Below are 453,225 nucleotides of genomic sequence, written 5' to 3'. Positions count from 1 at the left end.
CCCCGTTGAACGAGCCTCGGGTCGCGCCGAAGGTCGATACCCGCGAGTTCGTCAGCGCCTGGACCGCCAAGGCCTGATCTTTCCTGTCTGTCTCGCGGTCATCCTGCGGGCAAGTGCGTTGATGCCGATTCCGGCGGCAACGGCTTGCCCGTTTTGCATTCAGGCCTGAACCAGGGCATCGGCGGCCAGGGGCAATTCCAGGGTAGCGATGAAACCGCCCTGGGCATGGTTGTCCAGCGTCAAGCTGCCACCGTGGCGTTCTGCCGCTCGACGTGCAATGGCCAGGCCCAGGCCATGCCCCGCGGTGCTCTGCCCCGGGGCGCGAAAGAATGGCTCGCCCAACTGGCCCAGGTGCTCGACGGGTACGCCAGGGCCGTGATCGCGCACGCTGATCAGGATCCGTTCACCCTGGCGCTGGGCCCGAACCTCGATCGGTTGCCCGGCGGGACTGAAGCGCTGGGCATTGCGCAGCAGGTTGTCCAGGGCCCGTTCCAGCATGGTTGGCCAGCCACGCACGTGCAGTTGGGGCTGGGCATCGATCACCACCGATTGCTCGGGGCAAGCCAGCTGGGCGTCTTTGTGCAATGCCAGGAGCAGGGCGTTGAGGTCGACTTCCTCGGCACTGGCGTTGTCGGCATCGACCCGGGCCAGGACCAGGATCTCGCTGATCAGGGCTTCCAGGCGATCACATTCGCGGGTCAGTCGAGGCCAGAGCTGGTCTCGCTCCTCGGGGGCTGCCCGTTCCGCCAGCGCCAGTGCGATACGCAGGCGTGCCAGGGGTGAGCGCAGTTCATGGGAAACATCACGCAGCAGTTGGCGCTGGCTGCCGATCAGGCTCTGCAGGCGTGACCCCATGCGATTGAAGTCCTGCGCCAGCACGCCGAATTCGTCGCGGCGATTGGCCAGGCGCGCCAGGCTGTTCTGCTGGTAGGCGGCTTGTCCCAGGTCATGCACTGCACCGCGCAGACGGCTCAGGGGACGGGTAATGGACAGGGTCACCAGCAGGCTGAACAGGGTCAGTACCACCAGGGCGATGGCCAGCGCGCTCAAGGGCCAGGTCAGGCTGTCACGGTGCCAGGCGTCCAGTTCCGGATGGGGGATGCGATAGATGAACAGGTAGGTGTCGCTGGTGCGCGGGCTGGTGTACTCCGCCGTCAGGCGGCGCCAGGGCAGGCGTCGGTCATCGTTGTTCTGCCGGGCCTCGAAGACGGCTGCGCGGTGCGGGAAGGTGCCGCGCACCACCGGATCACCACTCTCGTTGAGCACCTGGACGTCGATGTGGTACTGGCGCTTGCGCTGCTGGAGGATGTCCTGGGCGGCATCCTCGCCTTGTTCCTCATAGGTTTGCGTCCATTGCTCGGCAAGGCCGTTCAGGCCCGGATGGCGACTGAGGATCCAGGTGTCCTGGTTGAGCATGTGGCCCAGCAGGATCGACAACCCGGCAACCAGGGTGATGGCCAGCCAGAAACTGGCCAGGACGCGCCAGAACAATGAACGCACGGAAACTCCTTGAATGCACGAAGCCCAGTGGCGAGGCCACTGGGCTGGGGGAGGACGCTAGCGCATTATTGCGCTTTTTGCGGTTGTTGCGCTTTCCAGGCCTTGAACTGGGCCCATTCGGCGCGACGTTCTTCCTGTTTCTTGACGAGGGTGTCGAACTCTTTCTGCTGGTCAGGCTTGAGCAGCGCGCGAATATCGGCCTGGGTTTTCTGGTGCTTGGCCGCCAGTTCGTCCTTCATGGCCTGTTGGTCGGCCGGGGAGAGTTTTTCCAGGTATTTTTCCGCCACTGCCTTGCGCTCGTGCATTTGCTCGCCCATCAGCTTGCCGATCTGCTGGCGCTGTTCACGGCTCAGGTCCAGCTGGCTCCAGGGGCCTTTGCCACGCATGTGCTCGCTGTGCCGGGGGCCATCCATCGGACCCTGCGGGCCGTGGCCCTCGGGCATGGCCATGGCGACGGTCGGCAGTGCGGCGGCGAACATCAGAGCGATCAGGGTCTTGCGCATGGTGTATCTCCTTGTCTCGTTCCCGGTCAGTTCCGGATGAGTTCAGGTTACGCAGATCAAGGTCAGCGGCGGTCAGTCGAGGGTAAAGCTTGAGTAAAGACGCGGGCTCGCCAACCTGACAAAGGTTGTTGGCGGCGCAAGCGCCCGTTGTCTGTGGGTCGCCTGCGTGAGGCGGGTGGCCAGGGCTACAGGCTGTAGTAGTAGCCGCGGCTACGCAGGGCGACGATTCGCGGGCGCCCATCAGGATGAGGGCCGATCTTCTTGCGCAGGTTACTCACATGCATGTCCAGGCTGCGGTCGTACAGGGTCAGTTTGCGGCCGAGGGCGATCTGCGCCAGCTCCTGTTTGTCCAGGGGCTCGCCTGGCTGCTTGAGCAGGGCTTCGAGCAGACGGCTTTCGGACACTGTCAGGCTGATGTCCTGGTCGTCGAGGGTCACCACCCCGCGCATCGGACTGAAGCACAGGTCCCCCAGTTCGATCTGGCTGGAGGCCGCCACCGGGTGACTGCGGCGCAGAACGGCGCGCAGGCGGGCAGTGAGTTCGCGTGGATCGCAGGGTTTGGCCAGGTAGTCGTCGGCGCCCAGTTCCAGGCCGAGGATGCGGTCCAGGGGTTCACCACGGGCCGAGAGCATCAGCACGGGCAGTTCGGGATGATCGTTGCGCAGTTGCTTGAGCAGCTCCAGGCCACTGCCATCAGGCAGCATCACATCCAGCACCACGGCTGCGGGCGCATGGTCGGCCAAGGCCCGGCGAGCACTGAGGCCGTCATGGCAGGCGCGTACCTGGAAGCCTTCCTGGCCCAGCCAGCTGCTCAGGAGTTCGCACAGCTCCTGGTCGTCATCAATCAGTAACAGGTCGCTCATGAATCACTCAATTTAGCCATTGTCGACGCTTGCGATGTCCGCCACTGGCGAAGATACCGCAGAGCAGGGCGATGAGGGCCACGCCGCCGCCGGTAACGAACCACTGTTGCTGGTCGGTCAAAAGACGCGGAGCCGGGCTGGCCTGGGCTTCCTTGACTTGCAGCTTGAGGCGCTGGTTCTCCTGACGCAGGCGTGCCAGTTGCGGGCTTTCGCGCTCGGCATCGGCCGTCTGCAATTGCTTGCTCAACTCTTCGCGCTGACGCTCGCTTTCCTTCAAGCGTTGCTGCAATTCGGTGATCTGGCTACCGGCGCTCAGGGACAGTGGCGTCGAATAACCGCTTTGCTGGGGTTCTTCGGCTAGGGCCGGAGCCCCGATCGACAGCATGACCAACAACAGGCACAACGGACCTTGGCGCATCGAAACTCCTGATTCCAATCGGATGTTGGGCAGGTTGTCGGCCGTCAAACGAGAATAATGAGCGATTGAGAACGCGATGAACCCCGAAGGTTCATCACGCCTGGGGTTACGGTATGGATTGCTTGAAAGGCTTGACCAGCACGTTGCCGTAGACGCCTGCGCTCACGAAAGGATCGGCATCGGCCCAGGCCTGGGCCGCGACCAGGGACTCGAACTGCGCGATGATCAGGCTGCCAGTGAAGCCGGCCGCGCCCGGATCTTCGCTGTCCACCGCCGGATGCGGACCGGCCAGCACCACCCGTCCCTCGGCCTGGAGCTGCTTGAGGCGCTCCAGGTGGGCTGGGCGCGCGGCCAGGCGTTTTTCCAGGGAATTGGCGACGTCTGTGGCAATGATTGCGTAAAGCATGTCAGTCCTCGGTTTTCGGCGTGGTGGAATCGGTGTCATGCAAATGGCGCGACAGGTAGATGCCCTGGCCCACCAGGAACAGCACGGTCATGCCCAGGCTGCCGAAGACCTTGAAGTCGACCCAGATGCTCTGGAACGTGAAGGCGACGAACAGGTTGGCAGCGCCGCAGAACACGAAGAAGGCGATCCAGGCGATGTTCAGGCGGGTCCACACTGCGTCCGGCAGGCTCAGGGCGTGGCCCATGATGCGCTTGATCAGCAGGCGGTCGCCGATGAAATGGCTGCCGATGAAGGCCAGGGCGAACAACCAGTTGACCACCGGAGCTTTCCACTTGAGGAAGGTTTCGCTGTGGAAGGCCAGGGTCAGGCTACCGAACACCAGGCAGGCGACCAGGGTCAGCCACTGGCTTTTTTCCAGCTTGCGCTGGGAGATGAACAGGGCGCCGTAGACCACCAGGGAACTGATGATCAGCACTGCCGTGGCGCTGTAGATACCGCCCAGGGTGACTTCGTGACCGGCAAGGTCGACGACGCGTGGGTCGATTTTGTAGACGATGAAAAACAGGAACAGCGGGATGAAGTCGATGAATTGTTTCACAGTGGCAGCCAGAAGCAGGATGTGTCGGCATAATAACAAACATCCCAGGTAGCGAAAGCGCCAGCTGATTTGAGGTTTTATCGTCCCGTGAACGTTGATTTGCACTGCCACAGCACCGCTTCCGATGGCGCCCTGGCGCCTGCGGTGGTGGTTGCCCGGGCGTATGAAAAAGGCGTGCGAATCCTGTCCCTGACCGACCACGACACCGTCGAGGGCTTGGCCGAGGCGCACGAGGCTGCCCGGGCGTTGGGCATGCAACTGGTCAATGGCGTCGAATTGTCCTGTACGTGGGGTGGCGCCACCATCCATGTACTGGGTTATGGCTTCGACGTTGACGCCCCGGCGCTGGTGGAGGCAATCGGCAAGTTGCACGAGGGGCGTTGGCTGCGTGCCCAGGAAATCAGTCGCAAGCTGGCCCTCAAGGGCATGCCGGGGGCCCTCGAAGGTGCCCGGGCGATCCAGCAGGGGCTGGGCGACAGCGGCAACGCCCCGGCACGCCCGCATTTCGCCGATTACCTGGTGCGTGCCGGATTCGTCAAGGATCGTGCCGAAGCGTTTCGCAAGTGGCTCGGCGCCGGCAAGCTGGGTGACGTCAAGCAGCATTGGCCGACCCTTGAAGAAACCGTCGGGACATTGCGCGAGTCCGGCGCCTGGGTCAGCCTCGCCCATCCCTGGCACTACGATTTTACCCGCAGCAAGCGTCGCCGCTTGATTGCCGACTATATTCAAGCCGGTGGCCACGCCATCGAAGTGGTCAACGGTCACCAACCAGCGGAGCAAGTGGGCAGCCTGTCCATCCTTGCCCGTGAATTCGGACTGCTGGTCAGCGCCGGCAGTGACTTTCATGGCCCGGGGGGCTGGTCCGAGATCGGTGAGTACCGCCCGGTCCCGGAGGACCTGCCGCCACTTTGGTGTCGGTTCAAACATGAGCCAATTATTGCCGCCTGAGCAGGTAGAGACAGTGAGTCAATTTTTCCAGATCCACCCGGAAAACCCGCAGCCACGGCTGATCAAGCAGGCTGTGGAGATCATTCGCGGCGGTGGCGTGGTGATCTATCCCACGGATTCCTCCTACGCCATTGCCTGCCAGATGGGCGACAAAGGCGCGATCGAACGGGTACGGCGCCTGCGTCAGCTGGACGACAAGCACAATTTTGCGCTGATCTGCAGTGATCTTTCGCAACTGGGCCTGTTCGCCAAGATCGACACCGGTACCTTTCGCCTGCTCAAGGCCCATGTGCCGGGGCCTTACACCTTCATCCTCAATGCCACCCGGGAAGTGCCGCGCCTGCTGTTGCATCCCAAGCGCCGCACCATCGGCTTGCGGGTTCCCAGCAACCCCATTGCCCTGGCGTTGCTGGCCGAACTGGGCGAGCCGCTCATGAGCGTCAGCCTGATCATGCCCGGTGACACCGAGGCCTTGAGCGACCCTCATGAAATGCGCCAGTTGCTGGAGCACCAGGTGGACCTGATCATCGATGGCGGTTTCGGCAGCACCGAATCTTCCACTGTGATCAGCCTTGCCGATGGCGAGCCGCAAGTGATTCGTGTCGGTTGCGGCGATCCTGCGCCCTTCATGGCCGAGGCCTAGATGTCCGCAGTGGAACCCGTCGACGAGCAGGCCGGCGCCCAGCAGGAGCTGCCATTCGCCATGGTATACGGCCAGGCGGTCATGGAAATGCCCCAGGACCTGTACATCCCGCCCGATGCCCTGGAGGTTTTCCTCGAAGCCTTCGAAGGCCCTCTGGACCTGCTGCTGTACCTGATCCGCAAACAGAACATCGACATCCTCGACATCCCGGTAGCCGAGATCACTCGCCAGTACATGGGGTATGTGGAACTGATGCAGTCGGTGCGCCTGGAACTGGCCGCCGAGTACTTGGTGATGGCCGCGATGCTGGCGGAGATCAAGTCGCGCATGCTCCTGCCGCGCTCGGCCGAGATCGAGGAAGAGGAGCACGACCCCCGGGCCGAGCTGATCCGCCGCCTGCAGGAATACGAGCGCTTCAAGGCCGCAGCCGAGGGCATCGACGAACTGAGCCGGGTAGGCCGCGATGTGCTGGTGCCCAAGCTCGATGCCCCGCAGGCCCAGGTACGCAAGTTGTTGCCTGATGTGGCGCTGGAAGAGGTGCTGATGTCGATGGCCGAGGTCTTGCGCCGCGGCGACATGTTCGAAAGCCACCAGGTCAGCCGCGAGGCCCTGTCCACTCGTGAACGCATGAGCGATGTGCTCGAGCGCCTCAAGGGCGGCGGTTTCGTGCCCTTTGTCGAGCTGTTCACCGCCGAGGAAGGGCGTTTGGGGGTGGTGGTGACCTTCATGGCGGTCCTCGAGCTGGTCAAGGAATCCCTGGTCGAGCTGGTGCAGAATGAGCCCTTTGCGGCCATCCATGTACGGGCACGAGCCGAATAACGAGCTTAAATCATGAATCTGAACGAACCCCGCGAGCTGGCCTCCCTGCTCGAAGCCTTCCTGTTGGCTTCGGGAAAACCGCAGTCCATGGAGCGTCTTTTCGAGCTGTTCGAGGAAGCCGAGCGGCCCGGCCCGGCGGTCTTCAAGAAGGCCCTGGCACTGTTGGGCAAGTCCTGCGAGGGGCGGGCCTTCGAACTCAAGGAGGTCGCCTCGGGCTATCGCCTGCAGATCCGCGAGAAGTTCGCCCCCTGGGTCGGTCGCCTTTGGGAGGAGCGGCCCCAGCGCTATTCCCGTGCACTGCTGGAAACCATGGCCCTGATCGCCTACCGCCAGCCCATCACACGGGGCGAGATCGAGGATGTGCGCGGCGTGGCGGTCAACAGCAACATCGTCAAGACCCTGATCGAGCGCGAGTGGATCCGGGTGGTGGGGTATCGCGACGTGCCTGGCAAACCGGCGATGTTCGCCACCACCAAGGCTTTTCTCGATCACTTCAACCTCAAGAGCCTCGATGAGCTGCCGCCCCTGGCCGAGTTGCGGGAAATGGAGACCGAACCGGTGCTGGAGTTCGACGATGTCCCGGTTCCAGAGCACTTGCAGCAACTGGCCGACGCCAGCGCCGAGCCCGAGGCACCCGCCGAGGAAACCAGCTTCCATACCCTGTTGCTGGAACTGGACTCCATGGAGGAGGGGCTCAAGACCGATTTCGACGATGTGCACCGTGATGGCCTTGAAGCGGACGCCTCGTTCGAACCGCAGGAGCTGGTCGCAGGCACGGAGCAGGAACCTTCCTCGGGGCTTGTCGCTGATGGGCTGCACGAGCCAGTCCCGGACACCGTGGTGGACGAGCGGCCTGAGGACGTTGCGCAAGATGTGCTGGGTGTCGCCGAGGCTCGGACCAAGCTGTTGGCCGCCGTCGCCGCGTTGGAGCCCCAGTTGAGCGAGGAAGAGGCCGAAGCCCTGGCCCTGGCCGAAGCCATCGAGCAGGAGCGGCGCCTGCAAGAGGATTGAGCCGCGGTGGTGCGGGGTGGCCGGCCAGCGGAAAACCCTCTGGGTGTCGACTAATCGACTAGTCTGTGATGCGCAACCATCGTCATGAGCGTATGATTCGCGACCCTTTGGCGAGTCCGTCGCCACAGAACCTGTTTCCATGCCTTCAGGCTGCTCGGCCTGAAGCGATACACCGGGAGGTGCCCAGATGAGCGATAAAGACCAGAACGACCAGGAAATCCGTCCGTCCGGCGAGAAGCTGCAGAAAGTTCTCGCCCGCATTGGTGTCGGCTCGCGCCGCGACGTCGAGTCCTGGATCAGCCAGGGCCGCATCAAGGTCAACGGCACTCAGGCCACCCTGGGCCTGCGCGTCGACCTGCACGACGCCATCACCATCGATGGCAAGGTGATCAAGCGCGAAGAGGCCGCCGAGTCAGTGCGCCGCGTGATCATGTACAACAAGCCCGACGGCGAGATCTGCACCCGCGACGATCCCGAGGGCCGCCCCACCGTATTCGACAAGTTGCCACGCCCACGCGAAGGCCGCTGGATCAACATCGGTCGCCTGGACATCAATACCACCGGCCTTTTGATGTTCACCACCGACGGCGAGCTGGCCAACCGCCTGATGCACCCGTCCTTCGAGATGGATCGCGAGTATGCGGTCCGTGTCCGTGGCGAAGTCGACGACGAGATGATCGCCCGCCTCAAGGCCGGTGTGATGCTCGAGGACGGCCCTGCCAAGTTCACCGACATCCAGCAGGCACCCGGTGGGGAAGGCTTCAACCATTGGTATCACTGCGTGGTGATGGAAGGGCGTAACCGTGAGGTGCGTCGCCTCTGGGAGTCCCAGGGCCTGGTGGTCAGCCGCCTGAAGCGCGTGCGTTTTGGTCCGGTGTTCCTCAATTCCGACCTGCCCATGGGCCGCTGGCGCGAAATGAGCCAGCATGAGGTCAACGTGCTCAGTGCCGAAGTCGGCCTGACGCCGGTTGCCATGCCGCAGCTCAATGCCAAGTCCAAGGACCGGCTGGAGCGCATGCAGCGCAAATCCTCGCGTCCGGTGGGCAAGAGCGAGCGCGTGCGCACCCTGCGTCCGGCCAACGGTGCCCCGGCCTCGCCGCGTGCTTCTCGTGAGCCACAACTCGAAGGCGAACGCCCCGGTCGCAAGCCGGCTGGCCGCCAGGACGGCGAGCGCGCACCACGGGCGCCACGTCCAGTTGCCGGTCGCGGCACTCCGGTCGCCGAGCGTCCGGCGGACACCAAGCGCCCGGCGCCCAAGTCCAAGCGTCCAAGCCCTGGGCTGGATCAGGACGGGCCGTCCGGCAAGCGCCGTGGCGCACCGGCCGGTAGTGGCCAGCGCCCGGGCTTTGGCCGTCGCAAGCCGGAGTAGTCTCTGCCCGGATAAAAAACGCCAACCTTCGGGTTGGCGTTTTTTTTGCCTGCAATTCTTCCCGGGAGCTGGTGGGGATCCGCTAGAAGGCGAATTGGCCGTCGAACACCGGCTTGCTGTCCGCCGCCAGGACTCCGCAGCTGAAGATCAGGTCCAGGTGATGGCTGCCCTTGGCGCCGCCGCCCAGTCCCAGGTGCAGGCCACAGTGTCGCTCCTCGAAGCCGGAGTTGCGTCCATACAATGACTTGATGCCTTCGTTGGTGCCTATTCCCAGTTCCTCGATGCGCCGGTTCGACGGGTTGGCATCCAGGTACTTGTTGAAGTCGTTGGCCAGCCCGGGCACTTGGGTCTGCACCTGGCGGATGCTCGAGTTCTCGATCCACAGTTCCAGCGGCACCTGCAACACCCCGTATTTACGGGCGAAGGGAATGGTGCTGAGGAAGGTACCGAGGAACTTCACGTGGCCATTGATCTCGTCGCTGTGGGTGGCGATTTCGCCTGGCGCCAGGTCGTAGTTGCCCACGCCATTGATGTCGGTCCACTTCTTCACCGTATTCAGCGGGGCTTCGAAGTACGAGCCTTGTGAATCGCTGAAGCTCAGGGTGCTGGCCTGGGACAGGCGCCGGATCAAGGTTGCGTTGAGGTCGGCGATCCGCTGCGGCTCGATGCTGAAGGTGTCGTAGAAGTACGCGCCGTAATCCTTGAACAGCAGGGATTTTTTCCAGTGTTCGGCCATCAGGCCATGCAGCGGACGGAGGAATTCCGGGCCGTCCGGGCGTGGCTGGGGCAGGGTCGAGGAGTCATAGAAGAAAATGTACAGATCACACTCGGTGATTGCCCGGGCGAGGGTCTCGGTCGGTTCCAGGTCCAGGCGCAGTGCGCTGATGGCCAGCGGTGTGGCCTGGCGAGCCTGTTCAATGATGGCCAGGGTCATGGCCTGGTATTCGGCGGTATGGCCGATCAGCACCTTGGCGGTTCCCGGGCTGGTCATGGCCGGGTGCCGTTCGAGGTAGTACAGGAAATGACGGATGGCGCGAGTCTGGTCCATAAAACCTCCCTGTAGGACAAAGGTGGCCGGGGCAGGCAGGCCCGCCCCGGCTCGCGGACGTCTTACATTGGCCACATGGCAGTGCCGAACGGCACCACGGCATCGGCTTGCATCATTTCCACGGCCGCCTCGTGGGTTGCCGCTTCGAACCAGTCGTCCAGTTGCAGTTCGGTTTCCAGGTCTTGTTCCAGTGCTTGCATGGTGCTTCTCCTGAATGACATTACGCTTGGCAGTCCATTGGCGGAACGGATCGACAGCAGTGAACGGGAGAGTTGCCGAAGCTGCCCATTCGCTCCTCGAGCTTGCCGGGTGACTGATCCGGCAAGTGGCTGGAAACCTAGTTCAGGCTGTTTTGAAGTGCAAAAAAATATTTAGATTATTTTATGCTGAACTTTATTTTCTATTTTTCCTTGAGAATTAAACCCGATAAAACAAAAGACTAGGCAATCTTCGCGGAAGGAGTGCCGGGAGTGTCAATTCGCTGGCGGCTTTGGAAAGGAACTGACCTGGCAATTATACGTTACGGTCTGTAAAGGGAAGTTTACGAAATACTGGGTTTTACCCCGCAGATAAGACATGGACGGCCTCGTGTAAGGAAAAGCTTCCGAAAGATGTTGGCCTGGCTCGCCCCGCAGGCCCTGGCCCGCTTGTTCCAGGCAGCCTGGGAGGGTGAGATGTGCACCTGCCTGCGTACAGGTACATAACAAGAAGGAGGCGCAATGAACGCCGTAACCGACTTCCATCGATACCCTTCGAAGAGCGATGACCGTCGCTTTTTCACCGACGACCCCACTCGGTCCGTCCCTTATTTTGCCGCCGATGCCGAGCATCGAGCAGGCCACGCAAGATCCCGGTTACCGGCGCGCTGATACAGCGATGTCTGGCGGCAGGGGGTCAGGGGTGTACAATGCCCGGCGTTTTAACTGTGACCCCTCTGCGTAACCACGCATTTTGCGTCTGAACAGCGGTTCCCAGCTGGCCTGAACGGGCCGCGAGACAGCTGTACAGGACCAATAAACTCAAGGTTATCCACCTTGTTCACTCCGTCGCGTCACGAGCGCGTCGGGTTCGATTTCGTCACAGATAAAAACAAACAGGTGACGCATGACCGTTAGAAAAACGCTGAACTTCTGGTGCCTGCGCTGGGGTTTGATCCGCGCCGCTTAAGCCTTCACCGGGCGGCAACGTCTGCAAATATCATCAAACCTTGCGTGAGACAGTTTTCATGAGTGGACAAAACTCGCAGTCAGGCGAGCTGAAACGCGGCCTGAAAAATCGCCATATCCAGTTGATCGCCCTGGGCGGCGCAATCGGTACGGGCTTGTTCCTGGGTTCGGCCGGGGTGCTCAAGTCTGCCGGCCCATCGATGATTCTCGGTTATGCCATCTGTGGCTTCATCGCCTTCATGATCATGCGCCAGCTGGGCGAGATGATCGTCGAGGAGCCGGTGGCCGGCTCCTTCAGCCATTTCGCGCACAAGTACTGGGGCGGCTTCGCCGGCTTCCTCTCCGGCTGGAACTGCTGGATTCTCTATATCCTGGTGGGCATGTCGGAGTTGACGGCGGTCGGCAAGTACATCCACTACTGGTGGCCGGACGTCCCGACCTGGGCCTCGGCAGCTGTGTTCTTCGTCATGATCAACGCGATCAACCTGGCCAACGTCAAGGTCTTTGGCGAGGCCGAATTCTGGTTCGCGATCATCAAGGTCGTGGCTATCGTCGGCATGATCGCTCTGGGCAGCTACCTGTTGGTCAGCGGCAACGGCGGCCCGCAGGCTTCGGTGAGCAACCTGTGGTCCCACGGCGGCTTCTTCCCCAATGGGGTCAGCGGCCTGGTGATGGCCATGGCGATCATCATGTTCTCCTTCGGCGGCCTGGAAATGCTCGGTTTCACCGCAGCTGAAGCCGACAAGCCCAAGACCGTGATCCCCAAGGCGATCAATCAGGTGATCTACCGCATCCTGATTTTCTACATCGGCGCCCTGGTGGTGCTGCTGTCGCTGACGCCATGGGACACCCTGCTGACCACCCTCAATGCGTCCGGCGATGCCTACAGCGGCAGCCCGTTCGTCCAGGTGTTCTCGATGCTGGGCAGCAACACCGCAGCGCATATCCTCAACTTCGTGGTCCTGACCGCGGCGCTGTCGGTGTACAACAGCGGCACCTACTGCAACAGCCGCATGCTGCTGGGCATGGCCGAGCAGGGTGATGCGCCCAAGGCCCTGGCCAAGATCGACAAGCGCGGTGTGCCGGTACGTTCGATCCTCGCTTCGGCGGTGGTGACCTTCGTTGCGGTGGTGCTCAACTACCTGATCCCGCAGCATGCCCTGGAGCTGCTGATGTCCCTGGTGGTGGCGACCCTGGTGATCAACTGGGCGATGATCAGCTACTCGCACTTCAAGTTCCGCCAGCACATGAACCGCACCGGCCAGACTTCGCTGTTCAAGGCCCTGTGGTATCCCTACGGCAACTTTGTCTGCCTGGCGTTCGTGGTGTTCATCCTCGGCATCATGCTGATGATCCCGGGCATCCAGATATCGGTGTACGCGATTCCGGTGTGGCTGGTCTTCATGTGGGTCTGCTACAGCATCAAGAACAAGCGCGCGGCCCAGCACGGGCTGCAGGCTGCCAGTGCTTCGCTGAAGTAGGCGCGGCCTGGGCAACGAAAAACCCGGCTCCGGCCGGGTTTTTCATTTATGGCGTATCCTGTGCGCCCTGAACCCGGATTCCTGTTTCATGCTGGTGATTTCCAACAACGTGCAGCTGCCGGATGCCGAGATCGAGCTGACCGCCATCCGCGCCCAGGGCGCTGGCGGGCAGAACGTCAACAAGGTGTCCAGCGCCGTGCACCTGCGCTTTGACATTCCGGCCTCGTCGCTGCCGCCGTTCTACAAGGAGCGCCTGTTGGCGCTGCGTGACAGCCGCATCACCAGTGATGGTGTGATCATTCTCAAGGCCCAGCAGTACCGCACCCAGGAGCAGAACCGCGCCGATGCCCTGGAGCGTCTGGTCGAGCTGATTCTCGACGCCATCAAGGTGGAGAAGAAGCGCCGGCCGACCAAGCCGACCCTGGGCTCGAAGAAGCGCCGACTGGACACCAAGGCCAAGCGCGGCAGCATCAAGGCAGGGCGCGGCAAGGTCGACTTCTAGCGGGTCTTGCGTTCCTCACGCTGCCTGGGCGCCTGGTGGTACAGGTACAGGCTCAGCAGCAGCCCGCTGCAGGCGGCGATGGCGGCGAACAGAAAGATCGAGGCAAAGCCGAAGCCGGCGGCAATCGCTCCGGCCAGTGGCCCGGTAATGCCCAATGACAGGTCGACGAACAGCGAGTAGGCGCCCACTGCGGCGCCTCGGCTGGAGGCCGGTACCAGGTTCACCGCCTCGACGCCCAGGGCCGGGAACACCAGGGAGAAACCAAAACCGCTCAAGGCCGCTCCGGCCAGGGCCCAGTTGGCGTCGGGGGCCAGCCACAGCAGCAACAGGCCGAGGGTTTCCACCGACAGGCAGGCAATCGCCACGCGAAAGCCGCCGAGGCGGTTGATCAGGTTGCCGAACAGCAGGCGCGCACCAATGAAGCTGGCGCCGAACAGGCTCAGGCACAGTACCGCGTTGGACCAGTCCCGGGTGGCGTAGTACAGGGTGATAAAGGTGGCGATGGTGCCAAAGCCGATTGAGCCCAGGGCCAGGCCGCAGCCGTGGGGATAGACCTTGCCCAGCACATGGATGAAGGGCAGGCGTTCGCCGGTGACGATGGGGGCGGCGAGCTTTGGCCAAGCCAGCATCAGGCCGAGCACGGCCAGCAGGATAATGCTCACCCCCATGCTCCACAGGCCCAGTTGCTTGACCAGCAGCACCCCCAGGGGCGCACCGATGGCCAGGGCACCGTAGCTGGCAATGCCGTTCCAGGAAATCACCTTGGCCGTGTTCTGCGACCCGACCCGGCCGATACCCCAGCCAATGGAGCCCGAGCCCACCAGGCTCTCGGCACTGCCCAGTACCAGGCGTCCCATCAGCAGGCTGGCCAGGCTCAGCATCGGCAACGCCTGCAGCCAGGCCGAGAGCAGCATGAACACTCCGCTCAAGCCGCAGCCAGCCAGGCCATAGATCACCGCGCGCTTGCTGCCCAGGTTGTCGATGATGCGTCCGGCGTAGGGGCGGCTGAGCAAGGTGGCCAGGTACTGCACGCTGATCACCAGGCCAGCGATCACTGCACCGAAGCCCAGGTCGCTGTGGACATAGCCGGGCAGTACCGCCAGGGGAATGCCGATATTCAGGTAGCCGATGAAGGTGAACAGGACGATGGAGACGACTTGCAGCGTGACCGCCAAGGGGCGCTGGGTATCTGGCATGGGAAGAAATCCGCTACTGCAGCTAGATAGATAGGCTGCTCATGATACCGGTGCGGGCGGTTATGCAGGGGAACAAATCGATGGGTTGTGCGGGTTCAGGTGTCCTGCTTGCCCAGTAGCCGGGTGGTGACCAGCGCGGCGAGGGCGTTTTCCTGGGTGCCGAAGCGGGCCAGCAGGGCGGCCTGCTTTTGCGGGTCGAGGCGATTCCATACCTCGATCATCTGTTGCGCGGTGCCAATCAGAACGTTGGCCTGGGTTTCGCTGAAGGTGTCGGTCATGGAGAGCTCGGGGGGAGGGTTCAGGCGGTGTGGAAAGCGCTTGAATAGCGCTTTCCACACGGTCTGGTCTACAGCGTCTTCACTCTTCGCTGTCGGCCTTGCGGCTGTCGGCGGCTTCCTGGGCTACAGGCTTTTCGGCACTGGCTTGTTGCGGGGTTGTCTGCTCAGTTTCGTGCAGGCTTGGGAAGGGGAGATTCGGGATCTCGTGCATATCGTTGCTCCTCGCAAAGTCTGTTTTTTAAATCGCTGGGTAGGTCCGCGCTTTTAAAAAGCCTGGGCAGGATACAGCACTGCAAATGACAAAAAGATTTTTATCGCGTTTTTCGGGATGAAAGGCCGTTGATCAATCGCGAATTGCCAGCGAGGAAGTCTCAGGACCCTCCTCGCCGGCAAGCCGATGGCTAGACGACCCGGGCGATGGCTTCGGCCAGTTGGTCCAGGCGGGTGGCGTCGATCCCGGCCACGTTGGCCCGGCCCGAACTGACCATGTACACGCTGTGATGATCACGCAGCTCCTGGACCTGGGCAGGGCTCAGGCCGGTGTAGGAGAACATCCCGCGTTGCACGCCGATATGGGCGAAACGCTCGGCCAGGCCGTAGGGCTGCAACGCCTCCACCAGGCCGGCGCGCAGTTGTGCAATGCGCAGGCGCATGGCTTCCACTTCGTCGGCCCAGAGGGTCTTGAGCGCAGGATCACCGAGGATCGTGGCCACCACGGCAGCGCCGTGATCCGGTGGCGTGGACCACAGGTTGCGGGCGATATGCGCCAGCTGGCTGCGTACATCCAAAAGCTTCTCGGCATCCTGGGTGCAAACGATCAGGGCGCCGGTACGGTCGCGGTACAGCCCGAAGTTCTTCGAGCAGGAACTGGTGATCAGCACTTCCGGCAGCTCGGCGGCGAACAGCCGTACGGCCCAGGCATCCTGCTCCAGGCCATCGCCGAAGCCCTGGTAGGCGAAGTCGATCAATGGCAGCAACTTGCGGCTGCGGACCACGTCCAGCACCCGTTGCCAGTCGGCATGGCCGAGGTCGAAACCGGTGGGGTTGTGGCAGCAGGCATGCAGCAGCACCACATCGCCTTCGGGCACCTGGTTCAAGGATGCCAGCATGGCCTCGACGTCCAGGCGGTTGTCACTGCCCACGTAGGGGTAGTGGCTGACCTTGACCCCGGCTGCGGCGAAGATGGTCTCGTGGATCGGCCAGGTCGGGTTGCTCAGCCACACGCCACGACCGGGCAGGCAGTGGGCGATGAAGTCGGCGCTCAGGCGCAAGGCGCCGGTGCCGCCAGGGGTCTGGGTAGCGCCGGCACGCTGGGTGGCGATCAGTTTCGAGTCGCTGCCCAGCACCAGTTCATTGATCACCTTGCCGAAGGCAGCGTCGCCGTGGCCACCGATGTAGATCTTGGTGTCCTGGCTATCCACCAGGCGCTGTTCGGCCAGCTTGACCGATTGCGGGATCGGCGTCAGGCCCTGGGAGTCCTTGTAGACCCCGACGCCAAGGTCGAACTTGCGAGGGTTGGGGTCGCTGGCGTAGGCACCCATCAAGCCGAGAATCGGGTCGCCAGGGACGCGGCCGATAGCATCGAAGTGCATTACTTGCGTCCTTCTGCGGTCTTGGCCACTTCGTCGGTGCGGGCCGCCATGATGAAGTCGTTGCGGTGCAGGCCCTTGATGGAGTGGCTCCACCAGGTCACGGTCACCTTGCCCCACTCGGTCAGCAGGCCTGGGTGGTGGCCTTCGGCCTCGGAGATCTCGCCCATGGCGTTGGTGAAGGCCAGGGCGAACTTGAAGTTCTTGAACAGGAAGACTTTTTCCAGCTGCATCACGCCGTCGCGAACTTCAATGTTCCAGTCAGGGATCTGCTTGATCAGTACCGGCAGTTCTTCGTCGCTGACTTGGGGGGCATCGGCGCGGCAGGCTTCGCAATGGGCTTGGTTCAGAGCGGTCATGGTGTATTCCCGGGGGTTCGATTCTTGTTGGAAGTTACTATCTTTCGCAGCGGCTCGCGAGTGCGAACCGCTCAGGCCGCCTTGGGTTTTGGCGGAAACTTGGGAGCGTGCAGGCCCAACTGCATGCCCTGGTGGACCAGCGCCATGATGTCCTCATGGGCCAGGTCGAACAGGCGCTTGAGGTTGGGCAGGGCGAAGTAGATCGGTTGCAGGATGTCGATGCGATAAGGCGTGCGCATCGCTTCGAGCGGATCGAAGGCCTGGTGTTCCGGTTCTTCGGACAGGCTGTACACGGTTTCCTTGGGCGAGGACAGGATGCCGCCGCCATAGATGCGTCGTCCGGCCGGAGTGTCCACCAGGCCGAACTCGATGGTCATCCAGTACAGGCGCGCGAGGTATACCCGCTCTTCCTTGGTGGCTTGCAGGCCGAGCTTGCCGTAGGTGTGGGTGAACTCGGCGAACCAGGGGTTGGTCAGCAGTGGGCAGTGCCCGAAGATCTCGTGGAAGATGTCCGGTTCCTGCAGGTAGTCCAGTTCTTCGCGGGTGCGGATGAACGTCGCCACGGGAAAGCGCTTGCTGGCCAGCAGTTCGAAGAAAGTCTGGAAAGGAATCAGGGCTGGGACCCGGGCAACTTGCCAGCCGGTTGTCTCGCCGAGGACCTTGTTGATTTCACCCAGCTGCGGGATGCGATCGTGGGGCAGTCCCAGTTTTTCGATGCCGTCCAGGTATTCCTGGCACGCACGGCCTTCGATCACTTTCAGCTGGCGTGTGATCAAGGTATTCCACACCGCGTGTTCTTCGGGTGGATAGTCGATAAAACCTTGCGCGTCGGGCTCGCGGGCCACGTACTGCGTCTGCTTCATGCTGCTCTCCTGCCAGGGGATGCGTTCTTGTTATGAATGACCCCAGTGATACTCCTGGGTGCGGCGCTTTGCAGCCATCGGCAGGTGCAAGGTACGGGTGCAGGCGGGTAAGTTCGTAAAGTTTTCGTTACGAATTTATGCCGGGCCCCGCAGGATTGAGGCTGGTCGAGTTGAAAAGGTCGCTATCTGTCACATAATCTTGACGATTATCTGCGTCCTTGCGCAGAAAGTTTGTCGGGTCAGGAGTCAAAAACGTCGAATCCCGGCGTTTATGCCCTCAATTTTCAGTTTCGGGCCTCTATTTCATGCGTATCAAAGTTCACTGCCAGAACCGCATCGGCATCCTGCGGGACATTCTCAATCTGCTGGTGGAATACGGCATCAACGTCGCCCGGGGCGAGGTGGGCGGGGAGCATGGCAATGCCATCTACCTGCACTGCCCGAACCTGATCAACCTGCAGTTCCAGGCCTTGCGGCCCAAGTTCGAGTCCATCACCGGAGTATTCGGGGTCAAGCGAGTCGGGCTGATGCCCAGCGAGCGCCGGCACATGGAGCTCAATGCGTTGCTGGGGGCCCTGGATTTCCCCGTGCTGTCCATCGACATGGGCGGCTCCATCGTCGCGGCCAACCGCGCGGCCGCGCAGTTGCTGGGGGTGCGGGTGGACGAGGTGCCGGGGATCCCGCTGTCGCGCTACGCCGAGGACTTCGACCTGCCGGAGCTGGTGCGGGCCAACAAGTCGCGGATCAATGGGTTGCGGGTCAAGGTCAAGGGTGACGTGTTCCTGGCGGACATCGCGCCATTGCAATCCGAACACGATGACAGCGAGGCCATGGCCGGCGCGGTGCTGGCCCTGCACCGGGCGGATCGCGTCGGCGAGCGCATCTATAACGTGCGCAAGCAAGAGCTGCGGGGGTTCGACAGCATCTTCCAGAGCTCCAGGGTGATGGCTGCGGTGGTGCGCGAGGCACGGCGCATGGCGCCTCTGGACGCGCCGCTGCTGATCGAGGGGGAAACTGGCACCGGCAAGGAGCTGCTGGCCCGTGCCTGCCACCTGGCCAGCCCGCGCGGGCAGTCGCCACTGATGGCGCTCAACTGCGCCGGGCTGCCGGAATCCATGGCCGAGACCGAGCTGTTCGGTTATGGCCCGGGGGCGTTCGAGGGCGCTCGGGCGGAAGGCAAGCTGGGCCTGCTGGAACTGACGGCGGGCGGCACCCTGTTTCTCGATGGTGTGGGGGAAATGAGCCCGCGCCTGCAGGTCAAGCTGCTGCGCTTCCTCCAGGATGGCTGTTTCCGCCGCGTTGGCAGTGACGAAGAGGTGTACCTGGATGTGCGGGTGATCTGTGCCACCCAGCTGGACCTTTCCGAGCTCTGTGCCCGCGGCGAGTTCCGCCAGGATCTCTACCACCGGTTGAACGTGTTGTCCCTGCACATTCCGCCGCTGCGTGAATGCCTGGACGGCCTGGGGCCCCTGGTCGAGCATTTCCTCGACCAGGCCAGCCGGCAGATTGGTTGCCCCTTGCCGCAGTTGGCGCCGGCCGCCATGGAGCGGCTCAGCCACTACCACTGGCCGGGTAACGTCCGGCAGTTGGAGAACGTGCTGTTCCAGGCGGTTTCGTTGTGTGATGGCGGGATGGTCAGAGCCGAGCATATCCGCTTGCCGGACTACGGCGCGCGCCAGCCCCTGGGCGAGTTCTCCCTGGAAGGCGGGCTGGAGCAGATCGTCGGGCGCTTCGAGAAGGCCGTGCTGGAAAGCCTTTATGCCGAGCACCCCAGCAGTCGGCAGCTGGGCAAGCGCCTGGGGGTTTCCCATACCACCATCGCCAACAAGCTGCGTGAATACGAGGTGGGCAAGCCCGGGGGTGACTCGGCGTAGTGGGCGGCAGGGATTTCGGCGTCTTGGGGCGGTAGTTTGCCGTTAGCGGCATAAGACCGCCGTTTTTCCGTCTCCTGGCGAACGATCATTTTCTTCCTCTCTCAGGCAAAGCCCTGTTCCACCTGAGGCAAAACCTCTCTCGGGAAAGTTGGTGCGTTTATTGCTTGGGGGTTCGCAGTACAGCGGCGGGCGGCGAACGTCCGGCAGATGAGGAACGAGAGTGGACAAGTACCTTTATGTGGCAATGACTGGCGCCAGCCAGAATGCGCTGGCGCAGAAGGCGCATGCCAACAACCTGGCCAACATCTCCACCAATGGCTTTCAGCGAGATCTGGAGCAGGCTCGTGCCATGCCGGTATTCGGTGACAGCTTTCCGGCGCGGGCTTTTGCCATGAGCGAGCGCCCGGCGACCGATTTCGCCCCGGGTTCGATGGTCGAGACCGGTCGAGACCTGGACGTGGCCGTCAGCGGCAATGGCTGGATCGCCGTGCAGAGCCCCGATGGCAGCGAAAGTTATGTGCGTACCGGCAGCTTGAACGTTGACGCACTGGGTGTGCTGCGTGCCGGCAACGGCATGCCGGTAATGGGCAATGGCGGCCCGATCGCCGTACCGCCCGAGCAGAAGATCGAAGTCGGCCAGGACGGCACCATCAGTATTCGTGCGATGGGCGAGGGGCCGCGAGTGATGGCCGAGGTCGACCGCATCAAGCTGGTCAACCCGGATATCAAGAACCTGGCCAAGGGGCTGGATGGTTCGATCAAGACCAAGGACGGCCAGCCAGCGCCGGCCGACGCCAATGTGCAACTGATTTCAGGCTTCCTGGAGTCGAGCAACGTCAACGCCGTGCAGGAAATGACCGCGGTGCTGGCCTTGTCCCGGCAGTTCGAATTGCACGTCAAGATGATGAACAGCGCCAAAGAAGACGACCAGGCCATGGCTCGGGTCTTGCAAATCAGCTAATTACCAGTACCTAGCGCCGTAAAACAGGCGCGTGAGGAGAATCGAATGCTTCCGGCTCTATGGGTTGCCAAAACCGGTCTGTCCGCCCAGGACACCAACCTGAGTGTTATTTCCAACAACCTGGCGAACGTGTCGACCACGGGTTTCAAGCGTGACCGTGCCGAGTTCCAGGACTTGCTGTACCAGATCAAGCGTCAGCCCGGTGCCCAGTCGACCCAGGACAGCGAGCTGCCCACCGGCCTGCAGGTCGGTACCGGTGTGCGCATTGTCGGCACCCAGAAGAACTTCACTGCCGGTAGCCTGCAGACCACCCAGCAACCGCTGGACCTGGCCGTCAACGGCCGTGGTTTCTTCCAGATCCTGCAGCCTGACGGCACTACTTCCTACACCCGTGACGGTACCTTCCATCTCGATTCCAACGGCCAGATCGTCACGGCCAACGGTTTCGCCCTGGAGCCGGCGATCGTTGTGCCCAACGATGCACAAACCTTCACCGTGGGCCAGGACGGCACCGTGTCCATCACCGTGGCCGGCAATCCGGCGTCCCAGGTGATCGGCAACCTGCAGACCGCCGACTTCATCAACCCGGCCGGCCTGCAGGCGATGGGCAACAACCTGTTCCTGGAGACCGCCGCCAGTGGCGCGCCGCAGATCGGTACCCCAGGCCTGAACGGCTTCGGCACCACGCTGCAGAACACCCTGGAAGCGTCCAACGTCAGCACCGTGGAAGAGATGGTCAACATGATCACCACCCAGCGGGCCTACGAGATGAACTCCAAGGTGATCTCCACCGCCGACCAGATGCTCTCGTTCGTAACGCAGAAGCTGTAATCAAGTCTTGAGGCTGCCGCGAGTCAGTGGCGTGCCGGTAACATCGTGAGGAAGGGTCATGAATCGGTTTATCTGTGTGTTAGCGCTGACTGGGAGTGCCGTGCTCGCGGGCTGTGTCGCCCCGCCGCCCAAGCCCAATGACCCTTACTACGCGCCAGTGTTGCCACGCACGCCACTGCCTTCGGCCTCCAACAACGGCTCGATCTACCAGGCAGGCTTCGAGCAGAACCTGTACAGCGATCGCAAGGCATTCCGGGTCGGTGACATCATCACCATCACCCTGAACGAGCGTACTGCTGCCAGCAAAGGGGCGAACTCGGCGCTGAGCAAGAGCAGCAACAACAGTATCGGCCTGACCTCGCTGTTCGGGGCCGTGCCCAATACCAACAACCCGCTGGGTAGTGGTGACCTGAGCCTGAACGCCGGCTACAAGGGTGATCGTTCCACCAAGGGCGACAGCAAGGCGGCGCAGAGCAACAGCCTGACCGGTTCGATCACCGTCACCGTGGCCGACGTGCTGCCCAACGGCATCATCGCCGTGCGTGGCGAGAAGTGGATGACCCTCAATACCGGTGATGAGCTGGTGCGTATCGCCGGCCTGGTGCGGGCGGATGACATCGCCACGGACAACACCGTGTCCTCGACCCGAGTGGCGGATGCGCGCATCACCTATTCGGGAACCGGATCGTTCGCCGACGCCAACCAGCCAGGCTGGTTCGATCGTTTCTTCCTCAGCCCGCTGTTCCCTTTCTAGGCGCACTATGTTGAATTTCAAGCACCTGATGGCGGCCGCCTTGTTGCTGTCCATGTCCCTGGGCGTCCAGGCCGAGCGGCTCAAGGACATCGCCAGCATTTCCGGCGTGCGTTCCAACCAGTTGATCGGCTACGGCCTGGTGGTGGGGCTCAATGGCACGGGTGACCAGACCACCCAGACGCCGTTCACCCTGCAGACCTTCAACAACATGCTGTCGCAGTTCGGTATCAAGGTGCCGCCAGGATCGGGCAACGTGCAGTTGAAGAACGTCGCGGCGGTATCGATCAGTGCCGACTTGCCGGCGTTCGCCAAGCCGGGGCAGCAGGTGGATGTCACGGTTTCGTCCATCGGCAACTCCAAGAGCCTGCGTGGCGGTACCTTGCTGTTGACGCCGCTCAAGGGGATCGACGGCAATGTCTACGCGATCGCCCAGGGCAACCTGGTGGTGGGCGGTTTCGATGCCGAAGGCCGGGACGGTTCGAAGATCACCGTCAACGTTCCGTCGGCGGGGCGGATTCCGGGCGGGGCCTCGGTGGAGCGCGCCGTGCCCAGTGGTTTCAACCAGGGCAATAGCCTGACGCTGAACCTCAACCGTTCGGACTTCACCACGGCCAAGCGCATCGTCGACAAGATCAACGACATGCTTGGCCCGGGTGTGGCTCAGGCCATCGATGGTGGTTCGATCCGCGTCACTGCGCCGCTGGACCCCAGTCAGCGGGTGGACTACCTGTCGATCCTGGAAAACCTGGAGATCGATCCGGGCCAGGCGGTGGCCAAGGTCATCATCAATTCCCGTACCGGCACCATCGTGATCGGCCAGAACGTCAAGGTCTCGCCGGCGGCGGTGACCCACGGCAGCCTGACGGTCACCATCACCGAAGACCCGATCGTCAGCCAGCCAGGCCCTCTGTCCAACGGCCAGACCGCCGTGGTACCGCGTTCGCGGGTCAATGCCCAGCAGGAAGCCAAACCGATGTTCAAGTTCGGCCCGGGCACGACCCTGGATGAGATCGTGCGGGCAGTGAACCAGGTGGGGGCGGCGCCAGGCGACTTGATGGCGATCCTCGAAGCCCTGAAACAGGCCGGCGCCTTGCAGGCCGACCTGATCGTGATTTGAGGTGGCAGCCATGGATATACGTAAGAGCGGCCTGACTGCCAGCGGTGATTCGGGAGCCTACTCCGACCTCAATCGCTTGCAGCAGCTCAAGGTTGGTGACAAGAACAGCGAAGCCAATGTGCGCAAGGTGGCGCAGGAGTTCGAGTCGCTGTTCCTCAACGAAATGCTCAAGTCGATGCGCAAGGCCACTGACGTGATCGCCCAGGACAACCCGCTCAATACTCCGGCGACCAAGCAGTACCAGGACATGTACGACCAGCAGCTGGCGGTCTCACTGTCTCGTGAGGGCGGTGGTATCGGCCTGGCCAACGTGCTGGTGCGCCAGATGATGCAGAACAAGCCGGCTGCGGCCCCCACCGGGCTGACCTCGGCAGCGCCGATCGCGGCGGTGGCGACACCGATCGCGGCCGGGACCACCGCTCAGGATGGCCCGCTCAGCCGGGTCAACGGCCAGCGACCGATGTGGGCCTCCCGAGCTGCTGATCCGGTGCGTACCAGCGTGTCCCATAACGATATGGCGCTGCTCAATCAACGGCGTCTGTCGCTGCCGAGCAAGCTCACCGATCGCCTGCTGACCGGCATCGTGCCTTCGGCTGGTACGGCAGAGGCCGGGGCGCAGAACGTCGCGCCGACCCGGACCACGGCTGCCGCCGACGCGGTGCTGCGGGGCGAGTGGCGGATCAATCAGGGGTACGCCGCGGCCCAGGGCAAGATGCGTGTCTATGGCCGGGCCATGGCCCAGCCACCGCTGGCGCCGGCCAAGCGTGCCTTCGGATCGTCCGACGAATTCGTCGCCACCATGCTGCCGATGGCGGAGCAGGCGGCCAAGCGTATCGGCGTGGACCCACGCTACCTGGTGGCCCAGGCGGCCCTGGAAACTGGTTGGGGCAAGTCGGTGATGCGCCAGCAGGATGGCCGCAGCAGTCACAACCTGTTCGGCATCAAGGCTGGCAGCAGTTGGCAGGGCGGCCAGGCTCGGGCCATCACCAGCGAGTTCCGCAATGGGCAGATGGTCAAGGAAACGGCAGCGTTCCGTTCCTACGATTCCTACCAGGACAGCTTCCACGATCTGGTGACGTTGCTGCAGAGCAACAATCGCTATCAAGAAGTGCTGAAGGTGGCCGATAAACCAGAACAGTTTGTTCGCGAGTTGCAAAAAGCCGGGTATGCAACAGACCCGGATTACGCAAGCAAGATTTCGCAGATTGCCAAGCAGATGAAGAGTTACCAGAACTACGCTGCGGCGGGCGTTTCCACGAATTTATAAGGTCTGAATCATGAGTTTGCTCAATATCGGGATGTCCGGGCTGGCTGCCAGCCAATCGTCTTTGATGACCACGGGTAACAACATCGCCAACGCGGACACCGCCGGGTATTCGCGCCAGCAGACCGTGCAGGGCACCAAGGCCTCCAACCAGTTCGGCAACGTCTTCATCGGCACCGGCACCACCCTGGCCGATGTACGCCGGGTGTACAACAGCTTCCTGGATGCCCAGCTGCGCACCGCGACCTCGCTCAACAGCGACGTGGCGGCCTACCAGCAGCAGATCACCCCGGTCGACAAGTTGCTCTCCGAGGCCGGCACCGGCATGACCGGGGCCCTGACCAAATTCTTCGCCTCGGTCCAGAACCTCAATGCCAAGCCTACCGACGAGGCTTCCCGGCAGTTGCTGCTCAGCGATACCCAGGCCCTGAGCGATCGCTTCAACTCGGTGTCCAAGCAGCTCAACGACCAGAACAGCAATATCAACGGCAACCTGGCAACCATGGCCGAAGAGGTCACCAAACTGGCCAGCACGGTTGCCCAGCTCAACCAGAAGATTTCCGAGCTGTCGACCAGCGGCAACGGCATGCCCAACGACCTGCTCGACGCCCGTAACGAAACCGTGCGCCAGCTCTCGCAGTTCATCAAGGTGGACGTGTCCGAGCGCGGCTCCAGCCTCGACCTGTACCTGGGCAGCGGCCAGCCGCTGGTCATGGGCAATACCTCCAACTCCCTGGAGGTGGTGCCGGGCAAGAACGACCCGACCCGCTCCATGTTGCAGATCAACCGCGGCAGCAGCACCGTGGACATCACCAACGTCACCACGGGCGGCGAGATTGGTGGCCTGCTGCGTTATCGCAGCGAGGTGCTGGACCCGGCGATGAACGAACTGGGGCGCGTGGCCCTGGTGGTCGCCGACCAGATGAACAGCCAGATGGCCCAGGGTATCGACAAGAACGGCGAGTTCGGCGGCAACCTGTTCAATGACATCAACAGCCTGCGCATGATCGGCCAGCGCAGCATCGCCAACACCGGCAACAGCGCGGGTTCGGGCAACTTCGATGTCACCATCAAGGACTCCGGCAAGCTGAGCACCAGCGACTACACCGTGACCTTCAGCAGCGCCACGGACTACAGCGTCAAGCGTTCCGACGGCAGCGACATGGGCACGTTCAGCACCAACAACCCGCCGCCGGTCATCGATGGTTTCTCCCTGAAGCTCAATGGCACGGCTGCGGTCGGTGACAGCTTCAAGATCACGCCGACCCGCAATGCCGCGACCTCCATCCAGACCGAGATGACCGACGCCAAGCGCCTGGCCCTTGCTGCGCCGCTCAAGGCCGAGCTTGGTGCGGGCGTCAAGAGCTCGCTGAGCATCGGCTCGCAGCCGTCGCTGGTCACGCCGATCGACAACTACAACGCCGCTGCCAAGCTGGAGATCCAGACCGCGCTGAAGAACTCCGGTCCGGTGAAGGTGGTGTTCAACGCGCCGGCAGGCGGCAGCCAGACCTATGACTACTTCGATGCCAAGGGCGTGAAGATGGGCAGCGGCTCCATCGTTCCGGGGCAGACCAACACCCTCAACCTGAGCATCAAGATGGTCGATGCCAGCGGGGCGCCGATCCTTGACGGTGCCGGGGTGCAGAAGACCTTTGCCGTGAAGATGGATGTGGCAGGCGCGCCAAATGCCGGCGACAACATGAACATCTCGGTCAACGGCGCCGGCTCGTCCGACAACCGCAACGGCCTGGCTCTGGCCGGCCTGCAGACCAAGCAGACCGTCGATACCGGTGCGCCGAGCAAGGGCATCACCCTGGTCGACGCCTACGGCAAGCTGATCGAGAACGTCGGTGCCAAGGCCAGCCAGGCCAAGCTCGACTCGGCCGCCAACGGCGTGATCCTGGCCAATGCCAAGGGCGCCCGTGACTCGCTGTCGGGGGTCAACCTGGACGACGAGACCGGCAACCTGGTCAAGTACCAGCAGTACTACACCGCCTCTTCGCAGATCATCAAGGCTGCGCAAACCATTTTCAGCACGCTGATCAGTAGCCTTTAAGGAGCCGTAGCCCATGCGTATTTCCACTTCTCAGTTCTTCGAGACTTCGGCTTCCAACTACCAGCGCAACTTTGCCAACGTGGTCAAGACCAGCGAAGAGTCCAGCAGCCTCGTGCGGATCAACACCGCCGCCGATGATCCGGTCGGTGCAGCTCGTCTGTTGCAACTGGGCCAGCAGGCTTCGATGCTCGACCAGTACAAGACCAACACCACGGCGATCAAGGCCTCCCTGGGCCAGACCGAGTCGGTGATGACCAGCATCAACAACGTCCTGACACGTGCCAAGGAACTGGCCGCTGGTGCCGGCAACGCCGGTTATACCGACAAGGACCGCCAGGCCAACGCATCGGAGCTGGGTCAGATCGAAGAGCAGTTGCTGAGCCTGATGAATACCCAGGACGAAAACGGCAAGTACATCTTCGGCGGTTCCAAGGACGATGTGCCGCCGTTCAGCCGCAACTCCGATGGCACCTACAGCTATAACGGCGACCAGAGCAGCCTGAAGCTGCCGATCGGCGACACCATGATGATGGCTGCCAACAGCACCGGCTGGGATGTGTTCCAGAAGGCGACCAACACCAGCCGTACCGAGGTCACCACCCAGACGGCGCCGGCGCCGGATAATGGCAAGGTGTTCCTGTCCAACGGGCAGATGTCCAACGCTGGCAAATACAGCAGCCAGTTCCGTAGCGGCGAGCCGTACAACGTCTCGTTCGTCAGCGGCACCCAGCTGAAGATCACCGATGCCTCGGGCAACGACGTGACGTCGGAAGCCAGCCAGGGCGGTGTCATCGGCAATACCCCGAACCAGACCGTGAGCTTTCGCGGTGTCGACCTGAGCCTCAACGTCAACCTCAAGGAAGGGGACGTGGCCGGCACGATACTGCCGCAGTATTCCTTCAGCCTGGGCTCCAAGCCGGACACCTTCAACGTGGCGCGCAGCCCGAGCAATCCGAGCACGGCTCAGGTGACCGGTAGCAGCGTGACCAACCAGGCGAGCTACAACTCGACGTTCCCCAGCGGTTCGGCGGTCCTGAAGTTCACCAGCGCCACCGACTTCGATCTGTATGCAGCGCCGCTGACTGCCGACAGCAAGCCGGTGTCCTCCGGCACCCTGGCAGGCAACGTGGCCACCGCAGCAGGTGTGAGCTTCAACCTGAGCGGTGCCCCGGCCGCCAACGATCAGTTCAGCGTGGCGGTCAATACCCACGAGACCCAGAACATCCTGGATACCGTGAGCCAGCTCAAGGGCGCGCTGAACACACCATCGGATGGCAACACCGTGGCGACCCAGAAGCAATTGGCCGCCCTCGCTTCGGGCATGGCCAACCTGGCCAGCGGCACCGATCAACTGACGGTAGGCATCAGCTCCGTGGGTGGTCGTGGCTCGGCCCTGGATACCCAGGTCGAGATCAACACCAACCTGGCTGCGGCCAACGTCACCACGCGTTCGGCCATCGCCGATTCCGACCCGGCCGAGGTCATGACCCGCCTGACCCTGCAGAAAACCATGCTGCAAGCCTCGCAGCTGGCCTTCAGCAAGATCAGCCAGCTCGGCCTGTTCAACCAGGGCTGAGCCCGGTTCGCGGCGTCCGGGCCCGGGCGCCGCGACCGTCGAGCCGCCAACCGTCTTTCTACAAGCGGTTTCGCAGCCCCGGTCGTTCTGGCCGGAGCTCGCCGCTCGAGAGTTTCCCGCCGTGAACCAAGCCCCTCTAGTCAGCATCGTCATCCCCGCCTTCAACTCGCGCTTTTTTGCCCAGGCCCTGGACAGTGCCTTGGCGCAGACCTATCACCCCCTGGAAATCCTCGTTTGCGACGACAGTGCCGGCGATGAGATCCAGCGTATTGTCGAAGGCCTTGCCGAGCCCGCGCACCCGATTCGTTATCTGCGCAATTCCCGGCGCCTGGGGTTGTACAAGAACCTGTTGCGCTGTGTGGAGGAGGCCCGTGGCGAGCTGGTCAAGGTGCTGTGCGACGATGATCGGCTGTTCCCCCCAAGCGTTGCGCTGCAGGCCGCGGTTCTGTCCGCGCACCCGGGTGTCAGCCTGGTTCTTGCCTTGCGGGTTTTCAGTGATGAGGGAAACTTCATCCTGCCGCCGCGCATAGAAAACTGCCGCTTCGCTCCAGGAGATGTATTGCTCAAGGCCGGCGACATGGCGGCCATCTTCGAAACCATGCGCAAGAACTTCCTGGGCAACTTCAGTGCGGCCATGATGCGTCGTGCCGATATGCTGGCGTTGCTGCCGCCCCTGGCACAGGTGGGCGAGGGTTTTGTCGCCTTGCTCGACCTGGCACTGTTCATTTGCTTGATGCGGTGCGGCAACCTGGTGGCTCTTTCCACCGTGCTCAGTTGCGAACGCTTGTACCCGGGACGCTTGAGCCGCTCGCCGGAAATGCTCAGGGCCGCCGCTGCGGAGTGGGACTGGCTGGTGCGCATGCTGGCGGAACGTCGTGGCGAACCAGCGCCGGCGCCCGGGTGGGTCCGTTATGTGGATCTGGCAGTGGCCGGTGAGCAGCCCCATGACTGGAAGGAGCTCGGGGTGCTGCATGTGCTTGGCAACCGCAGCGCCGTGGTCAATGGCCGAGTCGGTGGCGAGAGCCAGAGCTATGAGGAGTTCTATCGCCTGTGGCTGGAGGCGCGCAGGTTCTCTGGGCAGGAACAGCGCTTGATGCCTCAGCGCATCGCCAGTTGGCCGCGGCAGGTCAACCTGGTGCCGGTGGTCATCGATGTGGCCAACGATGCCGGCGCCTTGCAGCTGACCCTGGACAGTCTGGCCGGGCAGCTGTATCCGCCCCAGGCGGTACTGGTGCTGTCGGCTGCGCAAGGCCCTGATACGGATGGGGTCTTGTATCAACCGCTGCAGGATGACTGGGTGCAGCAACTCAACCTGTTGCTGCCGCAGCTGGACGGCTGCGATTGGTTTTACCTGCTGCGGTCCGGGGACCGCTTGCAGGAGTCGGCGTTGCTGGTACTAGCCGAGCGGATCGCCCATACCCCGACGATGCTTTGTGCCTACAGCGATGAAGGTGCTCTGGTCGAGGGTGAGTCGACCGAGCCGGTGTTCAAGCCTGATTTCAATCTTGACTTGATGCGTTCCTATCCCTATGTCGGCCGCACCTTGGCGTTCTCCCTGGAGCGCTTCCTGGCCGAGGGTGGATTTGACCCGCAGCGGGGCGAGCTGGCACCCCAGGATCTGGTGTGGCGCCTGGTGGAAAGTGCCGGGCCGCAGACGATCGCGCACATCGCCGATATCCAGCTGGAGTCCGAGCTGTCCTTTGGCCAGTGGTTATCGAGTGCGCCGGTGATCCAGTCCAGCGAGGCGTTGGTGGCTGCGCATTTGCAGCGTATCGGGGTGCAGTATCGGATTCGCCACGATGACCTGCCATTGCTCAACCGGATCGACTACCTGCATGGAGAGCGGCCGCTGGTATCGATCATCGTCACGTGCGGCGACTCTCTGCCCGCGCTTCAGTACTGCGTCGAAAGCCTGATCGAGCAGACCGCCTATAACCACTATGAAATCCTGCTGGTGGATGCTGGCAGCCAGGATCCTGGCATGGCGGACTGGCTGGCCGCGATGGGGCAGCTGGGTGGTTCAATGTTGCGAGTGCTGGCCCACGCCGGGGCATCCAGCCAGACCGCGCTGGTCAACAGCGTTGCGAGCCAGGCCCGTGGCGAGTATCTGCTGTTGCTCAGCCACAATGCACGGATCTGTAGCCGTGACTGGCTCGATGAGCTGCTCAACCAGGCACAGCGGCCGGAAGTAGGGGTGGTCGGTGCGCGGATACTGGCTACCGACGGCTCCATCCTGCACGCCGGGCAAGTGCTGGGCCTGGCCGGGCCGGTGGGGTCGCCCTTCATCGGTGAGGCACTGGGCGTGCGCGGGTACATGCAGCGGTTGCAGGTCGTCCAGAACTGGAGTGCAGTCAGCGCCGATTGCCTGATGGTGCGCAAAGAGGTCTTCGACAGTCTCGGGGGGCTGGATGAGCAGGATTTCACAGGCGCTCTGGGCGCTGCCGACTTGTGCCTGCGGGTCGACCGCGATGGCTACCTGGTGGTCTGGACACCCCACGCCACCTTGATGCTGGGCCTGGGAGCGGGGCAGCCGGTGGCGGAAGCCGACCAGGAGGTCTTCTATCGTCGATGGCTGCCCAAGATCGCCCGCGATCCCGCCTACAACCCGGCCCTGAGCCTGGGGTTCTCGAGTTTCAGCCTGGATCCGCCATTGCGCAACAACTGGAACCCGTTCTGCAGTCGTGCGCTGCCTCTGGTGCTGGGGCTGCCAGTCAACAGCTCGGCGGTGGGGCACTATCGAGTGCTCAGCCCGTTGAATGCGTTGGAAGAGGCGGGTCGGATCATCGCCAGGGTGGCTTACGAATCGCCGACCTCGGTGGAGATCGAACGTCTGGCTCCCGACAGCATCGTGCTCCAGGGACGTTATAGCGATGGGGCGGCCAGCGATATCCTGCGGATGAAGAAGTATTCCGGGGCGCTGCGGATCTTCGAGCTCGATGACTATGTCGTCAATGCGCCGAAGAAGAACAGCCATGCCCGCAACAAACCGGCGAATATCGAGCGGATGCTGCGTGACGGGATCGCCTTGTGCGATCGGGTGGTGGTCACCACCCAGCCTCTGGCGGATCTCCTGTCGAGCATGCACAGCGATATCAGGGTCGTGCCCAATATGCTCGCTCGGGAGCCATGGGCGCGCTTGACCAGCCAGCGTGGAACCTCCAGCAAGCCGCGGGTGGGCTGGGGGGGAGGCACCAGTCATACGGGAGACCTGGAAATCATCGCCGATGTGGTGCGTGAACTGGCCGATGAGGTGGAGTGGGTATTCTTCGGCATGTGTCCCGAAGGATTGCGCCCCTATGTGCATGAATTCCATTCGGCGATTGGTTTGCAGGATTATCCCTTCAAGCTGGCCAGCCTGAACCTGGATCTGGCGCTGGCGCCTCTGGAGTTCCATATCTTCAACGACTGCAAGAGCAACCTGCGTCTGCTGGAATATGGCGCTTGTGGTTACCCGGTGATCTGCACCGATACCGAGGCCTACCGTGGCTTCCTGCCGTGCACCAAGGTGCGCAGCAATACCACGCAAGAGTGGTTGCAAGCCATCCGCATGCACCTGGCGGACCCGGTGGCCAGTTATCGCATGGGAGATGAGCTGCGCGAGGCGGTGCATCGCGACTTCATGCTGGGCAGTGACAACCTCCAGCATTGGATGTGGGGCTGGCTGGCGGATTGAAGCAGCCTGAACACCAAGCCACGCCTGCGCGCGTGGCTTTTTTGTGCCTGTGATTCTGTGAGCCGGCAAGGCCATGAACTGGCGCGTTTCCTGCAGCTGCTCAGGTAATTGTCATAAAACAAACGTTGTGAGTGTCGAGTGATGCCGGTCGCCGTTCGTTCTTGCGTTGATCCCCTGGGTTGCGGTCGAAGGGGATTTCTTCAAGCCAATTCTTTGGCGCAGCGCGACGCGGGCTCATTGCCATTGATGATGGCTGCTAGCGAACAGGCCGGACAGTTTCATCATTCGACTCGACAAAGCAGGCGTGAGCAGTGCTCTGCGCCGCGTTCGTCGAGCATCAAGCATTAACGGTTCGAGATTCCAGGCGATCAGCCGGATGAGGAAAAAGACAGATGCGGGTTCAAGATAAAGCAGGTGATGAGGCATTCCCACTGAGCGAGCAGTTCACGCTGGTGGTGTTGACCCACGAATCCAAGGCGCTGGCGCAGAGGGCTTTGCGCTACTACAGCGCCTATCCGTGTTCGATCCTGGTCCTGGACTCGTCCGGGGTGGCTGACAAGGCCTTGGTTCGCGAGTTTCCCAAGGTGGGTTATCAGCACCTGCCGCAACTGGATCTGCAGGCCAAGCTGGCTCAAGGCGCTGAATTGGTCACCACGCCTTACATGGCTTTTGTCGGTGACGAGGATTTCCTGGTTCGCGATGGGTTGTGCCAAGCCCTGGAGTTTCTGGAGACTCATTCCGACTATGGTTTTTGCCAGGGCTACGGGGTGATGTACTCAATAGAGGGCATGGAAACCAGCTACTACCTGCGTGACCGCAAGGGCGTGGAAGACTTCGCCAGCGACAGCGCCCACGAACGAATCTCGAGTTTCATGGGCAGCTTCCTGACGCCATTCAATGCGGTGGTGCGTACTCGACTGCTGCGCCAGTGGTTCGGCCACTTGCCCTGCGCTGCAGGGCTTGAGCTGGAGGAAATCGGTCGCGCTTTCTACCTGTTGGCCAGCGCCAAGGCGCGGGTTCTGCCAGTGCCTTTCATTGTCCGGGCGCTGGGAAATGGCATTGTGGATCGTGCTGCCCAGCTGCAGGCGATGCTGGCTCGCAAGGATGCAGGGGCCATGACGCAGCGAGAGCAGTTCGCCGAGTTGCTCGCCGCCATGCCTCTTGAGGTTTCCGGCCAGCCAGCACGATCGCTGAAACAAGCGATCCTGGAGGGGTTCGAGGCTGTTGCCGGATGTATTGCCAATGGTCCTTCGCCCCGGGGCACGAAGGTCTTTCGTTCGACCTGGAGCGAGGTCGGCAAGCAGCCGGTTCGCGCCTTCGAACCTGAACAGTTCGTGGAACTGCCGTTCTATAACCAGCCGATGTTCGAGTTGCTGGCCGATATCGAATTCCTGATGCTCGCCATGCCTGCGGGCCAGTCGCAGCTCGCTGCCCTGGAAGGGGTGTTGTTGCGCCAGGAAGAACTGCTGCGAGTTCACCCCAACGACAACGCCAAGACTGTTCGTAGCCGCTTGTGGCAGGCCCTTGAGTTGAACATGTTCAACGCTACCGTCGCCAAGCGCCTGGCCGAATCGATGCGTGATACCGATGAGGTCGAGGTGTACCGGCAGTTGCGGACATGGTCCGCGCGCCTCGAAGGGTTGCCGGCCACCAACGGTAGCGCCTTGTTTGCCGGTACCCGTTCTGGCCAGTTGCTCAATTGGCTGGATGGACGCGATCCCAAGCCGGCCCAGCTCAAGTCCATTGCCAACCGCCTGGGCAAGCGCGCCGGCGGTCCGCAATTCCAGATCCTGCTGCTCGACCTGGATGCCGACATGGTCAAGTTGCAGGCCACCTTCGATTCCCTGATGGCCAACCATTGCAAGGCGTTCAAGCTGACGGTCCTGACCACCGGCGCTCTGCCGGCCGTTACCACCGCCCAAGACATCGTGCATTTCATCAAGGTCAATGCCGGCAGCCATATCGAGCGCCTGAATCAGGTCGTGGCTCAATCCACTGCCGATTGGGTGATGCTGATGGAGGCGGGGGACCAGTTCACAAGCAGTGGGTTGCTGCGCGCCAGCCTCGAGCTGGTTGGCGCCGAAGGCATAAGAGCAGTGGCGATGGACGAGCTGCAGCGCCAGGCCAATGGCTCGCTGAGCGCGGTATTCCGTCCCGGGGTGAACCTGGACCTGTTGCAGAGCGCTCCGGCGCTGATGGCCCGCCATTGGCTGTTTCAGCGAGAGACGCTGGTGCAGGTCGGTGGGTTCAGCCGGGAATTTACCCAGGCGATCGAGCTGGACCTGATCTTGCGCCTGATTGAAGACGGCGGTCTGGCGGGCCTGGCCCATCTCGCCGAGCCGTTGTTGATCTGCCAGGCTGCCCAAGTCCGGGACAATGCTGAAGAGCGTCAGGTACTGACCCGGCATCTGGCCAATCGTGGCTATCGAGCCCAGGTCAGCTCGGCGCGACCGGGTACCTACCAGATTGACTATCAGCATGCCGAGCGCCCGCTGGTGTCGATCATCCTGCCCAGCCAGGACAACTTTGCCCGGTTGCAACGCTGCCTGGTCAGCGTGCTGCAGCGCACTCGCTACCAGCGTTATGAAGTGCTGATTGCCGAGAACCATAGCCAGGATGCCGAACTCGAGGGCTGGCTCGCCAGCCTGGAAAGCCATGGCGAGCGCATTCGTGTTCTGCGCAGCGGGCAGCGTCTGAGTGCTTCGGCCTTGCACAATGCGGCCTGCCGGGAAGCCCGGGGCGAATACCTGGTGCTGCTGTCTTCCGATGCCGAGGTGGTCAATGCCAACTGGATCGAGAGCCTGCTCAACCAGGCCCAGCGCCCGGAAGTCGGGGTGGTGGGTGCGCGATTGGTCAACGAGCGGGGCATGACCACCCAGGCCGGCCTGGTACTGGGGTTCAACGGTCACCTGGGCGCAGCTTTTGCCGGCGTGCCCAAGGATGCACCGGGCTACATGAACAGCTTGTGGGTGGAGAAGAACTACTCGGCGGTGTCCGGCGTCTGCCTGATGATCGCCAAGGCGCTCTACGACGTCGTGGGTGGCCTGGACGAAGAGCACTTCGACCAGGCCTTCGCCGATGTCGACCTGTGCCTGAAAACCGCCGATGCCGGATACCTCACCGTGCTGACGCCCCAGGCGCAGGTCCTGCACCCTGGCACCCTGGCCGAGGATTCGCAGGCGGCTGCGGCGCTGAAGGACAAGTGGGGAGGGCGTTTTGCCCAGGACGCCAGCTACAACGAGAACCTGGCACTGGCCGGCAGGAGCTTCACCCTGAAGGCCGAAAGCCGGGTGGACTGGCTGCAGTTGCTTGCCCATTGATTGCCTGGAGGGTTTTGCCCATGCCCGATTATCTGTCGATGCCGCACTTGGTGCCTGAAGGCTCGAGTGCATCTGTTCGCGATGGCTCGCCATCATGAGCCCGTACCGGATTCCCTACGGGTGCCAGAGCATCGACCAGGCTGATATCGATGCGGTGGTGGCGGTGCTCAAGTCGCCCTGGCTGACCCAGGGGCCGACCATCGAGCGCTTCGAGCGGGCGCTGGCCGAGCATTGCCAGGCCGAACATGCCGTCGCGGTGTGCAATGCCACGGCGGCGTTGCACATTGCTTGCGTGGCTGCCGGCCTGGGGCCGGGCGACTGGCTGTGGACGAGTCCCAATACCTTCGTCGCGTCGGCCAACTGTGGGCGCTACTGCGGGGCCCAGGTGGATTTCGTCGATATCGATCCGCGCACCTGGAACATGGATGCCCAGCGGCTGGCAGACAAGCTTGAGGCCGCCGAGCGCAGCGGCACCCTGCCCAAGGTGGTGGTGGTCGTGGCATTTGCCGGTCAGAGCGCTGACCTGCAAGCCATCGCCAGGCTCTCGCAGCGCTACGGGTTCGTCCTGATCGAGGATGCGGCCCATGCCGTCGGGGCGTCCTATATGGGGCGCCCGGTGGGCTGCGGCGCCTATGCGGCGATGACCATCTTCAGCTTCCATCCGGTGAAGATCATCACCAGCGCCGAGGGCGGGATGGTGCTGACCAATCGCCAGGACTTCGCCGAACGCCTGCGTCGCCTGCGCAGCCATGGGATCACCAGCGACCCTGCCGTGATGCAGGTCCCGGACAAGGGCTTGTGGTACTACCAGCAGATGGAGCTGGGCTTCAACTATCGGATGACCGACCTGCAGGCAGCCCTCGGGTTATCCCAGGTGGCCAGGCTGGAGCCGTTCGTGGCCCGGCGCCGGGAACTGGCGGCACGCTACCAGCAGTTGCTGGCCGGCCTGCCGCTGACCTTGCCAGTGGCCCAGGATGGGGCCGAGTCGGCCTGGCACTTGTATGTGGTGCGCCTTGACCTGTCGCGGATCAGCCTGACCCAGGCCCAGGTCTTCGAGGCGTTGCGAGCGCAAGGGCTGGGGGTGAACCTGCACTATATTCCGGTCCACTTGCAGCCGTATTACCAGGAACAGGGTTTTGCCGAGGGGGACTTTCCCGAGGCCGAGCGCTACTTTCTGGAGGCCTTGAGCCTGCCGCTGTTTCCCGAGTTGAGCGATGAAATGCAGGACGAAGTGGTGGAGCATCTGCGGCGGATACTGGATTGAGCAGGGCGCAACAGGGCGACAAGTGCAGAGGGCTGGTGACGTTGCGGACAGGTACCGGCCGTTGGCTTGCAACCGCAGTGCCTGATCGGGAGTCAGGCCAGTGAGCTGCGTGGCGCTGATTCCTGCCCGGGGTGGCAGCAAGCGTATTCCGCGCAAGAATCTCAAGCCGTTCGATGGCGTGCCGATGATCGCCCGTTCCATCGCCAAGGCACTGGAATCCGGCTTGTTCGAGCAAGTGGTGGTCAGCACCGACGACCCGGAAATCGCCGAGCTGGCCGTTGCCTGTGGGGCCCAGGTGCCTTTTGAACGCCCCGCGAGCCTGGCGGATGATTTCACCGGCACCGCGGCGGTGATCGTCCACGCCCTGCAGGCGTTGCAGGAGCAAGGGCAGGCCTTCGAGTACGCGTGCTGCATCTACGCCACCGCGCCGTTGCTGCAGCAGCGCTACCTGCGCCAGGGCCTTGAGTTGCTGGCGGCGCATCCGGACAAGGCCTTCGCCTTTTCGGTCTGTGGCTTCGGTTTTCCGGTCCAGCGGGCCCTGACTCTCGACCAGGACGGGGCCTTGCAGGCGCTGTATCCCGAGTTCCGCCAGGTACGTTCCCAGGATCTGCCGGCAGCCTACCAGGATGCCGGGCAATTCTACTGGGGGCGCTCCAGGGCCTGGCTACAGGGCGAGATGCTGTTCTCGCCCCGCAGTCTGCCGGTGGTGTTGCCGCGTCACCTGGTCCAGGACATCGATACCGAGGAAGACTGGCGGCGCGCCGAGTATCTGCATGCCGCGCTCAAGGCCGGGGGAGAGCTGGAGTGAGGGTGTTGATCCGCGCGGACGCTTCACCGGCCATCGGCAGTGGGCATGTGGCTCGTTGCCTGACCCTGGCCCGGGTGTTGCGTCGGCAGGGGGCCGAGGTGGCGTTCGCTTGTCGCGATCTGCCTGGTCACCGCCTGGCAACCCTGCAGGCCGAGGGATTTGCCACGTTCCAATTGCCTGGCCTCTATCCAGGGGAGCAGCCGGAGGCTGGCATAGAGACGTTGTTGCCTTGGCAGGCGGATATCGCGGCCCTGGGAGAGGCATTGGGCACTTGCCCGGGCTTCGACTGGGTGCTGGTGGATCACTATGCGCTCGATCATCGCTGGCAGGCGGCAGCGCGCCTCTGGGCGCCGCGCATAGCCGCGATCGACGATCTGGCCAATCGTCGGCATGCCGCGGACCTGTTGCTGGATCAGAACTGCAGTGGAACTGCCCAAGCCTATGACGGTTTGCATGATCCGGCTTGCCGGACCTTGTTCGGTCCGCGTTTCGCCCTGTTGCGCGAAGAGTTTCGCCGGCCGGCCATCACCATTCGTCCCCGAGCACTGCGGGTACTGGTGAACTTCGGTGGTTTCGATGCCGCCGGCCAGACCTACAAGGCCATGCAAGCCTTGGCCGACATGCAGGCGTTGCAGGTGGATTTCGTCGCCGGCAGCGCCAATCCCGATTGGCAAGCCATGCAGGCGCTGAGCGCCGGCAAGGAGAACTGGCGCCTGCACAGTTACGTGGAGAATTTCGCTGAACTGATGGCCAGTGCCGACGTGTGCTTGGGGGCGGGCGGTGGCACCAGTTGGGAGCGCGCCGTGCTTGGCCTGCCGACGCTCTGCATCACGGTGGCTGGCAACCAGGAGCTCAACGCCCGGTTGCTGGCAGAGGCGGGGTGCCACCTGTACCTGGGGCCGTGCGCGCGTGTGAGTGTCCAGCAGATACGCCAGGCCCTGGCACTGTTGCTGGACAATCCGGGGCTGCGCCATAGCCTGGCGGCCCATGGGCGCCAGCGGGTGGATGGGCTGGGTGTGGAACGGGTGGCCGCAGCGCTGTTCACTCCTGTGCTGCGCCTGCGGCCAGCGACCCTTGATGATGCTCGCTTGTTGTTCGATGGGCGCCAGGCCGAATCGGTCAGGCGCTGGTCCCGGCAGCCCGAGGCGCTGGATTGGCCAGCGCATGTACGGTGGTTGCAAGCTTGCCTGGCCGACCCCGAGCGCCGGTTATTGATCGCCGAGCTGGCCGATGGGCCGGTGGGCGTGCTGCGCTACGACCGCGAAGGCCTTGAGGTGGAAGTCTCGGTCTATCTGTTCGCCGCACGCTTTGGCCTGGGGTGGGGGCGGGCCTTGCTCGAGCGCGGCGAGGCCTGGCTGGCGCAGTACTGGCCCGAGGTGGAGCGCCTGCGGGCCCATGTCATGGCAGAAAATCAGGTTTCGCTGGCGCTGTTTCGCCGGGCTGGTTATCAGCAGAGCACTTGCGAATTCACCCGTGTACTGAAGGAACACCTGGATGACTAGCTTCAAGATCGGTTCGCGCCCCGTGGGTGCTGGCGCCGCGCCGTTGATCATCGCCGAGATGAGCGGGAACCATAACCAGTCACTGGATGTGGCGCTGCGCATTGTCGAGGCGGCGGCCAGGGCTGGGGCCCATGCGCTGAAATTGCAGACCTATACCGCCGACACCATGACGCTGGACCTGGACCAGGGCGAGTTCTTCATCAAGGACCCGGACAGCCTGTGGGCGGGCTCCTCGTTATACGAGCTGTATCGCAAGGCCCATACGCCGTGGGAATGGCATGAACCGATCTTCGCCCGGGCTCGGGAGCTGGGCATGCTGGCGTTCTCCACGCCCTTTGATGAAAGCGCGGTGGATTTCCTGGAGGGGCTGGGTGTCCCGGCCTACAAGATCGCCAGTTTCGAAAACACTGACCTGCCGTTGATCCGCCGGGTGGCGGCCACGGGCAAGCCACTGATCATTTCTACCGGCATGGCCAGCATCGCCGAGCTGGACGCGAGCGTGCGTGCGGCTCGCGAGGCCGGTTGCCGCGACCTGGTGCTGCTCAAGTGCACCAGCACCTATCCGGCTTCGCCGGCCAACAGCAACCTGCTGACCATTCCCCACCTGCGGGAGCTGTTCGGCTGTGAAGTGGGGCTGTCCGACCACAGCATGGGGGTTGGGGTCTCGGTGGCGGCGGTGGCCCTGGGTGCAACGGTGATCGAGAAACACTTCACCCTGGATCGGGCGGCGGGTGGAGTCGACGCCAGTTTCTCCCTGGAACCTGAGGAACTGGCCAGCCTGGTAGTGGAAACCGAGCGAGCCTGGCAGGCCATGGGGCAGGTGCGTTACGGCGCCACCGAGGCCGAGGGCAAGTCCCTGGTCTATCGGCGCTCGTTGTATGTCACCCGGGACATGCAGGCGGGGGAGGTGTTCAGTGCCGATAACGTGCGGGCCATTCGTCCCGGGCTCGGGCTGGCCCCCAAGCACTATGACGCGCTGCTCGGTCGCCGTGCCCGCCAGGCAATCAAGCGTGGAACCGCGCTGGCTTGGGCGTTGGTCGAATAGGCCTTTGTGCCGCTGATTCGCAAAATGGCGTGACCTGCGGGTCAGAACGTGCATCTTCACTTAATGTATGGCCCGGGAAGATGGCGCCAGCCCTGCGTGCCAGGTCCGTGATAGCCCTTGTTTCTTCCCGACAACGCTGTGCTCGACGGAATTATCCGTGTTTTTTCGGCAGCCCCTGCCAGGTGACTGAGCGGGGGTATTGAGCTGTTTATTATTGGGAAGCCGTAATGATTGGCATAAAAAGCATTGCGAGCTACGTGCCTGTAGCCGGCCTGGACAATTACGCACAAGGTGCAAAATTCGGCAAGGATGAAGAGTTCATCCTGGGCAAGATCGGTTCGACCTTCCTGCCGCGCAAGGAGGCTGCACAAGAGACCTCCGATCTGTGTGTCGAAGCTGTCAATGCGTTGTTCGTCGCCAACCCCGAGCTCAAGCGCGAGTCCATTGACGCGCTGATCGTGGTGACCCAGAACGGTGACGAGGAAGGTTTGCCCCACACGGCGGCGATTGTCCAGGACAAGCTGGGCCTGTCGACCAGCGTGGCAGCGTTCGATATTTCCCTGGGCTGCTCCGGTTATGTGTATGGCATCTACGCCATCAAGGGTTTCATGGAGGCCGCTGGCCTGAAGAACGGTCTGTTGGTGACCGCCGATCCCTACTCGAAGATCGTCGATCCCGAGGACCGCAACACCACCATGCTGTTCGGCGATGCCGCCACGGCCACCTGGCTGGGCGAGGGGGCGACCTGGCAGCTGGGCAAGGCCAAGTTCGGCACCGACGGTTCCGGCGCTCCACACCTGAAGGTCAGTGATGGCGTGTTCTTCATGAATGGCCGCCAGGTCTTCAATTTTGCCCTGCTCAAGGTCCCGGCCCACCTGCACGAGTTGCTGGAGGAGTCGAACCTGGTGCCCGAGGACATCGATGCCTTCTGCATCCACCAGGGCAGTGCGGCGATCGTCGATGCCGTGGCCCGGCGTTTCGAGGGTGATCCGGACAAGTTCGTCAAGGACATGGTGGAGACCGGCAACACGGTTTCGTCGAGCATTCCACTGCTGCTGGAAAAGCACATGTTCGATTCCACCTGGAATCGCGTGGCCCTGAGTGGCTTCGGCGTTGGCCTGTCCTGGGGGTCGGCGATCATCTATCGTCCCTGAGACCGGCTCCTGGCGGCACACGTAGCGCTCAAGGTGTAATCTTGAGCGCTATTTTTTTGCACCGGCGACAAGCGAGGCAACATGAGCGACAGCTTTGAACACAACGCGGCGGTGATGGAAAAACGCTGGCCGGCGCTGCTGGCGCGGGTGCGGACTGAGGACAGTGGCTCGTTGTCGGCGCAGTTGGTGGAGGGGCTGGGGGCGACCCTGGAGATCGCCGGCATCCAGCTCACCAGTCGTCATGACCGTACCCGCGAAGCCCGGCTGCAGGCGGACAGCCTGCCCGAGGAGCCGGTCCTGCATGTGTATGGCTGCGGCCTGGGTGACCTGCAGCAGGCGTTGCTGGCCCGGCCGGGGTTGCAGCGCCTGTATGTGCACATCCTCAATGGGGCCTTGTTCAAGCTGGTCCTGCAGTTGCTGGAGCAGGATGCCTGGTTGGCCGATCCGCGGGTGGAGCTGTTGTATGCCAGCGACCTGCGGGAAATCCAGCTGCCGTTCTTTGCCCTGCCGGCCGAGCTGGTACTGGCGGACGATGACAGCGCGAAGATTCGGGACCGATTGATCAGCGAGACTCACCTGGCATTCAACAATCGCCTGTTCAGCGCTGATTCGACGGCTATCGGTGAGCGCCTGGCGGCTGTCGAGCCGTGGGTGGCGATCGATCACGACGTGGCCGAGCTGTTCGATACCTGCACCGGCCGGGAGGTTTTCGTCGTGGCCACCGGGCCGAGCCTGGAGCAGCACTTCAGTGCGTTGCATACAGTGGCTGCCGGGACGGACAGGCCGTTGCTGATCTGTGTCGACACGGCGTACCTGCCGCTGCGTCGGCACGGTATCCGACCGGACCTGGTGGTCAGCATCGATCAGCGTATCTCTACCCGGCATCTGCCGGCCCAGGACAGCGAAGGCACGACGCTGGTCTACATGCCTCTGGCCGATCCGCAAGTGCTCGAGGGCTGGCAAGGTTCGCGTTATGTGGGCTATTCCGCGAGCCCGGTATTCCAGGCCTTGCGCCAGCGTCTACCCCGGGCGCAGTTGCATGCCGGAGGCAGCGTGATTCATCCGGCCGTGGACCTGGCGGTGAGAATGGGCGGTAAACGTATCACGCTGTTCGGTGCGGACTTCGCCTTCCCGGGAAGCCGTACTCATGCCGGATGGCAAGACGGCGACCTGGGGCCGCAAGCCGGTGTCGCCAGGCACTGGGTGCTGGACGGGCATGGGCAGCGGGTCAAGACCCAGCTCAACTTCCGCAGCTACCTGTGCGAGCTGGAGCGCTACATCGCCAGCCGGCCCGAGATTGCCTTCTTCAATACCAGTCGCAGTGGCGCGATGATCGCCGGTACGGCCTTCCATGCGGATTTTGTCCAATGAATCGACTTGAACCTTTGCTGGCCAATGCCCGGGACGTTGCCGGACTGTTTCGCCTGGGGCGCGACGTGGAGGCGGCGGGTGTCATGATCGAGCTGTTCGAACCTGTTCAACGGCTCGTGGATGTTGCACCGGTGCCAGTCCATCAGGACTGGGCCCGACTGCTGGGGCTGATGCTGGCCTGCCAGGAAGCACAGGACTGGCTGGGCCTGGCTGACTATCTGGAATACGAAATGGTGGAGTGGCTGCGGGAGGCGTTTGCTGGTTGAGTCTTCCCTCCGTTGTTGCCCGGAATGGCGGGCGAGGGTTTTCTGGCGTCAGTTTTTCGTTTGGCGGGGTTTAAGCCCTTGTATTTAAAGGGGTGGCAGGGTGATGGCAAATATTTTTGAAAAAGCCCTAAAGCAACTTGCATCCGCGACGATAACTATTACGAAGGTTCTCTAGGCCATTACCCGGCGGTTGCCAGGGCCGGAAGCCGCAGTACCCAACCAACGAGGAATTCGTCATGGCTTTAACAGTAAACACCAACGTTACGTCGCTGAACGTTCAAAAGAACCTGAACCGTGCCTCCGACGCTCTGTCGACTTCGATGACTCGCCTGTCTTCCGGCCTGAAGATCAACAGCGCTAAAGACGACGCCGCCGGCCTGCAGATCGCTACCCGCATGACTTCGCAGATCCGTGGCCAGACCATGGCGATCAAGAACGCCAACGACGGTATCTCCATCGCCCAGACCGCTGAAGGCGCGATGCAAGAATCCACCAACATCCTGCAGCGTATGCGTGAACTGGCCGTCCAGTCGCGAAACGACTCCAACGGTACTCAAGACCGCGTTGCTCTGAACAAAGAATTTGCTCAGATGTCGGACGAGCTGACTCGTATCGCCAAGTCGACCAACCTGAACGGCAAGAACCTGATCGACGGTTCCGCTGGCACCATGACCTTCCAGGTCGGTTCCAACACTGGCGCTACCAACCAGATCACCATCACCCTGGACAGCGGCTTCGACGCCACTACCCTGGGCGTTTCTTCCGGCACCATCAACATCACCGGTAACGACACCACCACTGCCGAGACCAACACCAAAGCTGCCATGATCGCCATCGACGCCGCTCTGTCGAAGATCAACTCCAGCCGTGCTGACCTCGGTGCCGCTCAGAACCGTCTGACCAGCACCATCTCCAACCTGCAGAACATCAACGAAAACGCCAGTGCTGCACTGGGTCGCGTACAAGATACCGACTTCGCTGCTGAAACTGCCCAGCTGACCAAGCAGCAGACTCTGCAACAAGCTTCGACCGCAGTTCTGGCCCAGGCCAACCAACTGCCATCCGCTGTACTGAAGCTGCTTCAGTAATAGCCGGCTAAGCTTTGGCGGGGGAGTGCGCTGGTCGTGCTCTCTCGCTTTTTTACTTGAGAGGTGGTGGACATGGACATGAGCATGAAGCTGAACTTGTCTTATCCTGTGGCCAAGTCCGCGACTCCGGTTGTCGATAAGCCTGTGGAGAAGCCTCGAGAGTCTGTTTCCGCCGTTCCTGCGGTTTCTGAGACGACTGTAGCTACGCAGGAAAGCAGGAAAGAGGCTCGTACCGAGCAGGAAAAACTGAAGATGGCCGTGCAGGAAATCGAAAAGTTTGTCCAGTCGGTCAAGCGTAACCTGGAGTTCTCCATCGATGAGCCCTCCGGCAAAGTTGTAGTCAAGGTCATTGCCAGCGATTCGGGTGAGGTGGTTCGTCAGATCCCCAACGAAGAAGTACTGAAGCTGGCCAATAGCTTGAACGACGCCAGCAGCCTGCTGTTCAGCGCCAAGGTCTGATAGCTGGCACGAATATTGTTTTTCCGTTCTTTTGGGCGCTGTAGTGGTCAAAAGACTGGCGGCACACTGAAGGGAGATACACATGGCAAGTCCAATTCTACCGGGCACCGGCCTGGGCTCCGGTATCGATACCGGTGCTATCGTCAAGGCACTGGTAAACGCTGACAAGTCTGCCAAGCAAGGTCAGATCGACCGTGCGACCGCAACCAATAGCGCGAGCATCTCCGGTATCGGCACTTTGCAGTCGTTGTTGTCATCCCTCCAGAGCACGCTCTCGGTCACCGGCCTGGGGAGCTCCGTCAATCCCTCCTTTACCGCATACGCTGCCACGACCACCGATGCCAAGTTCGTAACGGCCATTGCAGGCAACGATGCCGTGAAAGGCACGTACAAGGTTACGGTCTCCGAGCTGGCAACTTCGTCGAAGGTGGCGAGTGCGGCCTTTGCCGGAGGAGCGTCCAGCGCCATCCCGAGTGGTACGTTGAATATCACTCAAAATGGTACTAGCTACCCGATTACCATTGGTGCCAATGCGACGTTGCAATCGGTGCGCGATGCGATCAATAACGATACCAACGCGAAATCGGCCAGTATCAATGCCAACATCATCACCGACTCCTTCGGTTCGCGCCTGGTGATTGGTTCTGGGAAAACCGGTGTTGGTTCCGACATTTCCGTGAGTGGCATCACCGGGCTGGCCATCAACGGTAACCAGGAGATGACCAAGCCGCCTACCGCCACGTCTTCCGGCTCTATCGCTGGCCTGGCCCAGGATGCCAAGTTCACTGTCGATGGCATGGCGCTGACCAGCAAGAGCAACACCGTCACCCAGGCCGTTTCCGGGTTGAAAATCACCCTGGTGGCCAAGACGACCGATCCGATCACGGTGGAAGTGAAAGACAACACCGACGGCCTCAAGACCTCGGTTCAGAAGTTCATCGAGTCCTACAACGCGGTGGTCAACGGTATCAGCACCCTGACCAAGCCTTCCCTGGATGATGACGGCAAGCTGACCGTGCCAGCGCAACTGACTGGTGATTCGTTGCCGCGTTCGATCCTGTCGGTCATTCGTGCGCCCCTGTCGGAAGTTGGCGCTGGTGACCGGTTGACAGTGCTGTCTCAGTTGGGAATCACGACCAACCAGAAAACCGGTGCACTGGACTTCGATGAGAAGAAGTTCACGGCAGCGGTGCAGGACAAGGGGCTGGGTGGTGAGGTGCAGACGCTGTTCAGTGGCGATGGCACCAAGCCGGGTCTGCTGGAGCGCATGAGCAATGCCATCAAGCCTTACACCCAGGGTGTAGGCACCATGACCGAGGGGATCCTGACCACTCGCACCAAGACCCTGGACCTGACCAAGAAAAAACTGGCCGATCAGCAGTTAGCGCTGGATCGTCGGATCGAAACGCTGACGGCCGTTCTGACGAAAAAGTACAACGACATGGATACCCTGGTTGGCAAGCTGAAGGCTACCGCCAGTAACATTACCTCCATGTTCGAGGCCTTGAACGCGCAGAAGAAAGGCTGATATACAGTTTGCGCCAAAAGCCCGGCAGTGTTTTCCAGCGCTCCGGGCTTTTGCATTTGACCTAAAGTTTTTTGACGTTGCGTCGATACGCTGTTTATACGAACCCTTGAGTTTTGAAGAGGTACCACATGAACCCGATGTTAGCCCTTCGGCAATACCAAAAGGTGGGTGGGCAGGCGCAGACTTCCGAGGCCAGCCCGCATCGCCTGGTGCAAATGCTGATGGAAGGTGGCCTGGATCGCATCGCTCAGGCCAAGGGCGCGATAGCGCGCAAGGATATCGCCAACAAGGGCGTGTTCATCAACAAGGCCATCGGCATCATCGGCGGTTTGCGCGAGGGCCTGGACCTGGAGAACTCCATGGACACCCTGGGTGATCTGGATGGTCTCTATGCCTACATGATGACGCGCTTGACCGAGGCCAACATCAAGTCGGACCCATCGATCCTCGATGAGGTGGATGGTCTGCTGCGCACGGTCAAAGAGGGTTGGGACGCCATCGCGGCCCCGGGTCCGCAGTTTTAAGGAGAAATGCCATGAGTGCAGTCCTGCAACGCATTGAAGAAACCCGCGAGGCCCTGGTCGACGCCCTGGCTGAGCGCAATTGGCAGGCCATCGGCGAGTTGGACCTGGCGTGCCGGTCATGCATGGAGGATGTGCTCAGCGAAGCTGCGGTCGACGAAGTGGCCCTTCGCAGCAATCTCGAAGAACTGTTGGGGGTCTACCGGCAGTTGCTGGACGTGGCGACTGGCGAGCGGCAGGCGATATTCGATGAGATGTCGCAGATCCATCAAGCACAGAACGCGGCAAAGGTTTACCATTTGTTCGGTTAATGTCGAGTTGATCCGAACACTGCGCGCCATAAATTTGACTGTGCACGCATTTTTGACTTAACTAGTGGCTGTTTTCAGATTTCAGGCGTCTATGAATGCAGAAAAATGCCTTCAAGCGCGTCTAGCTTGCCCCCATTAATTTCCGGGCATTGAGTTGACTAGGGAAGTTGCTATTGCATGTGGCGTGAAACCAAAATTCTGCTGATCGATGACGATAGCGTCCGCCGCCGCGACCTGGCGGTGATTTTAAATTTTCTTGGCGAAGAAAATTTACCCTGTGGTAGCCATGACTGGCAGCAGGCTGTCGGCTCATTGTCGTCTAGTCGTGAAGTGATCTGCGTCCTCATCGGGACCGTAAACGCTCCTGGTGCACTTCCGGGCCTGTTAAAGACACTCTCGACCTGGGATGAGTTCCTTCCGGTCCTGCTGATGGGTGAAAATTCTTCCGTCGACCTTCCTGAAGACCAGCGCCGTCGGGTGCTGTCGTCCCTGGAAATGCCCCCCAGCTACAGCAAGCTGCTCGATTCCCTGCATCGTGCCCAGGTCTACCGTGAAATGTACGACCAGGCGCGGGAGCGCGGGCGTCATCGCGAGCCCAACCTGTTCCGCAGCCTGGTTGGCACCAGCCGGGCGATCCAGCATGTCCGCCAGATGATGCAGCAAGTGGCGGACACGGACGCCAGTGTGCTGATCCTGGGCGAGTCGGGCACCGGCAAGGAAGTGGTGGCGCGCAACCTGCACTATCACTCCAAACGTCGCGACGCACCTTTCGTGCCGGTCAACTGCGGGGCGATCCCTGCCGAGCTGTTGGAAAGCGAGCTGTTCGGCCATGAGAAGGGCGCCTTTACCGGGGCCATCACCAGCCGTGCCGGGCGCTTCGAGCTGGCCAACGGCGGCACGTTGTTCCTCGACGAGATCGGCGACATGCCGCTGCCGATGCAGGTCAAGCTGTTGCGCGTGCTGCAGGAGCGGACCTTCGAGCGTGTGGGCAGCAACAAGACCCAGGGTGTCGATGTGCGCATCATCGCTGCCACCCACAAGAACCTGGAAAGCATGATCGAGGTCGGCAGCTTCCGCGAGGACCTGTACTACCGCCTCAATGTGTTCCCCATCGAGATGGCGCCGCTGCGTGAGCGAGTGGAAGATATTCCGCTGCTGATGAACGAGCTGATTTCGCGAATGGAGCACGAGAAGCGCGGTTCGATCCGCTTCAATTCCGCTGCCATCATGTCCCTGTGCCGCCATGGCTGGCCAGGTAACGTCCGCGAGCTGGCCAACCTGGTGGAGCGCATGGCGATCATGCACCCCTATGGGGTGATCGGCGTGGTCGAGCTGCCGAAGAAGTTTCGCTACGTCGATGACGAAGACGAGCAGCTGGTGGATAGCCTGCGCAGCGACCTGGAAGAGCGGGTGGCGATCAATGGCCATGCACCGGATTTCTCCGCCACTGCCATGCTGCCGCCTGAAGGCCTGGACCTGAAGGACTATCTCGGCAGTCTGGAGCAGGGACTGATCCAGCAGGCGCTGGACGATGCCAACGGTATCGTGGCCCGGGCCGCCGAGCGGTTGCGTATCCGTCGGACCACCCTGGTGGAGAAGATGCGCAAGTACGGCATGAGCCGTCGCGAAGGAGACGAACAGGCGGATGATTGACGCCTGTTTTTCAAGTCACTGAAATCTTGGCGGTTTTTTTTAGGCACGGGTATTGCTAAGCCTCTTGCAACGTTCCGTTTAACTGACGGTCAGCCACGCGAGAGAGCCCATGCCCCAAGCCGCCCAGATGTCTACTGCCCCCGATGCCCAGGGACAATCGTCGTCCGTAGAGCAGGCGGGCCGGCTTGGTCTCGAGCAGGCCTTTGCGCTGTTCAATCAAGTATCGAGCCAACTTACTGACTCCTACAGCATGCTCGAGGCTCGGGTTACCGAGCTCAAGGGCGAGCTGGCGGTGGTCAGCGCCCAGCGGATGCAGGAGCTGGCGGAAAAGGAACGCTTGGCCAATCGCCTGCAGAACCTGCTCGACCTGCTGCCGGGCGGGGTCATCGTCATCGACGGCCATGGCATCGTCAGCGAAGCCAACCCGGCGGCCTGCGAACTGCTGGGGTTACCGCTGGAAGGGCAGTTGTGGCGCAGCATCATTGCTCGCAGTTTCGCTCCCCGTGAAGACGATGGTCATGAGATCTCCCTGCGTGATGGCCGGCGCCTGTCCATCTCTACCCGCTCTCTGGACGCCGAGCCAGGGCAACTGGTGCTGCTGAACGACCTGACTGAAACCCGTCGCCTGCAAGACCAGTTGGCTCGCCACGAGCGCCTGTCGTCCCTGGGCAAGATGGTCGCGTCCCTGGCCCACCAGATTCGCACGCCATTGTCGGCGGCCCTGCTGTATGCCAGTCACCTGACCGAGCAGGAACTGCCGGTGGCCACTCAGCAGCGCTTCGCTGGGCGGCTCAAGGAGCGCCTGCATGAGCTCGAGCACCAAGTGCGCGACATGCTGGTATTCGCCCGTGGCGAGCTGCCCCTGACCGATCGCCTGACACCCAGGTCGCTGCTGCAATCCCTGCAGGCTGCCGCCTCGCCCCATGTCCAGGACGTCGCCGTGCGCTGGCAGTGCGACAGCCATGACGGCGAGTTGCTGTGCAACCGCGACACGCTGGTCGGCGCCTTGCTCAATCTGATCGAGAACGCCGTTCAAGCCAGTGCCGGGGCCGCTCGGCTGAAGGTGCACCTGTATCGCCGAGACGATGCCTTGCGCCTGTGCATCAGCGATAGCGGCAGTGGAATCGACGCTGCGGTGCTGGAGCGCCTGGGAGAACCATTTTTTACCACCAAGGCCAACGGGACCGGGTTGGGCCTGACGGTGGTCAAGGCGGTGGCGCGTGCTCATCAGGGAGAATTGTCGCTGCGCTCGCGTCCCGGGCGCGGTACTTGCGCCCTGGTGACCCTGCCTCTGTTCTCCAGTGCCCATGGAGTGGAGTGAAGGTAATGGCAATCAAGGTTCTACTGGTTGAAGACGATCGCGCCCTGCGCGAGGCCCTGGCGGACACCCTGCTGCTGGCCGGCCATGACTACAAGGCAGTGGGCAGTGCGGAGGAGGCCCTGGAGGCAACGGCCGCCGAGTCCTTCAGCCTGGTGGTCAGCGACGTCAACATGCCCGGCATGGATGGTCATCAATTGCTCGGCTTGCTGCGTGTCCGTCAGCCGCAATTGCCTGTGTTGCTGATGACCGCCCATGGCGCAGTGGAGCGTGCGGTAGATGCCATGCGTCAAGGCGCCGCCGATTACCTGGTCAAGCCTTTCGAGCCCAGGGCGCTGCTCGATCTGGTGGCGCGCCACGCCCTGGGGAGCCTGGGCGTGGCCGAGGAAGAAGGGCCGGTGGCTTTAGAGCCTGCCAGCCTGCAATTGCTGGAGCTGGCGGCACGGGTGGCACGCAGCGATTCCACAGTCTTGATTTCCGGTGAGTCCGGTACCGGCAAGGAAGTGCTGGCGCGCTATATCCACCAGCATTCCCATCGTGTGGGCCAGCCGTTCATCGCGATCAACTGTGCGGCCATTCCCGACAACATGCTTGAAGCCACCCTGTTCGGTCACGAGAAGGGCTCATTCACTGGCGCGATTGCGGCCCAGCCCGGCAAGTTCGAGCAGGCCGACGGCGGCACCATCCTGCTGGACGAGATTTCCGAAATGCCTCTGGGCCTGCAAGCCAAGCTGTTGCGGGTGCTGCAAGAGCGCGAAGTGGAGCGGGTGGGGGCACGCAAGCCCATCAGCCTGGATATCCGGGTGGTGGCCACCACCAACCGCGATTTGGCGGGCGAAGTGGCGGCGGGGCGTTTTCGCGAGGACCTGTATTACCGTCTGTCGGTTTTCCCCCTGGCCTGGCGTCCATTGCGCGAGCGTCCTGCCGATATCCTGCCGCTGGCCGAGCGCTTGCTGGTCAAGCACGTCAATAAAATGAAGCATGCCACTGCCAGGCTTTCTACCGAGGCCCAGGCCTGCCTGGTGGCGTACCCCTGGCCGGGCAATGTGCGCGAACTGGATAACGCCCTGCAACGGGCGCTGATCCTGCAGCAGGGTGGATTGATCCGTCCTGAAGACTTCTGCCTGGCCGGGCCGGTGGCCTGTGCGCCGCTGCCGGCGCTGATGCCGGCAGGCCAGGGTGTGCCCCGTGCAGTGGCTGGTGTGGCCGAGGCGCCGGCCCAGGATTCGGGCGGCCTGGGCGACGACCTGCGGCGCAGGGAGTTCCAGATGATCATCGATACCCTGCGTTCAGAGCGTGGGCGGCGCAAGGAAGCCGCGGAACGGCTGGGTATCAGTCCGCGCACCCTGCGTTACAAATTGGCGCAGATGCGTGACGCCGGAATGGACGTCGAGGCTTATCTGTTCGCCACGTGATGAGTGACCTTGGAAGCCCGGGAGGGGCTTTTGTCGAGTTGGGCCATGGAGCTGGCACCCTTGTTGCTAACACCTCACTAACCGCGGAGTGAGCGTCAAAAAAATGCGGGTCGTCAGAGAGAGTAAGCCATGAGCCAAGGTATTGAATTTAATCGGTTGATGCTGGATATGCGGGCCATGCAGATGGACGCAATGTCGCAGCCGAAATCTGCCGCAGTAGCGCCGGTCAGCGGCAGCAGCTTCGCTGATCTGCTTGGCCAGGCCGTGAACAAGGTCAGCGATACCCAGCAGGCGTCCAACCAGCTGGCCAGTGCCTTCGAGATCGGCAAGAGCGGCGTCGATCTGACGGACGTGATGATTTCCTCGCAAAAGGCCAGCGTGTCTTTTCAAGCCTTGACCCAGGTGCGTAACAAACTGGTTCAAGCGTACCAAGACATCATGCAGATGCCGGTTTAAGGACGAGATTGAGTCATGGCAGAAGCAGTCGCCGATAACGTACCGGCCAAGACCACGCCGGTAGACGGGAAACCGCCGCTGTTCGGTTTGTCGTTCCTGGAAAACCTCTCCCAGATGACCATGCTGCGTCAGGTCGGCCTGCTGGTCGGCCTGGCCGCCAGTGTGGCGATCGGCTTTGCCGTGGTGCTGTGGTCACAACAACCCGATTACCGGCCGCTCTATGGCAGCCTGGCGGGAATGGATGCCAAGCAGGTCATGGAGACCCTGGCCTCCGCCGACATCCCCTATACCGTCGAGCCCAACTCCGGCGCACTGTTGGTCAAGGCCGACGACTTGCCTCGTGCCCGCCTGAAACTGGCCGCCGCCGGTGTAGCGCCGGGCGATGGCAATGTCGGTTTCGAGATCCTCGATAAAGAGCAGGGCCTGGGCACCAGCCAGTTCATGGAGGCCACCCGTTATCGCCGTGGCCTGGAAGGCGAACTGGCACGTACCATTTCCAGCCTGAACAATGTCAAGGGTGCCCGCGTGCACCTGGCGATTCCGAAAAGCTCGGTTTTCGTGCGTGACGAACGCAAGCCTAGCGCTTCGGTACTGGTCGAGCTGTATTCCGGTCGCTCCCTGGAGCCTGGCCAGGTGATGGCCATTGTCAACCTGGTGGCTACCAGCGTTCCCGAATTGAGCAAGTCCCAGGTCACCGTAGTCGACCAGAAGGGCAACCTGCTGTCCGACCAGGCGGAAAACTCCGCCCTGACCATGGCAGGCAAGCAGTTCGACTACAGCCGGCGCATGGAAAGCATGCTGACCCAGCGCGTGCACAACATCCTGCAGCCGGTGCTGGGTAACGACCGCTACAAGGCTGAAGTGTCGGCGGATGTCGATTTCAGTGCGGTGGAGTCCACTTCCGAACAGTTCAACCCCGATCAGCCGGCCCTGCGCAGCGAGCAGTCGGTCAACGAACAGCGCTCCAGCAGCAATGGCCCGCAAGGTGTGCCCGGTGCCCTGAGCAACCAGCCACCGTCGCCGGCTTCGGCTCCACAGACCACCGGTGGCGCTACCGCCTCGGCGGGCATGGTGCAGCCAGGCCAGCCGCTGCTGGACGCCAACGGCCAGCAAATCATGGATCCGGCCACCGGCCAGCCGATGTTGGCACCCTATCCGTCGGACAAGCGTCAACAATCCACCAAGAACTTCGAGCTCGACCGTTCCATCAGCCACACCCGGCAGCAGCAGGGGCGCTTGAACCGCCTGTCGGTAGCGGTGGTGGTGGACGATCAGGTCAAGGTCAACCCGGCCAACGGCGAAACCAGCCGTGCGCCATGGAGCGCCGACGAATTGGCGCGCTTCACTCGCCTGGTCCAGGACGCAGTGGGTTTCGACGCCAGTCGTGGCGACAGCGTCAGCGTGATCAACGTGCCGTTCTCCACCGACCGCGGGGAAGTGGTGACCGATATTCCGTTCTACTCGCAGCCCTGGTTCTGGGACATCGTCAAGCAAGTGCTGGGCGTGCTGTTCATCCTGGTGCTGGTGTTCGGTGTCCTGCGTCCAGTGCTCAACAACATCACCGGCGGCGGCAAGGGCAAGCAACTGGCTGGCCTGGGCAGCGACGTCGAGCTGGGCGGCATGGGCGGCCTGGATGGCGAGCTGGCCAACGACCGGGTCAGTCTCGGCGGTCCGCAGAGCATCCTGTTGCCAAGCCCGAGCGAGGGTTATGACGCTCAGTTGAATGCAATCAAGAGTCTGGTGGCAGAAGATCCGGGTCGCGTGGCCCAGGTCGTGAAAGAGTGGATTAACGCAGATGAGTGATAACCGAGCCGCTACCGCCAAACTGACCCGGGTCGACAAGGCCGCGATCCTGCTGCTGTCCCTGGGTTCCACCGATGCCGCACAGGTGCTGCGCCACATGGGCCCCAAGGAGGTCCAGCGGGTGGGCGTGGCCATGGCGCAGATGGGTAACGTGCACCGTGAGCAGGTCGAGCAGGTGATGAGCGAGTTTGTCGACATCGTCGGTGATCAGACCAGTCTTGGCGTAGGTTCCGATGACTACGTGCGCAAGATGCTGACCCAGGCCCTCGGCGAGGACAAGGCCAACGGCCTGATCGACCGCATCCTCCTGGGTGGCAATACCAGCGGCCTGGACAGCCTGAAGTGGATGGAGCCGCGGGCGGTGGCCGACGTGATTCGATACGAGCACCCGCAGATCCAGGCCATCGTGGTGGCTTACCTGGACCCGGACCAGGCCGGCGAGGTGCTGGGCAATTTCGACCACAAGGCGCGCCTGGACATCATCCTGCGTGTCTCGTCGCTGAACACCGTGCAGCCTGCGGCCCTGAAAGAACTCAACCAGATCCTCGAGAAGCAGTTCTCCGGCAACTCCAATGCTTCGCGTACCACCCTGGGCGGTATCAAGCGTGCGGCCGACATCATGAACTTCCTCGACAGCTCGATCGAAGGTCAGCTGATGGACTCGATCCGCGAAGTGGACGAGGACCTGTCCGGCCAGATCGAGGACCTGATGTTCGTCTTCAACAACCTGGCCGATGTCGACGACCGCGGTATCCAGGCGCTGTTGCGCGAAGTGTCCTCCGACGTGCTGGTGCTGGCCCTCAAGGGGTCGGACGAAGGGGTCAAGGAGAAAATCTTCAAGAACATGTCCAAGCGTGCGGCGGAACTGCTGCGCGACGACCTGGAAGCCAAGGGCCCGGTCCGCGTCAGCGACGTGGAAACCGCGCAGAAGGAAATCCTCACCATTGCCCGCCGTATGGCCGAAGCCGGAGAAATCGTCCTCGGCGGGAAGGGCGGCGAAGAAATGATCTAAGGTCGCTTTATGTCGTCCAGCAATGATGAAGCCCAGAGCGGACTGATCCGTGCTCGGGACGTAGAGGGTTTCGACGTCTGGGCGCTGCCCAGCTTCGACCCGGAACCCGAGCCGGTACCGGAGCCGGAGCCCGAGGAAATCGAGGAAGAAATCGAGGAAGTGCCGCTGGAGGAAGTCCAGCCACTGACCCTCGAGGAGCTCGAGAGCATTCGCCAGGAAGCCTACAACGAAGGTTTCGCCACGGGTGAGCGGGAAGGGTTCCACAGCGCGACGCTCAAGGTTCGCCAGGAAGCCGAAGTCGCACTGAACGCCAAATTGCAGGCGCTCGAGTTGCTGATGGGCAACCTGTTCGAACCGATCGCCGAGCAGGACACCCAGATCGAAAAGACCCTGGTGGACCTGGTGAAGCACATCGCCCGCCAGGTGATCCAGCGCGAGCTGGCGATGGACTCCAGTCAGATCGAGCACGTCATGCGTGAGGCCCTCAAATTGCTGCCCCTGGGCGTCGGCAATGTGCGGCTGTACATCAATCCGCAGGACTTCGAGCAGGTCAAGAGCCTGCGTGACCGGCATGAAGAAAGCTGGCGCATCGTCGAGGATGAGTCCCTGTTGCCGGGCGGCTGCCGGGTTGAGACTGAGCACAGTCGCATCGATGCCAGCATGGAGACCCGGATCACCCAGGCCATGGACCAGCTCTTCGACCGGTTGCACGAACAATCGCTGCACCCGGCGTCGGCGGACCTGAGCCTGGAGCTCGGCTCGCGTACCCCGGACTTGCCGCAGGCACCGGCCGCTGAGCCTGGCATCGCCCAGGATGCCGAGCAGCCCGAGCCCGCAGGCCCCGACCATGCGCCTTGAACGCACCAGCTTCGGCAAGCGCCTGGGCAGCTACGCCGAGGCCATCGAGCTGCCGGGCCAGCCGATCCTCGAAGGGCGCCTGTTGCGCATGGTCGGCCTGACCCTGGAGGCCGAAGGCCTGCGGGCCGCCATGGGCACCCGCTGCCTGGTGATCAACGATGACAGCTACCACCCGGTCAAGGTCGAAGCCGAAGTCATGGGGTTCTCCGGGAACAAGGTCTTCCTGATGCCGGTGGGCAGCGTTGCCGGGATCGCCCCCGGTGCCCGCGTGGTGCCCCTGGCCGATACCGGGCGCCTGCCCATGGGCATGAGCATGCTCGGGCGGGTGCTGGACGGTGCCGGCCGAGCGCTGGACGGCAAGGGTGGCATGCGCGCCGAAGACTGGGTGCCGATGGACGGTCCGACCATCAATCCGCTCAATCGCGACCCCATCAGCCAGCCGCTGGATGTGGGGATTCGCAGCATCAACGGTTTATTGACGGTAGGGCGTGGCCAGCGCCTTGGCCTGTTCGCCGGTACCGGCGTGGGCAAGAGTGTGCTGCTGGGAATGATGACTCGCTTCACCGAGGCCGACATCATCGTGGTGGGGCTGATCGGTGAGCGGGGGCGGGAGGTCAAGGAGTTCATCGAGCACATCCTCGGTGAAGAAGGCCTCAAGCGTTCGGTGGTGGTGGCATCGCCTGCCGACGATGCGCCGCTGATGCGCCTGCGGGCCGCGATGTACTGCACGCGGATCGCCGAGTATTTTCGCGACAAGGGCAAGAATGTCCTGCTGCTGATGGATTCCCTGACCCGTTTTGCCCAGGCCCAGCGGGAAATCGCCCTGGCCATCGGCGAGCCGCCGGCGACCAAGGGTTATCCGCCATCGGTGTTTGCCAAGCTGCCCAAGCTGGTGGAGCGGGCCGGTAACGCCGAGGCCGGTGGTGGCTCGATCACCGCGTTCTATACCGTGCTGTCCGAAGGCGACGACCAGCAGGACCCGATCGCCGACTCGGCCCGGGGTGTGCTCGATGGGCATATCGTGCTGTCTCGGCGCCTGGCGGAAGAAGGCCACTACCCGGCAATCGATATCGAGGCCTCCATCAGTCGGGTCATGCCGGCGGTGATCAGTCCGGACAACATGGCCCGGGCCCAGTTCTTCAAGCAATTGTGGTCGCGCTACCAGCAGGCCCGCGACCTGATCAGCGTCGGAGCCTACGTTCCCGGTGGCGACCGGGATACCGATACCGCGATTTCCCTGCATCCGGCGATGGTGGCCTATCTGCGCCAGGGGCTGAACGACAACGTCAGCCTGGGTCATAGCCAGACCCACCTGGAGATGCTGTTCGCGCCGGCCGCAGGCGGGTAACCGGTCATGGCCGATAGCCGCGCAGCGCGCCTGGCGCCGGTGGTAGACATGGCGGAGAGTGCCGAGAAAACCGCTGCCCAGCGCCTGGAATACTTCAACGGGCAGGTGCGGGTGGCCGAGAGCAAGCTGGGTGACCTGGAGCGTTTCCGTGGCGATTACCAGGAGCAGTGGGTCGAGCGCGGCAAGCTCGGGGTCTCCGGTCACTGGCTGATGAACTACCAGTACTTCCTCAGTCAGCTTGATACCGCCGTGGGCCAGCAGCGCCAGAGCCTGGCCTGGCACCAGAACAACCTCGATCGCGCCCGTGAAACCTGGCAGCAGGCCTATGCGCGAGTCGAAGGGTTGCGCAAGCTGGTGCAGCGGTACATCGACGAGGCCCGGGTCCTGGAAGACAAGCGTGAGCAGAAGCTGCTGGACGAATTGTCCCAGCGCTTGCCCCGGCAATCCCCCTACTGAGCCGGCTGATTTTTTCCCTGCAGGTTGTTCGGCCGTCCAGTGGGTGCTACACCTTCTAGACGTCGTCAATGACAAGGAAGCAGTCTCATGTCGGTCGTTACAGAAATATCCCCGGATGGGCAGAAACTCACGATTTCGATCAGGGGTCGATTCGATTTCGGACGTCACCAGGAATTTCGCGAGTCCTACGAACGGCTCAACAGGACCCCTGAGTCCATCGTGGTGGACCTCAAGGAAGCCACCTATCTCGATAGCTCGGCCCTGGGCATGCTGCTGTTGCTGCGCGATCACGCCGGTGGTGACAACGCCGATGTCCGGGTGATCAACAGCAATTCGGATGTGCGCAAGATCCTCGCCATCTCCAATTTCGACAAGCTTTTCGACATCAGTTGAGCGGTATGCGGTCGATGACCGAGCCCCTGTGCGTACTGATTGCCGAAGATGGTGCGGCGGACCGCCTGCTGCTCTCCAGCATTGTCCGGCGCCAGGGCCACCAGGTGTTGGCGGCGAGCAACGGGGCCGAGGCGCTGGCGTTGTTCCAGCGCGAGCGTCCGCATATCGTCCTGATGGACGCGATGATGCCGGTGATGGACGGATTCGAGGCGGCGCGGCAGATCCGGGCGCTGGCTGGCGAGGCCTTGGTGCCGATCATCTTCCTGACTTCCCTGAGCGAAGGGGAGGCGCTGGCCCGTTGCCTGGAGGCAGGGGGTGACGATTTTCTGGCGAAACCCTACAACCCGGTGATTCTGGCCGCCAAGATCAATGCCATGGACCGCCTGCGTCGTTTGCAGGATACGGTGCTGCGCCAGCGCGACCAGATCACCCGTCACCATGACTACCTGCTCAACGAACAGCGGGTAGCCAAGGCCGTGTTCGACAAGGTTGCCCATTCCGGCTGCCTGGATGCGCCGAACATCCGCTACCTGCAATCGCCCTATGCCCTGTTCAATGGCGACCTGCTGCTGGCCGCCTATACCCCGGCGGGGGACATGCACGTGCTGCTCGGGGATTTCACCGGCCATGGCCTGCCGGCGGCAGTCGGCGCCATGCCCCTGGCCGAGGTGTTCTATGGCATGACCGCCAAGGGCTACGGCCTGCCGGAAACCCTGCGGGAGATGAATGCCAAGCTCAAGCGCATCCTGCCGGTGGACATGTTCTGTTGTGCCACCCTGGTGTGCCTGAGTAGCCAGCGACGTTCGCTGGAGGTCTGGAACGGCGGCATGCCCGAGGGTTATTTGTACACGCGGGCCAGTGGCCTGCGCACGCCCCTGGAGTCCCGGCACCTGCCGCTCGGGGTGTTGAGCGCCGAGGCCTTCGAGGACCGCACCGAAGTGTTTCCCATGGCGCCGGGCGATCGGGTATTCCTGCTCTCCGATGGGGTGATCGATACCGGCAGCACCGGCGACGAACTGTTCGGCGTGCAGCGCCTGCAGGCGGTGTTCGCCGCCAACCGTGACGAGGCAAGCTTGCTCGAGGAGATCCGCCAGGCCCTGGAGGATTTTGGCGGCCAGGCTCGGGACGATGTGAGCATGGTCGAGGTCAGCCTGTCGGAGCTGGCCGAACGGGCGCCACCGGCGCTGGTGTACTCCGACAGCGGTCAATCGTGCCCCCTGGACTGGTCGGTGAGCTTCGAGTTCCGGGGGCAGACCCTCAAGCGCTTCAACCCCTTGCCCTACCTGTTGCAGCTGTTGCTTGAAGTGCATGGCCTGCGCTCCCAGAGCGGGGCGCTGTACAGCGTGCTGGCCGAGCTTTACTCCAATGCCCTGGAACATGGCGTGCTCAAGCTCGATTCGCGGCTCAAGCGTGATGCACAGGGGTTCACCCGCTACTATCACGAGCGCACCAGCCGGCTGGAGGAGTTGCGCGACGGTTTTGTCCGCGTGCATCTGCAGGTCCAGCCGCTGGAGTCGGGAGGGCGCCTGACCGTGCGGGTGGAGGACAGTGGCGAAGGCTTCGACGTGGCCGCGGTCATGGCCAGGCCCAGCGATATGGGACGCCTGTCGGGGCGTGGAGTCAGCCTGATTCGCCAGATGAGCCGCCAGGCGGTGTGGGCGGACGACGGACGCAGTGTCTGCGTGGAGTTTTCCTGGGAGGCTCTGGCATAATTTCCAGGTTCTTGATCAAGGAGTGAACAAGTGGCCGAGATCCATCTGGACCCCACTGTGCTCAATGCATTGCAGGAAGTCATGGAGGACGAGTATCCCGTCCTGCTGGATACCTTCGTCTGTGATTCCGAGGAGCGCGTGCGCGAGCTGCGCAAGTCCGAAGACAGCATCCAGCTGGTGGCCGCGGCGCACAGTCTCAAGGGCAGCAGCAGCAACATGGGGGCGATTCGCCTGGCCGAGCTTTGTCACCAGCTGGAGTTGCGCGCCGCGCACTCGGCCGACGACGGGGTGCGCCAGCTGGTAGGTGAAATAGACGGTGAGTTCGCCATTGTCCGGCGCCTGTGCGAGCAGGAGCTGCAGCGTTTCCATTGTTGAAGGTGCCTTTATTAACCGGTAGTCGGCGAATCTGGCCCGACCCTTGCAGTAAAGTCTCGCACTGTACCTATGATTCCGTGCAGCGGAGACCGTCCCATGGCTGTTACCCCCAATTCGCTTCTTCAGGCCACCGCTCAGGCCACCGCTCAGGCCAGCCCGCAAGCCAAGGCGCAAGCGGCCCCTGTCAGCCCTTTGGCAAACGTTGCCCAGCCTGGGGACAAGGCGTCCAGCTTCGCTCAGCTCTATGCCAAGGAGGCCCAGAGCAAGCCCCAGAACAAGCCTCAGGCCGTCGCTGACAATTCCCCCCAGCCGGTACGTGACAAGAATGCCGGCGGCCCGCCGAAGAAAGAGGTCGGCAAGGATCAGTCTGCCGCGTCGCAACCAGCGGTTGCCGATAGCGGCAAAAGCTTGCCCGCCGACAAGCCTGCCAGCAATGAAACCAAGCCCTCTGGCAGTGAAACCAAGTCCACTGCCGGCGAAGACCGTGCGTCGGCCGAGACCGGCCAGGTCCAGGCGCCGTCCACTGAAGCCGCCGTGGACCCCGGTTTGCTGCAGAACCAGCCGGCGCAACCGGTGGTAGTGGCAGAGCCGGTGCCTGCTACGCCAGTGCCGCAGCCCCAGGTCGAGGCCGCGGCGGTCGTGGTGCCGGCCCAGCCGTTGGCGGCCGTGGTGCCAGCACCGGAGCCGGCCAAGGAAACGTTCGATCCCGCGGCCGATCCGCTGGATGCCCTGCCCGCCGTGCGCCTGGCCATGGAACAGGGCGGCCATGTGTCGGAGTCCAGTCGCTCGCAGCCCAAGGCTGCACCGGCTGCTGGCAACCCGGATGCCCAGCTGGCATCGGCGCAGAACGCCAGCGGCATGGCCAGCATGCTCGAGCAGGTCGGCAAGGGTAGCACCGAGCAGGGTGGCGAGAAGGCGTTCAGTGGCCTGGTCTCCGAGGGGTTGAAGGACCTCAAGGGGGCGTCCAGCGACACCCGCGTGGACGACTTCGCCAACCGCCTGGCAGCGCTGACACAGGCGGCGACGCCCAAGACCGCCAACGCGACCCCGGTCAACCAGCCCCTGGCCATGCACCAGAGCGGCTGGACCGACGAGGTGGTCAACCGGGTGATGTACCTGTCCAGTGCCAACCTCAGGTCGGCGGATATCCAGCTCCAGCCGGCCGAACTCGGGCGCCTGGACATACGCGTGCACATGATTCCCGACCAGCAGACCCAGGTCACCTTCATGAGCGCCCACGTTGGTGTCCGCGAGGCCCTGGAAGGGCAGATGCACCGCATGCGCGACATGTTCCAGCAACAGGGCCTGGGCCAGGTGGACGTCAACGTCTCCGATCAGTCCCGTGGCTGGCAGGGCCAGGAGCAGGCTCAGCAGGAGCAGAACCGCACTCGTGGTTCATCGGGCAGCGGCACGCGCCTGGACGGTGATGCTGGTGATGAGGGGCAACCCCATGCCGTCGCCGACGTCTCGACCCCGGTACAGACCGTGATCGGCAGCAGCGTCGTGGACTACTACGCCTGACTCGAGGGGCGAGCGGAGCAGCAGGCAGACCTGCTCTCGCTCGCCCATCCGGCGGCCTTTTGCGCGCCAATCCCGAATTCCCCGCCTTGCAGGCCAGTCCTGTCCCTGCAGCTCATGCCCATTCCTGACAAATCTGGCATAACACTTGCTCTGGCCTAGCCGTGCGACTGTGAACCCCCGAATAGTGACGGATTATTGGCATGGCGAAGAGCGAAGCAGCAGAAAAACCCACCGCAGGGAAAAGCAAACTCAAGCTTATCCTCTTGATTGTCCTGGCGTTGTTGCTGGCCATCGGCCTGTCGGTCGGTGCTACCTGGTACTTCATGCACAGTGCCCAGAGCAAGCCTGCGCCAGCTGCGGAAAGTGCTACCAACGTCAAGCCTGCGGCGATCTTCGAGCCGATGGCCCCAGCCTTTGTCGCCAACTACACGCAGAACGGCCGGCAGCGCTACATGCAGGTGAGCATCACCCTGCTGGCGCGCAACCAGGCAGACCTGGACGCACTGAAGGTGCACATGCCGGTGATCCGCAACAACCTGGTGATGCTGTTTTCCGCGCAGAATTTCGACACCCTGGCTACCCCGGTCGGCCAGGAAATGCTCCGTCAGAAAGCCACCGCCAGCGTCCAGGAAGTGGCGCAGAAAGAGGTTGGCAAGGTAGTGGTCGAGCAGTTGCTCTTTACTAACTTCGTATTGCAGTAGGAACACGACATGGCCGTGCAGGACCTGCTGTCCCAGGATGAGATCGACGCGCTGTTGCATGGTGTCGACGACGGTCTGGTACAGACCGAACACTCTGCCGAACCCGGCAGTGTCAAAAGCTACGACCTGACCAGCCAGGATCGCATCGTCCGTGGACGCATGCCGACCCTGGAAATGATCAACGAACGCTTCGCCCGTTATACCCGGATCAGCATGTTCAACATGCTGCGCCGCTCCGCCGATGTGGCGGTGGGCGGGGTGCAGGTCATGAAGTTCGGCGAGTACGTGCACTCGCTGTACGTCCCCACCAGCCTGAACCTGGTGAAGATCAAGCCGCTGCGCGGCACTGCACTGTTCATCCTCGACGCCAAGCTGGTGTTCAAGCTGGTGGACAACTTCTTCGGCGGCGATGGCCGCCACGCGAAGATCGAGGGGCGTGAATTCACCCCCACCGAGTTGCGGGTCGTGCGCATGGTGCTGGAGCAGGCCTTCGTCGATCTCAAGGAGGCCTGGCAGGCGATCATGCCGGTCAACTTCGAGTACATAAACTCCGAAGTGAACCCGGCCATGGCCAACATCGTCGGCCCCAGCGAGGCGGTGGTGGTCTCGACCTTCCACATCGAACTCGATGGCGGTGGTGGCGACCTGCACGTGACCATGCCGTACTCGATGATCGAGCCGATCCGGGAAATGCTCGACGCCGGCTTCCAGTCCGACCTGGATGACCAGGACGAGCGCTGGAGCAAGGCGCTGCGCGAAGACGTGCTGGATGTGGCCGTGCCGCTCAGTGCCACGGTCGCCCGTCGCCAGTTGCGCCTGCGGGACATCCTGCACATGCAGCCTGGCGATGTGATTCCGGTGGAACTGCCCGAAGACATGATCATGCGCGCCAATGGCGTGCCATCGTTCAAGGTCAAGCTGGGCTCCCACAAGGGCAACCTGGCGTTGCAAGTGATCGAACCGATCGAGCGTCGCTGAGCGGCGCTCCAACCTGTTTGCTGTTCAATGAATTTTTGCCCGTCGAGGACCCAAGATGGCTGACGAAATTAACTCCCAGGACGACCAGGCGCTGGCTGACGAATGGGCTGCCGCGCTGGAAGAAACCGGTGATGCCGGCCAGGCCGATATCGATGCATTGCTGGCGGCCGATGCCGGCGCTGCGTCTGCCAGCGGCCGCTTGCAGATGGAAGAGTTCGGCAGCGTGCCCAAGAATCACGAGCCGGTAAGCCTCGAAGGTCCGAACCTGGACGTGATCCTGGATATCCCGGTGTCGATCTCCATGGAAGTGGGCAGTACCGATATCAATATCCGCAACCTGCTGCAGCTCAACCAGGGCTCGGTGATCGAACTCGACCGCCTGGCCGGCGAGCCGCTGGACGTGCTGGTCAACGGCACCCTGATCGCCCATGGCGAGGTGGTGGTGGTCAACGAGAAGTTCGGCATTCGCCTGACGGACGTGATCAGCCCCAGCGAACGCATCAAGAAGCTGCGCTAAGTGAACAAGCTGCTTGGCGTACTGCTGGGCTTGCCGCTCAGCGCCCTGGCCGCCGAACCCGTGGTGACGGCCCAGGTGGCCACGGCCCCTGCGGCAAGCAGCCTCGGCGGACAACTGGCGCAGCTGGTGCTGGGCCTGTTGCTGGTGGTCGGGCTGATCTTCTTTCTTGCCTGGTTGTTGCGCCGAGTGCAGCAGGCTGGTCCTGCCGGCAAGGGGCAAGTGATCGAGCTGATCGGTTCCCGGGCCCTGGGGCCGCGTGATCGGCTGGTGCTGGTGCAGGTGGGCAACGAGCAGATTCTGCTGGGCCTGACACCGGGCACCATCACCCCGTTGCATGTACTCAAAGAGCCGGTGCAGGTGCCCAGTGCCGAGCAGGCGACGCCCGAGTTCGCCCAGCGCCTGATGGAGCTGCTGGGCAAGGACCAGAAGGATAGGAAGTAATGCCGTTGCGCATCATCTTGATGTTGGCCCTGATGCTGGCGGCGCCGCTGGCGCTGGCGGCCGATCCATTGTCGATCCCGGCGATCACCCTCGGCACCAATGCTGGCGGCCAGCAGGAATACTCGGTCAGCTTGCAGATCCTGCTGATCATGACCGCGCTGAGCTTCATTCCGGCGTTCGTCATGCTGATGACCAGTTTCACCCGGATCATCATCGTCTTCTCGATCCTGCGCCAGGCCCTGGGCCTGCAGCAGACCCCGTCGAACCAGATCCTCACCGGCATGGCGCTGTTCCTCACCATGTTCATCATGGCCCCGGTGTTCGACCGAGTGAACCAGGACGCGCTGCAACCCTACCTGGCAGAGAAGCTCACGGCCCAGGAGGCCGTCGCCAAGGCCGAGGTGCCGATCAAGGACTTCATGCTGGCGCAGACCCGCAGCAGCGACCTGGAACTGTTCATGCGCCTGTCCAAGCGCACGGACATCGAAAGCCCCGACCAGGCGCCGCTGACAATCCTGGTCCCGGCCTTCGTCACGTCGGAGCTCAAGACGGCATTCCAGATCGGCTTCATGATCTTCATCCCGTTCCTGATCATCGACCTGGTGGTGGCCAGTGTGCTGATGGCCATGGGCATGATGATGCTGTCGCCGCTGATCATTTCCCTGCCGTTCAAGATCATGCTGTTCGTCCTGGTGGACGGCTGGGCCTTGATCATCGGTACCCTGGCCGGCAGTTTCGGTGGTGTTTAGAACCTTGTTTGCGGGTGATCGACAATGACTCCTGAAGTCGCGGTAGACCTGTTTCGCGAAGCCCTCTGGCTGACCACCATGATGGTGGCGGTGCTGGTGGTGCCCAGCCTCCTGGTGGGCCTGATGGTGGCCATGTTCCAGGCGGCCACGCAGATCAACGAACAGACCCTGAGCTTCTTGCCGCGCCTGCTGGTGATGCTGGTGACCCTGATCGTCGCCGGTCCCTGGCTGGTGCAAACCTTCATGGAATACATCCGCCAGTTGTACGGCAGTATTCCGCAGTTGATTGGCTGACCCCATGTCCTTGCTGGCGTTGACCGACACCCAGATCAGCAGTTGGGTGGCGAGCTTCATGCTGCCGCTGTTCCGGGTCACCTCGTTGCTGATGGTGATGCCGGTCTTTGGTACGACCCTGGTGCCGCGGCGGGTGCGGCTGTACTTCGCCCTGGCGATCACCGTGGTGATAGCGCCGGCGTTGCCACCCATGCCCGAGGTGCATGCCCTGGACCTGAGTGCCTTGCTGCTGGTCGCCGAACAGATCCTGATCGGCGCCGTGCTGGGTTTCTCGCTGCAGTTGTTCTTCCAGGCCTTCGTCGTTGCCGGGCAGATCGTGGCGATCCAGATGGGCATGGGCTTCGCCTCCATGGTCGACCCTACCAATGGTGTCTCGGTGGCGGTGATCGGGCAGTTCTTCACCATGCTGGTGACCCTGCTGTTCCTGGCCATGAACGGCCACCTGGTGGTGTTCGAGGTGCTGACTGAAAGCTTCACGACCTTGCCGGTGGGTGGCGGGTTGATGGTCAATCATTTCTGGGACCTGGCGGGCAAGCTGGGCTGGGTCCTGGGGGCGGCGCTGTTGCTGGTGCTGCCGGCCATCACCGCGCTGCTGGTGGTCAACATCGCCTTTGGCGTCATGACCCGGGCGGCGCCGCAGCTGAACATCTTCTCCATCGGTTTTCCCCTGACCCTGGTGCTGGGCATGGGCATCGTCTGGATCAGCCTGGCCGACATCCTCAACCAGTATCAGCCGCTGGCCTCCGAGGCCTTGCAGTTCTTGCGCGAATTGGCGAGGGCCCGTTGAGCCATGGCTGAGAGCGAGAGCGGTCAGGACAAGACAGAAGACCCCACGGAGAAACGCAAGAAAGACTCCCGGGAAAAGGGCGAGATCGCGCGCTCCAAGGAGCTCAACACCCTGGCGATCATGCTCGCCGGAGCCGGTGGCCTGCTGGTGTTCGGTGCGAGCCTGGCGCAAGACCTGCTGGAAATCATGCGGCTGAACTTCTCCTTGCCCCGCGAGGTGCTGCTCAGCCCCGGAGCCATGGGCCTGTATCTGCTGCACTCGGGCAAGATTGCCATCCTGGCGGTGCAGCCGGTACTGCTGACCCTGTTGCTGGCGGCCATTATCGGGCCGATATCCCTGGGCGGCTGGCTGTTCGCCGGCAAGAGCCTGGCACCCAAGTTCAGCCGCATGAATCCGGCCAACGGCCTGAAGCGGATGTTCTCCTCCACGGCGCTGATCGAATTGCTCAAGGCCCTGGCCAAGTTCGGTCTGGTGCTGTTCGTGGCCTTGTCGGTGCTGTCCGCAGATATCGACGATCTGCTGCGGATCGCCCATGAGCCGCTGGAGCTGGCGATCATCCACAGTGTCCAGGTGGTGGGGTGGAGCACCTTGTGGATGGCCTGCGGATTGATCCTGATCGCTGCGGTGGATGTGCCAGTACAGCTGTACCAGGCCCACAAGAAGCTGCTGATGACCAAGCAGGAAGTGCGTGACGAGCACAAGGACCAGGAAGGGCGCCCGGAGGTCAAGCAGCGGATCCGTCAACTGCAGCGCGAGATGTCCCAGCGGCGGATGATGGCGGCGATTCCGGAGGCCGACGTGGTCATCACCAACCCGACCCACTACGCCGTGGCCCTCAAGTACGACGCCGACAAGGGCGGGGCGCCGGTGTTGCTGGCCAAGGGCACCGATTTCCTGGCGCAGCAGATCCGCGAGATCGCCACGGCCCACGAGATCATGCTGCTGCAATCGCCGGCCCTGGCGCGCTCGATCTACTACTCCACCGAGCTGGAGGAAGAAATTCCCGCCGGCTTGTACCTGGCGGTGGCCCAGGTGCTGGCCTACGTCTACCAGATCCGCCAGCACCGCGCGGGCAAGGGCAAGCGTCCAGATCCGCTCAAGGACCCGCAAATTCCCCCGGATCTGCGACGCGACACTTAATACGGGTGCAGGCAGCCTGTTGGCTGGATTATTGCTTGGCCCCCTGCAGAGTTTGGAAAGGGTTAATTTTTTGACTGAGCAGATTCAATCTGCAGCCAGCAGTTGGATTGACTTTGTTCTTCGGGATGTTCGAGCTGCTCAGAGCTGATAGGCCATGGAAAAAATAATTACTGTCACCAGTCCGCTGCTGCCGCCTCTAGAGGAGTTTATTCCTTACCTGGAGCAGATCTGGAACAACAAGCGACTGACCAACTGTGGCCCTTTTCATCAGGAATTGGAGCAGGCATTGGCTCGCTACCTGGGGGTCGGGCATCTGTCGTTGTTCGCCAACGGTACCCTGGCTCTGATTACCGCCCTGCAGGCATTGCATGTGAAGGGTGAAGTAATTACCACGCCTTATTCTTTTGTCGCGACAGCCCATGCGCTGGTCTGGAATCGCCTGACGCCGGTATTCGTCGATATCGATCCACGAACCTACAACATTGATGTCAGCAAGATCGAGCAGGCAATCACGCCCCAGACCACGGCCATCCTGCCGGTGCATTGTTATGGCAATCCCTGCGACGCCGAGGCCATCCAGGCCATTGCCGATAAGCACGGGTTAAAAGTGATTTTTGATGGAGCGCATGCGTTCGGGGTCGAAGATGCAGGCGGCAGTATCTTGCGCCATGGAGACCTGAGTGTCCTGAGCCTGCATGCTACCAAGGTGTTCAATACCTTTGAGGGCGGAGCAATCATCAGTCCGGATGCCGAGACCAAGTTGCATATCGACCAATTGCGAAATTTTGGTTTTGTCGATGAAGTCACCGTGGTGACCTGTGGCATCAACGGCAAGATGAGTGAAGTCAATGCCGCCTTCGGGCTGGTGCAGTTGCAGCATATCGCCAGTGCCTTGGAGCAGCGTCGCTCTATCGACACCTTCTATCGTTCGCAGTTGCGGGGTATCCGTGGCATCAGCCTGGAACCCATCCCGGCGGCCCTCGTGCCGAACTATGCCTATTTCCCTATCGCCATCGAGCCGGAATACGGATTGAGCCGCGATGAGCTCTATGCATTGCTGCAGGAGCACAACATATTCGCTCGGCGTTATTTTTATCCGTTGATCACGCAGATGGCAGTCTACGAGGGCATGGAAGGACTTCACCGCCACCCACTGCCCAATGCCGAGGCCGTGGCTGAAAGAGTCATCTGTCTGCCCATGTATCCGGGGCTGGAAGTCGAGGACCTTCAGCGCATCGTTGCGGTGATACGCACAGGTAGCTGAGTAACAAAAGAACATTGGAGAAATATCTTCGCCAAGAGGGCGAGTCTTTTGCGGTGATTGCACCGCAAGTTTAATCATCAAGAGGTTGTTATGAGCCAAGAAGCGTTTATCGAGAACTTTCTGTCTGCCACCGATTTCCAGGAGCCGGTTGAAGTCACCCTGGCAACCGAGCTGCGGAACTTGCCTGAATGGGATTCGCTCGCTGCCCTGGGCGTGATTGTCATGTTCGATATGGAATACAAGAAAGTGATTACCGGCGACGACCTGGAGAAGGCCGTGACCGTTGGTGATCTTTATAACTTGGTAGGGTAAGCCTCATGCCACTCGTAACGCTGAATTCTGTGCGCTTTGCCGGTATGGCAACTTGCGTTCCCAAACGAGTTGTTTCCAATCTCACCGATTGCAAGCCGCAAATTCGTCCAGAGCGCGAGAGGCTGGTACGCAATATCGGTATCGAATTACGCAGACTCACGCCGGAGTGGCAATGTTTTTCCGATCTGGCCTTCGATGCCGCCACCGGGCTGATTGACAGCCTGGAGTGGAAGCGCGAGGAGATCGATGCCCTGATCGTGGTGACCCAGTCTCCCGATTACCTGGCCCCGGCCACGGCCATCATTCTTCAGGACCGCTTGGGGCTGCCCCATACGACCTTGGCTTTTGACGTCAACCTGGGTTGTTCCGGTTATCCGTTCGGCCTGCACCTGCTGGGCTCGCTCATCAATGCCGGTGGAATCAAGAAGGGTCTGGTGCTGGTGGGGGATAGCGGTGCGCGGCTGGATGACCCGATCTTTTCCGATGCGGGTACGGCAACGGCAATGGAGTACTGCGCCGATGCTCCGCCCATGTACTTCGACCTGAACAGCGATGGCAGTGGCCACAAGGCGATCATCCTGCCTGTTGGCGGTCATCGCGAGCCGGTGGGTATCCAGCACCTGGTGCCATTCCGGGAAGATGAGAACGATCACTGGCATCGGGCGATCGATCTCCAGCTGGACGGCACTGCGGTGCTGAGTTTCTCCACCCAGCGGGTTCCGCCGGCGGTAGAGAAGTTGCTGGAATATGCCAATGCTTCGAAAGACGAAGTCGACTACTTCATCTTTCACCAGGCCAACCGGATGATCAACGAAACCATCCGTAAGAAGTTGGCGCTTCCGGTCGAGAAAGTACCTTCGACCCTGCGTGATTTTGGTAATACCAGCGGTGCTTCGTTGCCGGTCACCATGACCGCACGAATCAACAAGCAGCTTGAGGAAGGAAACAAGCGTGTGCTGCTGTCCGGATTTGGCATTGGCTTGTCCTGGGGAACTTGCCTGGTGGATATCCAGGGCGCGAAGTTTCCCGACTTGATCGAGTCCTGATGGGGTTGGGAGGGACCTCCCAACACACGCATATTTTCTTCGGAGGGCAGCACAGTGAATGCTGACAACAGCTTTAATCCATTCAGCCTCAAGGGCAAGCGGGTTCTGGTTACAGGGGCGAGTTCTGGGATTGGGCTTACGACGGCATTAAATTGTGCGCGAATGGGCGCCGAAGTTATTGTCACTGGACGTGATAAAGAGCGTTTAGCCAAGACCTTTGAAGAGTTGCAAGGGATTTCTGGCTTGCGGCATCAAATGGTTACAGCGGATCTGACTGTCGCAGCTGAGCGAGATGCTTTAGTCGCCGCCATCGATTCGAAGATACATGCATTGGTAAATGGAGCTGGAATCTCAAGATTAGCTCCAACGCGCATGATGAGTGAGGAGCACCTTCAGCTATTGCACCGAACCAACGTCGAGGCCCCTATGTTGCTTACTCAGGGAATATTAAGACGAAACCTGGTTGCTGCTGATGGAGCAATTGTTTTCATTGCGTCCATTGCTGCGCATATTGGGACGGCAGGTGTGGGTGGCTACTCTGGCACTAAGGCAGCATTGATTGCCATGGCTCGTTGTCTTGCAACGGAAGTAGCCAAACATCGAATTCGAGTCAACTGTCTCTCGCCAGCCTTGGTGCATACGCCGCTAGTGGCAAACGCTGACAAGATGATTTCCATGGACTCACTGGGTCAGGGGCAGCTTTTGGGTTTCGGGATGCCGGAAGACGTAGCCAGCGCGGTGATTTTCATGATTTCCGATGCAAGTCGATGGATAACCGGTTCGACGCTGATCATGGATGGAGGGTTGACCCTTTAGGGAGGGGCAGTATGAGGCAAATGATCATATTGGGAGCTGGCGGGCTCGGTCGTCAGGTATTGGCTCGAGTGGAAGCCGATACCGCTTGCGGAGTCGATTGGGTTATCGCTGGTTTTCTGGATGAGCGAGGACCCGAGGCTGTATCTGATGTTCTTAATTGCCCTTGGCTAGGATATCCCGAGCACTATCAGCCACAGTCCGACGATTTTTTTATTGTTGCGATCGGAGATCCTGAAAGCAGAGAAAAGCAGGTGCAACTGCTTCTCGGCAAGGGCGCGAAGTTTGTCGACTTTGGAAGACCCAGTCTTTTGGGGGTTAGATCCACTTGGGGAGCAACGTTTTTCGGATATGACGTAAGTTGCGGCGTTGATAGTCAGATCGGTAATTACTGCTTTATCGATCAGGACAGCATGATCGGCCACGACGTAGTGATTGGCGATTATGTGCATATCGGGCCCCGTTGCCTGCTGGCCGGCTACGTCAAGGTGGGTAACGGTGCCGTGATCAACTCCGGTGCGATGCTGTCCCGTGGAGTCACGGTGGGTGATGGGGCGGTGATCGGCATGGGAGCGGTGGTTTTCAAGGATGTTCCTGCCGGTGCGACGGTGGTGGGCAACCCTGCGCGAGTCATTTTCACCAAGCAGGGTTGAAGCCTGGGCAGCCCTTTCGCTGCTCGGTCATTTTTTTGGATACGTTTATGTCGCGTCATGCTTTGGATGCAAGTCATTACACCTCCCCGGAAACCCTGTCTCGCGAACGTGCCAACTTGTTTGGCGCGTTGTGGACATTTGTCGGGTTCACGTCGATGGTGCGCGAGCGCAATCAGTTCTTCACTCGCAAGGTGGCGGGGGTGCCGATTCTTGTCCAGAGGACGGAAGCCGGTATTCGGGCCTTTATCAATGAATGCCCACATCGGTTGTCGCCGATCCAGACCGAAAATGCCGGAAAACGTCCGATGGTTTGCCCTTATCACGCCTGGTCGTTTGGTGCCGAGGGCGAGTTGCGCGGCATACCCAACCACGGGCTATACCAGTTCAGTGCCATGGAGCGAGAAAAGATCTGCCTGAAAAAACTTCATCTGGAGGAAGTCGGCCAGTTGTTGTTCGTCAATTTTTCGGAGGCTCCCCTTGCTCTGAACAGGCAATTTACTGATGAATTCATCCAGCAGCTGAAAGATGTCTCCGCCCATCTGGATTCGCAGATTATCTACAGTTGTCATCAGGTCCGGTATAACTGGAAGTTGAATATGGAGAACGTGAAGGACTATAACCACGTTCCTTTTATTCATCCGCAAACCTTCATGCCGGCCATGACTCAGATGGTCAAGGAGATCTCTGTAGTTGGCGATGAAGGGGATTCGGAAGTCATCAGGCTGATCGACGCTGCTGAATCTCCTGAACTTGATTCACTGAGCTACAGCACCAAGGCCCTGATCAAGCCCTACGAGAACTGGTTCGCTTCCTTGTGCGAAAAATATGGCAATGAGCATGCCTACTACAACTGGTTCATCTACCCCAATGTCAACTTCTGCAGTGTCAAGGGCGATCACTTCCTGCTTCAGCAGTACGATCCCGTGTCTCCCGGAGTCACTGATTATCACCTGTGGATGATGACCGCCACACGCAAGGAGGCAAGCACCGACTTTACTGCCTTGCTGGCAACGCTGATCCGTGGTGAGCGCAAGGTCATAGCCGAGGACACGCTGGTTCTCGAACGCTTGCAGGGCGGGTTCGGTGAGCACTCTCGGCGCTTCATGCATGGCGAATATGAAGCTCATATCGTCCAGCAGCATCTCTGGTACAGAAAGCATGTCCTGGGAGAGCGCCCATGACTCGCCACATAGTGCTGGGGGAAGGCTGGGCCTTCGAACACGCCTGCCAGATGGCCACCGAGCTGGATCTGCCCCATGCGCAGCACCGCTTGCTGTCGGCTGATCGTTACAACTTTCAGCTGGATGAGTTTATTGGCGAGTATTCGGCGCAAGACTCCGAAGTGTTTGTGGCGCTGGATGAGCGCGCTGTCAACTACTCTCGACACAAGCTCATTGCCCAGGTTCGTCTGGCAGGGTATCGCCTGTTCAATCTTGTTTCTCCTCGTTCCATTGTTGAGCCAAGCGCAGTTCTGCAAGGCAATGTCTATGTTGGCGCGGGCTGCAACCTGGCTGCTGACACAGTGCTGGGATTGGGTTCCTGGCTTGATCGTCAGGTCACCCTCGATTGCTCGGTGCAGTTGGGGGCCTGTGTGACCTTGCAAGCGGGTGTGATCCTGGGGCGCGGCGTTGAAATCGGCAGGGGTTCCACGCTTTCCAGTGGCAGCTTTGCCATGGCAGGTACCAAGGTTGGTCGCCACTGCGAATGGTTGTTGGGTGGGAAGTTGCCGGAAGTTCTTCCCGACAAGTCTTTTTATGATGTTCTGATGCCTGACGGCGCCAGGATCTTGAAAAACTGAGATTTTATTATTTCACTGATTTGCCCATGCATTGGGGCAGGCAGTTTTGGAGTTGATATGCCAACTAGTTACGCTGGTATTAAAAGGCTGGAAGTTGCTGGTAGCTATGAGAATCTAGTCGCCATTTTTCAACTGGCGGTTGCTGCGTACCAACAGGATCCGCGCTTTTGCCTCTCGCCCGAAGCTTGTCATGTCTACGACGCAAGTGGGTCTGATACAAAGGTCGTGCTGTTGGGCACGACTCAGTTTTCTCAGCTGTTCATCAATGAGGCTGCCGGCAAGGCGCAGATCGTCGCAGTGGTCGATGATTTCAAGGTCGGCAAGATGGAGAGTTTTCATGGCGTTCCGGTGATCAGTTCGGATGCCTTTCTCAAGTTGGCCCATGACACTCCGTTGATCAGTATCAACGGTTGCCGATACGATTATTCCCGGCGCTATTTCAAGAGCCTGACGCTGCGAAATGCCATTCCCATGCTCAATTTCGAGCAGGCTCTGCGATTGTTCGTCAGTGGCCCTGCAAGCGACCACCGCATTGATGACTGGGGTGGATACATCGTTGCTCACGCTGAGGAGTTTTTCGCTCTCGGCAAGCGTCTTGATGATGACTACTCGCGTTTTACCCTGTTCAGCGTCTTGCTCGGGCATCTGACTTGCGATCCCGAGTGGATTCTCAATGCAGCCAAACCCTACCTGACCCTGTATTTCCGCTCCGGCTTGTGGCTGCCAGGTCAAAACGAGCGATTCGCCGACTGCGGAGCTTCGATTGCAGAGTCCGCCAAGGCCTTTCTCGACGCGACTGATGGCCGTTTTCAGAAGATCTGGATGATCGAGCCCGATGAGGTCAATCAAGCCACTATCCGGTCATTTATCCAGGGATACAGCGATGCTCTTGCGCTACCTCAGTCAGGGGTGATCGAGCTGTTGGGTTGTGCGGTGAGCAATGAAGACGGACAGATGCCGTTCTTGCATGAGGGCGGGCATGGCGGCCATCTTCTGGCGTCGGCTACCGATCAGGCGATCTGCCGGAATGTGCAGGTCCGTCGGCTGGATGCGATCCTGGATGACAGCCCGACGCTGATCAAGATGGACATCGAGGGGGCGGAGTTGCAGGCGTTGCAAGGGGCTTGCGGCCACATCAGCCAAGGACGTCCCAAGCTGGCTATTTCAGCTTATCACCGGGCCAGCGACCTGCTTGAAATCACGCGCTATGTGGAAAGCCTGCGCGCAGATTACAAGATCGGGCTTCGGCATCACACCGAAGAGCGCTGGGATACTTGCCTGTACTTCTATTGAGCCTGTGCTTGCGCGGACCGGGTCGAGGGGCTCGGGGGCGCGCGCGAGGGCGTCGAGGCAAGTTATCGGGATAAACAGGAAAAGAGATTCACATGAGCGAACAACCACTGGTCAGTGTGGTCATCCCGGCCTACAAGGCGGAGTACTTCGAAGTAGCACTGGCTAGTGCTTGTGCGCAAAGTTACGAATGCCTGGAGGTGGTGATCTGCGATGATTCGCGCACCGATGTCATTCGTGAGTGTGTGGTTCGTTTTCAGCAATCTTCTTCCGTGCTCATCCGATATGAGTTCAACGAGCAGCAGCGTGGCGAACTCTTCAACGCCATCGAATGTATAAAAGTTGCCCGTGGTAAATACATCAAGTTCCTGCATGACGATGATGTGCTGCATCCTGAATGTGTTGCCGAACTGGTTGCGGCCATGGAGGCCGATCCCTCCATCTCCATCGCTTCTTCACGCCGGCGCCTGATCGACTCCGCCGGGCAGCCATTGCCGGATGCCCTGGCCACGTCGTTGCCGTTTGCCACCGATGTGGTGATCGATGGTCGGGAGCTGACCAGTCTGCTGGCGGACCACAGTCTCAACTTCATCGGTGAGCCCAGTTGCGTATTGTGCCGCCGTGAGGACTTGCTGGCGCTGGGGGACGACCTGATGTCGCTCAATGGTTGCCTCATTTATTGGGTTGGCGACCTGGCGATGTATGTGAAGCTGCTGCAGAGGGGCGACCTGGCGATGCTCAAGGCGCCACTGGCCGATTTTCGTGTGTCCCTGGATCAGGGAAGTCAGCAGGGGCGCGACAAGCCGGGCATCGGCAATCAGGGGCATGCAGACTTCAAGCGCACCCTGCGAGAGCTGGGGTGGCATCTGGGGCGGCCCGATAATCAGCTGGTCGGTGTCCGTGCCCTGCATGACACTGGCGGTTTCGAGAGGCTGGATATCCTGGCGGCATTGCGCCAGAGCCATGCCAAGGGGGTCGCTGATCGGCAGATCGCCAACTGGATTGGTCAGCGTGTACCCAGCCCCGCTCAATTGCGCTTGATCGACGAGTATCTGCGCTCCGGTGCGGGGTGTCCGTCTTTTGCGATCGTCGTCCTGGATCGTCTGGGTGACTCCGAGGCCCTGGCGCGTACCCTGCGCAGCTTGTCCGCGCAGCATCAGGCCCTTCTTCGGCTGCAGGTGCTGGTGATTGCGCCCCAGGTGATCGATCTTTCTGCTCATGACATGGCACTGCAATTCGCTCCTCTGGAGAGCGATTACACCGGCCAGATCAATCGGCTGCTGGCAGAGGGAGCCAGTGAATGGTGCCTGCTGGTTGACGCCGGTGACGAGTTCACGCCGGGCGGGCTGCTGGTTGCCAGCCTGGAGCTATTGCCCAACCCCGATTGCCGGGCGGTTTTTTGTGATGGCCTGCAGCGGGACGGCAAGGGTGAAACAGGGGTAATGCTGCGTCCTGATTTCAATCTGGATTTTCTGCTGAGTTGCCCAGGCGTGATGGCCCGACATTGGATCTTCAGGCGTCAGGTACTGGTGCAGGCAGGTGGTTTTGATGGGGCCTATGGGCAAGCCCTGGAGTTCGAGCTGATCCTGCGGTTGATCAATCAGGGGGGCGCGGACGGTTTTGGTCATATTCCCGAGTTGCTGCTGAGTTGTGCGCCCGTACACCTGCATGACAACGCCGATGAGCGCCGGGCCCTGGTCGAGCATCTGATGCAGCGCGGATATGCCGGGGCGCATATCGAATCATCCCTGGCAGGTCATTACCTGATCGACTACGGGCATCAGTCGCGCCCGTTGGTGTCGATCCTGGTGCTGGCCGACGATGACCTGGATGCGCTGCAGCGATGCATCTTCAGCATCCTCGAGCATTCCCGCTATCCCTTCTATGAACTGCTGATCGTGGATAACGCTTGCCAGTCACCGCAAGCCCGGCAGTGGTTGCAGGCGATCGGGGAGATGGCCGCCGAGCGAGTTCGTGTCTGCCATCTGCCTTACCGGATGGATCGCTCCATGGCCACCAATCTCGGGGCGCAACAGGCTTCGGGTGAGTACCTGCTGTTTCTGGATGCGCAAGCGGTCATATTCGAGGGAGGTTGGATCGACGCCTTGCTCAACCATGCGCAACGCCAGGAGGTGGCGGTAGTCGGGGCCAAACTGCTGTCCGGCGAGGGGGAGGTGACCCACGGCGGGCTGATCCTCGGCTTGCCGGGGGCGGGGGCAGCGGCATTTGTCCAGCAGGGCGCCGACTCGCCCGGCTACATGGGCAGCCTGGTGGTCGATCGTGACTGCAGCGCGGTCGCAGGTGCTTGCATGATGGTGCGCAAAGCCCTGTTCGACGGTGTCGGCGGCCTGGATGCAGGACAGTTTTCCGGGGCGGGTGCGGATATCGATCTGTGCCTGCGCTTGGCCGGGCACGGCTATCTGACGGTCTGGACTCCACGGGCGATGGTGATGCGGGACTCTACCGTCGAGAACCTGACACCGGCTGACGAAGATGCCCTGTCTCGGCGCTGGCTTTCGGTGCTGGCGCGGGACCCTGCCTACAACCTGAATTTCTCTCTGGAACAGCCAAAGGGCTTCCAACTGGCTGAATCGTCGTTATGTTGGCGGCCACTGATCTGGCGTCCGTTGCCGGTGGTGCTGGTCCATCCGTCCGATCGTTATGCCAGTGGGCATTATCGAACCCTGCAGCCGATGGCAGGGCTGAACGCCGCCGGCCTGATTGACGGATTGGCTTCCATGGCGCTGCTGTCTGCGCCGGAATTGGAACGGATCACGCCTGATTCGATCATTTTCCAGCGTCATCTCGGTGACGCGTCGCTGCAGGCGATGCGGCGGGCGCGGGATTTTTCTCGAAGCTTCAAGGTCTTCGAGGTGAATGATCACCTGCCAAGCCTGGCGCTTGGAGAGGCCGGGCATGGAAGGGGGGGCGAGGATATTGCCTACTACCTGCGTCAGGCAATGGGCTGTGTCGACCGGCTGGTGGTCTCCACCGACAGGCTGGCCGAGGCCCTGCAGGGGCTGCATCCTGACACCCGGGTAATCCACAGTCGCCTGGATCCGCTGAGCTGGGGCAGCGCCTTGCCTCGCAGTCACCGGCGTGTGGGTGAGAAGCCGCGCGTGGGATGGGCGGGAGCCGAGTGGCAGTTTGCCAATCTGGAAGTGATCAGTGACGTGGTGAAGGCCTTGGCAACCGAGGTCGATTGGATATTCATGGGGGCTTGTCCCGAGGCATTGCGTCCCTATGTCAAGGAAGTGCATCGCGGCGTCGAGATCAGCCTGTATCCGGCTGCCCTGGCCCGCCTGAACCTGGATCTGGCGGTGGCGCCGTTGCAGCGGACCTTGCTCAATGAGTGCAAGAGCAACCTGCGCTTGCTGGAATATGGCGCTTGCGGTTTTCCAGTGGTTTGCAGCGATCTGGCGGGCTTTCGCAATGACTTGCCCGTAACCCGGGTCTCTGATCGCTTCGAGAGCTGGATGGAAGCGATTCGCATGCATCTGGCCGATCCGCAAGCCAGTGCCCGTGCAGGGGATGCGTTGCGTGAGGCGGTTCGGCGAGATTGGATGCTCGACCAGGAGGCCTTGCTGGCTTGGCGCAACATCTGGCTGCCAGACTGAGCCGTATGCTTGCCGTTTTGCATTTGTTGACTGAAAGTCCCGGGTCTATTCCATTTCGTTAAAAGTTGGAGAGCTTTTTGCAGTAGCCGCCCTGTGCCGCTTCAGGCGTCAAAAGTTTGCTTTACGGAACGGGGTAAATCGGTGGATCGCTCTCAGTTAATCAACACGGCTCGCAGTAACCTGGTCGACCTCGGTCGGGGCAACCTGGGTGTACCGGTGCTGTTGTTGGTCATGCTGGCCATGATGATGCTGCCGGTGCCAGCGTTCCTGCTGGATGTGTTCTTCACCTTCAACATCGCCCTGTCGATCGTGGTCCTGCTGGTGTGCGTCTATGCCCTGCGGCCGCTGGACTTCGCGGTATTCCCCACCATCCTGCTGGTGGCCACCTTGCTGCGCCTGGCGCTCAACGTGGCTTCGACCCGGGTAGTCATGCTCCACGGCCAGGAAGGCCACGCTGCCGCGGGCAAGGTGATCCAGGCCTTCGGCGAAGTGGTGATCGGCGGTAACTATGTCGTGGGTATCGTGGTCTTCGCGATCCTCATGATCATCAACTTCGTGGTAGTGACCAAGGGCGCCGGGCGGATCTCCGAGGTCAGTGCGCGCTTCACCCTCGATGCCATGCCCGGCAAGCAGATGGCTATCGATGCCGACCTGAACGCTGGCCTGATCGATCAGAACCAGGCCAAGGCCCGGCGAGCCGAGGTGGCCCAGGAGGCCGAGTTCTACGGTTCGATGGACGGTGCCAGCAAGTTCGTGCGTGGTGATGCCATCGCCGGCCTGCTGATCCTGTTCATCAACCTGATCGGCGGCATGGCGGTCGGTATCTTCCAGCACAACATGAGCTTTGCCGATGCGGGCAAGGTTTATGCCTTGCTGACCATCGGTGACGGTTTGGTGGCGCAGTTGCCATCGCTGCTGCTGTCCACCGCGGCGGCGATCATGGTCACCCGGGCCTCGGGCTCCGAGGACATGGGCAAGCAGATCAACCGGCAGATGTTCGCTTCGCCCAAGGCGCTGGCGGTGGCGGCGGGGCTGATGGCGGTGATGGGGATGGTGCCAGGCATGCCGCACTTCTCCTTCCTCAGTCTGGCGGCAGTGGCCGGTGGTGCGGCCTACCTGCTCTGGCGTCAGCAGAACCAGGCCAAGGTCCGTGCCGAGGAAGAGATCCAGCGTCAGCAAGAGCTGCTGCCGTCTCCGGCGCGCGCCATGGAGACCAAGGAGCTGGGCTGGGATGACGTGACCCCGATCGACATGATCGGCCTGGAAGTGGGTTACCGCCTGATTCCCCTGGTGGACCGCAACCAGGGTGGGCAGTTGCTCGCACGGATCAAGGGGGTGCGCAAGAAGCTCTCCCAGGACCTGGGTTTCCTCATGCCCACCGTGCACATCCGCGACAACCTGGACCTGGCGCCCAGCGCCTATCGCCTGACCCTGATGGGGGTGATCCTGGCCGAGGCCGAGATCTATCCGGACCGTGAACTGGCGATCAACCCGGGGCAGGTCTACGGCACGCTCAATGGGATTGCCGCCCGGGACCCGGCTTTCGGTCTGGAGGCAGTGTGGATCGAGATCAGCCAGCGGCCCCAGGCGCAGTCCCTGGGCTACACCGTGGTGGACGCCAGTACCGTGGTCGCCACGCACTTGAACCAGATTCTGTACAAGCACTCCAGCGAGCTGATCGGCCACGAGGAAGTCCAGCAACTGATGCAAGTGCTGGCCAAGAGCTCGCCCAAGCTGGCCGAGGAGCTGGTGCCAGGCGTGCTGTCGTTGTCGCAGTTGCTCAAGGTCTTGCAGGCGCTGTTGGCCGAGCAGGTGCCGGTACGAGACATCCGCAGCATTGCCGAGGCTATCGCCAACAATGCCGCCAAGAGTCAAGATACTGCCGCTTTGGTTGCCGCAGTGCGCGTCGGATTGTCTCGCGCCATCGTCCAAAGCATTGTAGGTACTGAGTCCGAGCTGCCTGTGATCACGTTGGAGCCAAGGTTGGAACAGATTTTGCTCAGCAGTTTGCAGAAGGCAGGACAAGGCCAGGAAGAAGGCGTTCTGCTCGAGCCAAGCATGGCAGAGAAGCTGCAGCGTTCGCTGATCGAAGCGGCGCAGCGTCAAGAGATGCAAGGTCAACCGGTGATTCTGTTGGTAGCGGGTCCGGTTCGCGCCATGCTGTCACGGTTCGGTCGTCTGGCCGTCCCGGGTCTGCATGTGCTGGCATACCAGGAAATTCCCGACAACAAGCAAGTGACCATCGTTGCGACAGTAGGGCCCAACGGCTGAGGTAGTGGGTTATGCAAGTTAAGCGTTTTTTCGCCGCCGATATGCGTCAGGCCATGAAACTGGTTCGTGATGAGTTGGGCGCCGAGGCTGCCATCATCGGTAACCGCCGGATCGCCGGTGGCGTCGAGTTGACGGCGGCGCTGGATTACAAGTTGTCGGCTCTGTCGCCGCGGGTTCCGAACATGGAACTCGAGGACGAGCTGCGCAAGACCCAGTCGCGGATCGTCACCGCCCAGGCCGAGCTGAGCCTGCGGGGCGAGGGTGACACGACCTCGATCAGCAATCGCCAGCTGTTCGCCGGGCTGCCGCTGACAGCGGCCGAGCCACTGATCGAGCCGACCCTGACTGAGCGCCCACGCCCGGCGCCGGCGCCTGTTGCGCCTGCGACCGACAACCGCGCCCTGGACTCCATGCGTTCCGAGCTCAATGGCTTGCGCGAGCTGCTGGAAGTTCAGCTTGGTTCCCTGGCCTGGAGCCAGTTGCAAGGCAGCCGGCCCGAACAGGCCAACCTCTGGCGTCGCTTGCAGCGCATTGGCCTGTCCGGCCCGCTGGCTCGCGACCTGCTGGCACTGATCACGGATATCCAGGAGCCGCGCCAGGCTTGGCGCATGCTCCTGGCGCACCTGGCGCGGATGATCCTGACGCCGGAAGTCGAGCCTCTGGAAGAAGGCGGGGTCATTGCCATGGTCGGTCCTGCCGGCATGGGCAAGACCACCACCCTGGCCAAGCTGGCGGCGCGCTACGTGCTCAAGTACGGCGCTCAGAACATCGCGCTGGTGAGCATGGACAGCTACCGTATCGGCGCTCAGGAGCAGCTCAAGACCCTGGGGCGCATCCTCAATGTCTCGGTGACCCATGTCGATCCCGGCCAGTCCCTGGCCCAGGCCCTGGACCCGCTGCTGCGCAAGCGCGTGGTGCTGATCGATACCGCCGGCCTGCAAGCCAGTGACCCGGCGCTGCGCATGCAGCTCGAAAGCCTGGCCGGCCGCGGGATCCGGGCGAAGAATTACCTGGTGCTGGCCACCACCAGCCAGAAGCAGGTGCTCACCGCTGCCTACCACAGCTACAAGCGCTGTGGTCTGGCTGGGTGCATCCTGACTAAACTGGATGAAACAGCCAGCCTCGGCGAGGTGTTGAGCCTTGCCATCGGTCACGAACTGCCGGTTGCCTATCTGACCGATGGGCCGCGGATTCCTGACGACCTGCACCTGCCTCGCCGGCATCAGCTGGTGAGTCGCGCCGTGAGCGTGCAGATGCAGGAAGAACCCAGCGAAGAGGCCATGGCCGATATGTTCGCTGACCTGTACCACAACCCGGCCAAGCGGGTCGGTTGAGGTACTCATGGATAGATTGCAGTGTATCTACATCGATGGTCTGCCAGGCATTGTTCCAATGGTGAACACGCAGCCAGTTATGTGGCCCCGTCTAAGTAAGACAAGGTAAAGAAAGAACATGGGCAGCATGCATCCCGTACAGGTGATTGCGGTGACCGGCGGCAAAGGTGGCGTCGGCAAGACTAATGTGTCAGTGAACTTGTCCCTGGCTCTGGCTGAGCTCGGCCGGCGAGTCTTGCTGCTGGACGCCGACCTGGGATTGGCCAATGTCGATGTCCTGCTGGGCCTGACCCCCAAACGTACCCTGGCCGATGTCATCGAGGGCCGCTGCGAGCTGCGCGATGTGCTGCTGCAGGGGCCTGGTGGCATTCGCATCGTGCCGGCTGCCTCGGGCACCCAGAGCATGGTGCACCTGAGTCCCGCCCAGCATGCCGGCCTGATCCAGGCCTTCAGCGACATTGGCGACAACCTCGATGTACTGGTGATCGACACGGCTGCGGGCATTGGTGATTCGGTCGTCAGTTTCGTGCGCGCGGCCCAGGAAGTGCTGCTGGTGGTCTGCGACGAACCGACCTCGATCACCGACGCCTACGCGCTGATCAAGCTGCTCAACCGCGACTACGGCATGAACCGCTTCCGGGTCCTGGCCAACATGGCCCAGAGCCCCCAGGAAGGGCGCAACCTGTTTGCAAAGTTGACCAAGGTCACGGATCGCTTCCTGGACGTGGCCTTACAATACGTCGGCGCAGTTCCCTACGACGAAAGCGTGCGCAAGGCCGTGCAAAAGCAGCGTGCGGTCTATGAGGCCTTTCCTCGTTCGAAATGTGCATTGGCATTCAAGGCCATCGCGCAGAAAGTCGATACCTGGCCACTGCCTGCGAACCCACGCGGGCACCTGGAGTTCTTTGTCGAGCGGCTAGTGCATCAAACAGCGGGACCGGTGCTATGACTGCCAGTGGCTACAACCTCTACAAGAAGTCGGCGCGTGACAGCCAGTACGAACTGATCGAGCGCTATGCGCCCCTGGTCAAGCGTATTGCCTATCACCTGCTGGCGCGGTTGCCGGCCAGCGTTCAGGTAGAAGACCTGATTCAGGCCGGGATGATCGGATTGCTCGAAGTGTCGACCAAATACGATGCGAGCAAGGGCGCGAGTTTCGAAACCTATGCGGGTATCCGTATCCGCGGGGCGATGCTCGACGAGGTTCGCAAAGGCGACTGGGCACCGCGTTCAGTGCACCGTAATACACGCATGGTCAGTGATGCCATTCGCGCAATTGAAGCTAAAACCGGTCGTGACGCTAAAGATCACGAGGTTGCGGCCGAACTTCAATTGAGTCTCGACGATTATTACGGGATTTTGAACGACACCCTGGGCAGCCGGCTGTTCAGTTTCGACGACCTGTTGCAGGACGGCGAACATGAAGGGCTGCACGAGGATGGCGCCAGTGCTCATCTCGAGCCGTCACGGGACCTGGAGGATGAACGCTTCCAGGCCGCGTTGGCGGATGCGATTGCCAATTTGCCGGAGCGCGAGCGACTGGTGTTGGCGCTGTACTACGACGAAGAGCTGAACCTCAAGGAAATCGGTGAGGTCCTGGGGGTCAGCGAATCGCGGGTCAGCCAGTTACACAGCCAGTGCGCAGCCCGCTTGCGGGGGCGTTTGGGGGAGTGGCGAGCGCGCTGATAGGCAGTGTGGGGACACTGCGCCCAAGACCGGTCAGGCCTGGCGCCTTGCCGGTCTTGCAGTATGTGCTCCATGCAGTCGTTGTGTGTTATGCCGGATTGATTGAACGGCGCGCCCAGATACTGGACGCGTTTAAGACTGCTTGGAGGTCGAATTGGACAAGAACATGAAAATCCTCATCGTTGATGACTTCTCAACGATGCGGCGGATCATAAAAAACCTGTTGCGTGATCTGGGTTTCACCAACACGGTCGAGGCCGACGATGGCACTACCGCCATCCCGGTACTCAACAGCGGGAGCATCGACTTTCTGGTAACGGACTGGAACATGCCAGGCATGACCGGCATCGATCTGCTGCGCCATGTGCGCGCCGATGAAAAGCTCAAGCACCTGCCGGTACTGATGGTGACTGCCGAAGCCAAGCGCGAGCAGATCATCGAGGCTGCCCAGGCTGGTGTTAACGGCTATGTCGTCAAACCATTCACGGCCCAGGCGCTGAAAGAGAAGATCGAGAAGATCTTCGAACGCATCGGTTGAGATGCGTAACCATTGCGCCACGGGGGAGCTATGGAGCATAACGAATCTTCACTGGGCGACTTTGAGTCGACCCTGAAAAAACATGCACTGGAACTGGTCGAGAGTCTGGAGAAGGGCAGGTTCGGCGAAGCCGTGCAACTGATCCATGAGCTCAACCAGACCCGTGACCGCGGCCTGTACCAGGAAGTGGGCAAGCTTACCCGCGAGCTGCATAGCGCGATCGTCAATTTCCAGATTGACCCGCACATGCCGCAAGCCGAGGAAGTTTCGCAGATCACGGATGCCACCGAGCGCCTGTCCTATGTGGTCCGGCTGACGGAGGCTGCGGCCAACCGCACCATGGACCTGGTGGAGAGCAGCACCCCGCTGGTCAACGGCCTGAGCGCTGAAGCCCAGGCCTTGAGCGTGGACTGGGGGCGCTTCATGCGGCGCGAGGTCGGAGCCGAGGAGTTTCGCGAGCTGGCGCGTCGGGTCGACGGTTTTCTGACTCGCAGCGAGCAGGAAACCCGCACCATCTCCGGTCACCTCAACGACATTCTGCTGGCGCAGGATTACCAGGACCTCACGGGCCAGGTGATCAAGCGTGTGACCCAGTTGGTCACGGAAGTCGAAAGCAATCTGCTCAAGCTCGTCTTGATGGCCAGCCAGGTCGATCGTTTTGCCGGTATCGAACATGACCGCGAATCGATCCTGGCGGAAAAAGATCCGCAAAAACATCTCGCCAAGGGTGAAGGTCCGCAGATTCATGCCGATAAACGGGAAGACGTCATGTCCGGTCAGGACGATGTTGACGATTTGCTTTCCAGCCTTGGATTCTAGGAGCACCCATTAATGAGCTTCGGCGCCGATGAAGAGATCCTTCAGGATTTCCTGGTTGAGGCCGGCGAGATTCTAGAGCAACTGTCCGAACAACTGGTCGAGCTGGAAAGCCGGCCGGATGATGCGGATCTGCTCAACGCAATTTTTCGCGGTTTTCACACTGTTAAAGGGGGCGCCGGCTTCCTCCAGCTCAACGAGCTGGTGGAGTGCTGCCACATCGCCGAGAACGTCTTCGACATCCTGCGCAAGGGTGAAAGGCGAGTCGATTCGGAACTGATGGACGTGGTGCTCGAGGCATTGGACACGGTGAACAGCATGTTCGGCCAGGTCCGTGAGCGCACCGAGATCACTCCTGCGACACCTGAACTGTTGTCCGCCCTGGCACGCCTGGCCGAGCCGGCCGGCGCCGAACCGGCTCCCGCCCCCGTGGTGGAAGAGGTGGTGGAAGTTGCGGTGCAACCCGAGGCCGAGGCCGCATCGGGCGATATCACTGACAACGAGTTCGAATTGCTGCTCGACTCGCTGAACGCTGCCAAGGCCGGTGCCGAAGCTGCGCCTGCCGCTGCTGTGGCGGGTGAGGGCGAACCGGCCAGTGATGACATCACCGATGCCGAGTTCGAGTCCCTGCTGGACCAGTTGCATGGCAAGGGGCAGTTCGCGCCTGACGCCGTTGCACCTGCAGCGGCCAGCGCCGCCAGCGGTGCTGCCGCTGGCAGCGATGAAATTACCGATGACGAATTCGAAGCCCTGCTGGACCAGTTGCACGGCAAGGGCAACTTTGCCGTTGACGCACTGGAGCCGGCAGTGGCCACCGCCACTGCCTCCTCTGGTGCTGCCGCCGGAGCATTAGCCGCTGGCGGCGACCTGATCACCGATCATGAGTTCGAGTCCCTGCTCGATGAGTTGCACGGCAAGGGCAAGTTCTCCGAGTCCCCGGGCGCTGCCAAGCCAGCGGCGGCGGTGGCGGCTCCTGCTGTCGCCCCAGCTCCCGCCAGCGCCGCAGTGGCCAAGCCTGTTGCGGCCAAGCCAGAAGCCAAGGCCGAGGCACCCAAGCCGGCTGCCGCGCCTGCCCCGGCCCGTGCTCCAGCTGCCGCCCCGGCCGAAAAGCCGGCCAGCGAAGCGGAAACCACGGTACGGGTGGATACCGCGCGCCTGGACGAAATCATGAACATGGTGGGCGAGCTGGTGCTGGTGCGTAACCGCCTGGTGCGCCTGGGTCTCAACAGCGGCGATGAAGCCATGTCCAAGGCGGTGTCGAACCTCGACGTGGTCACCGCCGACCTGCAGACCGCGGTAATGAAGACCCGCATGCAGCCGATCAAGAAGGTCTTCGGGCGTTTCCCGCGCCTGGTTCGCGACCTGGCCCGGCAGCTCAAGAAAGAGATCAACCTGGAACTGGTGGGGGAAGAAACCGACCTCGACAAGAACCTGGTGGAAGCCCTGGCCGACCCGCTGGTGCACTTGGTGCGCAACGCGGTGGACCACGGTATCGAGTCGCCGGAAGAGCGCGAGGCCTCGGGCAAGTCCCGGCAGGGCAAGGTGGTGCTGGCGGCCGAGCAGGAAGGCGACCACATCCTGCTGTCGATTTCCGACGACGGCAAGGGCATGGACCCCAATGTCCTGCGAGCCATCGCCGTCAAGCGCGGCGTGATGGACAAGGACGCTGCCGACCGCCTGAGCGATACCGAGTGCTACAACCTGATCTTCGCCCCGGGCTTCTCCACCAAGACCGAGATCTCCGATGTCTCCGGTCGTGGCGTGGGCATGGACGTGGTCAAGACCAAGATTTCCCAGCTCAACGGCTCGATCAACATCTACTCGACCAAGGGCCTGGGCTCGAAGATCGTGATCAAGGTGCCGCTGACCCTGGCGATCATGCCGACCCTGATGGTCATGCTCGGCAACCAGGCGTTTGCGTTCCCGCTGGTCAACGTCAACGAAATCTTCCACCTCGACCTGTCGCGCACCAATGTGGTGGACGGCCAGGAAGTGGTGATCGTGCGGGACAAGGCCTTGCCCTTGTTCTACCTCAAGCGCTGGCTGGTCAGTTCCGCCGCTCATGAAGAGCAGCGCGAGGGCCACGTAGTGATCCTTTCGGTGGGTACCCAGCGGATCGGCTTCGTCGTCGACCAACTGGTGGGCCAGGAAGAAGTGGTCATCAAGCCCTTGGGCAAAATGCTTCAGGGAACCCCGGGCATGTCCGGCGCCACCATTACCGGTGACGGCCGCATCGCGCTGATCCTCGATGTCCCGAGCATGCTCAAGCGTTACGCCGCACGGCGTATTTGATTCGGCGGGGAGGGGCGGTTGCCTCGCCCCACCTAACGGAGTGTTTATGGCAGTCAAAGTCCTGGTGGTGGACGATTCGGGTTTTTTCCGCCGCCGCGTCTCGGAAATTCTTTCAGCGGATTCGAGCATCCAGGTCGTCGGTACCGCGACCAATGGTAAAGAGGCGATCGATCAGGCCCTGGCCCTCAAGCCGGACGTGATCACCATGGACTACGAGATGCCGATGATGGATGGCATCACTGCAGTGCGGCACATCATGCAGCGCTGCCCGACGCCGGTCCTGATGTTCTCTTCCCTGACCCATGAAGGCGCCCGGGTGACCCTCGACGCGCTGGATGCCGGGGCAGTGGATTTCCTGCCGAAGAATTTCGAAGACATCTCGCGCAACCCCGAGAAGGTCAAGCAGTTGCTGTGCGAGAAGGTCCACAGCATTTCGCGCAGCAACCGGCGCTTCAGCAGCTACAGCACTCCGGCACCGCAGAGCAGCGCACCGGCGCCGAGCGCATCCAGTTTCGGCAGCAGTCGTCCGGCTGCGCCAGCCCCGGCTCCGGTCCCCAGCCGCACCGCGGCGCCTGCCGCGAGCCCGGCTGCGCCAGCGCCCAAGCGCAAGGCCTACAAGTTGGTGGCCATTGGCACGTCCACTGGCGGCCCGGTAGCGCTGCAGCGGGTGCTGACCCAGCTGCCGGCCAACTTCCCTGCGCCCATCGTGCTGATCCAGCACATGCCGGCGGCTTTCACCAAGGCCTTCGCCGAGCGCCTGGACAAGCTGTGCAAGATCAGCGTGAAGGAGGCCGAGGACGGCGACATCCTGCGTCCCGGGCTGGCCCTGCTGGCCCCTGGCGGCAAGCAGATGATGATCGACGGGCGGGGGGCGGTGAAGATCCTGCCCGGTGACGAGCGGCTGAACTACAAGCCATGCGTGGATATCACCTTCGGTTCTGCAGCCAAGTCCTACAACGACAAAGTTCTGGCGGTGGTGCTCACCGGCATGGGCGCCGACGGCCGTGAAGGCGCGCGGCTGCTCAAGCAGGGCGGCAGCGCGGTCTGGGCCCAGGATGAAGCCAGCTGCGTGATCTATGGCATGCCCATGGCGATCGTCAAGGCCAACCTGGCGGACGCGGTGTACAGCCTGGACGATATCGGCCGACACCTGGTCGAGGCGTGCCTGTAATGGATGTCCTCAGCCTTATCGGGATCATCATGGCGTTCGTTGCCATCATCGGCGGCAACTACCTCGAAGGTGGTCACCTGTCGGCCCTGGCCAACGGCCCGGCGGCGCTGATCGTGCTGGGCGGCACCATCGGCGCGGCCCTGCTGCAGTCGCCGCTGAGTGCCTTCAAGCGCGCCATGCAGATCCTGGCGTGGATTCTGTTTCCGCCGCGAGTCGACCTCGCCGGCGGAATCGACCGGGTCGTCAACTGGAGCCTGACCGCACGCAAGGAGGGCCTGCTGGGCCTGGAGGGCGTGGCGGATGCCGAGCCGGACACCTATTCGCGCAAAGGCTTGCAGCTGTTGGTGGACGGCGCCGAGCCGGAAGCCATCCGCAGCATCCTCGAGGTGGATTTCTACACTCAGGAAAGCCGGGATATCGAAGCTGCCAAGGTATTCGAGAGCATGGGCGGCTACGCGCCGACCATCGGCATCATCGGTGCGGTGATGGGCCTGATCCATGTCATGGGCAACCTGGCCGATCCGTCCCAGCTGGGTAGCGGTATCGCCGTGGCCTTCGTTGCCACGATCTACGGTGTGGCCAGTGCCAACCTGGTGCTGTTGCCGGTTGCGGCCAAGCTAAAATCCATCGCTTTGCGCCAGTCGCGGTACCGGGAGATGCTCCTGGAGGGCATCCTGTCGATCGCCGAAGGCGAGAACCCGCGTTCCATCGAGTTGAAGCTGCAAGGCTTCATGGACTGATTATGGCTCGTCGTCGTCAGCATGAAGAACACGTCAACCACGAACGCTGGCTGGTTTCCTACGCCGACTTCATCACGCTGTTGTTCGCGTTTTTTGTGGTCATGTACTCGATCTCCTCGATCAACGAGGGCAAGTACAAGGTCATTTCCGAAGCGCTGGTCGGGGTCTTCACCGATTCCGACCGGGCCCTGAAGCCGATTCCCATCGGTGACGAACGGCCCAAGACCGTGACCCCGGCCAAGCCCTTGGTCAAGGACAGCGAGCAGACCGATGCCGGTATCTCGGGTGGCAGCGATCCGCTCAAGAGCATCGCCGATGACATCAGCGCCGCCTTCGGCGACCTGATCAGTTCCGATCAGATGACCGTACGCGGCAATGAGTTGTGGGTGGAAATCGAGCTCAATTCCAGCCTGTTGTTCGGCAGCGGCGATGCCATGCCCAGTGATATGGCGTTCACCATCATCGACAAGGTGGCAAAGATCCTGAAACCGTTCGACAACCCGATCCACGTCGAGGGTTTCACCGACAACCTGCCGATCCAGACTGCGCAATATCCCACCAACTGGGAGTTGTCTTCGGCGCGTTCGGCAAGCATTGTGCGGATGCTGGCGATGCAGGGTGTGAACCCGGCGCGCATGGCGTCGGTGGGCTACGGTGAATTTCAGCCGGTGGCCAACAATGCCACTGCCGAAGGCCGGGCGCGCAACCGTCGGGTGGTGCTGGTGGTGTCGCGCAACCTGGATGTGCGCCGGAGCCTGACCGGTACCGGCACTGCCAATGCGACACCGGACGCGGCACTCAAGCGGGCTGGCACACAAACTGCACCAACTGCGGTGAAAACGCCGGTACAGCGGAGTGCCGTCAATTCTCCGTCACCTGCTTTATAACTTAGCGCTATGTCTCGCCCTGCTGTGGCCGGGCGGGAGGAACACACTGAATGAGAGTCTGGGCTGTTGCCAATCAAAAGGGTGGTGTCGGTAAAACCACCAGTTCCATCGCTTTAGCCGGCTTGCTGGCGGAGGCGGGCAAGCGCGTGGTCGTGGTCGACCTCGACCCCCATGGGTCCATGACCAGCTATTTCGGTTATGACCCCGACAGCCTGGAACACAGCAGCTACGACCTGTTCTTGCACAAGGGCAGCGTGCCCGAGGACCTGCCGGGGCAGTTGTTGCTGGGCACCAGCCACGAGCGTATCTCGCTGTTGCCCTCGAGTACCGCACTGGCCACCCTGGAGCGCCAGTCCCCCGGGCAGAGCGGCCTGGGGCTGGTGATCGCCAAGAGCCTGGCGCAGTTGTGGCAGGATTTCGACTATGCCGTGATCGACAGCCCGCCACTGCTGGGTGTGCTGATGGTCAACGCCCTGGCGGCCAGCCAGCAGCTGGTGATTCCGGTGCAGACCGAGCACCTGGCGGTCAAGGGCCTGGAGCGCATGGTCAATACCCTGGCCATGGTCAACCGCTCGCGCAAGCAGCCGCTGCCGTTCACCATCGTGCCGACCCTGTTCGATCGTCGCACCCAGGCATCGCTGGGTACCCTGCGAATCTTGCGCGACAAGTTCCCCGAGCAGATCTGGCAAGGCTATATCCCGGTGGACACCCGCCTGCGCGATGCCAGCCGGGCGGGAGTCACACCTTCGCAGTTCGATGGCAAGAGCCGTGGCGTACTGGCCTACAAGGCCTTGCTCAAGCATGTGCTGGCGCAACAAGTCGTGGCGCAGGTGGCTTGACGTGAAGCGTTATTCAAGTCGCCCGGCGACCCGGCCGATAACCCCTACAGGCCACTGTGTGGGGTTTTTTGCGTGGGTGTCCTCATGAATCGTCCCCTGGATATCAAGAGCCGGCCGCAGCTGGCGTTGCAGTCGTACCTGGACGCCTTGCTGCAGGATGCGACCGAAGAGCCGCTGGTGCCGGAATCCGTTCCGCTGCCCCTGGCCGTGCCGCCTGTCGCCCCGGTCATCGAGCAGGCCGCCAGCGAAGTGCTGGACGAGTTCCAGGCTGCGGTGCTGGAGGAGCAAGCCCGGGATGCACAGATTCAACACCAGGCCGTACCGGTCGAGCGCAGTCGCGTGGCACCTGCTGCTCCGGTAATGGAGGCGCCGGCGCCCCTGCCCAGCCCGGTGGTGCCGATGCTCCAGGCCCTGGTGCCGCCTCTGGTGGAGGTGCACCTGCCGCCTAGCAACACGCCGCCGCCAGTTGCCGGCAATGATCGTCCCAGCTGGGCGGCCGAGCCTTTCGAGTGCCTGTTGTTCGATGTCGCCGGCCTGACCCTGGCGGTGCCCCTGGTCTGCCTGGGCTCCATCTACTCCCTGGCTGGCCAGGAGCTGACACCGTTGTTCGGCCAGCCGGAATGGTTCCTCGGCATCCTGCCAAGCCAGGCCGGCAACCTGAAGGTGCTGGATACGGCCCGCTGGGTGATGCCGGATCGTTACCGCGATGATTTCCGCCAGGGTCTGCAATACGTTATTTCGGTCCAGGGCTACGAGTGGGGGCTGGCGGTGCACCAGGTCAGCCGTTCACTGCGCCTGGACCCCAATGAAATCAAGTGGCGCAGTCATCGTGGCCAGCGCCCGTGGCTGGCCGGCACGGTGATCGAACACATGTGCGCGTTGCTCGACGTTGCCGAACTGGCGGAGTTGATCGCCACCGGTGGCGCCAAGCAGCTGGCAATCAGTCAAGCGGCCCACAAGCCGAAGTGAAACAACAACAGGTCGCGCCACTGGGGCGCGATCCTACAGAACACACGCCGTTGCCAACGGTATTTTGAGGGGTCAGGGTATGAATAAGTCGTCATCTGCACAGGGTTCCGAAGATCCGATCCTGCAATGGGTCACCTTCAAGCTGGATAACGAGTCCTACGGCATCAACGTGATGCGGGTTCAGGAAGTCCTGCGCTACACCGAGATCGCCCCGGTGCCGGGTGCTCCCAGCTATGTGCTGGGGATCATCAACCTGCGGGGCAACGTGGTGACGGTGATCGACACCCGCCAGCGTTTCGGCCTGGTGCCGACCGAAGTCAACGACAACACCCGGATCGTCATCATCGAGGCCGACAAGCAAGTGGTCGGGATCATGGTCGACAGCGTGGCCGAAGTGGTCTATCTGCGTCAGTCCGAAGTCGAGACCGCACCTAACGTCGGTAACGAAGAGTCGGCCAAGTTCATCCAGGGCGTCTGCAACAAGAACGGCGAGCTGCTGATTCTGGTGGAGCTGGACAAGATGATGAGCGAAGAGGAATGGTCGGAACTGGAGAGTATCTGATTGATCCTCGAGGTAGCGGTGATTGTCCTGGCGATCCTCTGGGTCGCCACCCTGGCGCTGTTCCTGTCCTATTCCCGCAATCAGCGGCAGATCGCTGCGCAGCAGGCTGAAGGCGATGCCGTACGTGACCAGCGGATCAAGGAGCTGGCCAAGCGTGTCGATCATTACCAGAGCGGCACGGTGCGCATGGGCGAGGATCTGCACGAGCTGCGCGCGGTCGTGGCGCCGTTGCCGGACAAGCTGGCGCAGTTGGAGCAGCGCGACCCTTCGACCCTGTCCTTTGCCCAGGCTGCGCGTTTGGTCGGCATGGGCGCCAGTGTCGACGAGCTGACCCAATCCTGCGGCCTGACCCAGGCCGAGGCCGAGCTGGTCAGCAAGATGCACAAAGGCTGAGCATCAGGTTCAAGCTTCAAGCACGCAGCTTGCGGTTCATGACTTGCAGCTGCTCTTCTAGTAATCGTCGCCACGCTCGGTGACGTCCTTCTCCGACTCCAGCTGCCGTGGATCATGGCCTGCCGGGAACTTGCCCTTGAGGTTCCAGGCAAAGGCGATGATCTCGGCGATGGTCCGATACAACTCCGGCGGGATGCTGTCGCCCAGTTCCAGTCGTGCCATCAACTTCACCAGCTCGGCGTTCTCATAGATCGGCACTTCATGGTCCCGGGCGATCTTCAGGATGGCTTCGGCCAGTTCGTCATCGCCCTTGGCGGTGAGGGTCGGTGCCTGTTGGCCGTCGTATTTCAGGGCGATGGCCTGGCGGGGGGGCGTGGAGTGCTTCATGCGGTTTCGTCGACCCAGCGTTGTTCCAATCGGGTTTGCGGGCCCTGGGGTGGGGTGCCGAGGTGGCAATCCAGGTCACCGACGTCCAGGCCCGAGGCGAGCAGGCGTTCACGCAGGCTGCCCAGGTGGCTTTCGATCAGGCTCGCGGTGTAGGGGCGTTCAGCCCATAGCTGGCTGGACAGGCGCCCCTGGATCAATTGTGCCTGGACCTGCAACGGGCCCAGTGGCTCCAGATCGAAGGCCAGGTCGACCCGCCACAGGGTTTGCCTGGGCTCGTGCTCCTCGCGCTTGTTCTGGGGCTGGGGGTCCGGTTCGGCGGCTTCTTCGCGCTGCAGCTTGACCTGCAGGGGCACGATGTCCTGCAGGTTGCGCATGGGGATCTCCAACTGCCAGGTGGTCAGTTGCCGGCCATCGTCAGTGCGTCCGCTCTGTTCCAGGCTTGCCAGTTGATGGCTTTGCAGGCGCGAGACTGCGGCGGCGGCCAGGCGCAGCAGTTGTTCCAGGCTGCCACCTCCTTCCAGGCTCTGCAGCAAGCGTTCGGGCAGCGGGAAGCCGCCGGGAGAAGCCTTGGCGCTGACCTGGCCGAGGGTGCCCAGGGCGCTGCGCACGAAGCTGGGCATGGACTGCGCCAGGGTATTGGCGGCAATGATCGCATTGAAGCTGGTGGACGACGGCAGGGCCGGTGTCAGTTGGGCGACCAATCGCAGCAGGTCGGCCTTGAGGTCCGGTGCCGGGCCCGGGGTGCCGGCGGCCAGCAGCCGAGCCTCGAGGAACACGCCACTGCCCAGCAGGGCCTGGGCCACCCCGCGCGCAGTGCTCAGTTGCTGTGCGTCGGGCAGGCTGCCCAGCAGGCGCTCGACGGCGGCGCGCAGGTCGCTGCCGGGCTGGGTGCTGTCGGCGGGCAGGTTCTGCAAGGCGTTGAGCAGCCCACTCAGGGAGCCCTGGCGGTTCTGCTGGCTGGCCAGTTGGGCAGCAATGGCCAGTTGGTCCTGGCGGTTGCTCAAGGGGACGAAGTTCAGGGTCTGGGCATCCGTGACCAGGGCGCTCAGCAAGCTGCCGATACGTAGTGGCTGCGGGCTTTCCAGGCTCAGGGTACTGCCGCTCTGGGCGGTATTGAGCAGGCTCACCAGGGAGCGGTACACCGCTGGCTGCTGGTTGCCCTGGGGCAGCAGTTGCGAGGTCAGGACCTTGCCCTGCAACAAGGTGCCGGGTGGTAACTGGCTGGTGTCCAGGCGGGTCAGGGCGGCGACGTTGGAGGCGATGGCCTGCTGCACGGTAATGGCCAGGTTGCCCGCCGAGGGTTGGGTCACCGCCAGGCTGGTGCCCTGGGGCAGGGGCTGGTTGCTGGTGGCCTGCAGGGTGGTTTGCCGGCCGTTGTCCAGGGTCAGCTTGAGCAGCAGCTCGAAGCTCTGGTCGGTCTGCTTGAGCGACAGCACTTCGGCCCTGGCGCTCTGGCCCGCGGCAATCAGCCCCTCCAGCGGTGGCGTCAGCTTGAGCAATTCACCACTGGGCAGCTGTGGACGCGAGGCTCCGGGAGCGGGCGTCGGCGGCAGCGGGAGGATGTTCATTTCGCCTGTCATTCGGACACAACCTGTGGAAATTAACCCCCTGTAAGGTAGGGGCTCACATGTATAATGCCGCCCGTCTTTGAAGGAGTGGTAAAAACAATACAATTGTTTGACGCAGCTCTCTAGAACAGGCCGCCAATGCATTTATCCTGCATTCCTTTAACGGCCGCTCCACTGCCGACTTGAACCCGTAAAGGCCCGCTATCCCTTGACCAGCCCTCTTCTCGAAGCCGTTGCACTCGCTTGTGAGCGCGATTGGCGGATGTTGTTTGAACACCTCGAGTTGCGTCTGACGGCTGGAGACATGGTGCAGATCAGCGGTCCCAATGGCAGCGGCAAGACCAGCCTGCTGCGTTTGCTCGCCGGCCTGATGCAGCCCACCAGTGGCCAGGTGCTGCTCAATGGCCAGCCATTGCATGCCCAGCGCGCCGAGTTGGCCCGCAGCCTGTTGTGGATCGGCCATGCCGCCGGAATCAAGGACATGCTCACCGCCGAGGAAAACCTCAGCTGGCTCTGTGCCCTGCACCAACCGGCCCGGCGCGAAGCGATCTGGCAGGCCCTGGCCGCCGTGGGCCTGAAAGGTTTCGAAGACGTTCCCTGTCATACCCTGTCTGCCGGGCAGCAGCGCCGCGTGGCCTTGGCACGCCTGTACCTGGATGGCCCGCCGCTGTGGATTCTCGACGAGCCCTTCACGGCCCTGGACAAACAGGGCGTGGCCCAGCTCGAAGAACACCTGGCCGCCCATTGCGAGCGGGGCGGAATGATCGTGCTGACCACTCACCACAGCCTGGCGCGCATGCCGTCGGGCTACCGCGATATCGATCTGGGACGGTGGGCGGCATGAGTGTCTTTTTCTTGCTGGTAGCCCGCGAAGCACGCCTGTTGTGCCGTCGCCCGGCAGAACTGGCCAACCCCCTGGTCTTTTTTGCCATCGTCGTTGCCCTGTTTCCGCTGGCGGTGGGGCCTGAGACACAATTGTTGCAAACCTTGTCTCCCGGACTGGTCTGGGTGGCGGCGCTATTGTCCGTCCTGCTCTCGCTGGACGGGCTGTTTCGCAGTGATTTCGAGGACGGATCCCTGGAGCAGTGGGTCCTTTCGTCGCACCCCCTGGCCCTTCTGGTCCTGGCCAAGGTGCTGGCACACTGGGTGTTTTCCGGGTTGGCACTGGTACTGCTCGCGCCCTTGCTGGCGGTGATGCTGGGCTTGCCGGCCGCGTGCCTACCCGTGCTGCTGCTCTCGCTGCTCCTGGGGACGCCGGTACTCAGCCTGCTGGGGGCGGTGGGCGCGGCATTGACGGTCGGACTCAAGCGCGGTGGCCTGTTGCTGGCGCTGCTGATCCTGCCGCTGTATATCCCCGTGCTGATTCTGGGCAGTGGTGCCTTGCAAGCGGCATTGCAGGGGCTGCCGACGACCGGTTTCCTGTTGTGGCTCGCGAGCCTGGCGGCCCTGGCAATAACCCTGACACCCTTTGCAATAGCTGCTGGCCTGAAGATCAGCGTCGGCGAATAATGAGGTCTGGTTGTTTTTTGACCAGTAAAGACCCTGGCTGTTCGTGAAAGCGAAGAGCAACCGTGATGGAAACAACGAATGAACTGGACCTGGTTTCACAAGCTCGGCTCGCCCAAATGGTTTTACGGCATCAGCGGCAAGCTGTTGCCCTGGCTGAGCGTTGCCGCCGTGTTGCTGATCGGTATCGGCGTGGTCTGGGGCCTGGCCTTCGCGCCACCGGACTACCAGCAGGGCAACAGCTTTCGCATCATCTATATCCATGTGCCGATGGCGATGCTGGCCCAGTCCTGCTACGTGATGCTGGCCGTGTGCGGGGTGGTCGGGCTGGTATGGAAAATGAAACTGGCCGACGTCGCCCTGCAGTGCGCGGCGCCCATCGGGCATTCGATCACCTTCCTGGCACTCGTGACCGGGGCCATCTGGGGCAAGCCGACCTGGGGCTCGTGGTGGGTCTGGGATGCCCGGCTGACCTCGATGCTGATCCTGCTCTTCCTGTATGCCGGCCTCATGGCCCTGAACGCCGCCATCAGCAACCGTGACAGCGCCGCCAAGGCTTGTGCGGTACTGGCCATTGTCGGTGTGGTGAACATCCCGATCATCAAGTACTCGGTGGAGTGGTGGAACACCCTGCACCAGGGCGCGACCTTCACCCTGACCGAAAGGCCCGCGATGCCGGTGGAAATGTGGCTGCCATTGCTGTTGACGGTACTGGGTTTCTACTGCTTCTTCGGGGTGCTGCTGTTGCTGCGCATGCGCCTGGAGGTTCTCAAGCGCGAAGCCCGGACCAGCTGGGTCAAGGCCGAAGTACAACGCAGCCTGGAGACCGCACAATGAGCTTTGCATCCTTCAGCGACTTCCTCGACATGGGCCATCACGGCCTCTACGTCTGGTCGGCCTATGGCATCTGCCTGGTGGTCCTGGCGCGCGAGCTGGTGGCGCCGATCCTGGACCGCAAGCGATATCTGCAACAAGAGGCGCGTCGTCTGCGCCGGGAGAACGGTAAGTGAATCCGCTGCGCAAAAAGCGTCTTTTGATCATCCTGGCGATCCTGGTGGGTGTCGGCATCGCTGTCGGCCTGGCCCTCAGCGCGCTCAAGGAAAACATCAACCTGTTCTACACCCCGACCCAGATCGCCAACGGCGAAGCCCCCCATGACACGCGCATTCGTGCCGGCGGCATGGTGCAGGCCGGCTCGCTGCAGCGTTCCGCCGATTCCCTGGACGTCCGGTTCGTGGTCACCGACTTCAACAAGTCGGTGACCATCACCTATCGCGGCATCCTCCCGGACCTGTTCCGTGAAGGGCAGGGCATCGTCGCCCTGGGCAAGATCAACGCCGAGGGCGTGGTGGTGGCCGATGAAGTGCTGGCCAAGCACGACGAGAAGTACATGCCGCCGGAAGTCACCAAGGCCCTGAAAGACAGCGGCCAGCCGGCCCCGACGCCGGCCAGGGAGGGTTAAGCCATGAGTACCGCTTTGTTCGTTCCCGAGCTCGGCCAACTGGCGATGATCCTGGCCCTGTGCCTGGCCCTGGTTCAGGCCGTGGTGCCGTTGCTGGGTGCCTGGCGTGGCGATCGGTTGTGGATGAGCCTGGCCCAGCCAGCGGCCTGGGGGCAGTTCGCCTTCCTGGTGTTCGCCTTCGGCTGCCTGACCTACGCGTTCATGAGCGATGATTTTTCGGTGGCCTACGTCGCCCACAACTCCAACAGCGCCTTGCCCTGGTACTACAAGTTCAGCGCCGTGTGGGGCGCCCACGAAGGCTCGCTGCTGCTCTGGGCACTGATCCTGGGCGGCTGGACGTTCGCCGTGTCGGTGTTCTCGCGCCAGCTTCCGCAAGTGATGCTGGCCCGGGTGCTGGCGATCATGGGCATGATCAGTACCGGGTTCCTGTCGTTCCTGATCGTGACCTCCAACCCGTTCGCCCGGATCCTGCCCCAGGTGCCGGCCGATGGCCGTGACCTCAACCCACTGCTGCAGGACATTGGCCTGATCGTCCACCCACCGATGCTCTACATGGGCTACGTGGGGTTCTCGGTGGCTTTCGCCTTCGCCATCGCCGCGCTGCTCGGTGGACGCCTCGACGCCGCCTGGGCCCGCTGGTCGCGGCCCTGGACCATCGTTGCCTGGGCCTTCCTGGGCATCGGTATCACCCTGGGTTCCTGGTGGGCCTACTACGAACTGGGCTGGGGTGGCTGGTGGTTCTGGGACCCGGTGGAAAATGCCTCCTTCATGCCCTGGCTGGTAGGCACGGCGCTGATCCACTCCCTGGCCGTCACGGAAAAACGCGGGGTGTTCAAGAGCTGGACCGTGCTGCTGGCCATCGCCGCGTTCTCCCTGAGCCTGCTGGGAACCTTCCTGGTCCGCTCCGGGGTCCTGACCTCGGTCCACGCCTTTGCCTCCGACCCCGAGCGCGGCGTGTTCATCCTGTTCTTCCTGCTGTTCGTGGTGGGCGGGTCCCTGACCCTGTTCGCCCTGCGCGCACCGGTGGTCAAGAGCCAGGTGGGCTTCAACCTGTGGTCCCGGGAAACCCTGCTGCTGGGCAACAACCTGGTGCTGGTGGTGGCGGCTTCGATGATTCTGCTGGGCACCTTGTATCCGCTGGTACTGGATGCCTTGAGCGGCGCCAAGCTGTCGGTGGGCCCGCCTTATTTCAACGCCCTGTTCATTCCGTTGATGGCCTTGCTGATGGTGGTGATGGCGGTTGGCGTGCTGGTGCGCTGGAAAGACACCCCGGTGAAATGGCTGCTGGGCATGCTCGGCCCCGTGCTGCTGGGCAGCGTGGCCCTGGCCGTGGTGGCCGGCATCGCCTACGGCGACTTCAACTGGGCCGTGCTGGCGACCTTCATGCTGGCAGCCTGGGTGTTGCTGGCCGGAGTGCGGGATATTTTCGACAAGACCCGCCACAAGGGCCTGATCAAGGGGCTGCCGAGCCTGACCCGCAGCTACTGGGGCATGCACCTGGCGCACGTGGGTATCGCGGTCTGTGCCCTGGGCGTGGTGTTGTCGAGCCAGAACAGCGCCGAGCGCGACCTGCGCCTGGAGCCGGGCGAGTCCATGGAACTGGCCGGCTATCACTTCATCTTCGAAGGCGCCAAGCACTTCGAAGGACCTAACTTCACGTCCGACAAGGGTACTGTCCGCGTCGTGCGCAACGGCAAGGAAGTGGCGGTGCTGCACCCGGAAAAACGCCTGTACACCGTGCAGAGCTCGATGATGACCGAAGCCGGGATCGATGCCGGTTTCACCCGTGACCTGTATGTGGCCCTGGGCGAATCCCTGGGTGACGGCGCCTGGGCGGTGCGGGTCCACGTCAAGCCGTTCGTGCGCTGGATCTGGTTCGGCGGCCTGCTCACCGGTTTCGGTGGCTTGCTGGCGGCCATGGACCGGCGCTATCGGGTCAAGGTGAAGAGCCGTGTTTTGCGCGAGGCGCTGGGCATGACAGGAGCCACTGCATGAAGCGCTGGATGATGATGTTGCCCCTGGCCCTGTTCCTGGTGGTGGCGGTGTTCCTCTATCGCGGGTTGTACCTGGACCCGGCCGAGCTGCCCTCGGCGATGATCGGCAAGCCGTTCCCGGAGTTTTCCCTGCCTTCGGTGCAGGGCGACAAGACCCTGACCCGTGCCGACCTGCTGGGCAAGCCGGCGCTGGTCAACGTCTGGGCCACCTGGTGCATTTCCTGCCGGGTCGAGCATCCGGTGCTGAACAAGCTGGCCGAGCGCGGCGTGGTGATCTACGGGATCAACTACAAGGACGTCAACGCCGATGCCCTGAAGTGGCTGGCCGAGTTCCATAACCCCTACCTGCTGGACGTGCGCGACGAGGAGGGCTCCCTGGGCCTGAACCTCGGGGTCTACGGTGCCCCGGAAACCTTCTTCATCGATGCCAAGGGCGTCATCCGCGACAAGTTCGTCGGGGTCATCGACGAGGTGGTGTGGCGCGAGCAACTGGCCGCCAAGTACCAGGCCCTGGTGGACGAGGCCAAGCCATGAAGCGCTGGTTAGCCGCCGCCATCCTTGGCCTGGGCATTATCGGCGTGGCCCATGCCGCCATCGACACCTACCAGTTCGCCAACGATACCGATCGAGAACGGTTCCACGAGCTGACCAAGGAGTTGCGCTGCCCCAAGTGCCAGAACCAGGACATCGCCGACTCCAACGCCCCGATCGCCGCGGACCTGCGCAAGGAGATTTTCCGCATGCTCGGCGAGGGCAAGGACAATCAGCAGATCATCGACTTCATGGTCGACCGCTACGGTGATTTCGTTCGCTACAACCCGGCGCTGACCGGCAAGACCGCCTTGCTCTGGTTCGGCCCTGCCGGCCTGCTGCTGGGCGGCCTGGTGATCATCGCCGTGATTGTCCGGCGCCGCCGCGCCCAGCGCAGCGACAGCCCGAACACGCTTTCCGCCGAAGAGCGGCAGCGCCTCGACCAACTGCTGGATAAAAACCACCCATGATTGATTTCTGGCTTGCGGCAGGCCTGTTGCTCCTGATCGCCTTGAGTTTCCTGTTGATCCCGGTTTTGCGTGAGCGCCGCGCCCAGCGCGAAGAGGACCGGACCGCGCTGAACGTGGCGCTCTATGAAGAACGCCTGGCTGAATTGCAGGGCCAGCAGCAGGAGGGCGTGCTCAGCGCCGAGCAACTGGACAGCGGTCGTGCCGAGGCCGCCCGCGAGTTGCTGGCGGACACCGAGGGCAGCGGCCAGGTGCGTACTTCGCGCCTGGGCAAGCCGCTGCCGCTGCTGGCGGCGGTACTGGTGCCGGTTCTGGGCCTGGCCCTGTACCTGCATTTCGGTGCCAGCGACAAGGTCGAGCTGACCCGGGAATTCGCCCAGGCGCCGCAGTCCATGGATGAAATGACCCGGCGCCTGGAGCGTGCGGTGGCCGCTCAGCCGGACTCCGCCGAAGGCCTGTACTTCCTCGGGCGCACCTACATGGCCCAGGATCGGCCGGCGGATGCGGCGAAGGTCTTCGAACGCACCGTGACCTTGGCCGGGCGCCAGCCCGAGCTGCTGGGACAGTGGGCCCAGGCCCAGTACTTCGCCGACAACAAGCAGTGGTCGGACAAGGTCCGGGCCCTCACTGACGAAGCGCTCAAGGCCGATCCCAATGAAGTCACCAGCCTGGGCCTGCTGGGCATCGCCGCCTTCGAGGGCGAGCGGTTCCAGGAGGCCATCGACTACTGGAAGCGGCTGCAGGCGCAACTGCCTGCGGACGACAAGTCTCGCGCTGCCTTGCAAGGGGGTATCGACCGCGCCAGCGAGAAACTGGTCGCGGCCGGGGGCAAGGTCGCGGCTGAGCCTGCTGCCAAGGCCAAGGGGGCCAAGCTCACGGTTCGGGTCGACCTGGCTGCCGAGCTCAAGGCCAAGGTCCAGCCGGGTGATAGCGTGTTCATCTTCGCCCGTGCCACCCAGGGGCCGCCTGCACCGTTGGCAGCCAAGCGCTTGACCGTGGCCGATCTGCCGGTGACCGTCGAGTTGGGAGATGCCGACGCGATGGTGCCGCAGTTGAAACTGTCGAACTTCCCCGAAGTCCAACTGGTTGCGCGCGTATCCCGTGCAGGCCAGCCAATGGCCGGTGAGTGGGTCGGGCGTAGCCAGCCCCTGGCCAGCAGCACCCGCGTGGCCCAGCAGCTGACCATCGACAGTCCGGATCAATAAAGGGAAACCGCCATGACCGCCATCGCTCGCATCACCCTGTTATCTCTGGTCCTGGGGGTGAGCGCTTGTACGGTCCAGCAGCCGGTTCCCAGCAGTTCCGAGCCTATCCCGCCCGCAGCACCGAGCAGCCATCCGGCGCCGCCCACGGCGCCTCCTGGCAAGCCGGGCGTGCCTCAGGCGCCAGCTCCCTCCAAGCCCCTGCCGCGCACTTCCGCCAGCTTCGCACCGCCTCCGGGCGGGCACAGCCACTGGGATGCACGGCTCGGGGTCTACGTGCTGGACAACCAGGACAACACCTTCTATCGCCAGCGCACCTACTACCGCTGGAACAACGGCTGGAGTCGCTCCATCAGCCCCGACGGTCCCTGGGAAGATACCGATATCCACGGCGTGCCTGCCGGCCTCGGCCGCCAGTTCCGTTAATCCCCCGCAAGCTACCCGCGAAGGCCCGGGCCAGGGCCTTTGGTCGAAATGCTTAAGCCTCGCAGGTCCCTGCCGATACAGCGGGGTGTTCCTGAGCCGCTGCCGTTGAGCGCCCGATGAAAAAATCCCTGAATAAACCCTACTTCCTGCCCATGGCCGCCTGTATGGTGCTGATCGTGGCCCTGTTGCTGGCCTATGGCCTGGGCCCGACTCAGGTGCCCGAGGTGATCTACCTGTCCCTGGAGCCGGCCAGCCTGCTGCTGGCGTTCGGCTTCATGTACTACTTCTTCTGCTGGAGCTTCATCTCGGTGTTCCCCTTGGGGGACGTGGGCTGGAAGAAGGTCGACTACGGTTGGCTGGCACTGGCTTCCCTGGCGCTGATCAGTGCCACCCAGGCAGTACGGGTGGACTGGTTCCAGAGCGACTACCAGCTGGCGCGCCAGGCCGAAGCCGGGGCCCAGCGCCGCGTTGCCACGGAGCTCGACGACATGCTCGGCACCGCGCACTGCAAGGCGGCGCTCGACTTGCACGACCCGCGTGATGCGGCCCAGGTCGCAAGCTTGTGCGAGCGTTTTGGTGCCCTGGAGCGCACGGCCGATGGCCGGCCTTCGGTGCTGGCAGTGAGCAAGGTGCAGCAAGCACTGGACGACCTGCGTGGCGAGTATTCGGCGCCGGCGGTGATGCAATGGCTGGAGAGCCTTGGCCAGAGCTTCGCCGAACTGCAGTACCAGCGTGGCGAGGTACATCGGCTCCAGGGCCTGGTGCAGGCCACCGACACCGAGCGGGTGTACAGCTACTTCGTCCCCTTGTTGCTGGTGATCGCCCTGGCCCTGCGGGCCTCGAAGATTACTGGCGAGGTGCTGCTCAAGGTTCCGCGGCGGCGCAAGCTGTGGCTGATCGTCAACCGGCGGGTGGTGATCGACGGCCTGGGTTTTGCTCGTGGCGCCCGGGCCCGGCTGGACGAGGCCCTGGGCAACTGGCGGGTGGCGCGCTGGGGCGTGGTGCACCTGGCCTGTGATTTCATCGCCCCGGCTGGCCCCCAGGACACCCCGGTGGCGGTGGCCCCGGGATTCTATGAAAACGAATTTCGGCTCGAGACGCTGGCCGCTTTCGATGGCAGCGAGTTCGTGCAGTGGGCCGCCACTCAGACCATCGATATCCTGTACCTGGTCGGTGAAACCGATCAGGGCCTGATCGAGCGGCTGCGGCGCTGGGGCGAGGCGCTGAACATCGAGGTACTGGTCCGCGAGCGCATCTGAAGCGCGCTTCAGATGCGCTCCAGCAGTTGTTCCACGTACTCGACAAAGGCCCGGGCCTTGGCACTCACCAGGCGCCCGCCGGGAAACACCGCCCACAGTTGCTGGCGTGGCAGTTGCCAGTCGGTCAGCAGCGCCTTGACTGCACCGCTGGCCAATTCCGGGGCGAACATCCATTGCGAGGCGGTTGCCAGGCCCTGATGTGCCAGCAGCGCTGCCCGCAAGCCCTCCGCAGCATTGACCCGAATCCTGCCGCTGACAGTCACTTGCTGCTCTTGGTCGCCTTGGGCAAAGCGCCAGAGATGGCCGGGCTCCCGGCTGTAGATCAGGGCCTGGTGTTCGCTCAGATCGGCCGGATGCCGAGGCTCGCCGTGTGTGACCAGGTACTCCGGGGTGGCCAGCAGCAAGCGAGGGCATTCGGCGATTTTGCGCGCGGTGAGGGTCGAATCGGCCAGGCTGCCCATACGCAGCGCCACATCCACCCCGGCTTCCACCAGATTGATGTGGTGATCGTCCAGCACCACGTCGATCTGCAGCCCGGGGTGACGATCGAGAAAGGCCCCCAGGTGGGGCACGATGTGCATGCGGGCGAAGGTCACCGCGGCGCAGATGCGCAGGGTGCCGCGCAATGCCGCAGCCGACCCGCGGGCGGCGTTTTCTGCCTCGCAGGCTTCCTCCAGGGTGCGCCGGGCCCGTTCGAAATAGGCCTGGCCGGCCTCGGTAGGGGTCAAGCCGCGGGTGGAGCGCAACAACAGCCGCACTTGCAGATGAGCTTCCAACTGGGCAATGCATTTGGATACGGCAGGCTGGCCCAGGTTCAGGCGTCGGGCGGCTGCGGAGAAGGACCCGCTTTCCACCACATGCACAAAGGTTTCCATCGCAGCTAGGCGGTCCATCGGTTGTCCTTGCAGGAGAGGGGGAGGCACCCGAGAGCGGGCGCCGACACTATCACCGGGTTCAGCCCGAATTGCCTAGGCACGCACCGCTCGGCGGCTGTCCGCCACCAGCAGAAAACGCAGCAGGGCCAGTAGCGGGAAGGCGCTGCCCACCAGCGCCACGCCCAGCCAGCCGCCATGTTCGTACACCGCACTGGCAATCGATGAGCCGAAGGCGCCACCGATGAAGATGCTGGTCATGTACAGCGCGTTGAGGCGGCTGCGACTGTGGGCGTCCAGGGCATACACCGCCCGTTGCCCGAGCACCATGTTCATTTGTACGCAGAAGTCCAGGACCACCCCGGTCACCGCCAGGCCGATCACGCTGTAGGCGGGATGGATCAGCGTCGGGACAAAGCTCAGGGCCGCCAGGAGCATGGCCAGCAGCGAGGCCATGCGGGTGTGGCCGGCATCCGCCAGGCGCCCGCTGATGGGGGCGGCGACGGCACCGATGGCGCCCACCAGGGCGAAGATCGCGATCTGGCTCTGCGACAGGCCGTGATGCCGTGCCAGCTCCAGGGGGGCAGCGGTCCAGAACAGGCTGAAGCTGGCGAACATGCAGCCCTGGTAGAAGGCTCGCTGGCGCAAGACCGGTTGCCGGCGCAGCAAGCTCCCCAGTGAGCGCAGCAGTTGGCCATAAGTGGCGCTATGGGCCGGTTGGCGCTTGGGCATGGTCAGCATCAGGACCACGCTGATGGCCGCCATCAGCACGGCGGCCGCAATGAACATCGCGCGCCAGCCAAATAGATCGGCCACAACGCTGGACACCGGACGGGCCAGGAGAATTCCCAGCAACAGGCCGCCCATGATCCCGCCCACCACTCGGCCGCGGGACTCTTCCGCAGCCAGGTGCGCAGCCAGGGGAATGAGGATCTGCACCGACACCGAGCTGAAGCCGATCAGCAGCGACACCAGGAGAAAGACGTTGGGCTGCTGGGTCCAGGCCGCTCCCAGCAAGCTGGCGATGGCCACCAGGGTGGTGATCACCATCAGCCGGCGGTTTTCCAGCAAGTCTCCCAGCGGTACCAGGAAGAACAGGCCCAGGGCATAGCCGATCTGGGTCAGGGACACGATCAGGCTGGCCAGGGAGCTGGACAGGCCGAGGTCCGGGGCAATCAGCTCGATGATGGGTTGTGCGTAGTAGATGTTGGCGACGATGGCGCCGCAGCAGAAGGCGAACAGCAGCACCATGCCTGGGGTCATTGTCACGCTGCGCAGGGGCAGCGCCTGGGTCGTTGAGCTCATCGCAATTCTCTTGGCGGCGAAAAGATGGGGCAAGGTTAAGAGGCGGCGCGGTAACGCAGTAGAGAGGGCGGGGCAATAGCATTCATTCCCGAGGGGAATAAATGACCGATTCAAGGCGTTGCGCTGCCAGCCGGGACGGATGCCGCTGACGAGGGCTTATGATACATTTACTTACATCTTGTTCGATAGCATGCTCATGTTCGCCATTCGCTCCCGGAGTGGCTTGAACCCCCTTTTTCAATAGAGGAAATCCATCCCATGAATCGGTCTTTGCGTGGTTTGTTGTACGCCGCTCAGGGCGTTGTCCTGGCGCTCAGCCTGGTTGGCGTTGCGGCCCTGGCCCAGGATGCCCCGGGCTTGCGTATTGGCGTGCGGGGGGAGATCACCGGCATCAGTGGCGATGTGCTGCGGGTGCATGCCAGCACCGGCGAGAATGTCAGTATCGATCTGACGGCGCAGACCCAGGTGCGCGCCGTGACCCTGGCCAACATCGAGGACATCAAGCCCGGCAGCTACATCGGCTCGGCGGCCATGCCGATGGCCGATGGCACCCTCAAGGCCCTGGAAGTGCATGTGTTTCCACCACAGCTGGCCGGTACCGGCGATGGCCACCGCCCCTTCGACCTGGCCAAGGGCAGCAGCATGACCAACGGCAGTGTCGGTGACCTGGTGGTGAGCAATGGCCGGACCCTGACCGTCAACTACAAGGGTGGCCAGCAGAAGATCCTGGTGCCGGACGACGTGCCCATCGTCAACCTGGCCCCGGGGGATCGCAGCTTGCTCAAGGCCGGGGTGAAGGTGGTGATGTTCGTCACCCAGGGCGCCGACGGCAAACTCACCGCGCAGTCGATTTCCGCTGGCAAGGACGGCGTTGCACCACCGATGTAGGCCTTTGCTGCACCGCGGTGCGGGTTGCGCAAGCCGGGGCTTGCATTGCCAGATGTTGCAGCACGCGGGTTGCAGTGGAAGTCGCCAGGCACTTGGTTTACGGTTTCCGGTCGTTCAATGCGCCGGGAGTGCCTTGTGGAAAAGTCGACGTTCAACCCAGCCAGTGTGTTCAATTCCCTGCAATACGGTTTCAGCCAGGCGGTGGAGGTGCGCGGTGGTCGCCGCCTGCTGCTTTCCGGCCAGGTGGGGGTGGATGAGCAGGAGCGCACCGTGGGCCCGGGCCTGCGGGAGCAGACCGAGCAAGCCTTCGACAACATCGCCAGGGTCCTGGCCGAGGCCGGTGGCCAGCTGGAGGATGTGGTGATGCTGCGCATCTATATCGCCGAGGCGGCCCGGGACCAGCAGGAGCACATCAGCGCGGTGTTGCTCGAGCGTTTTGTCAGCCAGCCACCGGCGTCTTCGTGGATCATCGTCAGCGGGCTGTCGCTGCCGGAGTGGCTGATCGAGGTCGAGGCGGAGGCGGTGCTGGATGAGCGTCATCAGGTCGCCGAAGCGGCGCTGTTCAATCCGGCGCGGGCCCTCTGAACTTTGTGCCTGAGACATAAAAAAACCGACCCCGCAGGTTAATGCCAGTCACTCAAGCAAGGTGATCCCCGTAGGAGCAGCCGGTCGACGCTCGATTGCTCGCGATGGTCTTTAACGGTAGCGCGTGTTTACTGGATAAACACAGCGCTCTGAAGTCCATCGCGGGCAAGCCTCGCTCCTACAATCTCCTCAACTGATCGGCATTAACCCCGCAGGTCGCTTTTTTCATTTACCCGCGAGGGGTCACTTGGCGTTGGTGTAGATCTGGTCGAAGACCCCGCCGTCGTTGAAGTGGGTCTTCTGCACGCTGCGCCAGTCACCGAAGGTCTTCTCCACCGAGAGGAAGTCGACTTTCGGGAAACGGTCGTTGTACTTGGCCAGCACTTTCGGATCACGTGGGCGCAGGTAGTTGTTGGCGGCGATTTCCTGGCCTTCCGGCGACCACAGGTACTTCAGGTATTCCTCGGCGGCGGCGCGAGTGCCTTTCTTCTCCACCACCTTGTCCACCACCGATACCGGCGGCTCGGCTTCGGCGGATACGCTCGGGTAGATCACCTCGAACTGATCGCGGCCGAATTCGCGGGCGATCATTTCCGCCTCGTTCTCGAAGGTCACCAGCACGTCGCCGATCTGGTTGGTCATGAAGGTGGTGGTAGCGGCACGGCCGCCGGTGTCCAGCACCGGGGCCTGCTTGAACAGCTTGCCGACGAAGTCCTTGGCCTTGTTCTCGTCGCCGCCGTTCTTGAGCACATAACCCCAGGCCGAGAGGTAGGTGTAGCGGCCGTTACCCGAAGTCTTGGGGTTGGGCACGATCACCTGTACGCCATCCTTGAGCAGGTCGGGCCAGTCCTTCAGGGCCTTGGGGTTGCCCTTGCGCACGATGAACACGGTGGCCGAGGTGAACGGCGCGCTGTTGTTCGGCAGGCGAGTGACCCAGTTGTCCGGGACCAGCTTGCCGTTGTCCGCCAGGGCGTTGATGTCGGTGGCCATGTTCATGGTGATGACATCCGCCGGCAGGCCGTCGATCACCGAGCGCGCTTGCTTGCTGGAGCCACCGAAGGACATTTGCAGGGTGATGTTCTCGTTGTGCTCGGCCTTCCAGTGTTTCTGGAAGGCGGTGTTGTAGTCCTTGTAGAAATCGCGCATCACGTCGTAGGAAACGTTGAGCAGGGTCGGTGCGGCCTGGGCCACGCTGCCCAGGGCCAGGCCGGCGGCCAGGAGCGAAGCGCTGAAGAGTTTTTTCACTGCACATTCCTTTTATTCGAGAGTGAAGGCAATTTGCCGCCGACTATAGCCGGGGCGTTATATCTCTTTAAAGATTAAAAAGTACTTTGCTTATTCCAGCTTTTTAAACAGGGCGTTGCCACAACGGGAGCAGAAGGCGGCGGCCGGTTCGTGGTGGTTCTTGCGGCACACCGGGCAGTCGTGCTTGAGCTGTTCGCCCCGCATGGCGCTGGCCAGCTCGGCGGTGAAGATCCCGGTGGGCACCGCGATGATCGAGTAACCGGTGATCATCACCATGGACGAGATCACCTGGCCGATCACGGTCTTGGGCACGATGTCGCCGTAGCCCACGGTGGTCAGGGTGACGATGGCCCAGTAGATGCCCTTGGGAATGCTGGTGAAGCCGTGCTCCGGGCCCTCGACCACGTACATCAGGGTGCCGAACACCGTGACCAGGGTGCAGACGCTGAGCAGGAACACCAGGATCTTCTGCTTGCTGCCGCGCAGGGCGTCGAGCAGGTAGTGGGCCTGCTTGAGGTAGGGCGCGAGCTTGAGCACGCGAAAGATCCGCAACATGCGGATGATGCGGATGATCAGCAGGTACTGGGCGTCGCTGTAGTAGAGGGCGAGGATGCCGGGGACGATCGCCAGCAGGTCCACCAGGCCGTAGAAGCTGAAGGCATATCGCAGCGGCTTGGGCGAACAGTACAGGCGCAGCCCGTACTCGATGGCGAAGATCAGCGTGAAGCCCCATTCGATATAGGCCAGGACATTGGCGTAGTCGCGATGGACCTGGTCGATGCTGTCGAGGATCACGATCACCAGGCTGGCGAGAATGATCAGCAGCAAGGTGCTGTCGAAGCGTCTTCCGGCCACCGTATCGGTCTGGAAGATCATCACGTAGAGGCGTTGCCGCCAGTTGTCGCTGTTACCCATGGAAATCGCCTGAATCGAAGATCAGCGAAGCCTAGGGGGATTTGTCGCAGGAGCGCAAGGCGCGTCGTTGCGAGGTCTACGGCCGAATGCCCGGTTGCAGGCCAGCACCAGCCAGCAGGCCAGGACGAAGGGGCCGGTGAGGGGTGCCAGGCCCATCGCGGCGAGCCCGGGGGTGATCAGCAGCGCCAGGACCATGCCCAGCACTGGCCACCAGGGGCGCAGGCCCCGCTGGCTCAGCGCCAGGGCCACCAGCGCGCAGTTGTAGCCGGCCAGGCCGGACAGCGCCTGGTCGGGCGCCTGCTGCAGCAACGCCACGGCCAGGCCGAACCCCGAGCCACCCAGGGTCCAGGCCGCTGCCCGGCGGTTGGCCAAGAGCAGGCCGGCGCAAATCAGCAGGCCCGCCTGCCAGTTCCCGAGGAACATCACCTGGCCCAGGCCCTGGAACAGGCCGTCCAGCAATCCGGGCAGCGTCACTGCGGGCAGGCCCGGCGCGCTGGCAGGCAGAGGGGCAAACAGGCCGGCCAGCAGCCAGCCGAGGCCGACGAAGGGGGCGGTGTAGGCCGGCAGGCTGGCCGGGTGACGAGCGCGCTTGAGCCACTGCTGGGTGATGATCGCGCTCAGGCCGCCGGCGGCGATGATCAACGGCGGCAGCAGGATCGACCACGGCAGGTACAGGCTCAGCAGCAACCCCAGCAGTATCCCGTTGTAGCTGAAGAGCCCGGCTTGCCGGTCGGCCTTGGCATAGCCCCGTTGCTGGGCGGTGAGCAGCCCGGCCAGGGCGCCGAGCAGGGCGCCGCCGAGCAGGGTCGGGGCGCTGGCCAGGATCGCCAGCAGGCACAGCAGGCCGCACAGCGGGTGGCGCTGGAGAAAGATCTGGCTGAAGCCATTGAGCAGGGCAGTGGCCCAATCGGGGCACAAAGCGTTGAAGGACTGTGACGGCATGATGGATATCGGTGAGTGTGGCCACTGCTGGCTGCGTCCGATGCACCGGGCTCTCTCTGGGGAGAGCGCCGGATGAATGGGGAAGCAGCGCGGGCAGTGGGGGCAGGTCAGAGAAGGGTTTCGACACGCAGGGAGTTAGTCGTCCCCGGCTGGCCGAACGGCACACCGGTGGTGATCACCACCGTGTCTGCGCGCTTGGCCAGGCCCTGGGCCTGGGCAATTTCCAGGGCCGTGCTGCAGACCTCGTCGACCTGGCGCAAGCGATCGTTGACCACCGAGTGCACGCCCCAGGCCAGGGTCAGGCGCCGTGCGGCCTGCAGGTTGGGGGTCAGGTTGAGGATCGGCACCGACGGTCGCTCCCGGGCGGCGCGCAGGGTCGAGCTGCCTGATTCGCTGTAGTTCACCAGCACGGCCACCGGCAGGATGCTGCAGATGCGCCGGATCGCGCAGCTGATCGCATCGGACACCGTGGCCTCGGCCTGGGGCCGGCTGACGTCCAGCTGGGCCTGGTAGTCCGGCCCGGTTTCCACCTGGCGGATGATCTTGCTCATCATCTGCACGGCTTCCAGCGGGTACTCGCCGGAGGCGGTTTCCGCCGACAGCATCACCGCGTCGGCGCCCTCGGCCACGGCATTGGCGACATCGGTCACCTCGGCGCGGGTCGGTGCCGGGGAAAAGCGCATGGATTCGAGCATCTGGGTCGCCACCACCACCGGTTTGCCCAGCTGGCGGCAGGTGCCGATGATGTCCTTCTGGATCTGCGGTACGGATTCGGCCGGCACCTCGACCCCGAGGTCGCCCCGGGCCACCATGATCGCGTCGCTGAGCTCGGCGATTTGCCGCAGTTGGGCCACCGCCGAGGGCTTTTCGATCTTGGCCATCAGGAATGCCTTGTTGCCGATCAGCTCCCGGGCTTCGCGGATATCCTCCGGGCGCTGCACGAAGGACAGCGCCACCCAGTCCACGCCCAGCTCCAGGCCGAAGCTCAGGTCGCGGCGATCCTTGGCGGTCAGCGGGCTGAGATCCAGCACGGCCTGGGGCACGTTGACGCCCTTGCGATCCGACAGTTCGCCACCGTTGAGCACCAGGGTGTCGATGGCGTCGGCGTGCCTGGCCTGGACCTTCAAGCGCAGCTTGCCGTCGTCCAGCAGCAGGTCCATGCCTGGTTCCAGCGCGGCGATGATTTCCGGGTGGGGCAGGTTGACCCGTCGCGCATCGCCCGGTGTCGGGTCCAGGTCCAGGCGCAGGGGCTGCCCGCGCACCAGCTGGACCTTGCCGGCAGCGAAGGTACCGACCCGCAGCTTGGGCCCTTGCAGGTCCATGAGGATGCCCAGGGGGTGGTTCAGCTCGCTTTCCACCTGGCGAATCCAGGCGTAGCGCTGGGCATGGTCGGCATGGCTGCCATGGCTGAAATTGAGGCGGAAGATATTCACGCCGGCTTGAACCAGCTCACGGATATCCTCCAGGCCATCGGTGGCCGGACCCAGGGTGGCGAGGATCTTGACCTTCTTGTCAGGCGTCATGTTTGGGCGTCTCGAGAATAAGGATGGCGCGGAAGTCGTTGACGTTGGTACGCGTCGGCTCTGTGACGATCAGGCTGTCCAGGGCGGCGAAGTAACCGTAGCCATTGTTGTTGTCCAGCTCGTCGCTGGCGTTCAAGCCCAGGGCCGCGGCGCGGGCGTAGCTGTCTGGAGTCATGATCGCCCCGGCGTTGTCCTCGGAACCGTCGATGCCATCGGTATCGCCCGCGAGGGCGTAGATACCGGGATGGCCCTTGAGGCTCTCGGTCAGGCTCAGCAGGAATTCGGCATTGCGCCCGCCACGACCCGTGCCGCGCAGGGTGACCGTGGTCTCGCCACCGGAGAGGATCACGCAGGGCGCGGCCAGAGGCTGGCCATGCAGGGCCACTTGGCGGGCAATCCCGGCATGGACCTTGGCCACCTCGCGAGACTCGCCTTCCAGGTCACCGAGGATCAGCGGGCTGAAACCGGCCTGGCGTGCCTTGACGGCTGCCGCCTCGAGGGATTGCTGGGGGCGGGCGATCAACTGGAAGTGACTGCGGGCCAGGCTCGGATCGCCAGGCTTGACCGTTTCCGACTCGGGGTTGTGCAACCATTCACGCACCGCTGGCGGCACGTCGATGGCGTAGCGCTGGAGAATCGCCAGGGCCTGGGCCGAGGTGCTGGGGTCGGCCACGGTGGGGCCGGAGGCAATGACTGTCGCCAGGTCGCCCGGCACGTCGGAAATGGCATAGGTATGCACCGTGGCCGGCCAGCAGGCCTTGGCCAGGCGACCGCCCTTGATCGCCGAGAGATGCTTGCGCACGCAATTCATCTCGCCAATGGTGGCGCCGGACTTGAGCAGTGCCTTGTTGATCGCCTGCTTGTCGGCCAGGGTGATGCCGGCGGCGGGCAGGGCCAGCAGCGCCGAACCACCACCGGACAACAGGAAGATCACCCGGTCCTGTTCCGTCAGGTCGCTGACCAGTTCCAGCACTCGCCGGGCCACGGCCAGGCCCGCCGCATCGGGTACCGGATGGGCGGCCTCGACCACTTCGATCTTGTTGCAGGGGGCACCGTGGCCATAGCGGGTGACCACCAGCCCGCGGACTTCGCCCTGCCAGTTGCGTTCGACCACCTGGGCCATGGCGGCGGCGGCCTTGCCGGCACCGATGACGATGACCCGGCCGCTGCGGTCGCTGGGCAGGTGGGGTTCGAGGACGTGTTGCGGATGGGCGGCGTCGATGGCTGTGGCGAACAGCTCACGCAGCAATTGTTGCGGATCGGCCGACATGGCGGGCTCCCGGATTCTTGTTATGGGGGCATGGAACAGGTGTAGCCGCCGCCGGGGGCGGCGCCAGGATCGGCAGGGCCTGTCCATGGCCCGCAGCGATGCGTTTCCTGCGGACCCTCGCACAGTCCGGGGCGGCGGCTACAAATACGGCTTATTGCTTGTCGCGAATCGAGAAGTTGGCCATGTGCTCCAGGCCCTTGATCAGCGCCGAGTGGTCCCAGTTGCCGCCGCCCAGGGCGTTGCAGGTACTGAATACCTGCTGGGCGTTGGCGGTGTTGGGCAGGTTGATGCCCAGCTCGCGGGCGCCATTGAGCGCCAGGTTGAGGTCCTTCTGGTGCAGGTTGATCCGAAAGCCCGGGTCGAAGGTGCCCTTGATCATGCGTTCGCCATGCACTTCCAGGATGCGCGAGGAGGCGAAGCCACCCATCAGCGCTTCACGTACCTTGGCCGGGTCGGCGCCGTTCTTGGCGGCAAACAGCAAGGCTTCGGCCACCGCCTGGATGTTCAGGGCGACGATGATCTGGTTGGCCACCTTGGCGGTCTGGCCATCGCCGTTGCCGCCGACCAGGGTGATGTTCTTGCCCATGCTCTGGAACAGCGGCAGGGCACGCTCGAAGGCTTGGCTGTCGCCGCCGACCATGATGCTCAGGGTCGCCGCCTTGGCGCCGACTTCTCCGCCGGACACCGGGGCGTCCAGGTATTGCGCGCCTGTCTGGTTGATCCTGGCAGCGAAAGCCTTGGTCGCGGTGGGCGAGATCGAGCTCATGTCGATGACGATCTTGCCTTTGCCGATCCCGGCGGCGACGCCGTCGGCACGCAGCAGCACGTCTTCGACCTGCGGGGTGTCGGGCACCATGATGATGATGAATTCGGCTTCCTGGGCCACTTCCCTGGGCGAGGCCAGCGCGACTGCGCCAGCGGCGACCAGGTCGGCCGGGGCCTTGTCGTGGTGTTCCGAGAGCAGCAGGCTGTGGCCGGCCTTCTGCAGGTTGGAAGCCATTGGGTGGCCCATGATGCCGGTGCCGATGAATCCGATCTTAGCCATGAGAAAATCCTCTTTTTATTGCTCTATAAGGTTGCGGGGTGCCAAGGCATCCGTCTCGCGGGCAAGCCTCGTTCCTGCTGTAGGAGCGAGCGGGCGGCGATCCGACCTGCCCGTGATGAACGATGACGCGGTTGCCGATCAGATGGCGTTATGGCTCTTGAGCCAGCCCAGGCCAGCCTCGGTGGTGGCCAGCGGTTTGTATTCGCAGCCGACCCAGCCTTGGTAGCCGATGCGGTCCAGGTGCTCGAACAGAAAGCGATAGTTGATCTCGCCGGTGCCTGGTTCGTTGCGCCCGGGGTTGTCCGCCAGCTGCACGTGGTTGATCTGGGCCAGGTGGTCGGACAGGGTCCGCGCCAGGTCTCCCTCCATGATCTGCATGTGATAGATGTCGTACTGCAGGAACAGGTTGGCACTGCCCACCTGCTCGCGGATCGACAGCGCCTGGGCGGTGTTGTTGAGGTAGAAGCCTGGAATGTCGCGGGTGTTGATGGCTTCCATCACCAGCTTGATGCCGACAGCCTGGAGCTTGTCGGCGGCGTACTTGAGGTTGTCGACGAAGGTCTTTTCCACCAGCGCGGCATCCACGCCCTGGGGACGGATACCTGCCAGGCAGTTGATCTGGGTGTTGCCCAGGACCTGGGCATAGGCGATGGCCAGGTCGACTCCGGCTCGGAAGTCCGCGACCCGATCGGGCAGGCAGGCGATGCCTCGCTCGCCCTTGGCCCAGTCACCGGCGGGCAGGTTGAACAGCACCTGGGTCAGGCCATGGGCGTCGAGCAGGGCCTTGATCTCGGCGGAACTGTATTCGTAGGGGAACAGGTACTCGACACCGCTGAAGCCGGCATCGGCGGCAGCCTTGAAGCGGGCGAGGAAGTCCTGCTCGGTGAACAGCATGGACAGGTTGGCGGCAAAACGCGGCATGGTGGTCTCCTGTGGATCTATCAAGTCCTGCAGCCGTGCGCAGAGGTCCGGGGAACCTTGCGCAGTGTCGAAGCGCGCGCCCGCTTGGCGGTCGATCGCAGCCTTCGGCAGCGGCTACAGGAGCTGTGTTGGCTCGTCAGTCGAGCAGGGCGATGGCGGTGGGGGCGTCATTGCCCACCAGCGCCAGGTCTTCGAACTCGTTGACCGCGTTGATCTCGGTGCCCATGGAGATGTTGGTCACCCGTTCCAGGATGATCTCCACCACCACCGGCACCTTGAAGCTGGCAGCCAGTTCCTGGGCCTGGCGCAGGGCCGGCTGGATATCCTTGGGTTCGAATACCCGCAGGGCCTTGCAGCCCAGGCCTTCGGCCACCGCGACATGATCCACGCCGTAGCCGTTGAGCTCCGGGGCGTTGAGGTTGTCGAAGGACAACTGTACGCAGTAGTCCATCTCGAAGCCGCGCTGGGCCTGGCGGATCAGCCCCAGGTAGGAGTTGTTCACCACCACGTGGATGTACGGCAGGTTGAACTGCGCGCCCACCGCCAGTTCTTCGATCATGAACTGGAAGTCGTAGTCCCCGGACAGTGCCACCACCTGGCGGTTCGGGTCGGCCTTGACCACCCCCAGGGCCGCGGGAATGGTCCAGCCCAGCGGGCCGGCCTGGCCACAGTTGATCCAGTGGCGCGGCTTGTAGACGTGCAGGAACTGGGCACCGGCGATCTGCGACAGGCCGATGGTGCTGACGTAGCAGGTGTCCTTGCCGAACACCTGGTTCATCTCTTCGTACACGCGCTGGGGCTTGACCGGCACGTTGTCGAAGTGGGTCTTGCGTTGCAGGCTGGCCTTGCGTTCCTGGCAGTCATGCAGCCAGGCGCTGCGGTTCTTGAGCTTGCCGGCGGCCTGCCATTCGCGCGCCACCTCCAGCAGCACGGTCAGGGCACTGCCCGCGTCGGAAACGATGCCCAGGTCCGGGGTGAAGACACGGCCGATCTGGGTCGGCTCGATGTCGATGTGAATGAACTTGCGACCTTCGGTGTAGACGTCCACCGAACCGGTGTGGCGGTTGGCCCAGCGGTTGCCGATGCCCAGCACCACGTCGGATTTGAGCAGGGTCGCGTTGCCGTAGCGATGGGACGTCTGCAAGCCGACCATGCCCACCATTTGCGGGTGATCGTCGGGAATGCTGCCCCAGCCCATCAGGGTCGGGATCACCGGAATGCCGGTCAGTTCGGCGAACTCCACCAGCAATTCACTGGCGTCGGCGTTGATGACTCCGCCACCGGCCACCAGCAACGGCCGTTCGGCCTGATCCAGCAGGGCCAGGGCTTTCTCGACCTGGACCCGGGTGGCCGATGGCTTGGCCAGGGGCAATGGCTGGTAGGCGTCGATATCGAATTCGATTTCCGCCATCTGCACGTCGAACGGCAGGTCGATCAGCACTGGGCCAGGGCGACCTGAACGCATTTCATAGAAGGCTTTCTGGAAGGCGTAGGGCACCTGGCCCGGCTCCAGCACGGTGGTGGCCCACTTGGTCACCGGCTTGACGATGCTGGTGATGTCCACGGCCTGGAAATCTTCCTTGTGCAGGCGGGCTCGTGGCGCCTGGCCGGTGATGCAGAGGATCGGGATCGAGTCGGCCGAAGCGCTGTACAGGCCGGTGACCATGTCGGTGCCGGCAGGGCCCGAGGTCCCGATGCAGACGCCAATGTTGCCGGCCTTGGTCCGGGTATAACCCTCGGCCATGTGCGAGGCGCCTTCGACGTGGCGAGCGAGCACATGATCGATGCCGCCGACTTTCTGCAGTGCAGAGTACAGCGGGTTGATGGCGGCGCCCGGGATGCCAAAGGCGGTATCGACCCCTTCACGGCGCATCACCAGAACGGCGGCTTCGATTGCTCTCATTTTGCTCATGGTTTTGTGCCTCTTACGTTTTGTAATTGTATACAAGTGGCTTTTTGCGGAGTGTATTCATGGCGAGCGACGCAGGTCAATGGGTTTTCTTGGGCGGTAATGGTGTTGCCTGAGGGCTTGATATTCCGGCGTCCTTTTGTCGCACGGGCTAGTATGTCGATATTATTGTATACAAAAATAAATTACATTGTGTTCTATTCGTTGCATCGAGCTTCTCCTGAAAGAAGCTCCACCAGGCTTTCCAATAACAAGATGAGGACAGCACCCATGAGCGCTTTAACCTTGAAAGTCGCAATCAACCTGGCCAACCAGGCCATCAATGCGGGGCGCAAGATCAGCGCGGCACCGCTGGCCATTGCGGTACTCGACGCCGGGGGGCACCTGGTGACGCTGCAGCGCGAGGATGGCGCCAGCCTGTTGCGCCCGCAGATCGCCATCGGCAAGGCATGGGGCGCCATCGCCCTGGGCAAGGGTTCGCGCCTGCTGGCGCTGGATGCCCAGCAGCGCCCGGCCTTCATCGGCGCGCTCAACAGCCTAGGGCAGGGCAGCGTGGTACCGGCGCCAGGGGGCGTATTGATCCGTGATCAGGCGGGAGTGGTGATGGGCGCCATCGGTATCAGTGGTGACACCTCGGACATCGACGAGCAGTGCGCCATCAGCGCCATCGAGGCCCAGGGCCTGGCAGCGGATGCCGGCGTCAGCGCTTAGGTCGCGCAGTACGTGTAGCCGCTGTCGAGCCTGCGAGGCTGCGATCGGGTGCGCAGCGCCCGCCAAACCGGGCGACGCGGTACCTCAGGTTAATTGCCGATAGCCACCAGGGGGCTCGTGCCGAGCCGTACGCAGCCTGCGGCAGCGGCTACACGAACCCCGTGGCGCCCTTGAACAGGGCGGCGTCAGGAAGGCGGGTTATGCGGATTCGGGCTCGCAGCCCTTGAGCACCAGGCGGATGATGGTCTGGGCCGCGGCTTCGTAATCTTCTTCGGCCAGCTTGGCCTTGCCGGTGACCACCGAGATCTGCCAGTCGAAATCGGCGTAGGTCTGGGTGGCGGCCCAGATGCTGAACATCAGGTGATGAGGGTCCAGGGGCGCGATCTGGCCACGGTCGATCCAGGTCTGGATGCACTCGATGTTGTGCTTGGCCTGGGCGTTGAGCTGCTCCACCTGGTCCGGGCTCAGGTGTGGCGCGCCGTGCATGATCTCGCTGGCGAACACCTTGGAGGCGAAGGGCAGGTCACGGGAGATGCGGATCTTCGAACGAATGTAGCCGCTGAGCACCTCGCCGGGCACGCCGTCGGCGTTGAACGGGGTGGACGCCTGGAGAATCGGTTCGATGATGCTTTCCAGCACCTCGCGGTAGAGATTTTCCTTGGACTTGAAGTAGTAGTAGACGTTGGGCTTGGGCAACCCGGCCTTGGCGGCGATGTCGCTGGTCTTGGTGGCGGCGAAGCCCTTGTCGGCAAACTCTTCGCTGGCGGCCCGCAGGATCAGTTCTTTATTGCGCTCGCGGATGGTGCTCATAAACCGGGGGATTCCTTGCCTGCTCGGGCGGTTGCGCATGGTAGCACCGGGCTTGCGAGGGGCTCAAGAAAGCCCATGGGCGAGGATTTTTCCAGGTTCGCAGGGCTGTCGCGGGGCCTGGCGGATGACCGTTTGCCGCCAGGATCGACGGCACCTCGCGTGCCTGCTCGGTGGCGCGGTATGCTGCGCGCCTCATTTCATGCAGGAAGCCTGGCCCATGGCAGGAAGCAGTTTGCTGGTTCTGATCGACGATATCGCCGCGGTACTGGACGATGTGGCCCTGATGACCAAGATGGCGGCGAAGAAGACCGCCGGTGTGCTGGGCGACGACCTGGCCCTCAACGCCCAGCAAGTGTCCGGGGTCCGTGCCGAGCGGGAGATCCCGGTGGTCTGGGCCGTGGCCAAGGGCTCGTTTCGCAACAAGCTGATCCTGGTGCCGGCGGCCCTGGCCATCAGTGCCTTCGCCCCCTGGCTGGTGATCCCGCTGCTGATGCTCGGCGGGGCCTACCTGTGTTTCGAGGGCTTCGAGAAGCTGGCTCACAAGTTCCTGCACAGCAAGGATCAGGACCAGGCGGACCATGCCCAGCTGATCGAGGCAGTGGCGGACCCGGCCACTGACCTGGTGGCCTTCGAAAAGGACAAGATCAAGGGGGCGGTGCGCACCGACTTCATCCTCTCTGCCGAGATCATTGCCATCACCCTGGGCACCGTGGCCGATGCGCCGCTGACCCAGCAGGTCGTGGTGCTGTCGGGTATCGCCATCGTGATGACGGTCGGGGTCTACGGCCTGGTAGCCGGGATCGTCAAGCTCGACGACCTGGGCCTGTGGCTGGCGCGCAAGCCGGGGCAGGTGGCCAGGAGCGTCGGCGGGGCGATCCTGCGAGCGGCGCCCTACATGATGAAAAGCCTGTCGGTGATCGGCACCGCGGCCATGTTCATGGTCGGCGGCGGCATCCTCACCCATGGGGTGCCGGCGGCCCATCACCTGATCGAGGGCCTGACCGCGCACAGTACTGCCTTGGTGGGCGGTTTCTCGGTGATCTTGCCGACGCTGCTCAACGCCGTGGTGGGGATTGTCGCCGGTGCCGTGGTGCTGCTTGGCGTGACCCTGGCCAGCAAGGCCTGGCGCGCTGTTCGCGCCTGATTCGCGGTCAGCCGGTCGCGGGGCCCTGTAGCGCCTGGGCAGCGGGTTGCTGGCGGCACCAGCGGCGCCAGGTGAACTGCAGTTGCAGGATCGCCGCCCTGGCCATCTCCCAGGCTTGCTGGGGCAGGTGCTGGTCTGCATCCAGAGCCTTGAGCAGCGCCGCCGAAGCCGCATCCAGTTGGTCACTGCGGTCGACGCTGGGGCCGCCGTGCCTGAGCAGGGCCGCCAGGTGCGCAAGGTAATGCTCGCGTTCTGTGGCCAAGGCATCCAAGGCTGTTTCCAGGCAGCCGCGCAATTGCAGCAACTCATCTCCCAGGTCCAGCCCCAGCAGGCCGTTGTCCCAGTGACTGCGGCGGTTCTCGGGCTGCATCTGCCAATATCGCGACACCCGGATCAGGCGGTCCGCCATGCGTCCGCCAAACCAGCTTTCGGCCTGCTCCGGGGGGCGTGAGGTGAGCTGCGCCAGATCGAACAGAGAGGCCTTGAACATCCGCCGGTAGTGCCGTTCGCCCGGGTTGAGGCTGACCAGGCGCAGCACCACCACGGCAATGCCGACGCCGACCAGGGTGGCCATGGCCTTGTTCAGGAACGCCCCGAGGTCGTAGCTCATCAGGTTACTGGGGCCGACGTTGTTGACGAAGAAGATGCAGAACGCCGAGGCGACGGGGGCGAGCTTCGGCCGGCTCATGCACAGCGAAGCGAAGAACAGCGGCACCGCCAGCCCCAGGCACAGCAGGGGAAAACCGTCCCAGGCCGGCAGTAGGCCGAGGCCCACGAATGCCGCCACGGGAATGGACAGGGCAATGCCCTTGAAGAAGTTCAGGCAAGACGCGGCGGGGTTCTCGCGCCCGGCGAACAGGCTCAGCACCACGCCGCAAATGGACACGGCCCCCAGCCCCGAGGGCCAGGCGGACAGAATCCAGAAACCGGCCACGGTGAGAAAGGCCAGGGCTCCGCGCAAGCCCCCCAGCACCCCTTGCTGGAGGTCCCGGTGCCAGGACAGGGCGCCGGGAGCTCCAGGCGGAACCTGTCCCTGTTCCACGGCCTCAACGCTGAGGGCGCTCTGTGCCACCCGTTCCAGTACCTGGGCCAGTTGCACCAGGCACAGATGGCCTTCGGCTGATAGCGAAGGGTCCTGCAGAGCCTGTTGCAGGCGCTGGAGTAAGGGAGGCAGGGCCGCGTCATGTTCGACCTGCAGGGCCTGGATGGTCTCGCCAAGCAAGGGTTGGAGTTGCTGGGCGGTGGCTGAGTCGAGCATCTGCCGTTGCCGGGCGACGCCCCGGGCGGACCTGAGCAGGCCCAGCAGGTCGCGGCTCAGTACCCGCAGCGCCTGGGAGCGACGACGCCCCTGCGGTCCTTCGAACCAGGCGTGATCGCGCTGGGCATCCACGGTGACGATGCGCCCCAGGGCTTCCAGCAGCCCCTTGCGCTGATCCTCCCCTAGCAGCTCCGAGGCGGCGGCCTGGCGCCCGGCGAGCCAGGCCGCTCGACCCTGGGCCGCCAGCGCCTGTTCCACCCGGCGTGGCCACAGTATCTGGCTCGCCACGGCGGCGCAGATGATCCCCAGACCGATTTCCGAACAGCGCGCCACCGCCTGGTCGAACACCTGCAAGGGCGCTGCCGTGGCGGGCAAGGCAATGATTGCCGTGGTGTAGCCGGCCAGCACGAAGCCGTAGGCCGCATGGTTGCGCAACAGCGAGGCGCCGGTGGTGCAGAGGCCGAGCCACAGAGCCATCGCCAGCAGGAACAGCAAGGGCGCCTGGCCCAGGCTCGCGATCAGCAGGATGGAAACCAGCGCCCCTGCCAGGGTGCCCAGCAGGCGATAGGCGCCTTTGGCCAGGACCATGCCGCTGCTGGATTGGCTGACGATGAATACGGTGGTCAGGGCCCATTGCGGTTGCTCGAAATCCAGGCGAAACGCCAAGTACAGCGCCGCCCCGCCGGCAATCAGATTGCGCACGGCGAACAGCAGGTCGGCGGGAGTGGGGGCGAACAGGGCTTGCCAGATATCGGCGCGGAACAAGGTCGGCAGTTTCATGTTTTGGCGTTATCGATAGCTAGCTAATGATTAGTATCGTATCGATTTCGCCAGAATGTGCCAATCAGCTTTTCAAAGGGGGGAAGGAGACGGACGGGTGGCGCCTGCCCCGCCGGACGGCGGGGCGAGGCCGGGTCATTCGGAGATCTGCAGCTTGCGTGCTTCGGTGTACACGTAGCGCACTTGTTCATACTCGAACGGTGAGTTCAGCTCGCCATAACGGAAGTTGGTCTGGTAGCGCTTGTCGACGCCGCGCAGGAGCCAGACTTCCGGATGGTTCTTGCTGACTTCCGCGACGTTGAGGAAGTTGATCGCCGATTCGGCGCTGTAGTCCACTGCCAGCCCTGCGGTATCGCGCAGGTTCGACGGGCCTAGGAGCGGCAGTACCAGGTAGGCACCGCCCGGAACCCCATAGAAACCCAGGGTCTGGCCGAAGTCTTCGCTCTGGCGTGGCAGGCCCATCTTGGTGGCCGGGTCCCACAGGCCGGCGATGCCGATCGTGGTGTTGACCAGCAGGCGGGCAGTGGTTTCCATCGAGCGCTGGCCCTTGAACTGCAGCAGGCTGTTGAGCAGGCTGGGAACATCGCCCAGGTTGTTGAAGAAGTTGCTGACCCCGGTGCGCAGGAACTTCGGCGTCACGTAGCGATAGCCGTCCACCACCGGCAGGAACACCCATTGGTCGAAACGGTAGTTGAAGTGGTAGACCCGGCGGTTCCAGGACTCCAGCGGGTCATAGACGTTCAGCGCGCTGAGGGTCGAGCGTTCGAACTCGCGCTGGTCCAGGCCAGGGTTGAACTTGAGCTGTTTCAGCGGCTCGGTGAACCCGTCCGGGTCGGACGCGGTGGTGGTGCCGGCTCGGTCATCATCGGCCTGGGCGTAGCTTGCGCAGAGCAACGCAGCGATAAGCAGGAGATGTTTAGCCACGGAAGAACTCCAGCATGGCGTCGCTGTTGACGCGATAGTTGAGGTTGCCGCAATGGCCACCATGGGGATAGACGGTAAGGCGTTCGCCAAAGGTCCTGCGCAGGAAGCCCAGGTCGCCGGGGCCGAGGATGACGTCGTCGGCGTTGTGCATCACGGCGATCTTCGGGCTGGCCTTGAGATAGTCCTGCAGCGCGTAGAGGCTCACCTGGTCCACCAGTTGCAAGAGGCTGCCGCCATCGGTGCGGGCACGCCACATCGGGATCACCTGTTCGGTCAGGTAGCAGTCGAAGTCGCATTGCAGGGCGCGCTTGAGGAAAGGCGTGAGGCTGGTGCCTTCGCGGATCGGGTACTTGGGCGGGGTGATCAGGCCTCGGCGGTTGATCAGGTCCGAGGTGAAGGCGATGTCCGCCGCCGAGAAGCGAAAGGAAGTGCCGATCAGCATCGCCAGCTGTTCGTTGCTCAGGTGTTGCTTGGATTGCTGGAGGTCATAGAGCAGCGCATCGGTGAGGTCGATGTAGCCCTTCTGCTGGAAATAGCGGGTCAGCTTGGCCAGCATCAGTTCGTAGAACGTGGTGCTGTTGTTGATGCCCTTGACCTCGGTCTGCACCAGTTTGTCGAGGTTAGTGATCGAGGTGTAGAGGTTGACCGGCGGGTTGAGCAGCAGGACCTTCTTGAAGTTGAAGGAGCGCCGGGTCTCGTCCAGCTTGCTGACGAATGCCGCATCCAGGGCGCCGAGGCTATAGCCGGTCAGGTAGTAGTCGGTGACCGGCAGCTTGGAGTTCTGTGCACGCACGGCCTGCATGACCCGGTACATGTCCTGGGCATCCTCGGCGGTCACGCCTGGAGTGGCGAAGCGCGAGGCGGCACTGATGAAGTCGAAGCTGGTGGGTGAGGACAGCTGCACCACATGGTAGCCGGCCTTGTAATAGAGCTTCTTGAGGTACTCGTTGAGCGTGCTGTCGTAGCGTGCGCCGGTGCCGGCGATCAGGAAGATCAGTGGCGCGGCATGGTCCTGGGTGGCGATGCGGTAGGTGAGCTTCTTCACCGCCCAGAAATTGTCCGGGAGGGTGAATTCCCGTTCCGGGCGCAGGGTCAGGCTGTGGTCCGACTGACGGATGTCGTCGTCGGAGGGCAGCTCGGGGCGCAAATCCGGTGGCGTGGTGAGGATGGTGGCTTCGAAGGGGTTGGTCAGCGGATAGCCGTAGCCGGCCGGATCGACATCGACTGCCAGTGCGGACGCACTCAGGATAAGGCCGCCGAACAGGGCGGCGAGGCGCAAGGAACGAAGCATGACTGTATCCCTAGAAGGAAGGTGCCGAATGAGGTTCGCAGGCTATGACCACCGCGCTGCTTCCGAAGTGCCACACCCGGGCGCAAATAACGCTCGCAACAGTCTGGCCGGGGAGATGATAGCCGGACGATACACGTTGCCGCCCTTGGCTGAACAGCTATCCGTGCGTGGTGCTTGCCAAGTGTCCGTGGGGGATTATGCTGGGCGCCGTTTTGATTGTCTGGAGTGTTCCATGTCTCGCCGCTTTCCCGTGATTGCGCTGCTGTTGGCCCTGCCTCTGTGGCTGGCCGCCAGTTATGGCCTGCGTTATGGCTTCATGGAGGATGCCCGCTGGGTGGGCGTCTGCATGGACGAAGCCAGCCGCTGGGAGTGCTCGTTGCGCTCCAGCCTGGGCTGGATGATCCATTTCAAGGTGCTGGGCTGGAGTGCCCTGGGCGCATCGCTGCTGGCGTTCGTCGTGCCAGGGCGCGCTGGCTGGTGGCTGGCGGTGCTGGCAATGGCGGCAGGCATTCCGGCGCTGGTGCTGTACAACACCAGCCTGGCGGTCTTCGCCCTGGTGATTGCCAGCCTGCGCCTGGTGCGTGCCCGCCGCCCCTAGCAGACCGTTGCAAAACGTAGGCGAGGCAGTCAGCGCAAGGCAAAAAACAGGCGAAAAAGCGCAGTTTACGAGTGGTAAATGAGCATCTTGAGCTTGTTTTTAGCGCAGCGATGGCAACGCAGGTGGTTTTTCAACGGCCTGCTAGTCCTGCCGAGCCGAAGCTCGGCAGGCTCGCTGCTCAGCCAATTCGGGCCCGCAAGCTGCGCCACAGGGCGGCGGTCATCAACAGGCTGACCAGGGTCCAGCCCCAGGCCTGCTGGTTGGCCAGGCCTTCCTGGTACAGCTGGGGAGCGATGCCGGCGCCGACGATGAAGGTCAGCAGGGCGATCTCGCGACGCGGCACACGTACCGGCCGGCAGAGGAATGCCAGGGCCGGTAGCAGCAGGGCGGCGCTGGGGAAGCTGCGATAGCGCGGATCGAACACCAGTTCCAGCATCATCACCGCCGCAGCGAAACCGGCCACTGCCAGGAGCCAGCCGGCGCGCGCCTCGAGGATGGCGAACAGGCGCTGGCGCCAACCTTCACGCGGTGCCAGCGATAGCGCGGCATGGGCCAGGACCAGCAGGTTCAGACCCAGCAGCAGGGCCGCCCAGGCCCATTCGCTGGCGAAGCGGCTGGTGACGCGCGCCAGCTCGGCGAAGGTGCCGATGCTGCAGGCCGCCAGGGCGCCCAGCAGAGGCACCAGCAGGGCTGCCCGGGTACTGCGGACCCTGCCGCCCATCAGCAGGGTGATGGCGAAGATCGCTGCGCCGACTCCCAGCCACAGCGGCCAGTAGGGCAGGTTGGATACCGGGCCGGCGAGGATGCCCTTGTCCTGGCGGTCGGCGTCGAACAGCCCCCAGTAGCCGCCGACGGCACCCTCGCTGGCGCGCTTCCAGGGTTGGTCGAAGGCTTCGATCAGGTTGTAGTGCCAGCCGTTCTGCTCGGCCAGGGCGACGAAGCCGCGGATGAACCGGGCTTCGTTGACTCGGCTCGGCACCGCGGTCTCGCGCTGGCGGCCTTCGCTGGGCCAGCCGGTCTCGCCGATCAGGACGTCCTTGGGGGCGAAGCGGTTGCCGAACACCTGGCGCACTTGCGCCACATGGTTCAGGGCTGCGTCGATATTGGACGGATCGTCTTCCCAGTAGGGCAACAAGTGGATGGTCAGGAAGTCCACGGCCGGGGCGATTTCCGGATGCTTGAGCCAGAACTCCCAGACATCGGCATAAGTCACCGGTTGCTTGACGTTGTGCTTGACCTTGAGGATCAGCCGCGCCAGCTGCGCGCCGGTGATCTCCTTGCGCAACAGGGCTTCGTTACCGACGATCACCGCGCTGACCACGTCCGGGTTGGCGTTGGCCGAGGCGATCAGCAGGTCGACTTCCTTCTCGTTATCCACCGGATTGCTGTTGATCCAGGCTCCGATCATCAGTTTCAGACCGTGCTTGCGGGCCAGTTCCGGCAGGGCTTCCAGGCCGCTCATGGAGTAGGTGCGGATGCATTCGAAGCGCGTGGCCAGCAGTGCCAGGTCGGCGTCCATGCGCTCGGGGCGCAGCTTGAATGGCTGGTCGAACGGTGACTGGTCCTTGTCGAACGGGGTGTAGGAGGCGCATTGCAGTTTGTGGCTGGCGCTGGCGACGTCGGGCAGTTGCACCGACTGGCCCAGGCCGTACCAGTAGCCGCCAAGGACGAGTAGGCCGAGCAGGCAGGCGAACAGGTAAGCGAGGGCGGGAAAGCGTGGGGAGGCGGGCATGGTCAGGCCGTTAGCGGGAACAAAGCCGGGCATCTTACCCGCATTCGCCGCCAGCTTGGTGGTTGGTCGTGCAAAGTCCGGGCGCCACCATTGCCGGTGGGGGCCCGGTTACTGGCTTTCTGATGTCGCTGCCGAGTGCCTTGAGGTCGCAGTCAGAGCAGGTCGTCGAGGGTGGCGGGTTGATGATCCAGGCATCAGTACTCCGCTGATGATCGAACGCGTTCGCGGTCAGGCGTGAAGGAGGCGCCGAGCACCATAACCATACGTTGATGTGCCCGGCAGCCGCCCGGCACTGCACTTTTCGGGGAAGTAACGATGAAGATGCGACGACTCTTAGGCGCAGGTGCCGCACTGGTACTTGCCATCAGCTCCACCCTGGCCAGCGCCGATAGCAAGACCCTGAGCATCGGCTATGTCGACGGCTGGTCCGACAGCGTGGCGACGACCCATGTGGCCGCGGAGGTGATCAAGAAGCTCGGTTACGACGTCAAGCTGCAGGCGGTGGCGACGGGGATCATGTGGCAGGGTGTGGCCACGGGCAAGCTCGATGCCATGCTCTCGGCCTGGCTGCCGGTCACCCATGGCGAGTACTGGACCAAGAACAAGGACAAGGTGGTGGACTATGGCCCCAACTTCAAGGACGCGAAGATCGGCCTGATCGTGCCGGAATACGTCAAGGCCAAGTCCATCGAAGACCTCAAGACCGATGGCAGCTTCAAGAACAAGATCGTCGGTATCGATGCCGGCTCCGGCGTGATGCTCAAGACCGACCAGGCGATCAAGGACTACGGCCTGGACTACAAGCTGCAGGCCAGCTCCGGGGCGGCAATGATCGCCGAGCTCACCCGCGCCGAAGAGAAGCAGGATTCCATCGCGGTGACCGGCTGGGTGCCGCACTGGATGTTCGCCAAGTGGAAGCTGCGCTTCCTCGAGGACCCGAAAGGCGTGTATGGCGCCGCTGAAACCGTCAACAGCATTGGCAGCAAGGGGCTGGAGAAGAAGGCGCCGGAGGTAGCGGCATTCCTGAAGAAGTTCCAGTGGGCCTCGAAGGATGAAATCGGTGAAGTGATGCTGGCCATCCAGGAGGGCACCAAGCCGGATGTGGCAGCCAGGGATTGGGTAAGCAAGCACGCCGAAAGGGTGGCTGAATGGACCGCTAAATAGTCCTCGGCTGTCTAGCTCAAGGGTTCCGGGGCCATGCGTTGCCTGCAGCGCATGGCCCTTGTTTTTTTGCGGGCCGTTGTTGGCGTCGCAGCTCATGTCGTTCTAATACTAAGGTCGTCTGGAACGCGGCTGATAGCCGCATAGAGTGCATTAGGTTCCACCTAAAATCTGTGCTGCGAGGATAAAAACAATGAACGACAGCATTTACCTCTCGATTCAAAACAGCCCGCGTTTCAAGGAGCTGGTCAGCAAGCGAGAGCGGTTCGCCTGGATTCTTTCGGCGATCATGCTTGGGCTCTACTCGGCTTTCATCCTGTTGATCGCCTACGGGCCCCAGATCCTGGGGACCAAGCTCACGCCTACTTCCTCCATTACCTGGGGCATCCCCATTGGTGTTGGCCTGATCATCTCGGCCTTCATCCTGACGGCTATCTATGTGCGGCGCGCCAACGGTGAATTCGACGAGTTGAACAACGCGATCCTGAAGGAGGCTCAGCAATGATCCGCCGTCTATTCGCAGCACTCGGCCTGGCCGCTTTCGCTCCTGCCCTCTGGGCCGCGGACGCCTTGACAGGCGAAGTCCACAAGCAACCCCTCAACGTATCGGCGATCGTGATGTTCGTGGTGTTCGTCGGGGCGACCCTGTGCATCACCTACTGGGCTTCCAAGCGTAACAAGTCGGCCGCCGACTACTATGCGGCGGGTGGCAAGATCACCGGTTTCCAGAACGGCCTGGCGATTGCGGGCGACTACATGTCGGCCGCGTCCTTCCTGGGTATTTCCGCCCTGGTATTCACCTCCGGCTACGACGGGCTGATCTACTCCATCGGGTTCCTGGTGGGCTGGCCGATCATCCTGTTCCTGATCGCCGAACGCTTGCGCAACCTGGGCAAGTACACCTTTGCCGACGTGGCGTCCTATCGCCTCGGGCAAACCCAGATTCGTACGTTGTCGGCCTGTGGCTCGCTGGTGGTGGTGGCGTTCTACCTGATTGCGCAGATGGTCGGTGCCGGCAAGCTGATCCAGTTGCTGTTCGGTCTCGACTACCATGTGGCGGTGATCCTGGTGGGCATCCTGATGTGCCTGTACGTGCTGTTCGGCGGCATGCTGGCCACCACCTGGGTGCAGATCATCAAGGCGGTGCTGCTGCTCTCCGGTGCGTCCTTCATGGCGCTGATGGTGATGAAGCACGTCAACTTCGATTTCAACATGCTGTTCTCCGAAGCGATCAAGGTTCACCCCAAGGGTGAGGCGATCATGAGCCCGGGCGGCCTGGTAAAAGATCCGGTCTCGGCGTTCTCCCTCGGGCTGGCGCTGATGTTCGGTACCGCTGGCTTGCCACACATCCTGATGCGCTTCTTCACCGTGAGCGATGCCAAGGAAGCCCGCAAGAGCGTGCTCTATGCCACCGGTTTCATTGGCTACTTCTACATCCTGACCTTCATCATCGGTTTTGGCGCGATCCTGCTGGTCAGCACTAATCCGGACTTCAAGGATGCCGCAGGCGCCTTGCTGGGCGGCAACAACATGGCGGCGGTGCACCTGGCCAACGCGGTGGGCGGCAGCGTGTTCCTGGGCTTCATCTCGGCGGTGGCCTTCGCCACCATCCTGGCAGTCGTGGCGGGCCTGACTCTGGCCGGCGCCTCGGCGGTTTCCCATGACCTGTATGCCAGCGTGATCAAGAAGGGCAAGGCCAACGAGAAGGACGAGATCCGCGTTTCCAAGATCACCACGGTGGCCCTGGGCGTGCTGGCCATTGGCCTGGGCATTCTTTTTGAAAGTCAGAACATCGCCTTCATGGTCGGCCTGGCGTTCTCCATTGCCGCAAGCTGCAACTTCCCGGTACTGCTGCTTTCCATGTACTGGAAGAAACTCACCACCCGTGGCGCCATGATCGGTGGCTGGATGGGGCTGGTTAGCGCAGTGGCGCTGATGGTTCTCGGTCCGACCATCTGGGTGCAGATCCTGCATCACGAGAAGCCGATCTACCCCTACGAGTACCCGGCGCTGTTCTCGATGCTCATCGCTTTCGTCGGTATCTGGTTCTTCTCCATTACCGACAAGTCGGCTGCGGCAGCCAACGAACGAGCGCTGTTCTTCCCGCAGTTCGTGCGCTCGCAAACCGGCCTGGGAGCCAGTGGGGCGGTGTCGCACTAAGCAATGCTCAGGCTTGTCTGTTATTGGGCAGGCGTTGAGTGGTGGTGAAATGCCCTGGTCGAGAGACCAGGGCATTTTTATTGGGCGTCGAGCAGCGGGGAAGGTGTCTGGGTGCTGCAGGTGATGGTTTGCGAGGGGGCGCCAATGCCTGCCGCTTGCAGCGGGTCGATGTCGGGCCTGCGGTGGGAGGGGAGGGGGAGGGGCGAAAGAAAACGGCCTCTATCAGAGGCCGTTTTCGGTGCAGCTAAGACGGTAGCGCAAGGCTGGTCTTACTTGCGGTCTTCCAGCTGGGTGATGTCGCGCGACTCGTAGCCGGTGTACAGCTGACGTGGACGGCCGATCTTGTAAGGGCTGGAGAGCATTTCTTTCCAGTGCGAGATCCAGCCGACGGTACGCGCCAGGGCAAAGATCACGGTGAACATGCTGGTTGGAATACCGATCGCCTTGAGGATGATCCCCGAGTAGAAGTCGACGTTCGGGTACAGCGAGCGTTCGATGAAGTACGGGTCGGTCAGGGCGATCTCTTCCAGGCGCATGGCCAGTTCGAGTTGCGGATCGTTGTTGATCCCCAGTTCCTTCAGGACTTCGTCGCAGGTCTGCTTCATCACGGTGGCGCGCGGGTCGCGGTTCTTGTAAACGCGGTGACCGAAGCCCATGAGCTTGAACGGGTCGTTCTTGTCCTTGGCCTTGGCGATGAAGGTGTCGATGTTCGAGACATCGCCGATTTCATCGAGCATGGTCAGCACGGCTTCGTTGGCGCCGCCGTGGGCAGGGCCCCAGAGGGCTGCGATGCCGGCAGCGATACAGGCGAACGGGTTGGCGCCCGAGGAGCCTGCCAGGCGTACGGTGGAGGTCGAGGCGTTCTGCTCGTGGTCGGCATGGAGGATGAAGATCCGGTCCATGGCCTTGGCGAGCGTCGGGCTGATCGGTTTGATCTCGCACGGGGTGTTGAACATCATGTGCAGGAAGTTCTCCGCGTACGACAGGTCGTTGCGCGGGTACATCATCGGCTGGCCCATGGAGTACTTGTAGACCATCGCGGCCAGGGTCGGCATCTTGGCAACCAGGCGCACGGCGGAGATTTCGCGGTGCTGCGGGTTATTGATGTCCAGGGAGTCGTGGTAGAACGCCGAGAGCGCGCCGACTACGCCGCACATCACCGCCATCGGGTGGGCGTCGCGACGAAAGCCGTTGAAGAAGCTCTTCAACTGCTCGTGAACCATGGTGTGGTTCTTCACGGTGCTGACGAACTGGGCCTTCTGCTCGGCATTCGGCAATTCGCCGTTGAGCAGCAGGTAGCAGGTTTCGAGGTAGTCCGACTTCTCGGCCAGTTGCTCGATCGGGTAGCCGCGGTGCAGCAGGATGCCTTGATCGCCATCGATATAGGTGATCTTCGACTCGCAGGAGGCGGTCGACATGAAACCTGGGTCGAAAGTGAAGCGGCCCGTGGCCGTCAGGCCCCGAACATCGATTACGTCGGGACCAACGGTGCCGGTTAAAATGGGCAGCTCGACGGGGGCTGCGCCCTCGATGATCAACTGCGCTTTTTTGTCAGCCATGTGGCCTCCTATTTATGCTTGAAATCATCAGACAGACCCCCCACGCAGGGCCCGCACCACTATAGAGGGATAAATCGGAATGTCAATTTGCCTAAAGTCTTGTCCCAGAAGGCTTTGGGAGCGATTTTTTAGCGAAATTCACTGCCATTTACGCCTTTTATAAAGCTAACGCAATCAGCTATTAGGGGGAGGTCTTTGCGTTGTCATTAGTAGCCTAACTGTCTATACTCGGCCACCGACCGCCATGGGCTTCTGGGCCTGTTTTGATGGGGGTCGCACTCCCTGGGTGGTGATTACCTGACCAGTGCACTCCCCAACAACTTTGCCCTGATTGTTAGGGGCTCTTCAGTGTGAAAAAAAGCCGTGAATAGCCAACGACCTGTAAACCTAGACCTAAGGACCATCAAACTCCCCATTACCGGCGTTACGTCGTTTCTTCACCGTGTTTCCGGCATCATCCTCTTCCTGGGCCTCGGCATCATGCTTTACGCATTGAGCAAATCCCTGGGTTCCGAGGAAGGTTATGCCGAGGTGAAGGCGTGCTTGACCAGTCCGCTGGCCAAATTCGTTGCATGGGGCCTCCTGTCCGCCTTGCTGTACCACCTGGTGGCCGGTGTACGCCATCTGATCATGGACATGGGCATCGGTGAGACGCTGGAAGGCGGCAAGCTGGGCTCGAAAATCGTTATCGCCGTATCGGTGGTGGTAATCGTTCTGGCGGGAGTTTGGATATGGTAACCAGCGTTACGAACCTGTCGCGTTCGGGCCTTTATGACTGGATGGCGCAGCGTGTGTCTGCGGTCGTTCTCGCGGCTTATTTCATTTTCCTGATCGGGTACCTCGTAGCGAATCCGGGCATTGACTACTCCCAGTGGCATGGCCTGTTCGCAAACAACTGGATGCGTATCTTCAGTCTGCTGGCCATGGTGGCCCTGGGCGCTCACGCCTGGGTCGGCATGTGGACCATCTCGACTGACTACCTGACGCCGATGGCGCTGGGCAAGTCGGCCACAGCAGTACGTTTCCTTTTCCAGGCAGTATGCGGCGTCGCAATGTTCGCTTACTTCGTCTGGGGTGTGCAGATTCTCTGGGGTATCTGATTCATGGCTAACATTCCAACCATTTCTTTCGACGCCATCATCATTGGCGGCGGCGGCGCCGGCATGCGTGCCGCACTGCAGCTGGCCCAGGGCGGCCACAAGACTGCAGTAGTCACCAAGGTGTTCCCGACCCGTTCGCACACCGTGTCCGCCCAGGGTGGCATCACCTGCGCCATCGCTTCGGCCGATCCGAACGATGACTGGCGCTGGCACATGTACGATACCGTCAAGGGTTCCGACTACATCGGCGACCAGGACGCTATCGAGTACATGTGTCAGGAAGGTCCGGCTGCGGTCTTCGAACTGGACCACATGGGTCTGCCGTTCTCCCGTACCGAAACCGGTCGCATCTACCAGCGTCCGTTCGGTGGTCAGTCCAAGGACTTCGGCAAGGGTGGCCAGGCCGCCCGTACCTGCGCCGCTTCCGACCGTACCGGTCACGCGCTGCTGCATACCCTGTACCAGGGCAACCTGAAGGCCGGCACTACGTTCCTCAACGAGTACTACGCAGTTGACCTGGTGAAGAACCAGGACGGCGCATTCGTTGGCGTGATCGCAATCTGCATCGAAACCGGCGAAACCCTGTACATCAAGTCCAAGGCCACCGTGCTGGCCACTGGCGGTGCAGGTCGCATCTACGCCTCCACCACCAACGCCCTGATCAACACTGGCGACGGTGTCGGCATGGCCCTGCGTGCTGGCGTTCCAGTGCAGGACATCGAAATGTGGCAGTTCCACCCGACCGGTATCGCCGGCGCAGGTGTACTGGTTACGGAAGGCTGCCGCGGTGAAGGCGGTTACCTGATCAACAAGCATGGCGAGCGCTTCATGGAGCGTTATGCTCCAAACGCCAAGGACCTGGCGGGCCGCGATGTGGTGGCACGTTCCATGGTTAAAGAGATCATTGCCGGCAACGGCTGTGGCCCTAACGGCGATCACGTGATGCTCAAGCTCGACCACCTTGGCGAGGAAGTGCTGCACAGCCGCCTGCCAGGCATCTGCGAGCTGTCCAAGACTTTCGCTCACGTCGACCCGGTAGTCGCTCCGGTTCCGGTCGTTCCTACCTGCCACTACATGATGGGCGGCGTTGCCACCAACATTCATGGCCAGGCCATCACTCAGAACGCCGCTGGCGAAGACACCATCATCCCTGGCCTGTTCGCGGTGGGTGAAGTGGCTTGCGTATCGGTACACGGGGCCAACCGCCTGGGCGGCAACTCGCTGCTCGACCTGGTGGTATTCGGCCGTGCGGCCGGCCTGCACCTGGAGAAGGCGCTGACCGACGGTATCGAATACCGCGACGCCAGCGATACCGATGTTGACGTTGCCCTGAGCCGCCTGTCCAAGCTCAACGAGCGCAACACAGGTGAAGATGTCGCGACCCTGCGTCGCGAGCTGCAGAGCTGCATGCAGAACTATTTCGGTGTATTCCGTACCGGCGAATACATGCAGAAGGGTATTGCTCAGCTGGCTGATCTGCGTGAGCGCATCGCCAACGTCAAGATCAACGACAAGTCTCAAGCTTTCAACACTGCGCGTATCGAAGCACTTGAACTGCAGAACCTGCTGGAAGTGGCTGAAGCCACCGCCATCGCTGCCGAAGTGCGCAAAGAGTCCCGCGGCGCTCACGCCCGTGAAGACTTCGAAGACCGTGACGACGAAAACTGGCTGTGCCACACCCTGTACTTCCCGGGTGAGAAGCGCGTTGCCAAGCGTGCGGTCAACTTCTCGCCGAAGACTGTTCCGACTTTCGAACCAAAAGTCCGGACTTACTAAAGGGTGATCGATATGTTGCAAGTTGAAGTTTATCGTTACAACCCTGACACCGACTCGGCGCCGAAAACCCAGGTTTTCCAGGTCGACACCGGTGGCAAGGACCTGATGGTGCTGGACGTGCTGGCGCTGATCAAGGAACAGGACGAGGGTTTCTCCTATCGTCGTTCCTGCCGCGAGGGCGTTTGCGGTTCCGATGGCATGAACATCAACGGCAAGAACGGCCTGGCGTGCATCACGCCGCTGTCTGCCGTGGTCAAGAAGAACAAGCTGGTTGTTCGTCCGCTGCCAGGTCTGCCGGTTATCCGTGACCTGGTCGTCGATATGAGCATCTTCTACAAGCAATACGAGAAGGTGAAGCCATTCCTGCAGAACGACACGCCGGCTCCGGCCATCGAGCGTCTGCAGTCGCCGGAACAACGTGAGAAGCTCGACGGTCTGTACGAGTGCATCCTTTGCGCTTGCTGCTCGACCTCTTGCCCATCCTTCTGGTGGAACCCGGACAAGTTCCTGGGCCCAGCTGCACTGCTGCAAGCCTATCGCTTCCTGGCAGACAGCCGCGACACCCAGACTTCCGAGCGCCTGGCTTCTCTGGATGACCCGTTCAGCGTGTTCCGCTGCCGGGGGATCATGAACTGCGTCAACGTTTGTCCGAAGGGCCTGAACCCGACTAAGGCTATCGGTCACATTCGTAACATGCTTCTGCAGAGCGGCGTGTGATTCAGCTGTTGTACCCGTAGGACCGCTGTACCGTAAAAGCCGAGGCGCGGGCTTCAACCCGCGTCCTGGCTCTAACCTGAGCAGCAGCTCACAAAGTGGCTGCTCTATATTTTTGAAGAAATGAGACAAGCAGGGGCATCCGGGCTGGTACCCGGACTATCAGCGTGATCCTAGGTGGCTTGTTTTGGTCGCTGCATTCGGACTTCTGCAAGCTTGCTCGGTGTCGTCGCCGGTGGTGTTCCCCTAACCGAGGGTGACCAAGCATGCAAGAAAGCGTGATGCAGCGCATGTGGAACAGTGCCTACCTATCCGGTAGTAACGCTGCCTATGTGGAAGAGCTCTACGAGCTCTACCTGCACGACCCTAACGCTGTGCCAGAAGAGTGGCGCACTTACTTTGATAAGTTGCCTGCCGACGGCAACACTGCCATCGATGTTTCGCACTCGACGATCCGCGATCATTTCGTCCTGCTGGCAAAGAACCAGCGCCGCGCCCAACCGGTTTCCGCCGGGAGCGTGAGCAGTGAGCACGAGAAGAAGCAAGTTGAAGTGCTGCGATTGATCCAGGCCTATCGGATGCGTGGCCACCAGGCATCCCAGCTGGACCCGCTGGGACTGTGGCAGCGTCCTGCACCTGCAGACCTGTCGATCAATCATTACGGCTTGACCAATGCCGATCTTGATACGACCTTCCGTGCCGGCGACCTGTTCATCGGCAAAGAGGAAGCGAGCCTACGCGAAATTCACGAAGCGTTGCAGCAGACATATTGCCGCACCATCGGCGCTGAATTCACGCACATCACCGATTCCGAGCAGCGTCAGTGGTTCCAGCAGCGTCTGGAAAGTGTACGCGGCCGTCCTGCCTACTCTGCCGACATCAAGAGCCACTTGCTTGAGCGCGTTACTGCGGCGGAAGGCCTGGAGAAGTACCTGGGCACCAAGTACCCGGGTACCAAGCGTTTTGGTCTGGAAGGCGGCGAAAGCCTGATTCCGATGCTCGACGAGCTGATCCAGCGTTCCGGTTCCTACGGTACCAAGGAAGTCGTGATCGGCATGGCGCACCGCGGTCGCCTCAATGTGCTGGTCAACACCTTCGGCAAGAATCCGCGCGAGCTGTTCGACGAGTTCGAAGGCAAGAAGAAGGTCGAACTGGGCTCCGGTGACGTCAAGTATCACCAGGGCTTCTCGTCCAACGTGATGACTTCCGGCGGCGAAGTTCACCTGGCGATGGCGTTCAACCCGTCCCACCTGGAAATCGTTTCGCCAGTGGTCGAGGGTTCGGTACGTGCTCGCCAGGATCGTCGCAACGATCCGACCGGCGACAAGGTTCTGCCGATTTCCATCCACGGTGACGCGGCCTTCGCCGGTCAGGGCGTGGTCCTGGAAACCTTCCAGATGTCCCAGACCCGTGGTTTCAAGACCGGCGGCACTGTGCACATCGTGGTCAACAACCAGGTCGGCTTCACTATCAGCAACCCGCTGGACGCGCGTTCCACCGAATACGCCACCGACGTGGCGAAGATGATCCAGGCGCCGATTCTCCATGTGAATGGCGATGATCCGGAAGCCGTGCTGTTCGTGACCCAGCTGGCCATCGACTACCGCATGCAGTTCAAGCGTGACGTGGTCATCGATCTGGTCTGCTACCGTCGTCGCGGTCATAACGAGGCCGACGAACCAAGCGGCACCCAGCCTCTGATGTATCAGCAGATCACCAAGCAGCGCACCACCCGTGAACTCTATGCCGATCGCCTGACCCAGGGCGGCGTGCTTGACGCAGAACGCGTCCAGGCCAAGGTCGACGAGTATCGCAACGCGCTGGACAACGGTCTGCATGTGGTCAAGAGCCTGGTCAAGGAACCGAACAAGGAATTGTTCGTGGACTGGCGTCCGTACCTGGGCCACACCTGGACTGCGCGTCACGACACCAGCTTCGACCTCAAGACCCTTCAGGAACTGTCCGCCAAGCTGCTGGAGCTGCCGGAAGGCTTCGTGGTTCAGCGTCAGGTCGCGAAGATCTACGAAGACCGTCAGAAGATGCAAGCCGGCGGCCTGCCGATCAACTGGGGTTATGCCGAGACCATGGCATACGCCACCCTGGCGTTCGAAGGTCACCCGATTCGCATGACCGGCCAGGACATCGGCCGCGGTACCTTCTCGCACCGCCACGCAGTGCTGCACAACCAGAAGGACGCGAGCACCTACATCCCGTTGCAGCACCTGTACGAAGGCCAGCCACGTTTCGATCTGTACGATTCGTTCCTGTCCGAAGAAGCTGTACTGGCGTTCGAATATGGTTACTCGACCACCACGCCGAACGCGCTGGTGATCTGGGAAGCCCAATTCGGTGACTTCGCCAACGGTGCGCAAGTGGTGATCGACCAGTTCATCACCAGCGGCGAGCACAAGTGGGGTCGCCTGTGCGGTCTGACCATGCTGCTGCCACACGGTTATGAAGGTCAGGGTCCCGAGCACTCCTCGGCCCGTCTTGAGCGTTACCTGCAGCTGTGCGCCGAGCACAACATCCAGGTGTGCGTACCGACCACGCCGGCACAGATCTACCACTTGCTGCGCCGCCAGGTGATCCGTCCACTGCGCAAGCCGCTGGTGGTCCTGACTCCAAAGTCGCTGCTGCGCCACAAACTGGCCATCTCGACCCTGGAAGACCTGGCCGAAGGTTCGTTCCAGACCGTTATCCCGGAAATCGATGCACTGGATCCGAAAAAGGTCGAGCGCTTGATTCTGTGCAGCGGCAAGGTCTACTACGACCTGTTGGAAAAACGCCGTGCCGAAGGCCGCGAGGACATCGCTGTCGTACGCATCGAGCAGCTGTACCCATTCCCTGAGGACGACTTGAATGAAGTCCTGGCTCCGTACACCAACCTCAAGCATGTCGTTTGGTGTCAGGAAGAGCCGATGAACCAGGGTGCCTGGTACTGCAGCCAGCATCACATGCGCCGCATCGTTGGCAACCACGACAAGTCGATCGTACTCGAGTACGCCGGCCGTGATGCTTCCGCTGCACCTGCATGCGGTTACGCATCGATGCACGCCGAGCAGCAGGAAAAACTGCTGCAAGACGCGTTTACCGTTTAACGCCTTCGCGCACCTGAAACCGAATTTAAGGAACCACAGATAATGGCTATCGAGATCAAAGCCCCCACTTTCCCGGAATCGGTTGCCGATGGCACCGTTGCCACCTGGCACAAGCAACCGGGCGACGCCGTCAAGCGCGACGAGCTGATCGTCGACATCGAAACCGACAAGGTCGTGCTGGAAGTTCTGGCTACCGCTGACGGCGTGCTGGGCGCTATCGTCAAGAACGAAGGCGACACCGTTCTGTCCGACGAAGTCCTGGGCTCCATCGTCGAGGGCAGTGCTGCCGCCGCGGCTCCAGCTGCCGCTGCTGCTCCGGCCGCTGCTGCCGCTGCTCCGGCTGCCGCCGAAGGCGAGGACGATCCAATCGCCGCGCCTGCTGCACGCAAGCTGGCTGAAGAAAATGGCATCAACATCGCTTCCGTTGCCGGCACTGGCAAGGGCGGTCGTGTGACCAAGGAAGACGTGGTGGCTGCCATCGCCGCCAAGAAAGCCGCTCCGGCTGCTGCACCGGCCAAGGCTCCAGCTCCTGCCGCCGCTGCTCCGGTCTTCGCTGCCGGCGACCGCGTCGAGAAGCGCGTGCCGATGACTCGTCTGCGTGCCAAGGTTGCCGAGCGTCTGGTCGAAGCCCAATCGAACATGGCGATGCTGACTACCTTCAACGAAGTCGACATGACCGAAGTCATGGCGCTGCGTTCGAAGTACAAGGACCTGTTCGAGAAGACCCACAACGGCGTTCGCCTGGGCTTCATGTCCTTCTTCGTGAAAGCCGCTACCGAAGCCCTGAAGCGCTTCCCTGCTGTCAACGCCTCGATCGATGGTTCCGACATCGTCTACCACGGCTATGCGGATATCGGCGTTGCCGTTTCCAGCGACCGTGGCCTGGTGGTACCGGTGCTGCGTAACGCCGAGCTGATGAGCCTGGCCGAAATCGAAAACGGCATCGCCACCTTCGGCAAGAAAGCCCGTGACGGCAAGCTGTCGATGGAAGAGATGACTGGCGGTACTTTCACCATCACCAACGGTGGTACCTTCGGTTCGATGATGTCGACCCCGATCGTCAACCCGCCGCAAGCGGCCATCCTGGGCATGCACAACATCATCCAGCGTCCCATGGCGATCAATGGCCAGGTGGTCATTCGCCCGATGATGTACCTGGCACTGTCCTACGATCACCGCCTGATCGACGGTAAAGAAGCCGTGACGTTCCTGGTGACCATCAAGAACCTGCTGGAAGATCCAGCGCGTCTGCTCCTGGACATCTAAAAAACAGCGGCAAGCTGCAAGTGGCAAGCCTCAAGCTCTATATGCGTGAGGACTTCGAACTTGCCGCTTGCCGCTTGCAGCTTGTTGCTAAAAGGAACCTTTTATGACTCAGAAATTCGACGTGGTAGTGATTGGTGCGGGCCCAGGTGGTTATGTCGCCGCCATCAAGGCCGCACAGCTTGGTCTGACGACTGCCTGCATCGAGAAGTACACCGACAAGGAGGGCAAGCTGGCCCTGGGCGGTACTTGCCTGAACGTAGGTTGCATTCCTTCCAAGGCACTGCTGGATAGTTCCTGGAAATTCCACGAAGCCCAGGATGGTTTTGCCATCCACGGCATCAGCCACTCTGGCGTGAGCATGGACGTTCCGGCCATGGTCGGTCGCAAGGCCAACATCGTCAAAGGCCTGACCAGCGGTGTTGCCACCCTGTTCAAGGCCAACGGCGTCACTTCGATCCAGGGCCACGGCAAACTGCTGGCTGGCAAGAAAGTCGAAGTCACCAAGCCTGACGGTTCGGTTGAAGTGATCGAAGCCGAGAACGTGATCCTGGCTCCAGGCTCGCGTCCGATCGACATTCCGCCGGCTCCGGTAGACCAGAACGTGATCGTGGACTCCACTGGCGCCCTGGAATTCCAGGCAGTGCCAAAACGCCTGGGCGTGATCGGCGCTGGCGTCATCGGTCTGGAACTGGGTTCGGTCTGGTCGCGCCTGGGCGCACAAGTGACTGTCCTGGAAGCCCTGGACACTTTCCTGATGGCAGCCGATGCCGCTGTTTCCAAGGAAGCGCTGAAGACCCTGACCAAGCAAGGCCTGGACATCAAGCTGGGCGCTCGCGTGACCGGCTCCAAGGTCAACGGCGAAGAAGTCGTGGTGACCTACACCGACGCCAATGGCGAACAGACCATCACCTTCGACAAGCTGATCGTTGCCGTTGGTCGTCGTCCGGTGACCACCGATCTGCTGGCTGCCGACTGCGGCGTGACCCTGGACGAGCGTGGTTTCGTTCACGTTGACGATCATTGCGCCACCACCGTACCGGGCGTCTACGCCATCGGTGACGTGGTTCGCGGCATGATGCTGGCTCACAAGGCCTCGGAAGAGGGCATCATGGTTGCCGAGCGCATCAAGGGCCACAAGGCCCAGATGAACTATGATCTGATCCCTTCGGTTATCTATACTCACCCGGAAATCGCATGGGTCGGTAAAACCGAGCAGGCCTTGAAAGCTGAAGGCGTAGAAGTTAACGTCGGCACCTTCCCGTTCGCCGCCAGCGGCCGTGCCATGGCAGCCAACGACACCGGCGGTTTCGTCAAGGTCATCGCCGATGCCAAGACTGATCGCGTATTGGGCGTCCACGTGATTGGCCCAAGCGCTGCGGAACTGGTTCAGCAAGGTGCAATCGGCATGGAATTCGGCACTAGCGCCGAAGACCTGGGCATGATGGTTTTCTCCCATCCGACCCTGTCCGAAGCCCTGCACGAAGCAGCCCTGGCTGTGAATGGCACCGCCATCCACATTGCCAACCGCAAGAAACGCTAAGCAATAATAAGAAACCACGGCGGTTGGCCCGTCGTGAGCCTTGTGCGCAAGACTCACCGCGGAATATCCGCTGGACTCGACCTCTCGAGGAAGCGCCACACGCTGGATCGGAGCCCAGGCTCCGGAATCAGGTGTGGCGCTGGTTTTGAGAGTAGCGGTCACAGGTGGTGCGGCACTCAATCTTGAGCGCAGCGCCGAATGCGCAGTACCTAACGAAGACGGTAAAAAGCATGAATCTTCACGAGTATCAGGGTAAGCAGCTGTTCGCTGAATACGGCCTGCCAGTATCCAAAGGCTACGCGGTAGACACCCCGGAAGAAGCAGCAGAAGCTTGCGACAAAATCGGCGGCTCCGAGTGGGTTGTCAAAGCCCAGGTTCACGCCGGTGGTCGCGGTAAAGCGGGCGGCGTTAAGCTGGTTCGCAGCAAAGAAGACGCTAAGGCATTCGCTCAGCAGTGGTTGGGCAAGCGTCTGGTGACCTATCAGACTGACGCCAATGGCCAGCCTGTCACCAAGATCCTGGTTGAATCGTGCACTGATATCGCTAAAGAGCTGTACCTGGGCGCTGTCGTTGACCGTTCGAGCCGTCGCATCGTGTTCATGGCTTCCACCGAAGGTGGCGTGGACATCGAGAAAATCGCTCACGACACTCCAGAAAAAATTCTCAAGGCCACTATCGATCCACTGGTTGGCGCTCAGCCATTCCAGGGTCGTGAACTGGCTTTCCAACTGGGCCTGGAAGGCAAGCAAGTTGCCCAGTTCGCCAAGATCTTCGTAGGTCTGGCCAAGCTGTTCCAGGATCACGATCTGGCCCTGCTGGAAGTGAACCCGCTGGTGATCAAGGCCGACGGCGATCTGCACTGCCTGGACGCGAAGATCAACATCGACGCCAACGCCATGTACCGTCAGCCTAAGTTGAAGACCTTCCACGATCCGTCCCAGGACGATCCGCGCGAAGCCCACGCTGCCAAGTTCGAACTGAACTACGTAGCCCTGGAAGGCAACATCGGCTGCATGGTCAACGGTGCCGGCCTGGCCATGGGTACCATGGACATCGTCAACCTGCACGGCGGCAAGCCAGCCAACTTCCTCGACGTAGGTGGTGGTGCTACCAAAGAGCGCGTGACCGAAGCCTTCAAGATCATCCTGTCCGACGCCAACGTCGCTGCAGTACTGGTCAACATCTTCGGCGGCATCGTTCGTTGCGACATGATTGCCGAAGGCATCATTGGCGCCGTGAAAGAAGTCGGCGTGAAAATCCCGGTTGTTGTTCGCCTTGAAGGCAACAACGCTGAACTGGGCGCCAAAGTACTGGCAGAAAGCGGCTTGAACATCATCGCTGCTACCAGCCTGACCGACGCTGCTCAACAAGTTGTCAAAGCTGCGGAGGGCAAATAATGAGCGTCCTGATCAATAAAGACACCAAGGTTATCTGCCAGGGCATTACCGGTTCGCAAGGTAGTTTCCACACCCAGCAAGCCATCGAATACGGCACCAAGATGGTTGGCGGCGTAACTCCGGGCAAAGGCGGCACCGAGCACCTGGGCCTGCCAGTGTTCAACACCGTGAAAGACGCTGTAGCTGCCACTGGCGCCACCGCCAGCGTGATCTACGTTCCAGCTCCTTTCTGCAAGGACTCGATCCTGGAAGCGGCTTTCGGCGGCATCAAGCTGATCGTCTGCATCACCGAAGGCATTCCTACCCTGGACATGCTGGACGCCAAGGTTAAGTGCGACGAGCTGGGCGTTACCCTGATCGGCCCTAACTGCCCAGGCGTGATCACCCCAGGCGAATGCAAGATCGGCATCATGCCAGGTCACATTCACTTGCCAGGCAAGGTCGGTATCGTTTCCCGTTCCGGCACCCTGACCTACGAAGCTGTGAAGCAGACCACTGACGCCGGTTTCGGTCAGTCCACCTGCGTCGGCATCGGTGGTGACCCGATCCCGGGTTCGAACTTCATCGACATCCTGAAGCTGTTCCAGGAAGACCCGAAGACCGAAGCGATCGTAATGATCGGTGAGATCGGCGGTTCGGCTGAAGAAGAAGCGGCTGCCTACATCAAGGCACACGTGACCAAGCCGGTTGTTTCCTACATCGCTGGTGTGACTGCTCCTCCGGGCAAGCGCATGGGCCATGCTGGCGCAATCATCTCTGGCGGCAAAGGCACTGCAGACGAGAAGTTCGCTGCTCTGCAAGACGCAGGCGTTAAAACCGTGCGTTCGCTGGCAGACATCGGCAAGGCCCTGGCCGAGCTGACTGGCTGGGCGGTCAAGTAAGCCTCGCGCTCGACTTGCAGCTCTGCTGACAAAGGCCACCCCCGGGTGGCCTTTGTGCTTTCTGGGGCTTTATAAAGACCTGGAGAGGGTAGGGGGATTAATACCCGCGGAAATATAGTTATAGAAAAGCGACATTTGCGATGTCGCATATAAGAAAATTCGCACCGTGCCGGTGCGCTCGTCTTACAGATTCGTTACGCTAGCCGCCTCTTTGATGTGTCTGCTACCCACAAGGTCGCGGCACGCTAAACGGGTCAGTCTTATACGGATTGACAGCATTTCCCTCACCCAAAAGGGAAATCCCTCTCTAAATTCCGATTCAGTAGTGTGGTATTTCCTTAATGAAAGTGTTGAAAGGCCAGGACATTCTGGCACTCGGTTTCATGACCTTTGCCCTGTTCGTCGGGGCAGGCAACATCATCTTCCCGCCTATCGTCGGCTTGCAGTCCGGACCCCATGTCTGGATGGCGGCGCTGGGCTTCCTGATCACCGCGGTCGGCCTGCCGGTGATCACCGTGGTAGCCCTGGCCAAGGTGGGCGGCGCAATGGACTCCTTGAGCAGTCCTATCGGCAAGGTCGCTGGCGGCCTGCTGGCGGCAGTGTGCTACCTCGCGGTGGGGCCGCTGTTCGCTACCCCGCGTACGGCCACCGTGTCCTTCGAAGTGGGCCTGGCGCCCCTGACCGGTGAAAGCCCGCTGGCACTGGCGCTCTACAGCACCGTCTACTTCCTGCTGGTGTTCTTCATCTCCCTGTACCCGGGCCGCCTGCTGGATACCGTTGGCCGCTTCCTGGCACCGTTGAAGATCATTGCTCTGGCTGTCCTGGGCATCGCGGCGTTCGCCCTGCCGGCCGGCGACATTGGCCAGGCCACCACGGAATACGTGGCGGCGCCATTCTCCCAGGGCTTCATCAACGGCTACCTGACCATGGACACCCTGGGTGCGCTGGTCTTCGGCATTGTCATCGTCAACGCCATCCGTTCCCGTGGGGTCGAATCGCCACGGTTGATCACCCGTTATGCAGTGACCGCCGGCCTGATTGCCGGTGTAGGCCTGGCGCTGGTCTATGTCAGCCTGTTCCGCCTCGGTTCCGGCAGTCACGAAGTCGCCGCCGGTGCTACCAATGGTGCGGCAGTGTTGCATGCCTATGTGCAGCACACCTTCGGTTCCCTGGGCAGCGGTTTCCTCGCGGTGCTGATCTCCCTGGCCTGCCTGGTGACTGCGGTGGGCCTGACCTGCGCCTGCGCCGAGTACTTCAGCCGTGTCCTGCCGTTGTCCTACAAGACCCTGGTAGTGATTCTGGCGACCTTCTCGTTGCTGGTATCGAACCTGGGCCTGACCAAGCTGATCGCTTTCTCGATCCCGGTGCTGACCGCCATTTATCCGCCTTGTATCGTTCTGGTGGGCCTGAGCTTCTGCAAGGACTTCTGGCAGGATCAGCGCCGCATCGTCGGACCGGTGATGCTGGTGTCGTTCATCTTCGGTCTGATTGATGCCCTCAAGGGCACCGTTTTTGCCGATTTGATTCCGCGCCAGTTCTCCGACCTGCCGTTGAGCGAGCAAGGCCTGGCCTGGCTGGTACCGTCAGTGATCGTCCTGGCGCTGGCCGTGGTCTGCGATCGCCTGCTGGGCAAGCGCAGCGAAGCCCTGGCTTGATCCAACCCGTGCTTGCCGGCTGCCACAAGCGGTCGGCAAGCACTGATGAAAATGCCCCGTATCCATCGATACGGGGCATTTTTTATGGGCGTTGCACGGTGTCTTTTTCCCCTGCGAGGCGTCGAAGCACTGGTCCTCGCTCTCGCCAATGCCTACAGGAATGTGCATGTCGTTCATCCAAGCCAATCAGATCCACCTACTGGCCGCCCTCTGGTTCATTGTCTGCTGGGGTGGCTATACCCGCTACGCCAGCTGGAAGGGCCGGGACACCGCCTGCCTGGCCAGTGTCCTGCACCTGTATCGCGAGGACTGGATGCGCCGCATGCTGCTGCGAGACAACCGCATTGCCGATGCCAGCGTCATCGGCAACCTGGAGCGCAACGCCTCGTTCTTCGCTTCCAGTACCCTGATCATCCTGGCGGGCATTCTCACTGTGCTGGGCGCTTCGGAGCGTGCAGTGTCGCTGCTGGCGGACATTCCCATGGTGCAGCAAGCATCCCAGGGGATGTCGGAGATCAAGCTGCTGTGCCTGGCGCTGGTCTTTGTCTATGCCTTCTTCACCTTCAGTTGGTGCATGCGCCAATACAACTTCGCCGCGGTGCTGGTGGGTTCGGCGCCGATGATCGGCGAGCGACACGTGTCCGAGCAGGAGCGCAAGGCCTTCGCGGCACGAGCGGCGCGAGTGATTTCCATGGCGGCCAACCAGTTCAACTTCGGCCTGCGCTCGTATTATTTCGGCATGACCATGCTGGCCTGGTTCGTCAGCCCCTGGCTGTTCATGCTGATGAGCAGCGGAGTGGTGCTGGTGCTCTACCGTCGCGAGTTTCACTCCGACGTGCTGGATGTCATGGTCTATACCCCTACTGAGGCGCCATTGCCCGAGGTGAGCAAGGAGACGAACGGATGAGCATTCCATTCTGGTGCGTGTTTGCCAGTGCACTGCTGATATTCATTGCCCGGATGCCGGTGGCCAGGGCCATGAAGGAGCAGGGCGGCTACGACAACCATTTGCCACGCCAGCAGCAGGCCCGATTGAGTGGACTCGGTGCCAGGGCCCTGGCGGCGCATCAGAACAGTTTCGAAGCCTTCATCCTGTTCGCGGTCGGTGTGTTGATGGCGCATACCACACAGACCCAGGGTTGGTTGATCGATGCCCTGGCGATCGTTTTCGTGATTGCCCGCGTGTTGTACCTGGCATGTTATCTGGCTGACCTTGCGTGGCAGCGAAGCCTGTTCTGGGGCGTCGGCCTGTTGTGCTCCTTGTTATTGATGCTTAGTCCAACTTTTCGTTGGCTGTTGCTCTAGAAGTTTTGCCAGAAACGATAAAGCCCGCACTTGGCGGGCTTTATTCTGTGTGGCGCTAAAACCGACTTAGTTGGTTTTAGGAGCTGCTTCCTTGGCGCTTTCTTCTGCAGCGGCCTTGTTGGCTTCAGCCTGATCTTTGGCAGCTTCGGCGTTTTCCTTGGCTGCGTCGTTCACCTTATCCTGAGCCTCGTTCATTTTCTGTTGGGCTTGCTCAGCATGTTGGTTGGCATCTTGAGCTTTGTCCTCGGATTTCTTGTCGCAGGCAGCCAGACCGAGCGAGGCGGTCAGCATCAGGGCAATAGCTAAAGTCTTACGCATGGGGTGTTTCTCCTGAGTGAAGATGTCTACTGGCTTTTCGATCATAGCCTGGTGATTTAAGTTCCTTCGGTTGCACAGATATATTAAGTATTGATGTCACGGAACTTTTTCCTGCTTTGCCTCATGCATATTCCTGAAAATAAAAAGAGACGTTTGCCATGGTGCAAGACCTTATCTTCGAGCGTGCGAAACGCTTTATTTCTGCATTGCGCCACTGTCAGGTGCTGGGTATTTACGTCCATAGTGCCTCTGAACAGGGGATGACCCTGGCCTTGCCCTACAGCCCGCAGATTGTCGGCGATCCCCATAGCGGAGTGATCCATGGCGGGGCCCTGACCACGCTGATGGACACCGCCTGCGGCTTGGCCACGCTGTGTGTGCTGCCCGAGTTCGAGGTGTGCCCGACCCTGGACCTGCGCATCGACTACATGCATCCGGCTCAGCCTCACCAGGCTGTGTTCGGGTTTGCCCAGTGTTACCGGGTCACCCGCGATGTGATCTTCACTCGTGGTTTTGCCTATCAGGACGATCCCGAGCATCCGGTGGCCCATGTCGTGGGCACCTTCATGCGCATGGGCAAGGGGCTGCCTGGTGCCGGCAAGGGAGAGCGGACATGAATGAGGATCTCAAGACCTTGCTGGACCAGGCGCACCAGGCAGGGGAGTACGGGCCGTTGCTGCAAAGGATTCCTTATGCGGCATTGATTGGCGTGGAGTGCTCGCGCCTGGGCGATGAGCTGCTGTTCCGCTTGCCGGCCAGCAAGGACAACATTGGCAATCCCATGCTGCCGGCACTGCATGGTGGCGTGATCGCAGGTTTCATGGAGCTGGCGGCAGCCCTGCATCTGTTGATCTTCACCGGAGCGCCAGAGGTGCCGAAGATCATCGACTTCTCGCTGGACTACCTGAGCGCCGGACGCTTTCGCGATACGTTCGCCCGTTGCCAGGTGTGCCGCCAGGGACGACGGGTGGCCAACGTCGCCATCACTGCCTGGCAGAGCACTGCCGATGAGCCGATTGCCACCGCTCGGGCACATTTCAAGATTCAGGAGGGGGGCGGCTCTTGAAATCCGCTCGGTGATCCCCACTTTCATGTCATCCCGCCGCTCACCGCTTCCGGAGTGCGGCCAATGCCATCTGATTGGAGTGTGATGACCATGAGTGTGGAAACTCAAAAGGAAACCCTGGGCTTCCAGACCGAGGTGAAGCAACTGCTGCACCTCATGATCCATTCGTTGTATTCCAACAAGGAAATCTTCCTTCGCGAATTGATCTCGAACGCCTCCGACGCGGTCGACAAGTTGCGCTTCGAAGCCCTGTCCAAGCCCGAGTTGCTGGAAGGCGGCGGCGAGCTGAAGATCCGTGTGAGCTTCGACAAGGACGCGAAAACCGTCACCCTCGAAGACAACGGCATCGGCATGAGCCGTGAAGATGTGATCACCCACCTGGGGACCATCGCCAAATCCGGCACCGCCGACTTCATGAAAAACCTCAGCGGCGACCAGAAGAAGGATTCGCACCTGATCGGCCAGTTCGGCGTGGGTTTCTACTCTGCGTTCATCGTTGCCGACCAGGTTGAAGTGTTCAGCCGCCGTGCCGGCCAACCCGCCAGCGAAGGTGTGCACTGGTCGTCCAAAGGCGAAGGCGAGTTCGAGGTCGCGACCGTCGACAAGGCCGAGCGCGGCACCCGCATCGTGTTGCACCTGAAGTCCGGTGAAGAAGAGTTCGCCGATGGCTGGCGTCTGCGCAACATCATCAAGAAGTACTCCGACCACATCGCCTTGCCGATCGAGCTGCCCAAGGAGGCCGCTGCCGCCGAAGGCGAAGAAGAGCCGGCGCTGGAATGGGAAACCGTCAACCGCGCCAGTGCCCTGTGGACCCGTCCGCGTACCGAAATCAAGGACGAGGAATACCAGGAGTTCTACAAGCACATCGCCCATGATTTCGAGAACCCGCTGAGCTGGAGCCACAACAAGGTCGAAGGCAAGCTGGAATACAGCTCCCTGCTGTATGTACCGGCCCGCGCGCCATTCGACCTGTACCAGCGTGAAGCGCCGAAGGGCCTCAAGCTCTACGTGCAGCGCGTGTTCGTCATGGACCAGGCCGAATCCTTCCTGCCGCTGTACCTGCGCTTCATCAAGGGCGTGGTGGATTCCAACGACCTGTCGCTGAACGTCTCGCGGGAAATCCTGCAGAAAGACCCGATCATCGATTCGATGAAGTCGGCGCTGACCAAGCGGGTCCTGGACATGCTGGAGAAACTGGCCAAGAACGAGCCCGAGCAATACAAGGGCTTCTGGAAGAACTTCGGCCAGGTGATGAAAGAAGGCCCGGCCGAAGATTTCGCCAACAAGGAGAAGATCGCCGGCTTGCTGCGCTTCGCTTCCACCTTGGGCGACGACGGCGAGCAGAACGTCTCCCTGGCCGACTACCTGGCGCGGGCCAAGGAAGGCCAGGACAAGATCTACTTCCTCACTGGCGAGTCCTATGCCCAGGTCAAGAACAGCCCGCACCTGGAGGTCTTCCGCAAGAAAGGCATCGAAGTGCTGCTGCTGACCGACCGGATCGACGAGTGGCTGATGAGCTACCTCAACGAATTCGACGGCAAGAGCTTTGTCGATGTGGCGCGTGGTGACCTGGACCTGGGCAACCTGGATTCCGAAGAGGACAAGAAGGCTGCCGAGGAAGTCGCCAAGACCAAGGAAGGCCTGGTGGAGCGGATCAAGACCGCCCTGGGTGAGAACGTCAGCGAAGTGCGGGTTTCCCATCGCCTGACCGACTCTCCGGCGATCCTGGCCATCGGCGAGCAGGACCTGGGCCTGCAGATGCGCCAGATCCTTGAAGCCAGCGGGCAGAAGGTTCCGGACTCCAAGCCGATCTTCGAATTCAACCCGACTCACCCGCTGATCGAGAAACTCGACGGCGAGCAGAGCGACGAGCGCTTTGGCGACCTGTCGCACATCCTCTTCGACCAGGCGGCCCTGGCGGCCGGCGACAGCTTGAAGGACCCGGCGGCCTATGTGCGACGCCTGAACAAGCTGTTGGTGGAGCTGTCGGTTTAATCACGTTGCAGGAAAAACCCGCCCTCTCGGCGGGTTTTTTCATTCTGGTGTCCCCTACTGGAGAAACTGAGTCATGAGTCAAATCACAGTGCGTTCCGTGGTGTATCAGATCGATGGACAACCCTATGAAGGTCGCCTGGCCTTCGATGCCGCTCATGCGGGCGCGCGTCCGGGGCTGCTGATGGCACCGAACTGGATGGGCGTCACCGACGGCGCGCAAAAGATCGCCGAGGCTGTCGCCGCCAAGGGCTATGTGGTGCTGATTGCCGACCTGTACGGCCAGGCGCTGCGCCCACGTGACTTCAACGAGGCAGGCGCGGCGATGACCCCGCTGAAGGATGACCGAGCCTTGTTGCGCAAGCGCATGCAGGCTTCGTTCGCCGCCTTGCAGGCCCAGGTCGAGGCACCGGTCGACACATCGAAGCTGGCGACCTTCGGTTTCTGCTTCGGTGGTTGCTGTGCCCTGGAACTGGCGCGCAGTGGTGCGGCCGTGAAGGCGGCGGTGTCGTTCCACGGCACCCTGGATACCCCCACGCCTGGCGATGCCTTCAACATCCAGGGAGCGGTGCTGGTGCTGCACGGCGCGGCAGATCCGTTCGTGGCCAAGGAGCAGCTGCCGGCCTTCGAAGCGGAAATGGACGCGGCAGGGGTGGACTGGCAATTGGTCAGCTACGGCGGTGCGGTGCATTCCTTCACCGATACCCACGCCAATGTCCCGGGCAAGATGATGTACGACGCCAAGATCTCGGCCCGGGCCTTCGCCACCATGCATCACTTGCTGGACGAAGTGTTCAAGGACTGAGATGTGACTCTTGCTGGAGCCGGCCCGCCGGCGCCAGCGGTTTTCTCGTGGTCAGCGACGGGCCTGTGGCAGTTCGATGCGTTCGCTCTCGCCCGGCACCTGCGGCCAGTCTCCGGCAGTCCAGCGCCGGCGCGCCTCGTCGATCAGGGCAGGATCGCTGGCGACGAAGTTCCAGTTGACCCGCCGTGGCCCATCCAGGGGCGCACCGCCGATCAGTACCGCGTGGCACTCGCTCTGGGCGAACAGCGTGGCGTTTTCCCCTTCCGGCAATACCACCAGCGAGTGCGCGGGCAATGGCTCGCCGTCCAGTTGTGCTTCTCCATCCAGCACATACAGGGCCCGTTGCTGATGCTCGGTGGGAATCAGCAGGCTGGTGGCGGTCTGCAGCCGCAGCTCGGCATACAGGGTCGGGGAGAGCACTGGCACTGGTGATGCCAGGCAGAAGCCACTACCGGCGATCATGCGAATGCTCACGCCAAGGTTGTCGCTGACCGGCAGGCTGCTGGCCGGGTGGTGGCTGTAATGCCCCGGGCCTTGCTCGTGTTCCCTGGGCGAGGCCAGCCAGACCTGCAGGCCATGCATCTCGAAACCCTGGGCCAGCAAGGGCGCTGGTGTGCGCTCGACATGGGCGATCGCGCTACCGGCGGTCATCCAGCTGACATCCCCGGCCTCGACGATCTGATCCGAGCCCAGGCTGTCCTTGTGCTGGATCTGTCCGGCGAACAGGTAGGTCAGGGTGGACAGGCCGATATGCGGATGCTGGCGGATGTTCATGCCTTTGCCCGCGGCGTAGCGGGTTTCCAGCATGTGGTCGAAGAACACGAAGGGCCCGACGCTGCGGCACTGGGCCGACGGCAGGGGACGCAGAATGGGCTGGCCTTCAACGTCCTCGGCACGGGGACGGATCACGAGGGGGGAGTTCATGGCGGATTCCAGGCTGATCGGGTTATGCCCGGGAGCATAACCCGCTTGTGCCGGCCTTGCCGCTACTGACTGAAGGCGCCTTCGGAGAGGTGGGTCTCGATGCTGACTTCGCTGGTGGTCATCAGCTTGTGGATCGGGCAACGGTCGGCCACCCGGTGCAACTCATCGCGCTGATCGTCGGTGAGCACACCCTTGAGGGTCAGCTTCACGTGCAGGGCGTACTTGCCCTTGGACTCCTCGCTGTTGTCATGCTTGATTTCCACCGTGACCCCGGTGAGCGGGATGTTCTTCTTCTGTGCGTAGAGCTTGAGGGTCAGGGCCTTGCATGCCCCCAGGGCGGCGTCGAAGTAATCGTGGGGTTCGGGGGCGGTGCCTTCGCCGCCTGCGGATTTGGGCAGGTCGGTGAAGAAGTGGTGGTCCTCGTCCACCTGGATACTGTGGCGGTAACCTTCGCTGGACTCGGTGTTGACGGTAATGGTCATGGCAAACCTCAGGCAGTGATTGATGGAACCAGGCATTAAAGGTGCTGAAGTTATAGAGCATCGCACAACGCGAGCGTTCCCCTTTTTCTGAACCTGCGACCTGGCGTCACGGTCTCCTGCTTCGAACCTCAGGAGTGGGCGCGGTGCACTGGAACGCTTTCTACGCAGGCACATTGTGGATCTGCGCGCTGCTGCCCCTGGCGACGGCCCAGGCTCGGGACTACGTCTACAGCGATGCGCACCTGCACTACGTCGACTTCTTCCAGGAAACCCAGGGCATGCCTGCGTTGCTCAAGGCCATGGCCGACAACCGGATCGAGCAGGTGATGATCTCCGGGATTCCGGTGGCCAAGAAATGGCATGAGGACGAACCCAAGCGCCCACGCTACTACGCAGGTGACGATGCCGGTGCCTATTGGTACAGCGCCACCGATGTACTGGTGGCCGCTGCGGTGAAGCAACTGCCGGTCGAGCAGCGTCGGCGTCTGCATCCGTTCCTGTCGGGGTTCAATCCCAATGACAAGAATGCCGCGGCCCACGTCCGGCGCATGCTCGAGCTCGATCCGGGGCTCTGGCAGGGCATCGGCGAGGTTTTCACCCGCCACGACGACCTCACCGCGCTGATCGATGGCGACACGCCACGGGCCAACAACGAGGCCCTGGCCAAGGTCTACCGCCTGGCCGCAGAGCACGATCTGCCGGTAATGCTGCACTCGAACATCACCTCCAAGCGTGAGCGCAACCCTCTGTACCTGGCGGAAATCGAAGAGCCCCTGGCTCAGCATCCGCAGACGCGTTTCATCTGGGCCCATGCCGGCACCAGCGCCGAGATCCATCGCCACCAGGAGCACCTGGGGTTCTTGCTGCCCACCCTGGAGCGCTTGCTGGAGCGTTATCCCAATCTCTACATCGATTTGTCCTGGAGCCTACTCACCCCTTATCTGCTGGACGAGCAAGGCACGGCTCGCCCTGAGTGGCTGCACCTGGTGGAGCGCTTTCCAGAGCGGTTCATGCTGGGTTCGGACGTGGTCGGTCGCTTCGACAAGCTGGGGCAAGAACTGCACGGCTTCGATGGGTTCCTCGATGCCCTGCCAGAGGAGGTGGCTCGCAAGGTAGCCCGTGACAACTTCCTGGCCATTCTCCCGGCCTCACGCTGAAGTCGCTTCTGTCACGGACTGTCATCAACCTGTCACTCCTTCTTCATAAGCTCGCGCCATCTCAAACAAGGAGCGCGATATGCATCTCACTCGTTCAAGCGTCCTGGCGGCGCTGATGATCTTCAGCGGCCTGGCCTGCGCCGAGGTCCGCGTCGAAGGCGCCGTGGAGTACGGCTTGTTCGAAGGACCCAAGGCCGAGCTGCAGTCCGGGGAGCGGATACTGCGCCGCAGCAACGAGAAGATCCAGCAGACCTCCGTGGTGCCGGCCAGGCTGGGCACCAAGTTCGGCATGCGCTACCAGTTGCAGGGCAAGGTTGCCGATGGCCAGCCCCTGACCCTGTTGTACCTGACACCCGGCATCCGCACGCCGGACGGGGTGCGCCATGACAAACTCGAGGTCACCCAGAAACTGGTGCCCAATGCGCCCCAGGATGTGATGGCCTACGAATTCACCGAAAACCATGAAATCGTCCCGGGTGAATGGCACTTCATGGTGTTCCAGGGCGACCGTTTGTTGGCAGAACAGCGATTTTCCGTGCGCTGAATCGTTTTACGCCCAGGTATCGAAGTGCTTGGGCGTTTTGATATCACTTTTTCGTCTTACGCAAATTCCTTCCGGCCCGATACCGTCTAAGAGCACCCTGCTGCAAGGTCTTGCAGCGCTCTAGGAAGGAGCCAAAGGAATGAGTCTCAGAAGTCTCAATATTGCGCCACGCGCAAGCCTGGGTTTTGGTTTGCTGGCGCTCATGGTGTTTATCCTCGGGGCGTTCGCCCTGATGCAAATGGCCAACATGCGCCAGCAATCGGACGAAGTGGAGAGCAACTGGCTGCCCAGTGTCATGTCCGTCGGCGACATGAGCCAGGACCTGTTGCGGATCCGTGCCCTGACCCTGCGCCTGCTGATCAACCGCGCCCCGCAGGCAATTGTCCAGAACGAAGGCAAGATCAACGACATCAAGAAGGGCCTGAGTATTGCCCAGGGCCGTTATGAGTCGCTGATCGTGCTGCCCCAGGAGCGTGTGCTGTTCGACCGCTTCAAGTCCATAGAGAAGCAGTACCTGGAGCGTCAGGCCCAGGTCATGGCGTACTCCAGCCAGAACCAGGTGGAGGAGGGGGTCAAGGTCGTCAACGGCGAGATGAACCAGTTGGCCGACGAGATGGCCACCACGCTGCACGAGCTGGTGGAGTTGAACAAGCAGAGTGCCACCCAGGCCACGGACCTGGCCAAGGCGGTGTTCAGCAAGTCGCGGATATGGGTGGTGGTCATGATCGTGGTCGCGGCACTGGTGACCATCGGCCTGGCCCTCCTGCTGACGCGCAGTATCGTCCTGCCGCTGGCGCAATCGCTGAGCGTGGCCGAGGTGGTGGCCGGGGGCGACCTGACGGGCGATATCAAGGTGATCGGCAAGGATGAGCCGGCCCGCCTGCTGCAGGCGCTCAAGGCCATGCAGCACAGCCTACGGGAAACCATCAAGCGGATTTCCGATTCCTCCAGCCAGTTGGCCTCGGCCTCGGAAGAACTCAGCAGCGTCACCGAGGATGCGACCCGCGGCCTGCATCAGCAGAGCCAGGAAATCGAGCAGGCGGCCACGGCGGTGAACCAGATGACGGCGGCGGTGGAGGAGGTGGCCAGCAATGCCGTGGCCACGTCCCAGGCTTCCCGGGAGTCCGACCGGATCGCCCAGCATGGGCGCGAGCAGGTGCAGCAGACGGTGCTGTCCATCGAGTCGCTGGCACAGGATGTGACCGCCAATGCTGGCCAGGTCGAAGACCTGGCGCAGAAAGTCTATGGCATCAGCAAGGTATTGGAAGTGATCCGCGCCATCGCCGAGCAGACCAATCTCCTGGCCCTGAACGCAGCCATCGAGGCGGCGCGGGCAGGGGATGCCGGGCGTGGTTTTGCCGTGGTGGCCGATGAAGTAAGGGCACTGGCCCACCGGACCCAGCAGTCGACCCAGGAGATCGAGCAGATGATCGGTGGAATCCAGCAGGGCACCGACCAGGCGGTAAACGCCATGCAGCAGAGCAATACCCGTGCTCGCTCGACCCTGGAGGTGGCCAAGGCGGCCGGCCAGGCCCTTGAGGAGATTGCCTCGGCATTCACCGAGATCAACGAGCGCAACATAGTCATTGCGAGCGCCTCGGAGCAGCAGGCGGCGGTGGCGCGAGAGGTGGACCGCAACCTGATGAACATCCGCGACCTGGCCCACCAGACCTCGGCGGGCGCCAACCAGACCAGCGCCGCCAGCCAGGAACTGTCGCGCCTGGCGGTGGACCTGAACACCATGGTGGCGCGTTTCTCGGTGTAGATCGCAGGCAAGAAAAAGCCCCGAACCAGTCGGGGCTTTTTCAGGAGAGCGGCGGGGCTTACTTGCCCTGCCAGCGCTTCAGCACCAGGGTGGCGTTGGTGCCACCGAAGCCGAAGCTGTTGCTCATCACGGTGTTGATGGTGGCGTCTTCGCGGGTCTTGGTCAGGATCGGCATGTCGGCCACTTCCGGATCCAGTTCGTCGACGTTGGCCGAGCCGGCCATGAAGTTGCCTTCCATCATCAGCATGCAGTAGATCGCTTCGTGAACGCCGGCGGCGCCCAGGGAGTGACCCGACAGGCTCTTGGTGGAGCTGATGGCCGGCGCCTTGTCGGCAAACACTTCACGTACGCCTTTCATTTCGGCGACGTCGCCAACCGGCGTCGAAGTGCCGTGGGTGTTCAGGTAGTCGATCGGGGTGTCGACGGTGGACATGGCCATCTGCATGCAGCGGATCGCGCCTTCGCCACTTGGAGCCACCATGTCGTAGCCATCGGAAGTGGCGCCGTAGCCGACGATTTCCGCGTAGATCTTGGCGCCACGGGCCAGGGCGTGTTCCAGCTCCTCGACCACCACCATACCGCCACCGCCGGCGATGACGAAGCCGTCACGCTTGGCGTCATAGGCGCGGGAGGCCTTTTCCGGAGTTTCGTTGTACTGGGTGGACAGGGCGCCCATGGCGTCGAACAGGAACGACTGGGTCCAGTGTTCTTCTTCACCGCCGCCAGCGAAGACGATGTCCTGCTTGCCCATCTGGATCTGCTCCATGGCAGTCCCGATGCAGTGGGCGCTAGTGGCGCAGGCCGACGCGATGGAGTAGTTCAGGCCCTTGATCTTGAACGGGGTGGCCAGGCAGGCGGAAACAGTGCTGCTCATGGTCCGGGTGACGCGGTACGGGCCAACACGCTTCACGCCTTTCTCGCGCAGGATGTCCAGCGCTTCCATCTGGTTCAGGGTCGAGGCACCGCCGGAGCCGGCGATCAGGCCGGTACGCGGGTTGGACACTTGCTCTTCGGTCAGGCCGGAGTCGGCAATGGCGTCTTTCATCGCCAGGTACGCATAAGCTGCCGCGTGGCCGACGAAACGATAGATCTTGCGATCGATCAGTTCTTCGAGGTTCAGGTCGATGGAGCCGGAAACCTGGCTACGCAGACCCATTTCGGCATATTCCGGGTTGAAGCGGATGCCAGGGCGACTTGCACGCAGGTTAGCGGAGACGGTCTCTTTGTCATTGCCCAGGCACGAAACGATGCCCAGACCAGTGATAACGACGCGGCGCATGCGGATAACCCTTAAAAATTGTCAGTGGAGGTGAACACGCCGACCCGCAGGCCTTCGGCAGTGTAGATTTCCTTGCCGTCGACGCTGACCGAACCATCGGCGATGGCCAGGTTCAGCTTGCCCTTCAGGACGCGCTTGATATGAATGTTGTAGGTGACCTTCTTGGCCGTTGGCAGGACCTGGCCGAAGAATTTGACTTCTCCCGAACCCAGTGCACGGCCGCGGCCTGGCAGGCCTTGCCAGCCCAGGTAGAAACCCACCAGCTGCCACATGGCATCCAGGCCCAGGCAACCTGGCATGACCGGATCGCCTTCGAAGTGGCAGGCGAAAAACCACAGGTCTGGAGTGATATCCAGCTCGGCGACCAACTCACCTTTGCCGTACTTGCCGCCTTCGCCGCTGATATGGGTGATGCGATCGATCATCAGCATGTTACCGGCGGGCAGTTGCGCATTACCTGGGCCGAACAGCTCACCGCGACTGCAGCGCAGCAGGTCTTCCCGAGTAAAGGCGTTTTGTTTGGTCATGCGAGCTCCTCAATAGTCCCGTGCGGCAGGGTTGGGCAAATCTTCCCAGCCGATCGAAGCGTTCATGCCTCGAGCCGGCAGCCTACTCATAGACTATTGCGTTGTAGTGAAAGTCACAGCGCAAAGGGCATGAATGTACACTTGTGCACTGAAATTTTTTTCGAGGGCCTTTTCGGGGCCCCATCGGGTGCCTAAGACTGCCGCACTTTCGCCCGCCACGCCAGTCGCAGATGTTTGAAAATAGCCTGCTACTGCACCCAACGTTGGAGAATTTGCTGCAGATCCGCCCGCTTGAAAGGTTTCGCCAGATAGTCGTTCATGCCCGCCGCGAGACAGGCTTCACGGTCGCCCTGCAAGGCGTTGGCGGTCAGCGCGATGATGGGCAGATCGGCACAACCGGGCAATTGCCGGATCTGTCGGGTGGCTTCGTAGCCGTCGACCAGCGGCAACCGGCAATCCATCAGGATCGCTTCGAAAATCAGGCTTTCGGCGCTGCGCACCGCCTGGACGCCATCGGTCACGATGCTCACGCTGAAGCCCAGGCTGCGCAGCATGGCCTGGATCACGGTCTGGTTCACCGGATTGTCCTCCACCAGCAGCACGTTGCGGCCTTCGCCCTGATGCGCCGTCGTGCTGACCCGCGGGGCGAGCACCGGCAGGCTCTGTTGGAACAACGCCAGCGGGATCTCCAGGGTGAATACCGATCCGTGGCCTTCCTCGCTTTGGGCGCGCAGGGTGCCGCCCATGCGCTCGGCCAGGGTCCGAGCGATGGGCAAGCCCAGCCCGGTGCCGCCATAGCGCCGGGAAATCGAGCTGTCGGCCTGCTGGAAGGCGTCGAACATCGATTCCAGGCTCGCCGGATTGATGCCGATGCCGCTGTCGCGCACCGAGCAGGTGAACCACAGCAGCTCATGATCCAGGGTCTGCCACTGCGACTCGACGGTGACGCTGCCTTGCTCGGTGAACTTCAGCGCGTTGCCGATCAGGTTGACCAGGATCTGGCGGATCCGTGTCGGGTCGCCCTTGACCTGCAGCGACTCCATCCCTGGCGGAATCCGCAGCCTCAGGTCCAGGCCGCGCTGCAGGGCGGTGTGCTGGAAGGCCTGGGCCGAGCTGCCGATCAGTTCGGACAGGTTGAACGGGATGTGTTCCAGCTCCAGGGCCGAACGTTCGATGCGGGAGAAATCGAGGATGTCGTTGATCACCTTGAGCAGGTGTTCGGTGGACTCCGAAGCCAGCGCGGCGTACTCGCTCTGTTCGCGGGTCATCTCGGTGGTTTCCAGCAACTGCAGCATGCCCAGCACGCCATTCATCGGGGTGCGCAGTTCGTGGCTCATCATCGCCAGAAAGTCCGACTTGGCCTTGTTCGCCCGTTCCGCCTCTTCCCGGGTCTGGATCAGTTGCGACATGGCCTGCTGCTGCTCGCGGCTGGCCAGTTCGAGGCCGGCCGCGAGGTTGTTGATATGCCGGGCCAGGTTGCCCAGTTCGCCGTCATCGACGATGGGCAGTGGCGTCTTGAAATCGCCCTCCTGGATCGCCTTGACCGCGTTGCTCATGGCGCTGATCGGTTGGGCCAGGCCGGCGGCCAGGCGTCGGGCCAGCAGGTAGGTGAAGAGCAGGGCGAACAGGGCGAGGATGCCGGCCTTGAGGACGATTTCCTGCTGGCGCTGGCTGAAGGCATCGTTGGACATGCCGACGATCACCCGCCCCAGGTAGCCGTCGCCCTGGCTGGCCAGGCTGCCCGGTGCCTCCTGCAGGAAGTCGTTGTGCACCTGGATGCGCTGCAGCCGCACCGGGGCCTGGAACACCTTGATCTGCTGCGCATGATCGCGGCTGGCCGAGGGTTGTTCGACATACACCAGGATGTTGTTGGCGCTGTCCTGCACTTCGACAAAATGCACGTGGGGCGTGGTCAGCGTCGCCTGCAGCAGGCTTTCCAGTCCTTCGTTGTTGCCGGAGATCAAGCCGTACTCGGTGGCGGGGGCCAGCTGGTTGGCGATCAGTTGGCCGGTGTGATCCTGCTCCTGGTGCAAGTCTTGGATGCGCACGAAGGTGAAGAAGCTGATCAGCAACAGCGTCAGGAGCAAGGCAGGACCGAGGCTGATGAGCTGGGTGCGGGCGTGGATGTCCCAACGGCGACGCAATGTCATGGGCGTTTCTCTCCTTCGCTCAACTGGCGCGCAACGGCCTCGGGGTCGATTTCCTCGATGCCCAGGGAGCGTGCCACCTGTGGATTGCTCAGTACTTTGAAGGCTGTCGGGTACAGCGTGCGCGGCCAGCGGGCCACAGGCTGGTCGAGCAGCTGGTCGAGAGTCTGCAGCCAGTCCTGCTGGTCGCTGTAGGTGCTGGCCAGGCTGCCGGCCCTGACGAACCCGGCGTTGGGCCCGATCAGGGCCTGTTGCCGGGCGTAGCTGCTGAGCAGCAGGTTCTTGACGGTCCTGGGGTTGTACAGGCTGGGGTCGTCCAGCCCCAGCAGGACTTCGCTGTCGCGCAGCACCTCATGCAACGGGCGGCTGTCACCGGTGCTGTCCCAGGGCTCGGCGACGATCTCCAGGCCCAGGGAGCGCGCCGCTTCACGCACTTCATCGAGCAGGAAGCGGCTGTCCTGGCTGTACAGCACGCCCACGCGGCGGACCTGGGGCAGGACGCTGCGGATCAGGCGCAGCTGGCGCGCCATCGGTGGATCGCTCCACAACAGGCTGAGCCTGGGCTGTGGTGTGCCCGGCAGGCGCTGGGCGGCCTGCAGGCGACTGATGCGCAACACCAGGGTCGCCGGGCCTTGTGGTTCTTGCAGGCGCCAGTCGAGACTCTGCGGGTCCAGCAGCACCAGGCGGGTGGTCGCGGGCAGTTGGCCTGGCGCGGGCAGTTGCCCCAGGGGCACGAAGCGCACTTGGTCCCGGGGGCGCAAGTCGGCCAGGTCTCGGGTGAAGTTGCGCACCCCTTCGTTGTCTTCGTTGGCGGTCAGGAGGATGTCGGCCGCCCGCAATGGCGCGCACAGCAGCAGTCCCAGCAGGAGCAGGCCCCAGCCGAGTCGACCCACGCCCTTGCGGGAACTGGCCATGCTAGAACTCCAGCTCCGCGCTGAAATAGAGCGTGTGCCGTGAGTCGTAGCGGTTGTCGGCGAACGTGGTGGGCTCATGGTCGAGCCGTTGTTGCAGGGTGCCCGCCAGTTCCAGGCTGGCCTTGCCCAGGGGCAGGCGCTTGGCGACGCGGGTATCGACCCGCTGGAAGCGATAGCCGTTGAGGGCGTTGTCCCCATAGTAGAAGAGCGCGCTCGACCAGCCCTGGCCCCAGTTGCGCAGCCAGCCGGCCGAACCGCTGTTGCTGGCGCTCAAGCGCTGGTCCAGGGGATTGCTGGCCCGGGCATGGACGTAGGCGTAGGTCAGGCGCAGGCGATCGGCGCGGCTCAGGTGCCAGTCCAGCTGGCTTTCGCTGCCGGTGAAGCGCGCCGAGTTGCTGTTGCTGGCCACGTACTGGTTGTTGCGCAGTGGCTCGCTGACCATCTGGCTGATTTCGTCATAGAACAGCTTGATGTCGAGGTTCAGCGCCTGGTCGACGAAATAGCCGTTGTAGCCCAGCTCGCGTGAGCGCATGCGCTCCTGGTCGAGGTTGCCGGGACCACGGGTCCTGACGAAGTACTGGGCGCCATCCTGGCCGTAGACCGGGGCGCTCAGGCCGGTGACCCGGTAGCTCCAGTTGACGTTGTTCTCGAACATGTCTGGTGACCGGATAGCCTCCGAGTACACCGCTCGCAGCCCGTGGCGGGGGGTGATCAGGTAGTTGACCGCGATTCGCGGGGTCAGGGAGTGGCCGCCCAGCTCTGTGTCCTCGTACATGGCACCGCCCTGGACCAGCCAGTGTTCGCTGGCCCGCCACTCCAGCTGGCCGAACAGGCGCCAGGTGGTGTCGTCCAGCACGCCGTTGAAGTAGGTCTCGGAGTCGGCGCGGTCGTAACGATAGTTCATGCCGCTGACCAGCCGCAGATTGTCGGCCAGGCTCAGGGTGTCCTGTATTTCCAGGTCGTAGCGAGTTTCCCGGGCGCTCTGGTCGATATTGCCGCAGACGGGCTTGCTCCCACCTTCCTTGTTCCATTGCTCAAGGACTTTCCCCGCCAGTGCTTCTTCGTCCGGGGAACCGGCCGGTGCCTTCGAATAACTGGCGATGTTGCGTGCCAGGCGCTCGGTGTAGTTCGGGTTGAGCTGCCACAGGCGAGTCAGCTCGGGGCTGAAGGACAGGGCCGCATCGCAGGCTCTCCAGGTCTGCTGCCGGTCCCAGTGCTGGGCCGAGCCCTGTACATAGAGGCTGTGTCCCGGGTCCAGGTCCAGGTTCCAGCGCAGGGAGCCGGCGTAGTCCTTGGCGATCACGTCGGAGTTGTAGCCGTTCTGGCTGATGCCCGAGAACACCGGCTTGTAGGTATATGGCCGCTGGTTGCTGCCTTCCTTGGCATTGAACTGCCAATCGATGCTCTGGCGTTCGTCGAGCATCTGGCTGACCGAGAGGCTGATGCGATTCAGGCGCCGGCTGTCGCGATAGTCCGAACCGTCCAGGCGCTCGTCGAAACCGTCGTCCTGCTGTCCCGAGAGCGACAGGCGCAGGTCGCCGCCGTCCCAGCCGATGCCCTGGCTGGCGTACCAGTCGGCGATGCCACGCTGGCCGCGGGTCACCTTGACGCGCGTGCCATGGCTGGTGGCCGGCGAGCGAGTAATGATATTGACCACGGCCATCAATGCATTGGCGCCGTAGCTGACGGTATTGGGGCCGCGGAACACCTCGATGCGCTCGATGTCCTCCATGGCCACCGGGATGTCGCTCCAGTCCACGGTGGCCAGCCCGGCGCGGTACACCGACCGGCCGTCGATCAGCACCTGCATGCGCCGGGCTTCGCTGGCATTGGTGCCGTGGTAGTTGACCGTGGCCTGGTTGCCGCTGATGGCGCCAACCATCATCCCCGGTACCAGGCGCAGCAGCTCGCTGATGTCCCGTGCACCGCTGGCCTTGATCAGCTCGCTGTCGAGCACGGTCATGCTGCCCGGCACTGCGGCGGGAGATTGTTTCAGCCGGGTCGCGGTCAACACCTGGGGCAACGCTGCGTTGTCCACGAACAGGTCGTCGGCCAGCACTGAATGGCCGAACAGCGTGCCCAGCAGCAGTGACAGGCGAAGGGGAGAGGGACCAGCGGGCACGGCGCAGCCTTGAATCTTGGGAGATGGCGCGCATGTTAACCGAGACGGTCGAGTTTTCCAGTCAACAGGCCCGACATCCATCAAGCCCCCGCGCGGGTTGGCGACAGATCGCCCGGGTGGCTGCCGGGGCTGGTGATGGAATGGCTGCCCCGTATAATGCCGCCATCGCCACTGCTTATGGAAAACGGATTGCATATGACACAACAGCGCCCTATTGCGGTCCTGGGAGGCGGAAGTTTCGGTACCGCCGTGGCCAACTTGCTGGCCGAGAACGGTCAGCCGGTGCGGCAGTGGATGCGTGATCCCGAGCAGGCCGAGGCCATTCGGCTCAATCGCGAGAATCCGCGTTATCTCAAGGGCATCAAGATCCACCCTGCGGTGGAGCCGGTCACCGACCTGCTGGCCACTCTTGACGACAGCGACCTGTGCTTCGTCGCCTTGCCCTCCAGTGCCCTGCGTGCGGTGCTCGCTCCCCATGCGCAGTTGCTCAGCGGCAAGATGCTGGTCAGCCTGACCAAGGGTATCGAGGCCCAGACGTTCAAGCTGATGAGCCAGATCCTCGAGGACATTGCGCCCCAGGCGCGAATCGGGGTGCTCTCCGGTCCCAACCTGGCGCGTGAAGTGGCCGAGCACGCGCTGACGGCCACGGTGGTGGCCAGCGAGGACGAGCAACTGTGCCAGCAGGTCCAGGACGTGCTGCATGGCCGTACCTTCCGGGTCTACGCCAGTGCCGATCGCTTCGGCGTCGAACTGGGCGGGGCCCTGAAGAACGTCTACGCGATCATCGCCGGCATGGCGGTGGCCCTGGGCATGGGGGAAAACACCAAGAGCATGCTGATTACCCGGGCCCTGGCGGAGATGACCCGCTTTGCCGTGAGCCAGGGCGCCAATCCCATGACCTTCCTCGGCCTGGCCGGGGTCGGCGACCTGATTGTCACCTGCTCCTCGCCCAAGAGCCGCAATTACCAGGTGGGTTTTGCCCTGGGCCAGGGCCTGAGCCTGGATGAGGCTGTAAGCCGTCTGGGCGAGGTGGCGGAGGGCGTCAATACCCTCAAGGTACTCAAGGCCAAGGCCCAGGAACTGGGCGTCTACATGCCGCTGGTGGCCGGTTTGCACGCGATTCTGTTCGAAGGCCGGACGCTGAACCAGGTGATCGAGCTGCTGATGCGCGGCGAACCGAAGACCGACGTCGACTTCATTTCCACCAGCGGATTCAACTGAGCGGTACAGGAGCCAGACATGAACGATATGAATTCCGAAGCCAAGTACCAATCCCTGCTGCTGCGGGTCCTGTGGATGCTGGTGTTCGCGCTGGTGTGGCAGGTGGCGCAATTCCTCCTTGGCACACTGGTGGTGGTACAGCTGATCTATCGGCTGGTCTACGGTGCGCCGAACGCCGGCCTGATGAACTTTGGCGATAGCTTGAGCCAGTTCCTGGCACAAATCGGTCGCTTCGGCAGCTTCCACACCGAACACAAGCCCTGGCCGTTCGGTGACTGGCCGACACCCCGGCCGCCCGAAGGCGAGGCGCCCCATAGCGTGCCACCAGCGCCGCACCCGGTGCGTGACGAGGAGCCCAAGCTGTGAGGCTGTGGATACTGCGTCATGGCCAGGCCGAAGCCCATGCGGCGACCGATGCCGAACGCAACCTCACCGCCCACGGCCGCCAGCAGGTATTGGCCAGCGCCGCACGGTTGATCGGTCAGCCCATCGACGGGATCGTCGCCAGCCCGTATGTCCGGGCCCAGCAGACGGCGGACCTGGTACGCGAGGCCCTGGGTTTCGCAGGGGACGTGCGCACGGTGTCCTGGCTCACGCCTGACACCAATCCGCTCAAGGCACTGGAGCAACTGGACAGTGCCCAGAACCTGCTGCTAGTCAGCCATCAACCCCTGGTGGGCAGCCTGATCGGCCTGTTGCAACACGGTCACCTGCGTGACCCGCAAGCCATGGACACCGCCAGCCTGGCGGAGCTGCAGGGCGACTGGCCATTGGCCGGATCCTTGACCCTGGTGCGTGTCAGTCACCCCTGACGCCCTTGGCGGCGACCGGGCCCACGGGCTCGATCGCCGGATCGCGGGTGGTTGCGCCGGCTACATTTCTTAACTTGCAGCGCTCCTTTGTGCGTGGAATAGTCGACCGAGCAAGTGCTTGGTTGGTCAGAGGCTGTTCCCGAACACAACAAAAACAAAGGAGCGAGTCATGTCTGCTGCTTTCAGTTTGCCGTTGCAAGTGTTCTACGAGCGTGAAGCTCGTCATCCCCACCAGCGTTTCATGGTCCAGCCCAGCGCGGGAGGGCAGGTACAGGAGCTGAGCTGGGCCCAGGTCGGCCAGCAGGCTCGACGGGCCGCCCAGTGGTTGCGGGAGCGGCAGCTGCCGGCAGGCAGCCATGTAGCGATCATCGGCAAGAACTCCGCCCACTGGATCATCGCCGACCTGGCGATCTGGATGGCCGGGCATGTCTCGGTGCCGCTGTACCCCAACCTCACGGCCGAGTCGGTGGCCCAGGTGCTGGATCACTCCGAATCGGTCCTGGCGTTCATCGGCAAGCTCGATGACTGGCCACAGATGGCCCCGGGCGTCAGGCCCGGACTGCCCACCATCGGCCTGCCGCTGGCGCCCGAGGCGAGGTTCGATTTCAGCTGGGACGAGTTGCAGGCGTGCCAGCCTTTGGCGGACAGCCCCTGTCCACCGGCCGACCAACTGGCCACCATCATCTATACCTCCGGCACCACCGGCTCGCCCAAGGGCGTGATGCACAGCTTCGCCAACCTGGGCTTCGCCGCCAGCGGCGGGGTCGAACTGTTTCGCCTGGGCCCTGGTGATCGTCTGTTGTCCTACCTGCCACTGTGTCATGTGGCCGAGCGCATGTTCGTCGAGATGGCGGCGATCTACACCGGGCAAACGGTGTTTTTTGCCGAGAACCTCGACACCTTCCTGGCCGACCTGCGGCGGGCACGGCCCACGGCGATGTTCGGCGTGCCGCGAATCTGGACCAAGTTCCAGATGGGGGTCTACGGCAAGATGTCGGCCAAGCGCCTGGACGTCCTCCTGGGGCTGCCGCTGATCGGCAAGCGCGTCGGCAAGAAGGTCCTGGCAGGGCTGGGGCTGGACGCACTGCGGGTGGCGCTGTCCGGAGCCGCGCCGGTGCCCGGGGCCCTGTTGCACTGGTACCAGCGCCTGGGCCTGGACGTACTGGAGGTCTACGGCATGACCGAGAACTGCGGGTATTCCCACATCGGCCGTTCCGGGGAATACAGGCCGGGCTGGATCGGCCGGCCCTGCCCGGGGGTCGAGGTGCGTATCGATGGGGACGGCGAGGTCCAGGTTCGCAGCGCTGCGGTGACCCAGGGTTACTACAAGGACCCGGACAGGACTGCCGAGACCATCACTGCGGACGGCTTCCTGCGCACCGGCGACAAGGGCGAGCAGGACAGCGCCGGCAACCTGCGCCTGACCGGCCGGCTGAAGGAAATTTTCAAGACCAGCAAGGGCAAGTACGTGGCCCCTGCGCCCATCGAGATTCGCCTGGCCGAGCATGCGCACATCGAGCAGGTGTGCGTGGTCGGCGATGGCCTGAGCGCCCCCCTGGGCCTGTGCGTGCTGTCGGAGGCTGGCCAGCGGGAGGCGGGGGGCAGTGCCCGCGAGGGGCTGCACAGCAGCCTGGAAAACCTCCTGGCCCAGGTCAATGGTCGCCTGGACAAGCACGAGCGCCTGCATCGCCTGGTGGTGGTCAAGGGCATCTGGGCGGTGGAGAACGGTTTCCTGACCCCGACCCTGAAGATCAAGCGCAATGTGATCGAATCCACCTATGGCGGCAGTTTCCAGGCCTGGAGCGAGCGCGAGGACGTTGTGCTGTGGCAGGATTGAGCGACAACAACCTACAAGAAGGACGCGGTGATGAGTCAATGGCGTACCCCCCCGAACCTCGAGCAACTGAACGCGCTCCAGAAGAACACCATCGGCGAAGTGCTCGACATCCGCTTCGAGTCCTTTGACGAGCAGTCGCTGACGGCCAGCATGGTCATCGACCATCGCACCCACCAGCCCTACGGCCTGTTGCATGGCGGGGCTTCGGTGGTGCTGGCCGAAACGGTCGGCTCCATGGCCAGCTACCTGTGCATCGATGCCAGCAAGTTCTATTGCGTGGGCCTGGAGATCAATGCCAATCACCTGCGGGGCCTGCGCAGCGGCCGGGTCACGGCCGTGGCCAGGGCAATCCATATTGGCCGGACCACCCATGTCTGGGATATCCGCCTGAGCAGCGACGAGGGCAAGGCCAGCTGCGTGTCGCGCCTGACCATGGCGGTGGTGCCGCTGGGGCAGACCCCGCCGGCTGCCTGAGGCGCCAGGTGTGGGTCGGCCCCGGGTGTCAGTATTCCTGTTCGTTACGGTCATTGCCCTGGTGCCGACCCTTGCGGACAATCGCCGTTGATCTGGTGAATGGATGAGTCGGTATGTCGCAACAGGTGTTTTTCGCTCACGCCAACGGGTTTCCCTCAGGGACCTACGGCAAGTTGTTCGCTGCCCTGGCGCCGGAGTTCGAGGTCGCCCATCTGCAGCAGCATGCCCATGACCCGCGTTTTCCGGTGGACGACAACTGGCGCAGCCTGGTGGATGAACTGATCCATCACCTGCAGCAGCAGTCCCAGCCGGTCTGGGGCGTCGGGCACTCATTGGGCGGGGTTCTGCACCTGCATGCGGCGCTGCGGTGTCCGGAGCTGTACCGGGGCGTGGTGATGCTCGACTCGCCCGTGCTGACCCGGGCCGACCAGTGGGTGATCCGCGCCGCCAAGCGCTTTGGTTTCATCGACCGCCTGACTCCGGCCGGCCGCACCCTGGGCCGGCGTGAGGAATTCACCGATATCGAGTCGGCCCGCCATTACTTTTCGCGCAAGACCCTGTTCCGCGCCTTCGATCCGGATTGCCTTGATGCCTACCTGCTGCATGGCCTGCAGCAGGTGGGCGATCACCTGCGCCTGCGCTTCGACCCGGCCACGGAGATCAGCATCTATCGCGGCGTGCCGCACACCAGCCCCGGCAGTGCCCGCCAGCTCAAGGTGCCCCTGGCGGTGGTGCGCGGCCAGCAGAGCAGGGTGGTGATGCGTCACCACACCAGCGCTGTGGGCCGCATGCCCCAGGGCGTGTCGCTGACCATGCCGGGCGGCCACATGTTTCCCCTGGAACGGCCCCAGGCCACCGCAGCCTTGCTCAAGGACCTGTTCAACCGCTGGGAGCATGGCCAGCAGCGGAGCCTTGCATGAGCCCGGGCGTGGAAGAAGTGCGGCTGAACCTGCCGCATATCGAGTTGGCGGCCCATCTGTTCGGTCCCGAGGACGGCTTGCCGGTGATCGCCCTGCATGGCTGGCTGGACAATGCCAACAGCTTCGCGCGCCTGGCCCCCAGGCTCCAGGGCCTGCGCATCCTGGCCCTGGACCTGGCCGGCCACGGGCACTCGGGGCATCGCCCGGCGGGAGCGGGATATGCCTTGTGGGACTACGTCTACGACGTGCTGCAGGTGGCCGAACAGCTCGGCTGGTCGCGTTTTGCCCTGATGGGCCATTCACTGGGAGCCATCGTGTCCCTGGTGCTGGCGGCGGCCATGCCCGGGCGAGTCAGCCACCTGGCGCTGATCGACGGAGTCATTCCGCCCACCGCCAGCGGCGACGGGGCTGCCGAGCGCCTGGGCATGGCCCTGCAGGCGCAACTGGCCTTGCAGGACAAGCGCAAGCCGGTCTACAGCACCCTGGAGCGGGCGGTCGAGGCACGGATGAAGGGCCTGGTGGCGGTCAGCCGGGAGGCTGCCGAGCTGCTGGCGCAACGTGGCTTGATGCCGGTGGCCGGGGGCTACACCTGGCGCAGCGACAGTCGCCTGACGCTGGCCTCGCCCTTGCGCCTGACCGAGGAGCAGGCCATGTCCTTCGTCCAGCGGGTTGCCTGCCCGACAAAACTGGTGGTGGCGGCCGATGGCATGCTGGCCAGGCACGAGGAGTTGCTGCAGCGTCTACCCTTCTCCCTTGAACAGCTGCCGGGCGGGCACCACTTGCATCTGAACGATGAGGCCGGTGCCGCTTTTGTCGCAGACTGTTTCAATCGGTTTTTCGCCGTTCCTTGACTTGACCCGGTCAACTGTCGAGGCTTGGCGGGTTGAAATGGGAGACAACCATGATAGATCTGTACACCGCTGCGACCCCCAATGGCCACAAGGTTTCCATCCTCCTTGAAGAGCTCGGCCTGCCCTATACCGTGCATGCCCTGAGTTTCGACAAGCAGGAACAGAAGGCGCCGGCGTTCCTCAAGATCAATCCCAATGGGCGTATTCCGGCCATCGTCGACCGCGACAATGGCGATTTCCCGGTCTTCGAATCCGGTGCGATCCTGGTGTACCTGGCCGAGCGCACCGGTCGCCTGCTGCCCAGCGATCCCAAGGGGCGCTCGCAGGTCATGCAATGGCTGATGTTCCAGATGGGCGGCATCGGCCCCATGCAAGGCCAGGCCAACGTGTTCTTCCGCTACTTCCCGCAAAAGCTGCAGGGCGCCATCGACCGTTACCAGCACGAGACCCGGCGCCTGTACGAAGTCCTCGACACCCGCTTGCAGCAGGTCGAATACCTGGCCGGGGACTACAGCATTGCCGACATCGCCACCTTCCCCTGGGTGCGCGGCCATGAATGGTCGGGCGTCTCGGTGCAGGGGCTGGTAGCCCTGCAGCGCTGGATGGCGGCCATGGAGGCCCGGCCTGCGGTCCAGCGCGGCTTGCAGGTTCCGCAACGCAGTGACGACGCCAGCGTCGTCAAGGGCGCCCAGGCCATGCTGATCCGATGAGGGCCCCGATGCGTTCACTCATCCTCCTGGGCCTGTCCCTGACCAGTGTGCTGGCCTGTGCTGCCGATCTTCCGGGTAGCCAGGACCTGCCCCTGGTGCCTCGCCTGACCGATGCCCAGATCGTCGACTACCGCCCCGCGGTGGAACAGGAGCGGATCTACCCCATGGGGGCGATCCGCAAGATCAGCGGCCAGTTGCGTTTCGACGGCCAGGTCAATGCCCGTGGCAAGCTCACCGCCATCACCTACCAGTTGCCGGCCGAGCGCACCTCCAACGAGGCTTTCACCCTGGCCCGCGAGGCCTTGCAGAAGCAGGGCGCCGAGCTGTTGTTCTGGTGCCAGGCCCGCGATTGCGGCGAGAGCAGCCTGTGGGCCAACGAAGTGTTCGGCAATGCCAAGCTGTACGGCGCCGACGAGCAGCAGGCCTACCTGCTGCTGCGCCTGGCAGCGCCCCAGGACAACTCTCTGGTGGCCCTGTACAGCATCACCCGGGGCAATCGTCGGGCCTACCTGCATGTGGAACAATTCGACGCCGCTGCCCCCCTGGGGGAGCTGCTGCCCACGTCCGCGACCCTGCTCCGGCAGTTGAAGGACACCGGTCGGCTGGACCTGGCCAACCTGGTCGCACCGCAACCTGCGTGGCTCACCTTGCTGTCTCGCGGATTGAACCTGGATACCACCTTGCGGGTCAGTCTTTCCGGCCAGCAGGCCGAAGCCTGGCGCCAGGCGCTGATCGGCCAGGGCGTGCGTGCCACGCGAATGGAAACCGGCGACACCGAAGCCACCGGCCTGCATTTCGAACTGCTGCGTTAAGCTTTCATAGGCGACCCGCGCCCGCGGGTTCGCCTACTCTTCACTGGTTATTCTTGCGCGAGACATTTCATGCCCAATAACGATCGCCTGCTGGTGCAGATCCTGCTCCTGGTGCTGTTCGGTGCCAGCTTCTGGGTGATGGCGCCTTTCTGGTCGGCCCTGTTCTGGGGCGCGGTGCTGGCATTTGCCAGCTGGCCGCTGATGCGTCTGCTGACCCGCTGGCTCAATGGCCGCGAGTCCCTCGCCGCTGGCTTGCTGACCCTGGGCTGGATGCTGCTGGTGGCGGCGCCGCTGGTCTGGCTCGGCCTCAACCTGGCGGACCATGTGCGCGACGCCACGGCATTCATCAAGGATGTCCAGGTCGACGGCTTGCCCGAGGCGCCAGCCTGGCTGGGTGGCCTGCCGTTGGTGGGTGAGCGCCTGGTCGGCCTGTGGAACAGCATCGATGAGCAGGGCGCGGCGCTGATGGTGACGGTCAAGCCGTACCTGGGGCAGGTGGGCAACTGGTTGCTGGCGCGCAGCGCCCAGGTGGGCGGGGGCATCCTGGAGCTGACGCTGAGTATTGTCTTCGTGTTCTTCTTCTACCGTGACGGCCCTCGCCTTGCGCTGTTCGTGCACAAGCTGCTGGAGCGGCTGATCGGCGATCGCGCCGGCTATTACATCGACCTGGTGGCCGGCACGGTGCAGCGGGTGGTCAACGGGGTGATCGGTACGGCGGCGGCCCAAGGCCTGCTGGCATTGATCGGCTTCATCATTGCCGGGGTGCCCGGGGCACTGGTGCTGGGGATCGTCACCTTCCTGCTCAGCCTGATTCCCATGGGCCCGCCGCTGGTGTGGATCCCGGCCACAGCCTGGCTCGCCTGGAAGGGCGAGTACGGCATGGCGGTGTTCCTCGGGATCTGGGGCACTTTCATCATCAGTGGCGTGGACAACGTGCTCAAGCCCTACCTGATCAGCCGCGGCGGCAACCTGCCGCTGGTGATCGTGCTGCTGGGGGTCTTCGGAGGCCTGATCGCCTTCGGTTTCATCGGGTTGTTCATCGGCCCGACCTTGCTGGCGGTGGCCTACAGCCTGCTGCTGGACTGGAGCGCCAGCCAGGCACGCAACCAGGAGCCTCGCTGAGGCGGCGGATCCTCAGGGGCGCGGCAGGCGCAGGACTGCGGTCAGGCCACCGCCCGGGGTTTGCTCGAGCAGCAGTTGGCCACCTGTGCGTTCTGCGGCCTCGCGGGCGATGGTCATGCCCAGGCCGACGCCACCGGAGTTGCGGTTGCGCGAACCTTCCAGGCGAAAGAATGGCTCGAACACCGCCTCACGCTTGTCGGCGGCAATGCCCGGGCCGTGGTCGATGACCCTGATCAGCAGGTGTTCGCGGTTGTCTTCCAGGGCCAGGGTCGCGTGGCCGGCATAACGCAGGGCGTTGTCCAGCAGGTTGTTCAGGCACGACTGCAGGGCCATGGGTTGCACCAGCAGCGGTGCGCAATGGCCCAGGGCTTGCGCATCGGCGCCCTGGTCCTGGGCGTTCTCGCACATCGATTCCACCAGCGCCTGCACGTCCATCAACTGCCACATTTCGCTGGTGCGCTGTTCGTGCAGGTAGCTGAGGGTGGCGTCGAGCATCTTGATCATGTCGTCCAGGTCCTGGCGCATCTGCCCCTGCAACTTGCTGTCCTCGATCTGTTCCAGGCGCAACTTCAGGCGTGACAGTGGCGTGCGCAGGTCGTGGGAGACCGCGCCGAGCATGCGCCCGCGCTGCTGGACCTGTTCGCGTATGCGCTTCTGCATCTGGTTGAAGGTACTGGCCGCTTGCCGTGCTTCATGGGGCCCGAGTTCTTCCAGGGGCGGGCTGTCGAGGTTCTCGCTGAGCCGTTCGGCGGCATCGCTCAGGCGCTGGATGGGACGTGATAGCAGCTTGGCGCCGTACCAGGCCGCAATGATCAGCGAAATGAACTGGAAGGTCAGGGGCACCAGGGGGCCGCTGAACCAGTGCCGTGGCCGCCGGGGGAAGTGAGGGGGTGGACCGGGAGGCAGGCCATTGTCGAAGGCCGTCGCAGTGGGCGGCGGTGGCGGCGGGCGCGGTGGGCCGTAGTGCTGGAACCAGAAGAATGCCAGCAGGTGGGCGAGCACGATCGCGATCAGCAAGACCCCGAACAGGCGGCCGAACAGCGTATCGAAGCGCCCCCGCATCAGCCGATGTCCCGGGCGTCGAACAGGTAGCCTTCGCCACGCACGGTCTTGATCAGCTGCGGTGATTTCGGGTCATCGCCAAGTTTTTGCCGCAGGCGCGAGACCAGGAGGTCGATACTGCGATCGAAGGCTTCGATGGAGCGTCCACGGGCAGCGTCCAGCAGTTGCTCGCGACTGAGCACCCGGCGCGGGCGCTCGAGGAACACCCAGAGCAGGCGGAATTCGGCATTGGACAGGGGCACGACCAGGCCGTCGGTGGAGATCAACTGGCGCAGGACGCTGTTCAGGCGCCAGTTGTCGAAGCGGATGCTGGCCCGTTGTTCGCTGCGGTCGTCGCGCACCCTGCGCAGGATGGTCTGGATGCGTGCGACCAGTTCCCGAGGCTCGAACGGCTTGGCCATGTAGTCGTCGGCCCCCAGCTCCAGGCCGATGATGCGGTCGGTGGGTTCGCAGCGGGCGGTGAGCATCAGGATCGGGATGTCCGATTCGTTGCGCAGCCAGCGGCACAGGGACAGTCCATCTTCGCCGGGCAGCATCAGGTCGAGCACCACCACGTCGAAATGCTCGGCCTGCAGGGCCTGGCGCATGGCTGTGCCATCGGTGACACCACTGGCGTGGATGTTGAAACGCTCCAGGTAGCCGATCAGCAGTTCGCGGATCGGCACATCGTCGTCGACGATCAGGGCCCGGGTGGTCCAGCGCTTGTCGTCGCCATTGACCGGGGCTTTGCTGTCTTCACTGGGGAATGGGGTGTTGTGCATGGGCGGTCATCTGCCAGGTAGGCTGCCGGCGGCCGGGCGGCGACGGCGAGGTTATGGCTTCAGCATAGGCGTCCGGCCCGGGGGCTGGAAGTGCTGTTCATGGGTGTTGCGGCTGGCGAGGGTAGCGGCGGGGGGTGTTGCTGGCGTGTCGTCCGTGTATCGGTGTTGATACATTGCGCCACCTGATCGTCGGCCTGGCGTGGTGTTGCAGACGAATCGCCTTGCATCGGGTCCCGGACCGGCCCGGCTTGCGCTACAATCCGCGCCGATTTCGACTTGCCTGAGAGCCTTTTCATGTCCGCCTGCCAGACACCTATCATCGTCGCCCTGGATTTCCCCACCCGTGACGCCGCACTGAAACTGGCCGATCAACTGGACCCGAAACTGTGTCGGGTCAAGGTCGGCAAGGAGCTGTTCACCAGCTGCGCCGCCGAGATTGTCGGGACCTTGCGCGACAAGGGTTTCGAAGTGTTCCTGGACCTGAAGTTTCATGACATTCCCAACACCACCGCCATGGCGGTCAAGGCAGCTGCGCAAATGGGCGTCTGGATGGTCAATGTGCACTGCTCCGGAGGCCTGCGCATGATGGCGGCCTGCCGTGAGGAGCTGGACAAGCGCAGCGGCCCCCAGCCGCTGCTGATCGGCGTGACCGTGCTCACCAGCATGGAGCGTGAGGACCTGGCCGGCATCGGCCTGGACATCGAGCCCCAGGAGCAGGTGCTGCGCCTGGCGGCCCTTGCGCAAAAGGCCGGCATGGATGGCCTGGTGTGCTCGGCCCTGGAAGCCCAGGCGCTCAAGAGCGCCCATCCGTCCCTGCAACTGGTGACCCCGGGGATCCGCCCGGCGGGCAGCGCCCAGGATGACCAGCGGCGGATCCTGACCCCACGCCAGGCCCTGGATGCCGGTTCCGATTACCTGGTGATCGGTCGCCCCATCAGCCAGGCCGCCGACCCGGCCAAGGCGCTGGCCGACGTCGTGGCCGAACTGGCCCTGTAAGGCCCCGGGAGCCTTTCGCTCCCTGCACCAGCCCCGGTTCCGGGGCTGGTTCGCTTCAGACCTTGAGCACCAGCTTGCCGAAGTTCTCGCCACTGAACAGCTTCATCAGGGTCTCCGGGAACGTCTCGAGCCCCTCGACGATGTCCTCCTTGCTCTTGAGCTGCCCATTGGCCATCCAGCCGGCCATTTCCTGCCCGGCGGCGGCGAACTGCGCGGCGTAGTCCATCACCACGAAACCCTCCATGCGCGCACGATTGACCAGCAGCGACAGGTAGTTGGCCGGGCCCTTGACCGCCTCCTTGTTGTTGTACTGGCTGATGGCCCCGCAGATCACCACCCGGGCCTTGAGGTTCAGGCGACCGAGCACGGCATCGAGAATGTCGCCACCAACGTTGTCGAAATACACATCGACCCCCTTCGGGCACTCGCGCTTGAGGCCGGCGTGGACGTCCTCGTTCTTGTAGTCGATGGCGCCATCGAACCCCAGTTCATCGATGAGAAAACGGCATTTGTCCTGGCCACCAGCGATCCCCACCACCCGGCAGCCCTTGAGCTTGGCAATCTGCCCGGCAATGCTGCCCACCGCACCCGCCGCCCCGGACAGCACCACGGTGTCGCCGGCCTTGGGCGCGCCGACATCCAGCAGGGCAAAGTAGGCCGTCATGCCGGTCATCCCCAGCGCGGACAGGTAGCGTGGCAAGGGCGCCAGCCGAGGGTCGACCTTGTAGAAACCCCGTGGCTCGCCAACGAAGTAGTCCTGCACCCCCAGGGCGCCATTGACGTAGTCGCCGACGGCGAAATCCGGATGGTTGGAGGCGGTGACCTGGCCCACTCCCAGGGCCCGCATGACTTCGCCGATTCCCACCGGCGCGATATAGGACTTGCCTTCGTTCATCCAGCCACGCATGGCCGGGTCCAGGGACAGGTACTCGTTCTTCACCTGGATCTGCCCGGTGCCGGGCTCGGCCAGGGCACTCTGCTGGTAGGTGAAGGTGTCGCGGGTAGCCGCGCCGACAGGGCGTTTGGCGAGCAGGAACTGGCGGTTGGTGAGGGTGGTCATGACAGGCTCTCGAGGGCTGGATGAAACCCTAGTTGATAGACCCTCGGGCCGGGCGCCGCAAGGATCGCCTGTCCAGCGAATGAGCTGCGATCCAGTGCCGTGATGAGCTTAGGGGGCCTTCATCACCGCAACGCATGCCGTGGCAGATGGACACCTGATAGTGCTGCCCCGGCGCCGCTGCCCTGTGGCTAGATGGCCCCGGGTATTGGGCCCGTACTGGATTGAGGATCTTTGCATGAGCATGACGTTTTCCGGCCAGGTGGCCCTGGTGACTGGCGCGGCCAACGGGATTGGCCGGGCCACGGCCCTGGCGTTCGCCGCGGCGGGCCTGAAGGTGGTGGTGGCGGACCTGGACGTGGCCGGGGGCGAAGGCACCGTGGCGCTGATTCGCGAGGCGGGAGGCGAGGCGCTGTTCATACCCTGCAACGTCACCCTGGAAGCGGATGTGCAGCAGCTCATGGCGCGCACCCTCCAGGCCTACGGTCGCCTGGACTACGCGTTCAACAATGCCGGGATCGAGATCGAGAAGGGGCGGCTGGCCGATGGCTCGCTGGATGAGTTCGACGCCATCATGGGGGTCAACGTCAAGGGTGTGTGGCTGTGCATGAAGTACCAGCTGCCGTTGCTGCTGGCCCAGGGCGGTGGGGCCATCGTCAACACCGCATCGGTAGCGGGCCTGGGGGCGGCACCGAAGATGAGCATCTACGCTGCGTCCAAGCACGCGGTGATCGGCCTGACCAAGTCGGCGGCCATCGAGTACGCCAAGAAGAAGATCCGGGTCAATGCCGTGTGCCCGGCGGTGATCGATACCGACATGTTCCGCCGTGCCTATGAGGCGGACCCCAGGAAGGCCGAGTTCGCCGCGGCCATGCACCCGGTGGGACGCATCGGCAAGGTCGAGGAGATCGCCAGTGCGGTGCTCTACCTGTGCAGCGACGGGGCCGCCTTTACCACCGGCCAGGCGCTGGCCATCGATGGCGGTGCCACGGCCATCTGAGTGCGGCCATCTGCCTGGCGGCCTGACAGGCGGATGGAATCGACCTCCAGCGTCCTGAAAGCGACCTGTACCAGCGTTTTTGCCACTATTGCGACACCAGAGGCTTGTGCGTCGGTACAGGCCGTTGCGACCCTTCGAAAAAAACCATGGCCCTGTAGCCATTGGGGACTTGAGGGGAGTTCGCAGCATGACGACGGTCGCAAGTGGACGCTTTGCCAACCTGGGCATGGCCAGGAAACTGGGAATCGGTTTTACCCTGGTATTGCTGTTGACGGCCCTGGTGGCCGCCATCGGCGTCTGGTCCCTGCAAACCGTCAGCCAGCGCTTCGATGGGCTCAAGCGCATGTCGCAGCTCAACAGCGGTGTACTCAAGGTCCGGTTGCTGGAACAGGACTACGCGTTGCATGGCGACAGCCAGAGTGTCGACAGCCTGCGCGAAAGCCTGGACGCATTGCTGGCCCTGGCCCGGCAGCTCGAAGAGCGATCCCCGGGCAACCAGGTGGCCATGGGCCAAGTCGACGGGGCACTGGCGGGCTATCGCCAGGCTTTCGATGAGTTCGTCGAGCTGACCCAGGCCAAGGACCTGGCGCTGGAGATGGCCAGTTGGTCGGTGTCCAGCGTGGCCAACAACCTCGACGTGCTGCAGGCCGGCCTGGCCGACGATGGCGCCTATACCCTGAAAGACTCCCAGGGCAAGGAGGGCGCCGAGTTCATCGAACAGGCCAACCAGATCAGCCAGGTCTCGCGCTTGATGCTGCAAGCCATGAACGAGGCACGGGTGCGCCTGGACCAGAGCCGCAGGAGTGGTGACCAGGAGCCGGCCGAGCAAGGCAGGATCGAGCAGGCCGACCAGGCCCTGGTCCTGGTCGAGCAACTGAAGGCGAGCGTCAAGGATGCCGGTTACCAGACGGTGCTCAACGAGGTCTCGGGGCACATCGGCAACTTCAGCGAAAAGCTCAACGAGTACACCGGCCTCCTGGCCCGGGAAAAACAGGTCTACCAACAATTGCGTGAGCGTGCCGCCCAGGTGATGAAGCAGGTCGACCAGGCTTATGTCGCCCAGGACTTGTCGATGCAGGGGGAGCTGAAGAAAAACTCGCTGTTGATCCTCGCCTCGTCGGCCCTGGCGCTACTGGTAGGGCTGCTCGCGGCGCTGAGCATCACCCGCTTGATCGTCCGGCCGCTGCGCAGTGTGATGCAGGTGGCCCAGCAGATTGCCGCCGGGGACCTGAGTGCCAGGGTGACGGTGACGCGACGTGACGAGATCGGCCAGCTGATGCAGGCCATGCAGCAGATGGGCAGCGGCTTGAGCGGCATCGTCAGTGGCCTGCAATCGGGGATCGAGCGCCTGGCCAGCTCGGCGCAGTCGCTGTCGGCAGTGACCGAGCAGACCAATCTCGAGGTCAGCACCCAGAAAGAGGAAACCGAGCAAGTGGCTACCGCCATGAACCAGATGACCGCCACGGTCCATGATGTGGCACGCAATGCCGAAGAGGCGGCTCATGCGGCCCAGACGGCGGATGAAAAGGTCGAGAGCGGCCAGCAAGTGGTGCGCCAGAGCATGCAGCGGATCGAGCAGTTGGCCGACTCGGCGAGCCAGGCCAGCAACGGTATCCAGAGCCTGAGCGCGGAGATCGACAACATCGGTAGCGTGCTGGATGTGATCAAGAGCGTGGCCGATCAGACCAACCTGTTGGCGCTCAATGCCGCCATCGAGGCCGCCAGGGCCGGCGAGCAGGGCAGGGGGTTTGCGGTGGTGGCCGATGAAGTGCGAGCCCTGGCCAAGCGTACCCAGCAATCCACCGAGGAAATCGCCCGCCTGGTGGCGACCCTGCACACGGCCGCCGATGCTTCGGTACGGCAGATCCAGGGCAGCAGTGAACTGGTGAAACTGGCGGTCAGCGATGCGTTGCAGACCGAAAGTGCCTTGGGCAGCATCGCTGTGGCTGTGTCGCTGATCCAGCAGATGAACCAGCAGATCGCCGCCGCTGCCGAACAGCAGAGTTCGGTGGCCGAGGAGATCAATCGCAGTGTCACCAGCATTCGCGCCAGTGCCGATCAGTCTTCGCAGGCGATGCAAGGCAATGCCGCCTCGAGCATCGAGCTGGCGCAACTGGGGGGCGAATTGAAATCGATGGTGGGGCATTTCCGCCTCTAGCGGCGGGGAGGGTGGTAATGCAGCAAGCATGCCCGGCGCTGGGGCCGGGCATGGCAGGTCGATCAGTCGTAGATGGCCTTCTTTTTCCAGTCGGCGTCGGCTTCAACGTCCTTCAGGCCCTGGGTCAGCTCGTTGACCTCGTCTTCAGCCGGCTCCAGGGTGGACAGCACCATGGCATTGGCGCGACCCAGGAGTTTGTCCAGGTACTCCAGCTGTTCGCTGTAGACCTTGGGATCCGGTTGCTTGCGCAGATACTGCACTCCGCGCTCGAAGGCCAGGCGGGCCTGGCCCGGCTGATTCTGCTGCAGGGCGTACTGGCCCAGGTTGTTGAAGAACTCGATGTGCAGCAGCACCAGGATGTGACGGATTTCCTTGATCCAGCGCTTGGCTTCATTGGGTTGCAGGAAACCGTCGTGGGCGGCGCGGGTCACCTGGCCATGCATGGCTTCCAGCAGAAAGCGCACGTCCTTGGCCTTGGCTTCGGTCTGGATCGGCGCGGGCGGGTTGTTCACCGGGATCGACTCGCCCTGGCCCACCAGGGTGATGAGTTCGGCCAGGCGTGCCTTGAGCTTGGCGTCGGACTTGTCGAGGTTGATCATGCGCTGCACGACGTTGAGTTCCAGGCGGGTCAACAGCAGCTTGAGGGCCGGTGTCATGAACTGGCCGGGGAAGGTTTCGGTGATTTCGCCGCAGCGGCGCAGGCGGTCATTGAGTTCGACCTTGGTGCGAGCCTTTTCCAGCTTGTTGTTTTCCACCACATGGTTCATGTAGCCAATGGCGATCAATAGTGCGATCCCGGCTATTACCAGCAGGGTGATCATGAGTGGTGTCACCGTTAAAACCTCGTTATAGGATTTCGCGTGCGAGTGTAGTGGCTTGGCATTGGGGCGCATAGCGCCGCTCGACGAGCCGGGGACGGATTGTGCTGTCCACCTTTAATAGGCACGGCAGCGCCAGGGCAGTCCCTGGATTCAAATTGATATCACCGGCTGCGAGGACTATAACGCCTTGTCGGGTGACAGAATATAGGCGTCAAAGCCCGGGCAGCAGAAAACCCTGCGACGGCCCTCAATCCACCTCGAAGTCATTGATTTAAATAAAATTATATCTGGGGGTTGACGACCTCTCAAAGCATCCATAGAATGCGCGCCACTTTCAGCGGAAAGCAAAGCGCGAAACGCTGAAGGAAGTGAATGTTGTAGCGTGTCCCCTTCGTCTAGTGGCCTAGGACACCGCCCTTTCACGGCGGTAACAGGGGTTCGAGTCCCCTAGGGGACGCCAATGCGGGAATAGCTCAGTTGGTAGAGCACGACCTTGCCAAGGTCGGGGTCGCGAGTTCGAGTCTCGTTTCCCGCTCCAATTTTAAACGGTCTGGCTTTCGGGCGAGACTGAGTGAAACCAGGAACAAGTCTTCGGATGCGGGTCTGGAACACCGAAACACACACCATGTGTTCCGGGTAGCGTGTCCCCTTCGTCTAGTGGCCTAGGACACCGCCCTTTCACGGCGGTAACAGGGGTTCGAGTCCCCTAGGGGACGCCATTTGCGGGAATAGCTCAGTTGGTAGAGCACGACCTTGCCAAGGTCGGGGTCGCGAGTTCGAGTCTCGTTTCCCGCTCCAATTTTAAACGGTCTGGCCTTCGGGCGAGGCTGAGTGAAACCAGAACCAAGTCTTCGGATGCGGGGCTGGAACACCGAAACACACACCATGTGTTCCGGGTAGCGTGTCCCCTTCGTCTAGTGGCCTAGGACACCGCCCTTTCACGGCGGTAACAGGGGTTCGAGTCCCCTAGGGGACGCCATTTGCGGGAATAGCTCAGTTGGTAGAGCACGACCTTGCCAAGGTCGGGGTCGCGAGTTCGAGTCTCGTTTCCCGCTCCAAATTCACAAAAACGCCGCTCATTCGAGCGGCGTTTTTGTTTGCGCGCGAAAAGGCGCCACTGCGCTCGTTTGCCCTGGCCCTTGTCCGAGGGCTCCAGCGGTCCGCGGCCAAGCCAGCCCCAATCGTGTGCTGCCATTCTCGGCGGCTGTTCGCCAGGCCGGTTTCGCTGCAACGGGATCCCCGCGACATGATCATCTGTTCAGCAGTTTCAGTTGGCAGAGTGCGGCCCCCTTGTCTCTCAAGGCGCTGCGCAAGGTGCTCGGCGAGTTTCCGGAGCACGTCTATCGGGCCAAGGGTTTTCTCTACCTGAAGGATTGCCCGCAGCGACGCTTCGTCCTGCATCTGGTGGGCTCACGCCTGGATATCCAGCTGCAGGGACCTGGCAGGGGCAAGAGGTCCCGGCCAGCTACTTGGTGGTGATCGGTTCAAGGCAGCTGGATGCAGAATCGCTGTGCGCCTCCCTGGAGCAGACGGTCTCTCGGCAGCCAGCCAGTGATGCCCGGCTGGCCGTGGGCTCAGAGCGATAGCAGCAACCGTCCGGCGAACAGCAGCAAGACCAGGCCCATGCAGCGTTCGAACCAGTGCCCCAGGCGCATGAACAGCAAGCGCACCCGCGGGCTGGAAAAGAACAGCGCGACGATGACGAACCACAGGCCGTTCACCAGGCACATCCAGGCGCCATACAGTGCCTGGATGCCCAGCGGTGTGCTGGCGCTGACCAGGGTGGTGAAGATCGCCAGGAAAAACAGGGTGGCCTTCGGGTTGGTGGCGTTGGTCAGGAAACCGGTGACAAAGGCCCGTGGCAGTGTCTGTGGTGCCAGCTCCGGTTCGGCTTCCCCCGGGACGCTGGACTTGGCCTTGCTACGCAGCAGGCTGATGCCCAGGTACAGGATATAGGCGGCACCCAGCAGCTTGGCGGCGCTCAGTAGCCACGGCGTGGCGTGTATCAGGGCGCCTACCCCCAACAGGGTGTAGAGCACGTGCACGGAAATGCCGGCGCCGATGCCCAGGGCGGTACAGGTGCCTGTCATCCGCCCAAAGCGCACGCTCTGGCGGATGGTGACGGCAAAGTCCGGGCCGGGGGCGAGCACGGCGAGAAAGTGAACCACCGCCAGGGCGGTGAATTCACCGAGATAACTGGACAGCATGGAAACTCCGCGAGGCAGGTTGGGTGGGCGAGGGCGTTTTCAACCCAGGTCGTAGCTGACCGAGAGCACGCCCTTCTTCTGTGTGACCGACTGGATTCGCACCCGTCCCAGCTCACGCAGCTGGCGCACATGGGTGCCGCCGCAGCCAAAGGCCGGCAACGGGCCAAAGCTGATCTGGCGCATCCCTTGCTCCATGTGGACATGGCGCGGGAAATCGGCCTCTATCCATTGCTCGACAGCGCTGTGCACCAGGGCGCAGTCGATGGCCTGGGGGGCTGCCCCCGGCGTGAACGACACGCGGCCTTCGTTGGGCCAGTGGTGGGCCTTGATCGGAGTCCAGCCCCGGCTTTGCACGAAGTGGCCGATCAGGTGCCCGGCTGAATGCATGCGGCTGTTGAACTCGCGCGAGGCCTGGTCCACCCGTGCTTCGAAAGATCCTGGCAGCAGCGGCTGAGCCAGGTAGTGCACGATCTGTTCTCCAGCCAGGAGTACTCGTAATACCTGGGCCTGGCCAATCCAGCCGGTGTCGCTGGGCTGGCCACCGCCCTGGGGGTGAAAGGGGGTTGTGCTGAGGATCGCGGTGTAGGGGGCCTCGTCGCCTGAGCAACTCAATACTTCGACCGGGACATTCAATTGATCGTGCTGGTAATACAGGCGCAGCGTCATGTTTCAAACCCTGGAGTCGTGTGTCTTTTTATTATGTGGCCACATCAATTGCGTGATAATCCATTCAAAACTCAATGGACTGTTGCGTCATGAGCATAAATCTACCCTTGTCCCTGCTGGCTGAAATGGCCATTTTCGTCCGCGTGGTGGAAACCGGCAGTTTCTCCGAGGCCGCGCGCCAGCTGGGCTCCTCGCCTTCGGCGGTGAGTCGCAGCATCTCGCGTCTGGAGAAGGCCCTGGCCACCCGACTGTTGCAACGCACCACCCGCAAGCTGCGCTTGAGCGACGGCGGCGAGGAGGTCTTCAAGCGCTGTAGCGAGATGGTCAGTGCGGCCCGTTCGGTGATGGAAGTCAGCGGCCAGTTCACCCATGAAGCCCAAGGCCTGGTACGGGTCAGCGTGCCCAAGGCGGTGGGACGCTTCGTGGTCCATCCGCACATGGCGGAGTTCCTGCGGCGCTACCCGAAGGTGGATGTGGAGTTGCTGCACGAGGATCGGGATGTCGACCTGATCGATGACCATGTCGACCTGGCAATCCGTATCACCGATCGTCCGCCGCCGGGGCTGATCGGTCGCCAGTTGCTGCGCATCGACCACCTGTTGTGCGCTACGCCGCAGTACTTGGCGGAGCACGGCACGCCAGTCCATCCCCAGGACCTGCGCCAGCACAGTTGCATCTACCTGGGCGAGACACCTGGTGATGCCCGCTGGAAGTTCACCCAGGGCAGCAAGGCGGTGACCGTGGGAGTGCGAGGGCGCTACGCGGCCAACCACACAGGCGTGCGCCTGGATGCGGTGCAACAGCACCTGGGGATCGGCAGCCTGCCGTATTTCACTGCGCGTCATGCCCTGGAGCAGGGGCTGATCGTTCAGGTGCTGCCGGACTGGACCTTCCTGGCGTCCTATCACGGCGGTGCCTGGTTACTGCACTCGCCGACCCGCTACCTGCCGCCCAAGCTGCGGGTCTTCATCGACTACCTGGTGGAGTGCCTGGCCAAGGAGCCGACCCTGAACCGACCGGGCAGGGCGGGCCCATGAAAAAGGCCCGCCGGTAAAACCGTGCGGGCCTTGGGTGCCAGGGGCGTGATCAGTGCCGGCTGTCCTGGTCGGAGAGCGCCAGCAGCTGCTTTTCCTGGTTCCAGTCAAACGGCTCGTCGTTCTGTTCGGCCTCGTAGCGGCGCTCCTCGAGGGTCTGGTACAGGTCGATTTCCTCGTCGGGCATGTAGTGCAGGCAGTCGCCGGCGAAGTACCACAGCAGGTCGCGCGGAACCAGATGGGCGATCTGCGGGTAGCGCTGCATGATCTGGCACAGCAGGTCCTGCCCCAGGTACTGGCTTTCGATCGGGTCGATCGGCAGCGAGGCGCGCAGTTCGTCGAAGCGCTCCAGGAACAGCGCGTGGCTTTCTTCGGGAACCTGTTCGGCTTCTCCCACGGCCACCAGGATGCTGCGCAGGTGGTCGAGCAGGACGAGATGGTCGGCGACGGTGTTGGACATGACAGGGTCCTCAAGAGCAAAACGGGCGCGGGAGTATATAGCCCCCGCGCCCGGTTTCATAATCGACCAGCCCAAGGGCGGTCGCCTGGCAGGCCGTCGAAAAACTACCTGCGTTGCCATCGCTGCGTTGAAACACGCTCAAAATGCTCATTTACCACTCGTAAACTGCGCTTTTTCGCCTGTTTTTGCCTTGCGCTGGCTGCCTCGCTTACCTCTTTCAACGGCCTGCTAGCGGATCTTGCCTTCGCCCAGGGTCAGTTCTTCCTTGGCGAAGTCATCCACATCGATGACCTTGCGTCGCGCTGCTTCGGCTGCATGCAGGCTTTGCGCTTCGGCGGCCTGCAGGACGCCGGCCTGCAGTGCCGCGTCGATGGCCGATTCGCCAGCACCTGGTTTGACCTGGCCACTCTTCAGCGCTTCGTGGAGCTTCTTCTGCAAGGGGTGCGCCGCACTCAGCAGGTTGCTCGCGTGCTGCAGGGCGCCTACCGGATCGTCTGCCGATTGTGGCCGGTAGCAGCCGGCGAGTACCGCTTCCAGGGCGGGATCGCCCTGGGCCCGGCCGATGATCGCCGCCACTTCGGCATCCAGGTGATCCGAAGGACCGGTATGGCGCCGGCCAAAGGGGAACACCAGGACCCGCAGCAGGCAGCCGAAGGTGCGGCTGGGGAAGTTGCGCAGCAGCTCGTCCAGGGCACGCTCCGACTGGCCGAGACTTTCCTCCATGGCCCAGGCCAGCAGCGGTTGCAGGTACTCCGGCGAGTCCAGGTCGTGGTAGCGCTTGAGTGCCGCCGAGCCCAGGTACAGGTGGCTCAGCACGTCGCCCAGGCGTGCGGACAGGCGTTCGCGCCGCTTGAGCTCGCCCCCCAGGAGCATCATCGACAGGTCGGCCAGCAGGGCGAAGGCCGCAGCCTGGCGGTTCAGGGCCCGGAAGTAGCCCTGGCTGAGCTTGTCCCCCGGCGCCGCTTCGAAGTGGCCCAGGCCCAGGTTCAGCACCAGGGTGCTGGCAGCGTTGCTCACGGCGAAGCCGATGTGCTTGAGCAGCAGGGCGTCGAATTCCTTCAATGCCTGGTCATGATCCTCGCGTCCGGCCAGGGCCATTTCCTTGAGCACGAACGGATGGCAGCGGATCGCTCCCTGGCCGAAGATCATCAGGTTGCGCGAGAGAATATTGGCGCCCTCGACAGTGATGAAGATCGGTGCGCCCTGCCAGTTGCGGCCCAGGTAGTTGTTGGGCCCCATGATGATGCCCTTGCCGCCGTGCACGTCCATGGCGTGGCCAATGCACTCGCGGCCGCGCTCGGTGAGGTGGTACTTGAGGATCGCCGATAGCACCGAGGGTTTTTCCCCCAGGTCCACGGCGTTGGCGGTGAGCATGCGCGCGCTGTCCATCAGCCAGGCATTGCCGCCGATGCGGGCCAGGGCTTCCTGGATGCCTTCGAAGGCAGCCAGGGGCACATTGAACTGTTCCCGCACCTGGGCGTACTGGCCGGTCACCAGGCTGGTGAATTTGGCGGCGCCGGTGCCTACGGCCGGCAGCGAGATCGAGCGTCCCACCGACAGGCAGTTCATCAGCATCATCCAGCCTTTGCCGAGCATCTCCTGGCCGCCGATGAGGAAGTCCAGGGGGATGAATACGTCCTTGCCCGAGTTCGGGCCGTTCATGAAGGCGGCGCCCAGGGGCAGGTGGCGGCGGCCGATTTCCACCCCGGGAGTGTCGGTGGGGATCAGGGCCAGGCTGATGCCCAGGTCTTCTTCATCGCCCAGCAGGTGGTCCGGGTCGTGGGCCTTGAAGGCCAGGCCCAGCAACGTGGCGACCGGACCCAGGGTGATGTAGCGCTTTTCCCAGTTCAGGCGCAGGCCGAGGGTTTCCTCGCCTTGCCACTGGCCTTTGCAGATGATGCCGGTGTCCGGCATGGCGCCGGCATCGGAGCCGGCCAGGGGACCGGTGAGGGCGAAGCAGGGAATGTCGTCGCCGCGGGCCAGGCGCGGCAGGTAGTGGTTGCGTTGTTCGTCGGTGCCGTAGTGCAGCAGCAGCTCGGCAGGCCCCAGGGAGTTGGGGACCATCACGGTGGAGGCCAGGTCACCGCTGCGGGTCGCCAGCTTCATAGCCACCTGGGAATGGGCATAGGCGGAGAACCCCTTGCCACCGTATTCCTTGGGAATGATCAGGGCGAAGAATCCGTGCTCCTTGATGTGTGTCCAGGCTTCGGCCGGCAGGTCCATGTGCTGGCCGATCTGCCAGTCGGTGACCATGGCGCACAGTTCTTCAGTAGGACCGTCGATGAAGGCCTGCTCTTCCTCGGTGAGCTGGACCTTGGGGTAGGCCAGCAGGGTGTTCCAGTCGGGGCGGCCGCTGAACAGTTCGCCATCCCACCACACGGTGCCGGCATCGATGGCATCGCGTTCGGTTTGCGACATCGGCGGCAGGACCTTCTGGAACCAGTTGAACAAGGGGGCGCTGAAATGCTTGCGCCGCAGGTCGGGCAGGAGCAGGGGCGCGGCGACTGCCGCCAGGAGTACCCAGAACACCAGCAGCAGCCAGTCGGGAGCATGGCTGAAGGCACCCATGGCCAGCAGGTAGAGGGCGACCACGCCCAGGGCGGGCAGCGGGGCGGTGCGCCTGTGTGCCAGATAGGCGACGCCAGCCAGCAGAACCAGTATCCACAACAACAGCATATTCAATCCTCCATGAAGCCAGGGGCCCAAAGCACCTTCAGAGCTTAGTCGGCTGGCGACGAAGCGGGTGGTCGGGGCGGTGCGGGTGCCATGCTGGCCCTGGCCGGTGGACGTCAGTTGCACATTCCGTCCGGCTGGATGAAACAGGCCATGATCTTTGGCTGAAACGTCGTTATCTCTGGGCCGCAGGCGCCTATAGACTCAGGCTTCACCTGGAGGTCAAGCCCATGCACGAGTACTTGCGTCCCAGCCGCTTCATCGATAGTGACCACCCTGCGGTGGTGGAGTTCGCCGAAACTCATCGCGGTGCCAGTCGTGACCCTCGGCAGCAGGCGGTGAGCCTCTATTACGCGGTGCGCGAAGCCGTGCGCTACAACCCCTATACCTTCAGCCTCGACCCCGAAACCCTGCGCGGCAGCCATGCCCTGGCCACGGCAGAGAGCTATTGCGTGCCCAAGGCCACCCTGCTGGCCGGTTGTGCCCGGCATTGCGCAATTCCCGCCCGCATCGGCCTGGCCGACGTGCGTAATCATCTGTCGACCCCGCGCCTGCTGGAATTGTTGCGCAGTGACGTGTTCGCCATGCACGGCTATACCGAGCTGTATCTGGACGGGCGCTGGGTCAAGGCCACGCCCGCGTTCAACCTGCACCTGTGCGAACTGTTCGATGTGGCCCCGCTGGATTTCGACGGGGTGCAGGACAGTGTGTTCCATCCCTTCAATCGCCAGGGCGAGCAGATGATGGAATACCTGGTGGATCACGGGCAGTTCGCCGATGTTCCGGAGCGCTTCTTTTTCAGCCATCTGGAGAAATGTTATCCACATCTGTTCAGCGAGCCGCGCGCCCAGTTGCTGGGCGACATGCGCAGCGATTTGAGTGGCGGCTGATCAGGCGTAGACTGCCCCGGCATTCATTATGGAGGGATGGTCATGCTGAAGATCTGGGGTCGCAAGAACTCGTCGAATGTCAGGAAGGCACTGTGGTGCGCCGAGGAGCTGGGGCTGGCCTACGAGTCCCTGGATGCCGGTGGCGCCTTCGGAGTGGTAGACACCCCCGAGTACCGGGCCCTGAACCCCAATGGCCGCATCCCGTTGATCGAGGACGAAGGGTTCGTGCTTTGGGAATCCAACACCATCGTGCGTTACCTGCTGGCTCGGCACGCTGGCGGTACGCCCTGGTACCCCGCCGATGTGCAGGCACGAGCCAGCGCCGAGAAGTGGATGGACTGGACGACCTCGAGCTTCGCCGATGTGTTCCGTCCCCTGTTCTGGGGGGTAGTGCGAACCCCGGCGGCCGAGCAGGACTGGGTGCAGATCAACGCAGCCAGGGACACGTGCGCCGAGTTGCTGGGACGGGTCGACCAGGCACTGGCAAAACAGCCCTACCTCTCCGGCCAGCAGGTCGGCATGGGTGACATTCCCCTGGGCAGTTTCATTTATGCCTGGTTCGAGATGCCGATCGAGCGGCCCTCGATGCCTCACCTGGAAGCCTGGTACCAACGCCTGAAACAGCGTCCGGCCTATCGCCGGGTGGTGATGACCGCGTTGACTTAATACCCACTATCGACAGGCATGACTGTACTTGCGCGGCGTCGGCACGCAACATGGCGGGCGTCCGGCATCGTTGCAATCCGCTCGGGCCGCCCTTACCTATAACTCTCTCCCTTCTTGGTGCATGAATCCGATATGAGTTCCGCTCTGTCCATCCGGCAGCTAACCAAAACCTACGGCAACGGTTTCCAGGCCCTGAGTGGTATCGATCTGGATGTCGCCGAAGGTGATTTCTTTGCCTTGCTTGGCCCCAACGGGGCTGGCAAATCCACCACCATCGGCATTCTCTCGACCCTGGTGAACAAGACCAGCGGCACGGTGAATGTCTTCGGCCATGACCTGGATCGCCAGCCGGCAGCGCTCAAGCGCTGCATCGGCGTGGTGCCGCAGGAATTCAATTTCAACCAGTTCGAGAAGACCTTCGACATCGTCGTGACGCAGGCCGGCTACTACGGCATCCCGGCGAAAGTCGCCAAGGAACGCGCCGAGCAGTACCTGACCCAGCTCGGCCTGTGGGACAAGCGCGACGTGCCTTCGCGTTCGCTGTCCGGGGGCATGAAGCGCCGCCTGATGATCGCCCGGGCCCTGGTCCACGAGCCGCGGCTGCTGATTCTCGACGAGCCCACTGCCGGGGTGGATATCGAGCTGCGCCGTTCGATGTGGAGCTTCCTCACCGAGCTCAACCAGAAGGGCATCACCATCATCCTCACCACCCACTACCTGGAAGAAGCCGAGCAGTTGTGCCGCAACATCGGGATCATCGACCACGGCACCATCGTCGAGAACACCAGCATGCGTCAGTTGCTCGGTCAGCTGCACGTGGAAACCTTCCTGCTGGACCTCAAGCGTGACCTGGGTGCGGCCCCGCAGTTGGTCGGCTATCCGACTCGCTTGGTGGACAGCCATACCCTGGAGGTCCAGGTGGACAAGGCCATGGGCATCACCGGGCTGTTCAGCCAGCTGGCACTGCAGAACATCGAGGTGCTGAGCCTGCGTAACAAGACCAATCGACTTGAGGAGCTGTTCGTGTCCCTGGTGGAGAAAAACCTGTCGAAGGTGGCGATATGAGTTCGGAGTTCAAGCCCAATATGGTGGCGCTCAATACCATCGTCTACCGCGAGGTCAAGCGCTTCACCCGAATCTGGCCGCAGACCCTGCTGCCGCCGGCCATCACCATGGTCCTGTACTTTGTCATCTTCGGTAACCTGATTGGCCGGCAAATCGGTGACATGGGTGGCTTCACCTACATGGAGTACATCGTGCCAGGGCTGATCATGATGTCGGTGATCACCAACTCCTACGGCAACGTGGTCTCGAGTTTCTTTGGCAGCAAGTTCCAGCGCTCCATCGAAGAGCTGATGGTGTCGCCGGTGTCGCCCCATACCATCCTCATTGGCTACACCCTGGGGGGCGTGCTGCGCGGGTTGATGGTGGGGATCATCGTGACCCTGCTGTCGCTGTTCTTTACCAAGCTGCAGGTGCACCACCTGGGGGTGACGGTGCTGGTGGTGGTGCTGACGGCCACGATCTTTTCGCTGCTGGGCTTCATCAATGCGGTGTTCGCGCGCAACTTCGACGATATCTCGATCATCCCGACCTTCGTGCTGACGCCGTTGACCTACCTGGGCGGAGTGTTCTACTCGATCAACCTGCTGCCGCCGTTCTGGCAGACCGTGTCCCTGGCCAACCCGGTGCTGCACATGGTCAACTCGTTTCGCTATGGCATTCTCGGCGTGTCGGACATCAGCATCGGCACGGCGATCACCTTCATGCTGGCAGCCACTGCGGTGCTCTATGTCGGCTGCGCCCGGCTGCTGGTCAGCGGGCGCGGGATGCGCCAGTAAGCAGCATTGCGCCAATGAAAACGGCCTCCCTCGGGAGGCCGTTGTCGTTTCTACTGCCGCTGCTTGCGCCGTCGCCATTGGCGGCCGACCCACCAGCGCCAGTAGAGCATGGTCAGGCAATAGGCCAGGGCTCCCAGCACCAGGCCCGCCACTACCGAGCCGAGGAGGAAGGGTTGCCAGAGGGTCGCCAGCTGGCTGCTGATCCATTCCCAGGTGAGGCTGTCGGGCAGGGTGCGTGGCGGTACATTCATCAACCAGGCCCCCAGTTGATAGGTGCAGAAGAACACCGGCGGCATGGTGATGGGATTGGTTAGCCACACCAGGCTGACGCTGATGGGCATGTTGGCTCGCAGCCAGACGGCCAGCACGGCGGCCAGGAGCATCTGCATCGGGATCGGGATGAACGCGGCGAACAGACCAACGGCCATGGCCCGGGCCACGGAATGCCGATTGAGGTGCCAGAGGTTGGCGTCATGCAGCAGTGTGCCGAGAAAGCGTAAGGACTTGTGTTCCCGGATGCTGGTGGGGTCTGGCATGTAACGTTTGAATAAGCGCCGGGGCATAAGGCTTCTCGGTCGGGTCAAGCGTCGATTATGACCGGATTGTAACCATCGAAAATTCAGACATTGTGACAAATGATAAAGCCCCCTCCGGCCATCCTCGGCTAAGCCAAGGGTAGGGACTGCCATGGATGGGCTGGTTTATGCGCACAGGGATGCTGGCATTGGCTGCGGGGCTGCTGGCAATGGGTTTTCTGCCGGTCTTGCCACCGGGCTGGTCGTTGCTGGCGATGTCGGTGCTGGCCTTGATGCTGCTGCCATTTCGTACACATCCGGTGGCATTTTTCCTATTCGGTTTCACCTGGGCCTGTGCTTGTGCTCAGTGGGCGCTCGACGATCGCCTGGTATCCCGCCTGGATGGGCAGACTCGCTGGCTGGAGGGGCGGGTCACCGGCTTGCCGGAGGCGAGTGCGGGGGTGGTGCGTTTCGAACTGCACAATGCCCAGTCCCGGCGTGAGCGCCTGCCACGGCTGATGCGCCTGAGCTGGCGCGACGGGCCGCCGGTGCGCAGCGGCGAGCGATGGCGCCTGGCGGTCACCTTGCGACGTCCCGTGGGGATGCTCAACCTGCAGGGTTTCGACTACGAGGCCTGGTTGTTGGCCCGGCGAGTCGGCGCTATCGGTACGGTCAAGGACGGCCATCTGCAGGCGCCGGCCCATGGCGCCTGGCGCGACCGCCTGCGCCAGCGCTTGCTGGCAGTCGAGGCCCATGGCCGGGCCGGCGGCCTGGCGGCCCTGGTGATGGGTGATGGCTCCGGGCTGGCGCGTGAAGACTGGCAACTGCTGCAAGACACTGGAACGGTGCACCTGATGGTCATTTCGGGGCAGCACATCAGCCTTCTGGCCGGGGTGATCTACCTCGCCGTGGCGGGGCTGGCACGGCTGGGCGTATGGCCGGCACGCTGGCCCTGGCTGCCCTGGGCCTGTGCCCTGGGGTTTCTCGGTGCATTGGGGTATGGCTTGCTGGCGGGGTTCGATGTGCCGGTGCAGCGTGCCTGCGTAATGGTGGCCCTGGTCCTGCTCTGGCGCTTGCGTTTCCGTCACCTGGGCACTTGGTGGCCATTGCTGCTGGCGCTCGATGCGGTGCTGCTGTTCGAGCCCCTGGCCAGCTTGCAACCCGGGTTCTGGTTGTCATTCGCGGCGGTGGCGGTGCTGGTCTTCACCTTTGCCGGTCGCCTGGGGACCTGGCGCTGGTGGCAGAGCTGGACCCGTGCCCAGTGGCTGGTCGCGATCGGCCTGTTGCCTGCCATGCTGGCCCTGGGCCTGCCCATCAGCGTGAGTGGCCCGCTGGCCAATCTGTTGGCCGTCCCCTGGATCAGCTTCCTGGTGCTGCCACCGGCCTTGCTGGGATGCCTGTTGCTGCCTGTACCCGCGGTGGGCGAGGGTTTGCTGTGGCTGGCCGGCGGATTGCTGGACTGGCTGTTTGGTTGGCTGGGCGTTGTCGCCCGATGGTGCCCCGCCTGGGTAGCGCCGCTGCTTCCCGGCTGGGTCTGGGGGCTGGGCAGCCTGGGGGCGCTGTTGCTGCTGTTGCCCCCGGGCGTGCCATTGCGGATCCTGGGCTGGCCGTTGTTGCTGCTGGTGGTGTGGCCGCCGCCGCAGCGGGTGCCCCATGGCCAGGCCGAGGTCTGGCAGCTGGATGTGGGGCAGGGCTTGTCGTTCATCCTGCGTACCCGTAATCACGCGATGCTGTATGACGCCGGCGCTCGCAGCGGCGACTTCGACCTGGGCGAGCGAGTGGTGGTGCCGACCCTGCACCGGCTGGGTATCCGGCAACTGGACCTGATGCTGCTCAGTCATGCGGATAACGATCACGCCGGTGGTGCCCTGGCGGTGCAGCGTGCGCTGCCGGTGCGCCTGGTGCGCAGTGGCGAGCCCCAGGCCTTGCCGCCTGCCCTGGGTGCCAGGCCCTGCGAGTCCGGGGCGAGCTGGCAATGGGATGGCGTGCGTTTCAGCCAGTGGCAATGGGACCAGGCCCGCGACGGCAACCAGGCTTCCTGCGTCCTGCAGGTCGAGGCCCGTGGCGAGCGCTTGCTGCTCACGGGCGATATCGACATCCATGCCGAGAAGGCCTTGCTCGACAGCCCGCTGGCGCTGCGCACCCAATGGCTGCAGGCGCCGCACCATGGCAGCCGGACTTCGTCATCCCGGGCCCTGTTGCTACGGTTGCAGCCCGAAGCGGTGCTGGTGTCCCGAGGTCGAGGCAATGCCTACGGCCATCCACATCCACAGGTGGTGGCGCGGTATCGGGACTTGGGCGTGCCTCTTTATGACAGTGCCGAGCAAGGGGCGCTGCGGGTGCAGCTAGGAACCTTCGGGTCTGTCTACAGCGTGCGGGGGCAGCGGCGTTTCTGGCGCGAGGCGCCAACAATGCCTTAAATAACCGTGGGTTATTAAAGCCCGGGAACATGCGACATCACGGTCTTCGGTGCGTCCGGCCCCTATGTTAGAGTGGCGCACTTTTTCGAGGGGACTGTCACTGTGTGGGAATTGGTCAAATCCGGCGGTTGGATGATGTTGCCGATCATCCTGAGTTCCATCGCTGCCGTGGGCATCATTGCCGAGCGCTTGTGGACCCTGCGGGCCAGCCGAGTCACACCTCCTCACTTGCTGGGCCAGGTCTGGCGCTGGATCAAGGACAAGCAACTGAACAAGGACAAGCTCAAGGAGCTGCGCGCCGATTCGCCCCTGGGCGAGATCCTGGCGGCAGGCCTGGCCAACTCCAGGCATGGCCGCGAGATCATGAAGGAGTGCATTGAAGAAGCGGCCGCCCGGGTCATTCACGAGCTGGAGCGCTACCTCAATGCCCTTGGCACCATCGCCGCGATGGCGCCCCTGCTGGGCCTGCTGGGCACGGTGCTGGGCATGATCGACATCTTCAGTTCGTTCATGGGGTCGGGCATGACCTCCAACGCCCATGTATTGGCCGGTGGTATTTCCAAGGCACTGATCACGACCGCTGCGGGCCTGATGGTGGGTATTCCAGCGGTGTTTTTCCACCGCTTCCTGCAGCGCCGGGTCGATGAACTGGTGGTGGGCATGGAGCAGGAGGCCATCAAGCTGGTGGAAGTGATCCAGGGCGACCGCGATGTCGACCTGGCCGAGGGCAAAGCGTGAAATTCCGTCGCAAACCGCGGGAAACCGTGGATATCAACCTCGCGTCCCTGATCGACGTGGTGTTCATCCTGCTGCTGTTCTTCGTGGTGACCACCACCTTCACTCGCGAAACCGAGTTGCGTGTCGACCTGCCCGAGGCGGTCAGCGGCTCGCCCGCCGAGGACCAGCAGGTCAAGCAGCTGGATATCGCCATCAGCGCCGACGGGGTGTTCTCGGTGAACAACCAGGTGCTGCCCAAGAACGACCTGGCGACCCTGATCGACGCGTTGCAGAAGGAGTCCGCTGGCGATACCAACCTGCCGTTGTCCATCAGCGCCGACGGCAAGACCCAGCATCAAGCGGTGATCACTGCCATGGACGCGGCCGGCAAGCTCGGTTTCAGCCACCTGCGCATGACCACCGTCGAGGCGGCAGCGGCACCCTGATGGCACTTTCCGATCGTCTGCTCGCCGCCTGGTATCAGGGCCACCCCGCGCTGAAACTGCTGCAGCCCCTGGAATGGCTGTACCGCCGCGTGGTGGTAGGCAAGCGCCAACGCTTCCTGGCGGGCGAGGGCGACATCTACCAGCCGCCGGTGCCGCTGGTGGTGGTGGGCAATATCACCGTGGGCGGCACCGGCAAGACGCCGCTGATCCTGTGGCTGGTGGAACATTGCCAGCGCCTTGGCCTGCGGGTCGGGGTGGTCAGTCGCGGCTACGGTGCCAAGCCACCGCAATTGCCCTGGCGGGTCGCCGCCACGGACAGCGCCGAAGTGGCCGGCGACGAGCCGCTGCTGATTGTCCAGCGCTGCGGCGTACCCCTGATGATCGATCCCGATCGCAGTCGCGCAGTACAGGCGCTACTGGCCGCCGAGCCGCTGGACCTGATCCTGTCCGACGATGGGCTGCAGCATTACCGCCTGGCCCGCGACCTGGAACTGGTGCTGATCGACGCTGCCCGAGGGCTGGGTAATCGCCGCTGCCTGCCGGCCGGCCCGCTGCGCGAGCCGGTGGAGCGCCTGCACAGTGTGGATGCCTTGCTGTACAACGGGGCCGGCGCCGATCGTGCCGATGGTTTTGCCTTTCAACTCAAGCCTTCGGCGCTGGTCAACCTGCAAAGCGGCGAGCGTCGCCCGGTGGAGCATTTCGCCCCGGGCCAGGCGGTGCATGCGGTGGCCGGCATCGGCAATCCCCAGCGTTTCTTCAAGACCCTTGAAACGCTACACTGGCAACCTGTCCCCCATGCATTTGCCGATCACGCCCAATACAGCCCTCAGGCCTTGGCCTTCACTCCGTCATTGCCGCTGGTCATGACCGAGAAGGATGCAGTCAAGTGTCGCGAGTTCGCGGCGGCCGACTGGTGGTACCTGGCGGTCGACGCGGTGCCTTCGCCGGCCTTCGTCGCCTGGTTCGATACCCAGTTGATGCGCCTGTTGCCTGACCGTCTATTGCCTTAAATCGCTTCTATCCAGGGAAATCCTCATGGACACCAAACTGCTCGACATCCTGGCCTGCCCGATCTGCAAGGGCCCCCTCAAACTCAGTGCCGACAAGACCGAGCTGATCAGCAAGGGCGCCGGCCTGGCCTATCCGATCCGCGACGGTATTCCGGTGATGCTGGAAAGCGAAGCCCGCACCCTGAGCACCGAGGAGCGCCTGGACAAATGACCAGCGCCTTCACCGTGGTCATTCCGGCGCGTTTCGCGTCCACCCGCCTGCCGGGCAAGCCGCTGCAGATGATCGCCGGCAAGCCGATGGTCCAGTGGGTCTGGGAGCAGGCCAGCAAGAGCCGCGCCGAGCGTGTGGTGGTGGCTACCGACGACCAGCGTATCGTCGATGCTTGCCAGGGTTTTGGCGCCGAGGCGCTGCTGACCCGCGAAGACCACAACTCGGGCACTGATCGCCTGGCCGAGGTCGCTGCCCAGTTGGGCCTGGCGGCGGATGCCATCGTGGTCAATGTCCAGGGCGACGAGCCGCTGATCCCTCCGGCGGTGATCGATCAGGTGGCGGCCAACCTGGCAGCCCATCCCGAGGCGCGCATGGCCACCCTGGCCGAGCCGATCGAGGATGCAGAGACCTTGTTCAACCCCAATGTGGTCAAGGTGGTCAGCGACCTCGATGGCCTGGCGCTGACCTTCAGCCGTTCGACCTTGCCCTGGGCCCGGGACGCCTTCGCCCGCAATCGCGACGAACTGCCGGCCGGCGTGCCTTATCGGCGCCATATCGGGATCTACGCGTACCGTGCCGGCTTCCTCCAGGACTTCGTCAGCTGGGGACCTTGCTGGCTGGAGAACACCGAGTCCCTGGAGCAGCTGCGGGCCTTGTGGCACGGCGTGCGAATTCATGTGGCCGATGCCCTTGAGGCGCCGCCTACCGGCGTGGATACCGCCGAAGACCTCGAGCGCGTCCGACGCCTGTTGGAGGCTTGATGCAGGTCCTGTTCGTCTGCCTGGGCAACATCTGCCGTTCGCCCACCGCCGAAGGCGTACTGCGCCACAAATTGCGTGAAGCCGGCCTGGCCGGCCAGGTGCGGGTGGCGTCCGCCGGCACCAGCGACTGGCATGTGGGCAAGGCGCCGGACTCACGCAGCCAGCGGGCGGCGCTGCAGCGCGGTTATGACCTGTCGGCGCAACGGGCGCAGCAGGTCAGCAGTGCCGACTTCTCGCACTATGACCTGATTCTCGCCATGGACCAGAGCAACCTGCGCAACCTCAAGGCCTTGCAGCCGGCCCGGGGCAAGGCAGAGCTGGATCTTTTCCTGCGCCGCTACGAGGCCGTGATTGATGAGGTGCCGGACCCGTACTACGACGGTGAGAAGGGCTTCGAGCAAGTGCTGGATCTGATCGAGGCGGCCTGTGACCGGCTGGTGATCGAATTGAAGGGGCGCCTATGAACCTGGATATCCAGTCCGATGTGTCCCTCAAGCCGTTCAACAGTTTCGGGGTCGAGGTCAAGGCCAGGCTGTTCGCCCAGGCCCATGACGATGCCGATGTGCGCGAGGCTCTGGACTATGGTCGCAAGCACCAATTGCCTCTGCTGGTGATCGGTGGTGGCAGCAACCTGTTGCTGGCCGGGAACATCCAGGCCCTGGTGCTGCGCATGGCCAGCCGTGGCATTCGCCTGCTCAGCGACGACGGGCAGAGGGTGGTGGTGGAAGCCGAGGCCGGGGAGACCTGGCACCCCTTCGTCCAGTGGACCCTGGACCAAGGGTTGTCCGGCCTGGAGAACCTCAGCCTGATCCCCGGTACCGTGGGGGCAGCGCCGATGCAGAATATCGGTGCCTACGGTGTCGAGATCAAGGATGTGTTCGCCGGTCTCACCGCCCTGGATCGCCGGACTGGCGAGCTGCGGGACTTCGATCTGGAGCAGTGCCAGTTCGCCTACCGCGACAGCCTGTTCAAGCGTGAAACCGGGCGCTGGGTGATCCTGCGGGTGCGTTTTGCCCTGAGCCGGGCCGGACACCTGCACCTGGAATACGGCCCGGTACGCCAGCGCCTGGCGGAGCAGGGCATCGCGCACCCCACTGCCAGCGATGTCAGCCGGGCGATCTGCAGCATTCGTAGCGAGAAGCTCCCGGATCCGGCGGTACTGGGCAATGCCGGCAGCTTCTTCAAGAACCCGGTGGTCCCGGCGGTGCTGGCGGAGCGAATTCGCCAGGAACACCCGAACCTGGTGGGTTACCCCCAGGCGGACGGGCAGGTGAAGCTGGCGGCCGGGTGGCTGATCGAACAGGCGGGCTGGAAGGGCTTTCGCGAGGCCGATGCCGGGGTTCATCGCTTGCAGTCTCTGGTGCTGGTCAATTACGGCAACGCCAGTGGCCAGCAACTACTGGCCCTGGCCCTGAAGATCCAGCGCGACATCGCCGAGCGCTTCCAGGTCGAACTGGAGATGGAGCCCAACCTCTACGGGGCCTGATCGTTCGTTGGCCGTGGCCATCAAAAAAAGCCTTGCTCGAATGACGTTCGGGCAAGGCTTTTTGCTTAATTAGGGCTTAACTTAGCAGGCTAAGAATGTGCTTTTTGCTGTGTCCAAGGGCCCGGTGAAGACCCGTCTTCACAAGAGAGCTCGATTAGCCTGAGCCGATCTGCGTACCGCAGTTGCAGTACCGCGCGACCAGATGGCTCGACCCCATCCCCTTACAGAATGCGGGCGTGCCCATGATTACTCTGAAACTCAATGGTCAGGATCATCCACTGGACGTCAGTGAGGACATGCCCCTGTTGTGGGCGATTCGCGACGTGATCGGCTACAACGGCACCAAGTTCGGTTGCGGCATGGGCTTGTGCGGTGCGTGCACCATCCATATCGACGGCGACCCGGCTCGCAGTTGCATCACCCCTGTTGGCGCGGTACTGGGCAAGAACGTCAGCACCATCGACAACCTGCACAACGATCCGGTAGGCCAGGTGGTGCAACAGGCCTGGCTGGATATCGCGGTGGCCCAGTGCGGTTATTGCCAGGGCGGACAGATCATGTCCGCCACCGCGTTGCTCAAGACCCACCCCAATCCCAGCGATGAACAGATCGAGGAGGCGATGCTCGGCAACATCTGCCGCTGTGGTACGTACAACCGGATCAAGACCGCGATCCGCCATGCCTCCAGCCATTTGCAGGAGGACAAGGCATGAGTCGCCTACCCGCGGATTTCACCCTGAACAACCTGAGTCGCCGGGGTTTTCTCAAGGGCGTGGGCGCCACCGGCGCCCTGGTGCTGGCCGCGAGTTGGGGCTGGCAGGACGCGTTTGCCGAGGACAAGCCATTTGGTGCCGACGGCATGCCCCACGGCTGGATCGATGATCCCAAGGTTTATGTGAGCATCGACGCCGACGGTAGTGTGACGGTGATCTGCAACCGTTCGGAAATGGGCCAGGGCGTGCGCACCAGCCTGAGCATGGTGGTGGCCGACGAACTGGAAGCCGACTGGGCCCTGGTCAAGGTCAGGCAGGCGCCGGGGGACGAGGTGCGTTATGGCAACCAGGACACCGACGGTTCGCGCAGCATGCGTCACTGGTACGAGCCGATGCGCCGTTGTGGCGCGGCCGCGCGGACCATGCTCGAACAGGCCGCCGCCGCGCAGTGGCAAGTGCCACTGGCGGAGTGCCGGGCACAGCTGCACAAGGTGATCCACCAGCCCAGCGGGCGGGAGCTGGGCTATGGCGCCCTGGCCGCCGCTGCCGGAGCTCTGGCGGTGCCCGCTCGGGACAGCCTGCGGCTGAAGCCGGCCTCGGAGTTTCGTTACATCGGCAAGGAGGCGACTCGCGCGATCGACGGCCAGGACATTGTCAGCGGTCGTGCGGTGTACGGTGCCGATGTGCATTTCGAGGGCATGCTGTTCGCCGCAGTGGCCCGGCCCCGGGTTTATGGCGGCAAGCTCAGGTCCGTCGATGACAGCGCTGCGCTGAAGGTGCCCGGGGTGATCAAGGTGATTCCCATCGAAGGCCGCCCTCTGCCCTCGGAGTTCCAGCCCCTGGGCGGTGTAGCGGTGGTGGCGAGCAACACCTGGGCGGCGATCAAGGGCCGTGATGCGTTGAAAATCGAGTGGGACGATGGAGTCAATGCCGGTTACAACTCCGTCGAGTACCGCAAGGAGCTGGAGGCCGCCGCCCACAAGCCGGGCAAGGTGGTGCGCAACACCGGTAACCTTGAAGAGGCCCTGGGCCGCGCCGACGAGAGTCTGGAGGCCACCTACTACTTGCCGCACCTGGCCCAGGCGCCTATGGAGCCGATGGTCGCCGTGGCCCGTTTCCAGGATGGCCGCTGTGAGGCCTGGGCGCCGAGCCAGGCGCCCCAGGTGACCCGCGAGCGGATCGCCGAACGGCTGGGGATCGGCTTTGACCAGGTCACGGTGAACGTTACCTTGCTGGGTGGCGGTTTTGGTCGCAAGTCCAAGCCCGACTTCATTATCGAGGCGGCGATCCTGGCCAAGGCCTTTCCCGGCAAGGCGGTGCGGGTGCAATGGACACGGGAAGACGATATCCACAATTCCTATTTCCATACGGTATCGGCCGAATACCTCAAGGCCGGGCTGAACAAGGACGGCATGCCTGCGGCGTGGCTGCATCGCACCGTAGCGCCGAGCATCACTGCCTTGTTCGCCCCGGGTATGACCCACGAAGGAGCCTTCGAGCTGGGGATGGGGTTCACCAACATGGCCTATGCCATTCCCAATGTCCGCCTGGAGAACCCCGAGGCGGCGGCTCATACCCGGGTTGGCTGGTATCGCTCGGTGTCGAATATTCCCCATGGTTTTGCGATCCAGAGCTTTATCGACGAGTTGGCGCACAAGGCCGGCGAGGATCCGCTGAAGTACCAGCTGCGGCTGTTGGGGCCGGATCGGCAGATCGATCCGCGGACCTTGAGCGAGGAGTGGAACTATGGCGAGTCGCCCGAGCGTTATCCCATCGACACCGGTCGCCTGCGCAACGTGCTGGAGACCGCGGCCAAGGCTGCCGGCTGGGGGCGCAAGCTGCCCAAGGGGCGAGGCTTGGGGCTGGCTGTGCACTACAGTTTCGTGACCTATGTAGCGGCGGTGATCGAGGTGGAGGTCAAGGGTGATGGCACCCTGGTGGTGCACAAGGCCGATATCGCCGTTGACTGTGGCCCGCAGATCAACCCCGAGCGTATCCGCTCGCAGTTCGAAGGCGCCTGTGTCATGGGGCTGGGCAATGCGGTGCTGGGGGAAATCAGCTTCAAGGATGGCAAGGTCCAGCAGGACAACTTCCATATGTACGAAGTGGCACGCATGTCTCTGGCACCGAAGGAGGTTCAAGTGCATCTGGTGACACCGCCTGGAGAGGTGCCGCTGGGAGGTGTGGGTGAGCCTGGCGTGCCACCGATTGCCCCGGCCCTGTGCAATGCCATCTTTGCCGCCACCGGCAAGCGCATCCGCAACTTGCCGGTGCGCTACCAGTTGCAGGGCTGGCAGCAGGCGGGTGCCTGATGGACAGCGTCGACGTGAATGTCCTGCGCAGCGTCCTGGAGTGGCGGCGTGCCGGGCGGGGTGTGGTGCTGTACAGCGTGGTCCAGACCTGGGGCAGTGCACCGCGCCCCCCCGGCGCAATGCTGGCTCTGCGCGACGATGGCGTGGTGATCGGCTCGGTGTCGGGCGGCTGCATCGAGGATGACCTGATTTCCCGCCAGGAGGATGGGCGCCTGGCAGCGAGCGGGCCACCGGTGCAGTGGGTGACCTATGGCGTGACTCTCGAGGAAGCTGCGCGTTTCGGCCTGCCGTGTGGTGGCACCTTGCGCCTTGTTGAGGAGCGTATCGGTGATCCGGCCTGGGTCGCCGAACTGCTCGAACGTTGCCAGGCACACCAGATCGTGGCCCGGGAACTGAACGTGGCCACGGGCGAGGTGCAGCTCAAGACGGCCCGCAAGAACGACGAATTGGCGTTCGACGGCGTCATCTTGCGGGCGATCTACGGACCGCGCTGGCGCCTGCTGCTGATCGGGGCCGGGCAACTGTCCCGCTACGTCGCGCAAATGGCCCGCCTGCTGGACTTCGAGGTGCTGATTTGTGATCCGCGTCGGGAGTTCGTCCATGGTTGGGAAGATCAGGACGGTCGTTTTGTCGCCGGCATGCCCGACGATGCGGTGTTGAGCATCGAGCCCGATGAACGCACTGCGGTGGTGGCCCTGACCCATGATCCGCGGCTGGATGACATGGCCTTGCTTACGGCGCTCGACTCCCGGGCGTTCTATGTCGGCGCGCTGGGTTCCCGGGTCAACAGTCAGAAGCGCCGCGACAATCTGCTGCTTCTGGGTCTGTCGCCCCAGGCTGTTGAGCGTTTGCATGGGCCGGTCGGCTTGCCCATAGGTAGCCACACCCCGGCGGAAATCGCCCTGTCGCTGATGGCCGAGATCGTGGCGCTGAAGAACGGTGTCGAGCCTCAACCGAAACAGTCGATATCACGTGCCAGCCGGGTAGTGGTGTGAGCCTGCTTCCCTGTGCGGTCATTCTTGCGGCGGGGCAGGGCCGGCGTTATCGGCAGGCCTCGGGGGATGACCAGGACAAGTTGCTGGCGCCTTGCCGGGGACGCGACGGCGTGCTGCGCCCGGTTCTGGAGCAGGTATTGGTGAACTTGCCAGGGGAGATTGTCCGCAGGGTGCTGGTGACGACCGTGCATCGACCGCTGGTGGTGGAGTTGGGGGGCGCCCACGGGTGTGAAGTGTTGCAACTGGACTCTGCCGGCATGGGGCATAGCTTGGCGACGGCCGTGGCGGCTTGTGCCGATGCCGATGGCTGGCTGGTCTTGCTGGGGGACATGCCCTTCATCCTGTCCGACACCACGCGACAGGTGGTCGATAGCATGGCCGCACAACAAATCTGCGTACCTCGGTGGGGGGCTGAGCTTGGCCACCCGGTGGGGTTTGGTCGCCGCTATGGCGAGGCATTGCGTGGATTGTCCGGTGATCGCGGGGCCAGGCCGCTATTTGCCTCGGGTAGTGTGGTGGAGGTACCGGTGAGTGATCCGGGTGTCGTCTGGGATGTGGATGTACCCCAGGCGCTGATCTCTCGGCAGGCCTGAAAGGCAGGCATGAAAAAGCCCCGCCCGGTGACCCGGAGCGGGGCTTTTCATTTGCCGAGGGAATCAGACGAGAGGTTTGGTCTCGTGCTCTTTTTCTTCGGCGTGCGCTGCGTGCTCAACGTTGTGCTCGACAGCGTGTGGCGCTTGCTCGGCTGCCGGGGCTGGTTGCTCTGCTTCTGGCTCGGCGACTGGCGCAGGGGCTGCGGCAGGTACTTCGACAGGTACTGGAGCAGCCTCGACGACGGCAGGAGCTTCAACTGCCGGAACAGCCTCGGCGGCGACCACGGTTTCAGCCGGGGCAGCAGTGGCGGCCAGTTCAGCTTCCTTCTGCAGGCGTTCGGCTTCACGTTTGCGACGACGCACTTCGCGTGGGTCATTCGGCGCACGGCCATTGCTGGTCAGGGTGCTGGCCGGAGCAGCTTCGGCAGCCGGGGCAGGGGCCTCGACCACTGCTGGAGCGGCAATCGGGGCTGCTTCCTCCGCTGGAGCAGGCTGCTCGGCAACCACTGGTTGCTCGATCACCGGCTCGGCAATCGGGGCCGGAACCGGAGCTGGCTCGGCAGCTGGCTCCTCGCTCACAGGGGCGGCAGGTTCGGCAACAGGTTGCTCGGCAACCACCGGCTGGGCCTCTGCAGGTTCGGCAGCGACTTCGACCGACTGCTCGGCGACCGGTGCGACTTCGGCTGCCGGAGCAACTTCAATGGCCGGTGCAGCCGGCGTTTCTACCGGGGTAGTGGCTTCGACGACCGGAGCTTCCGGGGCCTGCTCTGCAATCGAGGCGTTGGCGCGTTCTGCCTGCTGATGGGCCTCGGCTTCGGCGTTGGCGCTGATAGCGGTGCTGGCCACGGCGGCGGTCACTGCCAGGCCAGCGGCGAGGTCGGCACCGCTTGGCTCTTCGGCATTCTCTTCCGAGCCTTCGATCACGTTGCCGTTGGCATCGCGCTGACGTTCACGACGGTTGCTGCGACGACGCTGGCCACGGGAGCGGCGACGTGGGCGTTCATCATCGGCGCCGTCCTGACCTTCTTCCAGCAGTTGCTCTTCGCTAGGCAGCGCTTCTTCTTCGCTGGCAGCTGCAGCCTGGACCTGTTCGGTACGTGGCTGACGCTCTTCACGCGGTGGGCGAGGCTGGCGCTCTTCACGCGGCTGACGAGCCGGGCGCTCTTCAGCGACAACAGCGGCGGCGGTAGCGGCGACTGTCGGAGCAGCATCCAGAGGCTCGCGCAGTTCACGTACACGCTCTTCGCGTTCACCGCGAGGCTTGCGCTCTTCGCGCGGGGCGCGTGGTTGACGCTCTTCACGCGGTGCGCGAGGCTGGCGCTCTTCACGGGCGGTGGCTTGACCTTCCTCGCGGGCTTCGCGCGGCTCGCGTGGCTGGCGCTCTTCTCGTGGTGCGCGTTCTTCACGTGGCGCACGCTCTTCGCGCGGTTTGCGCTCTTCATCGCGACGCCCGTTGCGGTTGCGGCTCTGCTGGCGACCGTTGCGACGCTCTTCGTTGCGGGCAGGGCGCTCGCTCGCTGGCTTCTCGACGACAGCCGGAGCCACGGGCTCTTCCTTGGTGGCGAACAGGCTGACCAGGGACTTGACCAGGCCCTTGAACAGGCTCGGCTCGGCAACCGGGGCAGGTGCAGGGGCTGGAGCGGCAACTTCGGCCGGAACCGGAGCGTTGGCGCGGGCCGGGGCCGTCTTCACTGCTGCCTCCTGGCGAACCAGGGTGCGGGTGGCGGCGGCCGGTTGTGGCTCTTCGGTCTCGGCAGCGGCAGCGGCGATTTCGTAGCTGGACTGGTTGGTGTTGGCTTCCGGGTTGTCATCACGCAGGCGCTGGACTTCGAAGTGCGGCGTCTCGAGGTGATCGTTCGGCAGGATGACGATACGGGCGCGAGTACGCAGTTCGATCTTGGTGATCGAGTTGCGCTTTTCGTTGAGCAGGAATGCTGCGACCGGAATCGGCACCTGGGCACGGACTTCGGCAGTGCGGTCCTTCAGGGCTTCTTCTTCGATCAGGCGCAGGATTGCCAGGGACAGCGACTCGACGTCACGGATGATGCCGGTGCCGCTGCAGCGTGGGCAGACGATGCCGCTGCTTTCGCCCAGGGATGGACGCAGGCGCTGGCGAGACATTTCCAGCAGGCCGAAACGCGAAATGCGGCCGATCTGCACGCGGGCGCGGTCGGCTTCCAGGCATTCGCGGACTTTTTCTTCCACGGCGCGCTGGTTCTTGGCCGGGGTCATGTCGATGAAGTCGATCACGATCAGGCCGCCGATGTCGCGCAGGCGCAACTGACGGGCGATTTCTTCGGCGGCTTCAAGGTTGGTCTGCAGGGCGGTTTCTTCGATGTCGCTGCCTTTGGTGGCGCGCGCCGAGTTGATGTCGATGGACACCAGGGCTTCGGTCGGATCGATAACGATGGAGCCGCCGGAAGGCAGTTCGACCACGCGCTGGAAGGCGGTCTCGATCTGGCTTTCGATCTGGAAGCGGTTGAACAGCGGCACGCTGTCTTCGTACAGCTTGATCTTGCTGGCGTACTGCGGCATCACCTGGCGGATGAAGGTGAGCGCTTCGTCCTGTGCCTCGACACTGTCGATCAGTACTTCACCGATATCCTGGCGCAGGTAATCACGGATCGCGCGGATGATGACGTTGCTTTCCTGGTAGATCAGGAATGGCGCGGAACGATCCAGCGATGCTTCCTTGATGGCGCTCCAGAGTTGCAGCAGGTAGTCCAGGTCCCACTGCATCTCTTCACTGCTGCGGCCCAGGCCGGCAGTACGCACGATCAGGCCCATGTCGGCAGGGGCTACCAGGCCGTTCAGCGCTTCACGCAGTTCGTTGCGCTCTTCGCCTTCGATGCGGCGCGAGATGCCACCGGCACGTGGGTTGTTCGGCATCAGTACCAGGTAACGGCCGGCCAGGCTGATGAAGGTGGTCAGGGCGGCGCCCTTGTTGCCACGCTCTTCTTTCTCGACCTGGACGATGACTTCCTGGCCTTCGCTCAGGACGTCCTTGATGTTGACGCGGCCTTCGGGGGCTTTCTTGAAGTATTCGCGGGAAATTTCTTTGAGAGGCAGGAAGCCGTGGCGCTCGGAGCCGAAGTCGACAAAAGCGGCCTCGAGGCTAGGTTCGATGCGGGTGATGCGGCCTTTATAGATGTTGGCCTTTTTCTGCTCGCGTGCACCGGACTCGATGTCCAGGTCGTAGAGGCGCTGGCCATCTACCAGGGCAACACGCAACTCTTCGGGTTGAGTTGCGTTAATCAGCATTCTTTTCATGTAGTACCGTCGGTTTCCGGGCTGCCGGAAACGGCGTTCGGCACACACGACTTCTCACGGTCGGTGTCAGGTGCGTCAGGAGTGGTTGACCACTCGAGTGTCTAACGATGTTCGTTCCTGTCGGTAACCGGGAACGAAGTCGCGACTCACGCGTCCTGCTTGCTGTGGTGACTAAGGCACCGCTTAAGCAAAAGTCTGTCAGGAGGAGGAATCAACCGGCGACTGTGGACGAGATGAAGCGTCTTGATAAAGCCTAATGCTACACAGTCCGACGGTTGTGCATCTCCACCCTACACGTATCCCTGATAATTCGGGTGCTGCCGCGCGCAGAATCCGCAGCGGGTTGGCATTTACCGTGAACTCCGAAAGGGGAGGTCACGCATTATGGCTAAGGCGTTGTTTCCACAACTTTCGCCTGGGGGTCGTCGATCGCTGACTGCACTTTGTGAACTGGCCGTTAATCGCTGCGTAAAAGGCGAGTGATTACTCTGCTTCTTACGGGTTTCAGGCCTCATGTCACCTGCGCTTGTTACAACGCCCAACTTGTCCGTTATGTAGCGAGAGCTGCGTAGGACGGCCTTGCGTCCTCGTGAATTGCGTTGGTCAGGGCCGGCTGTTGGCCGCTGTTCCTCTGTCCAGCCGCTTTTGGCGGCGTTCGCGACTATAGCAGTAATCATTAAGTGCTTCAAATCCATAAAAATTGTTATTATCCGCGGCATGACGACTACTGCCCCCTCGACTCCAGGCGTTCAACTGCTTGAGGTCACGCCGGAATATGCCGGCCAACGTATTGATAACTTCCTTCTCGCTCGGCTCAAAGGCGTGCCCAAGACCTTGATTTATCGCATTTTGCGTAAAGGCGAAGTGCGGGTGAACAAGGGGCGGATCAAGCCCGAATACAAGTTGCAGGCCGGTGATGTGGTGCGTGTGCCGCCGGTGCGTGTGCCCGAACGTGATGAGCCGGTGCCTTTGGCTCAGGGGCTGCTGCAACGCCTGGAGGCGTCGATCGTCTTCGAAGACAAGGCCCTGATCGTGATCAACAAGCCTGCCGGTATTGCCGTGCATGGTGGCAGCGGCCTGAACTTCGGAGTGATTGAAGCCTTTCGTCAGTTACGTCCCGATGCCAAGGAGTTGGAGCTCGTGCATCGTCTCGATCGCGATACGTCCGGACTGCTGATGATTGCCAAGAAGCGCAGCATGTTGCGCCACTTGCATGCCGCGCTGCGGGGTGATGGTGTGGACAAGCGCTACATGGCGCTGGTGCGTGGTCACTGGGCGACTGCAGTGAAGCAGGTGCGTGCGCCGCTGCTCAAGAGCAACTTGCGTTCTGGCGAGCGCATGGTGGAGGTCAATGACGAAGGCAAGGAGGCCTTGACGATGTTCAAGGTTCTGCGTCGTTTTGGCGATTTCGCCACCATGGTCGAGGCCAAGCCGGTGACCGGGCGTACTCACCAGATCCGTGTGCACACCTTGCATGCAGGGCATTGCATCGCAGGTGACAGCAAGTACGGTGACGATGATTTTACTCGTGAAATCCGCGACCTGGGTGGCAAGCGCCTGTTTCTGCATGCCTATATGCTGACCGTGCCGTTGCCCGATGGTGGCGAACTGAAGTTGCAGGCTCCGGTGGATGAGATGTGGGCCAAGACCGTGGAGCGTTTGAGTGCACCCTGATTACAAGCTGCTGATCTTTGATTGGGATGGCACTCTGGCAGATTCCATTGGTCGGATTGTCGAGTCGATGCATGTGGCGGCCGATCGTTCCAGCTTTTCCCGGTGCGACGACTTCGCCGTCAAGGGCATCATCGGTCTTGGTTTGCCGGAGGCGATTCGCACTCTGTATCCGGAAATCGATGATGGACAGATGGTGGCTTTCCGTCAGCATTACGCCGATCACTATATCGCCCTTGAGGCTGAGCCTTCGCCGCTGTTTGCCGGGGTGGTGCAGTCGCTGGAGGCTTTCCGGGCCGAAGGCTATCGGTTGGCGGTTGCCACCGGCAAGGCGCGGCGGGGCTTGGATCGGGTGCTGAGGGCTCATGGCTGGGAAGGGTATTTCGATGTCACCCGGGCCGCTGACGAAACTGCCAGCAAGCCGCACCCTTTGATGCTCGAGGAAATTCTTGCTCATTGTGGTATCGGGGCCAGGCAGGCGTTGATGGTTGGGGATTCTTCCTTCGACCTGCTGATGGCGCGCAATGCCGGCATGGATTCGGTCGCCGTCAGTTACGGGGCTCAGTCCATCGAGGCGCTGCAAGCATTCGAACCGCGCTTGTCCATCGATCATTTTCCTCAACTGCATGCCTGGCTCAGTCGGGCTGCTGGTTAATTTGTTGCTGAGGTAATAGGCATGACCGACGAATGGAAGGCTCCGAGCGCATCGGGTGCCGGAGACTCTGACGATAGAAGCTGGAAGCTGTTGGAGAAAACCCTGCTGGCCGGCGTTCAGGAGCAGCGTCGCTCGCGGCGCTGGGGGATTTTCTTCAAGTTGTTGACCTTTGTTTACCTGTTCGTGGCGCTGCTTTTGTTCACGCCGCTGATGAGCATGGAGAAGAGTGCTACTCGCGGCGGCAGCTACACGGCGGTGATCGATGTGGCTGGGGTGATCGCCGACAAGGAGTCCGCCAGTGCGGACAATATCGTCGGGAGCCTGCGCACGGCTTTTGATGATCCGAAGGTCAAGGGTATTGTCCTGCGAATCAATAGTCCGGGTGGCAGTCCGGTGCAGTCCGGGTATGTCTATGACGAAATTCGCCGGTTGCGGGCTTTGCACAAGGACACCAAGGTCTATGCGGTGATTTCCGACCTGGGGGCTTCCGGTGCCTATTACATCGCCAGCGCCGCTGATCAGATCTATGCCGACAAGGCCAGTCTGGTGGGTTCCATCGGGGTGACGGCGGCCGGTTACGGTTTTGTCGGCGCCATGGAGAAGCTGGGGGTCGAGCGCCGTACCTACACCTCCGGTGAGCACAAGTCGTTCCTTGATCCGTTCCAGCCGCAGAAGCCTGAGGAAACCCAGTTCTGGCAGGGAGTGCTGGACACCACCCATCGCCAGTTCATCGCCAGCGTCAAGCAGGGCCGAGGTGAGCGCCTCAAGGACAAGGATCATCCCGAGCTGTTCTCGGGATTGGTGTGGTCCGGTGAGCAAGCGTTGCAGCTGGGGTTGATCGATGGACTGGGTAATACCAGTTCGGTTGCGCGAGACGTGATTGGCGAGAAGGAAGTGGTGGATTTCACGATCCAGGAGTCGCCATTCGACCGCTTCTCGAAAAAGCTGGGTGCGAGTGTGGCCGAGCAGATTGCCATGTGGATGGGCTTCCACGGGCCGACCTTGCGTTGAGCGTGTGATGCGCAATGAAGAGCCGGCCCTGGGGTCGGCTTTTTAATGGGCTCAGGGTATGTCCACGCCTTCAGCTTGAAGCATGTCCACCAGGCGGATCAGCGGCAGGCCTATCAGGGCTGTGGCGTCAGGGCCCTCGGTGCTCTGGAATAGGCTGACGCCAAGGCCCTCGGCCTTGAAGCTGCCGGCGCAATCGAAGGGGCGCTCGGCCTGCAGGTAGCGTTCGATGCGTTGGCTGTCCAGGTGACGCATGTTGACGGTGAAGGGGATGCAGTCGACCTGGCAGTGGCCGGTCCGGCTGTTGAGCAGTGCCAGTCCGGTAAGGAAGGTCACGCTCGCGCCGCTGGCGTCCAGCAGTTGTTGGCGGGCCTTGTCAAAGGTATGGGGCTTGCCGATGATCCGGTCACCCAGCACGGCTACCTGGTCCGAGCCGATGATCAGGTGCCCTGGGTAGCTGGGAGCGAGCGCACGAGCCTTTTCCTCGGCCAGGCGTCTTACCAGCGTTGAGGCGCTTTCGCCTGGGCGACGGCTTTCGTCGATGTCGGGGGCGCTGCAAGTGAATGGCAGTTGCAGGCGGGACAGCAATTCCCGGCGGTAGGTCGAGCTTGAGGCGAGTAATAAGGGCAGCATGTACATCTCCTGGGCGGGCCAGGAATTCTAGCGAGGCTCGCAAGTGACGGACAGGGCTGAATTTCCTTTGACATGGCCGGGGGCATCCCTATAATGCTGCGCCTATGTTGAATGACCCGATTCCACCTCACGTTGACCCGCGCAAATTGGCTGACCGTGGCACCACCCTCCAGGGTGAACTGCTGCTGGCCGATTTGGAGAGACTCTGCGACCCGCTTTCCGATAATGTCGGTACGGTGCAGGCTAAATTCGTTTTCGAGCGTGACGAGCGTAAAGCTGTAGTTATCCACAGCTCCATCGACGTCGAAGTCAAAATGGTTTGCCAGCGTTGTCTTGAGCTGGTCACCCTGCCGATCCACAGCGAGTGCAGTTACGCGGTGGTGAAGGAGGGTGCGAATACCCAGTCGTTGCCGAAAGGTTATGACGTGCTGGAACTGGGCGAGGATCCTTTGGATCTGCAGGCGTTGGTCGAGGAGGAGCTTTTGCTTGCCTTGCCCATCGTGCCTGCTCATCATCCGGAAGAATGCCAGCAGCCGGCGGGGCTCGATGAGCCCGAGCCGAGCGAGGACGAGGTAACGCGGTCCAACCCGTTCAGTGTATTGGCGCAGTTAAAGCGTGACCCAAACGTTTAGGAGTTAATCAATTATGGCTGTTCAGCAGAACAAAAAATCCCGCTCTGCCCGTGACATGCGCCGTTCGCACGACGCTCTCGAGGCTAGCACCCTGTCCGTAGAAAAAACCACCGGTGAAGTTCACCTGCGTCACCACGTATCGCCAGAAGGCGTATACCGTGGTCGTAAAGTGATCGACAAGGGCGCTGACGAGTAATCCTTGTCCGCTCAAGTCATCGCGATTGACGCAATGGGCGGGGACTTCGGTCCCCGCAGCATTGTTCAGGCCAGTATTGCTTGCCTGTCTGCTACCCCCTCGCTGCACCTGACTCTCGTGGGTCAACCCTCCCTCCTTGAAGAATTGATTTCCAGCCATTCGGCCGTGGATCGCGCGCGCCTGACGATTATCCCGGCGAGCGAGGTGATCACCATGGACGAAAAGCCTTCCCAGGCCCTGCGTGGCAAGCCTGACTCTTCGATGCGGGTAGCGCTTGAGTTGTTGCGTGAGGAAAAGGTCCAGGCTTGTGTCAGTGCCGGTAATACCGGGGCGCTGATGGCGCTTTCGCGGTATGTGCTAAAGACCCTGCCCGGTATCGATCGTCCGGCGATGGTGGCTGCCATTCCTACTCAGCGTGGTTATTGCCAGTTGCTGGACCTGGGAGCCAATGTCGACTGCAGTGCCGAACACTTGCTGCAGTTTGCCGTCATGGGTTCGGTTGCAGCGCAGACCCTGGGCATCGTGCGTCCAAGGGTGGCCTTGCTGAACATCGGCACCGAAGACATCAAGGGCAACCAGCAGGTCAAGCTGGCGGCGAGCCTCCTGCAGCAGGCCCGCGGCCTGAACTACATCGGTTTTGTCGAAGGCGACGGGCTGTATCGTGGCGAGGCGGATGTGGTGGTGTGCGACGGTTTTGTCGGCAATATCCTGCTCAAGTCCAGCGAGGGGTTGGCGACCATGATTGCGGCCCGTATCGAGGCGCTGTTCCGGCGCAACCTGGTGTCTCGAGCTGTGGGGGTGTTGGCCCTGCCTTTGATGCGACGCCTGCAGGCTGACCTGGCGCCGGCGCGACACAATGGCGCGAGTTTCCTTGGCTTGCAGGGGATCGTGGTGAAAAGTCATGGTTCGGCGGGGGTCCAGGGCTTCCAGAGCGCGATTCAGCGTGCTCTGATCGAGATCCAGGAAGACCTGCCGCGCCGTTTGCATGGGCGCCTCGAGGACATGCTCCTTTAGGAGTTTGTCCGGGGGAGTGCTTAAATGTGACCGCTTGGTTCGATTGGCCATCCAACTGTCAGTTTCTTGCGTCCACTACGGTGTGACGTCAATTATCCGACGACAAGATCATTAGGGGCTCGTTACATGTCTGCATCCCTCGCATTCGTCTTTCCAGGACAGGGTTCGCAGTCCCTCGGCATGTTGGCCGAGCTGGGCGCGCAATACCCGTTGATCCTCGATACTTTCAAGGAAGCCTCCGATGCTCTGGGCTACGACCTCTGGGCCCTGACCCAGGAAGGTCCGGCAGAGCTGCTCAATCAGACCGACAAGACCCAGCCCACGATCCTCACTGCTTCCATTGCGCTGTGGCGCTTGTGGCTGGCCGAGGGCGGCGCGCGTCCGGCCTTTGTCGCCGGTCACAGCCTGGGTGAGTACAGTGCGCTGGTCGCCGCTGGCAGCCTGACCCTCGCCGAGGCAGTCAAGTTGGTGGAGCGTCGTGGCCAGTTGATGCAGGAAGCCGTGCCGGCAGGGCAGGGCGGCATGGCGGCGATTCTCGGCCTGGACGATGCCGACGTGGTAGCCGCCTGCGAGGAGGCTGCACAAGGTGAAGTGGTCAGTGCGGTGAACTACAACTCCCCTGGCCAGGTGGTGATAGCTGGTGCCAAGGCGGCTGTGGATCGCGCCATCGAAGGTTGCAAGGCCCGTGGCGCCAAGCGCGCCATGCCGTTGCCGGTCAGCGTGCCATCCCATTGCGAACTGATGCGCCCAGCAGCCGAGCGTTTTGCCGAGTCGATCGCGGCCATCAACTGGCAGGCTCCACAGATTCCGCTGGTGCAGAATGTCAGCGCTGCGGTGGCAGTCGATCTGGATGGCCTGAAGCGTGACCTGCTGGAACAGCTGTACAAGCCTGTCCGCTGGGTCGAGTCCGTGCAGGCCCTGGCCGCCAGCGGCGCTACCGAGCTGGTCGAGTGTGGTCCGGGCAAGGTCCTGGCAGGCCTCAACAAGCGCTGTGCCGAAGGCGTTTCGACCTCTAACCTGAATACCCCAGATGCTTTCGCTGCCGCCCGTGCAGCGTTGGCCTGAATTAGGAGAAGCTTGCATGAGTCTGCAAGGTAAAGTTGCACTGGTGACCGGCGCCAGCCGTGGGATCGGCCAGGCCATCGCGCTTGAGCTGGGGCGCATGGGCGCCATCGTGGTGGGTACCGCCACTTCCGCCTCGGGTGCCGAGCGCATCGCCGCCACTCTCAAGGAAAACGGTGTTCAGGGCACTGGCCTTGAGCTCAATGTCACCAGCGACGAATCCGTGGCTGCAGTCCTGGCCAGCATCACCGAGCAGTTCGGCGCGCCGGCGATCCTGGTGAACAATGCAGGCATCACCCGCGACAACCTGATGATGCGCATGAAAGATGACGAGTGGTACGACGTGGTCGATACCAACCTCAACAGCCTGTATCGCCTGTCCAAAGGTGTTCTGCGCGGCATGACCAAGGCCCGTTGGGGGCGAATTATCAATATTGGCTCGGTTGTGGGTGCCATGGGCAACGCAGGCCAAGTAAACTACGCCGCCGCCAAGGCCGGCCTGGAAGGTTTCAGCCGTGCCCTGGCGCGGGAAGTAGGTTCGCGGTCGATCACTGTGAACTCGGTCGCTCCTGGTTTCATCGACACCGATATGACCCGCGAGCTACCGCAAGCACAGCGTGAAGCCCTGCAGACGCAGATTCCGCTGGGTCGTCTGGGTCAGGCACAAGAGATTGCGCAAGTGGTCGCTTTCCTGGCATCCGACGGTGCAGCATACGTTACTGGGGCTACAATCCCGGTTAACGGCGGGATGTATATGTGAGGCAAATGTGACGGATTGCTTCAAAAAAGTGTCATACGAGCTGTCTAAAATCCGTTATAAAGCTGCAATCTATTTATAGGCAGATGGCCAAAGGGTTTGAGGGACAAAGCTTTCGGTTGAAAAGCTGAAAAGCCTTTCTATACACTTACCCACTGGCCAGCTGCCTGAATTTGTCCATTAGGAGTGAAAACAAGGTATGAGCACCATCGAAGAGCGCGTCAAGAAAATCGTTGCTGAGCAACTGGGCGTTAAAGAAGAAGAAGTTGTTAACACCGCTTCCTTCGTTGAAGACCTGGGTGCCGACTCCCTTGACACCGTTGAGCTGGTGATGGCTCTGGAAGAGGAATTCGAGACCGAAATCCCTGACGAAGAAGCTGAGAAGATCACTACCGTTCAAGCAGCTATCGACTACGTTAACAGCCACCAGGCTTAATCGTTTGTAGTCGTATATTGCTGTCATGGAAAAACCGCACTGCCGTCACGGCGTGCGGTTTTTTCTTTAGGCCTGATGCAAAGTGTCGTCATTAGAAAAAGGAGAGTGCTGTGTCGCGTAGACGCGTCGTAGTCACCGGTATGGGTATGTTGTCGCCGCTGGGTACGGATGTACCGAGTAGCTGGCAGGGCATTCTGGCTGGCCAAAGTGGCATCGGTCTGATCGAACACACTGACCTTTCTGCCTATTCCACCCGTTTTGGCGGCTCGGTAAAGGGCTTCAATGTCGAGGAATACCTGTCGGCCAAAGAGGCCCGCAAACTCGATCTGTTCATTCAATACGGCCTGGCGGCCGGATTTCAGGCGGTACGCAATGCCGGCCTGGAAGTCACCGACGCCAACCGTGATCGTATCGGCGTGGCCATGGGGTCAGGTATTGGCGGTTTGACCAATATCGAGGAAACCAGCCGCATCCTGCACGATTCTGGTCCACGGCGGATCTCTCCGTTCTTCGTGCCCGGTTCGATCATCAACATGATTTCCGGCTTCCTGTCCATTCACCTGGGGCTTCAGGGGCCGAACTACGCCATTTCCACGGCGTGCACCACCGGCACCCATTGCATCGGCATGGCCGCGCGCAATATTGCCTACGGCGAAGCCGACGTGATGATCGCCGGCGGTGCCGAAATGGCAGCCTGCGGCCTGGGCATGGGTGGTTTCGGTGCATCCCGTGCACTGTCGACCCGCAACGACGAGCCAGCTCGTGCCAGTCGCCCGTGGGACAAGGGGCGTGACGGATTCGTGCTGTCCGATGGTGCCGGCGCCCTGGTTCTCGAGGAACTGGAGCATGCCAAGGCGCGTGGAGCGACCATCTATGCCGAACTGATCGGCTTCGGCATGAGCGGTGATGCCTACCACATGACCTCGCCTCCTGCCGACGGCGCCGGTGCTGCTCGCTGCATCGCCAATGCCTTGCGTGATGCACAGATCAATGTCGACCAGGTGCAGTATGTCAACGCCCATGGCACGTCGACGCCCGCCGGCGACCTGGCGGAAGCCGAAGCGATCAAGAGCGTGTTCGGTGATCATGCCTACAAGCTCGCAGTCAGTTCCACCAAGTCCATGACCGGTCACCTTCTGGGGGCTGCCGGGGCGATCGAGGCGATCTTCAGCGTGCTGGCGATCAACAGCCAGGTTGCGCCGCCGACCATCAACCTGGATGAGCCGGATGAAGGTTGCGACCTGGATTTCGTGCCGCACACTGCGCGCAGCATGGATATCGATGTAGTGCTGTCCAACTCCTTCGGTTTTGGCGGTACCAATGGCTCCCTGGTGTTCCGTCGGTTTTCCGAGTGATGCACAGCTGGGTCGACGGTCAGCCGGCTGACGCTCTGTCGCTCAAGGACCGTGGCCTGGCCTACGGCGATGGTCTGTTCGAGACCATCGTCGTCAGATCCGGCAAGCCGCTGTTGCTGGATCGACATCTGCAGCGCCTGGCCGAAGGTTGCCGGCGCCTGGCGCTGACTGTGGACCCGGACCTGGTCCGCGGCGAAATGCAGGCCTACGCCGAGGCCATGGGGGAGGGGGTGCTCAAGCTGATCCTGACCCGGGGCGACAGCTTGCGAGGCTACACCGCCGACCCCGTTGCCAGGGCGCGACGGATCCTCCTGGGCAGCACCTTGCCGGCCTATCCTGCGGCTCATGCTGAACAGGGGGTTCGCCTGTTCCCCTGTGCCACGCGCTTGTCCGAGCAGCCGTTGCTGGCCGGTCTCAAGCATCTCAATCGCCTTGAGCAAGTTCTGGCTCGTGCCGAGTGGCGCGACAGCGAGCACGCCGAAGGCCTGATGCTCGATGGCGCGGGACGCGTGATCGAGGGCGTGTTCAGCAACCTGTTCCTGGTTTCCCGGGGCGGCTTGTTCACCGCAGACTTGAGCCGATGTGGCGTGGCCGGCGTCATGCGCGCCGAGATTCTGGCCCAGGCTGCGGCCCAGGGTATTTCCGTGCAGGTCGTCGACATCAGCTTCGAGCAGTTGCAACAGGCTGACGAAGTCTTTGTCTGCAACAGTGTCTATGGCGTCTGGCCGGTACTGGGCTGCGCCGGGATGAGCTGGTCGGCAGGACCGCTCACCCGTAAACTGCAGGGCATTACCCGCGCACTACTGGATGCTTGATTCGTGAGACGTAAATTACTGCTCCTGCTGGAAACCGGACTGGTCCTGGCAGGGCTGCTGTTGGGTGCGAGTGCCTGGAAGCTGCACTCGGCCCTGGAACAACCGTTGAACCTGAGCCAGGAACAGCTGCTCGATGTTCCCGCAGGCTCCACCCCCACCGGAACCTTCAATCGCCTGCAAGCCGATGGTGTGATCCGGGATGCCTTCTGGTTGCGTGTGTACTGGCGTTTCAACCTGCCGGGCCAGCCGCTGCACAGCGGTGAATATCGCATGACCCCGGGCATGACGGCGCAGGGCCTGATTGGCGTCTGGCAGCGTGGCGAGGTGGTGCAATACAGCCTGACCCTGGTGGAGGGCTGGAACTTCCGTCAGGTCCGCAATGCCCTGGCCAGGAACGACAAGCTGCAGCAGACCCTGGCTGGCCTCAGTGACAGCCAGGTGATGGAGAAGCTCGGGCACGCAGGCGTGTTTCCCGAGGGGCGGTTCTTTCCCGACACCTATCGTTTCGTCCGGGGCATGACCGATGCCGAGCTCCTGGGCAAGGCCTACGATCGCCTGGACGAGGTACTGGCCAAGGAGTGGGGCAAGCGCGCCGAGGACGCTCCCTACAGCGATCCCTACCAGGCGCTGATCATGGCTTCCCTGGTGGAGAAGGAAACCGGCGTGCCCCAGGAGCGTGGGCAGATTGCCGGGGTGTTCGTGCGCCGGCTGCAGATCGGCATGCTGCTGCAGACCGATCCCACGGTGATCTACGGCCTGGGCGAGCGCTACGCCGGTAAGCTGACCCGGGCTCACCTGAAGGAGGCCACGCCCTACAATACCTATGTGAACGCCGGCTTGCCGCCGACACCGATTGCCATGGTTGGGCGCGAGGCGATTCACGCCGCTCTCAACCCGGTGTCGGGCAAGAGTCTCTATTTTGTCGCCCGGGGAGATGGCAGTCATGTGTTCTCCGATGACTTGGATGCCCACAACAGTGCGGTGCGCGAGTTCCAGCTCAAGCGGCGCGCCGACTATCGCTCCAGCCCGGCACCTGCTGCCGGCCCGGCAACACCCGAGACGTCGAGCCCGGCTGCCACACCGGAGGCGGCGCCAGCCGACCCTGTAGAGCTGCCATCGAGGCCGGCAGAGGCTCCGGCTCCTGCCGAGCCCGAGCCTGCGCCGAAAAGCCCGCAATGAATTTGACCAAGGACTGCCTGTGACTGGTTTGTTTATTACTCTGGAAGGCCCTGAAGGCGCCGGCAAAAGCACGAATCGCGACTATCTGGCCGAGCGCCTGCGTGCAGCCGGGATCGAGGTCGTGCTCACCCGCGAGCCGGGCGGCACACCGCTGGCCGAGCGCATTCGCGAGGTCTTGCTGACGCCGGTCGAGGAGGTCATGAATCCTGACACCGAGCTGTTGCTGGTGTTCGCCGCCCGGGCCCAGCATCTGGCGACCGTGATTCGTCCGGCCCTGGACCGAGGCGCGGTGGTGCTCTGCGATCGCTTCACCGATTCGACCTATGCCTACCAGGGGGCGGGACGTGGCCTGAGCCTGGCGCGGATCGAGGCGCTGGAAGATTTTGTCCAGGGGCAACTGCGCCCGGACCTGACCCTGGTCTTCGACCTGCCAGTGGAGGTCGGCCTGGCACGGGCCAGCGCCCGGGGTCGGCTGGACCGTTTCGAGCAGGAAGGCCAAGTGTTTTTCCAGAAGGTCCGCGAGGCTTTCCTCAAGCGAGCCGAGGCGGCACCCGAGCGTTACTTCCTGGTCGATGCGGCCCAGCCCCTGCTCCAGGTCCAACAGTCCTTGGATGCGCTGTTGCCGCAATTGCTGGAGCGCGCCCGTGGCTGAGGTCTTTCCCTGGCAGGATCAGCTCTGGCAGCAGATGGCAGGTCGTACCCAGCATGCCCATGCCTACCTCCTGCATGGTCCTGCGGGTATCGGCAAGCGGGCCCTCGCCGAGCGGCTGATGGCGCGCCTGCTGTGCCAGCGGCCGCAAGGCCTGGAAGCCTGCGGGCAATGCAAGTCCTGCCTGTTGCTGCACGCCGGTAGCCATCCTGACAACTACATCCTGGAGCCCGAGGAAGCGGACAAGGCGATCAAGGTCGACCAGGTCCGTGAGCTGGTGAGCTTCGTGGTCCAGACCGCACAGCTGGGCGGACGCAAGGTGGTGCTGATCGAGCCGGTGGAGGCGATGAACATCAATGCCTCCAACGCGCTCCTGAAAAGCCTTGAGGAGCCTTCCGGGGATACTGTGCTGCTGCTGGTCAGTCACCAGCCCAGCCGGTTGCTGCCGACCATCAAGAGCCGCTGCGTGCAGCAGGCCTGCCCCCTGCCCAGCGAGGCCATGAGCCTGCAGTGGTTGGCCGCGGCCTTACCCGATTGCAGCGATGAGGAGCGCATGGAGTTGCTGACCCTGGCCGCCGGTTCGCCGCTGGCTGCGGTCAGCCTCCAGGCCCAGGGTGTTCGCGAGCAGCGGGCACAAGTGGTGGACGGCGTGAAGAAGTTGCTCAAGCAGCAGCAATCGCCGACCCAGTTGGCCGAGTCCTGGAGCGCCGTGCCGCTGCTGTTACTGTTCGACTGGTTCTGCGACTGGTCCAGCCTGACCCTGCGCTACCAGCTGACTCAGGACGAGCAGGGGCTGGGGTTGCCGGACATGCGCAAGGTGGTGCAATACCTGGCGCAGAAGTCTGCCCAGGCCAAGGTTCTGGCCATCCAGGACTGGATCCTGGCCCAGCGGCAGAAAGTCTTGAGCAAGGCCAATCTCAATCGCGTGCTGTTGCTTGAGGCTTTGCTGGTGCAGTGGGCAGCCTTGCCTGTCCAGAACTGACGCTCGACGCCTAGAATCGAATCTTTCCAGGGCCTGATCTACCTGTCAGGCCCGTTCATTTACCGGATGCAGTTGCCACCGCCTATGCTCGTAGATTCCCATTGCCACCTTGATCGCCTCGACCTGGCCGCTCACGACGGCTCCCTGGATGCCGCGCTGGCAGCGGCCCGCCAGCGCGGAGTCGGACACTTCCTGTGCATCGGCGTCAGTGCCGATAACGCGGCGGATGTGAAGGCCCTGGCTGAGCGTTATGACGATGTCGACTGTTCGGTGGGCGTGCATCCGCTGGATGTACAGCCCGGGGCAGCACCGGCGCTGGACTGGCTGCTGGATGAGCTGAACCATCCGCGGGTGGTGGCCATCGGCGAGACCGGCCTGGACTATCACTACGAACCCGAGGCGGCCGAGCTGCAGCAGGCCTCCTTCCGCCTGCACCTGGAGGCCGCTCGGCAGACTGGCAAGCCGGTGGTGGTGCACACCCGCGGCGCCCGGGCCGATACCCTGGCCCTGCTGCGCGAAGCGGCGCTGCCCAACGCTGGGGTACTGCACTGTTTTACCGAGGACTGGGAGATGGCCAGGGCGGCGTTGGACCTGGGGTTCTATATCTCGCTGTCGGGAATCGTCACTTTCCGCAATGCCGACGCCTTGCGCGATGTGGCCCGACAGGTACCCGCCGACCGCCTGCTGGTGGAGACCGATTCGCCTTACCTGGCGCCGATCCCTTATCGCGGCAAGCCCAACCTGCCACAGTACGTGCGTGAAGTGGCGGAGTTCCTGGCCATGCTGCGAGGTGAGTCATACGACGACTTCGCAGCGCAGACCACGGAGAACTTCAAGCGCCTGTTCCCCCTGGCACGGGTCAAGGAGCAGGCTTGAGCCGGGTGTGCGGATAAATTCCAGGCAAAAAAAACCCGGGTTCTGGGGGGTGAATCCGGGTTAAGACCATTAGGAGTAAAACTTAGGCACGCGGTCCCTCGGTACCTATATCGGCGTTTCACTTGGGGGAGATGTCCCGCCGACAGTTCAAGTATTGATCAGGATCGGGTTCAGTCCAGTTGGCCTTGCGCGTTTCTTAAACAAATTTGGAATACGCGCGCTTCGCTTGGGTTCTCAGTTGCGCTCCAGGAATGGGTTTTACCCGTATATTCGGCGGATTTCTGCATTTTTCCCTTTCTTTCAAGGACGTTGTCCTGCTGAGCCTGCTCTCGGCAGTATCGACGGTCACCGGGTGGTCGCCGCCATTGCTCTCAAATTCAGGTTGATGCAGCCGGGCTCGTGGTCCCTATCTGGGGGCTGGTTCGAGCGGGCTATCCGGGTATCCACGCTCCATGAAAGCGCGACTGAGCGCGTGTTTTTCGTCAAGGGCCAGGCTTGTAGCGCTGTTGGGTTTGCGTTGTGAGGATCTAGAGACCTTGCAGTCTGATCCGGAGCAGGGGAGCACCTGGTGTTTTTTTCTGAAACCGCTGCCGGCCCTGTATTCTCGGCCTGTATCGGGTTTTTCAGGCCTGTCCGAGGGCTTTTGGCGGGTCGGTTTTTGTGTCGAAAGCCGCAGCAACGATGGATGATCCGTGCATTTTGGTGCAAGTTAGGCATAATACGCGCCTTCGATTTTGACCCCGAACAGACCTTTTCTTATGCAGAAAGAACCTCGTAAGGTCCGTGAGTTTCGTCGCCGCGAGCAAGAAATTCTCGATACCGCGCTCAAGCTGTTCCTCGAACAAGGTGAAGACAGCGTCACCGTCGAGATGATTGCGGATGCCGTGGGTATCGGCAAAGGGACCATCTACAAGCATTTCAAGTCCAAGGCGGAGATCTACCTGCGCCTGATGCTCGACTACGAGCGTGACCTGAACGAGCTGCTGCACTCTGCCGATGTCGACAAGGACAAGGAGGCCCTGTCCCGGGCCTACTTCGAATTCCGCATGCGCGATCCGCAGCGCTACCGGCTGTTCGACCGCCTGGAAGAGAAGGTGGTCAAGGGCAACCAGGTGCCGGAGATGGTCGAGGAACTGCACAAGATCCGAGCTTCCAACTTCGAACGCCTGACGCTGCTGATCAAGGGCCGTATCAGCGAAGGCAAGCTGGAAGACGTGCCGCCGTACTTCCACTACTGTGCTTCCTGGGCGCTGGTGCATGGCGCGGTGGCGCTGTATCACTCGCCGTTCTGGAGCAATGTGCTGGAGGATCAGGAAGGGTTCTTCCAGTTCCTGATGGACATCGGCGTACGCATGGGCAACAAGCGCAAACGCGACCCCGATACCTCCGGAAACTGACCCAGCGCCGCGGGATTGCTCCATCAGGGGCCTGTATGGCGCAGTGCCCGCGGAATATACTCAGGCATGGGACTTGTAAAAACCTGATTTTTGAGTCAGGTTCTGCGCGCCTCTCCCTTCCTATGTCGGAGTCACCCATGATCGTTGATCGTCAAGGCAGGCGCTTTCGCAACTTGCGGATCAGTCTGACGTCAGCCTGCAATTACGCCTGTACCTATTGCGTGCCCAATGGCAAGCGACTGGTGGCTGCCCAGGACGAGTTGTCGGCTGAGGCGATGGCCCGCGGCGTGGCCTACCTGATCGAGGCCGCCGGTATCGAGCGCCTGCGCATCACGGGTGGCGAACCGCTGGTCAGTCCAAAGCTTGCTGCGTTCATGGGGGCTGTGGGTCGCATGGGCCTGGCGGACATCAGCCTGACCACCAACGGCCAGTTACTGGCCCGCAAGCTGCCGCTGTTGTTGGACGCCGGGATCCGGCGGATCAACGTTTCCCTCGATACCCTGGATGCCGCGGCCTTTCGCGGCATTGCCCGTGGCGGCGACCTGGCCACGGTGCTCGATGGCATGCGCCAGGCGCGAGCGGCGGGGCTGAGGATCAAGGTCAACATGGTGCCGCTGCGTGGGCAGAACCTGGACCAGGTCATGCCGTTGCTCGATTATTGCCTGGAGCAGGGTTACGAGTTGCGCTTCATCGAGTTGATGCGCATGGGGCATCTGGCCAGCGACAGCAATGCCTTCCTGCAGCAGTTTGTCAGCCTGCAGCAGCTGCTGGACCTGATCGGCCAGCGCTACGAATACCTCCAGGCCGATGCACCGGTGGATGCCACCGCCGTGCGCTATGAAATTCCCGGCCTCGGTCACTTTGGGGTGATCGCCAACGAAAGCGTGCCGTTCTGCCGGACTTGCTCGCGCCTGCGCCTGTCGTCCACCGGCTGGTTGCATGGCTGCCTGTCCTCGAGCAATCGCCACTATGTTGGCGACCTGCTGGATAAACCGCGTCACCAGGCCCTGCCGGCCCTGCAGCGGTTGTTGGTCAAGGCCCTGGGCGACAAGCAGGATGTGGCCTTCTCCGGGGGCGCCACGGTCATGAAGATCATCGGTGGCTGATCCTCTCTCTAGACGGATGCCCTCAAGGGGCGGAGCTGGCGCGGAAGCTGCATCTCGTGGCCATTCGCCGGTTTTCTGTCACCGGATTTTGGAGGGTAGGATGCGTAGCCTGGTTTTGCTGCTGGCCTTTTTGGCACTCGGCGGCTGCATGAATGTCAGTGATATGGGCGAAGGGGTGCGCTACCACCTGAGCGATGCGGGAGTGCTCGATCACAGCGATACCCGTCGCACCAGCTCGTTCCGCATTCAGCCCGATTCGTACATTTTTATTGCCCAGGGGCATTTCGTTCCGCCGGGTGATGCCTACCCCAGGCCCAACGTGGTAGCCGAGGAAGCCTTCAACGGTTTCGTCGAGTATTTCCCCATGGTCCGCCGGGCGCGTGCTCCACAAGGCCTCAACGAAGCCATGACCGAAGCTCGCAGCCAGGGTGCGCACTATCTGCTTTATGCACGGTTCGCTCGAGCCGACGACCGTATCGGCAACTCCGATGAGTGGTTCGACCAGGAGGCGGTGGACCGCCTGGGCGTCGACACCAGCACCATCCAGATCATGCTGATCGAAACCAGTACGCAATACCTGATCGACTCGGCACGGATTCGCAGTCGTGGCGGTTTACTGACGTTTCACGACAACAAGCCCCAAGACTTGCTCGGCCCGCCCCTGCGGCAGTACGCGCGTGGCCTGTTGGGCCTGAGTGACTGAATCATTGACAAGGAGGGTGGCATGAGTGGTCCAGGCAAGGCCAATGACCTGTTGGCGCAAATTCCCAAGGCTGAAAAAGGCCTGCCGCCGGTTCATTCGTGGAACCCCGATTTCTGCGGCGATATCGACATGCGGATCGCCCGCGACGGCACCTGGTACTACCTGGGCACACCCATCGGCCGCAAACCGATGGTCAAGCTGTTCTCCACCATCATCCGCCGCGATGGCGACGACTATTTCCTCGTCACGCCGGTGGAGAAGGTGGGAATCAAGGTCGATGATGCGCCTTTTGTCGCCGTGACCCTGGAGGTGCAAGGCCAGGGCGAAGAGCAGGTGCTGCGTTTTACCACCAATGTCGATGAACTGGTGTGTGCCGACAGTGAGCGCCCCCTGCGGGTGGTCATCGACCCGCGGACCCAGGAACCGGCGCCGTATATCGGGGTTCGACACAATCTCGAAGCGCTGATCCACCGCAATGTCTTCTACCAACTGGTGGACTTGGCGCAGCCCCATGACATTGATGGTCAGCGCTGGCTCGGGGTATGGAGCGCTGGGGTGTTTTTCCCCATTGGCCTGGAGCCTTAGACTTTTTGACGAGCTGTCCGGGTTTTCCAGCTGTTCTGGCCGGCCCGGCCCTTGTGTAGCAAGCGTTGGTGCGCCACTCGGTTAGTGCCTCAAACTGTTGTAAGAATATATTTCTTGCTCTCCCTTCGACGTTTCATGTATCAAGCCGGACATGATCAAACATGTCCGATTCGATAAGAAAAAAAGAGTGGTCGACGAACTGATCCGGCGCATTGAGAGCGGTCTGATGGAAGACGGCTCTCAACTCCCGGGCGAGCATCGCCTGGCCGAGGAATTCGGTGTCAGCCGTGGCACCTTGCGCGAGGCCCTGGCCGAGCTCAAGCGCCGCAACTACATCGCCACGCAAAGCGGGGTCGGCTCCATCGTCACCTTCGACGGTGTCGCCCTGGACCAGAACCATGGCTGGGCCCAGGCGCTGGCCGACAGCGGGGCGCTGATCAATACCGAGGTGCTGCGCCTGGAGCCAATCTGCCGCCCGGACCTCAAGCATCGCCTGGGCACCGAGCAGTTCATCGCCCTGGACCGCCGCCGACGCAGCACCGATGGCCGGGTCCTGTCCCTCGAACGTTCGCTCATTCCTGCATCCGGTGGGCTGGAAGGCCTGCCCCGGGTCGGCCTGATCGATGATTCCCTGACCATTACCCTGGCTGCCTATGGCTACATCGGCGAGCGTGGCGACCAGTGGATCGGTGCCGAGCCGTTGAGCGCCGAGGATGCCCAGCTGCTGGGGCGCGCCACCGGCGAAGTGTTCCTCAAGGCCCTGCGCACGACCTATGACCGCCAGGGGCGTTTCATGGAACAGGTCGAGAGCCTGCTGGATCCGCAGCATTTTCGCATGCACCTACAATTCGGGGAGTCTCAGTGAGTCCGCTGCAGCGGGCACTGGGAGCGTTCTACGGACTGGCCCTGGGCGATGCCCTGGGCATGCCCACCCAATCCCTGAGCCGCGAACAGGTCCAGCAGCGCTTCGGGACGATCCGCACCCTGGAAGATGCTGGCCCGGACCAGCCGATCGCCGCCAACATGCCCAAAGGATCGATCACCGATGACACCGAGCAGGCGGTCCTGGTAGGGCGCCTGCTGGTACGCGGCCAGGGCCGGATCGCTGCGCAGGAGTTGGCCCAGGGCTTGATCGAATGGGAAGCGGCGATGCAGGCCAAGGGTTCCCAGGACCTGCTTGGCCCCTCCACCAAGCACGCCATCGAGATGATCCTTGCCGGCCACTCGGTGGAGGAGGCGGGGCGTTACGGCACGACCAATGGCGCCGCCATGCGCATCACCCCGGTCGGCATCGCCAGCGACGTGGCGGTGCCCGAGGCATTCGTCCAGGCCGTGGTCCAGGCCTGCCAGGTTACCCACAACACCAGCCTGGGCATTGCCAGTGCCGCAGCGGTGGCGGCAGTGGTTTCTGCCGGGATCAACGGCACGGCCCTGGGCGAGGCGCTGGCGCTCGGCAGGGAGATCGCCTGCCAGGCCGAGGCGCACGGGCACTGGGTCGCCGGAGCGAACATCGCCGCCCGCCTGCAATGGGCCGCGACCCTGGGCGTGGCTGGCGACAAGGCAGGGTTCGCCCGGACCCTGTATGAACTGGTTGGCACCTCGGTGGCTTCCCAGGAGTCGGTAGTGGCCAGTTTCGCCCTGGCCGGCCAGGTAGCGCTGGGCCGCCTGGAAGCCTTCGAAGCCCTGTGCATGGCCGCCAGCCTGGGTGGAGATACCGACACCATCGCCGCGATCCTGGGCGCCATGCTCGGGGCCTGCCTGGGCCTGGAGAGCTGGCCTGCCGAACTCATCGCTCGGGTGCGGCAGGTCAACAAGCTGGACCTGCAGCCTCTGGTAGAACAACTGCTGGCCCTGCGCTGAGTCGCACCGGTCGCTGCAATACCGTCGGCAAGCTGCCGATCGCTAGGGAAAGCCCGACGGCTGCTCATCGGTGGCCGTGTCGGATACGGCCGGGAATGCCGGGACGTTCAACGACTTCCGAAATTGCCTGCAACCATAACAACGGCACCAGGAGCGTTACTCATGGGTTCATCGACAGCCGGGCAGGGCGCCGGGCAACTGGAGACACGTGGTATCGAGCCGGTTCCCGAGGCAGAGTGCAACGGCCACCCGCTGCAGCTGTTCTGGGTCTGGTTCGCAGCCAACATCAGCATTCTCGGCCTGCCGCTCGGGGCGACGCTGGTGGCCTTTCGCGGCCTGTCGATCTGGCAGGTACTGCTGGTGGCGATCCTCGGCTCGGTAGGCTCGTTCGCGGTGGTCGGCCTGATCTCGGTGGCTGGCCGACGTGGGCGGGCTCCCAGCCTGACCCTGTCCCGGGCGATCTTCGGGGTGCGTGGCAACATCGGCCCGACCCTGGTATCGATGCTGTCCCGGGTAGGCTGGGAGACGGTCAACACCACCACGGCAGCCTTCGTCCTGTTGTCCCTGAGTTCGATCCTGTTCCAGACCCCGGCCTCGGCCAAGGATGCCCCGCTGCTGACGCTGTTGTTCATTGCCATCTTCGTGCTGCTGACCTTGAGCGTTTCGGGCCTGGGCCATGCGACCTTGCTGCTGATCCAGAAGTGGGCGACCTACGGCTTCGGCGCGCTGAACGTGCTGGTGGGCGGTTTTCTCTGCGCCACCATCGACTGGACGGCGGTGTTCAGTGCCGCCCCTGCGCCATTGAGTGCCGTACTGATCGGCATTGGCACCATGGCCGCGGGTACGGGCATTGGCTGGGCCAGTTCCGGGGCCGACATGTCGCGCTACCAGCAGCGCTCGGTCAGTGCCGGCCGCCTGGTGGCCTCGGCGGCCTTCGGCGCTGGTATACCCCTGGTGCTGCTGATCACCCTGGGCGGGCTGTTGTCGGTGGGCAACGATCACCTGGCCTCGGCGGTGGATCCGATCATTGCCATCCGCGACATGCTGCCGACCTGGATGGTGGTGCCGTACCTGGTGGCGGCCTTTGGCGGGCTGCTGCTGTCCAACAACCTGTCGGTGTATTCCGCCGGTCTTACTGCGCTGACCCTGGGGCTCAAGGTCAAGCGGGTCTATGCGGTGCTGGTGGACATCGTGGCGATCTTCGTCGGCTCGATCTACTTCATGCTGATTGCCGACAGCTTCTACGGCCCCTTCATCAGCTTCATCTCCCTGTTGGCGGTGCCCATCACCGCCTGGGTCGGAATCTTCGTGGTGGACCTCATCCACCGTCACTGCTACAGCGCGGCCGACCTGCTGGATGTCAGCCCCGCCAGCGCCTACTGGTACCAGGGCGGCATCGAGTGGCGGGCGTTCGGCGCCTGGCTGCTGGCCATTGTCCTGGGCTTCTCCTTCACCAGCATCGGTACCACGGCCGAGGATGTGTGGTTCGCCGGGCCGCTGGCCGATTCCTGGCTGGGCCAGAATGGCCTGGGCTGGATTGTCACGTTCCTGGTGGCGGGCGGCGGGTATGGCCTGCTAGGTGGTGCCCGGGATCGGCGCGCAGGTTTTGTCGAGAAGGCCAATGCCTAGGTTGCTGCATAGCGGACAGGTCATTGTCGATCTGGTGATGCCCGTGGAGTGTCTGCCGATACCGGGGGGAGAAGTGCTTGCCGAGTCGGCGCATTTTGACGCCGGGGGTGGTTTCAACGTCATGGCTGCGGCGGCGCGTAACGGTCTGTCGGTGGTGTACCTGGGGCGCCACGGCCAGGGGCGTTTCGGTGACCTGGCACGCGAGGCGATGCAGGCCGAAGGCATTCAGATGAGCCTGCCTTGCAGCCCGGGTGCCGATACCGGGTTGTGCGTGGTGCTGACCGATGCCAGTGGCGAACGCACCTTCATTTCCCATATCGGTGCCGAGGGCGAGCTGTCGGCCCAGGACCTGGCGCAGGTCAGGGTTACCGCCGAGGATTTCGTCTATGTCAGCGGCTACAGCCTCTTGCAGGCGAGCAAGGCGCGGGCCCTGCTCGACTGGTTGCTGGACCTGCCGGCCATGTTGCCGCTGATGTTCGACCCGGGGCCGCTACTGGCTTCGGTGGAACCAGCGTTGCTGGCGACCTTGCTGCCCCGGGTGGATATCTGGAGCAGCAACCGTGTGGAGGCGTTGCAGTTTACCGGCTGCGAACACATTGCCGCGGCCCTGGAGCAACTGGCCGTGCGCTTGGCACCCGATGCCCTGGTGGTGCTGCGCGATGGCCCCCGGGGGTGCTGGGTAGGACAGCAGGGACGGCAGGTCCTGGTTCCCGGGTTTGCAGTCGAGGTGCTGGACAGCAACGGTGCCGGCGACGCCCATGCCGGGGTGTTCATCGCCGCGCTCGCCGCAGGTCTCGACCCCCTGGCGGCAGCACGTCGGGCGAATGCCGCGGCGGCCCTGGCGGTGACCCGCCGAGGGCCGGCCACGGCCCCCGGCAGCGCCGAAGTGGATGCCCTGCTGGAGGTTGGCTGAGCGTTTCAGCCCGCCTTGCGCAGGGCCTCGATCAGCTCTTGCTTGCGCATGCGCGAGCGCCCCGCAATGTTCTTCACGCGTGCCTCCTGCATCAGGCTGTCCTTGCTCTGGGTGGCCAGCGATGCGCTGCTGTTGCGCGCGTGGCCCTGGCGGCTCGCCGCTGCCCGGCGTGCCGAATCGCTGCGGGCCCGGGCCTTGTCCACCGGGCTCTTGTCCCTGCCGGAGCCACCGGCCCGCTCGCCACCGCCGGACTGCTTGTTGACCGTGGCCCAGGCCCGGGCTTCGGCGAGTTCCGGGGGCAGGCCGCGTTCTTCGTAGCTGGCCTCGATGGCCGCTGCCTTGCGACGCTGTGCCGGGGTGTACTTGGCTTTGCTTCCTCGAGTCATGGCGTCTCTCCTCTGGGGTCCTGGCGAGCAGGACGGGTTGGCTTGAAGCAAGGATGACCTGTTACTGGCTGCTGCCTTCGGAGCCCGAGCCGCCGGTGGTGGTCTTCGAGCCGGTGCCGGTCTTGCCATTGTCCGGCGTTGTGGAATCCAGGGTGCCGGCACCGCCCTGGCGCCCACTGTCGTTACCCTGGATGCGTGGATCGGTGCCGGTGGCCGGTGGCAACGAACCTTCATCCATGGTTGGCGGGTTGATGTTGATCTTCGGTGAGCCTTGGGTGGCTGGGGATTTCGGGCCTTCCACCGGATTGGTGGGGCCGGTGGAGCCTGCCAGCGCCACGCCGGACAGTAGCCCGGCCAGGGCCAGGGCAGTGAGTTGGACCTTGATCATGGTGTGCCTCCATTCGTTAGAGTCGCTACCTGATATTGGTCTGTCCGGGCATGTCGTTGGTGCCGGGTGAGCGACGAACGGTGTCAGGTGCTCTGGGCCAATGGCGGGTAGCGATGCCGCCACCCAAGGCGCCCGAGGCTGACCAGCCAGTTCAGCACGGCGACCGCCAGGACGGTGAGCAGCAGCGCCTGGATGCCGGATTCGACAATGATCTTGCCCGCCAGCCAGGGAAACCCGAAGACCCCGATGAAGTAGGACAGGCTGAACAGCAACAGTGCCTGGGAGGTACAGCCGGTGGGTGCCTCGTTGGCGGCCTGGCCGTTGATCACCGAATAGGTCAAGCCGTAGCCGACACCCAGCACCACGGCGGCCAGCAGATAGCTGGCATTGCCGTCGACGCCGAACAGCAACAGCAGGACCGACACCACCATCAGCCCCGACAGCAGGCAGGCGGCCCGGTACGGATCGCGCTTGACCACCAGGCCGGCCACCAGCATTCGGCTAGCGATGGCGGCGCTCATGAATCCAATGAAAAACAGTGAATAATCGACGCCTCGCGAGGGGCCGTAGCTGGTCTGGAAGCTCGACAGACCCGCAAATACGCTGCCCCCCAGGCCCACCATCAGGATCGGGAACACTGCCCTGGACCTGAGCACGCGAACGCTGTCCGCCCAGCTGATCCGTGCGGCCGTGGTGCCCAGAGGGCGAGAGTGACGTTGCAGGCGACTGGCCAGGCGCCAGAAGATCAGCACGCCCAGCAGGCTGGCTGCCGCAGCGATGAAAAAGGCACTGCTCAGCGGGTAATCCAGGGCACTGGCCAGGCGTCCGAGCAGCGGGCCCGAACCAATGCCGCTCATCATGCTGCCCGAGAGCAGGGCAAAATAGCGGGCTCGCTGTGCAGGTTCCACCAGCATGGCGACGATGATTGGCCCCAAGGTGTAGAACACGCCCCAGCCCAACCCCAGGACCAGGCCGAAACCCAGCAGGGCGGGACCGACCCCGGGCGTCAGGGCGAAGCCCAGGCTGGCCACGACCAGCAGGCTGCCGAACAGGGCCACTGAACGGGCGGCACCGAGCCAGTCCGAGAGGTGTCCGGAGCCGATCACGGCGACGAAGGTGCTGATCATCGCTGCGCTGATCACCTGGCCTGCATCATGTTCGTTGCCGCCGTGGCTGCTGATCAGCAGTGACAGGAGGAAGGTCGAGCCATAGGACAGGGACAGCAGGTAGCTGCCCAGGCAGAACAGCCCGAACAACGGGCCGGCAATCCGGTTGGCGGGGGCCGTGCAGGGGGGCATGAAGGCGCCTCTTTATGCTTGTGGTTAGCGAGGCTTTCTACCATGGCGGTGGCGGGTGTTGGTTGCATTCCTCGATGCCTCAGGGTTAGCCAGCAGTGGAGTAAGGCGGCGGGCTACTGGCCGATTTCTTCCAGCAACTCCTGCCGGAAGCGCTCAAGGCGTTCATGTCGGACCTGGGCCAGGCGCCTGCCGGTAGGGGTCTGGAATCCCTCGGCCAGGTGCAGGAGCTTGCTCTGGAAGTGATCCAGGGTGAAGCGCGAGTCATCCAGTTCGCGCTGGCTGGCGCAAGGGTCGGTCGGGTCATACAGCGCGTGGCCCAGGCGCCCCGAAACGTAGAAGGTGCGTGCCACGCCAAGCGCGCCCAGGGAGTCGAGGCGATCGGCATCCTGGAGGATTCGTGCTTCCAGGGTGGCAGGTGTCAGCCCTGCGGAAAAACTGTGGGTGGCGATGGCGTGGGCAACTGCTTCTATATCGCTGGTGCTCCAGTGCAGGTCGGCCAGGATCTGTCGTGCCCGCTCTGCCGAGAGCCGGGAAGCCTGGGAACGTAGCGGCGAGCTTTTTTCCACGTTCACGCAGTCGTGGAGCAGGGTCGCGGCCAGCAGCAGGCGCAGGTCGCCGCCTTCCTGCGCGGTGATACGCCGGACATTGCTCCACACCCGATACAGGTGGGACAGATCGTGGGCACCATCGTCGTGGGGTTCGAAGGCATGGGGCAGGAGGGTGGCGGCGAGGGGCTCCAGGGGGGCGAAAGTCATGGATGCAGGTTCCAGGTGGCGGTTTGGTCGTCACTCTAACCTCTGGCTTCGGTGGCGATAAGCGTCGAGGGCTGGAACGGATCTTGAAGCCACGGATTGCCCTGGCTGTGCAAATGCCCGTGCATGTCTTTTGGCTGTCGTTCTAATATGGCGACCTGATTCCGCCATGAGAACCGTCGATGACCGTCGAAATCCGTCCTGCGCTGCCTAGCGATGCCCCACAGATTCTTGCGTTCATCACTGAACTCGCCGACTACGAACGAGCCCGTCACGAGGTGATCGCCGGCGTCGCCGACATCGAGCGCAGCCTGTTCAGCGAAGGCGCCACGGCCCATGGCCTGATATGTCTGCGCGAGGGCGTGCCGATCGGTTTCGCGGTGTTCTTTTTCAGCTACTCCACCTGGCTGGGCAGCAACTGCCTGTACCTGGAGGATCTCTACATCACTCCGGAGCAGCGCGGAGGCGGTGCCGGCAAGCAACTGCTGCGGCATCTGGCGCAGATTGCCTGCGACAATGATTGCGGGCGCTTCGAGTGGAGCGTGCTGGAGTGGAACGAACCAGCGATCCAGTTCTACAAGTCGCTGGGTGCACAACCCCAGGAAGAGTGGGTCAAGTACCGCATGGATGGCGAGGTCCTGCGGGCATTCGCCCGCGGTTGAAGCAACCTGCGGCCCGCAAGGGGCCGCAGGAGCCTGATCCTTGCCGGGTCAGGCCTTGAGGGTCGCCATGTCGATCACGAAGCGGTATTTCACGTCGCCCTTGATCATGCGCTCGTAGGCCTGGTTGATCTGGCGGATATCCAGCATCTCGATATCGCAGCTGATGCCGTGTTCGGCGCAGAAGTCCAGCACCTCCTGGGTCTCGGCGATGCCACCGATCAGCGAGCCGGCCAGCACTCGGCGGCCCATCACCAGCTTGCCGGCGTGCAGCGCCGGGTCCACCGGTTCGATCAGGCCCACCAGGATGTGCACGCCGTCAAAGCGCAGGGTATCGAGGTAGGGGTTGAGGTCGTGGGCCACCGGGATGGTGTCCAGGAGGAAGTCGAATTGCCCGGCCGCGGCCTGCATCTGCGCCGGGTCTGTGGACACGATCACGTGATCCGCGCCTTGTTGCCGGGCTTCCCCGGCCTTGCTCGCGGAGCGGGTGAACAGGGTCACTTCGGCCCCCAGGGCCTTGGCGAACTTGATGCCCATGTGGCCCAGGCCGCCCATGCCGAGAATGCCTACCTTGTCCCCAGCCTTGACGCCGTAGTGCTTGAGCGGCGAATAGGTGGTAATGCCAGCGCAGAGGATCGGCGCGGCGCTGGCCGGATCCAGGGACTCGGGGATGCGCACCACGAAATGCTCGCTGACCACGATGCTGTCGGAGTAGCCGCCCAGGGTGTTGCTGCCATCGATCCGGTCTGGCGAGGCGTAGGTCAGGGTCGGACCCTGCAGGCAGTACTGTTCCAGGTTGGCCGCGCAGGCCTCGCACTGGCGGCAGGAATCCACCATGCAGCCGACGCCGACCAGGTCGCCGACCTGGTGCTTACTGACATTGGCACCGATGGCGGTGACCCGGCCGACGATTTCATGGCCCGGCATCAGCGGGTACACGGCGATGCCCCATTCGTTGCGAGCCTGGTGGATGTCGGAGTGGCAGACGCCGCAGTAGAGGATCTCGATGGCCACGTCGTCCGGGCGCGGGCTGCGCCGCTGGAAGCTCATGGGGGCGAGGGGAGTGGTGGCCGACTGGGCGGCATAACCGATGGCGGTGTACATGGTGGACCTCGCAAAGCGCTGACAAGTGAGGCGGCGCATTGTCGGCGCCAGACTTGCGGGCAACCATGGCGATTCCTCGGCATGTCATGCCTATTCCTCCGCCATCGACGGTTTTCACGGGGCATTGGCCAACGGACCTGCGATGATGCTGGCATCCCCTCCCTTGCATGAAGTTTCCCCACATGTTGTTGACCCGCCATCTGGACGCCAATGCCCCCCTGGTCGCGCTGCTCGAGCCCCTGGCCAGTCGTGAGGGCTTCGCCGCTACGGCCTTGCCCGGGGTCCAGGTGCTGCGAGCCAGCCGCGATGTGGCCCGGGGGCCGCAGATCTACGAGCCGAGCCTGATGATCATCGTCCAGGGCAGCAAGCTGGCCTACCTGGGCACCAGGACCCTGGAGTACGGCGCCGGGCATTACCTGATCCAGGCGTTGTCGGTGCCGTTCGAGTGCGAAACCTTCGCCTTGCCCAACGCGCCGCTGCTGGGAATCTCCATTGGTATCGACCGCGCCATGCTGAGGGAACTGGTGCTGGCCATGGGCATCGGTGATGGGCCCGCAGCCGCGGCGCAGACCCTGGAGTCCATGACCTCGGTGGTCCTCGACGACAGCATGCGCGGTTGTGTGGAGCGCTTGTTGCGCTGCCTGCACGATCCCCTGGAGTGCAAGGTCATGGGGCCGGCGCGGGTCCGTGAGCTGCTGTTCGCTGCCTTGCGCGGACCCCAGGCCGAAGCCTTGCGGGCACTGGTGGAGCAGCAGGGGCATTTCGCCCGGGTCGCCGCCTCGCTCAATCATTTGCACCAGCATTACACCGAGCCGTTGAACGTCGAGACCCTGGCCCGTTGCGCCAATATGAGTACCTCGACCTTCCATGAGCATTTCAAGCGCAGCACCTTGTTGTCGCCGGTGCAGTACCTCAAGCGCCTGCGGCTGCTCAAGGCCCAGCAGCTGTTGCTGGGTGAGGGCCTGGGCGTGGCCCAAGTGGCCCATCGTGTGGGGTACCAGAGCACCTCGCAATTCAGCCGCGAGTACAAGCGCTACTTCGAGCGCAGCCCGGGGGATGAACGCGTGGCTTGAACGCTGGAAAGAAAAAGGCCCCCATATGGGTAGTGCCGTTCAGTTAAGGAAATGGTAGGAGCGAGGCTTGCCCGCGATGGTCTTCAGAGCGCCGCGTTTATCCAGTAAACACGCGCTACCGTTAACGACCATCGCGAGCAATCGAGCGTCGACCGGCTGCTCCTACAGGGGATCACCTTGCTTAACTGAACAGCATTACCCCATATGGGGGCTTTTCGCAGGGCGTCGACTTACATGTTCGGGTAGGTCGGGCCGCCGGAGCCTTCCGGGGTGACCCAGGTGATGTTCTGCGCCGGGTCCTTGATGTCGCAGGTCTTGCAGTGCACGCAGTTCTGCGAGTTGATCTGGAAGCGCTTCTCGCCGTCTTCCTGGGTGACCACCTCGTACACACCGGCCGGGCAGTAGCGCTGGGCTGGCTCGTCGTACAGCGGCAGGTTGCGGCCCAGGGGGATGCTCGGGTCGGTGAGCTTCAGGTGGCAAGGCTGTTCTTCTTCATGGTTGGTACCGGAGATGAACACCGAGCTCAATTTGTCGAAGCTCAGCTTGCCGTCGGGTTTCGGGTAGTCGATCTTCACGCAGTCCTTGGCCAGCTTCAGGCAGGCATAGTCCGGCGTGGTGTCATGCAGGGTGAACGGCATCTTGCCGCCGAGGATGTTCTGGTCGAACCAGTTGAAGCCGGCACCGAGGATCGGGCCGAACTTGTGCATGGCCGGGCCGAAGTTGCGACTGGCGAACAGCTCTTCATACAGCCAGCTGGACTTGAACGAGTCGACGTAGCTTTTGAGCTCGTCGGCGCCTTCGGAACCGGCCAGCAGCGAGTCGGCCACGGCGTCGGCGGCCAGCATGCCGGACTTCATCGCGGTGTGGCTGCCCTTGATCTTGGCCACGTTCATGGTGCCCAGGTCGCAACCGATCAGCGCGCCGCCCTTGAAGATCATCTTCGGCAGCGAATTGATCCCACCCTTGGCCAGGGCGCGGGCGCCGTAGCTGATGCGCTTGCCGCCTTCCAGGTACTGCTTGAGCACCGGGTGGTGCTTGAGGCGCTGGAATTCATCGAACGGCGACAGGTAGGTGTTGGCGTAGGACAGGTCGACAATCAGGCCGACCACGACCTGGTTGTTTTCCAGGTGATAGAGGAAGGAGCCGCCGGTGTTGTCGGTGCTCATGATGTCCAGCGGCCAGCCGGCGGTGTGCACCACCAGGCCTGGCTGGTGCTTGGCCGGGTCGATTTCCCAGATTTCCTTGAGGCCGATGCCGTAGTGCTGGGCGTCGGAGTCGCTGTCCAGGTTGAAGCGCTTGATCAGCTGCTTGCCGATGTGGCCACGGCAGCCTTCGGCGAACAGGGTGTACTTGCCGCGCAACTCCATGCCAGGGGTGTACATGCCGTCCTTGGGATGGCCTTCACGATCCACGCCCATGTCGCCGGTGAGAATGCCGCGGACCACGCCGTTTTCGTCGATCAGGGCTTCCTGGGCGGCGAAGCCTGGGTAGATCTCCACGCCCAGGTTCTCGGCCTGCTGGGCCAGCCAGCGGCACAGATTGCCCAGGGAGATGATGTAGTTGCCTTCGTTGTGCATGGTCTTGGGCACAAAGAAGTCGGGAACCTTGGTGGCGGATTCACCACTGCGCAGGACATAGATGTCGTCGCGGGTGACCGGGGTATTGAGAGGGGCGCCCAGTTCCTTCCAGTCGGGGAACAGCTCGTTCAGGGCCCGTGGTTCGAACACCGCGCCGGAAAGGATATGAGCACCGACCTCGGAGCCTTTTTCAACGACGCAGACGCTGATTTCCTTGCCGGCTTCGGCAGCCTTCTGTTTCAGGCGGCAAGCGGCGGACAAGCCTGCGGGGCCGGCACCGACGATGACCACGTCGAATTCCATGTATTCGCGTTCCACTAGGCTATCTCCTACTCAAGGCTCAACGGTTTTTTTCTAATTGGAGGTCTGGCGTTGCATCCCGCGTTCTCCCATCGCAGATGGGGGGAGAAGGGAGGACGGCCGACCTTTCTCTCTGGGCGGCGCATTATATCTACACCACTCTCAGCGTCCAATACAAACGTTTGTTTGAAATTGCCGCAGGCCAGGTAAAACAAAGAAGCGCGGCTTATGAACGACCATTTTGCCGTATTGACCGGAAAAGGTGTTCCGGTCAAGATACGGTCGGTTTTGCGCTCGCCGTAGGCTGACTGTTGGTTTCAAGAGCACCTCTAAAGACAGGGCAAAGGCAGTGAAGGTGACGTGCCGCGCAACTTGAAAGTGCGCAGTTTACACGCCGCGATAATGAATGACTTGTCGGTCACCACTGACGAATGGTCATCGCCCCGTGAGCAAGGTCAACCTTTGTGCGCCGGCGTTTTTGGAGGTGCCCTTGTGCCGATGAGCATCAACCGCCAGGTTCTCGCCTAGGCGACTTTCTTTTCACCGGAGAGTAACGAGGAATCCATGAAGGTTCTTGTAGCTGTCAAACGAGTGGTCGACTATAACGTCAAGGTTCGCGTCAAGGCGGACAACTCCGGCGTCGACCTCGCCAACGTCAAGATGTCGATGAACCCTTTCTGCGAAATCGCAGTGGAAGAAGCCGTACGCCTGAAAGAGAAAGGCGTGGCGACTGAAATCGTCGTCGTCTCCATCGGTCCTGCTACTGCTCAAGAGCAACTGCGTACCGCCCTGGCACTGGGTGCCGATCGCGCGATCCTCGTCGAGTCCGCTGAAGAGTTGAACTCCCTGGCCGTGGCCAAGCTGCTCAAGGCTGTGGTCGACAAGGAGCAGCCTCAACTGGTGATCCTGGGCAAACAGGCCATCGACAGCGACAACAATCAGACCGGCCAGATGCTGGCGGCCCTGAGCGGTTACGCCCAAGGCACCTTCGCCTCCAAGGTCGAAGTGGCTGGCGACAAGGTCAATGTCACCCGTGAAATCGACGGCGGCCTGCAGACCGTTGCACTGAACCTGCCGGCGATCGTCACCACCGACCTGCGCCTGAACGAGCCGCGCTACGCGTCTCTGCCGAACATCATGAAAGCCAAGAAGAAGCCGCTTGAAACGCTGACTCCTGATGCTTTGGGTGTTTCCACCGCCTCCACCAACAAGACCCTGAAAGTCGAAGCGCCGGCTGCACGCAGCGCGGGCATCAAGGTCAAGTCGGTGGCTGAACTGGTTGAGAAACTGAAAAACGAAGCGAAGGTAATCTGATCATGACTATCTTGGTAATCGCCGAACACGATAACAAGGCACTGGCCCAGGCCACCCTTAACACCGTTGCCGCTGCTGCCAAAATCGGTGGCGACATTCACGTGCTGGTTGCCGGCCAGGGCGTTGGCGCCGTGGCCGAGGCCGCTGCGAAAATCGCTGGCGTGGCCAAAGTGCTGGTGGCCGACAATGCCGCCTACGCGCACCAACTGCCGGAAAACGTAGCGCCGCTGGTAGCCGAACTGGGCGCTGGCTACAGCCACATCCTGGCTGCCGCCACCTCCAACGGCAAGAACATCCTGCCGCGGGTTGCCGCCCAGCTGGACGTCGATCAGATCTCCGAGATCATCTCGGTAGAAAGCGCCGATACCTTCAAGCGTCCGATCTATGCCGGTAACGCCATTGCCACCGTGCAGTCCACTGCTGCAGTCAAGGTCATCACCGTGCGTTCCACCGGCTTCGACGCCGTTGCCGCCGAAGGTGGTTCGGCTGCGGTGGAAGCCGTTGGCGCCGCCCACGATGCCGGCAAGTCGAGCTTCGTTGGCGAAGAGCTGGCCAAGTCCGATCGTCCTGAGCTGACCGCTGCCAAGATCGTCGTTTCCGGCGGTCGCGGCATGCAGAACGGGGACAACTTCAAGCACCTGTACGCCCTGGCCGACAAGCTGGGCGCGGCAGTCGGCGCATCCCGCGCTGCAGTCGACGCAGGCTTCGTGCCGAACGACATGCAGGTCGGCCAGACCGGCAAGATCGTTGCACCGCAGCTGTACATCGCCGTCGGTATCTCCGGCGCGATCCAGCACCTGGCAGGCATGAAGGACTCCAAGGTGATCGTCGCGATCAACAAGGACGAAGAGGCTCCCATCTTCCAGGTAGCCGACTACGGCCTGGTAGCGGACCTGTTCGAAGCCGTCCCCGAGCTGGAGAAGCTGGTCTAATCCGGCTGCTTCACTTATAAAGAGCCCGGCCTTCTGGCCGGGTTTTTTTTGCCTGTCGTTTATCTGGGGAGTGATGTCATGGATCTGCGCCGCATGTGTGGCTGGCCAGTGCTGTTGGGCCTGACGCTGTTGCCCTCGCTGGCGCTGGCGGTGGGCAAGTGCGAGCGCCTGGTGGTCACGGGCAGCCCCGATGCACCGCCCTACCTGTGGCGCGACCCGCAGGACCCCAAGCACCTGATGGGTGCCAGTGCCGACCTGTTGCAGCAAGTGGCGGGAGAGCTGGGGCTCAAGATCGAGGTGCTGTACGCCGGCAAGCGCTCCGAGGCACTCGAGGAGGTGCGTGCCGGGCGCATGGACATGCTCGTCGACGCCCCGTTGACCCTGAGCGAGCTCGAATCCCTGGACTACATTCATCCCGCCCTGGTGCAGAACGATTACCTGGTCTGGACTCGCAAGGAGTCGAGCCTGGGTTATCTGCAGTTGGCCGACCTGCAGGGGCACCCGGGAGCCGTGTCGGAAAAGGCCCGCCTGACCCAGCCATTCCAGGCCCTGGCCAAGGAGCATCTGCAACTCAAGCGCCTGCCGAACCTGACTCAGGTGTTTCAGAAGTTGCTGCTGGGAGAAGTCGACTATGCGCTGGCGCCACGCTATGCCGGCATGACGATGGCGCAGTCCCTGGGAATGGCTGCCGACCTGGTGGCGTTTCCCCAGCCCATCGACAAGCCGGGCCTGTTTCTGGCGTTGTCCCACAACTCGGCCTGCAACGACCCATGGTTGCGCGGACAGCTGGCCAAAAAGATGACAGAATTGCCCGCGTCCGGTCTGACGGAGGTCTTGTTGCAGCGCAATCTCGAGCGTTGGAAGGCCCAGTTGCAGCAACCCGTCAGCAGCCCCAAACCGTAGGAATCTCGTGTGATTATTCGACCTCTTTTTGCTGCCCTGGCCCTGCTGGCCATGGCGGGTTGTGCCACTGATCCGGCACCCAGCGAGCAAATGCGCCTCACTGCCCGGGCGCTGGAACAGGCCAAGGCCGTTGGTGCCTCGGCCGAGGACGTGCCGGAGTTGAAGCTGGCCGAGGAGAAGTTTTCCCGGGCCCAGGGCAACATGCAGGATGAGTCCTACAAGAAAGCCAGGATGCGTGCCGAGCAGGCCGAACTGGATGCACGCCTGGCCGAGGCCAAGGTCTTGACCCAGAAGAGCCAGGAACAGGTGAACATGCTCAATACCCGCATCGCCCGCCTGCGCAAGCAACTGGGGGACGCCCAATGAAGATGTCCAGATGTGTATTGGGTGCTGTCGTGCTGCTGTCCGGCGCGAGCCTCATGGGGTGTGCAGGCCAGCACAGCGAAGAAGCGCTGCAACAGGCCAGCAACGACTTCCAGAAGGTCAAGGAAGACTCCAATGTTCTGCGGATCGCCCCCAAGGATGTGATCCGCGCCGGGGAGTCCCTGGCCCGTGCCGATCGCCTGTCCAGCTACTGGGGCAGCGGCAGTGACGTGGAGCACTACGCCTACCTGAGCCGTCGCTACAGCGAGATCGCCCGCGAGCACACCGAGCAGGCGCTGAACCAGGAACGCGGGGCCAAGCTCGAGCTGGAGCGCCAGCGCCTGCAACTGGCCCTGCGCGAGGCCAAGCTGCTCAGCGTGCAGCAGCAGGGCAAATGGCTGGAAGAGCAGATCCTCAACATGGCCACCACCCAGACCGATCGTGGCCTGGTCATGACGCTGGGGGACGTGCAGTTCGATACCGGCGAAGCAGAACTCAACAACTCGGCCAACCGCACCGTGCTCAAGGTAGCCCAGTTCCTCCAGCTCAATCCCAAGCGTGTGGTGCGCATCGAGGGTTACACCGACAACACCGGCGAACAGCAGGGCAACCTGCAGTTGTCCCGCGATCGGGCCCAGGCGGTGGCAGACGTGCTGGTGGACCTTGGTGTCGACGAGAAACGCATCCAGGTCGAAGGTTATGGCGACGACTATCCGGTGGAGGCCAACGCCTCCGAGCGTGGTCGGGCGCAGAACCGGCGGGTGGAGATCGTCTTCTCCGACGAGAAGGGGCAGCTCGGCGCTGCGCGCTGATCACACGCTGATCCCTGGAAAACCCGATGCCTGGCCGGCGTCGGGTTTTTTTATGTCTGCGTGAAGGTAGGTAAAAAACCTGCTGCGGTGCTTTTCACTGGCCGGTGTACTCGACTATTGTGGAAACTGTCCCAGTACACTTCTAAACTGTGCCGGTATTGTTTCACACAAGAATAAAACACCGTGAAATCGGGTGCTGCGCAATGACCAATCTCTTGCTCTATCAACGTATCGCTCAGCAGCTGGCTGAGGATATTCGTCGTGGTGTCTATCAGCCGGGGGAGCGCGTACCGTCGGTACGCAAGATGAGCTCGCAGCTCAACGTCAGCCATGCCACGGTGCTCCAGGCCTATGCCAACCTCGAGGACCAGGGGCTGATCCGCGCGCGGCCCCAGTCGGGCTACTACGTGCACCAGACGCCGGCGCTGACTGCGCCGACGCCGGACATCGCCCGGGTCGAGCGTCCGGGGCTGGTCACTCGCAGCAGCATCATCCAGCAAGTCCTGGTGGAGTCCCGGCGCGAAGGGGTCTTTCCCCTCGGGGCAGCGGTGCCCAGCGTCGACTACTTGCCGGTGCGCGCACTGCACCAGCAGTTGGCCAAGGTCACGCGTTTCCATAGCCCACGGGCATTCAGCTACATGTTCAGCCCGGGTTTCGAGCCGCTGCGGCGCCAGGTGGCGATCCGCATGCGCGATGCCGGCGTGGTGGTCGACCCTTCCGAGGTGGTGATCACCCACGGCTGCGTCGATGCGCTGCAGATGTCGCTGCGAGTCCTCACCCGGCCGGGCGACCTGATCGCCGCCGAGTCGCCCACCTATTATGGATTGCTGCAATTGGCCGACCTGCTGGGGCTCAAGGTCATCGAGATTCCCAGCGATCCGGCCACCGGCATGAGCCTGGAGGCCCTGCAACTGGCAGCCAACCAATGGTCGATCAAGGCCCTGGTGCTGACCACGCGCCTGAGCAACCCCCTGGGCGGCACGATGCCCGAAGAGCGGCAGAAGCAGTTGCTGCGCCTGGCTTCGGACTTCGATATCCAGGTGGTCGAGGATGATATCTACGGCGAGCTGATGTTTGAGGTTGGCCGCACCAAGGCCCTCAAGGCCTATGACCGCCTGGACCGGGTGATCTACTGTTCCAGCTTTTCCAAGACCCTGTCGCCCGGCGTGCGCATCGGCTGGATGATCGCTGGCAAGTATCAGCAGGAGATCCAGCGCCTGCAGACCTTCAGCACTCATTCGGCGTGCAGCGTGACCCAGATGGCTGTGGCGGCCTACCTGGAGAACGGCGGATACGACCGCCACTTGCGTTACATCCGCCAGGAGTACCGCAAGAACCTCAGCGCCTTCCAGTTGGCGGTCCAGCAGCATTTTCCGGAAGGCACGCAAATCACCCGGCCCACTGGCGGCTTCATCCTGTGGGTCAGCTTGCCGGGGCGAGTCAATACCCAGGAACTGCATGTACGAGCCTTGCAGCAGGGCATCAGCATCGCGCCGGGGCTGATCTTCAGTAACACCGAGCAGTTCAACCACTGCATACGCCTGAACTGCGGCACTCCGTGGAACCGCGAAGCCGAACGGGCGCTGATGACCCTGGGCATGCTCGCCAGCCAGTTGTGCCAGGAAGCGGCCGGCGGTTTCTAGCCAATGCGCTCCCCATGCTTGTCATGGGGCGTGCAACAAGCGAGCATAGAGGCATCTTTTCTCGATTTGCCTGTCTTTATGAAAGCCTTTTTTCCTGCCATCTGGTTATGTGCCTGCCTGCTGGGAGTTGCTGCCGCCACATCAGTGCAGGCCGCTCCGGCCGCTGAAAAATCTGCAGCCGGCGCCACTCGTTCGGGGCAGTCGCCAGCTGCCAGCAAAGCTGCAACCAGCAAGACGCCGGCAAGCAAGCCCAAGGCTTCGAAGAGTGCCGGCAAGGCCAAGGCTTCCAAGCGCAGCGCCAAGGCCGCCCCCAAGTCCAAGTGGGCCTACCAGGACATCAAGACCCCGCTGGTCAGCCCCAAGCTGGACTTGAACCTGCCAACGGAAATGGTCAGGCACCTGCAACCCATCGGTGCCACGCCGCTGCCCAAGCGCGAGCCGTTGCTGCCGCCGATGTTCGGCGAGAAACCCAAGGAAAGCAGCCCGTTCCAACTTAACGGTCGCCTGCTCAGCAACGAAATGCAGTTGCAATTGCGCAGGGAAGAGCGTCGAGACATCGAGGGCGCCGCCCTGGATTTCGAGTTCAAGCAATAAATTCTTGTGCATCCTTGTGACCGTCCTGGCCGACACTTTGTCGGAGACTGATCAGTCACGCACGGTTGTGCGTCAAATCCGTTCTTCGAGTAATTTTAAACGGCTGTTTTAGCGGTTACTCTTGTCCGGCGCCATCCAACACTTTGCTCGTCGCGAGGAGCGTTTCGTCATGAACTGCCGTGAAGGTTGTGGCGCTTGCTGCATTGCCCCTTCCATCAGTACCCCGATTCCCGGAATGCCCCAAGGCAAGCCGGCCGGAGAACGATGCCTGCATCTTTCGGTCGAACACCTGTGCGGCCTGTTCGGATTACCGGAGCGCCCGGCGGTGTGTGCGGCGTTCATGGCAGATCCCGAAGTGTGTGGCGAAAGCCGTGAGCAAGCCATCCGCCTGATCGGTTGGTGGGAGCAAATGACAGCGGCTTAGGTTGTTCTCAATGAACGGAACTTCAACAATAAGGAATAAGACAATGGGTTCGCTGCATCGAATTGCTGTTATCTGTGGTTTAACCGCGCTGTTGTCGGCAACGGCCCAGGCCGAAGACTGGCAAACGGCCAAGGACGAAGACGGCATCAAGGTGTCCTTGAGCGAAGTGGCCGGTTCCAAGTACAAGGCCTACCGCGGTGTCGCCACCATGAAGACCTCCATCGCCAAGCTCCGTGCACTACAGGAAGATGCGGCTGGAGCCTGTGCCTGGATTCACGAGTGCAAGACCCAGAAGCTGCTCAAGCACGAGGGCGACCAGAGCTGGACCTACACGCAGTTCAACGCGCCGTGGCCAGTCACTGCCCGCGACTCGGTCCTGCACATCACCACCAGTGAAGGCGCCGACGGCAGCCTGACTCGCAAGCTCGAGGGGTTGCCGACCTATATCCCCGAAGAGAAAGGCTTCGTGCGTGTGGCCCAGGTCCAGGGCTACTGGAAGTTCGTACCCAAGGGCGCCGACCAGGTGGAAGTGACCTACCAGGTCCATACCGAGCCGGGTGGCAGCGTGCCCTCCTGGCTGGCTAACAAGTTCGTGGTCGAGGCGCCGTTCAACACCCTCAAGGCACTCAAGGCTCGCGCCGAGAAGCCTTGACCGAATTGTTCCACCTGCCACTCAAGGCCGCCTCTGGGCGGCCTTTTTCATGGGTGGTTGCCGATCCTGCGGTGGAACGTTTGCCAGTGCCTCAAGGTCCAGATTATGTAGGCCCACTCACGGGGCTATCGAGGAGGCATTGATGCAAAAGTGGCAAGTCACTTTCGTTGATGATCATGGTGTCCAGTCTGTCGAGCACTTCGATTGCGAACAGCAACCGACACTGGAGCGCGCTGCGCAGCTGGTGCGGGCCCGGTTGCTGCCAGTGAGTGCCGAACTGGACCTCAACGACCTGGAGGGGCGTACCGATGCGCCTACTCTCAAGAGCCTGAAAGAGCAGAACAGCATTCAGATTCTGAGCATCTCGCCGATCCAGTAAGTAGCGGCAATGGCACCGGCCACGATTTCTGGCGGCGTCCAGAGGTAGGCGCTAATCTGCAAGCAGGGTCAGCGAATTCTTCACCAAGGCCTGATCTTGCCAGCTCCATGTTTGTTTCCTGTCGACTCTCCCTGGGTCGTGACGTCGGTCTGTTTGGCCTGCAATTCGGGAAGCACGGAAAGTCTATCCATCGGTTTGAGGAGGACGTTTCATGAGCACAGCCTTTCAAGAAGACATCAGCAGCAGTGTGCTGCGCCGCATGAAAGAAGGCGGTTTCGATTTTTCACGGTTTCATCCCATCGAGTTCTACGCCATTTTCCCGGATGAGGAGCGGGCGCGCAGGGCGGCAGGGCAGTTTCGAGGAGAATCCTTGAATGCCCAGGTCAGTCCCCGTGATGATGGCGCCTGGTATCTGGAACTGAGCAAGGTGATGTATGCCACGCATGGTGGCATCGGGGATTTCGAACAGGATTTCGAGGCAGTGGTCGAGCCTCTGGGTGGCATCATTGAAGGCTGGGGTGTGAAACATGAGGTACGCGGGCGCCTGATATAGCCCGTCAATCGCGACAAGGCAGATGATTGGCCAACCTCCGGGTTGGCCAATTGCATTTCAGGGAGCGGCACAGCAAAAAAAAGCCACCCGGGAGGGTGGCTGAAAGGGAAGACCGGTCAGGAGAGGGAACCGGTCGGGAGAGCCCGGACTCGGTTGTCATCGGTGTCATCAGGGTTGCAGTAACTTCATCAGGCGGTGAAGAGTGGTTCGATGGGGGCGATTATCTACCGGCATTCGCAGTGGGTGAAATCGACTCTGGCTATGCAGGTGATAGCCAGTCCCCTATCCAACCCTGGCGACCATGCAGGGCTGGTGCAAGGAAGCGCCCAGGGCTCGTGCCGATCGGTTATGCAGGAGCGAGGCTTGCCCGCGATAGACTTCAGAACGCTGCGTTTATCCCGTCAATACGCGCTAGCGTTAACGACCATCGCGAGCCATCGAGCGTCGACCGGCTGCCCCTACGGGGATCATCTCGCTTAACTGACTGGCATTAGGCGCTCAGGGTTGCTTGCGGCCGGCCATGTGGCGCAGGTAGCCCAGCAGCAGATCCAGCTCCGCCTCAGGCAGGACGCTGCTGCTGAACCCCGGCATTTTTGCCTGGGGCCAGCGCCTCAGGCTTTGCGGATCGCGCACGTAACGCTTGAGGAAGTCGCCGCTGAAGTACTCGGTGGGGTTGTAGGGCAAGTTCAGGTCGGGGCCGAACTGCGAATCCCCGGCGCCATTGAGCCGATGGCAGGCCAGGCAGTTCTTCTGGAACAGGGCAAAACCCTGGTTGATCGGGTCATCGGCTGCCAGCCCGGGGGCTGGTCTCAGGGCCGGGAAACGTTCGGCCACCGGTGCCAGGCGCTGGATCCGGGTCACCTGGAACGGCCACTGTTCGGGGCTGATGTGCCCGGCTGCGGGGTCCGTCCAGACCAGGTAGAAGGGGCCGGCGCTGGGCTTGTCGGCCGCCAGGGCCGGCCAGGGTTGGCGCGGGTCCTCCACGGCCAGCCAGGCCCTGGCCCCCTGGCGCTCGAGTAACGGAGCCGCGCTCAGCTCCGCGGCAAAACCGTCCAGGGCCACGGCCTGCAGGTGATCCTCGGCCTTCAGGCCCTTGAGCAGGCTGGCCAGCGGCACCGCCCGGTAGTGCATGTCGCGCTTGTAGGAGACGTCGTCCCGGATGGTGATGTCCCGAACATCGGGGTGCTCGAGCAGCGCCTGGGTCTGCCAGGCGTGGCTGCCGGAGCCCAGGTCGATCAGCAGTTGTGCGGCGTGCAGGGGCATGCTCAGCAGCAGGGCAGTGCAAAGGAACAGAGCTTTCAATTGATGGCCGTCGGATCGTCGTCAGTGGGTTCGTCGCCAGGAAGCACATCGTCGGGTCGCGACACGTGGTCGAACAGCGCGTCCCGGAGTTCTTCGTAGTTGCCGCCGTTCACGATACCGAAATAGCCGTGCTTGACCAGCGTGTCCTCGGCTTCCAGGGCGTGCTGGTTGGTGTCGCTGTAGATCACCACCGTGGCGTTGGGGTCCAGCACCATCTTGCGCAACTGGTAGGCCAGGCCCTCGGCGCTGATGCCGGTGCCGTCCTCGAGTTCGAGATTGACCTGCAGCGAGTTGTGCAGGTTGCCGGCAGCGAAGTCACTGTCGTTGCGCAGGTCCAGGATCAGCGCGCCGTCGTTGATTTCATCCACGGCGCGATTCACATCGATGATTCCGGCGCAGGCGTCGAAGGCGCTCAAGAGCGCGGCAAGTGCAATCCAATGGCGCATGAATCTTCCCCGTGATGTTCCCCAGGAAGACTGGCACACAAGTGCGTACCCCGGTAGGAACCGGGGACAATTTTATGACCTGCCGAACGAGCAGCCACGAATCAGCCGATCACTTTGGTGAGATTCGGCAAGATCAGCAGCAGCGTGGTTGCGAAGAGAATGAGCCCCGCCTGACGTACTTTCGAATGTTTGAACATGGCTGAATGCCTTTTGTTGTTATTCCTGAGCATCAATGCAAGCCGGTTCCTGTTTTTCACTATGGACCGGCCATGTTTCCTTTTTCTTACTTGTCCCAGTGCAAAACCCCTCTGGGACTTCCTACAGCTTCTACATTAGGGGCCCTGAATACCCTGGCTTAGATCCAATTCATATGAATTTATCGTCAAAACCGTTTTAAAAATTATAAATATCCCTCGACCCCGGGTGGCCACCCTTTGGCTAGACAGCTTGCGACCCTTCATCGGCCTATCCATTAGCTACCTACCGTTCGTCTGAGCAGCACCGTCAAGGCGGCTGAGCGCATCGGTCATTGAATCCGACGCTGTCGCGCCTAAGGTGGAAGCTCGACATTTTCCCCCCTGCACAACGGTTCGAGGACGTCATGACCCAAGCTTTGATATTCGATGCGTTACGCACGCCCCGTGGCAAAGGCAAGGCAGATGGCGCCTTGCACAGTGTGAAGCCGGTGAACCTGGTGGCTGGCCTGCTGCGGGCCCTGCAGCAGCGCTGCGAGCTGGATACCAGCCAGGTGGATGACGTGGTCCTGGGGTGTGTGACGCCCATCGGTGACCAGGGCGCCGATATTGCCAAGACTGCAGTGCAGGCTGCGGATTGGGATGTCAGCGTGGCCGGTGTGCAGATCAACCGTTTCTGTGCCTCGGGCCTGGAAGCGGTCAACCTGGGGGCGATGAAGGTCCGCTCCGGCTTCGAGGAGCTAGTGGTGGTCGGTGGCGTGGAATCCATGTCGCGGGTGCCCATGGGCAGCGACGGAGGCGCCTGGGTGCTGGACCCGGAGACCAACCTGCACAGCCACTTCACGCCCCAGGGTATCGGCGCCGACCTGATCGCCACCCTGGAAGGTTTCTCCCGCCAGGATGTCGACCAGTTCGCCCTGCGATCCCAGCAGAAGGCCGCCCGCGCCCGGGCAGCAGGGGCGTTCGACAAGTCACTGGTGCCGGTACGTGATCAGAACGGCATCGTGCTGCTGGACCATGACGAGTTCATCCGCGCCGACTCGACCCTCGAAGGCCTGGGCAAGCTCAAGCCGAGCTTCGAGATGATGGGGCAGATGGGTTTCGACGCCACTGCCTTGCGGGTCTACAGCCATGTCGAGCAGATCAATCATGTGCACACCCCGGGCAACAGTTCCGGGATCGTCGACGGCGCGGCGCTGATGCTCATCGGTTCCGAGGCCAAGGGCCGCGAGCTGGGCCTCAAGCCCCGGGCGCGGATCGTCGCCACGGCCGTCACCAGTACCGATCCGACCATCATGCTCACCGGGCCGGCGCCGGCCACCCGCAAGGCCCTGGCCAAGGCCGGGCTGCGGGTCGAGGACATCGACCTGTTCGAGGTCAACGAGGCCTTTGCCTCGGTGGTACTCAAGTTCATCAAGGACATGGCCATCGATCCGGCCAAGGTCAATGTCAACGGAGGCTCCATCGCCATGGGCCATCCGTTGGGCGCCACGGGGTGCGCGATCCTCGGCACCCTGCTCGACGAACTGGAGGCCCGCGGCCAGCGCTATGGCCTGGCCACCCTCTGTGTCGGCGGCGGCATGGGCATCGCCACCATCATCGAACGCCTCTGAGCCCCGATTTCAAGGAATCCTTTCATGACCGATGCCATCCGTTACGAAAAAGGCCAGGACCAGATCGTCGTCCTGACCATCGACATGCCGGGCCAGAGCGCCAATACCATGAACGCGGTCTACCGCGACGCCATGGCCGCCATCGTGGCCCGGTTGCAGGCCGAGCAGGAAAGCATCGCCGGGGTGATCGTCACCTCGGCGAAAAAGACCTTCTTCGCCGGCGGCGACCTCAACGAGCTGATCAAGGTCGGCAAACCCCAGGCCCAGGCATTCCATGACATGGTGCTGGCCCTCAAGGCCCAGTTGCGGGCGCTGGAGACCCTCGGCAAGCCGGTGGTGGCCGCGATCAATGGCACAGCCCTGGGGGGCGGCTGGGAAATCTGCCTGGCCTGCCATTACCGGGTGGCCCTGGACGACCAGTCGCTGCAGGTCGGCTTGCCGGAAGTCACACTGGGGCTGTTGCCCGGCGGCGGAGGGATAGTGCGCATGGTGCGCATGCTGGGCCTGGAAAAGGCTCTGCCCTATCTGCTTGAAGGCAAGAAGGTCCGGCCGCAGCAGGCGTTGCAGGCGGGCCTGGTGAACGAACTGGCCAGCGACCGCGACGAATTGCTGGCCAAGGCCCGGGCCTGGATCACCGGCAATCCGGGGGCCAGGCAGCCCTGGGATGTGAAGGGCTACCAGATTCCCGGCGGTACCCCGTCCAACCCCAAGGTTGCGCAGATGCTGGCTATTGCGCCGTCGATCCTGCGGGCCAAGACCCAGGGCTGTTTCCCGGCGCCGGAAAAGATCCTCTGTGCCGCGGTCGAAGGTGCCCAGGTGGACTTCGATACTGCGCAGTTGATCGAGACCCGTTATTTCACCGAGCTGACCACCGGCCAGGTGGCGAAGAACATGATCGGCACCTTCTGGTTCCAGCTCAATGAAATCAACGCAGGCGGCTCGCGGCCCCAGGGCGTGCCACCCCAGGCGACCCGGAAGGTCGGGGTGCTGGGCGCCGGCATGATGGGTGCCGGCATTGCCTATGTCAGTGCGGTGGCGGGCATCGAGGTGGTGCTCAAGGATGTCAGTCGCGAAGCCGCGGAAAAGGGCAAGGCCCACTCTGCCGCGCTGCTGGAAAAGAAGGTGGCCCGCGGGCAATTGAGCGCCGAGCAGCGTGACGTGACCCTGGCGCGGATCCTCACCACCGCCGAGGATGCGGACCTGGCCGGTTGCGACCTGATCATCGAGGCGGTCTTCGAAGATCGCGAACTCAAGGCCAAGGTCTCCAAGGCAGCACAGCAGGTGGTGGGCGCCGATGCGGTGATCGCTTCCAATACCTCGACCTTGCCCATCACCGGGCTGGCCACGGCAGTGCCGGACCCGGACAAGTTCATCGGCCTGCATTTCTTCAGCCCGGTGGAAAAGATGCCGCTGGTGGAAATCATCAAGGGTGCAAAAACCAGCGATGAAACCCTGGCCCGCGGTTTCGACTTCGTCTTGCAGATCAAGAAGACCCCGATCGTCGTCAATGACAGCCGCGGCTTTTTCACCTCCCGAGTGTTCGGCACCTTCACCAATGAAGGGATCGCCATGCTCGGCGAAGGCGTCGCGGCGCCGATGATCGAGACCGAGGCCCGCAAGGCCGGCATGCCGATCGGTCCGCTGGCGATTTCCGACGAAGTGTCCCTGAGCCTGATGAGCCACATTCGCCAGCAGACCACCAAGGATCTGTTGGCCGAGGGCAGGCCGGCCATCGAGCATCCGGCGTTCGCCGTGATCGATCTGCTGCTCAATGAATACAAGCGTGCGGGCAAGGCGGCCGGCGGCGGTTTCTACGACTACCCGGCCGGTGGCCACAAGCAGCTGTGGCCAGAACTGCGTACGCGCTTTCATAAAGCCGATGGGCAGATTTCGCCCCAGGACGTGCGCGACCGTCTGCTGTTCATCCAGGCCATCGAGACCGTGCGTTGTGTGGAGGAGGGGGTGTTGCAGTCCACGGCGGACGCCAACATCGGTTCGGTGTTCGGCATTGGTTTTGCCGCCTGGAGTGGTGGTGCGCTGCAGTTCATCAACCAGTACGGCGTGCAGGATTTCGTAGCCCGTGCCCAGTACCTGGCGCGCCAGTACGGCGAGCGCTTCAATCCGCCAGACCTGCTGCTGGAGAAGGCCCGCCAGGGCCAGCTGTTCTGAGGCTGGCGGGGATGAAATGACAGCTCCCGGGGCTTGCCTTGCCGTGGTCTTTCAAGGCAGGCTCTGGGTGTTCGTTATTGCCATCGCCTTGTCAGGAATATTTTATGTCGCTACGCATCTGCATTCTTGAAACCGATATCCTGCGTCCCGAACTGATCGATCAGTATCAGGGTTACGGGCAGATGTTCCAGCGCCTGTTTTCCCAGCAGCCGATCGCCGCCCAGTTCACTGTCTACAACGTGGTGCAAGGCGAATATCCTCCCGCCGGCCTGGAGTTCGATGCCTACCTGGTGACCGGCAGCAAGGCTGACTCCTTTGGCACTGACCCCTGGATCCAGACCCTCAAGACCTATCTGCTGGAGCGCTACGAACGTGGCGACAAGCTGCTGGGCATCTGCTTTGGCCATCAGCTGCTGGCGCTATTGCTGGGGGGCAAGAGCGAGCGGGCGAACCAAGGCTGGGGCGTGGGCATCCACAACTACAAGCTGGCGGCCAAGGCGCCGTGGATGAGCCCGCTGGTGGAGGAGCTGACCCTGCTGATCAGCCACCAGGACCAGGTCACCGCCCTGCCGGACAATGCCACGGTGATTGCCTCCAGCGACTTTTGTCCGTTCGCGGCCTACCACATCAACGACCAGGTGCTGTGCTTCCAGGGGCATCCGGAGTTCATCCACGACTATTCCCGTGCACTGCTGGACCTGCGCCAGGAGGCCCTCGGCGCGCAGGTCTACCAGAAGGGCGTGGCCAGTCTGGAGCACGACCACCATGGCACTACGGTCGCGGAGTGGATGATGCGTTTTGTCGCCCACAAGCCCGAGGCTGCCTGAGGTGGCGCATGGCCCTGCCCGATGTGCGCAGGGCCGCTGATCAAAGCCAGCCGGACCGCTTGAAGCTGGCCCACAGACCGACGCAACCCACACTGATGAAACCCAGCACGCCAAAGTAGCCGTAGTGCCAGCTCAGTTCTGGCATGTTCTGGAAGTTCATCCCGTAGATCCCCGCCACCGCCGTCGGAAACGCCAGGATCGCTGCCCAGGCGGCGAACTTGCGTTGCACGATGCTTTGCCGTGACGCCTCCAGCAGCACACCGATCTCGATGGTCTGGCTGGCTATATCGCGCAGCGTCGACAGATCTTCCATCTGCCGGGTGACGTGAATCTGCACATCCCGAAAGTACGGCCGCATGTTCTTGTCGATAAAGGGAAAACTGAGCTTCTGCAGCTCCTCGCTGATTTCCACCATGGGCGCCACATGCCGGCGCAGGCGCAGTACGTCGCGGCGCAGGCCGTGCAGGTGCTGGATGTCCCGTTCGTTAAGCGAATTGCAGAGGACGTTGCGCTCCAGCTCGTCGATCTCCGCATGGATGGCTTCACTGACCGGCTGGTAGTTCTCGGTGACGAAGTCCAGCAGGGCATACAGCACGAAGTCTTCGCCGTGCTCCAGCAGCAGTGGGCGCGCCTCGCAGCGCTGGCGCACGTAGCCGTAGGAGGCCGAGTGGCCGTTGCGCGCGGTGATGATGTAGCCGTTGCCGGCAAAGATGTGGGTTTCGATGAACTCCAGCTTGCCCTCGGTGCGCACCGGCGAGTAGGTGACGATGAACAGCGCATCGCCGAAGGTTTCCAGCTTGGGCCGGCTGTGTTTCTCCAGCGCATCCTCGATGGCCAGTTCATGCAGGTTGAATTGACGTTGCAGGTTGGCCAGCTCGTGGGCGTTGGGTTCTTCCAGGCCGATCCAGACGAAATGGTCGGGCTTGGCCGCCCAGGCCGCGCCTTCGTCGAGGCTGATGTCGGTGACTTTCTTTCCGCCGCTGTAGACGGCGGCGGCAACAACTCTACCCATGGTGGCGGTTCACTTCTTCTTATCAAGGGGGTGACAGATCAGCAGCTTAGCCTGCATTGCAGCATCAGAGTCACAGGCGAGAGCCGAGTTCGCGGGCAAATGAAAGCCCGCACGGGGCGGGCTGGGTCTGGAGGCGGGCGGCTCAGGCCGATTGCAGTTGGCGGTCCATGCTGGCAATGCAGTCCTGCATCTGCTGGTGACATTGGGCAATCAGCTGCGGTATGTCATCCAGGGTCAAGCCGGTGGTAGGAATCTGGGGCAGCGAACGGATCAGGATCTCACCGCTGTTCCAGCTATTCAGCCGCATGTGCTTGATGTAGTTGCTGGTACAGACCGGCACGATCGGTACGCCGGCAGCGATGGCCATCTGGAAGGCTCCGCGCTTGAACGGCAGCAGCTCGTTGCCACCATTGCGGGTTCCTTCCGGGAACACCCAGATAGACGTGTCCTCGTGTTGCAGGGTATGGGTCGTGGTGCTGATCGAGCGCCGGGCCTTGTGCGGGTTGCCTCGATCGATCAGTACGTTGCCCGCCAGCCAGAACAGCTGGCCGAACAGCGGGACCCACTTCAAGCTCTTCTTGCCGATGCAAACGGTGCGCCGTGGTACCACGTTGCCGAACACGAAGAGGTCGTAGTTGGATTGGTGGTTGGCGATGATCACGCAGCTGTGCGGCTTGTCCATCAACGGACCGGTTTCGGTCCTGACCTTGAGGCCCAGGATGCGCATGGCCGGCCAGGCATAGAAGCGGGCGCACAGGCGGCTGTTGTCCGGATTGAAAGGGCGACACAGGCCAAGCAGCAAGCCCAGGCAGCCGGCAGCAATGAAGTGAAGTCCCATCAAGGACATGCGAAACAGATACAGCATTTGAACGGTCACCGCGCAGGGGAAAAAAGGTGGCGCAGTGTACGAATGTGCACTCTTTTCGGCAATTGCCGCGCAGGGTGGCAAGAAGACAGATGTTTGAGCGGATCTTTCGGCGTGATGAACCAAGGTGCGGGGCAGGCAATAAAAAGCCCGGCACAGGGCCGTAATGCCGATCAGTTAAGCGAGGTGATCCCCGTAGGAGCAGCCGGTCGACGCTCAATTGCTCGCGATGGCCGTCAGCGGTAGCGCGTGTTTACTGGATAAACGCAGCGCTCCCATGTCCATCGCGGGCAAGCCTCGCTCCTACAATTTACTTAACTGAACAGCATTACGGCGCAGGGCCGGGCCATGGTCCAGCAGGCCTGGCGTATCAGCCCAGGTGTTGCTGGTCTTCGATGATGGCGTTGTCCAGGTTGTCCAGCAGACCCTTGCGCACCTTCAGCTTGGTGTTCTTGTGAGCCACCATGTTGATCTTCTTCAACTGGCGCGCCGCGGCCAGGGCGGCGCCCTGCAGCTCGTCGGGGCTGACCACCTTGTCGAGGAAGCCGGCATCCACGGCGCTGTGCGGGTCGAACATCTCGCCATTGATCACCGAACGATGGAAGGCCGAGCGCCGCAGGCGATCACGGGCCAGCTCGATGCCGGCGTGGTGCATGGTCATGCCGATCTGTACTTCATTGAGGCCGATGCTGAACGGGCCCTCGACACCGATGCGGTAGTCGGCCGACAGCAGCAGGAAGGCGCCCTTGGCCACGGCGTGCCCCGGGCAGGCCACGATCACCGGGAATGGGTGGGACAGCAGGCGCCGAGCCAGGGTCGAGCCCAGGGTCACCAGGGCCACTGCTTCCCTAGGGCCGGCGGTCATCACCTTGAGGTCGTAGCCGCCAGACAGAATCCCCGGCTGGCCGGTGATGATCACCACTGCACGGTCGGCAGTGGCCTGGTCCAGCGCGGCATTAAAGGCAGCAATCACGTCCGGGGAGATGGCATTGACCTTGCCGTTGCTCAAGGTCAGGGTCGCGATACCGTCTTCTAGATGGTAGGAAATCAACTCACTCATGACGCAATTCCTTGTATTAGAAGTGCAGCAGACGTTACCCACCATGACTGGCCCGGTAAAGCGCCGTGACTGACTGATGAGTCAGGCCCAGGCCAGGCGAGCAACCCGCGCCACCCGCCGGGCCGTGCAAGATGAGCGGCAGGGCTGGAGTGAGCCAGGCCGAAGATTGGCCGGTTTGCCTTGTGCCGCAGGCGCGCGCAGCCCCTGAAAACCAGAAAAGTGCTTAAGCGCATGAAAATTCTGAAAAAAACCTTTGCCATCTGAAAAGCTTTCGACTACATTAGCGCGCCTCGACAGACTGAATCGGTTTGAAGAGAAACGGTGAAGTGTCCGAGTGGCTTAAGGAGCACGCCTGGAAAGTGTGTATACAGGAAACTGTATCGAGAGTTCGAATCTCTCCTTCACCGCCACATTCCATACAAGAAACCCCTGAAGGCTCATGGCTTCCAGGGGTTTTTTGTTGCCTGTAGAAATATCCTCCCGCTGGGAGCTTGGTCGTTCTCGGCTGCGCTGGTGCGCTCAGGTGGGTTTGCTGTTGTTCCTGTGCTTGGGCAATTCAACGTTTGCCCTTTCCAGCATCGCCTCCACCTGCGCGAGGAAGTGCTGGGGCAGCGTCGAGTCTTGGCCGTACATATCCGCCAGTCCGACTTCCACGACGTTGCAGACCAGTGTGTGAAAACGCTCGGCCAGCTCGGGGGTCAGCATTGCCCGCAGTGTCGCGGGCATGTCGTCACCCCGGCCGTTCAGGGCCAGTCCGGCGCCGGCCTGCTCCCACAAGGCGAGGTTCGGATAACGCGCCATGGATCGCAGGTGCTCAAGCAGCTCATCGATGCACGGATGGGTGATGCCTTGCGCCTGGCAATAGGCATCCAGACAATCTGCGGCTTTGTGCTGCAATGCCGGTAACGATGGGGCTGGCTGGTTCATGGGAGATGGCCATCTGGCGGGTTGGTGTCGCAGCCAGCAGTTGCTCCGGGCTGCGGCTCAGCGGCTGTCACCAGGTTGCTGTTCACCAGTATCAGGTCCACATGATGCTCAGGGTCGAATCCGGCCCAGGCATCCTGCAGGTGGAGATGCTCCACGCCGTCTTCCTCCATGTGCTGTGCTGCCTGCATCAGGAACGCGCTCAGCGCCCTGAGTGTGCCGGGCGTGGCCAGTAGGGTCATTTCGTCCAGTGGCATTTGCGTGGGAGAGCCGGCTCTGGTGCCGTATGCCTTGAAGGCGTCGATCGTCATCATTCCGTGATATTTCCGGGGCAGGGCGTCTTGAGTGCAGGAGGTCGCTTGAAGGCCGTCATTGAAACAGAGAAATACCGCAGCGGATATCGCCATTGCACCCCCATGACATGCGTCTGGCACGGGCGCTGGCGGCGTACGACAGCTAAGCACCAGGGGAAAACTTGCCCTGGATCAGTTTTTCTTCCACTGGCTGGCCGCTCGTCGGCGTCTGGGGCGCTTTGGCCGGCAGGTCGCTAAATGACTGTCTAGTCTCAAGCGCCGTGACGATCAGTACTTTCCAGGCAATCAGGAGCTTGCCGGTGCTGGTCGGTTGTTGGAGGGAGCTGGGAGATGAGGGGTCTTGCCTATATCGAAGACAACGGGGATGAGTTCCCAATCAACAACCTGGTACGTTGCGGGCAGGCGGCATTCGATGCGCAGGCTCGGTCTTCTGCGAATGCCATCAGGAAAAGATCTGCTGTGACGTCGGTCGCCAGCAATACGATGTTCTTTCCGAAGGTGTTGCCCAGGAACAAGCGATCTTGAGTAACGACTGCCCCGCACCCGCGGGGCTTTTTGTGGGGGGAGGAAATGGCAGGCTACGGATGCGAGAAAAATATTGCTGATTTTTTATTGCGCCGCCAGGCCCGCAGGCAGGGGGCGAGGAGAGGGGTGTTGAGCGAATGGGTCGCCCGGCGGTGAAATTTTTCACGCTTTCTTCACATCTGCCTGAGTAGGCTCAAACCATCCGTTAAACGCAACACCCTAGCCCGTTCCCCAGCGGGCTTTTTTTTGCGCGACGATAAAACTCTTTTAGAATCAGCTGTCCAACCCCCGCGAAGCAAGCGGGCGCAGCTGTGTCGAGTCGTATCGGCGGGCGCGGCACCGGGTTTTACATGTCAGTTCGACAGTCTTTTTTCGAGGTTCAATTCATGCGTTCAACTCTACCTGCCCTGGTTGTGGGACTTCTGCTGGCCCAGGGGGCGATGGCGGGTGACGGTACGGCGGCCATTGGTGGCGGTCTTGGCGGCGCGCTGGGCAACGTGGTGGGACAGAGGCTCGGTGGCAGCACCGGGGCGGCCATCGGTGCCGGTGTCGCGGGGGCGGCCGGCAGTGCGGCCGGAGCGCGCAAGGGCAGTCGTGCCAAGGCAGCCATTGGCGGCGGCCTGGGTTCGGCGGGTGGTTCGGTGATCGGCAACCACTTGGGCGGCAGCACTGGCGCTACTGTTGGTGCCGGTATCGGTGGTGCCGCAGGGGGTGCCCTGGGCAGCAGCATGGGTCACAAGAAGCGTCATTGATCCGCGTACTAGCGATCCGAGAGCCCGGCCCTGTGCCGGGTTTTTTGTGCGCGTTGTTTGAGGCTTCGCCATACTCGACAGGTGGCCCCGACGACCGTGGAGGCGATCATGACCCGCAACAACCAAGGCAGTGTCCCGCCTGGCGCCGAGGATGGCCAGGTGATCAATGACCCGGGTAACGAAGATCCCGGCTTCTTGCTGGACGATGCACGCGTTCCCCTGCAAGAGGAACCTGATGCAGGCGATGCCGCACCCGCCCCGGCCGACTGAAGCCCGCACATCCCGTTGTACCTGCCCCGGTTGCCCCTGGTACAGGCCCGCCGCTATGCTGCTGAACCCTTTCATCGAAAGGGGCGCGAATGAACGGGCCGTACCTGAGCCGCTCCCTGGAATGTACTTTTGCTAACGGATCAGATGCGATGAATGCACAGTTGAATGATTTTGGACCGATCAAGGCGGTCATTTTCGACATGGACGGTCTGCTGCTGGATACCGAGGGCATCTATACCGAGATCACCCAGCTGATCGCCGAGCGTTTTGGCCGCACCTACGACTGGAGCATCAAGCAGAACATCATCGGCCGCGGCGCTGGCGACCTCGCTCGCTATATCGTGCAAGCCCTGGACTTGCCCATCAGCGCCGAGGAGTTCCTGGTGATGCGCGAACCGCTGATGCGCGAACGCTTTCCCCGCGCCGAGGCGATGCCCGGGGCGCAACAGCTGGTGCGCCATCTCAAGGAGCACCGGATTCCGATTGCCGTGGGCACCAGTTCCTCGCAGATGTCCTTTGTGGAAAAAACCACCCGCCATGGGGACTGGTTCGCGTTGTTCGACACTATCGTCACCGCTGATGACCCGGAGGTCACTGCGGCCAAGCCGGCACCGGACATCTTCCTGACGGCGGCCCGGCGACTGGGGGTCGACCCCGCGCAATGCCTGGTGTTCGAGGATTCACCGTTTGGCGTGACGGCGGCCAAGGCGGCCGGCATGACCGCGATCGCGGTACCCGATCCAGCCATGGCCGATGGCAAGTTCGCCCATGCCGATGCGATCTTGCGCTCGTTGAAGGGCTTTCAGCCCGCTGCTTGCGGGTTGCCACACCTGATGTGGGGCTGACGCGGGCGATACGCGTATGCAGCGCCCAAGACAGCAACGCCGGATCAGCCCCGAGGGTGATCCGGCGTTTTTGTGTGCATCGAAACCGCCTTCGAGGCTCGGGCTGGCCACTGCAATGCAGGCCGTCCCGGAGGATCAGGCCTTGCTGATCAGGTTGCCGGCGTGCAGGCCGCATTCCTTCTGGGTTGCCTCCTCCCACCACCAGCGGCCTTCGCGTTCATGCTGGTTGGGCAGTACCGGGCGGGTGCAGGGCTCGCAGCCGATGCTGATGAAACCGCGCTCGTGCAGGCTGTTGTACGGCAGTTCGAGCATGCGGATGTAGCCCCAGATCTCTTCGCTGCTCATCTGTGCCAGCGGGTTGAACTTGTACAGCGTGCGCTCCGGGGTGGAGAAGGCGCTGTCGATCTCCAGCGCCGCCACCTGGCTGCGGGTGCCCGGGCTCTGGTCGCGGCGCTGGCCGGTGGCCCAGGCGCTGACGGTGGACAGCTTGCGTCGCAGCGGCTCGATCTTGCGGATGCCGCAGCATTCGCCATGGCCATCCTTGTAGAAGCTGAACAGGCCCTTTTCCTTGACGAAGGGTTCGAGCTTGCTGTGGTCCGGCGAGATCAGCTCGATGTCGATCTTGTAGTGTTCGCGCACCTGGTCGATGAAGCGGTAGGTCTCCGGATGCAGGCGCCCGGTGTCGAGGCTGAAGACCTTGACGTTCTTGTTCAGTTTCCAGGCCATGTCCACCAGCACCACGTCCTCGGCGCCACTGAAGGAGATCCACAGGTCGTCGCCGAAGTGGGCGAACGCCAGCTTGAGAATGTCCTGGGCGGATTTGTTGGCATAGGTCGCGGCGAGTTCAGCGACGTCGAACGATGGAGTCATCAGGGCGGTTTCCTACAGGTCGGTGGCGCTGTGCGCTCTATAGGGGGGCGATCTTAGCAAAATCCCCAGGGGCCTGGCGCGCTCGTCTGCGTTGCGCCCGTGGGGGCGAGTCGCTAGAGTTCGGCAGTCCTTTTGCTCGCTCAATTTCAATAATCAGAACCAATGGGAGTGTCTTGTGGAAATCGCCTGTCTCGATCTGGAAGGTGTGCTGGTCCCGGAAATCTGGATCGCCTTTGCCGAAAAAACCGGGATTGAATCCCTCAAGGCCACCACCCGGGATATTCCCGACTACGACGTGCTGATGAAGCAGCGCCTGCGCATCCTCGATGAGCACGGCTTGAAGCTTTCGGATATCCAGGAAGTGATCGCCACCCTCAAGCCGCTGGACGGCGCGGTGGAATTCGTCAACTGGCTGCGCGAGCGGTTCCAGGTGGTGATCCTCTCCGACACCTTTTATGAGTTCTCCCAGCCGCTGATGCGCCAGCTGGGTTTCCCGACCCTGTTGTGCCACCGCCTGGTCACCGATGCCAGTGGCCGCGTCACTGGCTACCAACTGCGCCAGAAGGACCCCAAGCGCCAGTCGGTGCTGGCCTTCAAGAGCCTGTACTACCGAGTGATCGCCGCGGGCGACTCCTACAACGACACCACCATGCTGGGCGAGGCGGATGCCGGCATCCTGTTCCATGCACCGGACAATGTGATCCGCGAGTTCCCGCAATTTCCGGCAGTGCACAGCTTTGCCGAGCTCAAGCAGGAGTTCCTCAAGGCTTCCAACCGCAGCCTGAACCTGTAACCGGCCAAGCGCGGCTGCAAGGCCGAGTCGCCGCCGCTATCGCGGGAAGGCCCTGCGGGCCTTGTCGCAGCTTCGCAGGCTCAGCAGCGGCTACAGATGCTTTGTGTAGCCGCTGCCGCAGGTTGCGCACGGGCGCGCAGCGGCCGCAAGATCGAGTAGCCGCCTCTTTCGCTAGAGCTGTTGCAAGGTCTCCAGCAGCACCCGCACCTTGGTGATCGACTCCTGGTATTCGGCTTGCCAATCCGAGTCCGCGACTATCCCGCCGCCGCCCCAGCAACTGATCTGCCCGTCCTTGGCCAGCAGGCTGCGGATGGCGATCGAGCTGTCCATCTCCCCGCGTACGTCCAGGTACAGCAATGAGCCGCAATAGAGTGCCCGGCGCGTGGGTTCGAGCTCGTCGATGATCTGCATCGAGCGGATCTTCGGCGCGCCGGTGATCGAGCCACCGGGGAAGCTGCCGGCGATCAGGTCCAGGGCATCCTTGCCGTCCGCCAGCTCACCGGTGACGCTGCTCACCAGGTGATGGACGTTGGGGTAGCTCTCCAGGCTGAACAGTTCCGGCACCTTCACCGAGCCGGTACGACAGGTGCGGCCGAGGTCGTTGCGCAGCAGGTCGACAATCATCAGGTTTTCCGCTCGGTCCTTGGGGCTGGCCAGCAGTTCGGCGGCATTGGCTGCATCTTCAGCGGGGTTCCGCCCCCGCGGGCGGGTGCCCTTGATCGGCCGGGTTTCCACCTGGCCCTGGCTGATATGGACGAAACGTTCCGGTGACAGGCTGAGCACCGCTGCGCCGTCGGGCAGGCGCTGGAAGCCGGAGAACGGAGTAGGGCAGGCCCTGCGCAGGGCGCGGTAGGCGACCCATGGATCGCCCTGGTACTGGCCGCGAAAGCGCTGGGCGAAGTTCACCTGGTAGCAGTCGCCCGCCTGGATGTAGTGCTGGATGCGCTGGAACGCTTGGCGGTAGTCCTCGGCGCTCAGATCGGCCTGCATGGCCCCAGCCAGCTTGAACGAGCCAGTGGATACTGGCAGTGGCTGGTTGAACAGCTGCACCAGGCGCTGGCGTTCGCTCTCTGGCAGGGAGGGGTGGAACACCAGTTGGCTGGTGCCGGCCTGGTGGTCGTTGATCAGCGCCCAGGCATACAGCCCCAGGCGCGCATCGGGCAGTTGCAGGTCGTCCGCGGCCTGGCTGGGCAAGCGCTCCAGGTGCCGGCCGAAGTCATAGCTCAGGTAGCCGATCAGGCCGCCGGCGAAAGGCAGTTGGTAGGGCGCGGGAATCTGCGCCGGGCCCAGTTGCGCAAGGTTGTCCCGCAGGCGTTGCAGGAATGCGCCGCCGCTTTCGTCGGTCGCCGCTGCCAGTTCTGCCAGGGGCCAGGCGCTGAGCAGGTCGTAACGACCGCGTTCGGCGTTGGGGCGGCCGCTGTCGAGCAGCACGGCGCCGGGGGCGTGTTCGATTGCCGCGAAATAATCGACGGGGTTGGCGCGATAGGGCAGCGGGTGTACGGAGCAGGTCAACATGCGGGGCAGATCAGCCATCGGAGCGCGGCTGGCGATTGTAGTCTCCCCGGGGATTTGCTCCTAGTGGGGATGTCGGGGATGGTGCGGTTTGCGACGTACCGTTCGTGGCAGTCGCTGCCGCAGGTGCAAAATGGTCCGCCGGACCTTCGATGCGCAACCTGCGGCCGCTACGGTCAGCCTTCCACGGCAGGAATATGGCCGAACAACTGCTGGGCAAAACGCACCCGCTCCTCGACGCTTTCCTCGATGCCCTGGGCCTTGAGTTCTTCCAGGTGAGCCTCGATGGCATGGGTGCGCAGGGTCAGGCCGCAATCGTTGGCGATCTGGATGTTCAGCCCCGGCCGCGCGTTGAGCTCGAGGATCAGCGGTCCCTTGTCCTGGTCCAGCACCATGTCCACGCCGATGTAGCCCAGGCCGCAGAGCTCGTAGCAGCCGGCTGCCAGCTTCATGAAGCCGTCCCAGTAGGGCAGCTGCACGCCGTCCACCGCATTGGTGGTGTCGGGGTGCTTGGTAATGATGTTGTTCAGCCAGGTGCCACGCAGGGTCAGGCCGGTGGCCAGGTCGACACCGACGCCGATGGCGCCCTGGTGCAGGTTGGCCTTGCCGCCGGACTGGCGGGTCGGCAGGCGCAGCATGGCCATCACCGGGTAACCCATGAGCACGATGATGCGGATGTCTGGCACACCCTCGTAGCTGATGCTCTTGAAGATCTGGTCCGGGGTCACCCGGTACTCGATCAGCGCGCGGTCGCGGTGGCCGCCCAGGGAGTACAGGCCGGTGAGGATGCTGGAAATCTGATGTTCGATTTCCTCGTGGCTGATGATCTTCCCGGACACGGTGCGGTAGCGACCCTCGAAGCGATCGGCGATCACCAGGATGCCATCGCCACCGGCGCCCTGGGCCGGCTTGATGACGAAATCGTTGCGCCCACCGATGATCTCGTCGAGCTTGTCGATTTCCTTCTCGGTGGAGATCACCCCGTACAGTTCCGGTACATGGATACCGGCCTTGATCGCCCGTTCCTTGGTGATGATCTTGTCATCGACGATGGGGTACAGGCTGCGCTTGTTGTACTTGAGCACGTAGTCGGCGTTACGCCGGTTGATGCCCATGATCCCGCGGGCTTCCAGGGCCTTCCAGGTCTTCCACAGGCCGAACATCAGGAATCCGCCTTGACGAAGGCCTTGAAGCGCACCAGCTCCGTCAAGCGGTAGCCGCGGTAGCGACCCATCGCCAGCATGAAGCCCACCAGGATCAGCAGCATCGCCGGGAAGGTGAAGACGAAGTACACCAGCTCCGGCACGCTCATGATCAGGTGCGCCAGGGAGGCGGCGAACAGGGTGCCGATGGCGACTTTCATCGCATGGCCGCCGCCGCGTTCTTCCCAGGTGATGGACAGGCGTTCGATGGTCATGGTCAGGATCACCATCGGGAACAGGGCCACCGACAATCCGCGTTCCAGGCCCAGCTTGTGGCTGAACAGGCTGATGGCGGCGATCAGTACCACGACGAAGGTCAGCACCACCGACAGGCGCGGCAGCATCTGCAGCTTGAGGTGTTCCAGATAGGAGCGCAGCGACAGGCCCAGGGCAGTGATCACCGTGAACAGCGCGATGCCGAAGCCCAGCTGGGTCTCGCGAAATGCCAGGGCGATCAGCACCGGGGTGAAGGTGCCCAGGGTCTGCAGGCCGATCAGGTTGCGCAGCACCAGGATCACCAGCACGCCGATGGGGATCATCACCATGATCATGAAGGTCTGCTGGGTCTGCAGCGGCAGGCCGTACAGCGAGTATTCGAGGAAGTTGGCGTCGGTATTCTCGTCGGTCAGCTTGGCCAGGCGGATGGCGTTCATCTCGCTGTTGTTCATGCTGAAGGTGACGTTGGCCTTCTTGCCGCCATCGACGGTGATCAGGTTGTCGTCGCCGGTCCACCACAGCAGGCGGTCGCTGGGCAGGCCCTGCTCACCGGTCTCGGGATTGAAGTACAGCCAGTCGGTGCCGTTGAAGCTGCGCAGCCACAGTTCCGGGGTCTGCGGCTGGTCGGCCACCAGGCGAATGGTGTGGACCTTCTCGGCCGGTACGTGGGCAATGGACAGCAGCAGCTCGACGATCTTGGCCTTGTTGGCGCTGGAAGCGTCGCCAGCCAGCAACAGCTTGGCATTGTCGTCGTTGGTGTTGTTGACCCGCTTGATGGCTTCGCTGATGAACGTCTCGACGTCCGCCGAATGCTGGCGGATTGGTGCCAGCAGGGCATCGGCGGCAATCTTTTCCGGTCCTTCCACGGCCATGCTGTCGCGGAAGGTCGGGCCCTTGACCTTGGCTTTCTCGGCGCTGTAGCGCTGGGTCAGTACCAGGCGGTAGTACAGGGTCTGGTTGCCCTTGGCCCGGCGTGCCGACCAGGTGACCTTGCGGTTGCCGTCCACCCGGTTGACCGCCACGCCATAGTTGTTGGAAATGAAGCTCTCGTTGAGGCTCACGTAGTCGCGGCTCAGGGGCGGCACGAACATCTGGATCTTGATCGGGTCCTTGCCGTTGGCGACGAACTCGACCTTGGCATCGATGTTCCACAGGTCATCGGTAGCGTCCTCGGTCACTGGAATGCCGAGCACGAAGATCTGGTAGGCCGTGATCGAAATGCCCAGCACCACCAGGATGGCGATCAGGACTTTCAGATGAAGGGTAAGAGAGCGCATTGGAATTACTCTGCGGTATGAGCGTCGGTGGCGCAGGCGGGTTTGCCAGCAGCGTATTTAAGACTGGGATCGACCAGCGCATCGAAACGCTTGAGGGCTTCGGAGCCGATCAGGAGCGGGTATTGGAATGCGCTGCGGTCGGTCAAGTTCACTTCGATGCTGCGCAAGGCGCTGCCCATGCAGATATCCAGGGCAATTACCGGGCGAGCCGTGTAGTTCTTGTCCTCATCGGGGTCATAGTCGCCGGCACGGCGCTTGATCTTGCTGACCCGGGCCAGGGGGCGCTCGATGGGATGGGAGTGGGCGGTGTCGATGGCCAGGTAGAAGCGCACCCAGGATTCGCCGTTGCGCTTGAAACGCTTGATGTCCCGGGCACTCAGCGAAGCGGTCTTGGCGCCGGTGTCGAGCTTGGCGGCAACTTCCAGGTCGATGCCCGAGAGTTGTGCATATTCATTCAAGCCATAGACAGTCTTGCCGGCGGCGATGCCGGTACCGGGCAGGACAAGCAGGCAGAGCAGTGGGAGAAGGGCCTTGAGAGTCATAGATCCTGATGGGCATGGGTTCTTCAGTTCAAGGCGACCGGCATTGCTGCGCAAGCTCCCTCGTGTGCATGCCATGGGCAGATGGCAGGTCAATGCGGGCGGCATTCTAGCATGCTGGTTTCATGGCGCCAGCGCCGGGGGTGGGCCTTTTGTCTCGCTTGAGTGCCGTGGGTTATTAGACGATTGTCGACAATCTCAATTTTTCCTTTGACTGTGTTGGGGCTATTGGCTAATTTTTGCCTCATTGATTTCAAAGGTGTCGACAATATGCTGGATCAACTGGACCGCCCGACGCCGACGCAAGACGACTCCGAGACCCTGTCCGAAAACGTCTTCCGGCGTATCCAGGCCGCCATCGTCAAGGGCGAGATCGCCCCCGGCAGCAAGATCTCCGAGCCCGAGCTGGCCCGCACCTATGGCATCAGTCGTGGCCCGCTGCGCGAGGCCATCCATCGCCTGGAAGGCCAGCGCCTGCTGGTACGCGTGCCCCATGTCGGCGCCCGGGTGGTGTCCTTGAGCCACGCGGAGCTGATCGAACTCTATGAGATCCGCGAGTCGCTGGAGGGCATGGCCTGCCGCCTGGCGGCCGAGCGCATGAGCGTGGCCGAGATCGACGACCTGCGCCGGGTGCTCGAGACCCACGAACGCGACGCGGCGTTCCAGGCCGGTGTCGGCTACTACCAGCAGGAAGGGGATTTCGACTTCCACTACCGGATCATCCAGGGCGCGGGCAATCGCACCCTCACGCAAATGCTCTGCGGCGAGCTGTATCAACTGGTGCGCATGTACCGCATCCAGTTTTCCGCCACGCCCAATCGGCCGCACCAGGCCTTTGCCGAGCACCACCGGATTCTCGATGCCATTGCCGATCGCGACGGCGAACTGGCCGAGCTACTGATGCGTCGCCATATCGGCGCCTCGAAACGCAATATCGCGCGTCACTACCAGGACAGCGCCCAACCGACAGCCACTCCACGAGGTGAGTCATGAGTTCCAACAAGAGCACTCCAGGCCAGCGTTTCCGCGATGCGGTCGCCAGCGAACAGCCACTGCAAGTCGTCGGCGCGATCAACGCCAACCATGCCCTGCTGGCCAAGCGCGCCGGTTTCAAGGCCATTTATCTGTCCGGTGGCGGGGTCGCTGCCGGCTCCCTCGGCCTGCCTGACCTGGGCATCACCGGCCTGGACGACGTCCTCACTGACGTGCGCCGCATCACCGACGTCTGCGACCTGCCCCTGCTGGTGGACGTGGATACCGGCTTCGGCTCCTCGGCGTTCAACGTGGCGCGCACCGTCAAGTCGATGATCAAGTTCGGCGCCGCGGCAATCCACATCGAAGACCAGGTCGGCGCCAAGCGCTGCGGTCACCGTCCGAACAAGGAAATCGTGTCCCAGCAGGAAATGGTCGATCGCATCAAGGCCGCGGTGGATGCCCGCACCGACGACAGCTTCGTGATCATGGCGCGCACCGACGCCCTGGCCGTGGAAGGCCTGGAGTCGGCCCTGGAACGTGCTGCGGCCTGCATCGAGGCCGGTGCCGACATGGTCTTCCCCGAAGCCATCACCGAGCTTGAGATGTACAAGATCTTCGCCGATCGGGTGAAGGCACCGATCCTGGCCAACATCACCGAATTCGGCGCAACCCCGCTGTACACCACCGAACAATTGAAATCCGTGGATGTTTCCCTGGTGCTGTACCCGCTGTCGGCGTTCCGTGCCATGAACAAGGCCGCGGAAAACGTCTACACCGCCATCCGCCGCGACGGCACCCAGCAGAACGTGATCGATACCATGCAGACCCGCATGGAGCTCTACGATCGCATCGACTACCACAGCTTCGAGCAGAAGCTCGACGCGCTGTTCGCGCAGAAGAAAGGCTGAATCAATCCCTGTGGGAGCGAGCTTGCTCACGATGGCCGTCAACGCTAACGCGCAGTCCCTGGCACGCTGGGGTGCGCGGGCCCGGATCGCGAGCAAACTCGTTCCTGCACTGTCGGGGGAGCCCCGACCCGTGAAGTTGCCAAGTCCCTAACAAATTCAAGATTGGAGAGAGCAATGGCCGAAGCAAAAGTATTGAGTGGCGCAGGTCTGCGTGGCCAGGTGGCCGGGCAAACCGCGTTGTCCACCGTGGGCCAGGCTGGTGCCGGTCTGACCTACCGCGGTTATGACGTGCGAGAGCTGGCCGCCGATGCCCAGTTCGAGGAAGTCGCCTACCTGCTGCTGTACGGCGAGCTGCCGACTCAGGAACAGTTGGCGGCCTACATCGCCAAGCTGGGCAAGCTGCGCGACCTGCCCCAGGCCCTGAAGGAAGTGCTGGAGCGTATTCCTGCCCAGGCCCACCCCATGGATGTGATGCGCACCGGTTGCTCGTTCCTGGGCAATATCGAGCCGGAGAAGGATTTCTCCCAGCAGCAGGACACCACCGACCGCCTGCTGGCGGCGTTCCCGGCGATCATGTGCTACTGGTACCGCTTCAGCCATGACGGTGTGCGCATCAAATGCGTCAGCGACGAGCCGTCCATTGGTGGTCACTTCCTGCACCTGCTGCATGGCAAGAAACCCAGCGACTTGCACGTCAAGGTGATGAACGTCTCGCTGATCCTCTACGCCGAGCATGAATTCAACGCCTCGACCTTCACCGCTCGTGTATGCGCCTCGACCCTGTCGGACCTGTACTCGTGCATCACCGCGGCCATCGGCTCGCTGCGCGGCCCGCTGCACGGCGGGGCCAACGAGGCGGCGATGGAGCTGATCGAGCGCTTCCAGGGGCCGGAAGAAGCCACGGCCGAGTTGCTCAGGATGCTCGAGCGCAAGGACAAGATCATGGGGTTTGGCCATGCGATCTACAAAGAGTCCGACCCGCGCAACGAGGTGATCAAGGGCTGGTCCAGGCAACTGGCCGACCAGGTGGGCGACAAGGTGCTGTTCCCGGTCTCCGAAGCCATCGACAAGACCATGTGGGAACAGAAGAAGCTGTTCCCCAACGCCGACTTCTACCACGCCTCGGCGTATCACTTCATGGGCATCCCGACCAAGCTGTTCACCCCGATCTTCGTCTGCTCGCGCCTGACTGGCTGGGCCGCCCACGTGTTCGAACAGCGCGCCAACAACCGCATCATCCGTCCAAGCGCCGAGTACACCGGCGTTGAACAGCGCAAGTTCGTGCCAATCGAGCGTCGCTGAATGGTGGCTGAACGCCCGTTGCTGGATAACCCCAGAGCCTTGTAGGAGCGAGGCTTGCCCGCGAAGACGGAGTGACATTCAACACCCGATGTCGACCGTCACACCGCTATCGCGAGCAAGCTTTGCTGCTGCAGGGGGAGCGGTTTCAGTACTGGCCCCACCTCTTGTAATCACCGTGACCGAGTTCTGACGATGAACACTGAATTCCGTAAACCGTTACCGGGTACCCGACTGGATTATTACGATGTCCGTGAGGCCGTCGATGCCCTCAAGCCGGGCGCCTACGACAGCCTGCCGTACACCTCGCGGGTGCTGGCGGAAAACCTCGTGCGTCGCTGCGATCCGGCGACCCTCGACGCGTCGCTGAACCAGTTGATCGAGCGTCGTGACGACCTGGACTTCCCCTGGTACCCGGCCCGCGTGGTGTGCCACGACATTCTTGGCCAGACCGCCCTGGTGGACCTGGCCGGCCTGCGCGATGCGATTGCCGACCAGGGCGGCGACCCGGCGCTGGTCAACCCGGTGGTACCGACCCAGTTGATCGTCGACCACTCCCTGGCCGTGGAATGCGGCGGTTTCGACCCGGACGCCTTCGACAAGAACCGCGCCATCGAAGACCGGCGCAACGAGGACCGGTTCCACTTCATCAACTGGACCAAGAAGGCCTTCAAGAACGTCGATGTGATCCCGCCGGGCAACGGCATCATGCACCAGATCAACCTGGAGAAAATGTCCCCGGTGATTCAGGTGCGCGACGGTGTGGCCTTCCCTGATACCTGCGTCGGCACCGACAGCCACACTCCGCACGTGGATGCGCTGGGGGTCATCGCCATTGGTGTTGGTGGCCTGGAAGCCGAGAGCGTGATGCTCGGTCGCGCCTCGTGGATGCGCCTGCCGGAAATCGTCGGCGTCGAACTCACCGGCAAGCTGCAACCGGGCATCACCGCCACCGACATGGTGCTGGCGCTGACCGAGTTCCTGCGCAAGCAGAAGGTGGTGGGTGCCTGGCTGGAGTTCTTCGGCGAAGGTGCGGCGGCGCTGACCCTGGGCGACCGCGCGACCATCTCCAACATGGCCCCGGAATACGGCGCCACGGCGGCGATGTTCTACATCGACCAGCAGACCATCGACTACTTGAGGCTCACCGGCCGTGAAGACGAGCAAGTGCGGCTGGTGGAGAACTACGCCAAGCACACCGGCCTGTGGGCCGACAGCCTGAAGAACGCCCACTACGAGCGCGGCTTGCAGTTCGACCTGTCCTCGGTGGTGCGCAACATGGCCGGCCCGAGCAATCCCCACGCCCGGGTCGCCACCCGCGACCTGGCGGCCAAGGGCATCGCCGGACAGTGGTCCGAAACCCCGGGGCAGATGCCTGACGGCGCGGTGATCATCGCCGCCATCACCAGCTGCACCAACACCAGCAACCCGCGCAACGTGATCGCCGCCGGCCTGCTGGCGCGCAATGCCAACAAGCTGGGCCTGACCCGCAAGCCATGGGTCAAGTCGTCCCTGGCCCCGGGTTCGAAAACCGTGGCCATGTACCTGGAAGAGGCCGGCCTGGGGCATGAGTTGGAGCAACTGGGCTTTGGCGTGGTGGCCTTTGCCTGCACCACGTGCAACGGCATGTCCGGCGCCCTGGACCCGGTGATCCAGAAGGAAATCATCGACCGCGACCTGTACGCCACCGCCGTGCTCTCGGGCAACCGCAACTTCGACGGGCGTATCCACCCTTACGCCAAGCAGGCGTTCCTGGCTTCGCCGCCGCTGGTGGTGGCCTACGCCATTGCCGGGACCATCCGCTTCGATATCGAGAAGGACGTGCTGGGCCTGGACGCCAACGGCTCCGAAATCCGCCTCAAGGACATCTGGCCGAGCGATGAAGAAATCGACGCGGTGGTCAAGGCGGCGGTCAAGCCAGAGCAGTTCCGCAAGGTCTACATCCCGATGTTCGCCATCCACGAAGACACCGGTCCGAAAGTCGAGCCGCTGTACGAGTGGCGCCCGCAGAGCACCTACATCCGTCGCCCTCCCTACTGGGAAGGGGCCCTGGCCGGCGAGCGCAGTCTCACCGGAATGCGCCCGCTGGCGGTGCTGCCGGACAACATCACCACCGATCACCTGTCGCCGTCCAACGCCATCATGGCGGGCAGTGCGGCGGGTGAGTACCTGGCGAAAATGGGCCTGCCGGAAGAGGACTTCAACTCCTACGCGACCCACCGTGGCGACCACCTGACCGCTCAGCGCGCGACCTTCGCCAACCCGAAACTGTTCAACGAAATGGTCCAGGAAGACGGCAAGGTCAAGCAGGGTTCCCTGGCGCGGATCGAGCCGGAAGGCAAAGTGACGCGGATGTGGGAAGCCATCGAAACCTACATGGAGCGCAAGCAGCCACTGATCATCGTCGCCGGTGCCGACTACGGCCAGGGCTCGTCCCGCGACTGGGCGGCCAAGGGCGTACGTCTGGCGGGCGTGGAAGCCATCGTCGCCGAAGGCTTCGAGCGCATCCATCGCACCAACCTGGTGGGCATGGGCGTGCTGCCGCTGGAGTTCCTGGCGGGCACCGACCGCAAGACCCTGGGCCTGGACGGCACCGAAACCTACGACGTGATCGGCGCGCGTACGCCTCGGGCGCAACTGACCCTGGTGATCAACCGCCGCAATGGCGAGCGGCTCGAGGTGCCGGTGACCTGCCGCCTCGACACCGCCGAAGAGGTGTTGATCTATGAGGCGGGCGGCGTGCTGCAACGCTTCGCCCAGGACTTCCTGGAATCGGCTGTAGCCGTTTAAGCGACGCACCGGGGGCGGGCCGCAAGGCACCGCCCCCGGTCTTTATCAGGACCTGAAATTCATGGCATTCGTAGCGCAAATCAAGATTCCCGCCACCTACATGCGGGGCGGCACCAGCAAGGGTGTGTTCTTCAACCTGCAGGACTTGCCCGAGGCGGCCCAGCTGCCGGGTGCAGCCCGTGACGCCTTGCTGCTGCGGGTGATCGGCAGCCCCGATCCCTATGACAAGCAGATCGACGGCATGGGCGGCGCGACCTCCAGCACCAGCAAGACGGTGATCCTGTCCCGGAGCATCAAGGCCGACCACGACGTCGACTACCTGTTTGGCCAGGTGGCCATCGACAAGGCCTTCGTCGACTGGAGCGGCAACTGCGGCAACCTGTCGGCGGCCGTGGGTTCGTTCGCCATCAGCAGCGGCCTGGTGGACCCCGGGCGCATTCCTCGCAACGGCATGGCCGTGGTGCGTATCTGGCAGGCGAACATCGGCAAGACCATCATCGCCCACGTGCCGATCACCGACGGCGCGGTCCAGGAGACCGGTGATTTCGAGCTGGACGGGGTGACTTTTCCGGCGGCCGAAGTGCAGCTGGAGTTCCTCGATCCGGCAGCCGAGGAAGAGGGGGCCGGCGGTTCGATGTTCCCGACCGGCAACCTGGTGGACGACCTGGAAGTGCCGGGTGTCGGCACCCTCAAGGCGACCCTGATCAATGCCGGGATCCCCACCATCTTCGTCAATGCGGCGGACATCGGTTATCGCGGGACCGAGTTGCAGGGCGTCATCAACGGTGACCCCAAGGCCCTCGCGATGTTCGAGACCATCCGCGCCCACGGCGCCCTGCGCATGGGCCTGATCCAGCACCTGGACGAGGCCGCGCAGCGCCAGCACACGCCGAAAGTCGCCTTTGTCGCTGCACCTGCGGATTACCAGGCCTCCAGTGGCAAGGCGGTCAAGGCCGGGGATGTCGACCTGCTGGTGCGTGCCATGTCCATGGGCAAGTTGCACCACGCCATGATGGGCACGGCAGCGGTGGCCATCGGCACGGCGGCGGCGATCCCGGGCACCCTGGTCAATCTCGCGGCCGGTGGTGGCGAGCGCAGCGCGGTGCGCTTCGGCCATCCTTCGGGCACCTTGCGTGTCGGCGCCGAGGCGACCCTGAGCGACGGCGACTGGACCGTGGTCAAGGCCATCATGAGTCGCAGCGCGCGGGTGCTGATGGAAGGCTGGGTGCGAGTGCCCGGCGACAGTTTCTAGGAAGAGAAGCGCTTGCTGTGGCGGTGTGGCTTGCTGTGGCGAGGGAGCTTGCTCCCGCTCGGCCAGCCGGCGTTCCGGCGCGTAGCGGTCGCAAGCCCCGAGCCCGCGATTGATCCGCTGCAACCCATGGGCCGCCTTTTGGGCGGCCACGCCACCCGGCGTGAGCAAGCTCCCTCGCCACAACCGCTAGTGGTAATTGAGTCGCTGAGCAGGCGCAGACCTGCGATGCCGTTATTGACCTGAACCTGCAACCTGAGGAATCGACCTACCTACAACCCTGTCACTGGAGTACATGATCCATGAGCGCCAACGTTGATCTGAACAACCGTCCCGACTATGACCTGGTTTTGCAGGACATCGCCGATTATGTCCTGGAGTACCGCGTCGACTCCCAGGAAGCCCTCGATACAGCGCGCAACTGCCTGATGGACACCCTCGGCTGCGGCCTGCTGGCCTTGCGTTTTCCCGAATGCACCAAGCACCTGGGGCCGATCGTCGAAGGCACCGTGGTGCCCCATGGTGCGCGCGTGCCGGGTACCCGCTTTTGCCTGGACCCGGTGAAGGCCGCCTGGGACATCGGCTGCATCGTGCGCTGGCTCGATTACAACGACACCTGGCTGGCAGCGGAATGGGGGCATCCATCGGACAACCTCGGCGGGATCCTCGCCGTGGCCGATCACCTTTCGCAGAAGCGCGTGGCCGACGGCGAGGTGCCGCTGAGCATGGGCGATGTACTGCAGGCGATGGTCATGGCTCATGAAATCCAGGGTATCTTCGCCCTGGAAAACTCCTTCAACCGCGTCGGGCTCGATCATGTGCTGCTGGTCAAGGTCGCCTCCACTGCGGTGTGCGCTCGGCTGATGGGGGCCAACCGCGAACAGCTGCTGGCCGCGCTGTCCCACGCCTTTGTCGATGGCCAGGCCCTGCGCACGTATCGCCATGCACCCAACGCCGGCTCGCGCAAATCCTGGGCCGCGGGGGATGCGTCCAGTCGTGGGGTGCGCCTGGCGGACATGGCCCTGCGGGGCGAGATGGGCATCCCTGGGGTGCTCAGTGCGCCGCAGTGGGGGTTCTACGATGTGCTGTTCAGCCACACCAACAAGGACCTGGCGCTCAAGCCCGAGGGCCAGCGGCGCTTCAGCCTGCCGCAGGCCTACGCCAGCTATGTGATGGAGAACATCCTGTTCAAGATCAGCTTCCCGGCCGAGTTCCATGCGCAAACCGCCTGCGAGGCCGCGGTGGCCCTGCATCCCCAGGTGCGCGATCGGTTGCAGCAGATCGAGCGGATCGTCATCACCACCCATGAGTCGGCGATCCGCATCATTTCCAAGGTCGGCCCGCTGGCCAACGCCGCCGACCGCGATCATTGCCTGCAATACATGACGGCCGTGCCCCTGGCATTCGGTGCCCTGGTGGCCGAGCACTACGAGGATGACTTCCACGCGGCCCATCCGATCATCGACCAGTTGCGCGACAAGATGGAGGTCGTCGAGGACCCGCGCTACACCCGCGAGTACCTGGAGGCCGACAAGCGCTCGATCGCCAACGCGGTGCAGGTGTTCTTCACCGATGGCAGCTGCACCGAGCAGGTGGCGGTCGAGTATCCCATTGGTCACCGTCGCCGGCGGGCCGAGGGCATCCCCCTGCTGGAAGCCAAGTTCAAGGCCAACCTGGCCACGCGTTTCACGGCCCAGCGCTCGGCGCAGATCTTCGACTTGTGCAAGGACTCGGCACGGCTGTCGGCCACGCCGGTGCATCGGTTTGTCGAGTTGTGGGTGATCTGAGTCGAGGCCGTCGGCTGTCTCGGGCATGAGCGGCGGCGGTATTGATCGATCGCGACTGTGGTGGGAAGTCGTTCAACTGGATGAACCGGTCCAGTTGACGACTTGCACCCAGGCGTCGCCAGGCAGGGTGTGCGTGATGGCGCATGCCGGGCCGATGATCACGTTGTCGTCTATTTTCACGTAGCCGGTCAGCTTGGCGCCTGCGCCTACTTCAACGTTGTTGCCCAGTTGTGGGCGGCACTGGTCAGGGGGGAGGCACAGGTCGTCGCTCATCTGCGGCGTGCCGAGAGTGACGGCGCAGCTGATGTAGCAATCGTTGCCGATCCCGCAGGTCGGGCCTATGGCGATGCCGTAGCCATGGTCGAGCACGAAGCGACGTCCTATGCGAGCGGCAGGGTGAATGTAGGCGCCGCTGATCAGCCTGCCCTGGAGGCTGAGCCGCTCCGCGACCAGCCGGTAGTCGTGGCCTTCACAGGGTGGCAAGTGCCAGATCCGATGCGCCAGTCGGTAGAGCATGACCGCCTTGAAGGACGTTCGATTCTGCATGATCAAGTCCAGGCGGCCCTGTGCGGCTGGATCGCGCTTGGCGAACGCGGCAAGGTCTTCGGCTATCTCCTGGAGGGCAGCGTCGATCAGCCCGGGCAAGTGGGCTTCGAGGGTCAGCAGATCGGCAACGATCAGTGCGTTGGTGATTTGGGTGAACAGTTCTTCGTGCAGTCCTTGCATGTCGATCCAGCCTCGATAGACGAGTTTTGAAGGGGGTGCAGCCCAGCGTCTCAACCCCGGTTGGAGGCAGGCGGCAGTTTGGTGATCGCGAAACCGCAGAGCAGGAGGGTCGAGTAGATGAGCAGGTCCCTGGAAAGCACCTGGCCTTCGTACCAGGCCCCGATGATCACGGCGAAGACAGGGAAGATGATGAAGACAAAGGACAGGATCACTGGGCTCAGGCGCTTGAGCAGCATGAAGTACAGGATGAAGCCGCCGACCGAGGCCACCAGGCCCAGGTAGAGCAGGGCGCCCCATGAGCGGGGTGTGATCTGGCTGAATGTCGGGGATTCGAGGCCGATACCGGCAAGCAGTAGCAGCATGCCGGCAATTCCGATGGGCAGGGTGTTGTAGGTGATGACGCTGATGGCACTGCCGTGTTGCTTGGTGATGACATAACACAAGGCGTGCATGACCGCTGCGCAGAGAATGGCGGCGACACCCAGCAGCTCGGCGTGATCCATGTGCAGGCCCTGGCTGCGAATGATCATGTAGAGGCTGGCGAAGCCAATACCGATCCCGATGAGGTGCGAGGGGTAGATTCTTTCCCGCAGCAACAGCGCGGAAAAAATCAGGATGAACACCGGCATGCAGCTGAACAGCAGGGCCGTCAGGCCGGAGGACACGTGCATCTCCGCGTAATTGAGCAGGTAGTAGGGCACGCTGAAGTAGGTCAGGGTCACGAAGACGAAGAACCAGCGACTTTGCCGTGGAAACAGGAGCGGCTCGCGGCGTAGCAGAGCAAAACCGATGAACAACGGAAAGGCGATCAGGAAGCGCAGGCCCGCCGACGTCAAGGGCGGCACGCTTTCGACGGCGATCTTGATGCCCAGCCAGGTGGTGCCCCAGCTCAGGCAGACGATCAGGAACATGGCGCTGGTGATCAGGCCTGGCAGCCACTGCTTGTGGCTCTTTTTCGCGGGGTCGAGAAGCGCGGATGCGGTCATGGTGACATTTCTTCCCAGTGACGGAATTGACCTCTATATTGAAAGGCTTCATCCGGTAATTGACTTGAAAATGCACCCTATTGAGAACAATGATGGCTGTCAAAATATATATTGACATGGTGTCAATGATGCGTGAGGGCTTGCTCAGCGGTCAGGGCGTCAAGTACAAGCGCCTCGCGCAGGCCATGGAAAAAGGCATTCTTGGCGGCCAGATCGAACCAGGGAGTAAATTGCCACCGCACCGGTTACTGGCCGACAAACTGGGGGTGACCGTAGGTACTGTCAGTCGCGCTTATGCCGAGCTGGAGCGATTGGGGCTGGTCGTGGCGCGAGTGGGCGATGGCACTTTCGTGCGTGAGCGAGGCTTGGAGCGCAAGCGTGACGAAGGTTTTCGCAACTTCAGCGAGGAGCCGCGGCAGTTTTTCGACATGAGCCGCAACCTGCATATCCCGGGGCAGGAAACCGCCTTTCTGGCCCAGAGTCTCGAAGCCTTGGCCAGGCGGCCCGGGGCACTGCAGGACATTTCCCGGTACACGCCGGACGCGGGATTGCCCCGGCACCGGGAAACAGGGGCAAGCTGGCTCAAGCAGGGCGACTTCGTTCCGCATCCTGACCAGGTGCTCTGCGTCAATGGTGCCCAGCACGGCCTGTTGTGTGCCCTGATGGCGCTGGTGCGGGCGGGCGACACGGTGGTGACCGAGCACTTGACCTATCCAGGGCTCATCACGGTTGCCCGCATGCTCGGGATCAGGCTGATAGGGCTGGAAATGGATGAGGAGGGGTTATTGCCGTCGGCGCTCGAGGAGGTCTGCCGGACTCATCGGGTATCAGCCCTGTACTGCACCCCGACCATCCAGAACCCCACGACGGCGGTGCTTTCGCCAGCTAGACGCGAAGCCATTGCCCAGGTCTGCCGGCAGTACAACCTGCTGATTCTTGAAGATGATGCCCATGCCGTGCTGGTGCAGAGCCATTGCCCGCGGCCACTGAGTTGCTACGCCCCGGAGCGTACGGTGCTGATCGCCAGTTTGAGCAAGGTGCTGGCCTCGGGGATGCGGGTAGGTTACCTGCATGCGCCTCTGGCGCTGGTCAGTCGCCTGTCGGCTGCCTTGCGTGCGACCTGCTGGATGGCTACGCCGCTGGCACTGGAGCTGGTGAGCGACTGGATCGAGAGTGGCACTGCCGACTATCTGCGACAGCAGCAGATCAACGAGATCAGTCGGCGCAAGGCGCTGGTGGAGCCGCTGCTGCAGGGCTTGCAGTACCGCAGTCATGAAGGCAGCCCGCATTTCTGGATCGAAGTGCCGGAGCCCTGGCGGGCTTCGGAGATCGAGGCCGAACTACAGCGCCAGCACTATCTGGTGGCCACCGCTGAAGCCTTTGCCGTGGGGCAGGCCGCAGTGCCGCAGTTCGTCCGGGCCACCGTCTGCAATACCGCCACCGATGATCGGCGGTTGTGCGAAGGCTTTGAAGTACTGGCAGCGGCCCTGGGCCAGGGGCGTGGCTTGTTGCGCTTGTAGGACGGCGGCGAGGGTTTTGGGTTCCCTCGCCAGGCGTGGTGGGGCAAGCCGGCTTACTTGAAGCGGCGTTCGACACCTTTCTCCACGAGGATCTTGGCCGAGATTTCCTCGACAGAGAAGTGAGTGGAGTTCAGGTGGGGAATGTTCTCGCGACGCAGGAGATTCTCCACTTCCCGCACTTCGAATTCGCACTGGGCGAAGCTGGAATAGCGGCTGTTGGGCTTGCGCTCATTGCGGATCGCGGTCAGGCGGTCGGGGTCGATGGTCAGGCCGAACAGCTTGTGCTTGTGGGCCCGCAGCGCGTTGGGCAGTTGCAGGCGTTCCATGTCCTCTTCGGTGAGCGGATAGTTGGCCGCGCGGATGCCGAACTGCATGGCCATGTACAGGCAGGTGGGGGTCTTGCCGCAACGCGACACGCCCACCAGGATCAGGTCGGCCTTGTCGTAGTAGTGGGTGCGGGCGCCATCATCGTTGTCCAGGGCGAAGTTCACCGCCTCGATTCGCTCCATGTAGTTGGAGTTGTGGCCAATGGAGTGGGACTTGCCGACGGAGTAGGAGGAGTGCTCACTCAGCTCCTGTTCCAGGGGCGCGAGGAAGGTGGAGAAGATGTCGATCATGAAACCATTGGATGTCGCGAGGATCTCACGGATGTCCTGATTGACGATGGTGTCGAAAATGATCGGTCGATGGCCGTCTTTTTCGGCGGCTATATTGATTTGCTGTACCATGGCCCGCGCTTTTTCCATGCTGTCGATGTACGGCCGCGTGAATTTGCTGAACATAATGTTCTCGAACTGCGCCAGAAGGCTCTGGCCGAGGGTTTCCGCTGTGATACCGGTACCGTCGGAGATGAAGAAGGCAGATCGTTTCATTTGCGGCTTGGGCCTTAAGCTAGTGACGATTCTTGGATATGATAGGCACGATTTGTCGGCCGGGAATGGCCAGCATTCTCACTTATTTTCCAAGTCCAGACCATATAGCGGGCAAATGCTCCCTGAAGCAGCCCGTTTCTGAGCTTTTCCAACACAGTTAGTGGAGAGATCACCTTGGTAGAGTACGTAGTTTCCCTCGATAAGCTCGGCAAACACGATGTTGAGCATGTGGGGGGCAAGAACGCATCCCTGGGCGAGATGATCAGTAACCTCGCGGGTGCCGGCGTCTCGGTCCCGGGTGGCTTCGCCACGACCGCTCAGGCGTATCGGGATTTCCTCGAGTTGAGCGGTCTGAACGATCAGATCCATGCAGCGCTCGACGCTCTGGATGTCGATGATGTGAATGCCCTGGCCAAGACCGGCGCGCAGATCCGCCAATGGATCATGGACGCCGAGTTTCCTGAGCGCCTCAATACCGAAATCCGTACTGCTTTTGCCGCGCTATCGGCCGGCAATCCGGACGTGGCCGTTGCTGTACGCTCCTCGGCTACCGCCGAAGACCTGCCGGATGCCTCCTTCGCCGGCCAGCAGGAAACCTTCCTCAACATCCGTGGCGTGGACAACGTGATCCGTGCGGCCAAGGAAGTGTTCGCCTCGCTGTTCAACGACCGCGCCATCTCCTACCGAGTGCACCAGGGCTTCGACCACAAGCTGGTGGCCCTGTCTGCCGGTGTGCAGCGCATGGTCCGCTCGGAAACCGGCACTGCCGGGGTGATGTTCACCCTCGACACCGAATCGGGCTTCCGGGACGTGGTGTTCATCACCGGTGCCTACGGCCTGGGTGAAACCGTGGTCCAGGGCGCCGTCAACCCCGACGAGTTCTACGTCCACAAGAACACCCTGGCCGCCGGCCGCCCTGCGATCCTGCGTCGCAACCTGGGCAGCAAGGCGATCAAGATGATCTATGGCGACGAAGCCAAGGCCGGTCGCTCGGTGAAGACCGTTGACGTGGACAAGGCCGATCGCGCGCGTTTCTGCCTGAGCGACGCCGAAGTCAGCGAGCTGGCCAAGCAGGCGATGATCATCGAGAAGCACTACCAGTGCCCGATGGACATCGAATGGGCCAAGGACGGTGACGACGGCAAGCTGTACATCGTGCAGGCCCGTCCGGAGACCGTGAAGAGCCGCACCCAGGCCAACGTCATGGAGCGCTACCTGCTCAAGGAAAAAGGCACCGTCCTGGTGGAAGGCCGCGCCATCGGCCAGCGCATCGGCGCCGGTAAGGTGCGGATCATCAAGGACGTGTCGGAGATGGACAAGGTCCAGGCCGGCGACGTGCTGGTTTCCGACATGACCGACCCGGATTGGGAACCGGTGATGAAGCGCGCCAGCGCCATCGTCACCAACCGTGGCGGCCGTACCTGCCACGCCGCGATCATCGCGCGTGAGCTGGGTATCCCGGCAGTGGTGGGTTGCGGCAACGCCACCGAACTGCTGAAGGACGGCCAGGGCGTGACAGTGTCCTGCGCCGAAGGCGATACCGGCTTCATCTTCGAGGGCGAGCTGGGCTTCGACGTCAAGCAGAACTCCGTGGACGCCATGCCGGACCTGCCGTTCAAGATCATGATGAACGTCGGCAACCCGGACCGCGCCTTCGACTTCGCCCAGCTGCCGAACGCCGGTGTGGGCCTGGCCCGCCTGGAGTTCATCATCAACCGCATGATCGGCGTGCACCCCAAGGCGCTGCTGAACTACGCGGGGCTGCCACAGGACATCAAGGACAGCGTCGACAAGCGTATCGCGGGTTACCACGATCCGGTGGACTTCTACGTCGACAAGCTGGTCGAGGGCATCAGCACCCTGGCCGCGGCGTTCACGCCGAAGAAAGTCATCGTGCGCCTGTCGGACTTCAAGTCCAACGAATACGCCAACCTGATCGGCGGCAAGCTCTACGAGCCTGAAGAAGAAAACCCGATGCTGGGCTTCCGCGGGGCTTCGCGCTACATCAGCGAATCCTTCCGCGACTGCTTCGAGCTCGAATGCCGTGCGCTCAAGCGCGTGCGCAACGAGATGGGCCTGACCAACGTCGAGATCATGGTGCCGTTCGTGCGGACCCTTGGCGAAGCCAGCCAAGTGGTTGAGCTGCTGGCTGAAAACGGCCTCAAGCGGGGTGAGAACGGCCTGCGCGTGATCATGATGTGCGAACTGCCGTCCAACGCGATCCTGGCCGAGGAGTTCCTCGAGTACTTCGATGGTTTCTCCATCGGTTCCAACGACCTGACCCAGCTGACCCTGGGCCTGGATCGTGACTCCGGCATCATCGCCCACCTGTTCGACGAGCGGAATCCGGCGGTCAAGAAGCTGCTGGCCAATGCCATCGCCGCCTGCAACAAGGCCGGCAAGTACATCGGCATCTGCGGCCAGGGACCTTCGGATCACCCGGATCTGGCCAAGTGGCTGATGGAACAGGGTATCGAAAGTGTTTCGCTGAACCCGGACTCGGTACTCGAGACCTGGTTCTTCCTGGCCGAGGGCCAGGGCGCTGCATAATCGATGAGTGCAGGCCCGGCCGGTCGCGAGACTGGCCAGGCCTTGTAGATTCAAGCAGGGCGCGCCTCTTCCGGATGCCGCCCTTTTTTGTGCAAGAAGAATATGCAAAGCAGCAGCAACCTATTTCCCGTCGCCTTGATCAGTGCCGAGCGTCGAGGCGATCTGAGCGAAGACGTCTATCGCTTGAAACCTGGCAACAGCCCCGACTCGTCGGTGGAGCTGGCGGTGACTCGACTGGGGCTGGCCGATGCGCCTGAAGCCCAGGGCGTGCCCGTGGTCCTGTTGCATGGCAGCTTTTCCAATCGACGTTTCTGGTACTCGCCCAAGGGCATCGGCTTGGGGGCTTACCTGGCGCGGGCCGGTTTTGATGTATGGATCCCGGAAATGCGCGGCCATGGCCTTTCGCGGCGCAACACGGGCTACCGTGGCAACCGAGTGGCCGACTACGCCCGCTACGACCTGCCGGCCATTGCTGCCTTCGTTCGTGAGCAGAGTGGGCAGGTTCCCCACTGGATTGGCCATTCCCTGGGCGGCACGACCCTGGCGGCAGCGTTGGGCGGCCAGTACCTGGGTCAGGCCGGCGTGGCCTCGGTGGCATTTTTTGGCAGCCAGGTCAGCCGTATCTACTGGCCCTTGAAGGTTCCCCTGGTGGAGTGGGGAGGGCGCCTGGTCATCAAGCGGTTTGCCCAGCTGTCCGGTTCCCGGCTCAAGCGGGGTCCTGAAGACGAACCCATCGGCCTGGCCCTGGAAAGCATGCGCTGGCACGGTCTGTTCGGCCGTTTTGGCGATGCCGACAAGGACTGGTGGGCTGGCCTTGCCGAGGTGACTGTGCCGGCATTGGCGGTCAGCGCGGCTGGAGATCACCAGGACCCGACCTGGGCTTGTCGCAAGCTGTTCGAACAGCTGGGAAGTGAGCAGAAACAATTTATCTGCCTAGGACGCGAGCAGGGTTTCAGTGGCAATTTCGGTCATGTCGAGATGCTGGTGAGCAAGGCGGCGCAGGTCGAGGTCTGGCCACTGGTGCGTCGTTGGCTTGAGGATCAGCAAGCGCCGTTACTGGCTTGCGCTACTGAACAGTTGGCGACCGTTTGATGCGCGGGCTCTGACAAGGGCATTTCGCTCAATAACGCTTGCGGCTAAGATATGACGCGCTGCGCTGTTCTGGTCATATTCAGTTGCTGAGTCGATTTTCCGTTCTGCTGGCAGACCTGCGAAAATCCCGGCCAGGCCGATGGGCTGCTCAAGGGCGGCGGGCTAAACATCTGCCGGCTGGGCTCGTTTTTTCATTGCTGGCCCCGGAATGACCGACACCTTCGATCGTGTTCTTTCTGTTACAGGAGCTTCTCGATGAACCATTACCTCACTCCCGACTTGTGCGATGCCTACCCGGACCTGGTTCAGGTGGTCGAGCCCATGTTCAGCAATTTTGGCGGTCGCGATTCCTTCGGGGGTGAAATCGTTACCATCAAGTGCTTCGAAGACAATTCTCTGGTCAAGGAACAGGTTGAACTCAACGGGAACGGCAAGGTGCTGGTAGTGGATGGCGGTGGCTCCCTGCGACGCGCGCTGCTGGGAGACATGCTGGCCGAAAAGGCGGCGAAGAATGGTTGGGAAGGCCTGGTGATCTACGGTTGCATCCGTGACGTGGACGTCATTGCGCAGACCGATCTTGGGGTCCAGGCCCTGGCCAGCCACCCGATGAAGACCGACAAGCGCGGCATTGGCGACCTCAACGTGGCCGTGGCCTTTGCCGGGGTAACCTTCCGTCCGGGCGAGTATGTCTATGCCGACAACAACGGCGTGATCGTTTCGCCCAGCCCACTGAAAATGCCTGAATGATCCAGCGGCCAGACAAGGGGTGAGGATGTTCGAGGAAGAAAACGCGCAGTGGGGGCTGGTGCATGCCCTGGTGCTGGATGGTAAAGGCGGTGCGCGTTCGATTGCTCGGACTGAGCTCGATGATCTGCAACTGCAGCCCCATGAGAGCCTGTGGTTGCATTGGGATCGCAGTCATCCGCAGACCCAGACCTGGCTGCGCCGTTCCAGCGGCCTGAGCGAGTTCAGTTGCGACCTGCTGCTGGAAGAAAACACCCGGCCGCGCCTGCTGGCGCTGCCCGACTCCGAATTGTTGCTGTTCTTGCGTGGCATCAATCTCAATCCGGGGGCCGAGCCTGAAGACATGGTCTCGGTGCGCATCTTCGCCAGTGCGCAGCGGGTGATCTCCCTGCGCTTGCGCCCTCTGCGGGCCACCGATGAGCTGTTACTCGAGCTGGCGGAAGGCAAGGGCCCGAAGAGTGCCGCCGAGTTGCTGCTTTACATGGCCGAATACCTGACCCACAAGGTGCAGAACCTGGTCAGCGACCTCTCGGAAGTGGTCGATGGCGAAGAAGAAAAACTGGATGCCGACGAACGGTATACCCCGGAACATGGCAGCATTCTGCAGATCCGTCGACGGGCTGCTGGACTCAAGCGCTTCCTGGCGCCTCAACGGGATATCTTCGCCCAATTGAGCCGGATAAAACTGCCCTGGTTCGCCGCCGATGATGGTGACTACTGGAACGAATTGCACAACAGCCTGACCCGCTACCTGGAGGAGCTGGAGTTGGCCCGGGAGCGCGTGGGGCTTGCGCTTGAGGCCGAAGACCGGCGCTTGAGCCTGCGCATGAATCGCACCATGTATCGCTTCGGCGTGATCACCGGGATCTTCCTGCCGATGAGCTTTCTCACCGGGCTGCTGGGGATCAATGTCGGTGGCATTCCATTCTCCGCCAGCCCCTATGGCTTCATCGTCGCCTGCCTGTTGCTGGCGGCGGTGGCGCTGGGTCAATGGTGGTTGTTCCGACGTTTGCGCTGGGTATGACGAGGCCTCATGTGACCCGAATAACTCTGATCGCGTCTTTTTCAAACATCACCAGAGGTGCGTATGCACGATCCGTTTGAAGAGTCGCTGCGTGACATGCTCAAGGCCTCGCCATCCAGCCGCGATGACGATGCCTGCCTGGGTCGCGTATTAAAAACCGCCAACCGCCAGGTGGGCGCGGGTGACCTGTTCAGCCTGCTGGGCCGTTGGCTTCCGGCCCTGATGATCGCCCTGAATAACGGATCGGCCCACATCGCGCCGGTTTCCCGTCTTAAAACTACTGCTCGCACTGCTGATAAGGCTGATTGAATATGGAACTTGATCTCTGGACGCAGAGCCTCGTCACAGCGATGACCGCCTTGTGGACCAAGGTGGCGAACTTCATTCCGAACCTGTTCGGTGCACTGGTGGTGCTGTTGCTGGGTTTCGTGGTGGCCAAGCTGCTCGATACCCTGCTTTCCAAATTGCTCGCCAAGCTGGGTCTGGACCGCCTGATGGGTGGGACCGGCTTGACCAAGTTGTTGTCCCGTGCGGGCCTTCAAGTCCCTATATCGACCCTGATCGGCAAGATCGTCTACTGGTTCGTCCTGCTGATTTTTCTGGTTTCTGCTGCTGAATCCCTTGGCCTTGAGCGAGTTTCGGCTACGCTCGACATGCTTGCGTTGTATTTGCCGAAGGTTTTCGGCGCTGCGCTGGTGTTGCTGGTGGGGGTTCTGCTGGCGCAACTGGCCAACGGGCTGGTGCGGGGCGCGGCGGAAGGTGTGGGGCTGGATTATGCCAGCGGCGTGGGGCGGATCGCCCAGGGACTGGTGATCATCATCAGCATTTCCGTAGCGATCAGCCAGTTGGAGGTCAAAACCGACCTGCTCAACCACGTGATCGTGATCGTTTTGATTACCGTTGGTCTGGCAGTTGCGCTGGCGATGGGATTGGGAAGCCGGGAAATTGCCGGTCAGATTCTTGCGGGAATCTATGTGCGTGAGTTGTATCAGGTTGGTCAACAGGTGCGTGTTGGCGAGGTCGAAGGCCAGATTGAAGAGATTGGCACGGTTAAAACTACATTGCTGACCGATGAGGGTGAGCTAGTCTCTCTCTCCAATCGGATCCTGCTGGAGCAGCATGTAAGTAGCCGCTAACCCCGGCACCCTGCTAATGTATGCCGCCGCAAAATGCCCGTCACAGGGCTGCGGCGGACACTGACCTGACTGTCGGCACGACTCGTTTTGAATAAAACCCAACCGCTATCCACGCGCTATGACCCCCGTGAGCTCTCTGATGAGGAGTTGGTTGCGCGTTCACATACGGAGCTGTTTCACGTAACACGCGCCTATGAAGAGTTGATGCGACGCTATCAACGGACTCTATTTAATGTTTGTGCACGTTATCTGGGGAACGATCGGGATGCCGATGATGTCTGTCAGGAAGTGATGTTGAAGGTGTTGTATGGCCTTAAGAACTTTGAGGGCAAATCGAAGTTCAAGACGTGGCTATACAGCATCACGTACAACGAATGCATCACGCAGTATCGCAAGGAGCGACGCAAGCGGCGGTTGATGGACGCGTTGAGTCTTGATCCCCTCGAGGAGGCGTCTGAAGAGAAGGCGCCGAAACCTGAGGAGAAGGGCGGACTTGACCGCTGGTTGGTGCATGTGAACCCGATCGATCGGGAAATTCTGGTGCTACGGTTTGTCGCAGAACTGGAATTTCAAGAGATTGCAGACATCATGCATATGGGTTTGAGTGCTACAAAAATGCGTTACAAACGTGCTCTTGATAAATTGCGTGAGAAATTTGCAGGCATTGCTGAAACTTAGTTCGGCGCAAATATCTCTTACGTCTAGGTGAGTTCTGATAGACTTACCGCCGAGTTGTCCCCCGGTATGTGGGACTGCTTTACAATCACCAGATGGGGATTTAACGGATGAAACTGAAAAACACCTTGGGCATTGCCATTGGTTCTATTGTTGCCGTGACTTCGTTCGGCGTTCTGGCGCAAGGCCAAGGCGCGGTCGAGGGTGAACTGTTTTACAAAAAACAGTACAACGACAGCGTTAAGCACATCGAAGATGGCTTCAACCCGGGCGCTCGGATTGGTTACTTCTTGACCGACGATCTTTCGTTGGATCTGAGCTACGACAAGACCAACCACACCCGTTCCAACGATGGCACTGGCAACCAGAAGATCAAGGGTGATACCACCAGCCTGCTGGCTACCTATCACTTCGGTCAGGCTGGCGTAGACTCCCTGCGTCCATACGTTTCCGGTGGTTTCGGTCACCAGAGCCGTAGCAGCGTAGAAGCTGACGGTCACAGCGGTCGTGACAAGACTACCCAGGCCATCATCGGTACTGGTGTTAAGTACTACTTCACCGACAACCTGTTCGCCCGTGCTGGCGTTGAAGCCGACTACGGCATGGACAACGGCAAGTGGGACTACTCTGCCCTGGTCGGCCTGGGTGTGAACTTCGGCGGCAACGCTGGCAAGGTCGCTCCAGCTCCAGTAGCTCCAGCTCCGGCTCCAGAGCCAGCTCCAGAAGCTCCAGTTGCTGAAGTGGTACGTGTTGAGCTGGACGTGAAGTTCGACTTCGACAAGTCGGTCGTGAAGCCAAACAGCTACGCTGACATCAAAAACCTGGCTGATTTCATGAATCAGTACCCACAGACCACCACCGTTGTTGAAGGTCACACTGACTCCGTCGGTCCTGACGCTTACAACCAGAAGCTGTCTGAGCGTCGTGCAAACGCCGTTAAACAAGTTCTGGTCAACCAGTACGGCGTTGGCGCTAACCGCGTTCAATCCGTTGGTTACGGTGAGTCCCGCCCAGTTGCCGACAACGCAACTGAAGCTGGCCGTGCTGTGAACCGTCGCGTAGAAGCCTCGGTAGAAGCTCAAGCTAAGTAATTAGCCCTGTAGCTTGGAAAAACCCGGCCTAGGCCGGGTTTTTCTTTGCCTGGATTTTGTCCCTGCTTCAGGCCTGGAGCAGGCAGGGTTCGTTGGCGCCAACGGCCTTCGCTACTGCACCTATCACCAGGATTGCAGGGCTCTTGAGGCCGAAATCCAGAGCATCCCGCTGCATGTTTCCCAGCACGCTGCGACATTCACGCTGATGCGGCAGCGAGGCGTTCTCGATCATCGCCACGGGTGTCTCGTCGGGCATTCCGGCAATGCGTAGCTGTTCGCCAATCTCCGCCAGTTTCGCCACTCCCATGTAGATCACCAGGGTCGTTCCGCCCTTGGCCAGTGCTTGCCAGTCCAGAGGGCTGTCATCCTGGGTGTGGGCGGTGAGCAATGTCACGCCACGGGCCACGCCACGCAAGGTCAGGGAGATATCGCAGCTGGTGGCTCCGGCCAGGCCGGCGGTGATGCCGTTGACCAGTTCCACCTCGATACCCTGATTCCTGAGCCACTGTGCCTCCTCGCCGCCACGCCCGAAAATGCACGGGTCGCCGCCCTTCAGACGAACCACGCAACGGCCTTGGCGGGCGTAACGCAACATCAGGCGATGGATGAATGCCTGGGGTGTGGAGCGACAACCACCCCGCTTGCCGACGGCGATGACCTGCGCCCCGGGGCAGTGCTGCAGCACGGCGCTGTTGACCAGGTCATCGATCAGCACCACATCGGCTTCACCCAGGGCGCGTACCGCCTTGAGCGTCAGCAACTCCGGATCGCCAGGGCCCGCGCCGACCAGCCAGACTTTTGCACTCATGTGATTTCCTCTTGCACGGAGATGGCCACAGGTTGCGCCGCGGCTGCCAGAAGACCCTTGATCTCCGGCACGCAGGAGCCACATTGGCTGCCACAACCCAGTTGTTGTTTCAGTTGTCCGAGGTCCAGGCCTGCGGCGATGCCGGTGCGCACGGCGCGATAGCTGACGTTTTTGCAATTGCACAGAGTGCGGTCCGCAGGTTCGCCCAGGCCGCAGGCCGCCGGCGGTGTACTCAGGGGCGCCAATAGCCAGCGCCGCAGTTGTTCGTCGGCACGTCCTTCGAGCCACAGCTGCTGCAACCAGTGCTGGGCCAGGGTTTCCCCGGCCAGGCGGATTGCCGTGATCCGGCCTTGCTCGATGCGCACCCGCTTGCCGATGGCCCGGCGTGGGTCGTCATAGGCCAGCACCGAGCCGCTATCGAGCTCCAGCTGTCGGTCGATGGCCAAGAGCAACTGGGCAGGTGGCGCCTCCGGGTGTGCTGCGCGAATCACCAGGGCGGGGCGTTCGCGGCCGGTCAGGCTGACGCTGACATAGGCCAGGGGCTCGCAGAGAGGTCGCAGGGCCTGGAACCTGGCTTGTACATCACCCTCGACCAGGGCGAACAGCTGCCATGGCAAATGCACGGGCTCCAGGCGTACGCCGCTGTGTTTGAGTTCCGGTTGCTTGGACAGCGGATCGAACGCCGGCTGAGTGACGACATTGACTCCGCCCTTGAGGAAGCGGTCGCCCCAGTGCATCGGCAGGAAGGCCTGGCCAGGGCGCACGCTGTCGTCGCTGCCAACGGCGACTATCACGCTGCCGCGCCGGCTCTTGAGGTTCACCAGGTCGCCAGCGTGCAGGCGCTGGCGGCGCAGATCCTCCGGGTGCAGGCTCAGCAGCGCCTCGCCCACGTGGCCGAACAGCTGCGCTGCGGTGCCAGTTCGGCTCATGCCATGCCATTGATCCCGCAGGCGACCGGTGATCAGGGTCAGTGGATAGCGCGCATCGCGCTGCTCCCGGGCGGCGACGTAAGGATCGCTGATGAAACGTGCCCGTCCCGTGACAGTGGGGAACAGGCCGTCGCCATACAAGCGCGGGGTGCCTTGGCAGGCTCCCGCGGGAAAGGGCCATTGCTGTGGGCCAAGCCGATCCAGAAGGCCGTAGCTCAGGCCGGACAGGTCCAGGTCACGGTCACAGGTCAGGCCCTTGTACTCATCGAACAGTTGGCTGGCGCTGTCGAAGGCGAACAGGCTGGGCTGGCCGGGACGCAGGCGGCGTTCCAGGCGCTGGGCGAAATCCACGGTAATCGCCCAGTCCGCCCGGGCCTCCGCAGGAGGCTGCACCGCTTGGCGCACATGGGATATCCGGCGTTCGGAGTTGGTCACCGAGCCTTCTTTCTCGCCCCAGCTGGCGGCTGGCAGCAGCAGGTCGGCGAAGGCTGCGGTTTCCGTGGTGGCGAACGCTTCCTGCAAGACCACGAAAGGGCACTCGAGCAAGGCCGCGCGCACGCGATTCTGGTCGGGTAGCGATTGGGCCGGGTTGGTGCAGGCGATCCACAGGGCCTTGATGCGCCCACCGTGCAGATGCTCGAACAATTCGATGGCGCTCAGCCCCGGTGTTTCCGGCAATTGTTCCACCCCCCAGTAGGCCGCCACTTCGGCGCGGTGCTCGGGGTTGCCGGCTTCCCGGTGGCCGGGCAGCAGGTTGCTCAGGCTGCCGGTTTCCCGCCCGCCCATGGCGTTGGGCTGACCCGTGAGAGAGAAGGGGCCTGCGCCGGGCCGGCCAATCTGCCCGGTGGCCAGGTGCAAGTTGATCAGGGCGCTGTTCTTCGCGCTGCCGGCGCTGGACTGGTTCAGGCCCATGCACCACAGCGACAGGAAGCTCGGCGCGGTGCCGATCCATTGTGCGCATTGATGCAGGTGTTCGAGGCTGATGCCGCACAACTGCGCCACCATGGCCGGAGTGTAGTCGCGGACCAGGGCCTTGAGTTCAGCCAGCCCCTCGGTGTGGGCCTGGATGAAATCCCGGTCGATCCAGTCTTCCCACAACAGCAGGTGCAAGATCCCGTGGAACAGGGCGACATCGGTGCCGGGAAGGATCGCCAGGTGCAGGTCGGCGAGGTCGCAGGTGTCGGTGCGGCGCGGGTCGATGACGATGACTTTCATCGTCGGGCGCAGGCTTTTTGCCTGCTCCAGGCGACGAAACAGCACTGGGTGGGCGTAGGCCATGTTGCTGCCGACGATCAACACGCAGTCGCTCTGTTCCAGGTCCTCGTAGTTGCACGGTGGCGCATCGGCCCCCAGGCTGCGCTTGTAGCCTACCACTGCCGAAGACATGCACAGCCGCGAGTTGCTGTCGATGTTGTGGGTGCCCACCAGGGCCCGGGCCAGTTTGTTGAATGCGTAGTAGTCCTCGGTCAGCAATTGCCCGGAGAGATAGAACGCCACGCTGTCCGGGCCATGTTCGGCAATCGTTCGGGCAAAGACGTCGGCAGCATGGTCCAGGGCGCTGTCCCAATCGCAGCGGCTGCGGGCCAGGGCCTTGCCCAGGCGCAACTGCGGGTAATGCGCACGAGCTGCTGGGTCACCGGTCAGGTGCAGGCTGGCGCCCTTGCTGCACAGGCGTCCGAAGTTGGCCGGGTGCGCCGGGTCGCCGCTGACCCCGAGAATCTGCCGGCCGTCATGCTCGATCAGCACGCCGCAGCCGACCCCGCAATAGCAACAGGTCGAGGCGGTGCTCTGGCGCTCCATCACCCGGCATCCCGCAGGGCCAGTTGCACCCGCCCACTTGCCACCCGGGCGAGGTGCTGGTGGGCGCAGCCGATGTCAGGTGCCTGGGCCTCGCCCGATTGCAGGTCGATCTGCCAATTGTGCAGCGGGCAGGCCACCCGCTTGCCATAGATCAGGCCCTGGGACAGCGGGCCCCCTTTGTGTGGACAGCGATCGTCGAGGGCGAAGACCTGGTCGTCGCTGGTGCGAAAGATCGCGATATCGCCACGAGGTCCCTTGATGATGCGCGAGCCCAGGGTATTGATGTCTTCCAGGGCGCAGATATCCAGCCAGTTCATGCCGGCACCTCCAGTTGCTTGACGGGGATGGTCTCGTACTCTTTTTTCAACTGTGGTTCGGCCAGGCGTTGCTGCCAGGGGTCTTGCTCGAAGGACAGGGAAAACTGCAGGCGTTCGTTCAGTGCCTGGCGCCGCTGAGGGTCCTCCAGCACGGCCCGCTTAACGTGTTCCATGCCGACCCGTTGCAGGTAGTGCACGGTGCGCTCCAGGTAGAAGGCTTCTTCGCGGTACAGCTGGAGGAAGGCACCGTTGTATTCGCGAACCTCGTCGGCGGTCTTGAGCTTGACGAAGAACTCGGCCACCTCGGTCTTGATCCCTCCATTGCCGCCGATGTACATCTCCCAGCCGGAGTCGACACCGATGATGCCCACGTCCTTGATCCCGGCCTCCGAGCAGTTGCGTGGGCAGCCAGAGACCGCCAGCTTGACCTTGTGCGGGGCCCACATGTTGAACAGGTCGTGCTCCAGGTCGATGCCCAGCCGGGTGGAATCCTGGGTGCCGAAGCGGCAGAACTCGCTGCCGACACAGGTCTTCACCGTGCGGATGGATTTGCCATAGGCATGGCCGGACGGCATGTCCAGGTCCTTCCAGACTCCCGGCAGGTCCTCCTTGCGAATGCCCAGCAGGTCGATGCGCTGGCCGCCGGTGACCTTGACCATGGGCACCTGGTACTTGTCCGCCACGTCGGCGATGCGCCGCAGTTCGGACGGGTTGGTCACGCCGCCCCACATCCTTGGCACCACCGAATAGGTGCCGTCCTTCTGGATGTTGGCGTGGGCCCGCTCGTTGATCAGGCGCGACTGCGGATCGTCCCGGGCCTCGCCCGGCCAGGTGGAGATCAGGTAGTAGTTCAGCGCCGGACGGCAGGTCGCGCAGCCGTCCGCGGTGCGCCAGTCCATGAAGCGCATGGCACTGCCAAGGGTGATCAGGTGGTGCTCGCGGATCGCCTGGCGCACCTGACCGTGGTTGAGGTCGCTGCAGCCGCAGATGGCTTTCTCGCTCTTGGGCTTGACGTCGGCCGCGCCACCCACGGTGCTGATCAGGATCTGTTCCACCAGGCCGGCGCAGGAGCCGCAGGAACTGGCGGCCTTGGTGTGCTTCTTGACCTCGTCGACGCTGAACAGGCCGTTCTCCTGGATGGCCTTGACGATGGTGCCCTTGCACACGCCGTTGCAGCCGCAGACTTCGGCGGTATCGGGCATGTTCGCCGCGCTGTTCTGGCCCTGGTGCCCGACGTCGCCAATGCTGTTCTCGCCGAACATCAGGTGGTCGCGGATCTGGGCCACGTTGTGGTTCTCGCGGATCTGCCGGAAGTACCAGCCACCGTCAGCGGTGTCGCCGTACAGGCACGCCCCCACCAGCACGTCGTCCTTGATCACCAGCTTCTTGTACACGCCGCCGATGGGGTCGGCGAGGGTGATGGTCTCGGTGCCTTCGCCGCCCATGAACTCGCCAGCCGAGAACAGGTCGATTCCGGTGACCTTGAGCTTGGTGGACGTGACCGAGCCCTGGTAGCGGGCAAAACCCAGCTGGGCCAAGTGATTGGCACAGACCTTGGCTTGTTCGAACAGTGGCGCCACCAGGCCGTAGGCGATGCCGCGATGGCTGGCGCATTCGCCGATGGCGTAGATGCGCGGGTCGTAGGTCTGCAGAGTGTCGTTGACCAGGATTCCGCGATTGCAGGGCAGGCCAGCCCGTTCTGCCAGTTCGGTATTGGGCCGGATGCCGGCCGCCATCACCACCAGGTCGGCGGGAACGATGTCCCCGTTCTTGAACTGCACCGAGCCGACCCGGCCATTGCCGGCATCGAGCAGGGCCCGGGTCTGTTCGCACAGGCGAAACTTCAGGCCGCGGCTCTCCAGGGCGCCTTGCAGCAATTGGCCGCTGGTCTGGTCCAGCTGTCGCTCCAGCAGCCACTCACCCAGGTGCACCACGGTCACGTCCATGCCTCGCAGCTTGAGGCCGTTGGCGGCCTCCAGGCCCAGCAAGCCGCCACCGATCACCACGGCGTGGCGGTGGGTCCTGGCGGTGTCGATCATCACTTGGGTATCGGCGATGTCCCGGTAACCGATCACGCCCTGCAGGCCGTTGCCGGGGATCGGCAAGATAAACGGCGTGGAGCCGGTGGCGATCAGCAGGCGGTCGTACTCGGCCTCGGTGCCGTCGTCGGCGATCACCCGGCGCCGGATGCGATCGATCTGCACGACCTTGCGGTTGAGCAGCAGTTTGATGCCGTGTTCCTGGTACCAGCCAAGGTCGTTGAGGATGATGTCCTCGAACTGCTGCTCGCCGGCCAGCACCGGCGACAGCAGGATGCGGTTGTAGTTGGCATGGGGTTCGGCGCCGAAGACGGTGATGTCGTACAGCTCCTCGCTCAGCTTGAGCAGTTCTTCCAGGGTCCGGACTCCGGCCATGCCGTTGCCGATCATCACCAGCTTGAGTTTTTTCATGGACTTCTCCGGGAGCGCAGGCAGGACTTGGGGCCTGGCTCGACAAAATGCGCGCAAACAAAAAAGGCGTCCCGTCAGTGGCCTGACGAGGACGCCTTTGTCCGATCCCGTTCTCTCGGGAAACCCGTCTTCGTCGTTGAAGGCCGGGTTTTATGTCTGTTGCCAGGAGCAATGCAGCGCCTGTGCCAAGTTGCTTGGGCCCCGTATTTTCGGGGTGTTCAGGCAATCCCGTGCAGATTCGGGCCAGGTCCTGCACCGAATTGACGCATCCTGCCCCGTTTCGAGACCTGCCTGACTACGCTGTGGTCCTGCAGCCGCTGTCGAGCTTGCGAGGCTGCGACAAGGCCCGCAGGGCCTTACGACAACTGGGCAGCGCTGTCGTTGTGGAATTTCTGCGCCCGCTACGCAGTCGTGCGCAGCCTGCGGCAACGGCGACACGCGGTGGGCTGGTGGTCGGGGCGCAAACATCAGCCTCCCAGCAGTAGCCACAGCAACACCAGGTTGAGCGCCAGCGCCCCCAGGGCCAGGCCACGCCACACTTTCAGCGGCTCTCGCTCCAGCAACGGTCGAGGCCTGTGGCTCAGGCTGCGGCGTTCACCTTGCTCCAGTATCAGCAGCCATTGCTCGGCGGTCTCGTAGCGGTGCTGCGGATTGGCACAGACCCCGCGTTCCAGGCTCTCTTCCAGCCATTGCGGCAGGTCTGGGCGGTAGCGTCCAGGGCTGGTCGGCACGCCGAAGCGGGGACGCTGGAAGGCCTCGATCTCGCCATGGGGGTAGTGCCCGGTGAGCAGGTAGTACAGGCAGACACCCACGGCATACAGGTCCTGTCGAGGGTCGGGAGGCTCGCCGTCGAAGGCTTCCGGGGCGATGAAGCTCGGGGTGCCTGGCAGCAGGTGCTGCGGGTCCACCGTCAGCCCGGGACAGTAGGCCAGCCCAAAGTCCAGGATGCGCAGTTCGCCATCCTCACCCAGTAGCAGGTTCTCCGGCTTGAGGTCCCGGTGCACGATCTGCCGCCGGTGCAGCAAACCAGTCGCCCGCAGCAGGCGCTCGGCCAGGCCCTGCCACTGGTCCAGGGGCAGGGGGCCGTGCTGCTGGAACAGCTGTGCCAGGGTCCGCCCGGGATACTCGCGCATCAGGTAATACAGGTACTGGCGCGAGCTGCCACCGTGGACCTGGGGAAAGTGACGCCCGGCGACGCGGCGCAGCAGCCACTCCTCGGCCAACAAGGCCTGGCAAGCTGGTAGATCGTCGTGCAGGGCCGCAGGCAGGGTCTTGAGCAGCCAGGCCTGTTGTTGCTCGTCGCGAACGCGATACAGCAGCGATTGGCGGCTCTGGCCCAGCTGCGCCTCGACCTGCCAGCCCTCGAACGGCTGGCCTGGCTTCAGTGGCGGTGGCAGGGGCCATTGGCGCAGGTGCAGCAGGGCATCGCCAATGCTGCTCTCGCCCAGGGCATCGACCCTGACCAGCAGGGCGCTGGCGTTGTCCTGGCTGCCGGCCAGATGGGCAGCGCTGACCAGGGTCCGGGTGGCGCTCTGCGGGTCCGGCTGGTCACGCAGGATGGCCGCGATGGCGGTGTCGCCCAGAGTGGCCCAGACGCCGTCGCTGAGCAGCAGGAAGCTTTCGCCCTGGCGCAACTCGCCATCGAGGAAATCCAGCACCAGGTGCTGGTCCAGCCCCAGGGCCCGTTTGAGGACGTGCTGCATGCCCGGCTGCTCCCAGACATGGTCCTCGCTGATGCGCTGCAAACGCTGTTGATGCCAGCGATAGACCCGGCAGTCACCGACATGGGCCAGGGTGAAACGCTGGCCACGCAGCACCAGTGCACTGAGGGTGGTGAGCAGTGGTTGCCCCCCGCCGTTGGCCTGCAGCCAGCGGTTCTGGGCGCTCAACAGGCGCTCCAACGCCTCCGCCACGCCCCAGGTTTCCGGGGTGGCGTAATAGTCCAGGGCCAGCGCCTGCAAGCTGGAGCGGGCCGCCAGGCCGCCGTCGGCACATTGGCTGACGCCATCGGCAATGGCGAACAGCAGGCCCTTGCTCGCGGCCAGGTTCGGTTCCGGAGTCACCCGGCGCAGGGCATCCTGGTTTTCCGTGCGCGGGCCGGTGGCGGTAGCCTGGGCGTGGCTCAGTTGCAGGGCCATACTCGCCTCAGACCCGGGCTGCGGTCACGGCCGCCGAGCCCCAGGTGGTTCTCCAGCGACGCTTGACCCCGTGCAGGCCGAACCAGGCCAGCAACCCCAGGCTGGCGAACAACCACAGCGCCAGCTGGTAGCTGCCGGTGCTCTGCTTGATCGCCCCCATGCCCGCCGCCAGGGCAAAACCGCCAATGCCGCCGGCCATGCCGATCAACCCGGTCATCACGCCGATTTCTCGCCGGAAGCGTTGCGGCACCAGCTGGAAGACCGCGCCATTGCCCGCGCCCAGGCCGAGCATGGTGCAAACGAACAGTGCCAGGGCAGCGTACGAACTGGGCAGGTTGAAACCGACGGCGGTGATGCACAGCGCCGCCACGCTGTACATCGCAAGCAAGGTGCGGATGCCGCCGAAGCGGTCGGCCAGGGCGCCACCCAGGGGACGCATCAGGCTGCCGCCGAAGACGCAGGCCGCCGTGTAGTAGCCGGCGGTCACCGGGCTCAGTCCGTACTGGTCATTGAAGTAACCGGGCAAGGCGCTGGCCAGGCCGATGAAGCCGCCGAAAGTGACGCTGTAGAAGAACATGAACCACCAGCTGTCGCGGTCACCCAGGGCCTTGAAGTAATCGCCCATGGACTTGGCCCGGGGGCGATCGGGGGCGTTCTGCGCCAGCCAGGCGAACAGCACCAGGGTCACCAGCAGCGGGATCAGGGCAAAACCGAACACATTGCTCCAGCCGAAGGCTGCTGCCAGCGCCGGTGCAAGCAGTGCGGCGAACACCGTGCCGGAGTTGCCCGCGCCGGCGATGCCCATGGCCTTGCCCTGATGCTGCGGCGGATACCACTGCGACGCCAGGGGCAGGGCCACCGCGAAGGAGGCGCCGGCCATGCCCAGGAACACTCCCAGCAGCAAGGCCTGCTGATAGCTGTGGATACCCAGCTGCCAGGCGCCCAGCAGGGCCCCGATGACGATCACCTGGCCGATCAGGCCGGCCGTCTTGGGCGACAGGCGATCGGCCAGCAGGCCCATGATGAAGCGCAATACGGCGCCGGCCAGGATCGGCGTGGCCACCATCAAGCCGCGCTGCTGGGTGGTCAGTTGCAGGTCGCCGGCAATCTGCACTGCCAGCGGGCCCAGCAGGTACCAGACCATGAAGCTCAGGTCGAAATATAAAAAGGCCGCGAACAGGGTCGGGGTGTGGCCGGATTTCCAGAAGCTTGAATTCATCGCGCACCTCAGCTGACAGCAATCGGGGGAGGGGTCATGGGGCTTGCGGTGGGGCGACACGTCGGCCGCACCACCGGCCCCGTGCAGTGGGGCCAGAACGAAAAGACGCCGGCACCCGGTTCGCGAAGGGCGAGCAGGGTACGCGACGTCTTTGTCGTGGGTGGGGCAACCGCCGTTGGTTACCGATGCTTATCCGATAGCAAGAGCCGGGCCAATCGCCGCCAGGGCCGGGGTCAGCCCAGCAGTTCCTGCATGGCGATGATTTGCTCCGCCACCTGGATCAGCTTCTGCTGCCGGCTCATGGCCTGGCGGCGCATCAGGGTATAGGCCTGCTCCTCGCCGCAGTCCTTCATCTTCATCAGCAGGCCCTTGGCCAGTTCGATGCGCTTGCGCTCCGCCAGTTGCTGGTCCCGCGCCTGCAACTGGGCGCGCAGGGCCTGGTCGCTTTCGAAGCGGGCCATGGCGACGTCGAGGATTGGCTGCAGGCGCTGGACCTGGATGCCTTCGACGATATAGGCGCTGACCCCGGACTTGATTGCCTGGCGCATGACGCTCGGGTCGTGCTCGTCGGTGAACATCACGATGGGTCGAGGCTGGTCGCGGCTGACCAGGACCACTTGCTCCATGACATCGCGGCTGGGCGACTCGGTATCGATCAGGATTACATCGGGGCGCACCGTTTCGACGCGTCCGGGCAGGTCGATGGTCAGGCCGGACTCATCGATCACTTCGAAGCCCGCCTCACTGAGGGCCGCCTTGAGCCGCCCGACTTTTTTTGCGGTGTCATTGATCAACAGGATTCGCAGCATGTTCGCAGGCTCCGCTCAGCGCTGGGCAACCAGGGCAGGGGTGTCGTTCAGGGCGTGCAGGTGGAAGCTGCGGGCATAGGCGGCCGGTTGCGTGCCGTCCCAGACCTTGCCGTCGATCAGCTGGCTGCTGCGCATGTCCGGCCCGGTAGCGATCCCCAGGGCACTGGCCGCTTCGCGGTAAAGCTGTACTTGCTGGACCTGGCGCGCCACGGCCAGGTAGTCCGGGTCCTCGCGCAGCAGGCCCCAGCGGCGGAACTGGGTCATGAACCACATCCCGTCGGACAAGTAAGGCTGGTTCGCCGCGCCATGGTTGTGAAAGCGCAGGGCGTGGGGGTCCTGCCAGCGATTGCCCAGGCCGTCGGCGTAGTCGCCCAGCAGCCGGGGTTCGATGCAGGCCAGGGGAGCGTCGAGGTAATCGCTGGCACTGAGCAACTGTGCGGTGCCGCGACGGTTTTGCGGGCTTTGCTCGATGAAGCGGCTGGCTTCGAGGGTGGCCATCACCAGGGCGCGGGCCGTGTTGGGGTACTGCTCGACAAAGGTGCGGGTGCAGCCCAGGACCTTCTCCGGATGATCCGGCCAGATTGCCTGGCTGGTGGCCAGGGTGAAGCCCAGATCCTGCTGTACCGCGCTGGCGCTCCAGGGTTCACCGACGCAGAAGCCGTCGATGCGCCCGGCCTGCAGATGGGCAACCATCTGTGGTGGAGGTACCACGACGCTGTCGACGTCTGCCAATGGGTGGATACCCTGGCTGGCCAGCCAGTAGTAGAGCCATAGGGCATGGGTGCCGGTGGGGAAGGTCTGGGCGAAGGTCAGGCGCGCCCGGCTTTGGTGCACGTGGCGATCCAGTGCTTCAGGGCTGGTCACCTCGAGCGCTTGCAGCTCCCGGGACAGGTTGATGCTCTGGCCGTTCTGGTTCAGCCCCATGAGTATCGCCATGTCGCAGGGGGCTGTGCCGCCGATGCCCAGGTGCACCCCGTAGACCAGGCCGTACGGGCTGTGGGCAGCGTCCAGCTGGCCACTCACCAGCTTGTCCCGCAGGCTGGCCCAGGAACTCTGGCGCTTGAGGTTCAAGGTCAGGCCGTGGGGCTGGGCGAATCCCTGGGTGGCCGCGACCACCAGGGAGGCGCAATCGGTCAGGGCCATGAAGCCCAGGTCCAGCTCGGGCTTTTCCGGGGCATCGCTACCGTTGACCCAGGCCAGTGGCAGGCGGGGGTGTTCTGTCATGGGGGCACCTTGCTTGAAGTGGCCTAGCCGCGCCGGTAATGCCGGGCGCAGACCAGAGCATTGTCCTTCGACCCGGGCCGCCGTTGGCCGCGGGGGAATGGCACGGCAGGTGCAAGGCATGTGCCAGCGCTGGTCGGATTTGCCGATGCGCCTCGCTTGCAAGCCCCGGGCCCGGCTATAATCGGCGCCCCATTTCGCCGTCCACCGAGTCCATCGCGCCCATGTATACCCTGGCCCGCCAGCTGCTGTTCAAACTCTCCCCGGAAACTTCCCACGATCTGTCCCTGGACCTGATCGGCGCGGGCGGGCGTCTGGGGCTCAACGGCCTGCTGTGCAAGGCCCCGGCGCACAAGCCGGTGACCGTCATGGGCCTGGAGTTCGCCAACCCGGTGGGGCTGGCCGCGGGCCTGGACAAGAACGGCGCGGCCATCGACGGTTTCGCCCAGCTGGGTTTCGGTTTCGTCGAGATCGGCACCGTCACGCCGCGTCCGCAGCCGGGCAACCCCAAGCCCCGAATCTTCCGCCTGCCCGAGGCCGAAGGGATCATCAACCGCATGGGTTTCAACAACCTGGGGGTCGACAACCTGCTGGCACGGGTCGCCGCGTCCAAGTACAAGGGCGTGCTGGGGATCAACATCGGCAAGAACTTCGATACCCCGGTGGAGCGGGCCGTGGATGACTACCTGATCTGCCTGGACAAGGTCTACGCCCAGGCCAGCTACGTCACGGTCAACGTCAGCTCCCCCAACACCCCGGGCCTGCGCAGCCTGCAATTCGGCGAGTCGCTCAAGCAACTGCTGGCGGCCCTGGGCCGGCGCCAGCAGGAACTGACCGCGATCCACGGCAGGCGCGTGCCGCTGGCGATCAAGGTCGCTCCCGATATGACTGATGAAGAAACCGTGGAGGTGGCCCGGGCACTGCTCGAGGCCGGCATGGACGCGGTGATCGCCACCAATACCACCCTCAGTCGTGAAGGCGTCGAAGGCCTGGAACATTGTGACGAGGCCGGTGGCCTGTCCGGTGCACCGGTGCGGGAAAAGAGTACCCACACGGTCAAGGTCCTGGCCTCCGAACTGGCCGGCCGCCTGCCGATCATCGCGGTAGGCGGTATCACCGAAGGCCGGCATGCGGCCGAGAAGATCGCCGCCGGCGCCAGCCTGGTGCAGCTGTATTCGGGTTTCATCTACAAGGGCCCGGCGCTGATCCGCGAATCGGTGGATGCCATCGCGGCCATGGGCTGACAGGCAGGCGGACGTGTGCGACGGCCATAAAAAAGGGCTCCTCGAAGGAGCCCCTGGGCCGAAGCCCGCCGCCCGGATGGGGCGCGCGTGGTTAAGTCATCATCTATTCAAGTTTTAGGTGTCGGAATGTGCCCTGATCAGCCGACAGCGCGAAGTTCGTTGAGTCTGTGTATACCCGCAGTGCCTGTCATACCGTCCCAGTTGTCGCCGCGTCCTTCTCGCCAGCCGTTGATCCAGGCTTGGCGTACCGACGGTAGAGTAAATGGGCAAAGCTCACGGGACTTGCCATTAACGCCATACTGATATCCGCGTAAAAATGCTTTTTCCAACGGATCACGCTTTAGTCTTCTCATAGGGTGTTTCCCTCACTTGTTGACTGTATATGTCCCGTCGACCTTCATTGAGGTCGGGCAGAATGCTTCTGCCGTTGGTGCTCGCTGCCGGCGTCGCGAGCTTCGATGTTGGCGTCATTGCGTCGCCAACCTGTGTTGAGTTCTAACCAATAGGTCACAGCAAGTGAATGATCGTTTTGTCATAAGGACGTAACGATAGTGCTATCCAGGCCATAAGCCAGAGCGGTTCCTTCGCCGGTTCTGCCTGGCAAAGCCTGCTGTAACAAGCCTCTGACTAGATGATGAGGTTAATGCTTTAGTGAGAATGTCGAGCGGTTGCACTCAACTACTATTCGACGAAGGGTCGACTTATGTCATTTTGTTGCCCTGACTTTTCATCTGTCCCGGACTCCAAGCTTTTTTGTCCTGCAAGAAAGCCTGCTTGCCGGGGTGGGACGGCACGGTTTCGTGCCACACGAGCGCTCTTGAAGAAAAGCGCTTGACTAAAAACCGGGCGGACAATGCGTTGTCCGTTCACTTATTTGCCTAAGGCCCTGGTATTCCCATGTCGGATCGTTACGAACTCTTCCTCACTTGCCCCAAAGGCCTCGAAGGCCTGCTGATCGAGGAAGCCGTCGGGCTTGGCCTTGAGCAAGCGCGTGAACACACCTCCGCCGTACGCGGCATGGCCGACATGGAGACGGCCTATCGGCTGTGCCTGTGGTCGCGCCTGGCCAACCGGGTATTGCTGGTACTCAAGCGTTTCCCGATGAAGAGCGCCGACGACCTCTATCACGGCGTGCTGGACGTCGACTGGCAGGACCACATGCTGGCAGACGGCACCCTGGCGGTGGAATTCAGCGGCCATGGTTCGGGCATCGACAACACCCATTTCGGCGCCTTGAAGGTCAAGGATGCCATCGTCGACAAACTGCGCACGCCCACCGGCGAGCGTCCGTCCATCGACAAGCTCAACCCGGACTTGCGCATCCATCTGCGCCTGGACCGCGGCGAAGCCATCCTCTCCCTGGACCTGTCCGGCCATAGCCTGCACCAGCGCGGTTATCGCCTGCAGCAGGGCGCCGCGCCGCTGAAGGAAAACCTCGCGGCGGCCATCCTGATCCGTTCCGGCTGGCCTCGCATCGCTGCCGACGGCGGCGCCCTGGCCGACCCGATGTGCGGGGTCGGGACCTTCCTGGTGGAGGCGGCGATGATCGCCGCGGATATCGCTCCCAACCTCAAGCGCGAACAATGGGGTTTCACCGCCTGGCTCGGGCATGTCCCGGCGCTGTGGCGCAAGCTGCACGAAGAGGCCCAGGCCCGGGCCCAGGCTGGCCTGGCCAAGCCGCCGCTGTGGATTCGCGGTTATGAAGCCGATCCGCGCCTGATCCAGCCGGGCCGCAACAACGTCGAGCGTGCCGGCCTGAGCGACTGGATCAAGATCTACCAGGGTGAAGTGGCGACGTTCGAGCCGCGCCCGGACCAGAACCAGAAAGGCCTGGTGATCTGCAACCCACCCTACGGCGAGCGCCTGGGTGACGAAGCCAGCCTGCTGTACCTCTACCAGAACCTCGGCGAGCGCCTGCGCCAGGCCTGCCTGAACTGGGAAGCAGCGGTCTTCACCGGTGCCCCGGACCTGGGCAAGCGCATGGGGATTCGCAGCCACAAGCAATACTCGTTCTGGAACGGCGCCTTGCCTTGCAAGCTGCTGCTGATCAAGGTGCTGCCCGACCAGTTCGTCACGGGCGAGCGCCGCAGCCCCGAGCAGCGTCAACTGGAGCGCGAACAGGCCCTGGCCGTGGTGGACGAGCCTCCAGTGCGCCAGTACAACAAGAATGGCAATCCGATCAAGCCGGCTCCGGCTCCGGCGCCGGTGGTCGAGCAGGCACGCCTGAGCGAGGGCGGGCAGATGTTCGCCAACCGCCTGCAGAAGAACCTCAAGCAACTGGGCAAGTGGGCCAGGCGTGAAGGTGTCGAGTGCTATCGGGTCTACGATGCCGACATGCCCGAGTACTCCCTGGCCATCGACCTCTATCAGGACTGGGTGCACGTTCAGGAATACGCGGCGCCCAAGTCGGTGGATCCTGAAAAGGCCCAGGCTCGCCTGTTCGATGCCCTGGCGGCGATTCCCCAGGCACTGAACGTCGACAAGAGCCGGGTGGTGATCAAGCGCCGCGAGCGCCAGAGCGGCACCCGCCAGTACGAACGCCAGAGTGCCCAGGGCCAGTTCACCGAAGTTCGCGAAGGCGGGATCAAACTGCTGGTGAACCTGACCGACTACCTGGATACCGGGCTGTTCCTCGACCACCGGCCGATGCGCATGCGCATCCAGAAGGAGGCGGCGGGCAAGCGCTTCCTCAACCTGTTCTGCTACACCGCGACCGCCAGTGTGCACGCGGCCAAGGGCGGAGCCCGCAGCACCACCAGCGTCGACCTGTCGAAAACCTACCTGGACTGGGCGCGTCGCAACTTCTCGCTCAATGGTTTTTCCGACAAGAACCGCCTGGAGCAGGGCGATGTGATGGCCTGGCTGGAGACCTGCCGCGATGAGTTCGACCTGATCTTCATCGACCCGCCGACCTTCTCCAACTCCAAGCGCATGGAAGGTGTGTTCGACGTGCAGCGTGACCAGGTGCAATTGCTCGACCTGGCCATGGCGCGCCTGGCGCCCGGCGGCGTGCTGTATTTCTCCAACAACTTCCGCAAGTTCCAGCTGGATGAAAACCTCGCCGCGCGATATCAGGTCGAGGAGATCACGGCGAGCACCATCGACCCGGACTTCGCCCGCAATGGCAAAATCCACCGCGCCTGGAAGATCAGCGTCCGCTGAAGGCTCGACAAGTCCCCGGGGCCTGATTTTTCAGGTCTCGGAGTGGCTTGATGCTGGTCAAATTAATGGCTAATGGCTATAACTCTCAGCACGTTCGAATGACACCCAAACTCGCTGGCGTGATGAGTTCTACTTATGCCGTTGCATGTGGTACGCCCGAAAATCCTGGGTTTCATCAGTGAAGAAGTTTCCGCCTGGCTGGTGGCCCTGTTGGTGCTGCTGGCGGGCGCTATCCTGACCGGGCTCCTGGCCTGGTCCACCTATAGCGTCAACAAGCAGCAACTGCGCCAGCGCTTCCAGTTGCTGGCCAGCGAGCGCTACAGCCGGATCGAGGAGCGCTTCCAGGACCAGGAGCAACGCCTGGATGGCCTGCGTCGATTCTTCGTCAACTCCGACCTGGTGACTCGCCAGGACTTCGATGGTTATGCCAAGCCTCTGTTGCGTCGTACCCAGGCCTATGCCTGGGCGCCGCTGATCAGTCGTGACCAGCGTCCGGCCTTCGAGCAGTCGGTACGGGACCAGGGCGTGGCGGGTTTTTCCATCCTGCAACTCAATACCGCCGGGCAGATGGAGCCGGCCGGCGAGCACGAGAGCTATGCCCCGGTGCTCTACAGCCAGACCCAGAGCCCCATGGGCTCGCCGCTTGGCTATGACCTGCTGGCCCACCCCCTGCGCCGGGCGACCCTGGAGCGCGCCGGGGCGCTGGACGGCATGGCGGTTTCACCACCGGTGCACCTGGTGGCGGTCGATCCGGCCTATGCCCGGGGCGTGGTGCTGGCCGCGCCGGTCCGGCGTGCGGCGCACAATGGCCAGGAGCAGTCGCGGCCCGACGGGTACGTGCTGGCGGTGATCAGCCTGCGGCAACTGGTGGCCGACGGGCTGCCGATGCCGGCCAGCGACAATCTCTCGGTGCGCATCCTCGACCTGTCCAGCGAGGGCCGGCATGAGGTGCTCTACGAGTCGAACAATCCGCCGATCAGCAGCCATCTGACCGCTAGCCGCCTGTTGCGCCTGGCAGATCGCGATTACCAGGTGGATATCCGCCCCGGCGCGGCCTTCCTGCAGGCCAATCATTCTTCCCTGAACAGCCTGGTGATCCTCGGCGGCCTGCTCAGCCTGTTGCTCAGTGCGTTGCTTTATGTACTGGTGAGCCAGCGGCAGCGGGCCCTGACCCTGGTGGAGCAGCGCACCGCCGAGTTGCGCAGCCGCGAGCACGAGCTGCGCGGCACCCACAGCCAGCTGCGTAGCGTGCTCAATGCCGCGACCCAGGTGGCAATCATCGCCACCGACTTGCGAGGGGTGATTACCACCTTCAATGCCGGGGCCGAGCAGATGCTCGGCTATAGCAACAGTGAAGTCGTGGGCCTGCTGACCCTCGAAAGCCTGCACCTGCCCGAGGAACTCGAGAGCTGGGCCCAGAGCCTCAGCCAGCGCTACGGCAAGCCGATCCCGGTGTCCCAGGCGATGCTGGTGGAAGAGGGCATGGTGGGCGGTCATGAAACCCGGGAGTGGACCCTGGTACGTCGCGATGGCAGCCATCTGCCGGTGAACATGCTGGCAACCCCGGTGCTGGACGACCAGGGCTTGTGGATCGGCCACCTGGCGATCTGCATCGACATCACCGAGCGCAAGCGAGTGCACGAGGCCCTGGCAGCCCGTGATCGGCTGCTCAAGCGACTCAGTGCCCACGTTCCAGGCGGGATCTATCAGTTCAAGCTGGATGCCGAGGGGCACTCCAGCTTCACCTATGCCAGCGATGGCATCCGCGAGGTCTACGAGATCGATCCGCAGCAATTGCAACAGGATGCAGCGCCAGCGTTCGAGCGCATTCATCCCGAAGATGTGGAACGGGTGAGGGAGTCGATAGCGCTGTCGGCACAAGATCTGAGCCCGTGGCGCGAGGAGTACCGGGTCTGCCTGCCGGAGCGCGGTCTGCGCTGGATGCGTGGCGCCGCGAGCCCGGAAAGCCTGCCCGGTGGCGGGGTATTGTGGCACGGCTATATCTCGGACATCTCCGACCTCAAGCGGGTCGAGGAGGAACTGCGCGCCCTATCGGTCACCGACGCCCTGACCGGGATTCACAACCGACGGTATTTCCAGGAACAGTTGCAGCATGAAATGCAGCGCCTGGAGCGCAGCGGCGGGGAGATGGCGGTGATCATGCTGGACATCGACCACTTCAAGCGGATCAACGATCAGTACGGCCATGCCGTGGGCGATCAGGTGCTGCGTGGCGTATGCGAGCGCATCGGTCGACGCCTGCGACGTACCGATGTGTTCTGCCGCCTGGGGGGCGAGGAATTCATGATCCTGTGTCCCGGCACCAGCGGCCGACAGGCGCTGATCCTGGCCCAGGAACTGTGGCAGGGCCTGCGCAGTGCGTCGATCGAGCAGGTAGGGATTGTCACCGCCAGTTTCGGCATTGCCAGCTGGCGTGAGGGCGAAGGGGCGGATGGCTTGTTGCTGCGGGCCGATTCGGGCGTCTATGCGGCCAAGCAGGCCGGGCGCGATCGGGTAGAGCCCGAGCAGGCTTGAGCACGAACGGTGGCGTGTCGTGACGCCACCGTTCGTGCCGGGCTTACAGCGCCGAGGCGCTGTTGGCCAGCTTGGGCTGGCGGTACAGGTCCAGCAGGACCTGGTCCAATACGGAGGACGCGCCGAAGGGTTGTGGATCGTTGAGAATCGCCACCACTGCCCAGGTATTGCCGTTGTCGTCGCGGCTGTAGCCGGCGATGGCACGGACCGTGTTCAAGGTGCCGGTCTTGATGTGGGCTTCACCGGACATGGCCGTGCGCTTGAGGCGCTTGCGCATAGTGCCGTCCATGCCGGCGATCGGCATCGAACTGATGAACTCGGCGGCGTACGGGCTTTTCCAGGCGGCCTGCAACAGGCCGGCCATCTCCCGGGCGCTGACGCGCTCGGCACGCGACAGCCCTGAACCGTTCTCCATCACCAGGTGCGGCGAGGTGATGCCTTTTTTCGCCAGCCACTGGCGGACCACGCGTTGCGCTGCCTTGGCGTCGTCGCCGTCGGCTTCGTTGCGGTACTTGGCGCCCAGGCTCAGAAACAGCTGCTGGGCCATGGTGTTGTTACTGTACTTGTTGATGTCGCGGATGATCTCCGCCAGGTCCGGCGAGAACGCCCGGGCCAGGACCTTGGCATCCTTGGGCACCACGGCGAGGCGATCCTTGCCCTGGATGCTGCCGCCCAGTTCGCTCCAGATCGCCCGTACCGCACCGGCGGTGTAGGTGGCGTGGTCCAGCAGCGACAGGTAGGTCTGTGAGCTGCAGCCATCGCCCAACTGGCCGCCGACGGTGACGACCACGCTGCCATCGGCCTGGGTCACCGGGTTGTAGCGCACATCGCCCGTGCACTGCTTGCCGTTGATGGCCTTGACCTGGTTGTCGATGCGGATCTTGGCAATGGGGGGTTCCACCGAGACCAGGACGCGTCCGGAATCGTTGCGGGCGACAAAACGCAGGGCCTTGAGGTTGACCATCAGCGAGTCAGGCTTGACCAGGAACGGCTTGTTCTCGTCGTTGCCATCGTCATTGAACTCCGGCAGTTGCGGTTGCACGAAGAAGTTGCGGTCCAGTACCAGGTCGCCCGTGACCTGCTGTACGCCATTGGCCCGCAGGTCGCGCATCAGCAGCCAGAGCTTCTCCATGTTCAGCTTGGGATCGCCGCCGCCCTTGAGGTACAGGTTGCCGTTGAGGATGCCGCCGCTGAGGGTGCCGTCGGTATAGAACTCGGTCTTCCACTGGTGGGTCGGTCCCAGCATTTCCAGGGCCGCGTAGGTGGTCACCAGCTTCATGGTGGAGGCCGGGTTGACCGAGACATCGGCGTTGAAGATGGTCGGGGTGCCGGGACCGTTGAGGGGCAGCATCACCAGGGACAAGGCATTGTTCTGCAGCTTGGCGGCCTTGAGGGCTTGCTGGACCTTGGGGGTCAGGGTGGTGTTGATCGGGGCGGCGGAGGCCTGGAATGCCAGGGGCAGGAAGACACTGGCGAGCAAAAGAGGACGCAACGATTTGATCATAGGAAATGGAACCCTGCAGTCGAGGGGGAAAAAGGTGAGGGGTGCAAGCGAAAATCCCTCAGTGGTCATGAAAGTGTCGGCATTATGCCCCAAGGTATAGCGGCTTGTGCCGTGCCACGGTCGGCCACGGGGGTATTTTTTTTGCCAATGGCTGACCGGTGTCCTCATAGAGTCAGGCAATCACCTGGCTAAACTGGTAAAGTGCCGCCCGTTATTACTTATGAGGATTGTTCCATGGCCACTAACCGTTCCCGCCGTCTGCGCAAAAAACTCTGCGTAGATGAATTCCAGGAGCTGGGTTTTGAGCTGAACCTGGATTTCAAAGAAGATCTGTCCGACGAAGCCATTGACGCTTTCCTCGACGCATTCCTCAAAGAAGCGATGGAAGCCAACGGTCTGGGTTACGTGGGCGGTGACGACTTCGGCCTGGTTTGCCTGAGCAAGCGCGGTTCCGTCAGCGAAGGGCAGCGTGCAACCGTTGAAGCCTGGCTCAAGGCTCGCACCGAGCTGACCAGCGTCGAAGTCAGCCCGCTGCTGGACGTGTGGTACCCGGACAACGCGATCAACCCGACCGCGTGATGTCATGCATGGACGACCCGTCCGGGTCGTCCACGCGTTGTTGCCTCAGGGCAACCTGTCTATTTTTTCCTCCTGTTGATTGTTGTTCCTGCCTCGGGCTTGTCCCGGGTTTTGCCGTGGCCGGCGCAACGGTTCAGGCGCTGCGCCAGTTGAGGATCATCAGGGTCAGCACGCCGGCGACAATGCCCCAGAATGCCGAGCCCACCGAGAACAGGGTCAACCCGGATGCGGTGACCATGAAGGTGATCAGCGCGGCCTCGCGCTCCTTGCTCTCGCTCATGGCAATGGTCAGGCCATTGATGATCGAGCCGAACAGCGCCAGCGCCGCGATGGACAGCACCAGTTCCTTGGGCAGGGCGGCGAACAGCGCGGCGAGGGTGGCTCCGAAGGTCCCGGCGATGCCGTAGAAAATCCCGCACCATACGGCCGCGGTGTAGCGCTTGCCGTGGTCCTCATGGGCATGGGGACCGGTGCAGATCGCTGCGCTGATGGCCGCCAGGTTGATGCCGTGGGAACCGAAGGGCGCCAGCAGCAACGAGCCCAGCCCGGTGGCGGTGATCAGCGGCGAGGCGGGCACGTTGTAGCCATCGGCCCGCAGCACGGCGACCCCGGGCATGTTTTGCGAGGTCATGGCGACCACGAACAGCGGGATGCCAATGCTGATGGTGGCTGCCAGGGAAAACTGCGGAGTGGTCCAGACCGGTGTCGCCACTTCCAGCTTGAAGCCGCTGAAGTCCAGCAGGCCCATCATTCCCGAGAGGGCGGTGCCAATCAGCAGGGCCGCCAGGACCGCATAACGGGGTGACAGGCGCTTGACCACCAGGTAGGTGAAGAACATGCCCAGCACCAGGGCGGTGCGATGCTGGGCGGCGACGAAGATCTCGCTGCCGATCTTGAACAGGATTCCCGCCAGCAGCGCTGCGGCCAGGGAGGCCGGGATCTTTTTCACCAGGCGCTCGAAGCTGCCGGTAAGCCCGCAGACGATGACCAGCACCGCGCAGGTGATGTAGGCGCCGATCGCCTCGCCGTAGGTCACTCCGCCCAGGCTGGTGATCAGCAGCGCGGCACCCGGGGTCGACCAGGCGATGGTGATGGGGGTGCGATAGCGCAAGGACAGGCCGATGCTGCAGATCGCCATGCCGATGGACAGGGCCCAGATCCACGAGGAGATCTGGCCGCTGCTCAGGCCGGCGGCCTGGCCGGCCTGGAACATCAGCACCAGGGAGCTGGTGTAGCCAGTCATCATGGCGATAAAACCGGCAACGATGGCCGAGGGTGAAGTGTCGGCCAGGGGGCGCAACCGCGCGGGAGTGGCATCGGACATTGCGGGGATTCCTTGTTCTTGAAAAACGCGACGGACTCGGCCGCCCCATGGCGCGAGCCGCACAGGGGCAATGCAATGGCGAAGGGTCCAGGAGGCAAGCCTAAACGTAAACGACGCAGGGCATTGCCATACAGCCGGGCCTGCAAACAGCCGTACAGTCGGGGGACAGTGGGGGGACACGCACACTTTTTACTGATCAGTTCCAAGGGTTGTGTACAATGTTCACCTGTTTTAACGCGATACTTGCCAGCGACCCACCGTGGCGTATTAAAGTCACGCTGAAATCGCCGCAGTCCTCCCGACCCGAGTGCCCATGAACGAACAGTTGCAACCCCTGAAGAAACAACCGCGAGCCGGCAAGGCCGGTCGCAGCGGAACCCAGGACGATATCGTCTACGCGCATATCTTCGAGGCCATTCTCGAGCAGCGCCTGGCGCCCGGCACCAAGTTGAGCGAAGAGGCTCTGGGGGAGATTTTCGGGGTCAGCCGTACCATCATCCGTCGTGCCCTGTCGCGCCTGGCTCATGAAGGCGTGGTCCTGCTGCGTCCCAACCGGGGCGCGGTGGTGGCCAGCCCGAGTGTCGAGGAGGCGCGCCAGGTATTCCTCGCCCGACGTCTGGTGGAGCGGGCCATCACCGAGCTGGCGGTGCAGCACGCATCGGCGGAGCAGTTGCTGGAGTTGCGGCAGATGGTCAACGAAGAGCGCGACAGCTTTTCCCGTGGAGACCGTGGCGCCGGCATCCGCCTCTCCGGGGAATTCCACCTGAAGCTGGCGGAGGCGGCCAGGAATGCTCCGCTGATCAGCTTCCAGCGCAGCCTGGTGTCCCAGACTTCGCTGATCATTGCCCAGTACGAAAGCGGCAACCGTTCCCATTGCTCCTACGACGAGCACACCCAGCTGATCGATGCCATCGAGGCTCGGGACGCCGAGCTGGCGGTGAACCTGATGATGCATCACATGGATCACATCGACAGCAAGCTCAATCTCGACGAGGAAAGTGCCTCGGACGACCTGCACGCCGTGTTCTCGCACCTGCTGCAGACCAGGAAGCCGGGCCGCTCGAGCGCCAAGTTGTAAGGCGGCGTCACGCACGGCCAATCCCCCGTTCCATGGTCCATGGTGCGGGGGATTTTTGTTTGGCGCCCGGACTGCTATGTGATGGGTAAATTGTTTCGGTTTTTTATATTTATTGTATACAGTCGTGCCTTCAAGGCTCTCCATCGGCCCTTGGCTCGCTCGGATGGCCTTTCGTCCTGCCCAGGGAGTCCAAGGCATGAGCGGCAGAAGCCTGCGTATCCATTCCAGTGCAATCCACTACTTCGACATGGTGCGGCGCTGCCGCTCGATCCGTGAAGCGGCCCGGCGATTGAATGTCGCGTCCTCGGCGGTGAACCGCCAGGTGCTCAAGATCGAAGATGAAATCGGTGCACCGTTGTTCGAGCGCTTGCCCGGTGGCTTGCGCCTGACCCTGGCCGGGGAGGCGTTCAGTCGCCATGTCAGCCTGGTGCTGCACGACCTGGAGCGAATGCGCCTGGAGCTCGATGCCCTGCGTGGGCTCAAGAGTGGCCACGTGGAAATCGCCACGGTGGAAGGTGCCACTGCCGGCCTGCTGCCCGTGGTGCTCAAGCGCATGCGCGAGCTCTATCCCCAGGTGACCATCGGTGTCACGGTGCAGGGTTCGCAAGCGATTCCCCAGGCGCTGGTCAACAACCAGGCTGACCTGGGCCTGGCGTTCGCCTTGCCCAGGGCGCCGGAGATCCGGCAACTGAGTGTCGGTCATTTTCGCCTGGGGGCGCTGGTCAGTCCCGAACATCCCCTGGCCGATCGCGGCAGTGTCAACTTCGCCACCTGCGCCGAGCACGGCTTGATCCTGGCCAAGAGCGAGCTGTCGATCCACCACTTGCTGGCGCCCCTGCACAAGCGCCTGGGCCTGCTGGACAAGCCACCGTTGCAGAGCAACTCCATGGAACTGGCCCGGCAGATGGCCCGCCATGGCCTGGGCGTGGCTTTCCAGACCCGGGTCGGGATCGAGGAAGACCTGGACAAGGGAGAGTTGGTGCATGTTCCGTTGAGCGACCAGGGCGGTATCTACAGTGACCTGGGGCTCTACGCCCGCACCGGTCGGGACTTGCCCGGGGCGGTGGAGGCACTGGCGCACTTGCTTGATGAAGAGATCGGTGTTCGCCAGCGCGTCGAGCGCACTGCCTCCCAGCCGATGCTCTGACTCAGGCGTTGGCGGCAGGTGCTGCCATTTCGGCAGCGCACCGGGCGATATTCTGTGCTTTGGGCCCCGTGGCGCTTGTGTCGATACTGCGCCGGTCGGCAGCCAGCGAAGCTGCCATCAGCCACAGGACATAATAAAAATGAAAAAGGCACTACAAGGCGCGACCCTGCTGATGACCTTGATCGGAGCGCAACAAGCGTCCGCCCTGGAATGGATGAACAACAGCGTCGGCTTTCGCTACGGCAAGGCATTCACCACTCCCAACAACCCGCATTCCATCAGCAAGCGCATCTACAGCTTCACCCACGCCAGCGGCTACCAGTACGGCAGCAACTACCTGCACCTGGACGTGCTGCTCTCCGACAACGACGATCCGCGCAAAGGCACCCACAAGGGCAGCAGCGAGGTCTACGGGGTCTATCGCCACCAGCTGTTCGCTTCCCGAGTGCTGGATACCCCCCTGGGTACTGGCCTGATCAAGGACTACGCCCTGACCCTGGGGTTCGATGCCAGTCGCAACAACAACCTGGGGTCGGCGAAGAAGCGTGCCCTGGTGTTCGGCCCGACCCTGAAGTTCAACACCGTCGGCGTGCTCGACCTGAGCCTGTTGTACTACAAGGAAAACAACCATTCGGGGATCCCGGGGGCGAAGGACCCGGACCACACCTTCGATGATACCTACCTGCTCAACCTCGCCTGGATGCGGCCGTTCGAGGTCGGCAGCCATGCCGCGAAGTTCCAGGGGTTCGTCAACTACACCGGGGAAAAGGGCCATGACTACAACGACCGCGACACGGCCCCGGAAACCCTGATGCGCACCTCGCTGATGGTTGCCGTGCTGCCGGGCAAGAACGTCAAGCCCAACCTCTATCTCGGCGTCGGCTACGAGTACTGGCATAACAAGTTCGGCGTCGATGGCGGCCGTGGTACTCGTACATCAGCGCCAACCCTGAACCTGGAAGTGACCTTCTAGCAAGCCCGGTACCCCTGGAACCGCGGTCCCGGGGGCTCAGTCGCCATCGCCGGCCAGGGCCTCACCGGTGCTTCACTCGTCGTCTTGCGGGTCGGGCTTGAGGTCGGCCAGCAGCGCCTCGAAGCGAGGGGCGAGAATCTCCGGCTGGCTACCGTCGTCGTGTCGCCACAGGCGCACCTCGGGGCCCAGGCTCGGATCGATGATGAGCTGGTCGCCGCTGCCGTCCCCGGCGATGGCGATCACCTGCCTGCCCAGTTCTTCAGAAGGCCACTCGGAAGCCACGGCGATGCTGTAGCAGTCATTTGCATCGCTTTGCAGGGCCAGGTAGTGAAAGGCCTCGATGGCGAACTCGGCATCGTCGCTTTCAAAGAAGTTCAGCGTGGGCGCGCCGCCATTGACGGTGCGCAGGAACTTCACATAGTCCTCGGGCAGCGTGACGCCGTGCCTGGCCTGGAATTCGGCGATTTCATCCAGGCTCGGGACGGGCCGTTCGATGACGCAGTTCTGGTAGTAGATGCCCAGCTCGGATAGCTCTCTCATGTTCTTTCTTCCCGTTCGGGGGTGGCCTGCGGCGGCACTCCCTGTTGCTCCATGGGGCCCGGGGCAGAGCGTAATGCTGTTCAGTCAAGCGAGGTGATTCCCTGTAGGAGCAGCCGGTCGACGTTCGATTTCTCGCGATGGTCGTTAACGTTAGCGCGTGTTTACTGGATAAACGCAGCGCTCTGAAGTCCATCGCGGGCAAGCCTCGCTCCTACCATTTCCTTAACTGCACGGCATTACGGGCAGAGCGGCCCGGGCGAAGCGGCAGATGATACGCAGCGCGAGCCCATCCGCGTGAGCTCTTTGCACGGCACTGGCGTGATCGTTCGCGGCTGGCGGCGGCGCCATGAAAAATCCCCCGGCCGACCCATGTCGAGCGGGGGATCCCTGGTGCCGGGGCGATCAGCGCTGGTGCACTTGCTGGCCGGCGGCGTAGGTCTGCAGGACGGTGCGGTCGTCGCCCAGGGTCATCAGCACGAACAGGGTTTCGGCGATGTTGTTGGCCTGCTTGAGGCGGTAGCTCAGCAGCGGGGTGGCGTTGTAGTCCAGTACCAGGAAGTCGGCATCGCTACCAGGGTGCAGGGTACCGATCCGTTCTTCCAGGCGCAGGGCCCGGGCGCCGCCGAGGGTGGCCAGGTACAGGGACTTGAACGGGCTCAGGCGTGCGCCTTGCAACTGCATGACCTTGTAGGCTTCGTTGAGCGTGTTGAGCAGCGAGAAGCTGGTGCCGGCGCCGATATCGGTGCCCAGGCCAACGTTGAGCTGGTGCTTTTCGGCCATCGGCAGGTTGAACAGGCCGCTGCCGAGGAAGAAGTTCGAGGTCGGGCAGAAGGCCACGGCCGAGCCGGTTTCGGCCAGGCGCGCGCACTCGTCGTCGCACAGGTGCACGCCATGGGCGAACACCGAGCGCTCGCCCAGCAACTGATAGTGGTCATAGACGTCCAGGTAGCCCTTGCGCTCCGGGAACAGCTCCTTGACCCACTCGATCTCCTGCAGGTTTTCACTGATGTGGGTCTGCATGTAAAGGTCGGGATATTCCTTGAGCAGTTGGCCGGCCAGGGTCAGCTGCTGCTCGGTACTGGTGGGGGCGAAGCGCGGGGTCACTGCGTAGTGCAGGCGGCCCTTGCCGTGCCAGCGCTCGATCAGCGCCTTGCTGTCCTGGTAGCTGGATTCGGCGGTGTCGGTCAGGTAGTCCGGGGCGTTGCGGTCCATCATCACCTTGCCGGCGATCATCCGCAGGTCGAGCTTCTGCGCGGCGGCGAAGAAGGCGTTGACCGACTGCGGGTGGACGCTGCCGAATACCAGGGCAGTGGTGGTGCCGTTGCGCAGCAACTCCTTGATGAAGATGTCTGCCACTTCGTCGGCGTGGGCCTGATCGGCGAACTGGCTCTCGCAGGGGAAGGTGTAGGTGTTCAGCCAATCGAGCAACTGTTCGCCGTAGGCGCCGACCATGCCGGTCTGGGGCAGGTGGATATGGGTGTCGATGAAGCCCGGGGTGATCAGGGCATCGGGGTAATGGTTGACCGGTACGTCGGCGGGCAGGCTCGGGAGCAGTTCGCCGGCATGGCCGAGGGCACTGATCCGGCCATTCTCGACCACCAGCAGGCCGTCTTCGAAGTACTCATAGGAGGCTTCGATGCCAACCTGCGCCGGGTCGGCGATGCTGTGCAGGATGGCGGCGCGGTAGGCTTTGCGAGTCAGGGACATGGTCATTCTCAAGTGTGTGGCTGTGTCAGTTCGACGCTTGGCTGCGGCGCGAGACCGGCAGCAGCTGGGCAATGGGTTCGGCAGTAACGCTGGGTTGGCCGAAATGAGCGTTGTAGGTGGCGATGATCTCACCGGCGATGGAGATGGCGATTTCCACGGGCAGCTTGCCCTTGACCTCGCCCAGCCCCATCGGGCAACGCATGCGTTGAACGGTGGCGGCATCGAAACCGCGATCACGCAGGCGGTGCTCGAACTTCACTCGTTTGGTCTTCGAGCCGATCAAGCCGAAGTAGGTGAAATCGTTGCGCTTGAGCAGGGCGGCGGTCAACTCCAGATCCAGTTGATGATTATGGGTCATGACGATGCAGTAGCTGCCAGGTGGCAGGTCGTCGATCTCGTCCACCGGCTCCTCGCTGACGATCTTGCGCACGCCCTGGGGAATCCGTTCGGGGAACTCCTGTTCGCGCGAGTCGATCCAGCGCACCCGGCAGGGCAGGCTGGCGAGCAACGGTACCAGAGCGCGGCCGACATGGCCGGCACCGAACACGGCGATTTGCGCCTGCACCTGGCCCATGGGCTCGAACAGCAGCACCGTGGCGCCGCCGCAGCACTGGCCAAGACTGGCGCCGAGGCTGAAGCGCTCCAGGTGCGTGGCCTGCTGGCCGCTGGCGAGCATCTGCCGGGCGATCTGCATGGCCTTGTATTCCAGGTGGCCGCCACCAATGGTGTCGAAGGCCTGGCTGGCACCGACCACCATCTTCGAGCCGGCGTTGCGCGGCGTGGAGCCAAGCTCCTCGATGATGGTCACCAGCACGCAGGGTTCGCCCCGGGTCTGCAGGTCGGCGAGGGCACTGATCCAGTTGTACATGTTCACCTCGACATCGCTGTTGTCTGGTCGGGCCTCATCGCGGGCACGCCTCGCTCCTACAGGGAAATGCCATCCAGGCAGGAGCGAAGCTTGCCCGCGACAGGCGTGCCTCGGTCTAGAGCGGAGCCAGCTCGGGTTCGCTCTCCACGGCCTTCGCCGCCTTCAGCTGGCGCATCTGCTCGCAGCCCCACAACACTCGCTCCGGCGTTGCCGGGGCATCGATCTGCGGCTGGTGACGGTAATCACCGAGGCTGGCCACCGCGTCCTTGATCGCGCACCACGCGGCGATGCCGAGCATGAACGGCGGTTCGCCCACGGCCTTGGAATGGAACACCGTGTCTTCCGGGTTCTTGCGGTTCTCCACCAGCTTGACCCTAAGGTCTGCCGGCATGTCGGCCACGGCCGGGATCTTGTAGCTGGCCGGGCCGTTGGTCACCAGTTTGCCCTTGGCGTTCCACACCAGCTCCTCGGTGGTCAGCCAGCCCATGCCCTGGATGTAGCCGCCCTCGACCTGGCCGATGTCGATGGCCGGGTTCAGCGAGGCGCCGACGTCATGCAGGATGTCGGTGCGCAGCATCTTGTACTCGCCGGTCAGGGTATCGACGATCACCTCGGCGCAGGCCGCACCGAAGGCGAAGTAGTAGAACGGCCGGCCGCGGGCCTGGGCGCGGTCGTAGTAGATCTTCGGGGTCTTGTAGAAGCCGGTGCTGGACAGCGACACCTGGGCGAAATACGCCTGCTGGATCAGCTCCTCGAAGGTCAGGATGTGCTCGCGGACCCGTACATGGCCGTTGTGGAACTCCACGTCTTCCTCGCTGACCTGGTACTTGCGCGCGGCGAATTCCACCAGGCGATCCTTGATGGTCTGCGCCGCGTTCTGCGCCGCCTTGCCGTTGAGGTCGGCGCCGCTGGAGGCGGCGGTCGGCGAGGTGTTGGGCACCTTGTCGGTGTTGGTGGCGGTGATCTGCACCCGGTCGATGTCGACCTGGAACACCTCGGCTACCACCTGGGCCACCTTGGTGTTCAAGCCCTGGCCCATCTCGGTGCCGCCGTGGTTCAGGTGGATGCTGCCGTCGGTGTAGATGTGGATCAGGGCACCTGCCTGGTTGAGGAAGCTGGCGGTGAAGGAGATGCCGAATTTCACCGGGGTCAGGGCCAGGCCCTTCTTCAGGATCGGACTGTTGGCGTTATACCGGCGGATCGCTTCACGGCGCTCGGCATACTGGCTGCTGGCTTCGAGCTCGGCGGTCATCTCCTCGAGCATGTTGTGCTCGACGGTCTGGTAGTAGTGGGTGACGTTGCGTTCGGTCTTGCCGTAGTAGTTGGCCTTGCGTACCGCCAGCGGGTCCAGGTGCAGGTGGCGGGCGATGGCGTCCATCACCTCCTCGATGGCGACCATGCCCTGGGGGCCGCCGAAGCCGCGATAGGCGGTATTGGAGGCGGTGTTGGTCTTGCAGCGGTGGCCGTTGACCGTGGCGTCGCCCAGGTAGTACGAGTTGTCGGCGTGGAACATCGCCCGGTCGACGATGGAGGCCGACAGATCCGGCGAGCAGCCGCAGTTGCCGGCCAGCTCCAGCTGGATGCCGTGCAACCGGCCGTTGTCGTCGAAGCCCACGTCGTACTCGATGTAGAAGGGGTGGCGCTTGCCGGTCATCAGCATGTCCTCGACCCGGGGCAGGCGCATCTTGGTCGGTTGTCCGGTCAGGCGGGCGATGACCGCGCACAGGCAGGCCGGGCTGGCGGCCTGGGTTTCCTTGCCGCCGAAGCCTCCGCCCATGCGGCGCATGTCCACCACGATCTTGTTCATCGACACGTCCAGCACTTCGGCCACCAGCTTCTGCACTTCGGTGGGGTTCTGGGTCGAGCAGTAGACGATCATGCCGCCGTCCTCGGTGGGCATCACCGAGGAGATCTGGGTTTCCAGGTAGAAGTGTTCCTGGCCGCCGATGTGCAGGGTGCCCTGGATGCGGTGCTTGGCGCTGGCCAGGGCGCCGGCCGAATCGCCGCGCTGGTGGGTGTGGCTGTCCAGCACGAAGTGGCGTTTGCGCAGGGCCTCGACCACGTCCAGCACCGGCTCCAGGTCCTCGTACTCGATGAGCGCGGCCATGGCGGCCTGGCGTGCGGTATCCAGGTCACGGGCCGCCACTGCCAGCACCGGTTGGCCCACGAACTGCACGGTGTCGATGGCCAGCAACGGGTCGCCGGGCATCAGCGGGCCGATGTCCTTGAGGCCGGGAATGTCCTCATGGGTAATGACGATGCGCACGCCATCGAAGGCGTAGCAGGGGGCGGTATCGATGCTGATGACCCGGGCGTGGGCACGATCCGAGAGGCGGGCATAGACATGCAACTGATTGGGAAACTCCAGTCGGTCGTCGATGTACACCGCCTCGCCGCAGACGTGCTTGTCGGCGCTGTCGTGCTTGACGCTGCGGCCGACGCCGGTGGTCAGGTCCTGGCGAAACAGGGCCGTGAGTTCGTCCTGGGTCTTCTCGACCTTGTGCTGGTTAGACATGAGCGGTCACCCGGGTTTCGATGTGCGGTGCATGCAGTTCGATGAAGTATTTGCGCAGCAGGTTCTGGGCGCTCAGCAGGCGGTATTCCTTGCTCGCGCGAAAATCCGAGAGCGGGGTGAAGTCCTGGGCGAGGGCGGTGCAGGCTCGCTCGACGGTGGCCTGGTTCCAGGGCGCATCCACCAGCGCGGCTTCGCAATTTTTGGCCCGCTTGGGGATCGCCGCCATGCCGCCGAAGGCAATGCGCGCCTGCTGGACCACGCCGTTGGCAATCTGCAGATTGAAGGCCGCGCAGACCGCGGAGATGTCGTCGTCCAGGCGCTTGGAGACCTTGTAGGCACGGAACAGTCGTTCGGCGCTGGCCCGGGGCACGATGATCTTCTCGATGAACTCGCTGTCCTGGCGGGCAGTGACCCGGTAGTCGATGAAATAGTCTTCCAGGGCCAGGGTCCGGCGTACTTCGCCCTTGCACAGGACGATCTGCGCGCCCAGGGCGATCAGCAGCGGCGGCGAGTCGCCGATGGGCGAGGCGTTGCCGATGTTGCCGCCCAGGGTCCCCTGGTTGCGGATCTGCAGCGAGGCGAAGCGCTGGAGCAATTCGCCGAAGTCCGGGTACTCGCCGCGCAAGGCGTCGTAGCAATCGGTGAGGGCCGTGGCCGCGCCGATTTCCAGGCGGTCGTCGAAGTGCTCGACACGCTTCATCTCGATGATGTTGCCGACGTAGATCATCACCGGCAGGGTTCGGTGGAACTGTGTCACTTCCAGGGCCAGGTCGGTGCCGCCGGCCAGCAGCCGGGCCTGGGGGTAGGCATCGTAGAGATCGGCCAGGTCGGCCACCGTCAGCGGCACCAGGCAGCGTTTGTCACCGCTGTTGAGTTCGCCGGTGTCCATGGGGGCGATGGCCTTGAGGCGGCTGATGGTCTCGGCCTGGCGTGCATCGAACTGGTCGTTGCGGTTGCCGCAGCAGGCCTGTTCGGCGGCGGCGAGAATCGGCCGGTAGCCGGTGCAGCGGCACAGATTGCCGGCCAGGGCTTCGTGGGCCTTGTGGCTGTCGGGCTGGCTGCTGTTCTTTTGCAGGGCAAACAGCGACATGACGAAACCCGGGGTGCAGAAGCCGCACTGGGAACCGTGGCAGTCGACCATGGCCTGTTGCACGCTGTGCAACTGGCCCTGGTGCTTGAGGCCCTCGATGCTGATCAGTTGCTTGCCGTGCAGGGAGGAGACGAAGGTCAGGCAGGAATTGAGGCTGCGATAGCGAATGGATTCGCCGCCCCGGGCATCCACCTGCAGCTCGCCGACCACCACGGTGCAGGCGCCGCAGTCACCGCTGGCACAGCCTTCCTTGGTGCCGGGTTTGCCCAAGTGTTCGCGCAGGTAGTCGAGCACGGTCAGGTTCGGGTCCAGGGCGTGCTCGCTGCGGAGCTCCTGGTTGAGTAGAAACTGGATCACGGAAGGCCTCGCAAACTCATTATTGTTGTTAAGCGACGTGAGCCGAATTTAGTCATGTCTGACTTTTCGGTCAATGATTTTCTGACCTTGGGGTCAAGAAATTTTGCCGCCCAACAATTCAAGTATGACCAAGATCCCTGCGCCCGCCCGCGCAAGGGTGGATGCCACTTGCCAATGACCGTGCAGACCCGACCAATAGCCGCCCATCTGCCGGTTTGATGGCAAATTCCGCTGCCGTGGCACTCCGCGACGGGGTATCAATTGCGCTACACTTCGCCGCTTGTGCCGATAAAAGATTCTGAAGGAAAACCATGACGTTCAAGGCGCCGGACAGCCTCGCCGAGCAAATTGCTCACCACCTCGCCGAACGCATCATTCGCGGGGATCTCAAGCCTGGGGAGCGCATTCAGGAACAGAAGGTCACCTTGGCCCTCAATGTCAGTCGCGGGTCGGTTCGCGAAGCCTTGCTGATCCTCGAACGCCGCCACCTGATCGCCATCCTGCCGCGCCGCGGCGCCCATGTGACCGAACTCACCGAGCACAAGGTCCGCAGCCTTTGCACCCTGATGAGCGAAATGTACATCCTGCTCGGCAACTCGGTGGCCAGCGGCTGGGAGCAGCAGAGCGACATGGGGCCGTTCCTGCAGATCCGCCAACGCCTGGAAAGCGCCTACGAGCGCCAGGATATCCGCGCCTTTGTCGAAGACAGCTTCAGCGTCATGCGCGCGGCCTATCCGTTCGCCAACAACCCGTACCTGCAGGAGACCGTCGAGAACCTGCACCCGGCCATGAGTCGTGCCTATTACCTGGCGCTGGACCAGCGCAAGGCATCCATGAGCGAATACCTGGCGCTGTTCGAGCAATTGCTGGCGGCCGTGCTGGCCCGTGACCTGGCGCAGATTCGTCGGGTGCTGACGGCCTACGGCCAGCGCAGCAGCGATCTGGTGGTGTCTGCCCTGGCGGATGCGTAAACGTGCGACTCAAGTGCATCAAGCTGGCGGGGTTCAAGTCCTTCGTCGATCCAACCACGGTCAACTTCCCCAGTAACATGGCGGCGGTGGTCGGGCCCAATGGCTGTGGCAAGTCGAACATCATCGATGCCGTGCGCTGGGTCATGGGGGAAAGTTCGGCGAAGAACCTGCGCGGCGAGTCGATGACCGACGTCATCTTCAACGGTTCCACCAGCCGCAAGCCGGTGAGCCAGGCGAGCATCGAACTGGTGTTCGACAACTCCGATGGCACCCTGGTGGGCGAGTATGCCGCGTACGCCGAGATCTCGATCCGGCGCAAGGTCACCCGCGACAGCCAGAACAGCTATTTCCTCAATGGCGCCAAGTGCCGTCGTCGCGATATCACCGACATCTTCCTGGGAACGGGGCTGGGGCCGCGCAGCTACTCGATCATCGAACAGGGGATGATTTCCAAGCTGATCGAGGCCAAGCCCGAGGACCTGCGCAACTTCATCGAGGAAGCCGCGGGCATTTCCAAGTACAAGGAGCGCCGGCGCGAGACGGAGAACCGGATCCGCCGCACCCACGAGAACCTGGCACGCCTGACCGACCTGCGCGAGGAGCTGGAGCGCCAGCTCGAGCGTCTGCACCGCCAGGCCCAGGCGGCCGAGAAGTACCAGGAATACAAGGCCGAGGAGCGTCAGCTCAAGGCGCAACTGTCAGCCTTGCGCTGGCAGGCACTGAATGAACAGGTCGGGCAGCGCGAGTCGGTGATTGGCAGCCAGGAGGTCAGCTTCGAGGCCCTTGTGGCCGAGCAGCGCAATGCCGATGCGGCCATCGAGCGCCTGCGCGACGGCCACCATGAGTTGTCCGAGCGCTTCAACCAGGTGCAGGGGCGCTTCTACTCGGTGGGCGGCGACATTGCCCGGGTGGAGCAGAGCATCCAGCACGGCCAGCAGCGCCTGCGCCAGTTGCAGGATGATTTGAAGGAAGCCGAGCGCGCGCGCCTGGAGACCGAATCGCACCTGGGCCACGACCGCACCTTGTTGGCGACCCTGGGCGAAGAGCTGGCGATGCTCGAGCCTGAACAGGAAGTCACCAGTGCCGCTGCCGAGGAAGCCGCCGCGACCCTGGAGGACGCCGAGGCCACCATGCATGGCTGGCAGGAGCAGTGGGACACCTTCAACCTGAGTTCTGCCGAGCCCAGGCGCCAGGCAGAGGTGCAGCAGTCGCGCATCCAGCAGCTCGAGACCAGCCTGGAGCGCCTGGCCGAACGCCAGCGGCGCCTGGCCGAAGAACGTGAGCTGCTGACGGTCGACCCTGAAGATGCAGCCATCCTGGAGCTCAACGAACAACTGGCCGCCAGCGAGGCCACCCTCGAAGACCTGCAGGCCAGCGAGGAGTCGCAGGTAGAGCGCCTGGAACAACTGCGCCAGCAGTTGCAGCAGGCCACTCAAGCCCAGCAGCAGGCCCAGGGCGAATTGCAGCGTCTCAATGGCCGCCTGGCCTCCCTGGAGGCCCTGCAGCAGGCGGCCCTGGACCCAGGCACCGGCACGGCCCAGTGGCTGCGCGAGCAGCAGTTGGCCGAGCGTCCGCGCCTGGCCGATGGCATGCAGGTGCAAGCCGGCTGGGAGCTGGCGGTGGAAACTGTGCTGGGCGCCGACTTGCAGGCGGTGCTGGTGGACGATTTTTCCGGCATCGACCTGGGCGGATTCGAGCAGGGGGACCTGCGTTTGCTGAGCCTGCCGGCGGATACCTCGTCGATGCCTGGCAGCCTGCTGGACAAGGTGCAGTCACAGGTCGACCTGGCGCCCTGGCTGGGGCAGGTGAGGCCGGTGGACAGTCTCGAGCAGGCGTTGGCCCTGCGTGGCCAACTGACAGCGGGCCAGAGCCTGATCAGTCGCGACGGTTATTGGGTCAGCCGGCATTTCCTGCGGGTACGTCGCGCCAGTGAAGCGGAAAGTGGTGTGTTGGCCCGGGGCCAGGAAATCCAGCAGTTGATGCTCGAGCGCGATGAGCGCGAAGCCAGTGTCGAGGACCTGGAAAGCCAGTTGCTCAACCTGCGGGCCCAGCAGCGCCAGCAGGAAAATGGCCGAGAACACCTGCGCCGGCTCTTGCAGGACGAAGCCCGGCAGCAAGGTGAGTTGAAGGCCCTGCTGTCCGCCGGCAAGGCCAAGGCCGAGCAGTTGAGCCTGCGTCGCAATCGCCTCGATGAAGAGTTGGTGGAGCTTGCCCAGCAGCGTGAGCTGGAGCACAAACAGATTGGCGAAGCACGGCTGCAGTTGCAGGACGCGCTGGACAGCATGGCGCTGGATACCGAGCAGCGCGAGTTGCTGCTGGCCCAGCGCGACAGCCTGCGCGAGCGCCTTGATCGGGTGCGCCAGGAGGCCCGCCAGCACAAGGACCATGCCCATCAGTTGGCCGTGCGCATGGGCTCGCTCAAGGCCCAGCACGACTCCACTCGCCAGGCCCTGGAGCGCCTGGAGATGCAATCCGAGCGCCTGACCGAAAAACGCGAGCAACTGAGCCTGAACCTGGAAGAGGGCGAGGCTCCACTGGAAGAACTGCGCTTGAAGCTCGAGGAGTTACTGGAGCGGCGCATGAGCGTGGATGTCGAGCTCAAGACGGCGCAGATCGCCATGGAAGATGCCGATCGCGAGTTGCGCGATGCCGAGAAGCGTCGCAGCCAGGCCGAGCAGCAATCGCAGCTGATTCGAGGCCAGCTGGAGCAGCAACGCATGGAGTGGCAAGCCTTGACCGTGCGTCGCAAGGCGTTGCAGGAACAACTGCTGGCGGATGGCTACGATCTGGATGGCGTACTGGCGACCCTCACCGCCGAAGCTGGCGAGCAGGCCGCCGAAGAAGAACTGGAGCGCATCGCCGCACGGATCCAGCGCCTGGGCGCGATCAACCTCGCAGCCATCGACGAGTACCGGCAACAGTCCGAGCGCAAGCGCTACCTGGATGCCCAGGACTTCGACCTGGTGCAGGCCCTGGAAACCCTGGAGAACGTGATCCGCAAGATCGACAAGGAAACCCGCAACCGTTTCAAGGACACCTTCGACCAGATCAATGGCGGTTTGCAGGCGCTGTTTCCAAAAGTTTTTGGTGGTGGCAGCGCTTATTTGGAACTGACGGGCGAAGATCTACTCGATACAGGGGTAACGATCATGGCGCGTCCTCCGGGAAAGAAGAACAGCACTATTCATTTGCTCTCCGGTGGTGAAAAGGCACTGACTGCGCTGGCCCTGGTATTCGCTATCTTTAAGTTGAATCCGGCGCCTTTCTGCATGCTCGACGAAGTTGACGCGCCGCTGGATGACGCTAACGTTGGACGTTATGCAAAACTGGTCAAGGAGATGTCACAAACCGTGCAGTTCATCTATATCACCCACAACAAGATCGCCATGGAAATGGCCGATCAACTGATGGGGGTGACGATGCACGAGCCCGGTTGTTCGCGTCTGGTGGCCGTGGATGTCGAGGAGGCGATGGCGATGGTGGACGCCTGAGTCCGCACGGTTGAGGTGGCTGTCGGGGTCAGGCCGGGGGGGATTTTTCCGCTCCGCGAGCTGGCCAGGCGACATATTGGCCATAACCATCGCGACAGACGGTGTAAAGTTGCCTTTGGTCGTGCTAGTTTAATGTCAATTTTTTCTGTGCGTGGGCAAAAGGCCATTCAGAACATAGAGTTGGCGCCACGTTTTAAAGCGGTTTGCAGGTTGTAAGCCCCTTATTTTTCAGCATTTTTCATAGAGGCACGGGATTACATGGAAATCGGTCTGCGCGAGTGGCTGATCGTCATCGGCATTATTGTTATCGCCGGTATTCTTTTTGATGGCTGGCGGCGCATGCGCGGCGGCAAGGGCAAGTTGAAGTTCCGTCTTGATCGAAGCCTTTCCAATTTGCCCGATGAAGAGGGCAGCGCCGAATTGCTCGGCCCGGCCCGGGTTTCGGATACCCACAAGGAACCGCAACTGGACGAGCACGACTTGCCTTCGGTGAGCATGTCGGCGCGTGAGCCGCGGGAAGGTTCCTCCTCCAAGCGTGGCAAGCGTGGCAGCGAACCACAGCAGGGCGACCTCAACCTGGATCTGGATCTGGACGGCGGCCCGAGCTTCAGCAGTCGCGATGAAGATTTCCCGATCAATGACGCCAAGGCTGCCAGCTTCGGTGACAAGGAGCAGCCGCAGGCCGAGGAAGTCCTGGTGATCAGTGTGATCTGCCGCGATACCGTAGGTTTCAAGGGGCCGGCGCTGCTGCAGAACATTCTTGAGAGCGGCCTGCGTTTTGGCGAGATGGACATTTTCCACCGTCATGAAAGCATGGCCGGCAATGGCGAAGTGCTGTTCTCCATGGCCAATGCGGTCAAGCCGGGGGTGTTCGACCTGGATGACATCGATCACTTCAGCACCCCAGCCGTGAGCTTTTTCCTTGGCCTGCCGGGCCCGCGCCATCCGAAGCAGGCTTTCGACGTGATGGTGGCTGCGGCGCGCAAGCTGTCCCAGGAGCTCAATGGCGAGCTCAAGGACGACCAGCGCAGTGTCCTGACCGCCCAGACCATCGAACACTACCGCCAGCGCATCGTCGAGTTCGAGCGCCGTGCGCTGACTCAGAAGCGTTGACCCACTGATCACTGGCCAGTGGTTCCGGCCTGCCGGGATCTATCCTGTAGGAGCTGACTGGCCAGCCAGGCTTGTGCCCCATCCTCGATCGAGCAGCCTAGGCTGCTCTTTTGCTTTGTGAGAGAACCCCATGACCGCCGCCGAAACCCGCATTCTTGAGCTGCGTGCCGAGCTGGACCTGCATAACTACCGCTATCACGTACTCGACGAGCCGAGCATTCCGGATGCGGAGTACGACCGCCTGTTCCACGAACTCAAGGCCCTGGAAGCCGAACATCCCGAACTGGTGACCAGCGACTCGCCCACCCAGCGGGTCGGCAGTGCGGCGCTCTCGGCTTTTACCCAGGTTCGGCACGAAATGCCCATGCTCAGCCTGGGCAACGCCTTCGAAGAAGTCGACATGCGCGAGTTCGATCGTCGGGTCAATGAAGGCCTGGATGTGCCGGCCGGTGATTTGTTCGGCGGCGGTGCGGTGGTGGAGTACAGCTGCGAGCCCAAGCTCGACGGCCTGGCGGTCAGCCTGTTGTACCAGGATGGCGTGCTGGTGCGTGGTGCTACCCGTGGCGATGGCACCACGGGCGAAGACATCAGCGTCAACGTGCGCACCGTACGCAACATTCCGCTGAAGCTGCAGGGCAGTGGCTGGCCGGCGACCCTGGAAGTGCGCGGCGAAGTCTTCATGTCCAAGGCAGGCTTCGAGCGCCTGAACGCTGCTCAACTGGAGGCAGGCGGCAAGACGTTCGCCAACCCGCGCAACGCCGCAGCGGGCAGCCTGCGCCAATTGGATTCGAAGATCACCGCCAGCCGCCCTCTGGAGTTCTGCTGCTACGGGTTGGGCCAGGTGACGGCAGATATCGCCGACACCCATGTCGGCAACCTCGAGCAGTTGAAGCAGTGGGGCATGCCCATCAGTCGCGAGTTGCGCCTGGCCAAGGGTATCGACGAGTGCCTGGACTACTACCGCGAGATCGGCGAGCGACGCAATGCGCTGCCCTACGAGATCGATGGTGTGGTGTTCAAGGTCAACAGCCTCGCCTCCCAGCGTGAGCTGGGTTTTCGCGCGCGGGAGCCGCGCTGGGCGATTGCCCACAAGTTTCCGGCCATGGAAGAACTGACCGAGCTGCTGGACGTCGAGTTCCAGGTAGGCCGTACCGGTGCTGTGACGCCCGTGGCGCGGCTGAAGCCGGTCAAGGTCGCAGGGGTGACCGTATCCAATGCCACCTTGCACAACATGGACGAAGTGGCGCGCCTGGGCCTGATGATTGGCGACACGGTGATCATCCGTCGTGCCGGTGACGTGATTCCGCAAGTGGTGCAAGTGGTCGCCGAGCGCCGTCCGGCCGATGCCCGGCCGGTGGCGATCCCCGAAAGCTGCCCGGTCTGTGGCTCCCATGTCGAGCGCACCCAGTTGGTCAAGCGCAGCAAGGGGCGCGAAACCGTCAGCGAAGGCGCGGTGTATCGCTGCGTCGGGCGTCTGGCCTGTGGAGCCCAGCTCAAGCAGGCGATCATCCACTTCGTTTCCCGGCGGGCGATGGACATCGAAGGCCTGGGGGACAAGACCATCGAGCAACTGGTGGATGAGAAGCTGATCGCTTCGCCAGCTGACCTCTACCGGCTCAAGTACGACCAGATCATCGACCTGGAAGGTTTTGCCGAGGTCTCCAGCAACAAGCTGCTCAAGGCCATCGAGGACAGCAAGCGCCCGACGCTGGCGCGATTCGTCTATGCCCTGGGCATTCCCGATGTGGGCGAGGAGACCGCCAAGGTCCTGGCCCGCTCCCTGGGCACCCTGGAGCGGATTCGCCAGGCGTTGCCGCAAGTGCTGACCTATCTGCCGGATGTCGGGCTGGAAGTCGCCCACGAAATCCACAGCTTCTTCGAGGACAGCCACAACCAGGAAGTGATCGGCGCCTTGCTGGCCGAGGACCAGTGTGCCCTGGTACTGCAGGACCAGGGCGGGTTGGGTGCAGAATTTGCCGCCAGCACCACCTTGGGCGGCATGCTCGACAAGCTGAACATTCCTTCAGTGGGGCCGGGCGCGGCACAGAAACTGGCGGACAAGTTCGGCTCCTTGCAAGGGGTGATCGACGCCGATTGGCTGGACATGCGCCAGGCGTTGCCGGAGAAGCAGGCCAAGGCAGTCCGCGAGTTTTTCGACACGCCGGCCAATGCCCGGCTGGCCCTGGCCATCGAACAGCAGCTGCGTGACTTCGGCATGCACTGGCAGAGCGAGAAGAAGGTGGTCGAAGGCTTGCCGTTGGCCGGCCAGACCTGGGTGCTGACCGGCTCCCTGGAGCTGATGAGCCGCGATGTGGCCAAGGACAAGCTGGAGAGTCTGGGGGCCAAGGTGGCGGGTTCGGTCTCGGCCAAGACCCATTGCGTGGTAGCCGGTCCCGGCGCCGGTTCCAAGCTGGCCAAGGCCAATGAACTGGGCCTGAAGGTGCTGGACGAAGAAGCTTTCGTTGCGTTCCTGGACGGGTACGGCATTTCTGCCACGGCCTGAAGGGCAGGCTGGCCGGGGCTGGGCGCCGCCGGTCAGCCTCACTCATCAGCACGCCAAGTGCTTGAAGCCCTTCGATTTTTAATTCTGCAATGAGCGGTTGTATCTTCAACTCAGATAGGTACAATGGCGCGGCTCGCCGTCAGGTGAGCGTCGTTATGGTGGCCCCATCGGTCCCCCCGCAACGATTACCCGTGAACCTGGTCAGAGCCGGAAGGCAGCAGCCACAGCGGGAACATTGTGTGCCGGGGTGTGGCTGGTGGGGCTGCCTCCATAACGCCCTCGTCGTTCCTCGATGAGCTTGATCCAAATCCCTGATTCTTGAATGGTGTGCAGCGCAAGCTGTGCAGCTTTTGCGTGTCCGCAGGTTTTGTAGCCCAGGCAGCCTGGTGGGCTTGGGTGCCGGTGACTCGACCTTGCGTAATCCCGGCCTGTGCACAAGGAACGATCATGGCGCTGACCAGCAAGATATCCTCTTACAGCCCTCAGTGGCCGCTTGCGTTCTGCGCCGAGCGCGAGCGTATTGCCCAGGGTTTTGCCGGCGAGCTGCTGGATATTCATCACGTGGGCAGTACCGCCGTGGTGGGTCTTGCGGCGAAGCCGGAACTCGATGTGCTGGTGGTGGTGTCGCAGCACCGGGAGGCGGCGGCGCGCCGTGCTTTCATGGCAACCCTGGGGTATGTCCGGGGTAGTGATCTGTCCGTCGGGCATCACTTCTATCGACGGGACGTCGAGGGCGTGCGGACCCATAAAGTGCATGTATGCCTGGTGGGGCATGAACAGATTCGCTGGATGCTGGGCTTTCGCGATCTGTTGCGGGCTGACGTCGAGCTGTGCCAGCAGTATCAGGCGCTGAAGCTGCAACTGGAGGCCAGCAACCGCGATGGCATCGCAGAATATCTCGCTGGCAAGGCGCCTTTCATCGAGGCGGTGATGAGGCGCCACCTGCAGTCGGCGGCTCGTGACTAGTCAGGCGCCGAGCTTTTCGCGCAGCAACTGGGCGAAAGCATCCCGGGCGCCGTGTCGTTGCACGTCCTGGTGCCAGACAAAACGGTTGTCCACCGGGGCTAGGTCGCTGAAGCGTTGGACGGTCAGGGTCGAGGATTGTGAATAGCGTTCCAGTACCCCCTCGGGTATCAACGACACGCCAACGCCTGCGCTGACGCACCCGATGATGGTGCCCCAACTGGCGTAGCCGGTGATGGGCAGGTTCAGGCCATGCTTGTCGAGCCAGCTTTCCAGCGCCCGGCGATAAGGGCAGCCTGCCGGCCACATGAACAGGTGCTGTCCTTGCAGGTCGCTGGCGCTGTGGATCGGCGCGCTGTCGGCGCTCGAGATCAACACCAGGGGTTCGTTGTAGAGCACGGTCTGCTGCAGCTTTGCCGGCAGGGTATCGATGGCCACCAGGGCACCGTCGATGCGCTGGTGGCGCAGTTCCTCGAAGAGTTGCGACCAGGTGCCGGTCACCAGTTCCACGCTGACTTGCGGGTAGCGTCGGTGATACTCGGCCAGCAAGGGCGGGAGACGGCCACCGGCACAGGACTCGATCGAGCCCAGGCGCAGCGGTCCGCTGGGTTCGGCCTGGCTGTCCACCGCGCGCCTGGCTTCTTCCACCAGGCCCAGGATGCGTTCGCTGTAGCCCAGGAAGATTTCTCCGGCCGGGCTGATCTTCAGGCCCCGTCCGATGCGGGTGAACAGCGCGGTCCCCAGCTCGCTTTCCAGCTGCTTGAGGCGATTGGTGATGTTGGAGGGTACGCAATGCAACTGTTCGGCTGCGCGCGCAATGCTGCCGGAGCGGGCAACGGCCTGCACCATCTTCAGTTGAGTCAGTTCCATCATTCATTTCCACTGAGCAATAGGCTCATTATCGGTTAATTGTCGTGAGCTTTCGAGAGCGGGAAACTGCAGGTCCCTACCTTGAGTGGAAACCTGTGTCGTGAAGATCTCTCCCTTGTTCAAGCAGGTGCTGGCCACTGCGCTGGTGATCCTGTGCTGGGCCTATTCGCCCGTTGGCATTCATATCGGCCTGGAAGGCTACAGTCCCGGGCATCTGGCGCTGCTGCGCTTTTTGATCGCCTCGGTGTTCATGGCGGGTATTGCCCTGGCGCTGAACATTTCCCTGCCGCGCTGGCGGGATCTGCCCTGGTTGCTGGTGCTGGGATTCTTCGCCATCACGTTGCATCACGTCAGTCTCAACTATGGCCAGCAGGGCTTGAGTGCTGGCGCATCCAGTGTGCTGGCCCAATCGGCGCCAATCTTCAGCACCCTGATCGCGTTCTTCTGGCTCAAGGAGCCGGTCAGTGGCTGGCGCTGGGGATGCGTGACGCTGGGGCTGGTGGGGGCGCTGTTGGTGGTCGTGGGTGATCGCGGCCTGGGCTCGATCCAGCCCCAATGCCTGCTGGTACTGCTGGCGGCTTTTTCCTGGGGGTTGTACTTCGTGCTGCAGCGGCGCTTTTCGGGGCGCTATGGGCTATTGACCACGGTCTGCTACATGGTCTGGGGCGGCACCTTGTTGTTGCTGGTGTACGCCCCAGGACTGGACCGGGCTGCTGTCCAGGCATCCTGGCGGGTGAACTTGGCGGTACTGTTGCTGGGGCTGTTTCCCAGTGCACTGGCCTATCTGGCCTGGGCCTATGTGCTGGCCCGGGTCGAGGTCAGCCGGGCATCGATCGCCATGTACCTGATTCCGCCGGTGGCCATGCTGCTGGCTGCGACTGTATTGGGGGAGACGTTGCGGGCGGGTGTGGTGGTGGGGGCGGCGGTGGTGTTGGGCAGTGTCATTGCCATGCAGTTGGAGGGGCGTTGGCGGCGAGGTCGGAGCAAGGTAGCGGGTGAGCGTCTTGTGAACAGCGACGAGGCCTCGGTTTGACGAGGCCTCGTACAGTGAATCAGTTCTTTTTCTTGAACAGCCTGCCGATGAAGGCGGCGACGGCCAGTACGCCGATCACGATGAACTTCTTGCCGGCCAACAGCAGCACGCCAAGCTTGGCGAACAGCCCGGCCTTGCTCGCGATGCCGCCGGCTACCAGGGCAGCCAGGCCATAGCTGGCCAGCTTGTCGGTGCTCGGGTTGTAGTCGGCGTAGCGATTGCCATCGGTGAAGTTGGTGAAGGCCAGGACCTTGGGAATCTCACGCTTGATGGTCGGCAGATCCTGCATGGAGGCGACCGCGTTGAGCTCCAGCACACCTTCGCGCCCCAGTACCCGGATGCTGTAGTTCAGGGTGTTGCTCTCGGCGCCTTCGGCCTTGAGTTCGCGAGCCCAGTACATCTTGTGGGATTGTGCGTCATAGCTTGGCTGCTCAGCCCAGCCCAGCAGGTGGATGGTGCCGTAGCCCTGTTCCTTGCGCTGCTTGTTGTCTTCTTCGTCTGCGGACTGCATCTCTTTGAGCAAGTCCTGGTAATCGATTTTCGCTGCATCGTCGTCGGAGATGTGGCCGTCGTTCTTGTAGCTGATGATGACCCCCCAGCCCTCGGCGGACAGCGGGCTTACGGCGCTGGGCACGATCATGCCCAGGGTGGTGAAGCCGGGAGGGTTGCCCCAGCCTTCGGTGAGCAGCTTTTCGGTGTCCTTGGGGTTGAGGTAGTAGAACTCGTTGCTCAGGTCGAGGCTGGCGATGTCGCCGGGCAGCTTGACGTTGCCGTGGCGAGGCGAGAGCGAGGCGAGAAACTGTTCGGCAGTCTGGGGTTCGGCGTCCTTGGTATCGGGCGCAGCGGCTGCACTGGCAAAGAGGGGGGTGGCGCAGAGCACGACCATGGCCATGAGACGACGCAGGTACTTCATCGTATTCCCTTACATTTTGTGACAAGTAGGCGCGCAAGGATAACGACGGGGATTGGGTTGCTCAATGCAATGTTTCCATTTATTTCCGCCGGTCAAGAACGTGGCGTCGCCAAGGGCACCCGTGACGGCGCCCTTGGCGAGAGGTCAGTCGACGGTGAGGTACAGCACCCGCAGGCGATGACCGTCCGGGTCGAGAGCGAGCAGGGTGTAGCCGAAGTCCATCAGGGTGGGCGCCTGGATGATGGTGATGCCCAGTGCCAGCCAGTGCCGGTGCAGTTCATCCACGGCTTCGCGGCTGTCCACGGCCCAGCCCAGCTCGCCGCAGCCGGCGTCGGCCTGGGCTTGGGGCTGGACGACCTGGCGTGACCAGAGCCCGAGCTTGATGCCTGAGTCGAGGATGAACAGGGCGAACACGGGCGATGACTGCACCGGCTGTTTGTCCAGCAGGCGGCTGTAGAAGTCCGCGCTGGCGACGGGGCTGTCCACATAAAGCAGGAAGTAGGTATTGGTGATCATGATGACTCCTGGAGGGGGCTGTACTTGGGCGGCAGCTTATGCGCCGGGGCAGTCAGTTCCTGTCAGGAGTCGCACGTTAAAAAAGAGACCCGCTCATCAGGGGGTGGTGAGCGGGTCTTCTAGGTTGATTGACTGCGGGGCTCAAGGCTTGGACAAGGCCTGGTCTACCGCTGCTATCAGCTTTCCCAGATCCTTCGGGGTGGCTTTGTGAATGACACCGAACAAATAAGCCCGCTGTTCGTCTTCATCACCCAGATCGGCGAAGAAGGCTTTCAGCTTCACTCCCAGTACTTCAGCCAACAGAAATAGAGCTTCAACGCTGGGGGTGTAGGTGCCGGTTTCGAAGCGGCTGATGGTTTTTGGGTCAAAACCGGTTTTTTCACCTAGTTCAGCCTGAGTAAGCCCCGCTACCTTTCGATAGCGCTTGATGGCTGCACCCAAACTTGAAATTTGCATCGCTCAATTCCCATTTAGAATCAAGAACTTAACGATAAATATTGGCATTAGACAACACCATGTTCCATCACCTTGCTTTGCAAAATGTGATGCATTTCGTAGAATCGGCGCTTCGGACAGGTATTTGGTGATCTAGTTTCAGAAGGCAGGTTTATGAAACAAGAAATCATTGCATTTCCCTTGTTCATCTAAACCCAGGACTTGGTAGAGGCTCGAACGTCTCGTAAATCCCGCCAACACTCCGTCCGCCGCCTCTATCTGACGCCTTATCTGATCCTAGTTGACCTTCGTCCAATAGACGGTCAACTGCGACGCAAACCCGCTGTACGGCTGCAATCAAGGTAAAACTTCCGATTGAGCCGTACCGCCAGGAAAGTAATCGCCAATCAATCTAACGCCGGCTCTCGGCAACTATTGATTGCAGGTTGTCTATGGAGTTCTAAAGTGCGTCTCAATTTGCCGGTCACCGCTGTCGAGCAGACCTTCCCCGACCAGCAGCGGCTCATATCCGCCACCGACACCAGCAGTCACATCACGTACTGCAATGCCGAGTTCGCTGCCATGAGCGGTTTCAGCCAGGCAGAGCTGATCGGCAGTACCCACAACCTGGTGCGCCATCCCGATATGCCGACGGCGGTGTTCGAATCCATGTGGCGTTATCTGAAGGCCGGCCACAGCTGGATGGGGGTGGTGAAGAACCGCTGCAAGAATGGCAACTTCTATTGGGTCAGCGCCTATGTCACGCCGATCCTCGAGGATGGGCGCCTGGTGGGTTATGAGTCGGTACGGGTCAAGCCGACCCGCGAGCAGGTGACGCGGGCCGAGATCCTGTATGCGCGGTTGCGCGCCGACAAGGCGCCGGTTTCGGCCTGGCGCCGTCTGGAGGCCGGGGCTCGTCCGCTGTTGGTGCCGATGACGGTAGCGGCGGCTTGCCTGGCGGCCTTCAACTGGTTGCCGGCCCTGGCGGCCCAAGGTCTGACGCTGGCGGGATTCCTTGGCGTCGGACTGTTGGCCCAGCGCCGCCTGGGCCGACAGCTCAAGGACATTGTCAGCAGCACGCCCAACACCTTCGCCGATCCGATCTGTGCCCTGGCCTACAGCGAATCCCTCGGGCCGGCGGCGCAATTGCAGATGATCCTGGTCAGCGAGGAGGCCCGGCTGAAAACCGCCTTGACCCGCCTCAGCGACCTGGCCCGGCAGATGGCAGCGGCAGCCGCGGACTCCAGCCAGTTGTCCAGTCGCACCGAGTCGGCGCTGCTGGAGCAGCGGGCGGAAACCGACATGACCGCCGCCGCCATGACCCAGATGGCCGCTTCGATCACCGAAGTCGCCGAGCATGTGCAGCATACTGCCAGCGAAGCCCACACCGCCAACCTGCTGGCGCAGCAGGGCAGCCAGGTAGCGGGCACCTCCCGCGAGGCGATCCAGGTGCTGGCCCGTACGGTCACCCAGATCAACCAGGCGGTGGGGGATCTGGCCGGGCAGACCCAGGACATCATGGTGGCGGCGAGCATGATCCAGGCGATCGCCGACCAGACCAACCTGCTGGCCCTGAATGCTGCCATCGAGGCGGCCCGGGCTGGCGAGCAGGGACGCGGATTCGCGGTCGTGGCCGATGAAGTGCGGGCCCTGGCCGGCAAGACCCGGGAATCCACCCAGCAGATCCAGGGCATCATCCAGAGCCTGCGGGCCGGGGCTGACGAGGCGGTGCAGATCGCCAGCCTCGGTATCGAGGAAGCCGAGCAGGGGGTGCAGCAGGTACTGCAGGCGCAGCAGGCCTTGCAGGGCATCGGCGCTGCGGTCGAGCGCATTACCGACATGAGCCAGCAGATGGCCGCGGCTTCCCAGGAGCAGTCCCATGTCGCCGAATCGGTGTCCGAACAGATCAACAGCGTGGCTGTCACGGTGCAGCGCACTGCCGAGAACGCCAGCGTCGGAGTGCTTCGTGGGGCCGAGCTGGAAAACATCTCTTCCGGGCTGCACGCCTTGGTCGAGCGGTTCAACCGCTAGCGACAGTGAGTTCGACTCATGGATGAGAAATACCGTAGGGCCGTCGATGCCGCCGCCATTTTTTCCGAAACCGATCTGGACGGCCGCATCACCTATGTCAACGACCTGTTCTGCCAGGTCTCGGGCTACAGCCGTGGTGAACTGATCGGCGCTGACCACAGCATGCTCAGCTCCGGGCTGCATCCGCCGGAGTTCTTCGGCGAGTTGTGGCGCACCATCATCCGGGGCCAGGTGTGGAAGGGCGAGATCTGCAATCGCGCCAAGGACGGCAGCCTGTATTGGGTCGACAGCACCATGGTGCCGCTGGTGGACCAGCGCTCCGGGCGGGTGGTGCGTTATGTGTCGATTCGCTTCGATGTCAGCGAAAAGCGCCAGTTGCTGCATTCCCTGCAATGGCGGGTCGGGCATGACGTGCTCACGGGCCTACCCAATCGTGCGTTCCTCTCCGACCAGTTGTACCAGGCCCTGGAATTTTCCCGGCAGCAAGATATTCCGCTCGCGGTGTGCATGCTCGACCTGGACGGTTTCAAGGCGGTCAACGATGGCTACGGGCATGCCTGTGGCGATCTGCTGCTGGTGGAAGTAGCGGCGCGCTTGCGCTCGATCATCCGTGGCGAGGATGTGGTTGCACGCCTGGGGGGCGATGAGTTCGTGCTGATTCTGCGCTATGTGCGCGACATGCTGGAATTGCGTGGTGCGCTGCAGCGGGTCCTGGCGACCATTTCCCAGCCTTATTCGATCCAGGGCAAGGATATCAACGTCTTTGCCAGCATCGGCGTGACCCTGTTTCCCGCCGACAACCATGATGCCGACACCTTGCTGCGTCATGCCGACCAGGCCATGTACGTGGCCAAGCAGAGTGGCCGCAATCGCTTCCATCTGTTCGATGTGCTGCGCGATCGTGAAGTGATGGTCACCTACCAGACCGTGGAGCAGGTGCGCCAGGCGCTGGACGGCGGGCAGCTGCGGCTGTTCTTCCAACCCAAGGTGAACATGCGCAGCGGCGCAGTGGTGGGCCTGGAAGCCATGCTGCGCTGGCAGCATCCCCAGCGCGGACTCCTGGGAACCCATGAGTTCCTGCCGCAGGTGGAGGAAACCGACCTGATCGTCGACATCGGCGAGTGGGTCATGCATGAGGTGATGGCCCAGCTGCAGCGCTGGCAGGCTGCGGGGCAGGACTGGCCGGTAAGCTTGAACATCGCCGCCCGGCATTTTCAGCGGGCGGACTTCGTCGAGCGGCTCAAGGACATGCTCGATCGTTATCCGGATGTCTCGCCGGCCTTGCTGGACCTGGAGATCGTCGAGTCGGTGGCCATCGACAACATCCACAAGGTCAGCGACTGCCTCGACGCCTGCCAGGGCTTCGGGGTGCAGTTCTCCCTGGGGGATTTTGGCACCGGGCACTCGTCCTTGAGTTATCTCAAGCACTTGCGGACCCAGACCATCAAGATCGACCGACTGTTCATTCGCGACATGCTCCACGATCAGGACGACCAGGCGCTGGTCCGGGCTCTGGTGGGGCTGGCCCAGGCGTTCGGTCGCCGGGTGGTGGCCGAGGGGCTGGAGAGCCTGGCCCATGGCGAGCGCTTGATGGCCCTGGGGTGCGAGGTGGCCATGGGCGACTTCATCGCTGCACCGATGCCGGCCGATGCCGTGCTGGAGTGGGTCCGTCGCTACCTGCCGCCTGCGGTGTGGCGTAGCAGCGGGTGCCAGGGGCTGGTCCAGGCTTGTGCGGACGGGGCCGAGTCGACGTAGCGCTGGACGATGGCCCGGCCCTTGCCGGGCGTCTTCATTACTGCAGGATTCCATTGGCCGGCAGGCAACCCCTTGAAAAATGGCCACTTGGACAGATTAGACAAGCGTGCCGGATGCAATTTCGCCCTTGCTCCGCTAGCATTACCGGCTTCCGCTTTCCAGTTGCGACGGTTTTCGATGAGTTATCAGGTTCTTGCACGTAAATGGCGTCCGCGCTCGTTCCGCGAAATGGTCGGCCAGACCCATGTGCTCAAGGCTCTGATCAATGCCTTGGACAGCCAGCGGCTGCACCATGCCTACCTGTTTACCGGTACCCGCGGGGTGGGCAAGACCACCATCGCGCGGATCATTGCCAAATGCCTGAACTGTGAAACGGGCATCACTTCCACCCCGTGCGGCACCTGCTCGGTGTGCACCGAGATCGATGAAGGACGTTTCGTCGACCTGATCGAGATCGACGCCGCGAGCCGGACCAAGGTCGAGGACACTCGAGAGCTGCTGGACAACGTGCAGTACGCCCCCAGCCGCGGGCGCTTCAAGGTCTACCTGATCGACGAAGTGCACATGCTCTCCAGCCACTCGTTCAACGCCTTGCTCAAGACCCTCGAGGAGCCGCCGCCCTACGTCAAGTTCATCCTGGCGACCACCGATCCGCAGAAGCTGCCGGCGACCATCCTGTCCCGCTGCCTGCAGTTTTCCCTGAAGAACATGACCCCCGAGCGCGTGGTCGAGCACCTGAGCCATGTGCTGGGTGTGGAGAGTGTGCCGTTCGAAGGCGATGCGCTGTGGCTGCTGGGGCGCGCCGCCGATGGATCGATGCGTGATGCCATGAGCCTCACCGACCAGGCCATTGCTTTCGGCGAGGGCAAGGTCATGGCTGCCGATGTACGGGCCATGCTCGGCACCCTCGATCATGGCCAGGTCTATGACGTGCTCCATGCGCTGATCGAAGGCGACGCCAAGGCGCTGCTGGAGGCGGTACGCCATCTGGCGGAGCAGGGGCCGGACTGGAACGGCGTACTGTCGGAAATCCTCAACGTGCTGCACCGGGTGGCGATTGCCCAGGCGTTGCCCGAGGGCGTCGACAACGGCCATGGCGACCGCGATCGGGTGCTGGCGCTGGCCCAGGCGCTGCCGGCCGAAGACGTCCAGTTCTATTACCAGATGGGCCTGATCGGTCGGCGTGACCTGCCGCTGGCACCGGACCCGCGCGGCGGTTTCGAAATGGTCCTGCTGCGGATGCTGGCCTTCCGGCCGGCGGATGCCGCGGATGCACCGAGACAGCCGCTAAAGCCGGTGGGGATCAGCCAGGCCACAGTTGATTCCGCCCAAGCCGTGGCGGCGCCAGCAGCGGTCGTGCCTGCTGTCGCTCCTGTTGCCAGCATGCCGGTTGCCCAGGCCCCTGTCGCCGCAACGGAGCCAGTGGCCCAGCCGGTCGTTGCTCCGGTGGTCCAGCCTGAGCCGGCCACGGCCACTGTCGAAGCCGAACCTGACCCCGAACCGGTGGTCGCCCAAGAGGTGGTCGACCTGCCGTGGAACGATCCGGTAGAGGCGCCGCTCGAGCAGCGGCCGGCCGTGGAGCCGATGCTGGACGTGGTTGCCGAGCCGCCGGAGTTGCCCGCGGTGCTGACTCCGGTGCCGGACAGCGTAGTGCCGGACGTGCCGGAGTGGGCCAGTGCCCCTGTGCCCGAGCCGAGCGTGGCCGAGGTCGATGCCGCCACGCCGGGGAGCGACCTGGACGACGAGCCGCCGCTGGACGAGGACTACATCGAGCCGGACATGGACTCGGCCTACAGTTACCTTGACGAACTGGCCAGCGAGCATATCGCCGAACCGGCGCCGGAGCCTGAACCCGAGCCTGCGGCCATGCCGGCTACCGGCCTGGCCCTGGAGTGGCTGGAACTGTTCCCGAAACTGCCGATTTCCGGCATGACCGGAAGCATTGCCGCCAACTGCACCCTGATCGCCGTGGACGGTGACCAGTGGCTGCTGCACCTGGACCCGGCCCATAGCGCGTTGTTCAACGCGACCCAGCAGCGCCGCCTCAATGATGCCCTGAACCAGTACCACGGGCGTACCCTGGCGCTGAGCATCGAACTGATCAAGCCCGAACAGGAAACCCCGGCCCAGGCTGCCGCTCGTCGCCGTGCCAATCGCCAGCGCGAGGCCGAGGAATCGATCCACGGTGATCCGTTCATCCAGCGGATGGTCCAGGAGTTCGGCGCAGTGGTGCGCCACGATACTATTGAACCTGTCGAGGCTGCGGCCGCGCAGGGTTGATCACTTAACTTAAAGGGCGCCGGGCCTTGGGCCGGGCGCTGTTTCCATCACCGTACCTTGAGGTAATTCCCATGATGAAAGGTGGCATGGCCGGCCTGATGAAGCAGGCGCAGCAGATGCAGGAAAAAATGGCCAAGATGCAGGAAGAACTGGCCAACGCGGAAGTCACCGGCAAGGCCGGTGGCGACATGGTCACCGTGGTCATGACCGGCCGTCATGACATCAAGCGCGTGAGCATCGACCCAAGCCTGCTGGAAGGCGTCAGCGAAGACGATCGCGAAGTGCTGGAAGACCTGTTCGCAGCGGCAGTGAACGACGCCGTGCGCAAGATCGAATCCAACAGCCAGGAAAAGATGTCCGGCATGACCGCCGGCATGCAGCTGCCTCCGGGCATGAAGCTGCCATTCTGATTCGCCCCGCGCATCGGATTGCAGTACACAATGCCAGGCCCTGAGCCTGGCATTTTTTTGCCTGCCAGTTGGCTTGGCGCCGGGCGCGAGCGTGGGCAGAAACATCGAACGCCGTTGCCCGATGACGGTCTGCACCCTATACAGTTCTGTTCATTTATCGATAACGGAGTGTCTGTGATGCCGCAAGCAATGACCCTCAATCAGCGCGTGGTGCTGGTGTCGCGTCCCCAGGGCGCGCCCATTCCGGAGAACTTTCGCCTGGAGCGGGTAGCCCTGCCCGAACTGGCGGACGGCCAGGTGCTGCTCAAGACGCTCTATCTCTCGCTTGATCCTTACATGCGTGGGCGCATGAGTGATGCACCGTCCTACGCGGCGCCGGTGGAGATCGACGAAGTCATGACCGGCGGTGCTGTCAGTCGGGTCGAGCGTTCGCTGAATCCGAAGTTTCAGGAGGGTGACCTGGTGGTGGGAGCTACCGGTTGGCAGAGCCACTGCATCAGCGATGGCCGCAACCTGGTGCCGGTGCCTGCGGGCCTGCCCAGCCCGTCCATGGCCCTGGGCGTACTGGGTATGCCGGGAATGACCGCCTACATGGGCTTGATGGACATCGGCCAGCCCAAGGCCGGGGAGACCCTGGTGGTGGGGGCTGCGTCCGGCGCGGTGGGCTCGGTCGTGGGGCAGGTGGCCAAGCTCAAGGGGCTGCGGGTGGTGGGTGTTGCCGGCGGGGCCGACAAATGTCGCTATGTGGTCGAGGAACTGGGTTTTGATGCCTGCATCGATCACAAGAGCGCCGACTTTGCCGATGAACTGGCACAAGCCTGCTTCAAGGGCGTGGACATCTACTTCGAGAACGTCGGTGGCAAGGTGTTCGATGCGGTGCTGCCATTGCTCAATGCCAAGGCGCGCATTCCCCTGTGTGGCCTGATCGCCCAGTACAACGCCCAGGAGCTTGCGCCGGGGCCGGACCGCCTGGCGCTGCTGCAACGTACCCTGCTGACCAAGCGCGTGCGTATCCAGGGTTTCATCGTCTTCGACGACTACGGCGACCGCCATCCGGAGTTCATCAAGGCCATGGCGCCCTGGGTGCGCGAGGGCAAGGTCAAGTTCAAGGAGGACGTGGTCGAAGGCCTTGAACAGGCGCCCCAGGCGTTCATCGGCCTGCTCGAGGGGCGCAACTTCGGCAAGCTGGTGGTCAAGGTCGCCACGGATGCGAGCATTTGACGCTACCCCGGGGCGCGGGTATAAACCGCGTCTCGTCGTTTTGTCGGACCTTTGCCCATGAGCTTCAGCCCCCTGATTCGCCAACTGATCGATGCCTTGCGCACCTTGCCCGGGGTGGGACAGAAAACCGCCCAACGCATGGCCCTGCAACTGCTGGAGCGCGATCGCAGCGGCGGCCTGCGGCTGGCCCAGGCCCTGAGCCAGGCCATGGAGGGGGTAGGGCATTGCCGCCAGTGCCGGACCCTGACTGAAGAGGAGTTGTGCCCACAGTGTGCCGACCCGCGCCGCGACGACAGCCTGTTGTGCGTGGTCGAAGGGCCGATGGACGTCTATGCGGTGGAGCAGACCGGCTATCGCGGTCGCTACTTCGTGCTCAAAGGACACCTCTCGCCCCTGGACGGCCTGGGTCCGGAAGCTATCGGCATCCCGCAGTTGTTGGCGCGAATCGAAGAGCAGGGCACCTTCAGCGAAGTCATCCTGGCCACCAACCCCACGGTGGAGGGCGAAGCCACTGCCCACTACATCGCCCAGTTGCTGATCGACAAAGGCCTGATCACCTCGCGTATTGCCCATGGCGTGCCCCTGGGCGGCGAGCTGGAGCTGGTGGACGGCGGTACCCTGGCTCATTCCTTCGCCGGGCGCAAACCCATCGCCCTGTAACTCGATCCATCCACTGGCCAGTCGGTGGATGGATTCGTGCGTGCTCTTGAAAACCAAGCAAGCGCTTGGTAAGTTCCTTCGACCCTTCAGAGGAGCTTGCCGATGTCTGTCTGCCAGGAATACTTCGAGCCCAGCCACCAGTTGATCCGCGACAGCGTGCGACGTTTCGTCGAGCGCGAAATCCTCCCCGGGATCGAGCAGTGGGAGGAGGCCGAGAGCTTCCCTCGCGAGCTCTATCTCAAGGCCGGTGCTGCCGGCATCCTCGGCATCGGTTATCCGGAGGCCCTTGGGGGCAGCCATGAAGGGGATGTATTCGCCAAGATCGCCGCCAGTGAAGAGCTGATGCGCAGCGGCTCCGGTGGTCTGGTAGCGGGGTTGGGCTCGCTGGATATCGGCTTGCCGCCCATCGTCAAGTGGGCGCGTCCCGAGATTCGCGATCGAGTGGCGCCGCTGGTGCTGTCCGGGGAGAAAATCTGTGCCCTGGCGGTGACCGAGCCCGGTGGCGGTTCCGATGTGGCCAACCTGCAGACCCGGGCGGTGCGTGACGGTGATCATTATCGGGTCAGCGGCAGCAAGACCTTCATCACCAGCGGCGTGCGCGCCGATTTCTACACAGTGGCCGTGCGCACCGGCGAGCCAGGTTACGGCGGCATCAGCCTGCTGTTGATCGAGAAGGGCACTCCCGGCTTCACCGTGGGCCGGCAGTTGAAAAAGATGGGCTGGTGGGCTTCGGACACCGCCGAGCTGTTCTTCGAGGATTGCCGGGTGCCGGTGGGCAACCTGATCGGCGTCGAGAACATGGGGTTTGCCTGCATCATGGGCAACTTCCAGAGCGAGCGCCTGGCCTTGGCGCTGATGGCCAACATGACCGCGCAGATGGCCCTTGAGCAAAGCCTGGAGTGGGCGCGCGAACGCGAGGCGTTCGGCAAGCCCGTGGCCAAGTTCCAGGTCATCAAGCATCGCTTGGCGGAGATGGCTACGGCCCTGGAAGTGTCCCGGGAGTTCACCTACCGCCAGGCGGCCAAGATGGCTGCCGGCAAGAGCGTGATCAAGGAAATCTCCATGGCCAAGAACTTTGCCACCGACACCGCCGATCGCATTACCTACGACGCCGTGCAGATTCTTGGCGGCATGGGCTACATGCGCGAGAGTTTGGTGGAGCGCCTGTACCGCGACAACCGCATCCTCTCTATCGGCGGTGGTACCCGCGAGGTGATGAACGAAATCATCAGCAAGCAGATGGGGCTCTAGCCGCCCCGGGACGGCAGGCCAAGGTCAGCGCTCGGTCAGGGAGAACTGGGTCAGGCAGAACGTCGGGATGCCCATGTCTTCCAGCTTGCGCGATCCACCCAGCTCCGGCAGGTCGATGATGGCTGCGGCTTCATGGATCTTCGCTCCCATGCGCCGTACCAGGTTGGCGGCGGCGATCAGGGTGCCACCGGTGGCGATCAGGTCATCGAACATCAGGACCGAATCACCGTCGCACAAACTGTCGGCATGGACCTCTAGGAAGGCTTCGCCGTATTCGGTCTGGTAGCCCTCGGCCAGGACGTCGGCTGGCAACTTGCCTTGCTTGCGAAACAGGATCAGCGGCTTGTTCAACTGGTAGGCGATGATCGATCCGATCAGGAAACCCCGGGCGTCCATGGCGCCGATGTGGCTGAAGTCTTCTTCGACATAACGCTGGGCGAAACTGTCGGCCACCAGGCGCAGGGCCCGGGGAGACTGGAACAGGGGGGTGATGTCGCGAAAGATCACGCCCGGCTTCGGGAAGTCGATGACGGGGCGGATCAGGGATTTGATGTCGAAGGAGTCGAAGGCCATCTGCAGGTGTCCTGGCGGGCGAAATAAGCCGCGCCAGTATACCCGCGACCGAGCCGCTTGGCTCAGCCGCACTGCGTGTGGATCAGCCTTCCACCGAACCGCCGGCCAGGGCGCAGAGCTGGATCGGATCGAGGATGTGCACTTCCTTGCCTTCGGCGGCAATCAGCTCGTTCTGCTGGAAGCGCGTGAAGACCCGGGATACGGTTTCCACTGCCAGGCCCAGGTAGTTGCCGATTTCGTTGCGCGACATGCTGAGGCGGAACTGGTTGGCGGAAAAGCCCCGGGCGCGAAAACGGGCCGACAGGTTTACCAGGAAGGTGGCGATACGTTCATCGGCGGTCTTTTTCGACAGCAGCAGCATCATCTGCTGATCATCGCGGATCTCGCGGCTCATGACTCGCATCAACTGGCGACGCAACTGTGGCAGCTGCAGTGCCAGCTCATCCAGGCGCTCGAAGGGGATTTCGCATACCGAGGTGGTTTCCAGCGCTTGCGCCGAAACCGGATGGCTTTCGGTATCCATGCCGGACAACCCCACCAGCTCGCTTGGAAGGTGGAAGCCGGTGATCTGTTCTTCGCCACTGTCGCTGAGGCTGAAGGTTTTCAGGGCGCCCGAGCGGACGGCATACACCGAGTCGAAGCCATCACCCTGACGGAACAGGAACTCGCCTTTTTTCAATGGGCGGCCACGTTTGACGATTTCGTCCAGCGCGTCCATGTCTTCCAGATTCAGAGAAAGTGGCAGGCAGAGAGGGGCCAGGCTGCAATCCTTGCAATGGGCCTGGTTATGAGCGCGCAGTTTAACTGGCTCGGACATTCTAGAATCCTTGTGGGAAAGCACACATAAGCCGTAAGGGTAACTCACGGGAGGAGGTTCCGGCCAGTCCGTGCCGTATTCACGATCCGTCGTAAAGCAATCCTTTAGTGGGTCGATAGCCTGTTAACAAAAGCAACTTGGAGAGGCGCGGTTATGTCGTCCGTTGGCGGTATTACTAATGGCAGCAACAACTTGCAGCCTTTTTCAGAATCTTCGAAAACCGCCGAGGGCGAAGAACTAAGGGTTTCTCCGTTAGTTGCCGGGTCGGCACAGGGGGAGGGCGTCAAAGTGTCGCTGTCGGGTGCGGGCCTGATGAAATCCTCCAGGGCTACCGGGGATGACAGCGATATCGAGGAAAGTGGTTTGCCCCAGACCATTCAGCAGATCCTCAAGATGATCAGGAAATTGCAACAACAGATTTCAGAGAAGACCGCCGAGTTGCAGGTCATCATGGCCGACAAGCGTTTGAGCCCCGAAGAAACCAGGGTCAAGGTCGGTAGCGTGCAAGCGGCCCTGGCGACCCTCAACGGTGGCTTGTTGTCCACCAATGCCTCCCTGGTCAAGGCGATGCGTCAGGAGAGCCTGACTCCGGAACAGGTGATGAAGGCCGCCGCGCTGCTCATGAAGTCCTAGCAGCCAGGTGAAATCCCTTGAGGCGTCGATCATGTTGCAGCCAGTGAACCGGATGTCGGGCACATGTTGTTAAAAGTCTCAGATTACCCGGGAAAAACGCTGGCGGTTCTGCTGTCCCAGGTACGCGTCGAATACCATGCAGACCGAACGAACCAGCAGGCGTCCGGCCGGTAATACGTTAATGGCTTGGTCACTGAGTTCGATCAGGCCATCGTCCGCCATCTCCTGCAAGTTTGCCCATAGTTCATGAAAATAACCGCGAAAGTCGATATTGAAAGCCTGTTCGATATCTTCGAACTTAAGACTAAAGTTGCATATCAGTTGTTGAATTATTTCGCGGCGCAGACGGTCGTCGGCATTGCATACCAAACCACGACTAGTGGCTAGTTGTGCGCCCGCCAATGCATTTTGATAGTGGGTCAGGTCGCTGCTGTTCTGGCAGTACAGATCGCCGATCTGACTGATGGCCGAAACACCCAGGCCGATCAGGTCACAGTGTCCATGGGTGGTGTATCCCTGGAAGTTGCGTTGCAGGGTCGACTCCTCCTGGGCAATGGCCAGTTCATCGTCTGGCAGGGCGAAGTGATCCATGCCGATGTAGCGGTACCCGGCTGCTGTCAGCTGTTCGATGCTGCGTTGCAGCATCTGCAGTTTTTCCGCGGGTGCCGGCAGTTCGCTGCTGTTGATTCGCCGCTGCGGCATGAAGCGTTCGGGCAGGTGGGCATAGTTGAATACCGAGAGCCGATCCGGTTGCAGGCTGATGACCTCGTCCACGGTCCGGGCGAAGTTTTCCGGGGTCTGCTTGGGCAGGCCGTAGATCAGGTCGATGTTGATGGAGCGAAATTGCAGGGTTCGGGCCGCTTCGATCACTGCCCGGGTTTCCTCCAGGCTCTGCAGGCGGTTGACCGCACGCTGCACCACCGGGTCCAGGTCCTGCAGGCCGACGCTGACCCGGTTGAATCCCAGTTCGCGCAACAGGCCCATGGTCGACCAGTCGGCCTCCCGGGGGTCGATCTCGATGCCGTAGTCGCCGGAGTCATCGTCGAGCAAGTTGAAGTGCTTGCGCAGCAAGGCCATCAGCTGGCGCAGTTCGTCATGATTGAGGAAGGTCGGGGTGCCGCCGCCAAAGTGCAACTGTTCGACCCGCTGGTTGGGGGCCAGGTGGCAGGCGATCAACTGCATCTCCTGCTCCAGGCGCTGGAGGTAGGGCAGGGCGCGGCTGCGATCCTTGGTGATGACCTTGTTGCAGGCACAGTAGTAGCAGATGTTGGCGCAGAACGGGATGTGCACATACAGCGACAATGGACGCTGGGCCTTGCGGCTGTCCCGCAGGGCGTGCAGCAGGTCGAAGGCGCCGACCTGGCTGTTGAATTGCACAGCGGTCGGGTAGGAGGTATAGCGCGGTCCCGCCAGGTCGTAGCGGCGGATCAGATCTGTGTCCCAACGAATGGCGTCGAGCATGCGGGAATTCCCCCGGATAGGCTGGCAATGTTCGCGAGTCTAGGGGGTTGGGGCTGAAGCCATGTTGATTTGTATCAAGGGTGTTTCCAGGCGCCTGGGGTAGCGCCCGCGGGGTTCGTAGCCCCGCCGCGCTCAGTGGCCCATCAGCCAGTGCTGGTGGGGGCCGGGCAGGGTCCAGATACCGAACAGCATCACCAGCAGGCCGCCGGCCAGGCGTACGCTGCGACGACGCAGCAGGGCGGTGACTCGTTCCGCTGCCAGGCCGGTGGCCAGCAGGACCGGCCAGGTGCCAAGGCCGAAGGCCAGCATCAGCAGTGCGCTATCCAGCGCGTTGCCCTGGCTCGCCGACCACAGCAAGGTGCTGTACACCAGTCCGCAGGGCAGCCAGCCCCAGAGCGCGCCCAGTACCAGGGCTCGCGACAGGGTGGACACCGGCAGCAGGCGGCTGGCTGCCGGCTGGATATGCCGCCACAACCCCTTGCCAAGGGCTTCGATGCGGGTCAGGCCGCTCCACCAGCCGGCCAGGTACAGGCCCATGGCGATCAGCAGCAAGCCGGCCAGGGTGCGCATGAACAGGGCCAGGGGACTGTTGGCCACCGCCCAACCCGCCAGGCCCAGCAGCAAGCCGGCCAGGGCATAGCTGAGAATCCGCCCCAGGTTGTAGGCCAACAGCAGGCGCAGGCGCCGCCCACGTTGTTCCTGGGGGATCGCCAGGGTCAGGGCGCCCATCAGGCCGCCGCACATGCCCAGGCAATGGCCACCACCCAGGAGGCCGAGAATCATTGCTGAAACCAGCAGTGGGGCCAACTCAAGCATGGGGTGGTTCCGGCTTGTCGTCCGGGTCGCGCTTGTCCAGCGGCTGGCCCTTGGCGGCATCCACCGCGGCGGTGTGGCTGGGGTCCTGGTCGTCGAACAGGATGCTGTGGGCCGGACCGTCCAGATCATCGTACTGGCCGCTGTCGACGGCCCAGAAGAAGATGTAGATGGCGATGGCCACGATCAGCAGGGCGGCCGGGATCATCACGTAAAGAGCAGGCATCTGGACTCCAGGCCCGGCGGCTCAGGCCGGCATCGGGCGGGTTGCAGGGGTGACAGCGCTGTCGACGACCCGCGGCATGCGGGTCAGGCGCAGGGCGTTGAGCACCACGGTCAGGGAACTGATGGACATGCCGACTGCCGCCCAGACGGGGGTAATCCAGCCCAGGGCGGCGAACGGCAGCATGAGGCCATTGTACAGGCCGGCCCACAGCAGGTTCTCGATGATGACCCGACGGGTCCGGCGAGCCAGGCCGAAGGCCTGTACCAGGGCATCCAGGCGGTTGGACAGCAGTACCGCATCGGCGCTGGTCTTGGCCAGGTCGGTGGCCGAGCCCATGGCGACGCTGATATCGGCGGCGGCCAGCACGGGCACGTCGTTGACCCCGTCACCGAGCATCAGCACTTTGCGGCCTTGCTGATGCAACTGTTGCAGCACCTGCAGTTTGTCGTCCGGGCGCAGGCCACCACGGGCCTCGTCGATCTGTAGTTCGGCGGCGACGCTGGCGACCATTGGCGAACTGTCCCCGGATAACAGCAGGGTGTGCCAGCCGCGGGCCCTGCAGGCTGCCAGCAGCGCGGGGGCATCACTGCGCAGGCGGTCGTCGAGGACCAGCCAGGCGAGGGTGCCTTGACTGTCGCCGAGCAGCAGCCATTGGCCGTGCTCGTCGGGCATCTGCGGAATCGGGCAGCCACTGAGTTCACAGACGAACGCCGGCTGGCCTATGCGCAGGCGCTGCCCCTGGACCAGGCCTTCCAGGCCCAGGCCCGGGCTGCTGGTGACGTCTTCGGCAGCCACTGGCGCGCGACCGAAAGCCCGGGCGATGGGGTGTTCGGAGCGGTTTTCCAGGGCCGCAGCCAGGCTCAGGCAGTCATCGCCGGACAGGCTCCCCAGCGGCCGGATGGCCCGCAAGGCCAGGCGGCCTTCGGTCAGGGTGCCGGTCTTGTCGAAAATCACCGTATCGATCTGATTCAGGCCTTCGAGTACATGGCCACGGGTCAGCAGCAAGCCAAGCTTGTGCAAGGTCCCGGTGGCCGCGGTGAGCGCCGTGGGGGTGGCCAGGGACAGCGCGCAAGGGCAGGTGGCTACCAGCATGGCCAGGACGATCCAGAACGCCCGGGAGGCGTCGAGTTGCCACCACAACAGGCCGATGGCCGCGGCGGCGATCAGTGACAGCAGCAGGAACCACTGTGCGGCGCGGTCGGCGACTTCGGCCAGGCGCGGCTTTTCGGCCTGGGCCCGGTCCAGCAAGCGCACGATGGCCGACAGGCGAGTGTCCTGGCCCAGGGCCTGGACTTGCACGGTCAGGGCACCTTCGACGTTCAGGGTGCCGGCCGTGACGGTGTCGCCCAGGCCCCGGGGCTGTGGCAGGTATTCACCGGTGAGCAGGGATTCGTCGACGCTTGACTGGCCGTCGAGAATCCTGCCGTCTGCTGGCAGCACCGCACCAGGGTGCACCAGTACCCGGTCTCCCAGGCGCAGCTCGCTGAGCAGGATGCGTTCGCTCTGGCCGTTCTCGTCCAGGCGCAGGCACGAGGCTGGCAGCAAGTTGACCAGTTGTGCGGTAGCCGCTGCAGTGCGCTCCCGGGCCCGGCGTTCCAGGTAGCGGCCGGCAAGGAGGAACAGGGCGAACATGCCCACTGCATCGAAATACAGTTCGCCGACCCCGCTGATGGACGTCCAGATGCCTGCCAGGTAGGCCCCGCCGATGGCCAGGGATACCGAGACGTCCATGGTCAGGTGTCGGGTGCGCAGGTCGCGCATGGCGCCCTTGAAGAAGGGAGCGCAACTGTAGAAAACGATGGGGGTGGTGAGAAACAGTGCGACCCAGCGCAGGATGGTGTGCAGCTCCGGGCTCAGGTCGATGTTGAATTCAGGCCAGGTGGCCATGGTTGCCATCATTGCCTGGAACCACAGCAGGCCCGCCACGCCCAGTTGGCGTAAAGCCAGGCGGTTCTCGCTCGCCAGTTGCTCGGAGGCCTTGTCCGGCTGGTAGGGGTGGGCGGCGTAGCCGATGTGCCGCAATTGGGCGAGCAACTGGCTCAGGGGCAGTTCGCTGTCGGCCCAGCTGACGTGCAGGCGATGATTGGACAGGTTGAGCCGGGCTTCGGCCACTGCCGGTAGGCTGCGCAGGTGCTTCTCGATCAACCAGCCACAGGCGGCGCAACTGATGCCTTCCATCAACAGGGTGGCTTGCGCCAGCTCGCCTTCATGACGCACGAAGGGTTGCTGCACATCCGCGCGGTCGTACAGCGCCAGTTCGTCCACCAGTTGCACGGGCAGTGCACCAGGGTTGGCCGAGGCTTCGCTGCGGTGACTGTAGTAGTGCTCCAGGCCACCGGCGACGATGGCTTCAGCCACCGCCTGGCAACCCGGGCAGCAGAACTCCCTGGGCTCGCCGAGCACGACGGCGGTGAACCGGCTGCCGGAGGGAACCGGCAGGGTGCAGTGGTAGCAAGGCAATGGCGTGGTCATTGGCAGTCTTTCGGGTCTGGAAAAAACTCATCGCCGGCCGGTCGACTCTCGCCCGGAGGCAGGGAGACGGCAGGCCGGCGATGGGCGACAGGCGTTGATCAGTTCAGGTCTTCGGCGCCCTGCAGCGGTTCGTCACCCAGCAACAGGTCCTTGTCGTGGCTGACCTGTTCTTCCTCGAACATGCGCCAGGTCTTGTCGCCCTCGACGCCCAGCAGCTCGACGAAGCGCCGGCCCTCGACCTGGTCGTTCACCTGGCCGATGTAGCGACCCTGTTCGGTTTCGCTGCGGGTCAGGGCGATCTTGCGATCCTTCTCAGGCTGGGTCGGCGAGATCAGGTTCAGCTCCAGGGTCCTGGGCTGGCTGTTGCCACTCAGGCGCAGGTCGACTTCGCCGGTCAGCTCGTCAAGGTGCACGCTGGCGCGCATCTTCAGGGTCTGGGCCAGCAGCTCGCGGTCCAGGGAGCGGTTGATGCCTTTGCCGGCCTCGTAGTAGTTGTCGTTGACCAGGTTGTCCGGGTTGTTCACGGCAATAGTCACCATGGACAGGGTCAAGGTCACCGAGCAGGCGAGAATGCCGATGATGATCCAGGGCCAGAGGTGCTTGTACCAGGGGGTTGCGGCGACGGCTGTAGGCATGGTCATTTCTCTTAACGAATTTGTGGGCCGATGAATCGGCTCTTGGCTTCGACCTGGACACTGTCATCGTCGATGTCCTTGAGGATGAACTTCACCTCGTTGGTGGTCGATGGCAGTTGTTCCGGAGCGATCGACAGCTCCGCAGGCAGGCTGACGATGTCGCCAGCCACCACATGGATCTCGCGCTTGCTCTGCAGCTTCAGGTCCGGTAGGCCGGTGGCGTCCAGTACATAGGTATGGTCGCGCTGGTCCTTGTTCATGATCTTCAGGCTGTAGACGTTCTCGATCCGGCCTTCGGCGTTCTCGCGGTACAGCACCCGGTCCTTGCTGACATCGAAGCCTACCAGGGAGCGCATGAAGAACGCGGTAACCAGCAGGCTGATCATGGCCAGCAGTACCAGGGCATAACCGATCAGGCGCGGACGCAGTTTATGGGTTTTCTGTCCCGAGAGGTTGTGCTCGGTGGTGTAGCTGATGAGGCCGCGGGGGTACTCCATCTTGTCCATGATGCTGTCGCAGGCGTCGATGCAGGCGGCACAGCCGATGCACTCGATCTGCAGGCCGTCGCGGATGTCGATCCCGGTAGGGCAGACCTGGACACACATGGTGCAGTCGATGCAGTCGCCCAGGCCCTGGGCCTTGTAGTCGGCGCCTTTCTTGCGCGGGCCACGGCTTTCGCCGCGACGTGGGTCGTAGGACACGATCAGGGTGTCCTTGTCGAACATCACGCTCTGGAAGCGGGCATAGGGGCACATGTAGATGCACACCTGCTCACGCAGCCAGCCGGCGTTGCCATAAGTGGCGAGGGTGAAGAAACCGACCCAGAAATACGACCAGCCATCGGCCTGGCCGGTGAAGAAGTCGATCACCAGTTCGCGGATCGGTGAGAAGTAGCCGACGAAGGTCAGGCCGGTGACGAACCCGATCAGCAGCCACAGGCTGTGCTTGCTGAACTTGCGCAGGAACTTGTTGGCGCTCATGGGCGCCTTGTCCAGCTTGATGCGCTGGTTGCGATCACCCTCGGTGACCTTTTCGCACCACATGAAGATCCAGGTCCAGACGCTCTGCGGGCAGGTATAGCCGCACCAGACACGCCCGGCGTAGACGGTGATGAAGAACAGGCCGAAGGCGGCAATGATCAGCATGCCGGACAGCAGGATGAAGTCCTGGGGCCAGAAGGTGGCGCCGAAGATGAAGAACTTGCGCTCCGGCAGGTTCCACCAGACAGCCTGGTGGCCACCCCAGTTGAGCCAGACGGTGCCGAAGTACAGCAGGAACAGGCCAGCACCGCCCAGCATGCGCAGGTTGCGGAACAGGCCGGTGAAGGCGCGGGTGTAGATTTTTTCTCTGGAGGCGTAGAGGTCGACGCTTTTGCTGGCGTTTTTGGCAGGCGGGGTTACATCGTGTACAGGAATCTGATTGCTCATCATTGCATCCCACGGCAGTGGAAAATTGCCTCGGCCAGTACGTGCCGACCGGGGTCAAAAAGGAGTGTTGCAGTGGCGCAATGATACGCCTGTAGCTCTAGGGCAAGGGTGCGACCTTTGGTCGCGTTGGGGGAATTCAATCGATGGTGTAGTGACTTGAATCAATTGACTTGTGAATTATGGACCGTTTTATGATCCGTGCTGTTCGAATCTTTTCCCGGCCAGAGTGGTCAGGGACGATCAATGGCCTGGACGGGCCTGCTTGAAGCGGCGCCAGGCAACATGGCGCAGTCAGGTCGCCAGATGAAAAACGGCCCCGCCAATGTGCATTGGCGGGGCCGTTCGGGTACTGCCTTCAGGCTGTGCGCTTATTCGGCGTCGGCCTGCTTGTCACCGTGGGACAGGCTATAGACATAAGCCGCCAGCAGGTGGACCTTGTCGTTGCCTTGCAGTTGTTCCTGGGCAGGCATCACGCCCTGGCGACCATGGCGAATGGTCTGTTGCAGTTGGGCAAAGCTCGAACCGTAGATGAACGCTGCCGGGTGGGTCAGGTTAGGCGCGCCCATGGCCGGTGTGCCCTTGCCTTCCGGACCGTGGCAGACCGCGCAGTTGGCGGCGAACAGCTTCTGGCCATTGGCCGTGTCGGCCTTGATGCCTTCCGGTAGCTTGCGGCCATCGAGGTTGGTCAGGACATAGGCGGCAACGTCGCTGACGCCTTGTTCCTTGATCACATCTACCCAGGCGGGCATCACGGCGTGGCGACCGCCCATGATGGTGGCCTTGATGGTTTCCGGTTCGCCGCCCCAGCGCCAGTCGGCGTCGGTCAGGTTGGGGAAACCATAGGCGCCCTTGGCATCGGAGCCGTGGCAGACCGAGCAGTTGGACGCGAACAGGCGACCACCCATCTTCAGGGCTTGCGGGTCCTTGGCTACTTCCTCGATCGGCATCGCCGCGTATTTGGCGAAGATCGGGCCGAACTTGGCGTCGGAACGAGCCATTTCCTTTTCCCACTCGTGCACGCCCGTCCAGCCGGGCTGGCCGTTGGCGAACGCGGTCTGCTTCTCGTTATCGAGATAGTTGTAGCCCGGCAGAACGCCTTTCCAGTTGCCCAGGCCCGGGTACAGCACCAGGTAACCCAGGGCGAAGACGATGGTGCCGACGAACAGCATGAACCACCATTTCGGCAGTGGGTTGTCGTACTCCTCGATCCCGTCGAAGGAGTGGCCGACCGTCTCGTCGGTCTGCTCGGCGCGCTGGCCCTTGCGGGTCGACAGCAGCAGCCAGGTCAGGGCGAAGATGGTACCCAGACTGAGGACTGTGACGTACAGACTCCAGAACGTAGTCATTCTTTGTTACTCCTAGAAGCTTGCTCGACGTGCTTGATGGCTTCGGGATCATCCGCGAATGGCAACAAGGTCGCGTCTTCAAACTCGGACTTGCGCTTGGGGCTGAACACCCAGAGCGCCAGGCCAACGAAGGCCACCATCACCACAAGGGTGCCCAGGCCACGAATCATCCCGATATCCATCTAGATCACCGTTTGCTTTTGATGATGGTGCCCAGGCCTTGCAGATAGGCCACCAGCGCGTCCATTTCGGTCTTGCCCTTCACGGCATCCTTGGCACCGGCGATGTCTTCGTCGGTGTAAGGGACGCCGAGCGTGCGCAAGACTTCCATTTTCTTCGCGGTGTCTTTGCCGTCGAGCTTGTTTTCTACGAGGAACGGGTAAGCCGGCATTTTCGACTCGGGAACAACGTTGCGCGGGTTGTACAAGTGCGCACGCTGCCAGTCATCGGAGTAACGACCCCCCACGCGAGCCAGGTCCGGACCGGTACGTTTGGAACCCCACAGGAATGGGTGGTCCCAGACGCTTTCACCGGCGACCGAGTAGTGGCCATAACGTTCGGTTTCCGCCCGGAACGGACGAATCATCTGCGAGTGGCACTGTACGCAGCCGTTGGCGATGTAGATGTCGCGGCCTTCCAGTTCCAGCGCGGTGCGTGGCTTCATGCCTTCGACCGGCTTGTTGGTGACGTCCTGGAAGAACAGCGGGACGATCTGGGTCAGGCCGCCGACGCTGACGGCGATGACCATGAAGAAGGCCAGCAGGCCAATGTTCTTCTCGACTACTTCGTGCTTCATCAGTGAGCTCCAACTACAGCGATCTGAGCAGCGGCTTCAGCTTCAGCCGGGTTAGAAGCGCGAACGGTACGGAACACGTTGTACGCCATGATCAGCATGCCGCCGGCGAAGAACGCACCGCCCAGGGCGCGGACGATGAAGCCCGGGTGGCTGGCTTGCAGCGCTTCGACGAAGGAGTAGGTCAGGGTGCCGTCGTCGTTGATTGCACGCCACATCAGGCCCTGGGTGATGCCGTTGACCCACATCGAGGCGATGTAGAGCACGGTACCGATGGTAGCCAGCCAGAAGTGGGTGTTGATCAGGCCGATGCTGTGCATCTGCTGACGACCGAAGACTTTCGGGATCAGGTGGTACAGGGCGCCGATGGAGATCATCGCGACCCAGCCCAGAGCGCCGGCGTGTACGTGGCCGATGGTCCAGTCGGTGTAGTGCGAGAGCGAGTTGACGGTCTTGATCGCCATCATCGGGCCTTCGAAGGTCGACATGCCGTAGAACGCCAGGGAAACCACCAGGAAGCGCAGGATCGGGTCGGTGCGCAGCTTATGCCAGGCGCCCGAGAGGGTCATCATGCCGTTGATCATGCCGCCCCAGCTTGGCGCCAGCAGGATGATCGACATGGCCATGCCCAGGGACTGTGCCCAGTCCGGCAGTGCGGTGTAGTGCAGGTGGTGCGGACCGGCCCAGATGTACAGGGTGATCAGTGCCCAGAAGTGCACGATGGACAGGCGATAGGAGTAGATCGGACGCTCGGCCTGCTTGGGTACGAAGTAGTACATCATCCCCAGGAAGCCGGTGGTCAGGAAGAAGCCCACGGCGTTGTGGCCGTACCACCACTGGATCATCGCGTCCGTGGCGCCGGCGTAGGCCGAGTAGGACTTGAAGAAGGTGACCGGCAGGGAGGCGTGGTTGACGATGTGCAGCATCGCGGTCACCACGATGAAGGCACCGTAGAACCAGTTGCCCACGTAGATGTGCTTGGTCTTGCGCTTGGTGATGGTGCCGAAGAACACCAGGCCGTAGGTGACCCACACGATCGCCAGCAGGATAGCCAGGGGCCATTCCAGTTCGGCGTATTCCTTGGTGGTGGTGTAACCCAGTGGCAGGGTCACGATGGCACCGACGATCACCGCTTGCCAGCCCCAGAAGGTGAAGGCCGCGAGGCTGTCGGAAATCAGTCGCGTCTGGCAGGTTCGCTGCACGACATAGTAAGAGGTGGCAAACAATGCACATCCACCGAAGGCGAAGATCACCAGGTTGGTGTGCAGTGGGCGCAGGCGTCCGAACGTCGTCCATGGCAGACCGAAGTTCAACTCCGGCCAGACCAGTTGCGAGGCGATGAAGACACCGAGCCCCATGCCAAGGATCCCCCAGACCACCGTCATGATGGCGAACTGGCGGACTACCTTATAGTTATAAGCAGTCGGACTGATTGCTGTGCTCATTTCTAAGGTTCCACGGTTTGGGTGTTTTATTAGGGATAAAAATCGGTCGCAAGTATGGAGAAAGCAGGGGGTCATTGCAACGCGCCATGACCTGCATCAATGCGTTCCATGCCTGATTCTGCGGCCTTTCCCTATGCCGAGTAGGGACAAAAAATGCCCTCGGACAAACTGTCGCAGTGGACAAAAAAATCGAGGTGCCAGGTCAGTTGTAACCAGGTGTGTGCCAGCCCATGGGGCAGCTGACAAACGGTAGGCGAGTCGATAGCCGGTATAAACCAGCCTTTGCGGCCCATCATCGAATGAAAGCTTCGAGCGTCGCCCATGTCACGGGGCTGTGACCGGCCTTCACCAGTCCACTTCGAGGTAAGCCTAGACCTGATTCGAATGGGTGCAAACGGGGCGGGGGAGAGGGGTGCGACACTTGGTCGCAAAGAAGCAGGGGGGAAGTTTGAAGCGGCAAGCTGCAAGTGAAGACTCGCAGCTTGCCGTTGATCTTTTACTTGTCGCTTGCAGCTTCGGGCTTGTTGCTGCTGTTGTGGGACAGGCTGTACACGTAGGCAGCCAGCAATTGCACCTTGTCGTTGCCGAGCAGTTCGCTCTGCGCAGGCATGTGGCCCTGGCGACCATGGCGGATGGTCTGTTGCAGTTGGGCCAGGCTGGTGCCGTAGATGAAGCCGGCGGGTTGGGTCAGGTCTGGAGCCCCCATGATCGCAGTGCCCTTGCCAGTAGCGCCGTGGCAGGCCACGCAGGTGGTGCTGAAGGCTTGCTGCCCGGCTACCAGGTCGGCGTCGCTGTCGGCTGGCAGCGGCAGGCCGGCCAGTTCATGACGCACATAGGCGGCTACGTTCTTCACCCCGTCTTCCTTGAGCACTTCACCCCAGGCCGGCATGGCAGCCATGCGGCCGCCCATGATGGTGGCCTTGATGGTGTCGGCATCGCCACCCCAGCGCCAACTGTCGTCGGCCAGGTTCGGGAAGCCGAAGGCGCCCTTGGCGTCGGAGCCGTGGCAGACCGAGCAGTTGGAGGCGAACAGGCGACCGCCCATTTTCAGGGCTTGCGGGTCCTTGGCGACTTCTTCCACGGGCATGGCAGCAAATTTGGCGAAGATCGGACCAAATTTCACATCCGCCTTGGCCATTTCCTTTTCCCATTCCTTGGTTTGGGTCCAGCCGTCTTCATAGCCCGGCAGGATGCCTTTCCAGTTGCCCAGACCCGGGTAGAGGATCAGGTAACCGACGGAAAACACCAGGGTGCCGGCGAACAGCAGGAACCACCATTGCGGCAGGGGGTTGTCGTATTCCTCGATGCCATCGAACGCGTGACCCATGGTCTGGTCCACGCTGCCCTTGGTTTCGCCCCGGCGGGTGCCCACCAGCAGCCAGGTCAGGCCGATCAGGCTGCCGATGGTCAGTACGCAGATCCACGTACTCCAGAAGGTGGTCATGGCCGAATGCTCCTTGTTGCAGGCTCTTGAGGTTGAGCGTCATCAGATGAAGTGCTCGCCGCCGGATCGTCGGCGAAGGGCAGCAGGCGTGCCTGGGCAAACTCGGGATTGCGTTTGGCGTTGAACACCCAGATCGACAAGCCGACGAAGGCGATCATCACTACCAGGGTCCCGAGCCCGCGGATCATGCCGCTATCGAGTGCAAAACCCATGGCTCACCTCTTGCTCTTGATCGAAGTGCCAAGCACTTGCAGGTAGGCCACCAGGGCGTCGATTTCAGTCTTGCCCTTGAGCGAGGCGGTCGCGCCGGCGATGTCTTCGTCGGTGTACGGCACGCCAAGGGTGCGCATGACCTTGAGCTTGGTTTCGGTATGGCTGCTGTCCACCGGGGCGGTCACCAGCCATGGGTAGGCCGGCATCTTCGACTCGGGCACGACGTTGCGCGGGTTGTACAGGTGCGCACGGTGCCAGTCGTCGGAGTAGCGGCCGCCAACGCGGGCTAGGTCCGGGCCGGTCCGCTTGGAGCCCCACAGGAACGGATGGTCCCAGACGCTTTCACCGGCAACCGAGTAGTGGCCGTAACGTTCGGTTTCGGCGCGGAACGGACGGATCATTTGCGAGTGGCACTGTACGCAGCCTTCGCGGATGTAGATGTCGCGACCTTCCAGTTGCAGCGCGGTATAGGGCTTCATGCCTTCGACCGGCTTGTTGGTGACGTCCTGGAAGAACAGCGGGACGATCTGGGTCAGGCCGCCGATGCTCACCGCGAAGACCATCAGCAGCATGAGCAGGCCGACGTTTTTTTCAATCGTTTCGTGTTTCATGGCGGACTCCTCAGGCCATCTGCGCAGCGGCGTTGACTTCGGCTGGCGCCGCGGCACGCACGGTGCGCCAGGTGTTGTAAGCCATCAGGAACATGCCGCTGAGGAAGATCGCACCACCCACCAGTCGCACGATGAAGCCTGGATGGCTGGCCACCAGGGTTTCGACGAAGGAGTAAGTGAGGGTGCCGTCCTCGTTGACCGCACGCCACATCAGGCCCTGGGCGATGCCGTTGACCCACATCGAGGCGATGTAGAGCACGGTGCCGATGGTGGCCAGCCAGAAGTGGGTATTGATCAGGCCGAGGCTGTACATCTGCTCGCGGCCGAAGACTTTCGGGATCAGGTGGTACAGCGAGCCGATGGAGATCATCGCTACCCAGCCCAGGGCGCCGGCGTGTACGTGGCCGATGGTCCAGTCGGTGTAGTGGGAGAGGGCGTTGACGGTCTTGATCGCCATCATCGGACCTTCGAAGGTCGACATGCCGTAGAACGCCAGGGAGACCACCAGGAACCGCAGGATCGGGTCGCTGCGCAGCTTATGCCAGGCGCCCGAGAGGGTCATCATGCCGTTGATCATGCCGCCCCAGCTCGGAGCCAGGAGGATCAGCGACATGATCATGCCCAGCGACTGCGCCCAGTCCGGCAGCGCGGTGTAGTGCAGGTGGTGCGGGCCGGCCCAGATGTACAGGGTGATCAGTGCCCAGAAGTGCACGATGGACAGGCGATACGAGTACACCGGACGCTCGGCCTGCTTGGGCACGAAGTAGTACATCATCCCCAGGAAGCCCGCGGTCAGAAAGAAGCCCACGGCGTTGTGGCCGTACCACCATTGCACCATGGCATCGGTCGCACCGGCATACAGCGAGTAGGACTTGGTCAGGCTGACGGGCAGTTCCAGGTTGTTGACGATATGCAGGATGGCCACGGTGATGATGAAGCCGCCGAAGAACCAGTTACCCACATAGATATGCTTGGTGTTGCGCTTGACCAGGGTGCCGAAGAACACGATGGCGTAGGCGACCCAGACAATGGTGATCAGGATATCGATCGGCCATTCCAGCTCGGCGTACTCCTTGGAGCTGGTGTAGCCCAGTGGCAGGCTGATGGCCGCCAGCAGGATCACCAGTTGCCAGCCCCAGAAGCAGAACGCGGCGATCTTCGGCGCGAACAGCGTGGTCTGGCAGGTGCGCTGCACCGAATAGAACGATGTGGCAAACAGTGCGCAGCCACCGAAGGCGAAAATCACCGCGTTGGTGTGCAATGGCCGCAGGCGGCCGAAGCTGGTCCACGGTAGATCGAAGTTGAGTTCGGGCCAGACCAACTGGGCAGCGAGAAAAACCCCGAGCCCCATGCCGACGATGCCCCACACCACCGTCATAATGGCGAATTGGCGGACCACCTTGTAGTTGTAGGCGGTACTGATAGAAGTGTTCATGGTTCCCCATCCACGGTTCAGCTGAAGTGAAAGCGACTGCGCGCAGCACGGCGCGCCCACTTCGTCTGGAGTTATAGGCAGACTAAAAGCGAGGCAAGCATGAGCAATGAGCACAAGGCCAGTATTGACGGGGATCAATGGGCGCAGTGCGTGCGGGAACGGGGCTGGTTGTGGGATGTCGCGTCGGTGGCCGACCCATGCCGGTCACCGACGCTGATCCTGGCTCACGGCGCTGGAGCGCCGATGGACAGCGGGTTCATGAACGAGATCGCTGCACGCCTTGCCCGGCATGGTGTGAACGTCCTGCGTTTTGAATTCCCCTATATGGCGCAGCGGCGCCTGGATGGCGGCAAGCGCCCCCCCAATCCGGCGCCCAGGCTCCAGGAGTGCTGGCGGGAGGTGTATGCCCAGGTGCGACCTTATGTCACCGGGGCGCTGGCGGTGGGCGGCAAGTCCATGGGCGGGCGCATGGCCAGTCTGCTGGTCGACGAACTGCAGGCTGAGGCCCTGGTTTGCCTGGGGTATCCCTTCTATGCGGCTGGCAAGCCTGAAAAACCCCGGGTGGCGCACCTGGCCGAGCTGACCACGCCAACGCTGATCGTGCAGGGCGAGCGCGATGCCCTGGGCAATCGTCCGGCGGTAGAGGCCTATGACCTGGCACCTGTGATCGAGCTGGAATGGCTGGTGGCGGCCGATCACGATCTCAAGCCCCTGAAGGCCTCGGGGGTCAGTCACGAGCAACACCTGGAGTCCGCTGCCGCCAGGGTCGCCGGGTTCCTGCGGGCGGTAGGTTGAGCGCCTGGTGTGGCCAGGCATAAAAAAACCGGAAGCACCTGCTTCCGGTTTTTTTAATGCCCCTTGCTGGGTTAGCGGTTGAACCGCTCTACCAGCGAGTACTGGGTATGGGCGGTGAGGGTCAGGGCCTCGCTGAGTTCGGCCGAGTGCTGGGCCTGCTCCGAGGTCTGGTCCGCCAGTTGGGCGATGGTGCTGATGTTGCGGCTGATTTCCTCGGCCACCGAGCTCTGCTCTTCGGTGGCGGCGGCGATCTGGGTGGTCATGTCGGTGATGTTGGCCACCGCTTCGCTGATGCCCACCAGCGCCTGGTCGGCTTCCAGAACCCGGGCCACACCCTCTTCAGCCTGGCGATGACCAGCGTCCATGGTCTGCACGGCGGTTGCGGCGGTTTGCTGCAACTTGGCGATCAGGGTGTGGATCTGCCCGGTGGATTCGCTGGTGCGCTGTGCCAGCTGGCGCACTTCATCGGCCACCACGGCGAAGCCGCGACCCATCTCGCCGGCGCGGGCTGCCTCGATGGCGGCGTTTAGCGCCAGCAGGTTGGTCTGGTCGGCGATGCCCTTGATCACATCCACTACGCCGCCGATTTCGTCGCTGTCCTTGGCCAACTGGGTCACGGTCTGGCCGGTCTCGCCCACCACCACCGACAGGCGCTGGATGGCTTCACGGGTTTCCCCGGCGATGTTGCGCCCGCGGCCGGTCAGGCGGTTGGCTTCCTGGGTGGCGTCGGCGGTGCGCTGCACATGGCTGGCCACTTCCTGGGTGGTGGCGGCCATCTGGTTGACCGCAGTGGCCACCTGTTCGGTCTCCAGGCGCTGGCGCTCCAGGCCGCTGGAGCTGTTGTGGGCCAGTGTGTCGGATTGCCGTGCCTGTTCGTTGAGGTGCTCGGCGGTGTCCTGCAGGCGTGTAAGGCAGGTCTTCAAGCGTGCCTCCTGGCTGAGGATCGACATCTCCAGGCGAGCCTGGGCACCCCGGCTGTCGGTGTACATCTGGGCGATCAACGGGTCCGAGGTGGTCTGCTCGGCCAGGCGCAACAGACGCTTGAGGCCCCGCTGCTGCCAGGTCAGGCCCAGCAGGCCCAGCGGCACCGAAAGGCCGGCGGCGAGAACGAAGCCCCAATGGGAGTTGAGCCACGCACCGATCATGAAACTCAGTTGGCTGACGAGGATGAACGGCAGCCAGTCCTGCAGCACCGGCAGCCACTTGTCGCGTTTGGGAATGGCCGACTTGCCCTGGTTGATGCGCTGGTAGAGGGCTTCGGCGCGGCGCACCTGTTCGGCAGTGGGCTTGACCCGTACCGACTCATAACCCACCACCTTGCTGCCTTCGAATACCGGGGTCACGTAGGCGTTGACCCAGTAATGGTCGCCGCTCTTGCAGCGGTTCTTGACGATGCCCATCCATGGCAAGCCTTGTTTCAACGTGGTCCACATGTGCGCGAATACCGCTGGTGGCACATCCGGGTGGCGCACCAGGTTGTGCGGTGCGCGAACCAGTTCTTCGCGGGAGAACCCACTGATTTCGACGAAGGCGTCGTTGCAGTAGGTGATGACGCCCTTGGCATCGGTTGTGGAAATCAACCGTTGTTGAGCCGGGAAGGTACGTTCGCGCTGAGTGACAGGCTGGTTGTTACGCATGTTTTTTCAATCCGCAAGGCTTTGGTAGGTTGTCGGCAGGTTTTCGGAATAGTTGAAGGAAATTTCTCTAAATGTCCGGCGACAGTGTGCAAGCCTTTTATGCATCGTAATATCCCGGTCCGCGCGAAATGCGAGCGAAAAGTCATAAAGAACCATCGCACGATTTGTAAAGCTGTGTGTCTGAATTCACAAGAAGTGAACCGTTGTGAATGGCAGGCTAGTTTTACCTATCTGAATGCGGGTAGCTGCGCGGCTATAGACCCGGCTTTTCCTAGACAAAAATTAACATCCAGTGAAGAATGTACCCTTATTTCTGTAAGAAAAGTGACTTACTTTTATACATGTCCAGCATTTTTTCGGTGTGGTTTGTCTAGGGCCAGGAAGGCTCTATGTCGGGGCCTGCGAGTCGGCGTCATTCGTGTTGGTGAGCTTTTGGCCTGATAAATAAAGGAGTACAGCGTGACACTCGTTCCAGTCATTATTTGTGGCGGTTCTGGCAGCCGCCTATGGCCTGTTTCACGTACTGCTCATCCCAAGCCGTTTATCGAATTGCCCGATGGTGGCAATTTGATTCGAAAAACATACAGTCGTGCCTTGGCGTTAAATGACGTAACTGAAGTATTGACGATCACAAATCGTGATCTCTATTTCAAAACCCTGGATGAATACGGCGCCACGGCTCCGAATTTCACCAACCTGGGTTTTGTCCTCGAGCCTTTCGGCCGCAACACCGCTGCCGCCGTTGCATTGGCGGCGCAGGAAGTGGCCCGAACTCACGGTCCTGATGCGATTATGCTGGTGCTACCGGCGGACCACCTGATCGACAATCAGGCGGCGTTCACTGCCGCAGTCGAGTCCGCATCTCAGCTGGCCCGGGACGGCTGGTTGGTGACGTTTGGTGTGAAGCCCGAATACCCGGAAACGGGCTACGGCTACATTCAAAAAGATACCGGCGTGTCATTAGGCAAGGGCTTCAAGGTCAAGCGATTCGTCGAAAAACCAGATTTGGATACCGCGAAAGACTACTTGGTGTCCGGTGAGTATTACTGGAACTCCGGGATGTTCTGTTTCCGGGCGGGCACGCTTATTGAAGAAATGGCGCTCTGTGCACCGGACGTCGCCAGTGCCATAGATCTGTGCCTCGCTGGCTCCGGTGTGATGCAAGGCAACAGCCATCGCAGTCTGCATCTGGAGCCGGAAAGTTTTGCCAAAGTCCCGGACATTTCCATCGATTTCGCACTGATGGAACGCTCCAGCAAAGTGGCGACCATACCTTGCGATATTGGCTGGAGTGACATTGGCTCCTGGAATGCCATGAGTGAACTCTCGCCAGCGGACGAGCAAGGCAACCGTATCGAAGGCGAAGCCATCCTTCATGCCTCCACCAACAACTACGTGCGCAGCCAGCGTCGCCTGGCCGCGTTGGTCGGGGTTGAAAACCTGATCATTGTCGATACGCCGGATGCTTTGCTGGTCGCTCACAAGGACCATGCGCAAGACATCAAGGTGATCACTGCGCAGTTGAAGAAAAACGGCCATTGCTCCCACCTTGATCACACCACCGTGCAGCGTCCGTGGGGGGCTTACACCACCCTGGAAGAGGGGACGCGCTTCAAGATCAAGCGCATTGTGGTCAAGCCTCAAGGTTCGTTGTCGCTGCAGATGCATCACCATCGCAGCGAGCACTGGATTGTGGTCAGTGGGATGGCGCGCGTGGTGAATAATGACCGTGAGTTCTTGCTGAATACCAACGAGTCGACGTTTATTCCTGCAGGGCATACCCACCGCTTGGAAAATCCCGGTGTGATCGACTTGGTGTTGATCGAAGTACAAAGCGGTGACTACTTGGGTGAAAACGACATTGTTCGTTTTGAAGATATCTATGGCAGGGTCGCTAACTGAGACTTGTCTCAAAACTGATCGATGGTCCGCTTCTTGCGCTTCGGTTCCTTGTGCAAGAAGGGATTGAGCGTGACAGTAGGTGTTGCAATAAGTCAGGCACCAGCCTGACTTTTTTTCAGGAGTCAGCGATGTTGGGGTTGTTTAGAAGTCTTTGGGATTATCGGGGCTTCGTCTGGTCGTCTATTCGCAATGAATTCGTAGCCCGTTTCGCCCGTAGTCGTCTGGGTGGGCTTTGGATGATTATTAACCCGCTGGCGCAAGTCGCGATTTATGCCTTGGTGCTGTCCAACGTGTTGGCTGCGAAGTTGCCGGGCATTGATAATAAGTATGCATATGCCCTCTACCTGATGGCGGGCATTCTGGCGTGGAGCTTGTTCGCTGAAATCACCGGACGGTGCCTGACGCTGTTTATCGATCAGGGTAACTTGATGAAGAAAATGCGCTTTCCGCGAATTACCTTGCCTGTAATTGCGGTGGGGTCGTGTTTGCTTAATTACGGGTTGCTATTTGTTGCGTTGCTGGTGGTTTTTGCGCTGCTTGGTCAGTCTGTCAGCTTGCAGATTCTCTGGATTGTGCCGCTGACTGTTGTTATTACGGCGCTGGCAGTGGGCATTGGCCTGGTGTTGGGAGTGTTGAATGTATTTGTTCGCGATACCGGCCAGGTCGTACCGATAGTCCTGCAAGCCTGGTTCTGGTTTACGCCGATTGTTTATCCCGACAATATCATCCCCGAGGACTTCAAGGGCCTGCTGGGTTTCAATCCGATGTACCCGATTGTGACTGCTTATCATGATGTGTTGGTTCATGCGCGAACGCCGAATCTCGATGGGCTGTTGGTGCCGGCGGTTATTGCGATTGTACTCATGTTGTTAGGCTTGATTATGTTCAGGCGTGCAGCGCCAGAAATGGTGGATGTGCTATGAACCTGCTAAGTGTCAGTCATTTGGGCAAAGCCTACAGAGTCTACGCCTCGGAGTTTCAGCGTATCGGTCGCTGGTTTGGTTTGCCGATAAAACCCAGTGAAGAACATTGGGTAATGAAAGATGTAAGTTTTTCGATCCGTCCCGGCGAGTCGATTGGGATTGTGGGCCAAAATGGTGCCGGCAAGTCGACGTTGCTTAAAATGATTACGGGCACTCTGCAGCCCAGCGAAGGCAGCGTGCAGGTGAATGGTCGTATTGCCGCCATCCTGGAGTTGGGGATGGGTTTCACTCCTGAGTTGACTGGGCGCCAGAATGTCTTTCACTCTGCCGGTTTGATGGGCTTCAGCGTTGCCCAGATCGCTGAGGCGATGCCGGAAATCGAGGCCTTCGCCGAGATCGGCGAGTACTTTGATGAGCCTGTGCGAACCTACTCCAGCGGTATGCAAATGCGGGTCGCTTTTGCGGTGTCCACCGCGTTTCGACCTGATTTGTTAATCGTCGATGAGGCCCTTTCGGTCGGCGATAGCTATTTTCAAGCCAAGTGCTTCAAGCGAATCAAGCAATATCGGGAAGAGGGAATGACCCTGATTCTGGTGTCCCATAGTGCTGATGATATTGTTCGGCATTGCGAAAGGGCCATTCTGCTCAAGAACGGTCGTGTTGGGTTCGATGGCCCTTCCCGGGAGGTTACCAATCGCTATCTCGATGAGCTTTTTGGCAAGAAGAAAGGTGTAGGTCATGAAACGGAAGTCGCAAGTCCGGGCCTTGTTTCAGAAGACTTTTTGAACACCAACGATGTTTTTGCCACTCGCGCAGGTTACAACCCCGCTGAATATCGGTGGGGCCACGGTGGCGCTGCGATTCTGGATTATCTGGTCATTGTCGATGGTGAGCGCTTCCCATCACAGATCGAGAGTAACTCAAATGGTGATTTTTACTTCAAGGTCAGGTTCGATGCCGATTTTGAAAGTGTTGTGCCTGGCTTTTTGATAAAAACGCTGGATGGTATCTTCCTGTATGGTACGAACTCCTTTGTTTCAAGTCGCGGTCAATCTGCTATCTCGGTGAGGGCCGGCGATATCAGAATGTTCAGGTTCTCACTCCCGTTGAATTTGAACGCTGGAGATCATTTGGTCTCATTTGGTATTTCGTCGGGCAACCCGTTGATGGGGGATTTGCTGCCATTAGACCGACGCTATGATGCGGTTATGTTGAAAATCAGCAGGGTCGTCCAGTTCTGGGGGCTATCGGATATGCAGGCCATCTTCAATATCGAGTATCAGGACCCTTCGGAAGCCGAGGTTGTAGCGCATGATTGAGCAATTGGTAGCGGACTTGCCAGAGGTATACCAACCCATATTTGGTCATTCTGATTTTTCAGATCATGCTTCGCGTCCCTGTGCGGATAGGCTCGAAGTTATCGCAGTTATTTATGACGCGTTACAGGCGCTTCTCGGTCGACCTCTCAAAGTTCTGGATTTGGGTTGTGCTCAGGGGTATTTCAGCTTAAGTCTCGCCTCTCGTGGTGCGTCGGTTAGGGGGATCGATTTTCTTGATAAAAATATCGCTGTATGCGATGCGCTCGCAGAGGAAAATCCTGAATTTAACGCGGCTTTTGAAATAGGGCGTGTTGAAGACGTAATTGATAAATTACAGCCTGGGCAGTACGACTTAGTACTCGGGTTGAGCGTTTTTCATCATGTAATTCATGAGCGTGGAATTGATGAGGTAAAGCGTTTATTTCAGAAAGCTGCGGCTATGTGTGGTGCGCTGATTCTGGAAGTTGCACTTCGTGAGGGAGATTTATATTGGGCTGGCTCTCAGCCCGAAGATCCTTTAATTTTGCTTGAGGCTGTTACGTTCGTTCGTGAGGCCGCTCGTTGTAAGACGCATCTTACAAGCGTGGAGCGTCCGCTTTATGTTGCCAGCAATAACTATTGGATCGTCAAAGACAAAGCAGGGGTGTTCGATACATGGAGCAACGAATCCCACGCGCTAGCAAATAACACGCATGAAGGAACCCGGAGATATTTTTTTGGGCCCCAAGAAGTAGTCAAGCAGTACCATTTTGTAGGTCCAAGAACAGAACACAATCGCCTCGAATTTCTTCGTGAAAGGATGTTTTTGTCTAGTGCGCCTCCTGGCTACCCTGTGGCCGTACCAATAGTTACTTCTGAAACTGAGCGGGAGGGCTGGGTGGTTATGCAGCGTCTTCAAGGAGAACTGCTGCTTAACGTACTTGACGACTCTTTGCTGGATCGTAAACGTATACTTAAAGATGTTTTAGAACAATTAGTAGAGCTGGAGTCTTCCGGTCTTTATCATAGTGATGTTAGATCTTGGAATATTCTGATTGCAGCGTGTGGTGGTGCTTATTTAATTGATTATGGCGCTATTTCGCAAGAAATTAGGGACTGCGTTTGGCCTTATAATGTCTATCTTGCGTTTATGGTATTTGTTCATGAGTTGGCAACGGGGCACGTTGCTGATCCAGCCCCTATTCGACAGATCTCAATTACGCCTTTTAACTTACCACAACCTTTTCGGAGTTGGGCGTCAGGTTTATGGACTTTGCCTGCAACGAAATGGAGTTTTCGTCTGATGCTTGATCACCTTAATGCTTTAGGTGAACAGCCAACAAACGGGGAGCCAGAAAAAAATGAAGAGCTTTGGATGCAAGCGATTGAAGAGGCGATAGACCTGCACAGTGGTTGCATACGAGATTTAGGTGGACAATTTTTAGGGAAAATTCACGATATGGACATACAGCTTGAGAAAGTTCGGGACCAAGTGACACGGGTTGCCGAGTTTACTCTAGACGTTCAAGGGAGTATGAAGGATTTTGAACAGCGGGCGATACACAGTGAAGCGATTGCTGAGCAGTTGCGTTTACAACTTCAAGAGGTGAGCCAGCGTATTGAGTCTGCAGAGCGGCGCAGTCATGAGACTGAGTTGGCGCTGCGTGAAAGCATTGGCCGTGCAGCCCAAGCAGATGCAAGACGGGAAGCCTCGGAGCATTTGAATGACTCATTGCGAGAGCAGTCCAGGCAGTCGACCAATGATTTGCTGGAACTCTGCAAAGGTCATCAAAAGATTATGCTTCAGCTTGAGATCGAGCTGGATGGACAGCTACAGGAGGCACGGCAACGTCTTGCTGTTGCGTTGTCTGACGCCCAAAGTTGGAGGGAGAAAGGTAACGAGATCGAGGCTGCACACCAGCAGATGCAGAACACATTAGATGAAGCGCTTGCAAATGCACATTATTGGTATGCCCAGGCAATAGCTAATGAAAAGCTGGTAACTGCTCTTCATAAAAGCACTTCGTGGCGTATTACCTGGCCTATGCGTGCGATAACTCGGGCATTGCGCTGGACGTCGTTGCTCCCGGTGCGACTAATCAGGACCGTTATGCGTAAAGGGGCGGAAATGCTCATTCAGTCTCTGCTAGCTTTACCGGCGTTGAGCAGACCCCTTATCGTGTTCCTGAAGCGTTACCCACGTATTTACGGACATCTTCATCGTTTTGCTAGTCATCGAGGTTTGATTCGAGGGAGTCTGATTTCCACGGCTAATTCTGGTTTTCTCACTTCTCAGACGAAATCGTTGCAGAACGTCTTGGCACAGGCTAAGGATCCTTCTGCGGATTTTGAGAATGCGCCAGTTACAGAGAATGAATACTCTGAGAAGAGGATCGCTGTTCTGGCGCCTATTTCGAGTTCAGGTGTGTCAGGTGGTGCGGAACGTCTGTATTCAGGACTGGTTAAAGCTCTACAAGCTCACGGCTGCGTCGTCGAACTGATTTGTCTGTCTGTTGATGAAGCTACTTTTGATGGCATTAAACAAGGTTATCATGACTTTGCTGCCTTGGACTTGAGCGCGTTTGATTTGGTGATATCTACTAAGGCACCTTCTTACGCGGTAAAACACCCTAATCACATTCTTTATCTAGTTCATACGGTTAGGGTATTTTATGATATGTTTTGCAATGTTTTTCCTAATGCTAATGATGAGATAAAGGCGCAGCGGCTCTGGATTCATCACGAAGACGGCCAAGCCTTTTCCCAGGTGAAGCACCGGTTTTCCATTGGGGCTGAAGTATCCAAGCGTTTAGTTGATTGGAATGACTGTGATGCCGAGGTCCTCCATCCTCCGATGGATATTGATGGGCTTTACAATGCGGGTTCCGGCGATTATTTCTTTATGCCTGGTCGTCTTCATGAGTGGAAGCGAGTTGACTTGGCTATTAGGGCAATCAAGTATTCATCGTTACCGATGAAACTGGTTATTTCGGGAGAGGGAGACGCTGAGCTGTACTTGCGTAAACTCGCTGATGGGGATGCTAGAATTGAGTTTCTGGGAAGAGTGGATGATGGCACGCTTAAACGCCTATATGCCGGTGCGTTGGCTGTTCCCTTCCTACCTATTCGAGAAGACTACGGATACGTCACTCTTGAAGCGTTTGCGTCCTGTAAACCAGTTATTACATGCACCGATTCCGGCGAGCCTCAGGCTATTGTCGAACATGGAGTTTCGGGATTGGTTTGTCTGCCGCAGCCAGAGACGGTGTGCCAAGCTTTCGAACGGCTTTGGCTTGATCGTCCGCTTGCTGCTCGAATGGGTACTGCGGGAAAAGAACGTGTGTCCGCTATTAATTGGGCGGGAGTTTCCAGCCGCTTACTGCAAGCTGGCTTTCCCGAGATTAGAATTCCTGTAGGTCATCTTAAACCACCACTCAAGGTTGCAGTACTTGATATGCAGCCGATCATTCCCGCTGTCGGTGGTGGCAGGCTTCGTTTGCTTGGGCTCTATCATGCGCTTGGAGAAGACCTTAATGTCAGGTATGTGGGGACCTACGATTGGCCGGGTGAAAAATATCGGCGCCATACGATCACTCCCATGTTTGAAGAGATTGATGTCCCTCTAAGTGCTGAGCATCATGCTGCCGCTGAACAAGCCGCACGCCAAGCGGGGGGGAAGGCGATAATCGACATGTTGTTTTCCCAGCAAGCGCACTTATCTCCGGACTATCTAAAGGAGGTTTTTGATGCGGTTGAATGGGCAGAGGTTGTGGTGTTCTCGCACCCATGGGTTGCTCCATTGGTGGGTGACAATTTCTTGAGAGGGAAGACCGTAGTTTATGACTCGCACAATGTTGAGTCAGAGCTGCGCTCGCAGCTGTTGAACTTGAATAACCCATTTGAGCAAAGCGTACTGGACGAAGTTGTTCGTTCGGAACAGCTCGTAGGGGATCGGGCCGATATTGTCCTTGCATGTTCGCAAGAGGACATAGACGGTTTCTTTGATCGTTTCGGCTGGAGCAAAAGCAAACTAAAGCTTGTCCCAAATGGTGTTTTCAGCGATGTGATTCGGCCTCCAACACATGAAGAGAAGAGCGCAGCGCGAAAGGCTTTAGGTTTTGTTCACAGTGATCGCGTAGCTTTCTTTATAGGTAGTAACTATACGCCGAATGTTGAGGCGGGACTGTTTATAGTCGAGGAACTGGCGAAAGAGCACCCGAATTGTATTTTTGCAATTGGTGGAGGCGTATGCAGCCAGTTGCCAGAAAAGTTGCCCAAGAACGTTCGTCGGATTGGATTTCTTGAAGAGGAAGATAAGGTCCGTTGGCTGCATGCAAGTGACTTCGCGATTAACCCAATGTTTTCTGGGTCTGGCACTAATATTAAAATGTTCGATTTTATGTCGGCCGGTCTTCCTATCATCGCAACTCACATTGGCGCGAGGGGGATTGTTTCTAAAAGTACCGACGGAATTTACCTTGCTGATCGGGACGGTGTGAGTCGCTTGGTAGGAAACATATTTAATGATCGTGATTCGCTGATCTCGGGTGGCCAGAGTAATCGGCGTACTGTAGAGAAGTGTTTCTCTTGGGAAAGTATTTCTCCGGCATTGGGTTGTATTGTCCGCAATGCAAACTTGCGTAGGCGGGGATCCGCATTGCTGTCAGGTGCAGATAAAAAAATGAAGCTCAGAGTTGCACATCTAAGCACCGTTGGCCTTAAGTGCGGAATTGGTGAGTACACTAGAAAGTTAATAAGTGTTTATCAGGACAGTGGTATTTCCAATTTCATTTTATGCGCGCAGGCTGCAAATGAACAACCTGATCTTTCAGGTATTAGCGTGCCTGCCAAGATAGTTTGGTTTTTTGATAACGTAACATGGAATAGCAGTCGTATCGAGATCAGCACACTCCAGAGTTTGCTAGGGTGGGAGGTTACTCACTTACTTATTCAATATCACCCAGGCTATTATCCTGCTGAAGTGTTGAGTTCCTTTGTAGAGTCGGTATTGGGTCATGGAATTACGGTCTCGGTGGTCGTGCATAATTTCGTTGAAGGCAGCACCTCTGCAATGCGTAAGCTCAATAATTTGGGTGTCACGTTGTTTTCGCACCGGACAACGGAGGTCTTTCAGGCTAAGGAGCTAGGTGTCGTCCTTGAAAAGGTGCCTTTGGCGATGGAGTTTAAAGAAGGCCTTCCACTCAAGACCATTGTCCATAGAGATTGGATCGCTAAACCACCGATCATTATCACTACCGGTTTCTTGCGCAAACATAAAGGTGTCGTTTCTCTGATTCGTGCTATGCCCGAAGTGCTAACGAAGTTTCCTGGTGCGCAATTGATTGTTCAATGCGCCTTATACTCCAGTGAAGACTCTAAGCAAGAACTCAAGGACTGTGAGATGGAGCTAACTCGACTTGGTATCCAAGGTGCTGTCAGATTAGATACGCGCTTTCTTGACAAAGACCTGGTTTTGGGAGAGTTGGCTAAGGCAGATCTTGCTGTCTTGCCTTATGAGCAAAGTAACGAAGGTGGAAGTGCTACTGCTGCAGATTGTATGTGCGTGGGGCTGCCATTGATCGTTTCAACAGCTGAGATTTTCGATGAGGTAAGGAGCGTTGCATTAACAGTTCCACCAGAGGTTGAGCAAATATCTCAAGGTATTTTGAGTGTATTGGCAGACCCCGAACGTTATGCGTCTTTGGTGGAGGCTTCTTTACAATACGCAAATGAGAACTCCTGGGGAAATATTGCGGGGGTGTTTTTATCTAAATAGAAGGGAACTAGCGTCAGAGAAGGCGGTTTTTAGCTGCCACTCTTGACGCCCTATCAGAGCAGCTTATTTAGGCTTAGGGTAGAGGTTTCTTGCTCTAGGCTGCGATAGGTTCACCGTGGGAGTCGGGGGGGAGTTTTGTTTTTAATTTTTCGGGGGGCGCGCGTCATGGGGTGGGTAAATGAGTGAGGTTTCCAGGTCTGGATCGAGAGTTACCAAGGGTCTTATTTTGGCCGTGGTAGTTGTCTTTGTTTCTTTTTTATATATTCTATTTAAAAGTATTGGTCTCTATCCACTAGTCATGTCGGATGAGTATAACTACAGTAAGTACTCCAGATTGTTACCGTTTTCTCAGGGGTATCTACCTAATTATCTGTATTTTCTTCTATACAGTGCTACTAGTTACTGTGGGGATGGTTTTTTGCAGTGCTCAAGGGTCTTTAATGTGGCCTTTTTTGTCTGCTCATTTCCGTTTATTTATTTAGTGTCAAGATTGGTTGTTGCGAGAACAGTTTCATTTTTTATAGCGCTTGTATGTATTTTAGGACCTTTGAATTCTTACACTGCGTACTATATGCCTGATTCGCTTTACTTTTTTTCCTTTTGGGTGTTTTGTTGGTTTACTTTGAGGCTGGATCTTCACTCTGGTTTAGCTTCGTGGTCGGCAAGTGGTGCAATTCTCGGAGTGTGCAGTGTTATTAAGCCGCACGCATTTTTTTTAGTTCCGGTAGTTGTTTTATATATTTCATACTCAGGGTACAAAATCCTTGGTATTTATTTTAGAAGTGTAGTTGCAAGGGCTCTTGTTTTTGTGTTGGCGGTTTTTTTGGTCAGAGTCTTACTGGGCTACCTTATCGCAGGGCAGAGTGGTTTTTCTGTTTTTGGTGCTTTTTACTCCTCTGAAGTTGGCAAAGCTTCTGGCGGACTGCAAAAATATATAAGCCTTGCTCGCTTGGGTGTCTATAGTGCCATCGGGCATATTTTGTCGTTGAGCGTATTGTTTGGTCTTCCTCTCGCCATTGCGCTTACGACGCTAGGTAAATCATTTTTTTCAAAGGGTGAGTTGTGTTCGAGACAAAAAATTTCATTTTTTTTGATTTTTAGTCTATTGGTGCTAGTTGCTGTTGTAGCGCTATTCACCGCGTCTGTGGCTGGTGGCGGTGGATACGAGACTATTGCTAGACTGCACATGCGGTACTATGATTTTTTATTCCCTATGTTTTTGATAGTAGCGGCTGCTCAGATTAAAAATGTCGAAGTAAGTGAGCGTAAATGGATAGATATAGTGTGTGGGGTCACTATCTCTGCTTCTGCTTTATATGTCGTTTATAATGGATTGGATGGCTATACCCCTGGATTTGTTGATAGTCCAATCCTTCGAGGTATTACATCTAATGTGAATGTGTTTTTTGCATTTTGTTTGGGTTCTTTCGGGTTGATTACTTTTTGGGTGATGGGTTCGAAAAAGTCCATAGTTGTGTTTTTGTACTGCTATGTTCCTCTTTCAATGGCGTTCTCTTCGTTTTACCTAAATAAGGAAATGTACGCTGCTATAAAACCAACTGTTTTTGATACGGCCGGTATTTTTGTCAGGCAGTATTTGCCGTCTCAAGAGTTGCCGCATACTCTAGTGGTCGGTAAGGATGTTGCGAGTTTATATCGTGCTTTATTTCATATTGACAGTGCTGGTGCTAAGTTTGAGGCGCTGCCTGAAGGCCAGCTATATAATTTTTCTACTACTCCTGAGGATACCCAGTGGGTTTTGGCGATAGGTGACCGCTTGCTGCCAGAAAGAAAGGCAGGTGAATTTCGTGTTGAAATGAATGGTTTTCAACTCGTTAGGGTCGGCAGGAACATGGAGGTCTATTTTGCTCGTGACTCTTGGCCAGGAATATTAGAGTCTGTTGGTGGACTTTCTTGGGCTGAGCCGTGGGGGCGTTGGTCGGATACCAAAACAATTAGTTTAAAATTTCTGGAACCATTACCTGAACACCTTAAAGTCACAATTGTTGGTCGGGCCTTTGGGCCCAATGTTGGAAAGGTCATAACTCTTAATTTGGGTGCTGAGAAGGCGGAGTTCTCCTTGGGTGCGGCAATTGAAGAGAAAGTGATATATCTGCGGAACGATGGTCATTCCCGCTCAGTCTTTATAGATGTTCCAGATCCCGTAAGTCCAATGGAAATGGGGGCTAGTACTGATGGGCGTAAGCTCGGAATCGGGCTTGTTAAACTGCGGGTTGAGGCAGATTGATGTTAACGGAGCGACTCATGAAAAAAGCAATTATTACCGGCATCACCGGCCAAGACGGTGCCTACCTTGCTCAGCTGTTGCTGGAAAAAGGCTACGTGGTCTATGGCACCTATCGCCGAACCAGCTCGGTCAATTTCTGGCGTATGGATGAGTTGGGTGTCACCCAGCACCCTAACCTGCACTTGGTCGAATATGACCTGACCGACCTGTCCTCCAGTATTCGCTTGCTGCAAACCACTGAGGCGACTGAGGTCTACAACCTGGCCGCGCAGAGCTTTGTCGGTGTGTCCTTTGATCAGCCGGTGACCACCGCTGAGATCACTGGCCTGGGCGCAGTCAACCTGTTGGAAGCGATCCGTATAGTTAACCCGAAGGTCCGTTTCTACCAGGCATCTACCTCAGAAATGTTTGGCAAGGTACAAGCGATCCCCCAGATCGAAACGACCTCTTTCTACCCGCGCAGCCCGTATGGTGTGGCCAAACTGTATGCACACTGGATGACCATCAACTACCGTGAGTCTTACGGCATCTTCGGTGCGAGCGGCATCCTGTTCAATCATGAGTCCCCGCTGCGTGGCCGTGAGTTTGTGACGCGCAAGATTACCGACTCGGTGGCCAAGATTACCCAGGGCAAGCTGGACGTCCTGGAGCTGGGCAACATGGACGCCAAGCGCGATTGGGGTTTTGCCAAGGAGTACGTTGAAGGTATGTGGCGCATGCTGCAGGCCGATGAGCCGGATACCTTTGTGCTGGCTACCAACCGTACTGAAACCGTACGCGACTTCGTATCGCTTGCATTTAAGGCAGTAGATATCAATCTCGACTGGAAAGGCCAGGGCGACCAAGAGCACGCGATCGATGCTGCCAGCGGCAAGACCGTTGTGCAAGTCAATCCGAAGTTCTACCGCCCGGCTGAAGTGGAGCTCTTGATTGGCGATCCTGCAAAAGCCAAGAAAGTGCTGGGTTGGGAGCCTAAAACCAATCTGGAAGAGCTGTGCCGGATGATGGTTGAGGCGGACTTGCGCCGCAATGAAAAAGGCTTTTCGTTCTAAGGCCAACAGGGCGCTTTTTGGCGCCCCGAGCGGGCGGGCCAGTTTATCGGTTCGCTCGTCCTACTCATGTTGTTCAGGCCAAAGGTGAATAGCCGTGAAACATGTTCTATTGACCGGAGCCAATGGCTTTGTCGGTAAGGTGCTGCAGGAACAATTACTTGCGGCTGGTTATCGGGTGAGCTGTGCTTGCACGTCCCCCAATCTGTCACCGCGTACAGGCGTGGAACAGGTTCTGTTGGATATTCGGGATGCTGACGCGTGTGCCGAGACCCTCGGGCGCATCAAGCCAAGCCACATCGTGCATCTGGCAGCTATTTCACATGTGCCGACCAGCTTTCGCGATCCTTTGCTGACGTGGAATACCAACGTCCTGGGCAGTTTGAATCTGCTGGAAGCAATCAAACAGCAAGCACCTTATGCTTTCGTTGTATTCGCCAGTTCTTCGGAAGTCTACGGTGAAGCCTTCAAGGCGGGTGTTGCGCTGGATGAAGACAGCCTTTGTTTGCCGATGAATCCCTATGCGGCGAGTAAATTGGCTGCGGAATTGGCTTTTGAGCAGTATTTCAAGCAAGGCATCCGGGGCGTAATCGCACGCCCGTTCAACCACATCGGGTTCGGTCAATCTCCCGATTTCGTGACGGCGTCTTTTGCCAGGCAAATCGCGTTGATCGAGAGCGGAAAGCAGGCGCCGATCATGCAAGTGGGCAATCTTGAAGCGTGTAGGGATTTCCTCGACGTACGCGATGTGTGTACAGCCTATTTGCAATTATTGGCGTTGAGCGAGGCTCAAGACCATCCACGGCTTTTTAATATCGCTTCCGGCAATGCACGCAAGATTTGCAGCATTCTTGATGAGCTGATTAGCCAGAGCGGTGCCAGTATTACCGTTGAACTCGACCCGCAACGTTTGCGACCTTCGGACATACCGTTTGCTGTCGGTAACTGTGATCGTATCCGTGACGTCTTGAACTGGCAGCCGAAGATTCCGTTGAAAGAAACGCTGGCTTCATTGTTGGCAGACTGGCGCGTGCGCGTGGTAGCCGAGCAATGAAGGTGTTGATGGGCACCGAGTCGTTACGCCCCCCATTGACCGGTATCGGCAATTACACGCTCAACCTGTTGCGTGAGTTTCAGGCACTGCCCGACGTTGAGGCAGTTGATTGTTTTGACGGGAATATTTTTTCATCGTCAACGGATGTTCTTTCTGGCCAGGGCCGTCATCTGGGGCCATCCTCATATGATAATTCAGGCGACCGATGGAGGAATCAGATACGTAAGACCGTACGGGCTATGCCGCTGGCCTACAGCCTTAAATCGGTTTGGTCAAACTTGCGCTTCAAACAAGGGAGTCCGGGGCGACAGGACTTTGTTTATCACGAGCCTAATTTCATCCTAAAACCCCATGACGGGCCTAGCGTGGCCACAGTGCATGATCTTTCGTTTGTTCAGCACCCCGAGTTTCATCCGGCGGAACGAGTCGCTTGGTTGAGTCGCCAATTGCCTAGGACCTTGGACCGAGCGGACTTCATTATCACTGACTCAGAAGTCGTACGTGCTGAATTGATTGAACAGTTCAGCGTCCCAAGAGAAAGAGTCAGGGCCATTTATTTGGGGGCGGACGCGAGGTTCAAGCAGCGTTCGGCAGATGCTACCAAGACGGTGCTGGCTAGGTACGGATTGGTTCATGGCAGTTACCTTGCGTTTGTTGGCACCATCGAACCTCGGAAAGGGATTTCAGTACTGCTGGATGCCTGGGAGCGTTTAATGCCGTCCATCCGGCGGGCATGGCCGTTGGTGATCGCTGGGGCGTCTGGTTGGCATAATGCCCAGCTGATGGGCCGAATCGAGGCGTTACGGGCAAAGGGGGAGGTGAAGTATTTGCAGTTTGTCAGTGAACAGGACCTGCCATTCATTTACTCGGGGGCAGCAACGTTTATCTATCCCTCTGTCTATGAAGGGTTTGGTTTGCCGGTGCTTGAGGCAATGGCCAGTGGCGTTCCGGCAATTTGTGGTGCTGGTACCTCCATGGCTGAATTTGCAGAAGGAGCGTGCAAACTTTTTGAGGTGACAGATGCTGACGCATTAGCCCAGTCAATTTTTGAACTGGTTGAGGATGCAAGCCTGCGTGCTCGTATCGCCCATCTCGGAATGATTCAGGCCAATAAGTTTTCATGGGCGCGCTGTGCCCGGGAAACTTTCAAGGTCTATATGGGCGCGTTAGGGGAAAGTTAATGGAGGTTACTCGAGGGCGCATTTGATTGTGCTATGCCTCTCTGAAGTCAATGTGCGTAGTGGTGTGAGATCGAAAGTTGTATCTTTCTGGAACCGTAGTGCAGTTTTCTTCGGTGAAGGCAACGGATCGGCGATTTCCTAAAAAACATCGTTGTTAGATAGGTGCTATTTGAAAGTATTACATTTTTATAAAACCTTTGCAGCTGATCAACACGGCGGTGTTGAGATGTTTATCAGGCATCTGACACATACCACAACTAAACAAGGGTGTGAGAATGTCGTGCTTTCATTGGCGTCAGAGGAGGTCTCATTGGTTCAAGAGCCAGATTACCAATTGGTTCATGCCAAGGAGAGTTTCAACGTGGCATCGACGGGGTTTTCTGTTTCAGCCTTTAATGTTTTTACGCGGCTTGCAAAGACAGTAGATGTTGTTCATTACCACTTTCCGTGGCCTTTTATGGATATGGTACATTTTTTTAGCCGCTTTAAAAAACCAACGGTGGTTACGTATCACTCTGATATTGTTCGGCAAAAAATGCTTAAGTGCCTCTATAGTCCTCTACAGAATGCATTCTTGAATAGTGTGGACGCAATAGTCGCCACGAGCCCTAACTATCTTGAGAGTTCGCCTATATTGGCTCGCTATCGTAATAAGTCGACTTCTATTCCTATTGGCCTGGAGCAATCAATGTATCCATGCGCAGAGGTTCGCATGGTTGATGAGTTGCGCAAGCGTCATGGTCGGTTTTTTCTCTTCGTTGGTGTATTGCGCTACTACAAAGGCTTGAAGTTTTTGCTTCAGGCAATAGAGGGTACGGATTGGCCCTTGTTAATTGTGGGCGCGGGGCCACTTGAGCAAGAGTTGATGCAGATGGCGACTGATCGTAAATTGCATAATGTACATTTTATTGGGCAGGTCAGTGAGCAGGAAAAAGTAAATTTATTTGAGGCATGTTATGCGGTTGTGTTTCCCTCACATCTACGGTCAGAGGCCTTTGGAATAAGCCTTCTTGAAGCTGCCATGTTCGGAAAGCCCATGGTTTGTAGTGAAATCGGCACAGGAACCAGCTTTATCAATCAGCATGAGGTGTCGGGGCTAGTAGTTCCACCTGGAAATGCCCTGGCGATGCGTAATGCAATGGGACTCTTATGGGAGTCTACAGAGCTGGCAGCGCGTTACGGAGAGGCTGCCAGAGAGCGTTACCTGAACGTATTTACTTCGCGTTCTATGGGGGCTGCTTATATTAAACTCTACTCTGAATTGATTGGCCGCCAAAGGGGGGCTTAAAGGGCTTAAGCTCCCTGTTTTATGAGTGAGGCATAAGTCAAGATCGTAGTGGTTTATGGTGAGTGCTTCTCCATTGGATGATGATTTCAGGCTCCTAAAAATACTAACTCAGCCAAAAAAATTGCTGTAGCACGTCTAAATTACGAGCTCTTATCAGCAGACTGAGGCGAACGGACAGATTGAAATATGACCATTGACCAGCAGGATCAAATTAGACTGGGTGTCGGCAACAATACCGCCCCGCTAGGGAGCAGCAAAATCGCTGTATTAATTCCCTCCTATCGAGTACTTCCTCATATCCTTGGGGTGATTTCAGCAATTGGCCCGGAAGTCGAACGAATCTACGTCATCGATGATTGCTGCCCCGATGGTTCTGGCGTGCATGTCGAAGAGAACTGTGCTGATCCTCGAGTGAAAGTGCTGCGCAATCCTGAAAATCAGGGCGTTGGTGGTGCAGTGATGACTGGTTACAAGGCTGCCATCGAAGACGATATGGATGTGATTGTCAAAATCGATGGGGATGGCCAGATGGATCCATCACTGATTATGAATTTCGTCAATCCAATACTTGACGGGGAAGCAGATTATACGAAAGGTAATCGGTTCTTTGACTTGGAAGAAATTCGCTCAATGCCAAAAGTCCGTCTATTTGGTAACGCGGCACTTTCTTTTATGACGAAATTTTCTTCTGGTTATTGGGATTTGTTTGATCCAACCAATGGCTACACTGCAATACATCGTGAGGTTGCCAGGCATCTACCGTTTACTAAAATTAGTCGTCGCTATTTTTTTGAAACAGATATTTTGTTTAGGCTGAATACGTTGCGCGCGGTTGTTGTTGATATTCCAATGCATGCTAAATATGGCGATGAAGTTAGTAATCTTAAAGTCTCACAGGTAGTGGGTGAGTTTTTTTTCAAACATGTTCGTAATTTTTGTAAACGTATATTTTATAATTATTATTTGAGGGATATGTCGCTAGCATCTATTGAGCTACCTGTAGGGTTATTGATGTTGATGTGCGGTCTTATATTTGGAGTTAATCATTGGATCAGCTCTATATATTCTGGTGTGCCAACGCCAGCCGGTACCGTAATGCTTGCGGCGCTACCTGTTATTTTAGGGATTCAGCTGATTCTTGCGTTTCTTGGACAGGATATATCATCAGTACCTAGGAGGCCATTTCACTTGGCAAAAATAAAATCTAAGTTTAAAAGAGAGAAAAACTGATGAAGGCATTGAGAGATTTTCTGTCGGACCCATCGCTCAGGACATTGGATATCGATGGCCCCGAGCGGCTACAGTTGCATGAGAAAGTGCTTGCGCGCAAGCGCATGCTTCGCGAAGTGTTCATTGAGTTTCATCATTCGTTTCACCGCCTGTCACGTCGCTATTTTAAAGGTACGGGCCTCGAGATAGAACTGGGGGCAGGTATTGCACCTATGCGTGATTCATACCCAGATGTTCTGGCTACAGACATCGTTTCCAGCGAGCGTCTGGACAGGCCAATAAATGCTGAAGCGATGGATTTGGACGATAGTTCTGTCAAAGCATTTTATGGGCAGAACTGTTTTCATCACTTTCCTCACCCCGATCGATTTTTCACAGAACTCCAACGGACTCTAAAGCCAGGGGGCGGGGCTGTTTTGATAGAACCCTATTACGGGCCCCTTGCCGCATTTCTTTATAAGCGCTTGTTCAAGTCTGAAGGATTTGACATGCACTTCGAATCATGGGAGACACCGTCGACAGGTCCCATGAATGGGGCTAATCAGGCCCTTAGTTATATTGTGTTTGTTCGGGATAAAAAAGTGTTTGAAAATAAGTATCCTGACCTTCATGTTGTTCATCAGGAGGTGTGCGGGAATTACCTGAGGTATTTGATTTCTGGTGGGTTAAATTTTCGTCAGTTGCTTCCCGGTGCGTTGATTCCTTTGATAAAGTTGGTTGAAAAGTTGCTTTATCCGATGAGGCGTTTTTTAGCACTCCATCATATTGTGGTTATCAGGAGAAATCCTTGACCTTTATCCGTTATGGTGCTGTTCAAGTCTTGGCATATGCACTGGATATGGGTGCGTTTTTGCTCTTGCTTTCTTTTTTTAAGAACGAACCCGTCTTGGCTAATATAGCAGGTAAAGTTGTGGCTGGCGTGTTTGCCTTCTTTTTGCATCGGCACTTCACGTTTCAATCTACAGCTAGTAATAGTAAGGTTCAGGCAATTCGCTATTTCTCATTACTTGTTGTTAATATTCCTATAGTTTCAATCTTGTTAGGTGCGGGTTTGTATTTTTTCGACAACCCTGCTGTAGTGAAGTTTATAGCTGATGTGGCTTGCGTGTTGCTGACTTACTGGGTTAGTAAGTTATTTGTATTTCATTCGGATAAGTACGATTCTGCTCCATCCGAGCGTAGCAAAGGTTCATGACGATGAAGTTGCTTATTACAGGCGCGACAGGTTACATCGGTCAACGACTGAGTTTGTTAGCAGCAGCGAATGGGTACGAAGTCATTTGCGCCACACGCCAGCCTTGCCCCGCTACCTATACTTGGCTGCAGTACGACCTGCTAGCGCCTCCTCCTGAATTTCCAGCCGGAGTGCAGGTGATTATTCATTTGGCTGCTGATACATCAACAGGCACTCATGCGAACTCAGACTCCGAGGTGGATGCTGCTAAAGCGCTAATAAATCGTGCAGAGCAGGCCGGCGCCAGATTCATTTTTATTTCTAGCCAAACTGCCGGGGCGATGGCGTTTAGTGACTACGGCCGGACAAAGTGGCGAATTGAGCAAGAGGTGCTTGCTGCCGGAGGCGTCGTCCTTCGTCCTGGGCAGGTCTATGGCGGCCCTGAACGGGGTTTGTTCGGACTGCTGACAGGACTGGTACGCCGAATGCCGTTTATTCCTCAGTTCATACCGGCACCTGGCGTGCAGCCCATTCATGTCGACGACCTTGTTGCCTCAATATTGACTATTGTCGAGCGGAAAGACATATGCTTCGAAACTTTTAAGCTGGGCGCGGTGCAACCAATTTCATTCGGAAGTTTCCTTTTGCTGATTGCCGAACATCGCGTTAGGGCCATTCGTCTACCAATCCCCGTGCCGGTGGCACTGCTCAAGTTGATTGCTGCAGTGCTCGGGCTGTCACTGAGTTCGAAAGTGGGGCTGGAGAGGGTTTTGTCTCTTGTCAATCTGCCACGTATGGATAGCGAGAAGTCTCTCAAAAAACTGGGTATCGAGTTACGTCCCCTCGCGTATGGCATGCACCGCTCAGGTCATGGACAACGTCGACAACGTCTTCAAGAGGGCGCAATACTCTTGGGCTACCTGCTTAAATCGCCGCCACGCATAAGTCTGGTCATTCGTTACGCGAAAGCGTTGGAGCGCGTAGGGGATACGTCGGCCCTCATCAACTCTCACCTGTTGTCACGTTGGCCAATATTGATGGCACTTCTCGACAATCGAAGTGTTTTGAAAGAGCCACGCGGTCAGGAACTATCCTGGCGGCTGCAGGTTGCACTCGGTATTGCTGAAGCAAGCCCACAGGGTGCGCAGGCGTTTCTTGGCACGCTGCAACGGCGTAACCCTGTCATCATAATAATTGCGCTGGGCTTGGCTTCAACCAAGGAGTTTGCGTGGCGAATATCGGCCCTGCTCTTGCGCCCTGTCGCTCGACAGCTATTTCTTGGAAGTGGAGCCAAGCGTGAAGCCTGAATTTGATGTGATCATTGTCGGTAGTGGGCCAGCTGGCACTTCCGCTGCGTATCCACTAGTCAAGGCTGGCCTGAAGGTACTAATGGTTGATGCCCAGCGTGATTCGGGCACGCTTGCAGCTCCGCATAGTTCGTTTCTCAGCAGTAGGGTAAGCGATGAGCTTCAGTGGAAATGGATGATAGGAGAAAACTTCCACGCACTGACTCAACTGGATGCAGTGTCACCGAAACTGAAGACTCCGACCCATGCCCATATTTTCGAAGGTTTCAGCGCGGGCAATCGTATCGAAGGTCACAACTTCATCGGAGTAGGATCATTAGCTACCGGTGGTTTGTCTAACTCCTGGGGTTGTGGTGTGGCTCGTCTTTCGGCGACTGACTTCCCTGGTTTGCCCATCGATTACGCCGAACTTAAAGCATCCTACGAAACGGTCTCTCTGCGAATGGGCATCAGCGGTCAGATAGATGATGATCTTTCAAGTTACTTTGGCCTCGATGAATGGTCGCAGCCGCCTTTACCGCTGGATAGGCTGCATCAACGATTGTTGGATCACTACGACCAATACCGAGGTGTGTTTCCAGGCTGGGGGTTCCGTCTTGGCCGTTCCAGGGTCGCAGTCCTTAGTCAGCCTCTTGACGATCGCCAAGCTTGCGATCTGTCAGGAAACTGCTTGTGGAAATGTCAGAATCAGGCGCTGTACAGCGCATCGCAAGAGCTTACGAAACTCAAGCAATATCCTGGATTTCAGCATGTCCAAAACTTTCTAGTGGAAGATTTGGTGAAGCAAGACGGTGCATGGGCGATTACGGAACGGCGCTCCTCCATGCGTTTCTCTGCCTCGCGGTTGCTGCTGGCGGCAGGAACTCTTGCTACGACTAGAATCACGCTCAAACACCTAAATTACACTGCTCCAGTCCCACTCTTATCATCGCCGACTGCCGCTTTCCTGCTATGGCTACCGAAAATGCTCGGTACCGCCAGGGTTCCTGCGTTTGGCCTGGGCCAGTTATCGTTTGCGCTTGAGCTGAATGCAAGTACTACGGCATTCGGTTCGACTTTCAATACTGTTGGTTTGCCGATGAGCGAGTTCGTCAGTAGGGTTCCGATGAGTAAACGCTATAGCATCGAACTTCTGAAAAATTTGCTTAGTTCCTGCCTGGTGGGGAATATCTTTCTTCCTGGCCATTTGTCCAATAACACCGCGATATTGAGGACTGATAGCTCATTGCGAATTAACGGCGATCTGCGCCCTGAGGCTCCGATGGTCATGAAGTCTGCAGAGATGAAACTGCGCCGTATCTATTGGAAAATGGGTGCGCTCTTGATGCCCATGAGTTTCACTGTTGGTAAACCGGGGGCGGATATCCACTATGCGGGGACCCTCCCGATGAGCTCTACGCCAAGGATCGGGCAGACTGATATCTTTGGTGAAGTAAAGGGGCTGCCTGGTGTACATGTGGTTGACGCTGCTTGCCTGCCTAAACTTACCGAGAAATCGCATACGCTGACAATCATGGCTAACGCAGACCGGATAGGCCGCTTACTTACCAGGTATTTCTGAGTTAACAGTCAAGGGGGCATTGATGTGTTTGGGCGAGTAAAGAGGCATATAGTGGTCTGTGATTTGTCGACCAGGCAGAAAAATCGGGGACTCTCCGTTTTGTGCGTTGCTTTCAGGGTTTAGAAATTCCCACAGGGACGCTCTACCTTAATATCGGATAAGTAAACAACCCAAGATGCAGCAAATTCAGCCCAAAATGCGCAGCCACCGCGGCCCTCAACCCCCCAAACCGATACGCTAGTCCATACCCGACGCCAGCAATAGTCGCCAGCAGCGTCCATTGCCACCCGGCTCCCAGGTGCACCAGGCCGAACAGCAGGGCCGATGTAAGCAGGGCTAGGTTGTCACCGTAAGGCAGGTGTTTCAGCCGTCGGCTCAGGCCGCCCTGGATGTAGCCACGAAACAGTGCCTCTTCTACGAGGGTCACCAGCAGCAGGTTGTTCAGTACCCATAGCCAGGCCTGGTCCGGCCACTTGGGGGCCCAGGTGATGATGCCCAGCAGCAGCGCGCCACCCAGTGCGGTGATCGCGCACAAGGCAAGGGCCAGGGCGCAGGCATAGATCGACAGGCGCAGCGGGCGGCGGTAGACGATCCATGGGCAGACCAGCAATAGCCAGAAGCCGATCAGTGGTTTGTCCTGGTTCAGGTACAGGGAAAACGGCACCGCGTCATCGGTGAGGCGCTGGGGGTCGATGGCGCGGCCATTGTAGAAGCCGGGCAGCCAGTGCATGGCCAGAGCCAGGGCGATAATCACGAACAGGCCGTGCCCCAGGTATTGGCCGATGGGGCTGCGTTGCTGGCGCACGGCGAAGCCGGCACAGACCAGCAACAAGATTGGGAGCGTGGCTAGCAACCCCAGCTGCCCGTAGCTCAGGGCCAGTGCGTAGCCAATGGAAAGGAGTGTCAGGTATATCCAGGGTAAAACGGGCATGCAGTGTCCTTTGAGGGGGATATTGCTCGGGAACATAGGGCGCCTATCACTAGGCTGCGGTGCAACATTGTAGCGGTCACCCTTCTCGACAAAAAATGAAAATACCGCCGGGTGGTGCTCGTCCGATACGGTGAAGATTGTTGGTGGCTTGGGATTAGCCTCTTGGAGACGTTCAGGTTTGTCGGTGTGATGGTGAAAGACTGTGAGTGGTTTAAGATTGCTAAACGTATGGTCTGGATGGATTTTTAGGGACAGTCAGTTGTTGTGCTTTGCTCTGTTTGTGTTGTTGTCTTGAACTACCAGGTCTGATGAGTTCTTATTGTCCGGTGTAGATGGGTGTGTGTGGTGCAGTTTGTGCTAGTTGCAGGTGTAGGTGCTCTCGTCTTTCAGGCTAGTTCTGAGCAACAGTACGGTCCTGAAAGCAGTTCGCAGAGTTTTGCCGAATAGTTTTCCCTGCCAGATGTTCTTGCCGGGCCGGATAGGAGTCGGGAGGCCATTCGTGAGCTTGATGCCTCGCCGCAGGTGTCGAGTCGATTATCCGCGAGGCTGGACGTGTTTCTCGCGAGCGCAAGGAGGCCCGTGTGTCGTCAATCGTGATGCCCGCAGTGTCGGCGTTGAGCGCGGTGGGCTGGTATCAGTGTGGGCCTTTCGCGTTATTTTTTGTTTTAATGGCAAAATGCTTACGTAGTTCGTTTAAAAGAGAATGTGATGGCCTTCTTCCCCTGTTTCCTGTCTGCCGTGTTTGTGGTACGCAACCAGTCAGCTGGTATCGAAAAAATCCTGTCTGAAGCTGCCGCGGTTATCGCTGGCATTGTCGCTGATTATGAATTGATCGTAGTAGATAACGCGTCGGAAGATGACAGCGTTCGAGTGCTGAAGCGGCTGACCAGCGAGAGCGGACTGGCCAACTTGCAAGTTTATGCTCTGACCAAGGAAGTGGATGCGGATACGGCTTCGTGGGTTGGATTGGAAAATGCGCTGGGTGACTTTGTCGTGGTTGTCGATCCGTTGGTCGATGACATCGGCTTTATTCCCCAGATGCTCGACCAGGCTGTCAGCGGTGCCGATGTGGTGTTCGCCAACAATGCGCAAAAAGCCACGCAAAGCCTGGCTTATCGCTGGGCCAACGTGGTGTTCCACAGCCTCTACAATCGTTTCAATGGTGTTCACCTGGCCAAGGAAGCGCCGCAGTACCGGATCCTCAGCAAGCGGGTGATCAACTTCATCTTGCAGCACCCTCAGCCCGCAGTGACCTATCGGCACTTGCCCGCTACAGGTGGGTTCGCTCGTGCATACCTGAACTACAGCTCTACACCCCAGGCATCACAGCCCAAACGGTTGTGGGAAAGTATCGACCGTGGCATGCGCTTGCTGGTCTCGACCACGCGTGCTCCGATGCGGTTAGTGACGGCGCTCTCCTTGTTTGGTGCGGTTTCCAACCTGGTCTATTGCGTTTACGTCATTGCCGTTGGCATTTTAAAGACCAATGTTGCGCCGGGCTGGATCAGCTTTTCCCTGCAGCAGTCAGGCATGTTCTTCCTGATTTCATTAGTTCTGCTGGTTTTGGGCGAATACATCTTGAACATGGCCAGCCTGACGAATGAAGGGCCGCTCTATCATGTGGGGCAAGAGTTCACCAGCGCTCGAATGACACGCCTTGAAAAGTTGAACATCGAAGAGGTCGTGTCAGATCTCGGGGATACCAAAACTCCGAATTCCGAACGTATATCCTGATGCCTGACTACGATCCAGACCCACTCTGCCAAGATGCGGTGGTCATTGGTGGTGGCTTCTATGGTGCGGCCATCGCTGTATATCTGGCTGGGCAGCGTGGACTTAAGCGAGTCGTGCTGGTTGAACAAGAATCGGCGCTGATGACGCGTGCCTCTTATAACAACCAGGCCCGTGTGCATAACGGATATCACTATCCTCGCAGCTTTACGACGGCTTATCGGAGCCGGGTAAACCTGCCGAAGTTTGTGCGTGATTGGCCTCTGGCGATAAAGCAGGACTTTACCAAGCTCTATGCTATTGCCCGGCGAAACTCGAAGGTTACCGCGAGGCAGTTCGAGCGCTTTTGCCGTGATATAGGTGCGAGTATCCAGCCCGCAGACCCGGGGCTGAAAGCCTTGTTTGAGCCTCGCTTGATCGAGGATGTGTATCGGGTCGAGGAGTACGCATTCGACACGGCGCAACTGTCGAGCTGGGCTGCACGCGAATTGCAGGACAGTTGCGTGCAGATCCGCTACCAGACCCGCGTCACCTCGATTCTCAAGGGCGCACAGGCGCCGTTGCAGGTCGTGATGCAAACCAGCCAAGGTCACCAGGACGTCATCGCGTGCCGCTATGTGTTCAATTGTACCTATAGCGGCCTCAACCAGATGGCGGGCGACTTCCCGGGAGTGAGTGCCGGCCTGAAGCAAGAGATCACGGAAATGGCACTGATGCAGTTGCCTGCCTCGCTCAGTGACCTGGGAATCACCGTAATGGATGGCCCGTTCTTCTCGATGATGCCTTTCCCAGCACGTGGGCTGCACACCTTGTCCCATGTGCGTTATACGCCGCACCTGCACTGGAATGATCAACAGGAAATCAATCCATACCAAAGGCTGGATCGTTACGAACGAGATACCCGGGTAGACCGGATGCTTCGTGATGTCGGGCGTTATATTCCCGAGGTATTGAAGGCCAAGTACATTGACTCGCTGTTTGAGGTTAAAACCGTCCTGCTAAAGAACGAAAGTGACGACGGACGTCCAATACTATTCGAGAGACACCTGGAGTTGCCTGGCTGCTACTCGGTTCTCGGCGGAAAAATTGACAATATTTACGATGTTCTTGAAACGCTCGAAGCTGAAAAGTTCTTCGGTAGCGACAATCAAGGCAAGTGCTGATCTGGAGCGGTAGATGGCTAATTCACTTATTGGTTTCTCTGGTTATGTGGGGAGCACCCTGCTCAAGCAGCAAAGTTTCACAGCGCTTTATCGCTCCACCAACATCGGTGAGATTGATCATCAGGTTTTTGACACGGTGGTCTGTGCCGGTGCTCCGGCGCAAAAATGGATTGCCAATCGTGAGCCGCAAGCGGATCTCGAAAAGATCCAGGCCCTGATTGCTCACCTCAAGACTATTCAATGCAAGACATTCATCCTGATCAGCACCGTGGATGTTTTCAAGAATCCCCAGGGCGTTGACGAAGACACTCCCGTTGACGAATCGGGCCTGCATCCCTATGGCTTGCATCGTCGTTTGCTTGAGAGCTTTGTCGAAAGTCATTTCCCTAACTACCTGATCATTCGCTTGCCAGGATTGGTAGGCCCCGGATTGCGGAAGAACGTCATCTTTGACTTTCTCAATGACAATAATCTTCAAGCGGTCGAGAGCCGAGGAGTGTTCCAGTTCTATCCGATGGTCAACCTCTGGCATGACACTCAAATAGCACTCGATGCCGGCTTGAGGCTGGTTCACTTTACTGCCCAGCCGGTCAGTGTCGAAGCTATCTCCCAGTATGGGTTCGGCAAGCCTTTCATCAATGAGTTGGCCAACCCTGTTGCTAGCTATGATTTCCAGACAAAACACGCCGAGGTGTTTGGTGTCTCGGGTCGGTACCAATACAGCGCGCGCGAGACCATTCTGGCGGTCAGAGCCTATGCGCAATCCGAACCTCTAATGGTCAAGACCAGTGAAGGAGCGAACTCGTGAGATTGGCAATTTCCAACATTGCCTGGGATATCGAGGAGGACGAGTCCGTTGCTGCACTGATGCGGCGCTTTGCTGTGGATGCGGTCGATATTGCACCGGGCAAGTATTTTCCGGAACCGGCCCGGGCCACGCATGAGGATATTTCCCGGGTCAAGGCCTGGTGGGCCGAGCGCGGCATTGAAATCACCGGTATGCAGGCATTGCTGTTTGGCACCACGGGACTGAATGTCTTCGGTCCGGTTGAGAGCCAGTCGGCCATGCTTGAGCATCTTCGGGCTGTCTGCCGTATCGGCGCTGGCCTGGGAGCTACCCGGATAGTATTTGGTTCACCGAGGAACCGTGATCGTACCGGGCTGAATGACCAGGAAGCCCTGGATATCGCGATTCCGTTTTTCCAGAAACTGGGGGATATCGCCCAGGCAGCTGGTGTGACGATCTGTCTTGAACCCAACCCTGAGTGCTATGGCGCCAACTTCATGACCACTAGCCCACAGACCGCCCAGGTGGTCGAGCACGTTGCGCATCCGGCCATCCGGATGCAGCTGGATACGGGGGCACTTGCCATCAATCGGGAAGACCCTCGGCGAATCCTGCAGGACCACGGCGCGTTGATCGGTCATGTGCATGCCAGTGAGCCGGACCTGTTGCCTTTGGGGGACGGCACTACCGAGCATGAAAGAATGGCAGCCGCGCTGTTGCAGTACCTGCCGACTCATGTGGTTTGCATTGAAATGGTGGCGACCAGGAACGAGCCGCATCTGGTCTCGATCGAGCGCGCGCTTGAGGTGGCGACCCGCAACTACCGCAGGACGGCTCTTGAGGTGAGTGAATGAGCATGAAATGGCTGATCCTCATTCTTGGCATTCTCTCCAATGCTTCTGCCAGTGTGCTGGTGAAGATGGCAATGATGCCTCCGCGCAAGTTTCCCTCTCTCAGCGATCCCATGGCGGCGTTGAGCAATTGGCCATTCTGGTTGGGGCTTGGGTTGTATGGCGCGGCCTTTCTGTTATACGCCGCTGCCTTGGCGCGCCTGCCGTTGAACGTGGCACACCCTGTGCTGACATCGGGCGCGATAGCAACCGTCGCGTTGTTCTCAGTGTTTTTCTTTCGCGAATCCTTCCACTGGACTACAGGGGCGGGAATCGTATTGGTAATTGCCGGTGTCGGGCTGATTACAGCTCGAGTGGCTTGATGGTAAGCATGATGACTTCTCTTGATATTTCCCCGGTTGGCCGCGAGATGTGGCAAGTACCTTCGTTCGATACACGTCTCTGGCTTGGTCGTCAGCACCCCTGGTGCGTTGTGATTCCCGTCATCAACGAGGGTGAAAGGATCAAGAGCCTGTTGGCCAGGATGGCCGCACTCAAGATCGACCAAATTGCCGACATCATCATTGTCGATGGCGGCACCACGGATGGCTCCTTGGCGTTGCCTGAATTGCAACGGGTCGGGGTTCGGGGATTGCTGCTCAAGACCGCACCTGGAAAGCTCAGCGCCCAGTTGCGTTGTGCTTATGCCTTTGCCCTCGATCAGGGGTATGAAGGAATCGTCACCATCGACGGTAATGACAAGGATGACCCCGAGGCGATCCCGCGTTTCATCGATGCACTGAAGGAGGGGGTCGACTTCGTCCAGGCTTCGCGTTTTCTGGAAGGAGGCGTGGCGGAAAATACGCCCAAGTCACGAGACTTCGCGATTCGTTTCATCCATGCGCCGATGCTCAGTCTCTTTTCCGGTTTCAAGTGGACCGATACAACCCAGGGATTTCGTGCCTACAGTCGCAAAATGCTGGTTGACCCGGTCATGGCCCCGTTCCGTGATGCCTTCGCGACCTACGAACTGCTGGCCTATCTTTCGTATCGAGCACCCAAGCTGGGTTATCGCTGCCTGGAGTTGGCTACGGTCCGACGTTACCCCAAGGGGGAGGTGCCTACGAAGATCAGCGCGGTAAAGGGCAACCTTCTGGTGCTGGGCGTTTTGTTCAAGGCTTGCTTCGGGAGCTACAACAAAGGCTGAGGTTCCTGGGATCAAGCCTGGCATGCCTGAAGCGGTACATCCGATCACTCGGATGTACCGCTTCAGGGGGCTAGCAGGAACGCATCAGGCCGCGATCAGTTGCCTCAGCACATAGTGCAGGATCCCGCCGGACTTGAAGTATTCCACCTCATTCAAGGTGTCGATGCGGCACAGTACTTCGATCTGTTCGCGACTGCCGTCCTCGCGGGTGATCACCAGTTGCAGGCTCATCCGCGGAGTCAGTTGCGTGTTGCTGAGCCCGAGGATATCCAGGGTCTCCCGGCCGGTGAGCTTGAGGCTCTTGCGGTTCTGTTCGGCCTTGAACTGCAGCGGCAGCACGCCCATGCCCACCAGGTTGGAGCGGTGGATACGTTCGAAGCTCTCGGCGATCACCGCCTTGACCCCCAGCAGGTTGGTGCCCTTGGCCGCCCAGTCGCGGCTGGAGCCGGTGCCGTATTCCTGCCCTGCAATCACCACCAATGGCGTGCCCGTGGTCTGGTACTTCATGGCCGCGTCGTAGATCGCCATTTTCTCGCCGGTGGGGATGTACAGCGTATTGCCACCTTCCTCGCCGCCAAGCATTTCGTTGCGAATGCGGATGTTGGCGAAGGTGCCGCGCATCATCACTTCGTGGTTGCCGCGCCGCGAGCCGTAGGAGTTGAAGTCCCGGGGTTCCACGCCCTTGTCCCGCAAGTAGCGCCCGGCGGGGCTGTCGGCCTTGATGTTGCCGGCGGGAGAGATGTGGTCGGTGGTCACCGAATCCCCCAGCAGCGCCAGCACCCGGGCGCCATTGACGTCCTTGACCTCGGGCAGGGCGCCGGCGATGTCATCGAAGAAGGGGGGGTGCTGGATGTAGGTGGAGTCATCCTGCCAGACATAGGTAGCGGCCTGGGGCACCTCGATGGCCTGCCACTGGGCATCGCCGGCAAACACTTCGGCGTATTCCTTGTGGAACATCCGGGTGTTGACCTGGGCGACGGCGTCGGCGATTTCCTGGCTGCTGGGCCAGATGTCCTTCAGGTACACCGGCTGGCCATCTTTGCCCTGGCCCAGGGGCTCACGGCTGAGGTCGATGCGCACCGTGCCGGCCAGGGCATAGGCCACCACCAGGGGCGGCGAGGCCAGCCAGTTGGTCTTCACCAGCGGATGCACCCGGCCTTCGAAGTTGCGGTTGCCGGAGAGCACCGAGGCCACCGTCAGGTCGGAACCCTGGATGGCCTTCTCGATCGGCTCCAGCAGCGGTCCGGAGTTGCCGATGCAGGTGGTGCAGCCGTAACCCACCAGGTCGAAGCCCAGTTGGTCGAGGTAAGGGGTCAGTCCGGCAGCCTGGTAGTAGTCGGTCACCACCTTGGAGCCGGGCGCCAGGGAGCTCTTGACCCAGGGCTTGCGTTGCAGGCCCTTTTCCAGCGCCTTCTTGGCCACCAGCCCGGCCGCCATCATCACGCTGGGGTTGGAAGTGTTGGTGCAGGAGGTGATGGCTGCGATCACCACCGCGCCGTTTTTCAGGCGATAGGTCTGACCGTCGTGCTGGTAGTCGGTCTCGCCGATCAGATCGGCGTTACCCACGGCTACACCACCGCCACCTTCGCTTTCCAGGCGGCCTTCTTCCTTGCTGGTGGGTTTGAACTGCAGGTCCACAAAGTCGGTGAAGGCCTGGGGCACGTTGGGCAGCGCCACTCGGTCCTGAGGGCGCTTGGGGCCGGCGAGGCTGGCCTCCACGGTGCCCATGTCCAGTGCCAGGCTGTCGCTGAACACCGGCTCCTTGCCTGGCAGGCGCCACAGGCCCTGGGCCTTGCTGTAGGTTTCCACCAGCTTCACCAATTCGGCAGGGCGACCTGAAAGGCGCAGGTAGTCCAGGGTGATGTCATCCACCGGGAAGAAACCGCAGGTGGCACCATATTCAGGGGCCATGTTGGCGATGGTGGCGCGGTCCGCCAGGGGCAGGTCGGCCAGGCCGTCACCGTAGAACTCGACGAATTTACCGACCACGCCTTTTTTGCGCAGCATCTGGGTCACCGTCAGCACCAGGTCGGTGGCGGTGATGCCTTCCTTGAGCTTGCCGGTGAGCTTGAAGCCGATGACTTCGGGAATCAGCATCGACACGGGCTGGCCGAGCATCGCCGCCTCGGCCTCGATCCCGCCCACGCCCCAGCCCAGTACGCCCAGGCCGTTGATCATGGTGGTGTGGGAGTCGGTGCCCACCAGGGTGTCGGGGAAGGCATAGGTGCGGCCGTCCTCGTCCTTGGTCCATACCGTGCGCCCCAGGTACTCCAGGTTGACCTGGTGGCAGATGCCGGTGCCCGGTGGTACCACGCTGAAGTTGTCGAAGGCGCTCTGGCCCCACCGCAGGAAGGCATAGCGCTCGCCGTTGCGTTGCATCTCGATGTCGACGTTCTGCTCGAAGGCGCTGCTGCTGGCGAACTTGTCCACCATCACCGAGTGGTCGATCACCAGGTCCACCGGCGACAGCGGGTTGATCCGCTGCGGATCGCCGCCAGCCTTGGCCATGGCCGCACGCATGGCAGCCAGGTCGACCACGGCGGGGACGCCAGTGAAGTCCTGCATCAGCACCCGTGCCGGGCGGTACTGGATCTCGCGGTCGGAACGGCGTTCCTTGAGCCAGGCGGCGAGGGCCTTGAGATCGTCGCTGGTGACGGTCTCGTTGTCCTCCCAGCGCAGCAGGTTTTCCAGCAGGACCTTGAGCGACATCGGCAGGGCATCGATATCGCCCAGGCTCCTGGCGGCGTCCGGCAGGCTGAAATAGTGATAGGTCTTGTCGTCTATGTTCAGGGTCTTGAGGGTTTTCAGGCTATCGAGGGATGGCATTGAATGACTCCTTCTGGCTCGCACGGCTACGGGCCTGTGATACGGACAGAGCGTTAACCTAGCTCTGTTTGGGTCTTATCGCTAATCACTGGACTCCAGGGTTCAGTCCAAGGTTCCTAACTCGGTTATCATGCGCCGTTTTTCGTGACAGGCTTTGCGTGTGCTCCGTTTCTGTTGATCCAGGGCACTTTCGGGCAGGTTTGCGCATCGATTCATCGCCAGTTGCCCAGGAGATTCCATGAACACCCTGTTTATCCACTGCCGTCCCGGTTTCGAGGGCGAGGTCTGCTCGGAGATCGCTGACCACGCCGCGCGGCTGAATGTCGCCGGTTATGCCAAGGCCAAGCCCGGCACCGCCTGTGCGCAGTTCATCTGCACCGAGGATGACGGTACTCGACGCCTGATGCAGGGGCTGCGGTTTCCCGAACTGATTTTCCCCCGGCAGTGGGCGCGGGGCAGCTTCGTCGAACTGCCGGAAACCGACCGCATCAGCGTGATCCTGGGCCACCTGGCCGACTTCCCTCAGTGCGGCAGCTTGTGGCTTGAGGTGGTGGATACCAACGACGGCAAGGAACTGTCGAACTTCTGCAAGAAGTTCGAGGGGCCATTGCGCAAGGCTCTCGTGGGCGCCGGCAAGCTGGTGGAGGACGCTGGCAAGCCGCGTCTGTTGCTGACCTTCATGAGTGGCCGCGAAGTCTTCGTCGGCCTGGCCGATGCCGGCAACTCGGCGATGTGGCCCATGGGCATTCCACGGTTGAAATTCCCCCGGGAAGCGCCCAGTCGTTCGACCCTGAAGCTGGAAGAAGCCTGGCATCACTTCATTCCCCGGGAGCAGTGGGACGAGCGCTTGCACAGCGACATGACCGGGGTTGACCTGGGCGCTGCGCCGGGTGGCTGGACCTGGCAGCTGGTCAACCGCGGCATGCTGGTGACTGCGGTCGACAACGGGCCGATGGCCGAGAGCCTGATGGACACCGGCCTGGTCCAGCACTTGATGGCCGACGGGTTCACCTACAAGCCACGACAGCCGGTGGACTGGATGGTCTGCGACATCGTCGAGAAGCCGGCGCGCAACGCGGCCCTGCTGGAGACCTGGATTGGCGAGGGCCATTGTCGCGAGGCGGTGGTCAACCTGAAGCTGCCGATGAAACAGCGTTATGCCGAGGTCAAGCGCCTGCTGGAGCGGATCGAAGAGGGCTTCAAGGCCCGGGGCATTCGTGTGGCCATCGGCTGCAAGCAGCTCTATCACGATCGCGAGGAAGTGACGTGCCACCTGCGGCGCCTGGACGTGAAGCCTGCCCGTTCGCGCTGAGTCCCTCGCCACGTGCCCGGCATTGCGCGACAATGCCGGCCAGTTTCAGGAGTGAACCATGAGTCAAATCATCGATACGCCGGTAGACGGCACCCTCGACGCCACCGGCCTCAATTGCCCCGAGCCGGTGATGATGCTGCACCAGCATATCCGCGACCTGCCGCCAGGCGGCCTGCTGAAGGTGATCGCGACCGACCCGTCCACCCGCCGCGATATTCCCAAGTTCTGTGTGTTTCTCGATCACGAACTGGTCGCGCAGCAGGAAGAGGCCGGCACTTACCTCTACTGGATCCGCAAGAAGCTCGATTAACCTGCCGGGCGGCTGATACGAATCTGCTTGCGTGCGCTGCCTACCAGACGGATCGACAGCATCAGCGCGGCGCAGCTCAAGCCGACGATCAGGCCTTCCCATAGCCCACTCGGGCCCCGGGCTGTACCGAACCATTCGGTCAGCCCCAGGGCGTAACCCACCGGCAAGCCGATGCCCCAATACGCGAACAGGGTCAGGATCATCGTCACCCGGGTGTCCTGGTAGCCGCGCAGGGCGCCGGCGGCGGTCACCTGGATGCCATCGGAGAACTGGAACAGCGCGGCATACACGATCAGCATCGATGCCACCTGGATCACCAGCGGGTCGGTGGTGTAGATCGAGGCGATGGGTTCGCGCAGGAAGAACATCAGGCTCGCCGACAGGCAGGCGTAACCCAGTGCGGTGGCCATGCCGACGCCGGCGCTGAAACGGGCGTCGCGCGGCTCCTGGCGCCCCAGGGACTGGCCGACCCGTACGGTCACTGCCATGGCCAGGGAGTAGGGGATCATGAACATCAGGGCGCTGATGTTGAGGGCGATCTGGTGCCCGGCCACCACCGTGGCGCCCAGGCTGCCGATGAGCAGGGCGATCACCGCGAAGATGCTCGACTCGGCGAACACGGCGATGCCGATGGGCAGGCCGATGCTCAGCAAGCGCCCGATCGGCGTCCATTGCGGCCAGTCGAAGCGGCTGAACAGCTGGATCTTGCGATAGGCCGGTGCCCAGCGAATCCAGCCGGCCATGCCTAGCATCATGGCCCACATCACGATGGCCGTGGCCCAGCCGCAACCGACGCCGCCCATGGCCGGCACGCCGAAGTGGCCATAGATGAAGATGTAGTTGATGGGAATGTTCAGGGCCAGGCCACAGAGGCCGATGACCATGCTGGGCACCGTGCGGCCCAGGCCATCGCTCAAGCAGCGCAGCACGTAATACAGCGCCACCGCCGGCAGGCCGCTGGCGATGCCGTGCAAGTAGCCCATGCAGGGCTGGATCAGCTGCGGATCGACCTTCATCAGGTGCAGCACGGGCTCGGCGCTGATCAGTATCAGCATGGCCGCGATCCCGGCCACCACGGCCAGCCACAGTGCCTGGCGTACCAGGGGGCCGATCTCCTCGAGCTTGTCGGCCCCGAAGCGCTGGGCGACCTTGGGGGTGGTGGCCAGCAGGGTGCCCGTCATCAGCAGGAACACCGGGATCCAGATCGAGTTGCCCAGGGCCACGGCTGCCAGGTCGCGGGGGCCGACCCGCCCGGCCATCACCGCGTCGACAAAACCCATGGCGGTGGTCGCCACCTGGGCGATCATGATGGGCAAGGCCAGTTTCAGCAGGTCTTTCAGCTCGCGGCCGACCCGGGCGGGGCGGCTGGTGGATAGGGTTGCAGCGGAGTCGGTCACGGAATTCACGGGGCGAAGCGTCCATAGGTGTGTTGCGCAGGACGCGACAGTCTACGCGTTGCCGCGGTGGCCTGGAAAAGTCCCGTGTTGCGCATTTGTAATACCTGGCGGCCGATCCGCTACCGCCTGCAAGCCGTGCTGGTCCACGGGGGCATCTGGGCCTAAACTGCGGCTCCCCAAGAGGAGCCTGCCATGCTGATTGTCGCCGACGAAAACATTCCCCTGATCGATGAGTTCTTTGCCGGGTTCGGCGAGGTCCGGCGCTTTGCGGGGCGCGCCATCGACCGGGAAAGCGTGGCACAGGCCGATGTATTGCTGGTGCGCTCGGTGACCCAGGTCGACCGGGCTCTGCTCGAGGGCAGTCCGGTGCGTTTTGTCGGCACCTGTACCATCGGCACCGACCACCTGGACCTGGACTACTTCCAGCAGGCCGGCATCACCTGGTCCAGTGCTCCGGGCTGCAATGCCCGCGGGGTGGTGGACTATGTACTGGGCAGCCTGCTGACCCTGGCCGAGATCGAGGGTGTGGACCTGGCTCGGCGCTGCTACGGCGTGGTCGGGGCAGGAGAGGTTGGTGGCCGGCTGATCGAGGTGTTGCGTGGCCTGGGCTGGGAAGTGCTGGTCTGTGATCCCCAGCGCCAGGCGTCGGAGGGCGGCGATTACGTCAGCCTGGAACAGTTGATCGAGCGCTGCGATGTCATCAGCCTGCACACCCCGCTGACCCGGCATGGCGAGCACCGCACCTGGCACCTGCTGGACCGCCAGCGTCTGGAGCAGATGCGCCAGGGCGCCTGGCTGATCAATGCGGCCCGCGGCCCGGTGGTGGACAACCGTGCCCTGCGCGAAGTGCTGTTGCAACGCGAAGACCTGCAAGCCGTGTTGGACGTCTGGGAAGAAGAGCCCACGGTGGACGCTGCCCTGGCGGACTTGTGCGTACTGGCCACGCCGCATATTGCCGGTTACAGCCTGGATGGCAAGCAGCGCGGTACGGCGCAGATCTACCAGGCGTTCTGCCGGCATTTCGATCACGCCGAGCAGGTTCGCCTGGAAACGTTGCTACCAGCGCCCTGGGTGTCGCAGGTCAGCCTGAATGCCGAGGCCGACCCGGCCTGGGCCCTGGCGACACTCTGCCGGGCGGTGTACGACCCGCGCCGGGATGATGCGGATTTTCGCCGGAGCCTGTCGCAGGACGTGGCACAGCAGCGCAGTGCCTTCGACGGTTTGCGCAAGCACTACCCGTTGCGGCGCGAGATCGATGGCCTGCAGGTACGGATCCAGGGCGAATCGGCGGCCTTGAGCAGGATTGTCCGGGCATTGGGGGCCGTGCTGGCCTGAATCGAGCCGGGCGGGCATAAAAAACCCGGCCACCAGGCCGGGTCAAGAGGACGTGAGGCTATGTGTCAATCTTGCCGAGCAGGCTTGACCAGTCGCTTTTCCAGTTCGCGGCAGGCGTTCTGGATCATGTCTTCAGTAATAGGTACTTCGCGGCCCTGGGCGTCGATGATGGCACACCCCAGAGACTGGTTGGGCTGGGTACGGATCACTTGAATCTTGTCATTGCTGCTGTGTTGCAAGGACATGGCCTGTCTCCTCATCAGGTTGTGTGCTTACTTTAGAATGACCGGGTGACCAGGCTGTTACAGACCACCGCCTGGGCAGGTCCGGCAGCTTCACTCCACCAGAAATCCCTGGACAGTGCCAGCCACGGATTAGACCGATAATCTCTAGGCCCTAGCGTCACCGATCATAATCAACCTGACTCATTGCGATTTACCAAAGTTCCAGCGAATTCATCTCGTTGCCGGCGCTGCAGCGGATCGGTAGCTGGCGCGTCAATGAATGGATCAACGACATGCTCACTTCTCGTTATCGCCAGGCCTTGCGTCTGGCCAGTCGCTTTATCGCACCCTATCGCTGGCAGGTACTGGGCGCGTTGTTGGCCCTGATAGTCACGGCAGGCATCACCTTGTCGATGGGCCAGGGCATCCGCCTGCTGGTGGACCAGGGCTTCATGACCCAGTCTCCGCATCTGTTGAACCAGTCCATTGGCTTGTTCCTGCTGCTGGTGCTGGCGCTGGCGGTGGGCACCTTCGTGCGCTTCTACCTGGTGTCGTGGATCGGCGAGCGTTGTGTAGCGGACATCCGGCGCCAGGTGTTCAGCCACCTGATCTATCTGCATCCGGGTTTCTACGAGAACAATCGCAGTTCGGAAATCCAGTCGCGGCTGACCGCGGACACGACCTTGCTGCAGTCGGTGATCGGCTCGTCCCTGTCGTTGTTCCTGCGCAATGCGCTGATGGTCCTGGGCGGCATCGTCCTGTTGTTCGTCACCAACCCCAAGCTCACCAGTATCGTGGTTATCGCGCTGCCGCTGGTGCTGGTGCCGATCCTGTTCTTCGGTCGCCGGGTGCGCAGCCTGTCGCGCCTGAGTCAGGATCGGGTCGCCGATGTCGGCAGCTACGTGGCCGAAACCCTCGGCCAGATCAAGACCGTCCAGGCCTACAATCACCAGTCCCAGGACGAGCAACGGTTCGCGGTGACGGTGGAGCAGGCGTTCGATACGGCGCGCCAGCGCATTGTCCAGCGAGCCTGGCTGATCACCCTGGTGATCGTGCTGGTGCTGGGGGCGGTGGGGGTGATGCTCTGGGTCGGTGGGATGGACGTGATCGCCGGGCGGATTTCCGGGGGTGAGCTGGCGGCCTTCGTGTTCTACAGCCTGATCGTTGGCAGCGCCTTCGGCACCTTGAGCGAGGTGATCGGCGAGTTGCAGCGGGCAGCGGGGGCGGCGGAGCGGATTGCCGAGCTGCTGCGGGCGGAGAACCTGATCCTGGCGCCTGGGCGTGGGCTGGTGAGCCTGCCGGCCCGGGTGCAGGGCGAATTGGAATTGGACGGCTTGCGGTTTTCCTACCCGTCGCGGCCTGATCGCTATGCCCTGGATGGCCTGTCGTTGAGTATCCGCGCCGGCGAGACCCTGGCGCTGGTGGGGCCTTCGGGGGCTGGCAAGTCCACGCTGTATGACCTGCTGCTGCGTTTCTACGATCCGCAGCAAGGGCAGATCCTGCTGGACGGCGTGCCGCTGACGAGTCTCGATCCGCTGGATCTGCGGCGCTGCTTCGCCTTGGTGTCGCAGAGCCCGGCGCTGTTCTTCGGCAGCATCGAGGAGAACCTGCGCTATGGCAATCCGGCTGCGACCCTGGCGCAAGTCCAGGAAGCGGCGAGGATTGCCTACGCCCATGAATTCATCGAGCAGATGCCCCAGGGGTACCAGACTCACCTGGGGGATGGAGGGCAGGGGCTCTCCGGTGGCCAGCGCCAGCGCCTGGCGATTGCCCGGGCGCTGCTGGTGGATGCACCGATCCTGCTGCTGGACGAGGCGACCAGCGCCCTGGATGCGCAAAGTGAACACCTGATCCAGCAAGCCTTGCCAAGCCTGATGAAGGACCGTACCACCCTGGTGATCGCCCATCGCCTGGCCACGGTGAAAAACGCCGACCGGATTGCGGTCATGGATCAGGGGCAGTTGGTGGCACTGGGTACCCACCAGCAACTGATTGCCAGCAATCCCTTGTACGCGCGCCTGGCAGCCTTGCAGTTCAGCGATGGCTGACCCGCTCTGCGCCGCCTGTAGCTGCCTGTAGCCGCTGCCGAGCTTGCGAGGCTGCGCACGAGGACGTAGTCCTCGCCAATGTAGCGAGAGCCTTAAGCCCGCTTCGCGCCCGGTTGCAGGCTCGGTAGCGACTAAAGGTGAGGGTGTGTCGTTGAGAGATACGAAAAAGCCCGCAGCGATGCGGGCTTTTTGGGCGATCGACGATCAGAGGTCGTCGAAGTAACGCTCGTGCCAGTCCACCAGCGGCTGCGGTGAATTGAGTTTCTGGCCGTAGATCACCGAGTAGGACAGTACGTTCTGCACGTACTGGCGGGTCTCGTCGAAGGGGATGCTTTCCACCCACACGTCGAAGCTCAGGTGGTCGGCGCCCTTGAGCCATTGGCGTACGCGGCCGGGGCCGGCGTTGTAGGCCGCTGAAGCCAGCACCCGGTTGCCGTTGAACTGGCTGTGGACCTGGCTCAGGTAGGCTGCGCCCAGTTGGATGTTCTTGTCCGGATCCAGTACCTGTTGAGGCGAGGCCAGGGGGATGCTGAACTTGCGTGCGGTTTCCTTCGCGGTACCGGGCATCAGTTGCATCAGGCCGCTGGCGCCGACGCCGGAGCGGGCATCGTCCATGAACGCGCTTTCCTGGCGGGTGATGGCAAATACCCAGCTGGAATGCAGGCCACGAACCTTGGCCTCGCGCACCAGGGTGTCGCGGTGGGCCATCGGGAAGCGGATGTCCAGGTCGTCCCAGTACTGGGCCTGGCTGATGGTGCGGATGGCCGGGAAATACCACTTGAGGTCATAGGCCAGTCTTGCCTGGGCAACCATCTCGTCGCGGCTGAAGTGCCGGCTGACGTGGTACCACTCGCGGCGGCCGTCGACAATCTGCCCACGGGCATGGAACTCCAGGGCGCGACGCACACCGGGGGTGTTGCGCACCTTGTTGATGAGCGCCTGGCTGAGCATCAATGGCTGGTTGTTCAGTTGGTAAGGTGCCTTGGCGTGATCGGCGGCAAGGAAGCCATAGAAGTCCCGTTCCCGGGCCAGGCCTTTGAACAGTGCCTGGGCCTGGGGGTTCTTCGGTTCCGCCAGTTCCAGGCTGCGCGCCTGCCAGTAGCGCCAGCGGTTGGTGTTCGCCAGTTCCTGGGGCAGCTTGCGTGTCAACTGGTAGGCGTCTTCCCAGCGCGCCAGGCGCAGCAGCAGGCGCAGGCGCCATTCGGACACGGTGTTGTCCCGCAGTTCCGGATCGTATTTGGTCATCACGTCCAGGGCGCGGCTGTCGAAGCGGCGCGCCAGCGTCAAGCCGATCTCGCGGGCAATGGCCACCTTTTCGTCACGGGAGAAGTGCATGCTGCTGGCATAACCGTCGAGCAGGGCCATGGCCTTGTCCGGGTCCTGGCGAGCCAGGCGCCGCAGGCCGAGGCCGACCACATCGGACATGGCTTCATTGGCCGGCTGGAAGCGCGAAGGCTGGCTCAGCAGTTCGGGTTTCTGTGCGACGTCCACCAGCAACCGGCCTTGAGGCGCCAGGGTGGTCATGCTGTTGACCAGGCTATTGGCCAGGGCGTAGTTGCGGGCCTCGGCCGCCAGCTTGGCCCGTTGCCAGCGTTTCTGTTCGGTCAATTGGCCTTCGGCGGCCCATTGGCCGAACAGGCCGTCACAGGCCGCGGGTTGTGACTTACCGCTCAGCCAGAGCTTTTCGGCCGTGGCATAGCCCTCGGCCTTGAGGTTGTGGCCCAGCTGGTACTGGCCGTTGAGGCAGTCGAGTTCGGTGAAATTGAGTTTCGGGTCGTAGTACTTGTTGAAGGTTGCCCAGTCCCCGCGTTCGGCCAGCCAGCGCAACCAGCGCAGCTTCATCCAGTTGGCCTGGGGCAGGTCGCCGTGTTCGGCGAGGAATTTCTCTATCTCGGCGTTGCTGGCGGTCTTGAGGCGGGCGGTGAGTTCGTCGTAGGCCAGATAAGGCTCGAGTGGATAGTCACGCAGTGCGTCGGCATAACGGAAGTAGGGGCCGGAATCGCCCTTGGCCAGCGCGCGCTTGGCTTCGTCGTAGTACTGGCGTTGCAGGGCCAGGTCTGCCGCCTGGGCGGACTGGACGGCAGTGGCGGAAAGAAGCAGGCAGGATAAAAGACTGAAAAGGCGACTGCGCATGAGACATCCGGGCAGAAAAATCATGACAAGTGCCGACAGGGCCAACACTGATTGTCCACTAGCTTAGCCTTTTGCCAGCAACCGGTGAAAGCTTTGCCGGTCCGCTGGTATCAGTTGGCAACAAATGTTGCACCAGCGTGGCCGACGGTGAAATAGCCGGCCTTCTAGGGGCGCAACTCAGGTAGAATGCGCGCCCGGTTTTTGGAGAAGAACATGACCCTGCTCAAATTCAGCGATGTGTCCCTTGCTTTCGGCGCGATGCCGTTGCTGGACAAGGTGTCCTGGCAGATCGCTCGTGGCGAGCGGGTGTGCATCATCGGTCGTAACGGTACTGGCAAGTCCAGCATGATGAAGCTGGTCAAGGGTGATCAGAAGCCTGACGACGGTTCCATATGGCGCGCACCTGGCCTGAAGATCGGCGAGCTGCCGCAGGAATTGCCGGTGGCCGACGAGCGGACAGTGTTCGACGTGGTCGCCCAGGGCCTGGCGGGGGTTGGCGAGTTGCTGGCCCAGTATCACCACCTGAGCCAGAACATCGTCACCGATGCGGACCTGGAAAAGCTCATGCACGTCCAGCACGACCTCGAAGCTCGTGATGGCTGGCGTTTGCAACAGTTGGTGGACAGCACCCTGAGCCGCCTGCAATTGCCTGCCGACAAGACCCTGGCCGAGCTGTCCGGTGGCTGGCGTCGCCGCGTCCTGCTGGCCCAGGCCCTGGTCGCCGAACCTGACCTGTTGCTGCTCGACGAGCCGACCAACCACCTGGATATCGGGGCGATTGCCTGGCTCGAAGAGGCCCTGAAGGATTTCCCCGGCGCGGTACTGTTCATCACCCACGACCGCTCGTTCCTGCAGAACCTGGCCACTCGCATCCTTGAGCTGGATCGTGGCGGCCTGATTGATTGGAATGGCGACTACGCCAGTTTCCTGGTGCACAAGGAAGCGGCGTTGGCGGCGGAAGAGACCGCCAATGCCTTGTTCGACAAGCGCCTGGCCCAGGAAGAAGTCTGGATTCGCCAGGGCATCAAGGCCCGTCGGACCCGCAACGAGGGTCGGGTACGAGCGCTCAAGGCGCTGCGCGTGGAGCGCGGCGAACGTCGCGAGCGGACCGGCAAGGCCAATATCCAGCTGGAATCCGCGGACAAGTCCGGCAAGCAGGTAATGGTGCTGGAGAATGTCAGCTTCGCCCACCCCGAGGGTCCGTTCCTGGTCAAGGATTTCTCCATGGTCCTGCAGCGCGGCGATCGTATCGGCCTGTTGGGGGCCAACGGTACTGGCAAGACCACCTTGCTCAAGCTGATGCTCGGTGGCCTGGTGCCCAGCAGCGGAACGGTGGAGGAGGGCACACGAATCGAAGTGGCCTACTTCGACCAGTTGCGCCACCAGCTGGACCTGGAAAAGACCGTGATCGACAACGTCGCCGAAGGTCGTGACTTCATCGAGATCGATGGCCAGAGCCGCCACGTACTTAGCTACCTGGGCGATTTCCTGTTCAGCCCGCAGCGGGCCCGGACGCCGGTCAAGGCGCTGTCGGGTGGTGAGCGTGCGCGCCTGCTGCTGGCCAAGCTGTTCAGCAAGCCGGCCAACCTGCTGGTGCTGGACGAACCGACCAACGACCTGGACGTGGAAACTCTCGAGCTGCTCGAGGAAGTGCTGTCGAACTACCAGGGCACAGTGTTGATGGTCAGTCACGACCGGGCCTTCCTTGATAACGTGGTCACCAGCACCCTGGTGTTCGAAGGCGCGGGACGCGTGCGTGAGTATGTCGGTGGGTATGAAGACTGGATCCGCCAGGGCGGATCGCCACGGCTGCTGGGCGTGACCGAGAACAAGTCTGGCAAGGCCGAGCTGAATTCTGCCGTAGTACCGCCGGTGCAGGCCCAGGCGCCGGTAGCGGATGCAGCGGCCCCGGCTGCGAAGAAGAAGCTCAGCTACAAGCTGCAACGTGAACTCGAAGCCCTGCCTGGGCTGATCGAGGCTCAGGAGCAGCAGATCGCCGCCGTCGAGGCAGAAATGGCCGATGCGGGTTTCTATCAGCGTCCTGTGGCGGAAACTGCAGCGGTGATTGCTCAGCTGGAGCAACTGAACGCCGAGCTGGACCAGATGGTTGAGCGCTGGGCGGAGCTGGATGCCTGAGTGACGACTGCCTGATGCAAAAAAAGCCCGACTCCAGAGTCGGGCTTTTTGTCGGGGCTGCTGTTCCTGAGCCCGGTAGCCGCAGGGCTCAGCGCTTGGCCAGGTGTACCGCCAGCACATCGCAAGGAGCGCCGTGCAGCACATCGTTGGCGGTGGAGCCGAGGAGCAGGGCCAGGCCATGGCGGCCATGACTGCCGACCACGATCAGGTCGCATGCCTGTTCCTTGGCCAGGTGGTGGATCTCCTGGCGTGGCTGGCCGTAGGTCAGGTGGCTGTATTCCTTGGTCAGCTCCGGGTACTTGTTGATCAGCCGATCGAGACGCTCCCTGGCCTGGTCGAACTGTTGTTGTTGCAGTTGCGAGAGATCCATCGGGACGTCACCGCCGAAAGCCATGGCCATGGGCTCGACAATATGCACCAGGGACAGCTTGGCCCCATTGCTCACCGACAGCTCGCGAGCACGATGGATAACGGGATCGCACTCTTCGGTTAGATCTACGGCGACCAGAATATGGTGGTAGGGCATGAGGCGCTCCTCCTGAGGATTGCAATAGCTTCAAGTATGGCTGGTTTCAAGCGGGTTGGTTCCGGTCAGGCCCGCTCATCAAGAATCGAGAGTACAGATATGACGGTCTGGATAGTGGTGTCAATCCTTGTAGTGGTCCTGAGCCCCTGGGCGTGGCTGCGACCTTCGCGTCACCAGAGCGGGTTGATCGCCATGCGCATGGAGGCCCGGCGCATAGGGCTGGCCATGCAGCTGGCGCCCCAGGAGTGGCCGCATTGGCTCGAGCAGCAGCCTCCCAGCCCATGCCCGCAGTACCACCAGCCAAGGCGTGGCGGGCCGGTGGCTTGCTGGAGCTATTGGCAGGTGGCCCCGGGAAGTTGGGTCAACCAATGGCGCGAGCCCTGTGACGACGAGACGCTGCTCAAGCACCTGCAAACCCTGCCGCCCGGGGTCTTCAAGGTAGAGGCCGACAAGCAGCTGATTTCACTGTACTGGAATGAGCGGGGTGAGCCTCGGGTTCTGCAGGACATCGCTGCGGTGCTCAAGGCATTGGCCTGACAGCCAGGCCCACGGGCGAGCAATAAAAAGCCCGACTCAGCATCGGGCGGGGTGGCCAGGCAGGCCGGTAACCTTTGAAGAAGCCACCTGCGGGTGGCTTTTTGCTGTCTGGGCGGCGGCCCTTGCCAGCCGATAGTGCCCCGTGTGGTGCGCTTTTCCCTCGGATATTTGCCCCAGCATAGTCAGGCGCTGCCCTACCAGTGGGAGGTTTAGGCAGATTTTTCTAAAGATTGATCCTATGAATGGCTATAAATGCAGGGGCGTGTTGGTGGCCTGTCGCACGTGGGAATGACCGCAAAGTCGCGTTTCAAACAGCATTTTGGGCGATTGACAATTAGCGGATTTTCCGTGAATGTGGCGTACCCAAATCAAACGGGCGTATGAAATGAGCGTTTGTATCTCAAGCGTTTCTATACAGATTCCCGACTATCGCGTTGGCGGGTGTGCCTGGCGGATTGGCGTTAGCATCGACGGTAACGTCAGTGCCATGCCAGAAGTTAGCGTCCGACGTGTACTGTTCAGCTTCCATATCGTGGAGATCAGTTGATGATTTACGAAGGTAAAGCCATCACGGTTAAGGCTCTTGAAAGTGGCATCGTCGAATTGAATTTCGACCTCAAGGGTGAGTCCGTCAACAAGTTCAACCGTCTAACCCTGAACGAATTGCGTCAGGCTGTTGACACCATCAAGGCAGATGCTTCGATCAAGGGCGTGATCGTCAGCAGTGGCAAGGACGTGTTCATCGTCGGCGCCGACATCACCGAGTTTGTCGATAACTTCAAGCTGCCGGATGCCGAGCTGGTGGCTGGCAACCTCGAAGCCAACAAGATCTTCAGCGATTTCGAAGACCTTGACGTGCCGACTGTTGTCGCCATCAACGGCATCGCCCTGGGTGGCGGTCTGGAGATGTGCCTGGCAGCGGACTACCGCGTCATGTCCGCCAACGCCAAGATCGGCCTGCCGGAAGTCAAGCTGGGCATCTACCCGGGCTTCGGCGGCACCGTACGCCTGCCACGCCTGATCGGTACCGACAACGCCATCGAGTGGATCGCCGCCGGCAAGGAAAACCGTGCCGAAGACGCGCTGAAAGTCGGCGCGGTGGATGCCGTGGTCGCTCCCGAGAAACTCAAGGATGCTGCCCTGACCCTGATCAAGGGCGCCATCTCCGGCCAGTTCGACTACAAGGCCAAGCGCCAGCCCAAGCTGGAAAAGATCAAGCTCAATGCCATCGAGCAGATGATGGCTTTCGAAACCGCCAAGGGTTTCGTGGCCGGCCAGGCGGGTCCGAACTACCCGGCGCCGGTCGAAGCGATCAAGACCATTCAGAAAGCCGCCAACTTTGGCCGCGACAAGGCCCTGGAAGTGGAAGCCGCAGGCTTCGTAAAACTGGCCAAGACCTCTGCTGCGCAAAGCCTGATCGGTCTGTTCCTGAATGATCAGGAACTGAAGAAAAAAGCCAAGGCCTACGACGAAATCGCCAAGGACGTGAAGCAGGCCGCCGTACTCGGCGCAGGCATCATGGGTGGTGGCATCGCTTACCAGTCGGCCTCCAAGGGCACGCCGATCCTGATGAAGGATATCAACGAGCACGGTATCGAGCAGGGCCTGGCAGAAGCCGCCAAGCTGCTGGTCGGTCGCGTTGAGAAAGGCCGCATGACTGCCGCGAAGATGGCCGAAGTGCTCAACGGCATTCGCCCGACCCTGTCCTACGGTGACTTCGGCAATGTCGACCTGGTGGTCGAAGCCGTGGTCGAGAACCCCAAGGTCAAGCAGGCCGTATTGGCCGAAGTCGAAGCCCAGGTCAAGGAAGACGCGATCCTGGCGTCCAACACCTCGACCATTTCCATCAGCCTGTTGGCCAAGGCCCTCAAGCGTCCGGAAAACTTCGTTGGCATGCACTTCTTCAACCCAGTGCACATGATGCCGCTGGTGGAAGTGATCCGTGGCGAGAAGTCCAGTGAGCTGGCGGTGGCCACCACGGTTGCCTATGCCAAGAAAATGGGCAAGAACCCGATCGTGGTCAACGACTGCCCGGGCTTCCTGGTCAACCGCGTGCTGTTCCCGTACTTCGGCGGTTTCGCCAAGCTGGTCAGCGCTGGCGTGGACTTCGTGCGCATCGACAAGATCATGGAAAAATTCGGCTGGCCAATGGGCCCGGCGTACCTGATGGACGTGGTCGGCATCGACACTGGCCACCACGGTCGCGACGTGATGGCTGAAGGCTTCCCTGACCGCATGAAGGATGACCGTCGCTCGGCCATCGATGTGCTCTACGAGGCCAAGCGCCTGGGCCAGAAGAACGGCAAGGGCTTCTATGCCTACGAGACCGACAAGCGCGGCAAGCAGAAGAAGGTCGCCGACCCAGCGGTGCTGGAAGTGCTCAAGCCGATCATCTACGAGCAGCGTGAAGTCTCCGACGAAGACATCATCAACTGGATGATGATCCCGCTGTGCCTGGAGACCGTTCGTTGCCTGGAAGACGGCATCGTCGAGACGGCTGCCGAAGCCGACATGGGCCTGGTCTACGGTATTGGTTTCCCTCCATTCCGTGGCGGCGCGCTGCGCTACATCGACTCGATCGGTGTTGCCGAGTTCGTTGCCCTGGCCGACCAGTACGCCGATCTGGGCGCGCTGTACCACCCGACCGCGAAGCTGCGTGAAATGGCCAAGAACGGCCAGAGCTTCTTCGGTTAAGCGCCCACACTAGAGCGAGAGTGAACATATGAGCTTGAATCCTAGAGACGTCGTGATTGTCGACTTCGGTCGTACTCCGATGGGCCGCTCCAAGGGCGGCATGCACCGCAATACCCGCGCTGAAGACATGTCGGCGCACCTGATCAGCAAACTGCTGGAACGCAATGCGAAGGTCGACCCGGCGGAAGTCGAGGACGTGATCTGGGGCTGCGTCAACCAGACCCTGGAGCAGGGCTGGAACATCGCACGCATGGCGTCGCTGATGACCCAGATCCCTCACACATCGGCCGGCCAGACCGTCAGCCGCCTGTGTGGTTCGTCCATGAGCGCCCTGCATACCGCAGCGCAAGCGATCATGACCGGCAACGGTGATGTGTTCGTGGTCGGTGGTGTCGAGCACATGGGGCACGTGAGCATGATGCACGGCGTCGACCCGAACCCACACCTGTCCCTGTACGCGGCGAAGGCCTCGGGCATGATGGGGCTGACGGCCGAGATGCTGGGCAAGATGCACGGCATCACCCGCGAGCAGCAGGACGCCTTCGGCGTGCGCTCCCACCAGCTCGCCCACAAGGCGACCCTGGAGGGCAAGTTCAAGGATGAGATCATCCCGATGCAGGGTTACGACGAGAATGGCTTCCTGAAGCTGTTCGACTACGACGAGACCATCCGTCCGGACACCACCCTGGAGAGCCTGGCGGCCCTGAAGCCGGCGTTCAACCCCAAGGGCGGTACCGTGACTGCCGGCACCTCGTCGCAGATCACCGACGGCGCCTCGTGCATGATCGTGATGTCGGCTCAGCGTGCCCAGGACCTGGGTATCCAGCCGTTGGCGGTGATCCGCTCGATGGCTGTAGCAGGTGTTGACCCGGCGATCATGGGCTATGGTCCAGTACCGGCTACGCAAAAAGCCCTGAAGCGCGCGGGCCTGGGAATCACCGACATCGACTTCTTCGAACTCAACGAAGCTTTCGCTGCACAGGCCCTGCCAGTGCTGAAAGATCTGAAAGTACTCGACAAGATGGACGAGAAGGTTAACCTGCACGGCGGCGCAATCGCCCTGGGTCACCCGTTCGGCTGTTCCGGTGCGCGTATCTCCGGGACCTTGCTCAATGTCATGAAGCAGAATGGCGGCACCTTCGGTGTGTCCACCATGTGCATCGGCCTTGGCCAGGGCATCTCGACCGTCTTCGAACGCGTTTAAGCGTTGGGTTGATGGAAGCCGGGGCCCTGTGCCCCGGTTTTTGTTTTTCTGAAGTTTTTTTATTTTTTTTTGCACGAGGGCCAGAGCATGCAGTTACAACCCGGGCTCTACCAGCATTACAAGGGGCCGCAGTACCGCGTATTCAGCGTGGCGCGGCATTCGGAAACGGAAGAGGAAGTGGTGTTCTACCAAGCCCTGTATGGCGATTACGGCTTCTGGGTACGCCCCTTGGGCATGTTCCTGGAGTCGGTCGAAGTTGACGGGGAGCAGGTCCCGCGCTTTGCTTTGGTGCAGGCCGAACCCAGTCTTTTTTCACCGGCTTGAACGCAGGTCGCGCAGCACCCCGCGCTTGACCTCACCTTGTTGCCACTATATATAGCGGTGCCGCGTCAGGCGCCATCCGCCTCAACTTCTCGAATTCAGGAATTTTCCGATCCATGGGCAAATCGCTGGTCATTGTGGAATCCCCGGCTAAGGCCAAGACCATCAACAAGTACTTGGGCAACCAATACGTGGTGAAGTCGAGTATCGGCCATATCCGAGACCTGCCCACCAGCGGTTCGGCAAGTGCCGCCAAGGAACCGGCCGCCAAGCGTGGCAAGGCTGTGGGCGAGGCCCCGGCCTTGTCGCCGAAGGAAAAGGCGCGCAAGCAGCTGGTGTCGCGCATGGGTGTCGATCCCGAGCACGGCTGGAAAGCCAAGTACGAAATACTTCCCGGCAAGGAAAAGGTCATCGAAGAGCTGCGCCGCCTTGCCAAGGATGCCGACACCATCTATCTCGCAACGGACTTGGACCGCGAAGGGGAGGCGATTGCCTGGCACCTGCGCGAAGCCATCGGTGGGGATGACGAGCGCTACAAGCGCGTGGTGTTCAACGAAATTACCAAGAAGGCGATCCAGGAAGCCTTCTCCCAGCCCGGCGAGCTGGATATTCATCGGGTCAATGCCCAGCAGGCTCGTCGTTTCCTCGATCGCGTAGTCGGCTACATGGTGTCGCCGCTGCTGTGGGCCAAGATTGCCCGTGGCCTGTCCGCCGGTCGCGTGCAGTCGGTGGCGGTGAAGCTTGTGGTTGAGCGTGAACGCGAGATCCGCGCCTTCATTCCTGAAGAGTACTGGGAAATACACGCCGACCTTGGCACTGCCAAGAGTGCCAAGGTGCGTTTCGAAGTAGCGCGTGAGAAGGGTGAAGCCTTCAAGCCGCTGAACGAAGCCCAGGCCATGGCAGCGCTGGAAAAGCTCAAGGCTTCGTCCTACAGCGTCGTCAAGCGCGAAGACAAGCCGACCAGCAGCAAGCCGTCGGCCCCTTTCATCACCTCCACATTGCAGCAGGCCGCGAGCAACCGCCTGGGCTTCGGGGTGAAGAAAACCATGATGATGGCCCAGCGCTTGTATGAGGCGGGTTACATCACCTACATGCGTACCGACTCCACCAACCTCTCGGCCGATGCCGTGGCGATGGCGCGCAGCTATATCGAGAGCGAGTTCGGCGACAAGTACCTGCCAGCCTCGCCCAACGTCTACAGCAGCAAGGAAGGGGCGCAGGAGGCGCACGAAGCGATTCGTCCGTCCGACGTGAACACCCATCCGAGCAAGCTGTCGGGCATGGAGCGCGATGCTGAGCGCCTGTACGAGTTGATCTGGCGCCAATTCGTGGCTTGCCAGATGCCGCCGGCACAATACCTGTCCACCACCGTCAGCGTTGCTGCTGGCGAATTCGAGCTGCGTGCCAAGGGTCGTATCCTCAAGTTCGACGGTTACACCCGGGTCATGCCGCAGGTGAGCAAGCCGGGCGATGACGATGTACTGCCGGACATGGCGCAGGGCGAAGTGCTGAAGCTGATCCAGCTGGACCCGAGCCAGCACTTCACCAAGCCGCCGGCACGCTACTCCGAAGCCAGCCTGGTGAAGGAGATGGAAAAGCGTGGGATCGGCCGTCCGTCTACCTACGCGGCGATCATTTCCACTATCCAGGATCGTGGTTATGTGACGTTGCACAACCGTCGGTTCTATTCGGAAAAGATGGGCGACATCGTTACCGAGCGCCTGTCTGAAAGCTTCTCCGACCTCATGGACTACGGCTTCACAGCCGGCATGGAGGAGAACCTCGACGACGTGGCCCAGGGTGAGCGTGACTGGAAGAGCGTGCTCGACGAGTTCTACGGCGACTTCAAGAAGAAGCTCGAAGTTGCCGAGGGCGCTGAAAGCGGCATGCGTGCCAACCAGCCAGTCATGACCGATATCCCATGCCAGACCTGCGGTCGGCCAATGCAGATCCGTACGGCTTCCACAGGCGTGTTCCTGGGCTGCTCGGGTTATAGCCTGCCACCCAAGGAGCGTTGCAAGGCCACCGTCAACCTGGTGCCAGGTGATGAGATCGCGGCAGATGACGAGGGTGAGTCCGAGTCCCTGGTGCTGCGTGGCAAGCATCGTTGCCCGATCTGCAGCACGGCGATGGATGCCTACCTGCTGGACGAAAAGCGCAAGCTGCATATCTGTGGCAACAATCCGGATTGCGCGGGTTACGAGATCGAAGAAGGCAGCTACCGGATCAAGGGCTACGAGGGGCCGAGCCTGGAGTGCGACAAGTGCGGTAGCGAGATGCAGCTCAAGACCGGTCGTTTCGGCAAGTTCTTCGGTTGCACCAACGCTGCCTGCAAGAACACCCGCAAACTGCTGAAGAGCGGTGACGCGGCGCCACCGAAGATGGATCCGGTGAAGATGCCAGAGCTCAAGTGCGAGAAGGTCAACGACACCTACATCCTGCGTGACGGTGCATCGGGGCTGTTCCTGGCTGCCAGCCAGTTCCCGAAGAACCGCGAGACCCGTGCACCATTGGTGCTCGAGCTGATCCCGCACAAGGATGAGATCGATCCCAAGTACCACTTCCTTTGCGAAGCGCCGAAGAAGGACCCTGAGGGTCGTCCAGCGGTCGTGCGCTACAGTCGCAAGACCAAGGAGCAGTACGTGCAGACCGAAGTCGACGGCAAGCCCACCGGCTGGCGTGCTTTCTACGACGGCGGCAGCTGGAAGATCGAAGACAAGCGCTGAGGGGAACCAGGCGCTGGAGGCCTGCCTCCAGCGCAGTGACTCGCAAGGCCGCATGCTCCAGGGGAGTATGCGGCCTTTCTTTTGGCTTGCGGCCGGCAGGATCGATCCCTGAAACTGTGGCGTCCGCACCCGGTTCTCTTCTCGTAGTGGAGGCTGCCTAAATGGCCCATGAGCTCTATACCCGTACCAACCAGAAAATCTATTTCGCCGGCTTGGCGCTGGAAGCCTTGGCGCGAGCCGAGGAGGGGCGGGCGATGAACGCCCAGGCCCTGGTCCAGGCTGGCCGTGAGTCGGCGTTGTTTCACTTGTATGGGGCGCTGCTTGGGTTGTGTCATGAGATTGCCGGTTTCTACCGGCTGCCGCAGGCGGGGGCATCCCGTGTGGAGCAGATCCTCAATCGTGACGTGCTGGAGAGCCTTGCCATTCCCGAACTGGCTGAGCTGGTCGAGCTGGCACACAGTCCGCAAACCTGGCTGGCACAGCTGTTGGCCGCCTACGGGGCGTTGCTCCAGCCTCCGCGTGCGCCTCGCAAACCCAAGGGTGACGTGACCCAGCCGCTGATCGAGGCAGTCAACCTGGGGGAGGCGGAGTCGCAGCAGGAACTGGGGCGAGAGGAGCTGGAAAGCTGGCGGCAAAACCTCAAGGCCCTGGCCATTCGTTTTCGGGATGGCTTGAACGAGTGTTGAGACCGGACGCCACCTGATTCGCCGTACGATTATTTGATCAAGGAAGATTCATGCTGTTCTTCTTGCGTGACCAGGCGCTGGTGCGCCTGCTGAACGACTCCCAGGTGCGAGTCGCTCGTGCTCAGTCCACCGAGGACCTGCTGGAGGTGCTTGACCGGCTCGAAGTGTTCCCTGGTGGACTGGAATTCGATCATGTGCAATCGATAATCCTGCTGGTGCTGGCCTGTGCATCCTTCGCCGCAGTCTTGTTGATGGATGGCATGGGGGGGATGTTCTGGGTGGGCGTGGCCCTGGCTTTTTTCAGCTACTACACGCGTAAAGGGCTTTCTGGGTCGTTGACGGACCTGGCAACCAGCATCGCCCGTAAATGCGCCCTGTTCTGTAATGAATTGAGCGAATTCGACAGCACTGCCGATTGGCGGCTTAAAAAACTCAATAGCGAATTTGCCGATTATCAGCGCGGCAATGAGCGGCGGCACATCGTGGATTCGATCCAGGGTATCTATCAGGGAAGTCGCCATTCACTGGCGTTCGAGTATCACCACCTGCAGTACGTCACCTCCAGCAGCCAGCGAGGTGTAGGGGGGAGCTACAGGACGGTCTTCGAGACCTTCAATCGCTATAGCCTGGTGGTGGATTTCCCCTGGGTGACGGACATTGCGGTGCGCTCCAGTCACCTGGAGCTCCCAATGGCTGGGCAGCCGTTCAAGACCAACTGCAGCGCTTTCGATGAAGTCTTTGGGCTGCGTGGCAAGGATCAGGCCAGCTGCGAGCAATTCGTGACACCTGCGACCCTGAGCTTGCTGATGGGGCTTTCACGCCGTCTGGACAAGGTGAACCTGGAATTCTCCAGCCAGGGACGACTCTGTCTGAGTTTCGATAACGCAGAGATCATGGCCCATGCCGACCTGGGGTCTTTGAGTGATCTCTCGATGTTTCGCGAGCGGATCAAGGAGGGCGTTGAACTTCCGGGACTGTTTCCAGTGCTGGAGTGGGTGCATCAGTTGGCGCTATTGCACGATGATTCGGCAGGAGAATCCGAGTCCAGTGATCTGATCAGGGAAGGGTGATGCAGTTTCTCAAGCGGGATGCCGCGTTGGTGCGTTTGTTGGGCGATTGCAATGTGGCGGTGGCGCAAGCCCGGTCCAATGAAGATCTGTTGGCAATCATCGACAGGCTGAAGGCCTTCAAGGGAGGACTGCAGTTCGACCATGCCCAGTCCTGGGTGTTGTTGTCGCTGGCCGTGGCGTCGGCGATGCCTGCTCTGGCGGGCGTGGTGTTGATGTGGTTTGCCACTGCGTGCCTGGGTTTTGCCAGTCTATATATCTGGATGAGCCGCTCGGCGGCTTTGGACGAGTTGCCGAAGAGCATCGCCCGGCAATGCTCGTTTCTCAGTAATGGCCTCTGCGATCCGGGCGGTACTGCAGATGAGCGCCTGGGGCGATTGAATGAGGAGTTCGACGATTATGATCGTGGTAACGACAGCCGTCGTGTCGAGGCTTCGGCCAGCGGCGTGTATCAGGGCGCGCGGCATCAATTGTCCTTCGTCTTCCACCATTTGCACTATGTGAACTCCCACAACAAAACCAAATCCGATGGCGAAAGTGAAAGGGTCTACGAACACTTCGATCGCTTCAGCCTGGTGGTGGAGTTTCCTTGGGTTACCGGTGTAAAGGTGCGCAGTGACCTGGCGAGCAAGAAAAGCACCAGGTCCAAGGTCTTCGAGACCACGTCCGATGAGTTCAATAGAACCTTCAGTTTTGCCGGTGACAGCGAGTTGGATTGCGCAAAGTTCGCGACGCCTACAACCCTGGCTTTTCTGTTGAATATTTATCGGCGGCTGAAAAAAGTGAATCTGGAGTTTTCCAGCCAGGGGCATCTATGCCTGAGCTTCGATGATGCAGAAGTCATGGCCTACAAGGATCCAGGCACGCTTGAGGATCTATCGAGCTTCTATGCAAACATCGAGCAAGGGCTGGAGTTGCCGAATCTGTTTCCGGTACTGGCCCTGGTGCACGAACTGGCGGAATTGCACGACAACAATTTTGATCTTCCATTGAAGGTCGCTGAAGAGCTGGAGCAGTAGGGTATGGAGTTGTGGTTGGTCATCGCGATTGCCGTGGGCGTTCTTGCCTATGTGCACTACAACAAGATTGTCAGCGCGTACAACCGCGCTCAACGTGCCTGGTCGGATGTGCTGACCTATCAGCGGCAGAGAATCAAGGTGCTGGACATGCTCGAGCCGCAAGTGGCTGGTTTTCAGGCTTATGAAAGCCAGTTGCTGGAAAAGATCGTTGGGTTGCGGAGCGCCATTGGCAGCTTGCCGTCTGCAGCCGATGGCGACGCGCTCAATTCGGTGGACCAGGGCGCCAAGGCTTTGCTGGGAGGGTTGAATCTTGCGTTTGAAGCCTATCCCGACCTCAAGTCTGTCGAATTGTGGAGCAACCTGATGCGTGAGGTTGCCGAGCAGGAAGGCAACATTGGGGGAGCCATTACTCTGTTCAACCTGAATGTGGAGCAGTTCAATAACGCGATTCAGTTGTTCCCCGGTTCCCTGGTCAATAGGTTGACCCTGAAGAAGTCGCTGATCACGCCATTCTCCGACAGTCAGGCCTCGGCAGGGTTTGAATACAAACCGAATTTCTGAAGGTGCTGAGTCGTTTCCGCAGGGGTATTGACCCGTAATGGGTATTCCGAACAGTCACGGCGGGCCTGTTCGGCGTTAGCGATTCCTGAGCGGGGAGAGGATGATGGCTGGTATAATCCCCCGCCTTTCGTGGAGAACAGATCTTTATGCCAACGTCCTTTCTAGAAATTGTCGAATTGCCAGACGGTCGTATCGAGCTGCGCAGGGCTGAGGACGAGGGTTCTCTGGTTACCTTGGATTTCTCCGAGGACGCCAAGGCCTTTTTGCAGGGCCAGCATGTAGAAGTAGCCAAGGCCATGTTGAGCGTCGGCGTACAGATGGCAGGTCGCCTGGTCGAGGGTGAAATCGACAAGGAAGATGGTCCACGGGTTCTTCACTAAACCCGTTTATCGGTTTTCTTCAGGTCATTCGTCGTATTGTTCCGGCTTCTCAATCCTGGAGAAGCCTCGAGTCATCCAAGCGTATTTTCAGCGACTTCCCAGTATCTATCCCAATCGAATGTTCAGGCTTTGCGCCTCGCCAGTGCGTGCAGCACTGACCAGCTGCTGCCGAGCGTTGCTGCTCAACGGGCTAAGCCAGCTGACCACCGTATGGCTACGACCCAGGCGTAACGCCTCGCAGGCCAATTGCAGAGGGCTCTGGCTGCCCCTGGGTTGAAGCAGCAGGATACGTTCGCGATTCAGGCCAGCATCACGCAGCCAGGTTTGGGTCAGGCTGGAGGGCGGGGCGATCAGGGTCAGCCAGCGGGCGTCCTGGTCCTGGCTCAGTTCCCTGAGAATAGGGGCCAGGAGGTTCAGGCAGTTCCCGGCAGCGCCGCGCAACGACAGTTCGCTGAAGGCTTCCGGAGCATTGTTCCAGGATGATTCGACCGCTTCCTTGAGAGCTGGCGCCAGGGGCTGAGCCAGGAATGCCTCGAAAAGGGGCAGTTGTGCTTGCTGTGGCGTGTGGGGGAACTGCATGGAGCCTCCTTCAGCGGCGAATGACGCCGACACTCAAGCCTTCGATCACCAGTTCCTGATCTTTCAGGTTGACTTCGATAGGGGCGAACTCTGGGTTTTCGGCGATCAGCCAGACCTTGCTGCCTTCGCGCTTGAAGCGCTTGACCGTGACTTCGTCGCCGATGCGCGCCACGACCACCTGGCCGTTACGGGCTTCGCGAGTGGTATGCACGGCCAGCAGGTCGCCGTCGAAGATGCCGATGTCCTTCATGCTCATGCCGTGCACCCTTAGCAGGTAGTCGGCACGAGGGTGGAAGAAGGCCGGGTTGATGTTGCAAGACTCCTCGATGTGCTGCTGTGCGAGGATCGGTGCGCCGGCGGCGACACGGCCAATGATCGGTAGAGTATCGTCGCTCTTGGCTTCGAAGCCCGGGATGCGGATGCCGCGGGAGGCGCCGGGGGTCATCTCGATCGCGCCCTTGCGAGCCAGGGCCTTGAGGTGTTCCTCGGCAGCATTGGGGGACTTGAAACCCAATTCCTGCGCAATTTCGGCGCGGGTTGGCGGGTAACCGTTGTCTTCGAGGCAGCGTTTGATAAAAGCCAGAATCTCAGCTTGGCGGGGCGTCAGTTTTAGCATGTCGATCGCTCTGTCTTTTTATACAGTTGCTGGGATTATATACAGTGAACCTGGCTTGGCAATCCTCCTTTTGCGGTGCCCGGCCAGGCGGTTGTCGTCCTGGCGTCGGAATCTGCCGCCCGGGGCAGGCTACAGGGTGCGGCAGGTATGATTAAATAACGCGCCGGACGGGTCCCGTAGGGCTAGGCAGGCTTGACATTGCAGAGCCTGAAACGTATGTTTCAAACAAGTGTTTGTCAGGCGGAGTAGCCATGGCCCAGTCGGAAACCGTTGAACGCATTCTCGATGCTGCCGAGCAGTTGTTCGCGGAAAAAGGTTTTGCCGAAACCTCGTTGCGGCTGATCACCAGCAAGGCTGGAGTCAACCTGGCGGCAGTCAATTACCATTTTGGTTCCAAGAAAGCCCTGATCCAGGCCGTGTTTTCACGCTTCCTGGGGCCGTTCTGCATCAGCCTCGATCGTGAGCTGGAGCGTCGTCAGGCCAAGCCGGACGGCAAGCCAAGTCTGGAAGAACTGCTGGAGATCCTGGTAGAACAGGCGCTGGTGGTGCAGCCTCGCAGCGGCAACGACCTGTCGATCTTCATGCGCCTGCTTGGGCTGGCCTTCAGCCAGAGCCAGGGGCACCTGCGTCGCTACCTTGAAGACATGTATGGGAAGGTGTTCCGTCGCTACATGCTGCTGGTCAATGAGGCGGCGCCGCGTATTCCACCTATCGAGCTGTTCTGGCGCGTGCACTTCATGCTGGGTGCCGCGGCATTCAGCATGTCCGGAATCAAGGCCTTGCGCGCCATTGCCGAGACCGACTTCGGAGTCAACACGTCCATCGAGCAGGTGATGCGGTTGATGGTGCCGTTCCTCGCAGCCGGCATGCGTGCTGAAACCGGCGTCACCGACGAGGCCATGGCCAGCGCCCAGCTCAAGCCACGCAGCAAGTCAGTTCCAGTCCCGGCAGCCGCCAAGGCCTGACCCACGGGTGGGCGCGGCAGCTTACATCCGCTAAGCTAGCCGCCCATGCCGATTCTCGTTTTCCATCCCCGCGCCTTCCTCTCGCCGACGCCCCGCGCTACGGCTGCCTGCGTCCTGCGAGAGCCATCGCAGAAGGTGCGCGCATTCGTGTTTAAGGAAATTTTATGACCACTGGCCTGCAAGGCTCCTTGATGGTGGACGTCGCCGGTACCTGGTTGACGGCCGAAGATCGCCACCTCCTGCGCCAGCCGCAGGTCGGTGGGCTGATCATCTTTGCTCGCAATATCGAGCATCCACGCCAGGTGCGTGAACTCTGCGCGGCGATCCGTGCCATCCGCTCCGACCTGCTGCTGGCGGTGGACCAGGAAGGCGGGCGGGTGCAGCGCCTGCGCCAGGGTTTTGTCCGCTTGCCAGCCATGCGCGCCCTGGCCGACAACGTGAATGCCGAGTACCTGGCCGAGCAGTGCGGCTGGGTCATGGCCACGGAAGTCCTGGCGGTCGGCCTGGACTTGAGCTTCGCGCCGGTTCTGGACCTCGATCATCAGCGCAGTGCAGTGGTGGGCAGCCGTGCATTCGAGGGCGATCCAGAACGCGCCGCACTGCTGGCCGGAGCCTTTATCCGGGGCATGAACAGCGCTGGCATGGCGGCCACCGGCAAGCACTTCCCAGGCCATGGCTGGGCCGAGGCGGACTCCCACGTGGCGATCCCCAATGACGAGCGCAGCCTGGAAGACATCCGTGCCAAGGACTTGCTGCCATTCGCTCGCCTGAGCAAGCAACTGGCGGCGGTCATGCCGGCCCATGTGATCTACCCGCAAGTCGACAGTCAGCCGGCCGGTTTCTCCCGGCGCTGGCTGCAGGACATCCTGCGCGGTGAGTTGCAGTTCGATGGGGTGATCTTCAGTGATGACCTGTCCATGGCCGGAGCCCATGTGGTGGGCGATGCTGCGAGCCGGATCGAGGCAGCCCTGAGCGCTGGATGCGACATGGGCCTGGTGTGCAACGACCGCGCGGCCGCAGAGCTGGCCCTGAGCGCTGCCCAGCGCCTCAAGGTCAGCCCGTCGCCGCGGATCGCGCGGATGCGTGGCCAGGCTTTCGCCAATCTCGAGTACAAGCAGGATCCCCGCTGGCTGACGGCGCTGGCCGCGCTCAGGGCCGCTCAGTTGATCGACTGAGCCAGCCCCTTCGACAGGCCGCTTCAGCGGCCTGTCTTGTTATCCGGCAGGGGGGCGAACAGCGCCTCGATGTCTTCGCTCTGCAGCTTCCAGTCGCCAGCCTGGCGCCCATCCAGTACGCCCGCCGCCAAGTTCGATTTCTCCTGCTGCAAGTGCTGGATCTTTTCTTCTACGGTGCCTCGGGCAATCAGCTTGTAGACGAACACCGGTTTCTCCTGGCCGATGCGGTACGCGCGATCGGTGGCCTGGGTCTCGGTAGCCGGGTTCCACCAGGGATCGTAGTGGATCACCGTATCGGCTTCGGTCAGGTTCAGGCCGACTCCGCCAGCCTTGAGGCTGATAAGGAATATCGGCAGCTTGCCGCTCTGGAACTCCCTTACCGGCGTGCGCCGGTCCCGGGTCTGGCCCGTCAGCAGGCCATAGGCGACATTGCGGCGCTTCAGCTCGACTTCGATCAGGCTCAGCATCGAGGTGAACTGCGAAAACAACAGGATCCGCCGGCCTTCCTCGAGCAGTTCCTCGAGCATTTCCATCAGGCTGTCGAGCTTGCCGGAAGAGCTGCCGCGGGCTGGCGGCACGTCGTTGACCAGGCGCAGGTCGCAGCACACCTGACGCAGCTTGAGCAGCGCCTCGAGGATGATGATCTGGCTGCGGGCCACACCCTTGCGGGTGATTTCGTCGCGGACCTTCTTGTCCATGGCCAGGCGCATGGTTTCGTAGACATCACGCTGCGCCTCGTTGAGTTCTACCCAGTGGATGATTTCGGTCTTGGGCGGCAGTTCAGTGGCCACCTGTTCCTTGGTGCGGCGTAGCAGGAACGGTTTGATCCGGCCGTTGAGGTGTTGCAGGCGCACTTCGCTGGCGTGTTTCTCGATGGGCACGCGGTAGTCGCGGTTGAAGTTCTTCGCATCCCCCAGCCAGCCCGGCAGCAGGAAGTGGAACAGTGACCAGAGTTCGCCCAGATGGTTTTCCAGGGGCGTGCCGGACAGGCACAGGCGCTGCCGGGCATTGAGCTCGCGGGCAGCCTGGGCGGCCTTGCTCGACGGGTTCTTGATGTACTGCGCCTCGTCGAGGATCAGCACATGCAAGGGCTGGGCAGCCAGCAGTTCGATGTCCTTGGGCAGCAGCGCATAGGTGGTCAGCAGCAGGTCGTAGTCGCCCAGCTGGGCGAAGTGCTTCTTGCGCCCGGCGCCATACAGCGCCAGCACCTTGAGCTGCGGGGTGAAGTGCGCCGCTTCGTCCAGCCAGTTGGGGACCAGGCTGGTGGGCATCACTACCATGCAGGGGCGATCCAGGCGCCCGGCGTTCTTCTCGCTGAGAATGTGCGCCAGGGTCTGCAGGGTCTTGCCCAGGCCCATGTCGTCGGCCAGGATGCCGCCCACTTCCAGTTGGCGCAGGGACTGCATCCAGCTCAAGCCTTCGAGTTGATAGGGGCGCAGGGTGGCGTTGAGGCCCTGTGGCGCTGGCGCCGCATAATCGCGGATGTCCCGCAGGCGCTGGGCGAAGGTGCGAATGTGTTCACCGCCTTCCCACAGCAGCGGCAGGTCCTGCAGCGGATTGAGGCGGGTGGCATCGGCGCTGCTCAGGCGCAGGGTGGTATCGCCGGATTCCTGCAGGTAGAACTCGCCGAGTGTCGCCAGCACCGGCTTCAGGCGGCCGTAGGGCAGCGCCACCTGCAGAGGGCCGTGCAGGGAGTTGGGGCGGTTGGGAATGTTGACCAGGATCAGTTCGTCGTCGCGGCGCCTGGCCAGGCGTTCCGGGTTGAGGATCTCGGTGTGCGAGCGCATCAGGTTGAGCAGGATCGGTAGCAGGCTCAGGCGCTCGCCGTTGACGATGATCCCCAGCTCCAGGTCGAACCAGTCCCGCCCCGGCGCTTCGTCGACGCTGGCGTACCAGTCGTCCACCGCTGTCAGGTCGAAGCCGAAGCCTTCATCGATCTGCAACTCCCAGTGTTGCTCGCGCAGCTTGGGCAGTTCGTTGAGGGTGAAGGTCAGCCACGCGCTGTCGTTGACCATCTCGTACAGCTCGCCGGCGCTTTCCGGCAAGGCCTTGCTCTGGCGCGTGGCGATCTTGAAGCCCAGGGCTCGCAGCTGTTCGCGGTAAGCCTGCTCCTGTTCCGGCTGGCGCCTGATCCGCAGGCTCTGGTGTTCCTGGCGGATGATCAGGTCGGCGTGCTTCGGGTCGCTGGCATATTCGCCCTGGTAATTGAAGGACAGCGCGGCGCGGTGCTGGATGTAGCGTTGCATCTTGCCATTGCGCGGTTCGAAGGCGCTGAACTCGATGCTCGCCAGCCACAGTCGCGGGATGGGGCGCACATCGTCCAGTACCTGCTGTGGGAGTGCCGGCGGGCGGCGACTGTCCAGGACAGCAGAGAGCTTTGCCAGCAACTCGGCATCCTTGGCGGCTGCCGGGTAGGCCAGGGTTTCTTCCACTTGCAGCAAGACCGCGGCGATGTGCTTGCAGTTGCTGTGTACAGGGCAGGTGCAGTGGCTGTCGATCAGCAGCAGGTTGCCCTTGCTCGATTCGCGCAGGGTGATGGTCTGGCGGTAGACATTGCCGCCAGAGCCTTCGCAGCTGGCCGTGATAGCGCTGTCTCCTGCGCTGACGATGCGCACGCGTTGTTCCAGGGCGTAGCGCCGGCCGCGCTCCAGGGCTTGTTCCTTGAAGCGGTTGATCCAGGACGGGGCCAGGGGTTTGGTTAGGGGCGGAATCATAGGGACTTCGATCAGTCCGGAATTTCAGTCGGGGCGGGGCGTGGTGCCGGCGCGGTCAGCGAAGTGATCTTGATCAGCAGCGCCAGGTGGCCGTTATCCAGGTAGTTGAGCTGGCCGTTCTTGGTATGGCTCTGCTGTTTCAGGCGCTCGCTGCGGGTGACCAGGCCATTGCCGTCGATCTGATTGATCCAGAAGTCGGCATCCACATCGGTGAAGCGCCCAAGTGTCAGGCCCAGGGTGCCCTCGATGGGGAACTGGCCGAACTGTTCGGGCCCTTCGCTGAGGGCGACCTTGACCGGGATTTCCCCCAGGGTCTGCTGCCAGGCCCGGTGCAGCAGCACGCTGTAGTTGCCGCTGGCACCGAGCTTCTCGACGATTGCACCCAGGGCCGGAGTGCGCTGGCTGTCCGGCCCCAGGCGCTGGGCGCCGGCAGCCCAGTCCTCCGGCGCGGCGCGGCTGATGATCTGGGGTTCGGCATTCTGGCGTACGAGGATCATTTCCACCTGGTAGCGGTCGTCGGCCAGGGCCATGGGCGCGACGACCAGGGTCAGAAGCAGGGGCAGGGAGCGGAACAGGCGCATGGGGCGTCCTTCAAGCAGTTTTCGGGGTGAGGCTCTCAAGCAGGGCCTCCAATGTATTAAAGCGCTCTTCCGGGCGTTCCATCGGCACCATGAACTTGAACAGTGTTGCGCCTTCGAACTTGTAGCGTTTGGGCTGGCCCTGGATCAGCTTGATCAAGGCCAGTGGGTCCACAGGAGTATCCGCAGCGAACTCGATGCGTCCGCCCTGGGGGCCGCCATCGATCTTCTTGATCCCCAACTGCTCGGCCTGGAGCTTGAGCAGGGTCAGGCGGATCAGGTTCTTGGTCGGCTCGGGCAGCAGGCCGAAGCGGTCGATCATCTCCACCTGCATGTCCTTCAGGCCATCTTCGTCGGCGGCCGAGGCAATGCGTTTGTAGAGGATCAGACGGGCGTGAACGTCCGGCAGGTAGTCCTCGGGAATCAGGGCCGGCAGACGCAGGTTGATTTCCGGGCCGCCGCCCAGGGGCTGGTCGAGGTTTGGCTGTTCGCCCTTGCGGATAGCCTTGACTGCGCGTTCCAGCATTTCCATGTACAGGGTGAAGCCCACGGCCTGGATCTGGCCGCTCTGGCCGTCGCCCAGCAGTTCGCCGGCACCGCGGATTTCCAGGTCGTTGGTGGCCAGCACGAAACCGGCCCCCAGGTCCTGGGTATTGGCAATGGCTTCCAGGCGCTTTTCCGCGTCCGGGGTGATCTGCTGGCGTGGTGGCGTCAGCAGGTAGGCGTAGGCCTGGTGGTGGCTGCGTCCGACCCGGCCGCGCAACTGGTGGAGCTGGGCCAGGCCGAACTTGTCGGCCCGCTCGATGATGATGGTGTTGGCGCTGGGCACGTCGATTCCGGTCTCGATGATGGTCGAGGCGATCAGCACGTTGAAGCGCTTGTGGTAGAAGTCGCTCATCACCTGCTCGAGTTCGCGTTCGCGCATCTGCCCGTGGCCGATGCCAATGCGTGCCTCGGGCACCAGTTCGGCCAGTTCGGCGGCGCATTTCTCGATGGTCTTCACATCGTTGTGCAGGTAGTACACCTGGCCGCCGCGCAGCAGCTCGCGCAGCAGGGCCTCTTTCACCGTGCTCTTGTTCTGCTCCATGACGAAGGTGCGTACCGACAGGCGTCGGGCCGGCGGGGTGGCGATGATCGACAGGTCGCGCATGCCCGAGACAGCCATGTTCAGGGTTCGCGGGATCGGTGTGGCGGTCAGGGTGAGGATGTCGACTTCGCTGCGCAGCGCCTTGAGCTGTTCCTTCTGGCGCACGCCGAAGCGGTGTTCCTCGTCGATGATCACCAGCCCCAGGTTCTTGATCTTCACATCGTCCTGCAACAGCTTGTGGGTACCGATGACGATATCGATCTTGCCTTCGGCCAGGTCCGCCACCGCGGCACTGACTTCCTTGGCCGACTTGAAGCGGCTCATGACTTCCACGGTCACTGGCCAGTCGGCGAAGCGGTCGCGAAAACTGTTGTAGTGCTGCTGGGCGAGCAGCGTAGTGGGCACCAGGATCGCCACTTGCTTGCCGCCATGCACGGCGATGAACGCGGCGCGCATGGCCACTTCGGTCTTGCCGAAGCCGACGTCGCCGCACACCAGCCGATCCATGGGCTTGCCCGAGAGCATGTCCTCGCGCACCGCTTCGATGGTGCTCTGCTGGTCCGGGGTTTCCTCGAACGGGAAGCCGGCGCTGAAAGTGGCGTAGTCGGCCTTGGGGTCGGCAAAGGCATGGCCTTCACGGGCGGCCCTGCGGGCGTAGATGTCCAGCAGCTCGGCGGCCACATCGCGGACCTGTTCGGCGGCCTTGCGCTTGGCCTTCTGCCAGGCTTCCGAGCCGAGGCGGTGCAGGGGCGCGAGGGCGTCGTCGCTGCCGGTGTAGCGGGCGATCAGGTGCAGGTTGGCCACGGGTACGTAGAGCTTGGCGCCCTCGGCGTACTCCAGGGTGAGGAACTCGGCGGCCTGATTGTCGATTTCCAGGGTCGCCAGGCCCAGGTAGCGGCCGACACCATGGTCGATGTGCACCACCGGCGCACCCTCACGCAGTTCGGTGAGGTTCTTGATCATGGCGTCGTTGTTGGCGTCGGCGCGTTTCTCCCGGCGCCGACGCTGCATCACGCGCTGGCCGAACAGCGGGCTTTCGGCGACCAGCGCCAGTGCGGGCTCGTCCAGGACCAGGCCTTCGTCCAGCGGGGCGATGGTGATCGCCAGGCGCTCCTTGCCGGCGACGAAGTCCGGCCAGCTGTCGACGGTCCTGGGGCGCAGCTTGAGGCGCTCCAGCAGTTCCAGCAGGACTTCTCGGCGGCCCGCGGACTCGGCAGTGAACAGCACGCGCCCGGGGAACTCGTCGAGGAAGTTGGCCAGGGCCGCCAGCGGTTGATTGGCCTTGGCCTCGATGGCCAGGTTGGGCAGTTCCCGCGCCGGGAAGCGCTCGCGTCCGGCGCCGGTCTCCAGGTCCTGCTGGCTGGCCACCACGCGGGGCCAGTTCTTCAGCCGGGCAAAACAGTCTTCCACTGGCAGGAACAACTCGGCCGGTGGCAACAGGGGGCGCGCGGGATCGATGCGACGTTCTTCATAGCGGTTGCGCACGTCGTTCCAGAAGTTCTCCGCCGCCTGCTCGATACCCGGCAGGGAAAACACCTGGGTGTCCTGGGGCAGGTAGTCGAACAGGGTCGAAGTCTCTTCGAAGAACAGCGGCAGGTAGTATTCGATGCCTGCCGGGGTGATCCCGCTGCTCAGGTCCTGGAAGATCGGGCTGCGGCGGAAGTCCACATCGAAGCGTTCGCGAAAGCGCGCCTTGAAGCGTGTCACGGCGTCTTTCTGTAGTGGGAACTCCTTGGCCGGCAGCAGGCGCACCGAGTCGACCTTGTCGATCGAGCGCTGGTTCTCCGGATCGAAGGTGCGCAGGGTCTCGATCTCGTCATCGAACAGGTCGATGCGATAGGGCAGCTTGCTGCCCATGGGAAACAGGTCGATCAGCGCGCCGCGCACGGTGAATTCGCCGTGCTCGTACACCGTGTCCACATAACGGTAGCCGCTGGCTTCCAGGCGGCTGCGCATCTGTTCCACGTCGAGCTTCTGGCCGACGTCCAGCACCAGGCTGCTGCCCAGCAGGAACTGGGTGGGTGCCAGGCGGTGCAGGGCCGTGGTGATCGGGACCACCAGTACGCCGTGTTGCAGCTCCGGCAAGCGGTACAGGCTGGCAATGCGTTGGGAAATGATGTCCTGGTGGGGCGAGAACAGGTCGTAGGGCAGGGTTTCCCAGTCGGGGAAGTGCAGGACCGGCAGATCCGGGGCAAAGAAGCTCAGCTCCTGTTCCAGCCGGTCAGCGCTTTGGCTGTCGGCGGTCAGCAGGAGGGTGAAGCGCTTGGCGGCGCTGGCGGCTTCGGCGATGGCCAGGCTCAGGGCGGCACCGGGCAGATTGCCCCAGTGCTGTTTCCCGGTGGCGGCGGGGAGTAGCGGTAGACGCAGGACAGGCACGGACGGTCAAGCTCCAAGCGTTGCGACAAAGTCGGTAATTGTAACGGTCCGGGGCTGCCACTGTCAGTGGCTGATGTATCGATCGGGCCGGTTGCGGGAAATGTAGTGGCTATGACAAAAGAATGCGCGTTTGGTGGCGAAATGTAGTGCCAATTTCCGTCCGTGTTTCGGAGGGTTACGGACAGTTGGGCTGGCGGTCGCAAAAAATGACATCGCTGGAAGCCGCGGATTTACTGGGTTGCGGCTGATCGAAAGATTTTTTGCAAGGACTTTTGTTACGTTCCGAACGACAGGCGCGCATTGCTACAGGAGGGACTCGGCGGCATAATGTAGCCCCTTTTTTCTGCCCCTACATGTGGAAGGTTCCCGTGACTCAGAAACCCGACCAGTGTCTTGGTGAATGGATCGACCGTGAAGCACTCGCAGAAGCGATGATTCCGCTTATCGGTCAGCTCTACCGCAATAACAATGTGGTGAGCTCGATCTATGGCCGCAGCCTGATCAACCAGTCTGTCATCGCGATTCTCAAAGCTCACCGCTTTGCTCGCCATCGTCAGTCCGACGAAAGCGAATTGTCCGTCCACGAAACATTCCCGCTTCTGAAAGCCATGAGCGAGCTCAAGCTCGGCGCTGCTTCGGTCGATCTGGGCAAGTTGGCTGTCAAATTCAAGACCCAGGGCAATGGCCGCACCGCCGAACAGTTCGTTCGTGACGAGATGGCCGATGTCGTGGGTCAGCAAAACGCCTCGGCGCGCAAGGGCACTGACGTAGTGCTGTACGGCTTCGGTCGTATCGGTCGCCTGCTGGCACGTATCCTGATCGAGAAGACCGGTGGCGGCGACGGCCTGCGCCTGCGCGCCATCGTAGTGCGCAAGGGCGCCGACAACGACCTGACCAAGCGCGCCAGCCTGCTGCGTCGCGACTCGGTGCATGGCTCGTTCAACGGCACCATCACCATCGACGAAGAAAACAACACCATCACCGCCAACGGCAACCTGATTCAGGTGATCTACGCCAAGAGCCCGAGCGAAGTCGACTACACCCAGTACGGCATCCAGGATGCCCTGATCGTCGACAACACCGGTGTATGGCGCGATGCCGAGGGCCTGAGTCAGCATCTGGCGTGCCCAGGTGCCAGCCGTGTGGTTCTGACCGCACCTGGCAAGGGCGCGCTGAAGAACATCGTGCACGGCATCAACCACGGTGAAATCACCGCTGACGACAAGATCGTTTCCGCCGCCTCCTGCACCACCAACGCCATCGTGCCGGTGCTCAAGGCCGTGAACGACCAGTACGGCATCATCAATGGCCACGTCGAGACCGTTCACTCGTTCACCAACGACCAGAACCTGATCGACAACTTCCACAAGGGCAGCCGCCGTGGTCGTGCCGCGCCATTGAACATGGTGATCACCGAGACTGGCGCGGCTACTGCTGCCGCCAAGGCTCTGCCTGTGCTCAAGGGCAAGCTGACTGGTAACGCGATTCGCGTACCTACGCCAAACGTCTCGATGGCCATCCTCAACCTGAACCTGGAAAAGGCCACCACCCGCGACGAGATCAACGAGTACCTGCGCCAGACGGCCATGCACTCGGATCTGCACAAGCAGATCGACTTCGTCAATTCCCAGGAAGTGGTGTCCACCGACTTCGTCGGTTCGCGCCACGCCGGTGTCGTCGATGCCGAGGCCACTATCTGCAATGACAGCCGCGTTGTCCTGTACGTCTGGTACGACAACGAATTCGGTTACAGCTGCCAGGTAGTGCGCGTGATGGAAGACATGGCCGGGGTCAACCCGCCAGCGTTCCCACGCTAAGCGTCTGCTGATGTGAAAACGCCCCGACTTGTCGGGGCGTTTTTGTTTGTGGCGATTGCCTTATCGCGGGCAAGCCTCGCTCCTACGGAAAATCCAATTTGTAGGAGCGAGGCTTGCCCGCGAAGGGTTTACTGAGCGCCGCCAGTCACGGCCATCTGCGCAGTCCTCAGGGCGTGGCGATTGCCGCGGAACAGCACCAGGGTGGCGATCAGGCCCAGCACCGCGGCACCGCTGAGCCAGATGCCTGGTGCAGCCTTGTTGCCCAGCACATGGATCAGGTAGGTGCAGGCCGCCGGGGTGAAACCACCAAAGGTGGCGGTGGCCAGGCTGTAGGCCAGGGAGAAGCCGGTGGTGCGGACTTCGGCGGGCATGATTTCGGTCAGGGCCACCACCATGGCGCCGTTGTAGGAGCCATAGAGAAAGGACAGCCAAAGTTCGACGATCAGCAGATGGCTGAAGCTGGGATTGGCCACCAGCCAGGACAGCGCCGGATAGGCCGTGAGAATCGCCAGGACGGTTGCGCCCAGCAACAGCGGTTTGCGGCCGATCCTGTCCGACAGCGACCCCATGACTGGGAGCCAGAAAAAGTTCGACACACCGATGCAGACGGTCACCAGCAGTGCCTCGAAATCGGAGAGGTGCAGTTCGGCCTTGCCGAACGTCGGGGTGTAGGCGGTGATCAGGTAGAAGGACACGGTCGTCATCACCACCAGGGCCATGCCCGCGATGACGATGCCGAAGTTCTGGCCAATCGAACGCACGATTTCCTGCAGGGTAGGGCGATGCTTGCGTGCCTTGAATTCCGGGGTTTCTTCCAGGGAGCGACGGATCATGAAGATGGCTGGCACGATCATGCAGCCCACCAGGAAGGGCACGCGCCAGCCCCAGTCGCCCATTTGCTCGGGACTCAGCCAGTGGTTCAGGCCCACTCCCAGCAATCCGGCGAACACGACGGCGGCCTGTTGGCTCGCCGACTGCCAGCTGACGAAGAAGCCTTTGCGCCCTGGGGTCGAGATCTCGGCCAGATAGACCGAGACGCCACCCAGCTCCACGCCGGCGGAGAAGCCCTGCAGCAAGCGCCCGAGCAGGACCAGCAGGGGCGCGGCTACGCCGAGGGTGGCGTAACCCGGCACGCAGGCGATCAATACCGTGCCGGCGGCCATCAGCGCCAGGGTGATGATCAAGCCTTGGCGACGGCCATGGCGGTCGATGTAGGCACCGAGGAAGATTGCACCCAGGGGGCGCATCAGGAAGCCGGCGCCGAAGGTGGCCAGGGACAGCATCAACGACGCGAACGCACTGTCGGCAGGGAAGAAGGTCTTGGCGATTGCCGTGGCGTAGAAGCCATAGACCATGAAGTCGAACATCTCGAGAAAGTTGCCGCTGACAACGCGAAAGATCGCCTTGCCTTTGCCCGTGGTCGTGGACATGTTTTTCACTCACTTTGGCTGTCTTGTTAGCAATCCCTGGTCGTTACTCGTCCTCACTGCAAAGGCGGGGCGCGAAGCTGCACGCTGAACAGTTTTGTAACAATATGTGTGCGAAAGGCATCAGGCAACAAAAACTCTTGGAGCTGGTTCGGGGCTCTAGTCCGTGCTTTACCGTGGCCCTTAAGAAATGGGCGCTGGGCAGATGCCGTTCCGTCTATCGCATAATGGCGCTTTGCTTGAGGGGCTGGCCCTTCGGGACAGCGGATCTGGAGAGTTGACCTTGACGGGTAGTAGGTGGTTGCAGGTGTTATGGGGGGTGATGGCGCTATTGGCCGGATGTGGCGCGGGGGAGCGGGTGGAACGTATCGCCGGTCCGACCATGGGCAGCACCTGGTCGGTGCAGTACGTCAGGCCAGCAGGTGGTCCGGCGGCATCCACGGTCAAGGCTGAGGTCGAGGCAATCCTGGCCGAAGTGGACCGGCAGATGTCCACCTACCGCAGTGACTCTGATATCGAGAGGTTCAATGGGTTGCCTGCCCACAGTTGCCAGCCCATGCCCGAGCCAGTGTTGCACCTGGTGCGGGTGGGCGAGCAGTTGTCCCGTGACAGCGACGGTGCCTTCGATCTGACGGTAGAACCGTTGCTCGATCTCTGGGGATTCGGCCCCCAGGGTCGCCAGGAGCGGGTGCCGGACGTGGCCGCCCTGGCCGAGGTACGCCAGCGGGTGGGGCATGGGTTCTTGCGGATCGAAGGTGGTCAGCTGTGCAAGGACGTCGCGCTACAGGTGGATTTCAATAGCATTGCCGCGGGCTACGCGGTGGATCGCATTGCGGACCGCCTCGCAGAGCTGGGCATTGGCAGCTACCTCGCCGAAGCCACCGGCGAACTCAAGGCGGCAGGGCGCAAGCCTGATGGTGCGCCCTGGCGTATCGCCCTTGAAGAACCCCGGGATGACCGGCAAGTGGCCGAGCGGGTCATTGCCGTGGACGGTTACGGTGTGTCCACCTCCGGCGACTACCGTCATTATTTCGAGCAGGATGGCCAGCGTTACTCCCACACTTTCGATGCCCGGCTCGGGCGGCCCATTGGCCATACGCTCGCTTCGGTGACGGTGGTTCATCCATCGGCGTTGATGGCCGATGGTCTATCGACGCTTTTGCTGATCCTCGGTCCCGACGCGGGTTGGGACTATGCGAAAAAGCATGATGTCGCCGTATTTTTTGTGATGCGTGCCGATACAGGTTTTGTCACGCGCAGCAATCCGGCGTTCGATCACCTGTTCCACGGGCAGCCAGACTGAGCTTGCATGGGGGAGTGGACGTGGTAGTGCAGGCAAAAGTAGCCTACGACGCGACCAAGGGTTAATGTGCGCGGCGTTGACGCTTCTATAGACTGTGCCCGGGTTCGTAACCGAGCCAAATTGATCCTTCATGCCGCCGGCCGCGGCATGATTTAGCCGCAGATGCCAGAAGCGCATCTCGGCCTGTTCTGAGGAGTATGCATGGCTGTCTACAACTACGACGTAGTGGTGCTGGGCTCAGGCCCCGCTGGAGAAGGTGCGGCAATGAACGCCGCGAAGGCAGGACGCAAAGTGGCAATGGTCGACAGTCGTCGCCAGGTCGGCGGTAACTGCACCCACTTGGGGACTATCCCATCCAAGGCCCTGCGTCACTCGGTCCGGCAGATCATGCAGTTCAATACCAACCCGATGTTCCGGGCCATTGGCGAACCGCGCTGGTTCTCCTTTCCGGACGTGCTCAAGAGCGCGGAGAAGGTGATTTCCAAGCAGGTGGCCTCTCGCACCGGTTACTACGCTCGCAACCGGGTCGACGTGTTCTTCGGGACTGGCAGCTTTGCCGACGAACAGACGGTCGAAGTGGTCTGCGCCAATGGCGTCGTGGAAAAACTGGTGGCCAAGCACATCATCATCGCCACCGGCTCGCGCCCGTATCGCCCGGCGGACATCGACTTCAGCCACCCGCGTATCTACGATAGCGACACCATCCTCAGCCTCGGCCACACCCCGCGCAAACTCATCGTTTATGGCGCCGGGGTGATCGGTTGCGAGTACGCGTCGATCTTCAGTGGTCTCGGGGTGCTGGTGGAACTGGTGGACAACCGTGGCCAGTTGCTCAGCTTCCTGGATTCCGAGATTTCCCAGGCCCTGAGCTACCACTTCAGCAACAACAACATCACCGTGCGCCACAACGAGGAATATGACCGCGTCGAAGGCGTCGACAACGGGGTGATCCTGCACCTCAAGTCCGGCAAGAAGATCAAGGCCGATGCCTTGCTCTGGTGCAACGGCCGTACCGGCAACACGGACAAGCTGGGCATGGAGAACATCGGGGTCAAGGTCAACAGCCGTGGCCAGATCGAGGTGGACGAGAACTATCGGACCTGCGTGCCGAACATCTATGGCGCCGGTGACGTGATCGGCTGGCCGAGCCTGGCCAGTGCCGCCCACGACCAGGGCCGCTCGGCTGCCGGCAGCATTGTCGACAACGGCAGCTGGCGCTTCGTCAACGACGTGCCGACCGGGATCTACACCATTCCCGAGATCAGCTCCATCGGCAAGAACGAGCAGGAACTGACCCAGGCCAAGGTGCCCTACGAAGTGGGCAAGGCGTTCTTCAAGGGCATGGCCCGTGCGCAAATTGCCGGCGAGCCGCAAGGCATGCTGAAGATCCTGTTCCACCGGGAAACCCTGGAAGTCCTCGGCGTGCACTGCTTCGGTTACCAGGCTTCGGAGATCGTGCATATCGGCCAGGCGATCATGAACCAGCCGGGCGAGCTCAACACCCTGAAGTACTTCGTCAACACCACCTTCAACTACCCGACCATGGCCGAAGCCTATCGGGTGGCGGCATACGACGGCCTCAACCGGCTTTTTTGAGCGGCTCCGGCCGGTGGCCTGAGCCGGCCGGGGAGACCGATTTCAGTAATTCTCGAGAGTGGCGCTGGCCAAACCGGGAAAGTCTGTAATCAGGCTATCTACGCCGAAGTCGGCGAGCCTGCGCATCAGCGCTGGCTCGTTGACTGTCCATACCGACACATGCAAACCCTGACGCTGCGCCCGTTGCAGACGCTCCGGGGTGCACAGGGTCCAGTTCAACGCCAGAATCTCGCAGCCATAGCTCTGGGCGACCTTCAACGGGTCGAGCCAGGCGTATTCGGCTACCAGTCCGCGGGACAGGTCCGGGGTCAGTTCCACGGCGGCCTTCAGCACTTCCCTAGAGCTTGAGGTCACGGTGACCTTGTCCAGCAGGCCGAAGCGCTGGGCCATTTCCCGAATCGCCAGTACGGTGGTGGCGGCGCGAGTGCGCGAGGCGCTCTTGACCTCCAGCTGCCAGTGCTCGAAGTCGCACTTCTCGAACAATTCCTCCAGGCGCGGAATGGGGCAGGTGGTGACCCAGCCCGGACCGCCCTTGCGCGCGTCATAGGTCACCAGCTCGGCAGCGGCGTGCTCCACCACCTTGCCCCGCCGATCGGTGGTGCGCTTGAGGGTCGGATCGTGGATCACCATCAGCTCCCCGTCCATGGACAGGTGCAGGTCGAGCTCGCAGCGGCGCACGCCGTGCTTGAGGCACTCCTGAAAGCTGGTCAGGGTATTTTCCGGCGCTTCGCCCTTGGCGCCGCGATGGCCATAGATCAGGGTCACAATTGCTCCTTCACGGATGTCGTTCCTTTGGAAAGGGTCTGGCGTATCTTCAGCCTGCAGCAGGATCGTCCTGTTCCCGGGCCAGGCGGCGTTGCTGGGCCTGTTTCTGCAGGATATAGCGCGCCAGCAGCTGGCGCTGGGCCTCGGTCAATGCTTCGAACTCGGTGCCGATCTCGAAGGTGCCGAAGCTTTGGGGTTCGCAGTGGGTAACCCTGGCCCGCAACAGGAGCCCCAGGGCCTGGGGCATCAGCAGCAGCTTCACCGCCAGCTGGCTGCCGGTGGGGTAGCACTGATGGTGTCCGAACTCGATGCCGCCTTCGGAGAGGATCACCTGCTGGGGCTCGCCGAACTTGCCGAGCACGGTCTGGGCGACCACCTGGCCGAGCAGGTCGATGCGTTTGTTCATGGCCTTGAGGTAGCTGGCCAGGGTGCGGTCGCGCTCGCTGACCTGACGCAACAGGTGCTGGGATTCGAATTCGCTCAGGTGCAGTTCGCTGAGCAGATTGAACAGCGCGGACTCATCCTGCAACACTTCCTTGCTCGCTGCATCGTGGGCGGACAAGGGGCTAATTTCCAGTGCGATCGTGTCCTCGATACGGTAGTATTCGCGGCGATCTTCTTCATCTAATGTCGACATGGCGAACCCATGGTAGAGGCAGTGGTCTGAGTGTAAAGCTGCTTACCAGGCCTCGCCACAAGGACGTCTTCTTTTCCTCCGAACAAGCCCCGACATGTTCAGACCTCTGTTTGCTTTTATCGGCACGCGTTACACCCGTGCAAAGCGTCGCAACCATTTCGTGTCATTCATTTCCCTGACTTCGATGATCGGTCTTGCCCTTGGCGTGATCGTGATGATCGTGGTGCTGTCGGTGATGAACGGGTTCGATCATGAGATGCGCACCCGTGTGCTGGGCATGGTGCCCCACGCTACCATCGAGTCCGGCGAGCCCATCAGTGACTGGCAGGCCCTGGCCGCCAAGGTCAAGGGCAATCCCCAGGTGCTGGCGGTGGCCCCCTTCACCCAGATGCAGGGCCTGCTGACCAACAGCGGCCAGGTGCAGAAGGTGTTGCTCAACGCCATTGATCCGGCCCAGGAGCGCCAGGTTTCGATCATCGACCAATTCATGCAGCAGGGGCAGTTGGATGCCTTGGCGCCTGGCAGCTTCGGCATCGTCATCGGTGACAAGGCCGCCAACAAGCTTGGTGTCGGCCTGGGCGACAAGCTCACCTTCGTCGCCCCGGAGGTCTCGGTGACCCCGGCAGGCATGTTCCCGCGCATGAAACGCTTCACCGTGGTAGGGATCTTCCACGTCGGTGCGGGTGAGATCGATGGTTACCTGGGCCTGACCAACCTCCAGGACCTGGGGCGCCTGCACCGCTGGAAGCCGGATCAGGTCCAGGGCCTGCGGCTGAAGTTCGACGACCTGTTCCAGGCGCCGCGCACGGCCTGGCAAATCGCCCAGCAGCTGGGCGAGAACCACTTCTATGCCCGTGACTGGACTCGTACCCACGGCAACCTGTACCAGGCCATCCGCATGGAAAAAGCCATGATCGGCCTGCTGCTGTTGCTGATCGTCGCGGTCGCCGCCTTCAATATCATCTCCACCCTGGTAATGGTGGTGAACGACAAGAAGGGCGACATCGCCATCCTGCGTACCCTGGGCGCCACCCCTGCGACCATCATGGCGGTCTTCATGGTCCAGGGCACGGTGATCGGCGTGGTCGGCACCTTGATCGGCGCCGTGCTGGGCATGCTCGCGGCACTCAACGTGAGCGCTGCGATCGCCGGCCTCGAAAAGCTGATCGGGCACAAGTTCCTCAATGCCGACGTGTACTTCATCGACTACCTGCCGTCCCAGCTGATGGCCGAGGACGTGTTGATGGTCTGCGGCGCGGCGTTGGTTCTGAGTTTCCTCGCCACCCTGTATCCTGCCTGGCGTGCGGCGCGCACCCAGCCAGCGGAGGCGCTACGTTATGAGTGAGTTGGGCATGAGTGAAAAAGCAATCCTGAGCTGCCGTGACCTGGGCAAGTCCTACGAGGAAGGCCCGGAGTCGGTGGTGGTCCTGTCCGGCCTGCAACTGGAACTGCACCCGGGAGAGCGGGTAGCCATCGTTGGCACTTCCGGCTCGGGCAAAAGTACCTTGCTCAACCTTCTGGGCGGCTTGGACACCCCTTCCAGGGGCAGTGTCTGGCTGGCCGGCGAGGAACTCTCGGCGCTGGGCGAGAAGGCCCGTGGCCAGTTGCGCAACCGCGCCCTGGGATTCGTCTACCAGTTCCACCACCTGCTGGCGGAATTCACCGCGCTGGAAAACGTCTGCATGCCGTTGCTGATCGGTCGTACGCCGATCCCGGAAGCCCGCCAACGGGCCACGGCCCTGCTGGAGCGGGTCGGCCTTGGCCATCGCCTGGAACACAAGCCGGCCGAGTTGTCCGGTGGCGAGCGCCAGCGGGTGGCCATTGCCCGGGCCCTGGTGAACAAGCCGGGGCTGGTGATGCTCGACGAACCGACCGGCAACCTCGACTCGCACACCGCCCAGGGTATCCAGGACTTGATGCTGGAGCTCAGCACCTCGATGCGCACGGCCTTCCTGGTGGTGACTCATGACATGAACCTGGCCCGGCAGATGGATCGCGTATTGCACCTGCAAGAAGGTCACCTGGTCGCGATCTGATGCGACCGCACGCGGCGTCGGTGGCTTGGCCATCGACGCCGGGTCATTAATCTTTCCAGGGTGCCTTGCCCATGTTCCGACCCTTATCGATCTTTATCGGCACGCGCTACACCCGCGCCAAGCGGCGCAATCGTTTTGTCTCGTTCATTTCCATGACCTCGATGATCGGCCTTGCCCTGGGCGTGCTGGCAATGATCGTGGTGCTTTCGGTAATGAACGGCTTCCAGCGGGAAATGAGCTCGCGGATTCTCGGCATGGTGCCGCATGCCACGATCGTCGGGGTCAAGCCCATCGACGATTGGCAGCCGGTGGCCGCTGCGGCGCTGAAGAACCCGCAAGTCACCGCGGCGGTGCCGTTCACCGAGATGGAGGGCATGCTGTCCTACAAGGGCGCGATGCAGCCGATCCAGATCAGCGGTATCGACCCTGCCCAAGAGGGCAAGGTCTCGATCGTCGCCCAGCACATCGTCCAGGGCAGCCTGCAAGACCTCAAGCCAGGTGAGTTCGGTGTGGTGATCGGCGAGATCACGGCCCGGCGCTTTCGCCTGAATGTCGGTGACAAGCTGACGCTGATCGTACCGGAAGTCAGCACGGCACCTGGCGGCATTACACCGCGCATGCAGCGCCTGAATGTGGTGGGGGTGTTCAAGGTGGGGGCTGAGCTGGATGGCTCCATGGGCCTGATCCACGTGGCCGATGCTGCCGAGATGCAACATTGGCAGCCCAACCAGGTGCAGAGCGTGCGCCTGGCGATGAAGGATCTGTACGCCGCGCCACAGGTGGCGGCGGACATTGCCAAGGGCTTGGGAGCAGGCTTCAGGGCCGATGACTGGACTCACACCCAGGGCAGCCTGTTCAGCGCGATGAAGATGGAAAAGACCATGATCGGTCTGCTCCTGCTGATGATCGTTGCGGTTGCGGCGTTCAACATCATTGCCACCCTGATCATGGTGGTGAACGACAAGGGCGCGGATATCGCGATCCTGCGCACCATTGGCGCCACGCCACGGCAGATCATGGCGATCTTCATGGTCCAGGGCACGGTGATCGGGATCGTCGGTACCCTGATCGGCGGTGTGCTGGGCGTGCTGGCAGCGCTGAACGTGAGTGAACTGGTGGGCTGGCTGGAACGCATCAGTGGCCAGCAGATCTTCAGCTCGGACGTGTACTTCGTCAGCAACCTGCCATCGGAGTTACAGGGTGGCGACGTGGTGCTGATCTGCAGCGCGGGTTTCATCCTCAGCTTCCTCGCCACCGTGTATCCGGCCTGGCGCGCCTCCAAGGTCGAGCCGGCACAGGCGCTGCGCTACTCCTGACCGGCACTCCTGCGCGGCAAGGGCGGCGCAGGAGGTTCAGCCCTTCTTCGGCAACTCGATCACGAAACGGGTCCAGCCTGGGCCCGACTCGCAGCGGATCTGCCCGCCATGGGCGCGAACGATCGACTGCGTGATGGCCAGCCCCAGTCCTGCGTGTTCACTGCTGCCTTCACGGCGCGCCGGGTCAGCCCGGTAGAAGCGATCGAACAGGCGTGGCAGCACCTCCTTGGCGATGCCTTCGCCGCTGTTCTCGATGCTCAGCTGCAAATCCTGGAGCTGGTCACTGATCTGCACCTTGATCGAACCGGTGGCGGGTGTGAAGCGCAGGGCATTGTCCAGCAGGTTGGACAGGGCTCGACGGAGCATGCTGCGGTCACCGGCCAGGTGAGCGTTGCCCTCGCGGCTCAGGCTGACCTGCACGTCTTCGGCCAGGGGGCCGTAGAACTCCAGCAACATGTCGGTCTCCTGGGCGAGGTCGAGCATTTCCCGTCGCGGGGCCAGCAGGCCGTGGTCGGCCTTGGCCAGATACAACATGTCATTGACCAGTTGCGCCATCCATTGCAGCTCCTCGAGGTTGCTGTGCAAGGCCTCGCGATAGTCTTCGATAGGCCTGGGGCGCGTCAGGGTGACCTGGGTATGGGTCAGGAGATTTGACAGGGGCGTGCGCAGTTCATGGGCAATGTCGGCGGAAAACGCCGACAGACGCTGGAAGGACTCGTCGAGGCGTTCGAGCATGGCGTTGAAGCTGCTGGCCAGTTCCGCCAGTTCGGCCGGCATCTGCTCTGCCGGCAGGCGCTGGGTCAGCGAACTGGCGGAGACGCCGGCCGCTACAGTGCTCATGCGCCGCAATGGGCGCAGGCCGCTGCGAGCCGCCCAGGCACCGAGCAGGGCCGTGGCCAGGGCCGACAGTCCTACAGTGAGCCAGATCAGGTGCTGCATGCGTTGCAGGAAATGCTGGTGGTGGGTGATATCCAGTACCAGGGTCAGCTGTGGTGAGCCTGCCTGGCCGGGAACCAGTGCCGTGTTGTAGACCCTGTAGGCATTCCCGGACAGGTCCAGGCTGTGCACGCCGGCGTTGGTGGGTAGTGGAGCGGGCAGGGGCGGCAGGGTGTCGAACCAGATCTCGCCACTGGCGCTGCCGATCCGCAGGGCGAGGTCCGGCTGGTGGCTCAGTTCATCCTGCAGCCTGGGCTGGTGCCGGGGAAAGTCGGTGGCCGAGCGGACGTCCTGCAAGGCGCTGCGCAGGGCGATCAGCTTGCCTTCCAGCAGTTGCTGGTCCAGCTCGATGAAATGCGCCTCGCTGGCACGGCTGAACAGCACCCCTGCGAGCAGCGACACCACGGCGGTACAGGCGGCGAACAACAGCGCCAGGCGCCCGCTCAAGGACAGGCGGCGCATCAGGACAAGCGCTCCTCGAGCACGTAACCCATGCCGCGCACCGTATGGATCAGCTTGTTGGGGTAGTCATCATCGATCTTCAGGCGCAGGCGGCGGATCGCCACTTCAATGACGTTGGTGTCGCTGTCGAAGTTCATGTCCCAGACCTGGGAGGCAATCAACGACTTGGGCAAGACTTCGCCCTGGCGTCGCAGGAGCATCTCCAGCAGGGCGAACTCCTTGGCCGTCAGGTCGATGCGTTGGTTGCCACGCTCCACTCGGCGGCGAATCAGGTCCAGGCGCAGGTCTGCCAGTTGCAGGCTGGTGTCCTGGGCGACGCTGCCACCCCGGCGCAACAGGCTGCGGACCCGGGCCAGCAGTTCGGAGAAGGCGAAGGGCTTGACCAGGTAGTCGTCGGCTCCCAGCTCCAGGCCGTGCACGCGGTCTTCCACGGCATCGCGAGCGGTGAGGAACAGCACCGGTATCTCCAGGCCGGCAGCGCGCACGGCCTGCAGGATCTGCCAGCCGCTGCGACCGGGAAGCATCACGTCGAGGATCAACAGCGCATAGTCGCCGGTCAGGGCCAGGTGCTGGCCGGTATTGCCGTCCGCCACCAGCTCGGTATTGAAGCCGGCCTCGCTCAGGCCCTGGCGCAGGTAGTGGCCGGTCTTGGGTTGGTCTTCGACGATCAGTAGCTTCATGGTGGGGCTCTTGGTATATGGAACCGGGGCTTTATACATTGCAGGGGGGCTGTGCAGGTAAAACTGACAAGTTTGTAATCCGGCTGTCAGCTGGCTGGCAGCGGTCCGGTCCTAGAGTGTGGCACAGGCTCTATTCTGTTCTTGTCGAGGTTTGATGATGAGTATGCAAAACCTGTTGTTGCGAAGCCGTTCCCTGTTTGGCGGCTGCCTGATGTTGTTGAGCGCGCCGCTCTGGGCGTCGCCGGCGGCGTCCTATGATTTCGGTCAGCCGGCACCGGCGGCCAAAGCGACTCGCAGTGTCGAGGTGGTGCTGGGAGACATGTCGTTCAACCCCAAGGCGTTGGAGGTCAAGGCCGGCGAGACCGTACGTTTCGTGCTGGTCAACAAGGGCCAGTTGCTGCATGAATTCAATCTGGGTGACGCGGCCATGCATGCCCGACACCAGCAGGAAATGCTGCAGATGCAGCAGAGCGGGATGTTGACCCCCACCGGTGTGAAGGCCATGGAACACGGTTCCATGGATCATGGCTCGATGGGGCACGGGTCCATGCCGGGGATGGCTCAGGGCATGCAGCATGATGATCCCAACAGCGTGCTGGTGGAGCCGGGCAAGCAGGCCGAGCTGACCTGGACCTTCAGCAAGAGCGGCAGCCTGGAATTTGCCTGCAATATTCCCGGGCACTATCAGGCCGGGATGGTCGGCAAGCTGACGGTCAGCCCGTAGGCACCAGGGGCTCAAAGGCGGAAGCAAAGACTGTTAGAATCCGCTGATTCTTCAATCAGGTTTCCGCCATGCATCCCGCAGCCGAACATTCGCCGCTGGGCAAGTCCAGTGAATACATCTCCACCTACACGCCCTCGCTGCTGTTCCCGATTCCTCGGGCGGCGAAATGGGCCGAGCTGGGCTTGAGTGCCGATACCCTGCCGTACAAGGGCGTGGATTTCTGGAACTGCTTCGAGCTGTCCTGGCTGCTGCCCTCGGGCAAGCCGGTAGTGGCCATCGGTGAGTTCAGCATTCCTGCCGACTCGCCGAACATCATCGAGTCCAAGTCGTTCAAGCTTTACCTCAACTCGCTGAACCAGACCCCCTTTGCCGATTGGGCAACGCTGGAGGCGACCCTGCGCCATGACCTCTCGGCTGCCGCAGGCAAACCGGTGGGCGTACGGATCTGCAGCCTTGCGCAGGTCGAGGCGCAAGGCCTGGTGGCGTTGCCTGGTGTCTGCATCGACGATCTGGATATCAGCGTCGACAGCTATGAGCATCCGCGTCCGGAACTGCTGCGTTGCGATGGTTCAAAGGTGGTGGAGGAGAGCTTGCATAGCCATCTGCTCAAGTCCAATTGCCCAGTCACCAGCCAGCCGGACTGGGGCAGCGTGGTTGTGCAGTACCGTGGTGCGGCCCTGGATCATGCCAGCCTGCTGGCTTACCTGGTGAGCTTCCGCCAGCACTCGGACTTCCATGAGCAGTGCGTGGAGCGGATATTCCTCGACCTGCAGCGCCTGCTCAAACCGCAGAAGCTCACTGTTTATGCACGCTACGTGCGGCGCGGTGGGTTGGACATCAACCCTTACCGCAGCACCGAAACGGCAGACTTCCCCAACCACCGGTTGGCACGCCAATAAACAAAAGCCCCGCTGTCATGGCGGGGCTTTGCATTTGGGCGGGTGCATCGAAGGTCGATCAGATACCGATGTTGCCCAGGGTCTGGACGATATTGCGCAGGGTTCCGGCAATGGCCGGGTGCTCGAGTTCGAAGCGCTCTACGGCCAGGTTGACACCGTCGGCGAGGTTGGTGTCGTGGGTGCTGTTTTCCAGCTTGAGCTGCAGTTCGATCTGCTGCATCAGTTCAAGCAGGTTTTCGCGTTCGGCCGGCGACAGCGGTGGGTTCTGTTCCAATTGCTCGCGCAAGGTATCGAGTTGTTCTTGCAGTTCGCGGGCAGGCATGGTGTTCTCCCTTCATTGATAGGCACTGGGATGGACCGCGAGCTTGGCGCAAAGGTCCATGCCGACGAGATCTAGATTAATCCACTCGCCAGCGCCGTGCATGATCTTGATCAACAGGCTTATGTCAGGGTTTTTCGCCCTTGAGCCGGCGCAGCGCAATGTCCGCCAGGCAAGTGGTCAAATCTCCCAGATGATCGATCACCGAGTGCACTCCCAGGCCGAACAGCTGCATCGTCGCCTTGCCCCGCTTGAGCTCGCGTTCCTGCTGGCTCAATGCTTGCCATTCTCCGGGCGTCATGCCGCACAGGGAGCCGCAGGATGCGAGGCCGATGGTCCAGAGGCCGGCATTGAGCCCCGATTGCAGCAGATGCGGCTCGCCGCTCACCAGTACGCAACCATCCAGTCCCTTGACCTTGAGGGCCATCAGCGCTTCCCAGCAAGCGTCGGGGGCGGGCCATGGGGTGGTGGTGTTGGGCGCGGGCTGGATCCATTCCGGCAGGGCAGCGGTCAGCTGGTGGCTGCTGGCGGGGGGCAGCTGTTCCAGCCAGGCACAAGGGATGCCTTGCTGCTGCAGGTGATGCAGGGTAGCCAGGGCGCCGGGTGTGGTCTGGGCCTGTTCCGGGGTGGGTTGCCGCGTCGTTTGCAGGTGCATGCGCGCGCCGAAATCCACCAGGCAACCGCTGAGCCCGAAAAGCACCGCGGTCAGGGGGCGGGGGGATTGGACTGAGGCGTCGGCGTGGGGCATGGCAGCGTCCTTGAAATACCTTTCGAAACTAGCGAGAGAACATGACATCAAGGTTACAGTCAGGTGAATGTGCAAGCCGATTGGCTGATGCTGCTTGCGCCGATGCTGCCTAAATCGACTCATCCGCTTTATACTCCGGGCCTAACCTCGGGGCATGACCCATGAGAGAACAAGCCAAGGAGTTTCCTGCGATGCGCTGGAGCCGTTATCTAGTTCCACTATGTATGAGTGCCAGTGTGACGCTGGCTCCCCTGGCCGCCCAGGCGGCAGAGGAGGATCCGTGGGAAAGCGTCAACCGTCCTATCTTCACGTTCAACGATACAGTGGACACTTATGCCCTGAAGCCGTTGGCCCAAGGCTACCAGGCCGTGACGCCACAGTTCCTGGAAGACGGCATCCACAACATGTTCCGCAACGTTGGTGATGTCGGCAACCTGGTCAACGACGTTCTCCAGGCCAAGCCCCATGCCGCCGGTGTCGACACGGCCCGTCTGCTGATGAACACTACCCTGGGCCTGGCGGGCTTTTTCGATGTCGGCACCAAGATGGGCCTGCAGCGTAATGACGAAGATTTCGGCCAGACCCTGGGCTATTGGGGTGTGGATAGCGGTCCCTACGTGATGCTGCCGCTGCTGGGGCCGAGCACCTTGCGTGATGCACCGGCCAAGTTCGTCGACAGCTACACCGCGCCTTATCGCTATATCAACGACGTCCCGGCACGCAACATCGCCATGGGGGTGAACGTGGTCGATACGCGGGCCAGCCTGCTGGCGGCAGACAAGCTGATTCGCGGAGACAAATACACCTTCATTCGCAATGCCTATCTGCAGAATCGTGAATTCAAGGTCAAGGATGGCAAGGTCGAAGACGACTTCTAGTCGTGTGTGCATCTTGCAGAAAGCGACAAAGGCGACCTATCAGGTCGCCTTTTTTATTGGGGAGGGGTTAATTCATTTTAAGGATTGTAAGCCCAAGTTTCTGTCCGCCACCGTCCAGGGGTTTGATCCACACTACCTCGGTATCGGCTTCCAGGCCGCGGAGCGCCGTATGTTCCGAATCGATGCGCACACTCAATTGATCGCCGATCTGGAATGAACGAGGAGCCTGAACCTGCATGCCGCCGCTGGAAAGGTCGATGCAGACCGCTTCGATCACCTGTCCCTGATGAAGCAGCGTGATCTCGGCATCCACCCGCATCCGGATGTAATCGCGCTTTTCACTATAGTCACGCTGGTTCTGATTCATGGGGTCCATCCTGCAATTGAGTTGCGGTTTTGACGGTTTTTATAACTCTCTGTGATTTGCGGTGTAAAGACGTCAAGCGACCATCGGCATGAGCTTGAAACGCCCCGCGGATGGGAGTACCGTCTGCGCCTTAGAAGGGCACCTCTGATGATTGGGCGTGCAGGGCCGAGGCCCTGGCCTCGTCGGAGTGGCTAGAAAGCGAATCCAGTAGCGTGCGTCGGCCCCAGAGCCAAGCCACCTACGCCAACCTAATTCTGGCGCCGTTTGCCCACATGCAAAAAACCAGTGCCACGCTGCTGATAATCGATGACGACGAAGTAGTACGCGCGAGTCTTGCGGCCTATTTGGAAGACAGTGGCTTCAGCGTACTGCAGGCTGCCAATGGCCAGCAGGGTCTTCAGGTATTCGAGCGCAACAAACCAGACCTGGTGATCTGCGATCTGCGCATGCCGCAGATGGGCGGTCTCGAACTCATCCGCCAGGTGACGGATCTGTCGCCGCAGACTCCAGTGATCGTGGTGTCCGGTGCGGGTGTGATGAACGATGCGGTGGAGGCCCTGCGCCTTGGCGCAGCGGACTACCTGATCAAGCCCCTGGAAGATCTTGCGGTACTCGAGCACTCGGTGCGTCGGGCCCTGGATCGTGCCCGCCTGCTCCTGGAGAACCAGCGGTACCGGGAAAAGCTCGAAGCGGCCAACCGCGAGCTGGAAGCCAGCCTCAACCTGCTCCAGGAAGACCAGAATGCCGGTCGGCAGGTGCAGATGAACATGCTGCCGGTGAGCCCCTGGTCGATCAATGACTTCAATTTCGCTCACCAGATAATCCCGTCACTGTACTTGTCGGGGGATTTTGTCGACTACTTCCGCGTTGATGAGCGCCGGGTCGCCTTCTATCTGGCGGATGTTTCCGGGCATGGTGCGTCCTCGGCATTCGTCACCGTGCTGCTGAAGTTCATGACCACGCGCCTGCTGTTCGAGTCCAAGCGCAATGGGACCTTGCCGGAGTTCAAGCCGTCGCAGGTACTGGGTCATATCAACCGTGGCCTGATCAGTTGTAAGCTGGGCAAACACGTCACGATGGTCGGTGGAGTCATCGACGAGGAGACTGGTTTGCTGACCTATAGCATTGGCGGGCATTTGCCGCTGCCGGTGTTGTATACACCAGACAGCGTGCGTTACCTGGAAGGGCGCGGTTTGCCGGTGGGCCTGTTCGACGAGGCGGCCTATGACGACCACGTCCTGGAACTGCCGCCGGTATTCAGCCTGACGCTGATGTCCGATGGCATCCTGGATCTTTTGTCCGAGCCTACACTCAAAGAGAAAGAAGCAGCCCTGCCTGAACGGGTAAGGTCTGCGGGCGGCAGCCTGGATGGCCTGCGGCAAGTTTTTGGATTGGCCACGCTAGGGGAGATGCCGGATGATATCGCCCTGTTAGTGTTGAGCAGGAACCTTTGATGAGTACCGGTAGAATCCAGTTCGCCGAGCAGGATGGCACTTTTGTCCTGAAGTTCGTCGGTGAAGTGCGCCTGACCTTGTGTTCGGCGCTGGATGCAACTATTGAGCGGATTTTCACCGCGCTGAACTTCTCGGCGATCGTGATCGACCTGACGGAGACCCGCAGCATCGACAGCACTACCCTCGGCCTGTTGGCCAAGTTGTCGATACTGTCGCGGCAGAAGGTCGGGCTATTGCCTACTGTCGTCACCACCCACGATGACATCACCCGGCTCTTGCAGTCCATGGGGTTCGATCAGGTGTTCAACATCGTCGATCGCCCGATTCCCTGCCCGGAATGCCTGACCGATCTGCCTTCCCAGGACCAGTCGGAAGAGGTGGTGAGGGTCAAGGTCCTCGAGGCTCACAAGATCCTCATGGGGCTTAATGATTCCAACCGAGAGGCCTTTCATGACCTGGTGAATGCCCTGGAGCGTCACTGACTTATTCAGGGCGGGACAGCGTAATGAAAAAGGGCGAACCCGCGAGGGTTCGCCCTTTTTGCATGTGTGGCTGCCGTTGATTCAGAGTTTGGCGGCCAGCAGCGCCTCGAGTTTTTCCTGGTCACGAGCAAACTGGCGAATACCTTCGGCGAGTTTTTCGGTGGCCATGGCGTCCTCGTTGGACGCCCAGCGGAACTGCACTTCGTTGAGGCTCTGACGGGCTTCGCCGGTCTTGCTCGGGCTCAGCTTGCGCTCCAGTTTTCCGGTGTCGGCCGCCAGTTTCTCGATCAGGTCCGGGCTGATGGTCAGGCGATCGCAGCCTGCCAGTTGCTCGATCTGGTTGAGGTTGCGGAAGCTGGCGCCCATGACCACGGTCTTGTAGTCATTGGCCTTGTAGTAGTTGTAGATACGGGTCACCGACTGCACGCCCGGATCATCGGAGCTGGTGTAGTCGTTGCCGGTGGCCTTCTTGTACCAGTCGTAGATCCGTCCCACGAATGGCGAGATCAGGAACACCCCGGCCTCGGCGCAGGCAACGGCCTGGGCGAAGGAGAACAGCAGGGTCAGGTTGGTCTGGATGCCTTCACGTTCCAGCTTCTCGGCGGCGCGAATACCTTCCCAGGTAGAGGCGATCTTGATCAGTACCCGGTCACGGCCTACGCCGGCCTTATCGTACAGGTCGATCAGGCGATGAGCTCGCTGGAGCATCGCATCGGTGTCGAAAGACAGGCGGGCATCGACCTCGGTGGAGATACGGCCCGGAATGACCTTGAGGATCTCCTGGCCCACTGCCACGCCAAAGCGATCGCTGGCCAGGCCAACGTCGCCCTTGCAGTCGCTGACGCTGGCGCCGAGCAGGTCGGCATAACCGGGAATGGCTGCGGCCTTGAGCAGCAGCGAAGGGTTGGTGGTTGCATCCACCGGCTTGACTCGGGCGATTGCCTCAAAGTCGCCGGTATCGGCCACCACAGTGGTGATTTTCTTCAGTTGTTCCAGCTTGGAAGTCATGAGCGTGCTCTGTCCTATGGGTCTGATGACATTACCCGAGCGCTGGCAGGCGCTCAAGGGCGCGGAATGCTTGCAATGGCCCCGAAAACCATGACCTGAATACAGGTGTTTGAGTGTCGGGGCGCGGTCCAGATAAATACGATGCCAAAACCCGGATCAGGTTCAACCCGCCTGACGCCTAGCGTCCTTCCAGCAACTGGCCGGCCTGGTCCAGCAGCGCCAGCGGATCTTGGGTCTTGTGAATATCCACCGACAACAGCTGACGGAATTTGCGTGCCCCGGGAAAACCGGTTCCCAGTCCCAGGACATGGCGAGTGATGTGATGCATGGCGCCACCACCGGCCAGGTGTTCGGCAATGTAGGGCCGCAGTTGCGCTAGGGCCTCGGCGCGGGAAATCACCGGCTCGCTGCTGTTGAACAGCTGCTGGTCCACCTCTGCCAGCAGGTAGGGGTTGTGGTAGGCCTCGCGGCCCAGCATCACCCCATCGAAGGTCTGCAAGTGCTCATGGCAGGCTTCCAGGGTCTTGATCCCGCCGTTGAGAATGATCTCCAGTTGCGGAAAATCCGCCTTCAACTGCGCTGCCACCTCGTAGCGCAGAGGGGGAATATCCCGGTTCTCCTTGGGAGACAGGCCTTCGAGAATCGCGATCCGGGCGTGTACGGTAAAACTGGTGCAGCCGGCCTCATGGACCTGCCCGACAAAATCGCACAGCTGTTCATAACTGTCTCGCCCGTTGATCCCGATCCGATGCTTGACCGTCACCGGGATCGATACCGCATCGCGCATGGCCTTCACGCAGTCGGCCACCAGCGCTGGATGTCCCATCAGGCAGGCACCGATCATGTTGTTCTGCACCCGGTCACTGGGGCAGCCGACATTGAGATTGACTTCGTCATAACCGTGCTCTTCGGCCATGCGCGCGCAGGCCGCCAGGTCCGCAGGATTACTGCCGCCCAACTGCAGCGCCAGCGGATGCTCGGATGGGTGGTAGCGAAGGAAGCGCTCGTGGTCGCCATTGAGCAAGGCTCCCGTGGTGACCATCTCGGTGTAGAGCAGGGTGTGCTTGGACAGCAGTCGCAGAAAATAACGGCAGTGGCGGTCCGTCCAATCCATCATCGGTGCAACGCTAAACCGCCGGGACAGCGTAGGGCTTGAGTTTACTGGGGTTGGAGCTGAATTCTGGATCATTTTGCTCTACGTGTTCAGGGCGTTTTTTTGCGTTTTCAGGCGTTATTCAAGGATCGGTGGTACGACGTACCATCCAAAAACTGACGCGTACCATTTTCGATATGGCGACTATCAGGGCGCGAAAACTGGCAGATGGGAGTGCAAGTCTACCAAGAGAGCCAGACCTTCGCCCAAAAACAGGCCGCCCAGGCTTGGTCGCGCAAGCGTGAATCGGAGCTTGGCGAGGCTGGCTCAGGTCGGTGAGTGGTTTGGCGAGGAAGTCTTCAAGTCCAAGTGTTTGAGCTGAACGTGGGGAGTAATCCCCTGCGTAGTAAAAGCGTGTGTCGCAGACCAGTGATAGGACGTTCTTTCTTTGTAACTGGAGGCCCATAGGCAGTGCTGCTAGGAGCCCACCTTGTTCGAGCCGATGGTGCGCGCAAGCGGGCAGCAGAACTCGCTGCGTTCGGGGGGGGGCTGGGGTCTTACATCGTCAAGCAGATTGTCGAGGCGCATGAGGGCAGGGTTTCTATGACGTCGAGCCCGGTGTATGGGGCCCGGTTCACGATCCATCTGCCCCCTGGCGTTGGCTTGGAGTTAGAAGACGGCCAGGCGTCTGGTGGCTACCATCGCGACGAGCCGCACCCTCGAACAGCGGGGATTGAGTGGCCAGTATGGACGGGGCGTCTCAGTTGAGACAAAGTTCCGAGGTTTCCGGCGCCACACACACATGGAGTGAATCTCATGCCTTCGATCAAACTCGCCAGCCTCGCCATCGTCATCCTTGCCCTCACCGCATGTGCCATGCCCGGCAAGTCAAGCAACCAGGACAACGAGGTCAAGATCGCCGCCCAGCGGCTGATTGGCCAACCCGCCAAAAAAGCCTTCGAGCTGTTCGGCAAACCTGACCAGGGCATGGGGCCTTCGTCTTACGGCAGTGGTGGTTTTTATGCTTGGAACCGGGTGCAGACTCATCTGGGGCCCGACAAGGTGTTCGTACAGACCGGCACCGAGTATGTCGGCCAACGCGAGACCTGGGTCGGTGTCGGTGGCCAGGGCGCTGGCGGCATGATGCCGGTGAGCAGCGAGGCGGTCTATCGCAAGACCGGGCATTACGAGAACGAGACCATCCTGGACTATTTCTGCAGCATTACCCTGTACACCGACAGCAAGAACATCATCACCGACGCCAGTGTGATCGATTGCCAGAGCCCCCAGCGGCGCTAGGTGCTGTACCCAGGATCATCGGCGCATTCTTGCCAGATCCGGCCTAAGGGCTCCATCTCCAGGCAGATCGATCCCGGTCTGCTACCTCTTCACCGACCGCCATGTCACCAGGCCATCCAGGCCATGGCTGGATTTCAAGTACCTGAGCACGTTCTGTGCCTCGGCCTTTTCTTCAAAGGGGCCTGCGAAGGCATGGGGTGTCTCGTCGAGAATCGTCGGCAGGTCGATCAGCGCCATCTGTGCTGTCAACTGGGCGAAAGCTTCATCCGTAGGGGCAGTGAAACGCACCACCCAGCCGCTGCGATCTTGCAGGGCGATAGGTTCCACTTCGTTCCCGCAGTGCTTGCATCGTGTGGCGGCGGCCTGAATGGTCTCAAGGCACATCGGGCAGGGCCGCAGGTCCTCGTGCACCAACGCATCGACGCCAGTCTTCGCTACCCGTGGCAACAACAGTACGGCGACCAGGGCGAGCCCTGGCAAGAAGACAGCAATCGCCAGCCATCTGGGGCCTGAGCGGCCGCGGGTGCTCGCGGCGTAGGCGGTCATGCCCAGGAGCAGAAGCCAGGCCAGGGCCATGAGGCTCATTGCGGTTGCTCGGGTGCCAGGCTGCAATGGCACGCGGAAGAGGAGGATATGGCGGTGTTCGAAGGCATGAGGCTCTGCTTTGCAGTTTGGCGGCTCCGGGTGAAGCCGGTCTCGGACCGCGGGGAAAGGGGCCGGGAGCGCGGAGTCTACCAGCAACGGCGCCGCTGCAATGCATGCGCGTCGACCTGGCTGGGAGTGGCTGTGCCAGGTCAGGCTAGTGGCCCAGTCATGCCGTGCAAGATCGCGGAATGAGCCAGTCCGAAACGTTTCGCCCAGGAGTTGGCTTCGCGAAATAGCAGGGTATCCGCCATCGGTTCACTGAAGGCCAGCGCCTTGCGTATGAGGCCGGGGATATCCAGTGGGCTTTCACTGAGAAATACCCCGGGCGTCTTGCCGCGAGTGCGCATCTCCCCGAACGTGGTGCTGACGACCGGCAGGCCCAGTGCCCGGTACTCGTAGTACTTGATCGGGTCGACGAAACGGGTGAGATCGTTTTGCTTGAAGGGGATCAGGCCCACGTCGAACTCGGCCATGGCTTGCAGGGCGGCCTGGTGCGACAGCGCCGGCAAGCGCCGGAGGTTGGCCGGCAGGTTGGTGGGCGGGGCGCCATGCTGAGGGCCGATCAGGCGTACCTCGGCAGCGGGAAAGGCCAATGCCAGGGCCTGCACGAAGTCCCAGTCGAACCATTTGGCCAGCGTCCCGACGTAACCGAACACCGGTGTTGCAGTGCCCGTCCTGCAACGTGGCAGCGGCAATTCGGGCAAGCGTTCGGTGGAGCATGCATTGAGCAGCAATTGCGTGTGTACCCGTTGCCGTTGCCAGTACTGCTGCAGGGCCGAGCAGGAGGCCAGGGTGATGTTCACCGCTCGCGCGGTTTCATGCTGGCGTCGGCTCATGGAGCGGCGCGACCACCCCTGATAGAAGGCCGGCACATTGTCCATGACGTCGTAGAAGCTGCTGGCGAACACCTCTTCGCGCAACAACTGCAGTGCCAGCCTGGAAGGCTTGCCGATGCCCAGCAGGGTGGCGCCCTGGGCAAAAAGCCGGACCTGGTACACCAGGTCCCGCCACAGCAGGCGGTTCAGCCAGCCGGAGCCGGGCAACGGCTCTATCGGCAGGGCACGAGGGTTGGCCAGCGTCAGCCACGCCGGTTGTGGCTCCCGTGGTCCCTGGGGGGAGCGTTGGGCTAGCAGGTCGCCAATGTTCGGAAAACGCGTGGGATAAGGGTCGATCCACAGCACCTGGGCCTGGGTCACGGCATGAAACTGCCGGACCAGTTCGTGCGGGCGCTGCGTAAAGCTGTGCCAACTGACGGGCGAGAGGTAGACCAGTCTCATGACTTCTCCCGGGAGGCGTGGGGGACCCAGGAGCATGCCCATTTGGCTTCGTAGAGCGCCTTGTTACGGTTGAACAGTTGCTGGCGCTGGCCGTCGGGCATCTGGTCGAACGACGCGGACAGGTGGTGATGGATGAACACGTCCTCGGCAAAGGCGCAGGACAATCCGGCTAGCTCGATTCGCCGGCAATAGTCGTCGTCCTCGAAGAATCCCAGCCCGTAGGCTTCGTCCAGCGGGCCCACTTGCAGGTAGGTCGAGCGGGACATCATCACGGCGAAGAAGCCCAGGGTGCTGCAAGGCACGAGCTGGCCGATGTGGCGCCAGGTGTATTGTCGGGCGCACCGGGGCATGTGTGCGAGCGTGGGGTAAGCGATGTCGATCTTCGCTTCGTTGCCGATGTTATTGGTTACCGGGCCGACCAGGCCCAGCCCGGGATTGCGCTGCAGGTGTCGGCGCAGGCTCTGGGCCCATCCGCTGGTGACCTGCGTGTCGTTGTTGAGCAAGACCAGGTAATCGCCACGGGCCCTGGCCAGGCCCTGGTTGTTGGCGGTGGCGAACCCCAGGTTGCGGGAATTGAGGATCAGGCCGTGGTTGCCGGTGGCGGCCCACTGTTGCAGGAACTCGACGCTGGCGTCGGTGGAGGCGTTGTCGACGACGATCAGTTCCAGCTCTCGACCCATCGGGTCGGCAGTCAGGCTCGCCAGGCAAGCGCGGGTGAACGCCAGGTTGTTGCAGGTCACCACGATCACGCTGATCAGCGGTTGAGGCTGGATGGCCTCGGCCAAAGGAAGCAGTTCCTGTAGCCGGTGCCTCCAGGTCTGCTGCCTGGCGAAGGCCTGCCGGTACCGGGCGGCGCTGGCCGGTTCGGGCTCGTCCAGGGCGTGGGCGATGGCCTTGATGAAGGACGGTTCATCGCGGGCGATCCGCACGTGCCGATCGAACTCATGCAGTTCGGGCAGATCCACCGCGACCACCGGTTTGCCGGCACTCAAGTACTCGTAGACCTTGACGGGGTTGGTGGCCAGGGTCAGCTCTTCGATTCGAAACGGCAGGATACATACGTCGAACGCCTGCAAATAGGCAGACAATTGTGCGTAGGGCATTTCGCCAGTCAGCCTGACATTGGCGTGCCTTCGCAGTTGCGAGCCGACCTGTGCCGTGTCTGCACCGATCAACAGCACCGTGCAGTGGGTAAAGGCGGTGGCGATGGCGGACACCAGCTCCACGTCGAACCAGTGGGCCAGCGCGCCGTAATAACCGATCACCTTGCGGCCCTGGGGATCCTGGTAGCAATGCTCGGGGACCGCGGAGAAATATTCGAAATCGGCCGCGTTGCGCAGCACGGCTCGCTGGCTGTACGGCGTGGCGGGGCACTGTTGGTGCCAGTAACGCGCGAGCCACGCCGAGGCAAACAGGGTCAGATCCGCCTCCCCCAGCAGTTGCTGCTCCAGTTGCACCAGTTCATGGGCGTTGTTGCCGAAGCCCTGGTGATGGTCCATGCAGTCATAGACCAGCCGGCTGTTGGGCAGCAGTCGAGCGATCGGAAACCAGAAGGGGTGCTGGATCAGCGATATCACCCGGGGAGCATCCACCCAACTCAAGAACTCGCCCAGGCTGCGGCACAACTGCTGGATCGTCGCAGTGTCGGGCGCAGCCTGGTAGATGACCGGTGCCTTGCAGGCGAACAGCCGGACCTCGAACAAGCGGCCCTGGTCATCCAGGGGGCGCACGTGGAACCCCGCACGCAGGTCATCTTCCAGGCTGGCGGCGATATAGAACACACGCCGCCCCTCCAGGCTGAGGCCGTGGGCCAGCTGTTGCGGACGCTGGTAACGCAAGTCCCAGTCGATGGCGCCCCAGAACAGGTAGTCCGGTAAGTTCGTGGACGCTGCCAGTACCGCACCCTGCTCGGGGACGAAGGCCTGGCTGGCCTGGGGGTGTCGACGCAACGCTCGACGCGCCGGTAGCCAGGCCCGCCGGTACAGATACCGCGCCAGGGTCTGCAGCGGGTATGGCAGGCGCTGGTAAGTGCTGCGCAAGTACTTGAGCAGTACGACTGTTGCAGATTGGGTCATCGCCACGCTCCGGCCACGGGCGACTTCAACGGGCAGTCTCAGAGGGTTTAGGGGTGGCGGCGATGATCACGAAATCGCTGTCCAACGTGCCCGACTCGATCAGCCCATCCTCGATGTCGAAGAGCATTTGCAAGACCCGCATGGCCTGCGGGTCGTCATCCTTGAAGTTGCCGGCAATGCCGTGCAGCAGGAATTGCAGCAGCGTGCCGCCACACGCATTGAAGGCGCGGATGTCGAAGTACTCCTGGACCACCTGGAGGATGTCCTGGGAGCGCACGGCTTCCGAGGGGTCGACCTTCACCACTTCCAGCGGGTCGGGCAGCGGTACCTGGTGCTGGACCTGGCCATAGGAGCCCTGGACGAAGGAGTAGCGCAGGGTCGGTGGAATCAGGGCAAAGGCATGGCTGATGGCCGCGCACTGGGTCTGGTCAAAAGCGAAGTGGTTGGCGCCCACGTACTCATTGAGAAACAGCCAGCCGTCGGCTTTCAACGCTTGCCGGACATTGGCGCAGACGCTCTCCAGCTCGCGGATATGGTGCATCGAGCCGTTGAACCAGACTGCGTCGTAATGAGCGCTGGGCAGGGTCACGTGTTCGACGTCGAGCAACTGGTAATCGATGCTCCCGGCACCCAGGGCCGCCGCCTGTGCCCGGGCGGTCTCCAGGGCCCCGGGAGCGATGTCCAGGGCATCGCAATGCTCGAACGCCTTGAGGTTGAACAGGTCGCGCTCCAGATCCCCGGTGCCGCAGCCGACACTGAGCATGCGGGCCACCGGCAACCGATCACCGAGAAAGGTCGCCAGGCAGTAGGACACCCAATAGTCATGGCCGCTGCCCGCCGTGGCCTTCTGCTGGTGGCGCCGTTGTATTGCCGGCACTGCTCGCCAGTACACATCTGCGGAAAATGGGTCCGAGCCGGCCTGGTTCTGCGACCAGTGTTCGGCGGTCCTGGCCTTGCGCTGCTCTTCGGTCTCCTCGTCCTGGGACGCAGGGATGGGGGCAGTCTGGCCACTGAATCTGTGGAGGATATTTTTCAGCACGCTTGGCCTCTTGTTTTGGTGTGAGCCGACCTGCCGGCTCAGTCAGTGACACTCGATTTCGGTACGTCCGCATCCGCGCCCCGGCGCAGTTGGCTGTGGGGTTTCCAGAGGCCCCACTTGCTTTCGAAATAGGCCTGGTTCCTGTCCCACAAGCGCTGGTATTCACCTGTCGGAATCAGGGCCTTGAACGATGCCTGGCCGTAGTGATGGATGAAGCCGTCTTCAGCGCACACGGTGCGCCAGCCCGCCGTCTGTACCCGGCGGCTGTAGTCGTCGTCCTCGAACATGCCGATGCCGAAGGTTTCATCTAGCCAGCCCACCTGCTCCAGCACCTCGCGACGCAGCGCCACGCAGAACATGGCCAGCATCGGGATCTCGAAGCAGCGCCCGCGATACTGGCGCTCGCGGCGGTCAGCGAAATCTTGCAGGCCGTCGAGCTGCTGGTAGTCGATCCGAACCTTGGCTTCATTGCCCACCGCATTGGTGGTGGGTCCCACCAACCCTATCAGCGGGTTTTCCAGGTGGCGCAGGAGCGGGGCCAGCCAGCCCCTGGGAACCACGGTGTCGTTGTTGAGCAGGACCAGGCGGTCGCCCCGGGCGAGTCGCAGGCCCTGGTTGTTGGCGGCGGCGAAACCGAGGTTGCGCGGATTGAGCACGATGCTCACCCGTGGTTCGGTGCGGGCCAGGTAGCGCAGGTAGTTGCGAGTGTCGTCGCTGGAGGCGTTGTCGACGATGACCAGCTCCAGGTTGGGATAGGCGCCGCTGTCCAGCAGGCTGTCGATGCACGCTCGGGTCAGCTCGACATTGTTGTAGGTGACGATCACCACCGACACCATCGGATGCAGGGCCACCAGCGCATCCCGGGTGTCCTCGAAGCGTTGTCGCCAGTCATTGGCCCGGGCCAGCTCAATACGCCGTTCCCAGCGTTGAGGATCGTTTTCCTCCAGGGCCTTCTCGATCTGGGCCACGAAATCCGGCGCACCTTCGGCGAAATACAGATAGGGCGCATAGATCTGCATTTCCAGCAGGGGCACCGAGACCACCGGCTTGCCGGCGCTGATGAACTCATAGAACTTCACCGGGTCCACGGCGTGGGTCACGTTGTACAGGCGGAACGGAATGATGCAGACGTCGAACCGATACAGGTACAGCGGCATCTGGGCGTAGGGCTGGCGCCCGGTCAGGTGCACGTTGGGCAACCGCTCGAGGCCGGCGAGGTCGCGAACGAACACATCGCCCACCAGCATCAGGTTCCATTGCGGTCGTTGCCGGGCGATGGCCGCAACGAGCTCCAGGTCGACCCATTCGGCCAGGCCACCATAAAAGCCGATCACCGGGCCCTGCAGGTCTTCGAGCAGGGTATTGGGTATGCAATGGCGGGTGAAGAACTCGAAATCCACGCCGTTGCGCACCAGCACGCAGCGACGGCTCGCATCGATCCATTTGTCATACAGCACCGACGCGGTGACCGTGACCAGGTCGGCCTCGGCTACCAGCACCTGCTCCTCGGCCAGCAGCGGGGCCCCGATGTTGGGGAAATCCTGCCATTCATCCATGCAGTCGTACTGCACAGGCCAGCCGTGGGCCTGGCGCAAGTGCAGGGCCAGGCGTGTCCAGTAGGGCAGGTGCACCACCGATACCGCCGCCTTGATCCGCAAGTCGGTGGCCAGGGCCTGCAAGGCCTCGATGTTGCTGCGCAGGTTGCCCGGGTTGATACAGGTGGCGTAGTGGTTCTGGTTCGAATGCCCACGCAGGTTGACCTCGAAGACCCTGGGGGCAACTTCGCGGATCCGATAGGGCTGTTCCATGGTCGGGGCCAGGACGATGTAGAACACCCGGTAGCCATGGGCTGCGAACTGCGTCATCAGTTGCTGCGGGCGCTGGAACCTGGCCGACCAGTCGATGTTGGCAAAGCACAGCAGGTCGAACGGCCCCGGGCTGTCCGCCGCTGCCGTCGGCGCATCGCTGGCCGGAACAGGAACAGGAACAGGCACCGAGGCCGGCGCTGGCGTCGGGAGGGGCAGGGGGTGTGCCGCCGGTGCAGGCGGCAGCGGATATTCGCTGCCAATGCCGGCGGTTCCATGGCGCAGCCACTGCATGAGCATCCGCAGCGGGCGCGTCAGGCGCCAGGAGCGCGAGCGGCGCATATGCTCGATATGTGCCAGGGCGGCATCGCGCTCGACGATCACCTGGGCATGTTCCTGCCGTGGCGGAGTGGGCAGTGATCCTGGCTTATCCATGCTGGCTCACATAGGTGTGCAGGGGCGTCTGGTCATCTGCCGGCCACATGGAACTCGATGATCCCGGTCGATAGAACGTCACCGTCATGCTGCGTCGTGAGGTCTGGCAGTGGTCCACCACGGGCGACACCGCATGCCATGAGTCATCGCCCCGGACCAGCACCGCCGAACTGCCCACCAGGGGTGGGATCACCGCGACGATGTCCTGCGGGTCCGCCGAGCGCAGGATGTTCAGGCAACCGCCATCCTCGATGTTCCAGGCATCGTTGAAGTACAGGATATGGGTCACCAGCTTGTCGTCCAGGTCCAGGTGCGGCCCCAGGCAGGCCTGGGGCCCGTAGTGGAACACGTTGACTTCCATGGGGGCCGTGCGCAGGTCGTGGTCGGTCAGCGTCGACAACGCCAGGCGGTAGGCCGGTCGGGTCAGTTCGCCGGCCAGTTGCAGCCAGGCCGGACTCAGGCCCTGGGCATGGACGATGCGCCCGGTGCCCAACTCCACCAGCTGTCGTGCCTGGTATTCATAGTCCTTCTCCCCGCCGTAGCCATAGACCCGCTTGAAGGCATCGTGGGGGTAGGTCGCCGCCAGCGCGGCGGCGTTTTCGGCCGAGTACAGATCGTCGATCCGTGCCCAGCGAAAAGGCTGGTTGTGCAGCGGATGGCGGGCGAGCATCTTCAGGTCCAGCAGCATGTTCTTCCTCCTTGAATCCAAGTCATGTGAGACGCAGTGTCGCGGTGCCACGCAAGGAGCTGGTGTACGGCCCGCCGCATCCGTCGCAGGGCGGGTCCGTGGGTAACCGCCGTTATTCCTGGAACTGTTGCAGCGCCTGCATCTGTCGGTGCAGCTCATCCAGCTCGGCTCGCTGGCGCAGGCACTGCTCGTGCCACTCCTGCTGCTGGTCCTCCAGCAAGTTGGGCAGTTCCTGCCAGAGTCGATTCATCCATTGGCCAGTGGGCCGGGGGCCTTGGCGGATCAGGTCGGCCACCTGGTCCCAGTGGTGGCGCAACTGTTCTCGGGCCGCCTCCAGGCGGGGGCAGGGCTCGTGGCTTTGCAGGCGCTCGAGGAACCATTGCAGGGCAATCGGTTGACCGGTCGGCAGCGGGTAGATGCCTTGGTAGTCGAGCAAGGCGGTGTACTTGCCCTGATGCAGGTTGGCCGAGCAGAAGATGGGGACGCCGAAGGCCAGGGCGGTGATCGCCAGGTGATAACTGTGGCCGATCACCGCCTCGGCATGGCCGAGGATCTCGGCCAGCAACAAGGGCGAGGGCCAGTGGGGCAGGGTCACCGCCCGGGGCAGGTCATCACCGAGAATGGATTCGTGATCGCCCAGCACCGGTCCGATGGGCAGCAACAACAGTTGCCATTGCTCCAGGCTTGCTGAATGGGTCTTCCACAGTTGCAGGAAGCTCTCCAGGCCGGCAATCGAGTGCACCACCAGGTAGCGATCACCCAGGCCCGCCTGCCGGCACAGCTGGCGATACTCGGGTGAGGGTTGTTGCAGGTCGATGAGATTGGCCAGGCCAAAGGCGGTATCCGGCAACACCTGGACCTGTGCCTGGTCGCTGAGCGCCGACAGGGCTGCCTGGGACAGGGCATCACGTACCCGCACATGGGGGCTGAGCTCCAGGGAAAGCTTGAGCAACGGCCGTGCCCAGGCTGGAATCTCGTTGCAGTGCATGCCCGGGGCATTCCAGATCAGCGGTACATCATGCTGCAGGGCCAGCAATGCCGGCGACAGCCAGTAGCCGGTCGGATGATGAATGCGTGCTGTAGGCGGGTAATAACCGACCGCCACCAGCTTGTCGAAGCGAATGATGAAACCGCCACCGATCAGCACGCCATCCAGGGTGTCGATCTGGTCGGGCAGTTCGCTGACCGAGGTGACGTCATAGGGCCATTCAGGCGTGTGGCGCTCGTGGTAGGAGAACGGACGGACCTTCACCGAGCCCAGGCGCGCCTGCAGTTCTTTCTCGGCAATCAGCGGGAACAGCAGGTCTCCGTAGTTGGCCACGTCGAAGGTGCCGAAGATCGCCACCTGCCATTGTTTTGCGCCAGGGGCGGCAACCTGCGGGCAATGGGCTGGCCGAGCGGCATCGACCGGCGTGATGCCCAGGTCGACGATACCGAGAAAGGGCTGGTCGCCCGGCAAGATGTCGAAGGCCAGGGGCGCCACTTGTTTTTCGATCAGTTGGGAGGTTTCCTCGGTTTCACCGTTCATCAGCTTGAGGGTCATGTGATAGCGGCCTGGCGCCAGGTTGGCGGCGAATCCAAGGTGGGCGGTGGCGCTGCGCCAGCCTTGCACCGGGGCGTCGCAAGCCAGCGCCACGTTGGCGCCGCCGACCACCAGCAGCTTGGCTTCCTGGACGGTCAGGCTGAGGTTGGGGCGCTGCACCTGGTCCGTGACTCGGACCTGGACCTGGACCTCGATCCGGTCGCCATGGACAAAGCTGGAATACGAGGTCCCGGTGGCCTCGAAGAGCGCCGAGAGAATCTGCCCTTCGGGGGTGCCGAAGGCCATGCCCTGATCCGGGTCGAGCGCAGGCTTGGCGGTGACCTGGATGGCGCCGTTGCTGGCCCAGCGCCGTTGCTCGTCGCGCATGTCCAGCAAGTAGAGCTCGGTCATATCCTGCGGTGCGCCGCTGGCCCGGACTTCACCGTTGCGCAGGTACAGCACGCGGTTGCAGAAGCGCTTGACCATGCTCATGTCATGGGACACGAACAACAGCGTGGTGCCTTGTCGGGCCAGGCGTTCGAGACGCTCCAGGCACTTGAACTGGAACGAGGCATCGCCGACGGCCAGGGCCTCGTCGACGATCAGGATGTCCGGCTCGACGCACACCGAGACGGCAAAGGCCAGGCGCACCAGCATGCCGCTGGAGTAGGTCTTGGTAGGCTGGTCGATGAAGTCGCCGATGTTGGCGAAGGCCGCGATCTCATCGAAGCGCGCTTGTGTTTCACCCTGGGTCAGGCCCAGCACTGCAGCGTTGAGGTAGACGTTCTCGCGTCCGGTGAATTCCGGGTTGAAACCCGAACCCAGCTCCAGCAGGGCGGCGATGCGTCCCTGGGTGTCCACGCGGCCTGAGGAGGCATTGACGATACCGCAGATCAGTTGCAGCAAGGTCGACTTGCCGCTGCCGTTGCGACCGATGATGCCCAGGCTCTCACCCTTGCGCACCTCCAGCGAGACATCCTTCACCGCCCAGAATGGACGATAGCGTTGCCTGCCGTGCGGGAGCAGTATTTGCAACAGGCGGTCCTTGGGATGTTCATAGATCTGGTAACACTTGCCCAAGCCTTGGGTCTTGATCGCTAAGTCAGAGCACATCGGCAAATCCCTGGCGAGTTTTCTCGAACCATGTCCGTCCCAGAATTGCTACAGCGCAGGCAGCAAGCAGTTGTCCTAGCCACACGCGAATATCAGGCACCACACCCCAGACCAGTACTTCTCGGGAAGACTCGATCACTAAGGCCAATGGGTTCAGGTAGAGCCAGGGTTGGAAGGCTGTCGGCAGGGCGGTCACCGGATAGAAGACTGCCGAGAGCATTAACAAGGCCGACATCAACACCCCGATGACCTGATCGATGTCCCGCAGATACACCCCCAGGGCAGCGAGGAACCAGGACAGGCCCAGGGCAAGCAGGGTCAATGGCAAGAGCACCAGAGGAAACAACACGGCAGTCACGGGGGGCAAGCCGAAGATCAGGATGTGAA

General features: G+C 61.8%; 410 protein-coding genes, 7 tRNA genes, 1 other RNA gene and 6 pseudogenes (2 of these 424 running past the window's edge). 285 read left to right on the top strand and 139 right to left on the bottom strand.

The features are described 5' to 3' along the window. On the top strand, nt 1-77 hold the end of the coding sequence (locus LGQ10_RS11035; protein WP_058435236.1) for an NAD(P)H nitroreductase. It extends 490 nt beyond the left edge of the window; only the last 77 of its 567 coding nucleotides appear in the window; its start codon lies beyond the left edge, outside the window; the stop codon is at nt 75-77. Between the two features lie 82 nt (nt 78-159). Here the strand turns inward: LGQ10_RS11035 and LGQ10_RS11030 are convergent, their stop codons facing one another. From LGQ10_RS11030 to LGQ10_RS11005, 6 genes are all read right to left on the bottom strand, one after another. Continuing rightward, nucleotides 160-1,500: a sensor histidine kinase gene (locus LGQ10_RS11030; RefSeq protein ID WP_058435237.1), complete on the bottom strand. Its 1,341-nt coding sequence runs from the start codon at nt 1,498-1,500 to the stop codon at nt 160-162. A 65-nt stretch (nt 1,501-1,565) separates the two neighbouring features. Beyond that, nucleotides 1,566-2,003 (bottom strand): LTXXQ domain protein, encoded by a 438-nt coding sequence (locus LGQ10_RS11025; RefSeq protein ID WP_058435238.1) that lies wholly within the window; start codon nt 2,001-2,003, stop codon nt 1,566-1,568. A gap of 185 nt (nt 2,004-2,188) precedes the next feature. After that, nucleotides 2,189-2,866 carry a response regulator transcription factor gene (locus LGQ10_RS11020; protein ID WP_058435239.1) on the bottom strand — a complete coding sequence of 226 codons (678 nt, stop codon included), beginning with the start codon at nt 2,864-2,866 and terminating at the stop codon, nt 2,189-2,191. A gap of 7 nt (nt 2,867-2,873) precedes the next feature. Beyond that, nucleotides 2,874-3,284 carry a hypothetical protein gene (locus tag LGQ10_RS11015; protein ID WP_058435240.1) on the bottom strand — a complete coding sequence of 137 codons (411 nt, stop codon included), beginning with the start codon at nt 3,282-3,284 and terminating at the stop codon, nt 2,874-2,876. Between the two features lie 106 nt (nt 3,285-3,390). After that, entirely contained in the window at nt 3,391-3,690 is a 300-nt protein-coding gene (locus LGQ10_RS11010) for a YciI family protein (RefSeq protein ID WP_058435241.1), read from the bottom strand. 1 nt (nt 3,691) lies between these two features. After that, nucleotides 3,692-4,288 carry a septation protein A gene (locus LGQ10_RS11005; protein WP_058435242.1) on the bottom strand — a complete coding sequence of 199 codons (597 nt, stop codon included), beginning with the start codon at nt 4,286-4,288 and terminating at the stop codon, nt 3,692-3,694. An 87-nt stretch (nt 4,289-4,375) separates the two neighbouring features. On the opposite strand from LGQ10_RS11005, the gene LGQ10_RS11000 reads away from it, so the two are divergent. The 5 genes from LGQ10_RS11000 (at nt 4,376) to rluB (ending at nt 9,078) form a co-directional block, all read left to right on the top strand. Continuing rightward, the gene (locus LGQ10_RS11000; protein ID WP_226525544.1) at nt 4,376-5,236 is read left to right on the top strand and encodes a PHP domain-containing protein; all 861 of its coding nucleotides are present in this window, start codon (nt 4,376-4,378) and stop codon (nt 5,234-5,236) included. Between the two features lie 13 nt (nt 5,237-5,249). Continuing rightward, nucleotides 5,250-5,879 (top strand): L-threonylcarbamoyladenylate synthase, encoded by a 630-nt coding sequence (locus LGQ10_RS10995; RefSeq protein ID WP_058437394.1) that lies wholly within the window; start codon nt 5,250-5,252, stop codon nt 5,877-5,879. A gap of 120 nt (nt 5,880-5,999) precedes the next feature. Further along, complete coding sequence (locus LGQ10_RS10990) at nt 6,000-6,698, top strand: segregation and condensation protein A (RefSeq protein ID WP_226526128.1); 699 nt, start codon at nt 6,000-6,002, stop codon at nt 6,696-6,698. Nucleotides 6,699-6,710: 12 nt separating this feature from the next. After that, the gene (gene scpB, locus LGQ10_RS10985; protein WP_226525543.1) at nt 6,711-7,709 is read left to right on the top strand and encodes an SMC-Scp complex subunit ScpB; all 999 of its coding nucleotides are present in this window, start codon (nt 6,711-6,713) and stop codon (nt 7,707-7,709) included. Between the two features lie 187 nt (nt 7,710-7,896). After that, nucleotides 7,897-9,078, top strand: a complete 1,182-nt coding sequence (gene rluB / locus LGQ10_RS10980) for a 23S rRNA pseudouridine(2605) synthase RluB (protein ID WP_226525542.1) — start codon at nt 7,897-7,899, stop codon at nt 9,076-9,078. Between the two features lie 82 nt (nt 9,079-9,160). Here the strand turns inward: rluB and LGQ10_RS10975 are convergent, their stop codons facing one another. Then, a complete protein-coding gene (locus LGQ10_RS10975; RefSeq protein ID WP_226525541.1) occupies nt 9,161-10,126 on the bottom strand; it encodes a leucyl aminopeptidase in 966 nt (321 codons plus the stop codon). A gap of 62 nt (nt 10,127-10,188) precedes the next feature. Further along, nucleotides 10,189-10,326, bottom strand: coding sequence for a hypothetical protein (locus tag LGQ10_RS10970; protein ID WP_011059941.1), 138 nt, complete (start codon nt 10,324-10,326; stop codon nt 10,189-10,191). A 1,025-nt stretch (nt 10,327-11,351) separates the two neighbouring features. Between LGQ10_RS10970 and LGQ10_RS10965 the strand changes: the two genes are divergently transcribed. Then, complete coding sequence (locus tag LGQ10_RS10965; protein ID WP_226525540.1) at nt 11,352-12,773, top strand: amino acid permease; 1,422 nt, start codon at nt 11,352-11,354, stop codon at nt 12,771-12,773. Nucleotides 12,774-12,861: 88 nt separating this feature from the next. Beyond that, the gene (arfB, locus tag LGQ10_RS10960; RefSeq protein ID WP_058436085.1) at nt 12,862-13,275 is read left to right on the top strand and encodes an alternative ribosome rescue aminoacyl-tRNA hydrolase ArfB; all 414 of its coding nucleotides are present in this window, start codon (nt 12,862-12,864) and stop codon (nt 13,273-13,275) included. Here the strand turns inward: arfB and LGQ10_RS10955 are convergent. The 6 genes from LGQ10_RS10955 to phhA all read right to left on the bottom strand — a co-directional run bounded on the left by LGQ10_RS10955 (nt 13,272) and on the right by phhA (nt 17,560). Further along, nucleotides 13,272-14,471, bottom strand: coding sequence for an MFS transporter (locus LGQ10_RS10955; protein WP_226525539.1), 1,200 nt, complete (start codon nt 14,469-14,471; stop codon nt 13,272-13,274). The genes arfB and LGQ10_RS10955 overlap by 4 nt on opposite strands. A 95-nt stretch (nt 14,472-14,566) precedes the next feature. Continuing rightward, nucleotides 14,567-14,749, bottom strand: coding sequence for a hypothetical protein (locus LGQ10_RS10950; protein ID WP_058438175.1), 183 nt, complete (start codon nt 14,747-14,749; stop codon nt 14,567-14,569). 79 nt (nt 14,750-14,828) lie between these two features. After that, the gene (locus LGQ10_RS31355; RefSeq protein WP_264194092.1) at nt 14,829-14,960 is read right to left on the bottom strand and encodes a hypothetical protein; all 132 of its coding nucleotides are present in this window, start codon (nt 14,958-14,960) and stop codon (nt 14,829-14,831) included. Between the two features lie 190 nt (nt 14,961-15,150). Next, nucleotides 15,151-16,341 carry an amino acid aminotransferase gene (locus tag LGQ10_RS10945; RefSeq protein ID WP_226525538.1) on the bottom strand — a complete coding sequence of 397 codons (1,191 nt, stop codon included), beginning with the start codon at nt 16,339-16,341 and terminating at the stop codon, nt 15,151-15,153. Continuing rightward, nucleotides 16,341-16,697 carry a 4a-hydroxytetrahydrobiopterin dehydratase gene (locus LGQ10_RS10940; RefSeq protein WP_007930096.1) on the bottom strand — a complete coding sequence of 119 codons (357 nt, stop codon included), beginning with the start codon at nt 16,695-16,697 and terminating at the stop codon, nt 16,341-16,343. The genes LGQ10_RS10945 and LGQ10_RS10940 overlap by 1 nt, the downstream gene beginning before the upstream one ends. A gap of 71 nt (nt 16,698-16,768) precedes the next feature. Continuing rightward, complete coding sequence (gene phhA, locus LGQ10_RS10935) at nt 16,769-17,560, bottom strand: phenylalanine 4-monooxygenase (protein ID WP_226525537.1); 792 nt, start codon at nt 17,558-17,560, stop codon at nt 16,769-16,771. A 305-nt stretch (nt 17,561-17,865) separates the two neighbouring features. Here phhA and LGQ10_RS10930 point away from each other — a divergent pair, with 305 nt between their 5' ends. From LGQ10_RS10930 to LGQ10_RS10605, 66 genes are all read left to right on the top strand, one after another. Then, nucleotides 17,866-19,434, top strand: coding sequence for a sigma-54-dependent transcriptional regulator (locus LGQ10_RS10930; protein ID WP_226525536.1), 1,569 nt, complete (start codon nt 17,866-17,868; stop codon nt 19,432-19,434). 220 nt (nt 19,435-19,654) lie between these two features. Further along, the gene (locus tag LGQ10_RS10925) at nt 19,655-20,395 is read left to right on the top strand and encodes a flagellar basal body rod protein FlgF (RefSeq protein WP_058434812.1); all 741 of its coding nucleotides are present in this window, start codon (nt 19,655-19,657) and stop codon (nt 20,393-20,395) included. Nucleotides 20,396-20,440: 45 nt separating this feature from the next. Next, on the top strand, nt 20,441-21,226 hold the full coding sequence (gene flgG, locus LGQ10_RS10920) for a flagellar basal-body rod protein FlgG (protein ID WP_058434811.1): 786 nt from the start codon (nt 20,441-20,443) through the stop codon (nt 21,224-21,226). A gap of 58 nt (nt 21,227-21,284) precedes the next feature. Then, complete coding sequence (flgH, locus tag LGQ10_RS10915) at nt 21,285-21,980, top strand: flagellar basal body L-ring protein FlgH (RefSeq protein ID WP_058434810.1); 696 nt, start codon at nt 21,285-21,287, stop codon at nt 21,978-21,980. Nucleotides 21,981-21,987: 7 nt separating this feature from the next. Then, complete coding sequence (locus LGQ10_RS10910) at nt 21,988-23,097, top strand: flagellar basal body P-ring protein FlgI (protein ID WP_058434809.1); 1,110 nt, start codon at nt 21,988-21,990, stop codon at nt 23,095-23,097. Between the two features lie 10 nt (nt 23,098-23,107). Continuing rightward, complete coding sequence (gene flgJ / locus LGQ10_RS10905) at nt 23,108-24,364, top strand: flagellar assembly peptidoglycan hydrolase FlgJ (protein WP_226525535.1); 1,257 nt, start codon at nt 23,108-23,110, stop codon at nt 24,362-24,364. Nucleotides 24,365-24,374: 10 nt separating this feature from the next. Then, nucleotides 24,375-26,417, top strand: a complete 2,043-nt coding sequence (flgK, locus tag LGQ10_RS10900; RefSeq protein ID WP_226525534.1) for a flagellar hook-associated protein FlgK — start codon at nt 24,375-24,377, stop codon at nt 26,415-26,417. 13 nt (nt 26,418-26,430) lie between these two features. Then, nucleotides 26,431-27,993, top strand: a complete 1,563-nt coding sequence (locus LGQ10_RS10895) for a flagellar hook-associated protein 3 (RefSeq protein WP_058433912.1) — start codon at nt 26,431-26,433, stop codon at nt 27,991-27,993. Between the two features lie 121 nt (nt 27,994-28,114). Then, on the top strand, nt 28,115-31,666 hold the full coding sequence (locus LGQ10_RS10890) for a glycosyltransferase (protein WP_226525533.1): 3,552 nt from the start codon (nt 28,115-28,117) through the stop codon (nt 31,664-31,666). 392 nt (nt 31,667-32,058) lie between these two features. After that, on the top strand, nt 32,059-34,986 hold the full coding sequence (locus LGQ10_RS10885) for a TIGR00180 family glycosyltransferase (protein ID WP_226525532.1): 2,928 nt from the start codon (nt 32,059-32,061) through the stop codon (nt 34,984-34,986). Nucleotides 34,987-35,080: 94 nt separating this feature from the next. Next, nucleotides 35,081-36,250: a UDP-4-amino-4,6-dideoxy-N-acetyl-beta-L-altrosamine transaminase gene (gene pseC, locus LGQ10_RS10880; protein ID WP_058436424.1), complete on the top strand. Its 1,170-nt coding sequence runs from the start codon at nt 35,081-35,083 to the stop codon at nt 36,248-36,250. 100 nt (nt 36,251-36,350) lie between these two features. Continuing rightward, complete coding sequence (pseF, locus tag LGQ10_RS10875; protein ID WP_226525531.1) at nt 36,351-37,058, top strand: pseudaminic acid cytidylyltransferase; 708 nt, start codon at nt 36,351-36,353, stop codon at nt 37,056-37,058. Beyond that, nucleotides 37,055-38,560 (top strand): UDP-2,4-diacetamido-2,4,6-trideoxy-beta-L-altropyranose hydrolase, encoded by a 1,506-nt coding sequence (gene pseG / locus LGQ10_RS10870; protein WP_226525530.1) that lies wholly within the window; start codon nt 37,055-37,057, stop codon nt 38,558-38,560. The genes pseF and pseG overlap by 4 nt, the downstream gene beginning before the upstream one ends. Next, nucleotides 38,553-39,605 carry a pseudaminic acid synthase gene (gene pseI, locus LGQ10_RS10865; protein ID WP_226525529.1) on the top strand — a complete coding sequence of 351 codons (1,053 nt, stop codon included), beginning with the start codon at nt 38,553-38,555 and terminating at the stop codon, nt 39,603-39,605. The genes pseG and pseI overlap by 8 nt, the downstream gene beginning before the upstream one ends. Nucleotides 39,606-39,832: 227 nt before the next feature. Beyond that, nucleotides 39,833-40,759, top strand: a complete 927-nt coding sequence (locus LGQ10_RS10860; protein ID WP_226525528.1) for a ketoacyl-ACP synthase III — start codon at nt 39,833-39,835, stop codon at nt 40,757-40,759. Between the two features lie 81 nt (nt 40,760-40,840). Continuing rightward, complete coding sequence (locus LGQ10_RS10855) at nt 40,841-42,130, top strand: motility associated factor glycosyltransferase family protein (protein ID WP_226525527.1); 1,290 nt, start codon at nt 40,841-40,843, stop codon at nt 42,128-42,130. Then, nucleotides 42,127-42,396 carry a hypothetical protein gene (locus tag LGQ10_RS10850; RefSeq protein ID WP_226525526.1) on the top strand — a complete coding sequence of 90 codons (270 nt, stop codon included), beginning with the start codon at nt 42,127-42,129 and terminating at the stop codon, nt 42,394-42,396. Before LGQ10_RS10855 ends, LGQ10_RS10850 begins: the two co-directional genes overlap by 4 nt. 236 nt (nt 42,397-42,632) lie before the next feature. Then, nucleotides 42,633-43,484: a flagellin domain-containing protein gene (locus LGQ10_RS10845; protein WP_058437746.1), complete on the top strand. Its 852-nt coding sequence runs from the start codon at nt 42,633-42,635 to the stop codon at nt 43,482-43,484. A gap of 72 nt (nt 43,485-43,556) precedes the next feature. Further along, complete coding sequence (locus LGQ10_RS10840) at nt 43,557-43,943, top strand: flagellar protein FlaG (RefSeq protein ID WP_058437748.1); 387 nt, start codon at nt 43,557-43,559, stop codon at nt 43,941-43,943. Between the two features lie 82 nt (nt 43,944-44,025). Beyond that, nucleotides 44,026-45,471, top strand: a complete 1,446-nt coding sequence (gene fliD / locus LGQ10_RS10835; RefSeq protein ID WP_058437744.1) for a flagellar filament capping protein FliD — start codon at nt 44,026-44,028, stop codon at nt 45,469-45,471. Nucleotides 45,472-45,599: 128 nt separating this feature from the next. Next, entirely contained in the window at nt 45,600-45,995 is a 396-nt protein-coding gene (gene fliS / locus LGQ10_RS10830; protein WP_058437743.1) for a flagellar export chaperone FliS, read from the top strand. An 11-nt stretch (nt 45,996-46,006) separates the two neighbouring features. Continuing rightward, nucleotides 46,007-46,303 (top strand): hypothetical protein, encoded by a 297-nt coding sequence (locus LGQ10_RS10825; protein WP_058437740.1) that lies wholly within the window; start codon nt 46,007-46,009, stop codon nt 46,301-46,303. 177 nt (nt 46,304-46,480) lie between these two features. Next, nucleotides 46,481-47,956 carry a sigma-54 dependent transcriptional regulator gene (locus tag LGQ10_RS10820; RefSeq protein WP_058437738.1) on the top strand — a complete coding sequence of 492 codons (1,476 nt, stop codon included), beginning with the start codon at nt 46,481-46,483 and terminating at the stop codon, nt 47,954-47,956. Between the two features lie 127 nt (nt 47,957-48,083). Then, a complete protein-coding gene (locus tag LGQ10_RS10815; RefSeq protein WP_226526127.1) occupies nt 48,084-49,277 on the top strand; it encodes a sensor histidine kinase in 1,194 nt (397 codons plus the stop codon). A 5-nt stretch (nt 49,278-49,282) separates the two neighbouring features. Next, a complete protein-coding gene (gene fleR / locus LGQ10_RS10810; protein WP_226525525.1) occupies nt 49,283-50,689 on the top strand; it encodes a sigma-54-dependent response regulator transcription factor FleR in 1,407 nt (468 codons plus the stop codon). Between the two features lie 129 nt (nt 50,690-50,818). Next, nucleotides 50,819-51,145 carry a flagellar hook-basal body complex protein FliE gene (gene fliE, locus LGQ10_RS10805; RefSeq protein WP_058437732.1) on the top strand — a complete coding sequence of 109 codons (327 nt, stop codon included), beginning with the start codon at nt 50,819-50,821 and terminating at the stop codon, nt 51,143-51,145. 15 nt (nt 51,146-51,160) lie between these two features. Continuing rightward, nucleotides 51,161-52,948 (top strand): flagellar basal-body MS-ring/collar protein FliF, encoded by a 1,788-nt coding sequence (gene fliF / locus LGQ10_RS10800; protein WP_058437730.1) that lies wholly within the window; start codon nt 51,161-51,163, stop codon nt 52,946-52,948. Next, nucleotides 52,941-53,960 carry a flagellar motor switch protein FliG gene (fliG, locus tag LGQ10_RS10795; protein WP_011059975.1) on the top strand — a complete coding sequence of 340 codons (1,020 nt, stop codon included), beginning with the start codon at nt 52,941-52,943 and terminating at the stop codon, nt 53,958-53,960. Before fliF ends, fliG begins: the two co-directional genes overlap by 8 nt. Before the next feature lie 9 nt (nt 53,961-53,969). Beyond that, nucleotides 53,970-54,818: a flagellar assembly protein FliH gene (fliH, locus tag LGQ10_RS10790; protein ID WP_058437727.1), complete on the top strand. Its 849-nt coding sequence runs from the start codon at nt 53,970-53,972 to the stop codon at nt 54,816-54,818. Next, nucleotides 54,808-56,166, top strand: coding sequence for a flagellar protein export ATPase FliI (gene fliI, locus LGQ10_RS10785; RefSeq protein ID WP_226525524.1), 1,359 nt, complete (start codon nt 54,808-54,810; stop codon nt 56,164-56,166). Before fliH ends, fliI begins: the two co-directional genes overlap by 11 nt. A gap of 6 nt (nt 56,167-56,172) precedes the next feature. Continuing rightward, nucleotides 56,173-56,622 (top strand): flagellar export protein FliJ, encoded by a 450-nt coding sequence (gene fliJ, locus LGQ10_RS10780; RefSeq protein ID WP_058434322.1) that lies wholly within the window; start codon nt 56,173-56,175, stop codon nt 56,620-56,622. Nucleotides 56,623-56,709: 87 nt separating this feature from the next. Next, on the top strand, nt 56,710-57,015 hold the full coding sequence (locus LGQ10_RS10775; protein WP_011059979.1) for an STAS domain-containing protein: 306 nt from the start codon (nt 56,710-56,712) through the stop codon (nt 57,013-57,015). A 5-nt stretch (nt 57,016-57,020) separates the two neighbouring features. Next, the gene (locus LGQ10_RS10770; RefSeq protein WP_226525523.1) at nt 57,021-58,727 is read left to right on the top strand and encodes a fused response regulator/phosphatase; all 1,707 of its coding nucleotides are present in this window, start codon (nt 57,021-57,023) and stop codon (nt 58,725-58,727) included. A 30-nt stretch (nt 58,728-58,757) separates the two neighbouring features. Continuing rightward, on the top strand, nt 58,758-59,102 hold the full coding sequence (locus tag LGQ10_RS10765) for an Hpt domain-containing protein (protein WP_058434320.1): 345 nt from the start codon (nt 58,758-58,760) through the stop codon (nt 59,100-59,102). Between the two features lie 96 nt (nt 59,103-59,198). Then, entirely contained in the window at nt 59,199-60,623 is a 1,425-nt protein-coding gene (locus tag LGQ10_RS10760) for a flagellar hook-length control protein FliK (RefSeq protein ID WP_226525522.1), read from the top strand. Between the two features lie 200 nt (nt 60,624-60,823). Beyond that, nucleotides 60,824-61,324, top strand: coding sequence for a flagellar basal body-associated protein FliL (gene fliL, locus LGQ10_RS10755; RefSeq protein WP_058434318.1), 501 nt, complete (start codon nt 60,824-60,826; stop codon nt 61,322-61,324). Between the two features lie 9 nt (nt 61,325-61,333). Next, complete coding sequence (fliM, locus tag LGQ10_RS10750) at nt 61,334-62,302, top strand: flagellar motor switch protein FliM (RefSeq protein ID WP_058434317.1); 969 nt, start codon at nt 61,334-61,336, stop codon at nt 62,300-62,302. Nucleotides 62,303-62,357: 55 nt separating this feature from the next. Continuing rightward, entirely contained in the window at nt 62,358-62,819 is a 462-nt protein-coding gene (gene fliN / locus LGQ10_RS10745) for a flagellar motor switch protein FliN (RefSeq protein ID WP_058434316.1), read from the top strand. Continuing rightward, the gene (gene fliO / locus LGQ10_RS10740; RefSeq protein WP_226525521.1) at nt 62,820-63,260 is read left to right on the top strand and encodes a flagellar biosynthetic protein FliO; all 441 of its coding nucleotides are present in this window, start codon (nt 62,820-62,822) and stop codon (nt 63,258-63,260) included. It abuts the gene before it with no gap. After that, a complete protein-coding gene (fliP, locus tag LGQ10_RS10735) occupies nt 63,260-64,009 on the top strand; it encodes a flagellar type III secretion system pore protein FliP (protein WP_226525520.1) in 750 nt (249 codons plus the stop codon). The genes fliO and fliP overlap by 1 nt, the downstream gene beginning before the upstream one ends. 24 nt (nt 64,010-64,033) lie before the next feature. Further along, the gene (gene fliQ / locus LGQ10_RS10730) at nt 64,034-64,303 is read left to right on the top strand and encodes a flagellar biosynthesis protein FliQ (protein WP_011059988.1); all 270 of its coding nucleotides are present in this window, start codon (nt 64,034-64,036) and stop codon (nt 64,301-64,303) included. Between the two features lie 10 nt (nt 64,304-64,313). Further along, nucleotides 64,314-65,090, top strand: coding sequence for a flagellar biosynthetic protein FliR (gene fliR / locus LGQ10_RS10725; RefSeq protein WP_413247618.1), 777 nt, complete (start codon nt 64,314-64,316; stop codon nt 65,088-65,090). A gap of 3 nt (nt 65,091-65,093) precedes the next feature. Beyond that, nucleotides 65,094-66,230, top strand: coding sequence for a flagellar biosynthesis protein FlhB (flhB, locus tag LGQ10_RS10720; RefSeq protein ID WP_226525518.1), 1,137 nt, complete (start codon nt 65,094-65,096; stop codon nt 66,228-66,230). Between the two features lie 154 nt (nt 66,231-66,384). Next, nucleotides 66,385-67,494, top strand: a complete 1,110-nt coding sequence (locus LGQ10_RS10715; protein ID WP_058435149.1) for a DegT/DnrJ/EryC1/StrS family aminotransferase — start codon at nt 66,385-66,387, stop codon at nt 67,492-67,494. Between the two features lie 90 nt (nt 67,495-67,584). Further along, complete coding sequence (locus LGQ10_RS10710; RefSeq protein WP_058435148.1) at nt 67,585-67,806, top strand: acyl carrier protein; 222 nt, start codon at nt 67,585-67,587, stop codon at nt 67,804-67,806. Nucleotides 67,807-67,811: 5 nt separating this feature from the next. Next, nucleotides 67,812-68,852: a ketoacyl-ACP synthase III gene (locus LGQ10_RS10705; RefSeq protein WP_319003949.1), complete on the top strand. Its 1,041-nt coding sequence runs from the start codon at nt 67,812-67,814 to the stop codon at nt 68,850-68,852. A 54-nt stretch (nt 68,853-68,906) separates the two neighbouring features. Further along, on the top strand, nt 68,907-69,668 hold the full coding sequence (locus LGQ10_RS10700) for an SDR family NAD(P)-dependent oxidoreductase (RefSeq protein ID WP_226525516.1): 762 nt from the start codon (nt 68,907-68,909) through the stop codon (nt 69,666-69,668). 11 nt (nt 69,669-69,679) lie between these two features. Further along, on the top strand, nt 69,680-70,318 hold the full coding sequence (locus tag LGQ10_RS10695; RefSeq protein ID WP_226525515.1) for an acetyltransferase: 639 nt from the start codon (nt 69,680-69,682) through the stop codon (nt 70,316-70,318). Between the two features lie 47 nt (nt 70,319-70,365). Further along, nucleotides 70,366-71,499, top strand: a complete 1,134-nt coding sequence (locus LGQ10_RS10690; RefSeq protein WP_226525514.1) for an aromatic ring-hydroxylating oxygenase subunit alpha — start codon at nt 70,366-70,368, stop codon at nt 71,497-71,499. Continuing rightward, a complete protein-coding gene (locus tag LGQ10_RS10685) occupies nt 71,496-72,116 on the top strand; it encodes an acetyltransferase (protein WP_226525513.1) in 621 nt (206 codons plus the stop codon). Before LGQ10_RS10690 ends, LGQ10_RS10685 begins: the two co-directional genes overlap by 4 nt. A 57-nt stretch (nt 72,117-72,173) precedes the next feature. Then, entirely contained in the window at nt 72,174-73,409 is a 1,236-nt protein-coding gene (locus LGQ10_RS10680) for an FkbM family methyltransferase (RefSeq protein WP_226525512.1), read from the top strand. 92 nt (nt 73,410-73,501) lie between these two features. Then, nucleotides 73,502-77,023 carry a glycosyltransferase gene (locus tag LGQ10_RS10675; protein WP_226525511.1) on the top strand — a complete coding sequence of 1,174 codons (3,522 nt, stop codon included), beginning with the start codon at nt 73,502-73,504 and terminating at the stop codon, nt 77,021-77,023. A 141-nt stretch (nt 77,024-77,164) separates the two neighbouring features. Beyond that, the gene (flhA, locus tag LGQ10_RS10670) at nt 77,165-79,294 is read left to right on the top strand and encodes a flagellar biosynthesis protein FlhA (protein ID WP_226525510.1); all 2,130 of its coding nucleotides are present in this window, start codon (nt 77,165-77,167) and stop codon (nt 79,292-79,294) included. Nucleotides 79,295-79,305: 11 nt separating this feature from the next. Next, nucleotides 79,306-80,628 (top strand): flagellar biosynthesis protein FlhF, encoded by a 1,323-nt coding sequence (gene flhF, locus LGQ10_RS10665; RefSeq protein WP_058434333.1) that lies wholly within the window; start codon nt 79,306-79,308, stop codon nt 80,626-80,628. 118 nt (nt 80,629-80,746) lie between these two features. Continuing rightward, complete coding sequence (gene fleN, locus LGQ10_RS10660) at nt 80,747-81,577, top strand: flagellar synthesis regulator FleN (RefSeq protein WP_016963180.1); 831 nt, start codon at nt 80,747-80,749, stop codon at nt 81,575-81,577. Then, nucleotides 81,574-82,314 carry an RNA polymerase sigma factor FliA gene (gene fliA / locus LGQ10_RS10655; protein ID WP_011060003.1) on the top strand — a complete coding sequence of 247 codons (741 nt, stop codon included), beginning with the start codon at nt 81,574-81,576 and terminating at the stop codon, nt 82,312-82,314. Before fleN ends, fliA begins: the two co-directional genes overlap by 4 nt. Nucleotides 82,315-82,480: 166 nt before the next feature. Next, a complete protein-coding gene (locus LGQ10_RS10650) occupies nt 82,481-82,852 on the top strand; it encodes a chemotaxis response regulator CheY (protein WP_003183998.1) in 372 nt (123 codons plus the stop codon). Between the two features lie 30 nt (nt 82,853-82,882). Beyond that, on the top strand, nt 82,883-83,671 hold the full coding sequence (locus tag LGQ10_RS10645) for a protein phosphatase CheZ (protein ID WP_226525509.1): 789 nt from the start codon (nt 82,883-82,885) through the stop codon (nt 83,669-83,671). Nucleotides 83,672-83,683: 12 nt separating this feature from the next. Then, on the top strand, nt 83,684-85,960 hold the full coding sequence (locus tag LGQ10_RS10640; RefSeq protein ID WP_226525508.1) for a chemotaxis protein CheA: 2,277 nt from the start codon (nt 83,684-83,686) through the stop codon (nt 85,958-85,960). Nucleotides 85,961-86,006: 46 nt separating this feature from the next. After that, nucleotides 86,007-87,131 (top strand): protein-glutamate methylesterase/protein-glutamine glutaminase, encoded by a 1,125-nt coding sequence (locus LGQ10_RS10635; protein ID WP_058434101.1) that lies wholly within the window; start codon nt 86,007-86,009, stop codon nt 87,129-87,131. After that, on the top strand, nt 87,131-87,871 hold the full coding sequence (locus LGQ10_RS10630; RefSeq protein WP_058434100.1) for a flagellar motor protein: 741 nt from the start codon (nt 87,131-87,133) through the stop codon (nt 87,869-87,871). The genes LGQ10_RS10635 and LGQ10_RS10630 overlap by 1 nt, the downstream gene beginning before the upstream one ends. A 2-nt stretch (nt 87,872-87,873) precedes the next feature. Then, the gene (motD, locus tag LGQ10_RS10625; RefSeq protein ID WP_226525507.1) at nt 87,874-88,758 is read left to right on the top strand and encodes a flagellar motor protein MotD; all 885 of its coding nucleotides are present in this window, start codon (nt 87,874-87,876) and stop codon (nt 88,756-88,758) included. Between the two features lie 50 nt (nt 88,759-88,808). Beyond that, the gene (locus tag LGQ10_RS10620; RefSeq protein WP_058434098.1) at nt 88,809-89,597 is read left to right on the top strand and encodes a ParA family protein; all 789 of its coding nucleotides are present in this window, start codon (nt 88,809-88,811) and stop codon (nt 89,595-89,597) included. An 84-nt stretch (nt 89,598-89,681) separates the two neighbouring features. Continuing rightward, on the top strand, nt 89,682-90,566 hold the full coding sequence (locus LGQ10_RS10615; protein ID WP_226525506.1) for a CheW domain-containing protein: 885 nt from the start codon (nt 89,682-89,684) through the stop codon (nt 90,564-90,566). A 79-nt stretch (nt 90,567-90,645) separates the two neighbouring features. Next, nucleotides 90,646-91,128 carry a chemotaxis protein CheW gene (locus LGQ10_RS10610; RefSeq protein WP_011060011.1) on the top strand — a complete coding sequence of 161 codons (483 nt, stop codon included), beginning with the start codon at nt 90,646-90,648 and terminating at the stop codon, nt 91,126-91,128. Next, the gene (locus tag LGQ10_RS10605; RefSeq protein ID WP_058434096.1) at nt 91,129-91,521 is read left to right on the top strand and encodes a DUF2802 domain-containing protein; all 393 of its coding nucleotides are present in this window, start codon (nt 91,129-91,131) and stop codon (nt 91,519-91,521) included. A gap of 57 nt (nt 91,522-91,578) precedes the next feature. On the opposite strand, the gene LGQ10_RS10600 is transcribed toward LGQ10_RS10605, so the two are convergent. Together LGQ10_RS10600 and LGQ10_RS10595 are read right to left on the bottom strand one after the other, a co-directional pair. Beyond that, a complete protein-coding gene (locus LGQ10_RS10600; RefSeq protein ID WP_058434104.1) occupies nt 91,579-91,908 on the bottom strand; it encodes an EscU/YscU/HrcU family type III secretion system export apparatus switch protein in 330 nt (109 codons plus the stop codon). Beyond that, nucleotides 91,905-93,488 (bottom strand): flagellar hook-length control protein FliK, encoded by a 1,584-nt coding sequence (locus LGQ10_RS10595; protein WP_226525505.1) that lies wholly within the window; start codon nt 93,486-93,488, stop codon nt 91,905-91,907. Before LGQ10_RS10595 ends, LGQ10_RS10600 begins: the two co-directional genes overlap by 4 nt. Before the next feature lie 196 nt (nt 93,489-93,684). On the opposite strand from LGQ10_RS10595, the gene ccmA reads away from it, so the two are divergent. The 11 genes from ccmA (at nt 93,685) to LGQ10_RS10540 (ending at nt 102,323) form a co-directional block, all read left to right on the top strand. Further along, on the top strand, nt 93,685-94,320 hold the full coding sequence (gene ccmA, locus LGQ10_RS10590; protein ID WP_058434092.1) for a cytochrome c biogenesis heme-transporting ATPase CcmA: 636 nt from the start codon (nt 93,685-93,687) through the stop codon (nt 94,318-94,320). Next, entirely contained in the window at nt 94,317-94,985 is a 669-nt protein-coding gene (gene ccmB, locus LGQ10_RS10585) for a heme exporter protein CcmB (RefSeq protein WP_058434091.1), read from the top strand. Before ccmA ends, ccmB begins: the two co-directional genes overlap by 4 nt. Before the next feature lie 78 nt (nt 94,986-95,063). Continuing rightward, on the top strand, nt 95,064-95,819 hold the full coding sequence (locus tag LGQ10_RS10580; protein WP_058434090.1) for a heme ABC transporter permease: 756 nt from the start codon (nt 95,064-95,066) through the stop codon (nt 95,817-95,819). After that, nucleotides 95,816-95,992 carry a heme exporter protein CcmD gene (ccmD, locus tag LGQ10_RS10575; RefSeq protein ID WP_058434089.1) on the top strand — a complete coding sequence of 59 codons (177 nt, stop codon included), beginning with the start codon at nt 95,816-95,818 and terminating at the stop codon, nt 95,990-95,992. Before LGQ10_RS10580 ends, ccmD begins: the two co-directional genes overlap by 4 nt. Beyond that, nucleotides 95,989-96,444, top strand: coding sequence for a cytochrome c maturation protein CcmE (gene ccmE / locus LGQ10_RS10570; protein WP_058434088.1), 456 nt, complete (start codon nt 95,989-95,991; stop codon nt 96,442-96,444). The genes ccmD and ccmE overlap by 4 nt, the downstream gene beginning before the upstream one ends. Nucleotides 96,445-96,447: 3 nt before the next feature. After that, nucleotides 96,448-98,439, top strand: coding sequence for a heme lyase CcmF/NrfE family subunit (locus LGQ10_RS10565; RefSeq protein WP_226525504.1), 1,992 nt, complete (start codon nt 96,448-96,450; stop codon nt 98,437-98,439). After that, nucleotides 98,436-98,972: a DsbE family thiol:disulfide interchange protein gene (locus tag LGQ10_RS10560; RefSeq protein WP_058434086.1), complete on the top strand. Its 537-nt coding sequence runs from the start codon at nt 98,436-98,438 to the stop codon at nt 98,970-98,972. The genes LGQ10_RS10565 and LGQ10_RS10560 overlap by 4 nt, the downstream gene beginning before the upstream one ends. Further along, nucleotides 98,969-99,439, top strand: a complete 471-nt coding sequence (locus tag LGQ10_RS10555) for a cytochrome c-type biogenesis protein CcmH (protein ID WP_058434085.1) — start codon at nt 98,969-98,971, stop codon at nt 99,437-99,439. The genes LGQ10_RS10560 and LGQ10_RS10555 overlap by 4 nt, the downstream gene beginning before the upstream one ends. Next, the gene (ccmI, locus tag LGQ10_RS10550; protein WP_226525503.1) at nt 99,436-100,641 is read left to right on the top strand and encodes a c-type cytochrome biogenesis protein CcmI; all 1,206 of its coding nucleotides are present in this window, start codon (nt 99,436-99,438) and stop codon (nt 100,639-100,641) included. The genes LGQ10_RS10555 and ccmI overlap by 4 nt, the downstream gene beginning before the upstream one ends. Before the next feature lie 12 nt (nt 100,642-100,653). After that, nucleotides 100,654-101,064, top strand: a complete 411-nt coding sequence (locus tag LGQ10_RS10545) for a hypothetical protein (protein WP_058434084.1) — start codon at nt 100,654-100,656, stop codon at nt 101,062-101,064. A 116-nt stretch (nt 101,065-101,180) separates the two neighbouring features. Beyond that, complete coding sequence (locus LGQ10_RS10540) at nt 101,181-102,323, top strand: hypothetical protein (protein ID WP_226525502.1); 1,143 nt, start codon at nt 101,181-101,183, stop codon at nt 102,321-102,323. A gap of 8 nt (nt 102,324-102,331) precedes the next feature. On the opposite strand, the gene LGQ10_RS10535 is transcribed toward LGQ10_RS10540, so the two are convergent. Next, on the bottom strand, nt 102,332-103,216 hold the full coding sequence (locus LGQ10_RS10535; RefSeq protein WP_226525501.1) for a LysR family transcriptional regulator: 885 nt from the start codon (nt 103,214-103,216) through the stop codon (nt 102,332-102,334). 75 nt (nt 103,217-103,291) lie between these two features. Further along, on the bottom strand, nt 103,292-104,500 hold the full coding sequence (locus tag LGQ10_RS10530) for an MFS transporter (protein WP_058433732.1): 1,209 nt from the start codon (nt 104,498-104,500) through the stop codon (nt 103,292-103,294). A 258-nt stretch (nt 104,501-104,758) separates the two neighbouring features. Between LGQ10_RS10530 and LGQ10_RS10525 the strand changes: the two genes are divergently transcribed. Together LGQ10_RS10525 and LGQ10_RS10520 are read left to right on the top strand one after the other, a co-directional pair. Next, nucleotides 104,759-105,388: a hypothetical protein gene (locus LGQ10_RS10525; protein WP_058433731.1), complete on the top strand. Its 630-nt coding sequence runs from the start codon at nt 104,759-104,761 to the stop codon at nt 105,386-105,388. Nucleotides 105,389-105,523: 135 nt separating this feature from the next. Then, nucleotides 105,524-105,973, top strand: coding sequence for a RidA family protein (locus LGQ10_RS10520; RefSeq protein ID WP_226525500.1), 450 nt, complete (start codon nt 105,524-105,526; stop codon nt 105,971-105,973). Between the two features lie 243 nt (nt 105,974-106,216). Here the strand turns inward: LGQ10_RS10520 and LGQ10_RS10515 are convergent, their stop codons facing one another. The 8 genes from LGQ10_RS10515 to gcl form a co-directional block, all read right to left on the bottom strand. Continuing rightward, nucleotides 106,217-107,218, bottom strand: a complete 1,002-nt coding sequence (locus LGQ10_RS10515; protein WP_226525499.1) for a sulfate ABC transporter substrate-binding protein — start codon at nt 107,216-107,218, stop codon at nt 106,217-106,219. Nucleotides 107,219-107,308: 90 nt separating this feature from the next. Then, entirely contained in the window at nt 107,309-108,133 is an 825-nt protein-coding gene (locus LGQ10_RS10510; protein ID WP_058433728.1) for an ion transporter, read from the bottom strand. Between the two features lie 21 nt (nt 108,134-108,154). Continuing rightward, nucleotides 108,155-109,075 (bottom strand): urea transporter, encoded by a 921-nt coding sequence (locus LGQ10_RS10505; protein WP_226525498.1) that lies wholly within the window; start codon nt 109,073-109,075, stop codon nt 108,155-108,157. 107 nt (nt 109,076-109,182) lie between these two features. Next, nucleotides 109,183-110,598 carry a pyruvate kinase gene (gene pyk / locus LGQ10_RS10500; protein WP_058433726.1) on the bottom strand — a complete coding sequence of 472 codons (1,416 nt, stop codon included), beginning with the start codon at nt 110,596-110,598 and terminating at the stop codon, nt 109,183-109,185. Continuing rightward, nucleotides 110,588-111,868, bottom strand: a complete 1,281-nt coding sequence (locus LGQ10_RS10495; RefSeq protein ID WP_058433725.1) for a glycerate kinase — start codon at nt 111,866-111,868, stop codon at nt 110,588-110,590. The genes pyk and LGQ10_RS10495 overlap by 11 nt, the downstream gene beginning before the upstream one ends. 151 nt (nt 111,869-112,019) lie before the next feature. Continuing rightward, nucleotides 112,020-112,913: a 2-hydroxy-3-oxopropionate reductase gene (locus LGQ10_RS10490; RefSeq protein WP_058433724.1), complete on the bottom strand. Its 894-nt coding sequence runs from the start codon at nt 112,911-112,913 to the stop codon at nt 112,020-112,022. A gap of 138 nt (nt 112,914-113,051) precedes the next feature. Beyond that, nucleotides 113,052-113,834 (bottom strand): hydroxypyruvate isomerase, encoded by a 783-nt coding sequence (gene hyi, locus LGQ10_RS10485; protein WP_058433723.1) that lies wholly within the window; start codon nt 113,832-113,834, stop codon nt 113,052-113,054. 136 nt (nt 113,835-113,970) lie between these two features. Then, the gene (gene gcl, locus LGQ10_RS10480) at nt 113,971-115,746 is read right to left on the bottom strand and encodes a glyoxylate carboligase (protein WP_058433722.1); all 1,776 of its coding nucleotides are present in this window, start codon (nt 115,744-115,746) and stop codon (nt 113,971-113,973) included. A gap of 267 nt (nt 115,747-116,013) precedes the next feature. On the opposite strand from gcl, the gene LGQ10_RS10475 reads away from it, so the two are divergent. Continuing rightward, nucleotides 116,014-116,454, top strand: coding sequence for a GlcG/HbpS family heme-binding protein (locus LGQ10_RS10475; RefSeq protein WP_058433721.1), 441 nt, complete (start codon nt 116,014-116,016; stop codon nt 116,452-116,454). Between the two features lie 198 nt (nt 116,455-116,652). Here the strand turns inward: LGQ10_RS10475 and LGQ10_RS10470 are convergent, their stop codons facing one another. Then, on the bottom strand, nt 116,653-117,264 hold the full coding sequence (locus LGQ10_RS10470; RefSeq protein ID WP_058433720.1) for a TetR/AcrR family transcriptional regulator: 612 nt from the start codon (nt 117,262-117,264) through the stop codon (nt 116,653-116,655). A gap of 217 nt (nt 117,265-117,481) precedes the next feature. Here LGQ10_RS10470 and LGQ10_RS10465 point away from each other — a divergent pair, with 217 nt between their 5' ends. Beyond that, nucleotides 117,482-118,408, top strand: coding sequence for a DUF808 domain-containing protein (locus LGQ10_RS10465; RefSeq protein WP_058433719.1), 927 nt, complete (start codon nt 117,482-117,484; stop codon nt 118,406-118,408). A 7-nt stretch (nt 118,409-118,415) separates the two neighbouring features. On the opposite strand, the gene LGQ10_RS10460 is transcribed toward LGQ10_RS10465, so the two are convergent. The 3 genes from LGQ10_RS10460 to LGQ10_RS10450 form a co-directional block, all read right to left on the bottom strand. Next, complete coding sequence (locus LGQ10_RS10460) at nt 118,416-120,446, bottom strand: FUSC family protein (protein ID WP_226525497.1); 2,031 nt, start codon at nt 120,444-120,446, stop codon at nt 118,416-118,418. A gap of 135 nt (nt 120,447-120,581) precedes the next feature. After that, the gene (locus tag LGQ10_RS10455) at nt 120,582-121,370 is read right to left on the bottom strand and encodes a VacJ family lipoprotein (protein WP_226525496.1); all 789 of its coding nucleotides are present in this window, start codon (nt 121,368-121,370) and stop codon (nt 120,582-120,584) included. Further along, nucleotides 121,363-122,661, bottom strand: coding sequence for a serine/threonine protein kinase (locus tag LGQ10_RS10450; RefSeq protein ID WP_226525495.1), 1,299 nt, complete (start codon nt 122,659-122,661; stop codon nt 121,363-121,365). The genes LGQ10_RS10455 and LGQ10_RS10450 overlap by 8 nt, the downstream gene beginning before the upstream one ends. Nucleotides 122,662-122,893: 232 nt before the next feature. On the opposite strand from LGQ10_RS10450, the gene LGQ10_RS10445 reads away from it, so the two are divergent. Further along, nucleotides 122,894-123,259, top strand: a complete 366-nt coding sequence (locus tag LGQ10_RS10445; protein ID WP_058433279.1) for a hypothetical protein — start codon at nt 122,894-122,896, stop codon at nt 123,257-123,259. Nucleotides 123,260-123,437: 178 nt separating this feature from the next. On the opposite strand, the gene LGQ10_RS10440 is transcribed toward LGQ10_RS10445, so the two are convergent. Next, nucleotides 123,438-124,991, bottom strand: a complete 1,554-nt coding sequence (locus LGQ10_RS10440) for a beta (1-6) glucans synthase (RefSeq protein WP_226525494.1) — start codon at nt 124,989-124,991, stop codon at nt 123,438-123,440. Between the two features lie 315 nt (nt 124,992-125,306). Here LGQ10_RS10440 and LGQ10_RS10435 point away from each other — a divergent pair, with 315 nt between their 5' ends. The 3 genes from LGQ10_RS10435 to LGQ10_RS10425 all read left to right on the top strand — a co-directional run bounded on the left by LGQ10_RS10435 (nt 125,307) and on the right by LGQ10_RS10425 (nt 128,312). Next, complete coding sequence (locus tag LGQ10_RS10435) at nt 125,307-126,155, top strand: glycine betaine ABC transporter substrate-binding protein (protein ID WP_226525493.1); 849 nt, start codon at nt 125,307-125,309, stop codon at nt 126,153-126,155. Between the two features lie 190 nt (nt 126,156-126,345). After that, nucleotides 126,346-126,657 (top strand): DUF485 domain-containing protein, encoded by a 312-nt coding sequence (locus tag LGQ10_RS10430; protein WP_058434375.1) that lies wholly within the window; start codon nt 126,346-126,348, stop codon nt 126,655-126,657. After that, nucleotides 126,654-128,312, top strand: coding sequence for a cation acetate symporter (locus LGQ10_RS10425; protein WP_058434374.1), 1,659 nt, complete (start codon nt 126,654-126,656; stop codon nt 128,310-128,312). The genes LGQ10_RS10430 and LGQ10_RS10425 overlap by 4 nt, the downstream gene beginning before the upstream one ends. A 269-nt stretch (nt 128,313-128,581) precedes the next feature. On the opposite strand, the gene gltA is transcribed toward LGQ10_RS10425, so the two are convergent. Beyond that, on the bottom strand, nt 128,582-129,871 hold the full coding sequence (gene gltA, locus LGQ10_RS10420) for a citrate synthase (protein ID WP_058434373.1): 1,290 nt from the start codon (nt 129,869-129,871) through the stop codon (nt 128,582-128,584). A 363-nt stretch (nt 129,872-130,234) separates the two neighbouring features. On the opposite strand from gltA, the gene sdhC reads away from it, so the two are divergent. The 12 genes from sdhC to LGQ10_RS10360 all read left to right on the top strand — a co-directional run bounded on the left by sdhC (nt 130,235) and on the right by LGQ10_RS10360 (nt 144,603). Then, nucleotides 130,235-130,609, top strand: a complete 375-nt coding sequence (sdhC, locus tag LGQ10_RS10415) for a succinate dehydrogenase, cytochrome b556 subunit (RefSeq protein WP_226525492.1) — start codon at nt 130,235-130,237, stop codon at nt 130,607-130,609. After that, complete coding sequence (gene sdhD / locus LGQ10_RS10410; RefSeq protein WP_058434371.1) at nt 130,603-130,971, top strand: succinate dehydrogenase, hydrophobic membrane anchor protein; 369 nt, start codon at nt 130,603-130,605, stop codon at nt 130,969-130,971. Before sdhC ends, sdhD begins: the two co-directional genes overlap by 7 nt. A 3-nt stretch (nt 130,972-130,974) precedes the next feature. Continuing rightward, entirely contained in the window at nt 130,975-132,747 is a 1,773-nt protein-coding gene (gene sdhA / locus LGQ10_RS10405) for a succinate dehydrogenase flavoprotein subunit (protein WP_058434370.1), read from the top strand. A gap of 12 nt (nt 132,748-132,759) precedes the next feature. Then, the gene (locus LGQ10_RS10400; RefSeq protein ID WP_058434369.1) at nt 132,760-133,464 is read left to right on the top strand and encodes a succinate dehydrogenase iron-sulfur subunit; all 705 of its coding nucleotides are present in this window, start codon (nt 132,760-132,762) and stop codon (nt 133,462-133,464) included. A gap of 263 nt (nt 133,465-133,727) precedes the next feature. Beyond that, entirely contained in the window at nt 133,728-136,559 is a 2,832-nt protein-coding gene (locus LGQ10_RS10395) for a 2-oxoglutarate dehydrogenase E1 component (RefSeq protein WP_226525491.1), read from the top strand. Between the two features lie 42 nt (nt 136,560-136,601). Then, nucleotides 136,602-137,825, top strand: coding sequence for a 2-oxoglutarate dehydrogenase complex dihydrolipoyllysine-residue succinyltransferase (odhB, locus tag LGQ10_RS10390; RefSeq protein WP_058434367.1), 1,224 nt, complete (start codon nt 136,602-136,604; stop codon nt 137,823-137,825). A gap of 103 nt (nt 137,826-137,928) precedes the next feature. After that, a complete protein-coding gene (lpdA, locus tag LGQ10_RS10385; RefSeq protein ID WP_058434366.1) occupies nt 137,929-139,365 on the top strand; it encodes a dihydrolipoyl dehydrogenase in 1,437 nt (478 codons plus the stop codon). A gap of 230 nt (nt 139,366-139,595) precedes the next feature. Continuing rightward, nucleotides 139,596-140,762 (top strand): ADP-forming succinate--CoA ligase subunit beta, encoded by a 1,167-nt coding sequence (gene sucC, locus LGQ10_RS10380; RefSeq protein ID WP_025128638.1) that lies wholly within the window; start codon nt 139,596-139,598, stop codon nt 140,760-140,762. Next, nucleotides 140,762-141,643, top strand: coding sequence for a succinate--CoA ligase subunit alpha (gene sucD / locus LGQ10_RS10375; protein ID WP_003223019.1), 882 nt, complete (start codon nt 140,762-140,764; stop codon nt 141,641-141,643). Before sucC ends, sucD begins: the two co-directional genes overlap by 1 nt. 341 nt (nt 141,644-141,984) lie before the next feature. Beyond that, on the top strand, nt 141,985-143,298 hold the full coding sequence (gene brnQ, locus LGQ10_RS10370; RefSeq protein ID WP_058434365.1) for a branched-chain amino acid transport system II carrier protein: 1,314 nt from the start codon (nt 141,985-141,987) through the stop codon (nt 143,296-143,298). Nucleotides 143,299-143,464: 166 nt separating this feature from the next. Continuing rightward, entirely contained in the window at nt 143,465-144,205 is a 741-nt protein-coding gene (locus LGQ10_RS10365) for a DUF599 domain-containing protein (RefSeq protein ID WP_226525490.1), read from the top strand. Then, nucleotides 144,202-144,603, top strand: a complete 402-nt coding sequence (locus LGQ10_RS10360) for an MAPEG family protein (protein ID WP_058434401.1) — start codon at nt 144,202-144,204, stop codon at nt 144,601-144,603. The genes LGQ10_RS10365 and LGQ10_RS10360 overlap by 4 nt, the downstream gene beginning before the upstream one ends. Nucleotides 144,604-144,669: 66 nt before the next feature. Here the strand turns inward: LGQ10_RS10360 and LGQ10_RS10355 are convergent, their stop codons facing one another. After that, the gene (locus tag LGQ10_RS10355) at nt 144,670-144,921 is read right to left on the bottom strand and encodes a hypothetical protein (protein WP_058434404.1); all 252 of its coding nucleotides are present in this window, start codon (nt 144,919-144,921) and stop codon (nt 144,670-144,672) included. A 158-nt stretch (nt 144,922-145,079) separates the two neighbouring features. On the opposite strand from LGQ10_RS10355, the gene LGQ10_RS10350 reads away from it, so the two are divergent. The 4 genes from LGQ10_RS10350 to LGQ10_RS10335 all read left to right on the top strand — a co-directional run bounded on the left by LGQ10_RS10350 (nt 145,080) and on the right by LGQ10_RS10335 (nt 148,784). After that, on the top strand, nt 145,080-145,538 hold the full coding sequence (locus tag LGQ10_RS10350) for a PaaI family thioesterase (protein WP_058434400.1): 459 nt from the start codon (nt 145,080-145,082) through the stop codon (nt 145,536-145,538). Continuing rightward, the gene (locus tag LGQ10_RS10345) at nt 145,535-145,987 is read left to right on the top strand and encodes a PaaI family thioesterase (protein ID WP_058434399.1); all 453 of its coding nucleotides are present in this window, start codon (nt 145,535-145,537) and stop codon (nt 145,985-145,987) included. The genes LGQ10_RS10350 and LGQ10_RS10345 overlap by 4 nt, the downstream gene beginning before the upstream one ends. Nucleotides 145,988-146,077: 90 nt before the next feature. After that, on the top strand, nt 146,078-147,982 hold the full coding sequence (htpG, locus tag LGQ10_RS10340; RefSeq protein WP_058434403.1) for a molecular chaperone HtpG: 1,905 nt from the start codon (nt 146,078-146,080) through the stop codon (nt 147,980-147,982). Between the two features lie 73 nt (nt 147,983-148,055). After that, entirely contained in the window at nt 148,056-148,784 is a 729-nt protein-coding gene (locus LGQ10_RS10335; RefSeq protein WP_226525489.1) for a dienelactone hydrolase family protein, read from the top strand. Between the two features lie 51 nt (nt 148,785-148,835). On the opposite strand, the gene LGQ10_RS10330 is transcribed toward LGQ10_RS10335, so the two are convergent. Then, nucleotides 148,836-149,708, bottom strand: a complete 873-nt coding sequence (locus LGQ10_RS10330) for a pirin family protein (protein ID WP_226525488.1) — start codon at nt 149,706-149,708, stop codon at nt 148,836-148,838. Between the two features lie 62 nt (nt 149,709-149,770). Then, nucleotides 149,771-150,190: an OsmC family protein gene (locus tag LGQ10_RS10325; protein WP_058434397.1), complete on the bottom strand. Its 420-nt coding sequence runs from the start codon at nt 150,188-150,190 to the stop codon at nt 149,771-149,773. Nucleotides 150,191-150,363: 173 nt separating this feature from the next. On the opposite strand from LGQ10_RS10325, the gene LGQ10_RS10320 reads away from it, so the two are divergent. From LGQ10_RS10320 to LGQ10_RS31535, 4 genes and pseudogenes are all read left to right on the top strand, one after another. Beyond that, the gene (locus tag LGQ10_RS10320; protein WP_413247617.1) at nt 150,364-151,347 is read left to right on the top strand and encodes an amidohydrolase family protein; all 984 of its coding nucleotides are present in this window, start codon (nt 150,364-150,366) and stop codon (nt 151,345-151,347) included. Between the two features lie 79 nt (nt 151,348-151,426). Beyond that, nucleotides 151,427-151,891 (top strand): DUF3859 domain-containing protein, encoded by a 465-nt coding sequence (locus LGQ10_RS10315; protein WP_226525486.1) that lies wholly within the window; start codon nt 151,427-151,429, stop codon nt 151,889-151,891. Between the two features lie 139 nt (nt 151,892-152,030). Further along, nucleotides 152,031-152,801: pseudogene (locus LGQ10_RS31540) on the top strand (MCP four helix bundle domain-containing protein); the annotation flags it as partial. Then, the gene (locus LGQ10_RS31535; protein ID WP_413247616.1) at nt 152,793-153,656 is read left to right on the top strand and encodes a methyl-accepting chemotaxis protein; all 864 of its coding nucleotides are present in this window, start codon (nt 152,793-152,795) and stop codon (nt 153,654-153,656) included. The pseudogene LGQ10_RS31540 and the gene LGQ10_RS31535, both read left to right, overlap by 9 nt. Before the next feature lie 58 nt (nt 153,657-153,714). Here LGQ10_RS31535 and fabB read toward each other — a convergent pair whose 3' ends face one another. The 5 genes from fabB to LGQ10_RS10285 all read right to left on the bottom strand — a co-directional run bounded on the left by fabB (nt 153,715) and on the right by LGQ10_RS10285 (nt 160,645). After that, nucleotides 153,715-154,935: a beta-ketoacyl-ACP synthase I gene (fabB, locus tag LGQ10_RS10305; RefSeq protein ID WP_058435200.1), complete on the bottom strand. Its 1,221-nt coding sequence runs from the start codon at nt 154,933-154,935 to the stop codon at nt 153,715-153,717. A gap of 11 nt (nt 154,936-154,946) precedes the next feature. Further along, nucleotides 154,947-155,462: a 3-hydroxyacyl-[acyl-carrier-protein] dehydratase FabA gene (gene fabA / locus LGQ10_RS10300; protein WP_058435199.1), complete on the bottom strand. Its 516-nt coding sequence runs from the start codon at nt 155,460-155,462 to the stop codon at nt 154,947-154,949. Between the two features lie 248 nt (nt 155,463-155,710). Beyond that, nucleotides 155,711-157,612, bottom strand: coding sequence for an ATP-binding protein (locus LGQ10_RS10295; RefSeq protein WP_058435198.1), 1,902 nt, complete (start codon nt 157,610-157,612; stop codon nt 155,711-155,713). Further along, nucleotides 157,609-158,523, bottom strand: coding sequence for an ABC transporter substrate-binding protein (locus tag LGQ10_RS10290; protein ID WP_226525484.1), 915 nt, complete (start codon nt 158,521-158,523; stop codon nt 157,609-157,611). The genes LGQ10_RS10295 and LGQ10_RS10290 overlap by 4 nt, the downstream gene beginning before the upstream one ends. A gap of 1 nt (nt 158,524) precedes the next feature. Beyond that, nucleotides 158,525-160,645, bottom strand: a complete 2,121-nt coding sequence (locus LGQ10_RS10285; protein WP_319003948.1) for a TonB-dependent receptor plug domain-containing protein — start codon at nt 160,643-160,645, stop codon at nt 158,525-158,527. Between the two features lie 195 nt (nt 160,646-160,840). Here LGQ10_RS10285 and LGQ10_RS10280 point away from each other — a divergent pair, with 195 nt between their 5' ends. The 10 genes from LGQ10_RS10280 to LGQ10_RS10235 all read left to right on the top strand — a co-directional run bounded on the left by LGQ10_RS10280 (nt 160,841) and on the right by LGQ10_RS10235 (nt 169,404). Further along, nucleotides 160,841-161,866, top strand: coding sequence for an NAD(P)H-dependent glycerol-3-phosphate dehydrogenase (locus LGQ10_RS10280; protein ID WP_058435585.1), 1,026 nt, complete (start codon nt 160,841-160,843; stop codon nt 161,864-161,866). A gap of 18 nt (nt 161,867-161,884) precedes the next feature. Beyond that, nucleotides 161,885-162,232 (top strand): DUF4389 domain-containing protein, encoded by a 348-nt coding sequence (locus tag LGQ10_RS10275; RefSeq protein WP_058435584.1) that lies wholly within the window; start codon nt 161,885-161,887, stop codon nt 162,230-162,232. Beyond that, nucleotides 162,229-162,678 (top strand): phosphohistidine phosphatase SixA, encoded by a 450-nt coding sequence (gene sixA / locus LGQ10_RS10270; RefSeq protein WP_058435583.1) that lies wholly within the window; start codon nt 162,229-162,231, stop codon nt 162,676-162,678. Before LGQ10_RS10275 ends, sixA begins: the two co-directional genes overlap by 4 nt. Nucleotides 162,679-162,847: 169 nt before the next feature. Then, nucleotides 162,848-164,515 (top strand): AMP-binding protein, encoded by a 1,668-nt coding sequence (locus tag LGQ10_RS10265; RefSeq protein ID WP_058435582.1) that lies wholly within the window; start codon nt 162,848-162,850, stop codon nt 164,513-164,515. A gap of 30 nt (nt 164,516-164,545) precedes the next feature. Continuing rightward, the gene (locus LGQ10_RS10260) at nt 164,546-164,989 is read left to right on the top strand and encodes a hotdog fold thioesterase (RefSeq protein ID WP_058435581.1); all 444 of its coding nucleotides are present in this window, start codon (nt 164,546-164,548) and stop codon (nt 164,987-164,989) included. Between the two features lie 113 nt (nt 164,990-165,102). After that, entirely contained in the window at nt 165,103-165,909 is an 807-nt protein-coding gene (locus LGQ10_RS10255) for an alpha/beta fold hydrolase (protein ID WP_226525483.1), read from the top strand. Next, nucleotides 165,906-166,760: an alpha/beta hydrolase gene (locus LGQ10_RS10250; protein WP_058433751.1), complete on the top strand. Its 855-nt coding sequence runs from the start codon at nt 165,906-165,908 to the stop codon at nt 166,758-166,760. The genes LGQ10_RS10255 and LGQ10_RS10250 overlap by 4 nt, the downstream gene beginning before the upstream one ends. A 50-nt stretch (nt 166,761-166,810) precedes the next feature. Beyond that, nucleotides 166,811-167,470 carry a glutathione S-transferase family protein gene (locus LGQ10_RS10245; RefSeq protein WP_226525482.1) on the top strand — a complete coding sequence of 220 codons (660 nt, stop codon included), beginning with the start codon at nt 166,811-166,813 and terminating at the stop codon, nt 167,468-167,470. A gap of 8 nt (nt 167,471-167,478) precedes the next feature. Continuing rightward, entirely contained in the window at nt 167,479-168,282 is an 804-nt protein-coding gene (locus LGQ10_RS10240) for a DUF4892 domain-containing protein (protein ID WP_226525481.1), read from the top strand. A gap of 69 nt (nt 168,283-168,351) precedes the next feature. Then, nucleotides 168,352-169,404: an AI-2E family transporter gene (locus LGQ10_RS10235; RefSeq protein ID WP_058434022.1), complete on the top strand. Its 1,053-nt coding sequence runs from the start codon at nt 168,352-168,354 to the stop codon at nt 169,402-169,404. Between the two features lie 12 nt (nt 169,405-169,416). On the opposite strand, the gene LGQ10_RS10230 is transcribed toward LGQ10_RS10235, so the two are convergent. Together LGQ10_RS10230 and LGQ10_RS10225 are read right to left on the bottom strand one after the other, a co-directional pair. After that, nucleotides 169,417-170,466 carry a sensor histidine kinase gene (locus tag LGQ10_RS10230; protein ID WP_226525480.1) on the bottom strand — a complete coding sequence of 350 codons (1,050 nt, stop codon included), beginning with the start codon at nt 170,464-170,466 and terminating at the stop codon, nt 169,417-169,419. Further along, a complete protein-coding gene (locus tag LGQ10_RS10225) occupies nt 170,466-171,227 on the bottom strand; it encodes a response regulator (RefSeq protein WP_058434024.1) in 762 nt (253 codons plus the stop codon). Before LGQ10_RS10225 ends, LGQ10_RS10230 begins: the two co-directional genes overlap by 1 nt. Nucleotides 171,228-171,521: 294 nt before the next feature. On the opposite strand from LGQ10_RS10225, the gene pyrF reads away from it, so the two are divergent. Continuing rightward, a complete protein-coding gene (pyrF, locus tag LGQ10_RS10220; RefSeq protein ID WP_058434025.1) occupies nt 171,522-172,223 on the top strand; it encodes an orotidine-5'-phosphate decarboxylase in 702 nt (233 codons plus the stop codon). 55 nt (nt 172,224-172,278) lie between these two features. On the opposite strand, the gene LGQ10_RS10215 is transcribed toward pyrF, so the two are convergent. After that, nucleotides 172,279-173,283, bottom strand: a complete 1,005-nt coding sequence (locus LGQ10_RS10215) for an NADP-dependent oxidoreductase (protein ID WP_226525479.1) — start codon at nt 173,281-173,283, stop codon at nt 172,279-172,281. A 235-nt stretch (nt 173,284-173,518) separates the two neighbouring features. Between LGQ10_RS10215 and LGQ10_RS10210 the strand changes: the two genes are divergently transcribed. The 3 genes and pseudogenes from LGQ10_RS10210 (at nt 173,519) to LGQ10_RS31525 (ending at nt 176,438) form a co-directional block, all read left to right on the top strand. After that, nucleotides 173,519-174,280: an SDR family oxidoreductase gene (locus tag LGQ10_RS10210; RefSeq protein WP_058434027.1), complete on the top strand. Its 762-nt coding sequence runs from the start codon at nt 173,519-173,521 to the stop codon at nt 174,278-174,280. 187 nt (nt 174,281-174,467) lie between these two features. After that, a pseudogene (locus LGQ10_RS31530) lies at nt 174,468-175,577 on the top strand (HAMP domain-containing protein); the annotation flags it as partial. After that, complete coding sequence (locus LGQ10_RS31525; protein ID WP_413247615.1) at nt 175,557-176,438, top strand: methyl-accepting chemotaxis protein; 882 nt, start codon at nt 175,557-175,559, stop codon at nt 176,436-176,438. The pseudogene LGQ10_RS31530 and the gene LGQ10_RS31525, both read left to right, overlap by 21 nt. A 62-nt stretch (nt 176,439-176,500) precedes the next feature. On the opposite strand, the gene LGQ10_RS10200 is transcribed toward LGQ10_RS31525, so the two are convergent. Continuing rightward, nucleotides 176,501-177,259, bottom strand: coding sequence for a hypothetical protein (locus tag LGQ10_RS10200; RefSeq protein ID WP_226525477.1), 759 nt, complete (start codon nt 177,257-177,259; stop codon nt 176,501-176,503). Nucleotides 177,260-177,643: 384 nt separating this feature from the next. On the opposite strand from LGQ10_RS10200, the gene LGQ10_RS10195 reads away from it, so the two are divergent. From LGQ10_RS10195 to LGQ10_RS10165, 7 genes are all read left to right on the top strand, one after another. Further along, nucleotides 177,644-177,719 (top strand) — tRNA-Glu (locus LGQ10_RS10195). Nucleotides 177,720-177,721: 2 nt separating this feature from the next. Beyond that, nucleotides 177,722-177,797, top strand: a tRNA-Gly gene (locus LGQ10_RS10190). A gap of 105 nt (nt 177,798-177,902) precedes the next feature. Further along, nucleotides 177,903-177,978: transfer RNA gene (locus LGQ10_RS10185), tRNA-Glu, on the top strand. 3 nt (nt 177,979-177,981) lie between these two features. After that, nucleotides 177,982-178,057, top strand: a tRNA-Gly gene (locus LGQ10_RS10180). Nucleotides 178,058-178,162: 105 nt separating this feature from the next. Beyond that, nucleotides 178,163-178,238: transfer RNA gene (locus LGQ10_RS10175), tRNA-Glu, on the top strand. Nucleotides 178,239-178,241: 3 nt separating this feature from the next. After that, nucleotides 178,242-178,317, top strand: a tRNA-Gly gene (locus LGQ10_RS10170). A 127-nt stretch (nt 178,318-178,444) separates the two neighbouring features. Continuing rightward, nucleotides 178,445-178,738: a GTP-binding protein gene (locus LGQ10_RS10165; protein WP_226525476.1), complete on the top strand. Its 294-nt coding sequence runs from the start codon at nt 178,445-178,447 to the stop codon at nt 178,736-178,738. Between the two features lie 95 nt (nt 178,739-178,833). Here LGQ10_RS10165 and LGQ10_RS10160 read toward each other — a convergent pair whose 3' ends face one another. Beyond that, nucleotides 178,834-179,466 (bottom strand): LysE family translocator, encoded by a 633-nt coding sequence (locus LGQ10_RS10160; RefSeq protein ID WP_226525475.1) that lies wholly within the window; start codon nt 179,464-179,466, stop codon nt 178,834-178,836. A 39-nt stretch (nt 179,467-179,505) separates the two neighbouring features. After that, on the bottom strand, nt 179,506-180,132 hold the full coding sequence (locus LGQ10_RS10155; RefSeq protein ID WP_226525474.1) for an alanyl-tRNA editing protein: 627 nt from the start codon (nt 180,130-180,132) through the stop codon (nt 179,506-179,508). Between the two features lie 89 nt (nt 180,133-180,221). Here LGQ10_RS10155 and LGQ10_RS10150 point away from each other — a divergent pair, with 89 nt between their 5' ends. Further along, the gene (locus LGQ10_RS10150) at nt 180,222-181,169 is read left to right on the top strand and encodes a LysR family transcriptional regulator (RefSeq protein ID WP_226525473.1); all 948 of its coding nucleotides are present in this window, start codon (nt 180,222-180,224) and stop codon (nt 181,167-181,169) included. A 49-nt stretch (nt 181,170-181,218) separates the two neighbouring features. Here LGQ10_RS10150 and LGQ10_RS10145 read toward each other — a convergent pair whose 3' ends face one another. Next, nucleotides 181,219-181,626 carry a PA2817 family protein gene (locus LGQ10_RS10145; RefSeq protein ID WP_058436154.1) on the bottom strand — a complete coding sequence of 136 codons (408 nt, stop codon included), beginning with the start codon at nt 181,624-181,626 and terminating at the stop codon, nt 181,219-181,221. A gap of 228 nt (nt 181,627-181,854) precedes the next feature. Continuing rightward, nucleotides 181,855-184,302, bottom strand: coding sequence for an acyl-CoA dehydrogenase (locus LGQ10_RS10140; protein ID WP_226525472.1), 2,448 nt, complete (start codon nt 184,300-184,302; stop codon nt 181,855-181,857). 227 nt (nt 184,303-184,529) lie between these two features. Here LGQ10_RS10140 and LGQ10_RS10135 point away from each other — a divergent pair, with 227 nt between their 5' ends. From LGQ10_RS10135 to LGQ10_RS10120, 4 genes are all read left to right on the top strand, one after another. After that, nucleotides 184,530-185,189, top strand: coding sequence for a transglutaminase-like domain-containing protein (locus LGQ10_RS10135; RefSeq protein ID WP_058436637.1), 660 nt, complete (start codon nt 184,530-184,532; stop codon nt 185,187-185,189). 42 nt (nt 185,190-185,231) lie between these two features. Next, a complete protein-coding gene (locus tag LGQ10_RS10130; protein WP_058436636.1) occupies nt 185,232-185,855 on the top strand; it encodes a glutathione S-transferase family protein in 624 nt (207 codons plus the stop codon). A 132-nt stretch (nt 185,856-185,987) separates the two neighbouring features. Then, nucleotides 185,988-186,920 (top strand): ABC transporter ATP-binding protein, encoded by a 933-nt coding sequence (locus tag LGQ10_RS10125; protein WP_058436635.1) that lies wholly within the window; start codon nt 185,988-185,990, stop codon nt 186,918-186,920. Beyond that, nucleotides 186,917-187,696, top strand: a complete 780-nt coding sequence (locus tag LGQ10_RS10120) for an ABC transporter permease (protein ID WP_058436634.1) — start codon at nt 186,917-186,919, stop codon at nt 187,694-187,696. Before LGQ10_RS10125 ends, LGQ10_RS10120 begins: the two co-directional genes overlap by 4 nt. Nucleotides 187,697-187,746: 50 nt before the next feature. Here LGQ10_RS10120 and LGQ10_RS10115 read toward each other — a convergent pair whose 3' ends face one another. Beyond that, entirely contained in the window at nt 187,747-188,259 is a 513-nt protein-coding gene (locus LGQ10_RS10115) for a DUF2062 domain-containing protein (RefSeq protein ID WP_058436633.1), read from the bottom strand. A gap of 140 nt (nt 188,260-188,399) precedes the next feature. On the opposite strand from LGQ10_RS10115, the gene LGQ10_RS10110 reads away from it, so the two are divergent. The 12 genes from LGQ10_RS10110 (at nt 188,400) to LGQ10_RS10055 (ending at nt 199,875) form a co-directional block, all read left to right on the top strand. Further along, entirely contained in the window at nt 188,400-190,631 is a 2,232-nt protein-coding gene (locus LGQ10_RS10110) for a DNA internalization-related competence protein ComEC/Rec2 (protein ID WP_226525471.1), read from the top strand. A 102-nt stretch (nt 190,632-190,733) separates the two neighbouring features. Further along, nucleotides 190,734-191,369, top strand: a complete 636-nt coding sequence (locus tag LGQ10_RS10105) for a MotA/TolQ/ExbB proton channel family protein (RefSeq protein ID WP_058438767.1) — start codon at nt 190,734-190,736, stop codon at nt 191,367-191,369. Further along, nucleotides 191,366-191,794 (top strand): ExbD/TolR family protein, encoded by a 429-nt coding sequence (locus LGQ10_RS10100; RefSeq protein ID WP_226525470.1) that lies wholly within the window; start codon nt 191,366-191,368, stop codon nt 191,792-191,794. The genes LGQ10_RS10105 and LGQ10_RS10100 overlap by 4 nt, the downstream gene beginning before the upstream one ends. Further along, on the top strand, nt 191,794-192,804 hold the full coding sequence (gene lpxK, locus LGQ10_RS10095; RefSeq protein ID WP_058437371.1) for a tetraacyldisaccharide 4'-kinase: 1,011 nt from the start codon (nt 191,794-191,796) through the stop codon (nt 192,802-192,804). Before LGQ10_RS10100 ends, lpxK begins: the two co-directional genes overlap by 1 nt. 25 nt (nt 192,805-192,829) lie before the next feature. Next, entirely contained in the window at nt 192,830-193,015 is a 186-nt protein-coding gene (locus LGQ10_RS10090; RefSeq protein WP_058437370.1) for a Trm112 family protein, read from the top strand. Further along, entirely contained in the window at nt 193,012-193,776 is a 765-nt protein-coding gene (gene kdsB / locus LGQ10_RS10085) for a 3-deoxy-manno-octulosonate cytidylyltransferase (RefSeq protein ID WP_058437369.1), read from the top strand. The genes LGQ10_RS10090 and kdsB overlap by 4 nt, the downstream gene beginning before the upstream one ends. After that, on the top strand, nt 193,776-194,240 hold the full coding sequence (locus LGQ10_RS10080) for a low molecular weight protein-tyrosine-phosphatase (protein ID WP_058437368.1): 465 nt from the start codon (nt 193,776-193,778) through the stop codon (nt 194,238-194,240). The genes kdsB and LGQ10_RS10080 overlap by 1 nt, the downstream gene beginning before the upstream one ends. Then, a complete protein-coding gene (gene murB / locus LGQ10_RS10075) occupies nt 194,237-195,262 on the top strand; it encodes a UDP-N-acetylmuramate dehydrogenase (RefSeq protein ID WP_226525469.1) in 1,026 nt (341 codons plus the stop codon). The genes LGQ10_RS10080 and murB overlap by 4 nt, the downstream gene beginning before the upstream one ends. A gap of 242 nt (nt 195,263-195,504) precedes the next feature. Continuing rightward, nucleotides 195,505-195,975, top strand: a complete 471-nt coding sequence (locus LGQ10_RS10070) for a (2Fe-2S)-binding protein (protein ID WP_058437366.1) — start codon at nt 195,505-195,507, stop codon at nt 195,973-195,975. Further along, nucleotides 195,972-198,287, top strand: a complete 2,316-nt coding sequence (locus LGQ10_RS10065; RefSeq protein WP_226525468.1) for a xanthine dehydrogenase family protein molybdopterin-binding subunit — start codon at nt 195,972-195,974, stop codon at nt 198,285-198,287. The genes LGQ10_RS10070 and LGQ10_RS10065 overlap by 4 nt, the downstream gene beginning before the upstream one ends. Continuing rightward, nucleotides 198,287-199,282, top strand: a complete 996-nt coding sequence (locus LGQ10_RS10060; RefSeq protein WP_226525467.1) for an XdhC family protein — start codon at nt 198,287-198,289, stop codon at nt 199,280-199,282. Before LGQ10_RS10065 ends, LGQ10_RS10060 begins: the two co-directional genes overlap by 1 nt. Continuing rightward, complete coding sequence (locus LGQ10_RS10055; protein WP_226525466.1) at nt 199,279-199,875, top strand: nucleotidyltransferase family protein; 597 nt, start codon at nt 199,279-199,281, stop codon at nt 199,873-199,875. The genes LGQ10_RS10060 and LGQ10_RS10055 overlap by 4 nt, the downstream gene beginning before the upstream one ends. A gap of 63 nt (nt 199,876-199,938) precedes the next feature. Here the strand turns inward: LGQ10_RS10055 and rne are convergent, their stop codons facing one another. Beyond that, nucleotides 199,939-203,145, bottom strand: coding sequence for a ribonuclease E (gene rne / locus LGQ10_RS10050; RefSeq protein ID WP_226525465.1), 3,207 nt, complete (start codon nt 203,143-203,145; stop codon nt 199,939-199,941). Between the two features lie 717 nt (nt 203,146-203,862). Here rne and rluC point away from each other — a divergent pair. Genes rluC through sppA form a run of 3 tightly spaced genes read left to right on the top strand, consistent with a single transcriptional unit; the run spans nt 203,863 to nt 206,482 of the window. Then, nucleotides 203,863-204,819: a 23S rRNA pseudouridine(955/2504/2580) synthase RluC gene (gene rluC, locus LGQ10_RS10045; protein WP_226526125.1), complete on the top strand. Its 957-nt coding sequence runs from the start codon at nt 203,863-203,865 to the stop codon at nt 204,817-204,819. Beyond that, complete coding sequence (locus tag LGQ10_RS10040; protein ID WP_226525464.1) at nt 204,809-205,471, top strand: HAD-IA family hydrolase; 663 nt, start codon at nt 204,809-204,811, stop codon at nt 205,469-205,471. The genes rluC and LGQ10_RS10040 overlap by 11 nt, the downstream gene beginning before the upstream one ends. Before the next feature lie 21 nt (nt 205,472-205,492). Further along, nucleotides 205,493-206,482, top strand: a complete 990-nt coding sequence (sppA, locus tag LGQ10_RS10035) for a signal peptide peptidase SppA (RefSeq protein WP_226525463.1) — start codon at nt 205,493-205,495, stop codon at nt 206,480-206,482. A gap of 51 nt (nt 206,483-206,533) precedes the next feature. Here sppA and LGQ10_RS10030 read toward each other — a convergent pair whose 3' ends face one another. Further along, entirely contained in the window at nt 206,534-207,112 is a 579-nt protein-coding gene (locus tag LGQ10_RS10030; protein ID WP_226525462.1) for a Maf family protein, read from the bottom strand. A gap of 104 nt (nt 207,113-207,216) precedes the next feature. Here LGQ10_RS10030 and LGQ10_RS10025 point away from each other — a divergent pair, with 104 nt between their 5' ends. The 20 genes from LGQ10_RS10025 (at nt 207,217) to LGQ10_RS09930 (ending at nt 225,258) form a co-directional block, all read left to right on the top strand. After that, nucleotides 207,217-207,744, top strand: coding sequence for a YceD family protein (locus tag LGQ10_RS10025; protein ID WP_011060115.1), 528 nt, complete (start codon nt 207,217-207,219; stop codon nt 207,742-207,744). Between the two features lie 13 nt (nt 207,745-207,757). Next, complete coding sequence (gene rpmF, locus LGQ10_RS10020; RefSeq protein WP_003179396.1) at nt 207,758-207,940, top strand: 50S ribosomal protein L32; 183 nt, start codon at nt 207,758-207,760, stop codon at nt 207,938-207,940. A gap of 3 nt (nt 207,941-207,943) precedes the next feature. Further along, nucleotides 207,944-208,954, top strand: a complete 1,011-nt coding sequence (gene plsX / locus LGQ10_RS10015; RefSeq protein WP_226525461.1) for a phosphate acyltransferase PlsX — start codon at nt 207,944-207,946, stop codon at nt 208,952-208,954. Nucleotides 208,955-209,080: 126 nt separating this feature from the next. Then, on the top strand, nt 209,081-210,019 hold the full coding sequence (fabD, locus tag LGQ10_RS10010) for an ACP S-malonyltransferase (RefSeq protein WP_226525460.1): 939 nt from the start codon (nt 209,081-209,083) through the stop codon (nt 210,017-210,019). Nucleotides 210,020-210,035: 16 nt separating this feature from the next. Beyond that, complete coding sequence (fabG, locus tag LGQ10_RS10005) at nt 210,036-210,776, top strand: 3-oxoacyl-ACP reductase FabG (protein WP_226525459.1); 741 nt, start codon at nt 210,036-210,038, stop codon at nt 210,774-210,776. Nucleotides 210,777-210,972: 196 nt separating this feature from the next. Continuing rightward, nucleotides 210,973-211,209, top strand: coding sequence for an acyl carrier protein (gene acpP / locus LGQ10_RS10000; protein ID WP_004884578.1), 237 nt, complete (start codon nt 210,973-210,975; stop codon nt 211,207-211,209). A gap of 110 nt (nt 211,210-211,319) precedes the next feature. Next, complete coding sequence (gene fabF / locus LGQ10_RS09995; RefSeq protein WP_226525458.1) at nt 211,320-212,564, top strand: beta-ketoacyl-ACP synthase II; 1,245 nt, start codon at nt 211,320-211,322, stop codon at nt 212,562-212,564. Continuing rightward, on the top strand, nt 212,564-213,379 hold the full coding sequence (gene pabC / locus LGQ10_RS09990) for an aminodeoxychorismate lyase (RefSeq protein WP_226525457.1): 816 nt from the start codon (nt 212,564-212,566) through the stop codon (nt 213,377-213,379). The genes fabF and pabC overlap by 1 nt, the downstream gene beginning before the upstream one ends. 3 nt (nt 213,380-213,382) lie before the next feature. Beyond that, nucleotides 213,383-214,558, top strand: a complete 1,176-nt coding sequence (gene mltG, locus LGQ10_RS09985; RefSeq protein ID WP_058435244.1) for an endolytic transglycosylase MltG — start codon at nt 213,383-213,385, stop codon at nt 214,556-214,558. Nucleotides 214,559-214,577: 19 nt separating this feature from the next. Continuing rightward, entirely contained in the window at nt 214,578-215,210 is a 633-nt protein-coding gene (gene tmk, locus LGQ10_RS09980; RefSeq protein ID WP_226525456.1) for a dTMP kinase, read from the top strand. Next, nucleotides 215,203-216,189, top strand: a complete 987-nt coding sequence (locus tag LGQ10_RS09975; protein ID WP_058435246.1) for a DNA polymerase III subunit delta' — start codon at nt 215,203-215,205, stop codon at nt 216,187-216,189. The genes tmk and LGQ10_RS09975 overlap by 8 nt, the downstream gene beginning before the upstream one ends. 84 nt (nt 216,190-216,273) lie before the next feature. After that, the gene (locus LGQ10_RS09970; RefSeq protein ID WP_058435247.1) at nt 216,274-217,065 is read left to right on the top strand and encodes a TatD family hydrolase; all 792 of its coding nucleotides are present in this window, start codon (nt 216,274-216,276) and stop codon (nt 217,063-217,065) included. Between the two features lie 758 nt (nt 217,066-217,823). Then, nucleotides 217,824-218,462 carry a TetR/AcrR family transcriptional regulator gene (locus LGQ10_RS09965; protein ID WP_185699515.1) on the top strand — a complete coding sequence of 213 codons (639 nt, stop codon included), beginning with the start codon at nt 217,824-217,826 and terminating at the stop codon, nt 218,460-218,462. A gap of 137 nt (nt 218,463-218,599) precedes the next feature. After that, entirely contained in the window at nt 218,600-219,568 is a 969-nt protein-coding gene (locus LGQ10_RS09960; protein ID WP_226525455.1) for a GTP 3',8-cyclase MoaA, read from the top strand. A gap of 100 nt (nt 219,569-219,668) precedes the next feature. Further along, nucleotides 219,669-220,271 carry a DUF4823 domain-containing protein gene (locus LGQ10_RS09955; protein WP_226525454.1) on the top strand — a complete coding sequence of 201 codons (603 nt, stop codon included), beginning with the start codon at nt 219,669-219,671 and terminating at the stop codon, nt 220,269-220,271. Between the two features lie 21 nt (nt 220,272-220,292). Next, on the top strand, nt 220,293-220,856 hold the full coding sequence (locus tag LGQ10_RS09950) for a DUF1285 domain-containing protein (protein WP_226525453.1): 564 nt from the start codon (nt 220,293-220,295) through the stop codon (nt 220,854-220,856). A gap of 151 nt (nt 220,857-221,007) precedes the next feature. Continuing rightward, a complete protein-coding gene (locus LGQ10_RS09945) occupies nt 221,008-221,721 on the top strand; it encodes a GntR family transcriptional regulator (protein ID WP_226525452.1) in 714 nt (237 codons plus the stop codon). Beyond that, nucleotides 221,718-222,716, top strand: a complete 999-nt coding sequence (locus tag LGQ10_RS09940; protein ID WP_226525451.1) for an ADP-ribosylglycohydrolase family protein — start codon at nt 221,718-221,720, stop codon at nt 222,714-222,716. The genes LGQ10_RS09945 and LGQ10_RS09940 overlap by 4 nt, the downstream gene beginning before the upstream one ends. Before the next feature lie 162 nt (nt 222,717-222,878). Further along, complete coding sequence (locus tag LGQ10_RS09935) at nt 222,879-224,345, top strand: purine-cytosine permease family protein (RefSeq protein WP_058434131.1); 1,467 nt, start codon at nt 222,879-222,881, stop codon at nt 224,343-224,345. Next, nucleotides 224,338-225,258: a PfkB family carbohydrate kinase gene (locus LGQ10_RS09930; RefSeq protein WP_226525450.1), complete on the top strand. Its 921-nt coding sequence runs from the start codon at nt 224,338-224,340 to the stop codon at nt 225,256-225,258. Before LGQ10_RS09935 ends, LGQ10_RS09930 begins: the two co-directional genes overlap by 8 nt. A 5-nt stretch (nt 225,259-225,263) precedes the next feature. Here the strand turns inward: LGQ10_RS09930 and LGQ10_RS09925 are convergent, their stop codons facing one another. The 4 genes from LGQ10_RS09925 to LGQ10_RS09910 all read right to left on the bottom strand — a co-directional run bounded on the left by LGQ10_RS09925 (nt 225,264) and on the right by LGQ10_RS09910 (nt 228,085). Then, nucleotides 225,264-225,644 carry a Rho termination factor N-terminal domain-containing protein gene (locus tag LGQ10_RS09925; protein WP_226525449.1) on the bottom strand — a complete coding sequence of 127 codons (381 nt, stop codon included), beginning with the start codon at nt 225,642-225,644 and terminating at the stop codon, nt 225,264-225,266. Between the two features lie 61 nt (nt 225,645-225,705). After that, entirely contained in the window at nt 225,706-226,032 is a 327-nt protein-coding gene (locus LGQ10_RS09920) for a hypothetical protein (RefSeq protein ID WP_058434128.1), read from the bottom strand. Between the two features lie 83 nt (nt 226,033-226,115). Continuing rightward, on the bottom strand, nt 226,116-227,330 hold the full coding sequence (locus LGQ10_RS09915; protein ID WP_226525448.1) for an MFS transporter: 1,215 nt from the start codon (nt 227,328-227,330) through the stop codon (nt 226,116-226,118). A gap of 113 nt (nt 227,331-227,443) precedes the next feature. Further along, nucleotides 227,444-228,085, bottom strand: a complete 642-nt coding sequence (locus LGQ10_RS09910; protein ID WP_058434126.1) for an HD domain-containing protein — start codon at nt 228,083-228,085, stop codon at nt 227,444-227,446. Nucleotides 228,086-228,264: 179 nt separating this feature from the next. Here LGQ10_RS09910 and LGQ10_RS09905 point away from each other — a divergent pair, with 179 nt between their 5' ends. Then, entirely contained in the window at nt 228,265-228,744 is a 480-nt protein-coding gene (locus LGQ10_RS09905) for a GNAT family N-acetyltransferase (protein ID WP_053157030.1), read from the top strand. A gap of 48 nt (nt 228,745-228,792) precedes the next feature. Here the strand turns inward: LGQ10_RS09905 and LGQ10_RS09900 are convergent, their stop codons facing one another. Further along, nucleotides 228,793-229,845 carry an NAD(P)-dependent alcohol dehydrogenase gene (locus tag LGQ10_RS09900; RefSeq protein ID WP_058434125.1) on the bottom strand — a complete coding sequence of 351 codons (1,053 nt, stop codon included), beginning with the start codon at nt 229,843-229,845 and terminating at the stop codon, nt 228,793-228,795. A 182-nt stretch (nt 229,846-230,027) separates the two neighbouring features. Between LGQ10_RS09900 and LGQ10_RS09895 the strand changes: the two genes are divergently transcribed. After that, the gene (locus LGQ10_RS09895) at nt 230,028-230,918 is read left to right on the top strand and encodes an AraC family transcriptional regulator (RefSeq protein WP_058434124.1); all 891 of its coding nucleotides are present in this window, start codon (nt 230,028-230,030) and stop codon (nt 230,916-230,918) included. Between the two features lie 230 nt (nt 230,919-231,148). Here the strand turns inward: LGQ10_RS09895 and LGQ10_RS09890 are convergent, their stop codons facing one another. Further along, entirely contained in the window at nt 231,149-232,813 is a 1,665-nt protein-coding gene (locus tag LGQ10_RS09890; protein ID WP_226525447.1) for an electron transfer flavoprotein-ubiquinone oxidoreductase, read from the bottom strand. A gap of 546 nt (nt 232,814-233,359) precedes the next feature. On the opposite strand from LGQ10_RS09890, the gene LGQ10_RS09885 reads away from it, so the two are divergent. The 11 genes from LGQ10_RS09885 (at nt 233,360) to LGQ10_RS09835 (ending at nt 241,364) form a co-directional block, all read left to right on the top strand. After that, a complete protein-coding gene (locus tag LGQ10_RS09885) occupies nt 233,360-234,109 on the top strand; it encodes an electron transfer flavoprotein subunit beta/FixA family protein (protein ID WP_185699531.1) in 750 nt (249 codons plus the stop codon). Between the two features lie 2 nt (nt 234,110-234,111). Further along, nucleotides 234,112-235,041, top strand: coding sequence for an electron transfer flavoprotein subunit alpha/FixB family protein (locus tag LGQ10_RS09880; protein ID WP_226525446.1), 930 nt, complete (start codon nt 234,112-234,114; stop codon nt 235,039-235,041). Nucleotides 235,042-235,119: 78 nt separating this feature from the next. After that, nucleotides 235,120-235,944 (top strand): substrate-binding periplasmic protein, encoded by an 825-nt coding sequence (locus LGQ10_RS09875; RefSeq protein WP_226525445.1) that lies wholly within the window; start codon nt 235,120-235,122, stop codon nt 235,942-235,944. Nucleotides 235,945-235,953: 9 nt separating this feature from the next. Continuing rightward, entirely contained in the window at nt 235,954-236,310 is a 357-nt protein-coding gene (locus LGQ10_RS09870) for a DUF4398 domain-containing protein (RefSeq protein WP_226525444.1), read from the top strand. Further along, complete coding sequence (locus LGQ10_RS09865; protein ID WP_226525443.1) at nt 236,307-237,119, top strand: OmpA family protein; 813 nt, start codon at nt 236,307-236,309, stop codon at nt 237,117-237,119. Before LGQ10_RS09870 ends, LGQ10_RS09865 begins: the two co-directional genes overlap by 4 nt. A 203-nt stretch (nt 237,120-237,322) precedes the next feature. After that, on the top strand, nt 237,323-238,762 hold the full coding sequence (locus tag LGQ10_RS09860; RefSeq protein ID WP_226525442.1) for a PLP-dependent aminotransferase family protein: 1,440 nt from the start codon (nt 237,323-237,325) through the stop codon (nt 238,760-238,762). Nucleotides 238,763-238,840: 78 nt separating this feature from the next. After that, complete coding sequence (locus LGQ10_RS09855; RefSeq protein ID WP_226525441.1) at nt 238,841-239,356, top strand: translation initiation factor 2; 516 nt, start codon at nt 238,841-238,843, stop codon at nt 239,354-239,356. Nucleotides 239,357-239,525: 169 nt separating this feature from the next. Further along, nucleotides 239,526-239,780: a YkgJ family cysteine cluster protein gene (locus LGQ10_RS09850; protein WP_226525440.1), complete on the top strand. Its 255-nt coding sequence runs from the start codon at nt 239,526-239,528 to the stop codon at nt 239,778-239,780. Between the two features lie 43 nt (nt 239,781-239,823). Beyond that, nucleotides 239,824-240,432: an START domain-containing protein gene (locus LGQ10_RS09845; protein ID WP_058434118.1), complete on the top strand. Its 609-nt coding sequence runs from the start codon at nt 239,824-239,826 to the stop codon at nt 240,430-240,432. Between the two features lie 142 nt (nt 240,433-240,574). Continuing rightward, on the top strand, nt 240,575-240,811 hold the full coding sequence (locus LGQ10_RS09840; protein WP_058434117.1) for a hypothetical protein: 237 nt from the start codon (nt 240,575-240,577) through the stop codon (nt 240,809-240,811). Between the two features lie 211 nt (nt 240,812-241,022). Next, the gene (locus LGQ10_RS09835; RefSeq protein ID WP_058434116.1) at nt 241,023-241,364 is read left to right on the top strand and encodes a ribonuclease E inhibitor RraB; all 342 of its coding nucleotides are present in this window, start codon (nt 241,023-241,025) and stop codon (nt 241,362-241,364) included. 498 nt (nt 241,365-241,862) lie between these two features. On the opposite strand, the gene LGQ10_RS09830 is transcribed toward LGQ10_RS09835, so the two are convergent. Both LGQ10_RS09830 and LGQ10_RS09825 read right to left on the bottom strand, forming a co-directional pair. Beyond that, the gene (locus tag LGQ10_RS09830; protein WP_226525439.1) at nt 241,863-242,666 is read right to left on the bottom strand and encodes a c-type cytochrome; all 804 of its coding nucleotides are present in this window, start codon (nt 242,664-242,666) and stop codon (nt 241,863-241,865) included. Continuing rightward, nucleotides 242,663-243,112 (bottom strand): rhodanese-like domain-containing protein, encoded by a 450-nt coding sequence (locus tag LGQ10_RS09825; RefSeq protein ID WP_058434115.1) that lies wholly within the window; start codon nt 243,110-243,112, stop codon nt 242,663-242,665. The genes LGQ10_RS09830 and LGQ10_RS09825 overlap by 4 nt, the downstream gene beginning before the upstream one ends. Nucleotides 243,113-243,713: 601 nt before the next feature. On the opposite strand from LGQ10_RS09825, the gene LGQ10_RS09820 reads away from it, so the two are divergent. From LGQ10_RS09820 to LGQ10_RS09810, 3 genes are all read left to right on the top strand, one after another. Next, the gene (locus LGQ10_RS09820; RefSeq protein ID WP_226525438.1) at nt 243,714-244,919 is read left to right on the top strand and encodes an acetyl-CoA C-acetyltransferase; all 1,206 of its coding nucleotides are present in this window, start codon (nt 243,714-243,716) and stop codon (nt 244,917-244,919) included. A gap of 24 nt (nt 244,920-244,943) precedes the next feature. Further along, on the top strand, nt 244,944-247,088 hold the full coding sequence (locus LGQ10_RS09815; RefSeq protein ID WP_226525437.1) for a 3-hydroxyacyl-CoA dehydrogenase NAD-binding domain-containing protein: 2,145 nt from the start codon (nt 244,944-244,946) through the stop codon (nt 247,086-247,088). Between the two features lie 104 nt (nt 247,089-247,192). Then, nucleotides 247,193-247,915, top strand: a complete 723-nt coding sequence (locus LGQ10_RS09810) for an amidotransferase (RefSeq protein ID WP_058437133.1) — start codon at nt 247,193-247,195, stop codon at nt 247,913-247,915. Between the two features lie 40 nt (nt 247,916-247,955). On the opposite strand, the gene LGQ10_RS09805 is transcribed toward LGQ10_RS09810, so the two are convergent. The 3 genes from LGQ10_RS09805 to LGQ10_RS09795 all read right to left on the bottom strand — a co-directional run bounded on the left by LGQ10_RS09805 (nt 247,956) and on the right by LGQ10_RS09795 (nt 250,852). Beyond that, on the bottom strand, nt 247,956-248,927 hold the full coding sequence (locus tag LGQ10_RS09805; RefSeq protein WP_058437132.1) for a magnesium and cobalt transport protein CorA: 972 nt from the start codon (nt 248,925-248,927) through the stop codon (nt 247,956-247,958). A gap of 142 nt (nt 248,928-249,069) precedes the next feature. Further along, nucleotides 249,070-249,792, bottom strand: coding sequence for a lysophospholipid acyltransferase family protein (locus LGQ10_RS09800; RefSeq protein ID WP_226525436.1), 723 nt, complete (start codon nt 249,790-249,792; stop codon nt 249,070-249,072). A gap of 370 nt (nt 249,793-250,162) precedes the next feature. After that, nucleotides 250,163-250,852: a crotonase/enoyl-CoA hydratase family protein gene (locus LGQ10_RS09795; RefSeq protein ID WP_226525435.1), complete on the bottom strand. Its 690-nt coding sequence runs from the start codon at nt 250,850-250,852 to the stop codon at nt 250,163-250,165. Nucleotides 250,853-251,172: 320 nt separating this feature from the next. Between LGQ10_RS09795 and LGQ10_RS09790 the strand changes: the two genes are divergently transcribed. Next, a tRNA-Ser gene (locus LGQ10_RS09790) sits at nt 251,173-251,262 on the top strand. A 109-nt stretch (nt 251,263-251,371) separates the two neighbouring features. On the opposite strand, the gene LGQ10_RS09785 is transcribed toward LGQ10_RS09790, so the two are convergent. After that, the gene (locus LGQ10_RS09785; RefSeq protein WP_226525434.1) at nt 251,372-251,779 is read right to left on the bottom strand and encodes a hypothetical protein; all 408 of its coding nucleotides are present in this window, start codon (nt 251,777-251,779) and stop codon (nt 251,372-251,374) included. Continuing rightward, complete coding sequence (locus LGQ10_RS09780) at nt 251,776-252,090, bottom strand: hypothetical protein (RefSeq protein ID WP_226525433.1); 315 nt, start codon at nt 252,088-252,090, stop codon at nt 251,776-251,778. The genes LGQ10_RS09785 and LGQ10_RS09780 overlap by 4 nt, the downstream gene beginning before the upstream one ends. Nucleotides 252,091-253,001: 911 nt before the next feature. Here LGQ10_RS09780 and LGQ10_RS09775 point away from each other — a divergent pair. From LGQ10_RS09775 to LGQ10_RS09765, 3 genes are all read left to right on the top strand, one after another. Further along, nucleotides 253,002-253,367, top strand: a complete 366-nt coding sequence (locus LGQ10_RS09775; protein WP_226525432.1) for a glycine zipper domain-containing protein — start codon at nt 253,002-253,004, stop codon at nt 253,365-253,367. Nucleotides 253,368-253,475: 108 nt separating this feature from the next. Then, nucleotides 253,476-253,637, top strand: coding sequence for a hypothetical protein (locus LGQ10_RS09770; RefSeq protein WP_226525431.1), 162 nt, complete (start codon nt 253,476-253,478; stop codon nt 253,635-253,637). Between the two features lie 149 nt (nt 253,638-253,786). Next, on the top strand, nt 253,787-254,482 hold the full coding sequence (locus tag LGQ10_RS09765) for an HAD-IA family hydrolase (RefSeq protein ID WP_058435859.1): 696 nt from the start codon (nt 253,787-253,789) through the stop codon (nt 254,480-254,482). A 135-nt stretch (nt 254,483-254,617) separates the two neighbouring features. Here LGQ10_RS09765 and LGQ10_RS09760 read toward each other — a convergent pair whose 3' ends face one another. Next, a complete protein-coding gene (locus LGQ10_RS09760; protein ID WP_058435858.1) occupies nt 254,618-255,352 on the bottom strand; it encodes a phosphoadenylyl-sulfate reductase in 735 nt (244 codons plus the stop codon). 175 nt (nt 255,353-255,527) lie between these two features. Between LGQ10_RS09760 and thrH the strand changes: the two genes are divergently transcribed. After that, the gene (gene thrH, locus LGQ10_RS09755) at nt 255,528-256,145 is read left to right on the top strand and encodes a bifunctional phosphoserine phosphatase/homoserine phosphotransferase ThrH (RefSeq protein WP_226525430.1); all 618 of its coding nucleotides are present in this window, start codon (nt 255,528-255,530) and stop codon (nt 256,143-256,145) included. Nucleotides 256,146-256,316: 171 nt separating this feature from the next. Here thrH and pabB read toward each other — a convergent pair whose 3' ends face one another. The 4 genes from pabB to LGQ10_RS09735 all read right to left on the bottom strand — a co-directional run bounded on the left by pabB (nt 256,317) and on the right by LGQ10_RS09735 (nt 260,894). Then, nucleotides 256,317-257,660 carry an aminodeoxychorismate synthase component I gene (gene pabB, locus LGQ10_RS09750; protein ID WP_226525429.1) on the bottom strand — a complete coding sequence of 448 codons (1,344 nt, stop codon included), beginning with the start codon at nt 257,658-257,660 and terminating at the stop codon, nt 256,317-256,319. Between the two features lie 173 nt (nt 257,661-257,833). After that, nucleotides 257,834-258,820: an alpha-L-glutamate ligase-like protein gene (locus tag LGQ10_RS09745; RefSeq protein WP_226525428.1), complete on the bottom strand. Its 987-nt coding sequence runs from the start codon at nt 258,818-258,820 to the stop codon at nt 257,834-257,836. Then, on the bottom strand, nt 258,820-260,352 hold the full coding sequence (locus LGQ10_RS09740; RefSeq protein ID WP_226525427.1) for an inactive transglutaminase family protein: 1,533 nt from the start codon (nt 260,350-260,352) through the stop codon (nt 258,820-258,822). Before LGQ10_RS09740 ends, LGQ10_RS09745 begins: the two co-directional genes overlap by 1 nt. Nucleotides 260,353-260,357: 5 nt before the next feature. Next, on the bottom strand, nt 260,358-260,894 hold the full coding sequence (locus LGQ10_RS09735; protein WP_058436120.1) for an ATP-dependent zinc protease: 537 nt from the start codon (nt 260,892-260,894) through the stop codon (nt 260,358-260,360). A 267-nt stretch (nt 260,895-261,161) separates the two neighbouring features. Here LGQ10_RS09735 and LGQ10_RS09730 point away from each other — a divergent pair, with 267 nt between their 5' ends. The 6 genes from LGQ10_RS09730 (at nt 261,162) to prpD (ending at nt 269,899) form a co-directional block, all read left to right on the top strand. Next, nucleotides 261,162-261,884 carry a GntR family transcriptional regulator gene (locus LGQ10_RS09730; RefSeq protein WP_226525426.1) on the top strand — a complete coding sequence of 241 codons (723 nt, stop codon included), beginning with the start codon at nt 261,162-261,164 and terminating at the stop codon, nt 261,882-261,884. After that, nucleotides 261,881-262,774 (top strand): methylisocitrate lyase, encoded by an 894-nt coding sequence (prpB, locus tag LGQ10_RS09725; protein ID WP_058436118.1) that lies wholly within the window; start codon nt 261,881-261,883, stop codon nt 262,772-262,774. The genes LGQ10_RS09730 and prpB overlap by 4 nt, the downstream gene beginning before the upstream one ends. Nucleotides 262,775-262,948: 174 nt before the next feature. Further along, nucleotides 262,949-264,076, top strand: coding sequence for a 2-methylcitrate synthase (gene prpC / locus LGQ10_RS09720; protein ID WP_058436117.1), 1,128 nt, complete (start codon nt 262,949-262,951; stop codon nt 264,074-264,076). 192 nt (nt 264,077-264,268) lie between these two features. Then, nucleotides 264,269-266,863, top strand: a complete 2,595-nt coding sequence (gene acnD, locus LGQ10_RS09715; protein ID WP_226525425.1) for a Fe/S-dependent 2-methylisocitrate dehydratase AcnD — start codon at nt 264,269-264,271, stop codon at nt 266,861-266,863. A 61-nt stretch (nt 266,864-266,924) separates the two neighbouring features. Beyond that, on the top strand, nt 266,925-268,115 hold the full coding sequence (gene prpF / locus LGQ10_RS09710; protein ID WP_226525424.1) for a 2-methylaconitate cis-trans isomerase PrpF: 1,191 nt from the start codon (nt 266,925-266,927) through the stop codon (nt 268,113-268,115). Between the two features lie 299 nt (nt 268,116-268,414). Then, nucleotides 268,415-269,899, top strand: a complete 1,485-nt coding sequence (gene prpD, locus LGQ10_RS09705) for a 2-methylcitrate dehydratase (RefSeq protein ID WP_226525423.1) — start codon at nt 268,415-268,417, stop codon at nt 269,897-269,899. Nucleotides 269,900-269,971: 72 nt separating this feature from the next. Here prpD and LGQ10_RS09700 read toward each other — a convergent pair whose 3' ends face one another. After that, nucleotides 269,972-270,625 carry a serine O-acetyltransferase gene (locus LGQ10_RS09700; protein WP_058433305.1) on the bottom strand — a complete coding sequence of 218 codons (654 nt, stop codon included), beginning with the start codon at nt 270,623-270,625 and terminating at the stop codon, nt 269,972-269,974. 50 nt (nt 270,626-270,675) lie between these two features. After that, the gene (locus tag LGQ10_RS09695) at nt 270,676-271,611 is read right to left on the bottom strand and encodes a DMT family transporter (protein WP_226525422.1); all 936 of its coding nucleotides are present in this window, start codon (nt 271,609-271,611) and stop codon (nt 270,676-270,678) included. Nucleotides 271,612-271,703: 92 nt separating this feature from the next. On the opposite strand from LGQ10_RS09695, the gene LGQ10_RS09690 reads away from it, so the two are divergent. Then, on the top strand, nt 271,704-273,131 hold the full coding sequence (locus tag LGQ10_RS09690; RefSeq protein ID WP_058433303.1) for a PLP-dependent aminotransferase family protein: 1,428 nt from the start codon (nt 271,704-271,706) through the stop codon (nt 273,129-273,131). Between the two features lie 53 nt (nt 273,132-273,184). On the opposite strand, the gene LGQ10_RS09685 is transcribed toward LGQ10_RS09690, so the two are convergent. Continuing rightward, a complete protein-coding gene (locus tag LGQ10_RS09685; protein ID WP_058433302.1) occupies nt 273,185-274,003 on the bottom strand; it encodes a pyruvate, water dikinase regulatory protein in 819 nt (272 codons plus the stop codon). Nucleotides 274,004-274,177: 174 nt separating this feature from the next. On the opposite strand from LGQ10_RS09685, the gene ppsA reads away from it, so the two are divergent. The 8 genes from ppsA (at nt 274,178) to LGQ10_RS09645 (ending at nt 282,315) form a co-directional block, all read left to right on the top strand. Continuing rightward, nucleotides 274,178-276,553 (top strand): phosphoenolpyruvate synthase, encoded by a 2,376-nt coding sequence (ppsA, locus tag LGQ10_RS09680; protein WP_226525421.1) that lies wholly within the window; start codon nt 274,178-274,180, stop codon nt 276,551-276,553. Nucleotides 276,554-276,655: 102 nt separating this feature from the next. Further along, nucleotides 276,656-277,645, top strand: a complete 990-nt coding sequence (locus LGQ10_RS09675) for an alpha/beta fold hydrolase (RefSeq protein ID WP_226525420.1) — start codon at nt 276,656-276,658, stop codon at nt 277,643-277,645. 255 nt (nt 277,646-277,900) lie between these two features. After that, nucleotides 277,901-278,392, top strand: a complete 492-nt coding sequence (rraA, locus tag LGQ10_RS09670) for a ribonuclease E activity regulator RraA (protein WP_226525419.1) — start codon at nt 277,901-277,903, stop codon at nt 278,390-278,392. 25 nt (nt 278,393-278,417) lie between these two features. Next, complete coding sequence (locus LGQ10_RS09665; protein ID WP_058433298.1) at nt 278,418-279,413, top strand: zinc transporter ZntB; 996 nt, start codon at nt 278,418-278,420, stop codon at nt 279,411-279,413. A 57-nt stretch (nt 279,414-279,470) separates the two neighbouring features. Beyond that, complete coding sequence (locus tag LGQ10_RS09660; RefSeq protein ID WP_413247595.1) at nt 279,471-279,722, top strand: CrfX protein; 252 nt, start codon at nt 279,471-279,473, stop codon at nt 279,720-279,722. A 2-nt stretch (nt 279,723-279,724) separates the two neighbouring features. After that, nucleotides 279,725-280,549 (top strand): mechanosensitive ion channel family protein, encoded by an 825-nt coding sequence (locus LGQ10_RS09655; protein WP_058433296.1) that lies wholly within the window; start codon nt 279,725-279,727, stop codon nt 280,547-280,549. A gap of 87 nt (nt 280,550-280,636) precedes the next feature. Further along, nucleotides 280,637-281,227: an RNA polymerase sigma factor SigX gene (gene sigX / locus LGQ10_RS09650; RefSeq protein ID WP_068577272.1), complete on the top strand. Its 591-nt coding sequence runs from the start codon at nt 280,637-280,639 to the stop codon at nt 281,225-281,227. A gap of 107 nt (nt 281,228-281,334) precedes the next feature. Next, nucleotides 281,335-282,315, top strand: coding sequence for an OmpA family protein (locus LGQ10_RS09645; protein ID WP_226525418.1), 981 nt, complete (start codon nt 281,335-281,337; stop codon nt 282,313-282,315). Nucleotides 282,316-282,382: 67 nt separating this feature from the next. Here the strand turns inward: LGQ10_RS09645 and cobA are convergent, their stop codons facing one another. From cobA to LGQ10_RS09605, 8 genes are all read right to left on the bottom strand, one after another. Further along, nucleotides 282,383-283,123 (bottom strand): uroporphyrinogen-III C-methyltransferase, encoded by a 741-nt coding sequence (cobA, locus tag LGQ10_RS09640; RefSeq protein ID WP_058438504.1) that lies wholly within the window; start codon nt 283,121-283,123, stop codon nt 282,383-282,385. Continuing rightward, entirely contained in the window at nt 283,120-285,852 is a 2,733-nt protein-coding gene (locus tag LGQ10_RS09635) for a nitrate reductase (RefSeq protein WP_226525417.1), read from the bottom strand. Before LGQ10_RS09635 ends, cobA begins: the two co-directional genes overlap by 4 nt. Beyond that, nucleotides 285,852-286,169 (bottom strand): nitrite reductase small subunit NirD, encoded by a 318-nt coding sequence (gene nirD, locus LGQ10_RS09630; protein WP_226525416.1) that lies wholly within the window; start codon nt 286,167-286,169, stop codon nt 285,852-285,854. Before nirD ends, LGQ10_RS09635 begins: the two co-directional genes overlap by 1 nt. After that, on the bottom strand, nt 286,166-288,619 hold the full coding sequence (gene nirB, locus LGQ10_RS09625; protein ID WP_226525415.1) for a nitrite reductase large subunit NirB: 2,454 nt from the start codon (nt 288,617-288,619) through the stop codon (nt 286,166-286,168). The genes nirD and nirB overlap by 4 nt, the downstream gene beginning before the upstream one ends. Before the next feature lie 467 nt (nt 288,620-289,086). Next, nucleotides 289,087-290,757, bottom strand: coding sequence for a bifunctional protein-serine/threonine kinase/phosphatase (locus tag LGQ10_RS09620; RefSeq protein ID WP_226525414.1), 1,671 nt, complete (start codon nt 290,755-290,757; stop codon nt 289,087-289,089). 7 nt (nt 290,758-290,764) lie between these two features. Further along, on the bottom strand, nt 290,765-291,976 hold the full coding sequence (locus LGQ10_RS09615; protein WP_226525413.1) for a nitrate/nitrite transporter: 1,212 nt from the start codon (nt 291,974-291,976) through the stop codon (nt 290,765-290,767). A gap of 233 nt (nt 291,977-292,209) precedes the next feature. After that, the gene (locus tag LGQ10_RS09610) at nt 292,210-292,785 is read right to left on the bottom strand and encodes an ANTAR domain-containing response regulator (RefSeq protein WP_058433973.1); all 576 of its coding nucleotides are present in this window, start codon (nt 292,783-292,785) and stop codon (nt 292,210-292,212) included. Between the two features lie 15 nt (nt 292,786-292,800). Continuing rightward, a complete protein-coding gene (locus tag LGQ10_RS09605) occupies nt 292,801-294,009 on the bottom strand; it encodes a CmpA/NrtA family ABC transporter substrate-binding protein (protein WP_226525412.1) in 1,209 nt (402 codons plus the stop codon). A 221-nt stretch (nt 294,010-294,230) separates the two neighbouring features. Here LGQ10_RS09605 and LGQ10_RS09600 point away from each other — a divergent pair, with 221 nt between their 5' ends. Beyond that, nucleotides 294,231-295,250: a quinone-dependent dihydroorotate dehydrogenase gene (locus LGQ10_RS09600; protein ID WP_058433971.1), complete on the top strand. Its 1,020-nt coding sequence runs from the start codon at nt 294,231-294,233 to the stop codon at nt 295,248-295,250. A gap of 137 nt (nt 295,251-295,387) precedes the next feature. Here the strand turns inward: LGQ10_RS09600 and rmf are convergent, their stop codons facing one another. Then, nucleotides 295,388-295,603, bottom strand: a complete 216-nt coding sequence (gene rmf / locus LGQ10_RS09595; RefSeq protein WP_015634760.1) for a ribosome modulation factor — start codon at nt 295,601-295,603, stop codon at nt 295,388-295,390. Between the two features lie 544 nt (nt 295,604-296,147). Here rmf and rlmKL point away from each other — a divergent pair. Together rlmKL and LGQ10_RS09585 are read left to right on the top strand one after the other, a co-directional pair. After that, nucleotides 296,148-298,412, top strand: a complete 2,265-nt coding sequence (gene rlmKL, locus LGQ10_RS09590; protein WP_226525411.1) for a bifunctional 23S rRNA (guanine(2069)-N(7))-methyltransferase RlmK/23S rRNA (guanine(2445)-N(2))-methyltransferase RlmL — start codon at nt 296,148-296,150, stop codon at nt 298,410-298,412. A gap of 135 nt (nt 298,413-298,547) precedes the next feature. Further along, nucleotides 298,548-300,947, top strand: coding sequence for a diguanylate cyclase (locus LGQ10_RS09585; RefSeq protein WP_058433970.1), 2,400 nt, complete (start codon nt 298,548-298,550; stop codon nt 300,945-300,947). 43 nt (nt 300,948-300,990) lie between these two features. Here LGQ10_RS09585 and dacB read toward each other — a convergent pair whose 3' ends face one another. Then, nucleotides 300,991-302,451 (bottom strand): D-alanyl-D-alanine carboxypeptidase/D-alanyl-D-alanine-endopeptidase, encoded by a 1,461-nt coding sequence (gene dacB, locus LGQ10_RS09580; protein WP_226525410.1) that lies wholly within the window; start codon nt 302,449-302,451, stop codon nt 300,991-300,993. A 234-nt stretch (nt 302,452-302,685) separates the two neighbouring features. Between dacB and LGQ10_RS09575 the strand changes: the two genes are divergently transcribed. After that, nucleotides 302,686-303,030 (top strand): YggL family protein, encoded by a 345-nt coding sequence (locus LGQ10_RS09575; RefSeq protein WP_226525409.1) that lies wholly within the window; start codon nt 302,686-302,688, stop codon nt 303,028-303,030. Between the two features lie 133 nt (nt 303,031-303,163). Here LGQ10_RS09575 and LGQ10_RS09570 read toward each other — a convergent pair whose 3' ends face one another. Beyond that, nucleotides 303,164-304,354: a benzoate/H(+) symporter BenE family transporter gene (locus LGQ10_RS09570; RefSeq protein ID WP_058433967.1), complete on the bottom strand. Its 1,191-nt coding sequence runs from the start codon at nt 304,352-304,354 to the stop codon at nt 303,164-303,166. Between the two features lie 313 nt (nt 304,355-304,667). On the opposite strand from LGQ10_RS09570, the gene LGQ10_RS09565 reads away from it, so the two are divergent. The 3 genes from LGQ10_RS09565 to LGQ10_RS09555 all read left to right on the top strand — a co-directional run bounded on the left by LGQ10_RS09565 (nt 304,668) and on the right by LGQ10_RS09555 (nt 307,552). Then, complete coding sequence (locus tag LGQ10_RS09565; protein WP_226525408.1) at nt 304,668-305,432, top strand: GntR family transcriptional regulator; 765 nt, start codon at nt 304,668-304,670, stop codon at nt 305,430-305,432. A gap of 196 nt (nt 305,433-305,628) precedes the next feature. Further along, nucleotides 305,629-306,579 (top strand): LysR family transcriptional regulator, encoded by a 951-nt coding sequence (locus LGQ10_RS09560; RefSeq protein ID WP_226525407.1) that lies wholly within the window; start codon nt 305,629-305,631, stop codon nt 306,577-306,579. A 139-nt stretch (nt 306,580-306,718) separates the two neighbouring features. Further along, the gene (locus tag LGQ10_RS09555) at nt 306,719-307,552 is read left to right on the top strand and encodes a hypothetical protein (protein ID WP_058437479.1); all 834 of its coding nucleotides are present in this window, start codon (nt 306,719-306,721) and stop codon (nt 307,550-307,552) included. 72 nt (nt 307,553-307,624) lie between these two features. On the opposite strand, the gene LGQ10_RS09550 is transcribed toward LGQ10_RS09555, so the two are convergent. The 5 genes from LGQ10_RS09550 to xdhA form a co-directional block, all read right to left on the bottom strand. After that, on the bottom strand, nt 307,625-308,092 hold the full coding sequence (locus LGQ10_RS09550) for an SMI1/KNR4 family protein (RefSeq protein ID WP_226525406.1): 468 nt from the start codon (nt 308,090-308,092) through the stop codon (nt 307,625-307,627). A gap of 402 nt (nt 308,093-308,494) precedes the next feature. Continuing rightward, nucleotides 308,495-309,799 carry a guanine deaminase gene (gene guaD / locus LGQ10_RS09545; RefSeq protein WP_226525405.1) on the bottom strand — a complete coding sequence of 435 codons (1,305 nt, stop codon included), beginning with the start codon at nt 309,797-309,799 and terminating at the stop codon, nt 308,495-308,497. Nucleotides 309,800-309,824: 25 nt separating this feature from the next. After that, nucleotides 309,825-310,667, bottom strand: a complete 843-nt coding sequence (xdhC, locus tag LGQ10_RS09540; RefSeq protein WP_058436147.1) for a xanthine dehydrogenase accessory protein XdhC — start codon at nt 310,665-310,667, stop codon at nt 309,825-309,827. A 115-nt stretch (nt 310,668-310,782) separates the two neighbouring features. Next, nucleotides 310,783-313,182, bottom strand: coding sequence for a xanthine dehydrogenase molybdopterin binding subunit (gene xdhB, locus LGQ10_RS09535; RefSeq protein WP_058436146.1), 2,400 nt, complete (start codon nt 313,180-313,182; stop codon nt 310,783-310,785). After that, complete coding sequence (gene xdhA, locus LGQ10_RS09530; RefSeq protein ID WP_226525404.1) at nt 313,175-314,629, bottom strand: xanthine dehydrogenase small subunit; 1,455 nt, start codon at nt 314,627-314,629, stop codon at nt 313,175-313,177. The genes xdhB and xdhA overlap by 8 nt, the downstream gene beginning before the upstream one ends. Before the next feature lie 311 nt (nt 314,630-314,940). Between xdhA and LGQ10_RS09525 the strand changes: the two genes are divergently transcribed. From LGQ10_RS09525 to LGQ10_RS09500, 6 genes are all read left to right on the top strand, one after another. Continuing rightward, nucleotides 314,941-315,600, top strand: a complete 660-nt coding sequence (locus LGQ10_RS09525; RefSeq protein ID WP_058436144.1) for a GntR family transcriptional regulator — start codon at nt 314,941-314,943, stop codon at nt 315,598-315,600. 2 nt (nt 315,601-315,602) lie between these two features. Continuing rightward, nucleotides 315,603-319,091 (top strand): chromosome segregation protein SMC, encoded by a 3,489-nt coding sequence (smc, locus tag LGQ10_RS09520; RefSeq protein ID WP_226525403.1) that lies wholly within the window; start codon nt 315,603-315,605, stop codon nt 319,089-319,091. 258 nt (nt 319,092-319,349) lie between these two features. Next, nucleotides 319,350-320,204 carry a cell division protein ZipA gene (gene zipA, locus LGQ10_RS09515; protein ID WP_226525402.1) on the top strand — a complete coding sequence of 285 codons (855 nt, stop codon included), beginning with the start codon at nt 319,350-319,352 and terminating at the stop codon, nt 320,202-320,204. Between the two features lie 130 nt (nt 320,205-320,334). Beyond that, nucleotides 320,335-322,707, top strand: coding sequence for an NAD-dependent DNA ligase LigA (ligA, locus tag LGQ10_RS09510; protein WP_226525401.1), 2,373 nt, complete (start codon nt 320,335-320,337; stop codon nt 322,705-322,707). 165 nt (nt 322,708-322,872) lie between these two features. Beyond that, nucleotides 322,873-322,969, top strand: an RNA gene (gene ffs, locus LGQ10_RS09505) — signal recognition particle sRNA small type. A gap of 185 nt (nt 322,970-323,154) precedes the next feature. Further along, complete coding sequence (locus LGQ10_RS09500; RefSeq protein WP_226525400.1) at nt 323,155-323,673, top strand: GrpB family protein; 519 nt, start codon at nt 323,155-323,157, stop codon at nt 323,671-323,673. On the opposite strand, the gene LGQ10_RS09495 is transcribed toward LGQ10_RS09500, so the two are convergent. Then, complete coding sequence (locus tag LGQ10_RS09495) at nt 323,674-324,540, bottom strand: LysR family transcriptional regulator (RefSeq protein WP_226525399.1); 867 nt, start codon at nt 324,538-324,540, stop codon at nt 323,674-323,676. A gap of 100 nt (nt 324,541-324,640) precedes the next feature. Between LGQ10_RS09495 and LGQ10_RS09490 the strand changes: the two genes are divergently transcribed. Further along, the gene (locus LGQ10_RS09490; protein ID WP_226525398.1) at nt 324,641-325,573 is read left to right on the top strand and encodes a DMT family transporter; all 933 of its coding nucleotides are present in this window, start codon (nt 324,641-324,643) and stop codon (nt 325,571-325,573) included. Between the two features lie 19 nt (nt 325,574-325,592). Here LGQ10_RS09490 and LGQ10_RS09485 read toward each other — a convergent pair whose 3' ends face one another. The 3 genes from LGQ10_RS09485 to LGQ10_RS09475 form a co-directional block, all read right to left on the bottom strand. Beyond that, nucleotides 325,593-326,486 (bottom strand): DUF2167 domain-containing protein, encoded by an 894-nt coding sequence (locus LGQ10_RS09485; RefSeq protein ID WP_226525397.1) that lies wholly within the window; start codon nt 326,484-326,486, stop codon nt 325,593-325,595. Between the two features lie 144 nt (nt 326,487-326,630). Continuing rightward, nucleotides 326,631-327,002 carry a VOC family protein gene (locus tag LGQ10_RS09480; RefSeq protein ID WP_058438525.1) on the bottom strand — a complete coding sequence of 124 codons (372 nt, stop codon included), beginning with the start codon at nt 327,000-327,002 and terminating at the stop codon, nt 326,631-326,633. A gap of 141 nt (nt 327,003-327,143) precedes the next feature. Beyond that, entirely contained in the window at nt 327,144-327,458 is a 315-nt protein-coding gene (locus LGQ10_RS09475; RefSeq protein WP_185699602.1) for a helix-turn-helix domain-containing protein, read from the bottom strand. Nucleotides 327,459-327,902: 444 nt separating this feature from the next. Here LGQ10_RS09475 and LGQ10_RS31520 point away from each other — a divergent pair. The 8 genes and pseudogenes from LGQ10_RS31520 to LGQ10_RS09440 all read left to right on the top strand — a co-directional run. Next, a pseudogene (locus LGQ10_RS31520) lies at nt 327,903-328,184 on the top strand (PAS domain-containing protein); the annotation flags it as partial. A 186-nt stretch (nt 328,185-328,370) separates the two neighbouring features. Beyond that, nucleotides 328,371-329,468 (top strand): methyl-accepting chemotaxis protein, encoded by a 1,098-nt coding sequence (locus tag LGQ10_RS09470; RefSeq protein WP_413247614.1) that lies wholly within the window; start codon nt 328,371-328,373, stop codon nt 329,466-329,468. Between the two features lie 18 nt (nt 329,469-329,486). Continuing rightward, a complete protein-coding gene (locus LGQ10_RS09465; RefSeq protein ID WP_226525396.1) occupies nt 329,487-331,223 on the top strand; it encodes a putative bifunctional diguanylate cyclase/phosphodiesterase in 1,737 nt (578 codons plus the stop codon). A 177-nt stretch (nt 331,224-331,400) separates the two neighbouring features. Further along, nucleotides 331,401-333,503, top strand: coding sequence for a DNA polymerase III subunit gamma/tau (gene dnaX / locus LGQ10_RS09460; RefSeq protein ID WP_226525395.1), 2,103 nt, complete (start codon nt 331,401-331,403; stop codon nt 333,501-333,503). Between the two features lie 71 nt (nt 333,504-333,574). Then, nucleotides 333,575-333,913 carry a YbaB/EbfC family nucleoid-associated protein gene (locus LGQ10_RS09455; protein WP_015634779.1) on the top strand — a complete coding sequence of 113 codons (339 nt, stop codon included), beginning with the start codon at nt 333,575-333,577 and terminating at the stop codon, nt 333,911-333,913. 177 nt (nt 333,914-334,090) lie between these two features. Continuing rightward, nucleotides 334,091-335,134: an NADP-dependent oxidoreductase gene (locus LGQ10_RS09450; protein ID WP_058435593.1), complete on the top strand. Its 1,044-nt coding sequence runs from the start codon at nt 334,091-334,093 to the stop codon at nt 335,132-335,134. A gap of 57 nt (nt 335,135-335,191) precedes the next feature. Then, nucleotides 335,192-335,794: a recombination mediator RecR gene (recR, locus tag LGQ10_RS09445; RefSeq protein ID WP_058435592.1), complete on the top strand. Its 603-nt coding sequence runs from the start codon at nt 335,192-335,194 to the stop codon at nt 335,792-335,794. A gap of 102 nt (nt 335,795-335,896) precedes the next feature. Continuing rightward, a complete protein-coding gene (locus LGQ10_RS09440; RefSeq protein ID WP_058435591.1) occupies nt 335,897-337,045 on the top strand; it encodes an acyl-CoA dehydrogenase family protein in 1,149 nt (382 codons plus the stop codon). Nucleotides 337,046-337,069: 24 nt separating this feature from the next. On the opposite strand, the gene LGQ10_RS09435 is transcribed toward LGQ10_RS09440, so the two are convergent. Continuing rightward, a complete protein-coding gene (locus tag LGQ10_RS09435) occupies nt 337,070-337,618 on the bottom strand; it encodes an adenine phosphoribosyltransferase (RefSeq protein WP_226525394.1) in 549 nt (182 codons plus the stop codon). Nucleotides 337,619-337,700: 82 nt separating this feature from the next. Next, the gene (gene fnrA / locus LGQ10_RS09430) at nt 337,701-338,435 is read right to left on the bottom strand and encodes a Crp/Fnr family transcriptional regulator FnrA (RefSeq protein WP_011060230.1); all 735 of its coding nucleotides are present in this window, start codon (nt 338,433-338,435) and stop codon (nt 337,701-337,703) included. A gap of 312 nt (nt 338,436-338,747) precedes the next feature. Between fnrA and LGQ10_RS09425 the strand changes: the two genes are divergently transcribed. Further along, the gene (locus tag LGQ10_RS09425) at nt 338,748-339,068 is read left to right on the top strand and encodes a hypothetical protein (protein WP_226525393.1); all 321 of its coding nucleotides are present in this window, start codon (nt 338,748-338,750) and stop codon (nt 339,066-339,068) included. A gap of 78 nt (nt 339,069-339,146) precedes the next feature. Here the strand turns inward: LGQ10_RS09425 and hemN are convergent, their stop codons facing one another. From hemN to ccoN (LGQ10_RS09355), 14 genes are all read right to left on the bottom strand, one after another. Continuing rightward, the gene (gene hemN, locus LGQ10_RS09420) at nt 339,147-340,529 is read right to left on the bottom strand and encodes an oxygen-independent coproporphyrinogen III oxidase (protein WP_058437179.1); all 1,383 of its coding nucleotides are present in this window, start codon (nt 340,527-340,529) and stop codon (nt 339,147-339,149) included. 132 nt (nt 340,530-340,661) lie between these two features. Then, nucleotides 340,662-341,345, bottom strand: coding sequence for a sulfite exporter TauE/SafE family protein (locus LGQ10_RS09415; protein WP_226525392.1), 684 nt, complete (start codon nt 341,343-341,345; stop codon nt 340,662-340,664). Next, nucleotides 341,338-341,568: a cbb3-type cytochrome oxidase assembly protein CcoS gene (gene ccoS / locus LGQ10_RS09410; protein WP_058437342.1), complete on the bottom strand. Its 231-nt coding sequence runs from the start codon at nt 341,566-341,568 to the stop codon at nt 341,338-341,340. The genes LGQ10_RS09415 and ccoS overlap by 8 nt, the downstream gene beginning before the upstream one ends. Nucleotides 341,569-341,589: 21 nt before the next feature. Beyond that, entirely contained in the window at nt 341,590-344,040 is a 2,451-nt protein-coding gene (locus LGQ10_RS09405) for a heavy metal translocating P-type ATPase (protein WP_226525391.1), read from the bottom strand. Between the two features lie 98 nt (nt 344,041-344,138). Continuing rightward, nucleotides 344,139-344,675: a FixH family protein gene (locus LGQ10_RS09400; protein ID WP_226525390.1), complete on the bottom strand. Its 537-nt coding sequence runs from the start codon at nt 344,673-344,675 to the stop codon at nt 344,139-344,141. Nucleotides 344,676-344,686: 11 nt separating this feature from the next. Then, on the bottom strand, nt 344,687-346,102 hold the full coding sequence (ccoG, locus tag LGQ10_RS09395) for a cytochrome c oxidase accessory protein CcoG (protein ID WP_226525389.1): 1,416 nt from the start codon (nt 346,100-346,102) through the stop codon (nt 344,687-344,689). 368 nt (nt 346,103-346,470) lie between these two features. Beyond that, nucleotides 346,471-347,448, bottom strand: a complete 978-nt coding sequence (ccoP, locus tag LGQ10_RS09390; protein ID WP_226525388.1) for a cytochrome-c oxidase, cbb3-type subunit III — start codon at nt 347,446-347,448, stop codon at nt 346,471-346,473. After that, nucleotides 347,445-347,630, bottom strand: coding sequence for a CcoQ/FixQ family Cbb3-type cytochrome c oxidase assembly chaperone (locus tag LGQ10_RS09385; RefSeq protein WP_058436814.1), 186 nt, complete (start codon nt 347,628-347,630; stop codon nt 347,445-347,447). The genes ccoP (LGQ10_RS09390) and LGQ10_RS09385 overlap by 4 nt, the downstream gene beginning before the upstream one ends. A 5-nt stretch (nt 347,631-347,635) precedes the next feature. Then, nucleotides 347,636-348,244 (bottom strand): cytochrome-c oxidase, cbb3-type subunit II, encoded by a 609-nt coding sequence (gene ccoO / locus LGQ10_RS09380; protein ID WP_058436813.1) that lies wholly within the window; start codon nt 348,242-348,244, stop codon nt 347,636-347,638. Continuing rightward, complete coding sequence (gene ccoN / locus LGQ10_RS09375) at nt 348,244-349,686, bottom strand: cytochrome-c oxidase, cbb3-type subunit I (RefSeq protein ID WP_226525387.1); 1,443 nt, start codon at nt 349,684-349,686, stop codon at nt 348,244-348,246. The genes ccoO (LGQ10_RS09380) and ccoN (LGQ10_RS09375) overlap by 1 nt, the downstream gene beginning before the upstream one ends. 496 nt (nt 349,687-350,182) lie before the next feature. Then, complete coding sequence (ccoP, locus tag LGQ10_RS09370; RefSeq protein ID WP_058438459.1) at nt 350,183-351,130, bottom strand: cytochrome-c oxidase, cbb3-type subunit III; 948 nt, start codon at nt 351,128-351,130, stop codon at nt 350,183-350,185. Beyond that, nucleotides 351,127-351,342: a cbb3-type cytochrome oxidase subunit 3 gene (locus tag LGQ10_RS09365; RefSeq protein WP_058438462.1), complete on the bottom strand. Its 216-nt coding sequence runs from the start codon at nt 351,340-351,342 to the stop codon at nt 351,127-351,129. Before LGQ10_RS09365 ends, ccoP (LGQ10_RS09370) begins: the two co-directional genes overlap by 4 nt. Before the next feature lie 3 nt (nt 351,343-351,345). After that, the gene (gene ccoO / locus LGQ10_RS09360) at nt 351,346-351,954 is read right to left on the bottom strand and encodes a cytochrome-c oxidase, cbb3-type subunit II (RefSeq protein WP_226525386.1); all 609 of its coding nucleotides are present in this window, start codon (nt 351,952-351,954) and stop codon (nt 351,346-351,348) included. 10 nt (nt 351,955-351,964) lie between these two features. Beyond that, entirely contained in the window at nt 351,965-353,389 is a 1,425-nt protein-coding gene (gene ccoN / locus LGQ10_RS09355; RefSeq protein ID WP_226525385.1) for a cytochrome-c oxidase, cbb3-type subunit I, read from the bottom strand. 99 nt (nt 353,390-353,488) lie between these two features. On the opposite strand from ccoN (LGQ10_RS09355), the gene LGQ10_RS09350 reads away from it, so the two are divergent. Then, entirely contained in the window at nt 353,489-354,184 is a 696-nt protein-coding gene (locus LGQ10_RS09350) for an alpha/beta family hydrolase (protein WP_226525384.1), read from the top strand. A gap of 71 nt (nt 354,185-354,255) precedes the next feature. On the opposite strand, the gene LGQ10_RS09345 is transcribed toward LGQ10_RS09350, so the two are convergent. Further along, on the bottom strand, nt 354,256-355,821 hold the full coding sequence (locus LGQ10_RS09345) for a methyl-accepting chemotaxis protein (protein ID WP_058436568.1): 1,566 nt from the start codon (nt 355,819-355,821) through the stop codon (nt 354,256-354,258). A 459-nt stretch (nt 355,822-356,280) separates the two neighbouring features. Here LGQ10_RS09345 and LGQ10_RS09340 point away from each other — a divergent pair, with 459 nt between their 5' ends. From LGQ10_RS09340 to LGQ10_RS09275, 14 genes are all read left to right on the top strand, one after another. After that, a complete protein-coding gene (locus LGQ10_RS09340; RefSeq protein WP_226525383.1) occupies nt 356,281-357,723 on the top strand; it encodes a mannose-1-phosphate guanylyltransferase/mannose-6-phosphate isomerase in 1,443 nt (480 codons plus the stop codon). A gap of 128 nt (nt 357,724-357,851) precedes the next feature. Further along, complete coding sequence (locus tag LGQ10_RS09335; protein ID WP_226525382.1) at nt 357,852-358,646, top strand: ABC transporter permease; 795 nt, start codon at nt 357,852-357,854, stop codon at nt 358,644-358,646. Then, on the top strand, nt 358,643-359,965 hold the full coding sequence (locus LGQ10_RS09330) for an ABC transporter ATP-binding protein (RefSeq protein ID WP_226525381.1): 1,323 nt from the start codon (nt 358,643-358,645) through the stop codon (nt 359,963-359,965). The genes LGQ10_RS09335 and LGQ10_RS09330 overlap by 4 nt, the downstream gene beginning before the upstream one ends. Continuing rightward, nucleotides 359,958-365,720, top strand: coding sequence for a glycosyltransferase (locus LGQ10_RS09325; RefSeq protein ID WP_226525380.1), 5,763 nt, complete (start codon nt 359,958-359,960; stop codon nt 365,718-365,720). The genes LGQ10_RS09330 and LGQ10_RS09325 overlap by 8 nt, the downstream gene beginning before the upstream one ends. A gap of 178 nt (nt 365,721-365,898) precedes the next feature. Beyond that, nucleotides 365,899-367,968 carry a DUF7024 domain-containing protein gene (locus LGQ10_RS09320; protein ID WP_226525379.1) on the top strand — a complete coding sequence of 690 codons (2,070 nt, stop codon included), beginning with the start codon at nt 365,899-365,901 and terminating at the stop codon, nt 367,966-367,968. 17 nt (nt 367,969-367,985) lie between these two features. Then, a complete protein-coding gene (gene gmd, locus LGQ10_RS09315; RefSeq protein ID WP_201122272.1) occupies nt 367,986-369,020 on the top strand; it encodes a GDP-mannose 4,6-dehydratase in 1,035 nt (344 codons plus the stop codon). Nucleotides 369,021-369,114: 94 nt separating this feature from the next. Beyond that, complete coding sequence (locus LGQ10_RS09310; RefSeq protein WP_226525378.1) at nt 369,115-370,071, top strand: GDP-mannose 4,6-dehydratase; 957 nt, start codon at nt 369,115-369,117, stop codon at nt 370,069-370,071. Continuing rightward, nucleotides 370,068-371,252: a glycosyltransferase family 4 protein gene (locus tag LGQ10_RS09305; protein ID WP_226525377.1), complete on the top strand. Its 1,185-nt coding sequence runs from the start codon at nt 370,068-370,070 to the stop codon at nt 371,250-371,252. Before LGQ10_RS09310 ends, LGQ10_RS09305 begins: the two co-directional genes overlap by 4 nt. Nucleotides 371,253-371,421: 169 nt before the next feature. After that, entirely contained in the window at nt 371,422-372,540 is a 1,119-nt protein-coding gene (locus LGQ10_RS09300) for a glycosyltransferase (RefSeq protein ID WP_226525376.1), read from the top strand. A 186-nt stretch (nt 372,541-372,726) separates the two neighbouring features. Continuing rightward, entirely contained in the window at nt 372,727-373,770 is a 1,044-nt protein-coding gene (locus tag LGQ10_RS09295) for a glycosyltransferase family 2 protein (RefSeq protein ID WP_226525375.1), read from the top strand. Continuing rightward, complete coding sequence (locus tag LGQ10_RS09290; RefSeq protein ID WP_226525374.1) at nt 373,770-374,561, top strand: class I SAM-dependent methyltransferase; 792 nt, start codon at nt 373,770-373,772, stop codon at nt 374,559-374,561. The genes LGQ10_RS09295 and LGQ10_RS09290 overlap by 1 nt, the downstream gene beginning before the upstream one ends. Beyond that, entirely contained in the window at nt 374,558-374,965 is a 408-nt protein-coding gene (locus LGQ10_RS09285; protein WP_226525373.1) for a GtrA family protein, read from the top strand. The genes LGQ10_RS09290 and LGQ10_RS09285 overlap by 4 nt, the downstream gene beginning before the upstream one ends. Before the next feature lie 2 nt (nt 374,966-374,967). Continuing rightward, complete coding sequence (locus LGQ10_RS09280) at nt 374,968-376,251, top strand: NAD-dependent epimerase/dehydratase family protein (protein WP_226525372.1); 1,284 nt, start codon at nt 374,968-374,970, stop codon at nt 376,249-376,251. Continuing rightward, complete coding sequence (locus LGQ10_RS09275; protein ID WP_226525371.1) at nt 376,241-377,812, top strand: GMC oxidoreductase; 1,572 nt, start codon at nt 376,241-376,243, stop codon at nt 377,810-377,812. Before LGQ10_RS09280 ends, LGQ10_RS09275 begins: the two co-directional genes overlap by 11 nt. Nucleotides 377,813-377,954: 142 nt before the next feature. Here the strand turns inward: LGQ10_RS09275 and LGQ10_RS09270 are convergent, their stop codons facing one another. Then, nucleotides 377,955-378,743, bottom strand: a complete 789-nt coding sequence (locus tag LGQ10_RS09270) for a CPBP family intramembrane glutamic endopeptidase (protein ID WP_226525370.1) — start codon at nt 378,741-378,743, stop codon at nt 377,955-377,957. A 708-nt stretch (nt 378,744-379,451) separates the two neighbouring features. Between LGQ10_RS09270 and LGQ10_RS09265 the strand changes: the two genes are divergently transcribed. From LGQ10_RS09265 to LGQ10_RS09240, 6 genes are read left to right on the top strand one after another with little or no spacing between them, the layout of a single operon-like run. Continuing rightward, nucleotides 379,452-380,477 (top strand): glycosyltransferase, encoded by a 1,026-nt coding sequence (locus LGQ10_RS09265; RefSeq protein WP_226525369.1) that lies wholly within the window; start codon nt 379,452-379,454, stop codon nt 380,475-380,477. After that, the gene (locus tag LGQ10_RS09260; RefSeq protein ID WP_226525368.1) at nt 380,477-381,637 is read left to right on the top strand and encodes an NAD(P)/FAD-dependent oxidoreductase; all 1,161 of its coding nucleotides are present in this window, start codon (nt 380,477-380,479) and stop codon (nt 381,635-381,637) included. Before LGQ10_RS09265 ends, LGQ10_RS09260 begins: the two co-directional genes overlap by 1 nt. Nucleotides 381,638-381,650: 13 nt before the next feature. Further along, the gene (locus LGQ10_RS09255) at nt 381,651-382,445 is read left to right on the top strand and encodes a pyridine nucleotide transhydrogenase (RefSeq protein WP_226525367.1); all 795 of its coding nucleotides are present in this window, start codon (nt 381,651-381,653) and stop codon (nt 382,443-382,445) included. Continuing rightward, complete coding sequence (locus LGQ10_RS09250) at nt 382,442-383,278, top strand: sugar phosphate isomerase/epimerase family protein (protein ID WP_226525366.1); 837 nt, start codon at nt 382,442-382,444, stop codon at nt 383,276-383,278. Before LGQ10_RS09255 ends, LGQ10_RS09250 begins: the two co-directional genes overlap by 4 nt. A gap of 2 nt (nt 383,279-383,280) precedes the next feature. Further along, entirely contained in the window at nt 383,281-383,637 is a 357-nt protein-coding gene (locus LGQ10_RS09245; RefSeq protein ID WP_226525365.1) for an EamA family transporter, read from the top strand. After that, nucleotides 383,637-384,461 carry a glycosyltransferase family 2 protein gene (locus tag LGQ10_RS09240; RefSeq protein WP_413247594.1) on the top strand — a complete coding sequence of 275 codons (825 nt, stop codon included), beginning with the start codon at nt 383,637-383,639 and terminating at the stop codon, nt 384,459-384,461. The genes LGQ10_RS09245 and LGQ10_RS09240 overlap by 1 nt, the downstream gene beginning before the upstream one ends. Before the next feature lie 84 nt (nt 384,462-384,545). On the opposite strand, the gene acnA is transcribed toward LGQ10_RS09240, so the two are convergent. Then, nucleotides 384,546-387,287, bottom strand: a complete 2,742-nt coding sequence (gene acnA / locus LGQ10_RS09235) for an aconitate hydratase AcnA (RefSeq protein ID WP_226525363.1) — start codon at nt 387,285-387,287, stop codon at nt 384,546-384,548. Between the two features lie 238 nt (nt 387,288-387,525). Here acnA and rlmM point away from each other — a divergent pair, with 238 nt between their 5' ends. Then, nucleotides 387,526-388,599 carry a 23S rRNA (cytidine(2498)-2'-O)-methyltransferase RlmM gene (gene rlmM / locus LGQ10_RS09230; RefSeq protein ID WP_226525362.1) on the top strand — a complete coding sequence of 358 codons (1,074 nt, stop codon included), beginning with the start codon at nt 387,526-387,528 and terminating at the stop codon, nt 388,597-388,599. 58 nt (nt 388,600-388,657) lie between these two features. Then, nucleotides 388,658-388,909 (top strand): sulfurtransferase TusA, encoded by a 252-nt coding sequence (tusA, locus tag LGQ10_RS09225; protein WP_011060251.1) that lies wholly within the window; start codon nt 388,658-388,660, stop codon nt 388,907-388,909. Here tusA and LGQ10_RS09220 read toward each other — a convergent pair. After that, the gene (locus LGQ10_RS09220) at nt 388,906-390,315 is read right to left on the bottom strand and encodes an MATE family efflux transporter (protein WP_058433475.1); all 1,410 of its coding nucleotides are present in this window, start codon (nt 390,313-390,315) and stop codon (nt 388,906-388,908) included. The two genes, tusA and LGQ10_RS09220, sit on opposite strands and share 4 nt — an antisense overlap. Nucleotides 390,316-390,498: 183 nt before the next feature. On the opposite strand from LGQ10_RS09220, the gene pdxB reads away from it, so the two are divergent. Beyond that, complete coding sequence (gene pdxB / locus LGQ10_RS09215; protein ID WP_226525361.1) at nt 390,499-391,641, top strand: 4-phosphoerythronate dehydrogenase PdxB; 1,143 nt, start codon at nt 390,499-390,501, stop codon at nt 391,639-391,641. A 65-nt stretch (nt 391,642-391,706) separates the two neighbouring features. Here pdxB and LGQ10_RS09210 read toward each other — a convergent pair whose 3' ends face one another. Further along, the gene (locus LGQ10_RS09210; protein WP_011060254.1) at nt 391,707-391,886 is read right to left on the bottom strand and encodes a PA1571 family protein; all 180 of its coding nucleotides are present in this window, start codon (nt 391,884-391,886) and stop codon (nt 391,707-391,709) included. A gap of 272 nt (nt 391,887-392,158) precedes the next feature. Here LGQ10_RS09210 and LGQ10_RS09205 point away from each other — a divergent pair, with 272 nt between their 5' ends. Further along, the gene (locus LGQ10_RS09205; protein ID WP_413247593.1) at nt 392,159-393,913 is read left to right on the top strand and encodes an ABC transporter transmembrane domain-containing protein; all 1,755 of its coding nucleotides are present in this window, start codon (nt 392,159-392,161) and stop codon (nt 393,911-393,913) included. Nucleotides 393,914-394,117: 204 nt separating this feature from the next. On the opposite strand, the gene LGQ10_RS09200 is transcribed toward LGQ10_RS09205, so the two are convergent. Further along, nucleotides 394,118-396,046, bottom strand: coding sequence for a transglycosylase SLT domain-containing protein (locus LGQ10_RS09200; RefSeq protein WP_226525360.1), 1,929 nt, complete (start codon nt 396,044-396,046; stop codon nt 394,118-394,120). 213 nt (nt 396,047-396,259) lie between these two features. On the opposite strand from LGQ10_RS09200, the gene LGQ10_RS09195 reads away from it, so the two are divergent. Next, nucleotides 396,260-398,182, top strand: coding sequence for an ATP-binding cassette domain-containing protein (locus LGQ10_RS09195; RefSeq protein ID WP_226525359.1), 1,923 nt, complete (start codon nt 396,260-396,262; stop codon nt 398,180-398,182). An 88-nt stretch (nt 398,183-398,270) separates the two neighbouring features. Here LGQ10_RS09195 and LGQ10_RS09190 read toward each other — a convergent pair whose 3' ends face one another. Further along, entirely contained in the window at nt 398,271-398,708 is a 438-nt protein-coding gene (locus tag LGQ10_RS09190) for a universal stress protein (protein WP_226525358.1), read from the bottom strand. Between the two features lie 99 nt (nt 398,709-398,807). On the opposite strand from LGQ10_RS09190, the gene LGQ10_RS09185 reads away from it, so the two are divergent. The 10 genes from LGQ10_RS09185 to LGQ10_RS09140 all read left to right on the top strand — a co-directional run bounded on the left by LGQ10_RS09185 (nt 398,808) and on the right by LGQ10_RS09140 (nt 409,903). Next, nucleotides 398,808-399,245 (top strand): hypothetical protein, encoded by a 438-nt coding sequence (locus tag LGQ10_RS09185; RefSeq protein WP_226525357.1) that lies wholly within the window; start codon nt 398,808-398,810, stop codon nt 399,243-399,245. Between the two features lie 546 nt (nt 399,246-399,791). Then, nucleotides 399,792-401,939, top strand: a complete 2,148-nt coding sequence (fadB, locus tag LGQ10_RS09180; protein ID WP_058436740.1) for a fatty acid oxidation complex subunit alpha FadB — start codon at nt 399,792-399,794, stop codon at nt 401,937-401,939. A 28-nt stretch (nt 401,940-401,967) separates the two neighbouring features. Next, nucleotides 401,968-403,143, top strand: coding sequence for an acetyl-CoA C-acyltransferase FadA (fadA, locus tag LGQ10_RS09175; protein WP_058436739.1), 1,176 nt, complete (start codon nt 401,968-401,970; stop codon nt 403,141-403,143). A gap of 87 nt (nt 403,144-403,230) precedes the next feature. After that, nucleotides 403,231-403,467, top strand: coding sequence for a DUF1653 domain-containing protein (locus LGQ10_RS09170; RefSeq protein ID WP_226525356.1), 237 nt, complete (start codon nt 403,231-403,233; stop codon nt 403,465-403,467). Between the two features lie 113 nt (nt 403,468-403,580). Further along, entirely contained in the window at nt 403,581-406,190 is a 2,610-nt protein-coding gene (gene topA / locus LGQ10_RS09165) for a type I DNA topoisomerase (RefSeq protein WP_226525355.1), read from the top strand. A 161-nt stretch (nt 406,191-406,351) separates the two neighbouring features. Further along, nucleotides 406,352-406,876: a DUF6586 family protein gene (locus LGQ10_RS09160; protein ID WP_058437921.1), complete on the top strand. Its 525-nt coding sequence runs from the start codon at nt 406,352-406,354 to the stop codon at nt 406,874-406,876. Between the two features lie 50 nt (nt 406,877-406,926). After that, a complete protein-coding gene (locus LGQ10_RS09155) occupies nt 406,927-407,946 on the top strand; it encodes a hypothetical protein (protein ID WP_226525354.1) in 1,020 nt (339 codons plus the stop codon). Continuing rightward, entirely contained in the window at nt 407,946-408,962 is a 1,017-nt protein-coding gene (locus LGQ10_RS09150; protein ID WP_226525353.1) for a hypothetical protein, read from the top strand. The genes LGQ10_RS09155 and LGQ10_RS09150 overlap by 1 nt, the downstream gene beginning before the upstream one ends. A gap of 3 nt (nt 408,963-408,965) precedes the next feature. Next, on the top strand, nt 408,966-409,523 hold the full coding sequence (locus LGQ10_RS09145; protein WP_226525352.1) for a LemA family protein: 558 nt from the start codon (nt 408,966-408,968) through the stop codon (nt 409,521-409,523). A 146-nt stretch (nt 409,524-409,669) separates the two neighbouring features. Beyond that, on the top strand, nt 409,670-409,903 hold the full coding sequence (locus LGQ10_RS09140; protein ID WP_011060267.1) for a hypothetical protein: 234 nt from the start codon (nt 409,670-409,672) through the stop codon (nt 409,901-409,903). Between the two features lie 105 nt (nt 409,904-410,008). Here LGQ10_RS09140 and sulA read toward each other — a convergent pair whose 3' ends face one another. Then, nucleotides 410,009-410,482, bottom strand: a complete 474-nt coding sequence (gene sulA / locus LGQ10_RS09135; protein ID WP_226525351.1) for an SOS-induced cell division inhibitor SulA — start codon at nt 410,480-410,482, stop codon at nt 410,009-410,011. Nucleotides 410,483-410,492: 10 nt separating this feature from the next. Further along, nucleotides 410,493-411,098 (bottom strand): transcriptional repressor LexA, encoded by a 606-nt coding sequence (lexA, locus tag LGQ10_RS09130; RefSeq protein WP_058437912.1) that lies wholly within the window; start codon nt 411,096-411,098, stop codon nt 410,493-410,495. A gap of 251 nt (nt 411,099-411,349) precedes the next feature. Between lexA and LGQ10_RS09125 the strand changes: the two genes are divergently transcribed. Then, a complete protein-coding gene (locus LGQ10_RS09125; protein ID WP_058437910.1) occupies nt 411,350-412,063 on the top strand; it encodes a TetR/AcrR family transcriptional regulator in 714 nt (237 codons plus the stop codon). 176 nt (nt 412,064-412,239) lie between these two features. Further along, complete coding sequence (gene nagZ, locus LGQ10_RS09120) at nt 412,240-413,238, top strand: beta-N-acetylhexosaminidase (protein ID WP_226526122.1); 999 nt, start codon at nt 412,240-412,242, stop codon at nt 413,236-413,238. 23 nt (nt 413,239-413,261) lie between these two features. Here the strand turns inward: nagZ and LGQ10_RS09115 are convergent, their stop codons facing one another. The 3 genes from LGQ10_RS09115 to mfd are packed head-to-tail and all read right to left on the bottom strand — an operon-like array spanning nt 413,262 to nt 419,993. Next, nucleotides 413,262-415,952, bottom strand: coding sequence for a DEAD/DEAH box helicase (locus LGQ10_RS09115; RefSeq protein ID WP_226525350.1), 2,691 nt, complete (start codon nt 415,950-415,952; stop codon nt 413,262-413,264). Nucleotides 415,953-415,963: 11 nt separating this feature from the next. Next, the gene (locus tag LGQ10_RS09110; RefSeq protein ID WP_226525349.1) at nt 415,964-416,533 is read right to left on the bottom strand and encodes a CsiV family protein; all 570 of its coding nucleotides are present in this window, start codon (nt 416,531-416,533) and stop codon (nt 415,964-415,966) included. A gap of 10 nt (nt 416,534-416,543) precedes the next feature. Then, entirely contained in the window at nt 416,544-419,993 is a 3,450-nt protein-coding gene (gene mfd, locus LGQ10_RS09105) for a transcription-repair coupling factor (RefSeq protein WP_226525348.1), read from the bottom strand. A gap of 353 nt (nt 419,994-420,346) precedes the next feature. On the opposite strand from mfd, the gene LGQ10_RS09100 reads away from it, so the two are divergent. Next, nucleotides 420,347-421,810 (top strand): glyceraldehyde-3-phosphate dehydrogenase, encoded by a 1,464-nt coding sequence (locus LGQ10_RS09100; protein WP_058433539.1) that lies wholly within the window; start codon nt 420,347-420,349, stop codon nt 421,808-421,810. A 128-nt stretch (nt 421,811-421,938) separates the two neighbouring features. On the opposite strand, the gene LGQ10_RS09095 is transcribed toward LGQ10_RS09100, so the two are convergent. Beyond that, entirely contained in the window at nt 421,939-423,240 is a 1,302-nt protein-coding gene (locus tag LGQ10_RS09095) for an MFS transporter (protein WP_226525347.1), read from the bottom strand. A gap of 319 nt (nt 423,241-423,559) precedes the next feature. Between LGQ10_RS09095 and LGQ10_RS09090 the strand changes: the two genes are divergently transcribed. Both LGQ10_RS09090 and sthA read left to right on the top strand, forming a co-directional pair. Then, nucleotides 423,560-424,540, top strand: coding sequence for an FAD:protein FMN transferase (locus LGQ10_RS09090; protein WP_226526121.1), 981 nt, complete (start codon nt 423,560-423,562; stop codon nt 424,538-424,540). A 201-nt stretch (nt 424,541-424,741) separates the two neighbouring features. After that, the gene (gene sthA, locus LGQ10_RS09085; protein WP_058433536.1) at nt 424,742-426,136 is read left to right on the top strand and encodes a Si-specific NAD(P)(+) transhydrogenase; all 1,395 of its coding nucleotides are present in this window, start codon (nt 424,742-424,744) and stop codon (nt 426,134-426,136) included. A 42-nt stretch (nt 426,137-426,178) separates the two neighbouring features. Here sthA and LGQ10_RS09080 read toward each other — a convergent pair whose 3' ends face one another. After that, a complete protein-coding gene (locus LGQ10_RS09080) occupies nt 426,179-426,901 on the bottom strand; it encodes a glycerophosphodiester phosphodiesterase (protein WP_226525346.1) in 723 nt (240 codons plus the stop codon). 49 nt (nt 426,902-426,950) lie between these two features. Next, entirely contained in the window at nt 426,951-427,538 is a 588-nt protein-coding gene (locus LGQ10_RS09075; RefSeq protein WP_058433534.1) for a PilZ domain-containing protein, read from the bottom strand. Between the two features lie 94 nt (nt 427,539-427,632). On the opposite strand from LGQ10_RS09075, the gene LGQ10_RS09070 reads away from it, so the two are divergent. The 3 genes from LGQ10_RS09070 to LGQ10_RS09060 all read left to right on the top strand — a co-directional run bounded on the left by LGQ10_RS09070 (nt 427,633) and on the right by LGQ10_RS09060 (nt 430,890). Continuing rightward, complete coding sequence (locus tag LGQ10_RS09070) at nt 427,633-428,883, top strand: lipoprotein-releasing ABC transporter permease subunit (RefSeq protein ID WP_226525345.1); 1,251 nt, start codon at nt 427,633-427,635, stop codon at nt 428,881-428,883. Nucleotides 428,884-428,890: 7 nt separating this feature from the next. Next, nucleotides 428,891-429,574 carry a lipoprotein-releasing ABC transporter ATP-binding protein LolD gene (gene lolD / locus LGQ10_RS09065; RefSeq protein ID WP_226525344.1) on the top strand — a complete coding sequence of 228 codons (684 nt, stop codon included), beginning with the start codon at nt 428,891-428,893 and terminating at the stop codon, nt 429,572-429,574. Nucleotides 429,575-429,645: 71 nt separating this feature from the next. Continuing rightward, the gene (locus LGQ10_RS09060) at nt 429,646-430,890 is read left to right on the top strand and encodes a lipoprotein-releasing ABC transporter permease subunit (RefSeq protein ID WP_058436628.1); all 1,245 of its coding nucleotides are present in this window, start codon (nt 429,646-429,648) and stop codon (nt 430,888-430,890) included. 36 nt (nt 430,891-430,926) lie between these two features. On the opposite strand, the gene LGQ10_RS09055 is transcribed toward LGQ10_RS09060, so the two are convergent. Continuing rightward, nucleotides 430,927-432,288 carry a heavy metal sensor histidine kinase gene (locus LGQ10_RS09055; protein ID WP_226525343.1) on the bottom strand — a complete coding sequence of 454 codons (1,362 nt, stop codon included), beginning with the start codon at nt 432,286-432,288 and terminating at the stop codon, nt 430,927-430,929. Continuing rightward, nucleotides 432,288-432,968, bottom strand: a complete 681-nt coding sequence (locus LGQ10_RS09050; protein ID WP_226525342.1) for a heavy metal response regulator transcription factor — start codon at nt 432,966-432,968, stop codon at nt 432,288-432,290. Before LGQ10_RS09050 ends, LGQ10_RS09055 begins: the two co-directional genes overlap by 1 nt. A gap of 211 nt (nt 432,969-433,179) precedes the next feature. On the opposite strand from LGQ10_RS09050, the gene LGQ10_RS09045 reads away from it, so the two are divergent. Together LGQ10_RS09045 and queF are read left to right on the top strand one after the other, a co-directional pair. Further along, nucleotides 433,180-433,692, top strand: a complete 513-nt coding sequence (locus tag LGQ10_RS09045; RefSeq protein WP_413247613.1) for a plastocyanin/azurin family copper-binding protein — start codon at nt 433,180-433,182, stop codon at nt 433,690-433,692. 68 nt (nt 433,693-433,760) lie between these two features. Continuing rightward, the gene (gene queF / locus LGQ10_RS09040) at nt 433,761-434,591 is read left to right on the top strand and encodes an NADPH-dependent 7-cyano-7-deazaguanine reductase QueF (RefSeq protein WP_226525341.1); all 831 of its coding nucleotides are present in this window, start codon (nt 433,761-433,763) and stop codon (nt 434,589-434,591) included. Nucleotides 434,592-434,649: 58 nt separating this feature from the next. Here the strand turns inward: queF and LGQ10_RS09035 are convergent, their stop codons facing one another. Both LGQ10_RS09035 and LGQ10_RS09030 read right to left on the bottom strand, forming a co-directional pair. Continuing rightward, nucleotides 434,650-434,913: a DUF4404 family protein gene (locus LGQ10_RS09035; RefSeq protein ID WP_058434846.1), complete on the bottom strand. Its 264-nt coding sequence runs from the start codon at nt 434,911-434,913 to the stop codon at nt 434,650-434,652. A 124-nt stretch (nt 434,914-435,037) separates the two neighbouring features. Further along, nucleotides 435,038-435,658: an HAD family phosphatase gene (locus tag LGQ10_RS09030; RefSeq protein WP_226525340.1), complete on the bottom strand. Its 621-nt coding sequence runs from the start codon at nt 435,656-435,658 to the stop codon at nt 435,038-435,040. Nucleotides 435,659-435,849: 191 nt separating this feature from the next. Here LGQ10_RS09030 and LGQ10_RS09025 point away from each other — a divergent pair, with 191 nt between their 5' ends. Further along, the gene (locus tag LGQ10_RS09025; protein WP_058434844.1) at nt 435,850-436,536 is read left to right on the top strand and encodes a VacJ family lipoprotein; all 687 of its coding nucleotides are present in this window, start codon (nt 435,850-435,852) and stop codon (nt 436,534-436,536) included. A 67-nt stretch (nt 436,537-436,603) separates the two neighbouring features. Here the strand turns inward: LGQ10_RS09025 and LGQ10_RS09020 are convergent, their stop codons facing one another. Next, on the bottom strand, nt 436,604-436,903 hold the full coding sequence (locus LGQ10_RS09020; protein WP_058434843.1) for a PilZ domain-containing protein: 300 nt from the start codon (nt 436,901-436,903) through the stop codon (nt 436,604-436,606). A 272-nt stretch (nt 436,904-437,175) separates the two neighbouring features. On the opposite strand from LGQ10_RS09020, the gene rssB reads away from it, so the two are divergent. Together rssB and rssC are read left to right on the top strand one after the other, a co-directional pair. After that, nucleotides 437,176-438,357: a two-component system response regulator RssB gene (gene rssB / locus LGQ10_RS09015; protein ID WP_058434850.1), complete on the top strand. Its 1,182-nt coding sequence runs from the start codon at nt 437,176-437,178 to the stop codon at nt 438,355-438,357. Beyond that, nucleotides 438,357-438,839 (top strand): anti-sigma factor antagonist RssC, encoded by a 483-nt coding sequence (gene rssC, locus LGQ10_RS09010; RefSeq protein WP_058434842.1) that lies wholly within the window; start codon nt 438,357-438,359, stop codon nt 438,837-438,839. Before rssB ends, rssC begins: the two co-directional genes overlap by 1 nt. An 81-nt stretch (nt 438,840-438,920) precedes the next feature. Here the strand turns inward: rssC and tal are convergent, their stop codons facing one another. Beyond that, nucleotides 438,921-439,847 carry a transaldolase gene (gene tal / locus LGQ10_RS09005; RefSeq protein ID WP_058434841.1) on the bottom strand — a complete coding sequence of 309 codons (927 nt, stop codon included), beginning with the start codon at nt 439,845-439,847 and terminating at the stop codon, nt 438,921-438,923. A gap of 178 nt (nt 439,848-440,025) precedes the next feature. Beyond that, nucleotides 440,026-441,036 (bottom strand): tRNA dihydrouridine(20/20a) synthase DusA, encoded by a 1,011-nt coding sequence (dusA, locus tag LGQ10_RS09000; RefSeq protein WP_226525339.1) that lies wholly within the window; start codon nt 441,034-441,036, stop codon nt 440,026-440,028. A 101-nt stretch (nt 441,037-441,137) separates the two neighbouring features. Here dusA and LGQ10_RS08995 point away from each other — a divergent pair. The 3 genes and pseudogenes from LGQ10_RS08995 to LGQ10_RS08985 all read left to right on the top strand — a co-directional run. Continuing rightward, nucleotides 441,138-441,270 (top strand): annotated as a pseudogene (locus tag LGQ10_RS08995) (site-specific integrase); the annotation flags it as partial. 141 nt (nt 441,271-441,411) lie between these two features. Then, on the top strand, nt 441,412-441,708 hold the full coding sequence (locus LGQ10_RS31515; RefSeq protein WP_226525338.1) for an ATP-binding protein: 297 nt from the start codon (nt 441,412-441,414) through the stop codon (nt 441,706-441,708). Between the two features lie 48 nt (nt 441,709-441,756). Beyond that, complete coding sequence (locus LGQ10_RS08985) at nt 441,757-442,239, top strand: hypothetical protein (protein ID WP_226525337.1); 483 nt, start codon at nt 441,757-441,759, stop codon at nt 442,237-442,239. Between the two features lie 81 nt (nt 442,240-442,320). Here LGQ10_RS08985 and LGQ10_RS08980 read toward each other — a convergent pair whose 3' ends face one another. From LGQ10_RS08980 to LGQ10_RS08940, 9 genes and pseudogenes are all read right to left on the bottom strand, one after another. Continuing rightward, on the bottom strand, nt 442,321-442,824 hold the full coding sequence (locus tag LGQ10_RS08980) for an SPOR domain-containing protein (protein ID WP_226525336.1): 504 nt from the start codon (nt 442,822-442,824) through the stop codon (nt 442,321-442,323). Between the two features lie 209 nt (nt 442,825-443,033). Then, the gene (locus LGQ10_RS08975; RefSeq protein ID WP_226525335.1) at nt 443,034-444,161 is read right to left on the bottom strand and encodes a hypothetical protein; all 1,128 of its coding nucleotides are present in this window, start codon (nt 444,159-444,161) and stop codon (nt 443,034-443,036) included. Then, nucleotides 444,158-446,236: a glycosyltransferase gene (locus LGQ10_RS08970; protein WP_226525334.1), complete on the bottom strand. Its 2,079-nt coding sequence runs from the start codon at nt 446,234-446,236 to the stop codon at nt 444,158-444,160. Before LGQ10_RS08970 ends, LGQ10_RS08975 begins: the two co-directional genes overlap by 4 nt. A 25-nt stretch (nt 446,237-446,261) precedes the next feature. Next, nucleotides 446,262-447,275, bottom strand: a complete 1,014-nt coding sequence (locus LGQ10_RS08965; RefSeq protein ID WP_226525333.1) for a class I SAM-dependent methyltransferase — start codon at nt 447,273-447,275, stop codon at nt 446,262-446,264. A gap of 38 nt (nt 447,276-447,313) precedes the next feature. Beyond that, nucleotides 447,314-449,515, bottom strand: a complete 2,202-nt coding sequence (locus LGQ10_RS08960; RefSeq protein WP_226525332.1) for a glycosyltransferase — start codon at nt 449,513-449,515, stop codon at nt 447,314-447,316. Continuing rightward, complete coding sequence (locus LGQ10_RS08955; protein ID WP_319003952.1) at nt 449,508-450,200, bottom strand: 2OG-Fe(II) oxygenase family protein; 693 nt, start codon at nt 450,198-450,200, stop codon at nt 449,508-449,510. Before LGQ10_RS08955 ends, LGQ10_RS08960 begins: the two co-directional genes overlap by 8 nt. Nucleotides 450,201-450,315: 115 nt before the next feature. Then, nucleotides 450,316-451,506: pseudogene (locus LGQ10_RS08950) on the bottom strand (polysaccharide pyruvyl transferase family protein); the annotation flags it as partial. A 102-nt stretch (nt 451,507-451,608) separates the two neighbouring features. Then, nucleotides 451,609-452,838 (bottom strand): annotated as a pseudogene (locus LGQ10_RS08945) (ABC transporter ATP-binding protein); the annotation flags it as partial. Next, nucleotides 452,828-453,225 carry the 3' end of an ABC transporter permease gene (locus LGQ10_RS08940; RefSeq protein WP_226525330.1) on the bottom strand. It continues 418 nt past the right edge of the window, so 398 of the gene's 816 nt are visible here — the last part of the coding sequence; its start codon lies beyond the right edge, outside the window; the stop codon is at nt 452,828-452,830. The pseudogene LGQ10_RS08945 and the gene LGQ10_RS08940, both read right to left, overlap by 11 nt.

This window comes from Pseudomonas sp. L5B5 (assembly GCF_020520285.1).
Lineage (GTDB): Bacteria > Pseudomonadota > Gammaproteobacteria > Pseudomonadales > Pseudomonadaceae > Aquipseudomonas.
Note: the sequence above shows the minus strand (reverse complement) of the source record. Positions and strands in the feature narration are given on the sequence as shown.

Bases quoted from the DNA above. Each gene is read 5' to 3' on its own strand.
- LGQ10_RS11025 (WP_058435238.1), bottom strand. From the start codon at position 2,003: ATGCGCAAGACCCTGATCGCTCTGATGTTCGCCGCCGCACTGCCGACC.
- LGQ10_RS11020 (WP_058435239.1), bottom strand. From the start codon at position 2,866: ATGAGCGACCTGTTACTGATTGATGACGACCAGGAGCTGTGCGAACTC.
- LGQ10_RS11015 (WP_058435240.1), bottom strand. From the start codon at position 3,284: ATGCGCCAAGGTCCGTTGTGCCTGTTGTTGGTCATGCTGTCGATCGGG.
- LGQ10_RS11010 (WP_058435241.1), bottom strand. From the start codon at position 3,690: ATGCTTTACGCAATCATTGCCACAGACGTCGCCAATTCCCTGGAAAAA.
- scpB (WP_226525543.1), top strand. From the start codon at position 6,711: ATGAATCTGAACGAACCCCGCGAGCTGGCCTCCCTGCTCGAAGCCTTC.
- rluB (WP_226525542.1), top strand. From the start codon at position 7,897: ATGAGCGATAAAGACCAGAACGACCAGGAAATCCGTCCGTCCGGCGAG.
- LGQ10_RS10975 (WP_226525541.1), bottom strand. From the start codon at position 10,126: ATGGACCAGACTCGCGCCATCCGTCATTTCCTGTACTACCTCGAACGG.
- LGQ10_RS10970 (WP_011059941.1), bottom strand. From the start codon at position 10,326: ATGCAAGCACTGGAACAAGACCTGGAAACCGAACTGCAACTGGACGAC.
- LGQ10_RS10965 (WP_226525540.1), top strand. From the start codon at position 11,352: ATGAGTGGACAAAACTCGCAGTCAGGCGAGCTGAAACGCGGCCTGAAA.
- arfB (WP_058436085.1), top strand. From the start codon at position 12,862: ATGCTGGTGATTTCCAACAACGTGCAGCTGCCGGATGCCGAGATCGAG.
- LGQ10_RS10955 (WP_226525539.1), bottom strand. From the start codon at position 14,471: ATGCCAGATACCCAGCGCCCCTTGGCGGTCACGCTGCAAGTCGTCTCC.
- LGQ10_RS10950 (WP_058438175.1), bottom strand. From the start codon at position 14,749: ATGACCGACACCTTCAGCGAAACCCAGGCCAACGTTCTGATTGGCACC.
- LGQ10_RS31355 (WP_264194092.1), bottom strand. From the start codon at position 14,960: ATGCACGAGATCCCGAATCTCCCCTTCCCAAGCCTGCACGAAACTGAG.
- LGQ10_RS10945 (WP_226525538.1), bottom strand. From the start codon at position 16,341: ATGCACTTCGATGCTATCGGCCGCGTCCCTGGCGACCCGATTCTCGGC.
- LGQ10_RS10940 (WP_007930096.1), bottom strand. From the start codon at position 16,697: ATGACCGCTCTGAACCAAGCCCATTGCGAAGCCTGCCGCGCCGATGCC.
- phhA (WP_226525537.1), bottom strand. From the start codon at position 17,560: ATGAAGCAGACGCAGTACGTGGCCCGCGAGCCCGACGCGCAAGGTTTT.
- LGQ10_RS10930 (WP_226525536.1), top strand. From the start codon at position 17,866: ATGCGTATCAAAGTTCACTGCCAGAACCGCATCGGCATCCTGCGGGAC.
- flgG (WP_058434811.1), top strand. From the start codon at position 20,441: ATGCTTCCGGCTCTATGGGTTGCCAAAACCGGTCTGTCCGCCCAGGAC.
- flgH (WP_058434810.1), top strand. From the start codon at position 21,285: ATGAATCGGTTTATCTGTGTGTTAGCGCTGACTGGGAGTGCCGTGCTC.
- LGQ10_RS10910 (WP_058434809.1), top strand. From the start codon at position 21,988: ATGTTGAATTTCAAGCACCTGATGGCGGCCGCCTTGTTGCTGTCCATG.
- flgJ (WP_226525535.1), top strand. From the start codon at position 23,108: ATGGATATACGTAAGAGCGGCCTGACTGCCAGCGGTGATTCGGGAGCC.
- flgK (WP_226525534.1), top strand. From the start codon at position 24,375: ATGAGTTTGCTCAATATCGGGATGTCCGGGCTGGCTGCCAGCCAATCG.
- LGQ10_RS10895 (WP_058433912.1), top strand. From the start codon at position 26,431: ATGCGTATTTCCACTTCTCAGTTCTTCGAGACTTCGGCTTCCAACTAC.
- LGQ10_RS10885 (WP_226525532.1), top strand. From the start codon at position 32,059: ATGCGGGTTCAAGATAAAGCAGGTGATGAGGCATTCCCACTGAGCGAG.
- pseC (WP_058436424.1), top strand. From the start codon at position 35,081: ATGAGCCCGTACCGGATTCCCTACGGGTGCCAGAGCATCGACCAGGCT.
- pseI (WP_226525529.1), top strand. From the start codon at position 38,553: ATGACTAGCTTCAAGATCGGTTCGCGCCCCGTGGGTGCTGGCGCCGCG.
- LGQ10_RS10860 (WP_226525528.1), top strand. From the start codon at position 39,833: ATGATTGGCATAAAAAGCATTGCGAGCTACGTGCCTGTAGCCGGCCTG.
- LGQ10_RS10855 (WP_226525527.1), top strand. From the start codon at position 40,841: ATGAGCGACAGCTTTGAACACAACGCGGCGGTGATGGAAAAACGCTGG.
- LGQ10_RS10850 (WP_226525526.1), top strand. From the start codon at position 42,127: ATGAATCGACTTGAACCTTTGCTGGCCAATGCCCGGGACGTTGCCGGA.
- LGQ10_RS10845 (WP_058437746.1), top strand. From the start codon at position 42,633: ATGGCTTTAACAGTAAACACCAACGTTACGTCGCTGAACGTTCAAAAG.
- LGQ10_RS10840 (WP_058437748.1), top strand. From the start codon at position 43,557: ATGGACATGAGCATGAAGCTGAACTTGTCTTATCCTGTGGCCAAGTCC.
- fliD (WP_058437744.1), top strand. From the start codon at position 44,026: ATGGCAAGTCCAATTCTACCGGGCACCGGCCTGGGCTCCGGTATCGAT.
- fliS (WP_058437743.1), top strand. From the start codon at position 45,600: ATGAACCCGATGTTAGCCCTTCGGCAATACCAAAAGGTGGGTGGGCAG.
- LGQ10_RS10825 (WP_058437740.1), top strand. From the start codon at position 46,007: ATGAGTGCAGTCCTGCAACGCATTGAAGAAACCCGCGAGGCCCTGGTC.
- LGQ10_RS10820 (WP_058437738.1), top strand. From the start codon at position 46,481: ATGTGGCGTGAAACCAAAATTCTGCTGATCGATGACGATAGCGTCCGC.
- LGQ10_RS10815 (WP_226526127.1), top strand. From the start codon at position 48,084: ATGTCTACTGCCCCCGATGCCCAGGGACAATCGTCGTCCGTAGAGCAG.
- fleR (WP_226525525.1), top strand. From the start codon at position 49,283: ATGGCAATCAAGGTTCTACTGGTTGAAGACGATCGCGCCCTGCGCGAG.
- fliE (WP_058437732.1), top strand. From the start codon at position 50,819: ATGAGCCAAGGTATTGAATTTAATCGGTTGATGCTGGATATGCGGGCC.
- fliF (WP_058437730.1), top strand. From the start codon at position 51,161: ATGGCAGAAGCAGTCGCCGATAACGTACCGGCCAAGACCACGCCGGTA.
- fliG (WP_011059975.1), top strand. From the start codon at position 52,941: ATGAGTGATAACCGAGCCGCTACCGCCAAACTGACCCGGGTCGACAAG.
- fliH (WP_058437727.1), top strand. From the start codon at position 53,970: ATGTCGTCCAGCAATGATGAAGCCCAGAGCGGACTGATCCGTGCTCGG.
- fliI (WP_226525524.1), top strand. From the start codon at position 54,808: ATGCGCCTTGAACGCACCAGCTTCGGCAAGCGCCTGGGCAGCTACGCC.
- fliJ (WP_058434322.1), top strand. From the start codon at position 56,173: ATGGCCGATAGCCGCGCAGCGCGCCTGGCGCCGGTGGTAGACATGGCG.
- LGQ10_RS10775 (WP_011059979.1), top strand. From the start codon at position 56,710: ATGTCGGTCGTTACAGAAATATCCCCGGATGGGCAGAAACTCACGATT.
- LGQ10_RS10770 (WP_226525523.1), top strand. From the start codon at position 57,021: ATGCGGTCGATGACCGAGCCCCTGTGCGTACTGATTGCCGAAGATGGT.
- LGQ10_RS10760 (WP_226525522.1), top strand. From the start codon at position 59,199: ATGGCTGTTACCCCCAATTCGCTTCTTCAGGCCACCGCTCAGGCCACC.
- fliL (WP_058434318.1), top strand. From the start codon at position 60,824: ATGGCGAAGAGCGAAGCAGCAGAAAAACCCACCGCAGGGAAAAGCAAA.
- fliM (WP_058434317.1), top strand. From the start codon at position 61,334: ATGGCCGTGCAGGACCTGCTGTCCCAGGATGAGATCGACGCGCTGTTG.
- fliN (WP_058434316.1), top strand. From the start codon at position 62,358: ATGGCTGACGAAATTAACTCCCAGGACGACCAGGCGCTGGCTGACGAA.
- fliP (WP_226525520.1), top strand. From the start codon at position 63,260: ATGCCGTTGCGCATCATCTTGATGTTGGCCCTGATGCTGGCGGCGCCG.
- fliQ (WP_011059988.1), top strand. From the start codon at position 64,034: ATGACTCCTGAAGTCGCGGTAGACCTGTTTCGCGAAGCCCTCTGGCTG.
- flhB (WP_226525518.1), top strand. From the start codon at position 65,094: ATGGCTGAGAGCGAGAGCGGTCAGGACAAGACAGAAGACCCCACGGAG.
- LGQ10_RS10715 (WP_058435149.1), top strand. From the start codon at position 66,385: ATGGAAAAAATAATTACTGTCACCAGTCCGCTGCTGCCGCCTCTAGAG.
- LGQ10_RS10710 (WP_058435148.1), top strand. From the start codon at position 67,585: ATGAGCCAAGAAGCGTTTATCGAGAACTTTCTGTCTGCCACCGATTTC.
- LGQ10_RS10705 (WP_319003949.1), top strand. From the start codon at position 67,812: ATGCCACTCGTAACGCTGAATTCTGTGCGCTTTGCCGGTATGGCAACT.
- LGQ10_RS10695 (WP_226525515.1), top strand. From the start codon at position 69,680: ATGAGGCAAATGATCATATTGGGAGCTGGCGGGCTCGGTCGTCAGGTA.
- LGQ10_RS10690 (WP_226525514.1), top strand. From the start codon at position 70,366: ATGTCGCGTCATGCTTTGGATGCAAGTCATTACACCTCCCCGGAAACC.
- LGQ10_RS10685 (WP_226525513.1), top strand. From the start codon at position 71,496: ATGACTCGCCACATAGTGCTGGGGGAAGGCTGGGCCTTCGAACACGCC.
- LGQ10_RS10680 (WP_226525512.1), top strand. From the start codon at position 72,174: ATGCCAACTAGTTACGCTGGTATTAAAAGGCTGGAAGTTGCTGGTAGC.
- LGQ10_RS10675 (WP_226525511.1), top strand. From the start codon at position 73,502: ATGAGCGAACAACCACTGGTCAGTGTGGTCATCCCGGCCTACAAGGCG.
- flhF (WP_058434333.1), top strand. From the start codon at position 79,306: ATGCAAGTTAAGCGTTTTTTCGCCGCCGATATGCGTCAGGCCATGAAA.
- fleN (WP_016963180.1), top strand. From the start codon at position 80,747: ATGGGCAGCATGCATCCCGTACAGGTGATTGCGGTGACCGGCGGCAAA.
- fliA (WP_011060003.1), top strand. From the start codon at position 81,574: ATGACTGCCAGTGGCTACAACCTCTACAAGAAGTCGGCGCGTGACAGC.
- LGQ10_RS10650 (WP_003183998.1), top strand. From the start codon at position 82,481: ATGAAAATCCTCATCGTTGATGACTTCTCAACGATGCGGCGGATCATA.
- LGQ10_RS10645 (WP_226525509.1), top strand. From the start codon at position 82,883: ATGGAGCATAACGAATCTTCACTGGGCGACTTTGAGTCGACCCTGAAA.
- LGQ10_RS10640 (WP_226525508.1), top strand. From the start codon at position 83,684: ATGAGCTTCGGCGCCGATGAAGAGATCCTTCAGGATTTCCTGGTTGAG.
- LGQ10_RS10635 (WP_058434101.1), top strand. From the start codon at position 86,007: ATGGCAGTCAAAGTCCTGGTGGTGGACGATTCGGGTTTTTTCCGCCGC.
- LGQ10_RS10630 (WP_058434100.1), top strand. From the start codon at position 87,131: ATGGATGTCCTCAGCCTTATCGGGATCATCATGGCGTTCGTTGCCATC.
- motD (WP_226525507.1), top strand. From the start codon at position 87,874: ATGGCTCGTCGTCGTCAGCATGAAGAACACGTCAACCACGAACGCTGG.
- LGQ10_RS10620 (WP_058434098.1), top strand. From the start codon at position 88,809: ATGAGAGTCTGGGCTGTTGCCAATCAAAAGGGTGGTGTCGGTAAAACC.
- LGQ10_RS10615 (WP_226525506.1), top strand. From the start codon at position 89,682: ATGAATCGTCCCCTGGATATCAAGAGCCGGCCGCAGCTGGCGTTGCAG.
- LGQ10_RS10610 (WP_011060011.1), top strand. From the start codon at position 90,646: ATGAATAAGTCGTCATCTGCACAGGGTTCCGAAGATCCGATCCTGCAA.
- LGQ10_RS10600 (WP_058434104.1), bottom strand. From the start codon at position 91,908: ATGAAGCACTCCACGCCCCCCCGCCAGGCCATCGCCCTGAAATACGAC.
- LGQ10_RS10595 (WP_226525505.1), bottom strand. From the start codon at position 93,488: ATGACAGGCGAAATGAACATCCTCCCGCTGCCGCCGACGCCCGCTCCC.
- ccmB (WP_058434091.1), top strand. From the start codon at position 94,317: ATGAGTGTCTTTTTCTTGCTGGTAGCCCGCGAAGCACGCCTGTTGTGC.
- LGQ10_RS10580 (WP_058434090.1), top strand. From the start codon at position 95,064: ATGAACTGGACCTGGTTTCACAAGCTCGGCTCGCCCAAATGGTTTTAC.
- ccmD (WP_058434089.1), top strand. From the start codon at position 95,816: ATGAGCTTTGCATCCTTCAGCGACTTCCTCGACATGGGCCATCACGGC.
- LGQ10_RS10565 (WP_226525504.1), top strand. From the start codon at position 96,448: ATGAGTACCGCTTTGTTCGTTCCCGAGCTCGGCCAACTGGCGATGATC.
- LGQ10_RS10560 (WP_058434086.1), top strand. From the start codon at position 98,436: ATGAAGCGCTGGATGATGATGTTGCCCCTGGCCCTGTTCCTGGTGGTG.
- LGQ10_RS10555 (WP_058434085.1), top strand. From the start codon at position 98,969: ATGAAGCGCTGGTTAGCCGCCGCCATCCTTGGCCTGGGCATTATCGGC.
- ccmI (WP_226525503.1), top strand. From the start codon at position 99,436: ATGATTGATTTCTGGCTTGCGGCAGGCCTGTTGCTCCTGATCGCCTTG.
- LGQ10_RS10545 (WP_058434084.1), top strand. From the start codon at position 100,654: ATGACCGCCATCGCTCGCATCACCCTGTTATCTCTGGTCCTGGGGGTG.
- LGQ10_RS10540 (WP_226525502.1), top strand. From the start codon at position 101,181: ATGAAAAAATCCCTGAATAAACCCTACTTCCTGCCCATGGCCGCCTGT.
- LGQ10_RS10535 (WP_226525501.1), bottom strand. From the start codon at position 103,216: ATGGACCGCCTAGCTGCGATGGAAACCTTTGTGCATGTGGTGGAAAGC.
- LGQ10_RS10530 (WP_058433732.1), bottom strand. From the start codon at position 104,500: ATGAGCTCAACGACCCAGGCGCTGCCCCTGCGCAGCGTGACAATGACC.
- LGQ10_RS10525 (WP_058433731.1), top strand. From the start codon at position 104,759: ATGAATCGGTCTTTGCGTGGTTTGTTGTACGCCGCTCAGGGCGTTGTC.
- LGQ10_RS10510 (WP_058433728.1), bottom strand. From the start codon at position 108,133: ATGGGTAACAGCGACAACTGGCGGCAACGCCTCTACGTGATGATCTTC.
- LGQ10_RS10505 (WP_226525498.1), bottom strand. From the start codon at position 109,075: ATGCCGTCACAGTCCTTCAACGCTTTGTGCCCCGATTGGGCCACTGCC.
- pyk (WP_058433726.1), bottom strand. From the start codon at position 110,598: ATGACGCCTGACAAGAAGGTCAAGATCCTCGCCACCCTGGGTCCGGCC.
- LGQ10_RS10495 (WP_058433725.1), bottom strand. From the start codon at position 111,868: ATGTCGGCCGATCCGCAACAATTGCTGCGTGAGCTGTTCGCCACAGCC.
- LGQ10_RS10490 (WP_058433724.1), bottom strand. From the start codon at position 112,913: ATGGCTAAGATCGGATTCATCGGCACCGGCATCATGGGCCACCCAATG.
- hyi (WP_058433723.1), bottom strand. From the start codon at position 113,834: ATGCCGCGTTTTGCCGCCAACCTGTCCATGCTGTTCACCGAGCAGGAC.
- gcl (WP_058433722.1), bottom strand. From the start codon at position 115,746: ATGAGCAAAATGAGAGCAATCGAAGCCGCCGTTCTGGTGATGCGCCGT.
- LGQ10_RS10475 (WP_058433721.1), top strand. From the start codon at position 116,014: ATGAGCGCTTTAACCTTGAAAGTCGCAATCAACCTGGCCAACCAGGCC.
- LGQ10_RS10470 (WP_058433720.1), bottom strand. From the start codon at position 117,264: ATGAGCACCATCCGCGAGCGCAATAAAGAACTGATCCTGCGGGCCGCC.
- LGQ10_RS10465 (WP_058433719.1), top strand. From the start codon at position 117,482: ATGGCAGGAAGCAGTTTGCTGGTTCTGATCGACGATATCGCCGCGGTA.
- LGQ10_RS10460 (WP_226525497.1), bottom strand. From the start codon at position 120,446: ATGAAACTGCCGACCTTGTTCCGCGCCGATATCTGGCAAGCCCTGTTC.
- LGQ10_RS10450 (WP_226525495.1), bottom strand. From the start codon at position 122,661: ATGCTTCGTTCCTTGCGCCTCGCCGCCCTGTTCGGCGGCCTTATCCTG.
- LGQ10_RS10445 (WP_058433279.1), top strand. From the start codon at position 122,894: ATGTCTCGCCGCTTTCCCGTGATTGCGCTGCTGTTGGCCCTGCCTCTG.
- LGQ10_RS10440 (WP_226525494.1), bottom strand. From the start codon at position 124,991: ATGCCCGCCTCCCCACGCTTTCCCGCCCTCGCTTACCTGTTCGCCTGC.
- LGQ10_RS10435 (WP_226525493.1), top strand. From the start codon at position 125,307: ATGAAGATGCGACGACTCTTAGGCGCAGGTGCCGCACTGGTACTTGCC.
- LGQ10_RS10430 (WP_058434375.1), top strand. From the start codon at position 126,346: ATGAACGACAGCATTTACCTCTCGATTCAAAACAGCCCGCGTTTCAAG.
- LGQ10_RS10425 (WP_058434374.1), top strand. From the start codon at position 126,654: ATGATCCGCCGTCTATTCGCAGCACTCGGCCTGGCCGCTTTCGCTCCT.
- gltA (WP_058434373.1), bottom strand. From the start codon at position 129,871: ATGGCTGACAAAAAAGCGCAGTTGATCATCGAGGGCGCAGCCCCCGTC.
- sdhD (WP_058434371.1), top strand. From the start codon at position 130,603: ATGGTAACCAGCGTTACGAACCTGTCGCGTTCGGGCCTTTATGACTGG.
- sdhA (WP_058434370.1), top strand. From the start codon at position 130,975: ATGGCTAACATTCCAACCATTTCTTTCGACGCCATCATCATTGGCGGC.
- LGQ10_RS10400 (WP_058434369.1), top strand. From the start codon at position 132,760: ATGTTGCAAGTTGAAGTTTATCGTTACAACCCTGACACCGACTCGGCG.
- LGQ10_RS10395 (WP_226525491.1), top strand. From the start codon at position 133,728: ATGCAAGAAAGCGTGATGCAGCGCATGTGGAACAGTGCCTACCTATCC.
- odhB (WP_058434367.1), top strand. From the start codon at position 136,602: ATGGCTATCGAGATCAAAGCCCCCACTTTCCCGGAATCGGTTGCCGAT.
- lpdA (WP_058434366.1), top strand. From the start codon at position 137,929: ATGACTCAGAAATTCGACGTGGTAGTGATTGGTGCGGGCCCAGGTGGT.
- sucC (WP_025128638.1), top strand. From the start codon at position 139,596: ATGAATCTTCACGAGTATCAGGGTAAGCAGCTGTTCGCTGAATACGGC.
- sucD (WP_003223019.1), top strand. From the start codon at position 140,762: ATGAGCGTCCTGATCAATAAAGACACCAAGGTTATCTGCCAGGGCATT.
- brnQ (WP_058434365.1), top strand. From the start codon at position 141,985: ATGAAAGTGTTGAAAGGCCAGGACATTCTGGCACTCGGTTTCATGACC.
- LGQ10_RS10365 (WP_226525490.1), top strand. From the start codon at position 143,465: ATGTCGTTCATCCAAGCCAATCAGATCCACCTACTGGCCGCCCTCTGG.
- LGQ10_RS10360 (WP_058434401.1), top strand. From the start codon at position 144,202: ATGAGCATTCCATTCTGGTGCGTGTTTGCCAGTGCACTGCTGATATTC.
- LGQ10_RS10355 (WP_058434404.1), bottom strand. From the start codon at position 144,921: ATGCGTAAGACTTTAGCTATTGCCCTGATGCTGACCGCCTCGCTCGGT.
- LGQ10_RS10350 (WP_058434400.1), top strand. From the start codon at position 145,080: ATGGTGCAAGACCTTATCTTCGAGCGTGCGAAACGCTTTATTTCTGCA.
- LGQ10_RS10345 (WP_058434399.1), top strand. From the start codon at position 145,535: ATGAATGAGGATCTCAAGACCTTGCTGGACCAGGCGCACCAGGCAGGG.
- htpG (WP_058434403.1), top strand. From the start codon at position 146,078: ATGAGTGTGGAAACTCAAAAGGAAACCCTGGGCTTCCAGACCGAGGTG.
- LGQ10_RS10335 (WP_226525489.1), top strand. From the start codon at position 148,056: ATGAGTCAAATCACAGTGCGTTCCGTGGTGTATCAGATCGATGGACAA.
- LGQ10_RS10330 (WP_226525488.1), bottom strand. From the start codon at position 149,708: ATGAACTCCCCCCTCGTGATCCGTCCCCGTGCCGAGGACGTTGAAGGC.
- LGQ10_RS10325 (WP_058434397.1), bottom strand. From the start codon at position 150,190: ATGACCATTACCGTCAACACCGAGTCCAGCGAAGGTTACCGCCACAGT.
- LGQ10_RS10315 (WP_226525486.1), top strand. From the start codon at position 151,427: ATGCATCTCACTCGTTCAAGCGTCCTGGCGGCGCTGATGATCTTCAGC.
- LGQ10_RS31535 (WP_413247616.1), top strand. From the start codon at position 152,793: ATGCAGCACAGCCTACGGGAAACCATCAAGCGGATTTCCGATTCCTCC.
- fabB (WP_058435200.1), bottom strand. From the start codon at position 154,935: ATGCGCCGCGTCGTTATCACTGGTCTGGGCATCGTTTCGTGCCTGGGC.
- fabA (WP_058435199.1), bottom strand. From the start codon at position 155,462: ATGACCAAACAAAACGCCTTTACTCGGGAAGACCTGCTGCGCTGCAGT.
- LGQ10_RS10295 (WP_058435198.1), bottom strand. From the start codon at position 157,612: ATGACATTGCGTCGCCGTTGGGACATCCACGCCCGCACCCAGCTCATC.
- LGQ10_RS10290 (WP_226525484.1), bottom strand. From the start codon at position 158,523: ATGGCCAGTTCCCGCAAGGGCGTGGGTCGACTCGGCTGGGGCCTGCTC.
- LGQ10_RS10280 (WP_058435585.1), top strand. From the start codon at position 160,841: ATGACACAACAGCGCCCTATTGCGGTCCTGGGAGGCGGAAGTTTCGGT.
- LGQ10_RS10275 (WP_058435584.1), top strand. From the start codon at position 161,885: ATGAACGATATGAATTCCGAAGCCAAGTACCAATCCCTGCTGCTGCGG.
- LGQ10_RS10265 (WP_058435582.1), top strand. From the start codon at position 162,848: ATGTCTGCTGCTTTCAGTTTGCCGTTGCAAGTGTTCTACGAGCGTGAA.
- LGQ10_RS10260 (WP_058435581.1), top strand. From the start codon at position 164,546: ATGAGTCAATGGCGTACCCCCCCGAACCTCGAGCAACTGAACGCGCTC.
- LGQ10_RS10255 (WP_226525483.1), top strand. From the start codon at position 165,103: ATGTCGCAACAGGTGTTTTTCGCTCACGCCAACGGGTTTCCCTCAGGG.
- LGQ10_RS10250 (WP_058433751.1), top strand. From the start codon at position 165,906: ATGAGCCCGGGCGTGGAAGAAGTGCGGCTGAACCTGCCGCATATCGAG.
- LGQ10_RS10245 (WP_226525482.1), top strand. From the start codon at position 166,811: ATGATAGATCTGTACACCGCTGCGACCCCCAATGGCCACAAGGTTTCC.
- LGQ10_RS10240 (WP_226525481.1), top strand. From the start codon at position 167,479: ATGCGTTCACTCATCCTCCTGGGCCTGTCCCTGACCAGTGTGCTGGCC.
- LGQ10_RS10235 (WP_058434022.1), top strand. From the start codon at position 168,352: ATGCCCAATAACGATCGCCTGCTGGTGCAGATCCTGCTCCTGGTGCTG.
- LGQ10_RS10230 (WP_226525480.1), bottom strand. From the start codon at position 170,466: ATGCGGGGGCGCTTCGATACGCTGTTCGGCCGCCTGTTCGGGGTCTTG.
- LGQ10_RS10225 (WP_058434024.1), bottom strand. From the start codon at position 171,227: ATGCACAACACCCCATTCCCCAGTGAAGACAGCAAAGCCCCGGTCAAT.
- pyrF (WP_058434025.1), top strand. From the start codon at position 171,522: ATGTCCGCCTGCCAGACACCTATCATCGTCGCCCTGGATTTCCCCACC.
- LGQ10_RS10215 (WP_226525479.1), bottom strand. From the start codon at position 173,283: ATGACCACCCTCACCAACCGCCAGTTCCTGCTCGCCAAACGCCCTGTC.
- LGQ10_RS10210 (WP_058434027.1), top strand. From the start codon at position 173,519: ATGAGCATGACGTTTTCCGGCCAGGTGGCCCTGGTGACTGGCGCGGCC.
- LGQ10_RS31525 (WP_413247615.1), top strand. From the start codon at position 175,557: ATGCAGGCCATGCAGCAGATGGGCAGCGGCTTGAGCGGCATCGTCAGT.
- LGQ10_RS10200 (WP_226525477.1), bottom strand. From the start codon at position 177,259: ATGATCACCCTGCTGGTAATAGCCGGGATCGCACTATTGATCGCCATT.
- LGQ10_RS10160 (WP_226525475.1), bottom strand. From the start codon at position 179,466: ATGCTGTCCAGTTATCTCGGTGAATTCACCGCCCTGGCGGTGGTTCAC.
- LGQ10_RS10155 (WP_226525474.1), bottom strand. From the start codon at position 180,132: ATGACGCTGCGCCTGTATTACCAGCACGATCAATTGAATGTCCCGGTC.
- LGQ10_RS10150 (WP_226525473.1), top strand. From the start codon at position 180,222: ATGAGCATAAATCTACCCTTGTCCCTGCTGGCTGAAATGGCCATTTTC.
- LGQ10_RS10145 (WP_058436154.1), bottom strand. From the start codon at position 181,626: ATGTCCAACACCGTCGCCGACCATCTCGTCCTGCTCGACCACCTGCGC.
- LGQ10_RS10140 (WP_226525472.1), bottom strand. From the start codon at position 184,302: ATGCTGTTGTTGTGGATACTGGTTCTGCTGGCTGGCGTCGCCTATCTG.
- LGQ10_RS10135 (WP_058436637.1), top strand. From the start codon at position 184,530: ATGCACGAGTACTTGCGTCCCAGCCGCTTCATCGATAGTGACCACCCT.
- LGQ10_RS10130 (WP_058436636.1), top strand. From the start codon at position 185,232: ATGCTGAAGATCTGGGGTCGCAAGAACTCGTCGAATGTCAGGAAGGCA.
- LGQ10_RS10125 (WP_058436635.1), top strand. From the start codon at position 185,988: ATGAGTTCCGCTCTGTCCATCCGGCAGCTAACCAAAACCTACGGCAAC.
- LGQ10_RS10120 (WP_058436634.1), top strand. From the start codon at position 186,917: ATGAGTTCGGAGTTCAAGCCCAATATGGTGGCGCTCAATACCATCGTC.
- LGQ10_RS10115 (WP_058436633.1), bottom strand. From the start codon at position 188,259: ATGCCCCGGCGCTTATTCAAACGTTACATGCCAGACCCCACCAGCATC.
- LGQ10_RS10110 (WP_226525471.1), top strand. From the start codon at position 188,400: ATGCGCACAGGGATGCTGGCATTGGCTGCGGGGCTGCTGGCAATGGGT.
- lpxK (WP_058437371.1), top strand. From the start codon at position 191,794: ATGGCACTTTCCGATCGTCTGCTCGCCGCCTGGTATCAGGGCCACCCC.
- LGQ10_RS10090 (WP_058437370.1), top strand. From the start codon at position 192,830: ATGGACACCAAACTGCTCGACATCCTGGCCTGCCCGATCTGCAAGGGC.
- kdsB (WP_058437369.1), top strand. From the start codon at position 193,012: ATGACCAGCGCCTTCACCGTGGTCATTCCGGCGCGTTTCGCGTCCACC.
- LGQ10_RS10080 (WP_058437368.1), top strand. From the start codon at position 193,776: ATGCAGGTCCTGTTCGTCTGCCTGGGCAACATCTGCCGTTCGCCCACC.
- murB (WP_226525469.1), top strand. From the start codon at position 194,237: ATGAACCTGGATATCCAGTCCGATGTGTCCCTCAAGCCGTTCAACAGT.
- LGQ10_RS10070 (WP_058437366.1), top strand. From the start codon at position 195,505: ATGATTACTCTGAAACTCAATGGTCAGGATCATCCACTGGACGTCAGT.
- LGQ10_RS10065 (WP_226525468.1), top strand. From the start codon at position 195,972: ATGAGTCGCCTACCCGCGGATTTCACCCTGAACAACCTGAGTCGCCGG.
- LGQ10_RS10060 (WP_226525467.1), top strand. From the start codon at position 198,287: ATGGACAGCGTCGACGTGAATGTCCTGCGCAGCGTCCTGGAGTGGCGG.
- rne (WP_226525465.1), bottom strand. From the start codon at position 203,145: ATGAAAAGAATGCTGATTAACGCAACTCAACCCGAAGAGTTGCGTGTT.
- rluC (WP_226526125.1), top strand. From the start codon at position 203,863: ATGACGACTACTGCCCCCTCGACTCCAGGCGTTCAACTGCTTGAGGTC.
- sppA (WP_226525463.1), top strand. From the start codon at position 205,493: ATGACCGACGAATGGAAGGCTCCGAGCGCATCGGGTGCCGGAGACTCT.
- LGQ10_RS10030 (WP_226525462.1), bottom strand. From the start codon at position 207,112: ATGCTGCCCTTATTACTCGCCTCAAGCTCGACCTACCGCCGGGAATTG.
- LGQ10_RS10025 (WP_011060115.1), top strand. From the start codon at position 207,217: ATGTTGAATGACCCGATTCCACCTCACGTTGACCCGCGCAAATTGGCT.
- rpmF (WP_003179396.1), top strand. From the start codon at position 207,758: ATGGCTGTTCAGCAGAACAAAAAATCCCGCTCTGCCCGTGACATGCGC.
- fabD (WP_226525460.1), top strand. From the start codon at position 209,081: ATGTCTGCATCCCTCGCATTCGTCTTTCCAGGACAGGGTTCGCAGTCC.
- fabG (WP_226525459.1), top strand. From the start codon at position 210,036: ATGAGTCTGCAAGGTAAAGTTGCACTGGTGACCGGCGCCAGCCGTGGG.
- acpP (WP_004884578.1), top strand. From the start codon at position 210,973: ATGAGCACCATCGAAGAGCGCGTCAAGAAAATCGTTGCTGAGCAACTG.
- pabC (WP_226525457.1), top strand. From the start codon at position 212,564: ATGCACAGCTGGGTCGACGGTCAGCCGGCTGACGCTCTGTCGCTCAAG.
- LGQ10_RS09970 (WP_058435247.1), top strand. From the start codon at position 216,274: ATGCTCGTAGATTCCCATTGCCACCTTGATCGCCTCGACCTGGCCGCT.
- LGQ10_RS09965 (WP_185699515.1), top strand. From the start codon at position 217,824: ATGCAGAAAGAACCTCGTAAGGTCCGTGAGTTTCGTCGCCGCGAGCAA.
- LGQ10_RS09960 (WP_226525455.1), top strand. From the start codon at position 218,600: ATGATCGTTGATCGTCAAGGCAGGCGCTTTCGCAACTTGCGGATCAGT.
- LGQ10_RS09955 (WP_226525454.1), top strand. From the start codon at position 219,669: ATGCGTAGCCTGGTTTTGCTGCTGGCCTTTTTGGCACTCGGCGGCTGC.
- LGQ10_RS09950 (WP_226525453.1), top strand. From the start codon at position 220,293: ATGAGTGGTCCAGGCAAGGCCAATGACCTGTTGGCGCAAATTCCCAAG.
- LGQ10_RS09945 (WP_226525452.1), top strand. From the start codon at position 221,008: ATGATCAAACATGTCCGATTCGATAAGAAAAAAAGAGTGGTCGACGAA.
- LGQ10_RS09935 (WP_058434131.1), top strand. From the start codon at position 222,879: ATGGGTTCATCGACAGCCGGGCAGGGCGCCGGGCAACTGGAGACACGT.
- LGQ10_RS09930 (WP_226525450.1), top strand. From the start codon at position 224,338: ATGCCTAGGTTGCTGCATAGCGGACAGGTCATTGTCGATCTGGTGATG.
- LGQ10_RS09925 (WP_226525449.1), bottom strand. From the start codon at position 225,644: ATGACTCGAGGAAGCAAAGCCAAGTACACCCCGGCACAGCGTCGCAAG.
- LGQ10_RS09920 (WP_058434128.1), bottom strand. From the start codon at position 226,032: ATGATCAAGGTCCAACTCACTGCCCTGGCCCTGGCCGGGCTACTGTCC.
- LGQ10_RS09915 (WP_226525448.1), bottom strand. From the start codon at position 227,330: ATGCCCCCCTGCACGGCCCCCGCCAACCGGATTGCCGGCCCGTTGTTC.
- LGQ10_RS09910 (WP_058434126.1), bottom strand. From the start codon at position 228,085: ATGACTTTCGCCCCCCTGGAGCCCCTCGCCGCCACCCTCCTGCCCCAT.
- LGQ10_RS09905 (WP_053157030.1), top strand. From the start codon at position 228,265: ATGACCGTCGAAATCCGTCCTGCGCTGCCTAGCGATGCCCCACAGATT.
- LGQ10_RS09900 (WP_058434125.1), bottom strand. From the start codon at position 229,845: ATGTACACCGCCATCGGTTATGCCGCCCAGTCGGCCACCACTCCCCTC.
- LGQ10_RS09895 (WP_058434124.1), top strand. From the start codon at position 230,028: ATGTTGTTGACCCGCCATCTGGACGCCAATGCCCCCCTGGTCGCGCTG.
- LGQ10_RS09885 (WP_185699531.1), top strand. From the start codon at position 233,360: ATGAAGGTTCTTGTAGCTGTCAAACGAGTGGTCGACTATAACGTCAAG.
- LGQ10_RS09880 (WP_226525446.1), top strand. From the start codon at position 234,112: ATGACTATCTTGGTAATCGCCGAACACGATAACAAGGCACTGGCCCAG.
- LGQ10_RS09875 (WP_226525445.1), top strand. From the start codon at position 235,120: ATGGATCTGCGCCGCATGTGTGGCTGGCCAGTGCTGTTGGGCCTGACG.
- LGQ10_RS09865 (WP_226525443.1), top strand. From the start codon at position 236,307: ATGAAGATGTCCAGATGTGTATTGGGTGCTGTCGTGCTGCTGTCCGGC.
- LGQ10_RS09860 (WP_226525442.1), top strand. From the start codon at position 237,323: ATGACCAATCTCTTGCTCTATCAACGTATCGCTCAGCAGCTGGCTGAG.
- LGQ10_RS09855 (WP_226525441.1), top strand. From the start codon at position 238,841: ATGAAAGCCTTTTTTCCTGCCATCTGGTTATGTGCCTGCCTGCTGGGA.
- LGQ10_RS09850 (WP_226525440.1), top strand. From the start codon at position 239,526: ATGAACTGCCGTGAAGGTTGTGGCGCTTGCTGCATTGCCCCTTCCATC.
- LGQ10_RS09845 (WP_058434118.1), top strand. From the start codon at position 239,824: ATGGGTTCGCTGCATCGAATTGCTGTTATCTGTGGTTTAACCGCGCTG.
- LGQ10_RS09840 (WP_058434117.1), top strand. From the start codon at position 240,575: ATGCAAAAGTGGCAAGTCACTTTCGTTGATGATCATGGTGTCCAGTCT.
- LGQ10_RS09835 (WP_058434116.1), top strand. From the start codon at position 241,023: ATGAGCACAGCCTTTCAAGAAGACATCAGCAGCAGTGTGCTGCGCCGC.
- LGQ10_RS09825 (WP_058434115.1), bottom strand. From the start codon at position 243,112: ATGCGCCATTGGATTGCACTTGCCGCGCTCTTGAGCGCCTTCGACGCC.
- LGQ10_RS09820 (WP_226525438.1), top strand. From the start codon at position 243,714: ATGACCCAAGCTTTGATATTCGATGCGTTACGCACGCCCCGTGGCAAA.
- LGQ10_RS09815 (WP_226525437.1), top strand. From the start codon at position 244,944: ATGACCGATGCCATCCGTTACGAAAAAGGCCAGGACCAGATCGTCGTC.
- LGQ10_RS09810 (WP_058437133.1), top strand. From the start codon at position 247,193: ATGTCGCTACGCATCTGCATTCTTGAAACCGATATCCTGCGTCCCGAA.
- LGQ10_RS09805 (WP_058437132.1), bottom strand. From the start codon at position 248,927: ATGGGTAGAGTTGTTGCCGCCGCCGTCTACAGCGGCGGAAAGAAAGTC.
- LGQ10_RS09800 (WP_226525436.1), bottom strand. From the start codon at position 249,792: ATGCTGTATCTGTTTCGCATGTCCTTGATGGGACTTCACTTCATTGCT.
- LGQ10_RS09795 (WP_226525435.1), bottom strand. From the start codon at position 250,852: ATGAGTGAGTTGATTTCCTACCATCTAGAAGACGGTATCGCGACCCTG.
- LGQ10_RS09785 (WP_226525434.1), bottom strand. From the start codon at position 251,779: ATGAACCAGCCAGCCCCATCGTTACCGGCATTGCAGCACAAAGCCGCA.
- LGQ10_RS09780 (WP_226525433.1), bottom strand. From the start codon at position 252,090: ATGATGACGATCGACGCCTTCAAGGCATACGGCACCAGAGCCGGCTCT.
- LGQ10_RS09775 (WP_226525432.1), top strand. From the start codon at position 253,002: ATGCGTTCAACTCTACCTGCCCTGGTTGTGGGACTTCTGCTGGCCCAG.
- LGQ10_RS09770 (WP_226525431.1), top strand. From the start codon at position 253,476: ATGACCCGCAACAACCAAGGCAGTGTCCCGCCTGGCGCCGAGGATGGC.
- LGQ10_RS09765 (WP_058435859.1), top strand. From the start codon at position 253,787: ATGAATGCACAGTTGAATGATTTTGGACCGATCAAGGCGGTCATTTTC.
- LGQ10_RS09760 (WP_058435858.1), bottom strand. From the start codon at position 255,352: ATGACTCCATCGTTCGACGTCGCTGAACTCGCCGCGACCTATGCCAAC.
- pabB (WP_226525429.1), bottom strand. From the start codon at position 257,660: ATGTTGACCTGCTCCGTACACCCGCTGCCCTATCGCGCCAACCCCGTC.
- LGQ10_RS09745 (WP_226525428.1), bottom strand. From the start codon at position 258,820: ATGTTCGGCCTGTGGAAGACCTGGAAGGCCCTGGAAGCCCGCGGGATC.
- LGQ10_RS09740 (WP_226525427.1), bottom strand. From the start codon at position 260,352: ATGCGCTCTCTTACCCTTCATCTGAAAGTCCTGATCGCCATCCTGGTG.
- LGQ10_RS09735 (WP_058436120.1), bottom strand. From the start codon at position 260,894: ATGACTCTCAAGGCCCTTCTCCCACTGCTCTGCCTGCTTGTCCTGCCC.
- LGQ10_RS09730 (WP_226525426.1), top strand. From the start codon at position 261,162: ATGCTGGATCAACTGGACCGCCCGACGCCGACGCAAGACGACTCCGAG.
- prpB (WP_058436118.1), top strand. From the start codon at position 261,881: ATGAGTTCCAACAAGAGCACTCCAGGCCAGCGTTTCCGCGATGCGGTC.
- prpC (WP_058436117.1), top strand. From the start codon at position 262,949: ATGGCCGAAGCAAAAGTATTGAGTGGCGCAGGTCTGCGTGGCCAGGTG.
- acnD (WP_226525425.1), top strand. From the start codon at position 264,269: ATGAACACTGAATTCCGTAAACCGTTACCGGGTACCCGACTGGATTAT.
- prpF (WP_226525424.1), top strand. From the start codon at position 266,925: ATGGCATTCGTAGCGCAAATCAAGATTCCCGCCACCTACATGCGGGGC.
- prpD (WP_226525423.1), top strand. From the start codon at position 268,415: ATGAGCGCCAACGTTGATCTGAACAACCGTCCCGACTATGACCTGGTT.
- LGQ10_RS09700 (WP_058433305.1), bottom strand. From the start codon at position 270,625: ATGCAAGGACTGCACGAAGAACTGTTCACCCAAATCACCAACGCACTG.
- LGQ10_RS09695 (WP_226525422.1), bottom strand. From the start codon at position 271,611: ATGACCGCATCCGCGCTTCTCGACCCCGCGAAAAAGAGCCACAAGCAG.
- LGQ10_RS09690 (WP_058433303.1), top strand. From the start codon at position 271,704: ATGGCTGTCAAAATATATATTGACATGGTGTCAATGATGCGTGAGGGC.
- LGQ10_RS09685 (WP_058433302.1), bottom strand. From the start codon at position 274,003: ATGAAACGATCTGCCTTCTTCATCTCCGACGGTACCGGTATCACAGCG.
- LGQ10_RS09675 (WP_226525420.1), top strand. From the start codon at position 276,656: ATGCAAAGCAGCAGCAACCTATTTCCCGTCGCCTTGATCAGTGCCGAG.
- rraA (WP_226525419.1), top strand. From the start codon at position 277,901: ATGAACCATTACCTCACTCCCGACTTGTGCGATGCCTACCCGGACCTG.
- LGQ10_RS09665 (WP_058433298.1), top strand. From the start codon at position 278,418: ATGTTCGAGGAAGAAAACGCGCAGTGGGGGCTGGTGCATGCCCTGGTG.
- LGQ10_RS09655 (WP_058433296.1), top strand. From the start codon at position 279,725: ATGGAACTTGATCTCTGGACGCAGAGCCTCGTCACAGCGATGACCGCC.
- LGQ10_RS09645 (WP_226525418.1), top strand. From the start codon at position 281,335: ATGAAACTGAAAAACACCTTGGGCATTGCCATTGGTTCTATTGTTGCC.
- cobA (WP_058438504.1), bottom strand. From the start codon at position 283,123: ATGAGTGCAAAAGTCTGGCTGGTCGGCGCGGGCCCTGGCGATCCGGAG.
- LGQ10_RS09635 (WP_226525417.1), bottom strand. From the start codon at position 285,852: ATGGAGCGCCAGAGCACCGCCTCGACCTGTTGCTATTGCGGGGTCGGC.
- nirD (WP_226525416.1), bottom strand. From the start codon at position 286,169: ATGAACTGGCTGGATATCTGCGCCCTGGAAGACATCAATACCCTGGGC.
- nirB (WP_226525415.1), bottom strand. From the start codon at position 288,619: ATGAAAAAACTCAAGCTGGTGATGATCGGCAACGGCATGGCCGGAGTC.
- LGQ10_RS09620 (WP_226525414.1), bottom strand. From the start codon at position 290,757: ATGGCCCTGCAACTGAGCCACGCCCAGGCTACCGCCACCGGCCCGCGC.
- LGQ10_RS09615 (WP_226525413.1), bottom strand. From the start codon at position 291,976: ATGAATTCAAGCTTCTGGAAATCCGGCCACACCCCGACCCTGTTCGCG.
- LGQ10_RS09610 (WP_058433973.1), bottom strand. From the start codon at position 292,785: ATGCTGCGAATCCTGTTGATCAATGACACCGCAAAAAAAGTCGGGCGG.
- LGQ10_RS09605 (WP_226525412.1), bottom strand. From the start codon at position 294,009: ATGACAGAACACCCCCGCCTGCCACTGGCCTGGGTCAACGGTAGCGAT.
- LGQ10_RS09600 (WP_058433971.1), top strand. From the start codon at position 294,231: ATGTATACCCTGGCCCGCCAGCTGCTGTTCAAACTCTCCCCGGAAACT.
- rmf (WP_015634760.1), bottom strand. From the start codon at position 295,603: ATGAGAAGACTAAAGCGTGATCCGTTGGAAAAAGCATTTTTACGCGGA.
- rlmKL (WP_226525411.1), top strand. From the start codon at position 296,148: ATGTCGGATCGTTACGAACTCTTCCTCACTTGCCCCAAAGGCCTCGAA.
- LGQ10_RS09585 (WP_058433970.1), top strand. From the start codon at position 298,548: ATGCCGTTGCATGTGGTACGCCCGAAAATCCTGGGTTTCATCAGTGAA.
- dacB (WP_226525410.1), bottom strand. From the start codon at position 302,451: ATGATCAAATCGTTGCGTCCTCTTTTGCTCGCCAGTGTCTTCCTGCCC.
- LGQ10_RS09575 (WP_226525409.1), top strand. From the start codon at position 302,686: ATGGCCACTAACCGTTCCCGCCGTCTGCGCAAAAAACTCTGCGTAGAT.
- LGQ10_RS09570 (WP_058433967.1), bottom strand. From the start codon at position 304,354: ATGTCCGATGCCACTCCCGCGCGGTTGCGCCCCCTGGCCGACACTTCA.
- LGQ10_RS09565 (WP_226525408.1), top strand. From the start codon at position 304,668: ATGAACGAACAGTTGCAACCCCTGAAGAAACAACCGCGAGCCGGCAAG.
- LGQ10_RS09560 (WP_226525407.1), top strand. From the start codon at position 305,629: ATGAGCGGCAGAAGCCTGCGTATCCATTCCAGTGCAATCCACTACTTC.
- LGQ10_RS09555 (WP_058437479.1), top strand. From the start codon at position 306,719: ATGAAAAAGGCACTACAAGGCGCGACCCTGCTGATGACCTTGATCGGA.
- LGQ10_RS09550 (WP_226525406.1), bottom strand. From the start codon at position 308,092: ATGAGAGAGCTATCCGAGCTGGGCATCTACTACCAGAACTGCGTCATC.
- guaD (WP_226525405.1), bottom strand. From the start codon at position 309,799: ATGTCCCTGACTCGCAAAGCCTACCGCGCCGCCATCCTGCACAGCATC.
- xdhC (WP_058436147.1), bottom strand. From the start codon at position 310,667: ATGTACAACTGGATCAGTGCCCTCGCCGACCTGCAGACCCGGGGCGAA.
- xdhB (WP_058436146.1), bottom strand. From the start codon at position 313,182: ATGTCTAACCAGCACAAGGTCGAGAAGACCCAGGACGAACTCACGGCC.
- LGQ10_RS09525 (WP_058436144.1), top strand. From the start codon at position 314,941: ATGACGTTCAAGGCGCCGGACAGCCTCGCCGAGCAAATTGCTCACCAC.
- zipA (WP_226525402.1), top strand. From the start codon at position 319,350: ATGGAAATCGGTCTGCGCGAGTGGCTGATCGTCATCGGCATTATTGTT.
- ligA (WP_226525401.1), top strand. From the start codon at position 320,335: ATGACCGCCGCCGAAACCCGCATTCTTGAGCTGCGTGCCGAGCTGGAC.
- LGQ10_RS09500 (WP_226525400.1), top strand. From the start codon at position 323,155: ATGGCGCTGACCAGCAAGATATCCTCTTACAGCCCTCAGTGGCCGCTT.
- LGQ10_RS09495 (WP_226525399.1), bottom strand. From the start codon at position 324,540: ATGGAACTGACTCAACTGAAGATGGTGCAGGCCGTTGCCCGCTCCGGC.
- LGQ10_RS09485 (WP_226525397.1), bottom strand. From the start codon at position 326,486: ATGAAGTACCTGCGTCGTCTCATGGCCATGGTCGTGCTCTGCGCCACC.
- LGQ10_RS09480 (WP_058438525.1), bottom strand. From the start codon at position 327,002: ATGATCACCAATACCTACTTCCTGCTTTATGTGGACAGCCCCGTCGCC.
- LGQ10_RS09475 (WP_185699602.1), bottom strand. From the start codon at position 327,458: ATGCAAATTTCAAGTTTGGGTGCAGCCATCAAGCGCTATCGAAAGGTA.
- LGQ10_RS09470 (WP_413247614.1), top strand. From the start codon at position 328,371: ATGACGGTAGCGGCGGCTTGCCTGGCGGCCTTCAACTGGTTGCCGGCC.
- LGQ10_RS09465 (WP_226525396.1), top strand. From the start codon at position 329,487: ATGGATGAGAAATACCGTAGGGCCGTCGATGCCGCCGCCATTTTTTCC.
- dnaX (WP_226525395.1), top strand. From the start codon at position 331,401: ATGAGTTATCAGGTTCTTGCACGTAAATGGCGTCCGCGCTCGTTCCGC.
- LGQ10_RS09455 (WP_015634779.1), top strand. From the start codon at position 333,575: ATGATGAAAGGTGGCATGGCCGGCCTGATGAAGCAGGCGCAGCAGATG.
- LGQ10_RS09450 (WP_058435593.1), top strand. From the start codon at position 334,091: ATGCCGCAAGCAATGACCCTCAATCAGCGCGTGGTGCTGGTGTCGCGT.
- recR (WP_058435592.1), top strand. From the start codon at position 335,192: ATGAGCTTCAGCCCCCTGATTCGCCAACTGATCGATGCCTTGCGCACC.
- LGQ10_RS09440 (WP_058435591.1), top strand. From the start codon at position 335,897: ATGTCTGTCTGCCAGGAATACTTCGAGCCCAGCCACCAGTTGATCCGC.
- LGQ10_RS09435 (WP_226525394.1), bottom strand. From the start codon at position 337,618: ATGGCCTTCGACTCCTTCGACATCAAATCCCTGATCCGCCCCGTCATC.
- fnrA (WP_011060230.1), bottom strand. From the start codon at position 338,435: ATGTCCGAGCCAGTTAAACTGCGCGCTCATAACCAGGCCCATTGCAAG.
- LGQ10_RS09425 (WP_226525393.1), top strand. From the start codon at position 338,748: ATGAAATCCTCCAGGGCTACCGGGGATGACAGCGATATCGAGGAAAGT.
- hemN (WP_058437179.1), bottom strand. From the start codon at position 340,529: ATGCTCGACGCCATTCGTTGGGACACAGATCTGATCCGCCGCTACGAC.
- LGQ10_RS09415 (WP_226525392.1), bottom strand. From the start codon at position 341,345: ATGCTTGAGTTGGCCCCACTGCTGGTTTCAGCAATGATTCTCGGCCTC.
- ccoS (WP_058437342.1), bottom strand. From the start codon at position 341,568: ATGCCTGCTCTTTACGTGATGATCCCGGCCGCCCTGCTGATCGTGGCC.
- LGQ10_RS09405 (WP_226525391.1), bottom strand. From the start codon at position 344,040: ATGACCACGCCATTGCCTTGCTACCACTGCACCCTGCCGGTTCCCTCC.
- LGQ10_RS09400 (WP_226525390.1), bottom strand. From the start codon at position 344,675: ATGCCTACAGCCGTCGCCGCAACCCCCTGGTACAAGCACCTCTGGCCC.
- ccoG (WP_226525389.1), bottom strand. From the start codon at position 346,102: ATGAGCAATCAGATTCCTGTACACGATGTAACCCCGCCTGCCAAAAAC.
- ccoP (WP_226525388.1), bottom strand. From the start codon at position 347,448: ATGACTACGTTCTGGAGTCTGTACGTCACAGTCCTCAGTCTGGGTACC.
- LGQ10_RS09385 (WP_058436814.1), bottom strand. From the start codon at position 347,630: ATGGATATCGGGATGATTCGTGGCCTGGGCACCCTTGTGGTGATGGTG.
- ccoO (WP_058436813.1), bottom strand. From the start codon at position 348,244: ATGAAGCACGAAGTAGTCGAGAAGAACATTGGCCTGCTGGCCTTCTTC.
- ccoN (WP_226525387.1), bottom strand. From the start codon at position 349,686: ATGAGCACAGCAATCAGTCCGACTGCTTATAACTATAAGGTAGTCCGC.
- ccoP (WP_058438459.1), bottom strand. From the start codon at position 351,130: ATGACCACCTTCTGGAGTACGTGGATCTGCGTACTGACCATCGGCAGC.
- LGQ10_RS09365 (WP_058438462.1), bottom strand. From the start codon at position 351,342: ATGGGTTTTGCACTCGATAGCGGCATGATCCGCGGGCTCGGGACCCTG.
- ccoO (WP_226525386.1), bottom strand. From the start codon at position 351,954: ATGAAACACGAAACGATTGAAAAAAACGTCGGCCTGCTCATGCTGCTG.
- ccoN (WP_226525385.1), bottom strand. From the start codon at position 353,389: ATGAACACTTCTATCAGTACCGCCTACAACTACAAGGTGGTCCGCCAA.
- LGQ10_RS09350 (WP_226525384.1), top strand. From the start codon at position 353,489: ATGAGCAATGAGCACAAGGCCAGTATTGACGGGGATCAATGGGCGCAG.
- LGQ10_RS09345 (WP_058436568.1), bottom strand. From the start codon at position 355,821: ATGCGTAACAACCAGCCTGTCACTCAGCGCGAACGTACCTTCCCGGCT.
- LGQ10_RS09335 (WP_226525382.1), top strand. From the start codon at position 357,852: ATGTTGGGGTTGTTTAGAAGTCTTTGGGATTATCGGGGCTTCGTCTGG.
- LGQ10_RS09330 (WP_226525381.1), top strand. From the start codon at position 358,643: ATGAACCTGCTAAGTGTCAGTCATTTGGGCAAAGCCTACAGAGTCTAC.
- LGQ10_RS09325 (WP_226525380.1), top strand. From the start codon at position 359,958: ATGATTGAGCAATTGGTAGCGGACTTGCCAGAGGTATACCAACCCATA.
- LGQ10_RS09320 (WP_226525379.1), top strand. From the start codon at position 365,899: ATGAGTGAGGTTTCCAGGTCTGGATCGAGAGTTACCAAGGGTCTTATT.
- gmd (WP_201122272.1), top strand. From the start codon at position 367,986: ATGAAAAAAGCAATTATTACCGGCATCACCGGCCAAGACGGTGCCTAC.
- LGQ10_RS09305 (WP_226525377.1), top strand. From the start codon at position 370,068: ATGAAGGTGTTGATGGGCACCGAGTCGTTACGCCCCCCATTGACCGGT.
- LGQ10_RS09295 (WP_226525375.1), top strand. From the start codon at position 372,727: ATGACCATTGACCAGCAGGATCAAATTAGACTGGGTGTCGGCAACAAT.
- LGQ10_RS09290 (WP_226525374.1), top strand. From the start codon at position 373,770: ATGAAGGCATTGAGAGATTTTCTGTCGGACCCATCGCTCAGGACATTG.
- LGQ10_RS09280 (WP_226525372.1), top strand. From the start codon at position 374,968: ATGAAGTTGCTTATTACAGGCGCGACAGGTTACATCGGTCAACGACTG.
- LGQ10_RS09270 (WP_226525370.1), bottom strand. From the start codon at position 378,743: ATGCCCGTTTTACCCTGGATATACCTGACACTCCTTTCCATTGGCTAC.
- LGQ10_RS09265 (WP_226525369.1), top strand. From the start codon at position 379,452: ATGGCCTTCTTCCCCTGTTTCCTGTCTGCCGTGTTTGTGGTACGCAAC.
- LGQ10_RS09260 (WP_226525368.1), top strand. From the start codon at position 380,477: ATGCCTGACTACGATCCAGACCCACTCTGCCAAGATGCGGTGGTCATT.
- LGQ10_RS09255 (WP_226525367.1), top strand. From the start codon at position 381,651: ATGGCTAATTCACTTATTGGTTTCTCTGGTTATGTGGGGAGCACCCTG.
- LGQ10_RS09245 (WP_226525365.1), top strand. From the start codon at position 383,281: ATGAAATGGCTGATCCTCATTCTTGGCATTCTCTCCAATGCTTCTGCC.
- LGQ10_RS09240 (WP_413247594.1), top strand. From the start codon at position 383,637: ATGGTAAGCATGATGACTTCTCTTGATATTTCCCCGGTTGGCCGCGAG.
- acnA (WP_226525363.1), bottom strand. From the start codon at position 387,287: ATGCCATCCCTCGATAGCCTGAAAACCCTCAAGACCCTGAACATAGAC.
- rlmM (WP_226525362.1), top strand. From the start codon at position 387,526: ATGAACACCCTGTTTATCCACTGCCGTCCCGGTTTCGAGGGCGAGGTC.
- tusA (WP_011060251.1), top strand. From the start codon at position 388,658: ATGAGTCAAATCATCGATACGCCGGTAGACGGCACCCTCGACGCCACC.
- pdxB (WP_226525361.1), top strand. From the start codon at position 390,499: ATGCTGATTGTCGCCGACGAAAACATTCCCCTGATCGATGAGTTCTTT.
- LGQ10_RS09210 (WP_011060254.1), bottom strand. From the start codon at position 391,886: ATGTCCTTGCAACACAGCAGCAATGACAAGATTCAAGTGATCCGTACC.
- LGQ10_RS09205 (WP_413247593.1), top strand. From the start codon at position 392,159: ATGCTCACTTCTCGTTATCGCCAGGCCTTGCGTCTGGCCAGTCGCTTT.
- LGQ10_RS09200 (WP_226525360.1), bottom strand. From the start codon at position 396,046: ATGCGCAGTCGCCTTTTCAGTCTTTTATCCTGCCTGCTTCTTTCCGCC.
- LGQ10_RS09195 (WP_226525359.1), top strand. From the start codon at position 396,260: ATGACCCTGCTCAAATTCAGCGATGTGTCCCTTGCTTTCGGCGCGATG.
- LGQ10_RS09190 (WP_226525358.1), bottom strand. From the start codon at position 398,708: ATGCCCTACCACCATATTCTGGTCGCCGTAGATCTAACCGAAGAGTGC.
- LGQ10_RS09185 (WP_226525357.1), top strand. From the start codon at position 398,808: ATGACGGTCTGGATAGTGGTGTCAATCCTTGTAGTGGTCCTGAGCCCC.
- fadB (WP_058436740.1), top strand. From the start codon at position 399,792: ATGATTTACGAAGGTAAAGCCATCACGGTTAAGGCTCTTGAAAGTGGC.
- fadA (WP_058436739.1), top strand. From the start codon at position 401,968: ATGAGCTTGAATCCTAGAGACGTCGTGATTGTCGACTTCGGTCGTACT.
- LGQ10_RS09170 (WP_226525356.1), top strand. From the start codon at position 403,231: ATGCAGTTACAACCCGGGCTCTACCAGCATTACAAGGGGCCGCAGTAC.
- topA (WP_226525355.1), top strand. From the start codon at position 403,581: ATGGGCAAATCGCTGGTCATTGTGGAATCCCCGGCTAAGGCCAAGACC.
- LGQ10_RS09160 (WP_058437921.1), top strand. From the start codon at position 406,352: ATGGCCCATGAGCTCTATACCCGTACCAACCAGAAAATCTATTTCGCC.
- LGQ10_RS09155 (WP_226525354.1), top strand. From the start codon at position 406,927: ATGCTGTTCTTCTTGCGTGACCAGGCGCTGGTGCGCCTGCTGAACGAC.
- LGQ10_RS09150 (WP_226525353.1), top strand. From the start codon at position 407,946: ATGCAGTTTCTCAAGCGGGATGCCGCGTTGGTGCGTTTGTTGGGCGAT.
- LGQ10_RS09145 (WP_226525352.1), top strand. From the start codon at position 408,966: ATGGAGTTGTGGTTGGTCATCGCGATTGCCGTGGGCGTTCTTGCCTAT.
- LGQ10_RS09140 (WP_011060267.1), top strand. From the start codon at position 409,670: ATGCCAACGTCCTTTCTAGAAATTGTCGAATTGCCAGACGGTCGTATC.
- sulA (WP_226525351.1), bottom strand. From the start codon at position 410,482: ATGCAGTTCCCCCACACGCCACAGCAAGCACAACTGCCCCTTTTCGAG.
- lexA (WP_058437912.1), bottom strand. From the start codon at position 411,098: ATGCTAAAACTGACGCCCCGCCAAGCTGAGATTCTGGCTTTTATCAAA.
- LGQ10_RS09125 (WP_058437910.1), top strand. From the start codon at position 411,350: ATGGCCCAGTCGGAAACCGTTGAACGCATTCTCGATGCTGCCGAGCAG.
- LGQ10_RS09115 (WP_226525350.1), bottom strand. From the start codon at position 415,952: ATGATTCCGCCCCTAACCAAACCCCTGGCCCCGTCCTGGATCAACCGC.
- LGQ10_RS09110 (WP_226525349.1), bottom strand. From the start codon at position 416,533: ATGCGCCTGTTCCGCTCCCTGCCCCTGCTTCTGACCCTGGTCGTCGCG.
- LGQ10_RS09100 (WP_058433539.1), top strand. From the start codon at position 420,347: ATGTGGAAGGTTCCCGTGACTCAGAAACCCGACCAGTGTCTTGGTGAA.
- LGQ10_RS09095 (WP_226525347.1), bottom strand. From the start codon at position 423,240: ATGTCCACGACCACGGGCAAAGGCAAGGCGATCTTTCGCGTTGTCAGC.
- LGQ10_RS09090 (WP_226526121.1), top strand. From the start codon at position 423,560: ATGGCGCTATTGGCCGGATGTGGCGCGGGGGAGCGGGTGGAACGTATC.
- sthA (WP_058433536.1), top strand. From the start codon at position 424,742: ATGGCTGTCTACAACTACGACGTAGTGGTGCTGGGCTCAGGCCCCGCT.
- LGQ10_RS09075 (WP_058433534.1), bottom strand. From the start codon at position 427,538: ATGTCGACATTAGATGAAGAAGATCGCCGCGAATACTACCGTATCGAG.
- LGQ10_RS09070 (WP_226525345.1), top strand. From the start codon at position 427,633: ATGTTCAGACCTCTGTTTGCTTTTATCGGCACGCGTTACACCCGTGCA.
- lolD (WP_226525344.1), top strand. From the start codon at position 428,891: ATGAGTGAAAAAGCAATCCTGAGCTGCCGTGACCTGGGCAAGTCCTAC.
- LGQ10_RS09060 (WP_058436628.1), top strand. From the start codon at position 429,646: ATGTTCCGACCCTTATCGATCTTTATCGGCACGCGCTACACCCGCGCC.
- LGQ10_RS09055 (WP_226525343.1), bottom strand. From the start codon at position 432,288: ATGCGCCGCCTGTCCTTGAGCGGGCGCCTGGCGCTGTTGTTCGCCGCC.
- LGQ10_RS09050 (WP_226525342.1), bottom strand. From the start codon at position 432,968: ATGAAGCTACTGATCGTCGAAGACCAACCCAAGACCGGCCACTACCTG.
- LGQ10_RS09045 (WP_413247613.1), top strand. From the start codon at position 433,180: ATGTTGTTGAGCGCGCCGCTCTGGGCGTCGCCGGCGGCGTCCTATGAT.
- queF (WP_226525341.1), top strand. From the start codon at position 433,761: ATGCATCCCGCAGCCGAACATTCGCCGCTGGGCAAGTCCAGTGAATAC.
- LGQ10_RS09035 (WP_058434846.1), bottom strand. From the start codon at position 434,913: ATGCCTGCCCGCGAACTGCAAGAACAACTCGATACCTTGCGCGAGCAA.
- LGQ10_RS09030 (WP_226525340.1), bottom strand. From the start codon at position 435,658: ATGCCCCACGCCGACGCCTCAGTCCAATCCCCCCGCCCCCTGACCGCG.
- LGQ10_RS09025 (WP_058434844.1), top strand. From the start codon at position 435,850: ATGCGCTGGAGCCGTTATCTAGTTCCACTATGTATGAGTGCCAGTGTG.
- LGQ10_RS09020 (WP_058434843.1), bottom strand. From the start codon at position 436,903: ATGAATCAGAACCAGCGTGACTATAGTGAAAAGCGCGATTACATCCGG.
- rssB (WP_058434850.1), top strand. From the start codon at position 437,176: ATGCAAAAAACCAGTGCCACGCTGCTGATAATCGATGACGACGAAGTA.
- rssC (WP_058434842.1), top strand. From the start codon at position 438,357: ATGAGTACCGGTAGAATCCAGTTCGCCGAGCAGGATGGCACTTTTGTC.
- tal (WP_058434841.1), bottom strand. From the start codon at position 439,847: ATGACTTCCAAGCTGGAACAACTGAAGAAAATCACCACTGTGGTGGCC.
- dusA (WP_226525339.1), bottom strand. From the start codon at position 441,036: ATGATCCAGAATTCAGCTCCAACCCCAGTAAACTCAAGCCCTACGCTG.
- LGQ10_RS08985 (WP_226525337.1), top strand. From the start codon at position 441,757: ATGCCTTCGATCAAACTCGCCAGCCTCGCCATCGTCATCCTTGCCCTC.
- LGQ10_RS08980 (WP_226525336.1), bottom strand. From the start codon at position 442,824: ATGAGCCTCATGGCCCTGGCCTGGCTTCTGCTCCTGGGCATGACCGCC.
- LGQ10_RS08975 (WP_226525335.1), bottom strand. From the start codon at position 444,161: ATGAGACTGGTCTACCTCTCGCCCGTCAGTTGGCACAGCTTTACGCAG.
- LGQ10_RS08970 (WP_226525334.1), bottom strand. From the start codon at position 446,236: ATGACCCAATCTGCAACAGTCGTACTGCTCAAGTACTTGCGCAGCACT.
- LGQ10_RS08960 (WP_226525332.1), bottom strand. From the start codon at position 449,515: ATGGATAAGCCAGGATCACTGCCCACTCCGCCACGGCAGGAACATGCC.